430 protein-coding genes, 1 tRNA gene and 2 pseudogenes are annotated in these 448,924 nt (G+C 70.0%); 164 read left to right on the forward strand and 269 right to left on the reverse strand.

From position 1 onward, the window contains the following. On the reverse strand, window positions 1–287 hold a 287-nt coding region (locus tag ACIBQ1_RS17060; RefSeq protein ID WP_397278445.1), incomplete at its 3' end, for an acyl-CoA dehydrogenase family protein. A gap of 125 nt (window positions 288–412) precedes the next feature. On the opposite strand from ACIBQ1_RS17060, the gene ACIBQ1_RS17065 reads away from it, so the two are divergent. Continuing rightward, the gene (locus ACIBQ1_RS17065; RefSeq protein ID WP_397278446.1) at window positions 413–1,726 is read left to right on the forward strand and encodes a UDP-glucose dehydrogenase family protein; all 1,314 of its coding nucleotides are present in this window, start codon (window positions 413–415) and stop codon (window positions 1,724–1,726) included. Window positions 1,727–1,784: 58 nt separating this feature from the next. Here ACIBQ1_RS17065 and purE read toward each other — a convergent pair whose 3' ends face one another. Together purE and ACIBQ1_RS17075 are read right to left on the reverse strand one after the other, a co-directional pair. Further along, on the reverse strand, window positions 1,785–2,267 hold the full coding sequence (gene purE, locus ACIBQ1_RS17070) for a 5-(carboxyamino)imidazole ribonucleotide mutase (protein WP_397279103.1): 483 nt from the start codon (window positions 2,265–2,267) through the stop codon (window positions 1,785–1,787). 88 nt (window positions 2,268–2,355) lie between these two features. Then, window positions 2,356–3,504 carry a 5-(carboxyamino)imidazole ribonucleotide synthase gene (locus ACIBQ1_RS17075; RefSeq protein WP_397278447.1) on the reverse strand — a complete coding sequence of 383 codons (1,149 nt, stop codon included), beginning with the start codon at window positions 3,502–3,504 and terminating at the stop codon, window positions 2,356–2,358. 281 nt (window positions 3,505–3,785) lie between these two features. Between ACIBQ1_RS17075 and ACIBQ1_RS17080 the strand changes: the two genes are divergently transcribed. After that, window positions 3,786–4,268, forward strand: coding sequence for a GtrA family protein (locus tag ACIBQ1_RS17080; RefSeq protein ID WP_397278449.1), 483 nt, complete (start codon window positions 3,786–3,788; stop codon window positions 4,266–4,268). On the opposite strand, the gene ACIBQ1_RS17085 is transcribed toward ACIBQ1_RS17080, so the two are convergent. Next, window positions 4,252–5,532 carry an ATP-binding protein gene (locus ACIBQ1_RS17085; RefSeq protein ID WP_397278451.1) on the reverse strand — a complete coding sequence of 427 codons (1,281 nt, stop codon included), beginning with the start codon at window positions 5,530–5,532 and terminating at the stop codon, window positions 4,252–4,254. The genes ACIBQ1_RS17080 and ACIBQ1_RS17085 overlap by 17 nt on opposite strands. Window positions 5,533–5,535: 3 nt before the next feature. Next, window positions 5,536–6,204 carry a response regulator transcription factor gene (locus tag ACIBQ1_RS17090; protein ID WP_043620820.1) on the reverse strand — a complete coding sequence of 223 codons (669 nt, stop codon included), beginning with the start codon at window positions 6,202–6,204 and terminating at the stop codon, window positions 5,536–5,538. A gap of 206 nt (window positions 6,205–6,410) precedes the next feature. On the opposite strand from ACIBQ1_RS17090, the gene ACIBQ1_RS17095 reads away from it, so the two are divergent. Together ACIBQ1_RS17095 and ACIBQ1_RS17100 are read left to right on the forward strand one after the other, a co-directional pair. Then, the gene (locus ACIBQ1_RS17095; protein ID WP_397278453.1) at window positions 6,411–8,690 is read left to right on the forward strand and encodes a glycosyl hydrolase family 95 catalytic domain-containing protein; all 2,280 of its coding nucleotides are present in this window, start codon (window positions 6,411–6,413) and stop codon (window positions 8,688–8,690) included. 32 nt (window positions 8,691–8,722) lie between these two features. After that, entirely contained in the window at window positions 8,723–9,124 is a 402-nt protein-coding gene (locus ACIBQ1_RS17100) for a MerR family transcriptional regulator (protein ID WP_397278455.1), read from the forward strand. A gap of 73 nt (window positions 9,125–9,197) precedes the next feature. Here ACIBQ1_RS17100 and bfr read toward each other — a convergent pair whose 3' ends face one another. From bfr to ACIBQ1_RS17125, 5 genes are all read right to left on the reverse strand, one after another. Then, window positions 9,198–9,683 carry a bacterioferritin gene (gene bfr, locus ACIBQ1_RS17105; protein ID WP_355370835.1) on the reverse strand — a complete coding sequence of 162 codons (486 nt, stop codon included), beginning with the start codon at window positions 9,681–9,683 and terminating at the stop codon, window positions 9,198–9,200. A gap of 15 nt (window positions 9,684–9,698) precedes the next feature. Further along, complete coding sequence (locus ACIBQ1_RS17110) at window positions 9,699–9,875, reverse strand: bacterioferritin-associated ferredoxin (RefSeq protein WP_127939836.1); 177 nt, start codon at window positions 9,873–9,875, stop codon at window positions 9,699–9,701. 106 nt (window positions 9,876–9,981) lie between these two features. Beyond that, on the reverse strand, window positions 9,982–10,602 hold the full coding sequence (locus tag ACIBQ1_RS17115; protein WP_397278457.1) for an MBL fold metallo-hydrolase: 621 nt from the start codon (window positions 10,600–10,602) through the stop codon (window positions 9,982–9,984). Further along, on the reverse strand, window positions 10,603–11,688 hold the full coding sequence (locus ACIBQ1_RS17120; RefSeq protein WP_397278459.1) for an S-(hydroxymethyl)mycothiol dehydrogenase: 1,086 nt from the start codon (window positions 11,686–11,688) through the stop codon (window positions 10,603–10,605). 171 nt (window positions 11,689–11,859) lie between these two features. Next, window positions 11,860–12,018, reverse strand: a complete 159-nt coding sequence (locus tag ACIBQ1_RS17125; RefSeq protein WP_397278461.1) for a hypothetical protein — start codon at window positions 12,016–12,018, stop codon at window positions 11,860–11,862. Window positions 12,019–12,088: 70 nt separating this feature from the next. Here ACIBQ1_RS17125 and ACIBQ1_RS17130 point away from each other — a divergent pair, with 70 nt between their 5' ends. From ACIBQ1_RS17130 to ACIBQ1_RS17140, 3 genes are read left to right on the forward strand one after another with little or no spacing between them, the layout of a single operon-like run. Continuing rightward, a complete protein-coding gene (locus ACIBQ1_RS17130; RefSeq protein ID WP_397278462.1) occupies window positions 12,089–14,248 on the forward strand; it encodes an MMPL family transporter in 2,160 nt (719 codons plus the stop codon). 5 nt (window positions 14,249–14,253) lie between these two features. Further along, window positions 14,254–15,432 carry a sensor histidine kinase gene (locus ACIBQ1_RS17135; RefSeq protein WP_397278465.1) on the forward strand — a complete coding sequence of 393 codons (1,179 nt, stop codon included), beginning with the start codon at window positions 14,254–14,256 and terminating at the stop codon, window positions 15,430–15,432. 11 nt (window positions 15,433–15,443) lie between these two features. Beyond that, window positions 15,444–16,091 carry a response regulator gene (locus ACIBQ1_RS17140; protein ID WP_397278467.1) on the forward strand — a complete coding sequence of 216 codons (648 nt, stop codon included), beginning with the start codon at window positions 15,444–15,446 and terminating at the stop codon, window positions 16,089–16,091. A 289-nt stretch (window positions 16,092–16,380) separates the two neighbouring features. Here ACIBQ1_RS17140 and ACIBQ1_RS17145 read toward each other — a convergent pair whose 3' ends face one another. Both ACIBQ1_RS17145 and ACIBQ1_RS17150 read right to left on the reverse strand, forming a co-directional pair. Beyond that, the gene (locus tag ACIBQ1_RS17145; RefSeq protein WP_397278469.1) at window positions 16,381–16,893 is read right to left on the reverse strand and encodes a PH domain-containing protein; all 513 of its coding nucleotides are present in this window, start codon (window positions 16,891–16,893) and stop codon (window positions 16,381–16,383) included. 53 nt (window positions 16,894–16,946) lie between these two features. After that, window positions 16,947–17,768, reverse strand: coding sequence for a biotin--[acetyl-CoA-carboxylase] ligase (locus ACIBQ1_RS17150; protein WP_397278470.1), 822 nt, complete (start codon window positions 17,766–17,768; stop codon window positions 16,947–16,949). A 34-nt stretch (window positions 17,769–17,802) separates the two neighbouring features. Between ACIBQ1_RS17150 and fdhD the strand changes: the two genes are divergently transcribed. After that, a complete protein-coding gene (fdhD, locus tag ACIBQ1_RS17155; protein ID WP_397278472.1) occupies window positions 17,803–18,657 on the forward strand; it encodes a formate dehydrogenase accessory sulfurtransferase FdhD in 855 nt (284 codons plus the stop codon). Window positions 18,658–18,718: 61 nt separating this feature from the next. After that, window positions 18,719–19,798: an epoxide hydrolase family protein gene (locus ACIBQ1_RS17160; RefSeq protein ID WP_397278474.1), complete on the forward strand. Its 1,080-nt coding sequence runs from the start codon at window positions 18,719–18,721 to the stop codon at window positions 19,796–19,798. Between the two features lie 11 nt (window positions 19,799–19,809). Here ACIBQ1_RS17160 and ACIBQ1_RS17165 read toward each other — a convergent pair whose 3' ends face one another. From ACIBQ1_RS17165 to ACIBQ1_RS17175, 3 genes are all read right to left on the reverse strand, one after another. Next, window positions 19,810–22,431 carry a phosphoenolpyruvate carboxylase gene (locus ACIBQ1_RS17165; protein WP_397278476.1) on the reverse strand — a complete coding sequence of 874 codons (2,622 nt, stop codon included), beginning with the start codon at window positions 22,429–22,431 and terminating at the stop codon, window positions 19,810–19,812. A 65-nt stretch (window positions 22,432–22,496) separates the two neighbouring features. Further along, entirely contained in the window at window positions 22,497–24,056 is a 1,560-nt protein-coding gene (locus ACIBQ1_RS17170; protein ID WP_397279105.1) for a hypothetical protein, read from the reverse strand. A 46-nt stretch (window positions 24,057–24,102) separates the two neighbouring features. Continuing rightward, window positions 24,103–24,867 (reverse strand): ABC transporter ATP-binding protein, encoded by a 765-nt coding sequence (locus ACIBQ1_RS17175; protein WP_397278477.1) that lies wholly within the window; start codon window positions 24,865–24,867, stop codon window positions 24,103–24,105. 35 nt (window positions 24,868–24,902) lie between these two features. Here ACIBQ1_RS17175 and ACIBQ1_RS17180 point away from each other — a divergent pair, with 35 nt between their 5' ends. The 5 genes from ACIBQ1_RS17180 to ACIBQ1_RS17200 all read left to right on the forward strand — a co-directional run bounded on the left by ACIBQ1_RS17180 (window position 24,903) and on the right by ACIBQ1_RS17200 (window position 29,743). Beyond that, window positions 24,903–26,492, forward strand: coding sequence for an acyl-CoA carboxylase subunit beta (locus ACIBQ1_RS17180; RefSeq protein ID WP_397278479.1), 1,590 nt, complete (start codon window positions 24,903–24,905; stop codon window positions 26,490–26,492). Continuing rightward, on the forward strand, window positions 26,489–26,698 hold the full coding sequence (locus ACIBQ1_RS17185) for an acyl-CoA carboxylase subunit epsilon (RefSeq protein ID WP_397278480.1): 210 nt from the start codon (window positions 26,489–26,491) through the stop codon (window positions 26,696–26,698). The genes ACIBQ1_RS17180 and ACIBQ1_RS17185 overlap by 4 nt, the downstream gene beginning before the upstream one ends. Window positions 26,699–26,805: 107 nt before the next feature. Then, window positions 26,806–27,747 carry an NYN domain-containing protein gene (locus tag ACIBQ1_RS17190; RefSeq protein ID WP_355370801.1) on the forward strand — a complete coding sequence of 314 codons (942 nt, stop codon included), beginning with the start codon at window positions 26,806–26,808 and terminating at the stop codon, window positions 27,745–27,747. A gap of 119 nt (window positions 27,748–27,866) precedes the next feature. Then, window positions 27,867–29,246, forward strand: a complete 1,380-nt coding sequence (locus ACIBQ1_RS17195; RefSeq protein ID WP_397278482.1) for a DNA-3-methyladenine glycosylase 2 family protein — start codon at window positions 27,867–27,869, stop codon at window positions 29,244–29,246. After that, the gene (locus ACIBQ1_RS17200) at window positions 29,243–29,743 is read left to right on the forward strand and encodes a methylated-DNA--[protein]-cysteine S-methyltransferase (RefSeq protein ID WP_397278483.1); all 501 of its coding nucleotides are present in this window, start codon (window positions 29,243–29,245) and stop codon (window positions 29,741–29,743) included. Before ACIBQ1_RS17195 ends, ACIBQ1_RS17200 begins: the two co-directional genes overlap by 4 nt. Window positions 29,744–29,767: 24 nt before the next feature. Here the strand turns inward: ACIBQ1_RS17200 and ACIBQ1_RS17205 are convergent, their stop codons facing one another. Then, the gene (locus ACIBQ1_RS17205; protein ID WP_397278485.1) at window positions 29,768–30,922 is read right to left on the reverse strand and encodes an MFS transporter; all 1,155 of its coding nucleotides are present in this window, start codon (window positions 30,920–30,922) and stop codon (window positions 29,768–29,770) included. A 90-nt stretch (window positions 30,923–31,012) separates the two neighbouring features. On the opposite strand from ACIBQ1_RS17205, the gene ACIBQ1_RS17210 reads away from it, so the two are divergent. Beyond that, the gene (locus ACIBQ1_RS17210; RefSeq protein WP_397278487.1) at window positions 31,013–31,447 is read left to right on the forward strand and encodes a MarR family winged helix-turn-helix transcriptional regulator; all 435 of its coding nucleotides are present in this window, start codon (window positions 31,013–31,015) and stop codon (window positions 31,445–31,447) included. Window positions 31,448–31,465: 18 nt separating this feature from the next. On the opposite strand, the gene ACIBQ1_RS17215 is transcribed toward ACIBQ1_RS17210, so the two are convergent. The 12 genes from ACIBQ1_RS17215 to ACIBQ1_RS17270 all read right to left on the reverse strand — a co-directional run bounded on the left by ACIBQ1_RS17215 (window position 31,466) and on the right by ACIBQ1_RS17270 (window position 41,666). Next, window positions 31,466–32,398, reverse strand: a complete 933-nt coding sequence (locus ACIBQ1_RS17215; RefSeq protein WP_397278488.1) for a hypothetical protein — start codon at window positions 32,396–32,398, stop codon at window positions 31,466–31,468. Further along, complete coding sequence (locus ACIBQ1_RS17220) at window positions 32,395–33,006, reverse strand: hypothetical protein (RefSeq protein ID WP_397278490.1); 612 nt, start codon at window positions 33,004–33,006, stop codon at window positions 32,395–32,397. Before ACIBQ1_RS17220 ends, ACIBQ1_RS17215 begins: the two co-directional genes overlap by 4 nt. Further along, window positions 33,003–35,711, reverse strand: a complete 2,709-nt coding sequence (locus ACIBQ1_RS17225) for a BTAD domain-containing putative transcriptional regulator (RefSeq protein ID WP_397278491.1) — start codon at window positions 35,709–35,711, stop codon at window positions 33,003–33,005. The genes ACIBQ1_RS17220 and ACIBQ1_RS17225 overlap by 4 nt, the downstream gene beginning before the upstream one ends. A 69-nt stretch (window positions 35,712–35,780) precedes the next feature. Continuing rightward, window positions 35,781–36,191, reverse strand: a complete 411-nt coding sequence (locus tag ACIBQ1_RS17230) for a pilus assembly protein TadG-related protein (RefSeq protein WP_397278493.1) — start codon at window positions 36,189–36,191, stop codon at window positions 35,781–35,783. Then, on the reverse strand, window positions 36,188–36,580 hold the full coding sequence (locus tag ACIBQ1_RS17235; RefSeq protein WP_397278495.1) for a TadE/TadG family type IV pilus assembly protein: 393 nt from the start codon (window positions 36,578–36,580) through the stop codon (window positions 36,188–36,190). The genes ACIBQ1_RS17230 and ACIBQ1_RS17235 overlap by 4 nt, the downstream gene beginning before the upstream one ends. Continuing rightward, window positions 36,577–37,005: a TadE/TadG family type IV pilus assembly protein gene (locus ACIBQ1_RS17240; protein ID WP_397278497.1), complete on the reverse strand. Its 429-nt coding sequence runs from the start codon at window positions 37,003–37,005 to the stop codon at window positions 36,577–36,579. Before ACIBQ1_RS17240 ends, ACIBQ1_RS17235 begins: the two co-directional genes overlap by 4 nt. Then, complete coding sequence (locus ACIBQ1_RS17245) at window positions 36,992–37,222, reverse strand: hypothetical protein (RefSeq protein WP_397278499.1); 231 nt, start codon at window positions 37,220–37,222, stop codon at window positions 36,992–36,994. Before ACIBQ1_RS17245 ends, ACIBQ1_RS17240 begins: the two co-directional genes overlap by 14 nt. Beyond that, the gene (locus ACIBQ1_RS17250; protein WP_397278500.1) at window positions 37,222–38,142 is read right to left on the reverse strand and encodes a type II secretion system F family protein; all 921 of its coding nucleotides are present in this window, start codon (window positions 38,140–38,142) and stop codon (window positions 37,222–37,224) included. Before ACIBQ1_RS17250 ends, ACIBQ1_RS17245 begins: the two co-directional genes overlap by 1 nt. Next, window positions 38,135–38,980 carry a type II secretion system F family protein gene (locus ACIBQ1_RS17255; protein ID WP_397278502.1) on the reverse strand — a complete coding sequence of 282 codons (846 nt, stop codon included), beginning with the start codon at window positions 38,978–38,980 and terminating at the stop codon, window positions 38,135–38,137. Before ACIBQ1_RS17255 ends, ACIBQ1_RS17250 begins: the two co-directional genes overlap by 8 nt. A 4-nt stretch (window positions 38,981–38,984) precedes the next feature. Next, a complete protein-coding gene (locus ACIBQ1_RS17260) occupies window positions 38,985–40,280 on the reverse strand; it encodes a CpaF family protein (RefSeq protein WP_397278504.1) in 1,296 nt (431 codons plus the stop codon). Then, on the reverse strand, window positions 40,277–40,993 hold the full coding sequence (locus tag ACIBQ1_RS17265; protein ID WP_397278505.1) for a hypothetical protein: 717 nt from the start codon (window positions 40,991–40,993) through the stop codon (window positions 40,277–40,279). Before ACIBQ1_RS17265 ends, ACIBQ1_RS17260 begins: the two co-directional genes overlap by 4 nt. Window position 40,994: 1 nt before the next feature. After that, entirely contained in the window at window positions 40,995–41,666 is a 672-nt protein-coding gene (locus ACIBQ1_RS17270) for a hypothetical protein (protein ID WP_397278506.1), read from the reverse strand. A 606-nt stretch (window positions 41,667–42,272) separates the two neighbouring features. Between ACIBQ1_RS17270 and ACIBQ1_RS17275 the strand changes: the two genes are divergently transcribed. Further along, window positions 42,273–47,309, forward strand: coding sequence for an FtsK/SpoIIIE domain-containing protein (locus tag ACIBQ1_RS17275; protein WP_397278508.1), 5,037 nt, complete (start codon window positions 42,273–42,275; stop codon window positions 47,307–47,309). A gap of 309 nt (window positions 47,310–47,618) precedes the next feature. On the opposite strand, the gene ACIBQ1_RS17280 is transcribed toward ACIBQ1_RS17275, so the two are convergent. The 3 genes from ACIBQ1_RS17280 to ACIBQ1_RS17290 form a co-directional block, all read right to left on the reverse strand. Beyond that, window positions 47,619–47,891: a hypothetical protein gene (locus ACIBQ1_RS17280; protein WP_397278510.1), complete on the reverse strand. Its 273-nt coding sequence runs from the start codon at window positions 47,889–47,891 to the stop codon at window positions 47,619–47,621. Window positions 47,892–47,949: 58 nt separating this feature from the next. Further along, complete coding sequence (locus ACIBQ1_RS17285; RefSeq protein ID WP_397278511.1) at window positions 47,950–48,531, reverse strand: ArsR/SmtB family transcription factor; 582 nt, start codon at window positions 48,529–48,531, stop codon at window positions 47,950–47,952. Window positions 48,532–48,976: 445 nt separating this feature from the next. Then, entirely contained in the window at window positions 48,977–49,123 is a 147-nt protein-coding gene (locus ACIBQ1_RS17290) for a hypothetical protein (RefSeq protein ID WP_397278513.1), read from the reverse strand. 6 nt (window positions 49,124–49,129) lie between these two features. On the opposite strand from ACIBQ1_RS17290, the gene ACIBQ1_RS17295 reads away from it, so the two are divergent. Next, window positions 49,130–50,584 carry an alpha/beta hydrolase family protein gene (locus ACIBQ1_RS17295; RefSeq protein WP_397278515.1) on the forward strand — a complete coding sequence of 485 codons (1,455 nt, stop codon included), beginning with the start codon at window positions 49,130–49,132 and terminating at the stop codon, window positions 50,582–50,584. A 746-nt stretch (window positions 50,585–51,330) separates the two neighbouring features. After that, window positions 51,331–52,746 carry a type VII secretion protein EccB gene (eccB, locus tag ACIBQ1_RS17300; RefSeq protein WP_397278517.1) on the forward strand — a complete coding sequence of 472 codons (1,416 nt, stop codon included), beginning with the start codon at window positions 51,331–51,333 and terminating at the stop codon, window positions 52,744–52,746. Window positions 52,747–52,911: 165 nt separating this feature from the next. Here the strand turns inward: eccB and ACIBQ1_RS17305 are convergent, their stop codons facing one another. Beyond that, window positions 52,912–53,745 (reverse strand): hypothetical protein, encoded by an 834-nt coding sequence (locus ACIBQ1_RS17305; RefSeq protein ID WP_397278518.1) that lies wholly within the window; start codon window positions 53,743–53,745, stop codon window positions 52,912–52,914. A gap of 32 nt (window positions 53,746–53,777) precedes the next feature. Continuing rightward, on the reverse strand, window positions 53,778–54,848 hold the full coding sequence (locus ACIBQ1_RS17310) for a hypothetical protein (protein ID WP_397278520.1): 1,071 nt from the start codon (window positions 54,846–54,848) through the stop codon (window positions 53,778–53,780). A gap of 256 nt (window positions 54,849–55,104) precedes the next feature. On the opposite strand from ACIBQ1_RS17310, the gene ACIBQ1_RS17315 reads away from it, so the two are divergent. The 6 genes from ACIBQ1_RS17315 to ACIBQ1_RS17340 are packed head-to-tail and all read left to right on the forward strand — an operon-like array spanning window position 55,105 to window position 59,385. Next, window positions 55,105–55,443 carry a WXG100 family type VII secretion target gene (locus tag ACIBQ1_RS17315; RefSeq protein WP_397278522.1) on the forward strand — a complete coding sequence of 113 codons (339 nt, stop codon included), beginning with the start codon at window positions 55,105–55,107 and terminating at the stop codon, window positions 55,441–55,443. A 14-nt stretch (window positions 55,444–55,457) separates the two neighbouring features. After that, window positions 55,458–55,769, forward strand: coding sequence for a WXG100 family type VII secretion target (locus tag ACIBQ1_RS17320; protein WP_397278523.1), 312 nt, complete (start codon window positions 55,458–55,460; stop codon window positions 55,767–55,769). A gap of 34 nt (window positions 55,770–55,803) precedes the next feature. Continuing rightward, entirely contained in the window at window positions 55,804–56,184 is a 381-nt protein-coding gene (locus ACIBQ1_RS17325; RefSeq protein ID WP_397278525.1) for a hypothetical protein, read from the forward strand. Next, entirely contained in the window at window positions 56,184–57,620 is a 1,437-nt protein-coding gene (locus tag ACIBQ1_RS17330; RefSeq protein WP_397278526.1) for a hypothetical protein, read from the forward strand. Before ACIBQ1_RS17325 ends, ACIBQ1_RS17330 begins: the two co-directional genes overlap by 1 nt. Further along, a complete protein-coding gene (locus ACIBQ1_RS17335; protein ID WP_397278527.1) occupies window positions 57,617–58,033 on the forward strand; it encodes a hypothetical protein in 417 nt (138 codons plus the stop codon). Before ACIBQ1_RS17330 ends, ACIBQ1_RS17335 begins: the two co-directional genes overlap by 4 nt. Window positions 58,034–58,056: 23 nt before the next feature. Then, window positions 58,057–59,385 (forward strand): WXG100 family type VII secretion target, encoded by a 1,329-nt coding sequence (locus ACIBQ1_RS17340; RefSeq protein ID WP_397278528.1) that lies wholly within the window; start codon window positions 58,057–58,059, stop codon window positions 59,383–59,385. A gap of 53 nt (window positions 59,386–59,438) precedes the next feature. Here the strand turns inward: ACIBQ1_RS17340 and ACIBQ1_RS17345 are convergent, their stop codons facing one another. From ACIBQ1_RS17345 to ACIBQ1_RS17355, 3 genes are read right to left on the reverse strand one after another with little or no spacing between them, the layout of a single operon-like run. Beyond that, complete coding sequence (locus tag ACIBQ1_RS17345) at window positions 59,439–59,879, reverse strand: YbaB/EbfC family nucleoid-associated protein (RefSeq protein WP_397278530.1); 441 nt, start codon at window positions 59,877–59,879, stop codon at window positions 59,439–59,441. Between the two features lie 49 nt (window positions 59,880–59,928). Further along, complete coding sequence (locus ACIBQ1_RS17350; RefSeq protein WP_397278532.1) at window positions 59,929–61,146, reverse strand: hypothetical protein; 1,218 nt, start codon at window positions 61,144–61,146, stop codon at window positions 59,929–59,931. Then, entirely contained in the window at window positions 61,146–61,472 is a 327-nt protein-coding gene (locus ACIBQ1_RS17355; protein WP_397278534.1) for a hypothetical protein, read from the reverse strand. The genes ACIBQ1_RS17350 and ACIBQ1_RS17355 overlap by 1 nt, the downstream gene beginning before the upstream one ends. A gap of 111 nt (window positions 61,473–61,583) precedes the next feature. On the opposite strand from ACIBQ1_RS17355, the gene ACIBQ1_RS17360 reads away from it, so the two are divergent. Further along, window positions 61,584–62,018 carry a YbaB/EbfC family nucleoid-associated protein gene (locus tag ACIBQ1_RS17360; protein ID WP_397278535.1) on the forward strand — a complete coding sequence of 145 codons (435 nt, stop codon included), beginning with the start codon at window positions 61,584–61,586 and terminating at the stop codon, window positions 62,016–62,018. Window positions 62,019–62,135: 117 nt separating this feature from the next. Here the strand turns inward: ACIBQ1_RS17360 and eccD are convergent, their stop codons facing one another. Beyond that, complete coding sequence (gene eccD, locus ACIBQ1_RS17365) at window positions 62,136–63,617, reverse strand: type VII secretion integral membrane protein EccD (RefSeq protein WP_397278537.1); 1,482 nt, start codon at window positions 63,615–63,617, stop codon at window positions 62,136–62,138. 101 nt (window positions 63,618–63,718) lie between these two features. Here eccD and eccCa point away from each other — a divergent pair, with 101 nt between their 5' ends. Genes eccCa through ACIBQ1_RS17380 form a run of 3 tightly spaced genes read left to right on the forward strand, consistent with a single transcriptional unit; the run spans window position 63,719 to window position 69,143 of the window. Continuing rightward, window positions 63,719–67,705 carry a type VII secretion protein EccCa gene (eccCa, locus tag ACIBQ1_RS17370; protein WP_397278539.1) on the forward strand — a complete coding sequence of 1,329 codons (3,987 nt, stop codon included), beginning with the start codon at window positions 63,719–63,721 and terminating at the stop codon, window positions 67,703–67,705. Beyond that, the gene (locus ACIBQ1_RS17375; RefSeq protein ID WP_397278541.1) at window positions 67,702–68,037 is read left to right on the forward strand and encodes a hypothetical protein; all 336 of its coding nucleotides are present in this window, start codon (window positions 67,702–67,704) and stop codon (window positions 68,035–68,037) included. The genes eccCa and ACIBQ1_RS17375 overlap by 4 nt, the downstream gene beginning before the upstream one ends. Beyond that, window positions 68,034–69,143, forward strand: coding sequence for a transglycosylase SLT domain-containing protein (locus tag ACIBQ1_RS17380; RefSeq protein ID WP_397278542.1), 1,110 nt, complete (start codon window positions 68,034–68,036; stop codon window positions 69,141–69,143). Before ACIBQ1_RS17375 ends, ACIBQ1_RS17380 begins: the two co-directional genes overlap by 4 nt. A gap of 63 nt (window positions 69,144–69,206) precedes the next feature. On the opposite strand, the gene ACIBQ1_RS17385 is transcribed toward ACIBQ1_RS17380, so the two are convergent. From ACIBQ1_RS17385 to ACIBQ1_RS17395, 3 genes are all read right to left on the reverse strand, one after another. Then, complete coding sequence (locus ACIBQ1_RS17385) at window positions 69,207–71,357, reverse strand: serine/threonine protein kinase (RefSeq protein WP_397278543.1); 2,151 nt, start codon at window positions 71,355–71,357, stop codon at window positions 69,207–69,209. 118 nt (window positions 71,358–71,475) lie between these two features. Next, on the reverse strand, window positions 71,476–72,588 hold the full coding sequence (locus ACIBQ1_RS17390; protein ID WP_397278544.1) for a S8 family serine peptidase: 1,113 nt from the start codon (window positions 72,586–72,588) through the stop codon (window positions 71,476–71,478). Window positions 72,589–72,715: 127 nt separating this feature from the next. Further along, on the reverse strand, window positions 72,716–72,988 hold the full coding sequence (locus tag ACIBQ1_RS17395) for a WXG100 family type VII secretion target (protein WP_397222126.1): 273 nt from the start codon (window positions 72,986–72,988) through the stop codon (window positions 72,716–72,718). Window positions 72,989–73,118: 130 nt separating this feature from the next. Here ACIBQ1_RS17395 and ACIBQ1_RS17400 point away from each other — a divergent pair, with 130 nt between their 5' ends. The 3 genes from ACIBQ1_RS17400 (at window position 73,119) to ACIBQ1_RS17410 (ending at window position 77,111) form a co-directional block, all read left to right on the forward strand. After that, the gene (locus tag ACIBQ1_RS17400) at window positions 73,119–73,838 is read left to right on the forward strand and encodes an SDR family NAD(P)-dependent oxidoreductase (RefSeq protein ID WP_397278546.1); all 720 of its coding nucleotides are present in this window, start codon (window positions 73,119–73,121) and stop codon (window positions 73,836–73,838) included. A gap of 24 nt (window positions 73,839–73,862) precedes the next feature. Then, on the forward strand, window positions 73,863–75,614 hold the full coding sequence (locus ACIBQ1_RS17405) for an acetyl/propionyl/methylcrotonyl-CoA carboxylase subunit alpha (RefSeq protein WP_397278547.1): 1,752 nt from the start codon (window positions 73,863–73,865) through the stop codon (window positions 75,612–75,614). Between the two features lie 120 nt (window positions 75,615–75,734). Then, window positions 75,735–77,111 (forward strand): hypothetical protein, encoded by a 1,377-nt coding sequence (locus tag ACIBQ1_RS17410; RefSeq protein ID WP_397278549.1) that lies wholly within the window; start codon window positions 75,735–75,737, stop codon window positions 77,109–77,111. A gap of 156 nt (window positions 77,112–77,267) precedes the next feature. Here ACIBQ1_RS17410 and ACIBQ1_RS17415 read toward each other — a convergent pair whose 3' ends face one another. From ACIBQ1_RS17415 to ACIBQ1_RS17430, 4 genes are all read right to left on the reverse strand, one after another. Further along, window positions 77,268–77,897, reverse strand: a complete 630-nt coding sequence (locus tag ACIBQ1_RS17415; RefSeq protein WP_397278550.1) for a hypothetical protein — start codon at window positions 77,895–77,897, stop codon at window positions 77,268–77,270. Further along, window positions 77,894–78,088, reverse strand: coding sequence for a hypothetical protein (locus ACIBQ1_RS17420; RefSeq protein WP_397278551.1), 195 nt, complete (start codon window positions 78,086–78,088; stop codon window positions 77,894–77,896). Before ACIBQ1_RS17420 ends, ACIBQ1_RS17415 begins: the two co-directional genes overlap by 4 nt. 306 nt (window positions 78,089–78,394) lie before the next feature. After that, window positions 78,395–79,696 (reverse strand): ATP-binding protein, encoded by a 1,302-nt coding sequence (locus ACIBQ1_RS17425; RefSeq protein ID WP_397278553.1) that lies wholly within the window; start codon window positions 79,694–79,696, stop codon window positions 78,395–78,397. Between the two features lie 628 nt (window positions 79,697–80,324). Next, entirely contained in the window at window positions 80,325–80,882 is a 558-nt protein-coding gene (locus ACIBQ1_RS17430) for a DUF6939 family protein (protein ID WP_397278554.1), read from the reverse strand. A gap of 88 nt (window positions 80,883–80,970) precedes the next feature. Here ACIBQ1_RS17430 and ACIBQ1_RS17435 point away from each other — a divergent pair, with 88 nt between their 5' ends. From ACIBQ1_RS17435 to ACIBQ1_RS17445, 3 genes are all read left to right on the forward strand, one after another. Then, a complete protein-coding gene (locus ACIBQ1_RS17435; RefSeq protein WP_397278556.1) occupies window positions 80,971–81,489 on the forward strand; it encodes an AAA family ATPase in 519 nt (172 codons plus the stop codon). Window positions 81,490–81,499: 10 nt separating this feature from the next. Beyond that, a complete protein-coding gene (locus ACIBQ1_RS17440) occupies window positions 81,500–81,784 on the forward strand; it encodes a histidine phosphatase family protein (protein WP_397278558.1) in 285 nt (94 codons plus the stop codon). A 106-nt stretch (window positions 81,785–81,890) separates the two neighbouring features. Next, window positions 81,891–82,433, forward strand: coding sequence for a GNAT family N-acetyltransferase (locus tag ACIBQ1_RS17445; RefSeq protein WP_397278560.1), 543 nt, complete (start codon window positions 81,891–81,893; stop codon window positions 82,431–82,433). 7 nt (window positions 82,434–82,440) lie between these two features. Here the strand turns inward: ACIBQ1_RS17445 and gvpO are convergent, their stop codons facing one another. From gvpO to ACIBQ1_RS17465, 4 genes are all read right to left on the reverse strand, one after another. Continuing rightward, complete coding sequence (gvpO, locus tag ACIBQ1_RS17450) at window positions 82,441–82,761, reverse strand: gas vesicle protein GvpO (protein WP_397278562.1); 321 nt, start codon at window positions 82,759–82,761, stop codon at window positions 82,441–82,443. A gap of 95 nt (window positions 82,762–82,856) precedes the next feature. Continuing rightward, window positions 82,857–83,861 carry a LacI family DNA-binding transcriptional regulator gene (locus ACIBQ1_RS17455; protein ID WP_397278564.1) on the reverse strand — a complete coding sequence of 335 codons (1,005 nt, stop codon included), beginning with the start codon at window positions 83,859–83,861 and terminating at the stop codon, window positions 82,857–82,859. Further along, window positions 83,858–86,623, reverse strand: a complete 2,766-nt coding sequence (locus ACIBQ1_RS17460) for a glycoside hydrolase family 3 C-terminal domain-containing protein (RefSeq protein WP_397279107.1) — start codon at window positions 86,621–86,623, stop codon at window positions 83,858–83,860. The genes ACIBQ1_RS17455 and ACIBQ1_RS17460 overlap by 4 nt, the downstream gene beginning before the upstream one ends. Before the next feature lie 104 nt (window positions 86,624–86,727). Then, complete coding sequence (locus ACIBQ1_RS17465) at window positions 86,728–87,927, reverse strand: ROK family protein (protein WP_397278565.1); 1,200 nt, start codon at window positions 87,925–87,927, stop codon at window positions 86,728–86,730. Between the two features lie 211 nt (window positions 87,928–88,138). On the opposite strand from ACIBQ1_RS17465, the gene ACIBQ1_RS17470 reads away from it, so the two are divergent. Genes ACIBQ1_RS17470 through ACIBQ1_RS17480 form a run of 3 tightly spaced genes read left to right on the forward strand, consistent with a single transcriptional unit; the run spans window position 88,139 to window position 91,699 of the window. After that, window positions 88,139–89,779: an extracellular solute-binding protein gene (locus ACIBQ1_RS17470; RefSeq protein ID WP_397278567.1), complete on the forward strand. Its 1,641-nt coding sequence runs from the start codon at window positions 88,139–88,141 to the stop codon at window positions 89,777–89,779. A 34-nt stretch (window positions 89,780–89,813) separates the two neighbouring features. Then, window positions 89,814–90,791 (forward strand): ABC transporter permease, encoded by a 978-nt coding sequence (locus tag ACIBQ1_RS17475; protein ID WP_397278568.1) that lies wholly within the window; start codon window positions 89,814–89,816, stop codon window positions 90,789–90,791. Continuing rightward, window positions 90,788–91,699 (forward strand): carbohydrate ABC transporter permease, encoded by a 912-nt coding sequence (locus ACIBQ1_RS17480; protein WP_397278570.1) that lies wholly within the window; start codon window positions 90,788–90,790, stop codon window positions 91,697–91,699. Before ACIBQ1_RS17475 ends, ACIBQ1_RS17480 begins: the two co-directional genes overlap by 4 nt. A gap of 42 nt (window positions 91,700–91,741) precedes the next feature. Here ACIBQ1_RS17480 and ACIBQ1_RS17485 read toward each other — a convergent pair whose 3' ends face one another. From ACIBQ1_RS17485 to ACIBQ1_RS17495, 3 genes are all read right to left on the reverse strand, one after another. Further along, complete coding sequence (locus ACIBQ1_RS17485; protein ID WP_397278572.1) at window positions 91,742–92,656, reverse strand: MurR/RpiR family transcriptional regulator; 915 nt, start codon at window positions 92,654–92,656, stop codon at window positions 91,742–91,744. Window positions 92,657–92,784: 128 nt separating this feature from the next. Then, window positions 92,785–93,933, reverse strand: coding sequence for a DUF418 domain-containing protein (locus tag ACIBQ1_RS17490; protein WP_397278574.1), 1,149 nt, complete (start codon window positions 93,931–93,933; stop codon window positions 92,785–92,787). A gap of 73 nt (window positions 93,934–94,006) precedes the next feature. Continuing rightward, window positions 94,007–95,425, reverse strand: a complete 1,419-nt coding sequence (locus tag ACIBQ1_RS17495) for an NB-ARC domain-containing protein (protein ID WP_397278576.1) — start codon at window positions 95,423–95,425, stop codon at window positions 94,007–94,009. Between the two features lie 417 nt (window positions 95,426–95,842). Here ACIBQ1_RS17495 and ACIBQ1_RS17500 point away from each other — a divergent pair, with 417 nt between their 5' ends. The 3 genes from ACIBQ1_RS17500 to ACIBQ1_RS17510 all read left to right on the forward strand — a co-directional run bounded on the left by ACIBQ1_RS17500 (window position 95,843) and on the right by ACIBQ1_RS17510 (window position 97,906). After that, on the forward strand, window positions 95,843–96,394 hold the full coding sequence (locus ACIBQ1_RS17500) for an RNA polymerase sigma factor (protein WP_397278578.1): 552 nt from the start codon (window positions 95,843–95,845) through the stop codon (window positions 96,392–96,394). A 48-nt stretch (window positions 96,395–96,442) separates the two neighbouring features. After that, window positions 96,443–96,916, forward strand: a complete 474-nt coding sequence (locus ACIBQ1_RS17505; protein ID WP_397278580.1) for a peroxiredoxin family protein — start codon at window positions 96,443–96,445, stop codon at window positions 96,914–96,916. 117 nt (window positions 96,917–97,033) lie between these two features. Continuing rightward, window positions 97,034–97,906 carry an NmrA/HSCARG family protein gene (locus tag ACIBQ1_RS17510; protein ID WP_397278582.1) on the forward strand — a complete coding sequence of 291 codons (873 nt, stop codon included), beginning with the start codon at window positions 97,034–97,036 and terminating at the stop codon, window positions 97,904–97,906. An 895-nt stretch (window positions 97,907–98,801) separates the two neighbouring features. Here ACIBQ1_RS17510 and ACIBQ1_RS17515 read toward each other — a convergent pair. The 9 genes from ACIBQ1_RS17515 to ACIBQ1_RS17555 all read right to left on the reverse strand — a co-directional run bounded on the left by ACIBQ1_RS17515 (window position 98,802) and on the right by ACIBQ1_RS17555 (window position 113,029). Beyond that, on the reverse strand, window positions 98,802–101,483 hold the full coding sequence (locus ACIBQ1_RS17515) for a cellulose binding domain-containing protein (protein ID WP_397278584.1): 2,682 nt from the start codon (window positions 101,481–101,483) through the stop codon (window positions 98,802–98,804). 171 nt (window positions 101,484–101,654) lie between these two features. Then, window positions 101,655–102,119 carry a hypothetical protein gene (locus ACIBQ1_RS17520; RefSeq protein WP_397278586.1) on the reverse strand — a complete coding sequence of 155 codons (465 nt, stop codon included), beginning with the start codon at window positions 102,117–102,119 and terminating at the stop codon, window positions 101,655–101,657. Window positions 102,120–102,171: 52 nt separating this feature from the next. After that, window positions 102,172–102,942 carry a hypothetical protein gene (locus ACIBQ1_RS17525; protein ID WP_397278588.1) on the reverse strand — a complete coding sequence of 257 codons (771 nt, stop codon included), beginning with the start codon at window positions 102,940–102,942 and terminating at the stop codon, window positions 102,172–102,174. A gap of 46 nt (window positions 102,943–102,988) precedes the next feature. Further along, window positions 102,989–105,874: a glycoside hydrolase family 3 C-terminal domain-containing protein gene (locus ACIBQ1_RS17530; protein ID WP_397278590.1), complete on the reverse strand. Its 2,886-nt coding sequence runs from the start codon at window positions 105,872–105,874 to the stop codon at window positions 102,989–102,991. Between the two features lie 13 nt (window positions 105,875–105,887). Continuing rightward, on the reverse strand, window positions 105,888–106,709 hold the full coding sequence (locus tag ACIBQ1_RS17535; RefSeq protein WP_397278591.1) for a carbohydrate ABC transporter permease: 822 nt from the start codon (window positions 106,707–106,709) through the stop codon (window positions 105,888–105,890). Further along, a complete protein-coding gene (locus ACIBQ1_RS17540) occupies window positions 106,706–107,569 on the reverse strand; it encodes a carbohydrate ABC transporter permease (protein WP_397278593.1) in 864 nt (287 codons plus the stop codon). The genes ACIBQ1_RS17535 and ACIBQ1_RS17540 overlap by 4 nt, the downstream gene beginning before the upstream one ends. Continuing rightward, a complete protein-coding gene (locus ACIBQ1_RS17545; RefSeq protein ID WP_397278594.1) occupies window positions 107,570–108,877 on the reverse strand; it encodes an ABC transporter substrate-binding protein in 1,308 nt (435 codons plus the stop codon). Window positions 108,878–108,894: 17 nt separating this feature from the next. Next, window positions 108,895–111,183 carry a TIM-barrel domain-containing protein gene (locus ACIBQ1_RS17550; protein WP_397278596.1) on the reverse strand — a complete coding sequence of 763 codons (2,289 nt, stop codon included), beginning with the start codon at window positions 111,181–111,183 and terminating at the stop codon, window positions 108,895–108,897. Between the two features lie 457 nt (window positions 111,184–111,640). Continuing rightward, window positions 111,641–113,029 carry an NAD(P)H-quinone dehydrogenase gene (locus ACIBQ1_RS17555; RefSeq protein WP_397278598.1) on the reverse strand — a complete coding sequence of 463 codons (1,389 nt, stop codon included), beginning with the start codon at window positions 113,027–113,029 and terminating at the stop codon, window positions 111,641–111,643. Window positions 113,030–113,288: 259 nt separating this feature from the next. Between ACIBQ1_RS17555 and ACIBQ1_RS17560 the strand changes: the two genes are divergently transcribed. Next, window positions 113,289–113,780, forward strand: coding sequence for a gamma-glutamylcyclotransferase (locus ACIBQ1_RS17560; protein ID WP_397278600.1), 492 nt, complete (start codon window positions 113,289–113,291; stop codon window positions 113,778–113,780). Here ACIBQ1_RS17560 and ACIBQ1_RS17565 read toward each other — a convergent pair. Continuing rightward, on the reverse strand, window positions 113,777–115,078 hold the full coding sequence (locus tag ACIBQ1_RS17565) for an MFS transporter (protein WP_397278602.1): 1,302 nt from the start codon (window positions 115,076–115,078) through the stop codon (window positions 113,777–113,779). The two genes, ACIBQ1_RS17560 and ACIBQ1_RS17565, sit on opposite strands and share 4 nt — an antisense overlap. 111 nt (window positions 115,079–115,189) lie before the next feature. On the opposite strand from ACIBQ1_RS17565, the gene ACIBQ1_RS17570 reads away from it, so the two are divergent. From ACIBQ1_RS17570 to ACIBQ1_RS17585, 4 genes are read left to right on the forward strand one after another with little or no spacing between them, the layout of a single operon-like run. Beyond that, the gene (locus tag ACIBQ1_RS17570) at window positions 115,190–116,182 is read left to right on the forward strand and encodes an Lrp/AsnC family transcriptional regulator (protein WP_397278604.1); all 993 of its coding nucleotides are present in this window, start codon (window positions 115,190–115,192) and stop codon (window positions 116,180–116,182) included. Continuing rightward, entirely contained in the window at window positions 116,179–117,483 is a 1,305-nt protein-coding gene (locus ACIBQ1_RS17575; RefSeq protein ID WP_397278606.1) for a M20/M25/M40 family metallo-hydrolase, read from the forward strand. The genes ACIBQ1_RS17570 and ACIBQ1_RS17575 overlap by 4 nt, the downstream gene beginning before the upstream one ends. A 3-nt stretch (window positions 117,484–117,486) precedes the next feature. Then, window positions 117,487–118,290, forward strand: a complete 804-nt coding sequence (locus tag ACIBQ1_RS17580; RefSeq protein WP_397278608.1) for a purine-nucleoside phosphorylase — start codon at window positions 117,487–117,489, stop codon at window positions 118,288–118,290. Beyond that, window positions 118,287–119,927 carry a phospho-sugar mutase gene (locus ACIBQ1_RS17585; protein ID WP_397278610.1) on the forward strand — a complete coding sequence of 547 codons (1,641 nt, stop codon included), beginning with the start codon at window positions 118,287–118,289 and terminating at the stop codon, window positions 119,925–119,927. Before ACIBQ1_RS17580 ends, ACIBQ1_RS17585 begins: the two co-directional genes overlap by 4 nt. A gap of 2 nt (window positions 119,928–119,929) precedes the next feature. Here ACIBQ1_RS17585 and ACIBQ1_RS17590 read toward each other — a convergent pair whose 3' ends face one another. The 5 genes from ACIBQ1_RS17590 to ACIBQ1_RS17610 all read right to left on the reverse strand — a co-directional run bounded on the left by ACIBQ1_RS17590 (window position 119,930) and on the right by ACIBQ1_RS17610 (window position 124,932). Then, on the reverse strand, window positions 119,930–121,333 hold the full coding sequence (locus tag ACIBQ1_RS17590; protein WP_397278612.1) for an ATP-binding protein: 1,404 nt from the start codon (window positions 121,331–121,333) through the stop codon (window positions 119,930–119,932). A 118-nt stretch (window positions 121,334–121,451) separates the two neighbouring features. Then, window positions 121,452–122,597 (reverse strand): RNA polymerase sigma factor, encoded by a 1,146-nt coding sequence (locus tag ACIBQ1_RS17595; protein ID WP_397278614.1) that lies wholly within the window; start codon window positions 122,595–122,597, stop codon window positions 121,452–121,454. Between the two features lie 99 nt (window positions 122,598–122,696). Then, window positions 122,697–123,182, reverse strand: coding sequence for a GyrI-like domain-containing protein (locus tag ACIBQ1_RS17600; RefSeq protein ID WP_397278616.1), 486 nt, complete (start codon window positions 123,180–123,182; stop codon window positions 122,697–122,699). Window positions 123,183–123,196: 14 nt separating this feature from the next. Then, window positions 123,197–124,114 carry a sigma-70 family RNA polymerase sigma factor gene (locus tag ACIBQ1_RS17605; RefSeq protein ID WP_397278618.1) on the reverse strand — a complete coding sequence of 306 codons (918 nt, stop codon included), beginning with the start codon at window positions 124,112–124,114 and terminating at the stop codon, window positions 123,197–123,199. Beyond that, on the reverse strand, window positions 124,114–124,932 hold the full coding sequence (locus ACIBQ1_RS17610; protein WP_397278619.1) for a MerR family transcriptional regulator: 819 nt from the start codon (window positions 124,930–124,932) through the stop codon (window positions 124,114–124,116). The genes ACIBQ1_RS17605 and ACIBQ1_RS17610 overlap by 1 nt, the downstream gene beginning before the upstream one ends. A gap of 81 nt (window positions 124,933–125,013) precedes the next feature. Here ACIBQ1_RS17610 and ACIBQ1_RS17615 point away from each other — a divergent pair, with 81 nt between their 5' ends. The 3 genes from ACIBQ1_RS17615 to ACIBQ1_RS17625 are packed head-to-tail and all read left to right on the forward strand — an operon-like array spanning window position 125,014 to window position 127,911. Beyond that, complete coding sequence (locus ACIBQ1_RS17615) at window positions 125,014–125,733, forward strand: TetR/AcrR family transcriptional regulator (protein WP_397278621.1); 720 nt, start codon at window positions 125,014–125,016, stop codon at window positions 125,731–125,733. Further along, a complete protein-coding gene (locus tag ACIBQ1_RS17620) occupies window positions 125,693–127,186 on the forward strand; it encodes an AMP-binding protein (RefSeq protein ID WP_397278623.1) in 1,494 nt (497 codons plus the stop codon). The genes ACIBQ1_RS17615 and ACIBQ1_RS17620 overlap by 41 nt, the downstream gene beginning before the upstream one ends. Next, on the forward strand, window positions 127,183–127,911 hold the full coding sequence (locus tag ACIBQ1_RS17625; protein WP_397278625.1) for an enoyl-CoA hydratase/isomerase family protein: 729 nt from the start codon (window positions 127,183–127,185) through the stop codon (window positions 127,909–127,911). Before ACIBQ1_RS17620 ends, ACIBQ1_RS17625 begins: the two co-directional genes overlap by 4 nt. On the opposite strand, the gene ACIBQ1_RS17630 is transcribed toward ACIBQ1_RS17625, so the two are convergent. From ACIBQ1_RS17630 to ACIBQ1_RS17645, 4 genes are read right to left on the reverse strand one after another with little or no spacing between them, the layout of a single operon-like run. Next, window positions 127,901–128,512: a PH domain-containing protein gene (locus ACIBQ1_RS17630; protein WP_397278627.1), complete on the reverse strand. Its 612-nt coding sequence runs from the start codon at window positions 128,510–128,512 to the stop codon at window positions 127,901–127,903. The genes ACIBQ1_RS17625 and ACIBQ1_RS17630 overlap by 11 nt on opposite strands. Further along, window positions 128,509–129,582 carry an adenosine deaminase gene (locus ACIBQ1_RS17635; RefSeq protein ID WP_397278629.1) on the reverse strand — a complete coding sequence of 358 codons (1,074 nt, stop codon included), beginning with the start codon at window positions 129,580–129,582 and terminating at the stop codon, window positions 128,509–128,511. Before ACIBQ1_RS17635 ends, ACIBQ1_RS17630 begins: the two co-directional genes overlap by 4 nt. Before the next feature lie 32 nt (window positions 129,583–129,614). Continuing rightward, the gene (locus tag ACIBQ1_RS17640; RefSeq protein WP_397278631.1) at window positions 129,615–129,965 is read right to left on the reverse strand and encodes a cupin domain-containing protein; all 351 of its coding nucleotides are present in this window, start codon (window positions 129,963–129,965) and stop codon (window positions 129,615–129,617) included. Window positions 129,966–129,969: 4 nt separating this feature from the next. Further along, window positions 129,970–130,551 (reverse strand): hypothetical protein, encoded by a 582-nt coding sequence (locus tag ACIBQ1_RS17645; RefSeq protein WP_397278633.1) that lies wholly within the window; start codon window positions 130,549–130,551, stop codon window positions 129,970–129,972. A gap of 96 nt (window positions 130,552–130,647) precedes the next feature. On the opposite strand from ACIBQ1_RS17645, the gene ACIBQ1_RS17650 reads away from it, so the two are divergent. Continuing rightward, window positions 130,648–132,468: a hypothetical protein gene (locus ACIBQ1_RS17650; RefSeq protein ID WP_397278634.1), complete on the forward strand. Its 1,821-nt coding sequence runs from the start codon at window positions 130,648–130,650 to the stop codon at window positions 132,466–132,468. A gap of 45 nt (window positions 132,469–132,513) precedes the next feature. On the opposite strand, the gene ACIBQ1_RS17655 is transcribed toward ACIBQ1_RS17650, so the two are convergent. Next, window positions 132,514–133,920: an MFS transporter gene (locus tag ACIBQ1_RS17655; protein WP_397278636.1), complete on the reverse strand. Its 1,407-nt coding sequence runs from the start codon at window positions 133,918–133,920 to the stop codon at window positions 132,514–132,516. Window positions 133,921–134,007: 87 nt separating this feature from the next. Between ACIBQ1_RS17655 and ACIBQ1_RS17660 the strand changes: the two genes are divergently transcribed. Continuing rightward, window positions 134,008–134,394 (forward strand): MarR family winged helix-turn-helix transcriptional regulator, encoded by a 387-nt coding sequence (locus ACIBQ1_RS17660; RefSeq protein ID WP_397278637.1) that lies wholly within the window; start codon window positions 134,008–134,010, stop codon window positions 134,392–134,394. A 141-nt stretch (window positions 134,395–134,535) separates the two neighbouring features. On the opposite strand, the gene ACIBQ1_RS17665 is transcribed toward ACIBQ1_RS17660, so the two are convergent. From ACIBQ1_RS17665 to ACIBQ1_RS17690, 6 genes are all read right to left on the reverse strand, one after another. Further along, window positions 134,536–135,816, reverse strand: coding sequence for a thymidine phosphorylase (locus tag ACIBQ1_RS17665; RefSeq protein WP_397278639.1), 1,281 nt, complete (start codon window positions 135,814–135,816; stop codon window positions 134,536–134,538). 3 nt (window positions 135,817–135,819) lie between these two features. Next, window positions 135,820–136,218 carry a cytidine deaminase gene (locus ACIBQ1_RS17670; protein WP_397278640.1) on the reverse strand — a complete coding sequence of 133 codons (399 nt, stop codon included), beginning with the start codon at window positions 136,216–136,218 and terminating at the stop codon, window positions 135,820–135,822. Further along, complete coding sequence (locus ACIBQ1_RS17675) at window positions 136,215–137,495, reverse strand: ABC transporter permease (RefSeq protein ID WP_397278641.1); 1,281 nt, start codon at window positions 137,493–137,495, stop codon at window positions 136,215–136,217. The genes ACIBQ1_RS17670 and ACIBQ1_RS17675 overlap by 4 nt, the downstream gene beginning before the upstream one ends. After that, window positions 137,492–138,634 (reverse strand): ABC transporter permease, encoded by a 1,143-nt coding sequence (locus ACIBQ1_RS17680; protein ID WP_397278642.1) that lies wholly within the window; start codon window positions 138,632–138,634, stop codon window positions 137,492–137,494. The genes ACIBQ1_RS17675 and ACIBQ1_RS17680 overlap by 4 nt, the downstream gene beginning before the upstream one ends. Beyond that, window positions 138,634–140,220: an ABC transporter ATP-binding protein gene (locus ACIBQ1_RS17685; protein ID WP_397278644.1), complete on the reverse strand. Its 1,587-nt coding sequence runs from the start codon at window positions 140,218–140,220 to the stop codon at window positions 138,634–138,636. The genes ACIBQ1_RS17680 and ACIBQ1_RS17685 overlap by 1 nt, the downstream gene beginning before the upstream one ends. A gap of 84 nt (window positions 140,221–140,304) precedes the next feature. After that, window positions 140,305–141,375 carry a BMP family protein gene (locus ACIBQ1_RS17690; protein ID WP_397278645.1) on the reverse strand — a complete coding sequence of 357 codons (1,071 nt, stop codon included), beginning with the start codon at window positions 141,373–141,375 and terminating at the stop codon, window positions 140,305–140,307. Between the two features lie 290 nt (window positions 141,376–141,665). Between ACIBQ1_RS17690 and ACIBQ1_RS17695 the strand changes: the two genes are divergently transcribed. Continuing rightward, window positions 141,666–143,552 carry a Xaa-Pro dipeptidyl-peptidase gene (locus tag ACIBQ1_RS17695; protein WP_397278646.1) on the forward strand — a complete coding sequence of 629 codons (1,887 nt, stop codon included), beginning with the start codon at window positions 141,666–141,668 and terminating at the stop codon, window positions 143,550–143,552. Window positions 143,553–143,599: 47 nt separating this feature from the next. On the opposite strand, the gene ACIBQ1_RS17700 is transcribed toward ACIBQ1_RS17695, so the two are convergent. Next, the gene (locus tag ACIBQ1_RS17700; RefSeq protein WP_397278648.1) at window positions 143,600–144,826 is read right to left on the reverse strand and encodes a M20 family metallopeptidase; all 1,227 of its coding nucleotides are present in this window, start codon (window positions 144,824–144,826) and stop codon (window positions 143,600–143,602) included. A 532-nt stretch (window positions 144,827–145,358) separates the two neighbouring features. Here ACIBQ1_RS17700 and ACIBQ1_RS17705 point away from each other — a divergent pair. After that, window positions 145,359–146,711, forward strand: coding sequence for a peptide ligase PGM1-related protein (locus ACIBQ1_RS17705; protein WP_397278649.1), 1,353 nt, complete (start codon window positions 145,359–145,361; stop codon window positions 146,709–146,711). Here ACIBQ1_RS17705 and ACIBQ1_RS17710 read toward each other — a convergent pair. Further along, window positions 146,683–146,916, reverse strand: a complete 234-nt coding sequence (locus tag ACIBQ1_RS17710) for an SCO4848 family membrane protein (protein WP_397278651.1) — start codon at window positions 146,914–146,916, stop codon at window positions 146,683–146,685. The two genes, ACIBQ1_RS17705 and ACIBQ1_RS17710, sit on opposite strands and share 29 nt — an antisense overlap. A gap of 104 nt (window positions 146,917–147,020) precedes the next feature. Here ACIBQ1_RS17710 and ACIBQ1_RS17715 point away from each other — a divergent pair, with 104 nt between their 5' ends. Next, window positions 147,021–148,115, forward strand: a complete 1,095-nt coding sequence (locus tag ACIBQ1_RS17715; RefSeq protein WP_397278652.1) for a D-alanyl-D-alanine carboxypeptidase family protein — start codon at window positions 147,021–147,023, stop codon at window positions 148,113–148,115. Here the strand turns inward: ACIBQ1_RS17715 and ACIBQ1_RS17720 are convergent. Both ACIBQ1_RS17720 and ACIBQ1_RS17725 read right to left on the reverse strand, forming a co-directional pair. Further along, on the reverse strand, window positions 148,104–149,066 hold the full coding sequence (locus ACIBQ1_RS17720; protein ID WP_397278654.1) for a YihY/virulence factor BrkB family protein: 963 nt from the start codon (window positions 149,064–149,066) through the stop codon (window positions 148,104–148,106). The genes ACIBQ1_RS17715 and ACIBQ1_RS17720 overlap by 12 nt on opposite strands. Window positions 149,067–149,110: 44 nt before the next feature. Then, window positions 149,111–150,391, reverse strand: a complete 1,281-nt coding sequence (locus ACIBQ1_RS17725) for an amidohydrolase family protein (protein ID WP_397278656.1) — start codon at window positions 150,389–150,391, stop codon at window positions 149,111–149,113. Between the two features lie 61 nt (window positions 150,392–150,452). Between ACIBQ1_RS17725 and ACIBQ1_RS17730 the strand changes: the two genes are divergently transcribed. Then, complete coding sequence (locus tag ACIBQ1_RS17730; protein ID WP_397278658.1) at window positions 150,453–150,959, forward strand: MarR family winged helix-turn-helix transcriptional regulator; 507 nt, start codon at window positions 150,453–150,455, stop codon at window positions 150,957–150,959. Between the two features lie 16 nt (window positions 150,960–150,975). On the opposite strand, the gene ACIBQ1_RS17735 is transcribed toward ACIBQ1_RS17730, so the two are convergent. Next, window positions 150,976–151,842, reverse strand: a complete 867-nt coding sequence (locus tag ACIBQ1_RS17735) for a haloalkane dehalogenase (RefSeq protein WP_397278659.1) — start codon at window positions 151,840–151,842, stop codon at window positions 150,976–150,978. A 92-nt stretch (window positions 151,843–151,934) separates the two neighbouring features. On the opposite strand from ACIBQ1_RS17735, the gene ACIBQ1_RS17740 reads away from it, so the two are divergent. The 3 genes from ACIBQ1_RS17740 to ACIBQ1_RS17750 all read left to right on the forward strand — a co-directional run bounded on the left by ACIBQ1_RS17740 (window position 151,935) and on the right by ACIBQ1_RS17750 (window position 153,942). Next, a complete protein-coding gene (locus ACIBQ1_RS17740) occupies window positions 151,935–152,408 on the forward strand; it encodes a MarR family winged helix-turn-helix transcriptional regulator (protein WP_397278660.1) in 474 nt (157 codons plus the stop codon). A gap of 71 nt (window positions 152,409–152,479) precedes the next feature. Then, complete coding sequence (locus ACIBQ1_RS17745; RefSeq protein WP_397278662.1) at window positions 152,480–153,670, forward strand: helix-turn-helix domain-containing protein; 1,191 nt, start codon at window positions 152,480–152,482, stop codon at window positions 153,668–153,670. Window positions 153,671–153,747: 77 nt separating this feature from the next. Next, window positions 153,748–153,942 carry a hypothetical protein gene (locus ACIBQ1_RS17750; RefSeq protein ID WP_397278664.1) on the forward strand — a complete coding sequence of 65 codons (195 nt, stop codon included), beginning with the start codon at window positions 153,748–153,750 and terminating at the stop codon, window positions 153,940–153,942. Between the two features lie 63 nt (window positions 153,943–154,005). On the opposite strand, the gene ACIBQ1_RS17755 is transcribed toward ACIBQ1_RS17750, so the two are convergent. Continuing rightward, on the reverse strand, window positions 154,006–154,824 hold the full coding sequence (locus ACIBQ1_RS17755; RefSeq protein ID WP_397278665.1) for an alpha/beta fold hydrolase: 819 nt from the start codon (window positions 154,822–154,824) through the stop codon (window positions 154,006–154,008). A gap of 167 nt (window positions 154,825–154,991) precedes the next feature. On the opposite strand from ACIBQ1_RS17755, the gene ACIBQ1_RS17760 reads away from it, so the two are divergent. Next, entirely contained in the window at window positions 154,992–156,536 is a 1,545-nt protein-coding gene (locus tag ACIBQ1_RS17760; protein ID WP_397278667.1) for an alpha/beta fold hydrolase, read from the forward strand. 100 nt (window positions 156,537–156,636) lie between these two features. Here ACIBQ1_RS17760 and ACIBQ1_RS17765 read toward each other — a convergent pair whose 3' ends face one another. Genes ACIBQ1_RS17765 through ACIBQ1_RS17775 form a run of 3 tightly spaced genes read right to left on the reverse strand, consistent with a single transcriptional unit; the run spans window position 156,637 to window position 159,423 of the window. Continuing rightward, window positions 156,637–157,047 (reverse strand): UTRA domain-containing protein, encoded by a 411-nt coding sequence (locus ACIBQ1_RS17765; RefSeq protein WP_397278669.1) that lies wholly within the window; start codon window positions 157,045–157,047, stop codon window positions 156,637–156,639. A gap of 43 nt (window positions 157,048–157,090) precedes the next feature. Continuing rightward, window positions 157,091–158,095 carry a tryptophan--tRNA ligase gene (gene trpS / locus ACIBQ1_RS17770; RefSeq protein WP_397278671.1) on the reverse strand — a complete coding sequence of 335 codons (1,005 nt, stop codon included), beginning with the start codon at window positions 158,093–158,095 and terminating at the stop codon, window positions 157,091–157,093. Between the two features lie 14 nt (window positions 158,096–158,109). Continuing rightward, window positions 158,110–159,423, reverse strand: coding sequence for a hemolysin family protein (locus ACIBQ1_RS17775; protein ID WP_397278673.1), 1,314 nt, complete (start codon window positions 159,421–159,423; stop codon window positions 158,110–158,112). A gap of 86 nt (window positions 159,424–159,509) precedes the next feature. Here ACIBQ1_RS17775 and galE (ACIBQ1_RS17780) point away from each other — a divergent pair, with 86 nt between their 5' ends. Then, on the forward strand, window positions 159,510–160,460 hold the full coding sequence (galE, locus tag ACIBQ1_RS17780) for a UDP-glucose 4-epimerase GalE (protein WP_397278675.1): 951 nt from the start codon (window positions 159,510–159,512) through the stop codon (window positions 160,458–160,460). Window positions 160,461–160,676: 216 nt separating this feature from the next. On the opposite strand, the gene ACIBQ1_RS17785 is transcribed toward galE (ACIBQ1_RS17780), so the two are convergent. Then, the gene (locus ACIBQ1_RS17785) at window positions 160,677–161,663 is read right to left on the reverse strand and encodes a malate dehydrogenase (protein WP_397278676.1); all 987 of its coding nucleotides are present in this window, start codon (window positions 161,661–161,663) and stop codon (window positions 160,677–160,679) included. Window positions 161,664–161,716: 53 nt separating this feature from the next. Beyond that, on the reverse strand, window positions 161,717–163,669 hold the full coding sequence (locus ACIBQ1_RS17790; protein ID WP_397278678.1) for a serine/threonine-protein kinase: 1,953 nt from the start codon (window positions 163,667–163,669) through the stop codon (window positions 161,717–161,719). A 145-nt stretch (window positions 163,670–163,814) separates the two neighbouring features. Here ACIBQ1_RS17790 and ACIBQ1_RS17795 point away from each other — a divergent pair, with 145 nt between their 5' ends. Next, window positions 163,815–164,942, forward strand: coding sequence for a saccharopine dehydrogenase family protein (locus ACIBQ1_RS17795; protein WP_397278680.1), 1,128 nt, complete (start codon window positions 163,815–163,817; stop codon window positions 164,940–164,942). Here ACIBQ1_RS17795 and ACIBQ1_RS17800 read toward each other — a convergent pair whose 3' ends face one another. The 4 genes from ACIBQ1_RS17800 to ACIBQ1_RS17815 form a co-directional block, all read right to left on the reverse strand. Continuing rightward, window positions 164,943–165,947, reverse strand: a complete 1,005-nt coding sequence (locus ACIBQ1_RS17800) for a polysaccharide deacetylase family protein (protein WP_397278682.1) — start codon at window positions 165,945–165,947, stop codon at window positions 164,943–164,945. A 328-nt stretch (window positions 165,948–166,275) separates the two neighbouring features. Then, window positions 166,276–167,493 (reverse strand): NADP-dependent isocitrate dehydrogenase, encoded by a 1,218-nt coding sequence (locus tag ACIBQ1_RS17805; protein ID WP_397278684.1) that lies wholly within the window; start codon window positions 167,491–167,493, stop codon window positions 166,276–166,278. 53 nt (window positions 167,494–167,546) lie between these two features. After that, window positions 167,547–167,846: a DUF3017 domain-containing protein gene (locus ACIBQ1_RS17810; protein WP_397278686.1), complete on the reverse strand. Its 300-nt coding sequence runs from the start codon at window positions 167,844–167,846 to the stop codon at window positions 167,547–167,549. Between the two features lie 144 nt (window positions 167,847–167,990). After that, window positions 167,991–169,112 carry a citrate/2-methylcitrate synthase gene (locus ACIBQ1_RS17815; RefSeq protein WP_397278688.1) on the reverse strand — a complete coding sequence of 374 codons (1,122 nt, stop codon included), beginning with the start codon at window positions 169,110–169,112 and terminating at the stop codon, window positions 167,991–167,993. A gap of 181 nt (window positions 169,113–169,293) precedes the next feature. Between ACIBQ1_RS17815 and ACIBQ1_RS17820 the strand changes: the two genes are divergently transcribed. Continuing rightward, window positions 169,294–169,941, forward strand: coding sequence for an FHA domain-containing protein (locus ACIBQ1_RS17820; RefSeq protein ID WP_355378381.1), 648 nt, complete (start codon window positions 169,294–169,296; stop codon window positions 169,939–169,941). Between the two features lie 223 nt (window positions 169,942–170,164). Here the strand turns inward: ACIBQ1_RS17820 and ACIBQ1_RS17825 are convergent, their stop codons facing one another. After that, on the reverse strand, window positions 170,165–171,580 hold the full coding sequence (locus ACIBQ1_RS17825; RefSeq protein ID WP_397278690.1) for a glycoside hydrolase family 10 protein: 1,416 nt from the start codon (window positions 171,578–171,580) through the stop codon (window positions 170,165–170,167). Window positions 171,581–171,782: 202 nt separating this feature from the next. On the opposite strand from ACIBQ1_RS17825, the gene ACIBQ1_RS17830 reads away from it, so the two are divergent. Both ACIBQ1_RS17830 and ACIBQ1_RS17835 read left to right on the forward strand, forming a co-directional pair. After that, a complete protein-coding gene (locus tag ACIBQ1_RS17830) occupies window positions 171,783–173,219 on the forward strand; it encodes a glycoside hydrolase family 3 protein (protein ID WP_397278692.1) in 1,437 nt (478 codons plus the stop codon). After that, window positions 173,216–174,076, forward strand: a complete 861-nt coding sequence (locus tag ACIBQ1_RS17835) for a MurR/RpiR family transcriptional regulator (RefSeq protein WP_397278694.1) — start codon at window positions 173,216–173,218, stop codon at window positions 174,074–174,076. Before ACIBQ1_RS17830 ends, ACIBQ1_RS17835 begins: the two co-directional genes overlap by 4 nt. Before the next feature lie 98 nt (window positions 174,077–174,174). Here the strand turns inward: ACIBQ1_RS17835 and ACIBQ1_RS17840 are convergent, their stop codons facing one another. Continuing rightward, the gene (locus ACIBQ1_RS17840; protein WP_397278696.1) at window positions 174,175–174,945 is read right to left on the reverse strand and encodes an IclR family transcriptional regulator C-terminal domain-containing protein; all 771 of its coding nucleotides are present in this window, start codon (window positions 174,943–174,945) and stop codon (window positions 174,175–174,177) included. A 101-nt stretch (window positions 174,946–175,046) separates the two neighbouring features. Between ACIBQ1_RS17840 and ACIBQ1_RS17845 the strand changes: the two genes are divergently transcribed. Genes ACIBQ1_RS17845 through ACIBQ1_RS17870 form a run of 6 tightly spaced genes read left to right on the forward strand, consistent with a single transcriptional unit; the run spans window position 175,047 to window position 181,336 of the window. Beyond that, on the forward strand, window positions 175,047–175,982 hold the full coding sequence (locus ACIBQ1_RS17845) for an ABC transporter substrate-binding protein (protein ID WP_397278698.1): 936 nt from the start codon (window positions 175,047–175,049) through the stop codon (window positions 175,980–175,982). Further along, window positions 175,979–176,758: an ABC transporter permease gene (locus ACIBQ1_RS17850; protein WP_397278700.1), complete on the forward strand. Its 780-nt coding sequence runs from the start codon at window positions 175,979–175,981 to the stop codon at window positions 176,756–176,758. Before ACIBQ1_RS17845 ends, ACIBQ1_RS17850 begins: the two co-directional genes overlap by 4 nt. Then, the gene (locus tag ACIBQ1_RS17855) at window positions 176,755–177,507 is read left to right on the forward strand and encodes an ABC transporter permease (protein WP_397278702.1); all 753 of its coding nucleotides are present in this window, start codon (window positions 176,755–176,757) and stop codon (window positions 177,505–177,507) included. Before ACIBQ1_RS17850 ends, ACIBQ1_RS17855 begins: the two co-directional genes overlap by 4 nt. After that, window positions 177,500–178,270 carry an ABC transporter ATP-binding protein gene (locus ACIBQ1_RS17860; protein WP_397278703.1) on the forward strand — a complete coding sequence of 257 codons (771 nt, stop codon included), beginning with the start codon at window positions 177,500–177,502 and terminating at the stop codon, window positions 178,268–178,270. Before ACIBQ1_RS17855 ends, ACIBQ1_RS17860 begins: the two co-directional genes overlap by 8 nt. Beyond that, on the forward strand, window positions 178,267–179,865 hold the full coding sequence (locus ACIBQ1_RS17865; protein WP_397278705.1) for a thiamine pyrophosphate-dependent enzyme: 1,599 nt from the start codon (window positions 178,267–178,269) through the stop codon (window positions 179,863–179,865). Before ACIBQ1_RS17860 ends, ACIBQ1_RS17865 begins: the two co-directional genes overlap by 4 nt. Before the next feature lie 10 nt (window positions 179,866–179,875). Further along, entirely contained in the window at window positions 179,876–181,336 is a 1,461-nt protein-coding gene (locus tag ACIBQ1_RS17870; RefSeq protein ID WP_397278707.1) for an aldehyde dehydrogenase family protein, read from the forward strand. A gap of 43 nt (window positions 181,337–181,379) precedes the next feature. On the opposite strand, the gene ACIBQ1_RS17875 is transcribed toward ACIBQ1_RS17870, so the two are convergent. Beyond that, a complete protein-coding gene (locus ACIBQ1_RS17875; RefSeq protein WP_397278709.1) occupies window positions 181,380–182,225 on the reverse strand; it encodes a bifunctional methylenetetrahydrofolate dehydrogenase/methenyltetrahydrofolate cyclohydrolase in 846 nt (281 codons plus the stop codon). A gap of 299 nt (window positions 182,226–182,524) precedes the next feature. On the opposite strand from ACIBQ1_RS17875, the gene ACIBQ1_RS17880 reads away from it, so the two are divergent. Continuing rightward, the gene (locus tag ACIBQ1_RS17880) at window positions 182,525–183,436 is read left to right on the forward strand and encodes an ROK family protein (RefSeq protein WP_397278711.1); all 912 of its coding nucleotides are present in this window, start codon (window positions 182,525–182,527) and stop codon (window positions 183,434–183,436) included. Between the two features lie 62 nt (window positions 183,437–183,498). On the opposite strand, the gene ACIBQ1_RS17885 is transcribed toward ACIBQ1_RS17880, so the two are convergent. The 3 genes from ACIBQ1_RS17885 to purN all read right to left on the reverse strand — a co-directional run bounded on the left by ACIBQ1_RS17885 (window position 183,499) and on the right by purN (window position 186,031). Continuing rightward, the gene (locus ACIBQ1_RS17885; RefSeq protein WP_397278712.1) at window positions 183,499–183,675 is read right to left on the reverse strand and encodes a hypothetical protein; all 177 of its coding nucleotides are present in this window, start codon (window positions 183,673–183,675) and stop codon (window positions 183,499–183,501) included. A gap of 191 nt (window positions 183,676–183,866) precedes the next feature. Beyond that, window positions 183,867–185,405 (reverse strand): bifunctional phosphoribosylaminoimidazolecarboxamide formyltransferase/IMP cyclohydrolase, encoded by a 1,539-nt coding sequence (gene purH, locus ACIBQ1_RS17890; protein WP_397278714.1) that lies wholly within the window; start codon window positions 185,403–185,405, stop codon window positions 183,867–183,869. Next, the gene (gene purN / locus ACIBQ1_RS17895) at window positions 185,402–186,031 is read right to left on the reverse strand and encodes a phosphoribosylglycinamide formyltransferase (RefSeq protein WP_397279108.1); all 630 of its coding nucleotides are present in this window, start codon (window positions 186,029–186,031) and stop codon (window positions 185,402–185,404) included. The genes purH and purN overlap by 4 nt, the downstream gene beginning before the upstream one ends. 74 nt (window positions 186,032–186,105) lie before the next feature. On the opposite strand from purN, the gene ACIBQ1_RS17900 reads away from it, so the two are divergent. Beyond that, window positions 186,106–186,525, forward strand: coding sequence for a hypothetical protein (locus ACIBQ1_RS17900; protein WP_397278716.1), 420 nt, complete (start codon window positions 186,106–186,108; stop codon window positions 186,523–186,525). 11 nt (window positions 186,526–186,536) lie between these two features. On the opposite strand, the gene ACIBQ1_RS17905 is transcribed toward ACIBQ1_RS17900, so the two are convergent. From ACIBQ1_RS17905 to sucC, 3 genes are all read right to left on the reverse strand, one after another. Next, window positions 186,537–188,162, reverse strand: a complete 1,626-nt coding sequence (locus tag ACIBQ1_RS17905; protein WP_397278718.1) for a DUF6350 family protein — start codon at window positions 188,160–188,162, stop codon at window positions 186,537–186,539. Between the two features lie 289 nt (window positions 188,163–188,451). Then, window positions 188,452–189,327, reverse strand: a complete 876-nt coding sequence (gene sucD / locus ACIBQ1_RS17910) for a succinate--CoA ligase subunit alpha (RefSeq protein ID WP_397278720.1) — start codon at window positions 189,325–189,327, stop codon at window positions 188,452–188,454. Window positions 189,328–189,330: 3 nt separating this feature from the next. Further along, window positions 189,331–190,512, reverse strand: coding sequence for an ADP-forming succinate--CoA ligase subunit beta (gene sucC, locus ACIBQ1_RS17915; protein ID WP_397278722.1), 1,182 nt, complete (start codon window positions 190,510–190,512; stop codon window positions 189,331–189,333). A gap of 317 nt (window positions 190,513–190,829) precedes the next feature. On the opposite strand from sucC, the gene ACIBQ1_RS17920 reads away from it, so the two are divergent. Further along, window positions 190,830–191,642 (forward strand): hypothetical protein, encoded by an 813-nt coding sequence (locus ACIBQ1_RS17920; RefSeq protein WP_397278724.1) that lies wholly within the window; start codon window positions 190,830–190,832, stop codon window positions 191,640–191,642. 64 nt (window positions 191,643–191,706) lie between these two features. Next, window positions 191,707–192,492 carry a hypothetical protein gene (locus ACIBQ1_RS17925; protein WP_397278726.1) on the forward strand — a complete coding sequence of 262 codons (786 nt, stop codon included), beginning with the start codon at window positions 191,707–191,709 and terminating at the stop codon, window positions 192,490–192,492. A gap of 7 nt (window positions 192,493–192,499) precedes the next feature. Here ACIBQ1_RS17925 and ACIBQ1_RS17930 read toward each other — a convergent pair whose 3' ends face one another. The 4 genes from ACIBQ1_RS17930 to galE (ACIBQ1_RS17945) are packed head-to-tail and all read right to left on the reverse strand — an operon-like array spanning window position 192,500 to window position 194,578. Continuing rightward, window positions 192,500–192,850, reverse strand: coding sequence for a VOC family protein (locus ACIBQ1_RS17930; RefSeq protein ID WP_397278728.1), 351 nt, complete (start codon window positions 192,848–192,850; stop codon window positions 192,500–192,502). Then, window positions 192,847–193,098: a zinc ribbon domain-containing protein gene (locus ACIBQ1_RS17935; protein WP_397278730.1), complete on the reverse strand. Its 252-nt coding sequence runs from the start codon at window positions 193,096–193,098 to the stop codon at window positions 192,847–192,849. Before ACIBQ1_RS17935 ends, ACIBQ1_RS17930 begins: the two co-directional genes overlap by 4 nt. Continuing rightward, a complete protein-coding gene (locus ACIBQ1_RS17940) occupies window positions 193,095–193,541 on the reverse strand; it encodes a MarR family winged helix-turn-helix transcriptional regulator (RefSeq protein WP_397278731.1) in 447 nt (148 codons plus the stop codon). Before ACIBQ1_RS17940 ends, ACIBQ1_RS17935 begins: the two co-directional genes overlap by 4 nt. Before the next feature lie 59 nt (window positions 193,542–193,600). Then, window positions 193,601–194,578: a UDP-glucose 4-epimerase GalE gene (gene galE / locus ACIBQ1_RS17945; RefSeq protein WP_397278732.1), complete on the reverse strand. Its 978-nt coding sequence runs from the start codon at window positions 194,576–194,578 to the stop codon at window positions 193,601–193,603. A 555-nt stretch (window positions 194,579–195,133) separates the two neighbouring features. On the opposite strand from galE (ACIBQ1_RS17945), the gene ACIBQ1_RS17950 reads away from it, so the two are divergent. From ACIBQ1_RS17950 to ACIBQ1_RS17975, 6 genes are all read left to right on the forward strand, one after another. Continuing rightward, window positions 195,134–196,543 carry a glutamate--cysteine ligase gene (locus ACIBQ1_RS17950; RefSeq protein WP_397278734.1) on the forward strand — a complete coding sequence of 470 codons (1,410 nt, stop codon included), beginning with the start codon at window positions 195,134–195,136 and terminating at the stop codon, window positions 196,541–196,543. Further along, on the forward strand, window positions 196,540–197,187 hold the full coding sequence (locus tag ACIBQ1_RS17955; protein ID WP_397278736.1) for a neutral zinc metallopeptidase: 648 nt from the start codon (window positions 196,540–196,542) through the stop codon (window positions 197,185–197,187). Before ACIBQ1_RS17950 ends, ACIBQ1_RS17955 begins: the two co-directional genes overlap by 4 nt. A gap of 340 nt (window positions 197,188–197,527) precedes the next feature. Continuing rightward, window positions 197,528–197,785, forward strand: a complete 258-nt coding sequence (locus ACIBQ1_RS17960; RefSeq protein ID WP_397278737.1) for a WhiB family transcriptional regulator — start codon at window positions 197,528–197,530, stop codon at window positions 197,783–197,785. A gap of 139 nt (window positions 197,786–197,924) precedes the next feature. Continuing rightward, a complete protein-coding gene (locus ACIBQ1_RS17965) occupies window positions 197,925–198,608 on the forward strand; it encodes a lysostaphin resistance A-like protein (RefSeq protein ID WP_397278739.1) in 684 nt (227 codons plus the stop codon). 230 nt (window positions 198,609–198,838) lie between these two features. Continuing rightward, window positions 198,839–199,039: a type II toxin-antitoxin system VapB family antitoxin gene (locus ACIBQ1_RS17970; protein ID WP_394493192.1), complete on the forward strand. Its 201-nt coding sequence runs from the start codon at window positions 198,839–198,841 to the stop codon at window positions 199,037–199,039. Then, entirely contained in the window at window positions 199,033–199,464 is a 432-nt protein-coding gene (locus ACIBQ1_RS17975; RefSeq protein ID WP_397278741.1) for a PIN domain nuclease, read from the forward strand. The genes ACIBQ1_RS17970 and ACIBQ1_RS17975 overlap by 7 nt, the downstream gene beginning before the upstream one ends. 7 nt (window positions 199,465–199,471) lie before the next feature. Here ACIBQ1_RS17975 and ACIBQ1_RS17980 read toward each other — a convergent pair whose 3' ends face one another. After that, window positions 199,472–200,191 (reverse strand): PIG-L deacetylase family protein, encoded by a 720-nt coding sequence (locus tag ACIBQ1_RS17980; protein ID WP_397278743.1) that lies wholly within the window; start codon window positions 200,189–200,191, stop codon window positions 199,472–199,474. A 126-nt stretch (window positions 200,192–200,317) separates the two neighbouring features. Here ACIBQ1_RS17980 and pcrA point away from each other — a divergent pair, with 126 nt between their 5' ends. After that, window positions 200,318–202,540 carry a DNA helicase PcrA gene (gene pcrA, locus ACIBQ1_RS17985; RefSeq protein WP_397279110.1) on the forward strand — a complete coding sequence of 741 codons (2,223 nt, stop codon included), beginning with the start codon at window positions 200,318–200,320 and terminating at the stop codon, window positions 202,538–202,540. 61 nt (window positions 202,541–202,601) lie between these two features. Here the strand turns inward: pcrA and ACIBQ1_RS17990 are convergent, their stop codons facing one another. The 3 genes from ACIBQ1_RS17990 to ACIBQ1_RS18000 all read right to left on the reverse strand — a co-directional run bounded on the left by ACIBQ1_RS17990 (window position 202,602) and on the right by ACIBQ1_RS18000 (window position 205,832). After that, window positions 202,602–203,576, reverse strand: coding sequence for a L,D-transpeptidase (locus ACIBQ1_RS17990; protein ID WP_397278745.1), 975 nt, complete (start codon window positions 203,574–203,576; stop codon window positions 202,602–202,604). A 418-nt stretch (window positions 203,577–203,994) separates the two neighbouring features. Continuing rightward, entirely contained in the window at window positions 203,995–204,627 is a 633-nt protein-coding gene (locus tag ACIBQ1_RS17995; RefSeq protein ID WP_355378434.1) for a response regulator transcription factor, read from the reverse strand. Beyond that, window positions 204,624–205,832 (reverse strand): PspC domain-containing protein, encoded by a 1,209-nt coding sequence (locus ACIBQ1_RS18000; RefSeq protein ID WP_397278747.1) that lies wholly within the window; start codon window positions 205,830–205,832, stop codon window positions 204,624–204,626. Before ACIBQ1_RS18000 ends, ACIBQ1_RS17995 begins: the two co-directional genes overlap by 4 nt. 113 nt (window positions 205,833–205,945) lie before the next feature. On the opposite strand from ACIBQ1_RS18000, the gene ACIBQ1_RS18005 reads away from it, so the two are divergent. The 8 genes from ACIBQ1_RS18005 (at window position 205,946) to ACIBQ1_RS18040 (ending at window position 216,216) form a co-directional block, all read left to right on the forward strand. Further along, window positions 205,946–207,550, forward strand: a complete 1,605-nt coding sequence (locus ACIBQ1_RS18005; protein WP_397278749.1) for a PspC domain-containing protein — start codon at window positions 205,946–205,948, stop codon at window positions 207,548–207,550. Then, window positions 207,540–207,743 (forward strand): hypothetical protein, encoded by a 204-nt coding sequence (locus tag ACIBQ1_RS18010; RefSeq protein WP_397278750.1) that lies wholly within the window; start codon window positions 207,540–207,542, stop codon window positions 207,741–207,743. Before ACIBQ1_RS18005 ends, ACIBQ1_RS18010 begins: the two co-directional genes overlap by 11 nt. A 71-nt stretch (window positions 207,744–207,814) precedes the next feature. Beyond that, on the forward strand, window positions 207,815–208,297 hold the full coding sequence (locus ACIBQ1_RS18015; RefSeq protein WP_397278751.1) for a (2Fe-2S)-binding protein: 483 nt from the start codon (window positions 207,815–207,817) through the stop codon (window positions 208,295–208,297). Then, a complete protein-coding gene (locus tag ACIBQ1_RS18020) occupies window positions 208,294–210,717 on the forward strand; it encodes a xanthine dehydrogenase family protein molybdopterin-binding subunit (protein ID WP_397278753.1) in 2,424 nt (807 codons plus the stop codon). Before ACIBQ1_RS18015 ends, ACIBQ1_RS18020 begins: the two co-directional genes overlap by 4 nt. Further along, on the forward strand, window positions 210,714–211,568 hold the full coding sequence (locus ACIBQ1_RS18025; protein WP_397278755.1) for an FAD binding domain-containing protein: 855 nt from the start codon (window positions 210,714–210,716) through the stop codon (window positions 211,566–211,568). Before ACIBQ1_RS18020 ends, ACIBQ1_RS18025 begins: the two co-directional genes overlap by 4 nt. Before the next feature lie 96 nt (window positions 211,569–211,664). Further along, complete coding sequence (locus tag ACIBQ1_RS18030; protein WP_397278757.1) at window positions 211,665–212,357, forward strand: SRPBCC family protein; 693 nt, start codon at window positions 211,665–211,667, stop codon at window positions 212,355–212,357. A 167-nt stretch (window positions 212,358–212,524) separates the two neighbouring features. Continuing rightward, on the forward strand, window positions 212,525–215,155 hold the full coding sequence (locus ACIBQ1_RS18035) for a CDP-glycerol:glycerophosphate glycerophosphotransferase (RefSeq protein WP_397278759.1): 2,631 nt from the start codon (window positions 212,525–212,527) through the stop codon (window positions 215,153–215,155). Continuing rightward, complete coding sequence (locus ACIBQ1_RS18040) at window positions 215,152–216,216, forward strand: glycosyltransferase (RefSeq protein WP_397278760.1); 1,065 nt, start codon at window positions 215,152–215,154, stop codon at window positions 216,214–216,216. The genes ACIBQ1_RS18035 and ACIBQ1_RS18040 overlap by 4 nt, the downstream gene beginning before the upstream one ends. A gap of 6 nt (window positions 216,217–216,222) precedes the next feature. Here the strand turns inward: ACIBQ1_RS18040 and ACIBQ1_RS18045 are convergent, their stop codons facing one another. From ACIBQ1_RS18045 to ACIBQ1_RS18055, 3 genes are read right to left on the reverse strand one after another with little or no spacing between them, the layout of a single operon-like run. After that, the gene (locus ACIBQ1_RS18045) at window positions 216,223–217,260 is read right to left on the reverse strand and encodes a sulfotransferase family protein (RefSeq protein WP_397278761.1); all 1,038 of its coding nucleotides are present in this window, start codon (window positions 217,258–217,260) and stop codon (window positions 216,223–216,225) included. Between the two features lie 20 nt (window positions 217,261–217,280). Then, complete coding sequence (locus tag ACIBQ1_RS18050; RefSeq protein WP_397278762.1) at window positions 217,281–218,102, reverse strand: CDP-alcohol phosphatidyltransferase family protein; 822 nt, start codon at window positions 218,100–218,102, stop codon at window positions 217,281–217,283. A gap of 48 nt (window positions 218,103–218,150) precedes the next feature. Then, window positions 218,151–219,599: a glycosyltransferase family 2 protein gene (locus ACIBQ1_RS18055; RefSeq protein ID WP_397278764.1), complete on the reverse strand. Its 1,449-nt coding sequence runs from the start codon at window positions 219,597–219,599 to the stop codon at window positions 218,151–218,153. A gap of 133 nt (window positions 219,600–219,732) precedes the next feature. Between ACIBQ1_RS18055 and pseH the strand changes: the two genes are divergently transcribed. Both pseH and pseI read left to right on the forward strand, forming a co-directional pair. Next, window positions 219,733–220,239 carry a UDP-4-amino-4,6-dideoxy-N-acetyl-beta-L-altrosamine N-acetyltransferase gene (gene pseH, locus ACIBQ1_RS18060; RefSeq protein ID WP_397278766.1) on the forward strand — a complete coding sequence of 169 codons (507 nt, stop codon included), beginning with the start codon at window positions 219,733–219,735 and terminating at the stop codon, window positions 220,237–220,239. Next, window positions 220,236–221,279: a pseudaminic acid synthase gene (pseI, locus tag ACIBQ1_RS18065; protein WP_397278768.1), complete on the forward strand. Its 1,044-nt coding sequence runs from the start codon at window positions 220,236–220,238 to the stop codon at window positions 221,277–221,279. The genes pseH and pseI overlap by 4 nt, the downstream gene beginning before the upstream one ends. Here the strand turns inward: pseI and ACIBQ1_RS18070 are convergent. Both ACIBQ1_RS18070 and ACIBQ1_RS18075 read right to left on the reverse strand, forming a co-directional pair. Next, window positions 221,260–222,237 carry a PseG/SpsG family protein gene (locus tag ACIBQ1_RS18070; RefSeq protein ID WP_397278770.1) on the reverse strand — a complete coding sequence of 326 codons (978 nt, stop codon included), beginning with the start codon at window positions 222,235–222,237 and terminating at the stop codon, window positions 221,260–221,262. The genes pseI and ACIBQ1_RS18070 overlap by 20 nt on opposite strands. Beyond that, complete coding sequence (locus ACIBQ1_RS18075; protein ID WP_397278771.1) at window positions 222,234–222,962, reverse strand: cytidylyltransferase domain-containing protein; 729 nt, start codon at window positions 222,960–222,962, stop codon at window positions 222,234–222,236. Before ACIBQ1_RS18075 ends, ACIBQ1_RS18070 begins: the two co-directional genes overlap by 4 nt. 104 nt (window positions 222,963–223,066) lie before the next feature. On the opposite strand from ACIBQ1_RS18075, the gene pseB reads away from it, so the two are divergent. Together pseB and ACIBQ1_RS18085 are read left to right on the forward strand one after the other, a co-directional pair. Next, entirely contained in the window at window positions 223,067–224,044 is a 978-nt protein-coding gene (gene pseB / locus ACIBQ1_RS18080; protein ID WP_397278773.1) for a UDP-N-acetylglucosamine 4,6-dehydratase (inverting), read from the forward strand. After that, window positions 224,044–225,168 (forward strand): DegT/DnrJ/EryC1/StrS family aminotransferase, encoded by a 1,125-nt coding sequence (locus ACIBQ1_RS18085; RefSeq protein WP_397278775.1) that lies wholly within the window; start codon window positions 224,044–224,046, stop codon window positions 225,166–225,168. The genes pseB and ACIBQ1_RS18085 overlap by 1 nt, the downstream gene beginning before the upstream one ends. Here the strand turns inward: ACIBQ1_RS18085 and ACIBQ1_RS18090 are convergent. The 3 genes from ACIBQ1_RS18090 to ACIBQ1_RS18100 are packed head-to-tail and all read right to left on the reverse strand — an operon-like array spanning window position 225,165 to window position 229,651. Next, window positions 225,165–227,051, reverse strand: a complete 1,887-nt coding sequence (locus ACIBQ1_RS18090) for a glycosyltransferase family 2 protein (protein WP_397278777.1) — start codon at window positions 227,049–227,051, stop codon at window positions 225,165–225,167. The genes ACIBQ1_RS18085 and ACIBQ1_RS18090 overlap by 4 nt on opposite strands. A gap of 42 nt (window positions 227,052–227,093) precedes the next feature. Then, window positions 227,094–228,713 (reverse strand): hypothetical protein, encoded by a 1,620-nt coding sequence (locus tag ACIBQ1_RS18095; protein ID WP_397278778.1) that lies wholly within the window; start codon window positions 228,711–228,713, stop codon window positions 227,094–227,096. After that, on the reverse strand, window positions 228,710–229,651 hold the full coding sequence (locus ACIBQ1_RS18100) for a hypothetical protein (protein ID WP_397278779.1): 942 nt from the start codon (window positions 229,649–229,651) through the stop codon (window positions 228,710–228,712). Before ACIBQ1_RS18100 ends, ACIBQ1_RS18095 begins: the two co-directional genes overlap by 4 nt. A gap of 162 nt (window positions 229,652–229,813) precedes the next feature. Here ACIBQ1_RS18100 and ACIBQ1_RS18105 point away from each other — a divergent pair, with 162 nt between their 5' ends. From ACIBQ1_RS18105 to ACIBQ1_RS18155, 11 genes are all read left to right on the forward strand, one after another. Further along, window positions 229,814–230,062 carry an acyl carrier protein gene (locus ACIBQ1_RS18105; protein WP_355378473.1) on the forward strand — a complete coding sequence of 83 codons (249 nt, stop codon included), beginning with the start codon at window positions 229,814–229,816 and terminating at the stop codon, window positions 230,060–230,062. Beyond that, window positions 230,037–230,795 (forward strand): SDR family NAD(P)-dependent oxidoreductase, encoded by a 759-nt coding sequence (locus tag ACIBQ1_RS18110; protein ID WP_397278781.1) that lies wholly within the window; start codon window positions 230,037–230,039, stop codon window positions 230,793–230,795. Before ACIBQ1_RS18105 ends, ACIBQ1_RS18110 begins: the two co-directional genes overlap by 26 nt. Then, window positions 230,795–232,102 (forward strand): AMP-binding protein, encoded by a 1,308-nt coding sequence (locus ACIBQ1_RS18115; RefSeq protein WP_397278783.1) that lies wholly within the window; start codon window positions 230,795–230,797, stop codon window positions 232,100–232,102. Before ACIBQ1_RS18110 ends, ACIBQ1_RS18115 begins: the two co-directional genes overlap by 1 nt. Window positions 232,103–232,256: 154 nt before the next feature. Beyond that, window positions 232,257–233,282: an acyl-protein synthetase gene (locus ACIBQ1_RS18120; protein ID WP_397278785.1), complete on the forward strand. Its 1,026-nt coding sequence runs from the start codon at window positions 232,257–232,259 to the stop codon at window positions 233,280–233,282. Beyond that, the gene (locus ACIBQ1_RS18125) at window positions 233,282–234,502 is read left to right on the forward strand and encodes an acyl-CoA reductase (protein ID WP_397278786.1); all 1,221 of its coding nucleotides are present in this window, start codon (window positions 233,282–233,284) and stop codon (window positions 234,500–234,502) included. The genes ACIBQ1_RS18120 and ACIBQ1_RS18125 overlap by 1 nt, the downstream gene beginning before the upstream one ends. Beyond that, on the forward strand, window positions 234,499–236,643 hold the full coding sequence (locus ACIBQ1_RS18130) for a hypothetical protein (RefSeq protein ID WP_397278788.1): 2,145 nt from the start codon (window positions 234,499–234,501) through the stop codon (window positions 236,641–236,643). The genes ACIBQ1_RS18125 and ACIBQ1_RS18130 overlap by 4 nt, the downstream gene beginning before the upstream one ends. Before the next feature lie 170 nt (window positions 236,644–236,813). Beyond that, on the forward strand, window positions 236,814–237,965 hold the full coding sequence (locus ACIBQ1_RS18135) for a glycosyltransferase (RefSeq protein WP_397278790.1): 1,152 nt from the start codon (window positions 236,814–236,816) through the stop codon (window positions 237,963–237,965). A gap of 3 nt (window positions 237,966–237,968) precedes the next feature. Continuing rightward, window positions 237,969–238,667 (forward strand): class I SAM-dependent methyltransferase, encoded by a 699-nt coding sequence (locus ACIBQ1_RS18140; RefSeq protein ID WP_397278792.1) that lies wholly within the window; start codon window positions 237,969–237,971, stop codon window positions 238,665–238,667. A gap of 65 nt (window positions 238,668–238,732) precedes the next feature. After that, window positions 238,733–239,404: a polysaccharide deacetylase family protein gene (locus tag ACIBQ1_RS18145; protein ID WP_397278794.1), complete on the forward strand. Its 672-nt coding sequence runs from the start codon at window positions 238,733–238,735 to the stop codon at window positions 239,402–239,404. A gap of 6 nt (window positions 239,405–239,410) precedes the next feature. Then, window positions 239,411–241,090, forward strand: coding sequence for a hypothetical protein (locus tag ACIBQ1_RS18150; protein WP_397278796.1), 1,680 nt, complete (start codon window positions 239,411–239,413; stop codon window positions 241,088–241,090). Window positions 241,091–241,363: 273 nt separating this feature from the next. Beyond that, window positions 241,364–241,885 (forward strand): hypothetical protein, encoded by a 522-nt coding sequence (locus ACIBQ1_RS18155; protein WP_397278798.1) that lies wholly within the window; start codon window positions 241,364–241,366, stop codon window positions 241,883–241,885. Window positions 241,886–241,943: 58 nt separating this feature from the next. On the opposite strand, the gene ACIBQ1_RS18160 is transcribed toward ACIBQ1_RS18155, so the two are convergent. Beyond that, window positions 241,944–242,858 carry a CHRD domain-containing protein gene (locus tag ACIBQ1_RS18160; RefSeq protein WP_397278799.1) on the reverse strand — a complete coding sequence of 305 codons (915 nt, stop codon included), beginning with the start codon at window positions 242,856–242,858 and terminating at the stop codon, window positions 241,944–241,946. 355 nt (window positions 242,859–243,213) lie between these two features. On the opposite strand from ACIBQ1_RS18160, the gene ACIBQ1_RS18165 reads away from it, so the two are divergent. Together ACIBQ1_RS18165 and ACIBQ1_RS18170 are read left to right on the forward strand one after the other, a co-directional pair. After that, window positions 243,214–245,055, forward strand: a complete 1,842-nt coding sequence (locus ACIBQ1_RS18165) for a DUF1996 domain-containing protein (RefSeq protein ID WP_397278801.1) — start codon at window positions 243,214–243,216, stop codon at window positions 245,053–245,055. A gap of 96 nt (window positions 245,056–245,151) precedes the next feature. Then, window positions 245,152–245,793 (forward strand): protein-L-isoaspartate(D-aspartate) O-methyltransferase, encoded by a 642-nt coding sequence (locus ACIBQ1_RS18170; RefSeq protein WP_397278803.1) that lies wholly within the window; start codon window positions 245,152–245,154, stop codon window positions 245,791–245,793. 6 nt (window positions 245,794–245,799) lie between these two features. Here ACIBQ1_RS18170 and ACIBQ1_RS18175 read toward each other — a convergent pair whose 3' ends face one another. After that, window positions 245,800–246,777, reverse strand: coding sequence for a hypothetical protein (locus ACIBQ1_RS18175; protein ID WP_397278804.1), 978 nt, complete (start codon window positions 246,775–246,777; stop codon window positions 245,800–245,802). A 310-nt stretch (window positions 246,778–247,087) separates the two neighbouring features. Between ACIBQ1_RS18175 and ACIBQ1_RS18180 the strand changes: the two genes are divergently transcribed. From ACIBQ1_RS18180 to ACIBQ1_RS18190, 3 genes are all read left to right on the forward strand, one after another. Then, window positions 247,088–249,004 (forward strand): hypothetical protein, encoded by a 1,917-nt coding sequence (locus tag ACIBQ1_RS18180; protein ID WP_397278806.1) that lies wholly within the window; start codon window positions 247,088–247,090, stop codon window positions 249,002–249,004. A 51-nt stretch (window positions 249,005–249,055) separates the two neighbouring features. Further along, window positions 249,056–250,651: an ABC transporter substrate-binding protein gene (locus ACIBQ1_RS18185; RefSeq protein WP_397278808.1), complete on the forward strand. Its 1,596-nt coding sequence runs from the start codon at window positions 249,056–249,058 to the stop codon at window positions 250,649–250,651. A 199-nt stretch (window positions 250,652–250,850) separates the two neighbouring features. Beyond that, complete coding sequence (locus tag ACIBQ1_RS18190; RefSeq protein WP_397278810.1) at window positions 250,851–251,330, forward strand: ATP-binding protein; 480 nt, start codon at window positions 250,851–250,853, stop codon at window positions 251,328–251,330. Window positions 251,331–251,444: 114 nt separating this feature from the next. Here ACIBQ1_RS18190 and guaA read toward each other — a convergent pair whose 3' ends face one another. After that, window positions 251,445–252,992, reverse strand: coding sequence for a glutamine-hydrolyzing GMP synthase (gene guaA, locus ACIBQ1_RS18195; protein WP_397278812.1), 1,548 nt, complete (start codon window positions 252,990–252,992; stop codon window positions 251,445–251,447). A 97-nt stretch (window positions 252,993–253,089) separates the two neighbouring features. Between guaA and ACIBQ1_RS18200 the strand changes: the two genes are divergently transcribed. Further along, entirely contained in the window at window positions 253,090–254,040 is a 951-nt protein-coding gene (locus ACIBQ1_RS18200) for a hypothetical protein (protein WP_397278814.1), read from the forward strand. Here the strand turns inward: ACIBQ1_RS18200 and ACIBQ1_RS18205 are convergent. Next, window positions 254,031–254,852 carry an SDR family NAD(P)-dependent oxidoreductase gene (locus ACIBQ1_RS18205; RefSeq protein ID WP_397278816.1) on the reverse strand — a complete coding sequence of 274 codons (822 nt, stop codon included), beginning with the start codon at window positions 254,850–254,852 and terminating at the stop codon, window positions 254,031–254,033. The genes ACIBQ1_RS18200 and ACIBQ1_RS18205 overlap by 10 nt on opposite strands. Before the next feature lie 184 nt (window positions 254,853–255,036). Then, entirely contained in the window at window positions 255,037–256,530 is a 1,494-nt protein-coding gene (locus ACIBQ1_RS18210) for a DUF885 family protein (protein ID WP_397278818.1), read from the reverse strand. Between the two features lie 80 nt (window positions 256,531–256,610). Here ACIBQ1_RS18210 and ACIBQ1_RS18215 point away from each other — a divergent pair, with 80 nt between their 5' ends. After that, on the forward strand, window positions 256,611–257,354 hold the full coding sequence (locus ACIBQ1_RS18215) for an N-acetyltransferase (RefSeq protein WP_397278819.1): 744 nt from the start codon (window positions 256,611–256,613) through the stop codon (window positions 257,352–257,354). A gap of 6 nt (window positions 257,355–257,360) precedes the next feature. Here ACIBQ1_RS18215 and ACIBQ1_RS18220 read toward each other — a convergent pair whose 3' ends face one another. The 3 genes from ACIBQ1_RS18220 to ACIBQ1_RS18230 form a co-directional block, all read right to left on the reverse strand. Further along, window positions 257,361–258,338 carry a PLP-dependent cysteine synthase family protein gene (locus ACIBQ1_RS18220; protein ID WP_397278820.1) on the reverse strand — a complete coding sequence of 326 codons (978 nt, stop codon included), beginning with the start codon at window positions 258,336–258,338 and terminating at the stop codon, window positions 257,361–257,363. A gap of 70 nt (window positions 258,339–258,408) precedes the next feature. Then, window positions 258,409–259,152, reverse strand: a complete 744-nt coding sequence (locus ACIBQ1_RS18225; protein WP_397278821.1) for an MBL fold metallo-hydrolase — start codon at window positions 259,150–259,152, stop codon at window positions 258,409–258,411. A 51-nt stretch (window positions 259,153–259,203) separates the two neighbouring features. Next, window positions 259,204–260,709, reverse strand: coding sequence for a succinic semialdehyde dehydrogenase (locus ACIBQ1_RS18230; RefSeq protein WP_397278823.1), 1,506 nt, complete (start codon window positions 260,707–260,709; stop codon window positions 259,204–259,206). A gap of 73 nt (window positions 260,710–260,782) precedes the next feature. Between ACIBQ1_RS18230 and ACIBQ1_RS18235 the strand changes: the two genes are divergently transcribed. The 3 genes from ACIBQ1_RS18235 to ACIBQ1_RS18245 all read left to right on the forward strand — a co-directional run bounded on the left by ACIBQ1_RS18235 (window position 260,783) and on the right by ACIBQ1_RS18245 (window position 266,482). After that, window positions 260,783–263,002 carry a protein kinase gene (locus ACIBQ1_RS18235; protein WP_397278825.1) on the forward strand — a complete coding sequence of 740 codons (2,220 nt, stop codon included), beginning with the start codon at window positions 260,783–260,785 and terminating at the stop codon, window positions 263,000–263,002. 31 nt (window positions 263,003–263,033) lie between these two features. Next, window positions 263,034–265,058 carry a beta-propeller domain-containing protein gene (locus ACIBQ1_RS18240; protein WP_397278827.1) on the forward strand — a complete coding sequence of 675 codons (2,025 nt, stop codon included), beginning with the start codon at window positions 263,034–263,036 and terminating at the stop codon, window positions 265,056–265,058. Window positions 265,059–265,228: 170 nt separating this feature from the next. Continuing rightward, window positions 265,229–266,482 (forward strand): S8 family serine peptidase, encoded by a 1,254-nt coding sequence (locus ACIBQ1_RS18245; protein WP_397278829.1) that lies wholly within the window; start codon window positions 265,229–265,231, stop codon window positions 266,480–266,482. Between the two features lie 62 nt (window positions 266,483–266,544). Here the strand turns inward: ACIBQ1_RS18245 and ACIBQ1_RS18250 are convergent, their stop codons facing one another. The 3 genes from ACIBQ1_RS18250 to ACIBQ1_RS18260 all read right to left on the reverse strand — a co-directional run bounded on the left by ACIBQ1_RS18250 (window position 266,545) and on the right by ACIBQ1_RS18260 (window position 269,630). Further along, complete coding sequence (locus ACIBQ1_RS18250) at window positions 266,545–267,033, reverse strand: DinB family protein (protein ID WP_397278831.1); 489 nt, start codon at window positions 267,031–267,033, stop codon at window positions 266,545–266,547. Continuing rightward, entirely contained in the window at window positions 267,030–268,769 is a 1,740-nt protein-coding gene (locus ACIBQ1_RS18255) for a glycerol-3-phosphate dehydrogenase/oxidase (RefSeq protein WP_397278832.1), read from the reverse strand. Before ACIBQ1_RS18255 ends, ACIBQ1_RS18250 begins: the two co-directional genes overlap by 4 nt. A gap of 90 nt (window positions 268,770–268,859) precedes the next feature. Then, window positions 268,860–269,630 carry a DeoR/GlpR family DNA-binding transcription regulator gene (locus ACIBQ1_RS18260; RefSeq protein ID WP_397278833.1) on the reverse strand — a complete coding sequence of 257 codons (771 nt, stop codon included), beginning with the start codon at window positions 269,628–269,630 and terminating at the stop codon, window positions 268,860–268,862. A 128-nt stretch (window positions 269,631–269,758) separates the two neighbouring features. Between ACIBQ1_RS18260 and ACIBQ1_RS18265 the strand changes: the two genes are divergently transcribed. The 4 genes from ACIBQ1_RS18265 to ACIBQ1_RS18280 are packed head-to-tail and all read left to right on the forward strand — an operon-like array spanning window position 269,759 to window position 273,504. Beyond that, window positions 269,759–270,631, forward strand: a complete 873-nt coding sequence (locus ACIBQ1_RS18265) for an SIS domain-containing protein (protein ID WP_397278834.1) — start codon at window positions 269,759–269,761, stop codon at window positions 270,629–270,631. Continuing rightward, on the forward strand, window positions 270,628–271,761 hold the full coding sequence (nagA, locus tag ACIBQ1_RS18270) for an N-acetylglucosamine-6-phosphate deacetylase (protein WP_397278835.1): 1,134 nt from the start codon (window positions 270,628–270,630) through the stop codon (window positions 271,759–271,761). Before ACIBQ1_RS18265 ends, nagA begins: the two co-directional genes overlap by 4 nt. Beyond that, window positions 271,761–272,669 (forward strand): 1-phosphofructokinase family hexose kinase, encoded by a 909-nt coding sequence (locus ACIBQ1_RS18275; protein WP_397278836.1) that lies wholly within the window; start codon window positions 271,761–271,763, stop codon window positions 272,667–272,669. The genes nagA and ACIBQ1_RS18275 overlap by 1 nt, the downstream gene beginning before the upstream one ends. A gap of 10 nt (window positions 272,670–272,679) precedes the next feature. Beyond that, entirely contained in the window at window positions 272,680–273,504 is an 825-nt protein-coding gene (locus tag ACIBQ1_RS18280; protein WP_397278837.1) for a ketose-bisphosphate aldolase, read from the forward strand. Here the strand turns inward: ACIBQ1_RS18280 and ACIBQ1_RS18285 are convergent. Genes ACIBQ1_RS18285 through ACIBQ1_RS18295 form a run of 3 tightly spaced genes read right to left on the reverse strand, consistent with a single transcriptional unit; the run spans window position 273,494 to window position 275,283 of the window. Beyond that, window positions 273,494–273,928, reverse strand: coding sequence for a GNAT family N-acetyltransferase (locus ACIBQ1_RS18285; RefSeq protein WP_397278838.1), 435 nt, complete (start codon window positions 273,926–273,928; stop codon window positions 273,494–273,496). The genes ACIBQ1_RS18280 and ACIBQ1_RS18285 overlap by 11 nt on opposite strands. After that, window positions 273,925–274,701, reverse strand: coding sequence for a phosphotransferase family protein (locus tag ACIBQ1_RS18290; RefSeq protein WP_397278840.1), 777 nt, complete (start codon window positions 274,699–274,701; stop codon window positions 273,925–273,927). The genes ACIBQ1_RS18285 and ACIBQ1_RS18290 overlap by 4 nt, the downstream gene beginning before the upstream one ends. Window positions 274,702–274,710: 9 nt before the next feature. Next, window positions 274,711–275,283: a TetR/AcrR family transcriptional regulator gene (locus ACIBQ1_RS18295; RefSeq protein ID WP_397278842.1), complete on the reverse strand. Its 573-nt coding sequence runs from the start codon at window positions 275,281–275,283 to the stop codon at window positions 274,711–274,713. Between the two features lie 69 nt (window positions 275,284–275,352). On the opposite strand from ACIBQ1_RS18295, the gene ACIBQ1_RS18300 reads away from it, so the two are divergent. Further along, a complete protein-coding gene (locus tag ACIBQ1_RS18300) occupies window positions 275,353–275,913 on the forward strand; it encodes a dihydrofolate reductase family protein (protein ID WP_397278844.1) in 561 nt (186 codons plus the stop codon). Here the strand turns inward: ACIBQ1_RS18300 and ACIBQ1_RS18305 are convergent. Genes ACIBQ1_RS18305 through guaB form a run of 3 tightly spaced genes read right to left on the reverse strand, consistent with a single transcriptional unit; the run spans window position 275,891 to window position 279,697 of the window. Then, a complete protein-coding gene (locus ACIBQ1_RS18305) occupies window positions 275,891–277,084 on the reverse strand; it encodes an RNA polymerase sigma factor (RefSeq protein ID WP_397278845.1) in 1,194 nt (397 codons plus the stop codon). The two genes, ACIBQ1_RS18300 and ACIBQ1_RS18305, sit on opposite strands and share 23 nt — an antisense overlap. A 5-nt stretch (window positions 277,085–277,089) precedes the next feature. Beyond that, window positions 277,090–278,211 (reverse strand): GuaB3 family IMP dehydrogenase-related protein, encoded by a 1,122-nt coding sequence (locus ACIBQ1_RS18310; RefSeq protein ID WP_397278846.1) that lies wholly within the window; start codon window positions 278,209–278,211, stop codon window positions 277,090–277,092. A gap of 4 nt (window positions 278,212–278,215) precedes the next feature. Next, window positions 278,216–279,697, reverse strand: coding sequence for an IMP dehydrogenase (gene guaB / locus ACIBQ1_RS18315; protein ID WP_397278847.1), 1,482 nt, complete (start codon window positions 279,695–279,697; stop codon window positions 278,216–278,218). Between the two features lie 490 nt (window positions 279,698–280,187). Here guaB and ACIBQ1_RS18320 point away from each other — a divergent pair, with 490 nt between their 5' ends. Both ACIBQ1_RS18320 and ACIBQ1_RS18325 read left to right on the forward strand, forming a co-directional pair. Then, entirely contained in the window at window positions 280,188–281,177 is a 990-nt protein-coding gene (locus tag ACIBQ1_RS18320) for a LuxR C-terminal-related transcriptional regulator (RefSeq protein ID WP_397278849.1), read from the forward strand. Between the two features lie 39 nt (window positions 281,178–281,216). Beyond that, window positions 281,217–281,594 (forward strand): DUF5319 domain-containing protein, encoded by a 378-nt coding sequence (locus ACIBQ1_RS18325; RefSeq protein ID WP_090930411.1) that lies wholly within the window; start codon window positions 281,217–281,219, stop codon window positions 281,592–281,594. Between the two features lie 109 nt (window positions 281,595–281,703). Here the strand turns inward: ACIBQ1_RS18325 and ACIBQ1_RS18330 are convergent, their stop codons facing one another. After that, window positions 281,704–282,339, reverse strand: coding sequence for a sigma-70 family RNA polymerase sigma factor (locus tag ACIBQ1_RS18330; RefSeq protein ID WP_397279112.1), 636 nt, complete (start codon window positions 282,337–282,339; stop codon window positions 281,704–281,706). A 576-nt stretch (window positions 282,340–282,915) separates the two neighbouring features. On the opposite strand from ACIBQ1_RS18330, the gene ACIBQ1_RS18335 reads away from it, so the two are divergent. Continuing rightward, window positions 282,916–284,124, forward strand: a complete 1,209-nt coding sequence (locus tag ACIBQ1_RS18335; RefSeq protein WP_397278851.1) for an exo-alpha-sialidase — start codon at window positions 282,916–282,918, stop codon at window positions 284,122–284,124. A gap of 69 nt (window positions 284,125–284,193) precedes the next feature. On the opposite strand, the gene groL is transcribed toward ACIBQ1_RS18335, so the two are convergent. Next, window positions 284,194–285,813 carry a chaperonin GroEL gene (gene groL, locus ACIBQ1_RS18340; RefSeq protein ID WP_397278853.1) on the reverse strand — a complete coding sequence of 540 codons (1,620 nt, stop codon included), beginning with the start codon at window positions 285,811–285,813 and terminating at the stop codon, window positions 284,194–284,196. Window positions 285,814–285,886: 73 nt separating this feature from the next. After that, complete coding sequence (groES, locus tag ACIBQ1_RS18345; RefSeq protein ID WP_197093639.1) at window positions 285,887–286,201, reverse strand: co-chaperone GroES; 315 nt, start codon at window positions 286,199–286,201, stop codon at window positions 285,887–285,889. 249 nt (window positions 286,202–286,450) lie between these two features. On the opposite strand from groES, the gene ACIBQ1_RS18350 reads away from it, so the two are divergent. Beyond that, complete coding sequence (locus tag ACIBQ1_RS18350) at window positions 286,451–287,701, forward strand: methyltransferase domain-containing protein (protein WP_397278855.1); 1,251 nt, start codon at window positions 286,451–286,453, stop codon at window positions 287,699–287,701. Window positions 287,702–287,885: 184 nt separating this feature from the next. Further along, complete coding sequence (locus ACIBQ1_RS18355; protein WP_397278857.1) at window positions 287,886–289,808, forward strand: hypothetical protein; 1,923 nt, start codon at window positions 287,886–287,888, stop codon at window positions 289,806–289,808. A 271-nt stretch (window positions 289,809–290,079) separates the two neighbouring features. On the opposite strand, the gene tsaD is transcribed toward ACIBQ1_RS18355, so the two are convergent. The 12 genes from tsaD to ACIBQ1_RS18415 form a co-directional block, all read right to left on the reverse strand. Next, window positions 290,080–291,111 carry a tRNA (adenosine(37)-N6)-threonylcarbamoyltransferase complex transferase subunit TsaD gene (tsaD, locus tag ACIBQ1_RS18360; protein WP_397278859.1) on the reverse strand — a complete coding sequence of 344 codons (1,032 nt, stop codon included), beginning with the start codon at window positions 291,109–291,111 and terminating at the stop codon, window positions 290,080–290,082. Further along, complete coding sequence (gene rimI, locus ACIBQ1_RS18365) at window positions 291,104–291,535, reverse strand: ribosomal protein S18-alanine N-acetyltransferase (protein WP_397278860.1); 432 nt, start codon at window positions 291,533–291,535, stop codon at window positions 291,104–291,106. The genes tsaD and rimI overlap by 8 nt, the downstream gene beginning before the upstream one ends. A gap of 11 nt (window positions 291,536–291,546) precedes the next feature. Then, entirely contained in the window at window positions 291,547–292,191 is a 645-nt protein-coding gene (gene tsaB, locus ACIBQ1_RS18370) for a tRNA (adenosine(37)-N6)-threonylcarbamoyltransferase complex dimerization subunit type 1 TsaB (RefSeq protein ID WP_397278862.1), read from the reverse strand. Window positions 292,192–292,234: 43 nt separating this feature from the next. Then, the gene (locus tag ACIBQ1_RS18375; RefSeq protein WP_397278864.1) at window positions 292,235–293,164 is read right to left on the reverse strand and encodes an aminoglycoside phosphotransferase family protein; all 930 of its coding nucleotides are present in this window, start codon (window positions 293,162–293,164) and stop codon (window positions 292,235–292,237) included. A gap of 44 nt (window positions 293,165–293,208) precedes the next feature. Next, window positions 293,209–293,745 carry a class F sortase gene (locus tag ACIBQ1_RS18380; RefSeq protein WP_397278866.1) on the reverse strand — a complete coding sequence of 179 codons (537 nt, stop codon included), beginning with the start codon at window positions 293,743–293,745 and terminating at the stop codon, window positions 293,209–293,211. A gap of 2 nt (window positions 293,746–293,747) precedes the next feature. Beyond that, window positions 293,748–294,413, reverse strand: coding sequence for a hypothetical protein (locus ACIBQ1_RS18385; RefSeq protein ID WP_397278867.1), 666 nt, complete (start codon window positions 294,411–294,413; stop codon window positions 293,748–293,750). A gap of 168 nt (window positions 294,414–294,581) precedes the next feature. After that, window positions 294,582–295,040 (reverse strand): tRNA (adenosine(37)-N6)-threonylcarbamoyltransferase complex ATPase subunit type 1 TsaE, encoded by a 459-nt coding sequence (tsaE, locus tag ACIBQ1_RS18390; RefSeq protein WP_397278868.1) that lies wholly within the window; start codon window positions 295,038–295,040, stop codon window positions 294,582–294,584. After that, on the reverse strand, window positions 295,037–296,089 hold the full coding sequence (locus ACIBQ1_RS18395) for an alpha/beta fold hydrolase (protein ID WP_397278869.1): 1,053 nt from the start codon (window positions 296,087–296,089) through the stop codon (window positions 295,037–295,039). Before ACIBQ1_RS18395 ends, tsaE begins: the two co-directional genes overlap by 4 nt. 45 nt (window positions 296,090–296,134) lie before the next feature. Next, entirely contained in the window at window positions 296,135–297,268 is a 1,134-nt protein-coding gene (alr, locus tag ACIBQ1_RS18400) for an alanine racemase (RefSeq protein WP_397279113.1), read from the reverse strand. Between the two features lie 83 nt (window positions 297,269–297,351). Next, window positions 297,352–298,809 (reverse strand): NAD(P)H-hydrate dehydratase, encoded by a 1,458-nt coding sequence (locus ACIBQ1_RS18405; RefSeq protein WP_397278870.1) that lies wholly within the window; start codon window positions 298,807–298,809, stop codon window positions 297,352–297,354. Between the two features lie 124 nt (window positions 298,810–298,933). Further along, window positions 298,934–299,284, reverse strand: a complete 351-nt coding sequence (locus ACIBQ1_RS18410) for a holo-ACP synthase (protein WP_397278872.1) — start codon at window positions 299,282–299,284, stop codon at window positions 298,934–298,936. 13 nt (window positions 299,285–299,297) lie between these two features. Next, complete coding sequence (locus ACIBQ1_RS18415) at window positions 299,298–300,704, reverse strand: alkaline phosphatase PhoX (RefSeq protein WP_397278874.1); 1,407 nt, start codon at window positions 300,702–300,704, stop codon at window positions 299,298–299,300. 194 nt (window positions 300,705–300,898) lie between these two features. On the opposite strand from ACIBQ1_RS18415, the gene coaA reads away from it, so the two are divergent. The 6 genes from coaA (at window position 300,899) to ACIBQ1_RS18445 (ending at window position 306,327) form a co-directional block, all read left to right on the forward strand. Beyond that, window positions 300,899–301,801, forward strand: coding sequence for a type I pantothenate kinase (gene coaA, locus ACIBQ1_RS18420; protein WP_397279114.1), 903 nt, complete (start codon window positions 300,899–300,901; stop codon window positions 301,799–301,801). Between the two features lie 161 nt (window positions 301,802–301,962). Beyond that, window positions 301,963–302,898: a DUF389 domain-containing protein gene (locus ACIBQ1_RS18425; protein ID WP_397278876.1), complete on the forward strand. Its 936-nt coding sequence runs from the start codon at window positions 301,963–301,965 to the stop codon at window positions 302,896–302,898. Window positions 302,899–302,938: 40 nt separating this feature from the next. Further along, entirely contained in the window at window positions 302,939–303,847 is a 909-nt protein-coding gene (locus ACIBQ1_RS18430; protein ID WP_397278878.1) for an ABC transporter ATP-binding protein, read from the forward strand. Continuing rightward, entirely contained in the window at window positions 303,840–304,700 is an 861-nt protein-coding gene (locus ACIBQ1_RS18435; RefSeq protein WP_397278880.1) for an ABC transporter permease, read from the forward strand. The genes ACIBQ1_RS18430 and ACIBQ1_RS18435 overlap by 8 nt, the downstream gene beginning before the upstream one ends. Further along, window positions 304,697–305,611, forward strand: coding sequence for an ABC transporter ATP-binding protein (locus ACIBQ1_RS18440; RefSeq protein WP_397278882.1), 915 nt, complete (start codon window positions 304,697–304,699; stop codon window positions 305,609–305,611). Before ACIBQ1_RS18435 ends, ACIBQ1_RS18440 begins: the two co-directional genes overlap by 4 nt. Beyond that, window positions 305,611–306,327, forward strand: a complete 717-nt coding sequence (locus ACIBQ1_RS18445; RefSeq protein ID WP_397278884.1) for an ABC transporter permease subunit — start codon at window positions 305,611–305,613, stop codon at window positions 306,325–306,327. Before ACIBQ1_RS18440 ends, ACIBQ1_RS18445 begins: the two co-directional genes overlap by 1 nt. A gap of 45 nt (window positions 306,328–306,372) precedes the next feature. Here ACIBQ1_RS18445 and glmM read toward each other — a convergent pair whose 3' ends face one another. Genes glmM through rplM form a run of 3 tightly spaced genes read right to left on the reverse strand, consistent with a single transcriptional unit; the run spans window position 306,373 to window position 308,721 of the window. Beyond that, window positions 306,373–307,725 carry a phosphoglucosamine mutase gene (glmM, locus tag ACIBQ1_RS18450; protein ID WP_397278886.1) on the reverse strand — a complete coding sequence of 451 codons (1,353 nt, stop codon included), beginning with the start codon at window positions 307,723–307,725 and terminating at the stop codon, window positions 306,373–306,375. 1 nt (window position 307,726) lies between these two features. Then, window positions 307,727–308,251, reverse strand: a complete 525-nt coding sequence (rpsI, locus tag ACIBQ1_RS18455; protein WP_319712246.1) for a 30S ribosomal protein S9 — start codon at window positions 308,249–308,251, stop codon at window positions 307,727–307,729. 26 nt (window positions 308,252–308,277) lie between these two features. Next, on the reverse strand, window positions 308,278–308,721 hold the full coding sequence (gene rplM, locus ACIBQ1_RS18460) for a 50S ribosomal protein L13 (protein WP_192789911.1): 444 nt from the start codon (window positions 308,719–308,721) through the stop codon (window positions 308,278–308,280). A gap of 385 nt (window positions 308,722–309,106) precedes the next feature. Here rplM and ACIBQ1_RS18465 point away from each other — a divergent pair, with 385 nt between their 5' ends. The 3 genes from ACIBQ1_RS18465 to ACIBQ1_RS18475 all read left to right on the forward strand — a co-directional run bounded on the left by ACIBQ1_RS18465 (window position 309,107) and on the right by ACIBQ1_RS18475 (window position 313,098). Continuing rightward, entirely contained in the window at window positions 309,107–309,787 is a 681-nt protein-coding gene (locus ACIBQ1_RS18465; RefSeq protein ID WP_397278888.1) for a CAP domain-containing protein, read from the forward strand. A 24-nt stretch (window positions 309,788–309,811) separates the two neighbouring features. Then, window positions 309,812–311,035, forward strand: coding sequence for a hypothetical protein (locus tag ACIBQ1_RS18470; RefSeq protein ID WP_397278890.1), 1,224 nt, complete (start codon window positions 309,812–309,814; stop codon window positions 311,033–311,035). 104 nt (window positions 311,036–311,139) lie between these two features. Further along, on the forward strand, window positions 311,140–313,098 hold the full coding sequence (locus tag ACIBQ1_RS18475) for a hypothetical protein (protein WP_397278892.1): 1,959 nt from the start codon (window positions 311,140–311,142) through the stop codon (window positions 313,096–313,098). Here ACIBQ1_RS18475 and truA read toward each other — a convergent pair. The 39 genes from truA to ACIBQ1_RS18670 form a co-directional block, all read right to left on the reverse strand. Then, a complete protein-coding gene (truA, locus tag ACIBQ1_RS18480) occupies window positions 313,063–313,959 on the reverse strand; it encodes a tRNA pseudouridine(38-40) synthase TruA (RefSeq protein WP_397278894.1) in 897 nt (298 codons plus the stop codon). The two genes, ACIBQ1_RS18475 and truA, sit on opposite strands and share 36 nt — an antisense overlap. 74 nt (window positions 313,960–314,033) lie before the next feature. Continuing rightward, the gene (gene rplQ, locus ACIBQ1_RS18485; RefSeq protein ID WP_397278896.1) at window positions 314,034–314,582 is read right to left on the reverse strand and encodes a 50S ribosomal protein L17; all 549 of its coding nucleotides are present in this window, start codon (window positions 314,580–314,582) and stop codon (window positions 314,034–314,036) included. A 135-nt stretch (window positions 314,583–314,717) separates the two neighbouring features. Next, the gene (locus tag ACIBQ1_RS18490; RefSeq protein WP_043623495.1) at window positions 314,718–315,734 is read right to left on the reverse strand and encodes a DNA-directed RNA polymerase subunit alpha; all 1,017 of its coding nucleotides are present in this window, start codon (window positions 315,732–315,734) and stop codon (window positions 314,718–314,720) included. Between the two features lie 96 nt (window positions 315,735–315,830). Next, complete coding sequence (rpsD, locus tag ACIBQ1_RS18495) at window positions 315,831–316,457, reverse strand: 30S ribosomal protein S4 (protein WP_355378595.1); 627 nt, start codon at window positions 316,455–316,457, stop codon at window positions 315,831–315,833. A gap of 23 nt (window positions 316,458–316,480) precedes the next feature. Further along, the gene (gene rpsK, locus ACIBQ1_RS18500; RefSeq protein ID WP_020542285.1) at window positions 316,481–316,885 is read right to left on the reverse strand and encodes a 30S ribosomal protein S11; all 405 of its coding nucleotides are present in this window, start codon (window positions 316,883–316,885) and stop codon (window positions 316,481–316,483) included. Between the two features lie 42 nt (window positions 316,886–316,927). Continuing rightward, on the reverse strand, window positions 316,928–317,308 hold the full coding sequence (gene rpsM / locus ACIBQ1_RS18505) for a 30S ribosomal protein S13 (protein WP_125644650.1): 381 nt from the start codon (window positions 317,306–317,308) through the stop codon (window positions 316,928–316,930). Between the two features lie 222 nt (window positions 317,309–317,530). Beyond that, window positions 317,531–317,644 (reverse strand): 50S ribosomal protein L36, encoded by a 114-nt coding sequence (gene rpmJ, locus ACIBQ1_RS18510; protein WP_003956441.1) that lies wholly within the window; start codon window positions 317,642–317,644, stop codon window positions 317,531–317,533. Between the two features lie 25 nt (window positions 317,645–317,669). Further along, window positions 317,670–317,891: a translation initiation factor IF-1 gene (gene infA / locus ACIBQ1_RS18515; protein ID WP_012887858.1), complete on the reverse strand. Its 222-nt coding sequence runs from the start codon at window positions 317,889–317,891 to the stop codon at window positions 317,670–317,672. A gap of 291 nt (window positions 317,892–318,182) precedes the next feature. After that, on the reverse strand, window positions 318,183–318,584 hold the full coding sequence (locus ACIBQ1_RS18520) for a hypothetical protein (RefSeq protein ID WP_397278897.1): 402 nt from the start codon (window positions 318,582–318,584) through the stop codon (window positions 318,183–318,185). 104 nt (window positions 318,585–318,688) lie between these two features. Then, window positions 318,689–319,123 (reverse strand): DUF1707 domain-containing protein, encoded by a 435-nt coding sequence (locus tag ACIBQ1_RS18525; protein WP_397278898.1) that lies wholly within the window; start codon window positions 319,121–319,123, stop codon window positions 318,689–318,691. A gap of 18 nt (window positions 319,124–319,141) precedes the next feature. Next, window positions 319,142–319,951, reverse strand: a complete 810-nt coding sequence (map, locus tag ACIBQ1_RS18530; RefSeq protein WP_397278900.1) for a type I methionyl aminopeptidase — start codon at window positions 319,949–319,951, stop codon at window positions 319,142–319,144. Window positions 319,952–320,063: 112 nt separating this feature from the next. Next, window positions 320,064–320,714, reverse strand: coding sequence for an adenylate kinase (locus ACIBQ1_RS18535; RefSeq protein WP_397278902.1), 651 nt, complete (start codon window positions 320,712–320,714; stop codon window positions 320,064–320,066). Further along, a complete protein-coding gene (secY, locus tag ACIBQ1_RS18540; RefSeq protein WP_397278904.1) occupies window positions 320,714–322,018 on the reverse strand; it encodes a preprotein translocase subunit SecY in 1,305 nt (434 codons plus the stop codon). The genes ACIBQ1_RS18535 and secY overlap by 1 nt, the downstream gene beginning before the upstream one ends. A 166-nt stretch (window positions 322,019–322,184) precedes the next feature. Next, window positions 322,185–322,640, reverse strand: a complete 456-nt coding sequence (gene rplO / locus ACIBQ1_RS18545) for a 50S ribosomal protein L15 (RefSeq protein WP_397278906.1) — start codon at window positions 322,638–322,640, stop codon at window positions 322,185–322,187. Window positions 322,641–322,642: 2 nt separating this feature from the next. Next, window positions 322,643–322,825 carry a 50S ribosomal protein L30 gene (gene rpmD / locus ACIBQ1_RS18550; protein WP_080043226.1) on the reverse strand — a complete coding sequence of 61 codons (183 nt, stop codon included), beginning with the start codon at window positions 322,823–322,825 and terminating at the stop codon, window positions 322,643–322,645. A gap of 2 nt (window positions 322,826–322,827) precedes the next feature. Further along, window positions 322,828–323,457 carry a 30S ribosomal protein S5 gene (rpsE, locus tag ACIBQ1_RS18555; RefSeq protein WP_091090115.1) on the reverse strand — a complete coding sequence of 210 codons (630 nt, stop codon included), beginning with the start codon at window positions 323,455–323,457 and terminating at the stop codon, window positions 322,828–322,830. Window positions 323,458–323,482: 25 nt separating this feature from the next. Continuing rightward, window positions 323,483–323,866 carry a 50S ribosomal protein L18 gene (rplR, locus tag ACIBQ1_RS18560; RefSeq protein WP_344997575.1) on the reverse strand — a complete coding sequence of 128 codons (384 nt, stop codon included), beginning with the start codon at window positions 323,864–323,866 and terminating at the stop codon, window positions 323,483–323,485. A gap of 2 nt (window positions 323,867–323,868) precedes the next feature. Then, window positions 323,869–324,411 (reverse strand): 50S ribosomal protein L6, encoded by a 543-nt coding sequence (gene rplF / locus ACIBQ1_RS18565; RefSeq protein WP_397278908.1) that lies wholly within the window; start codon window positions 324,409–324,411, stop codon window positions 323,869–323,871. Window positions 324,412–324,427: 16 nt separating this feature from the next. Then, window positions 324,428–324,826 carry a 30S ribosomal protein S8 gene (gene rpsH / locus ACIBQ1_RS18570; RefSeq protein WP_219467986.1) on the reverse strand — a complete coding sequence of 133 codons (399 nt, stop codon included), beginning with the start codon at window positions 324,824–324,826 and terminating at the stop codon, window positions 324,428–324,430. A 154-nt stretch (window positions 324,827–324,980) separates the two neighbouring features. Next, a complete protein-coding gene (locus ACIBQ1_RS18575; RefSeq protein ID WP_020542298.1) occupies window positions 324,981–325,166 on the reverse strand; it encodes a type Z 30S ribosomal protein S14 in 186 nt (61 codons plus the stop codon). A 4-nt stretch (window positions 325,167–325,170) separates the two neighbouring features. Beyond that, window positions 325,171–325,746 carry a 50S ribosomal protein L5 gene (gene rplE, locus ACIBQ1_RS18580; RefSeq protein WP_106253395.1) on the reverse strand — a complete coding sequence of 192 codons (576 nt, stop codon included), beginning with the start codon at window positions 325,744–325,746 and terminating at the stop codon, window positions 325,171–325,173. Next, window positions 325,746–326,039 carry a 50S ribosomal protein L24 gene (gene rplX, locus ACIBQ1_RS18585; RefSeq protein ID WP_397279115.1) on the reverse strand — a complete coding sequence of 98 codons (294 nt, stop codon included), beginning with the start codon at window positions 326,037–326,039 and terminating at the stop codon, window positions 325,746–325,748. The genes rplE and rplX overlap by 1 nt, the downstream gene beginning before the upstream one ends. 11 nt (window positions 326,040–326,050) lie before the next feature. Beyond that, window positions 326,051–326,422, reverse strand: coding sequence for a 50S ribosomal protein L14 (gene rplN / locus ACIBQ1_RS18590; RefSeq protein WP_106253399.1), 372 nt, complete (start codon window positions 326,420–326,422; stop codon window positions 326,051–326,053). Window positions 326,423–326,619: 197 nt separating this feature from the next. After that, entirely contained in the window at window positions 326,620–326,904 is a 285-nt protein-coding gene (rpsQ, locus tag ACIBQ1_RS18595; protein WP_185070626.1) for a 30S ribosomal protein S17, read from the reverse strand. Then, window positions 326,897–327,133 (reverse strand): 50S ribosomal protein L29, encoded by a 237-nt coding sequence (rpmC, locus tag ACIBQ1_RS18600; protein ID WP_106253417.1) that lies wholly within the window; start codon window positions 327,131–327,133, stop codon window positions 326,897–326,899. Before rpmC ends, rpsQ begins: the two co-directional genes overlap by 8 nt. Then, the gene (gene rplP / locus ACIBQ1_RS18605) at window positions 327,133–327,552 is read right to left on the reverse strand and encodes a 50S ribosomal protein L16 (RefSeq protein WP_355378611.1); all 420 of its coding nucleotides are present in this window, start codon (window positions 327,550–327,552) and stop codon (window positions 327,133–327,135) included. Before rplP ends, rpmC begins: the two co-directional genes overlap by 1 nt. 2 nt (window positions 327,553–327,554) lie before the next feature. Beyond that, the gene (rpsC, locus tag ACIBQ1_RS18610) at window positions 327,555–328,403 is read right to left on the reverse strand and encodes a 30S ribosomal protein S3 (protein ID WP_397278911.1); all 849 of its coding nucleotides are present in this window, start codon (window positions 328,401–328,403) and stop codon (window positions 327,555–327,557) included. Next, complete coding sequence (gene rplV / locus ACIBQ1_RS18615) at window positions 328,403–328,756, reverse strand: 50S ribosomal protein L22 (protein WP_020542306.1); 354 nt, start codon at window positions 328,754–328,756, stop codon at window positions 328,403–328,405. The genes rpsC and rplV overlap by 1 nt, the downstream gene beginning before the upstream one ends. Window positions 328,757–328,780: 24 nt before the next feature. Then, window positions 328,781–329,059, reverse strand: coding sequence for a 30S ribosomal protein S19 (gene rpsS / locus ACIBQ1_RS18620; protein WP_192789896.1), 279 nt, complete (start codon window positions 329,057–329,059; stop codon window positions 328,781–328,783). A gap of 11 nt (window positions 329,060–329,070) precedes the next feature. Then, window positions 329,071–329,907: a 50S ribosomal protein L2 gene (rplB, locus tag ACIBQ1_RS18625; RefSeq protein ID WP_355378614.1), complete on the reverse strand. Its 837-nt coding sequence runs from the start codon at window positions 329,905–329,907 to the stop codon at window positions 329,071–329,073. Between the two features lie 108 nt (window positions 329,908–330,015). Beyond that, window positions 330,016–330,318: a 50S ribosomal protein L23 gene (gene rplW, locus ACIBQ1_RS18630; RefSeq protein ID WP_350730984.1), complete on the reverse strand. Its 303-nt coding sequence runs from the start codon at window positions 330,316–330,318 to the stop codon at window positions 330,016–330,018. Beyond that, window positions 330,318–330,968, reverse strand: a complete 651-nt coding sequence (gene rplD / locus ACIBQ1_RS18635; protein ID WP_355378615.1) for a 50S ribosomal protein L4 — start codon at window positions 330,966–330,968, stop codon at window positions 330,318–330,320. Before rplD ends, rplW begins: the two co-directional genes overlap by 1 nt. Then, window positions 330,965–331,618, reverse strand: coding sequence for a 50S ribosomal protein L3 (rplC, locus tag ACIBQ1_RS18640; protein ID WP_397278914.1), 654 nt, complete (start codon window positions 331,616–331,618; stop codon window positions 330,965–330,967). Before rplC ends, rplD begins: the two co-directional genes overlap by 4 nt. A gap of 14 nt (window positions 331,619–331,632) precedes the next feature. Next, window positions 331,633–331,941: a 30S ribosomal protein S10 gene (gene rpsJ, locus ACIBQ1_RS18645; RefSeq protein WP_012887830.1), complete on the reverse strand. Its 309-nt coding sequence runs from the start codon at window positions 331,939–331,941 to the stop codon at window positions 331,633–331,635. A gap of 259 nt (window positions 331,942–332,200) precedes the next feature. Next, the gene (gene tuf, locus ACIBQ1_RS18650) at window positions 332,201–333,394 is read right to left on the reverse strand and encodes an elongation factor Tu (protein WP_355378619.1); all 1,194 of its coding nucleotides are present in this window, start codon (window positions 333,392–333,394) and stop codon (window positions 332,201–332,203) included. A gap of 321 nt (window positions 333,395–333,715) precedes the next feature. Then, window positions 333,716–335,764, reverse strand: coding sequence for an elongation factor G (gene fusA / locus ACIBQ1_RS18655; RefSeq protein WP_397279116.1), 2,049 nt, complete (start codon window positions 335,762–335,764; stop codon window positions 333,716–333,718). 90 nt (window positions 335,765–335,854) lie between these two features. After that, window positions 335,855–336,325 carry a 30S ribosomal protein S7 gene (gene rpsG, locus ACIBQ1_RS18660; RefSeq protein WP_020542314.1) on the reverse strand — a complete coding sequence of 157 codons (471 nt, stop codon included), beginning with the start codon at window positions 336,323–336,325 and terminating at the stop codon, window positions 335,855–335,857. Between the two features lie 2 nt (window positions 336,326–336,327). Next, window positions 336,328–336,702: a 30S ribosomal protein S12 gene (gene rpsL / locus ACIBQ1_RS18665; protein WP_020542315.1), complete on the reverse strand. Its 375-nt coding sequence runs from the start codon at window positions 336,700–336,702 to the stop codon at window positions 336,328–336,330. A gap of 525 nt (window positions 336,703–337,227) precedes the next feature. After that, the gene (locus tag ACIBQ1_RS18670) at window positions 337,228–337,359 is read right to left on the reverse strand and encodes a hypothetical protein (protein ID WP_397278917.1); all 132 of its coding nucleotides are present in this window, start codon (window positions 337,357–337,359) and stop codon (window positions 337,228–337,230) included. 539 nt (window positions 337,360–337,898) lie between these two features. Here ACIBQ1_RS18670 and ACIBQ1_RS18675 point away from each other — a divergent pair. Both ACIBQ1_RS18675 and ACIBQ1_RS18680 read left to right on the forward strand, forming a co-directional pair. Then, on the forward strand, window positions 337,899–339,005 hold the full coding sequence (locus ACIBQ1_RS18675; RefSeq protein ID WP_397278919.1) for a hypothetical protein: 1,107 nt from the start codon (window positions 337,899–337,901) through the stop codon (window positions 339,003–339,005). Next, window positions 338,981–339,377 (forward strand): annotated as a pseudogene (locus ACIBQ1_RS18680) (transposase); the annotation flags it as partial. The gene ACIBQ1_RS18675 and the pseudogene ACIBQ1_RS18680, both read left to right, overlap by 25 nt. Window positions 339,378–339,470: 93 nt before the next feature. On the opposite strand, the gene ACIBQ1_RS18685 reads toward ACIBQ1_RS18680, so the two are convergent. The 7 genes from ACIBQ1_RS18685 to ACIBQ1_RS18715 form a co-directional block, all read right to left on the reverse strand. Continuing rightward, the gene (locus ACIBQ1_RS18685) at window positions 339,471–339,680 is read right to left on the reverse strand and encodes a hypothetical protein (protein WP_397278921.1); all 210 of its coding nucleotides are present in this window, start codon (window positions 339,678–339,680) and stop codon (window positions 339,471–339,473) included. Between the two features lie 500 nt (window positions 339,681–340,180). Continuing rightward, the gene (locus tag ACIBQ1_RS18690; RefSeq protein ID WP_397278922.1) at window positions 340,181–344,056 is read right to left on the reverse strand and encodes a DNA-directed RNA polymerase subunit beta'; all 3,876 of its coding nucleotides are present in this window, start codon (window positions 344,054–344,056) and stop codon (window positions 340,181–340,183) included. Between the two features lie 16 nt (window positions 344,057–344,072). Further along, window positions 344,073–347,543 (reverse strand): DNA-directed RNA polymerase subunit beta, encoded by a 3,471-nt coding sequence (gene rpoB / locus ACIBQ1_RS18695; RefSeq protein WP_397278923.1) that lies wholly within the window; start codon window positions 347,541–347,543, stop codon window positions 344,073–344,075. A gap of 436 nt (window positions 347,544–347,979) precedes the next feature. Next, complete coding sequence (locus tag ACIBQ1_RS18700; RefSeq protein ID WP_397278925.1) at window positions 347,980–348,477, reverse strand: hypothetical protein; 498 nt, start codon at window positions 348,475–348,477, stop codon at window positions 347,980–347,982. Window positions 348,478–348,511: 34 nt separating this feature from the next. Next, window positions 348,512–349,012 (reverse strand): hypothetical protein, encoded by a 501-nt coding sequence (locus ACIBQ1_RS18705; RefSeq protein ID WP_397278927.1) that lies wholly within the window; start codon window positions 349,010–349,012, stop codon window positions 348,512–348,514. A 227-nt stretch (window positions 349,013–349,239) separates the two neighbouring features. Beyond that, window positions 349,240–350,241 (reverse strand): ABC transporter ATP-binding protein, encoded by a 1,002-nt coding sequence (locus ACIBQ1_RS18710; RefSeq protein ID WP_397278929.1) that lies wholly within the window; start codon window positions 350,239–350,241, stop codon window positions 349,240–349,242. Window positions 350,242–350,338: 97 nt separating this feature from the next. Continuing rightward, complete coding sequence (locus ACIBQ1_RS18715; protein WP_397278931.1) at window positions 350,339–350,905, reverse strand: TetR/AcrR family transcriptional regulator; 567 nt, start codon at window positions 350,903–350,905, stop codon at window positions 350,339–350,341. A gap of 90 nt (window positions 350,906–350,995) precedes the next feature. On the opposite strand from ACIBQ1_RS18715, the gene ACIBQ1_RS18720 reads away from it, so the two are divergent. Beyond that, window positions 350,996–351,400: a nuclear transport factor 2 family protein gene (locus ACIBQ1_RS18720; protein ID WP_397278933.1), complete on the forward strand. Its 405-nt coding sequence runs from the start codon at window positions 350,996–350,998 to the stop codon at window positions 351,398–351,400. On the opposite strand, the gene ACIBQ1_RS18725 is transcribed toward ACIBQ1_RS18720, so the two are convergent. From ACIBQ1_RS18725 to ACIBQ1_RS18765, 9 genes are all read right to left on the reverse strand, one after another. Then, window positions 351,391–353,412 carry an ArnT family glycosyltransferase gene (locus ACIBQ1_RS18725; protein ID WP_397278935.1) on the reverse strand — a complete coding sequence of 674 codons (2,022 nt, stop codon included), beginning with the start codon at window positions 353,410–353,412 and terminating at the stop codon, window positions 351,391–351,393. The genes ACIBQ1_RS18720 and ACIBQ1_RS18725 overlap by 10 nt on opposite strands. A gap of 46 nt (window positions 353,413–353,458) precedes the next feature. After that, the gene (gene rplL / locus ACIBQ1_RS18730) at window positions 353,459–353,848 is read right to left on the reverse strand and encodes a 50S ribosomal protein L7/L12 (RefSeq protein ID WP_350733420.1); all 390 of its coding nucleotides are present in this window, start codon (window positions 353,846–353,848) and stop codon (window positions 353,459–353,461) included. A 72-nt stretch (window positions 353,849–353,920) separates the two neighbouring features. Further along, window positions 353,921–354,445, reverse strand: coding sequence for a 50S ribosomal protein L10 (rplJ, locus tag ACIBQ1_RS18735; RefSeq protein ID WP_397278937.1), 525 nt, complete (start codon window positions 354,443–354,445; stop codon window positions 353,921–353,923). A 239-nt stretch (window positions 354,446–354,684) separates the two neighbouring features. Then, window positions 354,685–355,506, reverse strand: coding sequence for an LppX_LprAFG lipoprotein (locus tag ACIBQ1_RS18740; protein WP_397278939.1), 822 nt, complete (start codon window positions 355,504–355,506; stop codon window positions 354,685–354,687). A 336-nt stretch (window positions 355,507–355,842) separates the two neighbouring features. After that, window positions 355,843–356,562 (reverse strand): 50S ribosomal protein L1, encoded by a 720-nt coding sequence (gene rplA, locus ACIBQ1_RS18745; protein ID WP_397278940.1) that lies wholly within the window; start codon window positions 356,560–356,562, stop codon window positions 355,843–355,845. Between the two features lie 60 nt (window positions 356,563–356,622). Beyond that, window positions 356,623–357,054 (reverse strand): 50S ribosomal protein L11, encoded by a 432-nt coding sequence (gene rplK / locus ACIBQ1_RS18750; protein WP_397278942.1) that lies wholly within the window; start codon window positions 357,052–357,054, stop codon window positions 356,623–356,625. A gap of 138 nt (window positions 357,055–357,192) precedes the next feature. Continuing rightward, a complete protein-coding gene (gene nusG, locus ACIBQ1_RS18755; RefSeq protein ID WP_397278944.1) occupies window positions 357,193–357,978 on the reverse strand; it encodes a transcription termination/antitermination protein NusG in 786 nt (261 codons plus the stop codon). Window positions 357,979–358,045: 67 nt separating this feature from the next. Further along, entirely contained in the window at window positions 358,046–358,291 is a 246-nt protein-coding gene (gene secE / locus ACIBQ1_RS18760; protein ID WP_397278946.1) for a preprotein translocase subunit SecE, read from the reverse strand. 78 nt (window positions 358,292–358,369) lie between these two features. Next, window positions 358,370–358,442, reverse strand: a tRNA-Trp gene (locus tag ACIBQ1_RS18765). A 161-nt stretch (window positions 358,443–358,603) separates the two neighbouring features. On the opposite strand from ACIBQ1_RS18765, the gene ACIBQ1_RS18770 reads away from it, so the two are divergent. Then, the gene (locus ACIBQ1_RS18770; protein WP_397278947.1) at window positions 358,604–359,812 is read left to right on the forward strand and encodes a pyridoxal phosphate-dependent aminotransferase; all 1,209 of its coding nucleotides are present in this window, start codon (window positions 358,604–358,606) and stop codon (window positions 359,810–359,812) included. Between the two features lie 5 nt (window positions 359,813–359,817). On the opposite strand, the gene ACIBQ1_RS18775 is transcribed toward ACIBQ1_RS18770, so the two are convergent. From ACIBQ1_RS18775 to ACIBQ1_RS18790, 4 genes are read right to left on the reverse strand one after another with little or no spacing between them, the layout of a single operon-like run. Beyond that, entirely contained in the window at window positions 359,818–360,321 is a 504-nt protein-coding gene (locus ACIBQ1_RS18775; RefSeq protein WP_397278949.1) for a hypothetical protein, read from the reverse strand. A 31-nt stretch (window positions 360,322–360,352) separates the two neighbouring features. Next, window positions 360,353–360,892: a hypothetical protein gene (locus ACIBQ1_RS18780; RefSeq protein WP_397278951.1), complete on the reverse strand. Its 540-nt coding sequence runs from the start codon at window positions 360,890–360,892 to the stop codon at window positions 360,353–360,355. A gap of 41 nt (window positions 360,893–360,933) precedes the next feature. Further along, on the reverse strand, window positions 360,934–361,827 hold the full coding sequence (locus ACIBQ1_RS18785) for a PASTA domain-containing protein (RefSeq protein ID WP_397278953.1): 894 nt from the start codon (window positions 361,825–361,827) through the stop codon (window positions 360,934–360,936). After that, complete coding sequence (locus tag ACIBQ1_RS18790; RefSeq protein ID WP_397278955.1) at window positions 361,824–362,324, reverse strand: SigE family RNA polymerase sigma factor; 501 nt, start codon at window positions 362,322–362,324, stop codon at window positions 361,824–361,826. Before ACIBQ1_RS18790 ends, ACIBQ1_RS18785 begins: the two co-directional genes overlap by 4 nt. Before the next feature lie 69 nt (window positions 362,325–362,393). On the opposite strand from ACIBQ1_RS18790, the gene ACIBQ1_RS18795 reads away from it, so the two are divergent. After that, on the forward strand, window positions 362,394–363,422 hold the full coding sequence (locus tag ACIBQ1_RS18795; RefSeq protein WP_397278957.1) for an adenosine deaminase: 1,029 nt from the start codon (window positions 362,394–362,396) through the stop codon (window positions 363,420–363,422). Window positions 363,423–363,438: 16 nt separating this feature from the next. Here the strand turns inward: ACIBQ1_RS18795 and ACIBQ1_RS18800 are convergent, their stop codons facing one another. Further along, the gene (locus ACIBQ1_RS18800; protein WP_397278959.1) at window positions 363,439–364,221 is read right to left on the reverse strand and encodes a hypothetical protein; all 783 of its coding nucleotides are present in this window, start codon (window positions 364,219–364,221) and stop codon (window positions 363,439–363,441) included. Beyond that, window positions 364,208–364,747, reverse strand: coding sequence for an RNA polymerase sigma factor (locus ACIBQ1_RS18805; protein ID WP_397278961.1), 540 nt, complete (start codon window positions 364,745–364,747; stop codon window positions 364,208–364,210). Before ACIBQ1_RS18805 ends, ACIBQ1_RS18800 begins: the two co-directional genes overlap by 14 nt. 126 nt (window positions 364,748–364,873) lie before the next feature. Here ACIBQ1_RS18805 and ACIBQ1_RS18810 point away from each other — a divergent pair, with 126 nt between their 5' ends. Further along, window positions 364,874–365,617, forward strand: coding sequence for a class I SAM-dependent methyltransferase (locus ACIBQ1_RS18810; protein ID WP_397278963.1), 744 nt, complete (start codon window positions 364,874–364,876; stop codon window positions 365,615–365,617). A gap of 3 nt (window positions 365,618–365,620) precedes the next feature. Here the strand turns inward: ACIBQ1_RS18810 and ACIBQ1_RS18815 are convergent, their stop codons facing one another. The 5 genes from ACIBQ1_RS18815 to ACIBQ1_RS18835 all read right to left on the reverse strand — a co-directional run bounded on the left by ACIBQ1_RS18815 (window position 365,621) and on the right by ACIBQ1_RS18835 (window position 372,095). Next, window positions 365,621–366,505 carry a carbohydrate ABC transporter permease gene (locus ACIBQ1_RS18815; protein WP_397278964.1) on the reverse strand — a complete coding sequence of 295 codons (885 nt, stop codon included), beginning with the start codon at window positions 366,503–366,505 and terminating at the stop codon, window positions 365,621–365,623. Beyond that, entirely contained in the window at window positions 366,505–367,389 is an 885-nt protein-coding gene (locus tag ACIBQ1_RS18820) for a carbohydrate ABC transporter permease (RefSeq protein ID WP_397278965.1), read from the reverse strand. The genes ACIBQ1_RS18815 and ACIBQ1_RS18820 overlap by 1 nt, the downstream gene beginning before the upstream one ends. A gap of 66 nt (window positions 367,390–367,455) precedes the next feature. Then, window positions 367,456–368,724, reverse strand: coding sequence for an extracellular solute-binding protein (locus ACIBQ1_RS18825; protein WP_397279117.1), 1,269 nt, complete (start codon window positions 368,722–368,724; stop codon window positions 367,456–367,458). Window positions 368,725–368,930: 206 nt separating this feature from the next. Beyond that, complete coding sequence (locus ACIBQ1_RS18830; RefSeq protein WP_397278967.1) at window positions 368,931–370,802, reverse strand: acyl-CoA dehydrogenase family protein; 1,872 nt, start codon at window positions 370,800–370,802, stop codon at window positions 368,931–368,933. A gap of 66 nt (window positions 370,803–370,868) precedes the next feature. After that, window positions 370,869–372,095 carry an APC family permease gene (locus ACIBQ1_RS18835; protein ID WP_397278968.1) on the reverse strand — a complete coding sequence of 409 codons (1,227 nt, stop codon included), beginning with the start codon at window positions 372,093–372,095 and terminating at the stop codon, window positions 370,869–370,871. Window positions 372,096–372,176: 81 nt separating this feature from the next. On the opposite strand from ACIBQ1_RS18835, the gene ACIBQ1_RS18840 reads away from it, so the two are divergent. Together ACIBQ1_RS18840 and ACIBQ1_RS18845 are read left to right on the forward strand one after the other, a co-directional pair. Then, window positions 372,177–372,632, forward strand: a complete 456-nt coding sequence (locus ACIBQ1_RS18840) for an Lrp/AsnC family transcriptional regulator (protein WP_397278970.1) — start codon at window positions 372,177–372,179, stop codon at window positions 372,630–372,632. 71 nt (window positions 372,633–372,703) lie between these two features. Further along, a complete protein-coding gene (locus ACIBQ1_RS18845) occupies window positions 372,704–374,095 on the forward strand; it encodes a serine hydrolase domain-containing protein (protein ID WP_397278972.1) in 1,392 nt (463 codons plus the stop codon). A 371-nt stretch (window positions 374,096–374,466) separates the two neighbouring features. Here ACIBQ1_RS18845 and ACIBQ1_RS18850 read toward each other — a convergent pair whose 3' ends face one another. From ACIBQ1_RS18850 to ACIBQ1_RS18875, 6 genes are all read right to left on the reverse strand, one after another. Beyond that, complete coding sequence (locus tag ACIBQ1_RS18850; RefSeq protein ID WP_397278974.1) at window positions 374,467–375,612, reverse strand: acetyl-CoA C-acetyltransferase; 1,146 nt, start codon at window positions 375,610–375,612, stop codon at window positions 374,467–374,469. 62 nt (window positions 375,613–375,674) lie between these two features. Next, complete coding sequence (locus ACIBQ1_RS18855) at window positions 375,675–376,334, reverse strand: hypothetical protein (protein WP_397278976.1); 660 nt, start codon at window positions 376,332–376,334, stop codon at window positions 375,675–375,677. Window positions 376,335–376,362: 28 nt separating this feature from the next. Next, window positions 376,363–377,130, reverse strand: coding sequence for a class F sortase (locus tag ACIBQ1_RS18860; protein ID WP_397278978.1), 768 nt, complete (start codon window positions 377,128–377,130; stop codon window positions 376,363–376,365). A 5-nt stretch (window positions 377,131–377,135) separates the two neighbouring features. Continuing rightward, the gene (locus ACIBQ1_RS18865; protein ID WP_397278980.1) at window positions 377,136–378,404 is read right to left on the reverse strand and encodes a hypothetical protein; all 1,269 of its coding nucleotides are present in this window, start codon (window positions 378,402–378,404) and stop codon (window positions 377,136–377,138) included. 125 nt (window positions 378,405–378,529) lie between these two features. Then, window positions 378,530–379,303 carry a class F sortase gene (locus tag ACIBQ1_RS18870; RefSeq protein WP_397278981.1) on the reverse strand — a complete coding sequence of 258 codons (774 nt, stop codon included), beginning with the start codon at window positions 379,301–379,303 and terminating at the stop codon, window positions 378,530–378,532. Further along, window positions 379,303–380,640: a hypothetical protein gene (locus ACIBQ1_RS18875; RefSeq protein WP_397278983.1), complete on the reverse strand. Its 1,338-nt coding sequence runs from the start codon at window positions 380,638–380,640 to the stop codon at window positions 379,303–379,305. The genes ACIBQ1_RS18870 and ACIBQ1_RS18875 overlap by 1 nt, the downstream gene beginning before the upstream one ends. Window positions 380,641–380,819: 179 nt before the next feature. On the opposite strand from ACIBQ1_RS18875, the gene ACIBQ1_RS18880 reads away from it, so the two are divergent. Next, a complete protein-coding gene (locus ACIBQ1_RS18880; RefSeq protein WP_397278985.1) occupies window positions 380,820–381,965 on the forward strand; it encodes an acyl-CoA dehydrogenase family protein in 1,146 nt (381 codons plus the stop codon). Window positions 381,966–382,003: 38 nt separating this feature from the next. Next, on the forward strand, window positions 382,004–382,165 hold the full coding sequence (locus ACIBQ1_RS18885) for a hypothetical protein (RefSeq protein ID WP_397278986.1): 162 nt from the start codon (window positions 382,004–382,006) through the stop codon (window positions 382,163–382,165). Here the strand turns inward: ACIBQ1_RS18885 and ACIBQ1_RS18890 are convergent. Further along, a complete protein-coding gene (locus ACIBQ1_RS18890; RefSeq protein ID WP_397278988.1) occupies window positions 382,162–382,590 on the reverse strand; it encodes a MarR family winged helix-turn-helix transcriptional regulator in 429 nt (142 codons plus the stop codon). The genes ACIBQ1_RS18885 and ACIBQ1_RS18890 overlap by 4 nt on opposite strands. Window positions 382,591–382,610: 20 nt before the next feature. Between ACIBQ1_RS18890 and ACIBQ1_RS18895 the strand changes: the two genes are divergently transcribed. Further along, window positions 382,611–383,009: a MarR family transcriptional regulator gene (locus tag ACIBQ1_RS18895; protein WP_397278990.1), complete on the forward strand. Its 399-nt coding sequence runs from the start codon at window positions 382,611–382,613 to the stop codon at window positions 383,007–383,009. On the opposite strand, the gene ACIBQ1_RS18900 is transcribed toward ACIBQ1_RS18895, so the two are convergent. The 7 genes from ACIBQ1_RS18900 to pdxH form a co-directional block, all read right to left on the reverse strand. After that, a complete protein-coding gene (locus tag ACIBQ1_RS18900) occupies window positions 382,955–384,403 on the reverse strand; it encodes a hypothetical protein (protein ID WP_397278992.1) in 1,449 nt (482 codons plus the stop codon). The two genes, ACIBQ1_RS18895 and ACIBQ1_RS18900, sit on opposite strands and share 55 nt — an antisense overlap. After that, entirely contained in the window at window positions 384,381–386,261 is a 1,881-nt protein-coding gene (locus tag ACIBQ1_RS18905; RefSeq protein ID WP_397278994.1) for a hypothetical protein, read from the reverse strand. Before ACIBQ1_RS18905 ends, ACIBQ1_RS18900 begins: the two co-directional genes overlap by 23 nt. 80 nt (window positions 386,262–386,341) lie before the next feature. Further along, window positions 386,342–387,121 carry an alpha/beta fold hydrolase gene (locus tag ACIBQ1_RS18910; protein ID WP_397278995.1) on the reverse strand — a complete coding sequence of 260 codons (780 nt, stop codon included), beginning with the start codon at window positions 387,119–387,121 and terminating at the stop codon, window positions 386,342–386,344. A 16-nt stretch (window positions 387,122–387,137) separates the two neighbouring features. After that, window positions 387,138–389,360 (reverse strand): SpoIIE family protein phosphatase, encoded by a 2,223-nt coding sequence (locus tag ACIBQ1_RS18915; protein ID WP_397278997.1) that lies wholly within the window; start codon window positions 389,358–389,360, stop codon window positions 387,138–387,140. Window positions 389,361–389,483: 123 nt separating this feature from the next. Further along, window positions 389,484–390,188: a metal-dependent transcriptional regulator gene (locus ACIBQ1_RS18920; RefSeq protein WP_397278998.1), complete on the reverse strand. Its 705-nt coding sequence runs from the start codon at window positions 390,186–390,188 to the stop codon at window positions 389,484–389,486. A 204-nt stretch (window positions 390,189–390,392) separates the two neighbouring features. Then, window positions 390,393–391,628, reverse strand: coding sequence for an MFS transporter (locus ACIBQ1_RS18925; RefSeq protein WP_397279000.1), 1,236 nt, complete (start codon window positions 391,626–391,628; stop codon window positions 390,393–390,395). A 10-nt stretch (window positions 391,629–391,638) separates the two neighbouring features. Beyond that, on the reverse strand, window positions 391,639–392,292 hold the full coding sequence (gene pdxH / locus ACIBQ1_RS18930; protein WP_397279001.1) for a pyridoxamine 5'-phosphate oxidase: 654 nt from the start codon (window positions 392,290–392,292) through the stop codon (window positions 391,639–391,641). A gap of 257 nt (window positions 392,293–392,549) precedes the next feature. On the opposite strand from pdxH, the gene ACIBQ1_RS18935 reads away from it, so the two are divergent. After that, window positions 392,550–393,653, forward strand: coding sequence for a citrate synthase 2 (locus ACIBQ1_RS18935; protein ID WP_397279003.1), 1,104 nt, complete (start codon window positions 392,550–392,552; stop codon window positions 393,651–393,653). Window positions 393,654–393,680: 27 nt separating this feature from the next. Here the strand turns inward: ACIBQ1_RS18935 and ACIBQ1_RS18940 are convergent, their stop codons facing one another. After that, the gene (locus ACIBQ1_RS18940; RefSeq protein WP_397279005.1) at window positions 393,681–396,272 is read right to left on the reverse strand and encodes an ABC transporter substrate-binding protein; all 2,592 of its coding nucleotides are present in this window, start codon (window positions 396,270–396,272) and stop codon (window positions 393,681–393,683) included. Between the two features lie 145 nt (window positions 396,273–396,417). Here ACIBQ1_RS18940 and serC point away from each other — a divergent pair, with 145 nt between their 5' ends. Beyond that, window positions 396,418–397,527: a phosphoserine transaminase gene (gene serC / locus ACIBQ1_RS18945; RefSeq protein ID WP_397279006.1), complete on the forward strand. Its 1,110-nt coding sequence runs from the start codon at window positions 396,418–396,420 to the stop codon at window positions 397,525–397,527. Here the strand turns inward: serC and ACIBQ1_RS18950 are convergent. Beyond that, the gene (locus tag ACIBQ1_RS18950; RefSeq protein WP_397279008.1) at window positions 397,506–397,874 is read right to left on the reverse strand and encodes a BlaI/MecI/CopY family transcriptional regulator; all 369 of its coding nucleotides are present in this window, start codon (window positions 397,872–397,874) and stop codon (window positions 397,506–397,508) included. The two genes, serC and ACIBQ1_RS18950, sit on opposite strands and share 22 nt — an antisense overlap. Window positions 397,875–397,971: 97 nt before the next feature. Here ACIBQ1_RS18950 and ACIBQ1_RS18955 point away from each other — a divergent pair, with 97 nt between their 5' ends. Then, window positions 397,972–398,496, forward strand: coding sequence for a TIGR00645 family protein (locus ACIBQ1_RS18955; protein WP_397279010.1), 525 nt, complete (start codon window positions 397,972–397,974; stop codon window positions 398,494–398,496). Here the strand turns inward: ACIBQ1_RS18955 and ACIBQ1_RS18960 are convergent. The 8 genes from ACIBQ1_RS18960 to ACIBQ1_RS18995 form a co-directional block, all read right to left on the reverse strand. After that, the gene (locus tag ACIBQ1_RS18960) at window positions 398,485–399,120 is read right to left on the reverse strand and encodes a rhomboid family intramembrane serine protease (RefSeq protein ID WP_397279012.1); all 636 of its coding nucleotides are present in this window, start codon (window positions 399,118–399,120) and stop codon (window positions 398,485–398,487) included. The genes ACIBQ1_RS18955 and ACIBQ1_RS18960 overlap by 12 nt on opposite strands. Before the next feature lie 357 nt (window positions 399,121–399,477). Next, window positions 399,478–400,242: a crotonase/enoyl-CoA hydratase family protein gene (locus ACIBQ1_RS18965; RefSeq protein WP_397279014.1), complete on the reverse strand. Its 765-nt coding sequence runs from the start codon at window positions 400,240–400,242 to the stop codon at window positions 399,478–399,480. Window positions 400,243–400,249: 7 nt separating this feature from the next. Next, window positions 400,250–401,023: an SDR family NAD(P)-dependent oxidoreductase gene (locus ACIBQ1_RS18970; RefSeq protein ID WP_397279016.1), complete on the reverse strand. Its 774-nt coding sequence runs from the start codon at window positions 401,021–401,023 to the stop codon at window positions 400,250–400,252. Between the two features lie 48 nt (window positions 401,024–401,071). Further along, on the reverse strand, window positions 401,072–401,410 hold the full coding sequence (locus ACIBQ1_RS18975) for an STAS domain-containing protein (protein ID WP_185070501.1): 339 nt from the start codon (window positions 401,408–401,410) through the stop codon (window positions 401,072–401,074). 95 nt (window positions 401,411–401,505) lie between these two features. Continuing rightward, on the reverse strand, window positions 401,506–402,243 hold the full coding sequence (locus tag ACIBQ1_RS18980; RefSeq protein ID WP_397279018.1) for an energy-coupling factor ABC transporter ATP-binding protein: 738 nt from the start codon (window positions 402,241–402,243) through the stop codon (window positions 401,506–401,508). Beyond that, window positions 402,237–402,992, reverse strand: a complete 756-nt coding sequence (cbiQ, locus tag ACIBQ1_RS18985; protein WP_397279020.1) for a cobalt ECF transporter T component CbiQ — start codon at window positions 402,990–402,992, stop codon at window positions 402,237–402,239. The genes ACIBQ1_RS18980 and cbiQ overlap by 7 nt, the downstream gene beginning before the upstream one ends. A gap of 3 nt (window positions 402,993–402,995) precedes the next feature. Further along, complete coding sequence (locus tag ACIBQ1_RS18990) at window positions 402,996–403,994, reverse strand: energy-coupling factor ABC transporter permease (protein WP_397279022.1); 999 nt, start codon at window positions 403,992–403,994, stop codon at window positions 402,996–402,998. 69 nt (window positions 403,995–404,063) lie between these two features. Then, window positions 404,064–405,878 carry a glycosyltransferase family 2 protein gene (locus ACIBQ1_RS18995; protein ID WP_397279024.1) on the reverse strand — a complete coding sequence of 605 codons (1,815 nt, stop codon included), beginning with the start codon at window positions 405,876–405,878 and terminating at the stop codon, window positions 404,064–404,066. A gap of 325 nt (window positions 405,879–406,203) precedes the next feature. Here ACIBQ1_RS18995 and ACIBQ1_RS19000 point away from each other — a divergent pair, with 325 nt between their 5' ends. The 3 genes from ACIBQ1_RS19000 to ACIBQ1_RS19010 all read left to right on the forward strand — a co-directional run bounded on the left by ACIBQ1_RS19000 (window position 406,204) and on the right by ACIBQ1_RS19010 (window position 408,108). Then, window positions 406,204–406,545 (forward strand): hypothetical protein, encoded by a 342-nt coding sequence (locus tag ACIBQ1_RS19000; RefSeq protein WP_397279026.1) that lies wholly within the window; start codon window positions 406,204–406,206, stop codon window positions 406,543–406,545. An 18-nt stretch (window positions 406,546–406,563) separates the two neighbouring features. Then, window positions 406,564–406,932: a ClpX C4-type zinc finger protein gene (locus ACIBQ1_RS19005; protein WP_397279027.1), complete on the forward strand. Its 369-nt coding sequence runs from the start codon at window positions 406,564–406,566 to the stop codon at window positions 406,930–406,932. A 234-nt stretch (window positions 406,933–407,166) separates the two neighbouring features. Then, window positions 407,167–408,108: a D-2-hydroxyacid dehydrogenase family protein gene (locus tag ACIBQ1_RS19010; protein ID WP_397279029.1), complete on the forward strand. Its 942-nt coding sequence runs from the start codon at window positions 407,167–407,169 to the stop codon at window positions 408,106–408,108. A 4-nt stretch (window positions 408,109–408,112) separates the two neighbouring features. Here the strand turns inward: ACIBQ1_RS19010 and ACIBQ1_RS19015 are convergent, their stop codons facing one another. Next, on the reverse strand, window positions 408,113–408,682 hold the full coding sequence (locus tag ACIBQ1_RS19015; protein WP_397279030.1) for a CGNR zinc finger domain-containing protein: 570 nt from the start codon (window positions 408,680–408,682) through the stop codon (window positions 408,113–408,115). A gap of 72 nt (window positions 408,683–408,754) precedes the next feature. On the opposite strand from ACIBQ1_RS19015, the gene ACIBQ1_RS19020 reads away from it, so the two are divergent. The 5 genes from ACIBQ1_RS19020 to ACIBQ1_RS19040 all read left to right on the forward strand — a co-directional run bounded on the left by ACIBQ1_RS19020 (window position 408,755) and on the right by ACIBQ1_RS19040 (window position 413,266). Continuing rightward, window positions 408,755–409,513, forward strand: a complete 759-nt coding sequence (locus ACIBQ1_RS19020) for a class I SAM-dependent methyltransferase (RefSeq protein WP_397279031.1) — start codon at window positions 408,755–408,757, stop codon at window positions 409,511–409,513. Window positions 409,514–409,552: 39 nt separating this feature from the next. Then, window positions 409,553–410,611, forward strand: coding sequence for a dihydrodipicolinate reductase (locus tag ACIBQ1_RS19025; protein WP_397279033.1), 1,059 nt, complete (start codon window positions 409,553–409,555; stop codon window positions 410,609–410,611). Then, a complete protein-coding gene (locus tag ACIBQ1_RS19030) occupies window positions 410,608–411,108 on the forward strand; it encodes a carboxymuconolactone decarboxylase family protein (RefSeq protein WP_397279035.1) in 501 nt (166 codons plus the stop codon). Before ACIBQ1_RS19025 ends, ACIBQ1_RS19030 begins: the two co-directional genes overlap by 4 nt. A 22-nt stretch (window positions 411,109–411,130) precedes the next feature. Then, window positions 411,131–412,747 carry a GMC oxidoreductase gene (locus tag ACIBQ1_RS19035; protein WP_397279037.1) on the forward strand — a complete coding sequence of 539 codons (1,617 nt, stop codon included), beginning with the start codon at window positions 411,131–411,133 and terminating at the stop codon, window positions 412,745–412,747. Window positions 412,748–412,969: 222 nt separating this feature from the next. Beyond that, a complete protein-coding gene (locus ACIBQ1_RS19040; RefSeq protein ID WP_397279039.1) occupies window positions 412,970–413,266 on the forward strand; it encodes a hypothetical protein in 297 nt (98 codons plus the stop codon). A 45-nt stretch (window positions 413,267–413,311) separates the two neighbouring features. On the opposite strand, the gene ACIBQ1_RS19045 is transcribed toward ACIBQ1_RS19040, so the two are convergent. The 18 genes and pseudogenes from ACIBQ1_RS19045 to ACIBQ1_RS19130 form a co-directional block, all read right to left on the reverse strand. Continuing rightward, complete coding sequence (locus ACIBQ1_RS19045; protein ID WP_397279041.1) at window positions 413,312–413,539, reverse strand: hypothetical protein; 228 nt, start codon at window positions 413,537–413,539, stop codon at window positions 413,312–413,314. An 81-nt stretch (window positions 413,540–413,620) separates the two neighbouring features. Beyond that, a pseudogene (locus ACIBQ1_RS19050) lies at window positions 413,621–414,726 on the reverse strand (serine hydrolase domain-containing protein). Window positions 414,727–414,979: 253 nt separating this feature from the next. Next, entirely contained in the window at window positions 414,980–416,119 is a 1,140-nt protein-coding gene (locus ACIBQ1_RS19055; protein ID WP_397279042.1) for an FAD-dependent oxidoreductase, read from the reverse strand. 180 nt (window positions 416,120–416,299) lie between these two features. Beyond that, a complete protein-coding gene (locus tag ACIBQ1_RS19060) occupies window positions 416,300–416,911 on the reverse strand; it encodes a hypothetical protein (protein ID WP_397279043.1) in 612 nt (203 codons plus the stop codon). Next, on the reverse strand, window positions 416,859–417,647 hold the full coding sequence (locus ACIBQ1_RS19065; protein ID WP_397279044.1) for a thioesterase II family protein: 789 nt from the start codon (window positions 417,645–417,647) through the stop codon (window positions 416,859–416,861). The genes ACIBQ1_RS19060 and ACIBQ1_RS19065 overlap by 53 nt, the downstream gene beginning before the upstream one ends. Continuing rightward, a complete protein-coding gene (locus ACIBQ1_RS19070) occupies window positions 417,644–419,065 on the reverse strand; it encodes a class I adenylate-forming enzyme family protein (RefSeq protein WP_397279046.1) in 1,422 nt (473 codons plus the stop codon). The genes ACIBQ1_RS19065 and ACIBQ1_RS19070 overlap by 4 nt, the downstream gene beginning before the upstream one ends. A gap of 14 nt (window positions 419,066–419,079) precedes the next feature. Next, window positions 419,080–420,795 carry a beta-ketoacyl-[acyl-carrier-protein] synthase family protein gene (locus tag ACIBQ1_RS19075; RefSeq protein WP_397279048.1) on the reverse strand — a complete coding sequence of 572 codons (1,716 nt, stop codon included), beginning with the start codon at window positions 420,793–420,795 and terminating at the stop codon, window positions 419,080–419,082. Beyond that, window positions 420,792–421,298: a 3-hydroxyacyl-ACP dehydratase FabZ family protein gene (locus ACIBQ1_RS19080; protein WP_397279050.1), complete on the reverse strand. Its 507-nt coding sequence runs from the start codon at window positions 421,296–421,298 to the stop codon at window positions 420,792–420,794. Before ACIBQ1_RS19080 ends, ACIBQ1_RS19075 begins: the two co-directional genes overlap by 4 nt. 31 nt (window positions 421,299–421,329) lie before the next feature. After that, the gene (locus ACIBQ1_RS19085) at window positions 421,330–421,593 is read right to left on the reverse strand and encodes an acyl carrier protein (protein ID WP_397279052.1); all 264 of its coding nucleotides are present in this window, start codon (window positions 421,591–421,593) and stop codon (window positions 421,330–421,332) included. Next, window positions 421,590–422,966, reverse strand: coding sequence for an acetyl/propionyl/methylcrotonyl-CoA carboxylase subunit alpha (locus ACIBQ1_RS19090; protein WP_397279054.1), 1,377 nt, complete (start codon window positions 422,964–422,966; stop codon window positions 421,590–421,592). The genes ACIBQ1_RS19085 and ACIBQ1_RS19090 overlap by 4 nt, the downstream gene beginning before the upstream one ends. After that, entirely contained in the window at window positions 422,963–423,424 is a 462-nt protein-coding gene (locus ACIBQ1_RS19095; protein ID WP_397279056.1) for an acetyl-CoA carboxylase biotin carboxyl carrier protein, read from the reverse strand. The genes ACIBQ1_RS19090 and ACIBQ1_RS19095 overlap by 4 nt, the downstream gene beginning before the upstream one ends. Continuing rightward, window positions 423,417–425,093 carry an acetyl-CoA carboxylase carboxyltransferase subunit alpha gene (locus tag ACIBQ1_RS19100; protein WP_397279057.1) on the reverse strand — a complete coding sequence of 559 codons (1,677 nt, stop codon included), beginning with the start codon at window positions 425,091–425,093 and terminating at the stop codon, window positions 423,417–423,419. Before ACIBQ1_RS19100 ends, ACIBQ1_RS19095 begins: the two co-directional genes overlap by 8 nt. An 89-nt stretch (window positions 425,094–425,182) precedes the next feature. Then, window positions 425,183–425,635, reverse strand: coding sequence for an SRPBCC family protein (locus ACIBQ1_RS19105; protein ID WP_397279059.1), 453 nt, complete (start codon window positions 425,633–425,635; stop codon window positions 425,183–425,185). A gap of 1 nt (window position 425,636) precedes the next feature. After that, window positions 425,637–425,915: an acyl carrier protein gene (locus ACIBQ1_RS19110; RefSeq protein ID WP_397279061.1), complete on the reverse strand. Its 279-nt coding sequence runs from the start codon at window positions 425,913–425,915 to the stop codon at window positions 425,637–425,639. A gap of 34 nt (window positions 425,916–425,949) precedes the next feature. Further along, on the reverse strand, window positions 425,950–427,158 hold the full coding sequence (locus tag ACIBQ1_RS19115; RefSeq protein ID WP_397279063.1) for a ketosynthase chain-length factor: 1,209 nt from the start codon (window positions 427,156–427,158) through the stop codon (window positions 425,950–425,952). Next, window positions 427,155–428,420, reverse strand: coding sequence for a beta-ketoacyl-[acyl-carrier-protein] synthase family protein (locus ACIBQ1_RS19120; RefSeq protein ID WP_397279065.1), 1,266 nt, complete (start codon window positions 428,418–428,420; stop codon window positions 427,155–427,157). Before ACIBQ1_RS19120 ends, ACIBQ1_RS19115 begins: the two co-directional genes overlap by 4 nt. Continuing rightward, window positions 428,420–428,821, reverse strand: a complete 402-nt coding sequence (locus ACIBQ1_RS19125) for a cupin domain-containing protein (RefSeq protein WP_397279067.1) — start codon at window positions 428,819–428,821, stop codon at window positions 428,420–428,422. The genes ACIBQ1_RS19120 and ACIBQ1_RS19125 overlap by 1 nt, the downstream gene beginning before the upstream one ends. 14 nt (window positions 428,822–428,835) lie before the next feature. Continuing rightward, window positions 428,836–431,256 (reverse strand): methyltransferase, encoded by a 2,421-nt coding sequence (locus ACIBQ1_RS19130; protein ID WP_397279069.1) that lies wholly within the window; start codon window positions 431,254–431,256, stop codon window positions 428,836–428,838. Between the two features lie 118 nt (window positions 431,257–431,374). On the opposite strand from ACIBQ1_RS19130, the gene ACIBQ1_RS19135 reads away from it, so the two are divergent. Genes ACIBQ1_RS19135 through ACIBQ1_RS19150 form a run of 4 tightly spaced genes read left to right on the forward strand, consistent with a single transcriptional unit; the run spans window position 431,375 to window position 434,057 of the window. Then, on the forward strand, window positions 431,375–432,085 hold the full coding sequence (locus ACIBQ1_RS19135) for a class I SAM-dependent methyltransferase (protein WP_397279071.1): 711 nt from the start codon (window positions 431,375–431,377) through the stop codon (window positions 432,083–432,085). 13 nt (window positions 432,086–432,098) lie between these two features. After that, window positions 432,099–432,404 (forward strand): antibiotic biosynthesis monooxygenase family protein, encoded by a 306-nt coding sequence (locus ACIBQ1_RS19140; RefSeq protein WP_397279073.1) that lies wholly within the window; start codon window positions 432,099–432,101, stop codon window positions 432,402–432,404. 4 nt (window positions 432,405–432,408) lie between these two features. Then, window positions 432,409–433,218 carry a cyclase family protein gene (locus ACIBQ1_RS19145; RefSeq protein ID WP_397279074.1) on the forward strand — a complete coding sequence of 270 codons (810 nt, stop codon included), beginning with the start codon at window positions 432,409–432,411 and terminating at the stop codon, window positions 433,216–433,218. A 23-nt stretch (window positions 433,219–433,241) separates the two neighbouring features. Beyond that, window positions 433,242–434,057, forward strand: coding sequence for an alpha/beta fold hydrolase (locus ACIBQ1_RS19150; RefSeq protein WP_397279076.1), 816 nt, complete (start codon window positions 433,242–433,244; stop codon window positions 434,055–434,057). Between the two features lie 70 nt (window positions 434,058–434,127). On the opposite strand, the gene ACIBQ1_RS19155 is transcribed toward ACIBQ1_RS19150, so the two are convergent. Both ACIBQ1_RS19155 and ACIBQ1_RS19160 read right to left on the reverse strand, forming a co-directional pair. Next, a complete protein-coding gene (locus ACIBQ1_RS19155) occupies window positions 434,128–434,769 on the reverse strand; it encodes an RNA polymerase sigma factor (RefSeq protein WP_397279078.1) in 642 nt (213 codons plus the stop codon). Between the two features lie 346 nt (window positions 434,770–435,115). Further along, on the reverse strand, window positions 435,116–436,333 hold the full coding sequence (locus ACIBQ1_RS19160; protein ID WP_397279080.1) for an FAD-dependent oxidoreductase: 1,218 nt from the start codon (window positions 436,331–436,333) through the stop codon (window positions 435,116–435,118). Between the two features lie 243 nt (window positions 436,334–436,576). Here ACIBQ1_RS19160 and ACIBQ1_RS19165 point away from each other — a divergent pair, with 243 nt between their 5' ends. From ACIBQ1_RS19165 to ACIBQ1_RS19175, 3 genes are read left to right on the forward strand one after another with little or no spacing between them, the layout of a single operon-like run. Then, window positions 436,577–437,155 carry a PadR family transcriptional regulator gene (locus ACIBQ1_RS19165; RefSeq protein ID WP_397279082.1) on the forward strand — a complete coding sequence of 193 codons (579 nt, stop codon included), beginning with the start codon at window positions 436,577–436,579 and terminating at the stop codon, window positions 437,153–437,155. Then, window positions 437,139–438,620: an MFS transporter gene (locus ACIBQ1_RS19170; RefSeq protein ID WP_397279084.1), complete on the forward strand. Its 1,482-nt coding sequence runs from the start codon at window positions 437,139–437,141 to the stop codon at window positions 438,618–438,620. Before ACIBQ1_RS19165 ends, ACIBQ1_RS19170 begins: the two co-directional genes overlap by 17 nt. Next, the gene (locus tag ACIBQ1_RS19175; protein ID WP_397279086.1) at window positions 438,610–439,077 is read left to right on the forward strand and encodes a hemerythrin domain-containing protein; all 468 of its coding nucleotides are present in this window, start codon (window positions 438,610–438,612) and stop codon (window positions 439,075–439,077) included. Before ACIBQ1_RS19170 ends, ACIBQ1_RS19175 begins: the two co-directional genes overlap by 11 nt. A gap of 138 nt (window positions 439,078–439,215) precedes the next feature. Here ACIBQ1_RS19175 and ACIBQ1_RS19180 read toward each other — a convergent pair whose 3' ends face one another. From ACIBQ1_RS19180 to ACIBQ1_RS19195, 4 genes are all read right to left on the reverse strand, one after another. Beyond that, window positions 439,216–439,914 carry a hypothetical protein gene (locus ACIBQ1_RS19180; RefSeq protein ID WP_397279088.1) on the reverse strand — a complete coding sequence of 233 codons (699 nt, stop codon included), beginning with the start codon at window positions 439,912–439,914 and terminating at the stop codon, window positions 439,216–439,218. A gap of 171 nt (window positions 439,915–440,085) precedes the next feature. Continuing rightward, window positions 440,086–441,294 carry a VWA-like domain-containing protein gene (locus ACIBQ1_RS19185; RefSeq protein WP_397279090.1) on the reverse strand — a complete coding sequence of 403 codons (1,209 nt, stop codon included), beginning with the start codon at window positions 441,292–441,294 and terminating at the stop codon, window positions 440,086–440,088. After that, on the reverse strand, window positions 441,294–442,502 hold the full coding sequence (locus tag ACIBQ1_RS19190; RefSeq protein ID WP_397279092.1) for an AAA family ATPase: 1,209 nt from the start codon (window positions 442,500–442,502) through the stop codon (window positions 441,294–441,296). The genes ACIBQ1_RS19185 and ACIBQ1_RS19190 overlap by 1 nt, the downstream gene beginning before the upstream one ends. Before the next feature lie 29 nt (window positions 442,503–442,531). Further along, the gene (locus ACIBQ1_RS19195; RefSeq protein ID WP_397279094.1) at window positions 442,532–443,812 is read right to left on the reverse strand and encodes a hypothetical protein; all 1,281 of its coding nucleotides are present in this window, start codon (window positions 443,810–443,812) and stop codon (window positions 442,532–442,534) included. Between the two features lie 525 nt (window positions 443,813–444,337). Between ACIBQ1_RS19195 and ACIBQ1_RS19200 the strand changes: the two genes are divergently transcribed. From ACIBQ1_RS19200 to ACIBQ1_RS19210, 3 genes are all read left to right on the forward strand, one after another. Then, complete coding sequence (locus ACIBQ1_RS19200; RefSeq protein WP_397279096.1) at window positions 444,338–445,165, forward strand: hypothetical protein; 828 nt, start codon at window positions 444,338–444,340, stop codon at window positions 445,163–445,165. A gap of 1,428 nt (window positions 445,166–446,593) precedes the next feature. Further along, a complete protein-coding gene (locus ACIBQ1_RS19205) occupies window positions 446,594–446,998 on the forward strand; it encodes a DUF4279 domain-containing protein (protein ID WP_397279098.1) in 405 nt (134 codons plus the stop codon). Between the two features lie 51 nt (window positions 446,999–447,049). Continuing rightward, the gene (locus tag ACIBQ1_RS19210; RefSeq protein ID WP_397279100.1) at window positions 447,050–447,559 is read left to right on the forward strand and encodes a hypothetical protein; all 510 of its coding nucleotides are present in this window, start codon (window positions 447,050–447,052) and stop codon (window positions 447,557–447,559) included. A 208-nt stretch (window positions 447,560–447,767) separates the two neighbouring features. On the opposite strand, the gene ACIBQ1_RS19215 is transcribed toward ACIBQ1_RS19210, so the two are convergent. Together ACIBQ1_RS19215 and ACIBQ1_RS19220 are read right to left on the reverse strand one after the other, a co-directional pair. Continuing rightward, a complete protein-coding gene (locus ACIBQ1_RS19215; RefSeq protein ID WP_350733295.1) occupies window positions 447,768–447,989 on the reverse strand; it encodes a helix-turn-helix transcriptional regulator in 222 nt (73 codons plus the stop codon). After that, entirely contained in the window at window positions 447,989–448,480 is a 492-nt protein-coding gene (locus ACIBQ1_RS19220; RefSeq protein ID WP_397279101.1) for a DUF2975 domain-containing protein, read from the reverse strand. Before ACIBQ1_RS19220 ends, ACIBQ1_RS19215 begins: the two co-directional genes overlap by 1 nt. Between the last annotated feature and the right edge of the window lie 444 nt (window positions 448,481–448,924).

Genomic DNA, 448,924 nt, shown 5'->3' on the forward strand with positions numbered 1-448,924 from the left:
CCCAGCTTGTTCACGGCCGGGATCAGCGAGGACGACGCGCAGGCGCGGGCCACCTCCTCGATCACGATCACCGTGGCCAGCGCGTCCGCCCCCGCACCCCCGTACTGCTCCGGGATGTGAACCGCGTGGAAGTCCGCGGCGACGAGCGCCTTGTAGACCTCCCAGGAGAACTCCTCGTTCTCGTCGGCCGCCGCGGCCTGCGGGGCGATCTTCTCGTCGGCCAGGGCTCGGATCGTCTCCCTGAGCATGTCGTGCTCTTCGGCGGGGGCGTACAGGGGGAAGCTCATACGTCAGATATTAGGAGGTCCGACCATCTTGTTACCAGTCAGTACCGTTTGCGAACAAGTGCAGGTGGCACGTACGAGGTAGCGAGTCCCGGTAACATGCCTGCGCGATCGAAAGGAGCTCACTCGTGCCATATCGCCTCACGGTGATCGGGACCGGATACCTGGGCATCACCCATGCGGCGTGCATGGCTGATCTCGGATTCGACGTCCTGGGCCTGGATATCGACGCCGACAAGGTCCGCCGCCTCAACCAAGGGGAGCTCCCGATCCACGAGCCCGGGCTCGAACCCGTGCTCCGCCGTGGGCTCGAATCCGGCCGCCTTCGCTTCACCACCTCGTACGAGGAAGCCGCCGCCTTCGGCGACGTGCACTTCGTCTGCGTGGGTACTCCCCAGAAACGCGGCGAGTATGCCGCGGACGTCACGTACATAGACAACGCGATCGAGTCCCTCGCCCCGTTCCTCGACCGCCAGTGCCTGGTCGTGGGCAAGTCCACCGTGCCCGTCGGCACCGCTGGGCGGCTCGCGGACAAGCTCGCCCGCCTCGCGCCCGCCGGAGGGCAGGCCGAGCTGGCCTGGAACCCCGAGTTCCTGCGGGAGGGGTTCGCGGTCGAGGACACATTGCACCCGGATCGCATCGTGCTCGGCGTTCGCACCGAGCGAGCGGAGAAGGTGCTGCGCGAGGTGTACGAGCCGCTCGGCGAGGTTCCGTTCGTGGTGACCGATTTCGCCACGTCCGAGCTGGTCAAGACGGCTGCCAACGCGTTCCTGGCCACCAAGATCTCGTTCATCAACGCGATGGCCGAGGTCTGCGAGGCCGCGCACGCCGACGTCAAGCAGCTGTCCGAGGCGCTGTCGTACGACGACCGGATCGGCGGGCGGTTCCTGAACGCGGGCCTCGGGTTCGGCGGCGGCTGCCTGCCCAAGGACATCAGGGCGTTCATGGCGCGGGCCGGCGAGCTGGGAGCGGACCAGGCGCTGACGTTCCTGCGCGAGGTGGACGCCATCAACATGCGGCGGCGCGCCCGCATGGTCGATCTGGCCAGGGAGCTGGCCGGCGGCTCGTTCCACGGCTGCACGGTGGGCGTGCTGGGCGCCGCGTTCAAGCCCAACTCGGACGACATTCGCGACTCCCCCGCGCTGGACGTCGCCGTGACCATCGGCCACCAGGGCGGACAGGTCACCGTGTACGACCCGATCGCCCTCGTCAACGCCCGTAAGGCCCACCCCGAGCTGAACTACGGCGAATCAGCCCTCGACGCGGTACGGGGAGCGCACGTGGTGCTGCTGCTCACGGAGTGGCAGGAGTTCGTGGAGCTCGATCCCGAGGAGCTGGGGGCCGTGGTGGCGACCCGGCGCATCGTGGACGGGCGCAATGCCCTGAACGCCGAGACGTGGCGGTCCGCCGGATGGCACTACCGCGCCCTCGGCCGCCCCTGAACCCCTGAGCCCCCGCCTGGTTCAGCATCCCCAAGGCCCATAGCCTCGGCACCCCCCGTCACAACCCGAGGTCCGCGGCCTCCGCACGAAGCTTCTCGCCCTTGGCGTACGCCTGCTCCTTCAACCGCGCCTGGAACTCCTCCATCCGCTCCCTCAACCCGGGATCGGACGCGGCGAGGATGCGTACGGCCAGCAGCCCCGCGTTACGGGCCCCGCCGACCGCCACCGTGGCCACCGGCACCCCGGCGGGCATCTGGACGATCGACAGCAGCGAGTCCATCCCGTCGAGGTACTTCAGCGGCACCGGCACCCCGATCACCGGCAGCGGCGTGACGGAGGCCAGCATGCCGGGCAGGTGCGCCGCTCCCCCGGCCCCGGCGATGATCACCTGGAGGCCCCGGGAGGCGGCCTGGCGGCCGTACTCGATCATCTCGGTCGGCATGCGGTGCGCGGAGACCACATCCGCCTCGAAAGGCACGCCGAACTCGGCGACCGCCTCCGCGGCGGCCCTCATGACCGGCCAGTCGGAGTCACTCCCCATGACAATGCCGATGGTCACGATGCCGCCTTCGTCGGCATCGTGACCATGGAGACGGTGCCGTGTCCCATTGTTCGTTCGCTTCGCTCTCTCACGTGTACTCCCCGGTGGTGAGGTAGACGGCGGCGTGGCGGGCGCGGGCGCGGACCTCGTCGAGGTTGGAGCCAAGGGCCGTCACGTGGCCGATCTTGCGGCCGGGGCGCACCTCCTTGCCGTAGAAGTGCAGCTTGATGCCCGGATCGTGGGCCAGCACGTGCTCGTAGCGCTTGAACAGGTCCGGCTCCTCGCCCCCGAGCAGGTTGGCCATGACGACGACCTGGGCGGTCATCTTGGGCGAGCCGAGCGGCAGGTCCAGCACCGCCCGCAGATGCTGCTCGAACTGCGACGTCGTCGAGCCCTCGATGGTCCAGTGGCCGCTGTTGTGAGGACGCATGGCCAGCTCGTTGACCACGAGCCCGTGCGGCGTGTCGAAGAGCTCGACCGCGAGCAGCCCGGTCACGCCGAGCTCGTCGGCGATCTTCAGGCCGATGCGCTGCGCCTGCGCGGATTGTTCGGGGTCCAGCCTTGGGGCGGGCGCGATGACCTCCACGCAGATGCCGTCCTGCTGCACGGTCTCCACGACCGGGTAGCTGACGCCCTGCCCGTGCGGCGAGCGGGCGACCAGCACCGCGAGCTCCCGCTCGAACGGCACGAACGCCTCCGCCAGCAGCTCGACCCCGGTCGCGAACGCCTCGGCGACCTCCTCGGCCGACCGGCACACCCACACGCCCCGGCCGTCGTAGCCGCCGCGCACCGACTTCAGGACCATCGGCCAGCCGTGCTGCTCCGCGAAGCGCGTGGCCTCTTCGGGCGACGACACGCGTGCCCAAGCCGGGCACGGCACGCCGATCGCGGTCAGCCGCTCGCGCATGACGGCCTTGTCCTGGGCGTGCACGAGGGCGTCGGCCCCGGGGTGCACGGCGTGGCCGGCCTCGGTCAGGGCCCGGATGTGCTCGGTGGGGACGTGTTCGTGGTCGAACGTGATCGCGTCGCAGCCCTTAGCGAACTCGCGCAAATCGTCAAGATCGCGATAGTCTCCGAGGCGCGTGTCGACGATCACGCGGGCGGCGCTCTCCTCCGGCGTGTTGGCCAGCACCCGCAGCTCGACGCCGAGCGCGATGGCGGGTGGCTGCGACATCCTGGCCAGCTGGCCTGCGCCGACGATGCCGACGACCGGCCCGATGGGGCTGTAGGAACTCACGCCAGGTGAGCTTACCGGGACGGAACGACTTTCCCGGACTCCCCTGGGCTGGGCGGCCGTTCCGGGTCGCCTTCGCAGGCACGACCGCCCAGCGTTCCGCTCCGCCCGCGTATGCCGGGTCACGGGCGATGTGCAAGGCAGCGTAATGCCCAGCTGTCTTAAATGTCGGGCATAGCACGATATTTCTAAGTGGTAAGTTCACCAGCCTGACGTCGGCCCTACATGGCGGCCGGTACGCTGAGTTGGGTCAGGCTCGACGAAGGAAGGGACCGAGCAGAGACGTGGACTTCGCAAAACGCCTCTACGAGCGGTTCTCCTCCCTTGTGTACGAGCTGGCCAAGTTCGGCAGCATCGGGGCCGTCGCCTTCCTGATCGACACCGGCCTCCTCAACCTCTGCAACGTGGTCCTGGGATGGGGCCCGCTGACGTCCAAGGTCGTGGCGACGACGATCTCCACCACCTTCGCCTACGTCGGCAACCGCTTCTGGACCTTCCGGCACCGCGACCAGAGCGGGCTGAGGCGCGAATACTTCCTGTTCTTCCTGCTCAACGGCATCGCGCTGCTGTTCGGCATGCTGACGATCGGCTTCACCACCTACACGCTCGGCCTGGAGGACCCGCTCAGCTTCAACATCGCCAACATCGTGGGCGTCGGGCTGGGCACGCTGTTCCGCTACTGGTCGTACAAGAAATGGGTGTTCCTGGAGGCCACCGAGCCGATCCCGATGGAGCTGCCCGAGACCGGGGTCAAGCAGGACCGCTGACCACCCGGGTCCTGGCGCCGTCGTCCTCCGCCGGGCGCAGGAAGATGGCGAACGTCGCCGGGCGGCGCCGTACCAGCTCGAGTCTGCCGCCGTCGGCGGCGGCCAGCGCGCGGGCCAGCGTCAGCCCGAGGCCGGTGCCCCCGCCGCCGCTGACGTTCCGCTCGAAGATCTTGGGGGCGATCTCGTCGGCGATGCCCGGGCCCTGGTCGGCGACCTCGATCACCACGTAGTTGTCGCCGCTGGTCGAGGTGACGGTGACCTCGCCGCCGCCGTGGCGCAGGGAGTTCTCCAGCAGGGACGCGATCACCTGGCCGAAGCCGCCGGTGGTCGCCATCGCCTTCAAGCCGCGGGAGCCTTCGAGCCGCAGGACGCGGCTCGCCTCCCGGAACACCGGCTCCCACTCCCTGATCTGCTGGATGATCACGTCGTCGATGGCGACCGGCTCGGCCTGGGCGTGGCGCTGGCGCCGGGCCGCCGCCAGCAGCTCGTCGATCACGGCGGTGAGCCGCTCCGCCTGCACGATCGCCGCCTCGCCCTCCTCGCGTACGACCTCCGGCTCGTGCGCGGCGGACACGATCTCCTCCAGGCGCATGGTGAGACCGGTCAAGGGGGTGCGAAGCTGGTGGGAGGCGTCGGTGGCGAACTCGCGCTCGCGGGTGAGCAGGTCGGAGATGCGGGTCGCGCTGCGGTCGAGCACCTGCGCCACCCGGTCGAGTTCGGGGATGCCGTAGCGGTGTTTGCTCGGCCGGGCGTCTCCGGAGCCCAGCCGCTCGGCGATCTTCGCCAGGTCCTGCAGGGGCAGCGTCAGCCGCCGGGACTGTACGACGGCCAGGCTCACGGCCACCGCCAGGGCGGCGACGGCCAGCGCCACGATGAGCAGAAGCCGAGCCCGTACGTCCTGCTCAACCTGGTCACGATCACGACTTATACGGACATAGACGCCGGTGTTGGTCTGCGCGTCCTCGGTCATCAGATGACCTGACGCCGGCGCGGTGCCGACCACGGTCACCCGCAGGGGGGTTCCGCGTTCCCAGATCTGGATGTACCTGCCGGGATACTTCTGCTCCAGTTGCTGGGGGTCGAGCGGAGTCTCCTGGACGCGGGCGTACTCGACCTCTCCCACGAGACGCTTGGCCTCCGCCCCGAGCTCCTGAGCCGCCTCGTCGACGATCAGGCGGCTGACGACGACGCCCAGGGGGACCCCCAGCAGCAGAACCGCGATGACCGCGACGACCAAGGTTGAAGAGAGCAGTCGGCGGCGCATCTCCTACTCGCGTTCGAATCGGAAGCCGACTCCCCGGACGGTCGTGATGTAGCGCGGCTTCGCGGCGTCGTCGCCGAGTTTGCGGCGTAGCCAGGAGATGTGCATGTCGAGGGTCTTGGTCGAACCCCACCAGTTCGTGTCCCAGACCTCACGCATGATCTGCTCCCGCGTCACCACCTTTCCGGCGTCGCGAACGAGCACACGCAGCAGGTCGAATTCCTTCGTGGTCAGATGCAGCTCCTTTTCCCCCATCCACGCGCGGCGGGAGTCGGCGTCTATACGCACGCCCTGGACGACCGGAGTCTCGGAGGTGCCGCGCCGGAGCAGCGCCCGTACCCGGGCGAGCAGCTCGGCCAGCCTGAACGGCTTGGTCACGTAGTCGTCCGCCCCGGCGTCGAGGCCGACGACGGTGTCCACCTCGTCGACGCGAGCGGTGAGTATCAGGACCGGAGTGCCGTGGCCCTCGGCCCGAATGCGACGGGCCACTTCCAGACCGTCCATTTCGGGCAGTCCAAGGTCAAGAACGATGAGATCGATGCCGCCCGACAGAGCCCTTTCAAGGGCCTGCGGGCCGTCGGGGCTCACCTCGACCTGATAGCCCTCACGGCGCAATGCACGCGCGAGCGGCTCGGAGATCGAGGTGTCATCCTCGGCGAGAAGTACGCAGGTCATGAAGCGATCGTAGGACCTTAAGCGATCGTTTCCCGGGCACAGCGCGCGGTTTGACTCGCAGTTGACCTATCCATTGACCTGGGCAAACGCGGCTAAATATCGGTTAGTCGGGATTAAATTACCGCGATTGCCGGGAATCAAAAGCAATGGAAGTCCTCGGCCCCCGCCGGTCGCGAAAACAAACAATGTTGTTAACGTTGTCCGCTGTGACTGATCTGACCCTCTGGTACGACCGGCCGGCCACCGACTGGGAGACCCAGGCGTTACCCATCGGGAACGGCACGCTGGGGGCGATGGTGTTCGGCGGGACGGGCACCGAGCGGCTCCAGTTCAACGAGAAGAGCCTGTGGACGGGCGGCCCGGGGTCGCGCGAGGGATACGACTTCGGCGACTGGACCTCTCCCCGGCCGGGCGCGATCACCGGGGTCCAGGAGGTGCTGGACCGGGACGGGAACATGGCCCCGGAGGCGGTGGCGGCCGCGCTGGGGCAGCCGAAGTCGGGCTTCGGCGCGTACCAGCCCTTCGGCGATCTCTGGCTGGACCTGGCCACGCAGCAGGACTCCCCCGCCGACTACCGGCGGGAGCTGAGCCTGGGCGAGGCCGCCGCCAGGGTGACGTACACGGCGGACGGGGTGCGGCACTCGCGCGAATACTTCGCCGGCCATCCCGCGAACGTGATCGCCGGGCGCCTCTCGGCTGATCGGGCGGGCCAGGTGTCGTTCACGCTCCGGGTCTCCACGCCCCACGGCGACGGGCGGGTCAGCGTCTCGGACGGGCGGCTGACGATCCGCGGGCGGCTCGCGGACAACGGGATGACGTTCGAGGCCCAGGTGCGGGTGGTCACGGAGGGCGGCAGCCGTACGGACGGGGTCGACCGGGTCACGGTCACCGGGGCCGACAGCGCCGTGTTCGTGCTGTCCGCCGGCACCGACTACGCCGCCGTCCATCCGCACTACCGCGGGGAGGACCCGCACGCCGCCGTCACCGCCGCCGTGGACCGGGCGGTGGCTCAGGGGTACGAGGCCCTGCGCCGCGCCCACCAGGCCGACCACCGGGCCCTGTTCGACCGGGTACGGCTGGACCTCGGCCAGCGGGAGCCGTCGATCCCGACGGATCGGCTCCTGGCGGCCTACACCGGAGGCGCCTCCGCCGACGATCGCGCGCTCGAAGCCCTCTTCTTCGCCTATGGCCGCTACCTGCTGATCGCCTCCTCGCGGGCCGGATCGCTGCCCGCGAACCTGCAGGGCGTCTGGAACGACTCCACCGCCCCGCCCTGGTCCGGCGACTACCACGTCAACATCAACCTGCAGATGAACTACTGGCTCGCCGACCAGACGAACCTGGCCGAGACCGCTCAGCCGTACGTCGACTACGTCGCGGGCCTGGTGCGGCCGGGCGAGATCACGGCGCGGGAGATGTTCGGGGCGCGCGGGTGGCTGGTGCACAACGAGACGAACCCGTTCGGCTTCACCGGCGTGCACGACTGGGCCACGTCGTTCTGGTTCCCGGAGGCCGGGGCCTGGCTCACGCAGCAGCTCTACGACCGCTACCGCTTCAACGCGGACGCCGGATATCTCCGCGACACCGCCTATCCGGTGATGAAGGGGGCGGCCGAGTTCTGGCTGGACACCCTGCGGACCGACCCCCATGACGGGACGCTGGTCGTCTCGCCCAGTTACTCCCCCGAGCACGGGGACTTCTCGGCCGGGGCGTCGATGTCGCAGCAGATCGTCCGGGACCTGTTCGCGAACGTGGCCGAGGCCGCGGACGTCCTGGGGGACGCGGAGTTCTGCGGCCGGGTCCGGGACGCGCTGGCGAAGCTGGACCCGGGGCTGCGGATCGGGTCCTGGGGGCAGCTCCAGGAGTGGAAGGCCGACCTGGACGACCCGGAGAACGGGCATCGGCACGTCTCGCACCTGTTCGCCCTGCACCCCGGGCGGCAGATCGCCGCCGGGAGCCGCGAGGGCGAGGCGGCCAGGGTCTCGCTGACCGCCCGCGGGGACGGCGGCACCGGGTGGAGCAAGGCATGGAAGATCAACTTCTGGGCGCGGCTGCTGGACGGGGACCACGCGCACCGGATGCTCAGCGAGCAGCTGCGGACGTCCACGCTGGACAACCTGTGGGACACGCACCCGCCGTTCCAGATCGACGGAAATTTCGGGGCTTCCGCCGGTATGGCGGAGATGCTGGTGCAGAGCCAGCACGACGAGATCCACGTGCTGCCCGCGCTGCCCTCCGCCTGGCCCACGGGGTCGGTGCGCGGGCTGCGGGCCCGGGGCGACGTGACGGTGGACGTCTCCTGGCGGGACGGCGCCGCCGAACGGATCACGCTGCATGTGGGGCGCACCGGGCCGATCACGGTGCGCACGACCCTCGCCGGCGGCTGCCGGGTGTCCGGCGGCGTGCATCCGCGGCGCTCCGGGGACACGCTGAGCTGGGACGCCCAGGCCGGGACGGCGTACACCGTCAGCGGGGTGAGCCCGTAGGCCGCACAACCGCCGTACGTATCCTGGTCAGCATGTCATCGCAGATCAGCATCGGCCGACTCGCCGAGCTCACCGGGCTGAGCGTGCACACGCTGCGCTTCTACGAGCGTGAGGGCCTCCTGCTCAACCCCGTACGCCGCGGGCCGGGCGGGCGGCGGGTCTACAGCGACGCGGACGCGCACTGGCTGAACACGTGCGTCATCCTGCGCGCCTCGGGGATGCCGCTGCCCGCGATCCGGGAGTACACCGACCTCGTCAGGAACGGGACCGGGAACGAGGCGGAGCGCCTCACCATCATGCTCGCGCACCGGGAGCGCGTGCTGCGCCAGATGAGCGATCTCAACCGCTGCCTGGACCTCATCAACTACAAGGTCGGCGTGTACGAGGACGTCATCTCCGAGGACACCGTCACCGACTGCTCACCCCAGAGCTGAAGCCTAGAACCCCCCGTGGCACGCGGAAGGCGCCCCGTCCGGGGACGGAGCGCTCTGCGGGCCGGCGGGCCGGTCAGTCGTCGGACGAGGGCGGTTCGGCGTAGCGAGCCAGGTAGAGCTGCTCGCCCAGGCTGCGGATGAGGCTGAGCTCCGTCTCCAGGTAGTCGATGTGCTCCTCCTCGTCCTCCAGGATCTCCTCGAAGATCCGGGCCGAGGTGATGTCGCCCTTCTCGCGCATGAGCGCGATCCCCGGGCGCAGGCGCTGCACGACAGAGAGCTCGACCTCGAGGTCCGCCCTGAGCTGCTCCTCGACGGTCTGGCCGATGTGCAGGGTGCCCAGGCGCTGGTAGTTGGGCAGCCCCTCCAGGAAGAGGATGCGATCGGTCAGGCGCTCCGCGTGGCGCATCTCGTCGATCGACTCCGCGCGGGTGTGCTCGGCCAGTTTCGTGTATCCCCAGTTTTCCTGCATCTTGGCGTGCAGGAAGTACTGGTTGATCGCGGTGAGCTCGGCGGTCAGCTGCTCGTTGAGCAGCTCGATGATCTGCTTGTCGCCCTGCATGGAACGGGCCCCTTGCTATGCGGTCGTCAGTTCTTCAGACCGTTTCAGGATCGCACAGATCTTCCGCACACATCGGGCACAGTCACCACCGGCACCAGTGGTGTCGCGAATCTGCTTCGCGCTGGTCGCCCCGGAAGCGATGCAGTCGTGGACCTCATTTTCGGTCACAGCACGACATATGCACACGTACATCCGGTAGCAGGCCTCTCGCAAGCGAAGTTGGGGCGCCTTTAGGTTAGGCACACCTAAGGTACCTCACTTCGGTAAGGCTTGCCTATGTTAGGTCGGACACACCTGGCTATCCACCTCGGGCGATCCACTCGTCCAGGTGCGGCGCCTCGGCGCCGATCGTGGTCGAGTCGCCGTGACCCGTGTGCACGACGGTCTCCGGAGGCAGGGTCAGCAGCCGCTCCCCGATCGAGCCGATGATCGTGTCGAACGAGCTGTAGGACCGGCCGGTCGCCCCGGGGCCGCCCTTGAAGAGGGTATCGCCGCTGAACAGGGCGCCCAGGTCAGGGGCGTACAGGCAGACCGCGCCCGGCGAGTGCCCGGGGGTGTGGAGCACCTCCAGCGCGATGCCGCCGACCTCGATCTTCTCGCCGTCGGCCAGCGGCTCGTACGCCACCGCGTCCCCGTACTGCTGCTCCCACAGCACCTGGTCGGCGGGGTGCAGCCGGATGGGCGCCCCGGTGCGGTCGGCGAGGGGCTTGGCGGCGTTGATGTGGTCGTTGTGGGCGTGCGTGCAGACGACGGCCCTGACCGTGCGCCCGCCCACCCGCTCGGCGATCGGCGCGGCGTCGTGGGCCGCGTCGATGACGACGACCTCGCGGGCGTCGCCGATCAGCCAGATGTTGTTGTCGACGTCCCAGGTGCCGCCGTCCAGCGAGAACGTGCCCGAGGTGATGACCCGGTCGATCATCTAGAACGTCACCACCGAACGCAGCACCTCGCCGCGGTGCATCTTCGCGAACGCCTCCTCGACCTGCCCGATCCCGATCGTCTCCGAGACGAACTTGTCGAGCGGCAGCCGGTTCCGCAGGAACAGGTCGATGAGCATCGGGAAGTCGCGGGAGGGCAGGCAGTCGCCGTACCAGGAGGACTTCAGCGCGCCGCCGCGGCCGAAGACGTCGAGGAGCGGCAGTTCCAGCGTCATGTCAGGCGTGGGGACGCCGACCAGGACGACCGTGCCGGCCAGGTCGCGGGCGTAGAAGGCCTGCTTGTACGTCTCGGGGCGGCCCACCGCCTCGATGACCACGTCGGCGCCGAAGCCGCCGGTCAGGTCGCGGATGGCCTCGACCGGGTCGCTCTCGCGGGAGTTGACGGTGTGGGTGGCGCCGAAGTCGCGCGCCCAGGCGAGCTTGCGGTCGTCCACGTCGACCGCGATGACCTTCGAGGCCCCGGCCAGCGAGGAGCCCAGGATCGCGGCGTCCCCGACGCCGCCGCAGCCGATGACGGCGACCGAGTCGCCGCGCGTCACGCCGCCGGTGTTGATCGCGGCGCCGATGCCCGCCATGACGCCGCAGCCCAGCAGGCCCGCGACCTGCGCGGGCGCCTCGGCGGAGACCTTGGTGCACTGCCCCGCGGCCACCAGCGTCTTCTCCAGGAACGCGCCGATGCCCAGCGCGGGCGAGAGCACCGTGCCGTCCTTGAGCGTCATCTTCTGCTTGGCGTTGTGGGTGGCGAAGCAGTACCACGGGCGGCCGCGCAGGCACGCGCGGCACTGGCCGCACACCGCGCGCCAGTTGAGGATCACGAAGTCGCCGGGCTCGACCTCGGTGACGCCGGGGCCCACCGCCTCGACGACGCCCGCCGCCTCGTGGCCGAGCAGGAACGGGAAGTCGTCGTTGATCCCGCCCTCGCGATAGTGCAGGTCGGTGTGGCAAACCCCGCAGGCCTGCACGTTGACGACCGCCTCGCCGGGACCGGGGTCCGGCACCACGACCGTCTCGAGCGAAACTTCCTTACCCTTGGCCCGGGCGACGACGCCCTGCACTTCGTACGGCATGCCAGCCATCTTGTGTCAGGAGGATGATCTCCGCAAGACATAGGGCTGGACCACGCCAGCCCTCTGGCGGGCCGCCGCCTGATCCTGTGCGGATCGAACCCCTCAAGCCCTTCGGCCGGCGCGGAATCGGGGCCCGCCAGACGTGGACCAGCACGTGCTCGAAGTCGGGGATCAGCTCCTGCGCCGCCCCGAGCACCTTGGCGACGAGCACCGGCCGGACTGCGAGCGCTGCGAGTTGAACTGGCCGATGCGCAGCCGCGCCCAGGCCACGGGGATCGGCAGGTCCACTTCCAGGCCCTTGTCGGGGAACTGCAGGACCCCCGTGTCCACCGGACGGTGGACGGCAGGTACGACCGGACGGTGCTGTCGCCCGCACACCCTGCCGGACCAGGCTTGACGCATGAGCGAACTACCCGTGCGGGCTGCGTTGTGGAGCGCCCGGCACCCCTGGCGCGCGATTGCCGGCTGGCTGATGTTCGTGGTCCTCTGCCTGGGCGCCGGCATGGCGCTCGGCACCCGCGCCGCCGCCACCGAGGATTACCGGGTCGGCGAGGCCGGCCGCGCCGAGACCATGGCCGCCGAAGGAGGGCTGCAACGCAGGCCCGAGGAACAGGTGCTGATCACCGGCCGCGACGGGGCCCGGCTCGACGCCGCCGCGCGGGAGGTCAGGGCCAGGATGGAGCGGCTGCCCCAGGTGGAGGGCGTGGCGGCGCCCGCACGCTCCGCGGACGGCGGGTCGGTCATGGTTCGGGTGACGATGAGGGGCGCCGAGCTGGACGCCCAGAAACACGTCGATCCGCTGGCCGCGCAGACGGCGGCGGTCCAGGCCGCCTTCCCGGACCTGCGCGTCGAGGAGACCGGCGCCCCCTCCATCAGCAAGGGCGTCAACGCCCAGCGCGGCGCCGACCTGGCGTTGTCCGAGGCGATCACCTTCCCGGTGACGCTGGTCGTCCTGCTGCTGGTGTTCGGCTCGGTGGTCGCCGCGTCGGTGCCGCTGCTGCTCGCGCTCTCTTCGATCGCCGCGGCGATGGGGTTGTCGATGGCGGCCTCGCACGTCTTCCCCGACGCCGGCGTGGGCAACAACGTGATCATCCTGATCGGCATGGCCGTCGGCGTCGACTACTCGCTGTTCTACCTCAAACGGGAGCAGGAGGAACGCGCCCGCTCCGGTGGCGGGCTCGCCCCCGAGGCGCTGGTGAAGCTGGCGGCGGCCACCTCGGGACGGGCCGTCGTCGGCTCCGGGCTGGCCGTGATCGTGTGCGGCGCGACCCTCTACCTGGCCGGGGACGTCATCTTCTCCTCCCTGGCGACCGGCACGATCGTGGTCACGCTGGTGGCCGTGGCCAGCTCGCTGACCGTGTTGCCCGCGCTGGTGGTGGCCATCGGACGGTGGCGGGAGCGGCGGCGGGAACGTCGCCGCGGGCCGGACCGCTCCCGGGCGCGGCAGGGCCGTGTCCGGGGCGTGCTGCTGGGGTCCGCGAGCAGGCGTCCAGCGATCACGCTGGCCGTGTCGGCCGGGGCGCTGCTCGCCCTCGCTGCCCCGCTGCTGGGCCTGAGACTGTCGGACATCAGCCTGGAATCGCACTCGCGGGAGATCCCGGCCATGCGGGTGCGCGACCGGCTCGTCGCCGCGTTCCCCGAGACGAGGGTCACGCACCAGGTCGTCGTGCGCGCCGGCACCGAGCAGGCCGCGCAGGTGCGCCAGGCGCTCGGCGAGGTGACGCGGCGGACGCGGGCCGACCGGCTGTTCGCCGGCGAGCCCCGGCTGCGCGTCTCGGCCGATCGCCGCGTCAGCGTGCTCGCCCTGTCCGTCCCGTATCGCAACGACTCGCCGCAGGGGCGCGCGTCGCTGGCGCAGCTCAGGGACGGCTACCTGCCCGCCGCCCTCGGGCGGGTGTCCGGTGCGCAATGGGCGGTCTCGGGCGACGTGGCGCGGCTCACGGACTACGCCGCGCACCAGAAGAGCAAGCTGCCGCTGGTGCTCGTGGCGCTGCTGCTGGTCACGTTCGCGATGACCGTGGTCCTGTTCCGGTCGTTGGTGCTCGGCCTGCTCGGCATCGTGCTGAACCTGCTGTCGGCGGGTTCCGCGCTCGGGCTGCTCGTCCTGGTCTTCCAGGGGGCGTGGGCCGAGGGTCTGCTGGGGTTCGAGTCCACCGGGACGATCGGTTCGCGCGTGCCGCTGTTCCTGCTGGTGATCCTCTTCGGGCTGTCGATGGACTACCAGGTGTTCGTGCTGAGCCGGATCAGGGAGGCCGCGCTGCGCGGCGTGCCCGCGCGGACAGCGGTCCTCGACGGGGTCGCGGGCTCGGCGGGCGTGGTGACCAGCGCCGCCGCGGTGATGGTGACGGTGTTCGCCAGCTTCGTCTTCCTGCACCTGATCGAGATGAAGCAGATCGGGTTCGTGCTGGCGGCCGGCGTGCTGCTGGACGCCTTCGTCATCCGCGTGCTGGTACTGCCGTCGGCGATGCTGCTGCTGGGCGAGGCGAGCTGGTGGCCGTCGCGGCGGGTCCGCTCCGCGGCTGGGGACGTGCGGGGGAGCGCGCCCGCCCACGTAGGTTGAACCCTATGCCGCCTTCCTTGACGGGCCCGTTCTGGGAGAGGACCCTACAGCGCTGGAACGCCGTCTGCTGGGCGCTGTACGGCCTACTCGCCGCAGCCATCGTGGCGCTCGACCCGCCCGGAGAGGCCAAGATCTGGTCGCTGGTGCTGATGGGCGCGGTCGCCGGCTCGTACGCGGTGGTGGTGCGCTTCCCGAGGGTGCTGCGTCCGCACGCGTACCTGGGGGTGCTGGTCGTGGCCCTGAGCGGGCTGGCCTACCTGCGCTCCGGGTACGCGGCGCTGTTCATGGTGACGCTGCCGCACTTCTGGATCTTCGCCGGGTCGTGGCGCGCTCCGGTCATCTTCAGCGGCGCGGGCGCCGTGGGCACGCTGGCCACCAGCGCCCTGCGGGCCGGGTGGAGCGCGGAGTTCTTCACCTCCAACGTGGTCTCCACGCTGATCGTGTACGCGGCGAGCGTCCTGATCGGCACCTGGGTGCACCGGGTGGTCGAGGAGAGCCACGAGCGCGCCCGGCTGCTCGCCGAGTTGGAGCGCGCCCAGGCCGAGCTGTCGCGGGCGCACCAGCGCCAGGGTGCGGCCGACGAGCGCGAGCGGATGGCGCGCGAGATCCACGACACGCTCGCGCAGGGCTTCGCCTCGATCATCGTGCTGGCCGAGGCCGCGCGCTCCGGGCTCGGCCGGGCCGACGGCCGCAGCGCCCAGCAGTTGCGCTCCATCGAGTCGACGGCGCGCGAGAACCTGGCCGAGGCCCGCGACCTCGTCGGCTCGGCGCGGCAGTACGGCGGGGCGGCCGCCGGGTCCGTGGCGGCGACGTTGCGCCGCACCCTCGACCGCTTCACCGAGGACACCGGGCTCGCCGTCACCGCGGAGCTGGCCGAGATCGACTGCGACCAGCAAACCCGCATCGCGCTCCTGCGGTGCACCCAGGAGTCCCTGGCCAACGTGCGCAAGCACGCGCGGGCGTCCACGGTGAGCGTCGTGCTGGCGCAGCAGCCGTACGGGGTCGAGCTGGAGATCACCGACGACGGCGTCGGCTTCGAGACCGGGCGGTCGCGCGGCTTCGGCCTGGACGGGATGCGCAAGCGGCTGGCCGAGCTGGGCGGCGAGCTGGCCGTGACGAGCTCGCTCGGCGACGGCACGCGCGTCTGGGCGATGATTCCCCAAGAGAGCGAGCCCCTGACATGACAGCCCGTGACGTGACAAGGACATCTGTGGTGCGCGTCGTCGTGGTGGACGACCACGCGGTCATGCGGGCCGGGGTCGTCGCCCTGCTGGCCGCCGAGCCGAGCATCAAGATCGTCGGCGAGGCTGGCGACGGGCGGGCCGCTCTGGAGCTGGTGGAACGGCACGACCCGGACGTGGCGCTGCTCGACCTGCGCATGCCGGTCCTGGATGGCGTGGCGACCACGACGGAGATCGTCGCCGGACATGCGAGCACCCGTGTGCTGATCCTCACCACGTACGACACCGATGAGGAGATCGAGCGCGCCGTGGAGGCCGGCGCCATCGGCTACCTGCTCAAGGACACCACCCGTCAGCAGCTCGTGGACGCCATCCACGCGGCGGCCCGCGGCGAGACGGTGCTGGCGCCGAGGGTCGCCGAGAAGCTGATCGCCAAGCTGCGCAGACCCGCGCACGTCGCGCTGACCTCCCGCGAGGCTGAGGTGCTCAACGGGGTCGCCGACGGCCTGACCAACGCCGAGATCGGCGACCGGCTGGTGATCGCGGAGGCGACGGTGAAGACGCACCTGCTGCGGCTGTTCGCCAAGCTGGACGTCAACGACCGCACCCGGGCCGTGGTCGTCGCGCTGGAACGCGGCCTGCTGCGCCGCCCCCCGCACTGAGGGCGGCGGCCCGTTCGTGTACGGCCTTCATGACGTCGCCCATGACGACCGCAGACCCGAACCACGAGTTGACAGGGCGCGGTGTGGGAGTAGGGCCCCGACCGATGCCCGGCCCGCCACGGTGGTGCGCGCCCCGCTGCAGGACCGGCTGGCCCGCGTGCCGGCCGCCCAGCGCGCCGCCGGCGACGCTGGAAGCGCCGCAGCAGCCCACCACGACCGCCCGGGGCGGCACGCCGACGAGCAGGCGCTCGATCTCCTCGGCGCTCGGCCGGCTGGGGCGGCGCACGCGTCAGTGGCCGTCGAGCTCGCCGTCGGAGGCGTCCTCGACGAGCCTGAACAGGTCGGTGCGGACGTCCTGGATCTTGGGGATGTCGCGCAACACGATCTCGCCCCGGTCCCCCGCGGACTCCACGGTCAGCGTGCCGCAGCCGAGCAGGCGCTCGGGGAACGTCTGGTCGGAGCTGACCGTGTTGACCTTGGTGATCGGGATCTCGTCGGTCGACTTGTTGAGCACGCCGGTGCTGATCGTGAAGCGGTGGGTGGTCAGCACGTAGCCGGTGTTGACCCACCGCAGGTAGGGGACGAGCGACCAGATCGTCAGCAGGACGAGGCCGATGACGACGACGGCGATCCTGGCGTAGAACGCGTATTCCCAGCTGCCCGGGATGAAGAACATCGCCGCGCCCGCGGCCGCGACGACGAGGACCAGCGCGAGGAAAGGGACCACGAGCCGCTTCCAATGGGGATGGAAGGACCGGATGCGCCGCTCACCCTGCGTCAGATGATGGTCGGGAAGGGTCATGGCAAAATCGTGCCACCATCGCGGCGCGGCGGCTACGCTCCCGCCGGATCGGGTCAGTCCGCCGGGCGGACGTGCACCACGTCACCCGCGCTCAGCGTGTAGCGCTCCCCCTCCGACTCCACCTGCAGGTGCCCGAACCGGTCGACCCCCGTCGCCGTCCCGCTGACCGCCTGCCGGCCCGGCAGCTCGACCCTGACCCGCCGCCCGACCGTGGCGCTGGCCGCCAGGTACGCCGGGCGCAGCCCGCACGCCTCGGCGTCGCCCTCGGCGTCGGTCCACTCCCTGTAGTGGCCCTCGACCTCCCTGAGCACGGCCCGGAGCAGCGGATCCCGGTCAAGGCAGGCCGCCTGCTCGACGGCCAGCGACGTGGCCGTCTCGACGGGCAGCTCGTCCTGCCTGAGCGACACGTTCAGCCCCATGCCGACGACGACGCCGTCCTCCACCCGCTCGGCCAGGATCCCGGCCAGCTTGCGCTCGCCGATCAGCAGGTCGTTGGGCCACTTGACGCGGACGTCCACCTCGGCCAGGCGGCGCACGGCCGAGGCGGCGGCGACGCCGTACAGGAGGGTCAGCCAGCCCTGCGCGGCGGCCGGCACGTCCGGCTTGAGGAGGATCGAGAACGTCAGGCCCGAGCGCGGCGGCGCCGTCCAGGTGCGGCCCAGCCGGCCGCGGCCCGCCAGCTGCGCCTCCGCCACCAGCACCGTCCCCTCCGGGGCTCCGGCGTGGGCGGCCTCGGCCAGGTCGGCGTTGGTGGAGCCGGTGCTCTCCACGACGGTGATGCCGGTCCACAGGGAGCCGGGGCGGACGAGCGCGCGGTTGAGCGCCGCCTCGGAGAGCGGCGGACGGTCGAGGTCGGAGTAACGCGAGTCGGGCATCCCTCTATCTTTGCAGCCAGGAGGAAATAGAGAGATGAGCAAGGCTGTGACCACGCGTCCTGGGCCCACCACGCGCATCAGGGTCATGGAGCTGTCCGGCTCCACGACCAGGGAGCGGCGCGACGACCTGACCACCGAGGAGCCGCTGGAGATCCGGCTCACCGCGCACGACGGCACCCGCAAGACCGTGGCCATCACCATGCGCACCCCCGGGCACGACTTCGAGCTGGCCACCGGGTTCCTGCACGGCGAGGGCCTGGCCGGTGCCGGCGACATCGCCGCCATCGCGTACTGCACCGACGAGGACCTCCCGCCCGAGGCCCGCTACAACACGGTGACCGTGCGCCTGCGCGGCCCCATCCCCGACCTGCCCGCGCTGGAGCGCCACTTCCTCACGTCGAGCGCGTGCGGCGTCTGCGGCTCGGCCAGCCTCGACGCGCTGCACGACCGCTGCAAGCCGGTCCCCAGGGGCCGGCTGGCCCTCACCCCCGAGTTCCTGTACAGGCTGCCGGACGCGCTGCGCGCGGCCCAGGGCCTGTTCGGCAAGACCGGCGGCCTGCACGCCGCCGGGCTGTTCTCGGCCGCGGGCACGCTGGTGGCGCTGCGCGAGGACGTGGGGCGCCACAACGCGGTGGACAAGCTGGTCGGCTGGGCGGGGCTGACCGAGCGGCTGCCGCTGGCCGAGCACCTGCTCATGGTCAGCGGGCGGACCAGCTACGAGATCATGCAGAAGGCGCTGGCCGCCGGGATCCCGGCGGTGTGCTCGGTCTCTGCGCCGTCGTCGCTCGCGGTGGAGCTGGCCAGGGAGTTCGGCATCACGCTCGTGGGGTTCCTGCGCGGCGAGCGCTGCAACGTCTACGCGGGGTCGGAGCGGATCGTTGTGGAATAAAGCATTCCGTTCTGATATTCTGGAACAGAACAAACCGTTCCGCTTGTTCCGGGAGCCTTTCATGAGCATCAGCCCGTTCCGCGTCGAGATCCCCCAGGCCGACCTCGACGACCTCCAGGCCCGCCTCGCCCTGACCCGCTTCACCCACGAGATCCCCGGCGCCGACCAGGGCGTCAGCGTCGAGCGGGTCAAGCGTCTGATCGGCCACTGGCGGACCGGCTTCGACTGGCGCGCGCAGGAGGCCAGGCTCAACGCCCACCCGCAGTTCACCACCGAGATCGACGGGCAGAACATCCACTTCATCCACGTGCGCAACGACGACCCCGACGCCCTGGCGCTGATCCTCACCCACGGCTGGCCCGGCTCGATCGCCGAGTACCTCGACGCCATCGAGCCCCTGTCGCGCCACTTCCACCTGGTCATCCCGTCGATCCCCGGCTACGGCTTCTCCGGCCCCACCGACGAGCTGGGCTGGAACAACCGGCGCATCGCCAGGGCGTGGGCCGAGCTGATGTCCCGCCTCGGCCACACCCGCTACGGCGCGGTCGGCAACGACGCCGGCTCGATGATCTCGCCCGAGGTCGGCAGGATCGACCCTGACCACGTCGTGGGCGTGCACGTCACCCAGCTGTTCGCCTTCCCCTCCGGCGACCCGGCCGAGTTCGCCGGGCTGAGCGAGGAGGATCAGGCGGGGCTGGCCGTGCTCGACTGGTTCTGGAAGGAGAAGGGCGCGTTCAACGTGCTGCACTCGCAGCAGCCGCAGACGCTCGCCCACGCCCTCGCCGACTCCCCCGCCGGGCTCGTGGGCTGGCTCGCCCAGCTCTTCGACGAGGACCTGGACGACGACTTCGTGCTCACCAACGCCGCGATCCACTGGTTCACCGGCACCGCCGGGTCGGCGATCCGGCTGTACCGGGAGAACGCCGGCATGGAGCAGCCCGAGGAGCCCACCACCGCGCCGACCGCGCTGGCGATGGCCGAGGGCGACTTCAAGTCGATCCGCCGCTTCGCCGAGCGCGACCACGCGAACATCGTCTCCTGGAAGACGCTGCCGGCCCCGGCGCACGGCCACTACACCGCGCACACCGCGACGGAGGCCCTCACCTCCGACGTCATCGCCTTCTTCGAGGGCCTCCGCTAGACCGCCCGCGCTCAGCCGGTGTTCTGCAGGCCCGCCGCGACGCCGTTGACCGACAGGAGCAGGAGCGTGGACAGGCGTTCGCGCTCCTGCTCCGACGGGTTGCCGGTGCGCAGCGCGCGCAGTGCCCGCAGCTGGAGGTGCGACAGCGCGTCCACGTACGGGTCGCGGAGCTGGACGGCGCGCGAGAGCACCTTGCGGTTCTCCAGCAGCCGCGTGTGGCCGGTGACCCGCAGCACCAGGTCGCGGGTCCGGTCGTACTCCTCCAGCACCTGCCGGGCGAAGTCCTCCCGGCCGCCCAGCGCCAGGTAGCGCTTGGCGATCGAGCGGTCGGTCTTGGCCAGCGACATCTCGGCGTTGTCCAGCATCGCGTTGAACAGCGGCCACTCCGCGTACGCCGCCCGCAGCTCGTCCAGGGAGCCGACCGAGGCCAGACCGGTGCCGAGGCCGTACCAGCCGGGCAGGTTGACCCGCGTCTGCGCCCACGCGAACACCCACGGGATCGCCCGCAGGTCGTCGAGCGAGCGCGGCGCGCCGAGCCCGCGGCGCGCCGGGCGCGAGCCCAGGCGCAGCGTGCCGATCTCCTCCAGCGGGCTTACCAGGCCGAACCACTCGGGGAACCCCGGCGCCTCGGTCAGCGCGCGGTAGGCCTGCTCCGAGGCCGTGGCCACCTGCTCGGCCAGGCCGCGGAAGCGCTCGGCGGCGGCCGCGGTGCGGGCGCCGACCGTGGGCGAGGAGGCCATCAGCACGGCGTTGGCCACCTGCTCCAGGTGGCGGCGGGCGATGGCGATGTGGCCGTAGCGGGCGAAGATGACCTCGCCCTGCTCGGTGACCTTGAACCGGCCGGCGACCGAGCCGGGCGCCTGGGCCAGCACCGCGCGGTTGGCCGGGCCGCCGCCGCGGCCCAGCGCGCCGCCGCGGCCGTGGAACATGCGCAGCTTCACGTCGTGCTTGGCCGCCCAGGCCGTCAGCTCCTCCTGGGCCTCGTAGAGCCGGAGCGTGGCGGCCGCGGGGCCGAGCTCCTTGGCCGAGTCGGAGTAGCCGAGCATGATCTCCATACGCCGGCCGGTGGCCTCCAGGCGCTCCCGCATCTCCGGGATCTCCAGCATGCCGGTCAGCACGCCCGGCGAATTGGCCAGGTCCTGGCCCGACTCGAACAGCGGCACGACGTCGAGCACCGGCGCCCGCTCGCCGAGCGCGTGCCTGGCCAGCTCGTAGACGGCCGCGATGTCATCGGACGAGCGGGTGAAGGAGACCACGTAGCGGGAGCAGGCCGCGACGCCGAACCGCTCCTGGATCCAGGCGATCACCCGGATCGTGGCCAGCACCTCCTCGGTGCGCTCCGACAGCTCGCCGCCGGCCCTGACCTCCTCCAGGGCGGCCGCGTGCACCTGGGAGTGCTGGCGCACCTCCAGCTCGGCCAGGTGGAAGCCGAACGTCTCGACCTGCCAGATGAGGTGCTGCAGCTCCCCGTACGCCTGCCGCGGCGCCGAGGCGGCCAGCGACTCCTGCGCCAGCCGGAGGTCGTCCAGCAGCTCGGCCGGCGAGCGGTAGGCCAGGTCGAGGTCGCGACGGTGGGTCGCGGCGATGCGCGCGGCCACGAACAGCAGCCACTGCCGATGCGGCTCGCGCGGCGAGCGGGTGGCCAGCTCGCCGACCACGTCGGGGTAGGCGTCCACGGCCTCGGCCAGCGCGGACTTGAGCGCGGGCGACGGCGAGGCGAACTGGACGGAGGCGGTCAGCGTGCGGGCGATGCGCGTGCAGGCGGTCTCCAGGGCCGTCAGCACGTGCTCGGACTGGATCTGGATGGTCTCGCGGGTGACCCTGGCCGTGACGTTCGGGTTGCCGTCGCGGTCGCCGCCGATCCAGCTGCCGTACCGGATGAACGGCCGGGCCTGCGGCGGGCGGGTGCCGGTGCTCTCGTCGAGCGCGGCGTCCAGCGAGCGGTAGACCTGCGGCACCATGCGGAACAGCGTCTCGTCGAAGGCGGCCATCGCCGTGCGCACCTCGTCGAGCGGATCGAGCTTGGTCGAGCGGAGCTGGGCCGTGCGCCACAGGAGGTCGATCTCCTCCAGCATGCGGCGCTTGTTCTCGGCGCGCTCGGTGGCGCCGCGGCCGGGCGTGTTGTACTCGGTGAGCTGGCCGCTGACGCGCTGGATGGCGGTGACGACCGCGCGCCTGCGTGCCTCGGTGGGGTGCGCGGTGAGCACCGGGTGCAGCTCAAGGCCCTCCAGCAGCTCGGCGACCCGCTCGTGGCCCAGCTCCTGTACGGCCTGGGCCAGCGACTCGCGCTGGACCCTGCCCTCGGCGTCCCGCTCGCGTAGTGTGCGGATCCGGTAGTGTTCCTCGGCCAGGTTGGCCAGGTGGAAATAGCAGGTGAACGCGCGGGCGACCGCCACGGCCCGCTCGATCTCCCATTCGGCGACCATGGCGGTGATCTCGTCGGCCGAGACCTCGCCCCTGCGTGCTGCGATGACGGCCTTGCGCAGCCGTTCGACGTCGGCCAGCAGGTCTTCGCCACCCTGTTCGGCGAGCACCTGGCCGAGCAGTTTGCCGAGCAGGCGCACATCGTGGCGTAGCTCGTCCGGCATCTCGGTAACGGCAGCGCTGCGACGCTCGAGCCCCTGGTCAATCATGTTTCGAAGGGTATCGAGTCGCTCAGGGGAGCCGTAGACCGGTCTCGCCCATTGGACTAGACCATTCAACTACCTTTGGAAACGGCCCCCAGCAGCTCGGGCATCCGGGCGAATCCGATCCTGGCGGCCAGGCGCCTGCCGAGCACCTCCACGAGCAACCCGTAGAAGGGCGCCACCGCGCACACCCAGAGCCAGCCGAACGCCAGCGGCACCACGAACGGCAGCGACAGCAGCGCGATGCCGACCGTGGCCCCCATGGCGGAGGCGAACGCCTGGCCGCCCTGCCCCGGCGCGGCGCCGCTGAAGGCGTTCATCCGCTCGGGCACGGTGTACGGCACCACCACGCTGGTCACAGACCCGACGCCGAGCCCGATGCCGAGCGCGCCCCACCCGGCCAGCGCCGCCAGCGCGATCACGCCGGGATGGCCGGTGAACAGGCCGGTGGCCACGGCGATCACGGCGAGCAGCGGCAGGGCGATCAGCGCGTTGGCCAGGTGCCGCCCGGCCAGGTCGGTGGCCACCCCGCGCTCGGAGCCGAACACCACGGCGTTCATCCAGAGCGAGCGGCCGTCGATGCCGAACGCATTGCCCGACTGCAGCGCGATCATCAGGGCGCCGACGCAGGTGAGCAGGATCGGCAGGCCCTCCGCGCCGTCAGACCTGCCGCCCATGGAGAACGCCAGCACGGCGGTGACCACCACCGCGCTGAACCAGCCGACGCGGAACCTGGGCTCGCGCCTGATGTACTTCAGCTCCTTCGTCACCACGGCCGCCAGCGGCCCGTCCGGCAGGAACCGGTCGGCCAGGCCGCTCTCCTTGCGTACGGACGAGGCCTGCGTGGAGACGTCGGGCGTCACCAGGGCCCGCCCCAGCGCCTTGATCCACAACCAGCCGAGCACCACCACGATCACGGCCACCAGCGCGAGCTCGGCCAGCCCGGCCAGGCCGCCGTCGGCCATCGCGTGCGCCGCCATGCCCGGAGGGGTCCACCTGAGCACCCCCGCCAACTGGCGCAGCATGGCCTCCGGGTCGCCGAGGCCGCGGTTCATCACGAGGTTGGGCAGCTGCGCGAGCACCACCACGAGCAGCGCGGCCACGGCCAGCACGTCACGGCCCCGCCGGGTGCGCAGCGCGCTGGAGAGCGAGGTGGTGATCAGCCTGGACGTCACCACGCACAGCGCGAACTGCAGCAGCACGGCCGGCACCCCGAGCAGCACGCCGCCGACGCCCGTCGCCAGCCCCACCAGCGCGCCGGCCGTGACGATCAGCATGGCGAGCGGCCACACCCCGGTCACGGACGCGGTGAACATGCCGACCGCGAGCTGCCTCGTACGCAGCGGAAGGAGCGACAGCTTCGCCGGATCGAGCGTGTCGTCCAGGCCGAAGGCCAGCAGCGGCACGATCATCCAGCCGAAGAGGAAGGACGTGAACGCGACGATCACCAGGTCGGCGGCGATGTCGTGGGGCGCCAGCCGGAGCAGGCTCATCAGGAAGAAGCCGAGCACGGCCAGGCCGGTGGCGATGACCAGGGTGAAGACGAAGCCGAGCTTGCGCTGGAGGTCTCCGCGCAGGTTTCCGGCCAGCAGCCGGAGCTTGAGCTGCGCGAATAGTGCCACGGTACTCATCACGGCGGTCAACGGCGCTCCTCGGACGCGGCGGGGCTCATGGATGTCACCTGGGGTTGGCGCCGAGCCACGTGAGGCCCTCGCCGTTGTCGCGCGAGCCGCCGACCAGGTCCAGGAACGCCTGGTTGAGGCTGCGCCCGCCGCGTACGTCCGCCAGCGTCCCCTGCGCCACGATGTGGCCCGCACTCATCACCGACACCCAGTCGCACAGCCGCTCGACCAGGTCCATGACATGGCTGGAGAAGATCACCGTCGAGCCGGACGCCGTGAAGCGCCGGAGCACGTCGGTGAGCGTGTTGGCGCTGACCGGGTCGACACCCTCGAACGGCTCGTCCAGGAAGAGCACGGACGGGTTGTGCAGCAGCGCGGCGGCCAGGCCGATCTTCTTGCGCATGCCGGTGGAGTAGTCGACGACGAGCTTGTCGGCGGCGGCGGTCAGGTCCATCACGGCCAGCAGCTCGCCCGCGCGCTGCTCGACGTCGGCCTTGGGGATGCCGCGCAGCCGGCCGTTGTACAGGAGCAGCTCGCGGCCCGACAGCCGCTCGAACAGCCGCAGCCCCTCCGGCAGCACGCCGATGCGCGCCTTGACCTCCACGGGGTCGCGCCACACGTGAAACCCGTCGACCTCGGCCGTGCCGCCGTCGGGGCGCAGCAGCCCGGTGATCATGCTGAGCGTGGTGGTCTTGCCCGCGCCGTTGGGTCCGACGAGGCCCGCGAAGCTCCCCGACGGCACCACGAGGTCGACGCCCGCGACCGCGACCTGCGGCCCGTAGCGCTTGAAGAGCCCGTGCGTGCGAACCGCATCCGTCATGAATCCACTCTAGGAGGAGGACTAACCTTGCGAGCATGAGCACTGCTGCCGAGGAGTCGCCGGACCGGCCGGACATCCACACCACCGCCGGGAAGATCGCCGACCTGGAGCGGCGGCTCGACGAGGCCGCGCACGCGGGCTCCGCGGCGGCCGTGGAGAAGCAGCACGCCAAGGGCAAGATGACCGCCAGGGAGCGGGTGCTCGCGCTGCTGGACGAGGGCTCGTTCGTGGAGTTCGACGAGTTCGCCAGGCACCGGTCGACGATGTTCGGGCTGGAGAGCCGGCGGCCGTACGGCGACGGCGTCATCACCGGGCACGGCACGGTCGACGGCCGGCAGGTGTGCGTGTTCTCGCAGGACGTGACGGTCTTCGGCGGCTCGCTCGGCGAGGTGTACGGCGAGAAGATCGTCAAGGTGCTCGACCTGGCGATCAAGACCGGCTGCCCGATCATCGGCATCAACGAGGGCGGCGGCGCGCGCATCCAGGAAGGCGTGGTGGCGCTCGGCCTCTACGCGGAGATCTTCAAGCGCAACGTGCACGCGTCCGGCGTGATCCCCCAGATCTCGCTCATCATGGGCGCCGCGGCCGGCGGGCACGTCTACTCCCCGGCGCTGACCGACTTCGTGGTGATGGTGGACCAGACGTCCCAGATGTTCATCACCGGGCCCGACGTGATCAAGACGGTGACGGGCGAGGAGGTCACGTTCGAGGAGCTCGGCGGGGCCCACACGCACAACACGAAGTCGGGCGTGGCCCACTACCAGGCCGCCGACGAGCAGGACGCGCTGGAGTACGTCAAGGCGCTGCTGTCGTACCTGCCGTCGAACAACCTGGACGAGGCCCCGGTCTTCGAGCCGGCCACCGACCTGGAGCCCGATCCGGAGCTCGACGAGCTGATCCCCGACTCGGCGAACCAGCCGTACGACATGCACCGGGTGATCGAGCACGTGCTGGACGACGGGGAGTTCCTGGAGGTCCACGCGCTGTTCGCGCCGAACGTCGTGGTCGGGTACGGCCGCGTGGACGGCCAGCCGGTCGGGGTCGTGGCCAACCAGCCCATGCATTTCGCCGGATGTCTGGATATCAACGCGTCGGAGAAGGCCGCCCGATTTATTCGAACATGTGATGCCTTTAATATTCCGATACTGACATTTGTGGATGTGCCGGGATTCCTTCCAGGGACCGATCAGGAATGGAACGGAATCATCCGCCGGGGCGCCAAGCTCCTCTACGCCTACGCCGAGGCCACCGTGCCGCTGATCACGGTGATCACGCGCAAGGCGTACGGCGGCGCGTACGACGTCATGGGCTCCAAGCACCTCGGCGCGGACATCAACCTGGCCTGGCCCACGGCCCAGATCGCGGTCATGGGGGCGCAGGGCGCGGTCAACATCCTCTACCGGCGCGAACTCGCCGCCTCCGACGACCCCGAGGGCGAGCGCGCCCGGCTCGTCACCGAGTACGAGGACACGCTGGCCAATCCGTACATCGCGGCGGAGCGCGGCTATGTGGACGCGGTGATCCGGCCGTCGGAGACCCGGGCCCAGGTCGTCAGGGCGCTGCGGGCCCTCAGGAACAAGCGGGCGACGCTCCCGCCGAAAAAGCATGGGAACATCCCGCTATGACGCCAGATCTGCGAATTGTCCGGGGGGACGCCACGCCCGAGGAGATCGCGGCGTTGGTCGCCGTCCTCGCCGCACGGCAGGGCTCCGACGCCGAACCGGAGGCGCCTTCACGGCCCCGTCGGCAAACGTGGCGAAACCCTGGCAGAGCTATGCGTAAGCCTGTCGTTCCAGGGAAGTCGGCATGGCGGATGAGCGCTCTACCCTAGATAGATCCTGAGAATCGGGTGTCAAGTTCCCCGGGAGTTGGGACTATCTAGAGAAAGTAGGCGTATATAGTCAGCCGATCAACTAACACCGCGGCCTGGAGGACGACATGGCCATCCCAGACCTCATGCCGCATCCTGTGGCAGCCAAGTACGCCGTCCTAGTGGATGTCGGTTATCTGTACGCGGCGGCGGGTGAAGTGCTGCTCGGCGCGAAGGAGCGTAAGGAATATCGGGTGGCCGCCGATGAGCTCATCCAGAGTCTACAGAAACATGCAGAGGAACGTACTTCCGGCGAACTCCTGCGGATCTATTGGTATGACGCAGCCCGTGACCGTGTGCCCACCGTCGACCAGCGGGTCATCGCCCAGCTCCCGTGGGTCAAGGTGCGGCTTGGCAACCTGAACGCCCGTGGCCAGCAGAAAGGCGTGGACGCGCAGATCCGGAGCGATCTGGAGGCGCTGGCCCGGCATCATGCGGTCACCGACACGATCCTGCTGGCGGGCGATGAGGACATGGTTCCGGCGGTCGAGGCGGCGCAGGCGTACGGGGTGCGGATCCACCTGTGGGGCGTCGAGCCGCCGTACGGCACCAACCAGGCCGAGCGCCTGGTGTGGGAGTCCGACACCGTGGAAGTGATCTCCGCTGATTTCCTGAGGCCCTTTTTCAGCCGTGCTCCCCAGCCCGTCCCGGTCACCCCGCCCGCTGCCGCACCGTCGCCCGCGCAGGTCTTCGCCGGGCGCGCGCCCGTCAAGCCGCACGCCAAGCCCGGCCAGGTGGCCAAGCTCGGGCCGAGCCGCCCGCGCGTGGAGGACGTGGGCGAGCACGTGGCACAGAAGTGGATCCTCACGCGTGGCCGCGACAACATCCGCGACCTGCTGCCCGGCCCCATCCTGCCGACCGTGATCGACACCGAGCTGCTGATCGAGGCGGAGAAGGAGCTCGGCCACTCGCTGCGCCCCTACCCGGAGGCGCGGGTGTGGCTGCGTGACGGCTTCTGGGCCCGGGTCTACCGGGAGTTCGACCTGGGCGTCGGCGTCTCGTCCAAGTAGCCGTGCGCCGGGTGTCCGATTTCCGCCGGTCACCCGGCTCGGCCTGCTGACCTGCCGTTCGACGCTCACGTCCGATTTCCGCCAGTCAGCGCCTTCGGGCAGCGCCTAGTGTCGGAGGCATGTCACCACTCCAGCTCGACTTCGACTCCTGCTACCGGGCCGTCTCCGCCAGGGACGCGCGGTTCGACGGGCGCTTCTACACGGCGGTGACGACGACGCGCATCTACTGCCGTCCAATCTGCCCGGCGCGTACGCCTTCGTCCAGGAACGTGCGTTTCTACCGGCACGCGGCGTCGGCCGAGGCCGCGGGGTTCCGGCCGTGCAAGCGGTGCCGTCCTGAGCTCTCGCCCGGCGACCCGGGCTGGGACGTGCGCGGCGACCTGGTCGGCCGGGCGCTGCGGCTGATCGACGACGGCGCGGCGGACGAGCAGGGCGTGGCGGGGCTGGCCGAGCGGCTGCACATCACCGAGCGGCACCTGCACCGGCTGTTCGTGGCCGAGCTGGGCGTCGGGCCGCTGGCGGTGGCGCGGACCAAGCGGCTGCTGCTGGCCAAGCAGCTGCTGACGGAGACGGGGCTGCCGGTCACGGACGTGGCGTTCGCGGCGGGGTTCGGGAGCGTGCGGCAGTTCAACGCGACGATGCGGGAGACGTACGGCTTCACGCCCAGCGAGCTGCGGGCCACGGCGGGCCCGCGGGCCTGCGACGCGACGCTCCGGCTCCGGCTGCACCGGCGCGAGCCCTACGACGTGGACGGGGTCTTCGCGTTCCTGGCCGCGCGCGCCATCCCGGGGCTGGAGGTGGCGGACCTGACGTCGTACGCGCGAGCGGTACCGGGTGGGACGATCACGCTCACGCCGCACCGCGACCACATAGCCCTGGACGTCGCGATCGACGACACCCGGCAGCTCGCCCGCGTCGTGGCCCGCTGCCGCCGCCTCCTCGACCTCGACGCCGACCCGTCCGCCATCTCGGAGATCCTTGAGCAGACCTCGCTCGGGCCGCTGGTGGCGGCCCGGCCGGGGCTGCGGGTGCCGGGGGCGTTCGACGGCTTCGAGCTGGCCGTACGCGCGGTCGTCGGCCAGCAGATCTCGGTGGCCGGCGCCCGCACCCTCCTCGGCCGCATCGTCGCCAAGGCCTCCGGCCCGCTCTTCCCCACCCCGGCCGAACTCCTGGAAACGGACCTGACGGGCCTGGGCCTGACCAACCGCCGGATCGACACGCTCAGGCACCTGGCCGGCCACCTGGTGGAGGGCCGCCTCGACCTCGACGGCGGCCAGGACCCCGCCGAGGCGGTGTCGGACCTGCTCAAGATCCCGGGCATCGGCCCGTGGACGGCCGGCTACATCGCGCTCCGGGCGCTGCGCGACCCGGACGCGTGGCCCATGGGCGACCTCGTGCTCAAGAAGCGCATGGCCGCCCTGGACATCCCCGACGACCACATCGAACGGTGGCGGCCCTGGCGGGCCTACGCCGCCCTGCACCTTTGGAGCTCATCATGATCGCTGCTCAGCTCATCCCGACCCCGATGGGGCCGCTGTCCCTGCTCTGCCGCGAGGGAGTGGTGGTGGCGGCCGGGTTCACCGCCGACCCGACGGAGATGTTCGACCGCCTCACGCCCGAGCTGCGGTCGGAGGGCCTGGAGGTCGTGGACGACCTCGGGGCCGTCTCGGTGGCGGTGCGGGCGTACCTGGCCGGGGATCTGGACGCGCTGGACGCCGTCCCGGTCTCCCAGCCGGGCTCGGCCACCCGCAAGCGGATCCATGCCGCGTTGCGCGAGGTCAAGGCGGGGACCACCGTCTCGTACGCGGAGCTGGCCGAGCGGGCGGGCATGCCCAGGACGGCCGCCCGGGCGGCCGGCTCGGCCTGCGCGCAGAACCTCATCGCGCCGTTCGTCCCCTGCCACCGGGTGCTGCCCAGCGGCGGAGGCTACGGCGGCTACTACTACGGCGTGCCGGTCAAGGAGTGGCTGCTCGCCCACGAGTCCGGCGCTCACTAGGCAGCGCTCACCAGGCGGTGCTTATTAGGTGGCGGGCACCAGGCGGCGGGCCTGGAGGCCCGCCGCCCCCGCCACGGCCAGCCCGGCCAGGCCCAACAGGGCCGCGGTCCAGGCGGGGGCCGTGTAGCCGAGGCCGGCGTCGATGGTGAGGCCGGCCGCGAAGGAGCCGATCGCGTTGCCCAGGTTGAAGGCCCCGATGTTGGCCGCCGAGGCGAGCGTGGGGGCGCCGGCGGCGGCGTCCAGGACGCGGGTCTGCAGGGGCGGGACCGTGGCGAAGGCGGCCACCCCGAACAGCGTGATGGTGATCACGAAGGCCACCTGGCTGCCCGACACCAGGGCCACCGCCACGGCCAGCAGGGTGAGCAGGGCGACCGAGCCGTAGATGCTGGGCATGACCGCGCGGTCCGCCAGCTTGCCGCCGATCAGGTTGCCCGCCACGAGGCCGACCCCGAACAGGGCCATGACCACGGGCACGGCGCCGGGCGAGAAGCCGCCCACGCCGGTCATGATGGGCGCGATGAACGTGATGACGGCGAAGACCGGGGCGAAGCCGAAGACGGTCATCCCCAGAGCCAGCCAGACGCCGGCCTTGCGGAACGTCGCCAGTTCCCGCACGACGCTCCCGGTCGGGCGCGGCTGCCGGGGCACGAGGGCGACCACGCCGGCGAGACCGGCCACGCCGATCGCCACCACGACCCAGAACGTGGCCCGCCAGCCGAACGCCTGACCGATCCACGTCCCCAAGGGCACGCCCAGGACGTTGGCGAGCGTGAGGCCGGTGAACATCATGGCGATGGCGCTGGCCCGCTTCTGCGGCGCCACCAGGTCGGCGGCCACGACGGAGCCGACCCCGAAGTAGGCGCCGTGCGCGAAGGCCGACAGGAAACGGCCGACCATCAGCACCGCGTACGAGGGCGCCAGCGCCGACAGCAGGTTCCCCACGATGAACAGCACCATCAGGGACAGCAGCATGGTCTTGCGCGACAGGCGCCCGCCGAGCATGGTCAGCGGCGGCCCGCCGACGGCCACGCCCAGCGCGTAACCGGAAACGAGCAGCCCGGCGGCCGGGATGGACACGTGGAAATCGGCCGCCACCTCGGGCAGCAGCCCGTTGATGATGAACTCCGTGGTTCCGATGCCGAAGGCGCTGATCGCGAGGGCGAACAGGGCGAGAGGCATAGACTACTCCTCAGACGACGTTAGTAAGCGTGGACATTATTTGCACACGCCGACTATATGAACATACAAGGATGTCGAGGAGGTTGTCACATGCCCCTAGCCGATGACGCCGTGGAGGCGCGCGCCCAGGGCTGGCGCACCCTCGCGGCGCTGCACGCGAGAATCGAGGACAGGCTGGAGAAATCACTCCAGAAGGAGCACTCGCTCAGCGTGAGCGAATACACGGTGCTGGACGTGCTGGCCAGGCAGGACGGCTGGCACATGCGCATGCAACAGCTCGCCAGGGCCGTCGTGCTCAGCCAGAGCGCCACGACCAGGCTGGTGACGCGCCTGGAGAACCGCAGCCTGCTCAAGCGCTACCTGTGCGAGGACGACAGGCGCGGGATCTACTCGGAGGTCACGCAGGCCGGGTTCGAACTGCTCGGACGGGCCCGTCCCACGCACGACGGCGTGCTGAAAGAGGTGCTCGACGAGGCGGCGGAGCAGCCCGAGCTGGCCCCGCTGGTGGCGGTGGTCCGGGCCTGAGCCGCCCGGACCCGCCGCTCACGGCTTGACGTTGCTCTGGATCTCGCCGACCGGCACGTCCCGGCTGGCGCCGACCTGTACGGGCGCGAACTGGAACGGCACCACGTTGTCGGCCACCTGGACCGGCCACACGGTGGTGACGGTCAGCGTGTACTTCTCGCGCGGCTGGTCGATCGCCGAGCGCAGGTAACGCACGCCGCACGTGAACTGGGCGCCCTTCTCGTACGGCTTCCCGGACGCCCCGCAACCCTCCTCGTGCACCTCGGCCCGATCCTTGGACGTACCCGGATCGATCTTGATGTCCTGCAGCGTCGCCACCAGGGTCACGCTCATGACGCCGGGGATCGCCGCCGTGACCGTGCGGCTCGGCTGGCCGACGTTCTCCAGCCAGACGAAGGTCGGGAGGTTGACGAAGCTCTTGGCGTCGGGGTTCAGCTTGACCGTGGGCTCCGGGACGGTCAGCGCGGCCCTGGCGATCTGCGCCAGCTGCTCGATCGTGATCCCGGACGGGGGCGTGGTGTTCGGGGGCATGAAGACGAACAGATCGAGGCCGCCCCAGCAGGCGGCGCCGTTCGGATCGGCCTTGTTGTACGCGGGCACCCACCATCGGCCCGGTTTGCCGAGCTTGTCCTTGAACTGCTGGATGAAGGCCCGGAAGCTCTCCTCGTCGATCCGCGCCCGGTTGGCCGGATCGCGGCCTTCGGTGTGCAGCCGGAACATCTCCTCGGCGCTCAGGCTGGGCTCGTACCAGCAGGGGCGCGGGATGCGATAGCCGTCGCCCGAGCCGCCCCTGGCGCCGTCACCGCTGATCTTGATGGAGCTGGCCTCCAGGCTCAGGCTCGTCGTCCGCCCGCGCTGGCTGCCATTGACGTCGACGTCGACGTCGCGAGGGCCTGGGGGCGGAGCGACCAGCAGCGGCACCGAGAGCAGTACCGCGAGCAAAGATTTCATCGGGAGCATCTCTCTGTGGAGGGGATGTAGGACCTGATGCGCCACACCCCGTCGTCACCGCGATGGGCGACCACGCTCTGGCTGTAAGGGGTGCGCAGCCAATCCGGCTGAGGGGCGACGGCCTTCCCGGTACGGGAGGAGATCATCCGCACGCCCGACTCGTCCACGCATGCGTTGACCTGAGCGCCCTTGCCCATGCGCGCGCTGATCCGCAGGTCGTAGAGCCGGCCGGTCCCGCGCATCGAACGCTCCTCGTCGATGAACTGGTTCACCCACTCCGTCGCCTGCTCCTCGGCCTTGATCTCCAGATTGCGCCGGTAGCCGCGGGTCCCGTCGACGACGGCCTGGCGGGTGCCCACGTACTGGTCGACGATGACCTTCAGCAGCGGGTCGGGATCCGCCGGCCACTCCACCCGCACGCGCAGGCCGTCGCCGATGGCGATGCTCTGGGGGCCGGTCGGCAGCGCCTCCTCCGGCTGTGTCGTCGCCCGGGCGGAGGTCTTGGCGGAGCTCTTCACCGGCGCGGGTTCCGCCGCGGGCGAGTACGGGCGCTCGGCCTGCCCGCAGCCCGCCAGGACGATGACCAGCAGCAGCACGACTCGTCTCATGCCGACGACTCCCTCACCACATGGATGCGCCACGTGGGCAGCAGTTCCTCGATCAGTGCCTCGGTCTCCGGGGCCATCCCGCCGCCGTAAGGGTGCGAGGCCGCCCTGCGGGTCAGGCCCTCGACGACGGCGCGCAGCCGTACGGTGTCCTCGGTGGCGTGCGTGGCCCGCAGCAGGTCGCGCCAGAGGCCCTCGTCGTCCACCGCCAGCAGCAGCGCCGCGCGTACGGCGGCCACGGCGGCGTCCGGCTGCCCGTGCGCGAGCCGCAGCTCGCAGAGCTGGTGCGCCGCGTCGGCCACCTCGGCGGCCACGTCGTACTCCAGGTCCTCGGCCGCCAGCCAGGCGTACCTGCCCGGCTGGCGGCCGCTCAGCAGCGGGCCTCTGACCAGCCCGAGCGCCTTCTCCAGCAGGACGGCCCTGGCCGTCGGGTCGCCCTGCGAGCGGCGTACGAGCTCGCGGAACAGCGCCCAGTCCGTACGCACGTCGGGCCCCAGGCTGAGCCGGCCGGCCTCGTCGGTGAGCAGGTGCTCCCGCCCGAGCCACTCGGCGACCCTGGCGATCGTGGCGTCCCTGACCATGTCCTGCACGCCGCGCGGCCAGAGCACCCCGCCCAGCACCGAGGGATGCACGCCGCCGGGGTGCGTGGCCAGGTAGACCAGCAGCTCCGCGGCCAGTGCCAGCCGGCCCTCCTCCAAGGGCCGCAGGCCGGTGACCTCGATGGGGCCGAGCATCCTGACCTCGACGGCGGGCGGGTGCAGCCCCGCCAGCGGCTCGGCCTCGGGGACGGCCTCGCCGTCGACCCGGGAGGCCGTCCTGAACAGGTCGATCAGGGCCTGGTAGTGGCGGCGGGGCAGGAGCTGGGCCTGCACGTCGAAGCCCAGCTCGGCGATCCTGGCCCGGCCGTCGTCATCGATCTCCAGCGTCCAGGTGGCGTGCGGGACCTCGCCCGCCAGCACGTAACCGGCCGTGTCCCTGCGGGCCAGCAGCGCGAGGCGCCGGGCCTCCTCGTGCGTGGGCGCGACCGCGGACAGCAGGTAGTGGGCCTCGCGCGGGCTGCCGGTGATGCGCCCGGTCAGCACCTCCCTGCGCGGCGTGGCGACGGCCTCCAGCTCGGGCAGCACCTCGGCCAGGCCGCCGACGGCCCTGATCCGGTCGGGCGCGATGGCGGTCAGCTCCTCGCCGAAGCCGACGAGCGTGATGCGCATGCGGTCGGACCAGCGGTTGGTGGCCAGTTCGACGGCGAGCGCGGCCAGCGCGGCGGTGGTCTGCGGGCCGCGCACGTTGATCAGGCCCTGCGCGGCTTCCAGGTCGATGAGCACGCGCCCGCTGGCGTCCGTGCCGATGGAGACCAGCCCGGGGTACGGCGCCCCGCCCGCCTGCTCCTCCAGCAGGCGGCCCTCATGAGCGGGCAACCGCCACACCTGGCCGCCGTCCTGGGCCGTCCACGGCGGCGGCGCGTCGCCGTCCGGCGGGTGGATCCACAGGTCGAGCGTGCGGGCCGACAGGTGCGCCCCGTACACGGTGGGGGGCGTGCGGTTCTGGGCGGCCAGCTCGGCGCCGAGCAGCCGCAGGCCGATGTCGAGGATGCGGGCGCCCGGCGCGTCGCCGCCGAGCCTCAGCGCGACCTCGGCCTGGGCGGCGTCGTCGCGCGGGCGGACGATCCGGCGGCCGAACACCCTGCGCCAGAGCTGCTCGCGGCGCCGCCTGGCCAGCACGAGCAGCAGGCCCGCGGCGGCCAGGGAAGCGGTGGCGAGGTAGTCGGTCAGGTCGGCCGACTGGCTCTCCCGGATGGTGGCCTGCGGCTGGTCGGGCCGCTGCCGCTCCTGCTGCTCCGGCTGGCGGTGCTTGGCCTCGACCTTCTTCTCGGCGTGGCCGGTCCGCTCGTCGGCTTGCCGGCCCGCGTGCTGGTTCGTCGCGGCCCTGCCCGGGTGCTCGCGCAGCGTCTGCTCGCGGGGCTGGTCGACGGGGACGATGTGGACGTGCCTGGCGTCGTCCGGCATGTCGAGCACCCAGCCTGGCCTGATCAGGTCGGCCATGCGCAGGCGGGTGCCGTCCGGCTGCTCCTTCGCCTGATTAAGCCGGTAAATTTCGGGATATCGGCGGCCGTCTCCTAAGCACTTCTCGGCGATCTCCCACAGGCTCTCGTGGTGCCGGCCGTGCGGGGGCTGCACCACGTACACCTTCTTGGTCTTCTGCGTCTCCAGGGTCGTCTTCTCGACGATCGGCGCGGAGTACGCCACCGCCGTGACCGGCGTGGCGGCCGGCGTGGGCGCCAGCTTGGCCAGCGGCACGACCATCGCACCCGCCGTGAACAGCAGCAGCACCGCGCCGACGAGCTTGTTGGCCAGTGCCTGCGTGCCCCCGGAGAGCGGCACGCGGGCCGGCATGCCGACCCTGCGGACGCCCGCGTACACCTCGACCAGCACGCACACGAACATCTGGAACCAGGCCAGCCAGACCAGCAGCACCAGCACGGCCACGACGGTGCTCGGGCCGACGCGGCTGGTGAGCAGGTCGAGGTCGAGCAGCTCGGGCGCGATCGGCGGCCCGACGAACGTGAGCAGCGCGTACGGCACCCCGCCCACGAGCGCCACCAGCACGATCAGCGATCCGATGCCGGCGAGCACGTCTCCTGCGCTGCGCCTGGCTTTGACGCGCACGGGCGTGTGGCGTCCGTGTGGGCGCGCGGGCTCTCGCGTCGGCATCGTCTCTCCCTTCCGCCGTCCAGGGTCGTGCTCGTACGCTCGCCGATCCATCGACCGGTGAGTTTCGGTCTATCTCGCTTCGGGCGCGGCGACGGCCTGGCCGGTCATCTCGTCGCCGGGGAAGCCGATCGCGCTCAGGAAGAACGCCTTCCACTGCACCGACACGGTGACCGTCACCTGCGCCTGTCCCTGGGCAACGGTGCACTCGCCGCGGGTCACGCCCTCGCCGCCCTGCGCGGCGACGATCTCGTCGGCCCTGGCGCACACCTGGTCCTCGCCGAGCAGCCGGGTCTGGCCGGTGGCGCGCAGGTGGTCGACGTCGATCTCGTCGGCGCCGGCCCGCGCGGCCTGCTCGGCCACGTCGGCCGCGCGCAGCCGGGCGTTGATCGCCGCGCCACCGTCCACGAGGAGCCCGGCCAGCAGGAACACGACGACGGAGAACAGCACGGTGAACACCGACATCGACCCCCGCTCGCTCATTCGACCCTCCTGAACTGCTCGATCGGCACCACCGCGGTGCCGGTCATCCGCTTGACGCCCCCGAACCCCAGGAAGCCGAGGTCGAGCTCGCAGCTCACCTCGGCCTGGACCTGGCCGCCCTGCTCCCATTCGGAGCCGTCCAGCGAGACGGACGGGGACCCGCAGGGCCCGGTCAGCGTGCCGTCGGCGACCGCCTTGGCGGCGGCCTCGGCCTCGTCGAACGTGCGCTGAACCGACGCGGCCCGGGCCGCGTCCCTGGCCGCCCCGTTGACGCGCCCCTGCGACTCCACCAGCACCCCCGCCCCGGCCAGGAACATGAGGAACAGCAGGAAGACCGGGGCCAGCATCACGGTCTCCACGGCCATGGAGCCGCGCTCTCCCCCCTTCATGAGCAGTCCCCTCCGCCGTTGTCCGGGCGGAAGCACTCGACCGGCCCGCCCGCGGTGGCGGTGATCGTGAACGTCAGCTCGGGCAGCAGCGGGACGACCTGTACGGCGCTGCCGGTCACGGTGACGAAGCGCTCGTCGGGGTCCTTCTCGGACGTCGTGGCCGTGGCGCCCTGGAGCAGCTTCGGGCCGACGGCCCTGATGATGTCGGTGGCCTTCGCGGTGGCCTGGCCCGGCCAGTCACCGGAGTCGAACGGCGCCGCCCTGGCCACGCGCGCGCCCTCCTGGGCGGCGGCCTCCGCGACCTGCCGGGCGTGGAACCAGAGCGCGACCTGCACGACGAGCAGCGCCACCGCGAGGATGACCGGCATGAGGATGGCCAGCTCGATCACCGTGGCGCCCCGCTCGCGCCTCCTACGGGTTGCCACCGGTGCCGCCACCACCGCCGAAACTGCCTTGGATCTCACCCTGCTTCTGCTCCACCAGCGACTTGATCAAGGTGGCCAGGCCGAGCGCGACACCGGCGATGATGGCGGTGATGATCACCCACTCGACGGCGGAGGCGCCGCGGGTGGGGGCGGTGCGGGCGCGATGGATGCGCACGCCCAGGTACGCGGTGAGGTAAACGATCCAGGGATGGTTCATCAGGACCCCAACATCTTCATAGCGGCGGGAAAACTGAGAAAGATCACGAAACCGGCGCAGAGCAGCAGCTGGGCGACGAGCATCGACTGCGACCGCTCGCCGGCCCTGCCCTCGATCTCCGCCAGCTCGCGGCGGCGCAACGTCGCGGCCCTCGCCGTCAGCGACGCGCGTACTTTGGCGCCGTCGTCGGCCACCAGGCCGAGCGCGGCGGACAGGTCGCGCAGCTCGTCGACGTTGATCTCCTCGCCGAGCTGGCCGAGCGCCTGCCATGGGGTGATGCCGACGATCCTGGCGCCGCTGAGCGCGTCGCGGATGCGACCCATCGCCCAGTTGGGCTGCTCACCGCTGACCGACACGGCCATCATGAGGGCCTCGGGGACGCCTCGGCCGCCGGCCAGGTTCATGGAGACGAGGTCGAGGAACGCGCCGACCACATGGCGGAAGTCGCGCCGCCTGGCCGCCGCGTCCTTGCGTATCTGGAGGTCGGGCAGGAAGAAGAACAGCAGCGCGACGAGCACGGCGGCCCAGAACGGGATGGCGAGCGAGGTGCCCCACTCCATGAGCACCAGCCAGCCGAGCAGCAGCGGGAAGGCCAGCAGGCCGCTGGCCGCCAGCAGCACCTTGCCGGCCAGGAACGCCTCGAACGAGCGGCCGAGCAGCGCCAGGTCCGCCTTGATCGACCTGACCTCCCAGCCGCGGGCCGCGTACAGGCGGGCCAGGCGCGCGCCCAGGCCGCGGCGGAACGCGCTGACCTCCTCCTCGGGCAGCAGGAGCTGAACGCTCGGGGCGCCCGCGTCCTCGCGCACGGCGTCGAGCGCGAGCAGCCGCGCCACCAGCCCCGGGCGGGCCGGGAAGAGCGCCCGCAGCAGCACGAACAGGCCGAGCCCGAGTACGGCTCCGCCCAGCGCGCCCTCAACCATTGACGCCGCCTCCTCCCATGAGCAGCCGGGTCGGCTTGTCGAACCTGGCCAGCCGCCTCATCCAGGCGAACCCGGCCCCGAACAGCCCCGCGACGACCAGGAGCACGGCCTGGCCCAGCAGGCCCTCGTACTCGGCCACGTAGGAGGGGTTGAACAGGATGAGGAGCCCGGCGAAGACGAGCGCGGTGATCACCACGATCTGGACGCTGCGCCTGGTCGCGCGGCGTTCGGCCTCGACGCGGCGGCGCATGTCGAGCTCCTCGCGGGCCGAGACGGCCAGCGCGCCCAGCACGTCGCGCAGGCCGGGGCCGCGCAGCCGGGAGTTGAGGATGAGCGCGGCCACCACGAGGTCGGCCGACGGGTCGTCGAGCTCGTCGGCGAACAACGCCAGGGCCTCCGGCAGCGCCATCCTCGTGTGCAGCCGGTCGATCATGGCGCGCAGGTGTGGCCTGAGCATGGGCGCGGCGGCCCTGATGGACGACGGGATGGCCTGTTCGAGCCCGGCCGCGCCGGCGATCGTGTCGCGCAGGGACTCGGTCCAGGCGGCGAGCCCTTCGAGCCGGCGCATGGCGGCGCGCTCCTCGGCGGCCCCGCCCGACAGTCCGCGCCAGGCGAACACGAGCAGCACCGTGCCCACCGCCATGACCGGCCAGCCGGTGATGATCAGGACCAGCCCGGCCGCCACCGCGGCTATCGCGGTGCGGGTGGTCAGCGCCTTGAGCAGGTGGCGCTTGGGCTGGGACGGGCGGGGGCGCATGCCGTACAGGGAGATGAAGAACAGGAACAGGCCGCCGCCGATGACCGCTCCGGTGAGCAGCGCGAACGGGTCGAAGATCATCTCGTCACCATCCCCCCGGCAGGTATCCGTGGGCGGCTAGCTCGTCCAGGCAGGAGACCGGCGCGTGCGGGACGGCGGCGCCGTCGGGGCCCGGCACGAACACCTCGCTCGACAGGACTCGGCCGTCGCAGCCGTTGACCTCGCGGATGCTGGCCACGTAGCGGCGCAGGGTGCCGCCGACGTGGTAGTCGTTGCGCTTCTCGATGAAGACGACGAAGTCGATGGCGCCCGCGATGAGCATGTGGGTCGCGTCGATCGGGAGGCGCTCGCCAGCCTGCAGGGCGTAGGTGGAGATGCGGTTGAAGACCTCCATGCTGGAGTTGGCGTGGATGGTCGACAGGGAGCCGTCGTTGCCCTGGGTCATCGCGTTGAGCATGGTGACGATCTCGTCGCCGAGGACCTCGCCGACGATGACGCGGCTGGGGTTCATCCGCAGCGAGCGTCTGACCAGCTCGGCCATGGAGATCTCGCCCTGGCCCTCGGAGTTGGGCAGGCGTTGTTCGAAGGCGACGACGTTGGGGTGGAGCTCGGGGAACTGGTCGAGGCCCAGCTCCAGGGCGCGTTCGACGGTGATGAGGCGCTCGCTGGGCGGGATCTCGTTGGCCAGGGCTCTGAGCAGGGTGGTCTTGCCGGCGTTGGTGGATCCGGCGATCATGATGTTCTTGCGGGCGGCGACGACGGCGGTCAAGAACCGGGCTATGTCCCGACTTATCGTGCCGTTGCCTGCCAAGTCGGACAGGAAGACCTTGCCGAGGCGGGCGCGGCGGATGGAGACCGCCGGTCTGACGGTGACGTCCATGACGGCGCTCAGCCTGGAGCCGTCGGGGAGGCGCAGGTCGAGCTGCGGGTTGGCGGTGTCGAACGGCCTGCTCGACAGGCCCGAGTACGCCGCCAGGATCTGGATGAGCTCGATCAGCTCGTCGTCGGACTCGGCGACCGGGTCGTGCATGACCTCCTGGCCGTCGGCGTAGCTGACGAACACCCTGTCGCAGCCGTTGATGTCGATGTTCTCGACCTGGGGGTCGTCGAGCAGCGGCTGCAGCCTGCCCACCCCGAACAGCGCGGCGTGGATGCCGGCCGCGAGGGCCTCTTCCTCCTCGACCGTGGGCGGCGTGCGGCCCAGGCCGATCTCGTTGCGCGCGTGCTCCTCCAGGACCTGGGAGATCAGCGCGCGGGCGAACTGGCGCTCGTCCTCCCCCGTCATCGGCGGCAGGCCGTTGGCCTGGTCGAGCCGGCGCTGGTGGGCGAGGCGGTCACCGACCTCCTGGCGGAAGCGCTTGACCAGCGAGTGATCGATCATCGGTGGCTCACCAGCCTCCCCGCCAGGTCTCTCGCGGTGCGGATGAGCAGGGACCGGTCGAGCCGTCCGCCCCACTGGCCGCGCAGCAACTCGGCGCCCTTGGGGTCGTGCGCGAGGCCGTACACGTACTGGACGGTCGGGCCGACGATCCTGCGTACCTCGTCGATGGAGCCGCGGTAATTACGCGGGTCGGCGATCACGGCGACGCCGTGCGCCTTGGTGATCTGGAGGCGTTCGCGCAGGTGGGCGACGTGGTCGAGGGTGGCCCTGGTGAGCAGCACGACCTGCTCGGCCTCGGCGATCAGGTCGCCGAGCTGCGCGTGCGCGCCGAGGCGGCCGCAGTCGGCGATCACGTCGGCGTCCGGGATGCCGGCGAGCGCCCTGCCCAGCGGGCCCCACAGCCAGGTGAGCCCGGCGGCCTGCTCGCCGTGCGTGAGCCCGACCAGCACGTCCAGACCACCGACGATCTTCTGCGTGTGCTGGTGGATCTGGGCGGGCTCAAGCCCGCGCCGCGCCGTGGCGCCGAGGGTGAGCAGGCCCTTGCCGGGGTTCAGCACGCCGCCGTCGGCGGCCGGGAGCCGGTAGGCGAGGTCGCCGCCCGCCGGGTCGCATTCGGCCAGCAGCACGGGCCGCGGCCACACCGCCGCGAGGGCCGTCGCCGCCGTCGTCACACCCGGAGCGCCTTTGTCGGCGGCCAGTACGATCAGCGCCACGTCAGCGTGCCCCCGGTAGCTCGGCCACCGCGATCTCACCGCTGGAGGCGAACGCCACTATTTCCGGTGACGCCGATGAATCCACTATTACCGTGATCTGGCCAGAATTTCCCGTCCGGGACTTGTCACCCGCCGAGAACACGAGGGCGCTTTCCGCGAGCACCCGCGTTTGTCCCTGGCCCGAACGGCTCGGCACATATATCACCTGGACCCTGTCGCCCGCCTCCACTCCGGCAGGCATTTGCCCTGGCTTGAGGGCCAATCCGACGGTCGCCTTTCCCTGGCCCAGCTCGCTGCTCTGCTTGAGTCCCATCCGGCTCGTCAGCAGCGTGCCGGGCAGGACCGTGACGGTCGCGAAGCTGTTGGCCACCTTGCCGCGCTCCGACCAGCTCACGTATTCGACACCGCCGTCGGCCGCGATCTGGACCTCTTCCAGCGCCTGCTCGGTGAACTTCTGACCCGCGCCGACCTGCTGGGTCACCCGGATCGCGGAGACGCGGTCGCCGCTGCGCAGCACGAGCAGGGTCGTGGCCAGCGCGCCGCCCAGAATCAGGAGAACGGCCAAGGCGGCGAGGGCCGGCTTGCGCTCTCGAGGGGGCACGGGGAGCCTGCGCGAGGCCGGGCCGGACAACCCCGCCGCCGCGTTGACGGCAGGCTTTTCACTGGTCCTCATGGGTGGGGGGCTCCCAATTGAATCGTGGAATTGCCGCCATTATGTGGGGCGGGGAGGGCGCGCGGGGGCGGAATGCGAGGACCCATGCTTGTTTCGCAGGTGACGGGATCTCAATGCCGAATAATCGATGCCCGTTCTTTCTATCGAGTTGACGAACGACGTTTCCTCCGGCTAGCCGCCACTCCCATAACACCCACCACAACATTCACCCCATTACCACGCCCACCCCCATATCCCCACCCGCCACCTCACTCCGCCGGGGTCATCACCCCCTCCCCCACCCAGCCCATTCGCACGACGCCCAACCACCCAGCCCGACACAACCCGCACGACGCCCAACCACCCACCCCACCCATGCCACACACAACGCCCACCCCTAACCAAACAGACAGCAATGCCATACGCCCCTCACCCACGCCCGCCACCCCCCAGGAACCCGCCCACCCCCGTCAAGGAGCGAAGACCGGTTATCCACAGCCACCAGGAGCACCAACCCCCACCCATCCACAGCGACGGCCAGCCATGCCTTTGCCGTCAACCAACCCGCCTACTCTCGCTGCGGGCGCTACCTTTGGGCGCCCGAGATCCGAGCGAGGAGACGGCATCATGCGGATCATGCTCACCGTGCTCGGCGGGCAGGGCGACCGTGACGTCGTGATCGACGGCGACGACGGCGCCACAGTGGCGAGGGTGAGCGACGCGCTCAACGATCACGGGCCGCTGGCGAAGGTCGTCCGCCTGCCCAGAGCACGAGCCCCCTACGGAATGTCGCCCCCGCAAGACACCGGCACCCACGTGCCACACCCCCGCCAACCGGAGCACACCACAACACAGGCGGCACAGGCGGCCACAGCACGGGCAGGCACGCCACATGCAGGCACGGCGCAGTCAACGGCTGTGCCGGTCCTGTGGCGTGACGGCCGCCCGCTCGACCCCCGCGCCCCCGCCACCGCCGTCCTGCGCGACGGCGACAAGATCACGCTTGACCCCCAGCTCGCCCGCGCCACCCTCATCGAGGAGCCGGGCGGGGTGGCCGAGGTACGCGTGGTGGGCGGCCCGGCGGCCGGCGCCGTACACCGGCTGGGCCTGGGCGTGCACGTCATCGGTTCCGACCCGATGTGCGCCATGACCACCGCCGACCCCACGCTCGCCCCGGAAGCGGTGACCGTACGCGTGACGCCCGACGCGATCACGATCGAGCGCGCGTGGCGACCGCCCGACGAGGCGCCCAAGCTCAAGCTCAAGGGCAGATGGGCCGAGGAGGTCGCCGAGCTCACGGCCAGGGTCGCCGAGCGGGAGGCGGCCGAGCTCGCCGCCGACTACGGCGAGGTGCCCGAGCTCGACGGCCGGCCGCTCACGGAGCAGATCGAATGGCCCGACCAGGCCGTGCTCACGTGCGGCTCGTCGGTGTTCGTGCTGACGTCGATCGAGCCCAAGGACGCGCACCTGGCGCCCAGGAGCGAGGGCGGCGTGTCCTACAACCGCCCGCCCAGGCTCCGGCGCCCGGAGCCCGAGCGCAAGTTCGTCAAGCCCAAGGAGCCGTCCAGGAACGAGGGCCTGCGCCTCCAGTTGCTCGCCGCCCTCCTCCCCGCCGTGCTCGGCGTGACGCTCGCGTTCGCCCTGAAGCAGCCGTACTACCTGCTCGTCGCCCTCATGACCCCGGTCATCATGATCGGCCAATGGTGGAGCGACCGCCGCCACGGCAAGAAGCAGCACAAGCAGGCGCTCAAGGACTACAACGAGCAGCTCCAGGCGTACGACGAGGCCGTCGAGCAGGCGAGGGTGGCGGACGAGGCGGCCCGCAGGTCGGACGCGCCCGACCCGGCGCAGGTGCTGCTCACCGCCACGGGCCCGCGCAGGCGGCTGTGGGAGCGCAGGATCCACGACGCCGACTCGCTCAGGCTCAGGGTCGGCCTCGCCGACCTGCCCGCCAACCTGGAGCTGTCGGAGGAGCAGGGCGGCGCCGTCGAACCGCCGATGTGCCGTTCGGTTCCGGTGGCGCTGCCCATGCGCAGGCTGGGCGTGGCAGGCGTCACGGGCCCGCGCGCCGCGGCGACCAGCCTCGCGAGCTGGCTGATCGCCCAGGCCGCGACCCTGCACAGCCCCCGCGACCTGGCCATCGTGGTCGTGTCCGCGCACGCCGACGGCGAGCGCCGGTGGGGCTGGATGCGCTGGCTCCCGCACTGCACGCCGCGCTCGGGCGAGGAATGCGTGGCGCTGGTCGGCACCGACCCCGAGTCGGCCGCCCGCCGCGTCGCCGAGCTCGCCGCCCTCATCGACGAACGCCAGAACACCGCCATCCCCGAACTGGGCAAGATCCCCACCGGCTGGGACGACCTCGGGGGGCCGGAGAAACCCACCTTCTCCTCGTACGACGTGCGCCCGTACGACGTCCTGGTGATCCTCGACGGCGCCCAGGTCCTGCGCGGCCTGCCGAACATGCCGCAGGTGCTGCGCCAGGGCCCGCGTTCAGGGGTGTTCACGCTCGCCATCGACGACGACCAGCGGTTGCTTCCCGAGGAGTGCCAGACGGTGGCCGCGTGCGGCGCGGACGGTCTCGTCCGCCTGCGCGGCGGCGGCCTCGACGTCATCGGCCCGATCCTGGGCGACCTGGTCTCCCCCGCCTGGTGCGACCGGCTGGCCCGGGCCCTGTCTCCGATCCGCGACGTGAGCAGGGACGACCTATCGGGCAACCTCCCCGACGCCGTCCGGCTGCTCGATCTGATGGGCCTGCCCAGCCCGTCCGGCCGGGAACTGGCCGGGCGATGGCGCGCCCAGGGCTCCACCAGCGCGCTGATCGGCATCGGCCCCGAGGGCCCGTTCTCGGTGGACCTCAGGCTCGACGGCCCCCACGGCCTGGTCGCCGGCACCACGGGCGCGGGCAAGTCGGAGCTGCTGCAGACGCTGATCTGCTCGCTGGCGGTGGCCAACCGGCCCGACCAGCTCACGTTCGTGCTGATCGACTACAAGGGCGGCGCCGCCTTCAAGGAGTGCGTACGCCTGCCGCACACGGTCGGCATGGTCAGCGACCTCGACGGCCACCTGACGCAGCGGGCCCTCGACTCGCTGGCGGCCGAGATCCGCCGGAGAGAGCGCCTGCTGGCGGCGGCCGGCGCCAAGGACATCGAGGACTACACGGGCACGGGCATGCCGCGGCTGGTGTTGATCATCGACGAGTTCGCCGCTCTGGTGGCCGAACTGCCCGACTTCGTCACGGGTCTGGTTGACATCGCCCGCCGTGGCCGGTCGCTGGGCATCCACCTCATCCTGGCCACGCAGCGCCCAGCGGGCGTGGTCACGGCCGACATCCAGGCGAACACCTCCTTGCGCATCGCCCTGCGCGTGACCGAGCCCGCCGAGTCCTCCGACGTCATCGACCTGCCGGACGCCGCCCATATCTCCAAGTCGACGCCCGGCCGCTGCTACGTCCGTTCCGGGATGGGTGCCGCGACGGCCGTACAGACTGCCAGGGTAGGAGGCCGCAGTCCCGCACCGGGCTCGACGGGCCCGTTCGCCGGGCCGGGCGCCACCGTCAGGGTGCTCGACGTGAGCTGGCGCTCGCTGGGCAGACCCCTGCCGCCCCCTCCGGAGCCGGCGGAGGACTCGACGGTCACCGACCTCACCCTGGTCGCCGACGCCCTCATCGAGGCCACCCACCTGGCCGCGGTCCCCGTCCAGCCCAGCCCCTGGCTCGACCCCCTCCCCACCCAGTTCATCCTGGACCTCCCGGCCCTCACCACCCCACCCCCGGGAACCACGCCACCGCTCCCACCCCCCAACGGCTCAGACCCCTCAGCACCGCAAACCACACCAAAGAGCGTTTCCAAGCGGCACATCCCAGGGATCGCCGCCCACCCCCACGACCCCATCCAGGCCTCCGTAAAAGGCTCGGCCCAGCCTTCCCTCGGCCTCCCAGGCACCCCACCCCTGGACCGCCCCACGCCCCTCAACCCAGCAGCCCCGGGCCACCGCTCCCCCGGAGGCGCCAATGGCCCCCTACCAGGCAGCCCGCGCGACCCAGCACCGGTCCCCTTCGCTCCCCCGCCGGAGCACCGCGGCGCGGCATCCCCGTCGGGAGTCGGCGAGGTGCCTCCCCTGCCTTACGGGCTGACCGACCGCCCCTGGGCGCAGGACCGCCGCCCACTGGCCCTGGACCTGGCCCACGGAGGCCACCTGCTCATCGCGGGGGCCGCCCGCTCCGGCAGATCGACGGCGCTGCGCACGATCGCGGGCTCCATCGCGGCCCACGCCTCGCCCGAAGACGTCCACGTGCACGCGGTCGACTGCGGCTCCGGGGCGCTCCTGCCCCTGATGGCGATGCCCCACTGCGGCGCCGTCGTCACCCGCGACCAGCTCGACCGGGTCGAACGCCTCCTCACCCGCCTCCGTGCCGAGGTCGGCCGCCGCCAGCAACTCCTGGCCGAGGCCGGGCACGCTTCCCTGGCCGAATACCGCCAGGCCGGCCACCGCCTCCCTTGGCTGGTGTTCATGCTCGATCGCTGGGAGGGCTTCGTCGCCGCCTTCGAGAGCTACGACTACGGCCGCCTCATCGAGGCCCTGCTCCAGCTCATGCGCGAAGGCCCGGCGGTGGGGTTCAGGGCGGTGGTCACCAGCGACCGTTCGGGCCTGCTCGGCCAGGTCTCGACGGTCTTCGACGACCGCCTGCTCCTGCGCCTCTCGGACTCCGCCGACTACGGCCTGGCGGGCTTCCCCCTCAAGGGCCTGCCCTCGTCGATGCCACCCGGCCGAGCCCTCTCGATGGGCGAGCACGGCATCGTCGAGCACCACATCGCGCTGCTCTCCCCCGACCCGTCGGGCCCGGCCCAGGTCGCCGCCTTCCAAACCCTGGCCCGCACTTCGACGGCGGGCCCGGAGGGTCCTCGACGGGCTTCCGGCCCCGCTCACGGTCGATCCGCGGGCGCCGGCCAGGGCACCTGGCCTTGGAAAGGCGACCCGCCCTTGCGGGTGGACGCCCTCCCCATGCGCATCACGGCATCCCAGTCGCTCGCCCTGGACCCGACGTTCACACCCCCGTCCCCGTTGTGGGCGCTGATCGGCGCCGGCGGCGACGCCCTGGCACCGCTCGGCCTCGACCTGCTGGCCCACGGGCCCGGCGCCGTGATCGCCGGCCCGTCCCGCTCCGGCCGCTCGTCCGTCCTGCTGACCGCCGCCCATTCGCTCATCGCCCATGGCACGCCCGTCATCGCCGTCGCCCCCAGACGCAGCCCGTTAAGGGAGCTGAACGGCGCCCTGGCCGTGCTGGACGGCAACGCCACCAACCTGCCGGAGCTGGTCGCGGAGCTGCACCAGTACGTCGTGCTCGTGGACGACGCCGAGCTGATCAATGCGGACGGTCCGCTGGGGATGGCGTTGGAGGAAGTGCTCCGATCGGGCCGGGACGGAGATCACGGATTGCTGGTCGCCGGCACCACCGGAGACCTGGCCGTCGCATATCGCGGCTTCGTCGCCGAAACACGCAAGTCCCGCACCGGGGTGCTGCTCGCGGTCCAAAGCCAGGCCGACGGCGACATCTTCTCGATCCGCCTCCCCCGCGGAACAACCGGAGGCCCCCCTGGCCGAGGCTTCCTGGTACGAACGGGCAACACCACCCCCATCCAATCGGCCCTGCCCGACCACGACTGACGATCAGCAGACCGACCACCCTCAGGACGCCAGGCAACGAGCCCGAACAACCCCACCCCGCCCTCCGTACGCCTCGGAGTGAGGCTGCACACCCCGAGACATGACAACCCATGCCCACAGCACCGACCCGCCCCAGCGCCGGGACAGCGCCCCGCCGTCACATCCCCCACCGCCAAGGCCCACCACCTCGGCAAACCCGCCGTCGCATCCCCACCGCCAAGGCCCTCCACCTTGGTAAACCCGCCGTCGCATCCCCCATCGTCACGGCCCCCCGCATTGGTAAACCCGCCGTCGCGCTCTCCACCCGCACTACACCCCTCCCTTGCTTCTCCGCCGAGACGGCGTCCCCGTAGCGCCCGCGTGGCAGCACACGCCCGAGCAGCGCACGCCCGAGCAGCACACGCCGTGGCAGCGCACGCCCGAGCAGCACACGCCGTGGCAGCGCACGCCCGAGCAGCGCACGCCGTGGCAGCGCACGCCCGAGCAGCGCACGCCGTGGCAGCGCACGTCCGAGCAGCGCACGCCGTGGCAGCGCACGTCCGAGCAGCGCACGCCGTGGCAGCGCACGCGCTCAGTGCCCACGGCCCAAGTGCCCACCGCTCCAGTGCCGGGGCGGATCAGGGCTCCAGCGCCCAAGTGGTTAGGGCTCGTCGGCGGGGAGGGTGAAGAGGCGGATGTAGACGGGGCGGGCGTCCGGAGAGGCGTCCTCCTGCCGACGGCTGTACTGGAGGAGCAACGCGATGTACGCGTTGTAGAACTCGTTCAGCTCCTCCTTCGTCATGCGCGCCAGACCCCTTGAGCCCTTTGCCCAGTCGGGGTCAGTGCGGTAGGCGGCCGGGAAGCGGTCCACGAGGGCACGGTCCTCCTCGAACCCGACCCTCAGGAACTCGGTCAGGACCGCGCGGTCCTCCGGGGCCAGTTGGTCGGGGTTGGGGAAGCGCATGTCCCTGGGGAGCTCGGCGCGGCGCCACCAGCGTTCGCGGCCGGACGAGCGTTCGGGGATCTCCTCGATGAAGCCGTACTTCTCCAGCTGGCGCAGGTGGTAGCTCGTGGTGCCGGTCTTGGCGCCAAGTAGCTCGCCCAACGTGGTGGAGGTGGCCGGGCCGTGGATGTTGAGGTGGGTCAGCATGCGGCGGCGCATGGGGTGGGCCAGGGCCTTGAGCCTGCCCGGGTCGTCAAGGATGAACGGCTCGTCGCCGTCCTTCGTCTCGTCCTCCTGCATGAGGAGGAGGCTAGTCCTCCCGAACGATATCTGCAGACTTCTCTTTGCCGAGACTTCTCTGCAGAGTATGTTCGGCGATATGCGAACGATTCTTGCGGCCCTTGCCGCCACGCTTCTGGCAGCCAGTCCCTCTGGCGCTTCTTCAGTACTCGGTTCCTCGCTCAGCGCTTCACCCGGCACCTCCGGGGGGCTTCCGGCGGTCGCCTCCCAGGCGGGGCAGTTAGCGGTCGGATTCCCGGCCGGACGCATCGGCGAGCAGGCGGGGCAGCGTGTTCTGCAGCAGCGCCACGGGGCTGGACAGCACGACCTGGCCGGGCGTCTCGGCCCGAGCAAGCAACCCGCCCCAGGCGAACTCGGTCCAGGCGAACTCGGTCCAGGCGAGCAGCTCGGCTCGGACGGGCAGCTCAGCTCAGGCGGGCAGCTCGGTCCAGGCGGGCGGCCCAGCTCAGGCGGGCAGCTCGGCCTGGATGGGCGGGGCGGAGGTGGTGTTGAGGTGCGCTCCGGCCCTGGGGATGGCGGGGGGCTTGGCCTGCCCGACGATCTGAAGGCTTCCGAGGCGAGCTTTCGAGGGAGTGGTGGGCTGGAGATGCACGGCAGCGTGATCAGTCCGGTCCGGGCGCGGAGTGGGCGGGCCGGTGTGGTGCTGGTTCACGGGGCGGGGACCGGGACGAAGCGGGAAAAGCTGCTGGGCGAGGCCGTGGCGTTCGCCCGGCAAGGGCTGTCGGTGCTGATCTACGACAAGCGTTCCGAGGGGTATTCGCTGTTCGAGAGGTCGTACTCGCAGCTGGCCGACGACGCCCTGGGGGCCGTGGGGATGTTGCGGCAGCAGCCGGGGGTCGATCCGGCCAAGGTCGGGATCTGGGGGCTCAGCGAGGGTGGATGGGTGGCGCCGCTGGCGGCGTCGCGGTCCAAGGACATCTCGTTCGTGATCCTGGTGGGCGCCAACGCGCTGCAGCCGCTGCGGCAGCAAACGTGGGCGGTGGCGGCCGGGTTGCGGAAGGCGGGGGTGCACGGGTCCTTCGTCGACCGGACGGAGCCCACGATGTACCGGGTGATCGCGGATGGCGGGCTGTTTCCCGAGCCCTACTACGATCCGGAGCCGGTCATCGGGCGCGTACGGCAGCCCGTGCTCGGGATCTGGGGCGTACACGATCTGCTGACCCCGCCCCGGGAGACGCCTCCCATCTTCGCCAAGGCGCTGGAGAAGGGTGGAAACCGGCGGTACACGTTCCGGTTCTTCGCGGATGCCGATCATGCTGCTCATCGGACGCCCGATGGCGGGGTCACTCGGCTGCCCGAACTCGCTCCGGGTTATGCGGAGCTGGTCGGCAGTTGGGTGGGAGAGGCGACCTCGGGGCGGGCGCCCGTGGCACAGGTGACGGGGCCGGCGCCGGTCCAGGCGGATGACACGGTGGCGGTGCCGCCTGCCGATTGGTGGGAGTCGGCGAGTGTTCAGGTCGCGGTGCTGATGTTGTTCCTGGTCGCGTTCGGGGGGTATCCGGTGGTGGCCCTGGTGCGGCGGGTCCGGCGAAGGGGTGGAGCCCTGTCTGCCAAGAATGCGCGGCGAGGCGGGGTGCTGCTTGCCAATGAGGCGCGGCCGGGTGAGGTGTCACCCGTCGAGGGGGCAAGGCAGGGCGGGGTGCTGCCTGCCAAGGAGGCACGACGGGGCGGGGCGCTGCTCGCCGACGAGGCGCGGCGGGATGAGGCGTCACCCGTCGAGGGAGTGCGGCCTGGTGAGGTGCGGCCTATCAAGGGGGCGTGGCTGGTCAGTGCCGGTGGGCTTGCGGCGGTCGTCGGCGGGTTCGCCTACCTGTTCTACTCAATCATGACCGGGGGGAAGCTGGCCTCGCCGGGGCCTTTGGTGGCGGAGCGGCCTCTCATCTGGCTGGCGCTCCAGGCTCTCGCTGTTGCGACCGTCGTGGGCACCGTCTTGACCTGCGTACGGTGGCGGCGGTCCGCTCCGCTCCTGGAGAAGGTACGGGTCGGGCTGCTGGTCGCGGGCGGCGTCGTCTTCGTTCCGTGGGCGCTGTACTGGGGGTTGCTCCTTCCGTAGGCGGGTGAGGCGTTGATCGGGGATCCCCTTCTGAGGCCAGGACTGGGTGCGGCTCGCCTTGGCCTCAAGAAGCGACCTTCATTGGGGCTGCCCTAATGCGCAAGGGACCGTGGAAGGGCGATCTGGGCTGGGCCGCGCTGGTTTGAGAGCGCGGAGGCAAGTTGGTGAGGCTGAAGGCGGTTGCGGCAGGGGATGGCTCGGGCGGCCGAGCCGAAGGATAGCTCGAACGGCCGAGCCAAGGGATAGCTCGAACAGCCGAGCCAAGGGATAGCTCGAACGGCTGAGGCCAGCGGGGGCTGAAGGCGAGGGCTGGGGAGGATCTCGGGACTGCCGGGGCGGCGGCCTGGCCGGAGTCGAGGGCTGGAAGCGGTGGCCTGGCGGCCGTTCGAGGGCACTGAGACTGCCTCAGGCCAAGGGCTGGGCTGGGCTGGGGCTGGGGCTGGGGCTGGGGCTGGGGCTGGGGCTGGGGCTGGAGTGAGAGGCCATGGGCCGAGTCGTGCTTCGAGGGCTCCGAGGAAGGGCCGGTGGCGAAGGCTCGGGCGGGTTGGTGGAGTTGGGGCGAGCCATCGAGCTGGGCGGGCGAGCGGGACTGAGCTGGGGTGATGTGGGGCTGGGGTCGAGGGTCGGGCTGGGGTCGAGGTGGGTGGTGGGAATGAGGGTGGAAAGGGTGGGGATTTGGGGGGATTGGGGCGGGTGGGGTTTGGGGCGTTTATGCTGATGCGCGGATTCTGAGGCGGGGAGGCGCTGTGCAGACCAAGAAGGACCTCTATCAGGCACACCGCTTGATGCAGCAGAGGCTTGGCATGGCGCTCCTGCAAGCCGAGCCTGACGTCCCCGAGTCGCCCATGCGGCGGCAGAACGTGGCGACGTTCGGGGGGATCCTGATCGGGGTCCTGGTCATGGCGGTGTTCGGGATCTGGGGGCTGGTGCGGCCCGGGAACGCGACCAAGCTGACCGATCCCGGGCAGTTGCTGGTCGAGGAGGAGAGCGGGGCCAAGTTCGTCTACAGCCAGCAGCAGCGCCGCCTGCTGCCGGTGGCGAACTACGTGTCGGCCAGGCTGGTGCTGGACGCCGGGGAGATCACGACCCGGAGCGTGAGCGCCGCCTCGCTGGCCGGGTACGCCCGGGGGCCGCTCATCGGGATCTCCGGGGCGCCTGACTCGCTGCCCGAGAGGAAGAAGCTGGTCAAGGCGCCATGGTCGGTGTGCGTGGTGGAGGGGCCCGACAACACGGGCGGGCGCAAGCCGTACACGACGCTTGTCGGGGGGACGGACCTCGGTGGGAGGCCCGTGGGCGGGGACGCGATGGTGGTCTCCGACGGGCAGCAGAACTGGGTTATCTGGGGCAATCGCCGCATGAGGGTGAGTGAGCAGGGTGTGCGGGCGCTCAGCGCGCAAGCCAGGAAGGTGCCGGCGGCCTGGCTGAACGCGCTGCCGGTCGGCCATGATTTCAAGGGCCCGAACGTGGCGGACCGTGGCAGGAAGATGCGGGCCAACGGCAAGGTCGCCGCGGTGGTCGGGCAGGTGTTCACGGTGCCGGCGCTGCCGGGCACCGCGGCGCGCTGGTACGTGCTGCTCAACGACGGTCTGGCGCCCATCTCCGCCGTCCAGGCCAGGCTCCTCCTGGAGGACCCCACCAGCAAGAAGGCGTACGGGCGCCGCCCCGTGCAGGCCATCCCGATCGACGCCGCGTCGGCCAACGCCTCCCCCTCGCGCCAGAACGTCATGGACGCCACCCTGCCGACGACCATGCCCAAGGTGATCAACGTGTCCGGCTCGACGCCGCTCTGCACGGTGTATCCGAACACGGCTGCCGGCTCGGTCGTGGCCAAGGTGACGGTCGGCAGCAAGGTCACGATTCCGACGCCGTCAGGCTCAGGCGTGCAGGACCGCTTCGACCAGGTGCTGCTCCCTCCGGGCAGCGCCGTGGTGGCCGGGGTGCTGCCCGGCGAGGGCCAGCTCGGCGCGGTGGCGGGCGCGCTGTCGCTGATCAGCGACCAGGGGGTGCGCTATCCGATCCCGTCGGCCGACGTGCTGGGGAAGCTCGGATATGACGCGGCGGACATCGCGCCCGTGCCGACGAGCATCATGCACGCGATCCCGCAGGGCCCGGCGCTGGACCCCGCCGCGGCCATGGTGCCCATGACCGTCGGTAGCCGGTAGTCCCGCTGGTAGCCGGCTGTCTGCTGTCTGGGTACGGCCCCGCGTCGGCGCGCCCGGCCGCCGCAGGCCGGCCGCCGCGCGGGGAGCCGTCAACGGCCTTCGGGCCGCCGCGATCCTCCCAGCGGCCTCTGACCGTCCGCAGCCGCCGGACGACCGGTTCGGCGCTCAGAAGCCGAACTCTGGCATGACTCCCGGCACGGCCTGGCCCGCGTCGAGCGGCGCCGTCGGATCCTTGGCCAAGTCCGCCTTGCTGGCATCCCACATGACGCGGGCCTCCGCCAGGTTCGGCTTCTGCGACGGCAGAGCCTTCAGGAACGGCAGGTCCTGCATGAACTGGTTGAGCCCCACTCCCGCCAGCCCCAAGATGACGGTGATCTTCATGATGAGCTTCCAGTGCTTCTTGAAGACTCCCATGAGGACCTTGTGGAGGGTCATCACCCAGCGGATGATCGCCAGCTCCCACCCCTGGGCGCCCGGCACGAAACGCACGGCCAGCACGATCCCCATCATCACCGTGAGGAGGCCGGCGACGACGTCGCACAGCACTGCGATGACGTGGAACGCGGTGGCCGAGCACTTGAGCGACTCCCCGCAGGCGATGCGGTTGTTGTCGAGCTTTTCCAGCTGTACGTCGAACTCGTTGACCTTCTGCACGAACGACGAGTAGCCCCGTCCGACCCAGTCGCTGTTCTCACCGATCTCCTTGGCCATCCGCTTCAGCTCGCTGCGCAGATAGGCGAGGTCGCTGGAGGTCGTCGAGGGCGCCATGGGAACAAGCGGCAGGCTCTGGTTGGGCTTCGCACCCGCCGCCATCGGCGGGTGCCACCCCTTGTTGTCGGCCTGCTGCATGCCGACCGGCGTCCCGTCGTTCCACTGGTCGGCCGCCCGGGCTTGCTCGCCCGGGTCCGCGATCACCAGGGACATCAGCGTGAGGATGGGCAGCGCGTACGGCATGACGACGCATGCCGCCGCAGTGGCCGCCCAGGCACTGCGGAACATCCAGACATCCGCGTCGTAAGCCACCTGCTCGCCTATTCCTCTCTACCGAGCACTGCCGGCGTGATGTCCTCGTCGGTGTCCCAGACCGCCTCGTCCTCGCCGAGGTGGGGACCGCGCTCGCGGTCCTTCTGTTCCTGACCGCCTCCGGCGCCCATGCCGGGCGACATGGGGTACATCGGCATCCCGCTGTTGAGCGCCCGGGCGATGCTGCCCGGCGCGCCCGCGCCGCCCACGCCTGATGCGCCGCCGGCGGACCCGAAGCCGCTCTCCGGCACGCCGACTGACGTGCGCGGCATGGAGGCCCGCGGGTCGTACCCCGTGGTGCCGGGGATCTGCGGCGTGGTCGAGTTCGGCAGGGTGGGGTTGAGGCCTTCCAGGTTGGTCTTGGGCGTCTGGTTGAGGTCGCTCAGGTCGGGGGTCTTGACGTCCGGTTGATCGATCTTGGGTTGGTCGATGTTCGGCTGATCGATCTTGGGTTGATCGATGTTGGGTTGATCGACGTTCGGCTGATCGATGTTCGGCTGGTCGATGTTCGGCTGATCGATGTCGGGCTGGTCGATGTCGGACCCCGGGACGTCCGGCTTCGGGATTTCCGGCTGCTTGATGTCGTCCACCGAAGGCTTGTCGAACTTCAGGTCGTCGGGGTTGACGCCGCTGCCCTTGGGCAGGTCCATGCCCTTGCCGATGGGCAGGTCACCCGCGCCGCCCATCGGCCCCGTCCCGCCGGGGCCGTCCTTGCCGGCCTTGCTGGCCTCCTCGGCCTCCTTGGCGTTGGCGGCCGCGTCGGCCAGCGCCTGCTTCCACGAGTCCAGCACGTCCTTGGCCTGCTCCAGCGCCTTGGCGGCGCTGTCGCGGGTCGAGCGGTGTGCCACATTGAGCCCGCCGCCGATCACACCGAAGGTGAAGTGGTGCATGTCGATGGCGCCGGTCTTCTGGCTCATGAGGGTCAGGTCGTCGCCGTAGCTGCCCACGTTCTTCCCCAGCGTCGTGACGCTGGAGTGCTTCATCGCGAAGTCGGGATCCTTGGAACGCGGGTCGACGCTCGCGCCGAGCCCGTTCAGCCCGCCCAGGGCGCTGGAGTACGGATCGTTGTCGCTGCCCACGTGCCCCCCTTGTCACGATCGGCCCATACGTTACGCCAGCCGCGCAGGTCCCGTACAGACAGATACGGCCCGTTACCACTCAACAGGAGCAAAGCCCCAAATGAGTACATTCTGTCAATACACCCACCATCCGCCCCGATGATATGGAAAATTAACGTGATCACATGCGACGCTAGTGGTCGATGTTCACTAATGTGACCAAACAGGCCGACTTCAGTAGTCGGTTGGAGTCAGCCGACCCAGCAAGGGAGGGACTGTGGGGGCACAACCGCAGACTCAAGTAAGTGAAGCCGATCTCAAGGCCGCGATCACCCTCATCGAGGACGCCGCCGAGCGGTTGCGCGGCATCCAGGCGAACCTCGACACGGCCGGTATCACCCTCAAGGTCCACTGGGTGGGCCAGTCGGAGGCCGCGTTCGACGCCGTCCACAAGAAGTGGCACGAGCGGATGGACGTCATCCTGGCCAGCCTGCGCCGCCTGGCGGAGAACGTCGGGTCGAGCAACAAGAACTACGCCTCGTTCAACCAGGAGCGGACCGAGGCGATCAACCAGATCTCCAACCTGATCAACGCCAAGTTCGACTCGCGTCTCTAGCAAGGGGGCCCGCGATGCCCGCGGACGACATCTTCGATATCACAAAGGTCAACTACGCCGGCCTCGGCGAGGGTGAGGACGCCTTCGCCAGGGCGTTCAACGACATGGTCACGACCCTGGACAACCTGGAGCGGGACCTGCTCGCCAAGAGCGCGATCTGGCAGGGCGAGTCCAAGAGCGTCTTCGACGAGGTCAGGCAGCTCTGGGAGCGCGAGGCCAACGACATGTCGCAGTTCATCGACCTGATGAAGAAGAACATCAACATCACGAACCTGAACATGCAGCAGGTCGAGAAGATCAACGCCCAGATCTTCGACGGCAGGTAAGGCGTAGCGCGGGGGCCGACACCAGAGGGGGAACATGGGCAGCGACAACGGCGGAGTGGAGCTCAGCCGGAGGGCGATCAAAGCGGCCAAGGCGGACCTGGAAGAGGCCCTCGCCATGCTGGACCCCGGCAACCCGGCCGGCAAGGCGGGCGGCAGCGGCGCCGTGCAGGCCATCTTCACGAGCTCTGGTCCTGTCGAGCAGTTGGGCGGCGACTACGACGCCCTGGGCGGGTTCTGGCCGGCGGCCATGGGCTTCCGGCAGAGCACCACCAACGCCGTCACCACCGTCACCAGCACCTACTCGAACATCACCGGCCAGGTGGCGAACGTCATCGGCCTGCTCGATCAGGCGTTGAAGAACTATGACGGCATCGAGACGGACGGCGAGGGCAGGTCGAAGGCGATGCAGGTCTGATGGCTGAGTATCAGGCGCCCATCAGGGGCGACATCGGCAGCCTCGAGTTCGAGGGCGCGACGCTCGATCTGCTCCGCGACACGCTGGCCAAGAACAAGCCCCAGCTCATCGGCCAGGCCGCGGCCGAGTTCCTCGAAGGCAAGGTACGGCTCGACCATCTTGTCGATGTGATCGACAAGCATCTGCGGGAGCTGGACAAGTCCTGGACCGCGGGCGAGGACGCCAAGACCGTCAAAACGCAGCTGCGCAAGCTGCGCGAGGCGGCGACGGACATCTCGACCACGATCAGCGACCAGCCCGTCGATCCGAAGAATCCCCCGAAGAACCCGCACGGTGTCGCCCCCGCGCTCATCGTCCACGCCCGGACGCTGTCGGCGGCCAAGGGAGACGTGCCCGACAATCCCGGCAGCGACATCGACTTCGGAGAGGCCGCCGTCACTGGCGGCGTGGCCGGGGCCGCCATCGGCTCCTTCTTCGGCGGGGTGGGCGCCGTGCCGGGTGTGGTGATCGGCGCGGGCGTGGGCCTCCTCGTCGGCGGCATCACCCGCTTCATCAGCGACCTCCCGTTCGTGAACATCTGGGGCGACTCCAAAGAGGAGAAGGACCGGAAGAAGGCCGCCGAGGCCATCAAGCTGCTCAGCCAGGACACCAAGCTCAACAACGACGTGTTCCCCGCAGAGCTCAGGACCGACATCCCGCAGTTCATGGCGCTCGCGCCGAACACGCCCACCGACCCGTTCGGCGGGAAGACCGGGATCGGCGGCAACCTCCCGGTCGGCCTCAACCAGCCGTACGACCCGACGTCCGGCCTCGACGGCCTGAACCAGGACGGCCTGCAGGACCCCAACCGGCACCAGATCCCGGGCATCGACACCACGACCGACCCGACGAGCACGTTCCCCATCGGCACGGACGGCATCGGCGGCACGGGACTCGGGAACGGCCAGAACGGGACCGGGGCGAACGGCCAGAACGGCACCGGCGGCAATGTCCCCGGCCTGACCGACCCCTCCTCCGCCCTGAACGCGAACGCGAACGCCAACCCGAACCTGAACGGCTCCCAGGGCTCGAACGCCGGGGGCCCGACGACGTCCCTGGCCGGGATGCCCGATCCGTCGTCCCTGTCCAACCACCCGTCCACCAACTCGCCCACCACGGGCATCGGCAGCCCGTACGGCGGCTCCGGCGCGGGAGCGAGCGGCTTCGGCGCGGGGGCGGGCTCGGGCAGCGGGGTGAACGCGGCCGGCCTGCGCGGGCTGGGCAGCGGCGGCTCCTCCATGATCCCCGCGGTCCCGCTGACCGGCGGCCAGGGCGGCGCGCAGGACAGGCAGGAGAGGGAGCGGACCACGTTCCTCCTGGAGGACGAGGACCTCTTCAGGAGCGACGTGAGGACGACCAACCACCTCATCAACGGTGACTCGAAAGGCAAGGCGTGAGCGTTCCCAAGGACAACGATCCGCCACCCCCAGGACTGGAGCTCGCCAAGGACTTCCCCGGGCTCAGCGGGAACGACGGCCGCGGGCCGTACGCGGATCACGAGGCGATCAGGGACGTCGTCTCCCGGCTGCTCAAGAACCTGGGCTCCGTGAACGGCAACCCGCAACCGTCGATGAGCGCCACCTGGAGCGGACCCGGCACGATCGGCGAGGTGCAGGGGCTGGGCAACGTCGGGCCGGAGGCCACCGGCAAGTGGGAGGTGGCCAGCAACTTCGGCGCCAACTTCGAGTCGGCGTACAAGGTGTTCGGCGAGAGCTACAGCCAGCTCATCGACTACATCGAGAAGTGGGCCGAGGCGGTCGAACGGGCCGTCTCCAACTACGAAAAAGGGCACCGGGACAGCAGTGCGTGAGATACCGGCAAGGATGGCGTTAGATGGGTGACGAGTGGAAGCCGATCAGGCTCTATGACTACCTCGGCAACAGCAAGCCGGGCATCTTCGTCACCAGGGCTCAGATCGTCTCCTACCTGAAGGCCACTGACCCGGACAGGATCGAGAGCGCCGGGAACAGTTACGTCAAGGCGGCCGAGCTGGTCCACGGCAAGAGCGGGCTGGAGGGCACGCTCATGAAGGCCGCGGAGGAGCTCGCTGAGGTCTGGCGCGGTGACGGCGCCACCACGGCGCTGGAGGCGCTGCGGCTGCTGCACGCGAGCGCCGCCGCGCTCGGCGACGCCATGGAGAAGACCGGCAAGCCGATGGTCGAGTACGCCCAGCAGCTCAGGACGTCCAAGACGACCATGCCCGGGCCCACCGCCCTCAGCACCACGACCAATGTCGACAACGAGCCCTCGACGCCCCTCAACCCCCAGTTGGGCACCGCCGGGTATCTGGTGGACAACGCGGCCCGGGCGCATCTGGAGCAGCTGAACAACAAGATCAACTCACTGAACGCGCAGATGGCCGACGGCCTGGCGTTCAAGCTGCCCGAGATCAGTCCCATGGTGGTGGAGACCCAGAAGCAGGACGACCTCGACCCCGGCAGCGGCACCAACGTGCCGGCGGGCGAGACGAGGTACTGGACCGGCGACGGCAGCGGCTCGACGGGCTCGGACGGCGGCGGAGGCTCCGACGGCACCGGCGGCGGCCGTGACGGTTCTGACGGCACCGGCGGCTCCGACGGCAAGGGCGACGACCAGAACCCCGGCAAGGGCGACAACCAGGGCCAGGACCCGGGCAACGGTCAGGACGACCCGTCCACGGGGAACCAGGATCCCGCCAACCCGCAGCAGCCCGGCAGCGGCGGCACGGGCGGCTCGCCGCAGAACCCCTCGGACCAGGACCAGAGCGTGCCTCCGGTGATCGGCGCCGATCCGCCTAAGACCCAGCTCGCCGACGCCGGCAACCCGACCCTCACCCCCACCACGCCGACGACGGCGTACCCGCAGCAGTCCACGCCCAGCCTGCTCACCAACCCGCCCCCCACCACTCAGGTGCCCACGAGCGCCAACCCGTTCTCCCCGGTTCCGGGGCAGAGCGGCGGCGGCGCGGGCACCTGGTACGGGATGGGCGGCTCGGGAACGGGGTCCGCTCCGGCGGTGCTCCGCGGCGGGCCCGGGGCCGCAGGATCGGGATTCATGGCCTACCCGCCGGGCGGCATGGGCGCGGGCGGCGATCAGAGCAGCGAGCGCGACCGCGAGATCTACGACCCCGAAGGGGACATCTGGTCCACCACGCACCAGATCAGCCCCGACCGCATCGGCTGACGAAACGCCGAAGGCCCGGCCCGCACGACGTGGGCCGGGCCTTCGCTCGTTCGTCAGCCCTCCATGCGCTGCTGGATCCGGTCCAGCTGTCCCAAGAGGTCCTCGTACGTGCGGTTGTAGGCCGACTCGGCCTGCCGTACGAGCTCCAGGCCGCCCTCAGGGTCCCTGGCGAAGCGCATGGGGTTGTTCTCCTCGCCGAAGACGTTGCCCATCTCCTCGGAGATGCGCCGCTGCAGGTCGGCGTTGGCCTCCGAGATGACGGCCTTGATGCGCTCGGCCAGTTCGGCCGAGTTGAGGCGCATGGCCTTGGGGTGCAGGACGAGCTCCTTGAGCCCCGAGCTGCCGCACTCCGCCACGACGAACCCGTCCTCGTCCTGGGCGCGGCCCGTCAGATCCTGCAGGACCCGCTGGAACTCACCGGCCCGCGCCATCTGCTGGTCGGCGTTCCTGAGGATCCGGTCGATGTCCAGCGCCCCGAATTCCCGCTCGATCATGACTCATACCCCATAAGACACAGAAGCGGCTTTTCTCCCCACCCTATCCTCAAGGGCCGGAGATCTCCCGCTTCGGCTCGATCCAGTCGAAGTCCTGGTACCGCGGGGGCAGGCCGTGCTTCTTGGCGGGCTCCGAGAAGGAGGGGTACTTGTCGGCGTCGATCACGATCGACTTGAAGTCGACCGCGGCGTCGCCGTTCGGCGTGATGTAGTTCCACTGGTGGTTCCGCTTCACCATGGTCGACAGCACCTCGCCGCCCTCCTTCAGGGTGCTGGCCATCGAGGTGGCCAGGAGGAGTGTCGCGATGTTGACCTCGGCCGTGATGTATTTCTCCATCAGCACCCCCCACACCGCGCTTTGCGGCGCCCGCTGCAGCGCCTTGGCGACGACGAGCACGCCGAGCGCGGTGAGCGCCGTGCGCATGACCCAGGTCCAGAAGCTCCGGTACGCCGCCGCGACCTCGTCGAGCGAGCTGCCGCCCGTGTTCAGGACGTTGCGCAGCACCTCGGACTCGCGCTGGAAGGTCCAGAGCACCCGGTCGAACTCGTCGCGGTCCATCGCGATCCAGCCGTCTTTGGCCGTGTCCCGCAGTTGCGGGAGCAGGTTCTTCATCCCGCCGTCGAGCCGTTGGGCCATGCCGCTCTGCCAGACGCTGACCGCCTGGGCCATGCCCGGCTCGTTGGCGAGCATCCCACCGCAGATGGCGATGGCGGGAGCCAGACCCAGGCTGAGCTTGCCCGCCCTCTTCAGCAGTTTGAGCGCCTTCTCCCCCAGCGACGACACGGACGACCGCATCGCGGGGGCCTCCGGAGCCCCACCGAACCTGGCCGTGCCCAAGTGCCCGCGCGAGGCGCCGTTGGCGGCGTAGCCCTGGGGGGTGGATGGGCCGACGGGCTGATTCGGCGCGGGGTAGCCGGCATAAGGGTTGCCGGGAACGGGCCTGGGCTGCGCATACGGCTGGTACGGGCCCGTCGTCGGGCTGGTGGTCGTCGGGCCGTAGGCATTCGGGGCGGCGTACGGGTTGGAGTACGGATTGGCGGGCACCGGCTGGCCGGGCGTGGGGGCCCGGGTGTGCGCCCAGGGATCCGGGGCCGTCGGCTGGGCCGGCGCGGCCCCCCGGGCCTGCGCCCAGGGGTCCGGGCCACCCGGAGCGCCCGGCTGTGCCGGGGTGCCGTAGGGATTGCCGGGAGGGGCCTGGGTGGCCGGTGGGGTTTGGGTGTGCGCCCAGGGGTCCGGAGCGCCGCCCCAGGGGTCCGGGGTGCCCATCAGCTGCGGTACCTCACGATGCTGGCCTCCTCGGCCGCCCGCCAGTTGCGCCTGGCCCGTTCCAGGGACGTCGACCAGCTCTGCACGGCGTTCTCCATTTCGGTGAACGTGGTGTCCGCCCAGCGGCGAAACTCCTCGTACGCGCCGCCGATCATCACGCCGCCGACCGCCCCGAAGCCGATCCCCTCCACGTCCGTGTGCTTCAGGAGCCCGTGGATGAACTCCACGTTCGGATGCAGCTCCTCGTCGACACGCGTCCGTGTGTGCGCGATGGTGGACGACGTGACGTAGATCTCCTGGCGTGCTTTCTGCTGGTTATTCGCCACAAAACATGATTGTTGTCCAAATTTCGGGATCGTTGGGCTGGCTTGCTGTGATCTTCATGATCGGTTCAACAACGCGCCAGATTCAGATCGCCTTCGGTTAACCGGCCGGCGATGGCGTGGCGTGTCATGGACTACACCGAGGACGATGTGGACAAGCTCCTCCGGGACAACGAGCGCGAGCTCAACCGCCTGGCCGCGGCCGCCGCCGAACTGCAGCTGATCACCGGCAAGGGGGAGAGCCGCAGCGGCCTGACCACCGCGGTCGTGAACGCGGACGGCATGCTCCAGAGCGTGGACTTCTCGCCTCGCGTCCTGCGCCTGGACATCAGGGCCCTGGCCGAGGAGGTCGTCCAGGCGGTGCGCCAGGCGCAGGAGGACCAGGGGCGCCAGGCCCAGGAGCTGCTGGCCGTGCCGCCGTCGCAGGTCCTCGGGCTGGACGAGATCCAGCGGCAGTTCGCCGAGTTCCAGGACGTGTTCGGCGCGGAGACGGCCGAGCGGAACGACCGGCTCCGGCGGCTCCGCGAGCGGGACCCGCGCGACGACTGACCGACCAGACGACCGGCCCCGCGACGACCGACCGACCAGACGGACAGCCCGCGACGACCGGCCCGGTGAAGCGGCCCGCCGAGCCGGCCGCTTCGCCGGAGGTCCGGGGTGCGGCGCTCAGCCCGAAAGGCCGCGGATCCAGGTGTAGACGTCGAGGACGCCGAGCGCCAGCGGGAAGAGCGCGATCAGCATGATGACGTCCACCACTTCACCCGCGCGCCCCCAGAACGGCGACAGCCGCCCCGACGGCAGCCACAGGCCGAGCCCGACGACCAGCATCGCCAGCCAGAGCACGCCCATCACGACGGCCGCGGCGGCCACCGTGCCCGCGCCCGCGCTCAGCTCGACCCCCACCGCGATCAGCCCGGCCAGCCCGGTGCCCAGCAGCCAGAGCCGCTGGCCGAGGCCGTGGAAGACGCGGGCGCGCAGCAGCAGCACCAGCGCGAGCACGACGGTCATCGAGACCGCCATCCAGGTCGGCGTGGCGATCAGGAAGATCATCGCGCCGATGGCGGTGAGCACGATGCCGACGATCATCCCGGTGGCGTACCGGCGGGCCTGCGCGGTGCGGGCCAGGACGCCCTCGCTGTCCAGCCGCTGGTTGTCGGCCCGCAACTCCTCGGCGTTGGTGGGCAGGGCCGGCAGCGGCACCCTGGCGATCCGGAACGACAGCGTGGGGATCAGCGGGCTGAACGCGATCAGGATCGTGACCGTCATCGACGCCACGCCCGCCGGGGGCAGGCCGAACACCATGACCACGGCGGACGCGAGCGCCCCCGCCACGGTCGCGATGGCCGTCCCGAGGAAGCCCGCCACCCCGTCGGCCACCACCGTGCCGCCGACGGTGGCCACCAGCGCGGTACAGGTGAGCGCGGCCAGCAGGTGCGGGGCTCCGAGCCCGCCCAGGGAGGAGCCGCTGACCAGGCCGTACAGACCGGCCAGGAACGCGTACGGCAGCGCCGCGTAGCCGATCAGCGCGCCCGCGGAGGAGTCGCCGACGGCCCTGGACAGGGCCGCGCTGACGCCGATCAGCAGCAGCGCGAGCATGCCCGCGACCACGGTCACGCCCAGCGGCGCGCTCCCGGACAGCACCAGCGCGGGAGCGCCGAGCGCGAGCATGATGGCGGCGGCGCCCGCGCCCATGGCCCGGGTGTGACGGGCCTCCCATTTGCCCGAGCTGTCCTTGACGCCGGTGGCGACCACGTCGGCCACGTCGTCGAAGAGCGCGGGCGGCAGCGTGAGCTCGCGCGGCCGCAGGTAGAGCAGCTCGCCGTCCAGCACGCCCAGGGCCGCGAGCGTCTGCCCGAGGTCGAATGGCGCGCCTCCGAGGCGCTGGAGCACCCAGCCGGGCGGCCCGGCCGCGTCGCCGCCGGCCTCGCCGACGGCGCGCAGCAGCCCGGGCAGCACGTGCGGGAGCGGGATGTCGGCAGGCAGCGCCAGATCGACCCGGCGGCGCGGGGCGACGATCGTGACGTGGCACAACGGGGCCACCGGCGCGCGCATCTGCGGCTGAGCGCCTGGATGTGTCGGCGGCAGCCCAGGCGGCCCGGGCGGCATCGGCCGCATGGGCTGCATCGGCTGGTGGGCGAGGGAGGTCACGGCCACTCCAGGTCTGGCTGACTAAATCCGACATGCCGAACATATAGGGATGGCACGTCTGGTAAGAAAGTGTTCCAGGTGACAGGAGGGTTGTCCCGCCAGTGAGCATTGTTGTTGTTCGGCGCCCCGAACGCCGTCCCAGCCCCCAGCCACCGCGCGGGGAGATCCTGCTGGAGTCCCCGCCGGAGATCCCGGAGGTCCAGCCCGCCGGGATGACCGGCGTCCTCATGTACGTCCCCATGCTGGCGGGCGCGGCGGCCATGGGGCTGATGTTCACCGCGGGCGGCAACTCCAACCCCATCATGTACGTGGCCAGCGGCCTGTTCGCGGTCTCGATGCTGGGCATGACGGTCGGCCAGTTCGGCCGCAACGCGGGCGAGCGCAAGAACCGGCTCAACGGCCTGCGCCGCGACTACTTCCGCTACCTCTCCCAGATCCGCAAGAGGGTCCGCAAGGCCGCCGTCCAGCAGCGCGAGGCCCTGGAGTGGAGCGGCCCCTCCCCCGAGTCCCTCTGGTGGGTGGCCATGGGGCCGCGCCTGTGGGAGCGCAGGCCCCGCGACGACGACTTCGGCACGGTACGGCTGGGCACGGGCGTGCAGAAGCTGGCCGTGCAGCTCATCCCGCCCGACTCCAAGCCGGTCGAGGACCTCGACGCGCTGACGGCCGGCGCGCTGCGCAGGTTCGTGCGGGCGCATGCCACGGTGTCGGGGCTGCCCGTGGCGGTCGCGCTCAACTCCTTCGCGCGGATCCACCTCACCGGGGACCAGCGGGCCGTACGCGGCCTGGTACGCGCGATCATCGCGCAGCTCGTCACCTTCCACTCCCCTGACGACATGCGGGTGCTGGTGTGCGCGAGCAAGGAGTGGATGCCCCACTGGGACTGGGTCAAGTGGCTGCCGCACGCGCTGCACCCCGACGAGATGGACGCGGCCGGTCACGTGCGGCTGATGGGGGAGAACCTGTCCCAGCTCGACCAGCTCGTGGGCGACGAGCTGAAGGAGCGGGCCAGGTTCCGTCCGGGCACGGCGTCGGACGCGCTGCCGTACCACGTGGTGATCCTGGACGGCGGGCACGTGCCGCACGACTCCCAGCTCGGCACCGACGCCATCCAGGGCGTCACGGTGATCGACCTGTCGGAGGCGGCGGGGCCGGTCGAGGAGGCCAGCACGCTGCGGCTGGACATCCAGCCCGACGGCTTCCACATGGTGAAGATCGACCACGCCGGCAAGCGGTCGACGACCCGGCTGGGCGACCCCGACAAGCTGGACTACGCGCGCGCCGAGGGCCTGGCCAGGCAGCTCGCGCCGCTGCGGGCCTCGGCGGGCTCCGGCGGCGAGTCGGAGGACTTGCTCGGCACCAACACCACGCTGACCGACCTGCTCGGTGTGGGCGACCCCGGCCGGCTCTCCCCCACGGTCACCTGGCAGCCCAGGGCGGGCCGCAACCGGCTGCGCGTGCCCATCGGCCTGGGCGCCGACGGCCGGGTGGTCGAGCTGGACATCAAGGAGTCCGCGCAGGGCGGTATGGGCCCGCACGGCCTGGTCATCGGCGCGACCGGTTCGGGCAAGTCGGAGCTGCTGCGCACGCTCGTGCTGGGCCTGGCGATCACCCACTCCTCCGAGATCCTCAACTTCGTGCTGGTCGACTTCAAGGGTGGCGCGACGTTCCTCGGCCTGGAGGGGCTCGCGCACGTCTCGGCCGTCATCACGAACCTGGAGGACGAGCTCCCCCTGGTCGACCGCATGCACGACGCGCTGCACGGCGAGATGGTGCGCCGGCAGGAGCTGCTGCGCGCGGCGGGCAACTACGCCTCGCTGCGCGACTACGAGCGGGCCCGCGAGCAGGGCGCCGACCTGCGGCCGATGCCGACGCTGTTCATCGTGCTGGACGAGTTCAGCGAGCTGCTGTCGGCCAAGCCCGAGTTCATCGACCTGTTCGTGATGATCGGCCGGCTGGGCCGCTCGCTCGGCGTGCACCTGCTGCTGGCCTCCCAGCGGCTGGAGGAGGGGCGGCTGCGCGGCCTGGACACCCACCTGTCCTACCGGATCGGCCTGCGGACGTTCTCCGCCATGGAGAGCCGGGTCGTGCTGGGCGTGGCGGACGCGTACGAGCTGCCGTCGGCGCCGGGCAACGGCTACCTGAAGTTCGACACGACCGGTATGACCAGGTTCAAGGCCGCCTACGTCTCCGGCGCCCACCACGACGACCCGGCGCAGACAGTCGCCGTCGACGGCACGGCGCCGATCCGCGAGGTCGTCGAGTACGGCCCCGCCTTCATGCCGCTGCCCGAGATCACCAGGCCCGTCAAGGTGGCGCAGCAGCAGGAGGAGGAGCCCGCGGGCGGCAACCAGCGCAGCCTGCTCGACGTCGTCGTCGGCCGGCTGGCCGGGCACGGCCCCGGGGCGCACCGCATCTGGCTGCCGCCGCTGGGCGAGCCGCCTACCCTGGCGCATCTGCTGCCCCCGCTCTCCGTCACGCCCGAGTACGGCCTGACGACCGCGGGCTGGCAGGGCCGGGGCAAGCTGCACGCCGTCGTCGGCATCATCGACAAGCCGTTCGAGCAGCGCCGCGACCCGTTCTGGCTGGACGTCTCCGGCGCCGCCGGGCACGTCGGCGTGGCGGGCGGCACCCAGAGCGGCAAGAGCACCACCGTGCGCACGCTCGTGGCCAGCATGGCGCTCATGCACACGCCGCGCGAGGTCCAGTTCTACTGCCTCGACTTCGGCGGTGGCGCGCTCGCCTCGCTCGAAGGGCTCCCGCACGTCGGCGGCGTGGCCACCCGCCTCGACGCCGACCGGGTACGCCGTACGGTGGCCGAGATCGGCACCATCCTGGAGCAGCGCGAGCGGGACTTCGGCGAGCACGGCATCGAGTCGATGGCCTCCTACCGGCAGCTGTGCGAGGAAGGCGCGATCGAGGGCGACGGCTGGGGCGACGTGTTCCTGGTCGTGGACGGCTGGCTGACGCTCCGGCAGGAGTTCGACTCGCTGGAGCCGATCATCACCGACCTCGCGGCGCGCGGGCTCGGCTACGGCATCCACCTCGTCGCCGCGACCAACAAGTGGTCGGAGTTCCGGCCGAGCATCCGCGACCTGCTCGGCACCAAGATCGAGCTGAAGCTCGGCGACGCCTACGAGTCGGAGGTCAGCAGGAAGAAGGCGCTGGCCGTGCCGGAGGGGGCGCCGGGCAGGGGGCTGACGAAGGACGGGTTCCACTTCCTGACCGCGCTGCCCAGGATCGACGGGGTGCAGAACTCGGCGGACCTGGCGGCCGGGGCGCGCTCGCTGGTGCAGGCCGTACGGGATTCCTGGCAGGGCACGCCCGCGCCGCGGGTCAGGCTGCTGCCCGCCGTCCTGCCCATGTCCGCGCTGCCGGACGACCGGGAGCGGATCCCGATCGGCATCGACGAGGCGGCGCTGGCGCCCGTGGCCCTCGACTTCGACTCCGACCCGCACTTCGTGATCTTCGGCGAGAACGAGAGCGGCAAGTCGAACCTGCTGCGGCTCATCTCCGAGGGGCTGGTGCAGCGCAAGCAGCCGAGCGAAGCCATGATGATCGTGATCGACTACCGCCGGGCGCTGCTCGACTCCGCGGCGACCCCGCACCGCATCGGCTACGCCGCTTCCAGCGCCGCAGCCGCCGACCTGATCAACGACGCCAGGGGCGCCCTGCTGAGCCGCCTGCCCCCGGCCAACCTGACGCCCGAGCAGCTGCGCGACCGCAGCTGGTGGCAGGGCTCCGACCTGTACATCGTCGTCGACGACTACGACCTGGTCGCGACCTCGTCCAACCCGCTGCTGCCGCTGGTGGACCTGCTGCCGCAGGCCCGCGACATCGGGCTGCACGTCGTGCTGGCCCGCCAGATGGGCGGCGCCGGCCGCGCCATGTTCGACCCGGTCATCCAGCGCATGAAGGACATGGCCACGCCGGCGCTGCTCATGTCCGGCAACAAGGACGAGGGCTACCTGTTCGGCAACGTACGGCCCCAGACGCTGCCCGCGGGCCGCGGCCACCTGGTCGACCGGCGCTACGGCGCGCGCCTGATACAGACGGCATACCTGGACGCGGACAAGACACGGGGAGAATGATGGCGGATCTGGAGATTCATCTCTCGGCGCTGGACAGGTGCCGCACAGCCATCCACACGGCCGCCGGCCAGTACGAGGGCACGCTGCACGACCGCAACCCCGGGAAGCTCACCTACGACGACCACGATGAGCCGCGCAACAACCGCACCCCCGTCGCCGCGGCCACCTTCGGCCACCTGGAGGACTCCGGCACGCTGGCGGCGGCCGCGAACAACGTCTGGACCGCCCTGATCGGCGAGATGGACCAGGCCCGCAGGAAGCTCGGCGGGGTCGAGCGAGGGCTGAGCAACGTGGAGGAGAACATCCGCAAGACGCACAGAGCGACCTCATGAGCGTCGCGCACCTGCCCGGAGGCGACGCCCTCGACACGATGCTGAACAAGGTCACCGGCGATCCCGGCGCCATCGACAAGATCTCCGCCGCCTGGCGGTCCGTGTCGGGCGACGTCAACGAGTTCGACGGCGCGCTGGGGGCAGCGGTCCAGACGGTGGACGACGCCTGGAAGGGCCACTCCTCCAATCAGTTCGCCACCTACATGGCCAAGTACGGCACCGCGGCCGAGGATCTGAAGCTGGCGCTGTCCAACTCCGCCTCCTCGCTCGACGCCGCCGCCTCCGCGCTGCGCACCGCCCACACCGAGATCAGCTCCATCTGCCGGGACCTGAACACCAGCGCCGCCGACTACAAGACCAAGTACTACAGCGAGCATCCCGACGCCACGGAGGCGGACGTGAAGCCGGGGCTGACGAAACTGGTCAACCAGGCGAAGACCGAGGCCCAGCCGTGGGTGGACTCGGCGAACAAGGCGGTCGCCAAGGCCGAGAAGGACATCAACGGGTTCCTGGGTGATCGCACGCTCACCTTCCACGCGATTCCGGACGTGACCACCCAGGAGTTCACGCCGGATCCCGGGCGGAAGATCGACTGGGTGCCGGACCCCGAGTACCAGCCGCGTACCACCCTGCAAGGGGCCGGCGGGCAAGGGCCCGGCGGCGGGCAGGGGCCCGGCGGCGGCACCTCCGGCTTCGGGGGCTACGGCCCCAGCGGCCCTCCGCCCGCCGGCGGCGGTCCCGCGCCGACGGGCCAGGTCAAGGAGTGGATCGAGCAGGCCATCAAGATCCTGGAGAAGAACGGCGTCCCGGCCTCGAAGATGAACGCCAGCGACATCTGGATGATCATCCAGCACGAGTCCGGCGGGAATCCCAACGCGATCAACAACTGGGACTCCAACGCGGCCAAGGGCACCCCGTCCAAGGGCCTCATGCAGACGATCGACCCGACGTTCAACTCGTACGCGCTGGCCGGGCACAAGAACATCTACAACCCGGTGGACAACATCATCGCGGGCGTGCGGTACGCGATCTCGCGCTACGGCTCGGTGTCGAACGTGCCGGGCGTCGTCAACACCAAGAACGGCGTGGGCTACGTCGGCTACTGAAAACGCCTGTGGGCCCGGATCATCTTGCGATCCGGGCCCACAGGCGTTTTCGTCGTACCGGGTTCAGCCTCCGCAACTGCTCCAGCCGGCGCTGGTGCTCGTGCCACCGGCGCTGCCGGAGAAACGCACGCACTTGTTCCTGGCGGACAGCTTGACCGGGCCGGCGTAGTACTCGTAGCTGCCGGAGTCCGTCTGGCTGCCGCCGCCCTGAACCTCCAGCGTGGCGCTGACCGGCGTCTTCTTGCCGATCTCAGTGGTCTTGATGGTGACCACGCAGTTCTGGCCGCTGCTGTTGTTCCAGAGCTGGTACGTCACTCCGCCGCCGAACGGGCTGGACCGCTGGACCGAGAAGCCCGCGCCGCACACCTGGGTGGGCGAGTACGGATTCGTGGTCTTCGTCGGGGTCGGCGTCGGCTTGGCCGTGGGCTTCGTGGGCGTGGGCTTGGCCGTCGTCTTGGTCGGCGTCGGCTTCGCCGTGGTCTTGGTCGGCGTGGGCTTGGCCGTCGTCGGGGTCGGCTTCGCCGTGGTCTTCGTCGGAGTAGGCGTCGGCTCCGGCTCCCGCGTGGGCTCCCGGGTCGGCGTCGGCTCCTGGCTCGGCGTGGGCTCCTGGCTCGGCGTGGGCGTCGGAGTGGGCGTCCGGTCCACCGTCTTCGTGACGGTCGCCGTCGGCTTCGCCTGCCGCGTCTTGCCGGTGGTGGGCGTCGGCTGGGCCGTGTTGGTCGCGACCGGCTGCGTCGGGACCGGAACGGGCTGTGTCGGCACCGGCTGCGTCGGGATCGCGGCCGGGGTCGTGGGCACGGTGGTCAGCTCGGGCACCGTGGGCGCGCTCGAGGACCACTCGGTGGGCAGCGTCAGCGGCCCGATGCCCGAGTCGTCCGGGGCGGCCGTGGCGCCCCAGGGCACCGTGGCCTCGGGCTGCGTCTGCTGCGGGTCGGCGCCGCCGCCGAGGGGCTCCGAGCCCTGCGTGCCGGGGGTCACCGGGGCGCTGGCGGGCACCGGGATCTCGTCCGCGTTGGCCTGCGCCATGGACGCCGGGTTGACCTGCTGCAGCTTCACGTACCTGTTCGCGCCCCACAGGCCCAGGGCCGAGATGAGCGCGACCACGGCGACACCGGCGACCAGCCCCAGCGGGAAGCCGCGGCGCGGCCGGGCGGCGGCCCCGGAGGGCACGGCCTCCAGCCTGATGTGCTGCGGCTGCTGGTCCGGCTCCGGCGGGCCCCACATCGGCGGCTCCGGCTGCTGCTGATACGGCACCGGCACGCCGTGCATGGGCGAGCCCTGCATCGGGGGCCCCTGCATGGGCGGGCCCGTCACGAACGGCGGACCCTGGACGGGCGGCGGACCCTGCAGCGACGGCGGGCCCGCGACCAGCGTGTCCTGCGATCCCGGGCCGCCCTGGCCGGGCACGCCGGGGATCGGGACACCCTGGATGGGCACGCCCTCGATCGCGGTCTGCGAGGCCTCGGGCGGCTTGGCGTTGCCGCCGAGCAGCTGCATGAGCGCGCTGTAGGTGGTCGGCCGCTTGCCGACCTCCTTGGACAGCGCCGCCAGCACCACCCGGCTCACCGGCTCGGCCTCGATGTCGACCTCGGGCTCGCCGGTCAGCACCGCGTCGCGGTCGGCGAACGGCGCCTTGCCCGTGGCCGCGAACGCGATGGTCGCCGCCCAGCCGAACACGTCGGCGTAGGGGCCGTACTGCAGGCCGAGAAGCTGCTCGGGGGCCTGGTAGGCGATCTCGCCCACCGGCTCGCCGATCCCGGCGTCGGTGACGCGCGGGCCCTCGGGGCCGAGGATCACGTTGTGGGGTGTGAGCGACTTGTGCGAACGGCCGGCGAGGTGGATGGCCGACAGCGCGGTCAGCACCCCGACCGCGACCCGTTCGAGCGCGTCCCCGGTCAGCGGCCCGTCGTCGGCCACCGTCTGGGCCAGGCTCTTGCCTTCGACGTGCTCTCTGACGACGTACGGGCGGTCCTCGTGGATACCGGCGTCGAGCACCCTGGCCACGTACGAGCTGGAGACCTGTTTGGCCCCCAGGTGCTTGGCCGGCTCGTCGGGACCGGCGTCAGGATCGGCGGGGAGCAACTTCACCGCGACGATGGGCGCGTCCTCGGACTCGCGGCCAAGGAACACCTCGCCCCGCGGCCCCTCACCCAGCAAGCCGATGATGCTGAGATCGCCGATCCGCTCTGGATCACCAGGGCGCAAATCGTGCATGACTAAACCTTTCACGGCAAAGCATGATCTAGTCACATTGAACCAGATCTTTCACTTCAGCATCAGGAGATTCGGGCCGTACCCGACAATTCACCGTTTTGTTTCCTTGCAGCCCCAGTTACTCGGAGCGGCCTGGACGCCAGCCCCTGCGGCGGCCCATCGGGATCATGACGCGGGCGACCGTCACCAGCAGCGCCAGCCCGAGCGCGGACCCGGCCACGATCAGGGCCAGATCGATCGCGTCGTGGTCCACGGGCGGGACCTTGGTCACGGCGTCCGCGGAGAGCGGGCTGGGCGGAGGGGGCGCGACCACGGGGGCGTCGGCGGGCTCGTACGGGAGGATCGCGCTGAGGGCGAGCATGGGGTTGACCATGCCCGCGCCCTTGCCGCCGCCCGTGGCGCCGTCGGCGGTGGCGATGATGCGCTGGCGCACCTGGGCCTCGTCGAGGTTCGGGAAGCGGGCGCGGACGAGCGCGGCCACGCCGGCGACGTAGGGGGCGGCGTAGCTGGTGCCGTTGAGGTCCTTGTAATAGGAGCGGCCGGGCCAGGTGGACGTGACGCCCTGGCCGGGGCCGAGCACGGCGACGGGGGTCTTGACGTTGGAGAAGTCGGACAGGATGCCGTTCGGCCCCGCCGCGCCCACCGCGAGCACCCCGTCGTAGGCGGCCGGATAGGCGGGTACGGGGGTGCCGTCCTCCTTCTTGACGTTGCCGGCGGCGGCCACGATCAACGCGTCCTTGGCGAGCGCGTACTGCACCACCTGGCGCAGCGAGGGCAGATCGCTCGTCGACACCGACACGTTGATGACCTTGGCGCCCTCGTCGGCGGCCGCCTTGATGGCCTTGACCAGCAGGTCGGGGTCGCCGTCCCGTTCGGAGTCGGTCTGCTTGTACGACAGCAGCCGCGCGCCCGGCGCCATGCCGTAGAAGAGCACGCCCTGCATGTACTGGGCGCCGATGATGCCCGCCACCGCGGTCCCGTGGCCCACGCAGTCGCGGTAGCCCTTGCCGGTGAGGTCGGCCCGGCCCGCCAGGCGGATCTGCGGATGTTGCAGGTCGACGCCGCTGTCGACGATGGCCACTTTCACGCCCGCGCCGGTGGACAGCGACCAGACGCGTCTGGGGTCGAGCCGTTTCTGCGCCCAGGACTCGCCCACCTGCATGGTGCCCCGGGGCGGCTGGCACTGGTCCCTCGCGGCCGCGGGCGCCAGCGGGACCTGCAAGGCGAGCAAGCTCGCCACCAAGGCGCGACCAATCATGGGGGAAAAGCGTAGCTTGCCGGAATCGGGCAGCGGGGTGGGCTGCCCTGATTCACAGGAAGGAAGCCCCGGCTCCCTTGCCAGGGCCCCGATCCGTCGCTCAGTTCGTCGCGGACTCGATGTTCTGACGGTAGGTGCCGATGACCCGCGAGGCCTCCTGGAGTTCCTCGGCCATCCGCTGGAAGGCCGTCCGGTAGTTCTGCCATGACTGCTGGAAACGCTGGGCGCCCGGCCCCGTCCACGCCGTGCCGACCTTGGCGGCTTCGCGGTCGAGGGCGGTCATCGTGGTGCGGACCGCCTCCGCCTGCTGCGTGAACTGGCTGGCCATCTGCTGCATTTCGGCGAGGTCGCCGCCGAACATGCTCTGGCTCATGCATACCTCCTGGAACATGGGGAAAGCGCCCTCAACTTAAGGGGCGGCCACCTACCGTCGCCTGAGATATACCGAGCGGCTATGGTCTAGCCGAGGATTGTTCGGATTCGTCTCGGGGAGCACTCGAGTCATGCGTGAGGTTGTGGTGACCGGCGGAGGCACCGGCATCGGCTACGCGGTCGCGGCCGCGTTCGTCTCGCTCGGTGACCGCGTCACCATCACCGGCCGGCGCGAACACGTCCTGGAAGAGGCCGCGGCGCGGCTCGGCGCCGCGCACGTAGCGTTCGACGCCTCCCGCCCCGCGGCCGTGAAAGAGGCGCTCGACAGCCTGCCGCCGCAGGTGGACGTGCTGGTCAACAACGCCGGCGGCAACACCAACCTCGACCGCAGGCAGCCCGGCGAGCTGCTGGACGTGGCCGAGGCCTGGTGGGCCAACCTCAACGCCAACCTCATGTCCGCCGTCCTCGTCACGACCGCGCTGATGCCGCGGCTCAGGGAGGGCGGCCGGATCGTCTCGATCGGCTCCATCGCGGCGCGTGGCACGGGCTCCGGCTCGTACGGCGCCGCCAAGGCCGCGCTGGAGTCCTGGACGGCCGACCTGGCCGCCGAGCTCGGCCCCCGGCGCGTCACCGCGAACGTGGTCGCCCCCGGCCTCGTCCTGGACACCGAGTTCTTCCGCGGCCGGCTGACCGAGGACGGCATCAGGGCACGGGTGGAGAACACGCGCAACGGGCGCCCCGGGACTCCCTCCGACGTGGCCGATACCGTTCTCTTCCTGGCCTCCGCGGGAGCCAGGCACGTGACCGGGCAGGTGCTCCACGTGAACGGCGGCGCGTACCTGGGCCGCTGAACCTCTCAGGAAGGACTTAGGTCGGTGCGGAAGGTTCTGATCGCCAATCGCGGCGAGATCGCCGTACGAGTGGCCCGCGCGTGCCAGGACGCCGGGATCGGCAGCGTCGCCGTCTACGCCGACCAGGACCTCGACGCCCTGCACGCCAAGGTCGCCGACGAGGCGTACGCGCTGGGCGGACAGTCCCCCGCGGAGACGTACCTCGACCTCGCCAAGCTGCTCGACGTCGCGCGGCGCTCCGGCGCCGACGCCGTGCACCCCGGATACGGCTTCCTGGCCGAGAACGCCGCCTTCGCGCAGGCGGTCATCGACGCGGGCCTGATCTGGATCGGCCCGCCGCCGGCGGCCATCGCCGCGCTCGGCGACAAGGTGCGGGCCAGGCACATCGCGCAGAAGGTCGGCGCGCCGCTGGTCGCGGGCACCAAGGATCCCGTCTCCGGGGTGGCCGAGGTCGTGGCGTTCGCGGAGGAGCACGGGCTGCCGATCGCGATCAAGGCGGCGTACGGGGGCGGCGGGCGCGGCATCAAGGTGGCGCGCGACCTGGAGGAGGTCGCCGAGCTGTACGAGTCGGCCGTGCGCGAGGCCGTCGCGGCGTTCGGGCGGGGCGAGTGCTTCGTGGAGCGCTATCTCGACCGGCCGCGCCACGTCGAGACGCAGTGCCTGGCCGACACGCACGGCAACGTGGTCGTGGTCAGCACGCGCGACTGCTCCCTCCAGCGCCGCCACCAGAAGCTGGTGGAGGAGGCGCCCGCGCCGTTCCTGTCGCGGGAGCAGGTCGAGCTCCTCTACTCCAGCTCCAAGGCCATCCTGAAGGAGGCGGGGTACGTCGGTGCCGGCACGTGCGAGTTCCTCGTGGGGCAGGACGGGACGATCTCGTTCCTCGAGGTGAACACCCGGCTGCAGGTCGAGCACCCGGTCACCGAGGAGGTGTCGGGGATCGACCTGGTGCGGGAGATGTTCAGGATCGCCGACGGTGAAGCGCTGGAGTACGGCGACCCCGCGCTGCGCGGGCACTCGATCGAGTTCCGGATCAACGCGGAGGACGCCGGGCGCAACTTCCTGCCCGCCCCCGGGACGCTGACCGTCATGCGCCCGCCCGCCGGACCCGGGGTGCGCCTCGACGCCGGCTACGAGGCGGGGATGACGGTGCCGCAGACGTTCGACTCGCTGGTGGCGAAGCTGATCGTCACGGGCCGGACGCGGCAGGAGGCGCTGGAGCGGGCGCGGCGGGCGCTGACCGAGTTCGAGATCTCCGGGATGCCGACCGTGCTCCCCTTCCACCGGGCCATCGTGTCCGATCCGGCGTTCATCTCCTCGCCGTTCTCGGTGCACACGCGGTGGATCGAGACGGAATGGGAGAACACGGTCGCGCCGTACGAGGAGGAGGTCGCCTCGGGACCGGACGCCGCCCCCGCTCGCGAGACGGTGACCGTCGAGGTCGGAGGCAAGCGCCTCGAAGTGGTGCTGCCCGCCGGGCTCGGCACGTCCGCCCCCGCCCCCGCTTCCGGCAGGGCACCGAGGCGCGGCGGCGGCGCCGGGAAGGCGTCGGCGGCGGGCGGCGACGCGCTGGTCAGCCCGATGCAGGGGACGATCGTCAAGATCGTGGCCACGGACGGGGACGTGGTGAACGAGGGCGACACGGTCGTGGTGCTGGAGGCCATGAAGATGGAGCAGCCGCTGGCCGCGCACAAATCCGGCACGATCACCGGGCTCACGGCCACGGTCGGGCAGACGGTCACGTCGGGTGCCACGATCTGTGAGATCAAGGACACCTGACGGGGATCCCGGCATCTTGGCCACGGTGTGCGCCCGCGCGCTCGCGGACAGGTAACGTGCGCAGTGAGGAACTTTGCCGACCGCCCGTTCGTCCTCATGGGCGAAGGAGGCTTGCTGCCAATGACCCACTCGCTGCGCCGAGCAGGGGCCGCGCTAGCGGCTCTGATCGCCGGTCTCATCGTCGTGCTTGCGCTGTCCCCTGCCGCCAACGCGGCGGCACCCCCTGATGCTCCGTCGGTGGTGTCCTACTGGAAGGACAAGAAGGACCCCCTTTTCGTGGAGTCCGGATCACCGCTCTCATCGGACCAGCAGAATGAGATCCGTGACGCGCTGAAGGGGGCCGACAGCAAGATCTACGCCGTGGCGCTCCCCGACGGCACGTTGACCGACTCCACGATCGCGGCCTACATGACCTCGCTCAACACCGAGCTCACGAAGGCCGGCCGCAACCGCGCCACGTTCGCCGTGCTCGACGGCCAGACGCTGTTCGCGGCTTCGAGCGCCATCCGCCAGCAGGGTGTCGCGGGCAGGCTGGCCGACCTCGCGGTGTCCGCCAACTCCGGCAACATCGTGGACGGCATGAAGGACTTCGTCAACCGCGTCGACCTCGCTGTCGACGGCAAGCGCTCCGCGCTCGACAGCGGCAGCCAGGCCAACCCCGGCGCCGGCGGCACCGCAGCGCTGATCGCGCTGGGCACGCTGGTCGTGGTCGGCGGTGGCGGCTACTTCCTCTACTCCAGCAACCGCAGGAAGAAGAAGGCCATCCAGGACGCCAAGGACCTGGCGGCCGTCAAGCAGACCGTGGACGAGGACGTCACCAAGCTGGGCGAGGAGATCACCAACCTCGACACCGACGTGACCCTCGCCGGCCAGGGCGGCAGCCACATCGAGGAGTGGCAGCAGGCGCTCGACTCCTACGAGAAGGCCAAGACCCAGCTGGCCAACGTCCAGCGTGCCGAGCAGGTCCGCGAGGTCACCCAGACCCTTGAGGACGGCCGCTACGCGCTGGCCGTGGTGAAGGCCAAGGTCCACAACGAGCCGGTCCCCGAGCGGCGCGCCCCCTGCTTCTTCAACCCGCAGCACGGCCCGTCCGTCCGCGACGTCCGCTGGGCGCCGGCCGGTGGCGCGGTCCGCGACGTCCCCGCCTGCAAGATGGACGCCGAGGCCGTGGAGCGCGGCTTCGACCCGCAGATGCGCGAGGTCATGGTCGACGGCCAGCGCCGCCCCTACTACGACGCCGGTCCCGCGTACCAGCCGTACGCGTACGGCTACTACGGCGGGTTCGGCGACATCATGACCGGCATGTTCATCGGCACCATGATGGGCAGCATGCTCAGCGGCGGCTTCGGCTACGGCGGCTACGGCGCCGGCTACGCCGAGGGCTACTCCGACGGCGGCGGCGGTGACTTCGGCGGCGGAGGCGACGGCGGCGGCTGGGGCGACTTCGGTGGCGGAGGCGACTTCGGCGGCGGCGACTTCGGTGGCGGCGACTGGTAATCCCGAAGCCCCAAACCACGGGCCTTCACGGGGGGCGCTACGCGGACCAACTCCGCGCGGCGCCCCCCTTTCGTACCCCCCAAAGGCGAGGTCATCGCCCGAAGACGCGCGATGGAGCTCGGACTGCGGGTGAGGAATTTCCGAGGCTTCAAACGATCAGGCGCCTGTCAGCTTCGGCCGTCCGCGACGGCTCAGCTGCTCTCCCAGCGCCCTGAGCCTGTCCAGCTTCAGATCCATCGGATCACCTTCGGCCGCATCGAGTAGATAAGACTTCAACAGCGCTTCCGCGTCATGCGTCATGGCGAGCCGACCGAACATGTCCTTAAGGGAGGAAACCGCCTGGGAACGTGTAGCGGCATCGTCCGCAGAAGCGGCCGTCCCCCTCTCCGCCTCGTTCAGCAGCTTTCCGACGGCCTGATGTGACATGCCCAGCAGGTAACCGATGTCACGGTGGACGTAACCTCTTCGAGCCAGATCAGCGGCCGTGGCTTGCGTCGCTTCTGCAGCCTTTTGTTTGACGAGAGTCGCCGCGAGGCGCGTCACCAGCGTGGCCACCAATTCTGTGGCCACTTCATCGTCGGCCACGGTCAGGTCGAAGCCGGCGTCAATCTCGGAGACATCCACATCAAGCATGGTCGCCACCAGGTCACGCGCCATCTCCTCAGCTTGTTCCAAGCGCTTCACCTGTGTGTGGTAGCTGCGCTTGAGGCCCGGCCCGGAGATGGTCAAAGCCCACCAGTCGTCGCTCCTGCTAGCGGTGATGGCGTAGGTGTCGCGCTTGCTCACTGGTCCTCCTGCTCCTTCGCGACATCAGCGAGGATGCTCTCCCAGTTCTCCAAGATTCCTTTCGCCGTGCGCTCGTTGACCTCCGAGTGGCGAGGCACAGGCATCGCCTCCGAACCGGCATGCCACTTGGTGTGGCTGCCGCCTTCGGTGGAGTGAACAGGCACGCCGTACTCCTTGGTGAGCTTGCGCATCCGTCGCTCCAGATCCCGCTTCCTCATCATCAGTGTCGGCTACCGAGGTTGCATAGGTTAAGGCAACTTAGGTTGCAGAGTTGTGCGGGGACTGTCCACCCAGCCCAGGAACCCATCTGAGCGCCCCTCGCTGAGCCTCAGGCCGATCTGTGGGTCTCCCGACCCCCAGACCCCCGGCGTTGAATGGTCGCCTGCGTCTCAGTGCGTCCAGCGGGATCAAGTTCCTTGACTGGCACTTGGCAGTCAGGCTCAACCACCCCGGAAGCGCCCTAATCTCATTGAGGGCGCCCAGTGCCACGGAGTCCCTCAGGTCAGGCCGTACAGGCGTGGCAGGTCGACAAGAACCACATCGGCACGCGAGGCAGCCGCCCCGGAGAGATCCTGGGTGAAGCCCGTGGTCGAGAAGAGTGCCGTGATCGCACCCGTGGTGTCGTGGCCCGTTCGGGTGAGTACGTCGCGGATGGCGTCAAGGCGTTCGAGGTCAGGAAGTCCCCTTCGGGACAGGGTGGCCTTGGCTTCGCCTATCAGATGAACCCGGTTGTTCTCGGTGGCGATGACGTCGATGTCATGTTTTGCGCGGCCCGCATTGTCCTGAACGCTGCCGAAGCCCACCGTGCCGAAGCCGATCGGCCGGCCCAGCTCGTCCGGCGCGAAACGGTGAACCCAGTCTCGGGCGAGTTCCTCGAAGTGCGGCCCGAGGATGTTGGAGCGGAACGTCGGAGCGGCGGCACGCCATACCTGCTCGGCGCGGCCGAGTTCGAGCTGGCCGAGGTGCGGGGCGGTGATGAGCCGGTCGAAACGGATGATGGGGTCACAGACCGAGAGCGTCGGCTTCCCGTCCCGTAGGAGATCATGGGCTCTGGTGAGATAGCCCGCAGACTCCAGGACTCCGATGGGGTAGCGGACGGCATTGCTGTCACGGCCGATCGCCGCCCCGATCTTGGCAGGGGTGTGCGCGCCCTGCGCGACCGCGCTCAGGATGTCGTAGTAGAGGGAACGGACAGTGATCCTCGGGTCCTCACGAAGGAGATAGTCGACTTCCGTACGAGTAAAGACGCTGACGTCGACGGCCAGAAGGTTGTCGACGATCCAGTCGTCGAAGTCGTAGGTGGACGTGGGGGCGCTGGTCATCAGCGGGCGGTAGCCGGGGATGCCGCCGACACAGGCGTGCAGGCGCAGCGCGGTCTCGGGATCGTCAGCACCCCACAGCCTGGCCGCCTCCCGGTAGTCGAGCGCATTGAGGCGCATGTCCATCATGGCGCGGCCCCTGAGCGGCTTCGTGCCCGACAGCAGCTCTTGCATGACGCTCAAGGCGGAGCCGCAAAGGATCAGTCGGCCTCCTGAGGCCTGGCCTCGTTGCGAGTCGTCGTACAGGTGCTGGATGAGTGACGGCAACTGAGGCGCATCCTTCATCACGTACGGGAACTCGTCGATGACGACGAGACCTGGGGAACCTGGCGGGGCCACGCGGGCCGCCGTGTCCAGCGCCGCGCGTAGCAGGCGTTCCCAGGATTCCGGCTCTCCGCGCACGGTCTCCCCCAGACCGGCGTGGCGGGACAACGCGGAGGCGAACCGGCGCCTGGCCGCGAGATCGCCCTCGTCCTGCACGCAGGCGATGTAGAGGCCGCCGAGAGCGTCGCACGCGGCGGTCAGGAGCTGTGTCTTCCCGGTACGGCGACGTCCTGAGACAAGGCCGAGCCGCAGGGGGCCGTCAGGTCCTCCAGCGCGCAGGAACTGCTCCAAAGCCCGCCACTGCCGGTCCCTTCCGATGATGTGGGATGGCTTGTCCATACGCCCCCTCCAGCAGCCCCACCCGATCTACGGGATATCGTGTAAATCGGATTACGAGAATAAGTGTAAATCAATTTACATCACTGTCTGGACCGAACGGATTTTGAGGGTCGTCGACCGCGGGGGATCTTGCCTGCATACGCTCTGCCGAACAGCGGTCCAGCGGATCGCCCGCAGTGGACCCCGAGGTGAAAGCCGCCGGGCTGCTGACCATGACCAACGGGCTCGTCTCAAGCGTGCTCGGGACACAACGCACCGGCGAGGCGGCTCTGGCCAGCTTGACGAGATGTTCCGCCCCCGGCGATCGGGTGCCGGATGAGGCGCGAGAACGGCGGCGGTGCTCGGGTATGGGCGAGCTGCCAGGGCGACGGCGCGGCACTGCCACCTGCGCTACGAGCTCCTGTCGCGGATCAACGGCGGACGATGGTGCCTGGGACGCGGGTCATCATGCTTCCTCTGGCCACTCCCCCTGGAGGTGCAGGCGGATCAGCGCCGCGTGGGAGAGCGGGGTGGTGGGGTCGTCGACGTCGCCGTTGGTGGTGTAGTCGAGGAGGACGACGTCGCGGTCGGCGGCGAGCAGGCGCAGGCGCTCCACGAGGTCGCCGGTCCTGTGCTCCAGGACCCAGCGGTAGGCGGGCAGGTAGATGCGGCGGCGGGCGGTCCGGTAGGGCAGCAGCCGGTCCCCGTGGAGGCCGTCCCGGTGGCCGCGCACCGGTCCGTGTTTGCGCACGGTGCGTTTGAGGCCGGTCATGGTGGTGATCGCGAGCTTGGCCGGGTCGACGTCGGCGGTCTCGAAGACCTTGAGCGCCTGCCAGATCCCCTCGACGGTCTGGCTGGTGACGCCCGGGGTCTGCGGGACGGGGATGCCGCCGTGCGGGTAGAACGGGCTCAGCCGCACCCATGGCTCGTCCGCTTTGGAGGTCACGTCGATGACCTCGGCCCCGGGGAAAGCCTTGGCGAGTGAGGCGGCAGAACGGCGGCGGCCGGCAACCTGGATCGGCACGAACGACAACCCTTCGCGAGAACGGATGGGTTCAGCTTGGCCGACGGGAGTGACATTTTCCCGGGTGGACCTTCCTAGCATGGGGTGCGTGCTCATCGTGATCGGCGGCCTCCCCGCGACAGGCAAGACGACGCTCGCCCGGCTCCTCGCCGCCCGCCTCGGCGCGGTGCACGTACGGATCGACACCATCGAGCAGGCGATCGTCCGCTCCGGCCTCGCCCGTCAGCCCCTCGGCCCCGCCGGATACGTCGTCGGTTACGCCCTGGCCGGCGAGCACCTGCGGCAGGGGCTGACGGTGATCGCGGAGTCGGTGAATCCGCTGGCCGTCACCCGCGACGCCTGGCGGGAGGTCGGGGTCGAGGCGGGCGTTCCGGTGGCCGAGGTGGAGGTGGTCTGCTCCGATCCCGCCGAGCACCGGCACCGCGTCGCCTCGCGCTCGGTCGACATCCCCGGCCTGCGACTGCCTGACTGGCGGGAGGTCGTCGAGCGCGAATACGAGCCGTGGGAGCGCGGGCGCGTCCTCGTCGACACCGCCGGACAGGGCCCTGAGGAATCGCTCGACGCTCTCCTCCGGGGGCTTGAGCGCGTTGAGGGCTCCGGCTCGTAGGGTCGGGCTCATGGGTGTCCGCGTGTTGTGCCTGCGCCATGCCGAGTCGGAGAACGTCGTCGCCCAGGTGGCCGGGGCGCTGCCACTGGCGGAGCTGACCCCCAAGGGGCGGGCCCAGGCGGCGGAGGCGGCCGAGCGCCTGCTCGGCGAGGGGGTCACCCGGATCTACGCCAGCACGGCGGTCCGCGCCCGCCCCCGCCGACGAGACGGTCGCCCGTCCGGGTGGGACGGTCGCGCTGGTCGGGCATGTCGGCAGTCTCACCGCCGGGCTCAGCGTGCTCTGCGGACTGGGTGAGCGGGTGTGGGGGGCGCCTCTCCCGCACGCCGTGCCGTTCCCGGTCGAGTGGGACGGCCGGTCCTGGCGGTGCGCGTCATGGCCGGCTTTGGGACAAGATCGATAGGTGACCTACCTCGCCCAGGGCACCCGCGTCGGCCTCCGCCGCATCGGCCTCGACGACCGTACGGAATTCCTGACCTTGAACAGGGAGAGCGCCGCCCTCCTCGCCCGCTGGATGCCCGGCGCCCCCATCGTCACCGACGAGGCCTTCGAGGCGTACCTGGCGCGCTTCGACGACCCGGCGAACGAGGGCTTCGTCATCTGCCGGCTCGACACCGGCGCGATCGTCGGCCGGGCCAACCTGAACAACATCATCCGGGGCACCCGCCAGGACGGCACCCTGGGATACTGCGCCTACTCCTCCACGACCGGCCGGGGCTACATGACCGAGGGGCTGCGGCTGCTCGTCCGGTACGCGTTCGGCGAGCTGGGGCTGCACCGCGTCGAAGCCAACATCCAGCCGTCGAACACCCCCTCCCTCAGCCTGATCAAGCGGGTCGGCTTCCGGAGAGAGGGATATTCGCCGGACTTCCAGCTCATCGACGGGGCATGGAGGGACCACGAGCGATGGGCCGTCACGGCCGGTACGGGCCTGGATGGCGCATAGCCCATGATCACCCCGCCGACGTGGAGTCGGCGTCGCAGCGCCGGTAGCGCCGCAGCCTCCGGTACGACAGCAGGCCGCCCTCCGCGTCGATCTCGGCCTCGTAGAGGGCGAGGATGTCGTCCGAGGAGGGGATGCGACGGTCTTCGACGACCTCCACGCCGATCTTCCAGCCGCCCTCGACCGGTTCGACCGCTGTAACCCCCTCGGCCTCCTTGGCGGTCAGGTCGGTGATGTGGCGGAGCCCTACCCCGCCGGCCGTCACGGCCGTCAATCCCTTCGGGCCCGAGTCTGCGGCTGGGCGCCCCGGGGGCACGCGCGGCTCGGTCATGGCGTCTCTCCCCTCGCACGCGGCCAGCCTGCCCCGAGACGGGGACGCGGAACTCCGCGAGGCGAAAAAGCGGACAGCCTTGACGCCGCTTTGGGTCAGGTGCTGGCGCGGACGGCCAGGAGCGGGGTGAGAAGGGTGGAGTCGGGGACCGCGCGGCCTTCGAGCTTGTCCATGACCAGGCGGACCGCCTCCCTGCCCACCTCTTCCGCCGGGATCAGCACGGAGGAGAGCGGCGGGCTGGCGCGCTCGGCCACGTCGTCGGGACAGATCGCCACCACCGCCACGTCGTGCGGCACCCGCCGGTCGAGCTGCCGCAGCGCCGCCAGGACGTGGCCGACCGCCGCCTCGTTGTGCACGACCAGCCCGGACAGGGCGGGACGGTCGAGGAGCAGGTCGCGGACGGTCTCGTACACCTCGTCGAACGTCTCCTCGCACGGCAGCGCGACGCCCTGCAGGCCGTGGGCGGCCACCGCCTCCACGAACCCCTCGCGCGTCCGGCGGGCGAACCCCGTCCCCCGCTCGTACACCACCGAGGGCGCCCCGAGAAGCGCGATCTCCTCGTGGCCGCGTTCGGCCAGATGGTCCACGCACCGCGCGCCCGCGGCGGCGAAGTCGAGGTCGACGCAGGTCAGCCCGGCCGGTTCGGCGGGGAAGCCGATGAGGACGCTCGGCTCGGGCAGTTCGCGCAGCAGCGGCACCCTGCGGTCGTCCAGTTCGACGTCCATGAGCACCAGCGCGTCCACCAGCGCGCTCGCGGCCACCCGCCGGATGCCCTCGGTGCCCTCGTCGGCGGTCAGCAGCAGCACGTCGTGGTCGAACCGGCGCGCGGCCGTCACCACGGCGCTGGCGAAGCGCATCAGGACGGGCACGTGCATGCCCGCGCGCAGCGGCAGCACCAGCGCGATCACGTTGGAGCGCTTGCTGGCCAGGGCGCGGGCGCCGGCGTTGGGGTGGTAGCCGAGCGTGCTGATGCTGTCGAGCACCCGGCGCCTGGTGTCGGCGGAGATCGTCCGCTTGCCGCTGAGCACGTAGGAGACCGTGCTGACGGCCACGCCCGCGTGCTTGGCGACCTGGGCGATCGTGACCGTGCGCCCGCTCAAGCCCCGGCTCCGAAGTCGAGCCGGGCCAGCGTCACACCGTCGTTCTCGAACACGGCATAAAGATCGTGCACGCCGTCCGCGTCCGCAAGCGCGGCCGTGATGGCGTGGTAGGCGTAGCGGTCGCTCCTGGGCACGGGGAAGGTGGCGAGCGCCGGCCCGTAGAGGGGGTCGCCGCGGCGGATGGTGATCATGCCGCCTTCCGTGCTGCCGGCCGTCGCCACGCACGTGGTGGCCCCGCTGAGGTCGACCCGCCGGAACAGGATCCAGGCGCCTTCCGCGTCGGACCTGACGGCGTCGCCGTCCACCTTGGTCTCGTCCACGAACGTGATCGCGTCGTACTCGTCGTGCGCCGCCGCGCGCAGCAGCCCCGACTGGGGTGGCACGGTCTCGCCGTCCACCTCGAAGCGGGCGCTCAGGCGCAGGTCGGTGGCGCTGCGGCCGACCATGAGCTGGTGCGGCGCGCTCTCCACGACGAACCGGCTCCTGGTCACGTCCCAGAACGCCAGCTCCGGCACCGGCAGGCTCAGGGTGACGGTACGGCTCTCGCCGGGCGCCAGGCGGACCTTCTCGAAGCCCCGCAGGCGGCGCAGCGGCTGCTTGACGCGGGAGCGCTGCTGGTGGGTGTAGAACTGGACGACCTCCACGCCCGGCCGCGGGCCGGTGTTCGTCACGGTGGCCTGAGCCCGCACCAGGTCGCCGTCCAGCTGCACGCGCAGGTCGGCGTACTCGAACGTCGTGTAGCTCAGGCCGTGGCCGAACGGGTGGAGCGGGACGCCGCGGAAGTACAGGTACGTGGCGTCGGAGGCGATGATGTCGTAGTCGAGCAGGTCGGGCAGCTCCTGCTCGGAGCGGTACCACGTCTGGGTGAGCCGGCCCTCCGGGTCGGCGTCGCCGAAGAGCACCTCGGCCAGGGCGTGGCCGTACTCCTGGCCGCCGTGGGCCGACCACAGCACGGCGGGCACCTCGTCGTCGGTCCACGTGAGCGGGTAGCCGCTGGTGATGACCATGACGGTGCGGGGGTTCGCCTTGCGGACGGCCCGCACCACGGCGTCCTGCCCGGGGGCGAGGGCCAGCGTCATGCGGTCCTCGGTCTCGCGGCCGTTCACGAGCGGGTGGTCGCCGACCACCACGACCGCCACGTCGGCCGCGGCGGCCAGGCGGGCGGCCTGATCGGTGCCGCTCCTGACCACGTCCATGGCCAGCCAGAGCGCCTGGTCGGCGTCGTCGACCAGGCGCAGCACGCCGTCGTCGCCGGCGCCGACGTAGCAGCCGGTCGAGATGTGGCGCAGGGCGAGCGTGCCGCGCGGCCGCTCCTCCATCCGGAACGTCTGGCGCACCTCCCACCCGTTGGGCCCCGGCTGGTCGTTCACCAGCGTGACGCCGTCCACCGACACGAACCGGCCGGTCGCCACGGCCCGCAGCGCGTAGGCCCCGCCGCCCCAGTCGAACAGATCGAACTCCCCGGAGTCGGAGCCCGGCCCCACGCTCAGCGGCCCCCCTGCGGGATCGGCGGCCACCGGTCCGGCCTCGGCCGTCAGCGTCACCCGGTCCACGGCCTCGCAGAACACCGTCTCGCACCGCTCGCCAAGCCCCTGGCGGGCGGTGACCGCGTACGGGAGGGTGCCGCTGTACCAGTCCTCCAGGAGAGCGTCGCCGAGCTGCCCGATCACCGCGACCTTGGTCACGCCGTCGAGTGGCAGCAGCCCGTCGTTCCTCAGCAGCACGAACGAGCGCCGCGCCGCCTCCCTGGCCAGCGCCTGATGCTGGGGGCAGTTGACCACGGTGTCGCTGATGTCGTCGTACGGCGTCGCCGGGTCGAACTCCCCCAGCCGGAACCTGATCGACAGCGCGTGCCGCACGGCCCGGTCGACGTCCTCCTCGGCCAGCAGGCCCCGGGAGAGCGCGTCGCGCAGGTGGCCGAGCGTGGCCTCGGAGCGGTCATCGTCCTGGGTGAAGCTGTCGAGGCCCGCCTTGATCGCGTGCGCGTACGCCTCGGGCAGGGTGTCGTGGTAGCCCTGGAGCGCGGTGAGGTTGCCCGGCGCGTACGCGTCGCTGACCACCAGCAGGTCGTCGGGCGCCCACGCGCGCAGGACCTCGCCGATCAGCGGGCTGAGGTGCGCGGGGCGGCCGTTGACCAGGTTGTACGACGGCATGACCGCCACGGCCACGCCCTCCTCGATGGCGGGCCGGAAGGCAGGCAGCTCGTACTCGCGCAGCACCCGGGGCGGCAGGTTGCTGGAGGTCGTGCAGCGGTCGGTCTCGTTGTTGTAGGCGAGGAAGTGCTTGAGCGTGGGGGCGTTCTTGAGAATTTCGGGAGCGCTCCCACGAAGCCCACGCGCATAGGCCGCGCCCATCACGCCGGTCAGCCACGGATCCTCGGAGTACCCCTCCTCGTTGCGCCCCCAGCGGGGGTCACGCAGCGGGTTCACCACGGGTGCCCACACGTTGCGCCCCGCGCCCGCCGGGTCCTTGTGGTGGAAGGCCAGCACCTCGTCACTGGTGGCCTCGCCCACCCTGCGGACGAGGTCGGGATCCCACGTCGAGGCCAGCCCGACGGCCTGGGGGAACACGGTGGCCGGTCCCAGCCAGGCCAGCCCGTGCAGCGCCTCGGTGCCGGTGCGGAACGCGCCGAGGCCCAGCCGCTCCACCGGCGCCTGGTACTGATGCAGCAGGCCCACCTTCTCCTCAAGGGTGAGCCGGCGCACCAGGTCGTCGATCCGGTCGGAAATCGGGATCGCTGGGTCGCGGAAGGGTTCTTGCATGGTCATCCCTCTGAGAGTGTCGAAGCGCTTCGACGACCGGCCTGGGGAAGTTACGCGGACATTTCGGTGGGTTGACTGAAGAGTGCACTCCCCGGTGACCAAGGTCAAGGGACTCGGGGCAATCTCCCCGAATCTATGGAGTCGAGCACCCTCGCGGCGCCGCCCAGCGCGGCCGCGTCGTGGCCCAGCGTCGAGGCGACGACCTGGCAGCCTCCCGACTCGGCGGCGATCACCCGGTCGTCCATCTCGTCCTGGACGGCGGGCAGCAGCCACGGCGCGAGCGGGACGTAATAGCCGCCGAGGATCACGACCTCGGGATTGAGCAGGTTCGCCAGGATCGACACGCCCTTGCCCAGGCTCCGGCCCACCGACTCCAGCGTGGTCAGGGTCGCGGGGTCGCCGACGCGAGCCAGGCGTACGGACTCCTCGATCTCGACCTGGATCTCGGCGGGAGAGGGGTCCTTGCCCAGCACGGCGCCGATCCCCGCCATGACCTCCAGGCAGCCGCGCCGCCCGCAGTGGCACTCGGGGCCGTCGGGGTCGAGCTGGACGTGGCCGATCTCGCCGCTGTAGCCGCGCCGGCCCCGGCGCAGCCGCCCGTCGAGGATGATCCCCGCGCCCACGCCGATCTCGCCGGTGAGGTAGACGAGGTCGGAGGCCCCCGAATGCGCGCCGAAGCGCTGCTCGGCCAGGGCGGCGAGGTTGGCGTCGTTGTCGACCTGGATCGGGAAGCCGGGATCGCGCAGCGCCTTGGTCAGGTCTCCGCCGATGTCGGCGTCGCGCCAGCCGAGGTTGGGCGCGATGCGTACGGCGCCCTGCACGTCGACCAGCCCCGGCACGGCCACGGCCAGGCCCAGGATCTGGCGCTCCTCCTTGGCGATGCGGTTGACCACGCGCCTGATGATCGCGCCGACGCTCGCGACGCCCTGGTTGACGGACTCGCCGCCGGTGAACGAGCGCCGCCACGTCAGCAGCCGCTCCCCGGCGAGGTCGGTGGCCACGGCGGAGACGTAGTCGACATTGATCTCGACCCCGATGGCCGCGTACGGCGAGCCGTCCAGCACCAGCATCGTGGCCGGCCGGCCGACCCGGTTCTCCGTCAGGCCCGTCTCACGGACCAGCCGCCGGTCGATGAGATCCGCGACGAGGCTGGAGACCGTCGCCTTGTTGAGTCCGGTGGAGGCCGCGATGTCGGCCCGCGAGCAGGGCGCGTGCTCCCGGACGAACCGCAGCACGACCGCGAGGTTGGTGGCCCTTACGTCGGCGAAGTCGGCCGGCTGAGGGCCGGTCGTAGAAGTGATCAATATCAGCCCCGTTCCCGCCAAGAGATGACCCCAGCATGCCGCATCCCGGGCTCCCTTCACCAACACGAGCCGATGCCGCGACCCTTTGCCATCGGCACCAACCTGTGACGTCGCGATCCCTTGTGGCCAGGGTCACAGTCTACTAATTTGTTTGGTCGCAATACCAACTAATTGTAATAGGGCCATCCCCACTTGGAGAAGGGAGCGGGCCATGGCAACCAACACGTCCCGCCGCGGATTCCTCGGCCTGGTCGGTGCGAGCGTTCTGGTGGCCGGCTGCGCCGAGAAGAAGCAGCTGTCCAAGGGTACGGCCGTGGCGGCCGACAAACTCAAGAGCCTGGTGCCCACGCGGATCCCGTTCGAGATCCCCGGGCTCAAGCCCGATCTGCCCGGTGCCGAGTTCGTCTCGCCCGGATTCCTGACCCGCCCGGCCACCATGGTGCAGGCCGTCACCACCAAGCCGCTGACCAGCGGCAAGGAGGTGACCGCGATGACTCCGCTGTGGGGCACGGTGCCGCCCGGCCTGGGCGGCAACTCCTACTACGACTACGTCAACGAGCGCCTCGGCGGCGTCGTGCGGTTCAACATCTCCGACGGCAACACCTACGGGCAGAAGCTCAGCACCCTGCTGGCCAGCGGCGACGTTCCCGAGATGCTGATGGTCCCGGGCTGGGAGCTCATCAAGATCGCCCACTTCACGGAGGCGGTCAACAAGCTCTTCACCGACCTCTCCCCCTACCTGGCCGGGGACAAGGCCAAGGAGTTCCCCCTGCTGGCCAACTACGACACCACGGCCTGGCAGTACGGTGTCTTCGGGGGCGTCCTGCAGGGCATCCCCTGGCAGAACGACCCATACTCGGTCGCCACCTTCGTCCGCCAGGACATCCTGAACGAGCTGGGCCTGCAGCAGCCCAAGAGCGGCGACGACCTGCTCGCGCTCGGCAAGGCCATCACCGACCCGAAGAAGAAGCGCTGGGCCTTCGGCGGCGGCATGGAGGAGGAGATGCAGCGGGCCTTCGGCGCGCCGCGCGAGTGGCGCAAGAAGAGCGACGGCACCCTCGAGTACAAGTACGAGACCGCCGAGTGGGCCGCCTCGATCGAGTTCATGGTCAAGCTCTTCGAGGCCGGGTGGGTGCACCCCGACATCGTCGCGAACAAGGACGCCGACAACAAAGCCATCTTCGGCAGCGGACAGATGGTCATCTACCGGGACGGGCCCGGCGCCTGGCACGAGGCCCTGGGCCGGTTCCAGGCCGACAACCCCAAGTTCGACATGCAGATCGTCGCCCCCTACCCGGCCAAGCCCGGCGGCAAGACCATCATGTGGCGCAACGAGCCCGCCGGCATGTTCGTCTTCATCAAGAAGGGCCTCGGCGACGCCCGCACCCGCGAACTGCTCGCCCTGTCCAACTGGTGCTCGGCGCCGTTCGGCACCCAGGAGTACGAGCTGGTCTTCAACGGCGTCGAGGGCAAGCACTACGACGTCAAGGACGGCAAGGTCGAGCAGACGGCGCTCGGGCGCAAGGAGGTCGCGCCCACGTACATGTTCCTGTCGGGGCGGCCGAACGCCAACGAGAAGAGCCAGTACAAGGGCCTGGTCCAGGCGCAGTACGACTGGCAGACGCAGGCCTCGAAGCTCCTGGACAACGACCCGTTCGTGGGGATCCGGGTGGAGACGCCCTCCAAGATGGCCGGGCTGGTGACGCCCACCCAGGACAAGATGCAGGAGATCTTCCGGGGCAAGCGGCCCGTCTCCGAGTGGCCGAAGATCGTCAAGGAGTGGCAGGAGCAGGGCGGGAACGAGGCGCGCGAGTTCTACATGAAGGTCGCGCGGGAGAACGGCAGGCTGTGACGTTGCGTACCGCAAGGGGCGCAAGGGGCTGGTCATGGGCGTGACGACAGCCAGGCGGACGGCCCGGCAGCCCCTGAGCGTCGCGGCCAAGCCCCAGGAACCGACCTGGCGGGCCAAGCTCCGGCGGGACTGGCCGCTGCTCGTGATGAACCTCCCGATGCTGCTGCTCGTCCTCGCCTTCTGGTGGATCCCGGCCCTGGGCAACGTCATCGCGTTCCAGGACTACAACCCGTACACCGGCGGGATCACCGGCAGCCCGATCATCGGCTTCACCAACTTCGCGCTGCTCTTCCAGGACCCGCAGTTCCTGCGCGCCATCGCCAACACCCTGTCCATCACGGCCTTCCAGCTCGTCTTCTACTTCCCCGTGCCGATCATGCTGGCGCTGCTGCTCAACAGCATCGTCTCGGCCAGGCTGAGGGCGTTCGTGCAGGGCGTGGTCTACATGCCGTTCTTCTTCTCCTGGGTGCTGGTCATCGCCATCTTCCAGCAGATGTTCGGCGGGGCGGGGCTGCTGGCCCAGATCCTGCGGGAGCAGGGCCACCAGGGCGTCGACTGGATGACGAGCTCCGACACGTTCATCCTGCTGATCACGTCCCAGACGGTCTGGAAGGACGCCGGCTGGGGCGCGATCATCTTCCTGGCCGCGCTCAGCACCATCGACCCCAACCTGTACGAGGCCGCCGCCGTCGACGGAGCCCGCCGGTGGCGTCGCATGTGGCACATCACGCTGCCCGGGCTGCGTCCGGTGATCGTGCTCCTGCTGATCCTGCGGCTCGGGGACGCGCTGAACGTCGGGTTCGAGCAGTTCATGCTCCAGCGCAGCGCCGTCGGCAGCGAGGCGTCCGAGGTCTTCGACACGTTCGTGTACTGGTCGGGCCTGCGTACCGGGGACCTGGGGTACGGGGCGGCGGCCGGGCTGTTCAAGGGCCTGGTCGGGCTGCTGCTCATCGTGGCGGCCAACCGGGTCGCGCACGCGTTCGGCGAGCGAGGGGTGTATTCGCGATCATGACCGTCCTCACCTCCCGGAAGCCCTCCCGGCTGGCGCCGTGGGAGGAGCGGCCCTCGCCGGTCGGCCGGCTCGGCAAGGGCTCGCTGATCACGCTGATCGTCGTGGTGGTCCTCGGCCCGCTCTACACCATCGTCCTGACCAGCCTCAGCTCGGCCGCCACGGTCAACCGCGCGGGCGGGCTGGTGCTGGTGCCGGAGGGGATCACGTTCGAGGCGTACGAGCAGATCTTCTCCGACACGGTCGTCAGCCGGGCCGTCCTGGTCAGCACGGGCGTCACGGTGATCGGGACCCTCATCAGCGCCGGCGTGAGCATCCTGGGCGCGTACTCCCTGTCGCGCCCAGGCTCGTTCCTCCACCGCCCGCTGCTGTTCAGCGTGCTGCTGATGTTCGTCTTCTTCCCTGGCATCATCCCGGTCTACCTGATGGTCAGCGGCCTGGGTCTGAAGGACAGCTACTGGTCGCTGATCCTCCCGACGGCCGTCTCGGCGTTCAACGTGGTGGTACTGCGCTCGTTCTTCATGAGCATCCCGGGAGAGGTCCTGGACAGCGCCCGCATCGACGGGGCCGGCGAGTTCCGCATCCTGTGGCGCATCGTCCTGCCCATGTCGAAGGCGGTCACGGCCGTCGTGGCGATGTTCTACGCGGTCGGCTACTGGAACGCCTGGTTCAACGCGATGCTCTACATCGACGACACGAGGAAGTGGCCGCTGGCGCTGATCCTGCGCCAGTACGTGGTGGACTCCAACCCCTTGCCCAGCGCCACGGCAGGCGTGACCGGCGACGCCCCGCCGACGCTCGCCATCAAGATGGCCATCGTGGTCATCGCCGTGATCCCTGCCTTGATCATCTATCCCTTCGTGCAACGCCACTTCACCAAGGGCGTGATCGTCGGCGCCGTCAAGGGCTGAACAGGGGGCGGGTGCCTCCCGAGCGGCCCCGGACAGGGCGAGCTAGACGTCTGTCCCGGAGGCGGTGTCGTCGGTCTTGCCGATCTGGTGCGAGCGCACCGCCTCCGTCGTGAGGGCTATCGCATCCCTGGTCTGCTCGTACGTGCGCTGGGCGATGGCGATGTACAGCACGTCCAGCACCGCCAGCTGGGCGTGCCGGGCCACGATCGTCTCGGTGCTGAAGCCCAGCTCGCGCACCCCGGTCGCGAGCACCAGCTCGGCCTCGTCGGCGAGCGGAGAGGCCAGGTCGTTGGTGACGGCGATCGTGGTCGCCCCGTGTGACCGGGCCTCCTTGACCACGTCGCACACCTCCTGCGTCCGTCCGGTGTGCGAGATGGCGACCACGGCGTCGCCGCGCCCCGTCAACGCGGCGCCGGTCAGCGCGACGTGCACATCCGTGTGGATCCACGCGTGCAGGCGGATCTGGTACAGCCGTTGATGGAACTCCACGGCCGTCGCCCCGCTGCCGCCGATGCCGTAGATCAGCACGCGGCGTGCGGCGACCAGCGCGCCGGCCGCCCGCTCGACGAGGGCCAGATCGAGGTTGGCGAGCGCCTCGGCGACGACATGCCCGATGTTGGCCGAGATGACGTTGGCGACATGGCGGATGTCGTCGCCCTTGGTCAGCTCCGTACCGATGTGAGCGGCCCAGGTGCCCCGGACGTCGGCCCGCCCGCTGTCGGAGGCCAGCGCGATCCGCAGCGCCGAATAGCCGTCCATGCCCAAGGCCCGGCACAACCGGGTTATCGTGCCTGTGGACACCCCGCACTGCTCCGCCAGCTCCACGATGGTCATCCGCGCCGCGGCCGCCGGATCGTCCAGCACCAGCTCGGCCAGCGACCGCTGAGCCTCCGGCATCGTGGGCAACATCTCGCGCATCCGCTGGATGACGTCGCCCCGCGGCGGATTGGATGACATAACAACTCCTCTCGATAGAGAAATTATTCTCCATCGAGCGCGCACGTCAACACACGATCAGCGTGGATCTCGTTTCTCCATCCTGGAACATCGAGCTATGAAGAAAAATTATCCACAGAAGCAAGGTGCTAGGCCCAGTTGGTGAAGCGGCGCAGGACGTACTCGACCGGTCCGTAGCGGTGCGTGCGCAGCCAGCGCGCGCTCAGCCAGAGCAGGACCGTGTAGATCGCCAGGGCCACGCCCATCACGGCGAGCGGCGACAGCTTGCCCGCCAGCGCCAGGCCGTACCCGGTGAAGACCAGGCAGCACAGCACCGACTGCCCGACGTAGTTGGAGGCCGCCACCCGCCCCGCGGGGGACAGCGCGCGCCCGGCGGCGGGGAAACGCCGGATCACCCGCAGCAGGGTCACCACGTACGCGGCGGCCAGCAGGATCGAGGTCACGGTGGATACCGCCATGCCGGCCAGTTCCCAGGTGCCCGACGCGCCTGCCGTCAGCGTGAGCAGGATCCCCCCGGGCAGGCCGAGGCCGAAGCCGATCCACTGGATGCGCGGCGCCAGCTGCCACCACCGCTCGGTCTCCTCCAGCAGCCTGGACCTGCCCGCCGCCAGCCCGAACAGGAACATGGCCAGCGCCATCGGCCCCTGGAAGATCCAGACCATCGCGACGAGCGGCGGGTACAGCTCCAGTTGCAGGGTCAGCACGTCGAGCGGGCTGCCGGTGGCCAGGGCCAGCGTGCGGGCCGCCGCCGCGGTGCCGGCCGCCGGAGCCTGGCCGGCCGTCGGGTCGAGGGCGGACAGCCACGCCAGCCCGGCCCACAGCAGGGCGAGCACGCCGACGATGACCGATCCGGTCACGACGGCGGTCTTCGGCCTGATGCCGCGCAGCGCGAGCAGGAGCAGGCCGAGCACGGCGTACAGGGTGAGGATGTCCCCGATCCACAGCAGGATCCCGTGTGCCAGGCCGATCACGAACAGGCCCAGGCATCTGCGCAGCGTCCTGGCCCGCACGCTCGCGCCGGCCCGCTCCGCCGAGCGCATCTGCAGCGTGAACGAGTAGCCGAACAGGAACGAGAAGATGATGTAGAACTTGGTCAGCACGAGGGTGGTGATGACGGTGGCCACGGGCCCGTCGGGGATGGGCATGGTGCCGTCGACCGCGTAGCCGGGGTCGGCGAAGAAGCCGATGTTGGCCACCAGGATGCCCGCGAGCGCGAACCCGCGCACCACGTCGATCTCGTGGACCCGGTTGGCGGGCGGCGTGCTCACTTGTGTCATGAGTCCGAAGCTACGGACGGCGCGCCTGCCCGGGCATCCGACCTTGGTCTGGCTCCGGGTGACTAAAGCAGCGCTACCGGAACCCCTTCTTGGGTCCGGCACCGATTCGGCAGGCCGTCGCACCGGTGCGGACGAAATGGTCGAACAATCGGCACTCGGCCTCATGACGTTCCGCGGGTGACTCGTGCATCTCGGCCAGTTCGGCCGCGTACGCGCGGACCAGGTCGTGCTGGGCGTACCGGCCGGGGGCGGATTCGGTGATCAGGTGCACGCGGTGGAGCTCCGCCAGCAGGGCGCGCGCCTGACGTACCGGCAGCCCGCACATGCCGGCCGCCGCCGGAACGTCGACGTCATGTTCCGGGTGCAGCCCCAGCAGCCGGAACATGCGGGCGGCCTGCGCCCCGAGGGTGCGGTAGGACCAGGAGAGCCTGGTCCGGACGTCGGCGAACGGATCCACGTTCGACAGCGCGTCCAGCCGGTTGCCGGTGCCGCACAGTTCGGCGGCGAGGTCGTCGAGGCTGAAGCCCGGATGGGTCGACGCGCGCGCCGCCGCGACGGCCAGCGCGAGCGGCAGTCCCGAGCACAGCGCGGCGATCTTGTGCACGGCCTCGGGCGCCGCCGCCACGCGGGCGGGGCCCAGTCGCCGGGCCAGCAGTCCCAGAGCGTCCTGGGCCGGCAGCGGGTCGAGGACGATCGGGGCGGCGCCCCCGGCGACCAGGCCGGTCAGCTGGTCACGGCTGGTCACGACGACGAGGCAGCCCGCTGTGCCGGGGAGCAGCGGCCGGATCTGGCCGGCGGCGCGGGCGTTGTCGAGGACGATCAGCAGCCGCCTGCCGTTCACCGTACCGCGGAACAGCGCGGCCCGGGCGTCCGTACTGGTGGGGATCTGGTGCGCGGGAACGCCCAGCGCGTCGAGAAAGCCCCGGATCGCCTCGGCGGGGTCGGCCGGCTGCGCGCTCGGCTCGAACCCGCGCAGGTTCGCGTACAACTGGCCGTCGGGGAAGCGGTCCGCGACGCGGTGCGCCCAGTGCACGGCCAGCGCGCTCTTCCCGATCCCGGCGCCCCCGAGGACGGCCACCACCTGGGGGCCCGCGGCCGGTTCGCCCACCGCGAGCAGGCCGTCCAGTTCGCGGATCTCCTTCCCCCGGCCGGCCAAGCGCGCGGTGTCGGAGGGGAGCTGGCCCAGCACCGTCGTCGCGCGCGGCGGCCCGCTCGCTCCGGCTCCGGACGCCCGGGGCGCCGATCGGGCAGGCATCCTGAGCGCCGCCCTGATCAGGCGCGCCTCCTCCGTGGCGTCCAGGCCCAGCGCCTCGACCAGCACGGAGATGGATCTGCCGCGCGGACGACGCAGCTCTCCGGCTTCCAGCCGACGGATGGTACGGGCGTTCAGTCCCGTCCGGTGGGCCAGTTCGTCCTGTGTCAGCAGTGCCTGCTCGCGCCAGGTTCGGATCAGCGTTGCGAGAGACGGGCCGTCGCCCTGTGCCGGCTTCATGCGCGCAATCCCTCCGTGACCATGCGGCTCGCAGATCGGTCACCACAAGCCGACCCTTCGTGTAAGAAAATTTTTCGCTATTCAATACCACGGACACTGTGAAACTGGATCGGTGCCACTGTCAAGAGGCATCATCCGCTGGAGCAGCGCATGGCTCAGCGATATTGCGTTGACAGCCCAACTTCAGCGAAGAATTATTTATCGCGACAGAGGAGTCAGCTGGACCACCCGACGTGAGTGGCCGGCACAGGGGAAAGGGCAGCAGAGGGCGGCACCGGTTCGACAACCTCACGCTCAACGCGGACGACAACCTGGCCGAGGGCAGGCCGGGCGAACCGCCCGCTACGTCAGGGTGAATCCTTTTCGGGGGTGGAGGCCTCTTATGAGGTGATGGCCACACCGGTGAAGGAGATGGATATGGGTGCCGACCGCTCCTGGGCGAGCGCGCAGCTCATCAGGGCCGCGCAGGACGGTGATCGCGAGTCGCTCGCCGCGGTGATCCATGGCGCCCATTCCCATGTACGGCGCTTCGCGGAGCACCTTTGCGCGTCCCCGCAGGACGCCGAGGACGCCGCGCAGGAAGCGCTGATCATCCTCTACCGGAAGATCGGCTCGCTGCGCGCCACCGGGGCGCTGGCGTCATGGATGTTCAGAATCGTCCGGAACGAGTGCCTGCGCCGCGCTCGCGTGCTGTTCGAGCGCCCGGACGAGGTCGAGGCCGGCCTGGCGACGTCGGCCGAGGACGAGGCCATCCAGCGCCTGGAGGCCGAGCTCGTCGCGCAGGCGATCCAGGAGTTGCCGGACGTCCAGCGCAGAGTGTTGATCATGCGGGACGTGCTGGGCTACCCGGGGTGGAGAGTCGCGGAGGCGCTCGGCTTGAGCACCGCCGCGATGAAGTCCCACCTGCACCGGGGCCGCGCCAGGCTCCGGCTCAACCTGAGCGGCACGTCCGGAACCGCCGGCGCCTGACTGCGCGGCCGCATTTCCACCACCCGAGTCAGAAGGGGAAGTTTCGCCATGCTCGAAACCGGATCGTCCGCACCCGACGTGGTGCTGGAGGACACCGACGGCCGGTCCGTCCGTTTGTCCGACCACCAGGGCAAGAGTGCCGTGCTGATCTATTTCATGCGGTCGACGTCGTGCCCGGTCTGCAACCGGCACGTCCAGGACCTCGCCCGGCGCCGCGACGAGTTCGCGGGTAACGGCGTTCAGGTGTTCGTCGCGGTGCCTGAGGACCGCCAGGAAGCGGCCGCGTGGAAGGCCAGGCGCCAGGTCCCGTTCCCCGTCCTCACAGGCCGCCGGGGCACCCCGCACGAGACGATCGGCCTGAGCAGGAAGGTCTTCGGCTCCCTGCAGCAGTCGGGCAGCATCCTCGTCGACTCCCAGGGCATCGTCCGCCACGCCCACGGCGCCACCATGCCGACCGGCGGCTACGACAAGAAGGGGATCAACGCGGCCATCCAGGGTCTCCGCGGCCGGTCCGCGACTTGACCTCAACTGTGGTTGAGGTCACAGAATCGCTGGCGGCGGGCGACGCGGCCGGATGGGCCGGCCGGTACGCGCCCGCATGTCCCGCATCGCATCCCATCTCAACCATGGAGGACTTTCATGACCAAAGTCGTCGTCATCGGCGCGACCGGCAGGCAGGGCGGCGCCGTAGCCGACCTGCTCCTGCAGCGTGGCCACGAGGTGGTCGCGTACGTGCGCTCGGAGGAGTCGCCGGCCGCGAAGGCGCTGTCGGCCCAGGGCGCGGGGCTCGCCACCGGCGACCTCGCCGACCCCGACGCGCTCCGGCGGGCCTGCACGGGCGCCGGCGCGGTTTTCGGCCTGTCGGTGCCGTTCGGCGAGGGCGGCAAGGATGAGGAGGTCGCGCAGGGACGCCTGCTCGTCGACACCGTCGCTCGCCTCGACGCCCACCTGGTGTACTCCTCCGTACGGGGCGGCGACCGGCTGGAGGCCACCAGCATCGACCACGCCGACAGCAAGCAGCTCATCGAGGCGCACCTGCGCGAGCAGCCGGTGCGCGCGACGGTGCTCGGCCCCGTCTACTTCATGGAGAACGCGCTCAACCTCGGTTTCAGCCGGCTCGGCGACGGCGTGCTCGCCAACCCGCTGACTCCCGGCAAGCCGCTCGACCAGGTGAGCGTCCTGGACATCGCCGGCCTGGCCGTACATGCCATCGAGAACCCCGACCAGTTCGTCGGCGAGCGGATCGACATCGCCTCCGACCGCGTCACCGGGCAGGAGGCGGCCCGGATCCTGAGCGAGGTGCTCGGCCGGGAGATCCCCTACCAGCAGCTGCCGCTGGACATGGTGCGGCAGTGGGCCGGTGACGAGGTGGCCACGATGTTCGAGAGCTTCGAGAACAACACCGATTTCCTCGACATCGAGACCCTGCACGCCAGATACCCCGCCGTGCGCTGGCACAGCTACGCCGAGTGGGCCAAGACGGTCGACTGGGACAGAGCCCTCGCCGGCTAGCCGACCGCCTCAGGCGGCGGGGAGGGGGTCCTGGCCAATCGGTGGTCGGCCAGGGCTCGATCGGCACGCTGGTACGCAGGACCAGGGCGAAGACCGTGGACGTGTCCCAGTGCTCGATGATCGCCCGGACCTGGGGATACCGGCCCTCGATCGCTTTCAGAGTCAGAGCGCGCAGCTCGGCCCCCGTCATCGCGCGAACGCGGCGAATGACCACAGAACACGAAAACCTGGCCACCTCGGGCGGCCAGGTCCATTTTCGTGAGGAAGCAGGAGCGAGACCCCTGCCGATCCAACCCTCACTCAGCGGCGACGGCGGTTGGAACGACTGCTGCTGTCGCTGTTGATCTTCTTCTTCGGCCCCAGTCGATTCGGCCCGGGAGGCTCGAGGACCAGAGGCAGGACCCTTGCAGCAGACATGTAACGCGGGAAGATCATGGTTTCGCTCCTTTCGAGAATGCGGTGGAGCGGTTGAGGGATTGGAGCGCACATCCCACTACCAGCTATTCGGACATACCCCCGTTACAGCCACGTTACCTCGCATATCATTCCCGAGCTCTGACCTGTCCGATTCAAGGGGCCTCGAGCCCTTGACAAGCATCCGGATATCCCGCCCAGCAAGGGCTGTGGACTGGCTGACCTGCGGAGGTACAGATTCAGGAGATCGTTCCTGACTTCCGTCAGCCGAACTCGGCCGCGTGGTCGATGGCCCACTTCGCGAACGTGCCCGCCGGTCGGCGACCTCCCGGCCGAGGTTGCCGGTCGCGGCTGTGACCAGGACCGATGGACTGTGACGAGCGCCCGGGGGGCGCGTGGTGTCAGACACGCACCGTTGAGCTGACCGGAAGGGGGCGCCGGCTGGAACCCTGACGCGCGGCGCCCCCTGGCGGACTGGCTGTTATGCCGGGGTGCAGGTGAGGGTGGCGGGTGGGGTGTTGGTGCCGGTGTAGGTGCCCGTGAAGCCGAACGACGTCGTCCCGTTAGGTGCCAGGGTGCCGTTGTAGCCGGCGTTCACGACGCTCACGTTGGCGCCGGTCTGGGTCGGGGTGCCGCTCCAGAGTTGGCTGATCTTCTGGTCTCCCGGCCAGGTCCAGGCGACCTTCCAGCCCGTGATCTGCGCCGCGCCCGTGTTCTTGACGGTGACCTCCGCCTGGAAGCCGCCCGACCACTCGTTCACGCCCTTGTACGTCGCCGCGCAGCCCGACCCCGTGGTGGGCGTGACGGTCGGGGTCACGGTAGGCGTCACAGTAGGCGTCACGGTGGGGGTCACCGTCGGGGTCGGGGTGGGCGTGACGGTGACCGGCGGGCCGGTGCGGTCGCCGTACAGGATGCCTCGGCCGTTGGTGCCCAAGTAGACGCGTCCGTACACCCTGGGGTCACCCGTCAGGGCCTCGCCCATGTTGCCCCACTGGTGCTTGTCGTCGTTGATGCGGACCCAGCTCGCGCCGGCGTCGTCCGAGCGGTACAGGCCCGTGACCCCGCCGATCGTGGCGACCGCGAAGACGGCCATGTACGTGCCGCCGGGCGCCGCCTTGCCGAAGCCGACGTTCACCGAACCGGTGACGCCCGGCAGCTTCGTGAAGGACGCGCCGCTGTCCGTGGAGTGCCACAGGCCGCCGTCGCCGGCCAGCCACAGGTCGCCCTCCTTGCCCGGCACCGCCTTGATCTTGCCGCTGGTGGGCAGGCCGGAGGCGGCGGTGGCGGTGAAGGTCGCGCCGCCGTTGGTGCTGACGTAGAGCCGCCCGCCGGACAAGCCGTAGAACTTCGTCGCGTTGACGCGGTCCGACTCCACGACCGCGCCCGTGGGCAGGCCGGACGCCTGCTGCCAGGAGTTGCCGTACCCCACCGAGTAGACCGGGGTGACGTTCTTGGGGGCCCAGACGAAGCGGGAGCCATCGGCGGCGGCGGCCACCGTGCCGCCCTCGTCGATGCCGCCCGGCTCCGTGCCCTGGAACCAGTTCGCGCCGCCGTCTGTGGAGAAGGCCACGTGGCTGTCGTTCGGGCGGTCGGAGTCCTTGAAGTTGCCCGCCCGGACCATGATCGACGGGGATTTCTCCGCGTAGTCCAGGCTGGTGGTCGAGGTGAAGATCGGGGCCGTGAACATCATCGACGGTACGGCGTCCAGGTTCGTGTGGCGGAAGCCGCCGATGTCGCCCAGGGCGCTGACCAGGGACGCGCCGCTCGGCGGGCTGATCAGGTCCAGGACGGCCGTCTCCTCCAGGCCCTTGGCCATGGGCTTGATGGTGAACTGGGTGCCCGAGTCCCACTTGGCCAGGTCCTCGGTGCCGTAGATCGTCGCGCCGGTGCCGTACATCATCCTGTTTGAGTCGAGCGGGTCGATCTCCAGGGACTCCGTCATCCAGCCGAGTTTCGGCGTGACCTCAGGGAGCTGCGGGTTGGTGCCGAACGTCAGCCACGGGTTCTCCGTGATGTCCTGCTTGTAGCGGAAGCTGCGGTTCGGGTACGAGGTCCAGTCCCACACGCGGGTCCAGGTCGCGCCGGAGTCCGTGGACCGGAAGAAGATCACGTCCGGCCACCAGGAGATCTGCGTGGCCACCATGATCGTGCCCGGCTTCTGCCGGTCGACGGTCAGGCCGCTGTAGCCGAAGTAGTCGTCGGAGCTGGACGACGGGATGGGGCTGATCTGGGTCCAGGTGCCGGTGGCGGTGGCGTAGCGCCACACGTCGCCCTTGGCGCCGTCGTACGGGCCGCCGGTGTCGCTCGTCGCGATGTAGAGGTAGCCGTTGACGGTGTCCAGCACGCCCTTGTGGGCGAGGTAGCCGGTCGGCTGGCCGGCCACCCGCGACCAGGTGACGCCCGCGTCGGTGGTGCGGTAGACGCTGTTCTCCTTGTCGGCGACGCCCACGTAGATGGTCTTGGTGGCGGTGCCCTTGGTGGACGAGCGCGGGTCGTAGGTCACCCAGACCACGCCCGGCTTGTGGCTCAGGTAGCCGTTGGGGTCGCTCGGGTCCTGGGCGTAGTTGCCGGCGTTCGGGAAGCTGGCCACCTTCGCCCAGGTCGCGCCGTAGTCGGTGCTGCGCCACAGCCCGTTGCCGTTGGGGGCGCCGAAGTAGAGGACGCTGTTGTTGTTCGGGTCGACCGACAGCGCCTCGCCCATGCCCCGGCCGGGCATGTTCCCGCCCAGTTTGAAGGGCAGCGGCGTGACCTGCCAGTTGTCGCCCTTGTCCGTCGAGCGCAGGATCGCCCCGTTGTTGGGGTCCCAGCTGTTGGTGTACATGCCGACGGCGGCGTACACGCGGTTGGTCTGCACGGGGTCGGTGGCGAGGCTGATCACGCCGTTGTAGCCCCACTTGTCCCAGCCGGCCCAGTCGAGCAAGGGGGTCCAGGACTTGGTGGACTGGTTCCACCGGTACGCCCCGCCGATGTCGGTGCGGGCGTAGATGAGGTTCTTCTCGGTGGGGTTGAAGATGATGCCGGGTACGAAGCCGCCACCGTCGATCCTGACGTTCTTGTACGCGTACGGATCCGAGGCGACGGCCGAGACCGGGGACATCCGCACGATCGCCGCCACGAGCAGGACGGCGGCGACCGTGAACATGACCGATAATCTTCTTCGCATGCGCGGCTCTCCCTTTCCAGGCACGCCAGCAGGCGCCCCAAAGGCTTCAGATGACCGCCATGCACGAGCAGAGTGCAGGACCCTGACCGTCACCGCGCCTTCGCGCATGAGCTCCATCAGAAGGCTCACACACGGGCGCGCCGACGGTCAATAGTTTGGACGTACAACGAATTAAAGGGTTCGCACCCGGCTGAGCACGCGCTCGCCCCTCGCCGCCCACAGCGCGATCGCGATGTAGAGGACCTGCTCGGGGATCCGCTCCCAGAGCGGCGTCACGTCCTGGCCGGCGAGCGCGGCGTACACGTTCGCCGGCAACAGGCCCACGAAGAGCAGCGCCAGGCAGATCCCGGCGGCCCCGCGGGTCCTTTCGAGCACGAGCCCGGCCGCCCCGGCCAGCTCCAGCACGCCGGTCAGGTAGACCACCAGGGACGGGAACGGCACGAACGGCGGCACCATGGCCACCATGTCGGCGTGGGTGGGCATGAAGGTCACGCCGGCCGGGACGAAGTGCGCGCTGGCCGTCACCACCAGCATGACGGCCAGCCCATGAGCCGCGCTCACCCTCCAGGTGCCGAACCGCCCGGCCCTGGACAGCCGGAACGCCAGCGTGGCCACCAGCAGCACGATCACGATCACGGAAGCCTCCATTGGATAGCAGTGATTTCGATAACACTACTATCCAATGGATTCATCCCGCTATCTGATTCTTCGGCGGCGCGGAGATGCCTGCCCGGGAGCCCCAGCCCCGGTAGCGGGTCTCGGTGCTGAACCGGCCGTCGCCGACCTCGACGCCCTCCGCGACGTGCGAGGCCGCCGGATGCGAGGTGACGAGCCTGCTGGGCAGGCCGTCAGGCCCCAGCGTGAGCTGGTACGTGACGACCGTCTTCTCCTTCGAGCTGAACGGCACGGAGAGCCGGAACCACGGCGACACCTTCGCGAGCGCGCTGTAGGTGATCTTCCCGGAGTACGTCCGGCCCTGCTTCTTGCCCTTGAGGAGGGCCTTCAGGGTCGCCGGCTCGGCCGGGTTGACGACCTGCGAGAACGTGCCGAGCCAGCCGCCCGTCATGCAGATGACGTCCTTGGCCCATTTCTTGCCGTCGGGGACCTCGCCGAACATGGGGTTGGTGGAGTAGCTCCTGCCGCCTACCATGATCGTCCGCCCGGACTTCAGGGTGTACATGTGGTCGAAGATGCCGCCCTGATACCGGGTGTAGTCGGCGGTGATGTCCGACGCGGCGATCCCGGACCTGCCGAACTGCAACGTTCCAGTGCGCTTGAGGAACGTCACCTTCTCCGAGTCCTGGAGCAAGGAGGTGACGTCCGTGAACTTCACCCCCTTTCCGGCCACCAGCTTCGCCTTGAGCGCCCTGACCGGATCGGCCGGAGCCGCCTCGGCGGGAGTGGCGGCCACGAGCATGGCCATGGCCGCCACGAGTGCACCTGCGATCGTCCTCTTCACGAAGATTCCTTTCGATGAGGGGACCGCAGATTCTGCCGAACCTTGATCACGACCTGGTCAACGCGAAGTCCTTGATCCGCAGGTCGCCCTTGAACACGAGGTAGAGGCTCCCGCCGCCCGCCTTGACCGTGGCAGTCGCCGTACCCCACTGGTAGACGCCGCCCGTGGCGGGCACCTGGACGGTGCCCAGCAGGGCGCCGGTCGGCGAGCCGGAGCGCAGCTCCAGCGAGCCGCCGCTCACCGAGGACACGCCGGCCGTGAAGCGGGTGCCGGAGGAGGCGCCGGTGAAGGAGATCCAGTCCCCCGCCGACCCCTCCACGGCGTCGCCGCCGGCCTTGGTCTCGTCCGCGAACGCCACGCCCGCGTAGTCGTCGAAGTCCATCGCCCGCGTGGTCTTCGTCAGGTCACGCACGGGGATGGTCTCGCCGGACACCCGCAGCGTGGTGGACTGGCGGATCCGGTCGGACGCCGAGCCGACGAGGAGGTCGTGGGTGGCGCTCTCCACGGCCCACTTGCCCCGGGTGTAGTCCCAGACCGCCAGGTCGGACTTCTTCAGGGTGAAGGTCACCGTACGGGTCTCGCCCGGGTTCAGCGTGATCCGCTGGAAGCCGCGCAACTGCTTGACCGGCTGCTTGAAGCGGGAGTCGCGCTGGTGGGTGTAGAGCTGGACCACCTCGTCGCCCTTGACCTTGCCGGTGTTGGTGACCTTGACGCTCACCTTGTCGCCCTGGACGGTCAGCCCCTGGTAGCCGAACGTGGTGTAGCTCAGGCCGTGCCCGAAGGCGTAGAGCGGCTTGTCCTTGCCGTACAGGTACGTCATCCCGGTCTTGGCCAGGTCGTAGTCGTAGATGTCCGGCAGGCCGTCGCCGGCGGGCCAGGTCTGGGTGAGCCGGCCGGCCGGGTTGACGGCGCCGAAGAGCACGTCGGCGACGGCGTGGCCGGTCTCCGCGCCCGCGTGGGTGGTCCACAGCAGGTTCGGGGCGTCCACGACGACCGGGTAGCTGGTCTCCAGGACGACGACGGTGCGCGGGTTCGCCTTGCGCACGGCCTCGATCAGCCGCCGCTGCCCGGCGCCGAGCTGCAGGTTGGCGCGGTCGTGGAACTCGCGCCCGGCCACGAACGGGTGGCTGCCCACCACCACGACCGCGACCTCGGCCTTGGCGGCCTGCGCGGCGGCCGCGGCGACGCCGTCCGAGACGACCTCCTTGCCGAACCTGGCCGCCTGCGCCTTGGGCGCCAGACCGAGCGTGCCGTCGGCGGCGACGGTCACGTACGGGTCGGGCAGGGCGTACCAGCCCTCGACGGTCTCGTAGCCGGCGTACCTGATCAGGTAGCTGCCGTCGGACTGCTCCCGCTCAAGCTCGAATTGCTGCTGCACGTACCAGCCGTCGGGGTCGGCGTCGTCGGTGTCGAGCGAGCGCCAGTCGCCGCCGAGCAGCTTGCCGTTGCCCGCGTTGCGCAGCGTGGACACGCCGCCGGTCCAGTCGGTCAGGTCCCACTGGGAGGCCGCGGTGGGCGCCGTGTCGGTCAGGGCGGCGTTGTCGTCGGGCCCGGTGCCGGTGGCGGTGAGGTACTTGCCGGAGCCGAGGTGCTTGAGGGCGATCCGCTCCAGGCCCGCGCCGGTGCTGACGTCGCCGACGCGCTCCTTGATCCCGTCCACGGGTGTGACCTGGTACGGCGCCTTGCCCCCGTACCAGTCGCGGTAGAGCGTCCCGGCCAGCGGGCCGACCACGGCCGCCGACTTCGGTGCCTTGAACGGCAGGGCGCCGGAGTTCCGCAGCAGCACCGCCGCCCGGCCCGCGGCCTCCCGGTTGAGCTTCTGGTTGGCCGGGCTGTTGATCACGTCCTTGGTGATCTTCTTGTACGGCCCGCCGTCCGGGTCGAAGTGCCCCAGCCGCGTCCGGATGGTCAGGACGTTCCGCACAGACCGGTCGACGTCGGCCACGGTGATGAGCCCCTGGCCGAGCGCGGCCGTGAGCTGCTCGATCATCGGCCCGGCGTCGCTGTTGTCGATGGTGTAGCTGTCGAGCCCCGCCTTGAGCACCGCGGCGAACGCCTCGGGCTTGTTGTCGTAGTACTTCTCCAGCTCCGTCAGCGCGTACGGCCCCCAGGCGTCGCTGACGTTGTAGAGCGTCTTGTCCGTCCACGACCTGACCGTGGTGGCGAGGTCGGGGTTGACGTGGTTGGGCCGCCCGTTGACCAGGTTGTACGACGCCATGACCCCGGTCGCGGCGTCGGCCGAGACGGCCGCCTTGAACGCCTGCTCGTAGTACTCGTGCTTGAGCTTCGGCGTCAGGTTGGAGGAGCTGGTGCCCCGGTTGGTCTCGTTGTTGTAGGCCAGGTAGTGCTTCAGCACGGGCGCGGCCTTCAGGTAGACGGGGTCGTCACCCTGCAGGCCCTTGCCGTAGGCGGTGGAGATGGCCCCGGTCAGCAGGGGGTCCTCCGAGTAGCCCTCCTCGTTGCGGCCCGCCCGCGGGTCCCGCAGCAGGTCCACGACGGGGGCCCACACCTGCAGGCCCCACAGGGTCGGGTCCGCGTCGTTGTACCCGCGCACCTCGTCGCCGACGGCCGAGCCGACCCGCTTGATCAGCTCGGGGTCCCATGTGCTGGCCAGCCCCACGGCCTGTGGGAACACGGTGCCGGCGGCGAACTTCTGGTTCCAGTTGTCGTTGAGGTCGTTGGACCAGCCGACGCCGTGCAGCGCCTCGGTGCCGTTCTTGTGGTACGCGATGCCCAGCCGCGGGATGGCCGCCTGCGACTGGTGCAGCAGGCCCAGCTTCTCCTGGAGCGTGAGCCGGCCGAGCAGGTCGTCGACCCGCTGCTCCACCGGCAGGGCCGGGTTCTGGAACGGGAGGCCGGCGGCCTGCGCAGGGGGTGCGGCGAGCAACGAGGCCGCCAGCGTGAGGGTGGCTAATAACGGGATCTTTCGCATCAATGGTTCTCCATCACTTGATGGCGCCGACCGTCACACCTCGGGTCAGCGTGCGCTGGAAGATCAGGAAGAAGGCGACCGCCGGGAGGAGGCCGAGCAGCGCCGAGGCGCTGGACATCGTGGCGTCCATGTACTTCTCGCCCTGCAGCACGGCGAGCGCGACGGGCACCGTCTGGGTGTCGTTCGAGATCAGGAAGATCAGCGGAAGGAAGAACTCGTTCCAGGTCCAGATGAAGAAGAAGATCAGCAGCACGTTGAGGGTGGGTCTGCTGATCGGCACCACGATCCGCCACAGGGACCGCAGCCGCCCCGCGCCGTCGATCGCCGCCGCCTCCAGGATCTCCTTCGGGAACTGGCCCAGGACCGCGCTCAGCAGGTACGTGCCGAACGCCGCCTGGATCACCGTCATGACGATGATCACCGCGAGCTGGGTGTCGTACAGCCCGACCGCCTTGGCCAGGTAGTACAGCGGGTAGGCCAGCGCCTCCTGCGGCAGCGTGTTGGCCACCAGGAACAGCGCGAGGATCGACAGCCGGCCCTTCACCCGGCCGATGCCCAGCGCGTACGCGTTGAGCACCGACAGCAGGACGGCGAGCACGGCCACGGACGCGCTGATCAGGAAGCTGTTCCAGAGCTTGGTGCCGAACTCCACCCGGTTCCAGAAGTCGACGAGACCCTGCAAGTAGAGCCCGTCGGGCAGGCTCAGCGGGCCGTCCGAGCTGTACTCGGCCGGCGACTTGACCGCGTTGATCGCCACGATCGCGAACGGGAACACCATCACGACCGCCAGCACGACCAGCGAGCACAGCACCGCCCAGCGCCCCGGGCCCCTCATTGCTCACGCTCCTGGATCCGCAGGAACAGGAACGTCACCACGATGATGATCAGGGCCAGCACCGTGGCGATGGCGGAGCCGTACCCGACGTTGCTCTTCTGGAAGAAGTTCAGGTACGAGAAGTACGACGGCACCATCGTCGCGTTGCCGGGCCCTCCGCGGGTCAGCACGAAGATCGGCCCGAACACCTTGAGCGCGGCGATCGTGCACGTCAGCAGCACCACGAAGATCTCCGGCCGGATCTGCGGGATCGTGATGTGCCAGAACCTGCGCCACCACGAGGCCCCGTCGATCTCGGCCGCCTCGTAGTAGGCCGGATCCACGCGCTGCAGCCCCGCCATGAAGATCACCACCGGATAGCCGAGCTGGAACCAGACCATGACCGCCATGACCGTGGCCAGCGCCAGGTCGGGATCTCCGAGCCAGTCGAGGTCGAGGCCGAAGATCTGGTTGATCGCGCCGTACGACGGGTGCAGCATCCAGCCCCACACCACGCCGGCCACCGCCACCGGGAGCACCTGCGGCAGGTAGTACATCGCCCGCAGCGCCGAGGCCGTGCGCGGCCCGAACCGCTTGGCGATGTAGTCGAACAGGGCCGCCGCCAGCACGAGGCCGATCGCGGTCGGCACGATGGCCATGGCCACGATCAGCCCCACGTTGTGCTGGAACGACTGCCAGAACCGCTCGTCCTTCAGCAGCCTGGCGTAGTTGTCGAGCCCGATCCACCTGGGTGTGCCCACCCCCGACCAGCGGGTGAAGCTCGCGCCCACGTTCATGAGGAACGGCGCGACGATGACGACCAGGAACAGCAGCAGGCTGGGGGCCAGGTAGAGCCAGTACCCCCTCGTGCGCACCCTCATCTAGTTGCCGATGTCTGCGAGGTTGTCCTCATACGGCTTGGCGATCTCGTCCAGCATCGCGGCCGGGGCCTTGCTGCCGTTGATGAGGTTCTGGACCCCGGCGACCAGCACGTCGTAGTAGCCGGGCGCGGGCCAGTCGGGGTAGAAGGCCAGACCGTCCTGGCTGGTGAGCTTGTTGAAGGTCTCGATGAGCTCCTTGCTCTTCGCGTCGGTGATCGCGGCCGGGTCGGCGGCCACGGGGACTCCTCCGGAGTTGCCCAGGAGGTTCTGGATGTCCTTGCTCATGGTGATGTCGATGAAGTCGTAGGCCAGGTCCTTGTTCTCCGACTTCTCGGGCACGACCCAGATGTTGCCGCTGGAGCCCGGGGCCATCGTGGCGCCGGGGAAGAGGAAGTGGCCCCACTCGAACTTCTTGATCTCCGAGGCGAAGCGGCCGTACCACCAGCTGCCGCTGATCATCATGGGGAACTTGCCGTTCATGAACGCCACGCCCATGTCCTCGGCCTTGAGCCCGGACGAGTCCTTGGCGATGTACCCCTTCTTCACCCAGTCGGCGAACGTGTCGGCGCCGTAGGTGAACTCGGGGCCGTGGAAGTCGACCTTGCCCTTGTAGGACTGGAAGGCCTCCAGCCACGGCTTCTGCGCCTTGGTCAGCGCGAGCTGGTACAGGATCTGCTGGGCCGGGTACTCGGCGCCGGCGGTGGCGATGGGGGTCGTCCCTGCCTTGACGAACGTGTCCATCGCGGCCGTGAACTGCTCGAACGTCGTCGGCACCTGGACCTTGTGCTTCTCGAACAGGTCCTTGTTGTAATAGACCATCACGAACTCGCCGTAGTTCGGCACGCCGTACCACTTGCCGGAGCCCATGACGCCGCGGTCGTCGTACTTGGCGGTGGTCTGCAGGCCGCCGGGCAGCAGCTTGTCCCAGCCGCGCTTGGTGGCCTCCTCGCTGAGGTCGGTGAGCAGGCCCTGCTTGGAGAGCAGGCCGGCGGTGGCGTTGCCCTTGTTGTACTCCATGATGTCGGGCGCCTCGTCCGAGTTCAGCACCATGCTGGCCGTCTTCTGGATCTGTTCGAAGCCCTTCTCCTCGAACTTGACGGTGACGTTCGGGTGCGACGCCTGGAACTTCTTGATCGCCTCGGCCCACGCCTTGCCCATGGCGCTGTCGGCCGACTCGTAGTGCCAGAGCTTGAGTGTGCGCGGCTGACTGCTGCTCTGGGCGGACGGGGTCTCCGAGCCTCCCGAGCCGCACGCCGACAGAACCAGGACCGCGACGGCCAGCGCCGCCGCGGCTCTTGACTTGACCATGATCCCTCCAGGGGGTGTTACGAGATGACGGCCCGCGCGGGAGCACCGGCCACCGGGGCGATCTCGACCCCGGTGACGCGCTTCGGGCCGGTGACGGCGATGCGCAGCACATCGCCGTCCCTGGTGGCGACGGCGACCGTCACGCCGTCCGCGTCGTGGATTTCCGCAGTCGCGTCGCCGCCCCCGAAGGCGACGAGGGTGATCTCGGCCGGCACGTCCACCGTGTCCCCCGGGTCGCTGACCGTGGGGATGAGCGCGCCGTGCCGTACGAAGAGGGGGATCCGGTCGAGCGGCGTGCCGACCGTGACATAGCGGGAGCCTTCGTGCACCTCGCCCGTCCAGTAGTCGACCCACGTGCCGCGTGGCAGGTACACCTGGCGGGTGCCCTCGGGCGCGGTCATGGGGGCGACGAGCAGGTCCCGGCCGAGCAGGTACTGCAGGTCGGCCTGCCAGGCGACCGGGTCGTCCGGATAGTCCACGCACATCGCCCGCATCATGGGCGCGCCGGTGCGGGCCGCCTCGACGGCCGCCGTGTAGATGTACGGCATCAGCCGGTAGCGCAGCTTCAGCGCGCCGACGGCCTGCTCCTCGACGGCCGGGAACTCCCACGGCTCGCGGGTGGTCGTGCCGTGCAGGCGCAGCAGCGGGGAGAGCGCGCCGAACTGGGTCCAGCGCACGTACAGGTCGTCGGTGGGCCTGCCGGTGAAGCCGCCGGCGTCGTGGCTCCAGAACGGCACGCCGGACAGCCCGTGCGCGAGGCCGCCGCGGATCGTGCTGCCCATGGCGGCGTAGCTGGTGTAGGTGTCGCCGCCCCACTGGGCGCTGTGGCGCTGGCCCCCGAGGTACGAGGAGCGGGCCCAGACGAGGTCGTGGCCGTGCACCTCGCGGGTCACGGCGGCGACGGCGTCGTTGAACAGCAGGGTGTAGACATTGTGCAGGTCGGTGCCGATCATGCCGTTGTAGGCCACGGAGTCGGCGGGCACGCCCTCGGCGAAGTCGGTCTTGAACGTGTCGACGCCCTGGCGCAGGAGGTCGCGCAGCAGACCCTGGAACCATTCGGCGGCCTGCGGGTTGGTGAAGTCCACGATCCCGCACGCGGGGAACGACCCGTGCCAGCAGTCGGCGACGTAGGTCTCCCCCGCCCGATTCTTCAAGAAATATCCGGCTTCAGACGCCTGGGCGAAGGCTGGGCTCAAGTGTGAAATATACGGATTCATCCACAGACAGACCCGGAACCCCATCCCCTTGAGCTCGGCCAGCATCGCGTCCGGGTCGGGGAAGTTCACGGGGTCCCACCGCAGGTCCGACCAGTGCCCGTCGCTCTGCCAGTACGTGTCCAGGTGCAGCACGTCGCACGGGATGCCGCGCTCCCTGATCGTCCGCGCCCTGGCCAGCACCCGCTCCTGGCTGTCCACGCAGAACCCCGACGAGATCCACGTCCCGAACGCCCACTTCGGCGGCAGCGAGGGACGGCTGGTCAGCAGGTCGTAACGGTCCAGGACCTCCGACGGCGTCGGCCCGGCGATCACGTAGTAGTCCATCACGTCGTCCGGCACCAGGATCTGCACGACGCTGTGCGTGGACTGGCACACGTCGAACTCCGTCGGCGCCCCGCTGTCGACGAGGACCCCGTAGCCCTTGCTGGAGACGTACAGGGGGATGTTCTTGTACGCCCGCTGCGACTCGGCGCCGAACGCGTCGAAGTTCCACATGAGCGGGCGCTGGCCGCGCTTGTCCAACCGGGTGAACGACTCCCCGAACCCGCTGAACGCCTCGTCGGGCGCGGCGGCGAAGCTCTCGTGGTAGGCGACGGGCGCGCCGTTGACGCTCGACCGGCCGAAGGGCAGCGTACGCAGCCGTCCGCTGATGTCCGTGTGCCCCCGATCCTGCTCGACCAGCGCCTTCCCGCTCGCGTCCGTGAACCTCAGGTGCCACGGCGCCAGGCTGATCTCGGCCCGCAGCGAGCCGGCGTCGATCACGATCGGCTCGCCTGGCGCGACCCCGGCACGTGCCCCTGGATACGTGCCGGGGGTCACCAGCGAGATGGCCCCTTCCGAGCGAGGCCTGGCGGCCGCGTCCTCCGACAGCCGCACCCGGATGACTCCCTCACCGGCCACCCCCACCTGGACGACCAGCGTCTCTTCCGCGGTGGTGACCGCCTTCACCATCACCTCTGCGCCGTCGGCCGCGACCAGCTCCGCGGCGGTCACCGCCGACAGACCACCCTCGCCTCGTCCACGAACCGGTAGCTCGGGCGGGTCCGCGACGAAGTACTCGTGCGTGACCAATGGGGGGCGATAGGGCATGGAAGCTCCTTATGAACGGCTGCGCCAACTCGTGAGTTAGTTTGCTGTCCATACCAACAAACGTCAACGGCCCCCTCCCACTTCCTCCACCCCGACCGCCGCGACGCCGTCCCCCACGACGAGAACACCCGCGCCCGCACACGCGTGTCGACACGCAGGCGGTTGACCCCAGGTGACGGCGCGCGGGCGATGGCGGGCGTACGTCAGCGCCGCGCGCATGTGCACGGCGGCGTACGGTCCTTTGCGTGGTGCGGTGCCGGCCGACGAGCGATCCCCCAGACGCGACCAGCTGGAGCGCTCGCTCACCTCACCCGCCGGATGCGCGCTCCGGCGGCCACGCGACATCGTCGAGCGCGAGAAACGGCGAGACCGCGACCGAAGCCGTGCCGGACACGGGATCGAGCATCACAAACTCAGGGAGAGGGTGTCTTGAACGAATCTTCCGCGGCGGGAAGGGTCAGATGGCGACGCCCGGTTGCATGAGGCGGCGGGCGGCCTCGGTGATGGAGCCCGACAGCGACGGGTAGACCGCGAACGTGTGGGCGAGCTGGTCGACGGTCAGCCGCTGCTGCACCGCCACCGACACCGCCAGGATCAGCTCGGAAGCGCGCGGCGCCACCACCACGCCCCCCAGCACGATCCCGGTGTGCGGCCGGCAGAACAGCTTGACGAAGCCGTCGTTGAACCCCTGCATCTTCGCCCGCGCATTGGTGGCCAGCGGCAGTTTGACCACGTTCGCCTCGATCTCGCCCGCCTCGATGGACTGCTGGGCGACCCCGACGGCCGCGATCTCCGGGTCGGTGAAGATGTTGGAGGCCACCGTGGCCAGCCGCAGCGGCTGGACGGCCTCCCCGAGGGCGTGCCAGACCGCGATGCGCCCCTGCATGGCCGCCACCGACGCCAGCATGAGCACGCCGGTGCAGTCGCCGGCCGCGTAGACGCCGGGCGCGGACGTGCGCGAGACCTTGTCGACCTTGACGAAGCCGCCCTTGTCGAGCTGGACCCCGGCCTCTTCCAGGCCGATGCCGGAGGTGTTGGGGATCATGCCGACCGTCATCAGCGCGTGGGAGCCCTCGGCCGTGCGGCCGTCCTCCAGGGTCACGACCACGCCGTCCTCCGTGCGCTTGACGGAGGCGGCGCGCGAGCGGCCCATGACGTTCATGCCGCGGCGGCGGTAGACCTCTTCGAGCACCTCAGCGCCGTCGGCGTCCTCGTTGGGCATCATCCGGTCGCGGCTGGAGACCAGCGTGACCTCGCAACCGAGCGAGCGGTACGCGCCCGCGAACTCCGCGCCGGTCACCCCCGAGCCGACCACGATCAGGTGCTCGGGCAGCTCCTCCAGGTCGTAGAGCTGGCGCCAGGTGAGGATGCGCTCGCCGTCGGGCTCGGCGCCGGGCAGCACGCGCGGCGTCGCGCCGGTGGCCACGATCACGACCTCGGCCTTGATCGTACGGTCGCCCGCCCTGACCACCTGCGGGTCGACCAGCCGCCCCCGCGCCCTGATGATCTCGACGCCCTCGGCCTCGACCCGGGTGGCGATGTCGGCGGACTGGGCCTGGGCCAGCTCCTTCACCCGCTTGTTGACCAGCGGCAGATCGACCCCGACCACGCCCGCGTCGCCGTCGGGCCCGCCGGAGAACGCCACGCCCAGCGACGGGGCGTCGAGCAGCGCCTGCTTGCGGACCGAGGTCGCGATCAGCGTCTTGGAGGGCACGCAGTCGGTCAGCACGCACGCGCCGCCCGGGCCGTCCTGCTCGATCATCGTGACTTGCGCGCCTAGCTGCGCGGCCACCAGCGCCGCTTCGTAGCCGCCGGGTCCGCCACCGATGATCACGATCCTCGTCACGTAACCCATTGTCCCGCATGGCGCCGGTAAGGCTGCAACTGGGCTGTCGCCGCCCGCACACGCCCGATCCGGAAAGACAAAGGACGGACAAAGAGCTAACCAAGAGTTCAAGATCATGACGACTGGTATCATGCCGCTCGGTAGCGGAGGGATGACACGTCGTCGTCACACCCGAAGCGATGGACCGAGTCGGCCGCCCAGCGTGGCAGGATGGCGCGGTAGCTGGATGACGTGCAGCACCCGCCGAGAGGGGTGGACCGTGGCGTGGCTTTCAGGTCCTTCAGGAAAGCCGAATGAGCCCAGGCTTTATGCCGCGTACGGCTCCAACATGGACCCGGAGCAGATGGCCATGCGCGCGCCGCACTCTCCGATCTGGGGGGTCGGCTGGCTGACCGGCTGGCGGCTGACGTTCGGCGGGATCGACCCCACCTGGGAGGGCGCGATCGCCACGATCGTCGAGGATCCCGACGAGCACGTGTTCGTGGTGCTCTATGACGTGCCCGACTGGGAGGAGACCTCGCTCGACCAGTGGGAGGGCGCCGTACGCGGGGCCTACCACAAGGTGCGGCTGCGGGTGCAGACCCTCGACGGGGAGGTCGTGGCCTGGTTCTACGTGCTCGACGGCTACGAGGGCGGCCTGCCGTCGGCCCGCTATCTCGGCAGCCTGGCCGAGGCGGCCGAGCGGGCGGGCGCCCCCGACGACTACGTCAAGGAGTTGCGGGAGCGCCCCTGCACCTCGTACGGCGGTTAACGCAGCGGCTCGTCCTTGGTCTCCTTCAGCACGAAGATGTAGACCAGCGTCGAGATCAGCGCCAGCGCCGACATGTAGTAAGGAAACGCCCCGACGTTGCCCGCGTCCTTGAGCGCGGTGCCGATGAGCGGCGCGGTGCCGCCGAAGAGCGCCACGGTCAGCGAGTACGGGAAGCCCGCTCCGGCCGCGCGCACCCGCGTCGGGAAGAGCTCGGAGTTCACCGCGGCCGAGATCGAGGTGAAGCAGCCGAGGAACACCATGCCGATCAGCTGCACGGCCAGCAGGCTGCCGAACGAGTTGCCCAGCGTGCTGAGCAGCGGCACCGGCAGGACCACGAAGGCGACGCCGAAGGTGATCAGCAGCGGCTTGCGGCCGACGCGGTCCGACAGCATGCCGAGCAGCGGCTGCAGCACCATGAAGAACAGCAGCGAGATCGTGCCGACCGTGAGCGACTGCGCCGCGTCGAACTTGACCGTGATCTGCGCGTAGATCGGCAGGAAGCTGGTCCAGGTGTAGTACGCGACAGTGCCCGCGATCGTGATGCCGACGATCGTGGCGGCAGCCTTCGGGTAGCCCACCAGGAACTCGAACAGCCGCGGCCGCTTGACCTCACCGCGCTGGATCTCTTCGGCCACGGCCGAGGTCTCGTCGGCGCCCTTGCGGATCCACAGGCCCACGAGGCTGATCACGGCGCCCACGATGAACGGGATGCGCCAGCCGTAGGAGGCCATGTCCTCCTTGATGAGGGTGGAGGCGAGCAGCGCGGCCAGCCCGGAGGCCAGCAGCTGGCCGATGGTGGTGCTGACGTACTGGAAGCTCGAGTAGAGGCCGCGCCGCCCGGGCGGGGCCGACTCCACCAGGAACGTGGTCGCGGCGGCGAACTCGCCGCCGACCGACAGACCCTGGATGAGGCGCGCGAGGGTCAGGATGACCGGCGACAGCAGGCCGACGGCCTCGTACGTCGGCGTCACACCGAGCAGCAGCGAGCCCACGCCCATCAGCACGATCGTGAAGGTCATCGCCGACTTGCGCCCGAACCGGTCGGCGAACGCGCCGACAAGCAGGCCGCCCAGCGGGCGCATGAAGAAGCCCACCGCGAACACCCCGTAGGCGCTCAGCAGCGCCACGAGGCCGCCCTCGCTCTTGGGGAAGACCTGGGCGGAGAAGTACGTCGCGAGGAACGTGTAGGCGTACCAGTCGTACCATTCCACGACGTTGCCGATGCTGGCCGCCATGAGCTGGCGGACACGGCTCTTGGGGATGCCGACTGGCGAATGCGCCACGGGGGAGGTCGCCACGGGGGGCTCCTTTGCTGCAAGGTGCGGAGATGGCTTACTGTGCATTTGGACGACCGAAACAGTCAAATCCATGGCCAGATATTTACAAACCCGACACAGAACAGGTTGCAGGTGGACGTTCTCAACCGGCGCCTCGTCGCCGCGCTCCAGGTCAGCCCGCGCGCCTCATGGGGCGAGATCGGCAGGGTCGTCGGCGAGCACGAACGTACGGTCGCCAGGAGGCTGCAGCGCCTGATCTCCGAGGGGATCGTGCGGGTCACGGCCATCTACGACGACCTGCGCACCGGCCACGGGCGGCCCGTCCACCTGCACGTCCAGGTACGCCCCGGCACGGCGGGCAAGGTGGCCGAGGCGCTGGCCGACCGGCCTGACACGCGCTCGGTCTACGCGCTGACCGGCGCCGCAGACATCGGCTGTGAGCTGGTCTCCCCGTCCCGCGAGGATCTGCATCACGTACTGTCCACTCAGATGTCCGAAATCTACGGCGTCCGGCAGACGCAGGCCCAGGTCGTGCTCCACACGTTCAGGACCGTGGCCGAGTGGCACGCGCCGTACCTCAGCGAGGAGGAGGTGCTCGAACTGCGCCCCGCACCGCCTCCCGAGTGCCTGCCCGACGAGGAGGGCCTGTCGCCCCTGGAGGAGGAGATCGCCCGGCTGCTCGCCGCCGACGGCAGGACCGCCTTCACCACCGTCGCCGAGCGCCTCGACATCTCCGTCCCGACCGCGCGCAGGCGGGTGACCTCGCTGATCGAGCGGCGGCTGCTGCTGCCGCGGGCCGAGGTGGAGCCCGCGCTGCTCGGGCTCGAGGTCGAGGCCATGCTGTGGCTCAAGGTCCGGCCGTACGGGCTGGACCTGGTCGGGCAGCGGCTGGCCGGACACCCGAGCGTGCGTTACTGCGCCGCCACCTCCGGCAGCCATTCCCTGATCGTGCAGGTCGTGGCCGCGCACGAGGCCGACCTCTACCGCTTCATGACCGGCGTCGTCGGACAGTACGACGAGATCACCGACAGCGACCTCACCCTGATCACCCGCGCCTACAAGCGCGGCCACCTCCACAAGTCCGGACTGCTCACGTTGGATCACCGTTGGGAGAAGACGCCATGACCCCCGCCGAGAAAGAAGTCGCCGACCTTTGCGCAGAGCTGATCCGCGTGGACAGCAGCAACTACGGGGACGGCACCGGCCCCGGCGAGCGGGCCGCGGCCGAGGTCGTCATGGCCAGGCTGGCCGAGGTCGGGATCGAGCCGACGTACATCGAGAGCGAGCCCGGCCGCGGCAACGTGATCACCCGCGTCGAGGGCACCGACCCGTCGCTGCCCGCCCTGCTCGTGCACGGCCACCTGGACGTCGTGCCCGCCAACGCCGCCGACTGGTCCGTCGACCCCTTCGGCGGCGAGGTGCGCGACGGCTACATCTGGGGCCGCGGCGCCGTGGACATGAAGGACATGGACGCGATGATGCTGGCCCTGCTGCGTCAGCTCAAGCGCGAGGGGCGCCGGCCGCGCCGCGACATCGTGTTCGCGTGGGTGGCCGACGAGGAGGCCGGCGGCGTGTACGGCGCCAAGTACCTCACCGCGAACCACCCCGAGCTGTTCGAGGGCGTCACCGAGGCGATCAGCGAGGTCGGCGGCTACTCGCTGGAGGTGGACCCGTCGCTGCGGCTCTACCTGATCGAGACGGCCCAGAAGGGCCTGGCCTGGATGAAGCTCATCGCCGACGGCACGGCCGGGCACGGCTCGATGCTGAACTCCGACAACGCCGTCACCGAGATCGCCAAGGCGGTGGCCAGGATCGGCGAGCACGACTGGCCGCTCACGTACACGCCGACCGTGCGGCAGTTCCTCACCGAGGTCGCGGACGCGTTCGGGATCCCGTTCGACGAGGAGGACCCGCAGCCGATCCTGGACAGGATCGGGCCCCTCGTCCGCTTCGTCGGCGCGACGCTGCGCAACACCGCCAACCCCACCCAGCTCGACGCCGGTTACAAGTCGAACGTCATCCCCGGCCAGGCCACGGCCGTGGTCGACGGGCGGTTCCTGCCCGGGTTCGAGGAGGACTTCTTCAAGACCATCGACTCGCTGCTCGGGCCGAGGATCCGGCGCGAGTTCGTGCACCACGACATCGCGCTGGAGACCACGTTCGACGGGGCGCTGGTCGAGTCGATGATCGCGGCGCTCAAGGCCGAGGACCCGGCGGCGCGGGCGATCCCGTACTGCATGTCGGGCGGCACCGACAACAAGTCGTTCTTCGCGGACCTGGGGGTGCGCGGGTTCGGGTTCGTGCCGCTGCGGCTGCCCGCCGACATGGACTTCGCGTCGATGTTCCACGGCGTGGACGAGCGGGTGCCGGTGGACGCCCTGCAGTTCGGCGTGCGGGTGCTGGACAGGCTCCTCCTAAACTACTGAGCTGTGACCAACGACGCATACACCCTGGCAGATGAGGCCGCCGCGGCTCTCAAGAGCGCGACCGGCCTCGGCACCTTCGACGTGGCGCTCGTCATGGGGTCGGGGTGGGTGCCCGCCGCCGACGCGATCGGCGAGACGGTGAGCGAGATCCCGTTCACTGACCTGCCCGGTTTCCGCGCGCCCGCCGTGGCGGGGCACGGCGGCAAGATCCGCGTCGTGCGCACCCCGGCGGGGCGGCACGCGCTGGTGTTCCTCGGGCGCACGCACCTTTACGAAGGGCTCGGGGTGGACGCGGTCGTCCACGGCGTGCGTACGGCGGCGGCGACCGGCGTACGCACGCTCGTGCTCACCAACGCCGCCGGCGGCCTGCGCCCCGAGACGCAGAACGTCGGCGACCCGGTCCTGATCAGCGACCACATCAACCTGACCGGGGCCAACCCGATCACCGGCACCACGTTCATCGACCTCACCGAGGTCTACTCGCGCCGCCTGCGCGCGCTGGTGCGCGAGATCGACCCGTCCCTCGCCGAGGGGGTCTACGTGGCCTTCCGCGGGCCCACGTACGAGACGCCGGCCGAGATCCGCATGCTGCGCACGCTGGGCGGCGACATGGTGGGCATGTCCACCGTCCTGGAGGCCATCGCCGCCCGCGAGGCGGACCTGGAGGTGCTCGGCCTCTCCCTGGTCACCAACCCCGGCGCGGGGCTGTCGGGCGAGCCGCTCAACCACGAGGAGGTCCTGGAGGTCGGCCGGACCACGGCGGCCCGCATGGGCGTCCTGCTGGCCAAGGTGGTGGACCGGCTGTGACCCCGGACCTGGTGGGTGCGGCCCGGGAGTGGCTGGCCCAGGACCCCGACCCGGAGACCCGCGACGAGCTCTCCCGGCTCCTCGACAGCGGCGACCCGGAGGCCCTGAGCGACCGTTTCGGGGCCAAGCTGGAGTTCGGCACGGCGGGCCTGCGGGGAGAGCTGGGCCCCGGGCCCAACCGGATGAACCGCGTCACCGTCATGCGCGCCGCCGCGGGCCTGGCCCGGGTGCTCGGGCCGGGCAAGCACGTGGTCATCGGCTACGACGCCCGCCACAAGTCAGACGTGTTCGCCCGTGACACGGCCGCCGTCCTGACGGGCGCCGGGCTGCACGCGTCCCTCCTGCCGGGTCCGCTGCCCACGCCCGTGCTGGCCTTCGCCGTACGCCGTCTCGGCGCGGACGCCGGGGTCACGGTCACCGCCAGCCACAACCCGCCGCGCGACAACGGCTACAAGGTCTACTGGGGCGACGGCTCCCAGATCGTGCCCCCCGTCGACAGCGAGATCTCGGCGGCCATCGACGCCGTCGGCCGGGTGGACCGGCTCCCGCTGAACGGCTCCGGCACGCTGACGGAGCTGGGCGAGGACATCGTCGACGACTACCTCTCCGCCGTGACCTCCCTGCCCCTGGGCGAGGCCCGCGACCTGCGCGTGGCGTACACGCCCCTGCACGGCGTGGGCGCCGCCACGCTCACCGGCGCCTTCCTGGCCGCCGGCTTCGAGACCCCGCTGGCCGTCGAGGAGCAGCGCGACCCCGACCCCGACTTCCCCACGGTCTCCTTCCCCAACCCGGAGGAGCCCGGGGCCATGGACCTGGCCGTCGCGCTGGCCGCCGAGCTCGACGCCGACCTGGTCCTGGCCAACGACCCCGACGCCGACCGATGCGCGGTGGGGGTGCCGCTGCCGGACGGGACGTGCCGCATGCTGACCGGCGACGAGGTCGGCGGCCTGCTGGCCGAGCACGTGATCACCCACACCGCCGGCGACCGCCTGGTGGCCACCACCATCGTCTCCTCGACCCTGCTGAGCAAGATCGCCCGGGCCCACGGCGTGCGCTACGGCGAGACGCTGACGGGCTTCAAGTGGATCATCAAGGCGGGTCCCGGGCTGGTCTTCGGTTACGAGGAGGCCATCGGCTACAGCGTCGGCTCCGACGCGGGCCTGCCGGTCCGCGACAAGGACGGGATCGGGGCGGCGCTCACGGTCGCGGCCGTCGCCGCGACGGCCAAGCGGTCCGGTCGCACCCTGCTGGACCTCCTGGACGACCAGGCGCGCCGCTACGGCCTGCACGCGACGTCCCAGCTCTCCTTCCGGGTGTCCGACCTGTCGCTGATCGCCGACGCCATGACCCGCCTGCGCGCCCACCCGCCCGCCGCGCTGGGCGGCCGGTCCGTGACGCGTAGGGACGACCTGGCGAAGGGCGACGGGGGCCTGCCGCCCACGGACGGGCTGCGCTACCTGCTGTCGGGCGACGGCCGCGTGGTCGTCCGCCCTTCGGGCACGGAGCCCAAGCTGAAGTGCTACCTGGAGGTCGTGGTGCCGGTGACGGGGGAGGTCGCGCAGGCCCGCGAGCAGGCCGCCCGCGACCTCGCCGCCCTGAAGGCCGACCTGGCCGCCGGCCTCGGCCTCGGCCTCTGAACCTACCGCCAGGCCTCGAGGAGTTCCTCGGGGGTGATGTGCCTGACCCCCTCCACGTCGCAGCCGCTGCGCGAGACCGCGTAGAGCGGCGTGGAGGTGTCGGTGCCCGGCATCCGGGAGCGGTGGACGATGAGCTCCCCCAGATCGTGGTGGTCGAAGGGACGGGTCTCGAGCCACTTCACTGAGCCGACCATCGTGATCTTCTTGGCGACCGGCTCCCGGTCGGCGCCGACCAGATCGATCTCGGGATCGTTGGTCCTGGTCCAGTAGCCGCCGACGGCTCCGGTCGCCTCGGGCAAGCCGTCCATCCGCCGCAGCGACTCGCGAACGACGGGCTCCACCGCGGCGCCGCGCCAGGCCGTCCAGGAGCGCTCGATACGGCGCAGCACGAGGTCGCCGCGGCCACGGTCGATCTCCGGCATACCTGGTTCGACGAAGGAGAGCCAGAATCTCAGGTGGGTGTCCGCCACGTGGTAGCGGCGGTCCTTCGAGGGACGGACGGACAGCGGCACCTCGGCCGTGACCATGCGCTTCTCCATGAGAATCCGCAGGCCACGCTGGACCGACGTGCCGGGTATCCCTCCTGACGCCTTGGAGATGAAGGAGAAGGTGCGTTGCCCCGAGCCGATGGCCTTCAAAAGGACCCTGGCCTGTGCCTCCGGCGGGAACTCGGCCGCCATGGCACGTTCGCCGCTCACGGTGAGCGCCGAGGTCGGGTCGGGAACGGCGTCGTTCAGGAATTCCCGCACGGTCGCGCCGACCGGCCATTCGTCCAGGATCATGGGGAGGCCGCCGGTGACGAGATAGGCGTCGATGGCGTCGGCGGGTGCCAGGCCCAGCTTCTCCGCCACGTCGGCGGGGGTGAGCGGATTGATCACCATCTCCGACGCTCGCATGTAGAACGGCCGGTCGTACTGGTTGATCGCCTCCATGATCGACAGATCGGAGCCGATCAGTACGAGCAGCATGGGCCGGCGGGAGAACTCTCGGTCGAAGAGACGCTGCAGCCTGCCTTCGAGATGCGGGTCTTCCGCGATCATGAAAGGCAGCTCGTCCAGGACCACGATGCTGGGCGAGTCCTGCGGAACCGCTTGGGCGAGCAGCCGGAGCGCGCTGTCCCAGGAGGTCGGGGCCACTCCTTCGAAGAGGGCGGCATCAGGGAGGTCCGAGGCCGCGGCGTCCGCGATGAAACGTGCGAGTTGATCGGCGAGCGGTTCGTGGGCGGCGGTGAAGAAGAGGCTGGGCACGCCACTCCGGTGGATGAACTCCTCCGCCAGGCGCGACTTTCCCACCCGGCGACGGCCACGCATGAGAATGGCCCGCCCTGGGCGATCGCCCGCGCCGACTCGTGCGAAGTAGCGGCCGAGCACGGCCAGCTCCCGTTCCCGCCCGATGAACCCGTCCATTGCACCCCCTGTTACATCCAAATTTGGTTGTACCACGTTCGGGACAACCAAATTTGGTTGTTGACTCACGCCTCCATTCTGCGCCTCCGGGTGTCCGGAGAAGGCCCGGAGGCCGCAGTCACGGACGCAGCAGTTGCCGCACCCGGGCGGCCTGCCGGGTGAGGTGGTCGCGCTCCGGCACGCTGGTGGCGGCGCGGGAGGCTTCGGCGTACAGCTCGGCGGCGTGTTCGAGGTCGCCGGCGCGTTCGTACAGATGTGCCGTCACCGCGGCGTAGCGGGGCAGGTCGGGGGGCACGTCCGCGAGCGCCGCCAGGCCGGCCCGCGGCCCGTCGGCCTCCCCGACCGCCACCGCGCGGTTGAGCCGCACCACCGGGCTGCCGGTGAGCAGCAGCAGCTCGTCGTACCACTCGACGATCTGTACCCAGTCCGTCTCGGCGGCGCACCGGGCGTCGGCGTGCAGGGCGGCGATCGCGGCCTGCGCCTGGTATTCGCCCAGCCGGTCGCGGGCGAGCGCGGCCTGAAGGATCGTCACCCCTTCGGCGATCAGGCCGGTGTCCCAGCGCGATCGGTCCTGCTCGCCGAGGGGCACCAGGCGACCTCCCGGGCCGGTGCGGGACGCGCGGCGGGCATGGTGCAGCAGCATGAGCGCGAGCAGCCCCGCGACCTCGGGCTCGGCGGTCAGGGCGACGAGCTGGCGGGTGATGCGGATCGCCTCGGCCGCCAGGTCGACGTCGCCGCCGTAGCCCTCGTTGAAGACGAGGTAGAGGACGCGCAGCACCGTCCCGAGGTCGCCGGCCTGGTCGAGCGGCAGCCCCGCGAGCCGCCGCTTGGCCCGGCTGATCCGCTGCGCCATGGTCGCCTCGGGGACGAGGTACGCCGTCGCGATCTGCCGCGTGGTCAGGCCGCCGACCGCGCGCAGCGTCAGGGCGACGGCCGAGCCCTGCGGCAGGGTGGGGTGCGCGCACAGGAAGTAGAGCCGCAGCGTGTCGTCCGTGGCGGGCGCCGGACCGGCGGGCGGCTCGACCTCCACGGCGAGTTCCCGCCCCCGCCGCGACGCCTCGGCGCGGGCGGAGTCGAGGAACTTGCGCCACGCGACCGCGACGAGCCAGGCCTTCGGATCGCGCGGTGGGTCGTCCGGCCAGTTGCCCAGCGCCCGGATCAGGGCCTCCTGCACGGCGTCCTCGGCCGACGCGAAGTCCGCTCCGCGCCGGACGAGGACCCCGATCACCGCGGGCACGAGCTCACGCAGCAACGACTCGTTCACTCGCTCACCTGTGCTTCGGCGGCAGGTGCTGCATGGTGGTTCTCCTTCTTCGCCACTCCGCCTTCGCCACTCCGACGCCGCGTCAACTCGCCCCGGAGGTCAGGCCAGACGGAACTGGAGGTCAGTGTCCCAGTTGTTCAGGTCGGGCTCGACCGCCGGGTTGGTCTGGTAGAACTCCAGGCGGCAGCCCCAGTGCTCCGTCCCGTCCTTTTCGGTCATGTCCCAGGTCAGGCCCTGGTCCCCGGCCCACTTCAGCAGCCCGGCGGTGACACTCATCAGCTGGTCCGGGTGGCCGTGGTGGGAGGTGGTGACGTAGCGGCCCGCGGGCAGGACGTCGGCGAAGATCTCGCCCTCGCCCGCCACCGGCGCCGGAACGGGCACTCCCGCCTGCACCACCAGCCGGTCCTCCGGCATGTTGATGCTGTCGTATCTGAAGAACGGGGCGCCGGCCGGGGACGCCCCGCGCTCGGCGAGCCAGCCGATGAGCTCACCGATGCGGTCCCCGACCAGGCCGAAGCTGGTCATGGTGATGGTCTTGCGGATCCCGATGTAGGGGCGCTCGGGAAATTCGACGATCTGTGGCATGTCGTGTTCCTCCTTCACCTCTCAGTACGGAGTGCGCGGTCGAAACTCATCGGCAGCTCGAAGAAGGGGAACAGCCCGGGGTCCAGATAGGTGGTGATGCCGGTGATGAGGCCGCCCTCGACGTCGAGGACGACCAGGGCGAACGCCTCGCCGCCCACGTACTGACCGAAGGCCGGGGAGCCGTTGGCCCGGGTCGGGACCAGGCGGGCTCCGGCGCAGGCGGCGTCTGCCTCAGCCGCGACCATGACGGCGCGGATGTGCTCGCGCCCGCGCAGCCACCAGGTGAACGGCGGCATGGACTCCGTCGCGTCCTCGTGCAGCAGCGACACCAGCCCGTCGACGTCGTAGCGTTCGAACGCCGACACGTAGCGGGCCAGCAGGCCCTCGTCCACCTCCTCGTCACCCTCGCCGACGGCCGGGAGCTTGGTGCGGGCGCGTTGCAGGGCGCTGTTGACGGACGTGACGGTGGTGGACAGGAGGGCGGCGGTCTCGGCGGCGGTCCATTTCAGGACGTCGCGGAGGATGAGCACGGCCCGCTGGCGGGGCGGCAGGTGTTGCAAGGCCGCCACGAAGGCCAGCCGGACGGTCTCCCTCGCCACCACCAGTTCCTCGGGGCTGAGCCGGTTGTCCGGGATCGGGTGGATCCAGCGCTCGGGAGGGAGCGGCATGCCGAGGCCGGCGCCCGGGGCCGCGGCCGGGGTCAGGTCCATGGCACGGGCGCGGCGCTGCGGGCCCCGCAGCATGTCGAGGCAGATGTTCGTGGCCAGGTGGAACAGCCACGCGCGCAGCGGCCCGCGCGCGGCGTCGTACGTGCGCCACGCCCGGACGAACGTCTCCTGCACCGCGTCCTCGGCCTCGAACCCCGAGCCGAGCATGCGGTAGCAGTAGCCCGTCAGCTCGGCCCGGTGCGGTTCCAGCTCCGTCGTGTCCACTACGCCGGTGTCACCTCGATCTGGAGCTCCGTGACCCATTCGTCGAGGTTATCCGGGCAGTGCAGGGAGATCTCCCTCGCCAGGCCGAGCGAGCGGAAGCCGTTCTCCTCGATCCAGTGGGCCAGCGCCTGGAACGTCGGCCCCACCGCCTCCATCGGCCCGTGGTGGATGATCGTGGCCGCGGTCGGGAGCTCGGGCAGGTCGACGATCTGGAAGTCGTACGCGTCCTCGGCCGGTGCGGCGACCGGCAGGCACGCGTGGACCATGACCGAGCCGTCGTCCTCCTCCTGGTAATAGGCGATCCCGGGGCCGGTGACCCGCGCGGAGGCGGCCTCCACGCGGAGGCAGATCTCCACGAAGAGGGGCGAGATGACGGGGCCGATGTGCTCGGGCTCGTAACTGGCCGCCCGGGCGCTGAGCTCGGCGACCCGGATCGGGCTCACGTTCTTCAGGACCACTTCCGGCGTACGCAGGTGCCCCTCCCTCTCGATGGTGCGCAATCGCGCCTCGACGCCCCGGAGCCTGGCCAGGTCGGCGCTGATCTGGGCTTCGAGCTGGGCGCGGCGCAGCCGTACCATGCCGTGCAGCTCCTCCGTGCTCACCTTCTCGTCGAGGATGGCGCTGACCTGCTCCAGCGTGAAGCCGAGGTCCTTGATCGCGACGATGCGGTTGAGCCGGGACAGCTGCGCGGCCTGGTAGGACCGGTAGCCGGTGACGGGGTCCACGTACGCGGGACGCAGCAGGCCGATGGCGTCGTAGTGACGCAGCATGCGCACCGAGACCAGCCCGAGCCTGGCGAAATCTCCAATGCTGAACATGATGTCTCCAGGTCTAGGGCCTGACACGGTGTCACGGTCAACCTATGGCGATTTCGAATGCCATGGGGTATTTTTCCATCCATGGGCGACCGAACGTTCGGTAGGAGTCTGGACCTCACCGACCGGGACGCGGATGCGAACCGGCGGATCAGGACGGCGGCGGTGCTGCTGTTCGCCCGGCAGGGCTACGCGGCCACGAGCATCCGCGACCTGGCCAGAGCGGTCAACATGACCAATGCCGGGATATATCACCATGTGGCGAGCAAGGAATCCCTGCTCGCCGACCTCATGCGCGTCGCCCAGCGAGGGCTGATCGACGCCACGGAACGCATGCTGGACGACGTCCGGAGCCCTGCCGACCGCCTCGCCCTGCTGATCGGCTCCCTCACCTCCGTCCACGCGCTCAGCCCCATGACCAGCCGCGTCATGGACGGCGAACTGCGCTCCCTCACGCCCGGCTCGACCGCCCACGACGAGATCATCGCCCTCCGCGACGCGTACGAGGCCTTCTGGAAGGACGCCCTCGCGGACGGCGTTGCCCAGAACGTGTTCCGCGTCGCCGACCAGAAGCTGACCCGCCTCGCCCTGATGTCCATGTGCACCGGCACCAGCGAGTGGTACCGCCCCGACGGGGACTCCACGCTGGAGCAGGTGTGCGCCGAGTTCGTCACGATCGGCCTGGCCGCCGTCCGCGCGTCCGCCCCGGCCCGGCCCACCCTCGATCTCTCCCTGCTGCCCGACTTCCCGTGGGAGCCGCCGCATGCACGCAACGATCCCCGACCTGATGAGGCACGCCGCTAGCACGTACGGCGCGCGCGAGTTCCTCCGCTTCCCCGACGCCTCGCTCACCTTCGCCGAGGCCGACACCCGGTCCGACGGCCTGGCCGCCGCGCTGATCGACAAGGGCGTCCGGCCGGGCGACCGGGTGGCGATCATGATGGACAACGTCCCGGACTGGCCGCTGAGCTGGCTGGCCGTGCTGAAGGCGGGCGCGGTCACCGTGCCGGTGAACGTCCGCTACCGCGCCGCCGACCTGGAGCACGTCCTGCGCGACTCGGGCGCCGTGGCCACCCTGACCACCGCCGAACACGCCCCGCACATCCCGGGTACGGTTCACGTCCTCGACCCGGAGCCAGGTGCCGAGCGCCCGACTTTGATCCACGAAATCGCGAATTTTCAGTACACGTCGGGGACCACCGGCTTCCCCAAAGCCTGCATGCTCACCCACGGCTACTGGCTCAGGACCGCCCAGCTGATCGCCGACCAGGCCCGCCTGCGCGACGACGACGTCATGCTGATCGCCCAGCCCTACTCCTACATCGATCCCCAGTGGGCCACCCTCTTCTGCCTCGTCGGCGGCATCCCCCTCGTCGTGCTCCCCCGCTTCTCCGCCTCCGGCTTCTGGGCCTCGGTCAGGGAGCACGGGGCGACGCTCACGTACGTGCTCGGCTCGATGCCCCTCCTCCTGCACAAGCAGCCGCCCCACCCGCGCGACCGCGACAACCGGATGCGCCTCGTGCTCTGCTCGGGCATCCGGCCGGATCTGCACGGGGCCTTCGAGGAACGCTGGGGCGCGCCGTGGCGCGAGCTGTACGGGTCCACGGAGAGCGGGCCCGACCTGGGGGTCCCCGTCGACGCCGTGGAGACGGTCGGCACCGGCGCCATGGGGCTCGCGTACCCGGGCAAGGAGGTCACTCTCGACGAGGAGACCAGCGAGATCCTGGTCAGGGGCACGCCCATGATGAACGGCTACTGGAACCACCCGGAGGCCACCGCCCACACGTTCAGGGGCGGCTGGTACCACACGGGCGACCTCGGCTTCCGCGACGAGCGCGGCTATATCCACCACGCCGGGCGGGTGAAGGACATGGTGCGGCGGGGCGGCGAGAACATCTCGTGCGCCGAGGTGGAGGGCGTGCTCACCCAGCACCCCGCGGTCCTCCAGGCGGCTCTGGTGCCCATTCCGGACGAGCTGTTCGGCGAGCTGCCCAAGGCGTTCATCCAGCTCCGCCCCGGGCACGCCCCGGACGCCGAGACGGCCAGGAGCGTCATCGACCACGCCAGGGAGCGGCTGGCCCGCTTCAAGATCCCGGAGTACGTGGAGTTCGTGGCGCGGTTCACGCTGACCCCGTCCTCCCGCATCGAGAAGCGCCACCTCCTGTCCCCCGGACGAGACCAGCGCGCGGCCCCGGCTGTGTTCACGGGCCTCAGCCCAGGCGACGGCGCTCCCTCGCAGACCAAGGAGAGATCATGATCGAAGTGACCGAACGCGACGAGGTGGCCCTGATCACGCTCGCGCGCCCGGAGAAACTCAACGCCCTCACCGCGGGCATGCGCCGGGACCTGGCCGCCGCGATCCGCGCGTGCGGCAAGGACGCCAGGGGCATCGTGGTCACCGGCACCGGACGGGCGTTCTCGGCCGGCGAGGACATCCACGAGGCCGCCGGCAAGTCGCTGATCGAGGAGGTGGAGCTCTTCCACGACATGACCAGGGCGGTCCTGGAGACGCGGGTCCCGGTCGTGGCCGCGGTGAACGGCCTGGCCGTGGGCGGGGCCGCCGAGTGGACGCTGTGCTTCGACACCCGCATCGGCACCCCGGCGGCCGAGTACTTCCTGCCGGAGAACCACCTCGGCCTGTCCATCTCGAACGCCGCCGGCTACCTGCTCCCCCGCCTGGTGGGCGCCAGGGCGCTGCGGCTGGTGCTCGACTCGACCCGCATGACCGCCGAGCAGGCCCTGGCCACGGGCCTGCTGGACGAGATCGTCGCCCCGGAGCGGCTGCTGGACGCGGCGACCGAACGCGTGCGCCACTGGACGCGACCAGGCACGGCCACGGCGGTCCACCTGGCGCTCCTGAGGCCGTCCCTGGACGAGGTCGAGCGCGCCTTCGAGCGGGAGACGGAGGCCGCCAGGCAGGTGGACGAGTCGGGCATCGCCCGGGAGGGCATGTCCCGTTTCGTCAACCGGCCTAGGCGATGACGATCGCCACGACCACCAGGACCACAGCCGCCGCCAGCACCGCGATGGAGTCGTAGGACCACGTGACCCGGGCCGGCGCCGCCTCTTCCTCGCGGCGCTTGGCCGACTCGGCGCGGTCGCGGATCTGCTCGCCCACCCAGTCGGCGTGCGTCTTGCCCGCGAACGCCTCGACCGCCGCCTGCTCGGCCTTCGACAGCGTGGGCTCGGTGTTGAAGCGCCCCCGCTGCTGCCTGGGCGCCCCGCGCCGCTGCGCCCTGGCCCGCTCCCGCGCGCTGCTCATCGGCGTCCACAGCCGCAGGACCTGCTCGTCGCCGTACTCGACGTTGATCGAGTGGGACACCGTCACGCCCTCGACCGAGGCCCACGGCAGGAACGTCGTGCGGAGCGGGTTGCGCCCGACCAGCCCCGCCTCCGTGAACACGGTGGCGGGGCGCAGCGCGATCACGTAGACCAGCGCGGTGATCGCGCCGAGCACGGCCAGCGCCACCAGTGACGACGTGCCGGTGTAGTGGGCGATCAGGTCCCAGACGTTGAACGCGACGAAGGCCAGCCACACCCAGGCGAGCACGAACGCGGTCCTGGACCGGTAGGTCTGTTTCACGGCTGCCACTTGAGCTGCGCGAACCCCGGCTTGATCACACCGTTGATCAGCGCCAGCCGCTCGTCGAACGGGATGAACGCCGACTTCATCGCATTGACCGTGAACCACTGCAGGTCGTCCCAGCCGTAGTCGAACGCCTCCACCAGCTTGGCGAACTCCTGCGACACGCACGTCGAGCTCATCAGCCGGTTGTCGGTGTTGACCGTGACCCTGAAGTGCAGCCGCCGCAGCAGCCCGATGGGGTGCTGGGCGATCGACGGGGCGGCCCCGGTCTGCAGGTTGGAGGTGGGGCACATCTCCAGCGGGATGCGCTTGTCACGCACGTACGCGGCCAGCCGCCCCAGCTTGGCGGAGCCGTCGTCGGACACGGAGATGTCGTCGATGATCCGTACGCCGTGGCCGAGCCGGTCGGCGCCGCACCACTGGATCGCCTGCCAGATCGACGGCAGCCCGAACGCCTCGCCCGCGTGGATGGTGAAGTGGGCGTTCTCCCGCTGAAGGTATTCGAACGCGTCGAGATGCCGCGTGGGCGGGTAGCCCGCCTCGGCCCCGGCGATGTCGAACCCCACGACGCCCACGTCGCGATAGCGCACGGCCAGCTCGGCGATCTCCATGGACCGCGCCTTGTGCCGCATGGCCGTGAGCAGCGTGCCGACCCGGATGCCGCGCCCCTCCGAGCCCTGTTTGAACCCGTCGAGCACCGCCTCGACCACCTGGTCGAGGCTCAGCCCCATCGTGGTGTGCTGCTCGGGCGCGAACCGGACCTCCGCGTAGACCACGCCGTCGTCCGCGAGGTCCCGGGCGCACTCGGCGGCCACGCGGACGAGCGACTCGCGCGTCTGCATGACCGCCACGGTGTGCTCGAACGTCTCCAGATAGCGCTCGAGCGAGCCGGAGTCGGCCGCCTCCTCGAACCAGTGGCGCAGGCGGTCGGGGTCGTCGGTGGGCAGCCGATCGTAGCCGGTCTCCCTGGCCAGCTCGACGATCGTCTCGGCGCGGAGCCCGCCGTCGAGGTGATCGTGCAGCAGCACCTTGGGAGCCCGCCGGATCTCGTCAAGCGTGGGACTCATCTGGCCATGATAGGACGTCCTTCCCGAATGGTTCAGTCGCGCCCTGCGCTCTCCGCGGAGAAGGCGGGCAGGCACACCGCGATGTACTCGGCGCCCTCGGGACCTGCGCTGTAACGGACCTTCTCCCCCGGCGCCGTCACCACCGACTGCCCGGCCGCGACCTCCGTCGTGCCCTCGGCGTGCTCCACCATCACCAGGCCGCGCAGCACCACGGTGTACTCGGTGAACTGCGGCCGCTGGGGCGGCTCCTCCCAGCCGGGCGGGGCGGTCATGTGCGCTATGGAGATCCCGTCGTCGCCGCTGCTGACGCGGCCGATGTGCTCGTCGATGAGCTTGCCACCGGGTACGGGTATGCGGGCCGGGCCCTCGATCTTTCTCACCACGACGTCAGTGTGCCACGTCGATGATCAGGCGCCCGGCATCGCCCTGCTCCTTGACCTGGAACGCGGCCTTCCTGGCCAGCACCAGGCCGATGCCGACCCGGCTCTCGAAGTCGCCGGTCCTGACGACGTCGGTGAGGTTGCGCAGCCCGGTGCGGAAGACGGGGCCGCCGTCCCACGTGAGCCTGCCGCTCTCGTCGTGGGCGTTCGCCGGGAAGAGCGTGACCTGTAGGTACGCGCCGCCGTGCACGTCCACGGGCTTGCCCGAGCCGTCCTCGGCGAGCTCGTCCACCCACTGGACGCTGTAGCCGGGGACCTTGCCCTTGAGGTCGATGGTCAGGCGGTCGTACGTGTCGTGGCCGGCGAACCGGACGGCCGTGACGATCGCGGGCTCGATCCCGTCGCGCCGGACGTCCACCTCGGCGGTGCTCGTCGGCGTGCCCGGCTCCGGCCGATCCGTCCGGGTGGCGGCCGGCTGCTCCGGCAGGGCGGTCTGAGTGACCTGGCCGCAGGCGGTGAGCAGGGCCAGGCAGGCGAGCGGGGCGAGGACCCGGGCCGACCGGCCTGCTCGCGGGGATGGCGAGCGCATACCCCTTAGATGCCCGGCCCGCGGACCCGCATGCGACGTCACGGCCAGGTGTGCGCTCTGCCGAGTACCCTGATCACCCCACTAGGAGTCATATACGTGAATAAGTCTGCCGATTTATCGACTTTTCTGGCCAACTACTCGACGTCGTTCGCGCGGACCGCGTACCTGCTGACGGGTGACGCGGACCGGGCGCGCGAGCTGGCGGTCGAGGCGTTGGTCGCGGCGGGCCGCAGTTGGTCCTCCATCCGCCACGGCCGGCCGGCCGTGGCGGTGCTGCGGGAGTTGTACGCGCGCTTCCTGGCCGCCGCGCCGCCACCCTCGCCCGAAGGGCACGTGCTGGCCGCGCTGACGCCCACGGCACGGGCGGTGCTGGTGGCGCGCTACCACGACAGGCTGCCGCCGGAGCAGGTGGCCATGGTGACGGGCCTGTGGACCGCCGCCCTGGACGAGGAGGTCCGCCAGGCCCGCACCCACCTTCGGACCGCACACCCCGAGCTCTTCACCCACCCCGAACCACTCGCCACCACCCCGTCCCCGGAACCGCCCGACCCCCCGTATCCGGAACCGGCAACCGCATCGTCCCCAGAGCCCGCCGCCGCCCCTTCCCCAGAGCCCGGCGAGGCCACTTCCCTGGAGCCGGGTGACGCGCAGGAGGAGGAGAAGAAGGCGGCGGCGGAGCCCGCTGCGCCCGGCGACGGGCAGGAGGTGGCCTGGGCGGCGCCGGGCGACACGCAGGCAGGTGCGGAGTCCACCCCGTGGGCGGCCCCGGCACAGTCGTCGGACACCGACGAGCCCGAACTGCGTGCCGCCCTGGTCCGGCTCGCGGCCGAGATGCCGCACACCAACCTCTCTGAGCCCGTCCTGACCCGCATCGGCAGGCGGCGCAGGGGCCGCGTCGCCATATGGGCGACCACGTCCGCCGGGCTCGTCGGCGCGTTCGCGGCCCTGGTGGTGATCGCGGCGAGCACCCTGGCGGGGAACCTGGAGCGGGCGGCCGGTGACCTCAGCACCGACCTCCCGTCACCGGACGACGTTCCCACGGCGATGCCGGACAAGCTGAGCGACCCCATCCGGTACGCGCACACGAGCTACTGCGAGGGCGACTCCACCGACTCGAACGACCCGCAGCCGTGCGGCCAGTGGCGGCTGACCACCACGTCGGGCAAGGAGTGGCGGCTGGAAGCCGCGCGCGCCGGCTACGACGAGGAGACGCTCGTCGCCCTGCCCCTCGCCATCAGCCAGGACGGCCACCGCCTGGCCTACCGGCACCGCGACGGCTCGTACGTGGTGCACGACCTGCCCACGGGCGTCGTCAAGAAGATCGACATCGAGCACGAGAAGACCCTCCCGCACATCACCTCCTCGCCCGACGGCCGCTACTTCGCCCTCGACTTCGGCGCCGCCGAGGGCGCGCTGCTCGACTTCGACACCGGCAGGACCCGGCACGTCAAAGGCACCAAGATCAAGATCCTGGCCGTGGGGAACGACGGCACTCGGGTGGTCAGCGACGAGGTGGACGTGAACGACGTACCGGGCCACGCGTCCGTCACCACCCTCACCGTCCAGGCTGCCAAGCGCCGCGCGAGCCGCGGCTACCGCGTGGACCCCGGCCTCATCGGGCACGGCGCCGCGCTCTCGCCGGACGGCCGCACGCTGGCCCTGGTGTCGGCCGACGAGCGGCTCGTCACCATGAACGCCCGCACCGGCCGCGTCTTCGGCCCCCGCACGGCGCTGAGCGACTACGGGGTGATCGCGGTCGAGCGCTGGCTCAGCGCCGGCGAGGTCCTCGTGCGCCAGCCCGACGAGGACGACGAGGACGCCTACCTGACCAGGGTCGACGTACGGTCGGGCAAGAGCGTGGACCACGGGGACGAGGAGGAGATCGGCTACGACTACCCGATCGGCGCCCTGGAATGACGGCAGGGCCCCGCCGCGTGCGACGGGGCCCTGTAGTGACGAGGGTCAGACGGTCTCGTAGACCTTGACGTTCTCGCTCTCGACGGCCTCGGCCTTGCGGGCGCGCAGCCCGGTCGCCGAGATCACCAGCCCGACCAGGGCCAGCACCAGCGAGACCACGATCGCCGCGCGCAGCGAGCCGATCGAGAGCGTCTCGCCGCCGCCCGAGGTGAGCACGGCGGTGACCACGGCCAGCACGATCGCGCCGCCCACCTGGCCGGAGGTGTTGAGCAGTCCGGAGGCCAGCCCCTGCTCGTCGTCGTCCACGCCGGTGGTGGCCTGGATGTTCAGCGAGGGGAACGACAGCGCGAACGCGATGCCCATCAGGAGCATGCCCGGGATGACCATGCCGCCCAGGCTGGGGTCGCGGTCGATGCCGAGGAACATCGCGTACCCGCCGGCCAGCGCGGCGGAGCCGATGACGATCAGCTTGGCGGTGCCGAACCTGTCGGCGAAGTCGCCCATCTTGGTCGAGGTGAGCGCGACCAGCAGGCCGGCGGGCAGGAACGCCAGGGCGGTGCCCAGGGCCGACCAGCCGAGGAGGTTCTGGAAGTACTGCATCGCCACGAACTGGAAGGCCACGTACGAGCCCATGAGGATGAGCAGCCCGAGGTTGGCGCGGACGATGTGGCCGGAGCGCAGGATGCCGAGGCGCACCAGCGGGTGCCGCATCCGCCGCTCGGCGAAGACGAACAGGCCGAGCAGCACGGCCACCGTCACCAGCGAGCCGATGGTCTGCAGCGAGGCCCAGCCGGCCTCCGGCGCCTGCACGACCGTGAACACCAGCAGCAGCATGGAGGCGGTGATCAGCACGGCGCCGATCAGGTCGTGACCGCCTTCGGCCCGCTCGTCACGGCCGCGCAGCACCCTCGGCGCGATCAGCAGCGCGAGCAGCGCCACGGGGACCGGCATCAGCAACGTCCAGCGCCAGCCGATCTCGGTGAGCAGGCCGGACAGCACGAGACCGAGAGAGTAGCCACTGGCGCCGCAGGCGGTGAAGATGCTCAACGCCCTGTTGCGCTCCGGCCCCTCCGGGAAAGTCGTCGTGATGATCGACAAAGCCGCGGGTGCGGTGAACGCGGCGGCCACACCCTTGACGAACCGGGCCGCGATCAGCAGCCCGCCGTCGTCCACAATGCCACCGAGCAACGACGCAACGGCGAAGACGCCCAAAGCGACCAGGAACACCCTGCGCCGCCCGAGCAGGTCGGCGGTCCTGCCCCCGAGCAACAGAAGACCGCCGTAGCCGAGCACGTAGCCACTGACCACCCATTGCAGAGATGACGTACTCAGGCCCAGGTCGTGCTGAATGGCGGGCAGGGCGACACCGACCATCGAGACGTCAAGGGCGTCAAGGAAGATCACTGCGCAGAGCACGGCGAGCGCGCCCCAACGGGATGAGGAAGAGGACATGGGACAGAACAATACATGCGGTTGCATCTAATGCAAACGCATTTAATGCCGTTGCATAAGTTTTAGCGAAGTGGTAACCTCCGCGACATGGACGAGGAGTTCGTGGTCGACACCTGGCATTACGTCCTGGCCAAGCACGCCAAGGCCATGTGCGCCCTGGAGCGTGAGCTGGGGGATCGGCATGGGCTGGGGCCGAGTGAGTTCGAGGTGCTTGACCGGATCGTCCACCACGACAGGAAGCTGCGCATCCAGGAGCTCTGCGACGAGGTCCACCTGAGCCAGAGCGCGCTGTCCCGGGTGGTGGCCCGCCTGGAGAAATCCGCGCTCGTGTCGCGCGGGGTCTGCGACGCGGACCGGCGGGGCGTGTTCGTCTGCATCACGGACGAGGGCCGCGCCCGCCACGCCGAAGCCCTCCCCACGCAGCGGGCCGTCCTGACCGAGATCTTCGCCGACGCCCCGGCCCTGGCCCACTGACCCATCCCCCTGCGGCGCGCCGGCCCTCCGGCGGTGACCGGCGTCCTGGACGGCATGCCGTAAGCGCCCTCGACGGGCCCGGGGGCGGGGTCCTGGGCGGCACGCCGTAAGCGCCCTCGACGGGCTCGGGGGCGGGGTCCGTCAGGAGGCGGTGATGCGGTCGATGACCAGGGGCAGGTGGTCCTCGCTCGCCGAGCCCACCGCGTAGCCGCCCTCCAGCGCCTCCAGGGCACGCTCGAACCGGGCCGTCTCATCCGCGTGCAGCGTCATCAGGGGTTGCCCCGCGCGCACCAGATCCCCAGGCTTGGCGTGCAGGGTGATCCCGGCCCCGAACGACACCGGGTCCTCCTTGCGCGCCCGGCCGGCCCCGAGCCGCCAGGCGGCAAGGCCCACGGCGTACGCGTCCAGCCGGGTCAGCACCCCGGACGCGGGCACCTCAACGGTCAGGGTCTCCGCCGCCCGGGGAAGCAGGGCGTCCGGGTCCCCGCCCTGCGCCACGATCATCCGCCGCCACGCGTCCATGGCCGACCCGTCGGCGAGGGCCTTCGCGGGGTCCTTGCCGGACGACACCCCGGCCGCCTCCAGCATCTCGCGCGCCAGCCGTACCGTCAGCTCCACCACGTCGGCGGGCCCGCCGCCGGCGAGCACCTCGACCGACTCCGCGACCTCCAGTGCGTTCCCGACGGCCCGGCCCAGCGGCCGGTCCATCGCCGTCAGCAGCGCCACCGTGCGCACTCCGGCGTCCGTGCCCAGGGCCACCATGGTCTCGGCCAGCTCCCGAGCCGTCTCGGGGGTCTTCATGAACGCCCCCGAGCCCACCTTCACGTCGAGGACGAGCGAGCCGGTGCCCTCGGCGATCTTCTTGGACATGATCGACGAGGCGATCAGCGGGATCGACTCGACGGTGCCGGTGACGTCGCGCAGCGCGTACAGCTTCTTGTCGGCGGGCGCCAGCCCCGACCCGGCCGCGCACACGACCGCGCCCGCCGAGCGCAGGACCTGCAGCATCTCGTCGTTGGAGAGCGAGGCCCGCCAGCCGGGGATCGACTCGAGCTTGTCGAGCGTGCCGCCGGTGTGCCCGAGCCCGCGGCCCGACAGCTGCGGCACGTACGCCCCGCACGCGGCCACCAGCGGCGCCAGCGGCAGCGTGATCTTGTCGCCGACGCCGCCGGTCGAGTGCTTGTCGGCGGTGGGCCGGTCGAGCGCGGACCAGTCCATGCGCTCGCCCGAGCGGATCATGGCCTGGGTCCAGTCGGCGATCTCGCGGCGGTTCATGCCGTTCAGGAGGATGGCCATGGCCAGCGCGGACATCTGCTCGTCGGCCACCACGCCGCGGGTGTACGCGTCGATCACCCAGTCGATCTGGGCCGTGCCCAGCTCGCCCCGGTCGCGCTTGCCGCGGATGACCTCGATGGCGTCCATGGCTCAGGCGCTCCGGCTGAGGTCCTCGGGACCGAACGCGTACGGCAGGATCTCCGCCATCCGCTTCGGCCCGTCCACGGTCTCGACCAGCAGGTCCTCGCCGCCGAACTCGTACAGCAGCTGCCGGCAGCGCCCGCACGGCATCAGCAGCTCACCGTGCCCGTCCACGCAGGTGAAGGCCACCAGCCGGCCGCCGCCCGACGCCTGCAGCGCCGACACCAGGCCGCACTCGGCGCACAGGCCCAGGCCGTAGGAGGCGTTCTCGACGTTGCAGCCGGAGACGACCCGCCCGTCGTCCACCAGCGCCGCCGCCCCCACGGGGAACTTCGAGTACGGCGCGTACGCGTTCCGCATGGCCTCCGCGGCCACATCACGCAGGCCGTCCCAGTCGATGGTGCTCAATGTTGTTCCCCCCGGCGGTAGCGCACGCCGTCGGCCTTGGGCATTCGCAGCCGCTGCGAAGCCACCATGAGCACGAGCAGCGTGAGCACGTGTGGTGTGATGAAGACGAACTCGTTCGGCAGCTGGTCGACGGTCCGCCAGAGCCAGAAGAGCACGACCATGCCCGCAGCGGCGACCGCCATCAGCGTATATTCCCTGACGCCCCTGGCCGCGAGCTCGGCGGGCCGGCCGGGCGACAACATCCGGCGGACCTTGATGATCAGGTAGCCGAGCAGCAGCACGGCGCCGAACAGGAAGAACGAGGTGATCGACTGGGTGCTGCGCAGCTGGAGACCGTCGGCGTAGCCGAACAGCGAGGCGCCGACGGCGAGCCCGCCGGGGCGCCAGTTGCCGAAGATCATGGCGGCCAGGCCGATGAAGCCCCGTCCTTGCGTCTGGCCCTCGACGTACTTGGTGGAGACGAAGACCAGGAACACGCCGCCGAGCCCGGCGAACGCGCCGGAGATGACGACCGCGACGTACTTGATCCGGTAGACGTTCACGCCCAGCGACTCGGCCGCCCACGGGTTCTCGCCCGCCGAGCGCAGGCGCAGCCCGAACGCGGTGTGCCAGAGCACGAAGAACGTCACGGGCAGCAGCAGGACCGCCAGGACGACGAGCACGTTCACGTTGTGCGTGAGCCCGCGCAGGATGCCCGCGAGGTCCGAAAGGAGGAACCAGTGGGTCCCTTCCAGCTTGCCCAGCAGGTCGGGCCCGTCGGAGAGCAGTGGCAGGCTGATCGACGGCGCCGGTGAGGTGATCGCGGGCGAGCTGGTGATGCCGGCGCCCGCGTCCCCCGCGTGGGTGCCCTCCTTGTAGAGCACCTCGGACAGGAAGCGGGTGACACCGGGGCCGAGCAGGTTGATCGCGACACCGCTGATGATGTGGTCGACGCCGAACGACACGGTCGCGATAGCGTGGATGAGCCCGCCGAGCGCGCCGCCGAGCAGCCCGGCCAGCAGCGCGGCCCAGGCGCCCCACTGGTATCCGGCCCAGCCGGCGAACCAGGTGCCGAGCACCATCATGCCTTCGAGGCCGATGTTGACCACGCCGGCCCGCTCGGCCCACAGGCCGCCTAGGCCGGCCAGGCCGATCGGCACCGCCAGCAGCAGGGCGGCGGCGAACGTGCCGGACGAGGTGATGTCGTTCTGGCCGGACACGACGCGTACCAGCGACATCAGCAGGATGAGCGCGGCGATGCTGACGAGCACCAGGTGGTACTTGGTGAACCTAGTCATGCTGCCACCTCAACCGGGGTGTTCGTGCCGAGCTTCTGGGCGGCCCGCCGCTCCTCGAGTCTGAGCGCGAGCCGGTTCGTCACCTCGTTGGCCACGACGACCAGCAGGACGGTGACGCCCTGGATGATCGTGATGACCGACGGCGGGACGTTCGCGATCTGCAGCGCGCCCTGAGCCCGGTCGAGGAAGGCGAACAGCAGCGCGGCGACCGCGATGCCGACGGGCTTGTTCCTGCCGAGCAGCGCCACCGCGATGCCGAGGAAGCCCAGGCCGGCGGTGAAGTTGGAGTTGAACGCGCCCTTGTCGCCGAGGATCTCGGGCAGGCCGATGAGCCCGGCGATAGCGCCGGACAGCACCATCGCCGCGATGACCATCGTCTTGGGGTTCACGCCGGAGGCGAGGGCGGCCGGGCCGTTGAGGCCGCTGGCCTTGACGTTGAAGCCGAACCTGGTCCGCTCCAGCAGCACCCAGATCACCACGCCGAGCACGATCGCCACGATCAGGAAGCCCCACAGGCCGCCGCCGCGCGTGGGCGGGAGCAGGCCGAACCCGTCGAACAGGAAGTTCAGGTTGGGGAACATGGCCGACTCGGGCAGCTGCGGCGTGGTCGTGGTGAGCTGGCCCGCGGCGCGCTGGCCCGCGAAGGGGCCGCGTACGAGGTAGGACGTCAGGTTGATCGCGATGTAGTTCAGCATGATCGTGGCGATGACCTCGTTCACGCCCCTGGTCACCTTCATGACCGCGGGGATCAGCGCGTAGAGGCCGCCGACGGCCGCGGCGACCACGATGATCACCGCGATCTGGATCGGCGCGGGCGCCTCGAACGTCGAGCCCACGTACGCCGCGACGATGGCCGCGAGCCGGTACTGGCCCTCCACGCCGATGTTGAAGAGGTTCATGCGGAAGCCGACGGCCACCGCGAGACCGGCGATGAACAGGGGCACGGCCCGGTTGAGGAAGGTCGCGATGCCGTTGGAGACGGCCCGCGGGGTCGCGCCGAAGTCGAAGAAGGCGGCGAACGCGTCGAACGGGCTGGCGCCCGCCGCGATGATCGCCACGCTGGAGATCGTGATCGCGAGGACGATGGCGACGACGGCGCCCGCCACGGTGAGCAGCGCCCGGTTGAGCCCGGCGGGCATCACGTCTCCTCAGTGCCGGCGATGGCGCCGGTCATGTAGCCGCCCAGCCGCTCGGGCGTGATGTCGGAAGGGTCGAGCGCGGCCACGAGCCGCCCGCGGTAGATCACCCGGAGCGTGTCGGACAGGCCGATCAGCTCGTCGAGGTCGGCGGAGATGAGCAGCACGGCCAGGCCGGCCGCCCTGGCGTTGCGCAGGTGGTCCCAGATGGCGGCCTGCGCGCCGACGTCCACGCCTCTGGTGGGGTGGGCGGCGATGAGGAACCTCGGCTCGCCGCTCATCTCGCGGCCCACGATCAGCTTCTGCTGGTTGCCGCCCGACAGGGCCAGGGCCAGCGTGTCGACGCCGGGCGTGCGCACGTCGTAGTCCTTGACGATGCGCTCGGTGTCGGCCTTCGAGGCCCGCCGGTTGATCCAGATGCCGCTGCGCGCGGGCCGCCTGGTCTGGTGGCCGAGCACGCGGTTCTCCCACAGCGAGGCCTCCAGCAGCAGGCCCTGCCGGTGCCGGTCCTCGGGGATGTAGCCGATGCCGGACTCCCGGCGCTTGAGCGTGGACCAGTCGCTGATGTCCTGGCCGTCCAGCTCGATGCTGCCGTGCGCGGGCCGGATGCCCATGATCGCCTCGATCAGCTCGGACTGGCCGTTGCCCTCGACCCCGGCGATGCCGAGGATCTCGCCGCGGTGGATCTCGAACGACACGTCGTCGAGGAGCAGCCGCTTGCCTTCTTCGCGCAGCTTGGCGAGGTCGGCGGACGCGTGGTGGCCGTCGGCCTCCATGGTGACCTGGGCGACCCGCAGCGTCACGACGTCGGTCACCGTGGACTCGCGGGTCTCCGGCGTGGGCAGCTCGCTGCCGACCATCAGCTCGGCGAGCCGTCGCGCGGTGACGTCGCCGGGGTTCACGCTCGCGACCGTGGTGCCGCGCCGGATCACGGTGATCGCGTCGGCGATGCCGAGCACCTCGTCGAGCTTGTGGGAGATGAAGATGACGGTCAGGCCGTCGGCCTTGAGCTCGCGCAGGTTCTGGAAGAGCTCCTCGACCTCCTGCGGCACGAGCACGGCCGTCGGCTCGTCGAGGATGAGGATGCGCGCGCCCCGGTAGAGGACCTTGAGGATCTCGACGCGCTGGCGGTCGCCGACGCCGAGGTCCTCGACGAGCTTGTCGGGGTCGACCCGCAGGCCGTGGCTCTCGGCCAGCTCGGTGATGCGCCTCCTGGCGGAGGCCGCGTCGAGCATGCCGGCCTTCTTCGGCTCGGCGCCGAGGACGATGTTCTCCAGCACGGTGAGGTTGTCGGCCAGCATGAAGTGCTGGTGGACCATGCCGATGCCGACGCCGATGGCGTCGCTCGGCGTACGGAAGCTGACCTCGGCGCCGTTGATCTTGATGGTGCCCTCGTCCGGCCTCTGCATGCCGTACAGGATCTTCATCAGCGTGGACTTGCCCGCGCCGTTCTCCCCGACGATGGCATGCACCGTGCCTGGTTCTACGGTGATGCGGATGTCGTGGTTCGCGACGACACCGGGGAAACGCTTGGTGATGCCCTCCAGCTCTACAGCGGGTTTCGCCGTGGCCAGGGTGTCAGCACTCATTTCGCCTCTCCTAGCGGGGGGCGGGGGATAGACAGAAGGCCCGAAGTGGGGACTCCGGGCCCTCAGCTGTCACTCCTACCCCGATTACGGCTTCGACGGAACCGTGATTTTGCCGTCGACGATGTCCTTCTTGGCCGTGTCGAGCTTGTCCTTGATGTCGTCGATCTCGCCGCCGGTGGTGGACAGGCCCACGCCGTCGACCTTGAGGTCGTACGTGACGTTGCTGCCGCCCTTGGCGCCGCCCTGGAAGGCCTTGATGAACTCGAACACGCCGACGTCGACGCGCTTGAGCATCGAGGTCATGATGACGCTCTGCAGGTCGGTCTCCTTGACCGTCTGGCGCTGGTCGGAGTCGACGCCGATGGCCTTCTTCTTGGCCGCGGCCGCCGCCTGGAACACGCCCAGGCCCGAGTCGCCGGAGGCGTGGTAGACGATGTCCGCGCCGTCCTGGTACATCTTCTCGGCCGCGACCTTGCCCTTGTCGGGAGCCTTGAAGCCGGAGAAGTCACCGTCGGGGGTGAGGTACTTGATGTCGATCTTGGTGTCCGGCTTGACCGACTTCACGCCGGCCACGAACCCCGCCTCGAACTTCTTGATCAGGTCGTTCTCGACGCCGCCGACGAAGCCCACGTGGTTGGACTTGGTCTTGGTGGCCGCCGCGACGCCCGCCAGGTAGGAGCCCTGCTCCTCGGCGAACAGCAGGCCGGTCACGTTGGGCCCGTTGGAGGCGGAGTCGACCACCGCGAACTGGATGTCGGGGTACTCGGCCGCCACCTTCTTGATGTCGTCGCCGTACGCGAAGCCGACGCCGATGATCGGGTTGTAATCCGCGTCGGCGAGCTGGCGCAGCAGGTCGCCGCGGTTGGAGCCGTCGGCCGCCGGGCTCAGCTCCTTGATGTCCGCGTTGAGGTCCGTCTTGGCCTTCTCCAGACCGGCGTAGGCCGCGTCGTTGAAGGACTTGTCACCACGCCCGCCGACGTCGAACGCCAGTCCGACCTTGAGCCCGCCCTTCGGCGCCTCACTGCTCGCGGCGGCGCTGCTCGGCGCCTCGCTGGCCGTGGTGCCCCCGCCACCGCCGCCGCAGGCGGCCACTGCCATGAGCATGACCCCGGCTACCGAGCCGATCGCCATCCTGTTGAATCGCTTGCCGAGCAAGGCGACTCCCTTCCCTTTCCCCGTCGTCTTCGCCGATGTCGATACTTCATCGCACACGCGAAGCACGTACGGCACCTGCACGGAAGATAGTTGCTTGACCAGGGCGAACCAAACCAGCACACAGGGTCGCAACCGCTCCGTTATCGACATCACTCGCGTCCGTGACCTGACGCACTAATTCAACCCAATCTGTGACACAGGGAAAGATTTGCCCAACTTTGACCCTTGTGTCGAGGCGGATCATGACGGAGATTCCGACAGACGGTGGAAATCTGAGCTCGGAGCCCCGTATGCACCCTTGGAAGGTCCTGACCGTACCGCTGGCCGCATTGCTCGTCGTGGCCCTGAGCGGAACCGCACCCGCCACGGCCGGGACACCGGCCATCAAGATCGAGAACCGCGCCACGCAGCCCGTCTTCTCCCGGGCGGACGCCATCAAGCAGACGGTGTTCGTCGAGGTCGAGGGCACCGACAGCGACAACGACGGCCGGCCCGACCGGGTGGCCGTGGACATCCTGCGCCCCAAGGAGACCGACCAGGGGCTGAAGGTCCCGGTCATCATGGAGGCCAGCCCGTACTACGCCGGCGGCAACGACGTCGCCAACCACCCCGTGGACGTGGACGCGAGCGGCAACCCGCTGCCCACCCTCGCCGCGGCCACGAACAAGCTGGCCTCCGAGCCGTTCGACGGCTACTACGACAACTACTTCCTGCCCCGCGGGTACGCCGTCGCGCTGGTGGAGAACCTCGGCAGCGGCCGCGCCACCGGCTGCCCCACCAGCGGCGACCGCAACGAGACGGCCGGCCCGAAGGCCGCGATCGACTGGCTGAACGGCCGCGCCAAGGGCTTCGACGCCGACGGCAACCCCGTCGAGGCCACCTGGTCCACCGGCAAGGTCGGCATGATCGGCGTCTCGTACAACGGCACGCTGCCCAACGCGGTCGCCGCGACGGGCGTCGAGGGCCTGAAGACGATCGTGCCGATCGCCGCGATCTCCAGCTGGTACGACTACTACCGCGCCAACGGCGGCGTGCTGGCCCCCGGCGGCTTCCAGGGCGAGGACCTGGACGTGCTCGCCAAATACGTGCTGACCAGGGAGAACGGCCAGGCGGCCTGCGGCGCCCTGATCGACGGGATCACCACGGCCCAGGACCGGGTCACCGGCGACTACAGCCCGATGTGGGACGCCCGCAACTACCTGAACGGCGTCGGCAAGGTCAAGGCCAGCGTCTTCCTCGTGCACGGGCTCAACGACTGGAACGTCAAGACCAAGCAGTTCGCCCAGTGGTGGTACGCCCTGGCCAAGCGGCACGTGCCGCGCAAGATCTGGCTGCACCAGGGCACCCACATGAACCCCTTCAACCTGCGCACGGCCGAGTGGCTGCGCCAGCTGCACGGCTGGTTCGACTACTGGCTGTACGGGATCGACTCGGGCATCATGCGCGAGCCGCAGGCCGACGTGGAGATCGGGCCCGGCCAGTGGGCCCAGCACGCCTCATGGCCGCTGCCCGGCGCGACCACGGTGCCGCTCTGGCTGGGCTCGGGCTCGAAGCTGGGCCTGCTGCCCAGCCCGCGCTCGGCCAGGGAGTCGTTCACGGACCAGAAGGCCAGGACGGCCGAGCAGTTGGTGGAGGCGACCGGCTCCGACCCGAACCGGCTGGCGTACCTGACCGGCGACCTGCCCTCCGACGTGCGGATCTCCGGCACGCCGACGGTGTCGGTGCGGGCCTCGCTGAAGGACGGCGCCTCGCCGTACCTGACGGCCCTGCTGGTGGACTACGGCACGGACGTCCGCGCCACCGGCTCGCTGGTCTCGACCGGCCAGAGCTACTGCTACGGCCAGGGCATCCCGGGTGACACGGGTTGCACGACGCTCAGGACGCTCGGCACGGCCGCCACCCCGTACAAGATCGTCACCAGGGGCTGGCTGGATGCCCGCAACCGGCACCGCCCGGACCGGACCGAGGTCCTGCGCCCGGGCAACGAGTACGCGTTCACGTGGGACTTCCAGCCGACGGACTATCTGTTCAAGAAGGGCCACCGGCTGGGCCTGGTGATCATCTCGACCGACGTCGACTACACCCTGCGCTACCCGCCGGGCACGAGGATCACGCTCTCCCCCGGGCGGTCTGCGCTGCGGCTGCCCGTGGTTTTCGGCACCTGGCCACGGCCATGAAAAGTCCCCCGCCGTAGTACGGCGGGGGACGGCAAGCTGAGGCAGGACTACTTGGCCATCGCGGTGGTGACCGGGTCGAGCGGGCCGACCTCCCACAGCGCGGTCAGCGCGGTGGCGGCCATGACGCGCACGCCCATCGCGATGGCCTTCTCGTCGACGTCGAAGGTGCCCTGGTGGATGTCGTACGTCATGCCGTCGGGCGAGCGCGTGCCCAGGCGGGCGAACGCGCCGGGGATCGACTCGAGGTACCACGCGAAGTCCTCGCCGCCGAGCGACTGCTGGGTCGGGACCACCGCGCCCGCGCCGAGCACGCGCTCGGTGGCCTCGGCCAGCATCTCGACGCTGACCTCGTCGTTGACCACCGGCGGCACGCCGCGCGTGTAGTCCATCTCGGCCTCCACGCCGTAGGCGCCGGCCACCGACTCCAGCAACGACTTGATCAGGTCGGGCGCGGCGTGCCAGGCCCCCTCGTCGAGGCAGCGGACCGTCCCGGCCGCGAGGCCGTCGTCGGGGATCGCGTTGGCCGCGGTGCCCGCCTCGACCTTGCCCCAGACCAGGCTGAGCGAGGACCGGGGGTCGACGCGGCGCGACAGGGCGGCGGGCAGCTCGGTGAGGATCTTGGCCAGCGCGAAGACCAGGTCGGCGGTCAGGTGGGGGCGGGCGGTGTGACCGCCGGGGCCCGACACCCTGACGACCAGCTTGTCGCAGGCCGAGGTGATGGGGCCGGGCTTGAGCCCGACCTGGCCGACGTCCACGCGCGGGTCGCAGTGGAGGCCGAAGATGCGGTCGACGCCGCTGATGCCGCCCTGGGCCATGACCTCCAGCGCGCCGCCGGGCAGCTCCTCGGCGGGCTGGAAGATCAGGCGCACCCGGCCGGGCAGCAGGCCCGCGGCGGCCTGCTGGGCGAGGAAGAGCGAGGTGCCGAGCAGGACCGTGGTGTGCACGTCGTGGCCGCACGCGTGGCAGACGCCGGCCACGGTGGAGCGGTAGGGCACGTCCTTCTCGTCCTGCAGGGGCAGCGCGTCGATGTCGGCGCGCAGCGCGACGGTCGGGCCGTCGCCGCTGCCCACGTCGCAGATCAGCCCGGTGCCGCGCGGGAGCACCGACGGGGTCAGCCCGGCGGCGGTGAGCCGCTCGGCGATCCGCTGCGTCGTGCGATATTCGGCGAAGGCCAGCTCAGGGTGCATGTGCAGATCGCGGCGAAAGGCCACGAGATCCTGCTCGGTCTCCGCCAGGAACGCGTCGAGTTCCCCCCGAAGCTCACGTCCCCGCATATGTCACCATCCCGTCCATGCCGCGCGCCCCAATATGTCTGACCACCGCGGCTCATCCGCTGTGAAAGCTCGTCCATCCCGCCGCGGCCCCCCGGTCGAGCGGCCACTCGGCGGATCAAAAAACACACCCTCTGGTCGGGGTGCGCGAGATCGTCAGCATGGGCTTTGCGTTCGTCGGTCGCGAGCGCCGCTGCAGCCTGGGAGCACAGCGGTCGGCCGTGAGCCCGATGGCGATGCTTCGACTTTATCGCCCCGGCGCAAGTCCGCGGTGACAGATACTCCAAAAGTTCCGGTGAGCATGTCCGTAACCCCAGGTGGTCACGGCCCGTGAACGTTCAGGTGATCCGGAAATGGTCACAACGGATCAGTAGATCATGACCCGATGCTGCCAGTTCAAACGTGGTCAGCGATTCCGAATCCTGTCACCTTATGTCATGGTCATCACACTTCGGCGATGGCTGCATTTGAGAAGAATGCGTGTTTCACTCGCAATATGATCACTAATATCCCGTTCGGGGAGAAGGATGCTGGGTTGAGCATCTTCAAGCCGGGCGAGGGGACCCTGGTGGTCGTGCCCTCGCTCTCCCTTCCACAGGATGAGCTCCGCCGGATCACGGGGGCCAGGTCCTACGAGGAGCGGCTGCTGTTCCTGCTGCTCACGCTGCGCGAACCCGGGGTCAAGGTGGTCTACCTCTCCTCCGCGCCCATCGATCCCGACATCATCGACTACTACTTCGCGTTCCTGCCGGATCCGGATGACGCCGCCAAGAGGCTCACGCTGATCAGCCTCGACGACCCTTGGTCCCAGCCGCTGACCAAGGCCCTGCTCGCGCGTCCGGACGTGCTGAAGCAAGTGCGCGCGGCCGTCGAAGGAGACGCCTGGCTGGTGCCGTTCGTCCTGAGCGAGCTCGAGGAGGAGCTCGCCGCGTTACTCAACGTGCCCCTCTACGGACCTGCCACCTCCCTGGCCTATTACGGCTCCAAGAGCGGGGCGCGCGAGGTAGGCCACGAGGCGGGCGTGCCGATGCCGCGGGGCTTCGGCGACGTCCGGCACGTGCTGGAGATCGAGGAGGCGATCGAGGCGCTGCCGGGCGAGCGGGTGATCGTCAAGCTGAACGACAGCTACTCCGGGCTCGGCAACGCGATCGTCACCAAGGCCGACAGGTCCCAGACCAACTTCTCGGCCTCCGGGGAGACCTGGGCCGACTTCACCGCGAAGATCAAGGACCGGGGGGCGGTGGTCGAGGAGTTCATCGAGCACCGGCCGCTGTTCTACCCGAGCGCGCTGGCCTGCATCACGCCGGGCGGCCAGGCCCGGGTGCTGGCCACGCACGACCAGGTGCTCGGCGGGCCCAACGGCCACGTCTACCAGGGGTGCACGTTCCCCGCGGCGGCCGAGTACCGGTCCGAGGTGGGCTCGTCCGCCGAGCGGATCGCCCGCGTCCTGGCCGACCGGGGCGTGGTGGGGATCTTCGGCATGGACTTCTTCGCGCTGAAGGCCGACGCCGGGTACGCGGCGCTGCTGTGCGAGATCAACCTGCGGATCGGCGGCACCACGCATCCGTTCGGCGCCGCCGTGCTGACGACCGGGGCCACGTACGATCCGGCCACCGGCCTCCTCATGTCCGGAAATCAGCCGAAGTTCTACACCGCGACTGACAATTGCTCCTCGTCCTGCTTACGCGGGCGCAGCCCCGGCGAGGTCGTGCGCATGGCCGATCGGCTCGGGGTCGGGTTCGACGCGGAACGGCGTACCGGGAACGTCTTCCACCTGCTCGGGGCCGTCCCCGAGCACGGGAAGCTGGGCTTCACCTCGATCGGCGACTCACGGGAGGAGGCCGACGAACTGCACGCCCTCACCCGGCGCCTCCTGTGCGGCCCGTGACCCCCTTCCCGCGGCTCCCGCGCAGGCCCCGCCAGCCGATCACCCCCAGCACGACGGCGAGGACGATGTTCACCGCGATCAGGATTCCGTGCACCACGTAGAAGCTGGTCGGATGCCCGTCGGCCAAGTTAAACCCGAGGTTCACCCACTCGAAGATCATGAATGCGCCCAGGATGATGAGGAATCCGGCGATCTTTCGTGACATCAGTGCCTCTCTAGTATCGAAGGTGGATCAACGGGGGATGTGTCGCCACATGGCCATTCACTCGAAGCTACGCTGAGACCGCCATGTGGACGAAACTCGTGCCGGTGACGGCACTCATCGCCTCGGTCTCGCTCACCGGTGGGACCGCGTATGCCGCTCCGACGACACCGGTCGGGGGTGAGGCGCTGGGCAGTCGCGGCCTGGTCACGCCCAAGGGCGCCAAGGAGCCGCCCAAGACCGAGGCTACGTCGTTCGTCATCGCGGACGTGGACACGGGTGAGGTGCTCGCGGCCAAGGACGCGCACGGGCGTTACCTGCCGGCCAGCACGCTCAAGACGCTGACCGCGCTCACGCTCATCCCCAAGCTCGACAAGGACCGCAAGATCCGGCCCAGCGAGAACGCCTGCAACCAGGAGGGCACGGCGGTCGGCCTGACGGTCAAGGCGACGTACAAGATCGACGACCTGTTCAAGGCGCTGATGATGTCGTCCGGGAACGACGCGGCCATGGCCCTGGCCGAGACGAACGGCGGCCTGGCCAAGACCATGAGCGACATGAACGCCGAGGCCAAGCGGCTGCAGGCGTACGACACCGTGGCCAAGACGCCCAGCGGGCTGGACAAGCCGGGGCAGAGCAGCTCGGCGTACGACCTGGCGCTGATCGCCCGCGCCGGCCTCGCCAATCCCGCTTTCCGGGGATATATCAGTACGAAGACGTCTAAGTTCCCGGCGCCCAAGGGCTATTACGAGATCAGCAACCACAACAAGCTGCTCTGGCGCTACAAGGGCATGATCGGCGTCAAGAACGGCTGGACCTCGAAGGCCCAGGGCAGCTTCGTCGGCGCGGCCACCCGCGACGGGCACACGATCGTCGTGAGCATCATGCGGCACGAGGGGTACTTCTGGGACGAGGTGGCCAAGCTGCTCGACTGGGGCTTCTCGGTCCGGGGCAAGGTCCAGCCGGTCGGCCGGCTCGTGGACCCGGTCCCCGACGTCCAGGCCGCCCCGCGCTCCTCCGCTCCGCCGGCCGCCTCCAAGGTCACGCCCGCCGCCCAGCCGCCGCTGCTGGACACGGCCGCCTCCAAGCAGACCGACTCCACGAAGACGATCGGGTCCGTGGTGATCGGCGGGGGGCTGCTGTTCGGGTTGGTCTGGCTGGGATACGGCATCCGCCGCCGGCGCGGCCGCTCACGCGCCTGACACGCCCTCGCGCACGGCCCAGGCGTCGGGGTTCGTGGACGGGACCGGGGTCGGGGACGGCGGCAGGCAGCGGCCGGCGGTGGCCGTCCAGGCGGCGACAAAAAGCACGAGCCTGGCCGAGAAGTTGATCCAGATGAGCAGCCCGACGATGACGGCGAACGTCCCGTAGATCGGGTTGCTCAGCGTCTGCCCGAGCAGCAGCGTCGCCGCCTGCTTGAGCACCCCGAACCCGATTGCGCCCAGCAGCGCCCCCCTGGCGATCAGCCGGAACCGCCGGGCCGGCCGGTCCACCCACCCGAGCAGGATCACGAACAGCAGCCAGTCGGCCCCCACGCTCGCCGCCACCCCCGCGAGCCGCAGCACCCAGGTGGCCAGTGCCGACTCGCTCCCGAGGACGAACTCCATGACCTTGTCCGTGGCCGTGGTGGCGAACCCGGCGACCAGCACGGACGCGATCATCGTGACCCCGATCAGGATGATCGAGACCAGGTCGCGCAGCTTGCCCATGACGAAGCCGGGCGGCGACGCGGTGGTCATCGACATCTCGCGCAGGGCCTGGCGCAGCGCGTCGAGCGCGCCGAGCCCGGCGTAGAGGAGGCCGAGCAGGCCGATGATCCCGGCGGCCCCCCGGGCCGCGCCGATGGAGTCCAGGTCGAGCTGGGTGGCGATGCCGGGCAGCCGCTCGGCGATGGCCTGCTCCAGCGCCTTCCTGGTGGTCTCGCTGGTCGACACCGCGAACCCGAGCACCGCGTACGCGAGCGCGACGAGCGGGAAGAACGACAGGAACGCGAAGTACGTGACGGCGCCCGCCAGCAGGTCGCCGGACTGGAACTGGTAGCGCCGCACCGCCCTGATCCCGTGGTCGAGCGCCGGCCGCCGTTCCCGCCAGCGGGTCACCGTGCGGCGGCCCCAGGCCTTGGCAGCTTTGATCTGCTTCGTCACGCTCGCCATCACGCGCCTCCTGGGGACCCACTACCCCGGCGCCGGGGCGACGATCAGGGGTTTGCCACCGTACCGGCCGATTCGATCAGTGCCGAGAGGACCGCCGCAAGGTCGTGGTGGAGCAGCCGCCCATCACGCTTGACCACACGTCCCCCGACCAGGACCGTGTCCACCGCGCTGGTGTCGGCGTTGAGCACGACGGCGCCGATCGGGTCGTGCGCCGCCGCCATGCCGAGCGTGTCCGTACGCAGCAGCACCAGGTCGGCCTGCTTGCCCGGCCGCAGCGAGCCGATGACGTCGGCCAGTCCGAGCACCTGGGCGCCCTCGATGGTGGCCATGCGCAGCGCGTCGCGGGTGGTGAAGCCCAGGCCGGCGCCGTCGGGGCGGCCGCGTTCGAGCAGGTGGACGGTCCGCATCAGGCTGAACAGGTCTCCGGGCGCGCAGACCACGGTGTCCGCGCCGAGGCCCGTCGGGATCCCCGCGGCCCTCAGCCGGCCCGTGGCCGGGTAGCCGAGGCCCAGGTTCATCTCGTCCACGGGGGCGAGCGAGGCCGTGCCGCCGGCGGCCGCGATGCGCGCGAGCTCCTCGTCGGTGTAGTGCAGCGCGTGGACGAAGGTCGTGGGGGTGGCCAGGAGGCCGTTCGCCTCCAGGAACGCGAGCCCGCGCGCGGCGCTCTCCGGGCCGTGGCCGCCCAGGTGGGCGGTGACGGGCAGGCCGAGCTCGGCCGCCACCCGCCACTCCTCCAGCGCGCGCTCCTCCCCCGCGATCTCCGGCCCGAACGCCGCGACCGCCATCGTGACCAGCTCGGACGCGCCGGAGAGCGCGTCGTGGACCCGCCGGGTCTCCTTGGTCAGCTCGCCGGACTCGCCGCCGTAGCAGTAGCCGAGCACGGCCCTGACGCCGGACTCGTCCAGCGCCCGTACGGCCGAGTCGGTGTGGTCCGGGCTGAACTGGATGTGCGACCAGTCGAGCAGCGTGGTGACGCCCGCGTCCAGGCACTCCAGCGCGCCCGCGAGGTTGCCCGCGTAGACGTCCTGGGGGCGGTGGCGGGGGGCGAGCTCGGTGATGACCCGCCGCAGATAGGCGTCGAACGTGATGTCGGTCGCGACGGCCCTGATGCCCGCCTGCCAGGTGTGACGGTGGGTGTCGACGAACCCGGGAAGCACGATCCGCCCGGTCGCGTCGATCACCTCCGCGCCCGGGACCTCCGGCAGGCCGGGGCCCACCTCGGCGATGCGGCCGTCCTCGATCCGCACGTCCACCTGGCCCAGCACGACGGGCTCGGGCTCGGTGTCGACGACGACGCCGTTCCTGATCAAGATCGTAGATGTCATGGCCGAAAGCTTAGTAAGAAGCTTTCTAGAAAGCAATATTGCGACAGGTATCCTCGATGGCGTGAATCACGATGAGGTCGACGCGATGGTCCCCCGCTGGGAGGAGGCGGGCCTGTCACCGTCCCTCATCGCCACCCTGGAGCTCGGCAAGCGAATGGCGCGGCTCCACATGCTGTTCGACCAGGTGGTCAAGGCCGAGTTGGCCGAGCTGGGGCTGACGTACGCCGAGTTCGACGTGCTGGCCGCGCTGAGCAGGGCGGCGCCGACGTGCCGGATGAAGCCGAGCGAGCTGTCGAAGTCGCTGTTCCTCACCTCGGGCGGGATCAGCAACGTGCTGCAGCGGTTGACGGCGGCGGGATACGTCGAGCGCGAGGCCAACGCGGGTGACGCGCGCAGCCGCTGGGTCCAGCTCACGGAAGAGGGACAGCGCGTGGCGACGGCCGCGCTGGTGGCCTCGGGGCGGGCGTACGAGGAGATGGCGGGCGGGATCCCGGACGAGATCGTCCGGGAGGCAGCCGACGCGCTCCGCGAGGTCCTCTCCCGCATCGGCCGCCGCCGCTACCGCTGACCCCCTCCAGGACCCTCTAGGACGCGTTTTCCCGCAGCCCGTGGCGGGTCGCCCAGGCGGCGATTGCGGCGGCGATGGCCTCGGGGCGGTCCTCGGGGGCGTGATGGCCGGCCGGGCCACAGTGCTCGACCTCCAGGGCGGCCATGTTCGCGACGCACCAGGCGGCCACCTCCGTCCCGATCAGCAGCGTCGGGGAGGAGTCGAAGGTGAGCAGCAGCTTGGGCACCTCACCGCTGGCCTCGAACCACTTCCCGTAGGCGTCCACCCGCTCGGCCACGTCGGCGGGCTCGCCGTCCAGCGGCAGGGAGCGAGCCCACTCCAGCAGCGGCCGCCTGCTCTCCCGAGTGGGGTACGGCGCCCGGTACGGCTCCTTCTCCTCCTCGCTCAGGCTCGTCAGCACCCCGCCTGTGAACGCCGTCTCCACGAGGAAGTTCTGGTCGAGCGCCAGCGACTCCCCTTGGGCGCCGCGCAGGGTCTCGGCGCGGGCCCGCGGCGCCTCGCCCAGGTCGCTCCAGCTCATCCCGCGGACGATGGTCTCCATGAACGCCACTCCCCGGACGCGCTCCGGATGCCGGGAGGCCCGGTCGAAGGCGAGCGCGCCACCCCAGTCGTGCCCGACCAGCACCACTTCCTCCAGCCCGAGCGCGTCGAACCACGCGTCGAGGTAACGGGCGTGGTCACCGAACCGGTACGGGACGTCCGGCTTCCCCGAGCGCCCCATGCCGATGAGGTCGGGGGCGAGCAGGCGGCCGTCCAGCCCCGGCAGCACCTTCCGCCACAGGTGGGACGAGGCAGGGTTCCCGTGCAGGAACACGATGGGCAGGCCGGAGCCGCCGGAGTCCTCGAAGTACATGGTCGAGTCGAGCACGTCGATCGTCGGCATGACGGGTCTCATTTCGTAAGTGCGACTAACGTTTGTGGCACTAACGAAGTTACATCGTTAGTGCCACTAACACAAGAGGTAGGATCCCGAGCATGACGGACGACATCAGGGCCACCCCCGCACCGCTGCGGCTCCTGCCCAGCCGGACGCTGTCGCTGGTCGCGATGTACGCCGACCGGCTGGTGAACGAGGGCCTGGCCGCCGTCGACGCCCGCAAGTGGCACTACGCGGCGCTCGTGGCGCTGCGCGAGTCGGGCCCGGTGAGCCAGGCCGAGCTGAGCAGGCGCACCGGCATCTACCGCAGCGACATGGTCGCCGTGATCAACGAGCTCGCGGAGCGCGGCTTCGTCGAGCGCACCCCCGACCCCGCCGACCGCCGCCGCAACGTCATCACCATCACCCCCGAGGGCCTCCAGCAGGTACGACGGCTGCACACGCTCATCGCGAGCCTTCAGGACGAGCTGTTCGCCCCTTTGAGCCGGCCGGAACGCGAGCAGTTGTCAGGTCTGCTGACCCGTCTCCTGGAGCACCATTCGCGCCCCGGCAGCTCCTCTGAGCAGGGCTGAATCCAGGACAGGCGATCTCCTGGAGCCCTAGCCTGTGGGATGTCGGGACCCACCCAGGAGGCGTCACGCCCATGTCCGAAATAGCCACCGGGCAGATGATCAGGCTCCAGCGCGAGCGAAGGGGCATGAGCACCACCGCGCTGGCGACCCAGTCCGGCTGCACCCCCAGGCACATCGAGCTGATCGAGCACGGCAAGCGAACCCCCTCGCTCCCCCTGCTGCGAGAGATCGCCAAAGTGCTGGGCGTACGCACCGCCGTGCTGTTAGGGGAGACCCCGCGCGACTCGCACGAGCCCAGCAGGCCGCAGATCAGCGACATCGAGCGCGCGCTGTTCACCTGGCACTCGGTGGAGCCCGACATCGAGCCGCCCGACGCCGACCAGCTCTCCGAACGGGTGGCGTCGGCGCGCAACGCCTGGTTCACCTCGACGCACCGCTACTCGATCCTGATGGCGGCCCTGCCGTCCCTGATCTCCGACGCCGAGAACCTCGCGCTCGCGGACACGCCGCAGGCCCACAGCGTCGCCTCCGACGCGTACATGCTGGCCAGGGGCGTGCTCAAGCACCTGCGGCGGGTGGATCTCGCCCATCTGGCCGCCGACCGGGCCATGCGCTTCGCGGAGGAGACGGGCGATCCGCTGATCCGGGCGTGGGCGTACTGGAGCCTGGGGCAGTCGATGTTGTCGGACGACATGCACCAGATCGCGTACGACGTCGGGCGGCGCGGCATCGAGATGCTGGAGCCCCACGTCGGCGACGGCGACGACCGCCACGTCAAGGCGCTCGGCGCGCTGCACCTGCTGACCGCGATCGGCGCGGCCCGCGCGGGCGACGACGACGAGGCCAGGGAGATCGTACGCGGGCCCGCCGCCCGGCTCGCACAGCGCGTCGAGGACGGGGCCGACGTCTACGACCTGGCCTTCTTCGGGCCGACCAACGTCGCCATCCACATGGCCAGCATCGAGAACGACATGGGGCGCCCGGAGGCGGTGCTGCGGATCGCCGACGACATCGACCTGCGGCGCACGCCGTCCATCGAGCGGCGCGCCACCCACCTCAGCCAGGTCGCCCGCGCCTGCGAGGACGTGGGCGACGACGCCGCCAGCCTGCTCCACCTCCTGCGGATCGAGCGCGAGTGCCCGGAGGAGCTGGACCACAAGCTGCTGCTGCGGGAGATGGTGCGCTCGCTCGCGCGGCGCGCGCGGCCGTCGTGGGCGCCGGAGGTCCGCTACCTGGCCGAGCGCCACGGCATCGCGAACTGATAGTTCGGGCTTTGCGAACGTGGAGTTCTGCGGCCCGAGTTCGTCACGGAATGGGGTGCGGGTGACACGCTGCGTTCATGACCACAGCGCCGAGTGCCGAGTTCGTCATGGAACGACTGCTTCAGGAGGCGACGCGGGAGTTCCCCGGGTGGTCGTTCCAGCGGGACCACTCAGGCTGGACCGCCACCCACGGGGACACCCGGCTCACCCGCCCCAGCCTGGCGGCCCTCCGCGCCCTGCTCCGGATCCACCGCGGAGCACGGAGAAACTGACCGAGCCCCTCAGCGCCCCCGGCCCCTCAATCACCGGCCGGGACCTTCGGCAGCTCCGGAGTCTCAGTCAGCGGCCCGGTCGAGGACCTTGGCAGCGAAAGCGTCGATGACGGCGGCGACCTGGCCGGGCGCCTTGGCGTGCGCGGCGTGCCCCTGCCCGCGCAGCACCACCCGCTCCACCCTCGGCATCACCCGCTCCAGCGCGTCGAGTCGCTCCACGAGATGCGCAGGACTGCGGTCCCCGCCGAGCAGCACCGTGGGCACCTCGATCCCCGAGTAGGCGTCGAGCCGCACCCCCAGCGAGTCCATGCCCACGTTGTCCTCGATCTGCGGCGATACGAGCGCCCGCATCCTCGGCATCATCGTCACGAACACCCCGGCCAGGAACGCCACCCACGCGGGCACCCGCACGGTCCCCCGCAGGAAGACCCTCATCGCCTTCCCCGGCCGCCCGGCCGCGATCGCCGCCCGGGCCCGCGCGTGGATCTCACCGTGCGGCCCGCCGAGCGGCGCCCCGATCACGGTGGGCGGCTCGTACAGGACCGCCCCCGCGAACGCCGACGGATCGGCCACCAGGGCCTCCAGCGCGATCACGGCACCCGAGGAGTGCCCGACGAGCACCATCGGCCCACCGCCCAGCGCCGCCACCACCGCCTGGACGTGCTCGACCTCCTGCGCGACCGTGCAGGACGCGCCATCGAGATCGAGCCGGTACCGCCGCCGGTGCAACCGCACGACCCGATGGCGCGCGGCGAGCCGCTCGGCCACCTCCCGCCAGGAAGAGCCGTCGTCGAGGCCGGGGTGCAGAACGAGAACGATCGGCCCCCGCCCTTCGTCAACGGCCCGCGCCTCGGTCCCGTCGGCCGCCATCACCCTGATCATCAGCCATCTCCTTTAGCGATGCTAAGGGGACTTTAGCATCGCTAAGGGGAGCGGGACAATGTGAATCTCTGGGACCGGAGACCGAGTGCCCTCGTCCTCGCGAAGGAACCGCCGGTCCATACTTCCGCCCGATTCACAGTCGTTCGGAGGCCGTTGAAGATCAGAGCATGCGAAGACTCAGCGCATTGTTGTTCGGACTCATCGCCCCGCTCGCCTTACTCACGCCGGTCGCGTCCGCCACCACGCAGGCCGCGCAGCCACGGGACACGATCTCGTGGACGCCGTGCCCGGAAGAGCCGGCCGTCGAATGCGGAACGCTCACCGTGCCCATCGACTGGAACCAGCCGTCGAGCGGCACGTTCGAGGTGGGTGTCGCCCGTCGCAAGGCCGCCGATCCCGCCGCCAGGATCGGCGCGCTCGTGCTGGGAGCGGGCGGCCCGGGAGGATCGGGAGTGGAGTTGGTCCTCGGCAGCTCATACACGTTCAGTCCTGAGATTCTGCGCCGCTTCGACATCGTCGGCCTCGACCCGCGGGGCACCAACCGCAGCCACCCCGTGGTCTGCTCCACGGACGTGCTGACGCAGGCTCCGGATCCGCTCCTGAAGAGCCAGGCCGACTTCGACAGGATGCTGGCCTTCAACGACCGTCTGCGTGCCGACTGCCGGGCCCGTACCGGCCCGCTCTTCGACCACGTCGACTCGCTCAGCACCGCGGCCGACCTCGACGCCTTCCGCGCCGCGCTCGGCGAGGAGAAGCTGACCTTCTGGGGCGGCTCCTACGGCACCCTCCTCGGCCAGCTGTACGCCGAGCGTTACCCGTCGCGGGTCCGCGCCTTCGTGCTCGACAGCACGATGGACCACAGCCTGGACACGCGGGGTTTCATGGACACGGAGACCTGGGGCGCGCAGGACGCCTTCAACGAGTTCGTGGCCTGGTGCGACCGCGACAGCCGCTGCGTCCAGCACGGCAAGGACGTCAGGTCGATCTGGAAGGGGCTGCTGGAGCGGGCCGACCGCGGCGAACTGCCTGTCCCGGGAGAGCCGGACACCAAGGTGACCGCGTTCATGCTGATCAGCAACGCCATGGGCGCCTTCTACGATCCGGCCAACTGGCAGCCGCTCTCCCAGTTGCTCGCCGACCTGGAGGCCGGTGAGACCCCGCGCGCGGGCGCGCTCCCCCTGGCGATCGACCGGACGCAGGAGGTCAGCCCCAACCCGTTCCAGATCTTCTGCCTGGACTACCGGCTGCCCGTACGCGACTACCGCGAGTTCAGCAAGCACCTGCGCCGCCTGGCGAAGATCGCGCCCGACATGCGTTACAGCCCGCTGGCGATCGGCCCGGTCATCTCGTGCCTCGGCCAACCGGACCCGATCCCCAACCCGCAGCACCGCCTGAAGGTGCGGACGAACACGCCGCTGCTGGTCCTCAACTCCCTGCACGACCCGGCCACGACCTACCCGTGGGCGCTCAGCACGACCCAGCAGTTGGGCCGGTCGGGCCGACTGCTCACGTACGAGGGCTGGGGCCACATCGTCTACGGACGTGGAGCCTGCGGCACGGAGATCACCGACGTCTTCCTGATCTCGCGGACCCTCCCGGCGCCGGGGACCCGTTGCCCGGCCGTCCCGCCCACCGAGGTCCAGACCCTCAGGAAGCCCGTCACCCCGCTACCCGGCACACCGGGCTGGATGCCTCCCGGCCTCCTCAAATGATCTTCGGGTGATCTCTCGATGAGGGGTGGCTCGTGCGTGTACGAGCCACCCCGCCATCGGCTGTCTCGCAGACCAAGGAGCCACCGGCCGCGACTGAGCTCTATTGGTCGGCGGCCTGGTGGTACGAAAGCTCATAGAGGTGCCCGCCTTTGATGAGAATCGAAACCTCCACCGGCCGTTGGAAGTCGCTGTAGACGACCCGGAATTGCCGGAAAACCGGTACATCGGCCGGCAGGTCCAGGCCCTCCACTTCGTTCACAGTGGGTTGCCGCACAGAGATGCGATCATCGAAATACCGCTCCGGAAACCCGAGATCCGCCAGGACCCGCGGTGCGCCGCCACGGATCTTCTTGCGGCTGACCAGAGGGCTCCCAGCCGCGATGTCCACTGGATAGAACGACCACGAGAGCTCAACAGGCTCACCGTCGCGCAGCAACAGCCGATGACGCATGATGACGTTGCCACCGGGCGACATCGCGAATGCCGCGGCGACATCGTTGGGCGGGCCCACCCGGTGACCGGGCAGCGGGTGGGTGGAGTCGCGCGACCTACAGCTACAGCGTGGGGAGGAAGCCGACCTTGTCGCGGACCTCGGCCATGGTCTGCTTGGCCACCGTCGCGGCGCGCTCGGCGCCGATGGCCAGCAGGCGGTCGAGCTCGGCCTCGTCCGACAGGAGCTTCTCCGTGCGCTCCCTGATGGGCGTGAACGTGTCCGCCACCGCCTCCGCCACGTCCTTCTTGAACGTGCCGTACCCCTGCCCCTCGTAGCGGGCCACCAGGTCGGGGATGGGTGTCCCGGTCAGGGCCGACTGGATGCGGAGCAGGTTGGAGATGCCCGGCTTGTTCTCCTCGTCGAACAGCACCTCCGAGCCCGTGTCCGTGACCGCCCGCATGACCTTCTTGCGCAGCGGGCCGGGCTGCTCCAGGACGTCGAGGATGCCGGCGGGGCTGGAGGAGGACTTCGACATCTTCGCCGTGGGGTCCTGGAGGTCGGTGATCTTCTCGACCTCCTTGAGGATGTACGGCTCGGGCAGCGTGAACGTGTCGCCGAAGCGGTGGTTGAAGCGCTGGCCCAGGTCGCGAGTGAGCTCCAGGTGCTGCTTCTGGTCGGCGCCGACCGGGACCCGGTTGGCCTGGTAGAGCAGGATGTCGGCGGCCTGCAGGATCGGGTACGTGAAGAGGCCGACGCTGGCCGCGCTCTCCCCGAACTTGGCCGACTTGTCCTTGAACTGGGTCATCCGCCCGGCCTCGCCCATGCCGGTGAGGCAGATCAGGATCCAGGCGAGCTCGGTGTGCTCACGCACGTGCGACTGCACGAAGACGGTGGAACGCTCCGGGTCGAGGCCCGCGGCGAAGAGCTGTGCGGCGGCGACCCGGCTGCGGCGGCGCAGCGCGGCGGGCTCGGTCGGCACGGTGATCGCGTGGAGATCGACCACGCAGTAGAAGGCGTCGTGGGTCTCCTGCAGAGCGACCCACTGCCGGACGGCACCCAGGTAGTTGCCCAGGTGGAAGGAGTCCGCTGTGGGCTGGATGCCGGAGAGTACACGAGGTCTGGCCATAGAACGCAATTGTGTCAGGAATCCTGGTCGGGCGGCGACTCGACCACTGGGCGGCGTTTCACTCTCACCCTCGCGATACGGCGCCCGTCCAGCTCCGTAACAGTCAGCTCAAAACCCGCTATTTCCACCTTTTCCCCGACAGATGGCACATGCCCCAGCATCGCCATGACAAATCCGGCAAGCGTTTCATAAGGGCCGTCCGGCAGCCGGATGCCGGACTCGGTGGCGAAGTCGTTGAGGTTCGTGAGGCCGTCCATCTCGATCTCGCCGGCGGGCAGGATCACGACGTCCTCCTCGATGTCGTACTCGTCCCTGATATCCCCGATCAGCTCCTCGACCAGGTCCTCCATGGTCACGATGCCGGCCGTGCCGCCGTACTCGTCCACCACGATCGCCAGGTGCTGGCCCTCGTCGCGCAACTCGTTCAGGGTGCTGAGCAGCCGCTTCGAGGCCGGCACGAACTTGGCCGCGCGGATCGGCACCACCGCGCTGATCGGCTCGGTCCGCCCGATGAGCTCGGGATCCAGCAGGTCCCGTACGTGCACGAACCCGATGATCTCGTCGTACGACTCCCGGTAGACGGGGAAGCGCGAGTGCGGCAGCCCGGCGGCGATGCGGGCCGCCTCGTCCAGCGGCGTGTCGGCGTCCATGAAGTCGACCTCGGTACGCGGCAGCATCACCTCCCTGAGCTGCCGTTTCCCGGCCGCGAACACCTCGGCGATCAGCTTGCGCTCGTCGGCGGTCAGGTCGGTGTGCCCGACCACCATGTCGCGCAGCTCCTCCGTGGTGACCTCTTCGCGGTCGGCCTCCGGATTTCCCCCGAGCAGCCGGACCACGAGGTCGGTGGACTTCGACAACATCCAGATGATCGGCCGCGACAGGGATGCGATCCGGTCGAGGAACGGCGCCACGTACAGCGACAGCCCCTCGGCCCGCTGCAGCGCCAGGCGCTTGGGCGCCAGCTCGCCGAGCACGAGCGACACGTACGAGATCGCCAGCGTGACCAGCACCAGCCCGAGCACGGGCGCGACGGCCTGGGGCACCTGCCACCGCTCCAGTACGGGCACGAGCTGCGCGGCCAGCCGGTCGGCGCCGAACGCGGCCGACAACATGGTGGCGACGGTGACGCCGATCTGGACGGCGGACAGGAAGCGGTTGGGATCACGGGCGAGTTTGGCCACCCGCTCGCCTCGGCGGCCCCGGTGGGAGAGCTTGCGCACCTGGCTTTCCCGGAGGGAGACCATGGCGATTTCGGCGGCGGCGAAGAACCCCCCGATCAGGATGAACACCAGAACCAGGGCGATGTTGGCCGCGAGGGTGTCAAACATGGTGGTTGGCAGCGTACTCGGCGGCTTTCGCGCGTATGCTGGGCGGCAAGCCGTACAAAATCCAACATATTTGAACAGGAGTACACATGAGACTATTGGTCACCGGGGGTGCCGGATACGTCGGCAGTGTCGTCGCGGCGCAGCTCATCGAGGCAGGGCACGAGGTGACCGTACTCGACGACCTGTCAACCGGGCATCAGGACGCGGTGCCGGAAGGTGCCCGATTTGTCCAAAAAAGCATCACCGAGGCGCACGACGCGCTCGACCGCGTGGACGCGGTGCTGCACTTCGCGGCCAAGTCTCTGGTGGGCGAGTCGGTGGAGAAGCCGGGGCTCTACTGGGCCCACAACCTCGGTGGCACGCTGGCCCTGCTCGACGCCATGCGGGACAAGGGGGTGAGCAGGATCGTGTTCTCCTCGACCGCGGCCACGTACGGGGAGCCCGAGCGCTCCCCGATCGAGGAGGGCGACCCCACGCGCCCGACCAACCCCTACGGCGCCTCCAAGCTGGCCGTCGACACCACGCTGAGCGCGTTCGCGGGGATCCGCGGGCTGGGCGCGGTGAGCCTGCGCTACTTCAACGTGGCCGGGGCCTACGGCCGCTTCCGCGAGCGGCACACGATCGAGACCCATCTCATCCCGAACGTCCTGAAGGTCGCGACCGGCGAGCGCGAGTCCGTGAGCGTCTTCGGCACCGACTACCCGACGTCCGACGGCACCTGCGTGCGCGACTACGTCCATGTGTCCGATCTGGCGCGGGCGCACCTGCTGGCGCTGGACGCCGTCACGCCGGGCGAGCACAAGATCTACAACCTGGGCAGCGGCACCGGCTTCAGCGTTCAGGAGGTGATCTCGGTCTGCCGCGAGGTCACCGGGCACGAGATCCCGGCCGTGGTCGCGGACCGGCGCCCCGGCGATCCCGCCGTGCTGGTCGCCTCGTCCGCCAAGATCCAGAGCGAGCTCGGCTGGAAGGCCGAACGGCCCGCGCTGCGCGACATCGTTTCTGACGCGTGGGACGCGCTTTCGTCAAATGCGTGATACTGCACCGGAAAGTGTGCTGTGATACCCAAATGTGAGGAACTTTTCACCAAGGGTCACGAAGCTGCTCTTCGGTGTCCTCATCGTGGTGGGTAGCCTTCTGGCCGCAGCGGGCGTGATCTTCGCCACGCCGCCGGCCGTACCCGCCGTGCAGCCCGTGTCCTGTCCGCCCTGAAGCCCCAGCCCCCCGCATCGCGCGGGGGGCCGGGCGGGTCGTCAGATGAGACCGAGCTCCTTGACCGCGGTGCGCTCCTCCTCCAGCTCGCTCACGCTGGCGTCGATCCGCTCGCGGGAGAACGCGTCGATCGCGAGACCCTGGATGATCTCGAACTTGCCGTTCGCGGCACGCACCGGGAACGACGAGATGAGCCCCTCGGGCACGCCGTAGGAGCCGTCGGAGACGACGGCCGCGGAGGTCCACTCGGTGCCGTTGACCCAGTCGTAGACGTGGTCGATCGCCGCGTTGGCGGCCGAGGCGGCCGAGGAGGCGCCACGGGCCTCGATGATGGCGGCGCCGCGCTTGGCCACCGTCGGGATGAACGTGTCGCGCAGCCACTCGCCGTCGACCTGCTCGGCCGCGATCTTGCCGCCCACCTCGGCGTGGAACAGGTCGGGGTACTGCGTGGCGGAGTGGTTGCCCCAGATCGTCATCTTCTTGATCTCGGTGACCGGGACCTGGAGCTTGGCGGCCAGCTGGGACAGCGCGCGGTTGTGGTCGAGCCGGGTCATCGCGGTGAAGCGGTCGGCGGGCACGTCGGGCGCGTTCTGCTGGGCGATGAGCGCGTTGGTGTTGGCCGGGTTGCCCACGACCAGGACCTTGATGTCATCGGCGGCGTGGTCGTTGATCGCCTTGCCCTGGGGGCCGAAGATGCCGCCGTTGGCGCCGAGCAGGTCGCCACGCTCCATGCCGGCCTTCCGCGGCATGGCGCCGACCAGCAGCGCGACGTTGGCCCCGGCGAAGGCGACGTTGGGGTCGTCGGTGATCTCGATGCCGGACAGCAGCGGGAACGCGCAGTCGTCGAGCTCCATCGCGGTGCCCTCGGCCGCCTTCACCGCCGCCGGGATCTCCAGCAGGCTGAGCTTGACCGGGACGTCGGCGCCGAGCAGCTGCCCCGACGCGATGCGGAACAGCAGTGCGTAGCCGATCTGGCCGGCGGCTCCGGTGACGGTCACCTTGACGGGCCCATTGGCTGACGACGCCATGGCCTTCCCCTCACTCGCAGGATATTGGTTGACTTTGGGATGCTACCTGCTCGTCATCCGCAGGCTTCCATCGCGGGCACCTTCAGCTCCGGATCGAAGTCGACCTTGGCGAAGTACTTGCTCAAAAGCTGCTTCATGTAGCCCGTGCGGTAGAGGTCGGCGATGACCGCCTTCACCGCCTTGCAGGTCTTCACGTCGCCGTTCTTGACGCCGACGGCGTACCGCTCGTTGTTGAGCTTGGCGCCGAGGATCTGGTAGCGCATGTTCTCGCGGGCGGCGAACCCGGCCAGGATCAGGTCGTCGCCGGGGATCGCGTCCACCTTGCCGTCGCGGAGCAGCTGCATGCAGACGGCGTAGTCGCCGGCCGAGACCGGCTCGACCTTCACCTTCCGCTGCACCTCTCCGACGGACGGGCTGTCGGGGGCGCAGATCTTCTTGCCCGCCAGATCGTCGATGGACTCGATGCCGCTGCCCGCGCGGACGAGGACGTCGTGGTGCGCCAGGTAGTAGGGCCCCGCGAACTGGGTCTCGGAGTTGTCGACGGAGTAGGTGGCCACGACCAGGTCGACGCTGCCGTCCTCCAGCGCGCCCTCCCGGTCACCCCTGCTGACCTTGACGAACGCCGCGTCCTTCGCTCCTAACTCGGCGGCGATGCGCTTGGCGACCTCGATGTCGAAGCCCTGGAAGTCGTCGCCGTTCTGCAGCGCGATGCCGGGCAGGTCGCCCTTGACGCCGATCACGATCTTGCCGGTCTCCGCCACCTTGTCCACCACGGTGGCGAACGTGGTGGGCGCCTTCTGCTCGGCCGTCCCCGTGGGCTCGGGCCCCTCCCGGAACGCGATCGACCAGCCGCCGTTCATCGCCAGCGCGATGGCGGCGGCGGTGAGCAGGACGACGGCGGTGGCCACCGCGATCCACACCCTCGCGCGGCGCGACCGTCCGGGCAAGGAGGGCTCGGTCATCGGGTACGGCGCCCCGCCGCCCTCGGGCGGCACCGTGGCGGGCGGGGAGGACTCGGTCACCGGGTACAGCGCCCCACCCTCGGGCTGCACCGTGGCAGTCGGCGGCGGGATCGTCGTCGGCTGCGGCCGGGGCAGGTCCGTGATCGACCCGGCCGACACCCTGCTGAACGGCGTCGTGTCGTCGCTGGCCACCTGCACGCCCCGGGTGAGCACCGCCGTGGACGCCCCCACCGTGGAGGGCTGTCCGAGCAGCCGCAGTAGGATCTGGTCGGCGGACGGCCGGTCGGCCGGAGACTTCGACAGCGCCGAGCGCACCACGCCGCGCAGCGGCTCCGGCATCATGTCGACGTCGACCTCGTGGTTGAGGATCCGGTTGAGCACCACGGCGATGGACTTGCCCTCGAACGCGGGCTGCCCCGTGGCCGCGAACGCGATGGTGGCGCCCCAGGAGAACACGTCCGTATAGGGCCCGACGTCGTCGCCCGCGATCTGCTCCGGCGCCATGTAGGCGGGCGTGCCGATGGCCCGGCTGGTGATCGTGCCGGTGGAGTCGATGATCCGGGCGATGCCGAAGTCCACCACGCGCGGCCCATCGGCGGCGATCAGCACGTTGTCGGGCTTGAAGTCCCGGTGGACGATCGAGGCGTGGTGGATCGCGGTGAGCGCGGTCGCGGTGCCGATGGCCAGCCGGTCGAGCACCGTGCCGGTGAGCGGCCCGTCGGTCTCGATGATCTCCCTGAGCGGCCGGCCGTCGATGTACTCGCTGGCGATGTACGGCGTGTTGCCGTCGAGATCGGCCTCCATCACCCTGGCGGTGCAGAACGACGCCACCCGCTTGGCCGCCTTCAGCTCCCTGGCGAAGCGCGACCTGGCTATCGTGTCACCGGTGAACTTGACGTGCAGCAGCTTGATCGCCGCCTGCTCCCCGTTGTCGTTGACGCCCAGGTAAACGATGCCCTGACCGCCTTCCCCGATCCGTCCGGACAGCCGGAAAGACCCCAGCTGTGTGGGATCGCCGGCGACCAGCGGCGAGATTTGCGGCATTCGTCATCCCCACGTGTGCTAACCCCAACGACGCAAACTTTACGACGTTCAGCAACTCCTCAGGGATCCGTTAACCGTTCGTGACGTCACGGTTTTACCCGGCGTGGAGTTGCGTGCACGAGCCCTCACAGGGAGGCTCTGGATCATGGATCGCCCCTACGACATCGTACTTTTCGGAGCGAGCGGCTTCACCGGCGGACTCACGGCCGCCTATCTCGCGCAGGCCGCCGGCCCCGGCACGCGATGGGCGCTGGCCGGGCGTGACCGGGCCAAACTGGAGCGTCTCGGACTCGATGTACCGATCTTGCTCGCCGACGCCACGGACCCGGCCTCGGTGGCCGCGCTCGCGCGCCGGACGCGCGTCCTGGCCACCACGGTCGGCCCTTACGTCGCGTACGGCGAGCCGCTGGTGGCCGCGTGCGCCGAGGCCGGCACCCATTACCTGGACCTGACGGGCGAGCCGGAGTTCGTGGACCTGGTCTACATGCGCTACCACGCCCGGGCGGCCAGGAGCGGGGCCAAGCTCGTGCACGCCTGCGGCTTCGACTCCATCCCGTACGACCTGGGCGTGCTCCATACGGTCAGCCACCTCCCCGAGGGCGTCCCGCTCAGGGTGAGGGGCTTCCTGCGGGCGAGGGGAACCCCGTCGGGCGGCACCCTGGCCACCATGATGTCCATCCTCGGCCGCGCCCCCCAGATGGTCCAGCAGGGCACACAGCGCCGCTCCGCCGAGCCGCGGCCCGCCGGCCGCCGGGTAAGCTCGCTGCCCGGCGGCGTCCGCTACGTGGGCGGCTGGGCGCTGCCGATGCCGACCCTCGACCCGTTCGTCGTCGGCTACTCGGCCCGCCTCCTCGACCGCTACGGCCCCGACTTCACCTACCGCCAGCACTACGCCGTCCGTACCCTCCCCCAGGCCCTGGCCACCGTGACGACCGCCGGCGCCTTCGCCGCGCTCGCCCAGATCCCGCCCGTACGCGGCTGGATCCAGGGCCGGCTGAAGCCCGGCGAAGGCCCGTCGGCCGAGCAGCGCGCCAGGAACTGGTTCAAGGTCACGTTCCTGGGCGAGGGCGGCGGCGAGCGCGTGGTCACGGAGGTCGCGGGCGGCGACCCGGGCTACGGCGCGACGGCCAGGATGTTCGCCGAGTCGGCCCTCTGCCTCGCCTTCGACGACCTCCCGGACCGCGCCGGCCAGCTGACGACGGCCTCGGCCATGGGCCGGCCCCTCATCGACCGGCTACGCGCGGCGGGCATCACGTTCGACAGGAAAGAATGATCAGTAGGACAGGCCCCACTTGGTGAAGGACTTACGCAGGTACGGGTTCTTGAACTTCGGGTACGCCACGGTCCGCACGTCGCCGTCCGAGGTGTAACGCATGTCCGGGTTGTTCTTGAGCCAGTCCAGCCACGCCTCCGAGCAGAACTGCTTGCAGTCGCCCTTCTTCTCCATGACCTTGATCCGCGGGATCCCCAGCGGGTCGAACGCCTTGCTGAACGGCGCCGGCGCGGGCGTGTAGCCGGCCAGGAACACGCCCTGGTGCTTGTAGGCCTTGCCGTGCAGGGCCCACTCCTTCTTGCTCGGCTGGTTCCCGTACGGCAGGGCGATCGTGGTGGGGTGCACGGCGGACAGGGAGTTGATCTGCTCGGCGATCCCGCTGATCTGGTCGTCGACCTCCTTGTGCGAACGTCCGCGCAGGTTGATGTGGTCGCGGGTGTGGTTGCCGATCTCGAACCCGTTGTCCTTGAGCCAGCCCAGCATCTGGGCCTGCTCCTCGCGTACGGTCTTGCCGAACATGTCGCGGGTCACGTAGAAGGTGGCCTTCGCCGCGAAGCCCGGGTGCTTGGCCGCCACGTCCTTGAGAATGGCGACCGCGGTGTTCGAGGCGGGGATGCCGACCTCGTTGAGCGTGAGCTGCGACGGCGACGAGTCGTCGAACGTCAGCACCACGGGATGTTTGCCGGCCGGAATGTCGATCTTGCCCGCCACCATCTCGGCGGCCGTGATCGGCACGTACCCCTCCCTGGCCAGCCGCTCCAGATCCGCCCGGAACTGCTGCGGCGACCGGTCGTCCGTCGTGGCCGGCTTGTCCACGACCCGGTGGAACATCAGCACCGGGATCTGCCCCAACTCGTTCGCCTTGACCTCGGCGGCGCGCTTGACCCTGGTGGCCTGGGTCGCCTTGAGCTTGGCCGCGGCATCAGCCTTGGTGTCGACCATCTTGACGGTGCTGGGCTGCGAGTCGCAGCCGCTCAGGAGGGCGGCGGCGGCCAACAGCCCCACTCCACTGAAAATACGCAGTCGCATCTGAACCCCCCGAGACGCGTACGACTGTTACGAGGTGGCTCTTACCCAGGTGATCAATTGCGCCACGCCGCGCCACCGTCAAGAGATGGTCTGGGAAACGTCCATCTGCCGGCGGCGAGCCATTTCCCGAAGGGCCGGTGCACGGCGCGCCCTCAACCCGCCCGCCGCCTGGCTGACCTGGTCGAAGACGGGCCCGATGGCCGATGCGAGCACTAAATACCCCGAATGCTGAAATTCCCGCAAATGGATCTAGAAATGCGAAACGGCCCCCACCTCACAACGAGGCAGAGGCCGTATTCGATGATCAGACGGACATCTTCTTCTTGAGGTTCTCGTCCAGCGCCGCCAGGAAGTCCTGAGTGGTGAGCCACTTGGCGTCGCCGCCGACCAGGAGCGCCAGGTCCTTGGTCATCTGGCCGCCTTCGACGGTCTCGATGCAGACCTCCTCCAGCTTGGTGGCGAAGTCGGTCACGGCGGGGGTGTTGTCGAGCTTGCCCCGGTGGGCCAGGCCGCGCGTCCACGCGAAGATCGAGGCGATGGGGTTGGTGGAGGTGGGGTTGCCCTTCTGGTGCTCGCGGTAGTGGCGAGTCACGGTGCCGTGGGCGGCCTCGGCCTCGACGGTCCTGCCGTCGGGGGTCATCAGGACCGAGGTCATCAGGCCGAGGGAGCCGAAGCCCTGGGCCACCGTGTCGGACTGCACGTCGCCGTCGTAGTTCTTCGCCGCCCAGACGTAGCCGCCCTCCCACTTCAGCGCCGCGGCGACCATGTCGTCGATGAGGCGGTGCTCGTACGTGAGACCGGCCTTCTCGAACTCGGCCTTGAACTCGGTCTCGAAGACCTCGGCGAAGATGTCCTTGAAGCGGCCGTCGTAGGCCTTGAGGATCGTGTTCTTCGTCGACAGGTAGACCGGGTAGTTGCGGGCCAGGCCGTAGCGCATCGAGGCGCGGGCGAAGTCGCGGATCGACTCGTCCAGGTTGTACATCGCCAGCGCGACGCCGCTGCTGGGGAAGTCGTACACGTCGAGCTCGATCGGCTCGGAACCGTCCTTCGGCGTGTACGTCAGGGTCAGCGTGCCCTCGCCGGGGATCTTCAGGTCGGTGGCGCGGTACTGGTCGCCGAACGCGTGACGGCCGACGACGATCGGCTTGGTCCAGCCGGGGACGAGGCGCGGCACGTTCGACATGATGATCGGCTCGCGGAAGATCACGCCGCCGAGGATGTTGCGGATGGTCCCGTTGGGGGACTTCCACATCTTCTTGAGACCGAACTCCTCGACCCGCGCCTCGTCCGGGGTGATGGTGGCGCATTTCACACCGACGCCGTGCTTCTTGATGGCGTTCGCGGCGTCGATGGTGACCTGGTCGTCCGTCGCGTCCCGGTGTTCGATGCCGAGGTCGTAGTACTTCAGGTCGACGTCGAGGTAGGGAAGGATCAGCTGGTCCTTGATGAACTGCCAGATGATCCGGGTCATCTCGTCGCCGTCAAGCTCGACGACAGGACCCTCCACCTTGATCTTGGGCATGCGAATGGTTCCCCTTCAATGAATTGATGCGTTGAGGCTATCGGACCGTCCGGTCATCGGGCGAAAAGGGACAGTATCAACGCTTTGAGCTCGTTGTTGTAGAGCAGGAGCGAGGTCAGGACCAGCACGAACCCGAACCCGGCCAGCGTGATGACGTCGACCTTCTTGCTGCGGATGGACAGCTGCCCGCCATAGCCGGCGAAGCGGAGGGCGGCGGCGATCATGATGACGGCGCCCAGCGCGAACCCGCCCCAGCGCGGGTTCGCGAAAAAGATCACGAGCACGCCGATGACCGCACCCGCCAGGATCAGCGGGTACGGCCCCCAGCTCTCACGCTCAGTCCGTTGGCTCAACGCACCTGCTCATGGTCGCATTCGCTACGGGCCTTCGTTGGCATCGTGCCTCGCTCTCTCCGGCCCAGGCTCATCGCGCCCGCTCATGGTCGCATTCGCTACGGGCCTTCGTTGGCATCGTGCCTCGCTCTCTCCGGCCCAGGCTCATCGCTCGTCTATCGGCTTCCACTTCTGATCGGTCTCACCGATGTACTCACTGTCAGGCCGGATCAGCCTATTGTCTGCGTGCTGCTCTATGACATGGGCGGTCCAGCCGGACATGCGGCTGATCGAGAAGACGGGCGTGAAAAGGTCCGTCGGGATCCCGAGATAGTGGTAGACCGAAGCCGCGTAGAAGTCGACGTTGGGGTAGAGGCCCTTCGTCTCGAAGACGACCTCCTCCATCTCCTTGGACATCCGGTAGTACGTGTCGTCGCCGCCGGCCTCGGCCAGTTCGGCGGACATCTTGCGCAGATGGGTCGCGCGCGGGTCCTCGGTCTTGTAGACGCGGTGGCCGAACCCCATGATCTTCTCGTGGGCCGCGAGCTTGTCACGTACGACCTGGGCCACCTGGCCCGGCGGGATCGACTCCAGCAGCTTCATGACCTGCTCGTTCGCGCCGCCGTGCAGCGGGCCCTTGAGGGTGCCGATGGCGGCGACGATCGCGGAGTGCATGTCCGAGAGGGTCGCGGCGCAGACGCGGGCGGCGAACGTGGAGGCGTTCATGGTGTGGTCGGCGTGCAGCACCAGGCACTCGTCGAAGATCTCGACCTCACGGGGGTCGGGGACGCGGCCGGTGACCTCGTGCAGGAAGTTCGCGGCGATGCTGAGCGACGGGTCGGGCTCGGGAACGCTCCCGCCGCTGCGGGCGGCGTGGTAGCGGGCGACCAGCAGCGGCTGCTGCGCGGTCAGCCGGGCCGCCTTGCGCAGGTTGGCGTCGGGGGCGATGGAGTCCTTGTCCACGTCGTCCGCGGCGGCCAGCGACACCAGGCTGCGCAGCGCCTCCATCGGTTTCTGCTTCTCGGCGATCTCGCCGATGTTCGCGGATGCCAGTGCGCCCAGCTCCCGGCCCTGCGCCAGCTCGTCGACGTACGCGTCGAGCTCGGACCGGTTGGGCAGCTTGCCACGCTGGAGCAGGTGTGCGGTCTCCTCGAACGTCGCGCGGCCGGCCAGGTCGTGGATGTCGTATCCACGGTAGAAGAGCCGGCCGGCCTTTCCGTCAATGTCGCTCAGCGCTGTGGACGCCGCGACGACATCGGCCAGACCTTTCGTGGGCTTGTCCGCCATGAGTGTTTCCTCCGCTTATCTTCGTCCGAAGTCTACCCGTGAGCAGGCAAAACCGGCCTCAAAGGTCCAGACCAATTTCACGCCGGATTCTCCTTTCGGCAAAGGCGATTCCGCATCCCCTCGTTTGGGTAAGCCGGAGCTGTAGTAATAGTTACGGCGGGCTACCTGGGGAGGAACTGCCGTGGAGGGGCCGTTCATACGCATCGAGGACACTGGCGAGGTGGTCCCGTTGCGCCCCGAGATCACGACGGTCGGGAGGGGTCGTGGGGTCGACATCCGGCTCACCGATCCCAGCGTGTCTCGACTCCATGCCGAGTTCGTCAGGCGAGGACCCTACCTGTACGTCGTCGACCTGGGGCTGTCCAGGAACGGCACGCGGGTGAACGGCAGGCCGATCGCCCGGAGGGTCCTGGACGACGGCGACGTCGTCTCCTTCGGCGCGGCGCGGGGTCGCATCGGTGGAGTCCCCCGTGAGGACTTCACCCCTGAGGTCGAGCTGCGCAGAGCCGCGGCGCCCGAGCTGACCAGGCGCGAGGTCGACGTGCTGACCTCGCTCTGCAGGCCGGCGCTGTCGGACGAGGCGTTCGTCGCCCCGGCGACCGCACGCGAGATCGCCGACGACCTGGTCGTGACCGAGGCCGCGGTCAAGCAGCATCTGCTGCGGCTCTACCAGAAGTTCAGGATCCCCGAGGGCACCAACCGGCGCACGCGCCTGGCCAACGAGGTCGTCGCGCTCGGTCTGGTCCGTCCGACCCCCGTGGTGCCACCACAGCGGTCGACCGGAGCCCCGGCCGAGCAGCCATCGGCGGCTGGGCGAAGGGCTTCCTGACGGCGGAGCGCACTTAGGGCCTGATCGCGACCGGGGCTTCGGCGAGGGGTTCCGGCAGCGTCGGAACCTGAGCGTCAGCGTGCCCGTGACCACGGGAAACGGGCACGTCGCCGGCCAGAGAGCCGGCCGGCGACGCGTGCGGGCGGAGCCTGCTCTCAGGTCAGGAGCTTGCTCTCAGATCCAGGAGCTTGCTCTCAGCATCATCGGGCGCCTGTTCCCAGGCTCAGATGACCCTGAAGCCGTTGCTCGGCTTGCTGGTCCGGTTGGCCCGGTCCACCGCGACCACGTAGTAGTGGTCGCCGCGCTTCCCGTCGGCGTCCGTCCAGCGGACCTGCCGGTCGCCGGGCACGACCGCGACCAGGTTGCGGGCGTCGGCGAAGGCGCCCGAGGACGCGGGCCGGCCGAAGCGGAAGATCGCGAACTGGAAGGGCTCGTCCCTGCCGGTGGCCACCGCGCGCACCTCCACCCCGCCGCCGGGGCGGCGCAGCGCGTACGCCAGGACCGGCCTGCGCGGCGGCTCGCCGTTCGCCAGCCGGGGCAGCACGGGGGCCAGCGCGGGCCGCTGGTAGTGGTCGTTGACGGCGGTCGTGACGGAGCCGATCCGGTCGACCTTGACGTCGTTGGCGTTGTACCAGATGTCGCCGCCGATCTCGGGGTGGTCCCGGTTGAGCGTCAGGTGGGCGGACAGCTCGCCGGGGGCCTGCCACTGGGCCGCCTGGGCGGGGTCGCCCGCCTTGTAGGCGGCCTGGCCGATCCACAGCAGCGTCTTCGTGCCGCTCGCCACGTCGGACCACCAGGGCACGAGCTTGGAGTAGTCGGCCGGCGGCTGCCCCATGTACCAGTAGAGCTGGGGCGCGATGTAGTCGAGCCAGCCCTTCTTGACCCAGCCGCGAGTGTCGGCGTGCAGGCCGTCGTACGACTGGCCGCCGCTGGTGTCCGAGCCGAGCGGGTCGGAGGCCTTGTTGCGCCAGATGCCGGACGGGCTGATCCCCCACGCGATCTCCGGCTTGGCCGCCAGGACGCGCTGCTGCATCTCCTGGACCATGAGGTCGACGTTGTTGCGCCGCCAGGTAGCCAGGTCGGGGAAGCCTGCGCCGTGCTCGGCGAAGGTGGCGCCGTCGTCGAAAGCCGTGGTGTTCGTGGGATAGAAGTAGTCGTCGAAGTGCAGGCCGTCGATGTCGTAGCGGGTGACCGCGTCCATCATCGCGTCCTGGCAGAACTTCCGTACCTCCGGCAGACCCGGGTTGTAGTACAGCTTGCCGCCGAACGGCAGGATCCAGTCGGGATGCTTGCGCCCGGGGTGGTCGGGGTGCAGCTTGGCGGGGTCGGCCTGCATCGAGACGCGGTACGGGTTGAACCAGGCGTGGAAGGCCAGGCCACGCTTGTGCGTCTCGGCCACGGCGAACCCGAGCGGGTCGTAGCCGGGGTCCTGACCTTGGGTTCCGGTCAGATACTGTGACCAGGGCTCGTAAGGTGACGGCCAGAACGCGTCCGCGGTCGGCCTGATCTGCACGAACACCGAGTTCAGCTTGCGCTGTACGGCCACGTCCAGCCAGGCGACGAACTCGGCCTTCTGCTCGTCGGCGGTCAGGCCCGGCTTCGACGGCCAGTTGATGTTGACTACCGAGGCGATCCACATGCCGCGCATTTGACGTAACGGCGGTACGTAGTCCTGCGCTGACGCAGGCGTCGGAACGGCTGATGCGGCGGCGGCGAGGGCGAGGCCCTTCAAGAGAGTCCGTCTGCTCGGCATGGGGGGTGGCCTCTCGGAAAGTGGTTGTATCGAAGGCGACGATGACAGAAAATTACCTTCAGATCAACAACCGTGAAGGAAAATGCCGATGAGCGGTGACCTGTCCAGACTGGCGATGACAGTGTTGCACCCAGGGTACGAGGGGGCATCTGTCCCTGAGTGGCTGCGACGCGCGCTGGGCGAGGGTCTGGGCGGGATCGTCCTGTTCGCCCGCAACGTCATTGACGCACAGCTTGTACGGCAGCTGCGGGCCGAAAACCCGGACACCGTGGTCGCGATCGACGAGGAGGGCGGCGCGGTCACCCGGCTGGAGGTCCTGGCCGGCAGCTCCTTCCCCGGCAACAGGGCCCTGGGCGTGGTGGACGACGTGGCGCTCACCGAGCGCGTGGGCCGCCAGATCGGCCGGATGCTCGGCGAGCTGGACATCACGCTCAACTACGCCCCCGACGCCGACGTGAACTCCAACCCGGCCAACCCGGTCATCGGCATCCGATCCTTCGGCCCCACGCCCGACCTGGTCTCCCGGCACACCGTCGCGTACGTGAACGGCGTTCAGGGCGCGGGCGTGGCCACGTGCGCCAAGCACTTCCCCGGCCACGGGGACACCGTCACCGACTCCCACCTGGCGCTGCCCACCGTGCACGCCTCGCGCGAGGTGCTCTTCTCGCGCGACCTGCCGCCGTTCCGGGCCGCGATCTCCGCCGGGGTGCGCTCGATCATGTCGGGCCACCTGCTCGTCCCCGCACTCGATCCGTCGATGCCGGCGACGCTGAGCCGTACCGCCATGACCGAGCTCCTCAGGGGCGAGCTCGGCTTCGACGGGATGCTCGTCACCGACGCGATCGAGATGCAGGCGGTGGCCGCCATGTTCACCCCGGGCGAGATCGCGGTGCGGGCGCTGAGCGCGGGCGTGGACGCCATCTGCGTGGGGCTGTCCACCGAGGAGAGCCTGCACGGGATGCGTGACGCGATCGTGGCCGCCGTACGCGCCGGAGAGCTGCCCGAGGAGCGGCTCGCGGAGGCGGCCGGGCGGGTGCTCGCGCTCTCCCAGTGGTACGCGGCCCAGGCGCCGCTGCGCGACAAGGCCCGGACCGACGTGGACGAGGGCGTGGGACTGGAGGCGGCCAGGGCGGCGCTGACCACCTCCGGCACCGCCCGGCTCGACCGGGCTCCGCTGGTGGTCGAGGTCAACACCCGCTTCAGCAAGGCCGTGGACCCCTTGACGCCGACCGGCATCACGGCGGCGATCAGCTCCCTGCTGCCGAACACGGCCCGGCTGCCGCTCGAACCCATGGGCGAGCTGCCCGACCTCGCCGCCGACGGGCGGCCGGTCGTGCTGGTGGTGCACGACGCCGCCCGCTACGACTGGGTGCGCTCGACGGTGACCAAGGCGCTGGCGATGCGCCCCGACGTGATCGTGGTGGACACCGGCGTACCGGCGCCGCCGGGCGGGGCCGTCCACCTGGCCACCCATGGGATCTCCCGCGTGTCCGCGCAGGCGGCGGCAGAATGGCTGACCCAGTGACCTCCGAACCAGCGAACCCGGTCGCCGCCGTACGCGCCGTCCTGCCCTCGCTCACCCCGGCGGCGCAGTCCATCGCCCGCATCATCCTGGACGACCCGGGGCTGGTGGTGCGCAGCACGATCACCGAGTTCAGCGCGGTCTCCGGGACGAGCGAGGCGACCATCGTGCGGACGGCCAGGGCGCTCGGGTTCGCGGGATACTCGCAGATGCGCTTCGCCCTGGCGGCGGCCGTGGCCAAGGAGCCGGAGCGGCTGGTGCCCGGCGATCTCGCGCCCGACGACCCGCTGACGGACGTGATCGCCAAGGTCGCCCGGGCCGAGTCGGAGGCGCTGGCCGACACGGCCGCGCAGCTCGATCCCGACGAGCTGTGCGACGTGGTGAAGGCCATCTCGGTGGCGCGACGGGTGGACGTGTACGGGGTGGCGGCCTCGGGGCTGGTGGCGGCGGACATGTCACAGAAGCTGCTGCGGATCGGGCTGTCCAGCCATCCGTTCAGCGACGCGCACCTGGCTCTGACCAGCGCGGCGCTGCTCCGGCAAGGTGACGTGGCGGTGGCGATCAGCTGCAGCGGCGAGACGCCCGACGTGCTGGTGCCCGCCCGCACCGCGGCCGACGCCGGGGCGCTGGTCGTGGGGATCACCAACAACCCGCGGTCGTCCCTGGCCGAGCTGGCCGATCACACGCTGGTGTCGGCTGGACGGGAGACCGCGTTCCGGCCTGGGGCGCTGGCCAGCCGGATCAGCCAGTTGCTGATCGTGGACTGCATCTTCGTGGGGCTGGCGCAGCGGACGTACGACACGTCCGACGCGGCCATCCGCGCGACCCGGGACGCCACGGACCGCTACCGCAACCGCTGACTCACCGTCCCCGCCGACGTCGGTTGCCGTCCCTTGGGGAAGGTGTGCGCCGCGGTCGAGGAGGTGCGGCCGGGTGGGCGCGTCCTCCGGGGAGGGGGTCAGGCGCGGGCGGCTGAGAGGGCGGCGAGGTCGGCCTCGATCTTGGCGGCCGTGGCGAGCAGTGGCGGGAGCAGGTCGCGGCGGGCCGCCTGCAGGGTCGTACGGCTGGCGTGGGTCGAGACGTTGACGGCGGCCACCGTCCGCCCCGAACGGTCGCGGATAGGCGCGGCGATCGAGCGCAGCCCCTCCTCCAGCTCCTGGTCCACCATCGCCCAGCCCCGCCCCCGCACCTTGGCCAGCTCCGCCCGCAAGGCCGCGGGCAGCACGATCGTGTGGGAGGTGAGGCGGCGCAACGAGGCCCGCTCCAGGTACGCGTCCAGCTCGTCCGGCGAGAAGGCGGCCAGCAGGACCCGCCCCATCGACGTGCAGTACGCGGGGAACCGGGTCCCGATGCTGATCGTCACCCGCATGATCCGGGCCGTCGCCACCCGGGCAACGTAGACGACGTCCTCCCCGTCCAGCACCGCCACCGAGGCCGACTCGTGCACCTCGGCCGCCAGGCGTTCCAGGTGCGGGTCGGCGACCTCGGGCAGCGACAGGCTCGACAGGTACGCGTACCCCAGCTCCAGCACCCTGGGCGTGAGCGAGAACAGCCGCCCGTCGCTGCGCACGTACCCCAGGTCTTCGAGCGTGAGCAGGAAGCGCCTGGCCGCGGCCCTGCTGAGGCCGGTCGCGCGGGCCACCTGGCTGAGCGTCAGCTCAGGGTCGACGGCGCTGAACGCCCGGATCACCGCGAGCCCCCGGGCCAGCGACTGCACATGATCAACCATCGTGATCCCCTTGACATGGGCCGTCAGAAGCGTAGGTTCCGCGATACGGGGTTGTTCGGTCAGAGAATACATGTGCGCATCGCGAACAAATAGGAGCCACCGTGCGTCGCGCTCTCATCGTCCTCGCCTTACTCGCAGCCGCCTGCGGCGGCACCCAGCCCGCCACCGACGGCCAGGCCAAGCAGTCCGACAAGGTCAACGCCGGAGTGATCGCGATCGTCGACACCGCTCCGATCCACCTGGGCAAGGCCAAGGGCTTCTTCACCGAGCAGAACATCGACCTCACGATCACCCCGGTCCAGGGCGGCGCGGCCGCCGTGTCGGGAGCGGTGAGCGGGCAGTTCCAGTTCGCGTTCGCGAACACGACCTCGCTGCTGACCGCCAAGCAGCAGGGCCTCGACGTCAAGGTGGTCGCCAACGGCGTCTCCTCCACCGGTCAGCAGGGCAAGGACTTCAGCGCAGTGCTGGTCAAACCGGACAGCCCGATCAGGACGGCCAAGGACCTGGCGGGCAAGAAGATCTCCGTCAACCAGCTCAAGAACATCGGCGACACGACCGTACGCGCTTCCGTGCGCAACGCGGGAGGCGACCCCACCGGCATCGAGTTCGTGGAGCTGCCGTTCCCCGACGCGCCCGCCGCGCTGCAGAGCGGCCGGGTGGACGCGATCTGGGTGGTCGAGCCGTTCGTCAGCCAGGCCATCAGCCAGGGAGCGCGCCCCGTGGCCTGGAACTTCGCCGACGCCGCCCCCAACCTCACCGTCGCCATGTACTTCACCACGGGCCGGACCGACGCCGACCTGGCCAAGCGGTTCACGGCGGCGATGCGCAAGTCGCTGGAGTACGCGGACGCGCATCCGGACGAGGTCAGAGAGGTGCTGAAGACGTACACCAAGATCGCGCCTGACGTGATCGCGAAGATCAACCTGCCGAAGTGGCCCGTCGACGTCAACAAGGCCTCCGTGCAGACCGTGGCCGACCTGGCGCTGGCCGACGGGGTGCTCAAGCAGAAGGTCGACGTCTCGGCGCTGGTGCCGTGACCGGGCCGCTGAGCCGGCTCGGACACGGGCTCGCCGGGCTCGGCGGGCTGCTGGTGCTGACGGAGGCCGTACCGCGGCTCGGCCTGGTCGACGAGCGGTTCCTGCCGCCCGCCTCGCGCGTCCTGGGCACGCTGGCCGCGGAGCTGGCCACGCCCGAGCTGTGGATCGCGCTCGGCGAGACCATGCTCGGCTGGGTGCTGGGGCTGGCGCTGGCGTTCTGCGCGGCGGTGGCGGCCGGGATGGTCATCGGGATCGTGCCGGGCCTGCGCGCGCTGACGAACTCCACCGTCGAGTTCCTGCGCCCGATCCCGTCGGTCGCGCTGGTGCCGCTGGCGACGCTGCTGTTCGGGCCGTCGATCGGCTCGACGCTCCTGCTCGTGGTGTACGCGTCGTTCTGGCAGGTCCTCATCCAGGTCCTGTACGGCGTCGCGGCCGTGGACTCCGTGGCCTTCGACACCGCCAGGTCGTACGGCCTGTCGGCCTGGTCCAGGGTCAGGCACCTGGTGTGGCCGACGGCGCTGCCGTACGTCATGACCGGTCTGAGGCTGGCGGCGGCGGTGGCGTTCATCCTGGCGGTGACGGCCGAGCTGGTGATCGGCAGCCCCGGGCTGGGCGCCGAGATCCAGGTGGCGCAGAGCAGCGGGGCCGTGCCGACCGTGTACGCGCTGATCGTGCTGGCCGGGCTGGTCGGCATCGGGGTGAACGCGGCCGTGCGGCTCCTGGAGCGCCGGGTGCTGGCCTGGCATCCGAGCGTCCGGTCGGAGGTGGCCGCATGATGCGGGTCGTCAGGCTGCTCGCCCTGCCGGCGGCGCTGGTGCTGGTCTGGTGGGCGGTCAGCGGGAGCTCGTTCTACCTGTCGAGCCCCGGCCTGGTGGGGCGGGCGTTCGCGGAGACGTGGTTCTCCGAGCGGATCGTCGACGACGTGCTGCCGAGCGTGGCGCGGCTGCTGGCCGGCTACGTGGTCGCGGGGCTGCTGGGCGTGGGCCTCGGCGTGCTGATCGGGCTGTCACCGCGGCTGCGCGCCACGCTCGAACCGGTGCTGGAGTTCTTCAGGGCCATCCCGCCGCCGGTGCTGGTGCCGCTGATCATGCTGCTGGCCGGGATCGACACCCCCATGAAGGTGCTGGTCATCGTCTCGGGCTGCCTGTGGCCGATCCTGCTGAACACCGTGGAGGGCGTACGGGCGCTGGACGAGGTGCTCGCCGACACCTGCCGCATGTACGGCGTACGCGGAGCCGCCAGGCTGCGGCGGTTCGTGCTGCGCGGCGCCAGTCCGCAGATCATGGCCGGGCTCCGGCAGGCGCTGTCCATCGGGATCATCCTCATGGTCATCAGCGAGATGTTCGCCAGCTCCAGCGGGCTGGGATTCACGATCCTGGTGTTCCAGCGGCAGTTCCAGATCGCCGAGATGTGGAGCGGGATCCTGCTGCTCGGGCTGATCGGCCTGGGCCTGTCCGTGCTCTTCCGCCGCGTGGAACGGCGGGTGTTGTCCTGGTACTACGGCAGTGGAGCCGCCCGTGCTTGAGATCTCCTCGTTGCGCAAGGTCTACGAGAGCCCCGGCCGCACCGTCGAGGCGATCCGCTCGATCACCTTCGGCGTCGGCGCCGGTGAGCTGGTGTGCGTGGTGGGCCCTTCGGGGTGCGGCAAGACCACGCTGCTCAGGTGCGTCGCGGGGCTGCTGCCGGCCGGCGGGGGCGAGGTGCGGGTGGACGACGTGCTCGTGACCGGGCCGCCGCCGCGGATGGCCGTGGTGTTCCAGGAGTACGGGCGCAGCCTCTTCCCCTGGATGACCGTGCGCGAGAACGTCGAGCTGCCGCTGAAGGAGAAGAGGGTGCCCGCGGGGCGGCGGCGCGAGCTGGTCGCCGACTCCTTGGAATCGGTCGGTCTCAGCGACGCCGCCGACGCCCATCCGTGGCAGCTGTCCGGCGGCATGCAGCAGCGGGTGGCCATCGCGCGGGCGGTGGCGTACGAGCCGCAGGTGCTGCTGATGGACGAGCCGTTCGCCGCCGTGGACGCCCAGACCCGGGCGGACCTGGAGGACCTGATCCTGCAGCTGTGGCGGGACCTGGGGGTGACCACGCTGTTCGTCACCCACGACGTCGATGAGGCCGTCTATCTGGGGCAGCGGGTCATCGTCCTGTCCTCGTCGCCGACCGTCATCCTGGAGGACCTGAAGGTGGATCTGCCCTCCGAACGCGACCAGCTGACGACCCGCTCGCTGCCCCGGTTCGGGGAGTTGCGCGGGCACGTCTACCGGCAGATCCAGCGGGCCAGGGGCGAGCGGTGACGACGGTCAGGGACGCCACGTTCGACGTGCTCAGGCGGTACGGGCTGACCACGATCTTCGGCAACCCCGGCTCCACCGAGGTGACCCTGCTGACCGGGCTCCCCGACGACCTGCGTTTCGTGCTCGCGCTCCACGAGGGGTCCGTGGTGGGGATGGCCACGGGGTGGGCGATCGGGCACGAGGCGCCCGCGCTGGCCGTGCTGCACACCACGGCCGGGCTGGGGAACGCGGTGGGGGCCATCGCCACCGCCCGGGTGAACCGGGTGCCGCTGGTGATCCTGGTCGGGCAGCAGGATCGGCGGCATCTGGCGCTGGAGCCGTTCCTGACCGGGCATCTGAGCGGGCTGGCCGGGGACTATCCGGTGCGGGTGGACCAGCCGGTGCGGGCGCAGGACGTGCCCGGGGCGGTGGCCCGGGCCTGCCACGAGGCGACGACCTTCCGCGGGCCGGCGCTGGTGGTGGTGCCGATGGACGACTGGGAGGCGCCCTTCTCCGGGGAGACCGCGGCGGCGCCCGCGCGGGTGGTGCGACCTGCCGGCGTTTCGGACGACGACCTCGCGCCGCTGGTGGAGCTGCTGTCGGAGGCCAGGTCGCCGGCGATCGTCGCGGGCGCGGGGGCCGGGTGGGAGGCGCTGGTCGCGCTGGCCGAGCGGCTCGGGTGTCCCGTGTTCCAAGAGTCGTTCGGGGGACAGGCCGGGTTCCCGCAGGACCATCCGCAGTACGCTGGGGTGCTGCCCGCCGACCGGGCGCGGCTGCGGGAGGCGCTGGCGGGGCACGACGTGGTGCTCGCGGTGGGGGCTCCCGTCTTCCGGCAGTACCCGTACGCGCCCGGCCCCCTGGTGGCGCCGGGGACGTCGGTCGCGGTGGTCACGGACGACCCGGCCGAGACGCATCGCAGCCCGGCGGACCTGGCCTACCTCGCCTCGCCGTCGGCCGTCTGCGCCCGGCTGGCCGCCCTGCTGCCCGCCCTGCCACCCACCTCGTCACCGGCCTCCGGGCGGGTTCCCTTGCCCGATGTCCCCGACCTGCCGGCGGAGGGGCGGCCGTTGCGGGCGGCGCACGTGCTGCGCGAGCTGGCGCTGCGGCTGCCCGCCGACACCGTGCTCATCGAGGAGACCCCCTCGTCCCGCCCCGACCTGCACCGGCTCGTGCCCGCCAGGACCCCGCTCGGCTTCCTGTCGGCGGCCATGGGCGGCCTCGGGTTCGCCGTGCCCGCCGCGGTGGGCCTGCGGATGGCGCTGCCCCGCCGGCCCGTGGTCGCCGTCGTGGGCGACGGGTCGGCCCTCTACGGCATGCACGCCCTCTGGAGCGCCGCGCACTACCGGGTGGGCGCGCTGTTCGTCGTGCTCGCCAACGGCCGGTACGCGGTCATGGACCGGCTGGCCGACAAGCAGGGCGGCAAGGCGCCGTGGCCGCCGTTCACCGAGGTGGACATGGGTGGCCTGGCCAGGTCGCTGGGGTGCCCCGCCAGGCGGGTGGACTCGTACGACGAGCTGACGGCGGCGCTCGACGAGGTGCTGCCGACGCTCGCGGCCCGCGAGGAGCCCCTGCTGCTCGACGTGACCGTCACCGTGGATCCGGACTTCCAGCCATAGGAGGCTCATCATGACGTTCCTCGACCCCAAGATCTGGACAGGATCGATCTTCGACGGCGGATGGACGGCCTCGCGCGCCGGGGACGCGCCCGTCATCGAGCCCGCCACCGGCGACGAACTCGGCCGCGCGGGCGCCGCCGGCGCCGACGACGTGGCGGCGGCGGCCGTACGGGCCCGGTCAGAGCAGCGGGCGTGGGCCGCCACGCCGTACGAGGAGCGGGCGGCGCTGCTGCGGCGGGCCGGGCGGCTGTTCGAGGAGCACGCGCAGGAGATCCAGGACTGGATCGTCCGCGAGTCCGGCGGCGTGCCGGGCAAGGCCGGGTTCGAGACGCACGTGGCGGCGCAGGAGTGCTACGAGGCGGCGGCGCTGGCCTCGCAGCCCCTGGGCGAGGTGCTGCCGACGGCCCGCAAGCGGCTCAGCTTCGCCCGGCGGGTGCCGGTCGGGGTCGTGGGGGTGATCGCGCCGTTCAACTTCCCGCTGATCCTGGGCATCCGGTCGGTCGCCCCGGCCCTGGCGCTGGGGAACGCGGTCGTGTTCAAGCCGGACCAGCGAACGGCCGTGTGCGGCGGGTTCTCGATCGCGCGGGTCTTCGAGGAGGCCGGGCTGCCGAGCGGGCTCCTGCACGTGCTGCCCGGCGGCCCCGAGGCCGGTCAGGCGCTGGTCGCCGACCCGAACATCCCCGTGATCTCCTTCACCGGCTCCACCGCCGCCGGGCGCAAGGTCGGCGAGGCGGCGGCGCGCCTGCTCAAGCGGGTCCACCTGGAGCTGGGCGGGAACTCGGCGCTGGTCGTGTTCGACGACGCCGACCTCGGGGCCGCGGCGTCGGCGGGCGCGTGGGCGTCGTTCTTCCACCAGGGGCAGATCTGCATGACCTCGGGGCGGCACCTCGTGCACGAGGCCGTGGCCGAGGAGTACGTCGAGCGGCTCGCCGCCAAGGCCGCCGGCCTGCCGGTCGGCGACCCCGCCACCGGGCAGGTCGCGCTCGGGCCGCTGATCGACGCCGGGCAGCGCGACCGGGTGCACCGGCTGGTCACCTCCAGCGTCTCCGCCGGGGCCCGGCTCGCGGCCGGAGGCACGTACGAGGGGCTGTTCTATCAGCCGACGGTGCTGGCGGAGGTGCCGGTGAGCGCGCCGGCGTACGCGGAGGAGGTGTTCGGGCCGGTGGCGCCGGTGACGACGTTCGCCACGCTGGAGGAGGCGGCGGCGCTGGCCGCGGACTCCGAGTACGGCCTGTCGCTGGGCATCCTCACCCGGGACGTGATGAAGGGGCTGGCGCTGGCCGACCTGGTGCCGACGGGGATCGTGCACATCAACGACCAGACCGTGGACGACGAGGCCGTGGCGCCGTTCGGCGGGGTGGGGGCCTCGGGGACGGGGGCGCGGTTCGGCGGGACCGGGGCGAACGTCGACGCCTTCACCGAGATGCAGTGGGTCACCATGCAGGGCGACATCGCCACGTACCCGTTCTAGGAGGTGCGGCCGGCGCGGGGGCGCCGGCCCTACCTTGGCTTCGTCAGGAGCGTTCGGCGGCTTCCACCACGTTGGACAGCAGCAGGGCGCGGGTCATGGGCCCGACGCCGCCCGGGTTGGGCGTCAGGAACCCCGCGACCTCCGCCACGTCCAGCGCCACGTCACCGGCGATCTTGCCGTCCACCCGGGAGACCCCCACGTCGAGGACGGCCGCGCCGGGCTTGACCATGTCACGGGTGATCAGGCCGGGCACGCCCGCCGCCGCCACCACGATGTCCGCCTGGCGCACGTGCCCGGCCAGGTCCTGGGTGCCGGTGTGGCAGAGGGTCACGGTGGCGTTCTCGCTGCGGCGGGTGAGCAGGAGGCCCAGCGAGCGGCCCACCGTGATGCCGCGCCCGACCACGGCCACCTCGGCGCCCTTGATCGGCACGCCGTACTCCTGCAGGAGCAGCACGATGCCGTGCGGGGTGCACGGGAGCGGGGCGTCGACCATGTGGACGAGGCGGCCCAGGTTGATCGGGTGGAGGCCGTCGGCGTCCTTGGCCGGGTCCATGCGTTCGAGCAGGGCCATCGCGTCGAGGTGCTTGGGGAGAGGGAGCTGGACGATGTAGCCGGTGCACTCGGGCGAGGCGTTGAGCTCGTCGATGGCCGCCTCGACCTCGTACTGCGTGGCGGTCGCCGGGAGGTCGACGCGGATGGAGGCGATGCCCACCTCGGCGCAGTCGCGGTGCTTGCCCGCGACGTAGATCTGGCTGCCGGGGTCGTCACCCACGAGCACGGTGCCCAGGCCGGGAGTGATGCCGCGTTCCTTGAGCGCGGTCACTCGGGTCGTGAGGTCTGCCTTGATCCTGGCGGCGGTCGCCTTGCCATCGAGTTTCACTGCGCTCATGCGGCAATCCTTCCATGTCCCCTCAACCCATCAACACGCCACTCCCACCATCGGCCCGCCTTTCCGGAGTGCCCTGAATCCACAACTTATCCACAGACCCCAGGCAGCTGGCCCAACTTATCCACAGGCAATCGTTGACATCGTTGTCATTGATCTTGGAAGGGCTTAGTGTTGCTGGGCGCCGGCAACATGCTCACGGAGGACGCTGCCGGATGACCTGCTCGCCAAGAAGGTCGACCTCGTGCCCGCACTGAACCACCCTGGCGACCCCCGCCAGCCCGACAACCCCACGAAGATTGATGACCTACGTACTTGCCATTGACATCGGAGGGACCAAGCTCGCCGCCGCGCTGGTGGACGAGGAAGGTTCCGTGTCGCGATCCGGCACGCGGCCCACGCCGCGTACGGACGTCATGTCCGCCCTGGCGGCCCTGATCACGGAAGTGATCGAGGGCGGCCCATCTCCGAAAGCCGTCGGGATCGGCTGCGCCGGACCGCTCGACCTGGTCGCCGGGACGGTGAGCCCGGTGAACATGCCCAGTTGGCGCGGCTTCCCCCTGCGTGAGGAGGTCCGGAAGCTGACAGGGCTGCCCACCGTGCTGGCCGGCGACGCGCAGTGCTTCGCGCTCGGCGAGCACTGGCTGGGAGCGGGACGCGACAGCACGTCCCTGCTCGGCATCGTCGTGTCCACCGGGATCGGTGGCGGACTGGTGATCGACGGCATGCCGCTCCTGGGGCCGACCGGCAATGCCGGACATGTCGGCCACATGTCCATCGATCCCAACGGCGAGCGCTGCGAGTGCGGCGGCCGGGGCTGCGTCGAGCGCTACTCCAGCGGCCCCAACCTCGCCCGCTGGGCCCTGGAGAACGGCTGGTCCCCCACCCTCGAAGGGCCGGAGGACAAGGCCGACGCCCGAGTGCTCGCCAGACACGCGGCAGCGGGCGATCCGGTCGCGGTGGCGGCGTTCGAACGCGGCGCGCGGGCGCTGGCCGGAATGATCGCCTCCACGGCGGCCGCGGTCGAGATCACCACCGTGGTCATCGGCGGCGGCGTGTCGGCGGCCGGGAAGGTGCTGTTCGACCCGTTGGAGCGCATCCTCGACGACGTGGCCGGGCTGGCGTTCGTCCGGGCGGTACGGATCCACCAGAGCACCCTCGGCGTGCAGGCAGCCCTGGCGGGAGCCGCCCGCCTGGCGTCAATGGCCCTCTAGCGGCCCTGGCGAGCGAGCCGAGCTGGATGCCCTGAGGTCATGGACCTCGGCTCCAGCGAGGCTCACTCGCGTTCGGCGGCCTGGGCTTCGCGGCGTTCGATGATCCGGCGGGTGAACGGGATGACCTCCACCGCGCGGCTGCCGAGGTAGCCCCCGATCAGGGCGAGCACCAGGAGGACGAAGGGGCTGGTGGCGATGCCATTCATGGTGACGAAGACCTGCAGGATCGACTCAAGCAAGGGAGGCTCCATGGGGAGGGGGCGAGCTGGAGTGGCACTCAGGGTAACCGGAGCCGGCGAGTGCTCGCCTGCTGGGGGGACGTGGCAGGCGCGAAGGCCAGGTCGCCCCCGCGAGCCCGATGCGCGATCCCGCGACCCGTCCCCCGGGGAGGGCCAGAGGGGTGCTCTGGCCCTGGGTGAAGGTGGTCGGGCTAGTGGAAGAAGTGGCGGGTGCCGGTGAAGTAGAGGGTGATGCCGGCCTTTTCGGCGGCCTCGATGACCAGCTCGTCCCGGATCGAGCCGCCAGGCTCCACGATGAACCGGACGCCGGCGTCGATCAGCACCTGGGCCCCGTCCGGGAACGGGAAGTACGCGTCCGAGGCCGCGACCGCCCCCGTCGCCCGCTCGCCCGCCCTGGAGACCGCCAGGCGGCACGAGTCGACCCGGTTGACCTGGCCCATGCCCACGCCCACGGTCGCCCCGTCGCTGGCCAGCAGGATGGCGTTGGACTTCACCGAGCGGCAGGCGCGCCAGGCGAACTCCAGGTCGGCCAGCTGCTCGGGCGAAGCCGGGGTGCCGGTCTTGAGCTCCCACTGCGCGGCCGAGTCGCCGGACGCGTCGACCTTGTCCACGGACTGCGCCAGGACGCCGCCGTCGATCTCCCGGAACTCCACCTGCCGCGACGGCCCCTCCGGGCACTGCAGCAGCCGCAGGCTCTTCTTGGCCCGCAGCACCTCCAGCGCCTCCGCCTCGTAGGACGGCGCGATGACGACCTCGGTGAAGATGTCGGCGATCTGCCGGGCCAGCTCGGCCGTGACCTCGCGGTTGACGGCGATCACGCCGCCGTACGCCGAGACGGGGTCGCACGCGTGCGCCTTGCGGTGCGCCTCGGCGACGTCGGCGCCGATGGCGATGCCGCACGGGTTCTGGTGCTTGATGATGGCCACGCACGGCTGGGTGAAGTCCCAGGCGGCCCGCCAGGCGGCGTCGGAGTCGAGGTAGTTGTTGTAAGACATCTCCTTGCCGTGCAGCTGCTCGGCGTTGGCCAGCCCGCTCGTGCCGCCCGTGTAGAGTGCGGCGCTCTGGTGCGGGTTCTCGCCGTACCGCAGGGTGGCCTTGCGCTCGTAGGTCGCCCCCGTGAACGCCGGGTACTCGCCCTCCCCGTACGTCCGCGCGAACCAGTTCGCGACCGCCACGTCGTACGAGGCCGTGTGCGCATACGCGATGCCCGCCAGCCGCCTGCGCTCGGCCAGTGTGAAGCCGCTCTCGGTCAGGGCGTTGAGCACGTCGCCGTAGAACCCGGGGTCGACCACGACGGCGCAGGTGTTGTGGTTCTTCGCGGCGCCGCGGATCATGGCCGGCCCGCCGATGTCGATCTGCTCGACGCACTCCTCGTCGGACGCGCCGGAGGCCACGGTCTCCTGGAACGGGTAGAGGTTGACCACGACGAGCTGGAACGGGTCGATCTCCAGCTCCTCCAGCTGGGCCACGTGGTGCGGCTTGGTGACGTCGGCCAGCAGCCCGGCGTGCACGCGCGGGTGCAGCGTCTTGACCCGCCCGTCCAGGCACTCCGGGAACCCGGTGAGCTGCTCGACCTTGGTCACCGGGATCCCGAACGACGAGATCGCGGCGGCCGTGCCGCCGGTCGAGACGATCTCCACTCCGGCGCCGTCGAGGGCTCTGGCCAGCTCCTCGAGCCCGGACTTGTCGTAAACAGCGATCAGCGCGCGCCGGATGGCGATGCGAGTCACGTGGATTCCCCTCCTGTTAGGTTGCCGATGCGGACCTGACGTCCGCTGACCGTCCAGCCCTCGCGAGCCATCCGGCCGACGATCTCGACGAGCAGGCGCCGCTCCACGGTCTTGATGCGCTCGTGCAGGACCGCCTCGTCGTCGTCCGGGAGCACGGGCACCGCCTCTTGGGCGACGATCGGCCCGGTGTCGACCCCGGAGTCGGCCAGCATCACCGTGCAGCCGGTCACTTTTACGCCGTGGGCGAGCGCGTCCCGTACGCCGTGCGCGCCGGGGAACGACGGCAGCAGCGCCGGGTGGGTGTTCAGAACGGGAAAGGCGTCGAGGGTCGGCGCACCCAGAATTTTCATGAACCCCGCCGACACCACCAGATCAGGCTCGTACGCCGCGATTCTGGCCGCGATGGCGGCATCCCATTCCGCCCGGGTCGCATAATCGCCCAACTTTTCAACAAAAGTCGGGACTTTTGCCTTCGCTGCCCTGACCAGCCCTTCGATCCCATCCCTGTCCGCGCCGACCGCGACCACGCGAACCCCGTACGACGGGTCGGCGGAAGCGTCCAGCAGGGCCTGTAGGTTGGTTCCAGAGCCGGAGACGAGGACGACGAGCCGCCCAGCCTTAGACACGCACACTCCCAAAAGGAAACAGGGTGGGGGTGCCAGCGTATCTGTTCCTCGCCCGGCGACGCAGAGGAGGTCAGGTGTCGACACCGGTGCAGGCACCGGCAGGCCAGCAGCCCGCCGATTCGGCGGGTCGCCGAGCGATCTGGTTGTCCATCGCAGCGCTGGCCATGACGTTCATGTTGCCGCTCGCAGGCCTGGTCATGGCGCTGTTCGCGCTCACGGCCGGGATCCGGGCGATGCCGTTGCTGAAGTCAGCAGGCCGGTCCCCGGGCATCGCCGTGGGCGGCATCACGATCTCCTCGATCGCGCTGGCGCTGTCGGCCATGGCCACGGGGATGCAGCTCTACCTGATGGACGAATATTCGGCCTACCAGGAGTGCATGAAGGGCGCGGGGACCGTTTCCGCGCAGGGCGAGTGCTTCACGCAGTTCAGGGACGCGGCCCAGCGCAAGCTGCCCGCCGACGTGCTGCAGCTGCTCGGAGCCATGCAGCCCTAGCCGGGCACTGGTCAGTCGCGGTCCCAGGCGTACGGGTCGACGTAGATGACGTGGCCGCCCCGGTCGTCCGACTCGTCCACGATGTCCTTGCGGGGCGGGCGGTCGGGCTGCGCCAGCCGCGGGCGGGCCTGGGCCAGCGTCTCGGCCTCGGCTGAGGCGTGCTCGTCCTGCCAGTCGTCCCTGATGACCGGGATCTCCTGCGTGTCGGCCTCGGTGGCGTCCATCCAGTGGCCGGGCAGCGGGCGCGGGTCCGACTCGGCCAGCCCGACCTTGCTCGCCGCCTTGGCGAGGGCGGCCCCGGCCTTGCGTACGGGAGCGGCCGCCTTGTCCAGCGGCGTACGGGCGCGCTTGTTGAGCAGCAGCAGGTTGGCCACGCCCGCGGAGATGCCCGCGGCCACGCCGACCTCGACCGCGACGGAGACCGCCACCTCCCAGGGCGAGGGCCCGATCGTGGCCAGCCGCCCGCCGCCGATGGGCCCGCCGGACAACGCCGCCAGCACCCCCGTCACGACCCCGGTGACGACCCCGCTGAGGAACCCCCACAGCGGCGCCGCCTCATAGGAGGGCGACGGCGAGATCCGGGCCACCATGACCCCCGCGACGGCCCCCGCCGCGAACGGCACCGCCACGACCGCCATCATCCACGCCGGCACGGGCCCGCTCTCGGGCAACGCCCCCAGCAGCGGCAGGCTCGGCACCGTGCCGAGTTGCACCCCCGTGGGCGCGACCAGGGTGTCGGCGCCGATCGCGAACCCGGGCCCGGCGATGTAGGAGGAGGCCCAGACGACGGCGTTGAGCAGGTAGAGGAGCTGCAGCAGCAACAGCAGCACGCCGCCGACGAGCCCCGGCGAGAGCACGTCGGACAGCTCCTTGACCTGCCCGAAGTTCAGCACGACGGCGACCAGCACCAGCGCGAGCCCGGCCACGAGCAGCCCCGCCGTGGCGACCGCCGTGCCGACGGTGAGCGCGCGCACCCGCTCGGGCAGCAGCCGCAGCATCACCCGCCAGGGCCCGATCATCCGCGCCGTGGCCAGCGACCCGGCCAGGAACGCCAGCACGAAGTGGCTGAGCAGCGCCTCGCCGATGAACGGCTGCGTGATCTCGTTGCTCGCCGCGAGCGCGATCAACCCCGCGAGCAGCGCGTACGGCGCCGCCAGCGACACCCCGGCCTGCACGACCACGGCGAGCTGGGCCCGGCGACGGGCCCCGGCCTGCTCCTTGGGGCTGTTCTTCGGCAGCCGGGCGGGCAGCCGCAGCCGCAGGTCGGCATCGCGGGCCATCCACCGCCCTGCGCGGTAGAGGAGCACGGTGGGCAGCATCATCAGCCCCAGCGGCAGCAGCCCGACCCGCCCGCCCTGGATCGCGAACCCGGCGTGGTGCGCGGCCAGCCAGAGCTGCGCCGCCGTGCGGAACACGCCCGGCAGCCCCGTGCCCAGCGTGCCGCGGGGCGCGGCGATCCAGCCGACGAGGGTGAGCGTGGTGAGCGCGGCCAGCCCCACGCCCAGCGTGGCGGCGGCGGCCAGCATCCCCGACACGGGTAGCGGCCGCCTCGTCTCGTCGTCGTCGCCTGAGCTCCCGGGGAGCTTGCCCAGCATCGACCGGGGGGCAGCACGCAACTGGTCGAGAATCGCCGTCACAGTAGGCGATTTTCTCAAGGTTTCCCGACCGGCGCTTGGTTGACGCGCCGCCGCCCATGCACTTTGTGACGTCGAACTACACCTGATTTGTCCCTCGGCCCCGGGCGGGCCACGGAGACGGCCCACGGGGCGCCGTAACGGCGGCCGGCCCCGCGCACCTCGTGACCGTCTCCCTGGACGGGGCCCGGCCACGTGCGGCGGGTGGGTCGCCCGCCGTAAGCGTAAAAGGTGGGGAAGGGAAAGCCCCGTGCGGGAGACTCTCCGCACGGGGCTTCCGGAAACCCGACGATCAACGCGCCTGCATGATCTCGCGCATGAGGCGGGCGGTCTCGGAGGGGGTCTTGCCGACGCGGACGCCGACCTTCTCCAGGGCCTCCTTCTTGGCCTGGGCGGTGCCCGCGGAGCCCGACACGATGGCGCCGGCGTGCCCCATGGTCTTGCCCTCGGGCGCGGTGAAGCCCGCGACGTAGGCCACGACCGGCTTGGTGACGTGCTGCTCGATGTAGGCGGCGGCCCGCTCCTCGGCGTCGCCGCCGATCTCGCCGATCATGACGATCGCGTCGGTGCCCGGGTCGTCCTGGAACGCCTGGAGCGCGTCGATGTGGGTCGTCCCGATGACGGGGTCGCCGCCGATGCCCACAGCGGTCGAGAAGCCGAAGTCACGCAGCTCGTACATCAGCTGGTACGTGAGCGTGCCCGACTTCGAGACCAGGCCGATGCGGCCCGCGGTGGTGATGTCGGCCGGGATGATGCCCGCGTTGGAGGCGCCGGGGGAGGCGATGCCGGGGCAGTTGGGACCGATGATGCGGGTCTTGTTGCCCTTGGAGACGGCGTACGCCCAGAACGCGGTGCTGTCGTGGACCGGGACGCCCTCGGTGATCACCACGCACAGCGGGATCTCGGCGTCGATGGCCTCGATGACCGCGTCCTTGGTGAACGCCGGCGGCACGAACACGACCGACACGTCCGCGCCGGTCTTGTCCATGGCCTCCTTGACCGTCCCGAACACCGGCAGGCCCTCGTGCGTGACGCCGGCCTTGCGGGCGTTCACGCCGCCGACGACACGGGCGCCGGAGGCGAGCATGCGGCGGGTGTGCTTGGTGCCCTCGCCACCGGTCATGCCCTGAACGATGATCTTGCTGTTCTCAGTCAACCAGATGGCCATGGGTCACGCACCTACCGCAGCGAGCTCGGCGGCACGCTTGGCCGCGTCGTCCATCGTGTCTACCAGCTCGACCCGCGGGAGCGCGGCGTCGGCCAGGATCTGCCGCCCGAGCTGGGCGTTGTTGCCGTCGAGGCGGACCACGAGCGGGTGGGTCACGGCCTCCCCGCGGCTCTCCAGCAGCTTGAACGCCGAGACGATGCCGTTGGCGACGGCGTCGCAGGCGGTGATGCCGCCGAAGACGTTCACGAAGATCGACTTGACGCTCGGGTCGGAGAGGATGATCTCCAGGCCCGCGGCCATGACCTCGGCCGAGGCGCCGCCGCCGATGTCGAGGAAGTTCGCGGGGGACGGCTTGCCGGGGAACTGCTCGCCCGCGTACGCCACCACGTCGAGCGTGGACATGACCAGGCCCGCGCCGTTGCCGATGATGCCGACGTCGCCGTCGAGCTTGACGTAGTTGAGGTCCTTCTCCTTGGCCTTGGCCTCGAGGGGGTCCTCGGCCGCCTTGTCGGCCAGCGCCTCGTGGTCGGCCTGGCGGAAGGAGGCGTTGTCGTCGAGCGTGACCTTGCCGTCGAGGGCCTTCACCTGGCCGTCGGCCGACAGGATCATGGGGTTGACCTCGACGAGCGTGGCGTCCTCGTCGACGAAGCAGCACCAGAGCTTCTCGATGAGGTCGGCGGCGCCGTCGAGCGCCTTCTCCGGCAGGCCGCCGGCCACCGCGATCTCGCGGGCCTTCGCGCGGTCGATGCCGGTCAGCGCCGAGACCGGCACCTTGGCGACCTTCTCGGGCGCGGTGTGGGCGACCTCTTCGATGTCCATACCGCCGGCTGCGGAGCAGATGGCGAGGAATGTACGGTTCGCGCGGTCGAGCAGGAAGGAGAAGTAGTACTCCTCCGCGATAGCGCTGGCCTCCTCGACAAGGACCTTGTGGACCGTGTGGCCCTTGATGTCCATGCCGAGGATGGCTTCGGCCTTGGTCACGGCGTCGGCGGCGTCGTCGGCCACCTTGACGCCTCCGGCCTTGCCCCGGCCACCGGTCTTGACCTGGGCCTTGACGACAACGCGGCCGGTCAGCTCCTCGGCGGCCGACCGCGCCTCCTCCACGTTGTGTGCGACGATGCCGCGTGGCACCGGGATGCCGTAGTCGGCGAAGAGCTCCTTCGCCTGATGTTCGAACAGGTCCACGAGGGTCCGTCCTCTTCCGTTTGGTCGCTCACCCTCTGCCGGGTTCGCGCCCTGCTTTTCCGACTGATGTTCGACGCCCCGGGCAACCCGTGCGTGCCGGGCGTTTCCGCCGGTAAAGCCTAGCCCGAAGCTTGACCTACCCAGGTCATGGGGGCATGGTTCTTCCACTCTGTGACGGTCATCTCACTTCTCCAGACCGCCCCTGCACGAAAAGTGCACCGTTTTGGCATCGCCTGCCCCGGTTGTCGATATATGGTCGTGATCTTCTATTGGCAGGCTTCTGCTCCCTCTCCTTTTGAATCGAACGGGGAAATCGTATGAAGCGAATTCTCGCGGGCTTGGCGTTAACCACGGCCGCGGCGCTCGTTACCGTCACACCCGCCGCGCAGGCCGCGCCGGTGGACGCGGTGAAGGCGCTCAAGAAGCAGTTCGTCGCGGGGCACGGGGTGCGGATCTCGGAGGAGACCCGGACGAGCCTCGACGGCAAGAGCCTCGGGACCACCAAGACGAGCGGCACTTTCGAGTTCGGCAAGTCGGGGGTCGTCGCGAGCGACCTCCGGACCCGTACGCCCAGCAGCGACAAGAGCCTTTCTGCCTCTCTCGCCCCGCCGCGCATCATCACGGTCGGCGGCTACAGCTACATCCAGGGCGGGCTGTACAGCGAGGACCTGCCCGAGGGCAAGAAGTGGGTTCGCTACGGCGGCAGTGAGGCGACCGGCGGCACCTTCAACCAGATCCTCGACATCTTCGAGCCGAAGGTGCTGAAGACTCTGGTGTCGAAGGCCAAGAGCTTCAAGGGTGGCACCTACAAGGGCGTCCTGACCTACAGCGAACTGGGCAAGGTCTACGGCCAGAAGGTCACCGGCCTGGTCGGCAAGATAAAGATCGACTACACACTGAAGGTGAACTCCAAGGGCCTGGTCACCACGCTCTCCTCGGGCTGGTCCATGGACTTCGGCGTCCTGGGCAAGACCCGTTCGGTCACCGAGACCCGGTACCTCGGGTGGGGTTCCAAGGTCAAGGTCAAGGCTCCGGCCGAGGACCAGTGGATCGACGTGAAGGACCTCAGCGAGGACAGCGACGTCCCGCAGGAGATCCCGAACAACTCCCTGAACTCGCTCGCCAACTAGTAGCCCTTCCGGCCTCCCCCCGCCCGTTGGGTGGGAGGAGGCTTTCTCTTCTTGGAGGATGCGTATGAAGCGAGTTCTGGCGGCGGCGGTGGCCGCCACGGCCCTGATCACCGCCACCCCGGCCCAGGCGGCGGCGCCTGATCCGGTAAGGGCGCTGCAGAAGCAGTTCGCGCCTGGGCACGGCGTGAAGATCTCCGAGGTTTCCCGGACGGAGTCAAAGGGCGAGAAGTCGCTCACTTTCCGGATGACGGGCGTCTTCGCGTTCGGCGAGTCGGGGGTCGTCGCCTCTGACGTGACCATGCGGGGCAGGTTCACGAAGTCCTCGCCCGAATACACCTTCCGTTTCGTGGTCGTGGACAAGCAGGTCTACGTCCAGGGCGAGGGCTTCGAAAAGGAGATGCCCGAAGGCAAGAGCTGGGTGCGCCTCGGCGACGCGGCCAGGGCAAGCGCCACCTCTCACCCCATCGACATCTTCCGGCCGGCAGCGTTGAAAGGCCTGCTCTCGCACGCGCGGTCCGTCAAGGGCGGCCTCTACAGCGGCTCGCTCACCGCCGGGCAGACGAGGAAGCTCAACGGGGGCAAGGGCGGCACGCCGATGGACTATCGGTTGAGCATCGGCTCCACCGGCCTGCCCAGCCGGTTCCGCACCAGCTCGAAACTCGACCTCGCCGAGTGGGGCCGGCTCGGGGAGACGACCGACACCCGTTACAGCGCCTGGGGTCACAAGGTGACGATCGAGGCTCCGCCGGAGGAGCAGGTGATCGACTCCGAGGACATCGAGAACGCCGAACTCGACGAGCTGATGGAAGAGCTGCAGATCATCCCGAACGAGGCGCTCGCCTCCCGGTAGCCGATCCTCAGCCCGCGCGGGCCAGGTGGGGCTGCTTGGTGTAGTCGGTCAGGCCGATGACGTTCCCCCAGGGGTCGGTGACCTCGACCGTCCAGCCCGTGAACACCTCGAACGGCTCGATCCCCAGCTCATCGGCCGCCGCACGGGCGTCGGGCACCTCCAGCCAGACGCGCATGGAGCCCGGCCCGCCCTCCTGGACCCGTACCAGCAGCCCGGGGGTCTCCTCCCCGATCGCGAACAGCGCCAGCTCCCCCGTCGCGAACTTCTCCTTCAGCCCCAGCACGCCCCCGTAGAACTCCTTGGCCCGCGCCAAGTCTCCGACCCCGACCAGGATGTTGTCGACGCCGAGGATCCTCATGACGCGAGCCTCGGGTGGTCGCGCCAGGCGGGCATCGAGCGCATGTAGGCCCTGGTGTCCTCCTCGGCCTCCGCCCTGGGCCGGCCGGTGCGCTGGGTCTGCCACTGCACCATGCGCTCGAACCGCTCGTCGAAGTCCTGCAGCGTCCCGTCCGGCTTGGAGCACAACCGGCACCACGTGCTGTCCGGATGGCCTGGGGCGTGGTCGTCGGCCGTCCGCATCGGCATCCCGCAGCTTTGACAGGTCACGGCTCGTCCTCTCCTGGGTTCTCGCCTCTGAGGAGCGCCCGGAGCCCGGCGACGAGCCCTTCGCGCTCCTGCGGGGTCATCTGACGTACGGCCCGCGCCAGCAGGTCGTCCTCGAGCACCCGCGGGGAGGCCACCGCGAAGGCCGCCCGCCCTTCGTCCGTGACCCACACGAACACCCGCCGCCGGTCGCGCTCGTCCCTGATCCTGCCCACCAGACCGCGTTCCTCGACCCGGTTGACCAGCTCGGTCGTCGCGGCCTTGGACAGTTGCAGGTGCTCGGCCAGTTCGCTCAGGGTGAGCGGCCCGGCGGCCTGCAAATGGCCGAGCACGGCGTGCATCCTGGCGGTCAACCCGGCCGCGACCGGTCTCTTGGACGCCTTGAACCGCCGGTAGATCGCAGGGTAGAGCCGCGCGACCTCGCGGGCCGCCTCCGCTTCTTCCATTATTTCTTTCGTGTACGAACTGTTCGTGTACGAACTGTACTCCGCCGCAGGGCAGAGGTCTAGCCGAGCCTGGACTCCCGGAGGCTCGCCCATTCGAGCGAGTGCCGGATGCCCTCCTCGACGGAGTAGCGGGCCTGCCAGTCCAGCAGGAGGCGGGCCCGGTCGCTGCGGGTGTAGGCGCCGGCCACGTCACCGGGGCGCGGGTCGGTCTCGACGATCTCGATCGGGCGGTCGACGACGCGGTTGAACGCCTCGACCAGCTCGCGGACGGTGGTGCCCGCGCCGGTGCCCAGGTTGATCACGTCGGCCTCCAGCCCGTCGAACCGCCGCAGGGCCGCCACGTGGGCCGCCGCCAGGTCCCAGACGTGGACGTAGTCGCGGATGCCCGTGCCGTCCCTGGTCGGGTAGCCGGTGCCGGTGATCCGGAAGGGGACGCGGTCCTCGTACGCCTCGATCATCTTGCCGAGGGCGTGGCTGGGACGCCGCAGCTGCAGCCCGGTGCGCATCTCGGGGTCGGCGCCGATCGGGTTGAAGTACCGCAGGGAGAGGATCCTGATCGGACGGCCTGCGGCGATGTCGGCGAACATGGCCTCGCAGACCGCCTTGGTCCGCGCGTACGGGCTCTGGGGGTCGAGAGGGGAGTCCTCGTTCACCGTGTGGTCGTCGCCCGTACGGTAGATGGACGCGGAGGAGCTGAAGATCATCCGGGTGCAGCCGTTGCGGATCAGGTGGTCGACGAACTCGAGGCTCTTGGTGACGTTCGCGCGGTAGTAGCCGATGGGGTCGGCGACGGAGTCCGGCACCACGATGAGCGCGGCGCAGTGGACGACAGCCTCAATATCCGGATATTCGGCAAATATCTTGTCAATCAGTGGGCCGTCGCTGATATCCCCCTCATAGAACGGCCGCCCCTTCGCGAACTCGCGCCTGCCCGTGACGAGGTTGTCGAGAATGACGGGCTCGATCCCGGCATCGAGGCACGCCGAGGCGACCGTGCTCCCGATATATCCCGCCCCGCCAGTAATCAATACACGCATCCCAGCACCGTACCTAGAGACTGAGCATGAGTTGTATATGCACTGCGCGGTCAGCTCACGCTTGCGGGCCGCCCAGGTGCCGGCACAGTGCTCCAGCCCGTCGGCGCACCTGGTTTCAGGTCGGCGGAGGCCAGCGCGCCCCCCGACCAGGCGCAACACCGTGTCGTCGTCGGGGGTGAGGTGCTTGAGCCGGTCGCGGACAGCGACGCCGGACGGACCGGGCACATGAAGGCGAGGACGATCGGGCGCAGCTCAGCCATGTTCGACGACCTCCGCCGTGATGCCGGCGTGCTCCATGGCCGACCGACGGCCGAGCGAGGGCTACGCCCCAAACCCCCGGACCGCTCCTATGACCGACCTCGCCACCGCGCCGCAGGAGTCCCACAGCCATCAGCGCGGACACGCCCCGGCACCACAGCCGAACTCGCCACCGCACCCCGACCACATCGTCTGGGCTTGTTGGTCCTGGCGTTGCCGTGCAACATTCCTGATATGGGCAGAGATGTGCCAAGCGTCGTCTTCAGCCGGGACGACCGACGGAAATATCGGGAAAAGGTGTATAGATGCCTCGACGTCTTCGCCCAGATGTTGCGCGAGTCCCGGTTTGAGGATGAGCGCCCCCTCGCCGGCCTGGAGATCGAGCTCAACATCGTGGACGCGTACGGCGAGGCTGCCATGCGCAACGCCCAGGTGCTCGCCGCGATCGAGCAGCCGGACTGGGCGACGGAGCTGGGACAGTTCAACATCGAGATCAACATCGAACCGCAGGAGCTGGGCGGCGACGGCGCGCTCCGCCTGGAGAACGACGTCAGGGTGCGGCTCAACCACGCCGAGGAGCGCGCCCGCTCCCAGGACGGCCACCTCGTACTGATCGGCATCCTGCCCACGCTGCGCGAGCAGGACATCAGCGAGGGCACGCTCTCCGCGAACCCCCGCTACCGCCTGCTCAACGAGCAGATCTTCGCGGCTCGCGGGGAGGACCTGCACCTGTCCATCGAGGGCGTCGAGCGCCTGGACACCCACGCGGACAGCCTCGCCCCCGAGGCCGCGTGCACGAGCGTGCAGCTGCATCTGCAGGTCAGTCCCGACGCGTTCGCCTCGCACTGGAACGCGGCCCAGGCCATCGCCGGGCCTCAGGTGGCGGTGGCGGCCAATTCGCCGTACCTGTTCGGCAAGGAGCTGCACCGCGAGACCAGGATCACGCTGTTCGAGCAGGCCACGGACACGCGACCCGTCGAGCTGAAGGCGCAGGGCGTGCGGCCGAGGGTGTGGTTCGGGGAGCGGTGGATCACGAGCGTCTTCGACCTGTTCGAGGAGAACGTTCGCTATTACCCGGCCCTGCTACCCCTGTGCGAGGACGAGGACCCCCGCACCGAGCTCGAACAGGGCCGCATCCCCCACCTCCACGAGCTGACCCTGCACAACGGCACGATCTACCGCTGGAACCGGCCGGTGTACGCGGTGGTGGACGGGGTGCCGCACCTGCGCGTCGAGAACCGCGTGCTGCCCGCCGGACCCACCGTGGCCGACATCGCGGCCAACGCGGCGTTCTACTACGGGTTGATGCGCATGCTGCCGTACGCCGAGCGGCCGATCTGGAGCCAGATGTCGTTCCAGGCGGCGGAGGACAACCTCGGCGCGGCGGCCCGGCACGGGCTGGACGCGCGGATGTACTGGCCGGGCATGGGCGAGGTGCCGGCGGCCGAGCTGATCCTGCGCCGCCTGCTGCCCATGGCGCGCGAGGGGCTGGCCGGCTGGGGTGTGGACGGTCCCGTGGCGGACCGGCTGCTCGGCATCATCGAGGGGCGCTGCCTGACCGGCCGTACGGGAGCGAGCTGGCAGGCGGAACGCGTACGCGCGCATGAAAGGATCTCCGGGGACCGCCACGAGGCGTTGCGGTCCATGACGCTCGAGTACATCGAGCGGATGCACACCAATGACCCCGTGCACACTTGGGACGTGTGAACCCCGTGAAGCGCATCCTGGCACTCGCCCTGGTCCTCCTGTCCGTCGGCGCCTGCGGCCTCACCAGGCCGTCCTCCATGGACACCGAGGGGGCCGACTCGTTCGAGGACGACGTGCGTACCGCCCGCACGCTGGCGGAGGCGTTCTGGACGCAGCAGTTCCAGCAGAGCGGCCGGACTTATCGGCCTGTCGCCGACTTCGTCCCCTACTCCGGCAGCTCCGGACCCAGCTGCGGCAACCAGCCCGCCGTCCCGAACAACGCCTTCTACTGCCCCGTCGGCCACTTCATCGCCTTTGACCAGACATGGATGGAGTCGCTCTGGAACGAGATGGGCGACGGGTCGGTCTATGTGATCATTCCCCACGAGTTCGGGCACGCGATCCAGGCCCAGCTGAACACGAACTTCCAGCTCAACGTACAAATGGAGCTCCAGGCCGACTGCTACGCGGGCGGGACCCTCTCGGCGCTCGTGAGCTCGGGCACGCTCCAGGCACAGCAGGGCGACGAGGACGAACTGCTCCTGAGCCTGGAAGCGGCGGGCGACCCGACCGACGACTGGCTCAACCCATCGGCACACGGGACGGCCGAACAGCGCCAGGCGTCGTTCGCGACCGGCTACCGGAACGGCGTGAACGCCTGCTGACCACCCGCCCACCCCACCCCGGAATCCGCACCACCCCCGGAATCCGCACCACCTCGGAACCCACACCACGCGAGGACCCGCACCATCCGATGACCCGCGCCACCCGGAAACCCACACCCACCTCGGGACCCACACCACCCAGGGACCCGCACCACGCGGGACCCACACCCACCCCAGAACCCGCACCACCCAGAGACTCACACCACCCGGGCCTCGGGCTGACCGGGACCCGGGCTGACCGGGGGCGTACGGGAGGGGCGCGGATCGGACTCCGGGATGTATACGCGGGTCAACCCAGAGGATGATGTATCTGATCATGCCCACGCTCTACCGTTGACCCATGCAACTGGAGGAGATCGGCTGGCTGCGAAGGGGTGCGTGCAGATCCAGCGACCCTGACCTCTTCTTCCCCCTCGCCCCCACCCCCTTGCAGGAGGCCCGCGCCAAAGCGGTCTGCGCGCGCTGCCAGGTCATCGAGGAGTGCCGCGAGTACGCGTTACGCTCGGGCGAGTCGGAGGGCATCTGGGGCGGCCTGACCCCGGAGGAGCGCCGTCGCAGTCGCTTCCCCACCGGCTGGCGCCGCCCGGCCGCCTCCTGACGTCGAGCGATCGAGGTGGGCCCGACGTGATGAGCCCGACGTGGATCCGACATGGACCCGACGTGGGCCCGACGTGATGAGCCTGACGCGATGAGGAAGAGGTGGGCGGGCGGGAAGGCCGCGACGTAGCCTGGCAAGGGTGTTGCTCCGCTCTATCGCGATCCTCGCCGCAGCCAACGTCCTGAACAACAAGGTCGCCCCCCGCCTGGCCCCCTTGACCTCGGCCGCCGCGACCGCCGCCCTGGTCGCGACGGCCCGCAGGTCCGGTCTGTCGTGGCAGGAGCTCGGGTTCGAGCACGGCCGGCGTGGCGCCGTGGCGGGAGGCGCGCTGGCGGCGGCGGTCGCGGCCGTCTACATCGCCGGCATCGCGCACCCCCGCACCAGGCCGCTCTTCCACGACGAGCGCGCCCTGTCGCTCTCGCGCGCCCGCGTCCTGGAGGAGGCCCTGCTCCAGGTCCCGATGGGTACGGTTTTGCTGGAGGAGGTGGGCTTCCGGGGCGCCCTGTACGCGATGCTGCGCAAGAGTCACGGCACGGTGGCCGCCACGGCGGTCTCGTCGTCCCTGTTCGGCCTCTGGCACATCCTCCCGGCCATCGACATGGCCCGCGCCAACCCCGCCCTCGGCGCCCTGACGGCGGCCGAGACCACCGCCCACCTGGACACCGCGCGGGTGGTGGCGGGAAGCGTGGCGTCCACGGCGGCGGCCGGGGTGCTGTTCTGCGAGCTCCGGCGCCGCTACGGCCTCCTGACCCCCGCCATGCTGCACCTGGCCACCAACTCCTTCGGCTACCTCTTCGCCCGCCTCGCCGCCAAGCGAAAGTGACTGAACGTGAGCATTTCCGGCACGCCAGCGGATCTTCGACCGGCCGAGGATGAGGATTATCAACCCGGAGGAGAAAGATCCTTTACCTCTCGATGGATCGTTCCAGACACTTCCCATCTCGATGCTTTAACGTCTCCAGGGCGTACTTCCCAGGCCCGCACGATGCCGGGAATGCGTATATCAAGATCACGAGCTCTGATATACGATGGAGGACACGGAGGTGGTGTTGCATGCGTACCGTAATCGACATCGACAAGGACCTACTGGAGGTCGCCCAGCACGAGTTGGGGACTTCGACCATGAAGGAGACGGTCAACGCGGCCCTGGAGGAAATCGCCGAACGGGCAAAGCGCCGCGAAGCATTCGAATACTGGCGCACCCGGGACAATTCCGATCTCCTGGATCCGGAGATCATGAAGCATGCGTGGTAGCCACGGGCGTGGTCTACCTCATCGACAAGAGCGCGCTGGCGCGCATGCCGCATCCGGCGGTCCACCGCGCGCTGGAGCACCTCATCCTCGACAAGATGCTGGCCATCTGCGAGGTCACACAGCTCGAGGTCCTCTTCAGCGCGCGTGACCCGGCGGGCTACGAGCGCGACGCCCACTACCTGCGCGAAGGCTTCCGCCTCCTGTCGATCCACGAGAAGGAGGTGGCCGCCCGGGCGCTGGACGTCCAGGCCATCCTCGCGCGCAGGTCGCACCACCGGGCCGTCGGGCCGAGCGATCTGCTGATCGCCGCCTGTGCCGAGGTGCACGGGGCGACGATCCTGCATTACGACCGGGACTTCGACATCATCTCCGAGGCCACCGGTCAGCCCTCGCTCTGGGTCGTGTCCCCAGGCTCCGTGCCCTAGGAAGGGCTCAGCCCGTGGGCACGACCTGGAAGGCCTCCGCGTAGTGGTCCGCGCCGAAGCCGGCCTGTTCGGCCCAGGCGGCGAAGCGGGTCCTGACGAAGTCGGCGAAGCCTTCCACGTGGGCGACCTGGCTCACATGTGACTGCAAGGCCGCGAGCTTGCGGTCCATGGCCTCGGTGATGTCCACCCAGTGGTCGGGGGTCGAGCCGCCCGTCAGCCACACCTCACGTACGGTCCACGCCTCCAGGCCCTCGTCCCGCAGCAGCTCCGGGAAGGCGTAGGGGTTGCGGGCGTCCGGGTAGACGGCGTCCAGGGCGGAGCCGCCCACCGCGCGGTGGTCGGGGTGGCTGGGCGCGACGTTGCGGTAGTTGCGATCGGGGTGGTGGGTGATGACCAGGTCCGGCCGGACCTGGCGGATCACGCGGGCGATGTCGCGCCGCAGCTCGATCGAGGGCACCACGAGCCCGTCCTTGTAGCCGAGGAAACGCACGTCCGTGACGCCGACCGCCTTGGCGGCGGCCCGCTGCTCGGTCCTGCGGAGCTCGGCCATGCCGGAGTTGTCCAGAGTGCGTTCGTTGCCACCCGCGTCACCATCCGTGGCCAGCAGGTACGTGACCTCGACGCCCTTGTCGACGAACAGCGCCACGCTGCCCGCCGCACCGAAATCGACGTCGTCTGGGTGTGCGGTCACCACGAGGACCCGATTGATCTCGGCTTCCGGCAGCATGACTCCCCTTTCTGATGCTTTACGAAAAGGACAACCCGCCCCCTGCCGACGGCATTCCGGGCGCCGATTGTCGGTGGGGAGTCTTAACCTAGGTAGGTGCCGACCCAAGTCTCTGTTGACCACCCTCTGCTCGACGGTCTCAACCCTCAGCAGCGCGAGGCCGTGATCCATCATGGCAGTCCGCTGCTCATCGTGGCGGGGGCGGGCTCCGGGAAGACGCGGGTGCTCACGCATCGCATCGCGTACCTGCTGGCCGAGCGGGAGGTGCACCCGGGCGAGATCCTGGCGATCACCTTCACCAACAAGGCCGCCCGCGAGATGAAGGAGCGCATCGACAAGCTGGTCGGGCCTCGGTCCAGGGCGATGTGGGTGATGACGTTCCACAGCGCCTGCATGCGCATCCTGCGGCGGGAGGCCAAGCGGCTGGGGTTCCCGTCGAGCTTCTCGATCTACGACCAGGCCGACTCGCAGCGGCTCATGGCCATGGTCTGCAGGGAGATGGAGCTCGATCCGAAGCGTTACCCGCCGCGCTCGTTCTCGGCCCAGGTCAGCAACTTCAAGAACGAGCTGATCGACTACGAGACCGCGCTCGACAGGGCGGGCTCGCATCTGGAGAAGACGCTGGCGGAGGCGTACAAGGCCTATCAGCTCAAGCTGACCGAGGCCGGCGCGATGGACTTCGACGACATCATCATGAACACGGTGACGTTGTTCCAGCTCTTCCCCGACGTGGCCGAGCACTACCGGATGCGGTTCAGGCACGTGCTGGTCGACGAATACCAGGACACCAACCACGCCCAGTACATCCTGATCAGGGAGCTGGTCGGGCACCCCGAGCTGCGCACGACCGACGGCGAGCTGGTCCGGTCGGGCGCCGACATGTCCGAGCTGTGCGTGGTGGGCGACGCCGACCAGTCCATCTACGCCTTCCGCGGCGCGACGATCCGCAACATCCTGGAGTTCGAGCGCGACTACCCCGACGCGCGCACCATCCTGCTGGAGCAGAACTACCGCTCCACCCAGAACATTCTGGCCGCCGCCAACGCGGTCATCGCGCGCAACGAGTCGCGCAAGCCCAAGAACCTCTGGTCCGACCAGGGCGACGGGCCCAAGATCGTCGGGTACGTCGCCGACAACGAGCACGACGAGGCCATGTTCGTGGCCCAGGAGGTCGACCGGCTCAGCGACGAGGAAGAAGTCCGGCCGGGCGAGGTCGCCGTCTTCTACCGGACCAACGCGGCCTCCCGGGTGTTCGAGGAGATCTTCATCCGCACCGGGCTGCCGTACAAGGTGGTCGGGGGCGTGCGCTTCTACGAGCGCAAGGAGGTCAAGGACCTGCTGGCCTACCTGCGCGTGCTGGCCAACCCGGCCGACGTGGTGTCGCTGCGCCGCATCCTCAACGTGCCCAAGCGCGGCATCGGCGACCGCGCCGAGGCGATGGTCGAGGCGCTGTCGACGCGCGAGCGCATCTCGTTCTGGGACGCCCTGCGCAGGGCCGACGAGGCGTACGGGATGGCCACGCGCTCGCTCAACGCGGTACGCGAGTTCGTCGCGCTGGTCGAGGAGCTGATCGCCAAGGCGGCGGGGATGCCGCCGTCGGCACTGGCCGAGGAGGTGCTGGTGGCCACCGGCTACCGCGCCGAGCTGGAGGTGTCGGAGGACCCGCAGGACGAGTCCCGCCTGGAAAACCTCAACGAGCTCATCTCCGTCGCCTCCGAGTTCGAGGAGGCCAACCCGGAGGGGACGCTGGTGGAGTTCCTGGAGCAGGTGTCGCTCGTGGCCGACGCCGACCAGATCCCCGACGCCGACGGCGGGCAGGGGGTCGTCACGCTGATGACCCTGCACACGGCCAAGGGGCTGGAGTTCCCCGTCGTCTTCCTGACGGCCATGGAGGACGGGGTGTTCCCGCACATCCGCTCGCTCGGGGAGCCCAAGGAGCTGGAGGAGGAGCGGCGGCTGGCGTACGTGGGGATCACCCGGGCGCAGAAGCGGCTCTACCTCACGCGGGCGGCCGTGCGCAGCTCCTGGGGGGCGCCGTCGTTCAACCCGGCCTCGCGGTTCGTGAACGAGGTGCCGGGACAGCTCATCGACTGGCGTACGGATCCGGAGAAGTCCGCCTGGAGCGCGGCCACCCGCAAGGAGCCGGCCGCCCGCCCCGCGCCGGCCAAGAGCGGCGGGCGGAAGGTGCCTTCGCTGGCGCCCGGCGACCGGGTGACGCATGACGCGTTCGGGCTGGGCACGGTGGTGTCGGTGGACGGGGTGGCGGAGAAGACCAAGGTCAAGATCGACTTTGGGAGCGGCGGGGAGAAGACGCTGCTGCTGGTCTACGCGCCCATCGAAAAGCTCTGACGCTGTCTGCGGGCCTGAGGGCCTGAGGGCCGCTCCCCTTGGGGGGGCGGCCCTTCTTGGGTCAGCCCTTCAGCGCGCTGCCCTTCTTCCACTGGGTCCAGTTCAGCTGCCAGTAGCTCCAGCCGTTGTTCCACTGGAGCTTGCGCTTCGTACCGGTGATCTTGACGACGTCGCCGCGCTGGGCGATGCCGAAGAACCACTTGGCCCCGGCGGGGGTGGCCCGCACGCAGCCGTGGCTCTGGTTGGAGCGGCCGAGGAACTGGTAGTAGCCGGCGCTCTGGTGGACGTACTCACCGCTGTCGGAGATGCGGACCGCCCACGGGATCTCCTCCTTGTAGTAGCGCGGATCCTTGGGATCCGTCACGCCCATCCAGGAGGAGGTCATGGTCTCCATGGCCGTCTTGCCCATGGTGAGGTGAACGCCGCTGGTGGTGAGGTAGACGTCCACACCGTTCCTGATCAGCCCGCCCCTGCCTGCGCTGATCGGGATCTTCTTGGCCAGCTTGCCGTCGCGGTAGACCTTCATCTGGTGGGAACGGGTGTTGACCACGGAGATCTGCGACGTGCCGACGGCGAAGCGACGGGAGACGTCCTTGGCACCGGTGTTGCCGGGGAGCTGCGACAGGCGAGCGGTGAAGAGGACCTTCTGGTGAGGCTTCCAGTACGTCTTCGTCCGGTAGATGACCTTGCGCTTCGAGACCCAGCGCCAGGCGCCGTCGACCGGCTTCTCCGCTTCCACCTCCAGCAGCGCTTCCACGGCCGCCGGGTTCTTCACGTCGCGGTCGAACGTGACGATGATGGGGAAGCCGACGCCTACCTTCTCCGACTTCTCCCCCATCGGGGTTATGTCGGCGATATCGAGCTTGACCTTCTTCTCCGGGGCCGGGGTGTTCACCGGGGCCGTGACGCCCGACGCGCCGGCGGCCCGGACCACCGAGACTTGCTGCGTTTGCGGGACGTGGACGCTCTCCGCCGCACAGGCCGTCACGGCGGCCAGTGCGACCAGGGCCGACAGCATCCGGGGGACGCGATTCAAGGGGGCTACTCCTGGGCTGGGTGCTTTTTCTCCTTTATGTGTGACAACTGAGGCGGGAGTTTTGTGGGCACATCCGTGATAACTATCACGTAACGTTCCAAACCTGGCACGGGTGAACACCCGCCCCAGGGGGAAACGGCGCGCGCGGCGGGGGGTGCCGGGTGCCGGGTGCCGGGTGCCGGGTGCCGGGTGCCGGGTGCCGGGTGCCGGGTGCCGGGTGCCGGGTGCCGGGTGCCGGGTGCCGGGTGCCGGGGTGCCGGGGTGCCGGGGTGCCGGGGTGCCGGGGTCGGCCGATGCGGGTGCGCGTGGTGATGGTGAGGCGAGCGCGCTACCGGTGGGTGGTAGTGAGGGGCGTGGGTGGGCCGTGGCGAGGGTGAAGGGGGGTGGGTGGTGATGAGGTGAGGGGTGGAGGGGTGGGTTAGACGAGGCGGCGGGCGGTGGCCCAGCGGGAGAGTTCGTGGCGGTTGGAGAGTTGGAGCTTGCGCAAGACCGATGAGACGTGGGTTTCTACGGTCTTGACCGAGATGAAGAGCTCCTTGGCGATCTCCTTGTAGGCGTAGCCCCGCGCGATCAGGCGCAGCACCTCGCGTTCGCGCTGCGTCAAGGAGTCCAATTCGGGGTCGATGGACGGTGCCTCCGACGAGGCGAAGGCGTCCAGGACGAAGCCGGCCAGGCGCGGTGAGAAGACGGCGTCCCCCTCCGCCACCCGGCGGATGGCGTCCGTCAGCTCCTTGCCGCTGATGTTCTTGGTCACGTACCCCCGCGCCCCGCCCCGGATCACGCCGATGACGTCCTCGGCGGCGTCCGAGACCGACAGGGCGAGGAAACGCACCGGGGAGCCGGCGCCCAGGACGCGGCGCAGCACCTCCTGGCCCCCGCCTCCCGGCATGTGGACGTCCAGCAGGACCACGTCGGGCTGGTGTTCGGCGATCGCCTTGACGGCCGTCTCCACGTCCTCGGCCTCGCCCACCACCTCGATGGAGTCGCCCAGCTCGGCGCGTACGCCGGAGCGGAACAGCCGATGATCGTCGACGATCAACACCCGCGTCATGCCTTCTCCACCTTCATCGTCAACATCACTTCCGTGCCCTCACCGACCGAGGTACGCACCCTGGCCGTGCCTCCGTGGCGTTCCATTCTCCCGATGATGGACTCCCTGATGCCCATCCTGTCGAGTGGCACCGCGTCGAGGTCGAATCCCTTGCCACGATCCTTCACGAAAATCGTGACCTCTTCACCCTCTACTTCGGCATAAACGGAAATAGATGGACTCCCAGAGTATTTGGCCGCGTTGACCATCGCCTGCCGGGCCGCCTTGAGCTGGGCGGCCAGCTTGCCCGCCGGGTCGAGGGCGATGTCCCCCACGCAGACGACCTCGATGGGCACCCCGTGCGCGTCCTCCTCCTCAGCCGCGATCCTGCGTACGGCGGCCGCCACGGTGGCGTCGGCGTCCTGGGCGGGCTGGTAGAGCCAGTTGCGCAGGTCGCGCTCCTGGGCGCGGGCCAGCCGGGTGACCTCGCGCGGATCGTGGGCGACGCGCTGGATGAGCGTGAGCGTGTGCAGCACCGAGTCGTGCACCATGGCGGCCACCTCGGCGCGTTCCTCCTGCCGGATGCGCTCGCGCCGCTCCAGCTGCAGCTCTTTCCACAGGCCGGCGAGCCAGGGGGCGGCGATGACGGCCAGGCCGCCGACCACTACGACGGTGAACATAAGGCCGGGTTTGGCCTGGTTCAGCTCGCCCTCGGCGTACAGAAAGCCGGCCGCGCCGATCACCACGAGCACCACGCCGAGCAGCGTGCGAACCCGGTTCTTCCTGATGCTCGTGGTGGCGCCCTGGACCCAGCTCTTGCGGCGTTCCGGGTCGGCCTGCTGCCAGAGGATCAGCGCCCCGATCCCGCCCACGGCGAACGGCAGCATGCCGATCCCGCCCTGCGACGCCCCCGTGATCCAGCCGAACGCGAACAGCGCCACCCCGATCGCGCTGAACGCGGCCAGCTGGCTCCAGTCGCGCTGCGGCGGCTGCCCCTCGTACGGTTGCCGGGGCGTCACCATCCACAACACGGCGTACGCCACCATGCCGACCCCGTCGACCACGCTGAGCAGCACGAACATCAGCCTGATCACCACGGGGTCGAGCGAGAGCTGCGCCGCGAGCCCCTGGGCGACGCCGCCGAGCAGGCGGCCCTCCATGGGGCGCATCAGGCGCCGATAGGGCGCGTCGCCGGTCGGCTCGGCGAGAGTCTTCTGGTCAGCCATAACATGGCCATAGTCACATGTCGGGGGCACCTCGGGCATCAGGGAACAACCCCCGGGTCGGGTCAGGGGTGTCCCGGATGCGAGCACACCACGCGTAGGTCCACGATGGTGACATGACAGAAGCTCCGCCCAAAGAGCCGGCCGCCCCGCCCCGATCGCTGCGACGCAGCAGCGAAGGGCGCTTCCTCATGGGGGTCTGTTCCGGTCTTGGGCGGCGCACCGGCATCGATCCTGTGGTGTTCCGCGTGGGTTTCGCTGTGCTTCTGCTCGGCTCCGGCATCGGGTTGTTCCTCTATCTCGCGGCGTTCCTGCTGATGAAGGAGCCGAACGGCAGGCCGGGGATCATCGAGCAGTGGACGCGCCGCGACTTCGACGCCGAGACCGTGATGGCGTTGCTGACGGGGGTGCTGGCGTTCGGGCTGGCGCTCAACGTGGCGACGGTGTGGCTCGACACGGGCACCCTGGTGGTGGGCGTCCTGCTCGCCGTCTCGCTGCTCGCCGCCCACTCCAGCGGGGTGGATCTGGTGGGGCTGGCCCGCTCGATGCCCGAACGGCTGAGCAGGAGGCGGACGGCCGCCGCTCCTGAAGCTCCAGAAGCGCCGCCGGTCAGGCCCATGCCGGCCGCGGCGCCCTCGCCCGTCAGGCCCACGCCGGCTGCGGGGGCATCGCCGGTCAGGCCCACGCCCCCTGCGGAGCCGTCCCCGGTCGAGGAGCCTGCCGCCCCGGAGCCGGTCCAGGAGCCGGTGCGGGAGGCGGCTTATCGGGACGTCGCCCCGGAGCCGGTCCAGGAGGCCGCCGCCCCGGAGCAGGTTCAGCAAGGGCCGGAGGTTGTCGAGGAACAGGCGGCGGAGCCGCCGACCCGGGTGCACGAGGCCGCCCCCCGCAAGCCCACCGGCGAGGACGCCAAGGTCACCGCCGAGCATCGGGTCCCCTCGTACCAGCCGCAGCCCAGGACCCGCGCCGACTACACCCCCTACGGCGAGCCGTTCGCGCCGAGCGGCCCCTACCAGCCGCTCGACCCGGCCAGGCGGGCAACCGGCTACTCGCCGTACGACCCCGCCCGGTACGGCCGTCCGATCCCCGAGAAGGAGCGGAAGCGGCGTCCGAGGTCGTACATCGGCGTCATCACCATCCTGCTGGCAATCATCATTGGAGGGATCGTCGTGGCGGTCCAAGCCAGGTCGGCCGCCGGAGTGAGCCCGACCATCGTCGGCGGCACCGTGCTCATCACGATCGGCGCCGGGCTGCTGGTCGCCGCCTGGTGGGGACGCGGGGCCGGGCTGGTCGCCGCAGGGACGCTGGTGGCGGTCATCGTGGCCCTGGGCTTCGTGCTCGGGGGCATCCCCAGGAACATCGGCGAGTCGGAGTGGACGCCGACCAGCGTGACCCAGTCGAGCATGCTGTACGACGTGGGCGTCGGCGACGGGCGGCTGGACCTGTCGGAGCTGAAGCTGGAACCGGGCGCCGAGGTGACGTTCAACGCGGCGGTGACGATGGGCGAGCTGATGGTGATCGTGCCGCCGACGGCCAGGGTGGAGGTGCACGCCACCAACAAGATCGGCGACGTCAAGCTCGACCATTCGGTCAGGGGCGGCGTGGACGTGCGCTGGAACAAGGTGCTCGAACCCGAGACCAAGCAGCCCGACGGCAAGGTCTCCACCATCATCCTCAACCTGCGGGGCGGACTCGGGGACATGGAGGTGCGGCGTGCCGCGTGAGGTCGAGCGGACGCGGCGCCTCCACCGCACCGACTGGATGGCCCTGCTCAGCGGTGTGCTCTTCGTCGTTCTGGGCATTCTCATAGTGACACGCGCGATCACGGATCCGCTGGTCCTGATCGGCGTCTTGGTGCTGGGATTGGCATTCGCGGGGCTGGTGGCGATTATTGCCAGGGTGGTTCGTGGTAAGTAACCCTTGACCGAAATAAGCACCGGCGTAGGTTCGGGTGTGTCCGCCAATCCCCTGCTCCTGAGGGAGGACGTATGCCCCGAATCGCCGTCACCGTCGACGGGATCAAGTACGAGGAGGATGTGGAGCCGCGGCTCCTGCTCGTACATCTGCTAAGAGAGCGGCTGGGCAAGACCGGCACCCCTGTCGGCTGCGACACCAGCAACTGCGGCGCCTGCACGGTCATGCTCGACGGCCAGAGCGTCAAGAGCTGCTCCGTGCTCGCCGTGCAGGCCGACGGCTGCGAGGTCCTCACGATCGAGGGCCTGGGCGTCAACGGGTCGATGCACCCGATGCAGCGGGCCTTCCACGAAGAGCACGCGCTGCAGTGCGGTTACTGCACGCCCGGCATGGTCATGGCCGCGATAGACCTGCTCAGGGAGAATCCCGAGCCGTCGGAGGAGGCGATCAGGGAGGGCCTGGAAGGCAATCTCTGCCGCTGCACCGGCTACTGCAACATCGTCAAGGCCGTACGCCGGGGCGCGCACGAGATGGGGCAGGCGGTGACGACGCCATGACCATCCAGCAGGAAGCCGGGCCGGAAGTAGGCAGGCCGAGGAAGCGGAAAGAGGACGCCAGGCTCCTGACGGGGCGCACGCAGTGGACGGACAACCTTTCCCGCCCTGGCATGCTGCAGGTGATGTTCCTGCGCAGCCCGATGGCGCACGCCAGGATCACCCGGGTCGACGTGTCGGGAGCGCGTGAGCTGCCCGGTGTCGTGGCGGCCTTCAGCGGGCAGGACTTCGCCGACGAGCAGGGCAGCCTGCCGTGCGCGTGGCCGGTGAGCGAGGACATCGTCATCCCCGACCACCCGCCGATGGCGGTGTCGGAGGTCAGGTACGTCGGCGAGGCCGTGGCCTGCGTGGTCGCGACCGACCGCTACCGCGCCGCCGACGCGCTGGAGGCCATCGACGTCGAGTACGAGCAGCTTCCTGCGGTCCTCGACATGAACGAGGCGCTGGCGGACGGCAGCCCGAAGGTGCACGAGGCGGGCAACAAGGCGTTCAGCGTCAAGATCAACTCCGGGGACATCGCGGCCGCGTTCAGGGACGCCCCCGTCCTCATCGACCGGACGTACATACAGCAGCGGCTCATCCCGAGCGCGATGGAGCCGCGGGCGGTCCTGGCCGACACCGACGGTGACGCGTTCACGATCTGGTCGGCCACGCAGATCCCCCACGTCCTGCGGGTCATGCTGGCCGTGGTGACCGGCATCCCCGAGCACAAGCTCCGCGTGATCGCCCCCGACGTGGGCGGCGGGTTCGGCTCGAAGCTGCAGGTCACCGCGGAGGAGGTGCTCTGCCTGCTGCTCGCCCGCAAGCTCGGCAGGCCGGTCAAGTGGAGCGAGTCCCGCTCCGAGGGCAACCTGACCGTGCACCACGGCCGCGACCAGATCCAGCACCTCCGGCTGGCCGCCGACGCCGACGGGCGCATCCGCGGGCTGCAGGTTGACCTGCTGGCCGACATGGGCGCGTACCTGATGCTGGTCACGCCGGGCGTGCCGCTGCTCGGCGCGTCGATGTTCAACGCGATCTACAAGATGGACGCGTACGAGTTCGGCTGCACGGGCGTGTTCACCACCAAGATGCCCACGGACGCCTACCGGGGCGCGGGCCGTCCGGAGGCCACGTTCGGCATCGAGCGGATGATGGACGAGCTGGCCGCCGTGCTGAAGATGGACCCGGTGGAGGTGCGCAGGCGCAACTGGATCAAGCACGACGAGTTCCCGTACACCACCATTTCGGGCCTGACGTACGACTCGGGCAACTACGAGGCGGCCACGGACAAGGCGCTGTCGCTGTTCGGCTACGACAAGCTGCGCGCGGAGCAGGCCGACCGGCGGGACCGGGGCGACCCGGTGCAACTCGGCATCGGCGTCAGCACGTACACGGAGATGTGCGGCCTGGCGCCGTCCAGGATGCTGGGCGAGGCCAACTACGGCGCGGGCGGCTGGGAGCACGGCTCGGTGCGCATGCTGCCCACGGGCAAGGTCGAGGTCATCACCGGCACCTCGCCGCACGGGCAGGGCCACGTGACGTCGTGGAGCCAGATCGTGTCGGACGCGCTCGGTGTGCCCTTCGACGACGTCACGGTGCTGCACGGCGACACGGCCATCGCGCACAAGGGCATGGACACCTACGGCTCGCGCTCGCTCGTCGTCGGTGGCATCGCCGTGCTGAAGGCGTGCGAGAAGGTCAAGGACAAGGCTCGCAAGCTGGCCGCGCACGTGCTGGAGTGCTCGCCGGACGACCTGGAGTTCCAGGCAGGGGCGTTCAAGGTGCGGGGCACGGACTCGCAGAAGACGATCCAGGAGCTGGCCTACGCCGCGTTCACGGCGCACGACCTGCCGGAGGGCGTGGAGGCGCGGCTCGACTCCGATGCCACGTTCGACCCGGAGAACTACTCCTTCCCGCACGGCACCCACGTGTGCGCGGTGGAGGTGGACACCGAGACGGGCATGGTGAAGATCCGCTCGTACGTGGCGGTCGACGACGTCGGCAAGGTCGTGAACCCGCTGATCGTGGAGGGCCAGGTGCACGGCGGCATCGCCCAGGGCATCGCGCAGGCGCTGTTCGAGGAGGCCGTCTACGACGCCGAGGGCAACCTGCTGACCACCACCATGGCCGACTACCTGCTGCCGTCGGCGGCGGATCTGCCGACGTTCCAGCTCGACCGGACCGAGTCCCCGGCGACCAGCAACCCGCTGGGAGTCAAGGGCGTGGGCGAGGCGGGCACGATCGCCTCGACCCCGGCCGTCGTGAACGCCGTCGTGGACGCCCTGCGCCCGCGCGGCATCCACGACGTGCAGATGCCCTGCACGCCGGAACGCGTCTGGCGAGCCCTGGAGAACCGGGCCCAGGAGAACCGGGGCCAGGAGAACCGGGGCCAGGAGAACCGGGGCCAGGAGAACCGGGTGCAGGAAGGAGAGCGGCGATGATCCCCGCGCAGTTCGACTACGTGCGCCCGGGTTCGCTGGCGGAGGCCTGCCAGGCGCTCGCCTCCGACGAGGACGCCAAGGTCCTGGCGGGCGGGCAGTCGCTGCTGCCGCTGATGCGGCTGCGGATGGCGTACCCGTCGACGCTGGTCGACGTCGGCCGGCTGCCCGAGCTGAAGGGCGTGCACGACCGCGGCGACCACGTCTTCATCGGCGCGATGACCACGCACGACGAGGTGCTGCACTCCGGTGTCGTCCGGGCCGGCTGCCCGCTGATCGCGCTGGCCACCGCCCAGGTGGCGGACCCGGCGATCAGGCACCGCGGCACGTTCGGCGGCTCGCTGGCCCACGCGGACCCGGCGGGCGACCTGCCCGCCGTGGTGCTGGCGCTGAACGGCGTGTTCGTGGCCAGGTCGGAGGAGGGCGAGCGGGAGATCCCGGCCGCCGAGTTCTTCGTCGACTACTGGGAGTCGTCGCTGCGTCCCGGCGAGATCCTGCTCGGGGTGCGGCTGCCGAAGCTGGGCGCGGGCTGGGGCTTCCACTACGAGAAGTTCCACAGGACCGCCCAGGCGTGGGCCATCGTCGGCGTGGCCGCCGCCGTCAGGCGCTCCGACGGGTCGATCGCCGAGGCCAGGATCGGGCTGACGAACATGGGCTCGACGCCGCTGCGCGCCCACGCCGCCGAGGCCGCGCTGGAGGGCGCGGAGCTGGGCGCCCAGGTGCGCCAGGCGTGCGAGGAGGCGGCGGCCGGCACCTCGCCGCCGTCCGACCTGCACGCGCAGCCCGACTACCGGCGGCATCTGGCCAGGGTTCTGACCCACCGCGCGGTACGCACCGCGGCCGGATCGCCCTGACCAGGACCGGGCCGCGGACCGGTCGAAGGGGGCGCCTCTTCCGGGGCGTCCCCGCCCCGGCGTAGTGTCGCAACCAGCGGGAAAAGGAGCGGATCGATGGCGATGCGGTTCGAGCACGAATTCACTGTTCCAGTTCCGATCGAGCAGGCTTGGGCGGTGCTGCTCGACGTCGAGCGGGTCGCGCCGTGCCTGCCGGGGGCCACGCTGGACGTCTTCGAGGGTGACGAGTTCACCGGCAGGATGAAGGTCAAGGTCGGCCCGATCGTGGTGACCTACAAGGGCTCGGCCAGGTTCGAGGACGTCGACAAGGACGCCTACACCCTCACCATCCAGGCGTCGGGCAAGGAGGCTCGGGGCTCCGGCACGGCCTCGGCCACGGTCAAGGCGCGGTTGACGCCGGTCGACGAGGCCACGAAGGTGACCGTGGAGACGTCGTTCAACGTGACCGGGCGGCCCGCCCAGTTCGGGCGCGGCGTGATGGCCGAGGTCGGCGGCAAGCTCGTCGAGAAGTTCGCGGCCAACCTGGCCGAGCTGCTGTCCGAGCCCACGGTGGAGCAGGTCGCCCCCGCGCCGGGCCAGGAGGAGGAGCGGCACCTGACGGCGGTGCCTGCGCCCGAGCCGGAGGCGCGGCCCGCGGGCACGATCCGCACGTCGCGCACGGCGGACGAGGAGGCGCTGGACCTGCTGGAGATCGCCGGGCAGCCGCTGCTGAAACGCCTGGCGCCCGCCGTGGGCGCGCTCGTGGCGCTACTGGTCATCGTCTGGGTGATCCGCAGGCTGCGCCGCTGATCGCCCAAAGCCGCGAATCGCCCAAAGCCGCGGATCACCTGAGGCCGCCGATCACCTAAAGGGCAATGGGCTGATTTTCAGCAAATACTCCATCAAGTCCGGACACTTCGCCCACGCTGGGGGAAGTCCCACTTCCGCGGGTGATTGAGCCAGCGGGGGGACTTGGGATGCCGGACTGCACCGTGGTGGTGATCTCCTACAACGACGCCGCCCGCCTGCCCAGGGCCGTACGTTCGGTGCTCGGCCAGTCGCTGCGCGATCTCGAAGTGATCATCGTGGACGACGCGAGCACGGACGGCACGCCGGAGGTGGCCGCCCGGCTGATGGACAGCGATCCGCGGGTGCTCTACCTGCGCAGGCAGGTCAACAGCGGGGGCTGCGGCGCGCCCAGGAACGACGGGATCGACGCCGCGGCCTCGCCGTACGCGATGTTCCTCGACAGCGACGACGAGCTGCCCAGGCATGCCTGCAAGAGCCTGCTCACCGAGATCGAGCGGACCGGGGCCGACTTCGTGTCGGGGCAGATCTCGCGGCTGTTCGAGTCGAGCGGGCGGCAGAACCCGTACTATCCCGAACTGTTCGCCAGGCGGCGGGTGGTGGAGGGGATCCGCCAGGAGCCCGAGCTGTTCCTCGACTGCTTCAGCACGAACAAGCTCTACAACGTGGGCTGGCTGCGGGACCACGAGTTGCGCTTCCCCGAGGACATCCATTACGAGGACCACGTCTTCGCGACCGCGCTGTACGCGGTGTCGCGCAGGTTCGCGATCGTGCCGTGGACGGTCTATCTCTGGCACCGGGCGACGACGAACGACTCGATCTCGCTGAGCGTCGACGACCTGGAGAACGTGCGGCAGCGGGTCATCGCGGCCCGGCTGAGCGACGGCGTCCTGCGCGACCACGGGGCCGGGGATCTGGTGCCCCACAGGCAGCGCCGGTTCGTGCGCCAGGACCTGCGGGTCTACCTCAACCCGCTGCCGGCCCGGGAGCTGGTGTGGATCAAGGAGTTCGCCGCGGTGGTCCGGCCGTACCTGGAGGAGCTCCCCCGCTGGCTGCTGGAGGAGCTGGAGCCGCTGGACCGGGTCTGCTGCCAGCTCATACTCGACGACCGGGCCGAGGACCTGCGGGTGGCCGCGGCCTCGCTCACGGGGCCGAGGGCCGCCCCGCGGTCGGCGGTACGGCTGAACGGGCGCACGTACTGGGGGACGACCGTCTCGCCCGGCATGGACATCACGAAGCTGCGGCTGGCCGAGCTGCCCTTCTCCGAGTCCAGGCTGCGGCACGAGCTGACGGAGATCGTCCCGGACGGCGAGCAGGTGCGGATGACCGTGCGCACGTACGACCCGTTCGGGGCGCTGCCGCTGGACTGGACGGCGTTCCTGGAGCTCGGAACGCTGAGGATCCCGATGAAGCCGCAGCCGTCCGGTGGCGGAGGCTACGTCACCGACATCGTCTGCCGGCCCACCGGCAGGTGCGATCCGCGCATCGTCTTCACCAGGACCTCCGACGGGCACACCACGTCCGACCGCATCCTCGCCGACCCGCGGCTGCGGCCCGTCGAGCTGCCGGACTGCCTGGTGAAGGCCGAGGGGTACGCCGCGTACCTGTGCGTACGCCCCGACTCCGTCACCCGTTCGGTGCTGCGGCGGGTCAAGCAGGTGCTGATGAGACGGCTCAACACCCCGGCGAACAAACTGCGGGCCTACAAGCTGCTCATCAAGGTGGTGCCCCCGCGGCAGAACCTCGCGCTGTTCGAGTCCGACGTCGGCAAGGGCTACAGCGGCAGCCCCCGGGCCATCTACGAGGAGCTGCGCCGGCGCGACCTGCCGATCGACGTGGTCTGGTCGGTGGCCAGGGGCCGCCGGAACTTCCCGCCCGACGCGCGGCTGGTCCGGCGCGGGAGCTGGGCCTACCTCTGGACCATGGCCAGGGCCGGGATCTGGGTGGACAGCCACGGGTTCCCGCTGGACTACCCGAAGCCGCACGGCACCCGCTACCTGCAGACCTGGCACGGGCAGGGGATCAAGTCGATCGGGTTCGACGCGCCCGACCTGCGTACCGACTTCGACGGGCCGCGGGCTCAGTGGCGGGCGGCGGTGGCGCGGTGGGACGCGCTGGTCTCGCCGAGCGCGGAGTTCTCGCGGGTGTTCCTGCCGTCCAACGGGTACGCGGGGAAGGTCTACCGGTGCGGGACGCCGCGGTGCGACGCGCTGGTGAAGGCCGAGCCGGCCGATGACGTGCGGGAGCGGCTGGAGATCCCACCCGGGAGAAAAATCCTGCTTTATGCGCCTACGTACAGGGATCGGGTCAAAGGCAGCGGCCAGTCCGTACGGGTGGATCTGGAGCTGCTGGCCGACGAGCTGGCCGGGGAGTGGGTGGTGATCCTGCGCACACATCCGGTGGAGCGCTACAACCCTCCCGAGCACCTCAAGCACTTCGTCCGGTCCGCCGGGTCGTATCCCGAGATCAACGACCTGATGCTGGCCTCGGACGCGCTGCTGACGGACTACTCCTCGGTGATGTGCGACTACGCGCTCACCGGCAAGCCGATGCTGTTCTACATCGACGACTGGGACGACTACCGGCTGTCCGAGCGCGGCGTGTACCACGACCTGCCCGCCATCGCGCCGGGCCCGTGCGTGTCGACCACCGCCGAGCTGGTGGGCGCGCTCAGGCGGCTGCCCGACCTGCACGCCGCCCACGCCGGCCGGTACGCGGCCTTCCGCGACCTGTGGTGCGCCGACGAGCGGGGCGACGCGGCCGCCAGGATCGTGGACGACTTCTTCGAGGGCGCGCGATGAGCGTCGTCTTCGCCTGCGTGGACGCCGACACGCTCGGCGGCGTCCAGCGGGTGACGCACACCCTCGCCCAGGGTCTGGCCGGGCGCGGCCACGAGGTGCACGTGGTCGGGCTGCACCGCGCGGCGGCGCCGTTCCGGTACGTGGACGGCCCGCTCTACCACCACCACGTGATCGGCCAGAGCCCTGCGGGGCCGCGGGGCCGCCTGGCCCGCAGGAGAGCCGACCGGCGGCTGAAGGAGTTGCTCGGGGCGATCAGGCCCGGCTACGCGGTCATGACCTCGCCGTCCGTGGTGGCCCGGCTGGCGGGGCTGCTGCCCGCGTCGTTCCGGCCGATCGGGCAGTACCACGGCTCGTACGACCACGCCCGCGGCTGCTGGCACCTCGGCTCCATCAGGCGGCACTACCCCGGGCTCGACCAGGCGGTGTTCCTCAGCGAGGACGACGCCCGGCTGTTCTCCGAGCACGCGCTGCTGCCCAACTCCTGGGCCCTGCCGAACCCCCTGGCCCACTGGCCGGAGGAGCTCTCCACGCTCGACGCGCCGCGCGTCCTCGGCGTCGGCCGGCTGGAAGGGGTCAAGCGGTTCGACCGGCTGATCAGCGCGTTCGCCCGCTCGGGCGCGCCGCCCCCGTGGGAGCTGCACCTGATCGGCGACGGCACCGAGCTGGACCGGCTGCGGGAGCACGCGTTCAAGGAGGGCGTCGGCGACCGCGTGGTCTTCAAGGGGCTGGTGCCGGGCGACCGGATGCCCGCCGAATACCTGAACGCCTCCGTCCTGGGCCTGACCAGCGGGCACGAGGGGCTGCCCGTCGTGCTGCTGGAGTCGGCCGCGCACGGGGTGCCGTCGGTGGCGTTCGACGTGTCGGGCGGCGTGCGTTCCGCCGGGTCCCTGCTGGTGCCGGCGGGGGACGTGGACGCGTTCGCGACCGCGCTGGGCGGGCTGGTCGCCTCCGCGGAGGAGCGGCGGCGGCTGGGGACGGACGCCCGCGCACGGGCCGAGGCGTTCCGCCTCGACCACGTGCTCGACGGCTGGGAGCGGCTGTTCGCCCACATCCGGCGCTAGACGGCGCTAGACGGGCTCGGCCATCTCCGTACGCTGCTGCGGCACGCCCGCCAGGGACCGCTGGCGCGCGGTGAGCATCGCGGCCACGGGGCTCGGCTCACGCAGCCGGTTGAAGCGGTCGCGCATGTGCTTGCGCATGCGGCTGGCCCTGCGCTTCTGCATGGTCTTCTGGGCGGCCGTCACGTGCTCCTTGGCCGGCTTGGGCGCGCCGGTCAGCTCGTACCCCATGGACTCCAGGCGGTCGCCGAGCATGTGCTCGCACAGCGCGATCTCCCAGTCGTCGAGCCGGTTCGCCCAGCTGCCGACGCGGGTGCGGATGACCTCGCCGTGCGTGTTGCTGTGCCAGACCTTGTGCTGCGGCACCGCCACGCTGGCCGCCTCGCGCGGGGAGATCATCGAGACCGAGAAGTCCTCGTCGAGGAAGTGGCAGAGCTTCTTCAGCTCGGTCATCGGGTCGTCGGTGAGGTCCTCGTACCGCAGTTCGTAGTACGTGTCCTCGCCCAGCGTGCGCTTGAGCCGGCCGCCCGCGTCGATGGCCTCGGCCCAGGTGGAGACCGCGTGGAAGGAGTCCAGCGTGTACCAGGGCATCTCCTTCAGCGAGGCCACACAGTCGCGGCCGTCCCTGATGAGGTGGATGAACTGGGCGTCGGGGAAGAGCCGCAGCAGCAGGTCGACCTGCTTGACGTAGCTGGGCCGCTTGTCGCCCCAGCGGGGCTTGTCGAACCGGTCGGCGTACATGCGGAAGGCCGTCCCGATCACCGATCCCAGCGAGCCGGGCCCCTCCACGGCCTGCCTGACGAACTCGTCCTTGTCGATCTTGAGCTCGCGGAACTTCGTGCTGCGGTCGGTCGCGATCCACTGCGCCAGCGCGCGGCGGCGGGCGGTGATCCGCAGGTCGCCCCACGTCCGGCGGCGGTAGTAGGCGGGAATGAGGAAGCGTGTCTCCGGAGGCACCGCCATGCGGGGGTGCGAGTGGAGCATGAGCTGGAGCATCGTGGTGCCGGACCGCGGACATCCAATGACGAAGACTGGCCGGTCGGACATTTCTTAATAACCCCCGAAAACTAGACGAGAACGTGCTCTCGGCTCTCCTGAGACGAGGCCACGCCGTGCCTGCGCGTGAAGCGCCACATTCGGTAGACAAGGAAGATCTCGTTGACCAGCAGCAGCACCCCGGCCACCGCGGCGAGCGGGATCAGCGCCCATTCCCCCGCGAGGGGCGCGACCACGAACACCGCGGCGTGAAACTCGATGCCGCTGATCAGGTGCGAGCGGACCCGGTGCCGGGCCAGGAACCTGTTGAAGCGCCTGGGGAAGCTGCGCGGCCGGCGTGCCCTCGGGACGAGCGCCACCCGCTCCAGGGAATCGAGGTCCTCCTCAAGCCCGGGCTCGGGCTCCCCCCGCTCTTCCCTGACGGCGTCGCGTACCCGCTTCATCTGCGGCGCGTTGACGTACCGGAAGAGGTCCAGCACGGCCACCGCCGCCCCGAGCACGACGTAGCGCACGTCCGAGGTGAGCACGTACTGCCCGTATGCCAGCCCCCCGGCACACAGGACCACCCTGACCCGGTCCCCCACGTAGTCGAGCCAGAGGCCGAACGGCGTGCCCGTGCCCTTCAACCGGGCGATTTTGCCGTCCACGCAGTCGATCATGAAGCTGAGATAGAAAACCACCGCGCCCGCCATGTGGTGGTTCAGGGCGAAACAGGTGGCCGACACCGCGCCGAGGACCAGCGAAAGCACGGTGAGGGCGTTGGGTGTCAGCTGGGTGCGGTTGGCGACGGGAAGGGCGACCCGACAGGCGACCGGGTCCACGAAATAGACGGTCCACCAGGAGTCTCTCCGCTTGCGTGTCTCGAAGACGTCATCGAGCGAATAGGTCCTCATGGACTCCAGCATGACCACGTGACGTGCCTGATCGATTACTGTCTGGAACTACTGGGTGATGTCCATGCCGCTTCTTGACCAACCCGGCACGGAAAACCGCCACGCGGAGTTCGCGTCCCCGTCCCTGAACCAGCTCTTGAGCACGAGGCCGCGGGTCTCGGTGCGCACCATGAGGCGCCAGGTCGGCCCTCCGCCTTCGAGCCGCCTGGGGTCGAAGGCCGCCGACACGCCGTAGCGGCCGGCACGCCAGACCTCCAGCGGCACCTTGCGGTGGCCGTCGCTGAGCCACAGGTTGAGCTTGCCGACCTTGCGGTCGACCCGGTGGATCGCCACCTGCCCGCGCAGCCGGTATTCGGACCCGGTCCACGCGCACTCCTCGACCCTGGCGACCAGCTTGAGCTCGTCGCGGGCGTCGAACACCTCGTCGGGGATCCGGAGCCGGCGGCGCCTGCGGAAGAAGGGGTAGTCGCCGTACCAGTTGGTGACGCGCAGCCCCCGCGGCACGATGCGGGTGCCGTCCTCGCAGGTGCGCCGGAACTCGCGTACGGTGCGCAGCTCGGCCACCAGGCCGCGCCTGATCAGGTGCAGCTCCAGGCGGCGCAGCGACGGCGCGGTGGCCAGCGCCTTCGGGCTCAGCGTGGCCAGCCACGCGTCGGCCAGCTCCAGCAGCGCGCCGCTCTCCTCGCTCCCCTCCAGCGCCTGGAACAGGAACACGATGTCCTTCTCCAGCACCAGCGCGTCGAAGCCGTCGAGCAGCTCGGGCGCCCGCTCGTCGAGGAAGGCGCGGACCGCGCGGATGGCGGCCAGCCGGTCCCAGAGGTTGGGCAGCTCGGCCCGGCGCTGCGTGATCGAGGTCTCCCCCGCGTCCCGCTTGCGCCAGTGGTAGACCACCTGGCCGATCATGTCGACGCTGCCGGCCAGGACGTGCGCCTGCATGGCGACGGGCACGTCCTCGTAGATGCCGGCGGGGAACGTCAGCCCGTTGCGCTCCCAGAAGTCGCGCCGGTAGACCTTGTTCCACACCGTGCGGTCCCTGACCAGCACCTGCTTGTCGGTGATGTGGGTGCACAGCTCGGGCCGCCGGAAGGCCTTCTCGTGCAGGATCGACTCCTCCAGCACGCCGTCCACGAGCCGCGCCACCGCGCCGCACGCCAGGTCGGAGCCGGTCTCCGCGAGCGTGCGGACGAGCCGCTCGTACGCCTCCGGCGGCACGATGTCGTCGCCGTCGGCGAAGGCGAGATACGTGCCGCGGGCCTGCCGGATCCCCAGGTTGCGCGCGGGGCCCGGACCCAGGTTGTCTCGCTGGTCGATGAGGGCGAAGCGGTCGTCGCGCGCGACGAAGTCCGCGGCGACCCGCCGGCTGCCGTCGTCGGAGCCGTCGTTGACGAGGATGACCTCGATGTCGTCCAGCGTCTGCGCGGACAGAGATTTCAGACATTCCGTGATGTACGGCTCTACGTTGTAGATCGGGACGACCACGCTGAGCAGGGGGATCATTCCGAATCGCTCCTTGGCTCTCGGGATGTGGGTTCGAGGGCAGCATGCCTTGACCACTCCGCGGATTCCGTGTCCCTGATCAGCTCTTTACTGGACGCATAATCGGCTACGTTGTGCAATTGATTGAACACCAATGGTAGGGGGAGCGGTGCTGAGAGGCGTCGAGGACAAAGACCTGCCGTCCATGCGGCGATGGCGCAACCATCCACGCGTGCGAGCGGCCAGCTTCGCCACGCACAAGATCGGAGAGGACGAGCACTCCCAGTGGTGGGAGGCCGTCCGGGTCGACGCGCGCAAGCGCGTGCTGATCTACGAGCACGAAGGGGTCCCCGCCGGCGTGGTGACCTTCTTCGGCCTGTCGTCCGAGAGCGGCTCCTGGGGCTTCTACCTGGACCTCGACGGGCTGGAGCAGTCGGGAGAGCTGCTGCGGGCCTGGATCGGCCTGGAACGGGCGGCCGTCGAGCACGCCTTCCAGACGCTCGGCCTGACGACGTTGCGCGGGGAGGTGCTGGCCTGCAACGAGGCGGTCAGGCGGTTGCACAGGCGGTTCGGCTTCATGGAGGTCGGGGCCTACCTGCGCGACGTCGACGGCGAGCCCCGCGACGTCGTTGCCATCCGGCTCGTGAAGGAGCAGTCATGATCACTATCGACGGACGGCCGATCGGGATCAAGAACCCGCCGTTCATCGTCGCCGAGCTGTCCGGCAACCACAACGGGAGCCTGGAGCAGGCGCTGGCCATCGTGGACGCGGCGGCCGCGGCCGGGGCGCACGCGCTGAAGCTGCAGACGTACCGGCCCGACACGCTGACCATCGACTGCGACGGGCCCGCGTTCCGCGTGGGCGACGGGCACGAGCTGTGGGGCGGCGAGAGCCTCTACCGGCTCTTCGAACGCGCCCACACGCCATGGGAGTGGCACCAGCCGATCTTCGAGCGGGCGCGCGAGCACGGCCTCACCGCGTTCTCCACGCCCTTCGATCCCACGGCGGTCGAGTTCCTGGAGAAGCTGGGCGTGCCGGCGTACAAGATCGCCTCTTCGGAGATCGTGGACCTGCCGCTGATCAGGCTCGCCGCCGCCACCGGGAAACCGCTGATCCTCTCCACCGGGATGGCGTCGATCGGCGAGATCCACGCCGCGCTGACCGCCGCCCATGAGGCGGGCTGTACCCAGGTGGCCCTGCTGTCCTGCACGGCCAGCTACCCCGCCTCCCCCGACGAGAGCAACCTGCGGTCGCTGATGGTGATGAGCGTGCTCACCGGCGCGACGGTCGGGCTCTCCGACCACACTCCGGGCATCGGGGTGTCGGTGGCCGCGGTGGCGCTGGGGGCGTCCATCATCGAGAAGCACGTCACCCTGTCGCGCGCCGACGGCGGGGTGGACTCGGCCTTCTCGCTGGAGCCGGACGAGCTGGCGACGCTGGTGGTGGAGAGCCGGCGGGCGTGGCTGGCGCTGGGAGAGGTGTCCTTCGGGCCCCGGCCGTCCGAGCGCGAGGGGCTGCGCTTCCGCCGGTCGCTCTACGTGGTGCGGGACGTGCGCGCGGGCGACGCGGTGACCCCGGAGAACGTACGCTCGATCCGGCCCGCGGGCGGTCTGCCCCCGGACGCGGCCACGGCCGTCATGGGGCGCCACTTCACCAAGAACGTGCCCTCCGGCACGCCGCTCACCTGGGATCTGATCTAAGGAGCGCGTCGGCGACGCGTTCCCTGCCCTTGCCGTCCACGAGGCCACGACCCAGCCGCCCGTGCTCCTCGCGGGCGGCGGGGTCGGTCAGCAGGCGGGCGAGCACGCCCACCGCCGCCGTGTCGGCCGCCGCGTCGGCCGCTCGCCCGAGCCCGGCCGCGACGCCCCGGCCGACGAGCTCCTCGTAGCCGATGAGCTGGTTGTCCGCCACCCAGCTCAGGGCGGTGGGGACGCCGAGGTGGAGCAGCTCCCAGACGGCCGACCCGGCGGCGGTGACCACGAGGTCGGCCGCGGCCATGAGCTCGGGCAGCCGGTCCGTCGGCGGGATCACGGTGATCGGTCCGCCCGCCTCGAACGGCGTGGGGCTGACGACCGTGGCCTCGAACGGCACCCCGGTCGCCAGGAGCGCCCCGGCCCAGGCGGGGGCGACGCCGGCGCTGTCGGTGCCGCCGAAGAAGCACAGCACGCGCGGCACCGGCCCCGTCCGCCGGACCCGCCGGCGCCCGCGCACGCTGTCGCGCAGGAGCACGTAACGGGCACCGGCCAGGCGCCGGGCGGGCCAGGGGAAGGGGCGGCGCTCCGCGCCGAGGTTCTGGTCCAGGTACAGGTCCGCCTTCTGGCCCAGCGGGTCACCGTCCACGATCGCCAGCACGGTCAGCCCCGCTCCCCGCAGCGCCGCTCCCGTCCCCTCCGGCAGGTCGTACGAGTCGAGGACCGCGGCGTCCAGCCGGAGCTCACGGGCCAGCGCGGCCAGGCGTCCCGGCTCGTCGGGGGCGGGCACCAGCGGCAGCGCGCGGTCCCGAAGCTGCGCCCGCGCCCAGCCGGACCCGCGCACCTCGCCGAGGAAGACCACCTCGACGCCCCGGGCGCGCAGCTCCTCGGCCAGCGCCACGCACCGCACCAGGTGGCCGACCCCGCTCCGCACCCCGGCGTCGCACCGGAAGCCGACCCGGATCACGCGTCCTGCAACGCCTTCTGCCGCACGTGGGCGTTGAGCCCGCAGATCTCCGGCCGCTCCCGCAGCCAGCTCACCAGCGTCCCGTACGGCACGCACCGGTCGCCGAGACCGTCCACCACCCGGGAGATGAGCCGCCAGTCGTCCTCGGTGTCGAGCGTCACCCGCAGGTCGTCGGCGACCGGCTGGTAGGTGAGCCCGAGCAGCCGCGTGTCGTCCGGGTGCGAGTAGACGTAGGAGGTCACGTGCGTGCGGTGGAAATCGGCGGCCTCGGCGTCGGCCCGCTCCAGCGCGCCCCGGCTCACGATCTCCACGTCGAGCCCGCGCGGCAGCGTGCGCGCCAGCGCGGTGCTCAGGTAGCCGAGCCCGCGCACGGCGCGGAACACCAGCGCCGCCTCCCTGATCACGGCGGGGTCCAGCAGCGGGCAGTCCGCCGTGAACCGCATCATCGCGTCCCACCGCCGCCCGGCCAGCGCCTCCATGAACCTCGTCAGCACGTCGTCCACCGGCCCCCGGTGCCACGACACGCCGAGGCGGCGGCACTCGGCGACCACCGCGTCGTCGACCTCCTCGGTCGTGGTGGCCACCACGAGATCGTCGAGCGCGCCCGCCTCCCGCGCGGCGCGGACCACCCACCCCAGCACCGACCGGCCGTGAAGCTCCCGGAGCACCTTGCCCGGCAGACGCGTCGAGCCCATCCGTGCCTGAACAATCCCGACAATGCGCACCGAAGCCCCAATCCCCCGTGTGACCGTGTGTCGCCAGCCGATCGCGCTATGCTACCGCCCTGCTCGAATGACTACAGTGCGTAAACGCGAATCCAGGGGGCCACGTGAGCATTCTCAGTGGATCGTCGATTCTGATCACCGGAGGCACGGGGTCCTTCGGTAAGGCGTTCATCCGCAACGCACTCGACTCGCTGGGGGTGCGGCGCCTGGTGGTCTTCTCCCGCGACGAGCTCAAGCAGTACGAGACCAGGCAACTCTTCGGCGACGACGACCGCCTGCGCTGGTTCATCGGCGACGTCAGGGACCGCGACCGGCTGACCCGCGCCATGCACGGCGTGGACTACGTGGTCCACGCGGCGGCGCTCAAGCAGGTGGACACGGCCGAGTACAACCCGTTCGAGTACGTCCGCACCAACGTCGCCGGATCACAGAACGTGGTCGAGGCCGCGATCGACAGCGGCGTGCGCAAGGTCGTCGCGCTCTCCACCGACAAGGCCTCCGGCCCGATCAACCTGTACGGGGCCACCAAGCTGGTCGCCGACAAGCTCTTCGTCTCCGCCAACCACTACGCCGCCGCCTACGAGACCCGCTTCTCCGTCGTCCGCTACGGCAACGTCGTCGGCAGCCGGGGCTCGGTGGTGCCGCTCTTCCTGCGCCTGGCCGAGCAGGGCACCAGCCTGCCGATCACGGACAAGCGCATGACCAGGTTCTGGATCACGCTCGACCGGGCGGTCAGGTTCGTGGTGGACTCGTTCGACCTGATGCGGGGCGGCGAGCTCTACGTGCCGCGCCTGCCCAGCATGCGCATCACCGACCTGGCCGAGGCGCTGGCGCCGAACAGCCCGATCTACGAGATCGGCATCAGGCCCGGCGAGAAGCTGCACGAGGAGATGATCGGGCCGGACGACGGCCGCAGGACGCTGCGCCTGGCGGACCGGTACATCGTCCAGCCCACGATCGCGACCTGGGGCTACACGCCGCCGGAGACCGGCGAGCCGCTGCCCGAGGGCTTCTCCTACCGCTCCGACGCCAACGACGAGTGGCTCTCGGTGGACGACCTGCGCGCCATGGTGGCCGGCTGATGCTCCCCTACGGTCGGCAGTCGATCGTCGAGTCCGACATCGAGGCGGTCGCCGAGGTGCTGCGCGGCGACTGGCTGACCACCGGGCCCGCGGTCGGCAGGTTCGAGGCGGAGCTGGCCCGCTGGACCGGCGGCGTGCCGTGCGTCGCGGTCACGTCGGGGACCGCCGCGCTGCACGTCGCGTACGTGGCGGCCGGGGTGCGGGCGGGCGACGAGGTGGTCACCTCGCCGCTGACGTTCGTGGCCACGGCCGCCACGGCCGTGCTGCTGGGCGCGCGGGTGGTCTTCGCCGACGTGCAGCCCGACACGGGCAACCTCGACCCCGGCGCCGTCGCCGCCCTGCTCACCCCCAGGACGCGGGTCGTCACGGCCGTGGACTACGCGGGCCATCCCGCCGACTACGACGAGCTGCGCGCGGTCGCCGACCCGGCCGGGGTGCTGCTGATGGCCGACGCGGCGCACTCGATCGGGGCCGCGTACAAGGGCCGGCCCGTGGGGGCGACGGCCGACCTGACGACGTTCTCGTTCTTCCCGACCAAGACCGTGACCACGGCGGAGGGCGGGGCGGTGGCGGCGACCGACCCCGAGCGGCTCCGGCGGGCCGCCCGCTTCAGGAACCACGGCCTGGTCAGGGAGCCCGCCGACCAGCGCCAGCCGGACGTGGGCGGGTGGCACCAGGAGGTGCACGAGTTCGGGCTGAACTACCGGCTGCCCGACGTGCTGTGCGCGCTGGGCGTCAGCCAGCTCCGGCGGCTGGAGCGCTTCCGCGAGCGGCGCTCCGAGCTCGTCGCACGCTACAACGCGCTGCTGCGCGACGTGCCGGGGCTGACGCTGCCCGCGCGGCGCGCGTACGTGCGGCCGAGCTGGCACCTCTACCCGGTCAGGGTCCGCGACGGCCGGCGGCGCGAGGTCTACGAACGCATGCGCGCCGCCGGCATCGGCGTGCAGGTGAACTATCTGCCGGCGTACTGGCACCCGGTGTTCGAGGACCTCGGCTACCGGCGTGGGCTCTGCCCGCGGGCCGAGGCGTACTACGCCGAGGAGCTGTCGCTGCCGCTGTTCCCCGACCTGACCGACGCCCAGCAGGACCGGGTCGTGGAGACGCTGGCGGGCATCCTGCGCTAACGCTCGGCGAGCAGCAGGCAGCCGTCCTCGCCCCGGTCGACGAGGAAGCGTCTGGCCGCCACGGTCGCGACCGGACGCTGCCCGGTCCGCACCAGCGGGCGCAGAGGTTTGCCCTGGTCGATGACGACCTCCCACCACGACTCGTGACCGACGCTCTCGTCGATGTCGGCCAGCGGCACCCGCGCGTGGAAGTGCTGCCCCGCCAGCGCCACCGGGAAGTACATCTCCTCGCCGTCGCTCCTGCGCCGCAGCCTCAGCACCGGCTCGCCGTCGCCGACGTCGGTGATCTCCCCCGAGAACACCAGGTCGCCGCCGTCCACCCGGCACTCCCCGATGATCGCCCGCGCCTTGCGCAGGCGCAGGCCCCAGGCGCCCTTGGCGCTGCGGATCGGCACCAGCCACACGCCCGACCTGCGCCGCGGCGCGGGGATCAGGGGCGGCAGCCAGCGCGGCCCGGCCACCCGGCCGTCCAGCCGCAGCCCGTGGCCCCTGAGCTGCACGCGCAGGTCCCATCGGCCGCGCCTGGCGAGCTGCGCGGGCGTCAGCACGGCCGGGTCGAACGCGAAGCGGAACGGGAACGCGTGCTCCGGCAGCGCGCCGCCGTCCTCCTGCACGACGCTCTCCCAGGTGGGCGCGGTCTCCTCGTCGGACAGCGGTATGGTCTGGCCCGTCCTGCGCTCCTCCAGCCAGATCCGCACGCGCATGCGGCGCAGCTCCCCCACGTCGAACCGGCCCAGCGCCACCCGGCCCACCCCGCAGAGCACGCCGTCGCGCCAGTCGAGGTCGACCAGCCTGGCGATCAGGCTCAGCTCGTCGGTGACCTCCGACAGGTGCGCCGGCATCGACGGGTGCCGGCCGTACCAGCGCCTGCGCAGCCACCCGGCGGCGCCGACCCGCGGCTGCAGCTGCCCGCAGCGGTCCTGGGTGAACACGTACGCCAGCTCGCCCAGGCGCCGCTGGTGCAGCAGGTGGACCTGGAGGCGCTGCGCGAACGGGATGCTCTGCCAGGCCTCGCGCGACACGCCGTCGAGATAGCGGACGATCATGTCGAGCAGGGCCGGGTCCGCCGTCGTGCCCATGGCGGCCATGGCCTCCACGGCGACGGCCATGTCGATGTCCAGCGTGTCGCGGTCGAAGTCGGGCTTGAGCTTCGGCGCCCCCCGGCCGAGCAGGGAGGCCGTCTCCAGCACCGACAGCAGGCGGTCGCGCAGGTTGTCGGGCTCCAGGCAGCGCTGGGTGATCGAGCTGGCCGGCTCGTCGCGCTGCCGCCAGTGGTAGACGATCGAGGCCAGCACGTCCACCGACCTCGCCCCCACGTGGGCCGCCATCGCGACGGGCTGGTCCTCGTACATGCGCTCGGGGAAGCTCAGGCCGAGGCGGTCCCAGAAGGAGCGGCGGTAGACCTTGTTCCACAGCATGCGGTCGCGGATCAGCAGCGGGTGGCGGGTGATGTGGGTGCTCTTCACGGGCCTGGCGAACGCCTCCCGGTGGGCCCACGACGGGGTGAGCAGGTTGCGGTAGAGCCGCATGACGTTGCCGCAGGCCAGGTCGGAACCGGTGGATTCGAGCGAGGTCACCAGGCGCTTGAACGCGTCGCGCGGCACGGTGTCGTCACCGTCCACGAAGGCCAGGTAGCGGCCGGTGGCCTGGCGCACCCCCACGTTGCGGGCGCGGCCCACACCCATGTTGTCCTGTCTGATGAGGCTTATCCGGCAGTCGTCTGCCTGCCTGGACTCGACGACCGCCGAGCCGCCGTCGCCGCTGCCGTCGTCAACGCAGATCACCTCCAGATCGCCCAGCGTCTGGGCGGCGATGGAGTCCAGGCAGGGTCCGATGTACTTCTCGACGTTGTAGAACGGAACGATCACCGAAAGAACCGGCACACCTATTCCTCTTCCTTTTGTCCTACGTCCATGGGCCCGGCATCAACCAGAGAGGAGGCGGATCACCTTGCGGGCGACCTTGCGGGGGCTCGCCAGACGACGGGAGAGGCGATACCCGAGCGTCCTGCGGAAGGCGCTGGCCTTGCGCTGGGTCCTGCGTAGCTTGGCCTTCGCCCTGACCAGCTCGCGTTCGCGGTAGGAGAGCTTGGTCTCCAGGCGCGAGATCCGGGCCAGCGCCGCGGTGAGCTGGTCGGCCAGGCGGTCTCGGGCGCCCAGCAGATCGCGGTACGTGGGCGCGTGCTCCGCCACCTCGGCCGGGCAGCCCAGCTCCGCGTCCAGCTTGCGGGCGCGGTCGAGGTCGCCCTGGTCGCAGGGGCGGTCGGCCATGCCGCACAGCGTCAGCGTGAGCTGGTCGGCCTCCAGCGGCCACGGCCACGGGTGGTGGTGGCCGGCCGCCAGCAGCCGGACCGCGAACCGCCACAGGATCCGGCACAGGACGACCCTCGGGGCGGGCGGGGTGGACGGGCCGGCGGCGGGGCTGATGGCCGCGAACCGCTCGCCGTCGTACACCAGGCTGTCGGTCGCGGCCGACACGTCGCCGCCCGCCTCCAGCCATTCGGCGAGCCGGGCCAGCAGCTCGCGCACGGTCCTGACGTCCTCGCGGGCGCACGCCTCGACGAGGATCTCCTCGACGACCCGGCCGGCCGGGACCGGTCGCACCTCGCCGTCCGGCAGCCGCCGGGCGCCGTCGCCGGTCAGCTCGTAGAGCGCCGAACCCTCCTCCACCAGCCCCAGCGGCAGCTCCACGTCGTCGTCGGCTTCCAGCGCGGTGGTGGCCACGGTCAGCCAGAGCGGCGCGAGCTCCTCGCCGAGGCCGTGCCGGAACACCATCCGGGTCAACCTGAGCGGGTCGGCCACCGGCATGCGGTCGCCGCCACGCGCGCTCAGCGGGAACGCGAGGGCGTCCGGCAGGTCGGCGGCCAGCACCTCGCGGGACAGCAGCGCCCGGGGCGCCTGCCTGACCGGGTACGCCGCGTAGCATCGCCGCACGCGCAGCCCCGCCGACTCCAGAGCGCGGTCGAGCGCCTCGGGACCGCTGGGGTAGCTCGGGTCGAAACCGTGCGGCGCCCACTGGTCGTCGGCGCCCTCCCGGTCAGCGGGCCTGGCCTCCAGGAAACGATCGACGCCCAGGTCGTTGCGGACGCCGAGCACGAGCCGCCCCCCGGGCGCGACCAGCCCGGCCAGCGCGTCCAGCGACTCGCTCCACGCCGCCGCCGGGGCCTCCGCGGAGTGCGTGCGCAGCAGCCCGTCGAGCGCCAGCACCAGGTCGTACGGCTTCTCCGCGTCGAACACCTCCAGCCGCCCGCAGAACACCGCCAGCCCCGGATGCCGTTCGCCGAGGGCGCAGGCGTCGGGGTAGGAACGCAGCAGCACGGCGGCCGACGGAGCGCGCGCGACCACGTCGTCCACCAGCACCTGCGGATGCGGCCCGACCAGCAGCACCCTGCCGCCCTCCGGGACGAGCCGGCCGACCAGCTCCAGTGCCGCGCCCCGCCAGTCCGTGATGCCGCCCATGTTGGACATGTCGGACCACAGCAGCATCTCTCCGCCGATCAACCGGACGTTCTCGGGCGCCTCCCCGGTGATCATGTTCGTGTTCATGGCCTCACTCCGTGAGGCGGCTCGGTCGCCCTGGAGCCGCCGCCTTCCCTCGTCACTCGGGTCGCTCCGCTCCCGCCGCTCCTCAGTCCAGGCGGCGGCGCTCCCTCGCGGGCCCCCCGCTTCCATCCGAACATTCGCCGTAGCTCCTCCGGTGTCGCCTGATACTCGAATCCCAGCTCGCGCCGCGCCACCTCCGACGCCAGTTCGGGGTCGACGCGCGTGCCGTGCAGCTCCGGCCAGAGCCGCATGCGGCGCGCCGTCCCCCCGTACTCGGGACGCTCGTCCTCGAACTGCATCGGATCCCCGTACACCGCCACCTCGCATCCGACCGAGGCGCCGTAGAACAGCGCGCTACCGAGCCGGTTGGAGGCCACCCTGCGGTGGCGTCGCAACTGGACCAGCTGCTTGCGCAGGAAGTCGCGCCCCTTTCCCTCCCACCGGGAGCCGCGCTCGCCATGGCAGATGACCCGGAATCCCCTCGATTCGTACGCCCGCCGAATGTCCGGATTCGCGAATTCCAACCAATAAAGGCAGACCGTGACCGGACCAGTCTCGACATTTCGTATTTCGTCGGCCAACCGAGCATGGTCACCACTGACGGAATGCTTTTCCCAGCCATGAAAGGGATACCAGATCGTACCCTTGCGTTCGGGTACCACGCCCAGCTCAGGCTCCAGATGAAGGAGATAAATCCACGGCGCGCCGATGAGGTAGTGTCCCCTGCGGCCCATGGACCAGCCTCGGCGACGCAGCACGTCAGACCAGATGAAACGGGGATATCCAGGGCTGCACCAGTGATCGTTGGGCGGAAATCCGTGGAGATAGTTCCATCCGTGCTGGAGGAAGCCCTGGATGCGTTTCGGCGTATCCTCCGACAGGCCACAGTATCTGCCGATTATGCGAGAGTGCCCGTACCAGTGATTGGATTCGTCCATCATTCCCCCCGTACGGTGGACCGTGTCCCGTCCGACATTCCCAGCCCGCAACGGGTGCCACGCCTCGTTATACGGTTCCATTACCGGAGAGGGGGCCTTGGTTTTCTCCTGGCTCGCAATTCCCGCTACACTACGTCGTGGCTTGAGGACAGAGAGTGAGTGATCATGAGTCATCTCGACCGCCTGCGGGCCGTCTTCCGCAGTGCGCTCAACCTTCCGGCCGACGCCGACGTCGACGGGCTCGAATACCGCGCCATCCCTCAGTGGGACTCACTGGCCCACATGGCGTTGATCGCCGCGATGGAGGACGAGTTCTCCGTCATGATCGACACCGACGAGATGATCGACATGAGCTCGTTCGCCAAGGCGAGCGGGCTGCTGGAGAAGCATGGCATCGGCGCCGCCGCCATCTGAGCCCAGGGTCGTCCTGGTCACGGGCTCGACGGCGGGCATCGGCCGGGCCGTGGCGACCACGCTGGCCCGGGCGGGCCACGACGTCGTGCTGCACGGCCGCGACGAGGAGCGTGCCGCGAAGGCCGCCGCCGAGGTCGGGGAGGAGACCGGCGGGGTGACCGACTCGGTCGCCTGCGACGTCGGCGACCCCGCCGCCGTCTCGGCCGTGATGCGGCGGATCTACCAGCGCCACGGCCGCCTCGACGCCCTCGTGATCAATGCCGGCATCCACGCGGCGGGCCCGCTCGGCATGACCCACCCCGACACGGTCGAGAAGCTGTTCCAGGTCAACGCGGTGGGCGCGACGTACACGCTGCAGTCCGCGCTCAGGCTGCTGCGGCGGGGCAGCTCCCCCGCGGTGGTGCTGGTCTCCTCGATGATGGGCCGGATGGGCGGCGCGGGCCAGGCGGTCTACTCCGCCACCAAGGCGTCCCTGATCGGCCTCACCAAGGCGGCGGCCAAGGAGCTGGGGCCCACCGGGATCCGGATCAACGCCGTGGCCCCCGGCTACATCCAGACCGACATGCTCGCCACGCTCGACAAGGAGAGCCGCGCGGCCACGGTCGCCGCGACCCCGCTCAGGCGGCTCGGCACGCCCGCCGACGTCGCCCGCGTGGCCGCGTTCCTGCTCTCGGCCGACGCGGGTTTCGTCACCGGCCAGATCATCGGCGTCGACGGCGGGCTGGTGCTGTGATGTTCCCGCACCCACAGGCCCGGCTCGTCGTCGCGGGAGAGGCGGCGGGCCTCGGCGGCGACGAGTTGGCCGGCCACGTCGCGCGCGCCGCGGAGGCCCTGACCCGGCTGCGGCCCGGGCCGCTGTTCTGCGGCATGCGCAACAACCTCACGTCCGTCCGGCGCTACCTCGCCGCCTGGCGCTCCGGCCGGCCGATCGCGCTGCTCGACCCCGACCTGGCTCCGGGCGCGCTGGCCGAGCTGACGGGCCGGTTCAGGCCCGCGGCGCTGCTCGGGTTCACGCACGCGGCCGACGGCTCGCCACCTCCGCGCCACGACGTGCCCGAGCCGCATCCCGACCTCGCCGTGCTCCTCGCCACCTCGGGCTCGACCGGCAACCCCAAGCTCGTACGCCTGTCCCGCCAGGCCGTGCTGGCCAACGCCACCGCCATCGCCACGGCCCTGTCCATCGTCCCCGACGAGATCGCGCCCACCAGCCTGCCGCTCCACTACAGCTACGGGCTGTCCGTGCTCAACAGCCACCTGGTCGCCGGGGCGACGGTGATGCTGACGGAGGCGGGCCTGCTGGAGCGGTCGTTCTGGACCCATCTGGACGCCCACCGGTGCACGTCGCTGGCCGCCGTGCCCTACCAGTACGAGATGCTGCGGCGGCTGCGCTACGACCGCTCCGAGCACCCCGCGCTCGCCACGCTCACGCAGGCCGGCGGGCGCCTCGGCCAGGACCTGGTGAAGGAGTTCGCGGGCCAGGCCGACCGGTTCTTCGTGATGTACGGGCAGACCGAGGCCACGGCCCGGATCACCGTCCTGCCGCCCGACCGGCTGGCCGACAAGCCGGGCTCCGCCGGGCAGGCCATCCCCGGCGGCCGGTTGGCCGTCGACGAGGGCGAGGTCGTCTACCACGGGCCCAACGTCATGATGGGCTACGCCGAGACGGCCGCCGACCTGGCCAGGGGTGACGACCTGGGCGGGGTGCTGCGCACGGGCGACCTGGGGCGGCTCGACTCCGAGGGCTTCCTCTACCTCACCGGGCGGCTGAAACGCATCGCCAAGATCTTCGGCGTGCGGGTCAACCTCGACGACGTCGAGCGCCTGCTGCGCGGCTCCGTCCCGGTCGCGGCGACCAGCGGCGACGACCGCGTGACCGTGTGGGTCGAGGGGCTCGACGCCGCCGGCTGCGCGGGCCTGGCCCGGAAGCTGGCGGCCGAGCTGCGGGTCCATTGGAGCGGGTTCGACGTGCGCGCCGTCGACAGCCTCCCGCTCCTGGCCACCGGCAAGATCGACTACCGCGCCCTGGAGTCCCGCACATGACCGCCCGGCCACGCTCCGCGGGCAGCCGCTCCGCGCGGCGCGCCGGGCTCAGGGGTGTTCCCGACCGGGCGAAGCGTAGCGGGCTCGGTGGTATTCCCGACCGGGCGGAGGGTGGCGGGCTCAGGGGTGTCCTCGACCGGGCGGAGGGTGGCGGATGAGCGTTTTCAGTCTGGCGGAGCCCGAGCGTGAGGCGGCGCTGGTGAGCGAGCTGGCGGCGCTGACCGAACGGCATCGGCGGGCCTGCGCCCCCTACCGGCGGGTGCTCGACGCCATCCAGGCCGAGCCCCCCTACGAGCGGCTGGCGGACCTCCCGTGGCTGCCGGTGCGGCTGTTCAAGACGCACGAGCTGCGCAGCGTGCCAGAGGACGCGGTCTTCAGGGTGCTGACCTCCAGCGGGACCACCGGGCAGCGGCCGAGCCGGGTCTACCTCGACCGCGAGGCCGCCGCGGCGCAGCCGCGGATGCTGGCGGCCACGCTCAGGGAGGTGCTGGGCGGGCGGCGGCTGCCGATGCTGGTCGTGGACAGCCGCTCGGTCGTCCGCGACCCGACGCTGAGCGCCCGCGGGGCCGGGGTGCTCGGGATGATGAACTTCGGCAGGGACCACACGTTCGTGCTCGACGAGCGGGGCCATCTGGACGCCGAGGCGGTCAAGGGCTTCCTGGCACGCCACGGAGGCGAGCGGTTCCTGATCTTCGGGTTCACGTTCATGGTCTGGCTCCACCTGCGCGACCTCGGGGCGGACCTGTCGCAGGGGGTGCTGGTCCACTCCGGCGGGTGGAAGCGGCTGGCCGAGCAGGCGGTCGACAACGCGGAGTTCCGGCGGCGGCTGGCGGCCGAGTGCGGGCTGACCCGGGTGCACAACTTCTACGGGATGGTCGAGCAGATCGGGACCGTCTTCCTGGAGGGCCCCGACGGCGACGGGCTCTACTGCCCCGACTTCGCCGACGTCGTGGTCCGCGACCCGGAGACCTGGCAGGAGGCCCCCGTCGGCGAGCCGGGGCTGATCGAGGTCGTCAGCACGCTGCCCACGTCATACCCGGGCCACGTCCTGCTGACCGAGGACCTGGGCGTGGTACGCGGCGTCGACGACGGGTGCTGGCCGGGCAAGCGGTTCGAGATCCTGGGCAGGCTGCCCAGGGCCGAGGCGCGCGGCTGCAGCGACACCATGGGGCGGGGCTGATGCTGGACGACCCGAAGCTCGACGTGCGCTTCCCCGCCGCCGCCCCGGCGTCCGCCGAGGAGCTGCTGAGCGAGCTGCGCGGCGGGCTCGACGTGGGCGACGAGCGGGTGCGCGACTTCCTCGCGGCCTTCGGCAAGCGGCTGCTGCGGCCCGCGCTGGCGCGACGCCATCCCGAGCTGGGCTCGCTCGGCTTCTTCCTGCGCCCCAGCGAGCTGGCCCGCACCGTCGACGGGCTCGCGAACGAGCACGTACGCGTGCCGCGCGGCATGGTCTTCCACATCCCGCCCGCGAACGTCGACACCGTCTTCGTCTACTCCTGGGCCCTGTCGGCCCTGATGGGAAACCGCAACGTCGTCCGCCTCTCGCCGCGCTCCGGCGCGGTCGCCGAGGTCATCCTGGATACGCTGCACGACGCGCTGGACGGCGCCGACCCCGTCATAGCCGCGACCCAGCGCGTCGTCTCCTACGGCCGCAGCGACTGCGTCACCGCCGCGCTCTCGGCCGCCTGCGACCTGCGGGTGGTGTGGGGCGGCGACCGCACCGTGCAGGAGATGCGGCGGCACCCGCTCGCCCCGCACGCCCGTGACCTGGTCTTCCCCGATCGCTCCTCGTTCGCCGTCGTGCGGGCGGCGGCCTGGCTGTGCGCGCCCAGGGCCGCGCGGGTCACCGTGGCCGAGGGCTTCGTCAACGACACCTACTGGTTCGACCAGGCCGCCTGCTCCTCGCCCAGGACGGTGTTCTGGGTGGGCGCGGAAGGCGACTGCGACACGGCGCGGACCGACTTCTGCGAGCACGTTTCGCGCGTGGTCACGGTCCGCGGGTGGGGCGTCGACGCCGCGATGGCCGTGGAGAAGCGGGTCTCCACCTACGGCCTGGCCGCCGACGGCCTGGCCGAGAGCATCGAGTTCCGGGGCAACGCGCTGGCCAACGTGACGCTGTCGGCCGCCGCCGCCGCGCCCAGGCAGTGGCTGGGCGCCGGGACGTTCGCGCACGCCAGGCTCGGGTCGCTGACCGAGTTGGCCGTGCTGGTCGAGCGGCGCGACCAGACGATGACGCACTTCGGGTTCGCCAAGACCGAGCTGGAGCAGCTGGCCAGAGAGCTGGCCGGGCGCGGGGTCGACCGTATGGTGCCGGTCGGGAGCGCGCTGAGCTTCCATCGGGTGTGGGACGGGTTCGACCTCCCGGCCGAGTTCACGCGACTGGTGACCGTGATCAGATGACGCTCGCGCCACCCGCGGCCCGGCTCGCCCGGTGGCCGGCGTCGTCCCGGCGGGGCCTCGGGTGGCTGCCCCCGGGGGTCGTGTGCGCCGGCGCGGTGGCGGTGTTCCTGTGCTGCGGGGTCTCCGCCCGTGATCTGGCCGTTTTCGCGGCCTACCTCGGGGCCGGGGTGGCGCTGCCCGGGACGCTGCTGTGGCGGGCGCTGACCGGTGGCGGGCGGTCGACGGCCGAGGACGTCGCGGCGGGGCTGGCGCTGGGCTACGCGGTCGAGGTGCTGGCCTACCTCCCGGCCAGGGCGGCCGGGGCGCCGCTGCTCGTGCTGGTGCCGCCCGCGGGGGTGCTCTGCGCGTTTGCCTGCGTACCCCGGTTGCGGCGGCACTGGCGGGGCGGCGGCGGGGAGCGCATGCCCTTGTGGTGCGCGTGGGCGCTGGCGGCGGTCGTCGGCTACCTGATCGCGTGGAGCGCGCTCCACCTGTACCGCGTGCCGATCTCCGGCGCGTACGTGGACCTGCCCTACCACCTGGCGCTGGTCGGCGAGGTCAAGCATCACGTGCCGCCCACGCTGCCGTCCGTGCTGGGCGAGCGGCTCTCCTACCACTGGTTCGTCTACGCCGAGCTGGCCGCCACGAGCTGGGTGACCGGGATCGAGCCGGTGACGCTGGTCTACCGGCTGGCCACGCTGCCGATGGCGGCGGCCATGGTCGTGCTGGTGGCGGTGCTCGGGCGGCGGCTGGGCGGGAGCTGGGGCGCCGGGGTCGCGGCGGTCGGGGTCGCGTACTTCCTGATGGGCCCGGTCCTTCAGGAGGACGTGGTCTTCACGACGCGGCCGATGTTCACCGTCTGGGCCAGCCCGACGCAGACGTTCGGGGCGCTGCTGTTCGCGCCGGTGGTGCTGCTGCTGACCGGTGGCGGGCGGCGGGGCCGGGCGGCGCTGGTCGTGCTGCTGGCGGCGCTGACCGGGGCGAAGGCCACGTTCCTGCCGCTGCTGCTCGCGGGGCTGCTGGTCGTGGTGGCCGTGCGGTGGGTGGTGGAGCGGCGGGTGCCGTGGGCGTGGCTCGGCACGGCCGGGGGCACGCTGGCGTGCCTGCTGGTCGCGCAGTTCGTGGTGTTCGGGCAGGGGTCCCAGGGGACGGTGGTCGCGCCGTTCGCGGCGACGCGGGGGCTCTGGGGGCTGGTGGCGGGGGTGGGGATGCCCGAGCTCGCCTCCGTGCCGGTGACGCCGTTGCTGGTCCTGACCGTCGTGCACCTGTTCTGCCTGCTCTGCGTGTGGGGCGGGGCCGCGGCGCTGGGCCGGCGGGCGCTGGAGCCGCCGATGTCGCTGCTGCTCGGCATGGGGGCGGCGGGGGTCGGCGCGGCCGTGCTGCTCGGGCATCCGTCGGACTCGCAGCTCTACTTCCTGGAGAGCGTCCGGCCCTACCTGTCGGTCGCCGCGATGTGCGGGGTGGCCGGGCTTTCGGCCGGGCGGCGGGTGCCGTGGACCATGGTCGCGGCGGGGGCGGGGGTCGCCCTGCTCGCCGCGTGGATCGAGATGCCCGGGGGCGCGCCGGTGCGGGCGGTGGTGCCGTACCTCGTGCTCGGGTTGGTGGCGGCGGGGGTGCTGCTGTGGCGGCGCGGGGCCGTGCTGGCCGTGGTGGCGCTGCTGGCCGGGTACGCGGTGCCGGCGTCCGCGCGCGAGCTGGCCCTGCGGGTGGTGCCCGAGGACGTCGAGCGCGAGATGGAGATCCCCGCCGGGGCGCTGAAGGCGGGGCGGTGGCTGCGTGCGCACTCCTCGCCCGACGACGTGGTGGCCACCGACCTGCACTGCCGCCCGGTGCAAGCGCCCGGGTGCGACAGCAGGCATTACTGGGTGTCGGGGTTCACCGAGCGGCGGGTGCTGGTCGAGGGGTGGGCGTACGCCGAGAGCACGCTGTCGCGGGCCGAGCTGTTCGTGTCGCCCTACCTTGAGGTGCCGTTCGCGGATCCCGCGCGGCTGGCGGCGAACGACGCGGTCTTCCGGGCGCCCACGGCGGCGAACGTCCGGCACCTCGCCACGCGATACGGCGTCAAGTGGCTCTTCACCGGAACAAATCCGGAACTGGGGAAATTCGCGCGACTACGCTTTCGCAATTCCACCTCATCCGTTTATCAACTCACCGCCCGGTAAAGGTATTTCCCGCTCCTGGAATGCTGCCGGAGAAACACCGCGCGCCCCGCTGGACGGCCCCAGGAACATTTCCATGGACGTACGGCCACCGATCAGTATCAGGGACTCCTATGGAAACGCCTACCGCCACGGAGCCTCGCCCCCGCGTTCTCGACACCACGACCCGGCCGGTGAGCGTCGACATCGTCATCCCCGTGCTCAACGAGGAGCGCGCCCTGCCCGGCTGCGTCCGCACGCTGTCCCGCTTCCTCGGCGACGGCTTCCCGCTGCCGTGGCGCATCACGATCGTCGACAACGGCAGCACCGACGCCACCTGGCCGGTCGCCAACGAGTTGGCCGTCGAGTTCGAGCACGTGCACGTCCGCAGGCTCGACATCCGGGGCCGGGGCGCGGCGCTGCGCGCGGCCTGGCAGGACAGCCCGGCCGACATCGTGGCGTACATGGACGTCGACCTGTCCACGGACCTCGACGCCCTGTTCCCGCTGGTCGCCTCGGTGGCCAGCGGTCACTCCGAGATCGCCGTCGGCACGCGGCTCGCGCGCAGCGCGCGCACCCGCCGCTCGCTGCGGCGCGAGGTGGTCTCGCGCGCCTACAACGCCCTGCTCAGGTACGGCTTCGGCGTCCGCTTCAGCGACGCCCAGTGCGGCTTCAAGGCGGCCAGGGCCGAGGTGGTCAGGCCGCTGATGGCCAGGGTCCGGGACGACTCGTGGTTCTTCGACACCGAACTGCTCCTGCTGGCCGAGCACAACGGCCTGCGCGTGCACGAGGTGCCCGTGGACTGGATCGAGGACGTCGACTCCCGCGTGAAGATCGTCAGGACGGCCGTCGACGACCTGAAGGGGCTGGCCAGGGTCGCCTGGTCGATGTCGACCGGCCGGGCCCGCGTCGAGGTGGCGCGGCCGGAGCCCACGCCCACGCATCCGGACGCGGTCCTGGCCCGCCCCAGGGCGGTGACGGCGGCTAAATTCGCGTCGTTCGCCGCGACGGGCATTGTTTCCGCGATTCTGTACGCGCTCATTTATCTGCCGCTGCGCGACATGTGGTCGCCCGCGGTGACGAATTTCGCCGCGCTCGTCCTCGCCGGATTCGTCAGTGCCGAGGCGAACCGCCGCTGGACATTCCACCGGCGCACCGCCATGCACGTGCGGGCGGCGGCGCTCTTCCTGGCCGGCTACGCCCTCACCACCATGGCCGTGCTCGCGCTGCCCCGTGGCGCCGGACGGCTGGCGGAGGTCAGCGTGGTCGCCGGCGCGTACTGCCTGCTCACCTTGATCCGCTTCACCGCCCTGGACCGCTGGGTCTTCTCCCGTACGAGGAACTGATCGATGGAAACCACTGAGATCCACCGCCTGATCGCGCTCGAGGACACCCACTGGTGGTACCGCGAGCGCCGGGCCATCCTGCGCAGGGAGCTGCGCGGGCTGGGCCGTCCCGGGCGGGCGCTGGACATCGGCGCCGCCGGCGGCGGGAACACCAGGGTCCTGGTCGAGGAGGGCTGGGAGGCGACCGCGACGGACTCGTGCGCGACGGCGGTCGAGGTGGCCAGGGGGCGCGGGCTCAAGGCCGTGCGCGCCGACGCGCGGGCGCTGCCGTTCGAGCCGGGGAGCCTGGAGCTGGTGACCGCGTTCGACGTGCTGGAGCACGTCCGCGAGGACCACCTGGTCGTGGAGGAGATCGCCAGGGTGCTGGCGCCCGGCGGGCACGCGCTGATCGCGGTCCCGTGCGACATGGCGCTGTGGTCGGCCCACGACGACGCGGTCGGGCACGTGCGGCGCTACGCCCGCGAATCGCTGACCGTCGTGGTCGAGCAGGCCGGGCTGAAGGTCGATCGCGTCTGGAGCTGGAACGTCCTGCTCCGCCCCCTCGTCGCCCGGCACCGGCGCCGGTCCAGGGGCAGCGACCTGCGGAAGATGCCGCTCCTGGTCAACGCGGGCCTGTCGGCGGTCGTCCGCGCTGAGCGGTACCTGCCGGTCAAGTCGCTCAAGGGCGTCACGCTGTTCCTGCGGGCCCGGCTCGGGAGATGAGCGTGTTCAGACCGAGACGCCGGGGTGTTCCACGGTGTGCGCGTATTGGCCCTAGGCTGTGCTCCGTGGTGATTCATGCCCTGCTGGCGGCCGCGCTGGCCACGACCTCGCTGCCCGCTCAGGCGGCGACGGTCGACTGCGACCGGGTCAAGTGCCTGGCGCTGACGTTCGACGACGGCCCGGGCGAGGGCACCCCCACCCTGCTCAAGATCCTCAAGCGGGAGGGGGCCAAGGCCACGTTCTTCCTGGTCGGCAAGCAGGTGGAGCAGCGGCCTCAGATCGCCAAGCAGACGCTGGCGCAGGGACACGCGATCGGCAACCACACCTACTCGCACGCCTCCCTGCCATCGCTGCTCGACGAGGAGATCCTCGACGAGCTCAAGACCACGCAGAGCGCGATCCAGCAGGCCACGGGGCTGCGGCCGACGATGTTCCGCCCGCCGTACGGGCACACCGACGACCGTGTGCTGGGCCTGGCGTACGAGGAGGAGCTCGCGCAGGTGCTCTGGACGGGCACGACGCTCGACTGGCAGCTGCGTGACGCCAAGAAGATCAAGGCCGCCGTGCTCAGGCTGGCCAAGCGCGACGGGGTGATTCTCATGCACGACACGGTCCCGGCGACCGTGAAGGCCATGCCCGCGATCCTCAAGGAGCTCAAGAAGCGGGGCTACCACCTCGTCACGGTGCCGACCCTGCTACGCGGCGAGAAACCCGAGCCCGGAGTGAGCTACCCCTGACGGGCCATGGGCACCGCGAAGTCAAGGCCGTGGGTCGCGATCCCGACCTTCCTGATCGTCCAGGCCGTCCTCGCCTGCTGGTGGGCGGCCTTCTACCCCGGCCTGTTCAGCCGCGACTCGGTCCTGTACCTCAGCCACACCGTCGTCGGTCCCTGGGTGAGCGACCACTCGGTGCTCTACGACGCGCTGCTGTCGCTGAGCTTCACCAAGACGGGTGACCTGGGCGCGGTCACGTTCGCGCAGACCACCGCCATGGCGGCGGCGCTGACGTACCTGGCGCAGTCGCTCAAGGCGCTCGGCGCGCCGCGCCTGCCGACCACGCTCGTGGCGATGCTCATGCCGCTGGCGCCACCCGTGGGCGCGTTCTCGGTGACGCTGTGGAAGGACGTGCCGTTCACGATCTGCGTGATCGCCATCGCCGGCGTGTGCGCCCGCATCGCGGCCCGGCGCGCCGTCACCGTGCCCACGCTGGTCGGGCTCGTGCTGCTCTTCACGGCCTTGGGGCTGTTCCGGGCCAACGGCTTCCTCGTCGTGGGCGTCGCCGTCCTCGCGCTGCTGGTGATCGTCACGACCATGCGTGTACGGCTGCTGCTCGCCGGCACCTTCGCCGCGGCCCTGCCGCTCGTGCTCACGAACTTCGTGTTCCCGCAGTTCGGCATCATGGCCCCGGCCAAGACGTACGTGTACCACACGGCCTTCGGCGACATCGCGGTGGCGTACCGGGACCGTCCCGAGCTGTTCGACGAGCGGGACAAGGCGTTGATGGCCTCCGTGGCGCCGCTGACGCGGTGGTGGGACGGCGGGACCTGCCACACGATCAACCCGCTCATCTGGCGCAAGGACTTCAGCTGGCAGCAGGCCGACGCGCACGCCTCCGAGCTGCTCGACCTGTGGAAACGGCTGCTGATCTCCCAACCCGCCATGATCATCGACACCCGGCTGTGCCGGGGGGCCATCGCGTGGCGGCCCGTGCAGGACGAGTACGCCGTCGGGGGGATGACATACCGCTTCTCGCGGCGGCCGAATGCCGACACCTACGTCGGGCCGAACAAGGTGCCCGACTTCCCCGGGCGGTGGGTCTTCTCGCTGCGGCCTCGGTCGTGGGAGCTGAACCAGGCGGCCGAACCGTGGCTGACCGGGTCGCTGGCGCCGCAGTACGACTGGGTGCTCTGGCGAGGGGCGTTGTGGTCGTACGTGTCGTACCTGGCCGTGGCGCTGGGGGCGCTGGCGCGGCGGAACCGGTACGTGCTGGGGGTGGCGGCCGTGGTGGCCGGGCAGCAGCTCGCCGTCCTGGCCAACATCTCGGCGCAGGACTTCCGGTACATGGCCTCGCCCATCTTCGTGGGGGTGCTGCTGGTGCCGCTGCTGGTGGGAAGTGTGGGGCGGTTGGCCGTCGCCTCGGTGCGGGGGGCCGGGCGCGCGCTGCGCCGCAGACCGCCCGAGCCCTCACCGACGCAATCCGTCCCGGCTCCTGGCCCGGCCGCCCCCGCACCGGACGACCCTTCCGCCACCGAGCCCACCGAGTCGGACGCGCCCACCGAGCCCATCCCGGCCATCCCGCCTTCGACGAGCCCCTCCGATTCAGACGCGCCCTCAACCACCGAGGCCGCGACATCCGGGCCTGACACTCACGCGTCCGAGCCGGGCGAGGCGGACGCTCCTGGACGAGAGGGCGAGCGGGAGTAGCGGCGGCCGCCACCGCTCGGCGGGACCGCGAGGTCGGTGAGGTAACGGTGTTCTCCATGCACGGCCCGCTGGTGCGCTGCCGTGACCCGCCGTCGACGTGGCGTCCGCGAGGGGAGCGGCGCCGAGGCGCGACTCAGGGATGGTTCCGGGTCCGGCGAGTGGTGTCGCTGATACGCGGCGGCGGGTCCGTGACAGCGTGCGGTCAGTGCGGGAGCAGTGGTGGTCGGCATCGTCTTCCTCGTCGAGAAGATCCCCCGATGAGGAGCCCCCGCCATGATGACCTTCGCCGCCGTCCTCCAGTTGCTCATCGCCCTGGGCTTCGTGAGCATCCCCCTCGTACGCCACCGCTACGGCCGCGAGGCCGGGGCCGTAGCGGAGCGGGAGCTGGAGCGTCAGGGCGTCCCCACCCGCGTACTGAAGGAGAACAACCTCAGCTTCGACGCCAGTGGCCACGAGACCGTCGTCCCCGCCACGGTCGCGCTGGTCATGACGGTGCTGGCCGTGCTCAACCTGGCGGGGAACCACTGGGGGCAGGTCCTGTCCTGGGTCTTCCAGCCGCTCGTCCTCGTCGGCAACGTCCTCATCCTCTACAGCCAGCTGACCGCCGCCACGTCCGTGAAGAAGGCCTTCGAGCGCAAGGGCGACCCGATGCTCCAGCGCGTCGACGTGCGGGCGCTGTTGAAGGCGGCCGAGAGTGCCTTCCCGGGCTGGGTGATGCCGGGTCTCCAGAACGTCCGGCACACGGTGGTGATGGCCGGCTCGATCCTCGTCCTGGTGGCGTTGGTCGCCGCCTGAGCCGGACACGCGAACGCCGCGCGGGCGGGAACCCGCGCGGCGCGTTCGTGTGCTCGGGCTACCAGCCGCCGTTGTGGAGCTGGCCGCGCACCGCGCCGCCGGGGAACTCCGCGGTGTGCAAGTTGACGTACCAGCCCTTGGGGTTGCCCTTGATGCCGGCGGCGACCTTGGGCGAGGCGGTGCCGGTTCCGGCGATGCCGTTGACGCCGGCCGGCAGGCCGTTCGCGGCGGCGAAGAAGTCCACCACCACGGGGCCGTTCTTGCCCTTCACGCCGCGGTGGACGTGGCCGTTCGTCGGAGGGGTGACGCGTTTCCAGGCGGCGGCGAAGTGGACCTTGGTGCCCTTCACCCAGACGAGCCACGCGGCCCGCCCGTCCTTGTCGCCGACCTTCGTGCCGGGCGCGGGCACCTCCTGGCGGCCGTCGGCCGACGCGGTGAGCGTGTGGTGCGACGAGCCGGCCGCCAGCACCGACTCAAGGGACACGGGGCGGACCCGGTGCAGCTGGGCGCGGACGGCGCCGCCGGGGAACTCGCCCGTGTGCAGGTTGGCGTACCAGCCCTTCGGGTTGTTCGCGATCCTGGCGAGCAGGCCCGAGTCCTTGACCGTGACGGTGCCCTTGACGGCGCTGAGCGACGCGGGCAGCGCCGCGCCGAAGAACGGGATCTTGACGTCGCCGTTCTTGCCGGCCTTGCCCTGGTGGATGTGGAACGCGGTCGGAGCGGCCACCTTCTGCCACCGGATCGCGTAGTCGACCTGCTGCCCGTGGATGCGGAACACGGCGATCGCGCTGCCGTTCCGGTCACCCACCTTCGCACCCGGGGCGGGCACTTCGTTCTTGCCCAGCAGCGTCGCCGCCAGATAGACGTCCGTGCTCGACTGCGTGTCCGCCTGTGCCGTGGCCGGGTTGACGGAGGCGGCGATCAGCGCGGTGGCGAGCGCGAGGCCGGAGGCGGTGAGGATGCGCTTCGTCATGATTGACCCTTTCAGTTGCCTCAGGGGTGAGGCCCGTAGCGGTGTTCGACGCCCGGTTGTACGACCCGCGTCTCGCGCCGGGTTCAATCCGCAAATGTGTATAAATACGCATTCGCGCTGGTAGGAGGCGGTCCGGGCGCCCGCTCCGGCCTCGGCCGGTGAACCCTCCCGTGAGGACCCCCGTACCTCTCGAAGATCGGACTTTCCTTGCCCACGTCACGAAACCGGAGGGAGTGGTCGCATGTGGAGTCCATCGGGGGGAAGAAGATTCAGGCCGTGGTTGGGGGCGGTCTGCCTGAGCGGCGGCGTCGCGCTCGTCCTGTCGGGCTCTCCGCCGTACACACAGACCGGGGCAGTGGACATCTATCTCAGTACGGCCGCGAGCGAGGGCATCGTCTGCCCGAGCGTGGCCGACCAGCTGCCTGACATCCCGGCCGCCGCCAAGGCCGAAGTCGACCGCAACCTCGCCCAACTCGACAAACAACTCCAGGAGGCCAACGACCGGCTCGCCACCTCAGCAGGACAAGGCGGCTCCAACTTCGTCCAGAACGCCATCCTCGGCCCCCTGGCCGACAAACGCGCCGCCGCCCTCGACCGCATCGCCATAGCCATCGGACGCGTCGCGGAACGCCCCACCGGCCTCGGCAAACTCGCCACCTGCTCACTCGGCGACTCCGCCGCTCCACCGGACCAGGGCGCCCCATCCGACCAGGCCACCTCGACACCTGACCAGACCGCCCCGCCCGAGCAGAGCACCCCACCTCCAGAGACCGGCTCCGCCACGCCCGACCCCGGCGGCGGCCAGACCGGGGATCCGGCGGCGCAGACCATCGTCTGCCCGAGCGTGGTTGACCAGCTGCCTGACATCCCGGCCGCCGCCAAGGCCGAAGTCGACCGCAACCTCGCCCAACTCGACAAACAACTCCAGGAGGCCAACGACCGGCTCGCCACCTCAGCAGGACAAGGCGGCTCCAACTTCGTCCAGAACGCCATCCTCGGCCCCCTGGCCGACAAACGCGCCGCCGCCCTCGACCGCATCGCCATAGCCATCGGACGCGTCGCGGAACGCCCCACCGGCCTCGACAAACTCGCCACCTGCTCACTCGGCGACTCCGCCCAGAACACGGCGGACGCCGGGCTGTCGGCCGACGACTACGTCGACATCCGCGACGTGCCCAAGGCGGAGCAGCCGCAGCAGGGCGCGGACGCCTCGACGGGCACGTACGTCTCCCGATGCGGCACGAACCGCGACGGCCACTCCAACACCGACAACCTCATCCTCGCCCCGGGCATGTCGAACGGGGCCCAGCTGACGCTGGACTACGTGGGCAACCTGTCCACGGACGCGTTCTCGACCAACGAGAGCCTGGCCGCCGCGGACACCACCTGCCGCGCCGGCGCCGACCGGTCCGCCTACTTCTGGCCGACCCTGCGCGTACGCGGATCCGACGACGCATCCGCCACCCCATCCGACAACGCATCCGCCACCGCGTCCGCCACCGCGTCCGCCACCGCGTCCGACGCCCCATCCGACTACGCATCCGCCACCGCGTCCGACGCCCCGTCCGACGCGCCATCCGACGCGCCATCCGACTACGCATCCGCCGCCCCGTCCGACGACGCATCCAGCACTGGGGGTGACCCGAACAGCGACACGAACAGCGACACGAGCAACGTCGGCACCCCCGTACAGCCGACGTCGGTGAAGCTCGAATACCGCGGCAACCCCACCTCGGAGGTGACGGCGGCGCCGCGGTTCCTCAGGATGCTCTCCGGCGACGCCCGGGCCGTCACCAACGGCGCTGACAACGCCCGGCCGACGTTCACCTGCACGGGCTTCACTGACCGGCTGACCGACAAGTACCCGATCTGCCCCTCCGGCAGCGACCTGGTCCGCGTCTTCGACATGCCCAGCTGCTGGGACGGACAGAACCTCGACAGCGCCGACCACCGCACGCACCTCGTCTTCCCTGACGAGAGCGGCGCCTGCCCCAGCGGCACCGAAGCCGTGCCACAGCTCCGGATGACGCTGACCTACGACGACGTGCCCAACTCGGGAGACACCCCCTTCGCGGTGGACGGGTTCCCGAGCGAGCAGAACGACCCGAGCACCGACCACGCCGGCGCCATCGGCGTGATGTCGCAGAAGCTCATGAACACCGTCGTCAACTGCGTCAACAGCGGCAAGAACTGCTGAACAGCCCGTGCGCGGCTTCGAGCCCGACCTGTGGGGAAGCAGGTGGGCATGGCTCGGAGCAGCGCACCGGCGGGCACCCGTAACCGGTGACCGCCGATGCGGTACGACACGCTGGTGACGGCCGCCCAGTGGGCCGGGGTGGAAGATCCACGGCTGCTGGCGGCCCTCGCCACCACACCGCGCGACCGGTTCGTGCCGCCGCGCTACGCCACCCGCGCCCCTTTCGACGAGCCGATCCCGATCGGTCACGGCCAGCCCACCTCGCAGCCGTCCCTGATCGCGCAGATGATCGACGCGCTGCGGCTGTCGGGCACGGAGACGGTCCTGGAGATCGGCACCGGGTACGGCTACCAGACCGCCCTGCTGTCCCGCCTGGCCCGCCAGGTGTATTCGATGGAACGCCACGCCGACCTGGCCCGGCATGCGCGGGCCAACCTCGGCGCGACCGGGGTCGCCAACGCCGAGGTGACGGTCGGCGACGGCACCGCCGGCCTGCCGGAACACGCGCCCTTCGACGCCATCGTCGTGTCCGCCACCGCCCGGACGGTGCCCGCCCCGCTCATCGAGCAACTGGCCGAGGGCGGACGGCTGGTCATGCCGATCCACGAGGAGCTGAACGAGACCGTCGTGCTCTTCGGCAAACGACACGGCCGCCTGGTCCAGGTGCGTCTGCTGACACCCGCCCGCTTCGTCCCCTTGATCGGCGAGCACGCGGACGACCGGCCACCCGGGCCCTAGGCCCGGTCAGCCGCCCTGCTTGTCCTTCTTGACGAGGCTGCCGCAGGTGAAGCCCTTCTCCCGTTCGGGATCGAGCTGGATGTCGATCAGGATCGTGCTCTCCGAGAACTTGCGGAAGGTCATCTGCTTGTCGCAGTCGTAGAAGGCGTACCCGCCCTCGAACTCGCCCAGCAGCATCATCCAGCGCCCGTCGTAGAGCGTCTTGCCGCTGCTGTCCTGGAGCCTGGCCCACTGGTCCTGGAAGCCGAGGCTGTCGAGCAGCAGGTTGGCCTGCCCGGACTTCTGCACCTCCACGGCGCCGAAGACCATCTGGATGATGAGCAGGTACCCCACCCCGACACCCGTGAAGGCGCCGACCAGGACCTTCATCCCCGCGCGGCCGATCGATTTGCGGCGCAGCAGCCGGAACGGCACCACATAGGACAGGAAGCCCAGCAGGATCACGAAGACGATCTCACCGCTCCCCACAGGCTCCTCCAGCGCGGTGTACACGTACGAGAGGAAGCCCAGGTAGGACAGGCCGGCCCAGATCGCGGCGATCAGGGCGACGATCCACGGGCGCTTCCGGACGGCCTGGAACACGCGCCCGGCCCAGCCGCGGGTGATGAGGTTGAGCAGCCAGCCCACTCCGATGAGCAGGCCGAGGCCCGAGGCGGTGAGCAGCGTCAGCGGCAGCAGGGTGCCCAGGAGCCGCCCGAAGAGCACGGACTGGTCCATGCCGGCCTGCTCGGGCGTGATGCCGAAGACGCTGTACATCTCCTTGAAGCCCATGTAGAGCAGCGCGTACAGCGTGACGCCGGCCGGGACCACCACCGAGCCGATCTTCTCGAGGACGTCCAGGACCCCGCCGTTGTCCTCCTCGCCCTCCGCCGTGGCCCTCGCGGCCTCGGCCGGGGGCTGCTGGGGGTGCTCGGTCTGCGGTGCCGACGGCTGGGCCGGACCGGCAGGAAACGGCTGATCTAACGGGAAAGACTGATAAGTCATGATAAATCGGAATCCATGCCTGTATGACGAGTACGGGGAATGACATGATCATTTCCGCTCGGGAGCAGTGCGGATTGACCCCATCCCAATAGCCCCAAGAACGACGATCAGCCCCATACCGTAGCGGTCGAGAGGGCATAGCTGCTACAGGACCCCCCTCGATGCCGCTACGTGCACACAAGCGGCCACAAATGCGCGACACCTTCCATTGACTGACGTATTTACCAGACCCATCCTGTGCTCTGTCTGGTCATTACACATTCACCTGCTGCTACTGTTTCCCACCCGATCCGCAGGCCTGGAGGTTCGCATGGTCGTCCCACCGCGGTCGAGCCTGGTTTCGCTGATCGATCAACTCATCCGCGTGAAGGGCGGCCCCCAGGTCGCACCGGCCTCCCCCCGGCCGATCCTGATCCTGGAAGGGGTCGGCGGCTCCGGTCGCTCGCAGGTTCTCGACGACACGTGGCGCCGGTGGGCGAGGAAGACCCCGATCGCGAAGGTGGACCCGCTGGCCGGGGCCGACGACTCCGACTCCATGCGATCCGTGCTGAAGGCCGTCACGCTGGGCCTGACCGCCGAGGCTCCCGGCTACCGGGTCTCCTTCCCCCGGGTGGTGCTGGCCCACATCGCGATGTCCGGCCCGATCGACAACCCCGACCCGGTGCAGAGCACCCGTGAGCTGCGCGAGCGGATCAACGCGTACCGGGATCCGAGCCTGGTGGCGACGCTGCTGCGCAGGCTGCTGCCGCTGGCCGCGGGGACGCTCGGCCTCGACGCGCAGAGCCTGGACCAGACCCTGGAGGAGATGACCGGACGGCTCGGCAGGTCGGGACTGCGGCCGCGGCTGCTCTGGCGGGACGCGCTGGCCTGGTTCGAGCACCAGGACCAGGGCTTCTGCCACGACCCCGAACGCGCGCTGGTCCGGCTCAGCCGGCAGGCCGACGAATCGGCCGCCGGCGTGCGGGAGGACGTCGACCGCCTGCTGATGACCGCGCTGCTGGCCGACCTGCGCGACAGCTTCGACCACGCGGTCAACCACCCCTCCCGCGCGGTCCTGCTGCTCGACAACGGCGACGCCCCGGCGGCGGGCCGGTTCCTGAAGACGCTGGTCAAAGTACGGTACAAGCTGGCACGTCACGAGGTGCCGCAGGACCCGCTGACCGTGATCACCGCCAGTGGCGGATACATCCTGGCCGAGTCGGCCGGCCTGGGCGAGCGGGCCGCGCAATGGCCGGAGTCCGCGCTGGACGCCCTGCCCGAATCCGACGGCACGTGGTTACGCGTCCTCCTCGACGGGTTCACCACCGAAGCCGTCGAACACATGGTCGAAGCGGACCTCACCTGGTGGCCGCCCTCCCTCGGGTTCGGCACGATCACCGACGCCGTCCTGCGGCTCACCGGCGGGCACGCCGAGGCCACGGACCTCGTACTGGCGCGGCTCCGGGACGATCCGAAGCTCATCGACGATCTCGGACGGGTGCTGTCCGAGCACGCGCCGGAGCCGGACCGGACGATGGCGAGCTACCTGATCGACAAGATCGCGGCCGATCTGAGCCCGCGGCGGCGCCTCCACGAGCACCTCAGAGAGGCGCTGATCACGCTGGCCGGGGCGCGGGACGGCGACGAGGCGCAGTGCCTGACGCCGCTCCTGGACAAGACAGTCCACGCCGAGCCGATCCTGCTCACCTCGCCCTCACTGTGGCCCGTCCCCCGGCCGGAGGGCCGGTGGGCCATGGCGCCGTTCGTGCGCCTCCTGCTGCTGCGCGAGCTGGCCGCGCGCCCGGACGGCCACCAGGCGAGCTGGGCCAGGGTCTTCGGACGGCTCCGCGACCACACGGCGAGCCAGGACGTCTGCGGCAAGCTCCACCACGACCTCGCGCTGGGCGACCACGAGACCGTGGTCGCGGAGCTGTTCAGGCTCCTGGGCGAGGTCTCCGGGACCGAGTGGCTGGAATGCCTCGATCGGATCGTCACCACGCCCGGCCTCCGGCCGCCCGGCTCCGGGACGGTCCCCGCCGACACGGCGGCAGAATCCCGCCGTGCGGCCATCTCGCAACTGGTCACCGCCACGCATCAGCTCGCCGACCCCCTGCTCAGCGACCGGGGGGCGCGCCGCGGCCACTACACGGTCGCCGCCGAGGCGTGCCGGCGGCTCTCCGACGCCGACTCCCGGCCCTTCGCCGAACGCGCCCAGCATTTCCAGACCCTCGCCGACGCCCTGAAGTGACCACGCGCCCCCGCGCCCGCGCGGGGATCCGCCCGACTGGAGCCGACAACCATGGACGACGCCCCCATGTACATAGGGAGGATCTGGCCGCATCCGAGGCGGTTCCCGCGCAGGCTCCGGCACTGGTGGCGCCTGGCCGCCGTCGTCACGGCCCTCGGCGTCCTGGTCCCCGTCGGGCTGATCGGCGTTCCCTGGCTGAAGGACCGGCTCTCCTGCGGGTGGCAGCCGTGGTGGGGCGTGTGGGAGCAGGGTGGCGAGTGCGTCGGCCTGGGCGACGGGCCCTACGCCTTCGGCCGTCCCGAACTGACCTCCGTGATGGGCAAGATCGCGCAGCAGAACGAGGCCGCGGCCGACGGCTCGTGCGCCAAGGACACCAAGGCGGTGACGGTCGGCGCGCTCATGACGCTGACGTCGGCGGAGGGCGGCGGCCGGGTGCTGCACCAGCTCGAAGGCATCGTCGCCGGCCAGGCGAGCGCCAACGCGAACAAGGCCGAGTGCGTGCACCCGATCCGGCTCCGGGTGGCCCACATGGGCGCCGATGAGCAGGCGGCGGTCGAGACGGCCGAACTGCTCGCCGAGGACGGCGTCGTGGCCGTCGTCGGCATGGGGCTGAGCCTCCAGCAGACCGCCGACGCCGCCCGGGTGCTGGCACAGCACCGGATCCCCATGATGGGCAACGTGATCACGGCCGAGGGCTTCGACGGGAACGGCTCACAGCAGGACAACCCAGACTTCCGCCGCTGCAACCCGTCACACACCTACAAGAACGGCATCGGCCAGGGATACTTCAGCCGTGTCGCCTATCGCAACGCGGTGCAGATCGAGCAACTCGCCAAATACCTGGAGCCGAGCAAGAAGACGCTCAAGTTCGTCATGACGCCGATCACCATGGACGACCCGTACACGTGCACGACGCTCCCGCTCGTCCACGCGAGGTTCGGCTCGAAGTCGCGTCCGTTGCAGGAGGTGAAGTTCGACTCCGGGGACTCGGCGACGGTGAAGCAGTCCGCGCAGCGCATCTGCGCCAGCGCGGGGCCCGTGAGCGTCTTCTACGCCGCGCGGGCCAGCCATCTGGCCCAGTTCCTCAAGAGCATCGCCGACCAGTCCGATCGCGGGCAGTGCCAGTTCACCAGCATCACCGTGGTCAGCACCTCGGACGCGGCCCGGATGCGGGCCAAGGAGGTCGACCCGAACCTCGAACAGCAGCGCGTGGCGGCCCTCGGCACGCCGACGTTCCTGGACGGGACCGTCCGGCTGGTCTACACTCCGCTGGCCGACCCCGACCTCCTGCCGAAGAACGGCGGGATGGCGGTGCTGCGGCAGTCGTTCGCCACGCTCGGCTTCGACCTCACCCACCTGACCAGCGGGTGGGCTATCGCGGGGTTCGACGGCATGGCCGCCGTCGCCGGCGCCGTCAACACGCTCACCGCCCGGGAGCCGGTCACGTCCTCCCGGGTCAACACCGCGCTGGGCGGGTTCGTCCGGGGCGGGGCGGCGGTCGCCGGCGCCAGCGGGAACATCACCTTCGACAACTACGGCAACCGCGACGATTCGGTGCCGAGCGTCGTGCGCCTCTGCCCGGTCAAGGGCGCCGAGCCCCACACCGTGAAGGTCCATCCTGCCGAAACGCCGTGTGGGTCCCCCTGAGTCGCCTCACCGGCACCTCAGGCATCAGCAGGCACCCGCGGTCCCTGCCGTGCGCCACCTACGTAGGTGGAATAGGTACCTATATGGGGAGTTCTCACCTCTTCGTGAGGCACCTCACTGAGGCATTCTCGATGGTGTGAGCAACCCAAGCTCACGGAACGAGAGGCAAGGGCAGCCCAACTGCCACCCAGGACAGGACATGAACAGGCTTTCGATGAGCAACATCCTGACGGCGGTGACCGGACGCCGCACGGCGCGCCGCACGGCCTCGTGGTGGCTCTCGCCTGACCTCAGCTCGGTGGGCGAGGCTCGCCGGCTGACCCGTGAGAAGCTCACCGACTGGGGCTTCGACGACCAGGCGGAAGTCGCGGAACTGCTCGTCAGCGAGCTGGCCGGCAACGCGCTCGATCACGCGTACGGCCGGGTCCGCCTCAGCTTCTCCGCCGAGGACGGCCTGCTGCGCGGCGAGATCGAGGACGAGGACCCCGAACTGCCCCGGATGCGCGTCGTGGACGCCGACGCCGAGCGCGGCCGCGGGCTGTTCCTGGTCGACATGCTCTCCTGCTGCTGGGGCGGCGTCCGTACGGATCGCGGCAAGGCCATCTGGTTCGAGCTGCCGGCGTTCGCCCACGCCGAGCCCGGCTCTCCCGTCGACACCCTCGCCCCGATCGCCGCCTGAACCCCGAGCACCGCCTGAACCCCGAGCACCGCCTGAGCCCCAAGCACCGCCTGAGCCCCGAGCGGCCTACCCCGCCCCAGGCCCCCGCCCGGTCCCGCCCCCGCTAGCGAAGAACTACTCCCACTCGATGGTGCCCGGGGGCTTGCTCGTCACGTCGAGCACCACCCGGTTGACTTCCCGAACCTCGTTCGTGATCCGTGTGGAGATGCGCGACAGCACGTCGTAAGGCACCCGCGCCCAGTCCGCCGTCATCGCGTCCTCGGACGTCACCGGCCGCAGCACCACCGGATGCCCGTACGTGCGCCCGTCGCCCTGCACCCCCACCGAGCGGACGTCGGCCAGCAGCACCACCGGGCACTGCCAGATCTGCCGGTCGAGGCCGGCGCGGGACAGCTCCTCGCGGGCGATCGCGTCGGCCTCGCGCAGCAGGTCAAGGCGCTCGCGGGTGACCTCGCCCACGATGCGGATGCCGAGGCCGGGGCCGGGGAAGGGCTGGCGCCACACCATGGCGGAAGGGAGCCCCAGCTCCTCGCCCGCCCGGCGGACCTCGTCCTTGAAGAGCGCGCGCAGGGGCTCGACCAGCTTGAACTGGAGGTCTTCCGGCAGGCCGCCGACGTTGTGGTGGGACTTGATGTTGGCGGTGCCGGTGCCGCCGCCCGACTCCACCACGTCCGGGTAGAGCGTGCCCTGGACCAGGAACTCCACCGGCCCGTCGGCCATGATCGCACGCTGCTCGTCCTCGAAGACGCGGATGAACTCGCGGCCGATGATCTTCCGCTTCTCCTCCGGGTCGGAGACGCCCTCCAGCGCCTTCAGGAAGCGGTCGGCGGCGTCGACCACGCGCAGCTTCACGCCCGTGACAGCCACGAAGTCGCGCTCCACCTGCTCGGCCTCGCCCTTGCGCAGCAGGCCGTGGTCGACGAAGACGCAGGTCAGCCGCTCGCCGATGGCACGCTGGACGATCGCGGCGGCCACCGCGGAGTCGACCCCGCCGGACAGCGCGCAGATCGCCCGGCCGTCGCCGACCTGGCGGCGCACGGCGTCGATGGAGTCTTCGACGATGTTCAGCATGGTCCACGCCGGGCGGCAGCCGGCGGCGTCGAGGAAGTGCTTGAGCACGACCTGGCCGTGCTCGGAGTGGAGCACCTCCGGGTGGAACTGCACGCCGTAGAGGCCGCGACCGGGGTGCTCGAAGGCGGCGACCGGGGTCTCGCTCGTCGAGGCGGTCACCGTGAAGCCCTCGGGGGCGGCGGCGACGCTGTCACCGTGGGACATCCAGACCGTCTGGGCGGCCGGCAGACCGGCGAAGATCACACCCTCTTCGACCACGTCCAGCGCGGTGCCGCCGTACTCGGCCACGCCCGTGCGGGCCACCTCGCCGCCCAGCGCCTGCGCCATGGCCTGGAAGCCGTAGCAGATGCCGAACGTGGGCACACCCGTGTCGAACAGCCCGTGCGGCACCGGCGGCGCGCCTTCGGCGTAGACCGAGGACGGCCCGCCGGACAGGATGATCGCCTTGGGGTTCTTGGCCATCATCTCCTCGACCGGCATGGTCGAAGGCACGATCTCGGAATAGACGTGGCACTCGCGCACACGCCTGGCGATGAGCTGCGCGTACTGTGCGCCGAAGTCGACCACGAGCACTGTGTCGAATTCAGACACCGTGAGAACCCCCCAAAGGCGATATGCGGTGACTACAGTCTATCGGCCTTGTGCATTACGCCTGGCCTGCCACCGGTACTCGTGCTAACACAGAACAATGGATCTTGTCTGGCCGGCGACGGCGTGGGCCCTGTGGGCCGCCACGCTGGCCGCCGCCTTCAAGGTGTCCAGCCGCGAACGCCCGCAGCGGGCGCCGCGCCACGAGACGCCACCGGCCGTGGTCGAGCTGTTACGGGGTATGCGGGTTCAGGAGGTGTTCCACTCGGCGCTGTTCGAGCTGGCCGCGCGCGGATGGCTGGCGATCGAGGGCGACCGCCTGTCTCTGGCGTCCGCGAGGCAGGAGCCGCTCCTCCCGTACGAGCGGTGGGTCCTGGAACGGGTGGCCGCCTGCCTGGCGGGCAAGCCATACGCGCCCGTGATGGCCGTCATGCCCGAAGGGTCCGACCTGGACGGCGGCCTGGTCCCGCTGGTCCGGCAGACCGCCATCGACCTCGGCCTGGCGCGGCGGCGCTGGCCGACCATGATCGTCCCGGTGCTCATGGCCGCGGCGCTGTTCATCCCCTGGTACGCCACCGTCTCCGCGGCCGGGCTGTCGTGGCCGGGGATGATCGCGACGATGGTGTCGTTCGTGGCCGGGGTGGGGCTGCTCATGGCGGGGCGGGGGTTCCTGCTGACCCCGGCGGGGCTGGAGATCGCCGGGCCGGACGCCGAGCCGACCGATCCCGAGCAGGAGTGGATCTTCACCGGCAGCGGCTGGCACGGCGTCGAGATCAGGCCGCCCGGATCCGCCGCGCCCGGCCCCAACCGGCAGGAGATCTCCGGTTACGTCGTCAAACGCTGGGCCGTCGTCGACGCGGACCCCGGGACGACCGGCAGCACGCGCGCCTACCACGTGGCCGTACACGACGGCAGCTCGGAGCAGGCCAGGTCGTTCCTGGTCACGCAGGGCCTCTACCGGGACGTGCTGCCGGGCGACCACGTCCGGCTGCTGGTCAGACCGCACAGCGGCAGGGTGGTCCGGGTGCTGGCCCACGAACATCACTGGTAGGGCGGCAGGTTCCCGGTGAGCAGAGTCTCGGTCTGCAGGCGCAGCCGGGCGGCGTGCTCGGGATCGGTCAGCACCAGGAACCGTTCCTCCTGGATGGCCGCCACGACCAGGCCGGCCACCTCGGCCGGCTCGATGCCGCGCTCGGCCGCCCGGCCGACCCACGCCCGCGCGTCCGCCTCGTCCTGGGTGGGGGTGGTGACCAGGCTGGACGGGCGCAGGCGCTCGGAGTCGGCGATGCGGGTCCTGACCGCGCCGGGGCACAGCGCGGTCACGCGGAGTTTGGAGCCCGTGGCGGCCAGATCCTCGGCCAGGGCCTGGGAGGCGGCCATCGCGGCGTACTTGGTGACCGCGTACCCGCCCGATCCCGGCGAGGTGAACAGCCCGGCCACCGACACCGTGTTGACGATGTGCCCCTCGGTGTCCTGCTCGATCATGCGCGGGACGAACTCGTGGATGCCGTGCAGCACGCCCCACAGGTTCACGCCGAGCAGCCAGGCGAAGTCCTCCTCGCCGCGGGTCCACATGCGGCCGCCCTGGAAGACGCCGGCGTTGTTGCAGAGGACGTGCACGGCGCCGAACTCGCCGAAGCAGCGGTTGGCCAGGTGCCGCACGGCCGCCGCGTCGGAGACGTCGGTGACCTGCGTGAGCACCTTGCCGTCGCCTGCCTGGTACGCCGTCTCGGCGAGGCCGCCGGGATCGACGTCGGCGAGCATCAGCGTCATGCCCTCGGCCGCGAACCTGAGGGCCAGCGCCCGCCCGATGCCGCTGGCCGCGCCGGTCACCACGGCGACCTTGCCGGAGAGCTCCCGCACAGGATCATCCTCCCCTCGCTCGTGATCGACGCTACCGGACGGGCCGCCGCCGCCCTAGAGAACGCTCGGAGAATGCCGTCCCTCCCCCTCGCTCCGGCTGGGGTCCCTGCGGGAGTAGAGGGGGAGGGTGTCCGGCCGAGGTCCCTTCGGGTGTCCCTTCAGGGGAGGAGAAGGGGCCCGGGGCCTAGAGGATGCGGTCGAGCAGGCCCAGGGGCGGCGAGCCGAGGTCGAGCAGGGCCTTGTGGTAGCGCTGCAGGCTGAAGCCCGCGCCCCACTCCGCCCGCGCCCGCTCCCGCAGGTCGAGGATGAGCAGCTTGCCCCAGGTGTAACGCCCGTACGTCGGGTCGAACGTCGCCCGCCTGGCCTCGGACAGCGCGGCCGGCCCGGCCAGGTGCGTGTCGGACTCGAAGCGCCGGGCGCCCTCCTCGACCGTCATCTGCCCGGTGTGCACGCCGATCGCGCAGGCCAGCCGGGTGACGCGGAGCAGCGCCTCCACCCAGACCCCGATCTCGAACCGCGGGTCGTCCGGCTCGAAGCCCTCCTCCACGCACAGTTCCTCGGCGTAGTGCGCCCAACCCTCGATGAACGCGACGGACTGCAGCAGCCGGCGCACGTCCGACTTCGCCCGCCGCAGCGCGCGGGCGTGCGAGAAGTGCCCGGGCGCGACCTCGTGCACGTTGATCGCCGGCAGCGTCGCGTGGCTGAAGACCTCCAGCCACTCCTCCTGGTCCCGCTCCGGCCAGGACGGGTCCGGCGGCGTGATGTAGTACCAGGACGGGCCCTCGGGCTCGCCGGGCGAGTTCCAGGCCATCATCGCCATCGCCCAGCGCCGCGACTCGGGCGCCAGCCCCACCAGGCACTCGCCGTCGTGGTAGGGCACGAGGTCCTTCTCCCGGGTGAACGCGATGGCCTTCTCCGTGCCGATCCGCGCCGCCTCGATGACCCCTTCGGCGTCGGGATGGTCCTTGACGAGCTCCCGTACGACGTCCAGCGGCGCCCTGTCCCGCTCCCCCAGCTTGGCGCAGGACTCGGCGAGCAGCCCCATCAGCCGGTCCCGCTCGGCGTCGGCGCGTTCGGCGAGCCTGCCCAGGTCGACGGGCAGGCCCTCGGCCGTGCCCATGAGCCTGGCCAGCGCCTCGCCGCCGAGCGCCGCGTCGGGGTCGCCCTCCGCCGCAGCCAGCTCGACGTGCGCCACGAGCCGGGCGTGCGCCTTGAGCGCGGCCTCGTCGGTGACCCCGGCGGCCAGCCCCTTGGTCGCGGCGAGCAGGGACTGCGCGACGGGGGCCGGGACCTGGTCGAGCGAGTCGATCGCCTGCTCCACCGCCTCGGGCCAGAGCGCGAGATGGGCCGCCTTGGCCGCCACGCGCTCCTCCTCGGGGGCGTAGTCGCGGTCGTAGCAGGCGAGGTCGAGGTTCGAGAGGTGGATCAGCGGGTTCTTTCGATGCAGTTCCAGCTCGCCGAACTGAGTGCGCATGCTCTGCTCGAACACCTGTAGGTGCTCGGCGTCATGCGCGTCCGCGGGCAGCGGCCCCTCGCCGAGCCGCGACAGCCCGGCCCGCACGCCCTCAGGCGAGAGGTCCTGGATCCGGCCGTCGTACTCGTGCCTGCCGCCGCCCTCGCGCGCCTCGGCCACGATCAGGTCGGTGATGGCCCGCAGCCTGGCGTCAAGTTCTGTCATGCGGCCGACGCTAGCGCACCCCCATTCGTCCTGATTTATTCGAGCGCGTACCGGTCGCCCGTAATGTGAGAATGATCCCCATGGCCCTCAAGATCACGACGCTCGCGGAGCGTCCCGAGTTCGCGCCGTCGCTGTTCGAGATGGACCATACGTGGCACGATTTCATGCTCGAAGATCCGATCGCGGACCTGTTCTACCCGTTCGCCACCACGACCTACGCCGAGTACGTGCTGGTGGCCGACTCCGACGAGGAGCCGGGGCGGCTGGCGGCGCGGGCGTGCATGATCCCGTTCCTCGCCGAGGGCTCCGAACTGCCCGACGACGGGTGGGACGGCGTGATCAGGTCCGGCTGGCTGGCCCGCGAGCGCGGCGACAAGCCCGACGGCATCTCCGCCCTGGAGATCTCCGTCCGCCGCGACCTCCAGGGCACGGGGCTCTCCTCCCTGATGCTCGCGGCCATGCGCGAGCGCGCCGCCGCCCTCGGCCATCGCGAGCTGGTCGCGCCGGTCAGGCCCAACAGGAAGCACCTCGAACCGCGCACCCCCATGGCCGACTACGCCTTCAGGACCCGCGCCGACGGCCTGCCCCATGACGCCTGGCTGCGGGTGCACGTGCGGGCGGGCGCGAAGATCGTCAAGGTGGCGCCGCGCTCGATGGTGGTGGCGGGCACGCTGGCGGAGTGGCGGCGGTGGACGGACCTGCCCTTCGACCGTCCGGGGCCGGTGGAGGTGCCCGGCGCGCTCAGCCCGGTGCACTGCGACGTGGAGCAGGACCACGCCGTGTACGTCGAGCCGAACGTCTGGGTCAGCCATCCCCTGACCTGAGCCCGTTCAGACACTGGTGCGGCGCCGCAGCTCGTCGGCGTATTGTCCGGCGTCCAGCCCTTTGGCGGCGGCCCACGCGTCGTCGTGGCAGGTCGTCAGATGCCGGTCGGCGGCATCGCCCACCAGCGACACCACGGTGCCGCTCTCGCCCCTGGCCCGCATGCGCTCGACCAGCTCCAGCGCCGCCCAGAGCGCCGTGCCCGACGAACCGCCCACGGCGAGCCCCGTCACCGCCCTGATGTGCCGGGCCGCCGCCACGCTCGCCGCGTCGGGCACCGGGATGACGAGGTCGACGAGGTCAGGCCGGAACCCCGGCTCGACGCGGGGCCGCCCGATGCCCTCGATCCGCGACGGCATGCCGGTCGCGTAGTCGGGCACGTCGAGCGTCCAGCCCGGGAAATATGCCGAATTATCGGGATCCGCCACCGCGACTCGGCAGGGCACGTCATGATCGCGGGCCCACCGCCCGAGCGTGGTGGAGGTGGCACCCGTGCCCGCGCCCGTCACCACCCAGTCGGGCCGCACCTGGGCGAACAGCTCCGCCCCCAGGTCGTGCTCGGCCGCCCGCCCGAACTGGTCGAGGAAATGGCCCGGGATCTCGCGCGCCGCGTCGTAGATCGCCAGGGGCGGCGTCACGAACCTGCACTCCCCGCCCAGCGCCTCCACCGCGCGGGCCCGCGCCGGGCTCCGCTCGCCCGGCATGACCACGATGTACGGCAGCCCGAGCCGCCGGGCGAACCACGCCTGCGCGACGGCCGCGTTGCCGCCCGTGGCCTCCACCACGGTCGTGCCCTCGGTGACCAGCCCGTCGAGGACGGCCTGCCGGAACAGCGCCCTGGCATGGCGGTGCCGCAGGCTCCCGGTCGGCTGCGCGGACTCGTCCTTCAGCAGCAGCCTGATCCCGGGCGCCGGCACCGGGAAGTCGATCAGCGGGGTGGGCTCCCCCGCCGCCAGCACGTCGAGGGCCCGCGCGTTCCAGCTCACGCCTCCACCCTGCCAGGCGGGCGCGGGCCAGGCGACGCCGTTCGCCGCGGGCCGACCGATCCAGCGGGGGTCAGGGGATCCGGGTGCTTTCGCCCGGAGCGAGCAGCCGGAGCCGGTCGCCGAACCCGGCGAACGCCTCCTCCACGGTGTCCCGCCCCTGCGTGAAATGCGCCCAGTGCTCGAAGTGCAGCGGCACCACGTGCCTGGCCCCCAGGATCTCGGCGGCCGTCACGGCGTCGTCGCTGGTCAGCGTCAGGTAACCGTCGACCAGCGGCGTGCGCGCCCCACCCGCGAACAGCAGCGCCACGTCCACGGGGCCCAACCGCCCGGCGATCTCCCGTACGACGTCCAGCGAGGCGTTGTCCCCGCTCACGTAGACGGTCGGCAGCCCGTCACCGCCGAACACGAACCCGGTCACCTCGCCCACCAGGTGTTCGGTCCCGTCGGGCCCGTGCTGGGCGGGGACCCCGGTCACCCGCAGCCCGTCGCCCACCGTGACGGACGTCCAGCTGGGCAGCGCGCGCACGGAGGCCCCCAGCCGCGTGGCCGCCGACGCGGTGGAGAGCACGAGCGGGACGGAGGCCAGGTAGTCCCGCCCGGACCTGTCGAGGTTGTCCGGGTGCTGGTCGTGAGAGAGCAGCACCGCGTCCACGGCTCCGAGCTCGGCCGCGCCGAGGGCGGGCCCCGCGGTCTTCGTGAGCGCCCGGTTCCCGATCGGGTAGTCGCCGGGCGCGTCGAACGTGGGATCGGTCAGCAGGCGCACCCCGCCGATCTCCAGGACCGCCGTGGGCCCTCCGAGGTAACGAATCTCCATGGACGTCAACGACACCGGCTCACGGCGGCGTATTCCGTCCTGGCGCGGACGTCACTTCATCCGGAGCCGCCGCATCGTCTTGAGCGTGCCGGCCAGGGCGCCGGCCCACTTCTCGTACGGCAGCCCGAACGGCGGCTCGAAGCCCAGCCACCCCGCCTGCGAGGCCACGGTCTTGGACTCGGTGTAGCGCAGCAGGCCCTCGGAGCCGTGCCGGCGGCCCAGCCCCGACGCCTTCATGCCGCCCATGGGGGCGTCGTAGGAGGCGTAGGCCGAGGCGTACCCCTCGTTGATGTTGACCGTGCCGGCCTTGACGCGGGCGGCGAGCGCCCGGCCGCGCGGGAGGCTGGAGGTCCAGATGGAGGCGTTCAGGCCGTAGATGGTGTCGTTGGCCAGCTCGACCACCTCGTCGTCGGAGGTGAACGGGTAGAGCGCGACCACCGGCCCGAACGTCTCGTTGCGGCACAGCTCCATGTCCGCGGCGACGCCGGTGAGCACGGTCGGCTCGTAGAACAGCGGGCCCAGGTCGGGCCTGGTCCGGCCGCCGGTCAGCAGCCGCGCGCCCTTGGCCAGGGCGTCCTCCACGTGCGCGCTGACCGTGTCGAGCTGGCGCTGCGAGGTGAGCGAGCCCATCTGCACCGACCAGTCGTGCCCCGCGCCCAGCTTCATGCCGCGGACCTGCTCGACGAAGCGCTCGGCGAACGCCTCGAAAACGGACGCGTGCACGTAGAGGCGCTCGATCGACAGGCAGAGCTGCCCGGCGTTCGTGAAGCAGGCCCGGATGGCCCCCTGCACGGCCACGTCGAGGTCGGCGTCGTCGAGCACCACCATGGGGTTCTTGCCGCCGAGCTCCAGCGAGCAGCCGATGAGCCGCTTGGCCGCCTCCTCGGCGATCTTCCTGCCGCCGCGCGTGGATCCCGTGAACGCCACGTAGTCGGCGTCGTCCAGCAGCGCGTCGCCGATCTCGGCCGGCTCGCCGAGCACGACCTGCCAGATCTCGCGCGGCATGCCCAGCTCGGCCAGCAGGTCGATGGTCCACAGCGTGGACAGGGCGGTCTGCGTGTCCGGCTTGTGCACGATCGCGTTGCCGGCCAGCAGCGCGGGCACCGCGTCGGTGACGCCCAGCGCGAGCGGGTAGTTCCACGGGGAGATCAGCGCGACCACGCCCTTGGGCCGGCGCAGCTCCACGACGCGGGTGGCGACGGGGAAGATGCCCTTGCGGGCGCGCGGCGCGAGCAGGGCGGGCGCGCGGCGGGCGTAGTGGAGTGCGCAGCCCGCGACGTCGAGCACCTCCTCGAAGGCGTGCTTGCGGGCCTTGCCCGTCTCGTTCTGGACGATGTCGAGGATCTCTGCGCGCCGGTCGAGAATCGCGTCGTGCAGCCGCAGGAACGGTCTCGCCCGTTCCGCCGCGGGCCTGCGCGCCCACTCGACCTGGGCGGCCCTGGCCTTCTCGTACGCCCTGCGGACGTCGTCGGGGTCCGACAGAGGCAGCTCGGCGAGGGTTTCGCCGGTGAAAGGCGCGACGATGTGCCGTGTCCTACCGCTGGACGTCACGTGCATGCCAGAAGGATATTCCGCCTGGCTACCCACGGGTAGTTTTTGCGGATTCGCGCCGTAGCGACAGAATCCCTACATGGCAATCTTCGCGCCGCTACGCCCCGGAGATCCGCAACGGCTTGGGGGCCTGGATCTCCTCGGCCGGATCGGGGAGGGCGGTCAGGGCGTCGTCTATCTCGCCAAAGGGCACAATGACTCCCGCGTGGCCGTCAAATGGCTGCGCCCCGACCTGTCGGGCGACCAGGTGAGCGCAGAGAGGTTCATGCGCGAGGTTCAGGTGGCCCAGCAGGTGGCGCCGTTCTGCACCGCCGCCGTTCTCGGCACCGGGGTCGAGCAGGACCGGCCGTACATCATCAGCGAATACATCGAAGGGCCGTCGCTGCACCGGGTCGTGACGGAGGACGGGCCGCGCACCGGGACCGTCCTGCACCGGCTGGCCATCAACACCGCCACCGCGCTGGCCGCCATCCACCAGGCGGGCATCGTCCACCGCGACTTCAAGCCGGCCAACGTGATCATCGGCGCCGACGGGCCCCGGGTGATCGACTTCGGCATCGCCAGGGCACTGAACGCCACCTCGACGATCAGCAGCATGGTCGTGGGCACGCCGGCGTACATGTCGCCCGAGCAGATCATGGGGCACACGGTCGGCCCGGCCGCCGACATGTTCTCGTGGGCGAGCGCGATGGTCTTCGCCGCCTCCGGGCAGGCGCCGTTCGGCAGCGACACGATGCCCGCGGTGATCAACCGCGTCCTCAACCAGCATCCCGACCTGAGCATGCTGGACGCGCACCTGCGTGACGTGGTGGCCGCGTGCCTGTCCAAGGACCCGGCTCAGCGGCTGACGGCCGAGCAGGTCATGATGCGGCTGCTGCGGCACCCGGCGCCGGGCGCCGGGCCGAACTCAGGGCCGAACCCCGGGCCGAACTCCGGGCCGAATTCCGGGCCGAACCTCGGGCCCGCCCCGTCGCTTCCGTTCGCGTCGCCACAGGGCCCACCGTCCGGGCCGCCGGGCCCGCCGTCGGGTCCCGTGCCGGGCCCGCCATCAGGCCCCGTCCCGTACCCGGGGCCCGGCGGGCACTCCGGCCCGGTCCCGCACACGGGTTCCGTCGCCCCTTCCCCCCAGCAGCCGTGGCAGCCTCCTGCGCCCTATGCCCAGCCCACCCACCCGAGCTGGGGCGAGCAGCAGCCGCCGCGGAAGAAGAGCAGGGCGCCGCTGATCGCGGGCGTCACGGTGGCGGTCGCGCTGCTGATCCTGGCCGGCGTGGTCGTGTACATCCAGATCGACAAGGCGTCGCTGGCCGGCCCGGCCCGCACCCCGAGGCCCAGCTCGACGAAGTCCAGGACGAGCGCCAGCCCGTCCCCCACCGAGGCGGCCGTGCCGGCGACGGGCGTCAAGAAGGCGCTCCCCGGCGCGAGCATCTCGCTCTACGAGGACCCGGGCGACGCGATCGTGCTGACCTCCTACGAGATCTACGACAAGAAGAAGGACGACTGGATCGACTACGCCAGGGGCTCGCTGCGCGGCTCGTTCACGAAGTACGCCGGCAACTGGGAGTCGATGGTCTCCCCCGACGGCCGCTACCTCGCGGAGAGGGGCCGGAGCTACAGCTCCGACGACTTCGACTACATCGTCCTCTCCGACCGCCGGTCAGGGGAGCGCACGACGATCAAGACCGTCAAGGAGCCGCTGATCAGCAGCATCAGGGCGTGGTCGAGGGACGGCTCGAAGATCCTGCTCAACACCGAGCGCAAGGTCGGGAGCAAGTGGCTCTACCTGGGCTTCGTCCTCATAGACGTGGCCAGGAAGCAGGCCACCCAGGTCGACGTCAGCGACACCTCCATCCGCCAGACGGCCTTCGGCTTCGACGGCGCCGAGGACGGCACCGTCAACGTCTACGGCGACGAGAAGAACCGCAGCCTGCGCTTCTTCAACTCCCTGGGCAAGGCCACGCACTCGGCGAACGAGATCGGCACGCTGTCCGCCGGCACGCAGGACATCTTCTCGCCCTCGGGCAAGACGTTCGTCACCAACTGCCCCAACGGCGGCGACGGCGACCACTGCATCTGGGACAGCGAGTCGGGCGAGCGCCTGCGCAAGTTCTCCTCCGAGTGCGACAAGGTCCTCGGCTTCTACGACGAGAGCCACCTCTACTGCTGGGAGCAGGACAACGGCGCCGACGACGAGGTCCAGGTGGTCGACTTCAACGGAAAGCTGGTGCGCAAGATGCTGGAGGTGCCCGACGAGATCGACTTCAGCCCCGTCTTCACGGTGAACCCGAACAAGGGCTCCTGAACCATCCGCCCGGGGCAGCCGTCTTGAGGGCATGAAGACGCTGATCCGCACGGCCGCGACCGTCGCGGCGCTCGCGACGGCCGCGGTCGCCTGCACCTCCACGACCGCGGGCGCGCCGCCGAAGCCCAGGGTGAGCCCGCTCGGCGCGATCCGCCTGGTGGCTTACACCGGCTGCGACGACCTGCTGTCCGGGCTGCGCGAGCACGCCGCCCAGCGCGTCACCCCGTACGGGTTCGACAACGTCATGCCTCTCGCGTACATGGAGGACGCCGCCCGCTCGGTCACCGCGAACGCCAAGACGAGCACCCCCGAGCACTCCACGACGAACGTGCACGAGGCCGGCGTCGACGAGCCCGACGTGGTCAAGACCGACGGCAACCGGGTCATCACCGTCAAGGACGGCGTCCTGCGGATCATCGACACCGCCACCAGGAAGGTCACCGGCTCGCTCAAGCTGACGGAGGGCGAGAACGGCCGCGGCGCGCCCGCCGACCTGCTGGTCTCGGGCGACCGCGCGCTGGTGCTGATGCGCGGCGGCGACATCATGTACAAGCGGATGGCCTTCGCCCCGCAGGCCGACACCAGGTACGTGCTGGTCGACCTGTCGGGCCGGCCCAAGGTGCTGAGCACGATCAAGCCGCAGGGCTCGTACGTGGACGCCAGGATGGTCGGCTCCACGGTCAGGCTGGTCACCCGCAGCCAGCCGGACATCGCGTTCCCCGAGTTCAAGGACGACGTCTCCGAGGCCGAGCGCCTCAAGCGCAACCAGGCCACGGTCCGCCAGGCCCCCGCGGACGCCTGGCTCCCCAAGATCGAGATCACCGACGCGTCCGGCACCGTCAAGAAGGACTCGGTGAAGTGCGAGCGGATCAGCCACCCGGCCGACTACACCGGCACCTCGCTGCTCACCGTGCACACCATCGACCTCGCACAGGGCGTGACCGCCGCGGGCACCGACCCGATCAGCCTGGCGGCCGACGGCGACATCGTGTACGGCACCGGCGGCAGCCTCTACGTGGCCAGCAACCCGCGCTGGTGGATGCCGGTGGCGATCGGTGAACCGATAGTGGACGACGCCCCGGCGACCGCACCGCCGGCCTCGGGAGACGTCGCCCCGGCCGTGGAGCCCACGCCCACCCACCCCCCGCTCTCCGAGTCCCCCAGCCCCTCGCCCACGGAGCCGACGGCCTCCACCCTGCCCGAGCCCAGCCCGGAGCCCACGCCCACGCTCCCGCCCGAGGAGACCGAGGTCCACCGGTTCGACATCTCCTCGGCCGGCGCGCCCTCCTACGTGGCCTCGGGCAAGGTCCCCGGCCGGCTGCTGAACCAGTACTCGCTGTCGGAGTACGACGGCCACCTGCGCGTCGCCACCACGCTCAACTCCCCCGACGGCAAGACCAGCTCCAGCGCCGTGTACGTGCTCAAGGCCGACACCATGGCCAAGACGGGCGAGGTCGGCGGCCTCGGCGAGGGCGAGCGCATCTACTCGGTCAGGTTCATCGGCCCGGTCGGCTACTGCGTCACGTTCAAGCAGGTCGACCCGCTCTACACGCTCGACCTGCGCGACCCGGCGGCGCCCAAGGTGACGGGCGAGCTGAAGATCACCGGCTACTCCGCCTACCTGCACCCCGGCGCCGAGGGCCGGCTGATCGGCATCGGCCAGGAGGCCAGCGAGAAGGGCAGGACGCTGGGCACGCAGGTCTCGCTGTTCGACGTCAGCGACCCGGCCGGTCCGCGCAGGTTGTCGCAGCTGTTCCAGAAGGACTCGGGCTCGTCGGCCGAGTGGGACCCGCACGCGTTCCTGTACTGGCCCAAGACCGGCCTGGCGGTGATCCCGCTGTACCAGCAGAACGAGTCGGGCGGGCTCGTCCTGAAGATCGACGACTCGGGCGTGACGAAGCTCGGCATGATCAAGCACCCGGGCAAGGACGAGTACCAGGGCGGGATCGACCGGGCGATGGTCATCGGCGACTCGATCTGGACGCTCTCGTACGACGGTATCCAGGTCAACGACGCCGCGACGCTGGCACAACAGGCCTGGATCCCGCTCCGCTGAGCTGAAACATACCTAGTTAAAAGGTGCTGATTTCGTATGGAATCAGCACCCTTTTTCATGGACAAGATCCGACAATTGATGAAAACTTTACTAACCATGTAATGTCGGACTCGGCGGATTTGTCATGACATAGTTCCCCTGGGTCCGCGACACAGGAAGGGCTCAAGCTGATGCGAACACGCACCCCCCTGCTCGCATTGCTCGTCAGCGCCATGGCGTTAGCCATGGCGCCGCTGCCTGTCTCCGCCGCCACCCAAGAGGCCCAGGCCGCGGAAGGGACGTACATCGTCGAGCTCAAGCCGACCATGCGGGCCGCCCCCCGCACCGCCGCCCAGGACCAGGTGTCCCAGGCCGGCGGCCAGCTCGTCGGCGTCTACGAGCACGCGTTCAAGGGCTACACCGCCCGCCTGACGGCCAGTGCGGCCGAGCAGCTCAAGCGCAACCCGAACGTCCTCAGCGTCGAGCCCGACGCCGAGGTGACCGCCTTCGTGCAGACCACGCCCACCGGCGTGCGGCGCATCTTCGGTCCCAGCAACCCGAACCTGGACATCGACGGCACCGATGACGTGCGCATCGACACGGACGTCGCCGTCATCGACACCGGCGTCAACCACACCCACCCCGACCTGAACGTCGTCGCCCGCGCCAACTGCGTGTCCGGCGTCTGCACGAACAACGCCGGCGTCGACGACAACGGCCACGGCTCGCACGTCGCGGGCACCGTCGGCGCGATCGACAACTCCATCGGCCCGGTCGGCGTCGCTCCCGGCGCCCGCATCCACGCCGTGAAGGTGCTCAACTCGGCCGGCTCCGGCACCCTGGCCGGGATCGCCGCGGGCATCGACTGGGTGGTGGCCCGCGCCTCCACCATCGAGGTCATCAACCTGAGCCTGGGCTGCAACGGCTGCACGAGCAGCGCGATCAGCAACGCGATCACCAGGGCCGTCAACGCCGGCATCGTGGTCGTGGTGGCCGCGGGCAACAACCACGCGAACACGTCCTCGTTCTTCCCCGCCAACCACGCCGACGTGGTCACCGTCTCGGCGCTGACCGACAACGACGGCCTGGCCGGCGGCGCCGGCGGCAGCACGCTCTCCTGCCGCAGCGAGACCGACCAGGACGACACCTCGGCGTTCTACTCCAACTACGGCGCCACCGTCGAGATCACCGCACCCGGCACCTGCATCTACTCGACGTGGATGAACGGCGGCTACAACACGATCAGCGGCACCTCGATGGCCAGCCCCCACGTGGCGGGCGCGGCCGGCATCCTCACCGCGGGCGCCCGCAAGCCGACGACCAGGGCGGGCTCCCTGGCTGTACGGACCAAGCTGATCTCCACCGGTAACACCAACTGGACCGACGACTCAGGCGACGGCGTCAAGGAGCCCCTGCTCGACGTGCACGACGCCACGCAGTACTGACCGACCATCCCGGACAGGGCGGTACGCGGATCCCGCAGCGCCGCGTGCCGCCCCTCCCTCTTTCATGACTCCGCCAGCTCGCGGGCGATGTCCAGGTGGCCGGCGTGCCGCATGTACTCCTCCAGGACGTGGAACATGATCCACCCCAGCGTCGGCGGCTCCTTGGGCGGCTGGAACCTGCCGATCCGCGAGGCCACGTCGGACAGGCTCGCCCCCGCCACCACCTGCCTGGAGCGCTCACACTGCGCCAGGTAGAAGTCCTTGATCTCGTCGAACGACTCGGCCGCGACGAACACGCCGTCCTCGTCGCGGTCGCCCCCCGCGTCCTCGACCTGCTCGCCCGCGAAGTCCCAGACGAACCAGCGCCGCTCCATGTACGCCAGATGCTTGAGCATCGACAAGGGCGTCCACCCGGACGGCACCCGGCTCATCTCGGGCTCGGGGAACCCGTCCAGCCGGCGCAGGATCTCCGCGCGGTAGTGGTCGAGGTAACCTTCCAGCAGCTCGCGAGGGTCGGACAGCTTCTTCGACGGCTCGCCGCGCTCGCTCATGATGACTGCTCCGGGATGACGACGGGGACGATCTCCGGCGCGCCGAGCCTGATCGCGTCGGCCTCCTGGTCGGAGTCCTGCTGCTGCGAGCGGCGTTCGGCCTCGACACGCTTCGTGTAGTATTCCACCTCCCTTTTCACCTGCTCGCTGTCCCAGCCGAGCGGCCCGGCCATCAGCTCGGCGGCCTCCTGCGCCACGGCCAGGCCACGGTGGAAGGTCTCGATCGAGATGCGCGTACGCCGGGTCAGCACGTCGTTGAGATGCCTGGCCCCCTCGTGGGTGGCGGCGTAGACGATCTCGGCCCGCAGATAGTCGTCGGCCCCGGTCACCGGCCTGCCCAGCGACGGCTCGCGCTCGACCAGCTCCAGCACCTCGTCGATCATCGAGCCGTAGCGCTGCAGCAGGTGCTCGATCCTGGCCACGTGCAGCCCCGAGGTGTGGGCGATGCGGTATCTGGAGTTCCACAGCGCCTGGAAGCCCTCGGCGCCCGCCAGCGGGATGCGGTCGGTGCACGAGCGCGGCACCCGCTGGTCCAGCCCGTGCGCCACCGCGTCCACCGCGTCCTTGGCCATGACCCGATAGGTCGTGTACTTCCCGCCGGCGATCAGGACCAGGCCCGGCACCGGGTGCGCCACCACGTGTTCCCTGGACAGCTTGGAGGTCTCCTCCGACTCGCCCGACAGCAGCGGGCGCAGCCCCGCGTAGACGCCTTCGACGTCGTCGTGGGTCAGCGGCACGGACAGGACGGCGTTCACGTGGTCGAGCAGGTATTCGATGTCCGCGCGGGAGGCGGCGGGGTGGCTCTTGTCGAGCCTCCAGTCGGTGTCGGTGGTGCCGATGATCCAGTGGCGGCCCCAGGGGATCACGAAGAGCACGGACTTCTCCGTGCGCAGGATGATCCCGGTCAGCGAGTGGATCCGGTCCCGCGGGACCACCAGGTGGATGCCCTTGGAGGCGCGTACGTGGATCTGGCCGCGGCCTCCGACCAGCTCCTGGATGTCGTCGGTCCAGACGCCGGTGGCGTTCACCACCTGCTGGGCGCGCACCTCCAGCTCGTCGCCCAGCTCCAGGTCGCGCACGCGTACGCCGGTGACCCGCTCGCCCTCCCGCAGGAAGCCGACCGCCTGTGCCCGCGGCGCGATGGCCGCGCCGTAGGTGGCCGCGGTGCGCAGCAGGCTCACCACGTAGCGCGCGTCGTCCATCTGCGCGTCCCAGTACTGGACGGCGCCCGTGAGGGCGGACTTCTTGAGCGCCGGGGCCAGCCGCAGTGCCCGCGACCTGGACAGGTGCCGGTGGCCCGGCACGCCGCGGGTGGTCCCGGCCGCGGCGCCGAGCGTGTCGTAGAGCGCCACGCCCGCGCCGACGTAGATCCGCTCCCACACGTAGTGGGTCAGCGGGAAGAGGAACGGCACCGGCCTGACCAGGTGCGGGGCGATCCGCTGCAGCAGCAGCGCCCGCTCGCGCAGGGCCTCGCGCACCAGCTCGAAGTTGAGCTGCTCCAGGTATCGCAGACCCCCGTGGATGAGCTTCGAGGAGCGCGAGGAGGTGCCGGAGGCGAAGTCCCTGGCCTCCACCAGGGCCACGTCGAGCCCTCTGGTCGCGGCGTCGAGCGCGATCCCGGCGCCCACGATGCCGCCGCCGACCACGACCACGTCGAAGACCTGACCGGCCATGCGCTCCAAGGCCTCGGTCCGCTCCGCCGGCCCGAGCCGAGCCGCGCACGTTCCCGACGTCATATCTTCCCCCTGGTACGGCTTTGTCGCCTGCGCCTGATACCTACCCGCGGGGCAGTCGGGCTGTAACGCGGCCGTCCAGGGCGCGCGGACTCAGGCGCGGACGACCTTCACGCCCGCCTCCGTCAGCTCCGCGGCCATCGCGTCGGAGAGCCGGGCGTCGGTGACCAGCGTGTCGATCTGCCCGATCGGGCAGATCCGGGAGAACGCCCGCTTTCCGATCTTGGAGGAGTCGGCCACCACGACCACGTGCGCGGCCCGGCTGATCAGCAGGTGGTTGACGCTCGCCTCCCCCTCGTGGTGGGCCGAGGCGCCGAGCTCGACGTCCAGCGCGTCCACCCCGAGGAAGGCCACGTCCAGCGTCACCTGCTCCAGCACTCCGTTGGCCAGCGGCCCGATCAGCTCGTACGACTGCTGCCTGGCCACCCCGCCGGTCACCACGATCTTGACGTGCTGGCGGACGGTCAGCTCGGCCGCGATGTTCAGCGCGTTCGTGACGATCGTGAACCCGCTCTCCAGGGTGGACAGCGTGGCGAGCGTGCGCGCCAGCTCGGAGGTGGTCGTGCCGCCGTTGAGCCCCACCACGGCGCCCGGCGTCACCAGCTCGGCCGCCGCCGTCGCGATGCGGTGCTTCTCGTCGGCGTGCCTGGCCGTCTTGTAGCGCAGCGGCAGGTCGTAGCTCACGCTCTGCGCGACCGCCCCGCCTCGCGTGCGCATGAGCATCTGCTGCTGGGCGAGCTGATCGAAGTCCCGTCTGATCGTCGCCGTGGAGACGCCGAGCGCCTGGGCGGCCTCCTCCACCGACAGCCTGCCTTCCTGGGCCAGCAGCTCGAGGATGGCGTTCCAGCGGTCGTAGCGGGACACAAGGCCTCCTAGGCGATGGGGACAAGGGCAAGCGTGGCACAACCAGCCGGGCCAGGGCCAACAGTGTCCATTAATGCACTTTCCTGGTATAAAACCAGCAGAAACAATCAATCGTCGGGAGGCAAGTGGTGACCACCCACACCGAGGCCGAGATCGCGTCCCAGCCGTCGTGCTGGCGTCGCGCCATCGCGAGCGTCCCCGCCGGCGCGCTGCCGCGCCCGGGCGAGCGGGTCGCCGTGGTGGGGTGCGGCACGTCGTGGTTCATCGCTATGGCGTACGCCACCCTGCGCGAGCGGGCCGGGCACGGCGAGACCGACGCCTTCGCCGCCTCCGAGGCCCCGATCGGGCGCTCGTACGACCGCGTGCTCGCGCTGACCCGTTCCGGCACCACGACCGAGGTGCTGGAGCTGCTGGCCAGGACGACCACGAGGACCACGGCCATCACCGCGGACCCCGACACGCCGATCATGACGGCCGCCGACGAGGTCGTCGTGCTCGACTACGCCGACGAGCGGTCGGTCGTGCAGACCAGGTTCGCGACCACGCAGCTGGCGCTGCTGCGCGCCAGCCTCGGCGAGGATCTCGGCCGAGCCGTCGAGGACGCCGAGGCGGCCCTGGCCGCGCCGCTGCCCGACGAGCTGGTGCAGGCCGGGCAGTTCAGCTTCCTCGGCACCGGCTGGTCGGTCGGCCTGGCCCAGGAGGCGGCGCTGAAGATGCGCGAGGCGTCCCGCTCGTGGACGGAGGCGTACCCGGCGATGGAATACCGGCACGGCCCGATCAGCATCGCCGCGCCCGGACGCGTGACGTGGATGCTCGGCACTGCCCCCGAGGGCCTGCGCGCGCAGGTCGAGGAGACCGGCGGCACGTTCTTCGAGACCGCGCTCGACCCCATGGCCGAGCTGATCCGCGCCCAGCGGGTGGCCGTCGCCCGGGCCTTCGCCCAGGGGCTGAACCCCGACGAGCCCATGCACCTCACGCGATCTGTGATCCTTTCTTCATGAGCCTTACTCTTGCCGACGCCAGGATCGTGACCCCAGAGGGGGTCCACGAGGGGTGGCTGACCATCGAAGACGGCCGCATCACGCATGTCGGCCGCGGATCCGCCCCGGGTCAGGGCCTGAGCGTGGGCGGACGGCACGTCATACCCGGGTTCGTGGACATCCACAACCACGGGGGCGCGGGCGGCTCGTTCCCGACCGGCGAGCAGGACAAGGCGCGCACGGCCGTCGAGCTGCACCGCCGCCACGGCACCACCACGACGATGGCCAGCCTGGTCACCGACACGATCGACGGGCTGACCGGAGCCGCGGCCGCGCTGGCCGAGCTCTGCGAGGAAGGACTGCTGGCCGGCATCCACTTCGAAGGCCCCTACATCGCCAAGGCCCGCTGCGGCGCGCACGACCCGACGCTGCTGCGGGAGCCGTCGCGGCAGGAGCTCACGGCGTTGCTGAAGGCCGGGCGCGGGCACGTCCGCATGGTGACCATCGCGGCCGAGCTGCCCGGCGCGCTCGACGTCATCCGCATGGCCGCCGCGGAGGGCGTGATCGCGGCCGTGGGGCACAGCGACGCCGACTACGAGACGACGCTCCAGGCCGTCGAGGCGGGCGCGAGCGTGGCCACCCACCTCTACAACGCCATGCCGCCGCTGGGCCACCGCGCGCCCGGCCCGGTGGCCGCGCTGCTCGACGACGAGCGGGTGACGGTCGAGCTGATCAACGACGGCGTGCACGTGCATCCGGCCATGCTGCGCCTGGCGTACGAGGTGGCGGGTCCCGGCCGGACGGCGCTGATCACCGACGCGATGTCGGCCACCGGGCTCGGCGACGGCGACTACGTGCTCGGCCCCATGCGGGTGCGGGTGGAGGACGGCGTGGCCAGGCTGGTCGAGGGCGGCTCGATCGCGGGGGCCACGCTGACCATGGACGTCGCGTTCCGGCGCAGCGTCCAGGAGGTCGGCATGTCGCTGCCCGACGCGGTCCAGGTGGCCTCCCTGACGCCCGCGCGGGTGCTGGGCCTGGCCGACCGGATCGGCTCGATCGCCGTGGGCAAGGCGGCCGACCTGGTGGTGCTGTCCGACTCGCTGGAGGTGGCCGGGGTGATGAAGGACGGCGTCTGGATCACGGAGCCCTGATGATCCTCACCGTGACGCTCAACGCCGCCCTCGACGTGACCTACCAGGTCCCCGACGTCGACTGGGACGGGGTCAACCGGGTCAGCGCGGTGCACCGGCGCGCCGGCGGCAAGGGCGTCAACGTCGCCCGCGTGCTGGCCGCGCTGGGCCAGGACGTGCTGGTCACGGGGCTGGCGGGCGGCCCCACGGGGCGGGCGATCGAGGACGACCTGCGAGCGGCCGGCCTGCCCTGCGCCCTGCACCCCGTCGCCGCCGACTCCCGCACGACGCTGGTCGTCTCGGAGCGGCCGGGCACCCGCACGGCGCTGTTCAACGAGCCCGGCCCGGAGGTCACCACCGCCGAGCTGGCGGGCTTCGTACGGCGTTACGAAACGCTCCTCGACGGCGCCGGCGCGGTCGTCATCTCGGGCAGCCTCCCGCGTGGCGTCCCCGCCGACACCTACGCCACGCTGGCGGCCATCGCCGCCGGCAAGGGGGTCCCGGCCATCGTCGACGCCGACGGCGACCCGCTCCGCCACGCCCCCAAGGGCCGTCCCTCCGTGGTCAAGCCCAACCGGGAAGAGCTGGCCAGGGCCGTTCCCGGCGGCACCCCGGCGGAGGGCGCGCGGGCGCTGCGGAGCCAGGGCGCCGGGGCCGTGGTGGTGTCCATGGGCGCCGACGGGCTGCTGGCGGTCACCGGGGAAGGGACTTTCACCGCACGCATGCCGTACACCGTGCGGGGTAACCCGACGGGGGCGGGCGACTCGCTGGTCGCCGGGCTCGCACTCGGCCTGGTGGAGTCGGCGCCGTGGCCCGACAGCCTCAGGCGGGCGGCGGCGCTCGGCGCGGCCGCCGTGGCCGCGCCCGTGGCCGGCGACTTCGACCCCGACGTGTACGCCGACATACACCCCCAGATCATCATCACGTAAGGAGCCCGCCATGCCCCTCGCCGCCATCGGCGACATCGTCCGCCAGTCGCCCGCAGGGGTGGGCGCGTTCAACGTGATCCAGCTGGAGCACGCCACCGCGATCGTGGCCGGCGCCGAGGCCCTGGGCCTGCCGGTGGTGCTGCAGATCAGCGAAAACTGCGTGCGCTACCACGGCGCGCTGGAGCCCGTCGCGCTGGCCACGCTGGCGGTGGCCAGGCGGGCCGAGGTGCCGGTCGCGGTCCACCTCGACCACGCCACCGACCGCGCGCTCGTGGAGGAGGCGGTGGAGCTGGGGCTGGGCTCGGTGATGTTCGACGCCTCGGCCCTGCCCGACGACGAGAACGTGCGCGCGACCGCCGAGGTGGTGGCGTGGTGCCACGAGCGCGGCGTGTGGGTGGAGGCCGAGCTGGGCGAGGTCGGGGGCAAGGACGGCGTGCACGCGCCCGGCGCGCGCACCAAGCCCCATGAGGCGCTCGACTACGTGATCAAGACCGGCGTGGACGCCCTGGCCGTGGCCGTGGGCACCTCGCACGCCATGACGACCAAGGACGCGGTGCTGGACCTGGGGCTCATCGCCGAGCTGCGGGCCGCGGTGCCGGTGCCGCTGGTGCTGCACGGGTCGTCGGGGGTGCCGGACGACGTGCTGCGCGAGGCCGTGCGGAACGGCATGAAGAAGATCAACATCGCGACCCACCTGAACAAGGCGTTCACCGGTGCCGTGCGCGACTACCTGGCCCACGACGAGCGCGTGGTCGACTCGCGCAAATATCTCAAGGCCGGGCGGGACGCGGTGGCCAGGGAGGTCAGCCACCTGCTGGGCGTCCTCACGGGGTGAGCCCTTTGCGCATCATGACCGCGGAGCGGCCCTCGACGCCCATGCGGCCGGTCTCGACGTAGCCGAGCGACTCGTACAGGGCGATGTTGGCGGTCATCTTGGTGTTCGTGTAGAGGCGTAGCGCGGGCAGCCCCAGCCGGCGCGCCTCCTGCTCGGCATACGCCATCAGCGCCCGCCCGAGCCCCTTGCCCTGGCGGCCGGGCCGCACGGCGACGTTCTCCACCAGCAGGACGCCGTCCTCGGGCACGAGCACGATCAGCCCGTCGAGCTCGTCGGTGACGTGCACCCGCCCGGCCGCGATGAGGGCGCCGTAGTCGGCCTCCATGGGCAGCGGCCGCATGCCGACGATCTCGATCCACGGCGAGTAGGCGTCGTGGACCAGCCGCTCCACGGCGTCCTTGTCGGTGTGCTCCGCCGGTCTCATGTGGCCAATGTTGCCAGCACGCGTTCGACCTGTCGCTCGAAGGTGCCCGGCGGATTGCGCGGGTGCTCGTGCGAGAGCAGGAACAGCCAGACGAGCGCGTGCAGCTTGCGGCACTCGCGCATCCGCCGTTCCTCCTGCGGGCTCAGCTCGAAGCGGTGCGCGATCTCCACCTCGCCGTCCACCCACATCGACACGTGCTCGGCCGCCTCCGCCAGCTCGAACGCCACGTCGCTGCGCCCCGAGTCCTCGTAGTCGACGATGCGGACGCGGGTGCCGTCCCACAGGAAGTTCGCCAGGTTGCCGTCACCCGCCCCGAACACCGGCGTCACCCCCGACTCGCCCGGCGTCCAGCCCTCCAGCCACCGCGTGCCCTCCCTGACCGCCCGGTCCGCCAGCGGGCCCCTGGGTTCCCAGCACGCGCCGCGCCGCCCGGCCCAGTCGGCGAGCGCCTCAAGCTGCCACGGGCGCAGCGGGACGGCCCGGAGCACGTGCGGCGGCACCGCGGCGTGCAGCTCGGTGAGCGCCTCGACCAGGGCCGAGACGTGCACGGCCGTCGCGAGCAGCCCGCGCAGCGACACCCCGTCGATCCGGGACATCGTCACCACGCCGTCCTCGTAGGCGATCGGCTCGGGGGCCAGGCCGGGGGCGTACTCGGCCAGCAGGTTCAGCGCGCGCCACTCGCGCTCGGCCGCGCCGGGCTTGCTGTCCATGTAGCGCTTGATGACGACGTCGCCGGCGAAGGCCAGCTCGTGCGTGTGGCGTAGGTCGGCCATGCCCGCATGCTAGGGCACCAATCGCTCAACGGCGCTGGTCACGAGCTTGTGGATCTCCTCCTCGCCGAACACGTCGGGCAGCGTGAGCCGCTCGACGACGAGCCAGTTCATGGCGAGGTAGAGCAGCAGCACGCTCGTCGCGTCACCAGGGAGGCCCGATTCGAGGTGGTTGCGCACGTTCGCGTCCACGTCGGCACGGATCCGCTCGGTCAGCACGGCCCGCAGCTCCGGCCGCCGGGTGGCCTCCAGACGCAGCTCCAGCAGCGCCAGGTAGCCCGATCGGTACGCCGCCACGCGATCCACCACCTCGTGCATCAGCGCGACCACCCGGTCGCGGTCACGCGGCCCGCTCAGGTGGGCGGCGGTCATGGCGGCGTCCGGCTGCAGCAGCTCGTAGATCCGGCCGCCCGCCTGGGTGAACAGCTCGTCGCGACTGGGGAAGTAGTTGGACGCGGTGCCCGGCGGCACCTCCGCCTGCTTGTCCACCGCCCTGAACGTCAGCCCGCGGGCCCCTTCCCTGGCCAGCACCTCGATCGCGGCATCGACCAGCGCCGCCCGCCTGGCGACGTTCTGCCTGACCATGTTGACACCACTCCATCTGTAGTACTACGGTTAAACCACTTCAACCATAGTACTTCATCTGGAGTCATTTTGCGGAAGCTCGTGTACTACATCGCCACCTCCATCGACGGCTACATCGCGGGGCCGAACGGCGAGCTCGACTTCTACCCGTGGGCCGACGACATGATGGCCGACATCAACGCCCGTTACCCCGAGACCGTCCCCACCCACCTCCGCGCCACGTTCGGTGTCGACGCGCCCAACCAGCGCTTCGACACGGTGCTCATGGGCCGCGGCAGCTACCAGATCGACGAGAGCGTGACCAACCCGTACGCCCACCTGCGGCAGTACGTCGTGTCCAGCACCATGAAGATCGAGGACCCGGCCGTCGAGCTGGTCACCGGCGACCCGCTCGGCCTGGTGCGCCGGCTCAAGCAGGAGGACGGCCTGGACATCTACCTCTGCGGGGGCGGCAAGCTGGCCGGCGCCCTGCTGCCGGAGATCGACGAATTGATCATCAAGTGCTACCCGGTGGTGGCCGGGGCGGGCATCCCGGCGTTCGACGGCGAGTTCCGGCCGACGGCGTTCACGCTGACCGGCTCGAAGACCTACGGCAACGGGGCGGTGGTCATGACGTACGCCCGCCAGTGATCAGCCGCCTGCGCAGGAAGTCCCGCTCCACCTCGTTGCCCGCCCGTGCGGCCGCGGCCTCGTATGCCGCCGCGGCCTCCTCCTCGCGCCCGAGCCGCCGCAGCAGGTCGGCCCGCACCGCGTGGAACAGGTAGTAGTCGCCGGGCCCCTTGAGCAGCCCCAGCGCCACTTCGGGCCCCTCCACCTCGGCCACCGCCACCGCCCGGTGCACCGCCACGACCGGACCCGGGTCGAGCTCCGCCAGCAGGTCGTAGAGCCGCACGATCTGCCGCCAGTCGGTGTCCTTCGCGCTCGCCGCGTCGCTGTGCACGGCGTTGATCGCGGCCTGGATCTGGTACGGGCCGGGCTCGTCCCGCCGCAGGCAGCGCCGTACGAGCTCCTGGCCCTCCGCGATGAGCTCGCGATCCCACAGCTCGCGGTCCTGCTCCCCCAGCAGCACCAGCTCGCCCTCCTCGGACGTACGGGCGGCGCGCCGCGACTCGGTCAGCAGCATCAGCGCCAGCAGCCCCGTGACCTCGGGTTCGTCCGGCAGGAGCTCGACCAGCAGCCGCCCGAGCCGGATGGCCTCGGCGCACAGGTCCCCGCGGACGGCGGTGTACCCCTCGTTGAAGATCAGGTAGACCACGGCCAGCACAGCGCGCAGGCGCTCGGGCAGATCGGCCTCCCCCGGGATCCGGTACGGGATCCCGGCGGCCCGGATCTTGCTCTTCGCCCGCACCAGCCGCTGCGCCAGCGTGGCCTCGGGCACCAGGAACGCGCGGGCGATCTCCGCCGTCGTCAGCCCGCCGAGCAGCCGCAGCGTGAGAGCCACCCGCGCGTGGACGGCGAGCGCGGGGTGGCAGCACGTGAAGATCAGCCGCAGCCGGTCGTCCTGGACGGGGCCCACGTCCAGGGGCTCGTCCTGGGCATGCAGGAGCGCGGCCTGCGCGTACTTGCCGGGCCGCGCCGACTCCCTGCGCAACCGGTCGACGGCCCGGTTGCGCGCGGTCGTGATGATCCACCCGGCCGGGCTCGGCGGCACCCCGGCGGTCGGCCACTGCCGCACCGCCACGCTGAACGCCTCCTGCACCGCCTCCTCGGCGACGTCGATGTCACCGAAGACCCGCACGAGCACGGCGACGGCCCTGCCGTACTCCTCGCGGAACACCCGCTCGACCGCGCTCTCCGGCATGGGCGTCAGCGCTGGATCGGGGCCACCACGACCTCGACGCGCTGGAATTCCTTGATGTCGGAGTAGCCGGTGGAGGCCATGGTCCGCTTGAGCGCGCCCATCAGGTTCATCGAGCCGTCCGCCACGCTCGACGGACCGTGCAGGATCTGCTCCAGCGTGCCGACCGTCCCGAACTCCACCCGCCGGCCACGCGGCAGGTCAGGATGGTGCGCCTCCGAACCCCAGTGGAACCCGTGACCGGGCGCCTCCGCGGCCCTGGCCAGCGGCGAGCCCACCATCACGGCGTCGGCCCCGCAGGCGATGGCCTTGGCGATGTCGCCGGAGGTGCCCATGCCGCCGTCGGCGATCACGTGCACGTAGCGCCCGCCGGACTCGTCCATGTAGTCGCGCCGCGCCGCCGCCACGTCGGAGATCGCCGTGGCCATCGGCACGGCCACGCCCAGCACGTTGCGCGTCGTGTGCGAGGCGCCGCCGCCGAAGCCCACCAGCACGCCCGCCGCGCCGGTGCGCATCAGGTGCAGGGCCGCCGTGTACGTGGCGCAACCGCCCACGATGACCGGAACGTCCAGCTCGTAGATGAACTGCTTGAGGTTGAGCGGCTCGGCCCGGCCCGACACGTGCTCGGCCGAGACGGTGGTGCCGCGGATGACGAAGATGTCGACACCCGCGTCGATCACGGTCTTGTGGTACTGGACCGTGCGCTGCGGCGACAGCCGCACGGCGGTGGTCACGCCGGAGGCCCGGATCTCCTCGATCCGCCGGCCGATCAGGTCCTCCTTGATCGGCGCCGCGTAGATCTCCTGGAGCCGCCTGGTGGCCGCCTCCGCGTCGAGCGCGGCGCACTCCTCCAGCAGCGGCGAGGGGTCCTCGTACCGCGTCCAGAGCCCTTCGAGGTCGAGCGGCGCGAGGCCGCCGAGCCGGCCGATCTCGATCGCGGTGGCCGGGGACACCACGCTGTCCATGGGGGCGACCACTACCGGCAGCTCGAACCGGTAGGCGTCGATCTGCCAGGCGATCGAGACCTCCTCCGGGTCCCGGGTGCGCCGCGAGGGGACCAGGCCGATCTCGTCAAGCGAGTACGCCCGCCGCCCGGTCTTGCCCCGGCCGATCTCCACCTGCTGAGTCATGAACTTACCTTCTGTGATAGTTCGGAGCTTCCACGGTCATCTGGATGTCGTGGGGGTGGCTCTCCTTGAGGCCCGCCGCCGTGATCGGCATGAGCTCGCAGTCGGTGTGCATCTGCGTGATCGTGCGGCAGCCGGCGTACCACATCCCCTGGCGCAGGCCCCCGATGAGCTGGTGCGCGACGGCCGCGACCGGGCCGCGGTAGGGCACCTGGCCCTCGATGCCCTCGGGGATGTACTTGTCGTCGCCGCCGACGTCGGCCTGGGCGTAGCGGTCCTTGCTGAAGGAGGTGCCGCCGCGCTCGCGGTTGCGCACCGCGCCGAGCGACCCCATGCCCCGGTACGACTTGAACTGCTTGCCGTTGATGAAGATCAGCTCACCGGGCGACTCCTCGCAGCCGGCGAGCAGCGAACCCAGCATGACCGTGTCGGCTCCGGCCGCGATGGCCTTGACGATGTCGCCGGAGTACTGCAGGCCGCCGTCGCCAATGACCGGCACGCCCGCCGGCCCGCACGCCTTGGAGGCCTCGTAGATGGCCGTGACCTGCGGCGCGCCGACCCCGGCCACCACCCGCGTGGTGCAGATCGAGCCGGGCCCGACGCCCACCTTGACCGCGTCCGCGCCCGCGTCCACCAGCATCTGCGCCCCGGCCCTGGTCGCGATGTTGCCCGCGATGACCTGGACCTTGCTGTTGGCCTTGATCTTGCCGACCATGTCGGCCAGGCCCTTGGAGTGGCCGTGGGCCACGTCGACGACCACCACGTCGACGCCGGCCTCGATCAGCGACTTGGCCCGCAACTCGGCGTCGCCACCGACGCCGACGGCCGCCCCCACGATCAGCCGGCCGTCGGCGTCCTTGGTGGACAGCGGGTACTGCTCGCTCTTGGTGAAGTCCTTCACCGTGACCAGGCCGCGCAGCCTGCCGTCGGGGTCGACCAGCGGGAGCTTCTCGATCTTGTTCCGCCGGAGCAGGGCGAACGCCTCGTCACGCGACACCCCGACCGGGGCGGTGACGAGCGGCATCTTGGTCATGACCTCGCGTACGGCGCGCGAATGGTCGGCCTCGAAGCGCATGTCGCGGTTGGTCACGATGCCGAGCAGCGTGCCGTCCACGTCCGTCACCGGGACGCCCGAGATCCGGTACGTCGCGCAGAGCTTCTCGACGTCGGCCAGCGTGTCGTCGGGGCTGCAGGTCACCGGGTTGGTGACCATGCCGGCCTCGGACCGCTTGACCAGGTCGACCTGCTGGGCCTGCTCCTCGACCGACAGGTTGCGGTGCAGGATGCCGATGCCGCCCTGGCGGGCCATAGCGACCGCCATGCGGGCCTCGGTGACGGTGTCCATGGCCGCGGAGACCAGCGGGATGGACAGGGTGATGCCGCGGGACAGCCGGGACCTCGTATCCGCCTCGCCTGGTTGCAGGTCTGAATATCCCGGCACCAGCAGCACGTCATCGAAGGTCAAACCCATCTCGGTGAACTTGGACATGCTGCGGCCCCCTCCTGCCGACGCTCTGATTGAGCCAAGTCTAGGCCCTGCCTCCAAACCACGCCGCAGCACCCACACCAGGCGCGCCTACGGCCGGGACGGCGAGAACAGCGATGCCGGGAGCACGATGACCCCCACGGCCCGTCGTACTCCCGGCATCGAAAAGTGCCGAGGCACGGGACGGTCGGTGATCCGTCCCGTGCCTCGGCCACCGGCACCCGGGTCGAGGCGGCGCTTGGCGCCACCGAACCCCCCTCCGCGTCCTGATGGCCCGACGTCACTTCAGCCCTTGCAGGATGCCGACGCTAGGTAAAGCCTGCGTTACTGAACGGAACAACGCAATGTGAAAACGTGCAATTGCACGAAGTTGCACACCGCGCTCCGTCCAGTCGCCGCAACGGGGGGACACGAGCGTAATGCGGGGTTATCCTCACGGCACGCCCGTGTCCCCCCAACGGAGCCGCCCATAATGCGCAACGAGCCCCGTACCATGCCTGATCCTTTCGAGACGCTGGGCCTCGACCCGGCGCAGAGCGCGGTGTACACGGCGGTCCTGCGCCTGCATCGGGCGACCCGGACCGATCTCGCGCAGGCCATGGACGGTCCCATCGAGAAGGTCGGCCGCCAGCTCGACGACCTGGTCAAGCTGGGCGTGATCGACGAGCAGTCCGGGGAATACCTGGCCAGGCACCCGGCCGCGGCCCTCGGCAGGGTGATCGCCGAGCGGCTCGACCGGCTGGCGGAGGAGAGCCGCAGGATCGACTCGGCGCTCGGCTCGATCCGGTCGCTGATCCGCGACTACGACGCCGGCCGCGACTACCAGAGCGGCACCTTCACGGTGGAGATGGTGAACGGGGCCGACGTGCTGTACGAGAGCGTGGTCGGCATGGCGGTGCAATCTCCGCCGATGGAATTACTGACCGCGGTTCCCGACGAACGCACGATGATTGATTTTGCGCGCAAATTTGCGGAACTCTGGATAGACGCGCAGGAACGAAAACTTCTCACGGTTCACGCGATCATTCCGGTTTCGACCCTGGTTTTGCCGGGCGTACGCGACCAGCTCACCCGGGTGCTGGAGACCGGCGGAAAGGTACGCACGCTGGACCGGGTGCCGAGTTGGTTCATGACCGCGGGGCCCGAGGTCGCGGGCCTGCCCCCGTTCTGGGGCGGCAACCTGCCCGACCACGCCTACAACTTCTATCTCGTACGCACGCCGATCGTCGTGGGCATGCTCCGCACCCTGTTCAGGGAGCTGTGGACCAGGGCCGTACCCCTGCCATGGGGCCGCAGGGGCGACGGCATGGTCCAGGTCCTGCGGCTGGCCGCCCAGGGCATGTGCGACGACTCCATAGCCCGCCAGCTGGGGGTCTCGGTGCGCACGGTCCGGGCGAGGTTCGCGGAGGCCATGTCCGAACTGGGCGCTCAGTCGCGTTTCCACGCCGGCGTGGAGGCGGCCAGGCGCGGATGGCTGAGGTAATGTCCACCGCTCGGGCCGCTTCGGTCATATGGTGGGAAGGTGCTGGAAGACGTCCCCCGCGACCCGTTCGCGGACGACCCGAACGACCCTTCCTCGGCGATGGGCGCCCTCGACGACGCCGAACCCCTCACCGCGGCAGAACGCGACGAGGCCATCACGGACCTCGCCGACGTCGAGGTCTTCCGCTCCCTGCTCGAACCGCAGGGAGTGCTGGGTCTCGTACTCGACTGCCCTGAATGCGGCGAGCAGCACTTCTTCGACTGGGAGCTGCTGCGCGGCAACCTACGACAAATGATCGAGAAAGGCCAGCCGCAGGTCCACGAGCCGGCCTTTCATCCGGACCCGGCCGACTACGTCAGCTGGGAGTACGCCAGAGGCTATGTCGACGGCGTCATCGACACGGAGGAACGCCGCTGACCGACATCATCGAGCAGCACGGCCAGCAACCGCACGGCTGGATCGCCTGAGTCGGGCCTCTCTCCACGGCCGAGCGCGTCGAGCAGCGCGTCGGTCTCTTCCTCTGGCGTCAAGCCGACTCCAGCTCGGCCATCTGCCGCAATCTGGCCAGCGCCCGATGCTGGGCGACACGGACTGCACCCGGTGACATACCGAGTACATTACCGGTCTCCTCGGCCGACAACCCCGACACCACTCGCAACAGCAGCAGCTCTCGCTGGTTCTCGGGCAGCCTGGCCAGCAGCCTGCGCGCGTGCTCGACCTCGATGTAGCGGACCACCGTCTCCTCGGGCCCGGGCCCGTCGTCCGGCCCATCGGGCAGATCCTGAGTCGGTACGGCCGAGCGCACCGAACTCCGCAGCGCGTCGGCCACTTTGTGCGAGGCGATCCCGAACACGAAGGAGGCGAACGGCCGCCCCATGTCGCGGTATCGCGGCAGCGCGGACAGGACCGCGATGCACACCTCCTGGGCTACGTCATCGGCAATGTGATATTGCCCTGAAACCCTGCCCAGCCGGGCGCGGCAATACCGCACCACCATCGGACGCAACTCACCGAGCAGGGATTCGATCGCACTGCGATCTCCCTGCACGGCGAGGTTCGTCAGTTCCCTAAGGTCGGAGTCATCCGTCCGTGCCGGAAGTCTCGACGCGAGCCTTACCCCAATTTTGGCGTCGGCGACGCTTCCCTCGCTCACGATAGGCATGATGCCCGCACTGATCCGGCCTGTCGTCATGGCGAACGGCTACGGATTGGTCACATTGAAGCGACGATAACGGGCAGTAATCAAATGACCACACTAAGGCTTATCTAGTGACATTATGTTTCATCCCATAACCTGAAATGCACGACAATTGTCAGACCCCGGACGTCTATCACCCCCTGCCGGTTTACTCCAATAATCCACCTTTTCCCCCACTTCCCCCCAAAGCGCCGAACCTGCGACCTCACCAAGGCGATCCTCGCCGATCGCGCGCACATGATCGCGGAGCGCGAGCGGCCGCCACAGTCGGCGCCGGCCTCCATGACCGCGCAGGGAAGCACCAGCGAGGCCGGGCTCGCCGCGTCACCCCGGGCCGGGACAAGGGCCTTCTCCATGCCACCCACGCCCGCCGGTTCCTCGCCGAGAACCTGGGCCGGGCCGAGGGCCGCGCTCTTGATCGCCTATGTGGGTGAACCTCAGCACCGCGCGGATGATCTGAGAGCAGAAGATCGAGAAAACGGCCCGGATCCTTCAAGCAGTGAGACGATCATGACCGCGAACGCGTAAATGGAGGCATTGATGCGCACATTACGAACGTTCACCGCGGCGATCGGGGCAGTCCTGGCTGTGGCCCTCACCGCATCACCCGCGGCAGCCGCGCAGCCGCCCACATACACCTTCCACAAGCAGATCCTGTGGAAGTCGATTCCCGCCGGTGGATCGCAGGAGGCCACCTGCTACCGGCTGCCGGCGGTCGTGAAGACCAGCAACAACGTGCTGCTCGCCTTCGCCGAACGGCGCAACAGGAACAACTGCGCCGACCACGGCGCGTTCGACGTCGTCATGCGGCGCTCGACGGACAACGGCGCCACCTGGGACGCCAGCAGGGTCGTGCTGCCCAGTACGGCCGGAGCGGCCCTGCAGGGGAACGCGACCGTGGTCGCCGACTCCAGCGGGCCGGTGTTCCTGTTCACGACCTCGGAGCCCACCGCCTCCCAGACCACGCCGCGTACGCCGAAGGTCCAGGTCAGCACGGACGACGGCGTCAAATGGTCGGACCCGAAGGACCTGTCGGGCGTCATCAAGGCGCCCGCGGGCGCCGGGGACTGGTTCGCCACGGGGCCGGGGCACGGCATCCAGCTGACGCAGCCCGCCCACGACGGGCGGCTGGTGGTGCCCGTCTACTTCAGCGTGGGCGGCACGCAGAGCGTACGGCTGATCTACAGCGACGACCACGGCGGGACCTGGCGGATCGGCGCGACCGCGACCTACGACAAGTCGGTGCTGAAGCTCGGCGAGCAGACCCTGGTCGAGCGGACCGACGGCAGCATCCTCGTGATCGCCCGCAACGGCGCCGTCCCCGACGACCAGACCTCCGTCCACGGCCTGGCCCGGGGCGTGAGCACGGACGGGGGCCAGTCCTTCGACGGCGATTTCCGGGCCGACGGCGCGATCACGGCGCCGCCCACCCACCCGGCCCTGCTGCGCCAGCGCGACAAAGCCCCCTACACCCGGATCCTGCTGTCCGCGCCCGCCACCCCGAAGACCGACAACAACCCGGTGGGCATGAACGTTCGCTCGTCGTTCGACGAAGGCGCGACCTGGCGGAACTACGACAACTCCACCGACAACGCCGGTGTCCGGATCGACGGCGACCACGCCGGATATTCCGACATGACGCTCCTCGGCAACGGCGCTGTCGGCGTCCTGTACGAGGCCGGCCTGACCCGCTTTCGGGACGAGATCCGCTGGAACTGGTTCTGGGAGAGCGCCATCGGCCTGCGCTGAGCCCTGCCCGAGACGCCGAACGGCCCGCACCCGAAAAGGGTTGCGGGCCGTGGCGAGCGAAGAGACGGGTCAGTGGCCGTGGCCGTGACCGTGACCCCCGCCGGCGGCCGGGGCTTCCTCCTCGGGCTTGTCCACCACGAGCGCCTCGGTCGTGAGGAGCATGCCCGCGATCGACGCGGCGTTCTGGACGGCCGAACGCGTGACCTTGACCGGGTCGATGACGCCCTGCGCGATCAGGTCGCCGTACTCGCCGGTCGCGGCGTTGAGGCCGTGGCCGGCCTCCAGCTCGGCGACCTTGTGCGTCACCACGTAGCCCTCGAGACCGGCGTTCTCGGCGATCCAGCGGGCCGGCTCGACCAGGGCGCGGCGCACGACGCCGACACCCGTGGCCTCGTCGCCCGTCAGGCCGAGGTCGTCGAGACCCTTGGAGACGTGGATCAGCGCGGAGCCACCGCCGGAGACGATGCCCTCCTCGATCGCGGCGCGCGTCGCGGAGATCGCGTCCTCGAGGCGGTGCTTCTTCTCCTTCAGCTCCACCTCGGTGGCGGCGCCGACGCGCAGCACGCACACACCGCCGGCGAGCTTGGCCAGGCGCTCCTGCAGCTTCTCGCGGTCCCAGTCGGAGTCGGACTGCTCGATGGCGAGCCTGATCTCCTTGACGCGGTCCTCGATGGCCTGCGGGTCACCGGCGCCGTCGACGATGGTGGTGTTGTCCTTCGTGACGACGACGCGGCGGGCCGTGCCGAGCACCTCGAGACCGACGTGCTCCAGCTTGAGGCCGACCTCCTCGCTGACGACCTGGCCACCGGTGAGGATGGCGATGTCCTGCAGCATGGCCTTGCGGCGGTCGCCGAAGCCCGGGGCCTTGACGGCCACGGAGGTGAAGGTGCCGCGGATCTTGTTGGTGACCAGGACGGCCAGGGCCTCGCCCTCGACGTCCTCGGCGATCACGAGCAGCGACTTCTTCGTCTGGGCGATCTTCTCCAGCAGCGGCAGGAAGTCCGCGATGGAGGCGATCTTGCCCTGGTTGATCAGGATGTAGGCGTCCTCGAGGACGGACTCCATCCGCTCGGGGTCGGTCACCATGTACTGCGACACGTAGCCCTTGTCGAACTGCATGCCCTCGGTGAACTCGAGCTCCATGCCCATGGCGTTGGACTCTTCGACGGTGAGGACACCGTCCTTGCCCACCTTGTCGAACGCCTCGGCGATCAGGTCGCCGATCTGCGCGTCCTGAGCGGAGATCGTGGCGACGTTGGCGATCTCCTTCTTGTCGGCCACCTCGCGGGCGCTGTCGAGCAGCTTGTCGCTGATCGCCTTGGCGGCCTTGTCGATGCCGCGCTTGAGCGACAGCGGCGAGGCGCCGGCGGCCACGTTGCGCAGACCCTCGCGGACCATGGCCTGGGCCAGGACGGTGGCGGTGGTGGTGCCGTCACCCGCGATGTCGTTGGTCTTGGTGGCAACTTCCTTGGCGAGCTGGGCGCCGAGGTTTTCGTAGCGCTCCTCCAGCTCGATCTCACGAGCGATGGTCACACCGTCGTTCGTGATCGTCGGCGCACCGAACTTCTTGTCGATGACGACGTTACGGCCGCGCGGGCCGAGGGTTACCTTGACGGCGTCGGCGAGAGCGTTCACACCGCGCTCGAGCGCGCGGCGGGCACCCTCGTCGAACTCCAGGATCTTCGCCATTGCTTGAAAGTCCTCTCCTAGCGTCGAAAGCCCCGGCCGCCCTCAAGAGCGCCCGGGGCTCGACACATCCGGCTTACTTCTCGATGATCGCGAGAACGTCGCGGGCGGAGAGCACGAGGTACTCCTCGCCGCCGTACTTGACCTCGGTGCCGCCGTACTTGCTGTAGAGGACGATGTCGCCCTCAGAGACGTCGAGCGGAATCCGCTTGTCGCCGTCCTCATCCCAGTTGCCCGGGCCCACCGCGAGGACCTTGCCCTCTTGCGGCTTCTCCTTGGCGGTGTCAGGGATGACCAGGCCGGAAGCGGTGGTCTGCTCGGCCTCAAGCGGCTGAACCACAATGCGGTCGCCGAGCGGCTTAACGGGAACCTTGGTGGCGGTCGTCACGATCGGACCTCCCCTTCAGATTTGAATGATCTAGAAGAGGCGACCAGCTGGGCCTGCCGTCGCGGGTGTCAGACCTGCCTCGTCGCACGTTGGCACTCTCAAGGGGAGAGTGCCAACAGGAAACATATGCAAGAGGGGCTTGACAGTCAACACGAACGCGTCTGCTGAGAGCGATCAGACCGAAGCTGCCCCCTCCAGATACGTTACGCCCACGGTCCGACCGGGTCGGACATGGCGCTAACGTCGGGTGATGTGGACCTTGACGCCTTCGACGAGCTGCTGACCCCGCGCGGGCAGCGGGCGCTCGCGGAGGCCCGGGAGCTGGTGGGCACCGATCCCGTGGCCGCCGCCACGAGGCTGCGCAGGACGTACGACGCCGCCCTCACCTCCGCGGCCCTCACCCAGGCGGGGCTGCGGGAGCGCGGCAGGGCCAAGTTCGGCGAGGACGCCGAGCGGATGTACTTCACGCCGCACGGCCTGGAGCAGTCCACGCGGATGGAGGTCGCCGACCACCGCGCCCGCCGCCTGACCGGCGGGACGCGGACGAGCACCCCCCTGCGCGAGCCCGGGAGCGCCGGCGCACCTCCGCGAGGGCTTGGCGTCGCGGGGGCGGACCGGCCTGGGCTCAGGGTGGTGGACGCCTGTTGCGGCATCGGCGGCGACCTCCTCGCGCTGGCCCGCGCCGGCTGCGCCGTGGACGCCGTGGACGCCGACCCGCTGACCGTCGCCGTGGCCAGGGCCAACGCCGACGCGTTCGGGCTGGGCGACAGGGTGACGGTGTCCGTGGGGGACGCGGCCGAGGTCCGGCCGGAGGAGTACGACGTGCTGTTCGCCGACCCGGCCAGGCGGACGGGCCGGGGCAGGACGTTCGACCCCATGGCCTACTCCCCTCCCTGGCCGGTGGTGCTCGACCTGGTCTCCAGGGCCGCCCTGGCGTGCGTGAAGGTCGCCCCGGGCATCCCGTACGAGTTCATCCCCGGCGACGCCGAGGCCGAGTGGGTCTCGTACAAGGGCGAGGTCAAGGAGGCGGTTCTCTGGACCGGCCAGGAGGGGGCGACGCGCCGCGCCACCCTGCTGCCCGGCGGCCACACGCTGATCGCCACGGGAGCCGAGGCCCCGGTCGGCCCGGCCGGCAGGTACGTCTACGAGCCGGACGGCGCGGCCATCCGGGCACACCTCGTGGGCGAGGTGTCGGAAATCGTGAACGGGCGCCTGCTCGACCCGATGATCGCCTACATCACCGGTGACGACCCGATCGACACCCCATGGGCGAGCAGATATGAAATAGAGGACGTTATCCCGTTCTCGGGGAAAAGGCTGCGCGCCGCACTCCGCGAGCGACAAGTCGGAAATGTCACCATCAAGAAGCGTGGCTCCGCCGTGGACATCGAGCGCCTCCGTTCAGATCTCCGGCTAAAGGGTGAAAAATCGGCAACTATCATCCTTACCCGGATCCTCGACAAGCCATCGGTCATCATCTGCGACACCTCTCCACCTGCTTAAACCGGTCATTCAACCGTTAACCTCGATCTTTCACTTCGCCCCTGACGGACCTTGATCGAGGGGCTAAGGTGGGCGGTCGGGAGTTCTCCCCTAATGCGTTTTCCGCGTACCCGCTTGTTCATCTGAAAATCGGACCTATCCCACCGCTGCGCGGCAGACCGTCGGCGAGCCAAAGGAGCTTTCGGTGGATCATTCCAACCACACCACCCTTCTCCAGGCAGGAGGCCAGTCCGGCATCTCCGAGAGGATGCGGGACCTGCTGGCGCGCGCTTCGCAGGATCATGTGTACGAGCAGCGCACGCAGGGTGCCGTGCTGGACGAGATCCGCCAGCGGCTCGAGGGCATGGAGTGGCTGCTGCGCGAGGTGCGCGAGCGCGAGCTCGGCGGCCTCAGCGGCACGCTGCAGGCGGTCAGCGGGCGGCTCGACGACATCACCGCCAAGCCGCCGATGTGGGCGGAGGGGCTGGCTCAGCACGTGGAGGCGGTACGCGACCACGTGGACGCCGTCGGGGAGCGGGTGGGAGACATCGACGCCCGCGTCGCCCCCGTGGCCGACCTGCCCGACCTGCGGGCCGACCTGGGCACGATGGGCGAGGGCGTGGACGAGGCGCTCACCCGCCTGCAGACGGTGCTCGACACCACGGACGGCCTCACGAAAGGAATGTCCGACTTCACCGCCAAGCTGGCCACGCTCAACACCAGCATGGAGGCCGCCGCGAGCCGCTTCACCAGGCTCGACAAGTCGATGGCCGACCTGACCACCCGTACCGGCCGGGTCGAGATCGCGGTCGGCGACCTGTCGGAGCACCTCACCACCCGGCTGGACGAGCAGGACCAGCAGCTCGCCGTCCGGATGGACGAGACGGACCGGCGGCTGATCACCCGGTTCGACGAGGCCGACCGGCACCTCACGGCCCGCCTGGACGCCACCGACCAACGGCTCACGGCCCGGTTCGACGCCGCCGACCAGCGGCTGACGGTCCGGCTCGACGAGACCGACGATCGGCTCTCCAGCCGCCTCGACGAGACCGACCAGCGGCTCTCCGACCGCCTCGACCAGACCGGCCGGCGGCTGACCGCCCGGATGGACGAGACCGACCAGCGCCTGGCCACCAGCCTCGTCGAGGCGGACGAGCGGCTGGCCAGCCGCCTCAAGGAGTCCGACGAGCAGCTCAGCAGCCGCCTGTCCGACGTCGAGCTGCGGCTCACCGCCCGGCTCGACGAGGCCGACCAGCACCTCGCCGTCCAGCTCGGCGAGAGCGAGCAGCGCCTGAGCGCCCGGCTCAGCGGCGTGGACGCCCGGCTCGACCGGGTCGAGGGCAGGCTCACGGGCCTCGACTCCAGGCTCACCGGCTTCGACAGCCGCCTGGAATCCGCCGACGAGTGCCTGGCCGACATCGACACCAGGCTCGACGGCCTCGACGGCAGGATGGCCGGCGTCGACAAGCGGCTCCTGTCCGTGGACAACCAGCTCGGCGGCGTGGACAAGCGCCTGGGCACCGTGGACGGCCATCTCGGCCGCCACGACGACAGGTTCGACGCGCTCGACGTGCGCATCGACGCCCGCTTCTGCGCCCTCGACGAGCACCTGGCCGCCTCCGACCAGCGCCTCGGCGAGCTGTCCACGCGCAACGAGGGCCGCTTCAACAAGCTCGACACCCAGATCGACTCCATCGACGAGCGGCTGGGCGAGGCCGAGGAGCACCTGAGCACCCGCTTCGACGGCCTCGACACCCGCTTCAACGGCCTCGACACCCACCTCAACGGCCTGGCCACCCGCGCCGAGCAGACCAGCGCCCACCTGGAGTCCGTCGACGACCGTATCGAGACCGTCAGCGAGCGCGTGGGCCGGCTCCCCGAGGCCCTGGCGGGCCAGAGCGAGCTGCTCCAGGCGCACGCCGGAGAGCAGGCCGAGCGCCTGACCGCCGCCGCGAGCGCGCTCACCGAGCTGGTCATCTCGCGCCCCGACCGCGACCAGCTCACGGAGACGGTCACCGGCATCGTCCAGCCCGCGACCGACGACCTCACCAAGCGTCTGGGCGCCCTGGAGGAGACCATGCTGGCGCTGGCCGAGGCGCTCCTGCGCCCCACCAGGGCCAAGGACTGACCGCCTGACCCACCGGAGAGATCCCGAGGGCGACTTTCGGCCGTGTCCCTCGGCAGCATGGCCCGGGCGGCCGTGCCGCCGAAGGGCACGGCTCGCTACGTTCCGGCCAGGGCCCTCACGAGCCGGAGTCCCTCACCGCGGCCGGAGGTCGCCTGGGGAGACCCGGGACGCGGTGAGCGCCGCCCTGGGGCGTGGGCACGCCACCAGGGCCTTCACGGCCTCCTGGGCGCGTGCCGTCCAAGGCACGGCCCAAGCGGCTCAGCGGCGCCTCTCACACGTGAACGGTCGTGATCGGCAGCGAGGAGTCGGCCGGGATCTCCAGCGTCGACGGCGTGATCCCGGCCGCGACCAGGTCGGAGCCCAGGGCGGCGACCATCGCGCCGTTGTCGGTGCACAACCCGGGCCGGGGCACGCGCAGCCGTACGCCCGCCGCGTCGCACCGCTCCTGGGCCAGCGCGCGCAGCCGCGAGTTGGCCGCCACGCCGCCGCCGATCAGCAGGTCGTGCACGTCGTACTTCCGGCACGCCTGCAGCGCCTTGCGGGTCAGCACGTCGACCACGGCCTCCTGGAACGAGGCGGCCACGTCGGGCACGTGGATCGACTGCCCGGACGCCTCGCGGGCCTCCACCCAGCGCGCCACGGCCGTCTTGAGCCCGGAGAAGGAGAAGTCGAGCGTCCCGTCGTCGATCTTGCCGCGCGGGAACGCAATCGCCGCGCCCGCGCCGTCGCGCGCCGCCCGGTCGATGTGCGGGCCGCCGGGGAACGGCAGCCCCAGCACCCGCGCGACCTTGTCGAACGCCTCGCCGGCCGCGTCGTCGACCGTAGAGCCGAGCGAGATCACGTCGGCGGCCACGTCGGGCACGAGCAGCAGCGACGAGTGGCCGCCCGACACGAGCAGGGCTATGCACGGCTTGGGCAGTGGCCCGTGTTCGAGCTGGTCGACGGCCACGTGGGCGGCCAGGTGGTTGACGCCGTAGAGGGGGACGCCGAGGCCCAGCGCGTAGGACTTGGCGGCGGCCACGCCCACCAGCAGCGCCCCCGCCAGCCCCGGGCCCGCGGTGACGGCGACGGCGTCGATGTCGGAGAACTTCAGGCCTGCCTCGGCCAGCGCGGCCTCCACGGTCGGCGTCATGGCCTCCAGGTGGGCGCGCGAGGCCACCTCGGGCACCACGCCGCCGTAGCGGGCGTGCTCGTCCATGCTGGAGGCGATCGTGTTGGCCAGCAGGGTGTGGCCTCTGACGATGCCGATGCCGGTCTCGTCGCAGGAGGTCTCGATGCCCAGGACCAGTGGTTCGTCAGTCATCAAGATTCCTTCTCATCATGATCGCGTCGGTGCCGTCGTCGTAGTAGCGGCGGCGGGTGCCGATCTCCTCGAACCCGTAATGCCGGTAGACGGCCTGCGCGCGCGGATTGTCGGCGCGTACTTCCAGGAAGATCTCCCGTGCGCGCCTGCGGCCCGCCTCGGCCAGCAGCGCGGTCAGCAGGGCGCCGCCGATGCCCGTGCCCTGGTGCTTCTCCAGCACCGCGATGGTCTGCACGTCGGCCTGGTCGGCCGCGGAGGCGAGCCCGGCGTAGCCGATGATCTCGTCGTCCACGACGGCCACCACGTAGTGGCGCGAGCGTGGCATGTCGGCCAGCTCGCCGCGCATCATGCCCTCGCTCCACGCGTCGAGCGGGAACGTGGCCTGCTCGATCGCCATGACCGCCGGCAGGTCGGCCTCGGTCATCGGCCTGAGTATCACGCCGTCACCCGCTTGGGCGCCCCCGGCACGACGGCGTCGGGCCTGCGCAGGTAGATCGGGCGGGGTGGGTCGAGCGGCGTGCCCTGGGCGAGCCGCTCGGCCGCGAGGGCGGCCAGGGCCCCGGCGTAGGGATAGGGAGGCGCGTCGCTCTCGCCGAGGATCTCGGGGTAGAGCCCGGCGCCGGCGCCCACGACCGGCAGGCCCGCGACGGGCACGTCGGCGGGCCGGTCGACGAAGGGCCCGTCGATCCTGGTGCGCATGTCCGCATAGCGCGCCCAGAACACCTCTTTGCGCCGCGCGTCGGTGGCCGCCAGGAACGGCTCGGCGAGCCCGCTGCCGTAGGCGACGGCGTCGAGCGTGCAGACGCCGTACGCGGGGACCCCCAGCGTGGTGGCGAGCCCCTGCGCGGTCATCAGCCCGACCCGCAGCCCGGTGTAGGGGCCGGGGCCGCTGCCCGCCACGATGGCGGTCACGTCGCGTAGCGCCGCTCCCGCCTCGTGCAGCACGCGTTCGATGGTGGGGACGAGCAGCTCGCCGTGACGCCGGGCGTCGATCGTCGTGTGCTCGGCGAGCACGCGTTCACCGTCGTGGAGCGCGGCGGTGACGGCGGGTGTCGCGGTATCAAAGGCCAGGACCAGCACGGCTGTCTAGCCTACCCGCCGTACGGCCCGCCGCCTCCAAAAGTCAAGACCAGCCCGTGCGACGCTTGAGCCAGTCGAGCGCGACCACCCCCTGCGCCCGCTGGAACGCCCTGACCGTGGGCAGTCCCGGCGGGTCGGGCAGCCGGCCGTGACGGACGAAGTAGCCGGCGAGCCCGGCGACCACCGCGGTCACCGCGGGATCGGGATCGGTGAACAGCTCGTGCGGCATCGGCCCGCCCTGCATGCCGACCGACGGCAGCATGCCCACCAGATCGAACCAGGGCGCGCCCACGCAGGCCCACGGCCAGTCCACGACGTAGACGCGGTCGCCGCTGAGCAGGACGTTGTCGGCCCGCAGGTCCCTGTGGAGCAGGGTGTCGCCCGCCGCCGCCGCGGCCCAGCCGGACTCGAGTTCCGCCAGCTCGCCGAGGTGGCGCAGCGCCCACGGGTCGAGCCCGTCGGTGTCCTCCTCCAGCAGGTCGCGCCAGCCGCGGAACGACGATTCGAGGGCCTCGGCTATGGGCGGCGCGGCGATCGGGGCGGGGGTGAGCGCGGCCGACATCCGCCGGACGGCGTCGAGCACCCGGTCGAGCTGGTCCGGCCGCCAGGGCGTCTCGGGATGCTCGCCCTCGATGTCCTCGAAGACCAGCGCGACCCAGCCGTCGAGCTCGAAGCCGGTCAGCAGCCGTGGCGCGGGCACGGACTCCGGCAGCGCGGCGGCGATCTCCAGCTCGGCGCGGTAGATGCGGACGCTGTCGGCGTTCGGCTCGGGGCCGACGGCCTTGACGAACGCGCGCCTGCCGTTCGCCGCGCGCAGCCGGACCGCGGCCGCCGGCGAGAAGCCGCCCGGCTGGGTGACCGCCTCGGCCACGCGCGCCCCGAGGAAGTCCTCGACCGCCGCGCGCACCTGGGGATGCACGCTCTCCCAGGGCACGCGCACGCCGGTCGCGGGCGGGTTGGTGTCTACGCTCACGCCTCCATCGTCCCGGAAGCCGGGTGGGGGGCCGCAAACCGTTTTCAGGCGCGGGAGGCGTACACGATGATGTTGTCCAGGTATTCGCCCTTGGCGTAGTCGAACTTGCCGCCGCAGGTGACCAGCCTCAGGCCGTCCTCCAGGTACACGCGCCTGGTGGGGAAGCTGTCCTTGTGCACCTGCTCGATCGCGTCGACCTTGAAGCTCACGACCTTGCCGTCGCTGCGCTCGACCTTGACGGTCTCGCCCTTGCGTAACTGCTTGAGCTTGTAGAACACGGCGGGGGCCGTCTTGGTGTCGACGTGCCCGATGATCACCGAGGCGCCCTTCTCGCCGGGCACGGCGCTGCCGGAGTACCAGCCGGCGACCTTCGGCTTCTCGTACGGGGGCAGCTCGACCTCGCCGTCCTTGGACAGGCCGAGCTTCATGAGCGGCGCGTCGACGTCGATCGCGGGGATGTCGATGCTTTCCGGCACGATCGACGCGGTGGGCGTGGTGCCGGTCTGCATGCCCTTGCCGAACGCGACCAGCAGCAAACCCGTGGCGGCGCCGGCGAGCACCACCCGTCCAGGACGGGCCATCGCTAGGCCTTGCGGCGCTTGACCGCGAAGCCGACGCCCGCGGCCACGGCGAGGCCGACCAGCAGGCCCGCGGGACCGATCGGGATCGAGGAGTCGTCGCTCTCGTCCATGCCGTACGTGCCGCCGCCGCCCGCCTTGGGCGCCTTGGTCGGCACGGTGGACGGCACGGCCTCGGCCGCGGCGACCCTGAGCGTGGCCCGGCCCATGTCGTTGGTGCCGTCGCACTTGACGTCGACCCGGTAGGAGCCGCGCCGGACCGTTCCCGAGACCTGCGCCTCACCGCGCACCCAGGGCGAGCCGTTGGCGGACGTGGCGGTCGCGGTGGGGGTCGCCGAGGCCCCGGCGACCGGGTTGAGCACGACGCCGTTGACGAACGCCCGCGAGGTCCCGCTGCCGGTGTGCGCCGGGCCGCCGGTCGGCACGGGGCAGTTGGCCAGGATCCACACCTTGGAGGTCTCGCCCGCGGTGACGCGGTCGGGGTTGAGCTGGACCGAGATGGTCTGCCTGGTGGTCGTGGGCCGCGGGCTGCCCGTGGCGGCCGGGGCGGCCGTGCCGCTGGCTGTGGGGGTCGGCGTGCCTGTTGGATCTGTGTCGGCGGAGGCCGTGCAGCCGGTCAGACCGACCATGACGATGGCTCCCGCGTACGCGACTCGCCTGACCCTGAGCACCGGCCGCACCCCACTCCGCCGTCGTACAACCCAGCATCCATCAGAAATATGGATGTCGCCCCTCCTGATACCCAGAAAATCTGGGCCAATCCCTGACCAACGATCATGATTTATGTCATTGGCCTGGTACGTCAAGGGTGCCAGTATTGCCGAAAATTGACTGCGGTTTTAGCCTTCTACCGGCTCAGACGGCGTGTCGGCCCATCGCGGGCCCACGCCGCGCAGGGTGACAATGCGGGCCTCTTCGCCCGCCTCGCGGTCGATGTGGATCTCCAGGCGGTCGTCGGCCAGCCCCTCGACCAGCCCCTCGCCCCACTCGACGACGGTGACGGAGTCTTCCAGCGAGGCGTCGAGATCGAGGTCGTCCACCTCCAGGTCGCCGCCGAGCCGGTAGGCGTCCACGTGCACGAGCGGCGGCCCCTGGCGCAGCGAAGGGTGCACCCGGGCGATCACGAACGTGGGCGAGGTGATCGGGCCGCGTACTTTGAGCCCTTCGGCGAGGCCCTGCACGAGCGTGGTCTTGCCGGCGCCGAGCGCGCCCGACAGGACGAGCAGGTCGCCGGCGCGCAGCCGCCCGGCCAGGCGGGCGCCGTACGCGCGCATGTCCTCGGGGGTCGCGAGCCTCACTGCATCTCCACCCTCTTGATCAGGTCGCGCAGCGCGTCGTTGACGACGCCCGGCCGCTCCAGCTGGATGAGGTGGGACGTGTCGGGCACCTCGGTGAGCTGCGCCTTGGGCAGCGCGGCGGCGATGGCCTTGCTGTGGTCCGGCGGGGTGAGCCAGTCTCGCTCGCCCACCATGATCGCGGTGGGCACCGGGGCGAGGACGTCGAGCGCGGAGAGCTTGTCGTGGTTCATCAGCGCCGGGTAGAAGTCGGCGAACACCTCGGTCGGCGTGGCCCTGATCATCGACTCGGCGAAGTCGACCACGGTCGGGCTGACGTTCTTGGAGTCGCCGAAGCCCATGTAGCGGGTCATCAGGAATGCGATGTCGCTGCCCGCGCGGCGGCCTCGGTCGACCAGGGCGCCGCCCTTGCCCAGGATCGAGACCGTAGACGGGGCGATCTTGTGCACGGCCTTGGACAGCATCGCCGGCATGCCCAGCGTGAGCTCGGCCAGCTTGCCCGCCGAGGTGGCGATGAGGGCCACGCCGCGGATCTTGTCCTCGAACAGCTCGGGGTGGCTGTCGGCCAGCGCCATGATCGTCATGCCGCCCATGGAGTGGCCGACCAGCACGCACGGGCCCGGCACGAACCGCTCGATCACCTCGGCCAGGTCGGCGCCCAGCCGGTCGATCGTGCTGCCGTCGGCGCCCGCGCGCTGCGAGCGCCCGTGGGAACGCTGGTCCCACAGCACCATGCGGTAGTTTTCGCGCAGGTCCTTGCGCTGGTAGTGCCAGGACTCCAGGTTGAGGCAGTAGCCGTGGCAGAAGACGACGGTCAGCTCCGCATCTTCGGGCCCGTCGACTTCGATGTGCAGCGCCTTGCCGTCGGAGGTGACGAGCGTGCGCTCCCTGCCCCGCAGCTCGCCGAACGGCTCGCTGGCCTCGGTGTCGGGGCGCAGCCTGATCCGGCCGACCGCGTACCGCTTGGCCAGCGCCGCCGCCGCGACGCCGGCGGAAGCCGCACCGACGAGCGCGCCGGCGATGCCTACCCTGCGCCGTGTTGTCGTCGTCATCTCCCCGATCCTTCTCCGCTCATGCCCACCGCGAAGTGCCCGTCGTCACTCCGAGCGCCTGTGCTCGTAGACCCGCGGCACGCGCGACCCGATCCTGGTCACGATCTCATGCGTGATCGTGCCGAGATTATCCGCCCACTCCTGAGCGGTCGGCTCGCCCCCGTCACCGGGCCCGAACAGCACGACCTCGTCGCCTGCCGACAGGGCGTCGTCGCCCATGTCGATCATGAACTGGTCCATGCACACCCGGCCCGCGATCAACCTGCGCCGCCCGCCGGCCAGGACCTCGGCCCGCCCCGTCGCGTGCCTGAGAATCCCGTCGGCGTATCCGAGCGGCACGAGGCCGAGCGTGGTCTCGCGGTCGGTGACGTACAGGTGAGCGTATGACACGCCCGAACCCTCCGGAACCCGCTTGACCAGGCCGGCCTGCGCCACGAGCGTCATCGCCGGCCTGAGCCCGAAGTCGCCCAGCTCGGGGATGGGGCTCAGGCCGTACATCGCGATGCCGGGCCTGACCAGGTCGTAGCGGGCCTCGGGCAGCGTCACGGTGGCCGCGGAGTTGGAGAGGTGCCTGATCACGTGGGAGCCCGCCGCGCCGGCCCGCTCGGCCAGCTTGAGCGCCGTCCGGTACGCCTCCTGCTGCTGCTCGATCGACGGGTGGCCGGGGATGTCCGCGCAGGCGAAGTGGGACCAGAGCCCGACGATCTCGACGACGCCCTCGGCCCGCAGCTTCAGCGCCCCGTCGAGGAGCCCCGGCCAGGCGGCCAGCGGCGAGCCGCCCCTGCTCATGCCGGTGTCGGCCTCCAGGTGCAGCTTGGCCGTGCGCCCCGTGCGGCGGGCGGCGGCCTCGATCTCGCCGAGCCGCCCCTCGTCGGAGGCCGACAGCTCGACGTCCTCGGCGAGGGCCTCGTCCAGCGGCTCGCCCGGGGTGAGGAGCCACGCCAGGATCGGCGCGGTCACGCCGGCCGCCCGCAGCTCCAGCGCCTCCCGGACGAACGCGGTGCCCAGCCGGCTCGCCCCTCCCTCCAGCACGGCCTCGGACGCCGGCACCAGACCGTGCCCGTACGCGTCGGCCTTGACGGCGCCCATCAGCTCCGCGCCGCCGGCCCGCTCCTTGAGCAGGGCCACGTTGTGCCTGATCGCGGCCAGGTCGACCCGCGCCTGCGCGGGCGTGGCCATCGAGGAGTACATCCTTCTAGTGTGGCAGCTCACACGGGTGGTCGAGCGCGATTTCCGCCCCTGACCGCCCCCTGCACCGCCCCTTAAGACGAGCGGCCCTCGCCGGTCACCGCGCGGATGGCCTCCGGCACCGCCGTGGCCACGTCGGCCGCGGTCAGCGGCGCGCCGTCGGCGGCGCGCCGCCCGGCCAGCCCGTGCAGGAACGCCCCGCAGGACGCCGCGTCGTAGCAGCTCAGCCCCTGGGCGAGCAGCGCCCCGGCCACCCCCGCCAGCACGTCCCCGGTCCCCCCTGTGGCCAGCCAGGACGTGCCGGTGACGTTCACCCGGACCGGCCGCGACTCCTCGGCCACCACCGTGGTGGACCCCTTGAGCAGCACGGTCACGCCCAGCTCGGCCGAGGCCCGGCGGGCGTGCTCCAGCCGGGCGGCCTCGATGGCGTCCCGGTCGGCGCGGATGAGCCGCGCCAGCTCCCCGGCGTGCGGCGTGATCAGGACGGGCGCCGACCGCCGCAGCAGCCCGCGGTCGCGGGCCACCAGCGTCAGCGCGTCGGCGTCGACCAGCACGGGCACGTTGGACGCCAGCACCTGGGCGGCCACCTGGTGCGCCCACTCCCCGGTGCCCAGCCCCGGCCCGAGCACCCACGCCTGCACCCGGCCCACGTCGTCGACGGAGGGCCGGTCCAGCTCGGTGACCACGGCCTCCGGCCAGTGCGCGCGCACCTGCGCGACCGGCGCGGCGGGACCCGCGTAGCGCACCATGCCGGCCCCCGCCCGCAGCGCGCCGCCCACGGCCAGCACGGCGGCGCCGGTGAACAGGTCGCTCCCCGCTGCCACGCCCAGCACGCCCCTGCGGTACTTGTCGGACTCGTTGCCGGGCCGCGGCAGCAGGACGTCGACGTCGCCGCCGGTCAGCGCCGCGACGTCGGGATCGGGCAGGTAGGGCCCGAGCCCGATGTCCACCAGCTCGACCGCGCCCGCGTACTCGGCGCCGGGATCGACGAGCAGCCCCGTCTTGTACGCCCCCATGGTCACGGTCACCCTGGCCCGCACCGCCGGGCCCGCCACCCGGCCGCTGCTCGCGTCCACGCCGCTCGGGACGTCCACCGCGACGATCGGCCCGCGGGCCGCGTTCGCCTCCTCGACGAGCTCGCGGTACGGGTCCCGCAGCGCCCCGGAGGCCCCGATCCCGACGAGCCCGTCGATGATCAGGTCCGCGCGCCCCAGGGCGCCCCGGTCGACGACCCGCCCGCCGGCCTGCCTGAACGCGGCCAGCCCGGCCTCGTGCGTCTTGGACCCGGCCAGGACGGCGCCCACCCAGGCCCCGCGCCTGGCCAGCCGCTCGCCCGCGTAGAGCGCGTCCCCGCCGTTGTCCCCGCTGCCGATGAGGAGCACGACGCGTTTGCCGTACACCCTGCCGAGGAGGTCGGCGCAGACGGCGGCGAGCCCGGTCGCGGCCCGCTGCATGAGCGTGCCCTCGGGCAACCGCGCCATCAGCTCGTGCTCGGCGCCCCGGATCTGGTCGGCGGTGTAGGCAGTCTTCATGGCCTCGCTCCGTTCGGCTGCTCGGTCGCTGGGAAGCCGTCGCCTTCCCTCGTCGCTCTGGTCGCTACGCTCCCGACGCTCCTCAGTCCAGGCGACGGCGCTCCCTCGCGCGCATGATCCGAAGCTATCCCTCCGCGATCACATAGGCCACGGCCACGCCCGCGTCGTGGCTCAGCGAGACATGCCAGCGCTTGACCCCGAGGTCGTAGGCGACCTCCGCGGCCTTGCCGGTGATCCGCAGCTCGGGCTTGCCGTTCTCGTCGCGGCGAACCTCGGCCTCCAGGTGGGCCATCCCCCTGGGCGCGCCGAGCGCCTTGGCCACGGCCTCCTTGGCGGCGAACCTGGCGGCCAGCGACCGCACCGGCAGCTCTATCTCGGCGTCGGTGAACAGCCGCTCCTTGAGCTGCGGCGTGCGCTCCAGGGCCGCCTCGAAGCGGTCGATGTCCACGACGTCTACGCCGATGCCAAGGATCATCACCCCAGCGTACTCAGAACAGGCCGCGCTCCCACGGACCCCAGATCGCGAACGACCTGCCCTGTTTGGCCTGGACGTTGACATACAGGGTGTGTCCGCCGGGCCCGAACGTCGAGCCCGCGAACTCCGCCCCCGGGTCGTCGGCGATCGGCTCCAGGCGGCCGAAGTCGAAGATCTGCCCCGACTTCGTGAGCCCGCGCAGGTAGTTGTCGCCGTCGCCGTCCTCGCACAGCACGAGCGTGCCGCGCCTGCTGGCCGTCACGTTGTCGGGCAGGTCGAGCACCGCCGAGCGCGGTGACTCGTAGGCGAGCCTGAGCCGCCCGCTCCACGTCTCGTACGCCCACACCTGCCCCCGCCCCTTGCCGAACCCGGAGGGCGGCGTGTCGCCGGACGCGGTGGCCCCGCCCTGCGTGGAGACGAAGTACACGACCCCCTGGTGGAAGACGGCCCCCTCCAGCCGGGAGAAGATCGCCGCGCCCTGCTCGCGCCCCTGGCTGCCCACGGCCTGGACGGCCTTGTCGTAGGCGGGCCTGCCGGTGAAGGCCGGGTCGGGGTCCTCGATGTCCACCCAGGCGGTCTGGAACGTGGCCCCGGACTGCTGCCCCACGGACAGGTCCTTGCGCTTGGCGCCCTTGACGGCGAGCATCTGCAGCCGGCCGCCGTCGAGCAGCCGCCCGGCCTGGACGGGGTGCTTCGGCGGCAGGTAGCGGTAGAAGCCGGAGGGGAAGGAGAAGTTGTCCTCGGTCATGTAGAGCGCGCCCGTGGAGGGGTCGAACGCCACCGACTCGTGCGGGAACCGGCCGGCCGACTTGATCGGCCTGGCGGTGGCGGTGCCGCTGACCGGCACCTCGAAGATGTAGCCGTGCTTGCGCGTGAGCTTGGAGTTGTCGCCGCCGGCGAAGTCGTCGGCCACGTCGGGGCCGTTGACCGTCTCCTCGCAGCTCACCCAGGCCCGCCACGCCATGGGGCCGCCCGAGCAGTTCATCATGGTGCCGTTGAGCGAGGGGCCGCTCTGGATCACCTCTCCGTAGCGCGTGACGCGCAGCGTGGAGGTGCCGCCGCCGGCCATCGGGTCGTATGCCCTGGACCTGTCGCCGAACGCGCCCACGGGGCCGTTGACCTCGTGGTTGCGGATGAGGATCGCGCTGTCCTTCGGGCCGGAGAAGGCCGCCATGCCGTCGTGCCTGCCCGGCACGGCCGACCCGTCGCTGAACTTCTCGCCGGCGGCGCTGAACGAGCGGTATTTGAACCCCTCGGGCAGGTGCAGCCGCACCTTCCCGTCACGCAGGTCGGGCACGGGCCGCAGCCGCCCGTAACCTCCCTGCACCGGCTTGACGCCCCCTTGCGCTCCAGCGCACGCGACCCCGGCGAAGGGGCCCGCCACGGCGATCACGTTCGTGATGAAGCGACGACGGTCCATGACACCTCCCAGCCCTGCACAGTAGCCGCCGTCACATTCTCGTACGCGTGATTCGGCAAGACTGATCTTCCTTCCCCGAACTGAGTCTCGGTAATCCCACGTCTTTATCCACAGGCTGTGGATCTCGTGGCGCGCACCCGGCCATGATCCGGTTTGTCGCCCATCGCTACGCTGCCAAGGTGAACAACGGCTACGTGGAACTGAGCAGGGAGCAGTGGAGCGAGCTCCGCAAGAACACGCCCTTGACTCTCACCGCAGACGAGCTGGAAGAGCTTCGCGGCGTCGACGACCCCATCGATCTCACTGAAGTCACGGACATCTACCTCCCCCTGACCCGGCTGCTGAATCTGCATTTCACCGGGTCCAAGCAGCGCAGCAGCGTGCTGAGCGCGTTCCTCGGGCATCCGGAGCAGCGGGTGCCGTACATCCTGGGCATCGCGGGCAGCGTCGCGGTCGGCAAGTCGACGACGGCGCGGCTCCTGCACACCCTGCTGGCCCGCTGGCCCGAGCACCCGCACGTGGAGCTGATCACCACCGACAGCTTCCTCTACCCCAACGCGGTGCTGGAGGCCAAGGGGATCATGCATCGCAAGGGCTTCCCGGAGAGCTATGACCGCAGGGCGCTGGTCAGGTTCGTGGCGGAGGTGAAGGCCGGGGCGGCGGAGGCGCACGCGCCGATCTACAGCCACCTGGAGTACGACATCGTGCCCGGAGAAACCCAAGTCGTGAAAAATCCGGATATCTTGATCATCGAGGGGCTCAACGTCCTCCAACCGGCCCCGCCCACGTCCCTCGCGGTCAACGACTACTTCGACTTCTCCATCTACGTGGACGCCAAGGTCGAGGACATCCGCACCTGGTACGTCGACCGCTTCCACAAACTCCGCCGCACCGCCTTCGAGGACCCCAAGTCGTACTTCCGATACATCGCGGAGCTCTCGTACGACGAGGCCACGACCTTCGCGGTCAACGTCTGGCGCGACATCAACGAGCGCAACCTGGTCGAGAACATCGCCCCCACAAGGGGCCGCGCCGACCTCGTCCTCAAGAAGGGCGCCGACCACTCGGTACGGCGGGTACGGCTCCGCCAGACCTGAAAACCTCCTCGAACAGGTAACGGGCGAACCTGCCCCCGCACTCCTGGTCGTCCACGCCGGCGAACCAGCACTCCTCGTCGTGGTCGTGGCACCGATATCGGATCATGTGAGCGATCCTCACGTAAGCGTGTCAAAACACCATCAACGTCCGATGAACGACAATGGCCCTCGTGCTACATCTGCGACTGATCAGCCCGGCGGCACGTACGGACGAGGCGACGGCGGTGTTGGAGGACTGCCCAGGCGTCACCAACATCGTCGTCCTGCCCGGCGCGGCCCGCGAGCCGGCCGGCGACGTGATCTTCTGCGACGCGGCCCGCGAGTCGGCCAACGAGGTGCTGGACAGGCTCAAGTGGCTGAAGACCGAGGGCTCCATCGCCGTCGAGCAGGTCGACCTGTCACTGTCCAGGGTCGCCGCCGACGCGATCGAGGAGGCGCCCGGCGAGCCCGACGACGCCGTGGTCTGGGAGGAACTCGCGCACAAGGTGTCCGCCGACTCCCGCACGACGTGGGCGTACCTGGCCTTCCTGGCCATCGCCACGCAGATCGCGGGCATCGGCATCCTGCAGAACTCCCCCATCCTGATCGTCGGCGCGATGGTGCTCGGACCGGAGTTCGGAGCGGTCGCGGCCATCTGCTTCGGCCTGCTGCGCGGCGGCTGGCACCTGGTCATCACGTCGCTGAAGACGCTGGTCGTCGGGTTCACGCTGGCGATCGCGATCACCTTCGCCTGCGCGCTCGTCTCGAACTGGCTCGGCTGGATCGACATCGGCAATCTCACCTGGAACGAGGAGGTCCAGTTCATCGTCAAGCCGGACCGCTGGTCGTTCATCGTGGCGCTGCTCGCGGGCGCGGCCGGGGTGCTGTCGGTCACGGCGGGCAAGTCGTCGGCCCTGGTCGGCGTCTTCATCTCGGTCACCACCGTGCCCGCGGCCGGCTACGTGGCCGTCGCGCTGGCGCTGGGCAACTGGGAAGAGGTCCGCGGCTCGGTCTCGCAGCTCGCGGTCAACATCCTCGGCATGGTCATCGCGGGCACGGGCACGCTCGTGGTCCAGCGGAAATTCTGGCCTCAAGTAGGACAGCGTTCATCCGTCTGAACGAGGCGGCGGCCCCGCGCAGGCGGGTACGGTCGGGCACATGCACATCCTCGCCACCGAGGGGCTGACCAAGCGCTTCCCCACCGTCACCGCGGTCGACCAGCTCACGGTCACCGTGGGGCCCGGCGTCACCGGTCTGGTGGGGGCGAACGGCGCGGGCAAGTCGACGCTGATCAAGATTCTGCTCGGCCTGCTGCCGCCCACCGGCGGCGCGGCCAAGGTGCTTGATCTGGACGTGACCGCGCAGGGCGCCGAGATCCGCCGGCTCGTCGGCTACATGCCCGAGCACGAATGCCTCCCACCCGACGTCTCCGCCACGGAGTTGGTCGTCCACCTCGCACAGATGTCCGGCCTGCCACGCACCGCCGCCCGCGAGCGCGCCGCCGACGTGCTGCGCCACGTCGGCCTGGCCGAGGAGCGCTACCGCGCCGTCGGGGGCTACTCCACGGGCATGAAGCAGCGCGTCAAGCTCGCCCAGGCCCTGGTGCACGACCCCAAGCTGATCTTCCTGGACGAGCCCACCAACGGTCTCGACCCGCGCGGCCGCGACGAGATGCTGACGCTGATCAGGCGCATCGGCACCGAGTTCGGCATCAGCGTGCTGGTCACCTCCCACCTGCTGGGCGAGCTGGAGCGCATCTGCGACCACGTGATCGTCATCGACTCCGGGCGGCTGCTGCGCTCGTCCGCGATCGGCGAGTTCACCCAGGCCACGCAGACCGTCACGGTCGAGGTCGAGGAGGGGCTCGAACCGCTGGCCGCCCGGCTGACCGAGGCCGGCCAGACCGTCTCGCAGCAGGGCCGCATGCTGGTGGTCAGGGTCCTCGGGCCCGAGACGTACGACGCGATCCGGGACGCCGCCGTCGACCTCGACCTCTGCCTCATCCGCCTCGAACAGGGACGTCACCGCATCGAGGACGTCTTCAGGGAGGAGGTGGCAGGTGTCTGAGATCTACGACATCGGATACCGCCACTACGACGGCCCCCGGCTCGGCCGCGCCCACGCGACCCGGGCGCTGACCGTCCACAGCCTGCGCGGCATCTTCGGACTCGGGCGCACGGCCCGCAGCAAGATCATGCCGTTCTCCCTCTTCGTCATCATGCTCCTGCCGGCCGTCGTGTCCGTCGCGACGATGGCCCTGGCCAAGCAGCGCATCCTCCCCTACAGCGGCTTCGCCGTCATCATGCAGGCCGTCGTCGCGGTCTTCCTGGCCGCGCAGGCGCCCACCGTGGTCGCGCCCGACCTGCGCTATCGCGTGCTGCCGCTCTACCTGTCGCGTCCCGTCTCGATCGCCGAGTACGTGGGCGCCAAGGTCACGGCGATGACCGTGGCGCTGTTCGCGCTGGTGGCGGCGCCCCTGACGTTGATCTACGTGGGCGAGCTGGTGGTGGACATGCCCGGGCCGCCGGCCACCGGCGAATACCTCGGCGCGGTGCTCATGGCCCTGGTGCTGGCCCTGCTGCTGTCGGCGTTCGGGCTGGCGCTGGCCTCGTTCACGCCCCGGCGCGGGCTCGGCGTGGCCTCCGTGATCGCCGTCTACCTGCTGTCGTCGGCGTCGGTGCCGTTGATCTACGGGTCCCTCTACAGCACGGGCCACGAGTCCGCGGCCGCCTGGGCCTGGCTGGCCAACCCGTTCTGGCTGGTGGACTCCGTACAGACCTGGCTGTTCGACACCCCGCCGCACTCCATCGAAGGCGCCGCCTACCCGAGCGGCCCCGCCTCGGCCGCGGTCCTCGTGGTGCTGGTGGCGCTCGCCCTGGCCGCCCTCGCGCTGCGTTACAGGAAGGCGGCCTCGCGGTGAAGATCGAGCTGTCGCAGGTTTCCCGCTGGTACGGCAACGTGGTGGCGGTCAACGACGTCACCATGACGATCGGCCCCGGCGTCACGGGCCTGCTCGGCCCCAACGGGGCGGGCAAGTCCACGCTCCTGCACACGATGGCGGGCTTCCTGGCCCCGTCCAGCGGGTCGGTCACGCTGGACGGCCAGCAGGTCTGGAAGAACCACCATATTTACCGAAATATCGGTCTGGTCCCGGAACGGGAGGGAGTGTATGGCTTCCTCACCGGCTGGCAGTTCGTCCTCTCGGCCGCCCGCCTCCACGGGCTGGGCGACCCGGTCGAGGCGGCCCGCAAGGCCCTGGCCACAGTCGAGATGGAGGAGCCCAAGGACCGGCGCGTGGAGACGTACTCGAAGGGCATGCGCCAGCGCGTCAAGGTGGCCGCGGCCCTCGTCCACGACCCGCCGGTGCTCCTGCTCGACGAGCCGTTCAACGGCATGGACCCCCGCCAGCGCCTCCACCTCATGGACCTGATCCGCGCCATGGGCACGGCGGGCAAGACGATCCTGTTCAGCTCCCACATCCTGGAGGAGGTCGAACGGGTCGCCCAGCACATCGAGGTCCTGGTGGCGGGCCGACACGCGGCGTCGGGCAACTTCCGCGAGATCCGGCGCCTGATGACCGACAGGCCCCACCTGTTCGTGATCCGTTCGAGCGACGACAGGAAGCTCGCCGCCGCCCTCATCCGCGACCAGTCGACGGGCGGCATCACCCTCCGCCCCGACGGCCTCGAGGTCCAGGCCATCGAGTTCCGCCGCTTCGCCCGGCTCCTGCCCCGGGTGGCCCAGGCGGAGGGCGTACACCTGCACCAGGTCTCCCCGGCGGACGAGGACCTGGAGAGCGTCTTCTCCTACCTCATCACCAGGAGCACCTGATGAACACAGTCGTTGCGGGTATCACCTACCGGGCCCTGCTCGGGCGGCGCCGCATCATCCTGCTCCTGCTGCTCCCGCTGGCCCTGATCGGCCTGGCCGTGCTCTTCCGCGTGCTCGGCGGAGGCGACCAGAAGAACGCCGTGGACCTGATGCAGACGTTCGCCATCGGCACGATGCTCCCCCTGCTGGGCCTGATCGCCGGCACGGGCGTCATCGCCCCGGAGATCGACGACGGCACGATCATCCACCTGATGTCCAAGCCGCTCTCCCGCCCGGTCATCATCCAGACGAAGTTCCTGGTCGCGGCCTCGCTGATGGCCCTGTTCGGCGCCGTGCCCACGTACGTGGCGGCCTGGATCCTGGCCGGCAACGAGGACGGCATCGCCCCGGGCTTCGCGCTGGGAGCGCTGGTGGCCGGCGTCGCGTACGCCGCCGTCTTCCTCCTGCTGGGCGTCGTCACCCGGCACGCGGTCACGATCGGCATCATCTACGCCCTGGTCTGGGAGAGCGTGGTGGGCGGCTTCATCGAGGGCGCCCAGAAGTTCTCGATCCAGCAGTGGGGCCGGACGATAGCCAAACAGATCTCCGACTCCGCCTTCATCGAGGCGAACGTGGCCCTGAGCTTCGCCGTGCCCGCCCTGATCGTCGTCACGGTGGTCGGCGTCCTCTGGGCGGGGCAGCGGCTGCGGGTCTTCGCCCTCACCGGGGACGAATGAACGAACGGCCCGCGGGATCGTCCCGCGGGCCGTTCGAGAAGGCGCTCAGACGCAGGCCGTGCGCACCACGCCGGCGAGGCGGTCCGCCACCTTGGTGGCGTGCTCCTCCGACGCGGCCTCGACCATGACCCGGATCATCGGCTCCGTGCCGCTCGGCCTGATCAGGACCCGGCCCGTCTCCCCCAGCTCGGCCTCCGCCTCGGCGACGGCGGCCAGCAGCTCGGGAGCGGCGGACTTGCCCTTGTCCACGTCCTTGACGTTGATCAGGATCTGCGGCAGCGGCGTCATCACCGATGCCAGCTCCTTCAGCGACAAGCCCGACTTGGCCACCACGCCCAGCAGGTGGAGCGAGGTGAGCAGGCCGTCGCCGGTGGTGGCGTGGTCGAGCATGATGACGTGGCCCGACTGCTCCCCGCCCAGGTTGTAGCCGTCGGACTTCATCCGCTCCAGCACGTAGCGGTCACCGACCGCGGTCTCCACCACGGTGATGCCCGCGTCGCGCATGGCCAGCTTGAAGCCCAGGTTGGACATCACGGTCGCCACCACGGTGTCCTTGGCCAGCAGTCCCTCGTCGTGCATGGCGGCGGCGAGGATGGCCATGATGTGGTCGCCGTCGATCATCGCGCCCGTGTGGTCGATCGCCAGGCAGCGGTCGGCGTCGCCGTCGTAGGCCACGCCCAGGTCCGCCCCGCGCGACACGACCACCTGCGCGAGCTTGTCCAGGTGGGTGGAGCCGTGGCCGGCGTTGATGTTGAGGCCGTCGGGCCTGGCGCCGATGGCCTCGACCCTGGCGCCCGCCCGCACCAGCGCCTCCGGGGCCACCATGTGGGCGGCGCCGTGAGCGCAGTCGACCACGATGTTCAGCCCGTCGAGCGCGGCCTTCATCGTGGTCAGCAGGTGGGAGACGTACCGGTTGGCCTCGCCGTACGCCTCCCGCACCCGGCCCACGGCCGAGCCGACGGGAAAGCTCCAGTCCTCGCCCAGCCGCCGCTCGATCTCGTCCTCGACCGCGTCGGACAGCTTGAAGCCGCCGCGGGCCAGGAACTTGATGCCGTTGTCCGGCGCCGGGTTGTGCGAGGCCGACAGCATGACGCCGAGATCGGCGCCGAGCGCGGCGGTGAGGTGGGCGACGGCCGGGGTGGGCAATACGCCGAGGCGCAGAACGTCCACACCGGACGCCGCGAGGCCGGCGACCACTGCGGCCTCGAGAAACTCTCCCGAGGCACGCGGGTCCCGGCCTACGACCGCCACCGGCCTGCTCTTGCGGCCGGCAGCGGCGAACGCGCCCGCATCGCCGAGGACGTGAGCCGCCGCGACCGAAAGGTCCATGGCGAGCTGCGCCGTGAGGTCGCGACCGGCGACCCCACGTACCCCGTCGGTGCCGAAAAGGCGCGCCAACTTAGCGCTTGCTGTACTGCGGAGCCTTGCGGGCCTTCTTGAGGCCGTACTTCTTCCGCTCCGTGGCGCGGGCGTCACGGGTGAGGAAGCCGGCCTTCTTCAGCGGCGGCCGGTTGACCTCGACGTCCAGGATCGCCAGGGCGCGGGACAGGCCCATGCGCAGCGCGCCGGCCTGGCCGGTCACGCCGCCGCCGTCGATGCGCGCGATGACGTCGAACGCCTCCTCGGCGCCGAGCACCACGAAGGGCTCGTTGACGATCTGCTGGTGGACCTTGTTCGGGAAGTAGACGTCCAGCGAACGACCGTTGATCGTCCACTTGCCGGTGCCGGGGACGATGCGCACGCGGGCGATCGCCTCCTTGCGGCGGCCGGTGCCGTACGAGTTGCCCGTGGTGACGGGCTTACGCACGGGGGCGTCGGCGCTGGCGGCGGACTCGGTGGTGTACTCGGACGGGAAGTCCTCGCTGGAGAGGTCCTCCAGCTCAGCCTCGACGACGGCCGTCTCGACACCAGTGGGCTCAGCCACGGTTCTCCTCTAAATCTTTCGAACTACTACTGGGCGATCTGGGTGATCTCGAACGGCACCGGCTGCTGGGCCTGGTGCGGGTGCTCGGAACCCGCGTAGACCTTCAGCTTCTTCGCCATCTTCCGGCCGAGGGAGTTCTTCGGAAGCATGCCCTTGACGGCCTTCTCGACGGCCTTGTCCGGCCGCTTCTCCATGAGCTCGCCATAGCTGACGGAACGCAGACCGCCCGGGTAGCCCGAGTGGCGGTACGCCTTCTTCTGCTCAAGCTTGTTGCCACTGAGCGCGATCTTGTCCGCGTTGATGATGATGACGAAGTCACCGGTGTCGACGTGGGGAGCGAAGATCGGCTTGTGCTTGCCGCGGAGCAGGGTCGCGACGTGGCTGGCCAGCCGGCCCAGCACGACATCGGTCGCGTCGATGACGTACCACTGACGCTGGACGTCGGCGGGCTTCGGTGAGTACGTGCGCACGGTCGTAGCCTTCTTTATGCTCGCGTCTTCGGCGCTGTCGGATGCGACAGCTACATTTGGTCGGTCGGTGCGGGCACACGACGGCCCGGACCTTCCGTCTCCTCATCATGGGAGATGACGCCGGACGCGCCGCGCATTGGTCACGCGGACCTATGCACACAACGAACCTAAGCTACCCGCCCAAAGGCGCGCAGGTCAAAACGACCAGTAGCCCGGAGCGAGTCTACCCGAACGCAGAACGGTTCGGTTTCGTTTCCCTGGGACCTCTTCTTTCTCAGGACCAGACATCCCTATCGTTAGCGGCGGTATGCGGCAGAACTCTCACTCCCGGCCAACCCAGCGGGGCGCTCGGCGCCGGAATCACCTGGGGGTGCTGGCCTGCCTCATGAGTGTGTTGTTCACGGGAGTGCTGATCGGCCGGCTCACCGACGACACCGAATCGAACCCGCACGTCTACCTCAACGAGACCGCCCCGCCCGCGGCGGCCACCGGCAACCCCGCGCCGACGACGGCCAGGAAGGCGCAGCAGCAGGCCGAGATGATCCCCAGGGAGATCACGACGAGGAAGGCGCCCCGCGGCCGGGTCACCCCCAAGGCCACCAAGACGCCCGACGGGCAGATCGCCGGGTTCAACAGCCAGGACAACCCCGCGCTGCTCAGCGACGGCAGCGGCGGTGTGCAGATCATCCCCGGGCTGGCCGCCAAGGTCGTCTCCCTGACCAACGCCGCCAGGTCCCGCCACGGCTGCGGGGCGCTCAGGGTGGACGCCGGCCTGTCCAGCTCCGCGCGTACGCACGCGCTGGAGATGGCCCAGACCGGGCAGCTCGCGCACACCTCGCCCGACGGCTCGTCACCGTGGGACCGGATGGAGCGCGCCGGCTACCGCTGGGGCGCCGCCGAGAACATCGGCGCCGGTTACAGCACCCCTGACGAGGCGGTACGCGGCTGGCTCGACAGCCGCGACCACCGCAAGAACATCCTCGACTGCGGCCTGAAGGCCATCGGCGTGGGCGTCGCGTCCGGCCCGGACGGGCCATGGTGGACCCAGGACTTCGGAACCCGATGACGCACATCACGGTAATGTCGCCGCATGGGTTTTCCCGAAGGACGTGAAAACAGCGCCCCCTATGGAATGGGGAGCGTCTTCCAGCCTGCGGGCAGACGCCGCGCTCCAAACGGCCCCGGCGGCCCGGACGGGCCCGACGGCCCCGGCCCCGGCCCCGGCCCCGGCGGGCCGAACGGCCCCGGTGGCTCTGGCGGTCCCGGCGGTCCCGGCTTCTTCGGCGGGCCCGGCCCCGGTGGGCCCGGCCCCGGCGGGCCCGGTGGGCCGAACGGTCCTGGCGGTTCCGGCCCCGGTGGCCCCGGCTTCTTCGGCGGCCCGAGCGGGCCGAACGGGCCTGGTGGCCCCGGCGGACCGGGTGGTCCCGGCGGGCCTGACGGCCCGGGCGGTCCGGACGGCCCCGAGGACCCCGCTCCGCGCCGCTCCCGCCGCTCCCGCAAGGAGAAGGACAAGGAGCAGCGCGCCGCGGACGACTCCGAGCAGGAGAGCAAGTCCGACAGGGCGCCTCAGAGCAGGGTCGGCTGGAGCCCGTACGACGAGGGCCCGCGCTCGCGCGCCCCGCTGTGGTTCGCCCTCGGCGGCGTGGCGGTGCTCGGCCTGCTCGGCGGCGGTCTCGCGATGATGTGGAACGCCGACAAGCCCGTCACGGCCCAGACCGCCGACACCCGCCCGACCTCGGCCCCGCTCCCGTCGGCCCCGCCCGGCAAGTACGGCTTCGCGGGCGAGCGGTCCACGGACCCCGAGCCGATCACGGTCAAGGAGGTCTTCGGCAAGAAGAAGAAGATCTCCATCGCGGGCCGCTCGTACGAGATGACGATCACCAGCAAGGACAAGAAGTGCGCCGACGGCGCCCTGGGCGACACCCTGAAGAAGGCGCTCAAGGACGGCAAGTGCAACCAGCTCGTACGCGCCAGCTTCCGCGACAAGGCCGGCAAGATCATCGGCACGGTCGGCGTGGCCAACCTCAGGACCAGCAAGTGGGCGTCCAAGGTCGCCAAGGCCGGCAGCGTGAGCAACTACGTGAAGCCGCTCGCGGGCAAGGACAGTGTCACCAAACAGCTCGGCTCGGGCGCGGGCGGCGCCAGGATCTGGACGCACGGCCACTACGCGATCATGGTCTGGTTCCAGAACAAGGACGGCACGAAACCGGACAAGAAGGGCTCCAAGCAGATCTTCGCCGCCATCGACGACATCACCAAGGCGACGGTCTTCAAGGCTCTGGACAACCGCACGCTCACCGGAAGCCCCCTGTAGCGAAACCGGCTTCATGCTCGATAAGCCCCCAAACGGGATACCGGATCCCGCCGGGAACGCCCATACCGACGTAACGATCTCGCCACTCTCGCTAGGCTCGCCCTATGCGTGGCCAGGAACCCGGGTCTGAGCACGATCGCAGGGAAGCCGACGGATCGGCCGCACCAGCGACGCCACCGCCGAGCTTCGGCCAGACCAGCGGGCGAGACGTACCACCGGCGTTCGCCCCCGCCGACGAGGTGGTGAGCGACCCCGACGACGCGGCGCACGGCCCGGCCGACGACGCGGGGCGCGCCTCGCCCGACGACGAGCCGCCCGACCCGCCGGGCGAGGCGGCGGACGACGAGCCGCGGCCCGTCGTCCCCGTCCTGCGGGCGGCGCCGCCCGAGCCCGACGAGCCGCCCGGCGCCCAGCCGTGGGAGGTCGCGGGCGACGACGCCGCGCCGTACGACTGGTTCGACGACGAGTCCGAGCCGACCCGGCCGGGTGGCCTGCGGCCGCCGCACCCGGCCGCCGACGCCACCCGCCCCGGCCACCCGCAGGACGAGCCGGACGACCCCGACCGGACGATCGCCGACCGGCTGCGCACGCGGGGCGAGCAGGCGCGGGCCGAGCAGGTGCGGGCCCCGCGCCCCTGGGACTGGGACGAGCCGGAGCAGGACCTCGGCTCCTGGCCCGCCCAGCCGGCGGTGCCCGGCGCCCCGTCGTGGGAGCCGCCACCGGCGTTCACGGCCGCCGCGGCGGACATGCCGGTGTGGCCCACGCCCCTCGGCGGCCCGCACGCCATGCCGCCCTGGCCGGCCGCCACGGGCGAGCTGGTGGCCGAGCCCGACAACGACGAGCCGGGCTCCCCCTTCGACCCCAACGCCACCACCCCGGAGGGCCTCGCCCGCCCCGCCCACTACTTCGACCCGGAGGCGGCCCGCAGGGAGGCGGCCCAGCAGGCGGAGGCCAGGGCCCAGCACCCGTTCGTCGCCGACCAGGACACCCCGCCGGACAACTTCCTGGCGGCCCCGGTCGCCGCGCCGGAGGATGACCTCACCCGGCCGGCGCTCCCCTCCTTCGACCCCATGCCCGCCGAGCACGGCGCCCCGCCGCTCTCGCTCTCCGACCCGGCCAACCCGTCGGCCCACCCGCCGGAGCCCGGCGACGTGCCCGTCTGGCCCCCGCTCTCCGCATCCGAGGCCAAGCTGCCCGATCTACCGTTCCCCAGGGACACCTGGGGGCAGAAGCCCGCCGCCCCGCTGAGCCGGCCCTCGGGGGGCAGCCCCGCGTTCCCGCCTGGAGCGTTCAAACAGGCCCCGTTCCAGACCCCGCCCCCGCCGCCCGCCCCACCGGGCAAGAGCAAGCGGGCCCTGCTCGTCACGCTCGGCGCGCTGGCCCTGGCCGGGGTGGCGACCGGCGGCTTCTTCGCCTACCAGGCGGTCAGCTCCCCCACGCCCACGACGGCCGCCGCCACCCCGCCCAGCGCGTCGGGCGAGCCCAGCGCGGAGGCTCCCGCCGCCGCCCCCTCCGACGCCCCCGACGGCACGTCCATCCTCAACTCCGAGCAGACCGACCCGCAGAAGCTGTCGCTGTCGGAGGCCTTCCCGAAGAAGAAGGTCAGCGCCGCGGGCACCACGTTCACCAGGGTCAAGGCGGCCATCGAGTCGAGCTGCGACAAGGCCGCCACAGGGGAGTTCGCGGACGCGCTGAAAGAGCAGAAGTGCGGCCGCGTGCTCAGGGCCACGTACGTCGACAGCAAGCGCCGCTACGCGGTCACCACGGGCATAGCGGTCCTGCCCGACAAGGACGCGGCCATCATCGCCGACCAGTCCAAGGACCTCTCCCACAACGTCTGGTTCCGCCCGCTCCCCGGCGCCAAGGGCTCGGGCGGCGAGCGCGTGAACATCGCCGGCGGCTACGCGGCGGGCCTGCTGTGGGGCCGCTACATCGTCTTCAGCTACGCCACCTACGCCGACGGACACACCCCCGAGTCCAAGGACAAGGCGCTGCCCAAGGTCAGCGGGGCGTTCCGGGACCAGACCTCACTCGTCCTCGAGCGCCGCGTCACCAAGGGCTGACGGGGCCTGGTGGAGGGCGGCGGTACGCACTCGCCGGGTGGCCAGGGCCCGCGCGGCGAGCTCCGGCCCCGCCGGGTAGCCCACCTCCTCCAGGCACAGCCCGTGCGCGGGCGCGACGTGCACCCCTGAGTCCCGTACGGCCCGCGCCAGCACCTGGCCGGGCCACTCCACCGGCCGGCTGCCGTCACCGGCCGCCAGCAGCGAGCCGACCAGCGCCCGCACCATCGAGTGGCAGAACGCGTCCGCCACGACGGTCGCCACCAGCACCCCGTCGGGCTCGCGTGCCCAGTCCAGCCGCTGCAGCTCCCTGATCGTGGTGGCGCCCTCGCGCTTCTTGCAGAACGCCGCGAAGTCGTGCTCCCCCAGCAGCCGCGCCGCCGCCGCGTTGAGCGCGCCGACGTCCAGCGACCGGTTGTGCCAGACGACCTCGCGCCGCCGCAGCGGGTCGACGCCGCCCACCGCGTCGCTCACCCGGTACGCGTACCGCCGGAACATCGCCGAGAAACGCGCGTCGAAGCCCTCAGGAGCCACGGAGACCCGATGAACGCGCACATCCGGGGGCAAGACCCCACCCAGCCGCCTGACGAGCGCAGCGAGCCGCTCGTGGACGTCCAGGGGCCCCCGGTTGCCGTCGAGCTCGGCCAGCGACTCGCCGGGCACGTCCACGTGGGCGACCTGCCCGCGCGCGTGCACCCCGGCGTCGGTGCGCCCGGCCACGGTCAGCGTCGCGGGCCCGCCGAGGCGCAGGATCCTGCCGAGCGCCTGCTCGATCTCGCCCTGGACCGTCCGGCGTCCCGGCTGCCTGGCCCATCCGGAGAAGTCGGTCCCGTCGTACGCGAGGTCGAGGCGGAGCCGTACCACGATGATCCTCCTTCAATGGAAAACGGGCCCGCACCCCGCAGGGGGTCCGGGCCCGTCTCGTCCGACCTGAAAGATCAGGCCTCGTCCTTCTTCGCCTCGGCGGCCGGGGCCTCCTCAGCGGCGGTCTCCGCGGCGGGGGTCTCCTCGGCGGCGGCCTCGGGGGCCTCGCTCTCCTCGGCCTTGGGGGCCTCGGTCTCCGCCGCGGCGGGCGCCGGAGCCGCGGCGGCGGCGGGGGCCTCGGTGCGGCGGGTCGTGACGGCGTTCAGCGGCTCGGCCACCAGCTCGATGACCGCCATCGGGGCGTTGTCGCCCTTGCGCGGACCCACCTTGGTGATCCGGGTGTAGCCACCGGGACGCTCGGCGAACGTCGTCGCGATCTCGGTGAACAGGTGGTGCACGACGCCCTTGTCCTTGACGACGGTCAGGACCTGACGACGGTTGTGGATGTCGCCCTTCTTCGCCTTGGTGATCAGGCGCTCCGCCAGCGGGCGCAGGCGCTTGGCCTTGGCGACCGTCGTGCGGATCTTGCCGTGGCGGAACAGATCGGTGGCCAGGTTGGCCAGGATCAGCCGCTCGTGCGCCGGGCTGCCGCCAAGACGTGCACCCTTGGTGGGCTTGGGCATGGTCTTTCTCCTCCTGGATCAACCCGCCCCGGCCGTACCAGGTACCGGAGTCGGGCCGGATCGCGGTCGCTCTTCATGCGATCCGTTACTGTGGCCCCGCGCCATGACGCTGCGCGGGGCCCTCGAAAAGCGGGATCAGTACTGCTCGGTCTCGACGTACGCGCTGTCGTCGTCGTCGTAGCCGCCGCCGGCCACCGCGCTCGGGTCGAACCCGGGCGGGGAGTCCTTGAGCGCCAGCGACATCTCGTGCAGCTTCTGCTTGACCTCTTCGATCGACTTGGCGCCGAAGTTCCGGATGTCCAGCAGGTCCTGCTCGCTGCGCGCGACGAGCTCGCCCACGGTGTGGATGCCCTCGCGCTTGAGGCAGTTGTAGGAGCGAACGGTGAGGTTGAGCTCCTCGATCGGCAGCGCCAGGTCGGCGGCCAGGGCGGCGTCGGTCGGCGACGGGCCGATGTCGATGCCCTCGGCCTCGACGTTGAGCTCGCGGGCCAGGCCGAAGAGCTCGACGAGGGTCTTACCGGCGGAGGCCACCGCGTCGCGGGGCTTCATGGCCGGCTTGGTCTCGACGTCGAGGATGAGACGGTCGAAGTCGGTACGCTGCTCGACTCGGGTCGCCTCGACCTTGTAGGTGACCTTGAGCACCGGGGAGTAGATCGAGTCGATCGGGATGCGACCGATCTCCTGGCCCGGCTGCTTGTTCTGGGCGGCGGAGACGTAACCGCGACCGCGCTCGACGGTCAGCTCCATCTCCAGCTTCGCCTTGCCGTTGAGCGTGGCGATGCGGAGCTCGGGGTTGTGCACCTCGACACCGGCCGGCGGCGCGATGTCGGCGGCGGTGACCTCACCCGGGCCCTGCTTGCGCAGGTACATCACGACCGGCTCGTCGTGCTCCGAGGAGACGACCAGCTCCTTGAGGTTGAGGATGATGTCGGTGACGTCTTCCTTCACCCCGGGAACGGTCGAGAACTCGTGCAGGACGCCCTCGATCCGGATGCTCGTCACGGCCGCGCCCGGAATGGACGACAGCAGCGTGCGGCGGAGCGAGTTGCCGATGGTGTAGCCGAAGCCCGGCTCCAGCGGCTCGATGACGAACCGGGACCGGGTCTCGTCGATCGACTCTTCGAGAAGAGTCGGGCGCTGAGCGATCAGCATGTGGGGTCTCCCCTTTTTCGTGTGGCGCCCGCCATATGACGCCACTCCGATTGAAAAGCGTAGTCGAGGTGCGGAGAACCGCACCTCGACTCAGGCTCACTTCGAGTAGTACTCGACGATGAGCTGCTCCTGGACCTGGGTGTCGATCTGCTGGCGAACCGGCAGCTGGTGAACCAGGACGCGGAGCTTCTCGGGCACGACGCCGAGCCACGCGGGAACGGTGCGCTCGCCCGCGGTCGCCCGGGCGACCTCGTAGGGCAGAAGGTTGCGCTTGTTCTCGCGGACCTCGATGATGTCGTGCTCGCGAATGCGGTAGGACGGGATGTCGACCTTCTTGCCGTTCACCAGGATGTGGCCGTGGCGCACCTGCTGGCGGGCGGCGTCGCGCGACTGGGCGAAACCGGCGCGGTAGATCACGTTGTCGAGACGGCTCTCCAGGATCTGGAGCAGCGCCTCACCGGTCTTGCCCGTCTTGCGGGTGGCTTCCTCGTAGTAGTTGTGGAACTGCTTCTCGAGGACGCCGTAAATGCGGCGGGTCTTCTGCTTCTCGCGAAGCTGAAGCTGGTACTCGGACTCCTTGGGACGTCCGCGGCCGTGCTCACCCGGCGGGTAAGGACGGATCTCGATGGGGCACTTCGCGGACTCGCACTTGCTGCCCTTGAGGAAGAGCTTGGTCTTCTCCCGGCGGCAGAGCTTGCAGTCCGCGCCCGTGTAACGAGCCATTTGTCAGTATCTCCTGGGCTTCTTCAGACGCGGCGGCGCTTCGGCGGCCGGCAACCGTTGTGCGGAACCGGGGTGACGTCCTGGATCGAGCCCACCTCGAGGCCGGTGGCCTGAAGCGAGCGGATCGCGGTCTCACGGCCGGAGCCGGGACCCTTGACGAAGACGTCGACCTTGCGCATGCCGTGCTCCATGGCGCGGCGAGCGGCGTTCTCCGCGGCCATCTGGGCGGCGAACGGGGTGGACTTGCGGGAGCCCTTGAAACCCACGTGGCCGGCGCTGGCCCAGGAGATCACGTTCCCGTTGGGGTCCGTGATCGAGACGATCGTGTTGTTGAACGTGCTCTTGATGTGGGCGTGCCCGTGAGCGACGTTCTTCTTTTCCTTGCGGCGCACCTTCTTCGGCGCGCCCTGGCGGCTCTTAGGAGGCATTGTTTGCCATTACTCCTGAGGTCTTCGGTCCGCGGCTGTGGACTACTTCTTACCGGGCTTCTTCTTACCGGCCACGGTCTTCTTCTTGCCCTTGCGGGTGCGCGCGTTGGTCTGCGTGCGCTGACCGTGGACGGGCAGGCCCTTGCGGTGCCGGATGCCCTGGTAACAACCGATTTCGATCTTGCGACGGATGTCGGCCTGGACCTCGCGGCGCAGGTCACCCTCGATCTTGAAGTTCGCCTCGATGTAGTCACGCATCGGGACGAGCTCGGTGTCGGAGAGCTGGTGCACGCGGAGGTCGCCGCTGACACCGGTGGCCTGGAGGATCTCCTGGGCGCGGGTGCGGCCGATTCCGTAGATGTAGGTGAGAGCGATCTCCAGCCGCTTCTCGCGGGGGAGGTCGACGCCAACCAGGCGAGCCATGGTCGGGCATTCTCCTTCTTTGTGGCGGAGGTCTTGCGCCGCACTACCCCTCCCCAATGCCCGGGGTGAGGGCCCCGGCCTCCGACCGGGGGTCTCCAGAGCGGTTCGGGCCTTTCGAAAAGGGCCCGCCTGCTCAGGTGTGAGACGCGATTACTGACTCAGGCTCCTCATGCGTCGAGCCCGCTCCCTCAATCGGGGCGGACTCGGGGAGCCTTGCGGCGACTAGCCCTGGCGCTGCTTGTGGCGCAGGTTGTCGCAGATCACCATGACGCGACCGTGCCGGCGGATCACCTTGCACTTGTCGCAGATCTTCTTGACGCTCGGCTTTACCTTCATTGTCCTTCGTGATTCCTCAGACGTCTTACTTGTATCGGTAGACGATCCGCCCACGACTCAGGTCGTAGGGGCTCAGTTCAACGACTACCCGGTCATCCGGCAGAATCCGGATGTAGTGCATCCGCATTCGCCCGCTGATATGGGCCAGGACCTTATGGCCGTTGTCGAGCTGCACCCGGAACATGGCGTTCGGGAGCGACTCGACCACAGTGCCCTCGATCTCGATGGCGCCGTCTTTCTTGGCCAAGATTCCTCGCGTTTCACTGATCGATCGTCTGAGGCTCCGGTTCACTAAGCAGCCGCGACCTCACGCTTCGAAGAGAGCGGCGACCGGCAACGGTCGCCGACGCGTGATAGTCATAGTGAGCCGACTAAGGAGTGTACGACACCTGAGCCTAAAACGCGAAACGCGTGCCAGGTGTCCTGACACAACCAGAGAAGAGTCTACCCCACATTCATCGGCGTTCGACCATCCCTGAATGCGGAAGGCCCGCCGAGGGAGAGATCCCGGCGGGCCCTGTTCCAGTGGGTCGAGGTCCTAGTAGATGCGGTGCTCCGGACCGCAGTACTTGAACGCGCCGCCCCAGCAGGTGTAGGTGTACAGCTTCTTGATGCCGAACTTCGACCAGGTCGCCTGGTACGAGCCGTCCCAGGCCTGGACGAACTTGTGCCACTTGCCGCCGGAGTAGTACTTGAACCACACGTACCCCTTCTTCGGCGTGGACTCCTTGCCGTACCAGTGGGTGTAGACCTTGCCGTTCTTCTTCCAGGTCTTGCCGTAGGTGTAGGCCTTGTGGTTGCTCGAGTAGTACTTGCCCCAGCTGCTGATCGACGTGACCGTCGACTGGGTGGCGGTGGCCGCCTGGGCGGCGGGGGCGACGGCGAGGCCGGTGACGGCGATCGAGCCGGCGAGGGTGGCGGCCGCAAGCATCTTGCGCATTTGGGTTCCTCCGTGAGTCGTGCTTCCCGACACAGCTCACGTTAGGAATCCAGACATATCCGTACTGCGCACGAATGCACACAGTGCACTTGTGCACACAGCCCCTACTTGCGCGTCTGGGGCGGCTGGTTGCCGAAGAGGGTGCTGACCAGCAGGATGACGCCCCAGGGGCCCATGACCCACAGTGGCCAGGGGTAGATCAGGTCCCCCGACGTGATGCTCACGATCAGCCAGATCACCCAGTTGATGCCGCTGGCCGCGGCCCAGGCGCTCCAGGCCGCCCGGATGCCGGGATGCGTGCCGGCGCGCTTCGCGGGGCTGCTCTGCGGCACCGTGGCGGGCCGGTTGCGCAGATCGACGTCGGGCAGGTCGACCGTCAGCCTGGCCAGTTCTCCGTACGTCCTGCTCTTGTAGAGCTGTTCGAGCCGCTCGTTGAACTCCTCCATCGTGATGCGGCCCTGCGCGGTGTGCTCGCGGAGGATGGCGGCGACGCGGTCACGGTCGGCGTCGGAGGCTCGCATCTCGGGGCTGTTCGCCATCCCACCCACTCCCGGGGGTCAGTTCTGCAGTTGGGCAAGGCGCTCTTTGCCGCCGTCCAGGGCGGTCAGCACCCAAGGACCATTATGTGTCACGGCGACGCTGTGTTCGAAGTGCGCGGAGTGCTTGCCGTCGATCGTCACCACGGTCCACTCGTCGGCCAGCACGCGGGTCCGTTCGGTGCCCAGGTTCACCATGGGCTCGATGGCCAGGCACATGCCCTCTTCCAGCACCGGGCCGCGGCCGGGCCGGCCGTGGTTGGCGATCCAGGGGTCCATGTGCATCTCGGTGCCGATGCCGTGCCCGCCGTACTCCGGGGGGATGCCGAAGCGGCCCTGCGACTTGACGTACCGCTCCACCTCGTGGCCGATGTCGGACAGGTGGCGGCCGACCCGCAGCGCCGCGATGCCGCGCCACATGGACTCCTCGGTGATCCGCATCAGCTCGGTCAGCTTCGGGTCCACCTCGCCGATCGGGACCGTGACGGCCGAGTCACCGTGCCAGCCGTCCAGGATCGCGCCGCAGTCGATGGAGATGATGTCGCCGTCGCGCAGCTTCCGGGCGTCGGTCGGGATGCCGTGCACCACCTCGTCGTTCACCGACGCGCAGATCGTCGCGGGGAAGCCCTGGTAGCCCTTGAACGACGGGATCGCGCCCTCGTCCCTGATCGCCTTCTCGGCGATGACGTCGAGGTCGAGCGGCGTCATGCCGGGCTCGACCGAGCGCCTGAGCAGGTCGAGCGTGCGCCCGACCACCAGGCCCGCCGCCCGCATCTTCTCCAGCTGCTCTGGCGACTTGATCTGAATGCCGTGTCTGTTCCTTTTGAACATCTTCTGCCCCCCTGGGTCTCAACGGGCCACTATGGGGGCCCAATTCCCCCCACAATAGCCGCGAGGTGGCACGGAAACCCGTGCCACCTCCGCAAATCGCTCGTAACCGGAGCTAACCCATGTACGGGCGGATCGCGTCCATCGCCCGCTGGGTGACCTCCTCGACCGGGCCCGTGGCGTCGACCCCCACGAGAATGTCCTCATTGGCGTAGTAGGAGACCAGCGGTGCCGTCTGCTCCTGGTAGACCTCCAGGCGGTGCCTGACGGTCTCCTCCTTGTCGTCGTCACGCTGGAAGAGCGCGCCCCCGCACGCGTCGCACTTGTCGTCCTTCTTGTCGTCGAACTCGACGTGCCAGATGCGGCCGCACTGGCTGCAGGTGCGACGGCCGGCCAGCCGTCTGACCACCTCGTCGTCGTCGACGACGAGCTCGAGTACGAGGTCGAGCGCCTGGCCCCAGTCCTTGAGCATGTCGCGCAGGATCTCCGCCTGTGCGACGTTCCTCGGGAAGCCGTCGAGCAGGAACCCGTCCTGCGCGTCGTCCTCGGACAGACGGTCACGGACCATGGCGATGGTGACCTCGTCGGGCACCAGGTCACCACGGTCCATGTACGTCTTGGCCAGCTTGCCAAGATCCGTGCCCCCCGAAACGTTGGCACGGAAGATGTCACCTGTCGAGATCTTCGGGATGGACAGGTTCGATGCGATGTACTGGGCCTGTGTCCCCTTACCCGCTCCGGGGGGCCCGACCAGAACGAGACGCACTACCGCAGGAAACCTTCGTAGTTACGCTGCTGGAGCTGGCTCTCGATCTGCTTAACGGTGTCAAGGCCGACGCCTACCATGATCAGAATGCTCGTCCCTCCGAACGGGAAGTTCTGGCTCGCACCGGACACCGCAAGCGCGACGATCGGGACCATGGCGATCAGACCCAGATAGAGCGAGCCCGGCGCGGTCAGACGAGTGAGCACGAAGTTCAGGTATTCAGCCGTCGGCCTGCCAGGACGGATGCCCGGAATGAAACCACCGTACTTCTTCATGTTGTCGGCGACTTCAGTGGGGTTGAACGTGATGGACACGTAGAAGTACGTGAAGAAGATGATCAGCAGGAAGAACGTGGCCATGTAGATCGGCGTGTCGCCCGTGGCCAGGTTCTGCGAGATCCAGCGGATGAAGGCGTTGTCCGTGGTCTGGAAGAGCGACGTCAGCAGCTGCGGCAGGTAGAGCAGCGAGGAGGCGAAGATGACCGGGATGATGCCGGCCTGGTTGACCTTCAGCGGGATGTAGGTGGACGTGCCGCCGTACATCCGGCGCCCGACCATCCGCTTGGCGTACTGGACCGGGATGCGCCGCTGCGCCTGCTCGACGAAGACCACCGCGGCGATCATGAAGATGCCGACGACCATGACGACCGAGAAGGTGAACTTGTTCGCCTGGAAGATGTTGGCCAGCTCGGACGGGAAGACCGCGACGACCTGGGTGAAGATCAGGATGGACATGCCGTTGCCGACGCCGCGGTCGGTGATGAGCTCACCGAGCCACATGATCACCGACGTACCGGCGGTCATGATGATGACCATCGTGACGATGCCGAAGATGTTGTCGGGGTCGAGCAGCACGTCCTGCTGGCAGTTCGGGAACAGCTGCCCGGTGCGCGCCAGCGCGATGAAGGCGGTGGACTGCAGGATGGCAAGACCGATGGTCAGATAACGCGTATACTGCGTGATCTTCGTCTGACCGGCCTGTCCCTCCTTCTTCAGCGCCTCGAGTCGCGGAATGACGACGACGAGCAACTGGAGAATGATGCTCGCGGTGATGTACGGCATGATGCCCAGCGCGAACACCGAAAGCTTCAGGAGCGCACCACCGCTGAACAGCTGCACCATCCCGTAGATGTTGCCGGCGGCTCCCTGACGGGCCTGATCGAAACAGGCCGCGAGGTTCTGGACGTGAACTCCCGGAGTCGGAAGAACCGAGCCGAGACGGAAAAGCGCGATGATGCCCAGGGTGAAGAGCAACTTCTTGCGCAGGTCCGGTGTCCGGAACGCCCGGGTAAACGCGGTCAGCACGGTCCCTCCTGCGCGCCTTTACGGCGGTGTGAGTATGCGATGGTGCAGGGATCTGACATCTGTGTCTTAGGTCAAACGAGTCGGTCAGAAGCCTGCCGTCTCGCGAACTCTAACGCACTACGGGCGTGGGGGCATTTGTCAAAGCCCCCACGCCTCGTAATAGCTCTTACAGCTCGGTAACGGAGCCACCCGCAGCGGCGATCTTCTCCTTCGCGGTGGACGAGAAGGCGTGAGCCTGAACGTTCACCGAAACGGAGATCTCGCCGGTGCCGAGCACCTTCACGAGCTGGTTCTTGCGGACAGCACCCTTGGCGACCAGCGCCTCGACGGTGACCTCGCCACCCTCGGGGAACAGCTCACCGAGCTTGTCCAGGTTGACGACCTGGTAGGTCGTCTTGAACAGCGCGTTGGAGAAGCCCTTGAGCTTCGGCAGACGCCTCTGCAGCGGCACCTGACCACCCTCGAAACCGAGGGGGACGGTCGTACGGGCGTGGCTGCCCTTGGTGCCGCGACCGGCGGTCTTGCCCTTCGACGCCTCGCCGCGACCCTTGCGGATCTTGGCCTTGTTGGCGCCGGGGGCGGGACGCAGGTCGTGAATCTTGAGCGGAGCCTTGTCAGTCATGACTAGTCGACCTCTTCCACCTCGACGAGGTGCGTCACCACGGAGACCATCCCGCGAATCTCGGGCCGGTCCTCCTTGACGACGACGTCGCCGATTCGCTTCAGGCCAAGCGAACGCAGCGAGTCACGCTGGTTCTGCTTGCCACCGATCTTCGAGCGAACCTGAGTGATCTTCAGGCGTGCCATGACTAGCTCACCGCCTTCGCGGCCGCCGCCTCGGCGAGACCCTCACGCTGAGCCTTCAGCATGCGGGCCGGAGCGACGTCCTCGATCGGCAGGCCACGGCGGGCGGCGATCTCCTCGGGGCGCGACAGGCCCTTCAGAGCCGCCACGGTGGCGTGCACGATGTTGATCGGGTTGTCGGAGCCGAGCGACTTCGACAGCACGTCGTGGATGCCCGCGCACTCCAGCACCGCGCGCACCGGACCGCCGGCGATGACGCCGGTACCGGCCGAGGCCGGACGCAGGAAGACGACGCCGGCCGCCTCTTCGCCCTGCACCGTGTGCGGGATGGTGCCCTGGATCCGGGGCACCTTGAAGAAGTGCTTCTTCGCCTCTTCGACGCCCTTGGCGATGGCCGCGGGCACTTCCTTGGCCTTGCCGTAGCCGACGCCGACCAGGCCGTTGCCGTCACCGACGACGACGAGGGCGGTGAAGCTGAAGCGACGACCACCCTTCACGACCTTGGCCACTCGGTTGATCTTCACTACGCGCTCGATGTACGAGACGCCCTTGTCGGCGGCGCCACCGCGGCGATCGTCACGACGGTCCCGCCGCTCGCCACCGGTGCCGCCACCGCGACGCGGAGCTGCAGCCATCAGTGGTTCCTCTTCTCAGTTGCCATCAGAATTCGAGCCCGCCTTCGCGGGCGCTGTCCGCCAGAGCCGCGATGCGGCCGGCGTAGCGGTTGCCACCGCGGTCGAACACGACTGCGGTGATCCCGGCTTCCTTGGCCCGCTGAGCGAGGAGCTCGCCGACCTTCTTCGCCTTCTCGGTCTTGTCCGCCTCGAGCGCGCGCAGCGAGGGGTCCATGGTGGACGCGCTCACCAGCGTGTGGCCGACGGTGTCGTCCACGATCTGGACGAACATGTGACGGGTCGAACGGTTGACGACCAGGCGCGGACGCGCGGTCGTGCCGACGACGTTCTTGCGGACGCGGCGGTGACGGCGGGCCCGCGAGACGGTGCGGGCAGCCGTGTGCTTGCTGAACGCAGTCTTCGGAGCCATGCCTACTTACCAGCCTTTCCGACCTTGCGGCGGATCTGTTCGCCCTGGTAGCGCACGCCCTTGCCCTTGTACGGGTCAGGCTTGCGCAGTTTGCGGATGTTGGCCGCGACCTCGCCGACCTTCTGCTTGTCGATGCCGTCCACGTGGAACAGGGTCGGCTTCTCGACGCGGAAGGTGACGCCCTCGGGGGCGTCCACGATGACCGGGTGACTGAAGCCCAGCGAGAACTCCAGCTGCGTCGGACCCTTGGCCTGGACGCGGTAACCGACGCCGACGATCTCCAGGGCCTTGGTGTAACCCTGGGTGACACCCTGCACCATGTTGGCGATGAGCGTCCTCGACAGGCCGTGCAGCGCACGGACCTTGTTCTCGTCGTTGGGCCGGGAGACGGCTACGGCGCCGTCCTCGTCGCGAGCGACCGTGATGGGGTCCGCGACCTTGTGACTGAGCGTGCCCTTCGGGCCCTTTACCTGGACTTCCTGGCCGGTGATCGTGATGTCCACGCCGCTGGGCACAGGGATGGGCAGCCGTCCGATTCTCGACATGCTGTGTTCCTCCCCTCTACCAGACGTAGGCGAGGACTTCCCCGCCCACGCCACGCTTGCCGGCCTGCTTGTCGGTCATGAGGCCGTGGGACGTCGAGATGATCGCGACGCCCAGTCCGCCCAGGACCCGAGGCAGGTTGTCCTTCTTTGCATAAACCCGCAGACCGGGCTTCGACACCCGGCGCACGCCCGCGAGCGACCGCTCACGAGTCGGCCCGAACTTCAGCTCCACCACGAGGTTCTTGCCAACCTTGGCGTCCTCGACGGTCCAAGCCTGGATGTAACCCTCCTGCTGGAGGATCTCGGCGATGTGCGCCTTGATCTTGGAGTACGGCATCGACACGCTGTCGTGGTACGCCGAATTCGCGTTTCGCAGACGCGTGAGCATGTCTGCGATCGGGTCGGTCATCGTCATGGCCAGTGGCCTTCCTCGCCGCGGTTTCCAGTCGGCCAAGCAGCGCTCTGCCGGTGGACCTTCGGCGTGGTCATGGACGCTCCTTGGGAGCGCCCTGGTCTTCTTCTGAAAATATGATCACCCAGGGGCGGCACGAGGCCGCCCCTAAGGTTATCTACCAGCTCGACTTGGTGATGCCGGGCAGCTCGCCCCGGTGCGCCATCTCGCGGAAGCACACGCGGCAGAGCCCGAACTTGCGGTAGACGGCGCGCGGCCGGCCACAACGCGAGCAACGGGTGTACGCCCGGACCTCGAACTTCTGCTTGCGCCCCGCCTTGGCGATCAGCGACTTCTTCGCCATTGGATCAGGCCTCCTTGAACGGGAAGCCGAGGAGCTTCAGCAGCGCCCGGCCCTGGTCGTCGTTCTTCGCGGTGGTCACGATCGTGATGTCCATGCCCCGCGGCCGGTCGACCTTGTCCTGGTCGACCTCGTGGAACATGACCTGCTCGGTCAGACCGAAGGTGTAGTTGCCGTTGCCGTCGAACTGCTTGGGCGACAGGCCCCGGAAGTCCCGGATACGGGGCAGGGCCAGCGCGAGCAGCCGGTCGAGGAACTCCCACATGCGGTCGCCACGCAGCGTGACGTGCGCGCCGATCGGCATGCCCTCGCGCAGCTTGAACTGGGCGATGGACTTGCGCGCCCGGACGACGGCCGGCTTCTGGCCGGTGATCACGGTGAGGTCGCGGACGGCGCCCTCGATGAGCTTCGAGTCGCGAGCCGCCTCGCCGACGCCCATGTTGACCTTGATCTTGGTCAGCGCCGGGATCTGCATGACGTTCTCGATGCCGAACTGCTCGCGAAGCTGGGCCGCGATCTCCTCGCGGTACTTCGTCTTGAGTCGCGGCGTCGGGCGCTCGGTCTCAGTGGTCGTGGCAGTCATCAGCTGTCCTCACCCGTCTCGTCGGCCTTCTTCTCGTCGGCCTTCTTCTCGGCGGGCTTGTCGTCCTTGAGCTTCTTCACGTTCGAGACGTGGATGGGGCCCTCCATGGTCTGCACGCCGCCCGTCTTGGCGCCGCGCGGACCCTGGTGGGTCTCCTTGGAGTGCTTCTTGATCATGTTGACGCCCTCGACCACCACGCGGTCCTCGCGCGGGAGCGTGGCGATGACGTGACCCTTGGCACCCTTGTCCTTGCCGGCGATGACCTGGACGAGGTCGCCCTTCTTCACATGCAACGACTTCGGCATCACAGCACCTCCGGGGCGAGCGAGATGATCCGCATGAACTTCTTGTCACGCAGCTCGCGGCCGACCGGGCCGAAGATACGAGTGCCGCGAGGGTCACCGCTGTCCTTGATGATGACGGCGGCGTTCTCGTCGAAGCGGATGTAGGAGCCGTCGGGCCGGCGGCGCTCCTTGACCGTGCGGACGATGACGGCCTTGACCACGTCGCCCTTCTTGACGCCCGTGCTGCCCGGCAGCGCGTCCTTGACAGTGGCGACGATGATGTCGCCGATACCGGCGTAGCGTCGGCCCGAGCCGCCGAGCACACGGATGCAAAGGATTTCCTTCGCTCCCGTGTTGTCGGCGACCTTGAGCCGCGACTCCTGCTGGATCACGTTGAACTCCTGTTAGTCGCGCCGGTTCTCATCTCTGAGCCTGGCGGAACCGTCGTTGTCTTGTTCCCACGGCCACAACGCCCATAGGCGCCGCACCGCAGGCGACGCGGGACCACGTGTGGCCCCGCGTCCTTGGACGCCGTCATGGGGGCTCTCAGAGCCCCCACGAGGCGCGGTATATGTCGAGAAGGCTGTTGTTACTTGGCCTTCTCGAGGATCTCCACGACCCTCCACCGCTTGGTGGCGGAGAGGGGGCGGGTCTCCATGAGCAGCACGCGGTCGCCGACGCCGCAGGCGTTGGCCTCGTCGTGTGCCTTGTACTTGGTCGTACGGCGGATGACCTTGCCGTACAGACGGTGCTTGACGCGGTCCTCGACGGCGACGACGACGGTCTTGTCCATCTTGTCGCTCACGACAAGGCCCTCGCGGACCTTGCGGAAGTTCCGCTGCTCGTTCGTCTCAGTGGTCTCGGTCTCAGCCATCGCTCGTCTCCTTCTCGACCGTGACGATGCCGAGCTCCCGCTCGCGCATCACGGTGTAGATACGGGCGATCTCGCGGCGGACGGCGCGCAGCCGCCCGTGGCTCTCCAACTGACCGGTCGCCGCCTGGAAGCGGAGGTTGAACAGCTCCTCCTTCGCCTCCTTCAGCTTCTGGACGAGGGTGTCCTCGTCCTCGAGCCGCAGCTCGCCGGCGGTCAGGCCCTTAGCCATCACGCCTCACCCACTTCACGCTTAACGATCTTGCACTTCATCGGCAGCTTGTGGATCGCCCTGGTGAGCGCCTCACGCGCGACCGACTCCGCCACGCCGGACAGCTCGAACATCACGCGTCCGGGCTTGACGTTGGCGATCCACCACTCCGGCGAACCCTTACCGGAACCCATGCGGGTCTCGGCGGGCTTCTTCGTGAGCGGACGGTCGGGGTAGATGTTGATCCACACCTTGCCGCCACGGCGGATGTGACGGGTCATGGCGATACGAGCCGACTCGATCTGACGGTTGGTCACGTAGGAGTGCTCAACCGCCTGGATGCCGAACTCGCCGAACGTGACCCTGGTGCCGCCCTTGGCGGCTCCGCTGCGGTCAGGCCGGTGCTGCTTGCGGTGCTTGACCCTGCGCGGGATCAGCATGGTCAGCTCCCTTCAGCACCCGGCTGCGCAGCCGGGCCGGTCTCGGGGGCGGCCTGCGAGGCCGCCTCAGTGCGGGGGGCGCGGTCGCCACGGCCACCGCCACCGCGACGGGGGCGGTCGCCGCCACCACGACGCGGACGGTCGCCGCCGCCACCACGACGGTCATCACGCTCGCGACGCTGACCGGCACGAGCGCCGGCGGCAGCCGCCTCACGCTCGGCGCGGCTGGTCGGAGCCTCGCCCTTGTAGATCCAGACCTTCACGCCGATGCGGCCGAAGGTCGTACGGGCCTCGTAGAAGCCGTAGTCGATGTCCGCGCGGAGGGTGTGCAGCGGCACGCGGCCCTCGCGGTAGAACTCCGACCGCGACATCTCGGCGCCGCCCAGACGACCGGCGCACTGGACACGGATGCCCTTGGCGCCGGACTTCATGGCCGACTGCATCGCCTTGCGCATGGCGCGGCGGAACGACACACGGCTGGACAGCTGCTCGGCCACGCCCTGCGCGACGAGCTGCGCGTCGATCTCCGGGTTCTTGACCTCGAGGATGTTGAGCTGGACCTGCTTCTTGGTCAGCTTCTCCAGGTCGCCACGGATACGGTCCGCCTCGGCGCCGCGGCGGCCGATCACGATGCCGGGACGCGCGGTGTGGATGTCCACCTGAACGCGGTCCGTCGTGCGCTCGATCTCGACCTTGGAGATGCCGGCCCGCTCCATGCCCTTCTGCAGCATGCGGCGGATCGCCACGTCCTCGGCGACGTATGCCTTGTACAGCTTGTCGGCGTACCACCGGCTCTTGAAGTCGGTCGTGATGCCGAGGCGGAACCCGTGCGGGTTAACCTTCTGGCCCACTATCGGGTCCTTCCCTTCGGCTCGCGGGACTCCACGATCACAGTGATGTGGCTCGTCCGCTTGTTGATCCGATAGGCACGACCCTGGGCACGCGGGCGGAACCGCTTCAGCGTCGGGCCCTCGTCGACCCACGCCCGGCTGACGACGAGCGTCTGCGGGTCGAGGTCGAAGTTGTGCTCCGCGTTCGCCATAGCGCTGCTGAGCACCTTGTAGATCGGCTCGCTCGCCGACTGGGGAGCGAACTGCAGCACGGCCTGCGCCTCCGAAGCGGGCAGCCCGCGAATGAGGTCCACCACACGGCGGGCCTTCTGGGGCGTGACACGGACGAACCGCGCCTGAGCCCTGGCTTCCATCGCTTTCTCCTACTTCCGGGACGCTTACCGCCGGCTGCGGCGGTCTTCCTTGACGTGGCTGCGGAAGGTCCGCGTGGGGGCGAACTCTCCCAGCTTGTGGCCGATCATCGACTCGGTCACGAAGACCGGGACGTGCTTGCGGCCGTCGTGCACGGCGATCGTGTGCCCGAGCATGTCGGGAACGATCATGGAGCGCCGCGACCACGTCTTGATGACGTTCTTGGTGCCCTTCTCGTTCTGGACGTCGACCTTCTTCTGAAGGTGACCGTCCACGAAGGGACCCTTCTTAAGGCTACGTGGCATTTCGGCTGCTCCTACCGCTTCTTCCTCTTGCTCCGGCGACGGATGATCAACCGGTCGCTGGCCTTGTTGGCCTGGCGGGTGCGACCCTCGGGCTTGCCCTTCGGGTTCACCGGGTGGCGACCACCGGAGGTCTTGCCCTCACCACCACCGTGCGGGTGGTCGACGGGGTTCATCGCGACACCACGGACGGTGGGGCGCTTGCCCTTCCACCGCATACGGCCGGCCTTGCCCCAGTTGATGTTGGCCTGCTCGGCGTTGCCGACCTGGCCGACCGTCGCCCGGCAGCGCACGTCGACCATGCGCATTTCACCGGACGGCATACGCAGGGTCGCGTACTGGCCTTCCTTGGCGAGCAGCTGGATCTGGGCGCCCGCGGAACGGCCGAGCTTGGCGCCGCCGCCCGGACGGAGCTCCACCGCGTGGATGAAGGTACCCGTCGGGATGTTGCGCAGCGGCAGGCAGTTGCCCGGCTTGATGTCGGCAGTGGGGCCGTTCTCGATACGGTCGCCCTGCTTGATGCCGGTCGGCGCGATGATGTAGCGCTTCTCGCCGTCGGCGTAGTGGAGCAGAGCGATGTTGGCGGTGCGGTTGGGGTCGTACTCGATGTGAGCGACCTTGGCCGGAATGCCGTCCTTGTCATGCCTACGGAAGTCAATGATCCGGTAGGCGCGCTTGTGACCGCCGCCCTGGTGGCGGGCGGTCACCCGGCCGTGTACGTTACGGCCGCCCTTGCTGTGAAGGGGCGCAAGCAACGACTTCTCGGGCGTGCTGCGGGTGATCTCGGAGAAGTCCGAGACACTCGACCCGCGGCGACCCGGGGTCGTCGGCTTGTACTTACGGATGCCCATCTTTTTCGTTCATCCTTCGTCGGTTACATGGGTGAGCCCGCCGCGCGGAAGCGCGACGGTCTCAGCCCCGCGCGGGCCATGCGGCCCGCGCTCACTTCTATGGCGCTGCTAGCCGATCTGACCGAAGATGTCGATCCGATCGCCCTCTACCAGGCTCACGATCGCGCGCTTGGTGTCGGGCCGCTTGCCGAAACCGGTACGGGTGCGCTTGCGCTTGCCCTGCCGGTTGATCGTGTTCACGCTGGTGACCTTGACCCCGAAGATCTGCTCGACGGCGATCTTGACCTGGGTCTTGTTGGCGGTGTTCTTCACCAGGAACGTGTACTTGTTGTTCTCATCGATCAGGCCGTAGCTCTTCTCAGAGACGACCGGCTTGATGATGATGTCGCGCGGGTCGGCGATCTTCTCCATCAGGCCTCTTCCTTCCCGCTGTCGCTCAGGCGGGCGACGACCTGGTCGTACGCCTCCTGCGTGAAGACCACGTCGTCCGCCACGAGCACGTCGTACGTGTTGAGCTGCCCCGCGTCCAGCAGGTGGACCTCGGGAGCGTTACGCAGGCTCAGCCACGTCAGCTCGTCGGCCTCGTCGACCACGACGAGAACGCGCGGAGCCTGGGTGATTTTGCGCAGCGCCTCCAGGGCGGCCTTGGTCTTGGGCGTCTCGCCCGCGACCAGCGTGCTGACCACGTGGACGCGGCCGCCGCCGGCCCGGTCGGAGAGGGCGCCACGCAGGGCGGCGGCCTTCATCTTCTTGGGCGTGCGCTGCGAGTAGTCGCGCGGCACGGGACCGTGGACGACGCCACCGCCGGCGAACTGCGGCGCGCGGGTCGAGCCCTGACGGGCGCGGCCGGTGCCCTTCTGGCGGTACGGCTTCTTGCCACCGCCGGAGACCTCACCACGGGTCTTGGCCTTGTGGGTGCCCTGCCGGCGAGCGGCGAGCTGGGCCACGACCACCTGGTGGATCAGCGGCACGTTGACCTTGGCGCCGAAGATGTCTTCGGGCAGGTCGACGGTGCCGGCCTTGGCGCCGCTGGCGTCGAGGACGTCAATAGTGGTGCTCACTTGGCAGCCCCCTTCTTGGCAGCGGTACGGACGAGGACCAGGCTTCCGTTGGCGCCGGGGATCGCACCCTTGATCAGGATGAGGCCCTTCTCGGCGTCCACGGAGTGAACCTTGAGGCTCTGCACAGTGGTGCGGACGTTACCCATCCGACCAGCCATGCGCAGACCCTTGAAAACGCGGCCCGGGGTGGCGCAGCCACCGATGGAACCCGGCGAACGGTGCTTGCGCTGCGTACCGTGCGACGCGCCCAGACCACCGAAGCCGTGCCGCTTCATGACACCGGCGAAGCCCTTGCCCTTGCTCTTGCCCGTCACGTCGACGAACTGGCCGGCCTCGAAGGTGTCGGCCAGCAGCTCCTGGCCCAGGTTGTAGTCGCTCGCGTCGTCGGTGCGGATCTCCGCGAAGTAACGGCGCGGGGTGATGTCGTGCTTACGCAGGTAGTCGCCGAGCGGCTTGTTGACCTTCCGGGGGTCGACCTGCCCGAAGCCGAGCTGGATGGCGGAGTAGCCGTCCTTCTCAGCGGTGCGGACCCGGGTCACCACGCACGGACCGGCCTCGACCACGGTCACCGGCACCAGCCGGTTGTCCGCGTCGAAGACCTGGGTCATGCCGAGCTTCTTGCCCAGGACGCCCTTGATCGTCTTAGCCATGTCAGTGCGTTCCCTCAGAGCTTGATCGAAATGTCGACACCCGCGGGAAGGTCGAGACGCATGAGCGAGTCAACCGTCTTGGGGGTCGGGTCGATGATGTCAATCAGCCGCTTGTGCGTGCGCATCTCAAAGTGCTCGCGGCTGTCCTTGTACTTGTGCGGCGAGCGGATGACGCAGTACACGTTCTTCTCGGTCGGCAGCGGCACCGGGCCCGCGACCTTCGCGCCAGTCCGCGTCACCGTCTCGACGATCTTCTTGGCCGAGCTGTCGATGACCTCGTGGTCATAGGCCTTAAGCCGGATGCGGATCTTCTGTCCCGCCATAGTGGCCTCGGTGTCCTTCGCTGTCGTCTGAAAAAGTATCGTGCGGCCTGTTGCCGCTGTATTGGTGCAGGTCGAACCTGCCAGACCCCACGAGGCAGACGCAGTGGATCTGCCTTTTCTTCCGTGATCCGGCAGTGACTTCGGTCATATGTGACCGGCCGAAGCGACTGCTGGATCACGGCCTCTTACATGAGGTCCCTGACGTGGTTCGGCGGTCGGCCCCAGAAGCCCGGGGCCGACCGCCGCCCCGACGGTCCAGCTACTTGATGATCTTCACGACCCGGCCGGCGCCGACGGTGCGGCCACCCTCACGGATCGCGAACTTGAGGCCTTCCTCCATGGCGATGGGCTGGATCAGCTCAACGCGCATTTCGGTGTTGTCGCCCGGCATGACCATCTCCGTGCCCTCGGGGAGGTTCACGACACCGGTCACGTCAGTCGTACGGAAGTAGAACTGCGGGCGGTAGTTGTTGAAGAACGGCGTGTGGCGGCCGCCCTCGTCCTTGGACAGGATGTAGACCTGGCCGTTGAACTCGGTGTGCGGGGTGGTCGTGCCCGGCTTGATGATGCACTGGCCGCGCTCGACGTCGTCGCGCTTGATGCCACGGAGCAGCAGGGCGGCGTTGTCACCCGCGTGACCCTCGTCGAGCATCTTGTTGAACATCTCGATGCTGGTGACGGTGGTGGTGGTCTTCTCGGTCTTGATGCCGATGATGTCGACCTGCTCGTTGATCTTGACGACACCGCGCTCGATACGGCCGGTGACGACCGTGCCGCGACCGGTGATCGAGAAGACGTCCTCGACCGGCATGAGGAACGGCTTGTCCGTCTCACGCGGCGGCTCGGGCACGTTCTCGTCGACGGCGTTCATCAGCTCGATGATGCTGTCGGCCCACTTCTGGTCGCCCTCGAGAGCCTTGAGAGCGGAGACGCGGACGACGGGCAGGTCGTCGCCGGGGAACTCCTGAGCGGACAGGAGCTCACGGACCTCAAGCTCGACGAGCTCGAGGATCTCCTCGTCGTCGACCATGTCGGCCTTGTTGAGGGCCACGACGATGTAGGGGACGCCGACCTGGCGGGCCAGGAGGACGTGCTCCTTCGTCTGCGGCATCGGGCCGTCGGTGGCGGCGACCACGAGGATGGCGCCGTCCATCTGGGCGGCACCGGTGATCATGTTCTTCACGTAGTCGGCGTGACCGGGGCAGTCAACGTGAGCGTAGTGACGCTTCTCGGTCTGGTACTCGACGTGCGCGATGGAGATCGTAATGCCGCGAGCCTTCTCCTCGGGCGCCTTGTCGATCTTGTCGAACGGGGTCGCCTTGTTCAGCTCGGGGAAACGGTCGTGAAGCACCTTGGTGATCGCCGCGGTCAGCGTGGTCTTGCCGTGGTCGATGTGTCCAATGGTGCCGATGTTCATGTGCGGCTTAGTCCGCTCGAACTTGGCCTTGCCCACTGGTTCTCTCCTTGAGAATCTGACTGACTTTCGTCTACACACTCGGGCCCGGGAGCACCCGAACCCCTTGGCGGCGGGGTGGCTCTCGCCACCCCACCAGGGACCAGGACTTCATTCGCCCCGGGTCCCTTGGCAGCGGGGCGACGATCTCCACCAACCCCGGCCACCTCAGGACCTGGAACTATTCGCCCCGGGTCCCTTGGCAGCGGGGCGACGATCTCCACCAACCCCAGCCACCTCAGGACCTGGAACTATTCGCCCCGGGCCCCTTGGCAGCGGGGCGACGATCTCCACCAACCCCAGCCACCTCAGGACCTGGAACTATTCGCCCCGGGCCTTCGCGACGATCTCCTTGGCGATGCCCGGGGGCACCTCCGAGTAGGAGTCGAACTGCATGCTGTAGCTCGCGCGCCCCTGCGTCTTGCTACGCAGGTCACCCACGTAGCCGAACATCTCAGACAGCGGCACGAGCGCCGTGACGACGCGGGCGCCGGCCCGCTCGTCCATGGACTGGATCTGTCCGCGGCGACCGTTGAGGTCACCGATGACATCACCCATGTAGTCCTCGGGCGTGGTGACCTCGACGGCCATCATCGGCTCGAGAAGCACTGCGTCCGCCTTGCGCGCGGCCTCCTTGAAGGCCATCGAGCCGGCGATCTTGAACGCCATTTCCGAGGAGTCGACGTCGTGCGCGGCACCGTCGACGAGCGTCACCTTCACGCCCACCATCGGGTAGCCGGCCAGCACGCCGAACTCGGCGGCCTCCTGGGCGCCCGCGTCGACCGACGGGATGTACTCCCTCGGGACACGACCACCCGTGACCTTGTTCTCGAACTCGTAGCCGTCGTTGCCCTCACCCAGCGGCTCGAGGTTGATGATCACCCGCGCGAACTGGCCGGAACCACCGGTCTGCTTCTTGTGGGTGTAGTCGAGCTTCTCCACCTTGCGGCGGATGGTCTCGCGGTAGGCGACCTGCGGACGGCCGACGTTGGCCTCGACCTTGAACTCGCGACGCATGCGGTCGACGAGGATCTCCAGGTGAAGCTCGCCCATGCCCCAGATGACCGTCTGACCGGTCTCCTCGTCACGGCGAACCTGGAAGGACGGGTCCTCCTCGGCCAGCCGCTGGATGGCGGTCGACAGCTTCTCCTGGTCGCCCTTGGTCTTGGGCTCGATGGCGACGTTGATGACCGGAGCCGGGAACGTCATCGACTCGAGCACGACCTGGTTCGACGGGTCGGACAGGGTGTCGCCGGTCGTGGTGTCCTTCAGACCCATGACCGCGACGATCTGGCCGGCGATCGCCGTCGGGCGCTCCTCGCGCTTGTTGGCGTGCATCTGGTAGATCTTGCCGATCCGCTCCTTCTTACCCTTCACAGAGTTGACAACCTGTGAACCGGTCTCGAGCGTGCCCGAGTAGATGCGGATGTAGGTCAGCTTGCCCAGGTGCGGGTCGCTGGCGATCTTGAAGGCCAGAGCGGAGAACGGCTCGGTCGGGTCCGCGTGACGCTCGATGACCTTGTCCTCGTGGCCGACCGCGTGGCCCTTGAAGGCCGGGATGTCGGTCGGCGCGGGGAGGAAGGCCACGATCGCGTCGAGCAGGGGCTGCACGCCCTTGTTCTTGAACGCGGTGCCGCAGAGCACCGGGTTGATGGCGCTGGCCAGCGTCGCGCGGCGGATGGCCGCGACCAGCTGCTCCTCGGTGGGCTCGACGCCCTCGAGGAAGAGCTCCATCAGCTCGTCGTCGTTCTCGGCGACCGTCTCGATGAGGCGGTCACGCCACTCGCGGGCGGCCTCGGCGTGGTCGGCCGGGATGTCGACGGTGTCGTACATCTCGCCCTTGGCCGCCTCGGCGCTCCAGAGGTAACCCTTCATCTTGATGAGGTCGATGACGCCCTTGAAGTCGGCCTCAACGCCCCACGGAAGCTGGATGACAGCCGGGGTCGCGCCCAGACGGCTGATCATCATGTCGACGCAGCGGTGGAACTCCGCGCCGACACGGTCCATCTTGTTGACGAAGCAGATCCTGGGGACGTCGTAGCGGTCAGCCTGGCGCCACACCGTCTCCGACTGCGGCTCGACACCCGCGACGCCGTCGAACACGGCGACGGCACCGTCGAGGACGCGGAGCGAGCGCTCCACCTCGATGGTGAAGTCGACGTGACCCGGGGTGTCGATGATGTTGATGGTGTGACCGATCCACTCACAGGTGGTCGCGGCAGACGTGATCGTGATGCCGCGCTCCTGCTCCTGCTCCATCCAGTCCATCGTGGCAGCGCCCTCGTGGACCTCACCGATCTTGTAGTTGATACCGGTGTAGAACAGGATGCGCTCGGTCGTGGTGGTCTTGCCCGCGTCGATATGGGCCATGATCCCGATGTTTCGGACCTTGGCCAGGTCAAGAGCGGTCGTGGTGGCCACTTCTCTCGCGTCCTCGTCGTCTCGTCGAACCCGCCGGGGTTACCAGCGGTAGTGGGCGAAGGCCTTGTTGGACTCGGCCATCTTGTGGGTGTCCTCGCGCTTCTTGACACTCGCCCCAAGGCCGTTGCTGGCGTCGAGGAGCTCGTTCATGAGGCGCTCGGTCATGGTCTTCTCGCGGCGGGCACGGGAGTACTGCACCAGCCAGCGCAGGGCCAGGGTGGTGCTGCGCGCGGCGCGCACCTCGACCGGCACCTGGTACGTGGCGCCACCGACGCGACGGCTGCGGACCTCGAGGGTCGGCTTGACGTTGTCGAGCGCGCGCTTCAGGGTGACGACCGGGTCGTTGCCGGTCTTCTCCCTGCAGCCCTCGAGGGCGCCGTACACGATCGACTGCGCGATGGAACGCTTGCCGTCGAGAAGCACCTTGTTGATCAGGGCGGTCACCAGGGGCGAGCTGTAAACCGGGTCAGCCATGAGCTGACGACGGCCAGGAGAACCCTTGCGAGGCATTGTTAGCTCTTCTCCTTCTTCGCGCCGTAGCGGCTGCGGGCCTGCTTGCGGTTGCGGACACCCTGGGTGTCGAGCGAACCGCGGATGATCTTGTAGCGAACACCGGGCAGGTCCTTCACACGACCGCCACGCACGAGCACGATGGAGTGCTCCTGCAGGTTGTGACCCACACCCGGGATGTAGGCCGTGACCTCGATACCGTTCGTGAGGCGAACGCGGGCCACCTTGCGCAGTGCCGAGTTGGGCTTCTTCGGGGTCGTGGTGTACACGCGCTGGCACACGCCGCGCCGCTGCGGACTCCCCTTGAGGGCAGGAGTCTTGGTCTTGGAGACCTTGTCCTGCCGGCCCTTGCGGACCAACTGCTGAATAGTGGGCACTGCCACTCCGTTTCGTGCCTTGGCCGGTGTTACGTCAGTTGTGATGCATTTCGCAGGTACTGCCGGTGTCATGACCTGCTGATTTTTCCCCGTCTCGGTGCCCCCGCGCTCGGGCGTGTCGCGCTGTTCACGCAGACGTCCCGCGAGGTTTACGAGCCTGGAAGCCGTCCCGCGCCCGCAATTGAGCGCACGGTCGAGAGCCCGCTAGAGACGGGCACGAAGCTCAAGACTACCCAGGCCTCTGCGACACGTCAAAGCGGCGCGGCAAAGCGGACAAGCCTTGCCACTCCAGGACGCCGAGACCGTTTTCATCAGTACCCGGCTACTGCTCCGGACCCATGATATCGGGACGGAGGGGCGAACCGTGACGGGTTCGCGAGGACTGCCAGGACGCCCGTTTGCACGACGGCGCCCCCGGCCCTCGGCACGGGCACGGGGCTGAGACGGAAAGTCCCACTACGCGAGCGTCCGACCAGGCCGAGCGTCTCCTCCCCCGACTGGCCGACCAACCACCAGGACGGCACCTCACCAGTCGTCGGAAGCGGTCAGCCGCCGGGCGGCGCCGACCCGGCAGACCAGGCGAAGGTTGTGGCCACAGACGTGGGCCACCGAGACCGTCCTGCCGTCGCAGGTCGTCGCGACGGTGCTTGCGTACAACAGGCCGATCTCCTCCTTCCGGTCGCCAACTCGTCGCTGACCGGCGTCAGCCCCCGCGGAACTTGGGATCGGCAACGCGCAGCCGTTCCTCCTTCTTCAGGGACTCCCGCGCGACGACCTCGGGCAGGCGAGCCCGCAACCCGAGCTCGGTCGCAGGATGTGAGCGGAAGGCGGACTGCCAGGATGGTCGGCGTCGCGGTCTCCGCAAGCCGGCCACGTGGTCAGGTCCTCCTGCGGCACTGACTCCACCGTCATGATCGTGAGAGGCCCGGCGGTTTCGGACGAGCGCGGCTACGTGACCTCCGCCACCGGTTGGCACAGCACCCGCAGCCTTTGTACCGGGGCTTCGCGCACGACCGGCTCGGCCTGTGAAGGGGCACGTCCTGCGCCCGCTCGTGACGACAGTCAGGCGACAGCTCGGTGGAAGTGGCGGTCCCTAGGGTGTCGTGTCGGCCATCAATCCGAACGGGGGAATCATGTGGTTACGCGTACGCTCGGGCCTCGTCGCACTGGCCGTGTCAGCCGGAACGATCACGGCGATGAACACAGGGGCCGCGCACGCCGAGCCGGTCGCCGGCACGATCACCGTGGCGAACGACGCCTGGACCCAGACCTCACGACAGTTCCCGGACAGGTCGTACTGGAACGAGGGAACGGACGTGTTCATCGGCCTCCACCCGGACACGGGCGACCTGAACCGGTCCTTCTTCCGCCTGGACCTGAGCCGCCTGCGCGAGATGACGGTCACCAAGGCGACGCTCGAGCTGCGCCGGCACGACCGCTGCGTACCGTACGAAAAGGGCTTCCAGCTGTGGCAGACGTCGCGGTTCGACGGCGAGACCACCTGGGTGAACGAACCCGGGTGGACCCGCCTGATCGGCGCCTATCCGGGCGCCTGGGGGAAGTGCCCGCCCCCCGGATACGACGGCTACGACTCCTTCCGCTTCGACATCACGAACTACGTCCGCCAAGCGATCGGCCTGCGCGAGACGAGCCTCTACCTCGGAGCGCGCAGCGCCGAGGAGGACGACCCGCTCGGCCGGATCGACCTGTCCACCTACACGCAGGCGGAGGTCTCCTTCACGGGTCCCCAGGCGCCGCCGCTGCCGGTGATCCCCGGCTCTCCGGCGTCGACAAGGATCAAGCCCGCGGCATGGGCCCTCGTCTCCCAGCGCGACCCTGATACCCCGTACTGGAACGGCGACACCGGGCCCAGCGCGGGCCTCGACCCGTCCATCGACGCGAAACGCTCGTACGCCCGCTACGACCTCACGCCCCTGATCGGCAAGCGGCTCCTGGGGGCCCACCTGGTGCTCCGGCGCCAGACGCCCTGTGAGGAGTACGAGCGAGGCTTCGAGCTGTGGTTCACCGGGCCCATCACCGATCAGACGACCTGGAACGAACCGGCCGAGTGGATCCGCAAGGTCACCGGCACCGTCCCGTCGGCGGCGTGCTCGACTGCCGACCCGTTCGTGCTGAACGCCTCCGACGCCGTCCCGGGCTCGGTGGCCGCCGGCAGGACGGAGATCACGGTGGGCCTGCGCTCCCGCGACGAGCAGGACGTCCACGGCTACTACGCCTTCCAGCCCGCCCCTGAGCTGGAGGTCTTCTACAACGCGCCACGCTCGGCATCATCCTCGCCGTAGCCGTCGCCACGGCAGGCCTGTCCGACAACGTGATCGGCAAAGGGCATCTCGACCAAACAAAAACGCCTACCCGACGATATCCAAAACCTGGGTCGACACCGGCTTCAAGAACGCCTTAATCGAGCACGGCGCTACATCAGGCATCGACGTCGAAGCCGTCTCCAGAAAAGCCGAAACCAGCGTATTTCATGTCGTCAAACGCCGATGGGTCGTCGAACGCAGCTTGGGCCGGCTCATGCTGTGTCGCCGCTTAATCCGCGATTATGAGACCTTATCCGCCAGCTCCCAAGCCGTGATCCACATCGCGTCGATCAACAATCTGACCAGGCACATAACGGACGAGACGACCCGACCCGGCGAGGCACCTACTAGGGCATAAGCCGCAATCCACTCAAATCAAACACCCTCTCAGAAGAGCCTGCGATGCTCCTCAGATCGAATTCCGGCGCTATCGCTTCACCGCGTTCACACCATTTCGCGATTATCTCCGGATGCCGGCTCACCGACCCGCTGGAGCACCGAAAGCCGCAAACTCATCAGCCAAGTGTTCTCCTCGAAAATGTCGACCACGACAGCATCCGCCTCCAACGGGACGACATCACCCGGATCTTCATCACCCGCAACTGAAGCGACACCACGGACACCAACACCAACGAGGTCATCCCCTCGGGTCAAGCCCTCTCACGCACGTAGCCGCGCCAGTGGCGGCGTCCTACGACAGGCCCACGGGCGAAAACGCTCCACCACCGCGCGACACATGGGGGCACGCCGAAGGCACAGCTCGCCCCTGTGCGGCGCGAGGCACCCCGTGCAATACGGCGTGGGGGGCTCTGAGCGCGCCCTCAACGCCTCACGATGCAAGGCCGCGTGGCAGGGCGCAGGGCGACGCGACCGGGTGCGAAGAACGCAGCACGAGGCAACGCGGTGGGACACAGGGCGGAGCGCGACCCGTCGGCGCAAGGCGCACGAGGCGGTGAGTGGGACCAGGCGGTTTCGCCTTCCGGCCAACCGCTCCACCTGGAGGGCGCGCCACCGGCATGGGTGCGCAACGGTGCCTGCTACACCGTAACGAGTTCCGCCGTAACGAAAAGCCATAACCACAAGGCCCGGAATGCAGCGCGCCCGGACTCCCAAGAGCGGGAGCCCGGGCGCGTCACCCAGCGACTAGAAGAACATCACCGGTTGTACTGACCGAAGTCGTACTCCTCCAGCGGAACCGCCTCGCCGCTGCCGGTCCCGAAGGTGTAGTCGGCGGCCGAGCCGTCGTAGCCACCCACGGTGTACATGGCAGCCTTGGCCTCCTCGGTCGGCTCCACCCGGATGTTCCGGTACTGGGGCATGCCCGTACCGGCCGGGATGAGCTTACCGATGATGACGTTCTCCTTCAGGCCCAGCAGCGAGTCGGACTTGGCGTGGATCGCCGCGTCCGTCAGCACCCTGGTCGTCTCCTGGAAGGAGGCCGCCGACAGCCACGACTCGGTGGCCAGCGACGCCTTGGTGATGCCCATGAGGACCGGACGGCCGGCGGCCGGCGAGCCGCCCTCCGCCACCGTCTCGCGGTTCATCAGCTCGAAGCGCGGCCGCTCCACGAGCTCGCCGGGCAGCAGGTCGGTGTCACCGGACTCCAGCACGTTCACGCGCTTGAGCATCTGCCGCACGATGATCTCGATGTGCTTGTCGTGGATCGACACACCCTGCGACCGGTAGACCTGCTGGACCTCCGCCACCAGGTGCAGCTGCACGGCCCGCGGGCCGAGGATGCGCAGCACCTCGTTGGGGTTGACCGCACCGGCGACGAGCTGCTGCCCGACCGTGATCCGCTGGCCGTCCTGCACGAGCAGGCGCGAGCGCATCGACACCGGGTAGGCGATCTCCTCCGAGCCGTCGTCCGGAGTGATGACGATCTTCCTGGTCTTGTCGGTCTCGTCGATGCGAGCCCGGCCCTCGGCCTCGGAGATCGGGGCGACACCCTTGGGGATGCGCGCCTCGAACAGCTCCGTGACACGGGGCAGACCGTGGGTGATGTCGGCGCCGGCCACACCACCGGTGTGGAACGTACGCATGGTCAGCTGCGTGCCAGGCTCACCGATCGACTGGGCAGCGATGATGCCGACCGCCTCGCCGACGTCCACGAGCTTGCCGGTGGCCAGCGAGCGGCCGTAGCAGGTCGCGCAGACACCGATCTTGGCCTCGCAGACGAGCGCGCTGCGGGTGCGGACGGTCTCGATGCCGGCCTGGACCAGCGCGGTGACGTGGGTGTCGTTGATGTCGACACCCGCCGCCGCGATGACCTTGCCGTCGACCTCGACGTCCTCGGCCAGGATGCGGCCGTGCACGTTGGACTCGGCGTTCTCGGCCTTGACGAGGTTGCCCGACGCGTCGCGCTCGCCGACGTGCAGCGGGACGGCGCGGTCGGTGCCGCAGTCGATCTCGCGCACGATGACGTCCTGCGCCACGTCCACCAGACGACGGGTCAGGTAACCCGAGTCGGCGGTACGCAGGGCGGTGTCGGCCAGACCCTTCCGCTGACCGTGGGTGGAGATGAAGTACTCCAGCACCGACAGGCCCTCGCGGAACGAGGCCTTGATCGGCCGCGGGATCGTCTCACCCTTGGTGTTGGACACCAGGCCACGGATGCCGGCGATCTGCCGGACCTGCATCTTGTTACCACGGGCGCCGGAGTTGACCATCATCCAGACCGGGTTGGTCGCCGGGAAGGCGTTGACCATGTCGGTCTCGACGTCGGCCGTCGCGTGCGTCCAGATCTCGATGAGCTCCTGACGGCGCTCCTCGTCGGTGATCAGACCGCGCTCGTACTCCCGCTGGACCTTGTCGGCCCGGCGCTCGTAGTTTTCCATGATGTCGGTCTTGTTCGGCGGCGCGACGACGTCCTCGATCGAGATCGTGACACCGGAGCGCGTCGCCCAGCGGAAGCCGGCGTCCTTGAGCGCGTCGAGCGAAGCGGCGACCTCGATCTTGGGGTAGGTCTCCGCCAGCTCGTTCACGATCGTGGACAGCTGCTTCTTGCCGACCTGGAAGTCGACGAACGGGTAGCTGTCGGGCAGCGTCTGGTTGAACAGGCACCGGCCGAACGTGGTCTCCAGCCGGATCGGGTCACCCTGCTCCCAGCCCTCGGGCGCAACCCACTCACGCGGCGGCAGGACGTCCTTCAGCCGGATCTGGATCTTCGCCTGAATCTCCAGCTCGCGGCGGTCGAAGGCCATCTGCGCCTCGGCGATCGAGCCGAACACGCGGCCCTCGCCCGCTGCGCCGTCCTTGTGGGTGGTCAGCCAGTAGAGGCCGATGACCATGTCCTGGGTGGGCATCGTCACGGGCTTGCCGTCGGCCGGCTTGAGGATGTTGTTGGTCGAGAGCATCAGGATGCGTGCCTCGGCCTGGGCCTCAGCCGACAGCGGCAGGTGCACGGCCATCTGGTCGCCGTCGAAGTCCGCGTTGAACGCGGTGCAGACGAGCGGGTGGATCTGGATGGCCTTGCCCTCGACCAGCTGCGGCTCGAACGCCTGGATGCCCAGGCGATGAAGCGTCGGAGCGCGGTTGAGCAGCACCGGGTGCTCGGTGATGACCTCTTCGAGCACGTCCCACACCACGGGGCGGGCGCGCTCGACCATCCGCTTGGCCGACTTGATGTTCTGGGCGTGGTTGAGGTCAACCAGCCGCTTCATCACGAACGGCTTGAACAGCTCCAGGGCCATCTGCTTGGGCAGACCGCACTGGTGCAGCTTGAGCTGCGGGCCGACGACGATGACCGAACGGCCGGAGTAGTCGACTCGCTTGCCCAGCAGGTTCTGGCGGAAACGACCCTGCTTACCCTTGAGCATGTCGCTCAGGGACTTCAGCGGCCTGTTGCCGGGGCCGGTGACCGGGCGACCGCGACGGCCGTTGTCGAACAGCGCGTCGACGGCCTCCTGCAGCATCCGCTTCTCGTTGTTCACGATGATCTCGGGCGCGCCGAGGTCGAGAAGCCGCTTGAGGCGGTTGTTGCGGTTGATGACCCGGCGGTAGAGGTCGTTCAGGTCGGAGGTGGCGAACCGGCCACCGTCGAGCTGCACCATCGGGCGCAGGTCCGGCGGGATGACCGGGATGCAGTCGAGCACCATGCCGCGCGGCGAGTTGGTCGTGTTCAGGAACGCCGACACGACCTTGAGCCGCTTGAGCGCGCGGGCCTTCTTCTGGCCCTTGCCGCTGCGGATGGTCTCGCGCAGGTTTTCGGCCTCGGCGTCGAGGTCGAAGCTGATCAGGCGGTCCTGGATCGCCTGCGCGCCCATGCCGCCCTTGAAGTAGCGGCCGAAGCGGTCGCGCATCTCGCGGTAGAGCAGCTCGTCGCCCTCGAGGTCCTGGACCTTGAGGTTCTTGAAGCGGCTCCAGACCTCCTCGAGCCGGTCCAGCTCGCGCTGGGCCCGGTCGCGGAGCTGACGCATCTCGCGCTCGGCGCCCTCGCGGACCTTGCGGCGCTGGTCGCCCTTGGCGCCGGCGGCCTCGAGCTCGGCCAGGTCGGCCTCGAGCTTCTTCTGCCGGGCCTCGACGTCGGCGTCGCGGCGCTGCTCGATGTGCTGCCGCTCGACGGAGATCTTCGCCTCCAGCGAGGGCAGGTCACGCTCACGCATCTCGGTGTCGACATGCGTGATCATGTACGCCGCGAAGTAGATGACCTTCTCCAGGTCCTTCGGGGCCAGGTCGAGCAGGTAGCCGAGGCGCGACGGGACGCCCTTGAAGTACCAGATGTGCGTGACCGGCGCGGCCAGCTCGATGTGGCCCATCCGCTCACGACGCACCTTGGCGCGAGTCACCTCGACGCCACAGCGCTCACAGATGATGCCCTTGAACCGGACGCGCTTGTACTTGCCGCAGTAGCACTCCCAGTCGCGGGTCGGACCGAAGATCTTCTCGCAGAAGAGCCCGTCCTTTTCCGGCTTGAGGGTGCGGTAGTTGATGGTCTCGGGCTTCTTGACCTCGCCGTGCGACCACTGACGGATGTCGTCGGCCGTCGCGAGGCCGATCCTGAGCTCGTCGAAGAAGTTGACGTCCAGCATTTGTGCGATCTCCCCCTCAGACTTCTTCCACGCTGCTCGGCTCACGCCGGGACAGATCGATGCCGAGCTCTTCCGCCGCGCGGAAGACGTCCTCGTCGGTGTCGCGCATCTCGATGGACATGCCGTCGCTGGACAGCACCTCGACATTGAGGCACAGCGACTGCATCTCCTTGATGAGCACCTTGAAGGACTCCGGAATGCCGGGCTCGGGAATGTTCTCGCCCTTGACGATGGCCTCGTAGACCTTCACCCGGCCGAGAACGTCGTCGGACTTGATGGTCAGCAGCTCCTGCAGAGCGTAGGCCGCGCCGTACGCCTCCAGCGCCCACACCTCCATCTCACCGAAGCGCTGCCCACCGAACTGGGCCTTACCACCCAGCGGCTGCTGAGTGATCATCGAGTAAGGGCCCGTCGAACGCGCGTGAATCTTGTCGTCGACCAGGTGCAGCAGCTTGAGGATGTAGATGTAACCGACCGAGATCGGATACGGGAACGGCTCACCGGAGCGGCCGTCGAACAGTTGCGCCTTGCCCGTCGCCTGCACCATCCGGTCACCGTCACGGTTGGCGACGGTGTTGTCGAGCAGACCGACGATCTCTTCCTCGTGGGCGCCGTCGAAGACCGGCGTGGCCATGTTCGTGCGCGGGGCCACCTTCTCGAAGCCCTTGTCGCGCAGCCGCTCGGCCCACGCCTCCTGGATGCCCGAGATGTCCCACCCACGGGCGGCGATCCACCCCAGATGGGTCTCCAGCACCTGGCCGACGTTCATCCGGCCGGGCACGCCCAGCGGGTTGAGGATGATGTCGACCGGCGTGCCGTCCTCCAGGAACGGCATGTCCTCGACCGGCAGGATCTTGGAGATGACGCCCTTGTTGCCGTGCCGGCCGGCCAGCTTGTCGCCGTCGGTGATCTTCCGCTTCTGGGCCACGTAGACGCGGACCAGCTCGTTGACACCCGGCGGCAGCTCGTCGCCCTCCTCACGGGAGAACACACGGACGCCGATGACCTTGCCCTGCTCGCCGTGCGGCACCTTCAGCGAGGTGTCACGCACCTCGCGGGCCTTCTCACCGAAGATCGCGCGCAGCAGCCGCTCCTCCGGCGTCAGCTCGGTCTCACCCTTCGGCGTGACCTTGCCGACCAGGATGTCACCGGGCACGACCTCGGCGCCGATGCGGATGATGCCGCGCTCGTCCAGGTCGGCCAGGACCTCCTCGGAGACGTTCGGGATGTCCCGGGTGATCTCCTCCGGACCCAGCTTGGTGTCGCGGGCGTCGACCTCGTGCTCCTCGATGTGGATCGAGGACAGCACGTCGTCCTGCACCAGCCGCTGCGACAGGATGATCGCGTCTTCGTAGTTGTGACCCTCCCACGGCATGAACGCCACCAGAAGGTTCTTGCCCAGCGCCATCTCGCCCTTGTCGGTGCAGGGGCCGTCGGCGATGACCTGGTTGACCTCCACCCGGTCGCCCTCGGCGACGATGGGCTTCTGGTTGAACGAGGTGCCCTGGTTGGAGCGCTTGAACTTGGCGACACGGTAGGTGGTGCGCGTGCCGTCGTCGTTCATGACCGTGACGTAGTCGGCCGAGACCTCCTCGACCACACCGGCCTTGTCGGCGCTGATGACATCGCCGGCGTCGGTCGCGGCACGGTATTCCATGCCGGTACCGACCAGCGGCGCCTCGCTCTTGAGCAGCGGCACCGACTGGCGCTGCATGTTGGAGCCCATGAGCGCGCGGTTGGCGTCGTCGTGCTCCAGGAACGGGATCATCGCGGTGGCCACCGACACCATCTGGCGCGGCGACACGTCGATGTAGTCGACCTCGTCGGCACGGGCCAGCTCGGTCTCGCCGCCCTTGGTGCGGACCAGGACGCGGGGCTCCGCGAACGACCCGTCGGCGTTGAGCACCGTGTTGGCCTGCGCCTTGACGTAGCGGTCTTCCTCGTCGGCGGTCAGGTAGTCGATCTGCTCGGTCACCCGGCCGTCGACGACCTTGCGGTAAGGCGTCTCGACGAAACCGAAGGCGTTGATGCGGCCGTAGGAGGCGAGCGAGCCGATGAGGCCGATGTTGGGGCCTTCAGGGGTCTCGATCGGGCACATGCGGCCGTAGTGGGACGGGTGCACGTCACGGACCTCGAAGCCGGCCCGCTCACGGGACAGACCACCGGGGCCCAGCGCGGACAGACGCCGCTTGTGCGTCAGGCCGGCCAGCGGGTTGGTCTGGTCCATGAACTGCGACAGCTGCGAGGTGCCGAAGAACTCCTTGATCGACGCCACGACCGGGCGGATGTTGATCAGGGTCTGCGGCGTGATCGCCTCGACGTCCTGCGTGGTCATGCGCTCGCGCACGACGCGCTCCATCCGGGCCAGGCCCAGCCGGACCTGGTTCTGGATCAGCTCGCCCACGCTGCGCAGCCGGCGGTTGCCGAAGTGGTCGATGTCGTCGACCTCGACGATGACCTCGCGGTCATTGGCGCCCGGCATCGACTCCTCGCCCGCGTGCAGGCGCACGATGTATTCGATCGTGGCGACGATGTCGTCCTCGGTCAGGGTGCCCTGCGAGATCTCCGAGTCGACCCCGAGCTTCTTGTTGATCTTGTAACGACCGACCTTGGCCAGGTCGTACCGCTTGGGGTTGAAATAGAGGTTCTCCAGCAGGGTCTGCGCCGACTCCTTGGTCGGCGGCTCACCCGGCCGCAGCTTGCGGTAGATGTCCAGCAGCGCGTCGTCCTGGCCGGCCGTGTGGTCCTTCTCCAGGGTCGCCCGCATCGACTCGTACTGGCCGAATCGCTCGAGAATCTGCTCGCTGGTCCAGCCCAGCGCCTTGAGCAGCACCGTGACGGCCTGCTTGCGCTTGCGGTCGATGCGCACACCGACGCTGTCGCGCTTGTCGATCTCGAACTCCAGCCAGGCACCCCGCGACGGGATGACCTTGCAGCCGAACAGGTCCTTGTCGGACGTCTTGTCGACATTGCGTTCGAAGTAGACACCGGGCGACCGGACCAGCTGCGAGACCACGACACGCTCGGTGCCGTTGATGATGAATGTGCCCTTCGGCGTCATGAGCGGGAAATCGCCCATGAACACCGTCTGGCTCTTGATCTCACCGGTGGTGTTATTGATGAACTCCGCCGTCACGAACATCGGGGCGGAGAAGGTCATGTCCTTGTCTTTGCACTCATCTACTGAGTACTTCGGCGGCTCGAATCGGTGGTCGCGGAACGACAAGGACATGGTCCCCGAGAAGTCCTCGATCGGACTGATCTCTTCGAAGATCTCTTCGAGGCCCGACTGAGTCGGGACGTCCTTGCGCCCGGCCTGGCGAGCCGCCTCTACCCGGGCCTTCCACTTCTCGTTTCCGAGCAACCAGTCGAACGACTCGGTCTGCAGAGCGAGAAGGTCAGGAACTTCGAGGGGCTCCTGGATGCGCGCGAATGACACGCGACGGGGACCAGCGGGTACGGCGGAGGCGTTGCGCGAGGCTGCCAACAGATGTCCTTCCGAGGGCTCGCGGCGGACTGACTACACGCACGCCAGACAACCTCGCAACGTGAGCAAGCATCGCGGGTCGTCAAAGGGCAGCGCAAAGGGGCAGTGTAGCCGAACGGCACACGCCTGTCCACTTCGCTCTCGCTGCATGCTCCACGTTGGTCGCAGCATCGCCCGTTCAGGCGGAAACGTCAAGCCCACAAGCCCGACTTTTAGCCGACTAGGGGCCCGGACGCTGGGTTTTCTCCCCTGTGTGACAGGTCGCCTACCGCCAGGCCCAAGACGATACCCGCGAACGGGGGCGGTTAACGCTCCGTCACACCGGGGGTCGAACCCATGCCGACAACCGGTGTCTCCGTGACTGAGTTACCCGTTCCTAAGGCTTCGCTAAACCTGATTTTTGGTAACAATTGAAAGAAGCGGCGCGCCAGGGGCGTCAGGCGGTCCCCAACAGGGTCGACAGGTCGGCCACCAGCCAGCGCGATCCTTGCCGGACCATGACGAACCTGGCCCGGTTCTGGGTGAACCGTTGCTGTGGCGCGGTCTCGCCCGCGACGTCCTTGACCGTACCCGTGTTCACGAACAGCAGAACCTCTACACGATCAGGCTCTGCGCGCTCAACCCCCGCCCCCGCCACGGTCACGGTCTGCACGATCTTCTGCGCCTTGGCCCTGGACACCAGGGACTTGGTCAGCTCCTTGTAGTGCGTGGTCAGCTCCCCTGTCGTGTGCGTGCCTGCCCGCGCCAGGTCCTCCTCCACCGTCCGATAGTCATAAGAGAGCAGATCGGGCGCCACCTCCTTGGCCGCCGCCATGGCCTGCGTCCCCGCCGCGTCGGCCGCCCGCAGGTCGCGCAGGTTGAACCACATCGTGGGCACCAGCACTCCGGCCACCACCACGAGGATCGCCAGCAGCACGACCGTGACCGTCCTCACCTGGACCCCCACCACCCTCGACCACAGCGGGCTCTCACGTCACCTGCACCGCCCTGGACACCAGCCAGGCGCCGCCGGCCTTGGTCAGCTCCATCGACCACCGGTAGTACCGCTCCTGGGGCGGGCTCTTGGAGCCGTCCCAGCGGATCTCCACGTCGGCCACGACCAGCACCTTGGCCGTGGCGCCGGCCAGGGAGACCAGCCCCGTCGCGCGCAGCACGCCGTGCTGGACGACCTTGTTCCCGACCGTGGTGGACTTGAGCTTGGCCGCGTTGGCCTCGTACTCCGCCCTGGCCGCCCCGGTCGAGGTGTCGAGGATGCGCCTGAGGTCGGCGTCGACGGTCTTGTAGTCGAGCGAGACCAGGTTCTTCGCGTGGGTCCCCGCGGCCAGGAGCGCGGCCTGCTTGTCGCCTGCCCTGCCCTGTTCCTCGCGCGCCTGCGCGGCGATCCACACGCCCGTACCGACCAGCACCGCGAGCACTCCGCTGAGTACGGCGATCAGGATGCGGGCGGGCCGGGCGGCAAGTCCTGCCACGTCGATCCCCCTTCCCCAGCCGGTCCGCCGGATCATAACCCCCGGCTCCGTCCTGGAGCCCATGAATCAACCGAGACGGTAAGGGACCGCCTCAGCCCCGGCGCGAATCGGGCAAGGAGCCCAGATCTCCCCGATATGCCCCCAGGCGGCCCTCAGCTGCCCGCTGAGCGCCCGGCGCGGCCCCACCCACCGGAGAGACCCGGAAGCCGCTCAAGCAGAGCGGGGAGTCACTGTACGCCGTGGAGCCAGGCGTTAACCAGGCGCGGATACTCCTCCAGCCAGTTACGACCGCGTTCGTCCACGAACGACCCCTGCGGCGGGATCACGCCGTTGGCCGCCAGCCACGTCCCCGGCGGCTGCTGCGTGCGGCGGATGCGGTTGCCGCTCGGCATGAGCTGCGGCGGGATCGGCGGCAGCGTGCCGGGATCGAGCCCCAGCTGGGCCTCGGCCTCCAGCTCCGAGAGGTCCTTCTCCTCCGACATGCCGATCGGGCCGTGCCTCCTGGCGTTGAGGAACTGCCGCACCACCGGCTCGTCGCTCGACAGCAGCATCTCCCGCGGGCCGAACATGACCAGCTCGCGGCGGAACAGCATCCCGATGCTGTCGGGGACCGTACGGGCGGTGTTGATGTCGTGCGTCACGATCAGGAACGTCGCCTCGATCTCGGCGTTGAGATCGACGATGGTCTGGTTGAGCAGCGCGGTGCGGACCGGGTCGAGGCCGGAGTCGGGCTCGTCGAACAGGATGATCTCCGGATCCAGCACCAGCGCCCTGGCCAGCCCCGCCCGCTTGCGCATGCCGCCGGAGATCTCCCCGGGCAGCTTCGACTCCGCGCCGATCAGGCCGACCAGCTCCACCTTCTCCATCACGACCTGGCGGATCTGCGACTCGGTCTTCTTGGTGTGCTCGCGCAGCGGGAAGGCGATGTTGTCGTAGAGGTTGAGCGAGCCGAACAGCGCCCCGTCCTGGAAGAGCACCCCGAACAGCCGGCGCAGCTCGTAGAGCTTGTTCTCGTTGCAGTTGGCCAGGTCGTAGCCGTCGATCCAGATGTGGCCGCGATCGGGCCGCAGCAGGCCCACGAGCGTCTTGAGGAAGACCGACTTCCCGGTGCCCGAGGGGCCGAGCAGGACGGAGATCTCGCCCGCGGGGAGCGTGAGCGAGACGTCCTCCCAGATGACCTGCCGGCCGAACGACTTGGTCAACCCGTCGACCACGACTTCGACTCCCACTGGACACCTTCCGATCGCAGGCTGTACTCAGGGGCCTCTCCACCGTAACGGCGAGCGGGCGAATTGGAACCCGTTCCAATAACTTGTTACGGCGCGGTTATGAGGCCGCCGGACCGGCCAGCGCCTGCAGGCCGGGCCGCAGCAGCCGCGCGATGTCCGCCGGGGGCACCCCGCGCAGCTCGTCGAGGTCGAGCAGCTGATGCCCGACGGTCACGCCAAGCATGATCATCATCATCAGCGCCGCCCGCAGCCGCGCGTCCTCGCCCGGTACGGCCTGGGCCAGCCGGTCGATCTGCTCGCCCAGCACCTTGCGTGCCGACACGGCCGCCTCGGGGTGGGTGAGCATGGAGCGCATCATGGCCAGCGAGCTCTGGGGCAGCTCGCCCATCTTCAGGCCGAGCGTGCCGAGCAGCTGATCGACCGCCTCGTCGGCGCCCGGCTCGCCGTGCGGGACCGGCGCCACCCGCACGGCCCGCTGGAAGAGCTCCTGCTTGCTGCCGAAGTACTGCATCACGAGGGCGGGATCGACCTCGGCCCGCCCGGCGATGGCCCTGATGGTGGCCCGCTCGAACCCCACCTCGGCGAACAGCGCCCTGGCGGACTCCAGGATCCGCCCCTCGGTCCTGCGCCGCCGTTCGGCCCGCGGCAGCCCCTTCTCGCCCACGCTCTGACTCTACATGCGTTGACCCATCCCGCCCTTTCGCTCTACGCTCGTTGAGTCAACGCCTGTTGAGTGAAATTGGAGGAATCCCTCGTGTCCGTCGAAGAGATCGTCACCGCCTACCACGCGGCCATGCTCCACAAGTCCGCCGACGAACTGGCCGACCTCTACGCGGAGGACGCGCTGCACGAGTTCCCGTTCGGAGGGCCGGCTCCCCTCAAGGGGAGGGAGGAGGTCCGCGCGGGCTACCGGGCGATGTGGGGCGCCCTCCCGTTCAACCCCGACGAGGTACGCCGCGTCTCGCTCCACCGGACGACGGATCCGGAGGTCGTACTGGTGGAGCAGGACACCCTCATCACGGTCGCCGGGCAGTCGATCACGGTTCCTGGCCTCCTCGTGCTGAGGATCAGGAACGGCCGGATCATCCACACTCGGGACTACATGGACACCGGCGCCGTCTCCCAGGTCCGCGCCGCCGTCACCTCGTCTCAGGGCTGAGTGAGGTCGAAGACCGTCGTCCCGCCGACTGTGGCGGCGGTGAAGTTCTCCTGCACCCAGGCCGCGATCCGGGCCGCGTCGTCGCTGCCGCCCGTGCTGCGGCCGCCCATGCCCATCCCCATCCCCGTGCCGACGAAGTAATGGATCTTCTTCTCGGCGACGTACTGCTTGAACTGCTCCAGCGTCGGCGCGGGGTCGGTGCCGTTGAAGCCGCCCACCGCCATCACCGGCCGGCCACTGGCGAGCTGGTAGCCGGCCGCGTTGTTGGAGCCCACCGTCGCCGCCGCCCACGTGTACGCGGACGCGTCCGTCTTCAGCAGCGCGGTCAGCTCGGCGGCCGGCGTGCCCGCGTTGAGCAGCCCGCCCATGCCCCCACGCCCCATCCCACGGCCACCGGAGGGCGCCTGGAACGCCTGCCGGCCGGGCGACCAGCCGTTCCCGTTCCCGGGCAGCCGGCCGAACTGCTGCCCGCCTCCCCCAGGTCCGCCTGCCCCAGGCCCGCCTCCCCCGGGCCCGCCGAACCCCCTGCCGAAGCCACCGGTGGAGGGCCCCGCCGACGGGATCGCCCCGGTGTGCGCGGACGCCGCCGTGTCCACCGCGTACGCGGCCGGACCCGCCAGGGAGGCCAGGCACGCCACCAGCGCGACGGTCACCACGATCAGGGCCCGGCGCGCGAACAACATCGCCAGCGCCGCCCCCAGCCCCGCCACCAGCACGACCGCGCCCAGCCAGGAGTTCCACTCCGCGCTGCGCGACAGCAGCACGTACGACCACACGGCCGTCCCCGCCGTGATCACCGCCAGCAGCCGGTACGCCCGCCGCTCCCACAGGACGGCCGCCCCCATGCCCACGAGCACCGCGATCGCCGGAGCCAGGGCCACGGTGTAGTACGCGTGGAAGATGCCCTGCATCAGGCTGAAGACCAGCCCGGTCACGATCAGCCAGCTCCCCCAGGCCCAGAAGGCGGCACGGACCGGATCGACCCGCGGCGACCGCCGCGTGAACCAGGTGGCGGCGGCCAGCAGCGCCAGCGCCGCCGGAAGCAGCCAGGAGATCTGCCCGCCCGCCTCGGTGTCGAACAGCCGCAGCCACCCGGCCTGCTGGTTCAGATTGCCCAGCCCGCCGTAGTCACCGCCGTTGAGCCGCCCGATCCCGTTGTAGCCGAGCGCCAACTCCAGCACGCTGTTGGTCTGGGAGCCCCCGATGTACGGCCGCTGCGAGGCCGGCACCAGCGCCACCGCCAGCAGCCACCACCCGGCCGAGACCACCATGGCCACACCCGCCAGCGACAACTGCCACATCCGCCGCCAGAACGGCACCGGAGCCGTGAGGAGATAAACCAGCGCGAACCCCGGCAACACCAGGAACGCCTGCAACATCTTCGCCAGGAACGCGAACCCGATCGCGCTCCCCGCCAGCACCAACCACCGCGTGGCCCCGCGTTCCTGCGCCCGCACCACGCAATACCCGGCGGCCGTCAGCAGCAGCACCAGCATCGCGTCGGGGTTGTTGAACCTGAACATCAACACGGCCACCGGCGTCAGCGCCATCACGACCCCGGCCAGCAACCCCGCCCACACGTTGAACAACCTGCGCACGGACGCGTAGACCAGCGCCACCGCGCCCACGCCCATGAGGGCCTGCGGAATGAGAATGGCCCAGGAATTCAGCCCGAACAGCCGCACGCTGAGCGCCATCGGCCACAAAGAGGCGGGCGTCTTGTCGACGGTTATCGCGTTCGCGGCGTCGGAAGATCCGAAAAAGAACGCCGTCCAGCTCTGACTTCCCGCCTGCACGGCCGCGGAATAGAACGAATTTGCCCATCCGGAGGCGCCGAGACCCCAGATGTAGAGCACTCCGGCACCTATGAGCAGGGCGGCCGGCGCCCAACGAGACTTCGCTTCGGTAACCACAGCTCGCACGCTAGGCAAGCCGCTTCGCGGCGCGATGAGACGGACATGAGAATCTCCTGAGCGACCCCGCTCAGGGCACGAAAAAGGGGCGGCGGACATCCGGCACCTGGATGTCCCCGCCCCTTTTCAGCGAACAGAAACCGTCTTACTTGACGGTCACGGTGGCGCCGGCGCCCTCGAGGGCAGCCTTGGCCTTCTCCGCCTGCTCCTTGTTGACCTTGCCGTCGAAGACGGCCTTGGGAGCGCCGTCCACCAGGTCCTTGGCCTCCTTGAGGCCCAGGGACGTGAGGGCGCGGATCTCCTTGATGACCTGGATCTTCTTGTCGCCGGCAGCCTCGAGGATGACGTCGAACTCGTCCTGCTCCTCAACGGCCGGGGCCTCGGCGCCACCGGCGGGGGCGGCGGCGGCAACGGCGACGGGGGCGGCGGCCTTGACGTCGAAGACCTCTTCGAACTGCTTCACGAACTCGGACAGCTCGAGGAGGGTCATCTCCTTGAACGCGTCGAGCAGCTCGTCGGTGCTGAGCTTCGCCATGATGCTTTTTCCTTACGTTCGGGACTTGCTGAAACTAGAAACGGGACCGCGGGTGTTGCGGCAACCCCCGTGCTACTCGCCCGGCTCTTCGCGCTTCGCGCGCAGGGCTTCGGCCAGCTGAGCCATCTGCGTGGGCAGCGCGGCGAACACAGCAGCGGCAGCGCTCTGCTTCGCCTTGAGCGCGCCAGCAAGCTTCGCGAGGAGAACCTCACGGGACTCGAGGTCGGCGAGCTTGGTGATCTCGGTGGCGTCGAGCGTCTTGCCCTCGAGGACACCGCCCTTGATCACCAGAAGGGGATTGGCCTTGGCGAAGTCACGCAGACCCTTGGCAGCCTCGACAACGTCGCCGCTGACGAAGGCGATCGCGGTCGGACCGGCGAGCAGGTCGTCGAGACCCGAGTAACCGGCCTGGTTGGCCGCGATCTTGGTCAGGGTGTTCTTCGCCACGGCGAACTTCGCATTCTCACCGAGAGACTTACGCAGCTCCTTGAGCTGCGCGACGGTGAGACCGCGGTACTCGGTCAGAACGGCGGCGGCGCTGCCTTCGAACTCACTCTTGAGCTCGGCAACCGCTGTCGCCTTATCCGCCCTCGCCATGGGCCTCCTTCCAGATGTGCCGCCGGCGAAGGCTCCAGAAATGAGAACAGCCCCGGGCGCAGGCGCACACGGGGCTCACGCACATGGATCACTCCATGTGGGAAACTCGTATCACACCTGCGCGGGCCGTCCACATGACGTGGATCCTTCGGTCGTCAGGCTTTGAGGCACCTGACGACGACCGGCGGTCTTCGGCAACGACCAGACTACGTCCTGGCCGCCGAGTTTCCAAATCGCTCTCAGTTGGTCGTGCCCTTGGGGATCTCTCCGACCTGGTCGGCGGGCGGGGCCTCGATGGTCACCGGCTCGTTGAAGCCCTTGAAGAGCAGGGTGGCGTCCAGCGTGGCGCCCTCCTTGGAGCCGTTCAGCGCGAGCTTGCGCGGCAGACCGTCGGCGGCCACCCAGACGTCGAACTTGACGTCCTTCAGCTCCGCCAGGCCCGTACGCGCCTGCTCCTGCTGGTCGGCGGGCAGCAGCTGCACGGCCGCGTCCACCGGGAACGTGCCGCTGTAGTGCGTGGTGTCCGTGCCGTTGACGCTCTCGTTGCCGGCCGACTTCACGTCCTGCGACGCCGTGACGAGCTTCGTCACGTTGCCCAGGTCGAACTGCTGGATCTTGCCCAGGTAATCGTTCACCTGGGACGAGTCGCCCATCTCACCGAGCGGGACCTTGATCCATGGCTTGGTCGCGCCCACCAGGTCCTTGAGCGCCTCGACCTTGACGTAGACGGTGTCGCCCTGCAGCACGGCGCGCACGCCGCCCGGCAGGCTCCTGCCGCCCATGTCGACGGTGTCCAGGGTGAGGTCCACGGCGAGCTGGGGCTTGCTCTGGTAGAGCATGCGCCCCTGCACCTTGCCGGAGCCCTCCTGCGGGTGCGTGACGTTCACCACCGCGTCGACCGTGTAGCTGGTGACCTCGGCGGTCTTCTGCGCGGCCTGCGCGAGCACCTCTGAGGCGGCCAGGTTGACCTGGATGGGCTGTGCGTTCGATCCACAACCGGCGACCGCCGCTACTACGAGCGCGGCACCGGCCGCGGTGAGTCCTATCGTGCGCTTCAGCATGTCTTGACCCTACGTTTAAGTGGCATCGCCGTAGCGACTTCCCCGCACAAATAAGGGAAAACCCAGGGTTATCCCCCACACACCCCACACATTCCCTTCACAACCCACCTCAGCCCCGCCGACCAGCGCACGAGGGCAGCCGGTACCGCCCGGCCGTCCCCAAACCCGATCCGGCACACGGAACGCGCCGCCGCCCACCGTACGAGGTCAGGCGGCCAGGGGTAGCGGCCGAGACGATCGTTCGAGACGGCCGTGACGTCCTTCCGCGCCGGAAGCCGGAAGCCGGAAAAAGAAAGAGCCCCGCCCGAAACGGGCAGGGCTCAATCGGAGAAACGGTTACGCCTCGAGCTCGGCGGTGAGGCCGCGGGTGAGGTTCGGGTCGACCGGGACGCCGGGGCCCATGGTCGTGGAGAACGTCACCTTCTTCAGGTAGCGCCCCTTGGCCGCGGACGGCTTGAGACGCAGCACCTCGTCAAGGGCGGCGGCGTAGTTCTCGATGAGCTGGCGCTCGCCGAACGACGTCTTGCCGATGATGAAGTGCAGGTTGGCCTGGCGGTCGGTGCGGAACTCGATCTTGCCGCCCTTGATCTCCGTGACGGCCTTGGCGACGTCGGGCGTCACCGTGCCGGTCTTGGGGTTGGGCATGAGACCACGCGGACCGAGCACGCGGCCCAGGCGACCCACCTTGCCCATCAGGTCGGGCGTGGCCACCACGGCGTCGAACTCGTTGAGCCGGTTGCCCTTGGAGATCTCGTCGATCAGCTCGTCGGCGCCGATGATGTCGGCGCCCGCCTCGCGGGCTGCCTCGGCACGCTCACCGGTCGCGAAGACCAGGACCCGGGCGGTCTTGCCGGTGCCGTGCGGGAGGTTGACCGTGCCGCGCACGATCTGGTCGGCCTTACGAGGGTCGACGCCCAGCCGCAGCGCGACCTCGACGGTGGCGTCGAACTTCGTGGTCGACGTCTCCTTGGCCAGCTTCGCTGCCTCGACGGGCGAGTAGAGCTTGTCGCGGTCGACCTTGGCGGCCGCGTCTTTGTGCGCCTTGCTGCGCTTCATTGCCAACTCCTAGTGGTCTGCGGGCCCGAGGGCCCTCCCACGAATGTCTGGGAAAGGGTGTTACTCGGCGACGGTGATGCCCATCGACCGGGCGGTGCCGGCGATGATCTTCTCGGCCGCCTCGATGTCGTTGGCGTTGAGGTCGGGCATCTTCGTCTCGGCGATGCTGCGCAGCTGCTCGCGGGAGAGCTTGCCCACCTTGTCGCGGTGCGGGACCGCGCTGCCCTTGTCGAGACCGAGGGCCTTCTTGATCAGCTCGGGCGCCGGCGGCGTCTTCGTGATGAAGGTGAAGCTGCGGTCTTCGAAAATGGTGATCTCAACGGGGATGATGTTGCCCCGCTGGGCCTCCGTCGCAGCGTTGTACTGCTTGACGAAGTCCATGATGTTGACGCCGTGGGGACCGAGCGCGGTACCCACCGGCGGCGCCGGGGTGGCCTGACCGGCAGGCAACTGCACCTTTACCAGTGCGGCCACTTTTTTCTTTGGAGGCATGATCCTTCTCCGGGTCCTGACATTGGGTTGGTTGTCCCCGCATGCGCGGGGCGCACAGGTGGACGTTTACCAACGCCGCGATCTTCTTGGGATCAACCCCGCGTGCGCGGGGACGACAAATCAGCTTACGTGATCGTCTTAGATCTTCGAGACCTGGTTGAACGAGAGCTCGACCGGAGTCTCGCGGCCGAAGATCGAGACGAGCACCTTGAGCTTCTGCGACTCGGGGCTGATCTCGCTCACCGAGGCGGGCAGGGTGGCGAACGGGCCGTCCATGACCGTGACGGACTCGCCGATCTCGAACTCGACCGCAGGGCCGGCGCTCGCCTTGGAGGCGGCCTTCTTGGTCTCCTCGGTCGGCTCGGGCGCCAGCAGCTTGGCGACCTCGTCGAGGCTGAGCGGGCTCGGCTTGTTGGACAGGCCGACGAAGCCGGTCACGCCGGGCGTGTTGCGCACGGCGGCCCAGGACTCGTCGGTCAGCTCCATGCGCACCAGCACGTAGCCGGGCAGCACGCGCTCCTTGACCGGCACCTTCTTGCCGCTCTTGAACTCCTGGACGGTGTGCGTCGGCACCTCGACCTGGTAGATGTAGTCCTCCATGTTGAGCGACACGTTGCGGCTCTCGATGTTGGACTTCACGCGGTTCTCGTAACCGGCGTAGGAGTGGATGACGTACCACTCACCGGGCAGGCCGCGAAGCGAGCTCTTGAACTCTTCGACGGGGTCGACGTCGGGAAGCACCGTCTCGTCCTCGACGGCGGAAGCCTCGACCTCGGCTGCCTCGTCGCTCTCCGCGACCTCGGCCCCCTGGAGCGCCGCCTCGGCGGCCTCCTCAGCGGCCTCTTCCAGCTCGTCGCCCCACTCCTCGCGGGAGTCGTCCCGCTCCTCGCGGGACTCGCCGGCCGGAATTGAAGACTCGGACACGGTGACTCTTCCTCTTTCGTCGTATCGAACTGGCGACTCCGTCAGCTTGTCACCGGAGGCGGCTGGATCAGCTGCCGCCGAAGACCTTGAGGACTGCCCATCCCAGGGCGCTGTCGAGCCCGTACACGATCGCCACCATGATCAGAACGAATATCAGAACGACCGTGGTGTAGGTGATGAGATCCTTGCGTGTCGGCCAGATGACCTTGCGGAGCTCGTTGACGACCTGCCGATAGAAAAGGGCAGGTGAAGTGCGTGTCTTCTTTTCGCCACTCGGCTTGCCTGCGGTCTCGCCGCGCGTGTCGATCGCCACAGTCCTCACCTGAAATCTGTCGTATCCAACGCAGTTATGCGGCGCGCTTACACGCCATTATTGCGCGGACCGCACTCGCAGGGCACGAGGGACTCGAACCCCCAACCGCCGGTTTTGGAGACCGGTGCGCTACCAATTGCGCCAGTGCCCTATGTCGTTAGACCAGACTACCCTGATCGACCCACTGCATGGACCGAACCGCTCGGCGACATGCTGTGCGGAAGGACCGATCGAAAGCATACGGGTGATTGCCGGGTACGTCGAACCCAATCCCGACCGCCCAGGTCACCGACCACATGGGACCATGGACCCATGTCCACCCGACCCCGCATCTCCGCGAGAATCTCCGCTATTTCCGAGTCCGCCACGCTCGCCGTGGACGCCAAGGCCAAGGCGATGAAGGCGGCCGGGCGGCCCGTCATCGGCTTCGGCGCGGGCGAGCCCGACTTCCCGACGCCCGGCTACATCGTCGAGGCGGCGATCCAGGCGGCCCGCGAGCCCCGCTTCCACAAGTACACGCCGGCGGGCGGCCTGCCCGAGCTCAAGCAGGCCATCGCCGACAAGACCCGGCGCGACTCCGGTTACGCGGTCGAGGCGTCGCAGGTGCTGGTGACCAACGGCGGCAAGCAGGCGGTCTACGAGGCGTTCGCGACGCTGCTCGACCCGGGTGACGAGGTCCTGGTCGTGGCGCCCTACTGGACCACCTACCCCGAGGCGATCAAGCTGGCCGGCGGCGTGCAGGTCGACGTCGTGACCGACGAGTCCACCGGCTACCTGGCGACCGTCGAGCAGCTGGAGGCCGCGCGCACCGAGCGGACGAAGGTCCTGCTGTTCGTCTCGCCGTGCAACCCGACGGGCGCCGTCTACTCCCGCCAGGAGACCACGGCCATCGGCCGCTGGGCGGCCGAGCACGGCCTGTGGGTCGTCACCGACGAGATCTACGAGCACCTGGTGTACGGCGGCACCGAGTTCACCAGCATCGCCACGGCCGTGCCCGAGCTGGGCGACCGGGTCGTGATCCTCAACGGCGTGGCCAAGACGTACGCGATGACGGGCTGGCGCGTGGGCTGGCTGATCGGCCCCGCCGACGTCGTCAAGGCGGCCACCAACCTGCAGTCCCACGCCACCTCCAACGTCGCCAACGTGTCCCAGATGGCCGCGCTGGCCGCCGTGTCCGGCGACCTGTCGGCGGTGGCCGAGATGCGCACGGCGTTCGACCGGCGCCGCCAGACGATGGTCCGGATGCTCAACGAGATCCCGGGCGTGTTCTGCCCGGAACCGAAGGGGGCGTTCTACGCATACCCATCGGTCAAGGACCTGATCGGCAAGGAGTTGCGCGGCCGGCGCCCCCGGTCGTCCGGCGAGCTGGCCGAGCTGATCCTGGAGGAGGCCGAGGTGGCGGTGGTGCCGGGCGAGGCGTTCGGCACGCCGGGCTACTTCCGCCTGTCGTACGCGCTGGGCGACGACGACCTGGTCGAGGGCGTCAGCCGGGTGGCCAAGCTGCTGTCAGAGGCCCACTAGCCGGTTCAGCGTGACTGGTCCAGGCCCACGCCGGCGGCGATGTGCCTGATCTGGGCCGCCAGGCCGGGCGTCGCGGCGATGTAGACCGCGGTGCCCGGCCGCTCCAGCCACATGAAGTTGCGCACGCCGGTACGCGTGGTCCAGCGCAGCGCCGGCATGCCCTTGTACGCCGTCAGCGACGACCTGGCGACCAGCGTGACGAACTCGTCGGCGTTCCGCGCCCCGCAGACGACGCCGACGTACATCTGCTCGTCCTCGCGCCGCCAGATGAGGCCCTTGACCTCGAGCGGCCGGGTGAGCGACCCCAGGCGGGCAAACGAGCCCACCCTGGTCAGCCCCTCGGGCATGGCGGGCAGCTCCACCCTCGTCTGGCCGCAGGTCAGCGCGGCGCCCTTGTGCGAGGCGTGCGCGGACGGCGGCGGTGTGCCGATCGCCTCGGGCGCGGGCGGGTCGTCGGCGCCGCACCCACCGAGCGCGAACATGAGGAGCACCGCTGCCAGACGCCGCATCGACCCCCCAAGAAACGCACGGAAAAGGCTCTCAGTCTCCTACAGGACTCTTGACTGAGGCGGCAATTGCCACCAGTTCGCCGCCCAGGGGGTCGCTGACCCTGATCCAGGCGCCCGTGCCCACGCGTTCGAGCCAGACGATCATCCGGCCGCCGTCCGGATGCCTGCCGACCACGGCGGCCCGGCCGCGTACGGTGATGGGGCGGGCGTCGAGGAGGGCGGTCCTCCTGGCGTAGCCCGCCCAGTCGGCGGCGGGCTCGACCTGGGCCTCCACGAACCGCCCGCCCGAGCCGAACCTGGCCCACGCCCCCTTCGGCTCGACGGCTCCCCCGCCGCTGCGCTCCAGCCCCGCGGGGAGGTAGGTGAGCCAGAGATCGTCGGAGACCACCGCGAGGGTGGGCTCGGCGACGGTGGCCCCGACCATGACAGGGCCCTCCACAGGGGCCGGGCGCGGGCGCCCGAACCCCGAGGAGAAGAGCGCGTAGATGACCAGGGAGGTCACCGCGAACGCGAGTGCCGTGAGCGCCGCCCGCCCGCCCCGGCCGATGCCGGGGGGCGCCTCAGGGATCATGCAAGGTTGATCCCCCGTTCGGCCTCATCCGTACCGCGGGTTCAGCCGGTCGCGCGGATGCCCTCCGCGATCTTCTTCGCCTCGGCCCGGCCGTCCACGTCCTTGACGTAGTCGGGGCTGAGGCACACCTCGACCGCGAGCCCGTCGCGCAGCTTCCAGGCGATCGTGAGCGTGCCCTCCTCCGAGCCGTCCGGCACGATCTCGCCGCCTTCGGAGAGCGTCGCCAGGCGCGCCTTCTCCCCACCGACGTCCACGCTCTCGGCGCCGTCCTCGGGGAAGCGGGTGAGTGCGCTCTTGGCGGCCGCGTCCTCGAACACGATCACCTGGACGGAGTAGTGCCCCGGCTCATTGCCCGGCTTGTCGAAGGTGGTGGTGTAGCTGCGCTTGCCGAAGCCGTCCTTGCCCGACCACTTGCCCCATTCGAGCCCTTCCGGCAGGTAATCCAGACGGATGCCGCCGAACTCCCGCCCGTCGCCCAGATCGCCCAGGTCCTGCGGCATGGTGACCGGCGGCGGCTCCAGGGTGAGCTCGACATGGCTGCCGGGCGTGACCTGCTGCCCGGCCGCGGGCTTCTGGTCTGTCACCCGGTTGTTCCGCACCTCCGTCGCCGCGAGGTCGGCCAGCAGTCCGGCCGCGCGCAGGGCTTCGGTCGCCTCGGTGGCGGTCTTGCCCGTCACGTCGGGCACGGTCACGTCCTCCTGCATCACGGCCCGGTTCTGGCCGCTCGCGACGTTCCCGCCGGCGGGTTCCCCGGAGTTCAGCGCCACGGGCACGGCCACCGCGACGGCCGCCGTGACGAGCGCCGCGCCCGCCACGCGAAACCGGAGCACGCGGGAGCGGTTGCGGCGCCGTACGGACCCGCCCAGGTCCGGCGGGGCCTGCACGCCGGCGACGTGTGCCGCCATGGCGTCCGTGAGCTCGTCCTCGATCGTCATCTGGTCACTTCCTCTGCGAGAGTCATGTTTTCGCGGATCCTGGCGAGCCCCCGCGCCGCCTGGCTCTTCACGGTCCCGACCGAGCAGCCGAGCAGGGCGGCCGTGTCATGCTCCGTCTGGTCCTCCCAGTAGCGCAGGACGAGCACGGCCCGCATCCTGGGCGGCAGCCTGCGCAGCTCCGTGATGAGCGCGTCGCGCAGGTCGAGGTCGGGTGAGTCGGCGGCGGTGTCGGGCGGCCGGGCGAAGGTGATCTCCTGCACGATCTTGCGGCGCCGCGCCTTGCTGATCGCCGCGTTCACGACGACCTTGCGCGCGTACGCCTCGGGGTTGTCGCGCCTGATCCGCGACCAGTGCCGGTAGACCTTCTCCAACGCGTGCTGCACCAGGTCCTCGGCGTCGTGCACGGTCGCGCCGCAGACCAGGATCGCGGTGCGCAGCAGCGAGGTGCTGCGGGCGGCCAGGAACTCGTCGAAGGCCGCTTCATCGTCATCTGTCATGAGCGAGGGTCCCCTTTCGCCCTCCCAAACGCGCGAAGCGGTCCCGGGGTTGAGTGGCAAGATATGCAAATGGCAAGGCCCCTGAACACGCTGCCCAAGGCACATCTACATCTGCATTTCACCGGATCGATGCGGCATTCCACGCTTATCGAGCTGGCCAGGGAGCAGGGGCTGCACCTGCCGGACGCGCTGGAGCAGGACTGGCCGCCCAAGTTGCGGGCCACCGACGAGCGCGGGTGGTTCAGGTTCCAGCGGCTGTACGACATCGCCAGGTCCGTGCTGACCCGCCCCGAGTACGTCTACCGGCTGCTGCGCGAGACGGCCGAGGACGAGGCGGCGGCCGGGTCGCGGTGGCTGGAGATCCAGGTGGACCCGTCGGGTTACGCGCAGCGGTTCGGCGGGCTGACGGCGACGCTGGAGCTGACGTTGGACGCGGCCCGCCTGGCGGCCGAGCACGCGGGGATCGGGATCGCGGTGATCGTGGCGGCCAACAGGACGCGCCACCCGCTCGACGCGAACACGCTGGCCAGGCTCGCCACCCAGTACGCCGGCAGGGGCGTGGTGGGGTTCGGGCTGTCCAACGACGAGCGGCGGGGCGAGGCGAGGGACTTCGAGCGGGCGTTCAGGATCGCCAAGCGGGGCGGGCTGCTGTCCGTGCCGCACGGGGGCGAGCTGCTGGGCCCGCGGAGCGTGTCGCAGTGCGTGGACGACCTGGACGCCGACCGGGTCGGGCACGGGGTGCGGGCGGCGGAGGACGAGCGGCTGATGCGGCGGCTGGCCGACCGGCAGATCTGCTGCGAGATCTGCCCCACCTCCAACGTGGGGCTGGGGGTGGCCGAGCGGGCCGCCGACGTGCCGCTGCGGCGGCTGTTCGACGCGGGGGTGCCGATCGCGCTGGGGTCCGACGACCCGCTGCTGTTCGGCGCGCGGCTGCTGCGCCAGTACGAGCTGGCCAGGGAGGTCTACGGTTTCAGCGACGCGGAGCTGGCCGAGCTGGCCCGCCAGTCCCTCCAGTCCTCCGCGGCCCCCGAGCCGGTGCGCAAGGAGCTGCTGGCGGGCGTGGACGAGTGGCTGACGGGCTCGCCCTCGCCCGAATGACGCGGCGATCCGGCCCTCAGCCGAGTGACGTGGCGATGCGGACGGCCTCTTCCTTGGTCTTGACGCCTTCCAGGCGGTAGTTCAGCGTGTCCTGCTGCCAGATGAGGGTGGGACCCGCCTGGCGCAGGGGGATCTCGGTGCCGTCCTGGCGGCTGAGGTAGCCGAGGGGGTGCGCCCCCTTGATCCACCACGCCTGGTAGGGCCCGACCTTGGTGTAGTCGGGCCAGGGCGGGCCGAGCTTCTTGAAGAACGCCGGGTCCAGGCCGCCGTCGAACTGGTCGAGCCGGACGCCGCCCGGCCAGAACATCGACACGACCCGGCCCCGGTCGGCGACCGTGACGCGTTCGGGCTCGCCGAGCGCCTTCGGCGTCCTGACCTGGAACTTCACCTCGGCCTTGAGGTCGTCCGGGTCCACGGTGTGCTCGTACGGCAGGGGCGTGACGGCGGTGACGGCCTTCGGCGGCGTGTCGCCGATCTGAAGCTCGATCCCGGCGAACCGCAGGATCCGCACCACCGCCGCCCGTCCCTGGGGGGTCGCGGCCGTGATCGCGATGACGACGAGGACGACGGCCGTGACGACCTTCCACCTCGCGCGCCGGTGCCGCCGCGCCGGGGTGTGCGGCCGTACGGGGGTGCTGACGGGGCCGTGCGCCGGGTCGGGGCTCTCACCGCGAGAAGCCTCAAGGCGGGCGCGTACGGCGGCGGCGACGTCCGCGGGCGGCGGGCCGGGGACGTCGATGAGGTCGCCGAGCGCCAGAAGTTCGGACTCCAGGTCGTCGAAAGGCTCACGCGAGTTCATTGCCCACCTCCTCCCTCAGCCGGGCCAGCCCCCGATGCGTGCTGGACTTGACGGTGCCCACGGGCCAGTCGAGCACCTGCGCCGTCTCCGCCTCGGTCAGCTGTAAGAAATACCGGCAGACGACGGCCTGGCGTTCCCGCTCGGGCAGCCGGCGTACCGCCTCCAGCAGGCGGGAGCGCCGGTCGGTGGCGACCGCGGTGCCCTCGGGGTCGTCGGGCGCGGCCACGGACGCCGTGGCGCTCAGCCGTAAGGCCAGCTCGGAGCGGCGCCCCCGGGACCGGGTCAGGTTGTGGGTCTCGTTGGCCACGATGCGCAGCAGCCACGGCCGGAACGGCGCGTCCCTGCGGAAGCCGGGCAGGTGCCGGTACGCCTTGACGAACGCCTCCTGCACCACGTCCTCGGCCTCGTCCCCCGCCCCCAGCATGAAAGCGGTACGGTGGGCGAGCGCGCTGTAACGGGCGACCAGCACCTCATAGGCGGCCTGGTCTCCCGCGAGCGAGCGCTCGATCGCCTCGTCGTCGTTCATGGCGAGTCAGATTCCATCCCATCCGAGGTGCCCCGGGGAAGGGTCTTTCGCGTATCGGGTGAACGTCACCGTTGATCGGGGCACTAGACTCGGGCAATCCATGAGCCCCCGAGAAGGAACGGGACTATGTCTTCTGGGTATGACCGTGTAGTGCAACCGGCGGCCGGTGACGAGGCCCTGGAGAACCACCTGGGTGGGGACGAGGCCAAGAACTATCGGCAGTACGAGTTCGACATGGTCGCCCCGCATGTCGGTCGTTCGATGCTGGAGATCGGCTCGGGCCTCGGCCACTTCGCCGAGCAGTTCCTGCCGCGCCTCGACAGGCTGGTCGTGAGCGACTTCGACCCCTACTGCGTCGAGCAGCTGGAAAAGCGGTTCGCGGAGCGCGACGAGATCGACGTCCTGCAGTTCGGGCTGCCGACCGACATCCCGCTCGAGGACAAGGTCGACACCGTCGTCATGATGAACGTCCTGGAGCACATCGAGGACGACGCCGAGGCGCTGCGCTCGCTGGCCCGCGTCACGCTGCCGGGCGGGCGGATCATCATCTGGGTGCCCGGCTACATGCAGCTCTACGGGGACTTCGACCGCAAGGTGGGCCACGTCCAGCGCTACACGCCCAAGACGCTCGGCGCGGCGGTCGCCAAGGCGGGCCTGGACGTCGAGGTGCTCAAGCCGATCAACTTCCTGGGCGGCATCGCCTGGTGGGCCGCCGTGCGCCGGGGCGGCGTCGGCTACCCCGACCCGCGCCTGGTCAAGATCTACGACCGTACGGTGGTCCCGACGACCCGCTTCATCGAGCGGTTCATCAGGCCACCGTTCGGCCAGACGGTCTTCTGCGTGGCACGGGTGCCCAAGCCCAAGGCGTAAGGGCTACTTGATCGACCCGGCCGTGAGGCCGCCCACCACCTTCCGCTCGATCAGCGCGAAGAGGATGATCACCGGGATGGTGGCGATCACGGACCCGGCGAACAGGTTCTGCCAGTCCACCTGGTATTGACCGATGAACGAGTTGAGCGCCACCGTGAGCGGCTGGTTCTCCGGGGTCGTGGTCAGCGTGAGCGCGACCACGAACTCGTTCCACGCGGCGATGAAGGTGAAGATCAGGGCCGTGATGACGCCGGGCATGGCCAGCGGCAGCGTGATCCTGAACAGCGCGCCGAAGCGGCCGTTCCCGTCGATGAACGCGGCCTCCTCCAGCTCGCGCGGGATCGAGGCGAAGTACGCGTTCAGGATCCACACCGCGAACGCCAGGTTGAACCCGCCGTTGACGAGGATCAGCGACCAGATCGAGTCCACCAGCCCGAACTGGAAGAACTCGCGGTAGATGCCGACCAGCATGGCCGTGGGCTGGAACATCTGGGTGATCAGCACGAGGATCAGGAACGCCGTGCGGCCCCTGAAGTTGTGCCTGGCCGAGTAGTACGCGGCGGGCAGCGCCACCAGGAGCACCAGCACGGTCGAGCCGCCGGCGACCTTGAGCGTCACCCACAGGTTGCCGGCCAGGCCGCTGGTCCAGAAGTTGGCGAGGTTCGACCACACCCACTCCTTCGGCCAGAACGACACCTCACGCAGGGACTCCTGTGAGCGCAGCGAGGTGAGCAACATCACCACGTACGGGAACAGGAAGATGAACGAGATGACGTACGCGGCGGCCGCGACGATCACGGTCTTGAGGCGCGGCATCCTGCGCCGCGCCGCCGGCCTGACGTGCTGACGCGGCCTGGTGGCCTGTGACGGCAGGGTGTTGACGGCCATCACGCCACCTCCTTGTTCCAGCGGGAGACCCTGAGGAAGATCATGGTCAGGATGATCACCATGCCGAAGTTGACGACGGACATGGCCGCCGACTCGCCGATGTTCGAGCCCTTGAGGATGAACATGAGGATCGTCGAGGTGGCCGTGGAGTAGCCGGGCTGGCCGTGTGTCATGGCCCAGATGATCGGGAAGCTGTTGAAGACGTTCATGACGTTGATGAGCGCCGCGACGGTGAGCGCGGGCCGCAGCAGCGGCAGTGTGATCGACCAGTACGTCCGGAACCGTCCGGCTCCGTCCATCGTGGCGGCCTCATAGACGTCGGCGGGGATCGTCGCCAGCCCGGCCAGCAGCGCGTACGTGGTGAACGGCACCGACACGAAGACGGCCACGAACACCAGCCACGGCATCGCGGTGGAGGCGTCGCCGAGCTGGTCGGCCGAGGCTCCGCCCATCGCGTCGATCAGCCCCAGCTTCAGCCGGATCTGGTTGATCACGCCGACCTCGGGGTCGAGCATCCACTTGAAGATGATCGCCGTCATCAGCACCGACGCGGCCCACGGCGCGATCAGCGCCCACCGGGCCGCCTTGCGCAGCGGGAAGCGCTGGTTGAACAGCTGGGCGAGGGCCAGCGAGATCAGCACGGTGAGCGCGACGACCGCGACCACCCAGATCACGCTGCGGACCATGATGTCGGCGAAGTCCTTCTCGGCGAACAGCTTCTCGTAGTTCGCGAAGCCGTTGTCACCCTGGACCACGCCGAACCGGCTGATCTTGAGGAACGACGACCTGATCATCTCGATCACGGGCCAGAGCACGACCAGCGCGATCAGCACCACGGCGGGCCCGACCCACGCGAGGGGCTCCAGGGCGCGCAACCTTCTCATGTGCAACCTTCCAAGACGGTGCGGCCGGCCCCGGTGAGAGCGCCGGCCGCACGGGCCCCCGACTGATCAGCCGGCCGCTTCGGCGGTCTTCTGCAGCTCACCGAGGACCTTGGCCGGGTCGTCCTTGACGGCCCCACCGATGGTCTGCTTGATCGCCGGGTTCACCTCAGCCCACTTGGGGTCCTGGAACGGGTAGAAACTGGCGTTCGGCAGCCCGTCGAGGAACGGCTTGAGCTTCTCGTCACTCGACAGCTTCTGGATGCCGCCGTTGGTGACGGGCAGCAGCTTGTACGTGTCGGAGATCTTCTGGGCGGCGCTGCCGGTGTAGAAGAAGTCGAAGAACTTCTTGATCTCGGCGGCGTGGCCGTTCTTGTTGAACGCCATGATCCAGTCCATGACGCCGAGCGTGGTGTCGAGCGGGCCGCTCTTGCCGGGGATCGGCGCGACGCCGTAGTTCTTCAGCCCGGCCGCGTCGAAGATCGGGATGGACATGGGGCCGCCGTTGACCATGCCGACCTTGCCTGCGCCGAAGTCCTCCCAGACCGTCTTACGGTCCTTGGTGCCCGGGTTGGGAGTGGTCAGGCCCGCGTCGACCAGGCCCTTCATGTACGTGAAGGTCTCGACGTTCTGCGGCGAGTTGATCGACCACTTGCCGGAGGCGTCCTTGTAGCCGCCGCCGTTGCCCAGCATCCACAGGAACGACTCGGCCTGGGCCTCCTCCTGGCCGAGCGGCATGCCGAACGGCTGCGTGACGCCGGCCTTCTTCAGCTTCTCGGCGTCGGCCTTCAGCTCGTCCCAGGTCTTCGGCGGCTCGGTGATGCCGGCCTTCTGGAACAGGTCCTTGTTGTAGAAGAGCGCCCGAGCGGAGGAGACGAACGGGATGCCGTACGCGGTGCCGTCGACCTTGCCGAAGTCGGCGAACTTCTGCAGCATGTCGCCCGAGACGTTCGGCGACAGCACCTCGTCCACCTTGTAGAGCAGCCCGTCCTTGACGAAGCCGGAGTAGTCGCCGGTCTGCAGGATGTCGGGCACCTGGCCGTTCTGGACCATGGTGGCGACCTGCTTGTCGATGTCGTTCCAGTTGATGACCTGGACGTCGACCTTGATGTTCGGGTTGGCCGCCTGGAACTCGTCCACGACGCCCTTCCAGAACGTCTCGCCCGAGTTCGGCTTGCCGGGGCCGTCGCCGTAGTCGGCGGCGACCATCTTCAGGGTGACCTGTCCGCCGCCCGACGCCTGTGTGTTGCCTCCGCCGCCGCCGGAGCCGCCGGAGCCGCAGCTGGACAGGACCAGCATCGTGGCAAGGCCGAGAGCGGCGCCGCCCACAAGCTTCATGTTCACTGGAGATACCGCCTTCTCGTCGGACGGGTGCTGGTCCGTACCAGCCAACGGACGCCGTCCTGGGGGATGAGGCACGTGAGCGTGCAGCTCGACGCGTTTGCGCAAGCGTAAGCCTGGATCAGCGGGCCGGTCTATACCGGCTCGTATCAGTTTGAAAACGTCCAGGGCGCTACACCCTCACAACCGGTCTAGACCGGGCGTCAGAGGATCTTTCTCCGGACGCTCTCCCCGCCCTGCGGCGTGCCGATCCACGGCCCCTCGACGGAGGGGTCGAGGATGCCCTCCTCGACGAACTCGTAGCGGCCGTCGAGCACGTAGCCGGCCAGCCGCACGTCGCCGGCGTCGCTGTTGTCCCAGAGCCGGTCGAACAGCGCGTCGACGCGGCGTCGTGCCTGGTGGCAGAAGGTGTCGGCGAGCTCGTACGGCCGGCGTCCGAGGTCCCTGGAGTCCTCCTCGGCCTTGACGCACACGGCGGTCATGGCGAACAGCTCGGCCCCGACGTCCACGAGCCTGCCGAGGAACGACTGCTTGTGCTCCAACCGGCCCTGCCAGCGGGACATGCCGTAGAAGGTGGAGCGCGCCAGCTTGCGGCTGGTCCGCTCCACGAAGCGCAGGTGCGCGGCCAGCGGGCCGAAGTCGCCGTACGACGTGGGCAGGTTGCCGGTGCCGGCCACCAGCGTGGGCAGCCACTTGGCGTAGAAGCGGCCGGCCCGGCGCAGGGCCTGGGCGCGTTCCTGGCGGGAGGCCTCCGGGTTGATCAGCTCGCCGGCGGCCGACAGGTGCGCGTCCACCGCCTCCCGGGTGATCATCAGGCGCATGATCTCCGAGGAGCCCTCGAAGATGCGGTTGATGCGGGAGTCGCGCAGCATCTGCTCGGCGGGCACGCCGCGCTCGCCGCGCGCCACGAGCGACTCGGCGGTCTCGTAGCCGCGCCCTCCCCTGATCTGGACCAGTTCGTCGAGCGCCTGGTACGACAGCTCCGACGCGTACAGCTTGGCCAGCGCCGCCTCGATCCTGATGTCGTTGCGCTGGTCGTCGGCCAGGCGGCTGGTGAGCTCGCAGAGGGCTTCGAGCGCGTACGCGGTCGAAGCGATGAACGCGATCTTGGTGGCCACGGCCTCGTGCTGCCCGACCTTGCGGCCCCACTGCACGCGCTCGTTGCCCCACTCGCGGGCGATCTTGACGGCCCACTTGGCGTTGCCCGCGCAGGTAGCCGGCAACGACAGGCGGCCGGTGTTCAGCGTGGTCAGGGCGATCTTCAGTCCCTGCCCCTCGCGCCCGATCAGGTTCTTGGCCGGCACCCTGACCTGGGAGAACTCGGTGACCCCGTTCTCGATGCCGCGCAATCCCATGAAGCCGTTGCGCCGCTTGACCGTGATGCCGGGAGAGTCGGCCTCGACCACGAACGCGCTGATCTTCTTGCCGGTCCTGGCCATGACCACCAGGAGGTCGGCGACGACGCCGTTGGTCGTCCACAGCTTGACGCCGTCGAGCACGTAGTCGTCGCCGTCGCGGACGGCGGTGGTGGACAGCCGGGCCGGGTCGGAGCCGACGTCGGGCTCGGTCAGCAGGAACGCGGAGATCTCGCCCGCCGCGCACCTCGGCAGGAACTCCCGCTTCTGCTCCTCGGTGCCGAACAGCTTGAGCGGCTGCGGCACCCCGATCGACTGGTGCGCCGACAGCAGCGTGGCCAGCGCCGGGCAGTACGAGCCGACGAGCATGAGCGTGCGGCAGTAGTACAGGTAGGGCAGCCCGAGCCCGCCGTACTCCTCGCCGATCGTGATGCCGAAGGCCCCGAGCCCCGCGAGCCCCTTGACCACCTCGTCCGGCACCTGCGCGGTCCGCTCGATGAGGGCGGGATCGACATGGGCGTCGAGGTAGCGCCGTACCGCCCTGACGAACTCCTCACCTCGCTTGGTCGCCTCGTCGGACAGCGTCGGCACGGGGTACACCAGATCCAGCCGGAAGTCGCCGAGGAAGAGCTGCTTGGCGAAGCTGGGCCGCGTCCACTCCTTCTCGCGGGCCTGCTCGCCGACCTCCCTGGATTCCGCGTACTTGGCGTGCTCGGTCATAGCACCTCCCGACGATGCGCCGTCCTGTGCTAGGAGTACTGCCCGCCTGACGGCGCCATGCGCCGTTTATAGCTGGATTTTGTACGAACGACGAGCATTCACGTTCAGCGCCCCGATCGCCACCAGGGCGAGCACGGCCGGCACCACGAGGTAGCCACCGCAGAACGCCAGCGCCACGAGCGACAGTCCGGCCCCCACCACGGCCGTGTTCCGGTGCCGCCCCGCGGGCAGCATCCGCACGGCCGCCACCACGCCGGCCGCCGTGACGGCGGCCAGGCACGCCGAGGTGGCCCGCATGAGCAGGTCCAGGTCCACCGCCCACACCAGCACGGGCACGCTGAGCACGGCGAGCAGCCCCAGGCTCCGGTACGGCGTCCCGCCCGGCGCCCCGCCCTTGGCGAACCAGCCCGGCAGCGCCCCGTCTCTGGCCATGGCCGCGCCCAGCCGGGAGGCCCCGGCGAGGTAGGTGTTGACCGCTCCGAAGGTCAGCAGCACCGCCACCACCCCGGTGACCGGCCGGGCGGCCGGGCCGATGCCGGTCTCCAGCATGGCGGTGAGCGGCACGCCGGTCATGCCGGGGCCGAGCACCCCGACGGAGGTGACCGACACGCCCACCAGGATCCCGACCACGACGAGCGTCACCACGGTGGCCCTGACCAGGCCGGCCCCCTTGCCGGCGAACTCGGCCGACAGATGGCTGGCCGCCTCCCAGCCGACGAAGGCGAACAGGAGCACGCCGGCCGCGTCCGCCACGCCCGCGGCGCCGTGCGGGGCGAAGGGGGCGAAGTTCCCCGGATCGGCATGCGGAGCGGCGGTGACCACGGCCGTGGCCAGCAGCGCGACGAGCAGGACGACGAAGCCGATCTGCAGCCGCCCCGAGGTGCGCAGGCCGGCGACGTTGGCGGCGAAGGCGGCTCCCAGGATCAGGCAGGCGGCCAGGGCGGCGTCCATGCCCAGCGTGGCCTCGACGTACTGGCCGCCGACCAGCGCGCCCGCGACGGTGCCGATGGGGACGGCGCCGTAGAACCACCAGCCGACCACGGCGGAGGCGTGCCGCCCGAACGCGAGCCCGGCGAAGCTCGCCACTCCCCCGCCGTCGGGATACCTAGCGCCGAGCGCGGCGAAGGTCAGCGCGACGGGGACGCTCAGCGCGAGCAGCCCGGCCCAGGCCAGCACGGACGCGGGCCCCGCGGCAGCGGCGGCGAGGTGCGGCAGCACCAGCATCCCCGGCCCCAGGACCGCTCCCACCAGCAGGGCCGTACCGTGTCCCGCACCAATGCGATGTTCCGTCATGCCCCCGAAACTAGTGCACTCATTCGGCCCATTCCCGTGCTAGCCGAACGAATGGTCGGAAGTGCGTGAGACCATCCACACATGGACGAACTTGATTCGGAAATCGTGCGGCTGCTCCAAACGGATGCGCGGCAGTCCAACCGGGAGCTGGCCCGGCAGCTCGGCGTGGCGCCCTCGACCTGCCTGGAGCGGGTCAGGTCGCTCACCCGGCGCGGCGTCATCCGCGGCTACCACGCCGACATCGACCCGGCCGCGCTCAACCGGAGCGTCCAGGCCATGGTGTCGGTCCAGGTGCGCCCGCTGAGCCGGCCGGTGATCAACGCGTTCAAGTCGTCGGCGGCGGCGATGCCGGAGGTGCTCAGCGTGTTCGTGCTGGCGGGCGGGGACGACTTCCTCCTGCACGTGGCGGTGCCGGACCTGGACCACCTGCACTCGTTCCTGCTCGACCGGCTGAGCAAGCGCAAGGAGATCGTCGGCTTCCGCACGTCGGTGATCTTCCAGCAGGTGCACAACACCGTCCCGGAGCGGCTGACCTGACTTTCGTCAGGGGTGGCACTGGACGGTCGGCCGATCCGGAGGGCGGGGGTGACTTCCTAGATTTTCTCCCCGTGATAGCAGTGAAGTCCCTCCTGATCGGCCTCTCGACGGCGCTGACCCTCGCCCCCGTCCCGCAGCCGACGCCCCAGACCATCGACGCCTACCTCCGGCAGGCCATGGAGTCCACCGGATTGCCCGGCATGTCCGTGGTCGTGACGCGCAACGGCAAGGTCGTGCACGCGGCCGGCTACGGCCACGACTCCGAGGGGCGTGCCGTGACCGAGAACACCCCGATGCGCGTGGCCTCGGTCAGCAAGTCGTTCACCGCGACGGCCGTGATGACGCTCGTGGAGCGGGGCAGGATCAAGCTGGACGAGCCGGTGGCCGCGCAGCTGCCGGGGTTCCGGATGGCGGATCCGCGCGCGGCCGCGATCACCGTACGGCAGTTGCTGAACCAGACCTCCGGCCTGTCGGACACGACGGTCGACATCGCGGCCGTGGAAGAGGCCACCTCGCTCGCCGACTACACCTCCCGGCTGTCCGGCTCCGAGCTGCGCGCCGCCCCCGGCACCCGGTGGGAGTACTGCAACGTCAACTACGACCTGGCCGCCCGGCTGGTGGAGGTGGCCTCCGGGCAACGGTTCGGCGACTACCTGCGGAATCGGGTGTTCGGCCCGCTCGGCATGAAGTCCAGCGCCGTCAGCGACCGGGTCGTCAGGCCGGCCGACGGCTACAACTCGATCTTCGGCGCCTGGCTCCCGCGTCCCGAGCTGTCCGGCTTCCTCAACGACAGCGGCTCGGGCGGGGTCATCACCACCGCCGCCGACATGGGCAGGTGGCTGATCGCGCAGTCGGGCGACGGCCGCCCGCTGGTCAAGCGGGAGAGCCTGGACCTCATGCACACGCCTACCAAGATCCGCGACTACGGCATGGGCTGGGGCGTCGAGCGCGACACCGGGCAGCTCGTGCACTCGGGGAACCTGTTCACGTACAACGCCGTCGAGGCGATCTCCCCCAAGACCGGGTACGGCTTCGCCGTCATGACGAACGGGGCGGCGCTGACCGACGAGACGTACACGGTCATGGAGGGGCTGACCGCCCTGAGCGAGGGCCGGGTCCCTGAGGTGCCCGGGGGTGACCGGCAGCTGTTCGAGCTGGTGCTGGGCGCGCTGGCGGCGGTCGCGGCCGGCCTCGGCGTCATGGGCGTGCTGCGCTCGCGGCGCTGGGCCGCCCGGCGCGCGGGCGGGCGCCCCTGGTGGCGGCTGGTGCCCGTGCTGCTGCCCGTGGCCGTGCTGGCGGCCTATCCGGACCTGATCTCGTTCCTCATGAACGGGCGGACGGTGACCTGGGCCCAGCTCACCTACTTCGCCGCGCCCCTGTCGATCACGGTGCTGGTGGCGGCCCTGTCGGGGGCGGCGGTGGCGGCGGCCCGGCTCCGGGCGCTCTCACTCGCGAGGCGTTAATTCGGTTGCACGGGCTCGCGGGCGGCCCGTACTGTCATGGACATGCGCCTTTACCTGTGATTCGCCGCTGCTCGGCAGCGAGACCGCCCGTCATCCGTCCAGACGCGGCAGCTGAGCTTGCAGACCGGCCTCGATGAGCCGCGTCGTGAGTCTGTGTAAAGGAGCTTCCTTATGCGAGTCCGTTCATCCAGGAAAAAGAACCTTCCCGGATTGCCCGTGACGCGGCCGATGCCCAAGATGCCGCAACGGCCGATCATGCCGCCCCGGCGCATCCCGCCGAAGGGCCGCTAGACAACTACTCAGGATGGGTAGTTAGGCGGGCGCCGCCTCCCCCGTACGCCAGGAGGCGGCGCCCGCACCTTTCATGCCTTTCAGAGGCGCTCGATGATGGTGACGTTGGCCTGGCCGCCGCCCTCGCACATCGTCTGCAGCCCGTACCGGCCGCCCGTGCGCTCGAGCTCGTGCAGGAGCTTGGTCATCAGGATCGCGCCCGTGCCGCCGAGCGGGTGGCCCAGCGCGATGGCCCCGCCGTTCGGGTTGACCTTGGCCGGGTCGGCGCCGAGCTCGTGCGTCCAGGCCAGCGGCACCGGCGCGAACGCCTCGTTGATCTCCACCACGTCGATGTCGTCGATCGACATGCCGGCCTTCTCCAGCGCCCGCCGCGTGGCGGGGATGGGCGCGGTCAGCATGTAGACGGGGTCGTCGCCCATGAGGGCGAGCTGGTGGATGCGGGCCCGCGGTGTGAGGCCGTGGTCCCTGACCGCCTGCTCGGAGGCGATCAGCAGCGCGCCGGAGCCGTCGGAGATCTGCGAGGAGGTGGCGGCGGTGATCTGGCCGCCCTCCTTCAGCGTCTTGAGCGTGGCCATCTTCTCCAGCGTCGTGTCGGCCCGCGGGCCCTCGTCGTCCTCGACGCCGTTGACGGGGGCGATCTGGTCCTTGAAGTAGCCGTTCGCGATGGCCTTGGCGGCGCGCTGGTGGGACTCCAGCGCGAACCGCTCCAGCGTCTCCCTCGTGTAGCCCCACTTCTCGCACATCAGCTCCGCGCCGCGGAACTGCGAGATCTCCTGCTTGCCGTACCGTTCGACCCACGTCTCGCCGAACGGGAAAGGCATGCCCTTCTCCAGCGCGGCCGTGATCGACGAGCCCATCGGCACGACGCTCATCGACTCCACGCCGGCGGCCACGACCAGGTCCTGGGTGCCGGACAGCACGCCCTGGGCGGCGAAGTGGATCGACTGCTGCGAGGAGCCGCACTGCCGGTCGATCGTGACGCCGGCGGTGGTCTCCGGCAGGCCGGCCGACAACCAGGCGTTCCGCGCGATGTCCATGCTCTGGGGGCCGAACTGCATGACGCACCCCATGATGACGTCCTCGACCGCCGCGGGGTCGACGCCGGTGCGGTCGATCAGCGCCTTCAGCGTGTGCGCGGCCAGGTCAGTGGGGTGGACGGTGGAAAGGCCGCCCTTCTTCTTGCCGACCGGGGTGCGGACTGCCCCGACGATGTACGCCTCTGCCACAGTGCCTCCTGGAAACCGAGCATTATTCGGTTACTAGGGGCAGACTACAACAGAACGACGTTCTACTCACGTGCGGGCGGAACCAGCTCCTCCGCCGCGTCCACCCGGAACCGCCAGCGGTCCACGACCAGCCCGTTCAGCGACTCGGCCAGCTCCAGCGCGAGCGCGCCGAGCTTGGCGGGCTCGTCGCCGCGCAACTCGATCGCGGTCAGCTCGACGGCGAAGGGCAGGAGCTCCTGCACCGCGGGCGGCTGCCCCTTCTGGGGAACGAGCACGGCCCGGATGTCACCGGCCGTGAAGGCGAACTCGTCCTCCTCGTCCTGCTCCAGCAGCGGCGCCAGCTCCTCGGCGGTCGGCCGCGACGGGAGGATGACGGCCGGCCCGCCCTCCTCGTCGTCGGCGGGATCGCTCACCTCGCCCCGGCACACCGCGAGCCCCTTGAGCCGGAAGGCCAGGCCCTCGGCGAGGTAACGGTCGAAGTAGTTCAGCGGCAGCGGCCCCTCGGCGGACACCCTGACCGCCCACACCTTCTCCAGCTCGCCACCGGTCAGCTCGGGCTCGGCCTCCACGGGCGCGTGCACCCGCACGTCGGTGGCCACGATGTCGTCGCCGTCCTTCTTCGCGCCGGGATCCGCGAGCCGTACGATCCGCAACAACTCGGCCGGATCCGGCTTGGCCGGCAAGGCCGCCGTCGGGCCAGTACGCAGTCTCCGCTTCGCCATCCAGCCCATAAGCCCGCCTCCGCGCCGTTCAGCTTCGATAGGAGCTCGTCATCGTCGCGTAGACGATGACGTTGTCGTCGTAGTGACCGATCGTGCGATCGTAGGCCCCACCGCAGGTGATCAGGTGAAGCTGAGCGTTCTCCTGGGGCCCGTAGACCCGCTGGGTCGGGAACGTCTTCTTGCTCGCCTGCTCGATGCCGCCGACGGTGAACACCGCGGTCGTCTTGTCCTGGCGCTGGATCTCGATGATGTCGCCGTTCTTGAGCTCGGGCAACCTGCTGAACACGGCGCTGCGCGTCCGGGTGTCCTTGTGCCCCAGGATCACGGCCGGCCCAGCCTCACCCGGGGTGGACATGTTCCGGTACCACCCGGCCAGGTTGGGGTTCTCCGACGGAGGCACCTCGATCGTCCCGTCCTTCTTCAGCCCGACGGACATGATCGGCGCGTTGATCCCGAGCTTCTTGATCACGATCCGCTTGGGCGTGGAGGGCATCATGGGGGGCGCGGGGTTGATCTGCGGCAGCGGCGGCGGCACGTCGGGAGCCGCCTGGAAGAGCGCCTGCTCGGGCTGCCCGGTGGCCTTCCCGTCCGGCTGCGCCTGCAGCTTCAGGATGTCGCGGTTGTTGCTCGCGAGCCCGTACTCCTCGGGGGACTTGAGCACGATCAGCAGCCCGGCCACGACGGTCACGACACCGGCGATGGCCGCCACGATGAGCACGATCCTGAGCGTCGCGCTCCCCTTGTCCGCGGGCGGCGGCAACTGCTGCCCGCCGCCGTACGGATAGTGCCCCGACATGCCCGTCAGCCCCTGGTGGCGTTACGCCGCCGCATGACGAGCCCGCCGACGGCCGCGGCCCCTACGAGCGCGGTGCCGGTCAGGATGAACATCCGCCCGTCGGGCCCCGCCTCACCACCGGCACCGGTGTCGGCCCCGGCCTTGGGGGTCTTCGACTTCTTGCTGGAGGGGGTGACGGTCACCGTCGCGGTGCTGGTCTTGGTGGGCTTGGGGCTGGAACTCGTGGGAGTGGAGGACGGGCTGCTGGATGCGCTGCTCACCTGGAAGGTGTACGCCTTGAGGCCGGTCGTGGGGGCCAGGCACTTGATCGTGGGCGAGGACGCCGAGGTGCCGAAGGCCAGGTCGCCGGCAGTCAGGGACACCGTGCCCGTGGTGGTGGGCTTGACCTTGATGGAGACGCTGGTGGGCAGCGTGATGTTCTGGCCGATGGTGACGGTGCCCAGCGTCGCTTCCCCGGTAGCGGTGGAGGGGGCTCCGGCGCCGCTCGCCTTGATGGTGACGAACATCTTGGGGCTGGTGGTGGGGAAGCCGGTGGGGGCCTTCAACTGTTCGCCGGTGGACTGGATGGTGCCGGTCCAGGTGATCGTGGCGTCGGCGTTGGCGGTGGCGCTGGTGGGCGGCGTCATGACGACCTTCATGTCGACGTCGGCCGGGTAGTCGGCGTCACCGCCGCCGCTGGCAAGGTCACAGTCATAGGCGACGACATCGTCGGTCCCGCCACCGCCACCGGTCCCGATCGTGACGTCCAGGACCTCGGTCGACGTCGTCGTGCACGTCGTCGTCGTGGTGCTGGGCGAGAGGAGGCTCAGCACCAGCTGGCCGGGCTTCACGCTGACCTTGCCCGTCGAGCCGGTCGGCACAGAGACCTTGTAGACCACGTCCTTGGCCGGCACCGTGGCGCTCGTTGTGACGTTGGCACCAGTCTTGACGCCAGGGTCCTGAATCGAGCCGGGTGTCGGCGTCAACGTGGCGTTGACCTGCAAGGTCGTGGCGGCCGTCGGCGCAGTTGCAAGCGTCAGCTCCGGGACCTTCACCGTCAGGTCGAAGGTCGTGCCTGCGGTCACCGAGTCGGGAGCGCTGAGCCCGACGCTGATGGTCCCACCCGTGCTGCTGAGCATCGACCCTGTGCACGTGTAGCTGAACTGCTTCGTCACAGCAGCTAACGCGGGCGTCGGGGTCGAGACCACGAAGATGGAGCCGACAAAGATCGCGAGCGTGCCCGTCAATCCCAATGCGGACGTCTTACGGGCGAGGCGGCGCCACGCCTGGGACATAAGCACGGGTCCATCTCCGTTCAAAGCCAGTGTTCAACAGTCGTGCCAGAATTCCAGCCATTGGTCACGGTTAGGTTGAGATCCTACGAACTGTCCCTGTCAAGTTCCCGTAAACCGCCAAAACCCTAGCCCTTCTTCTTCGACAACGTTGCGTACACGACGATGTTGTCCGTGTAACTGTGCGCTGTCTTGTTGAAGACCCCACCACACGTGATCAGCCTCAACTGGGCGTTGCTCGTGTTCCCGTACACCCGGGACGTCGGGAACGTCGACTTGCTCGCCTGCTCGATCCCGCTCACCGTGAACCGCGTGACCTTCCCGTCCGACCGGTACACGTAGATCTGGTCGCCCTTGGCCAGCTCGCGGAGGCGGTCGAAGACGGCCGGGCCCTTGCGGGTGCTCACGTGGCCGTTGATGACCGAGGGGCCGAGCTCGCCGGGCACCGGCGAGCCCTTGTACCAGCCCGTCTGGTTGGGCTTGGTCAGGGGCGGGGTGCCCAGCTTGCCCTTGCTGTCCACGGTGACGGCCCCGATGGGCGCGTTCACCTTGATCTTGGGGATCTTGACGCGGACCGGCCTGGACCGGGTGGACTTGGCCTTGGCCGAGGGGATCGGGGACACGACCGGGACCGCCGGAAGCGGGGCCGGCGCGTCCAGGCGGGCCTGGGTCAGGGGGACGCCCTTGCCGCCTGGGCCCACGGTGGGCGGGAGGACGAACGCGCCCGCGTTCGCCACCTCCACCTGCGTCGGCTGGTCCTGCGCCGCCGCCAGCGAGCCCGAGCCCTCCTCCGGGGTGGGCCACAGCGAGAGCATGCTCACCATGACCAGGCCGACGCCGCCCAGCGAGCCGGCGATCAGCAATCCGGGCAGTGCCCGCTGCATCGGTGTCTGCTCGGTCATCAGTGCGCTCCTCCCGCGTGCGCGGCCCTGCGTCTGCGCAGCAGCAACCCGCCGCCCGCGCCGCCGATCACCAGTGCGGCCATCAGCCCGTACGGCCCGTCCTCGCGCTCCGGCGCCTCACCGGTGTCCACACCGCCCTTGGGGGTGTTGGCCACCTGCGCCCTGTAGTACTTGGTCGCGGTCGGCCCGGTGGCCTTGGGCGTGGTCGAGCTGGTGCCGGTGGCATTGGGAACCACGATCACCCGCCCGAGGCCGTTGTCGTTGTTGCCGCCGTTGTTGTTGTTCGGGGTGGTCTGGGTCCCGGTGGGCGTCGAGGTCGGGCTGGTCGTCGGACTCGTGGTGGGACTGGTGGTGGGGGTGCCGGTCGGCGTCTGCGTGCCGGAGGGGCCGGAGACGGTGATGTCGATGGCGCCAGGATTGTTCTGGAGCGTGCAGGTGGCCTGATTGTGGGCCGGCGGTTCGGGGATGTCGCCGGTGATCACCTGGAAGGCGTCCACGTACGCGTCCTTGGCCTCGGTGTTGACGACCTCGATGGTGTGACTCCCGTAGTCGAGCTGCGGGGACTCCCAAAGGACCTCCTGGCTCTCGGTGCCCGTCATAGCGTTCCCGCTACGGTCCAGGCCCGGCTCCACCAGGGGATCGGTGACGGTCTGCCCGTCGAGGACCACTCGGATCGGCCCCAGGCCCGGCGCCCGGCGGCCGATGTAGGCCACCTTCGTGCCGATGAACTCCAGCTTGGCCGTGGCATCTTTCGCGCTGGTCTTCTGCACGTCGTTGAGGAAGTCGGAGTATTCCGGCGCGGTGTACTCGTGACTCCAGGAGCCCGTATAGGTGATCTTCCGGTTGTTGTTGACCTTCACCTCGCCCTCGGCGGGCGTGAACCTGACGGCCAGCGTGGTGGGCTTGAAGCGGATGGTTCCGGTACGCGTGAGAGACGCGCTGTCCGACAACCCCTCGGGAAGCTCCAGGTAGTTACCCGGCAGCAGCTCGCCCTGCTCCTTGCCGCCCCGGGGCCGGAGCTGGCCGATCCAGGCGCCGCTGATGTCCACGACGCCCTCCAGGTCCAAGGAGGACCCCTCGGGGAAGAATCCGGGAGACCCAAACTTTTTCACGCTCTTGTACGACATGTCCCAGCGGACGTTCATGGTGCCCGCCTCGACCTGAGGGGTCATGCGGGCCTCGATGTCCACGCCCGCACCGGCGATGCCACCCGTACACCTGTAGTCGGCCACCAGCGAGGCCGCAGCCTGGCCCGGGACCGAGGACGTCGCGACGAACGCCGCCGACGTGGCTATGCCCACCGATGCGGCAATCAGCCCCTTGCGCCACCGACTCACGGGAGACTCCGATCACGCCACAAATAGACCGAGGGTAGATCTTAGAGTCGAAAACATCTGCAACACATGCCGATTGGGACAACGTCCAGCACTTGTGATGAAGCCGTGTCCACAGGTATCCGCCGTACTGGGAAAGGGGGTATACCTACGAGTAACAGAACTCTATTCGGGAGGACCCTGTGCGGCGAGACCTCTTCGACGAGGAGCACCTGCTCTTCCGCGAGACCGTGCGCGAGTTCATGGCCAGGGAGGTCGTGCCCCACCACGCCCAGTGGGAGAAGGACGGCATCGTCCCGCGTGAGGTCTGGAAGAAGGCCGGGGAGCTCGGGATGTTCGGGTTCTCGGTGCCGGAGGAGTACGGCGGGGCGGGGGTCACGGACTTCCGGTACAACGCCGTGATCGTCGAGGAGATCATCGGGAACGGCGCCAGCGGGCTCGGGTTCTCGCTGCACAACGACGTCATGGCGCCGTACCTGGTGGATCTGACGAACGACGAGCAGAAGCAGCGGTGGCTGCCCGGCTTCGCGAGCGGGGAGCTGATCACCGCGATCGCGATGAGCGAGCCGGGGGCCGGCAGCGACCTGCAGGGGATCAGGACCACGGCCATCCGCGAGGGCGACCACTACCTGGTGAACGGGCAGAAGACGTTCATCACGAACGGGATCAACGCCGACCTGGTCGTGGTCGTGGCCAAGACCGACCCCGACGCGGGCGCCAGGGGGACCACGCTGATCGTGGTCGAGCGCGGTATGGAGGGGTTCGAGCGGGGGCGCAATCTCGAGAAGATCGGGATGAAGGCGCAGGACACGGCCGAGCTGTTCTTCGAGAACGTACGCGTGCCCGTCGCCAACCGCCTGGGCCCGCGCGACGGCGAGGGCTTCTTCCAGCTCATGCACAACCTCCCGCAGGAGCGCCTGTCGATCGCCGTGGGGGCGGTGGCCGCGGCGGAGGCCGTGCTGGCGGAGACCATCGAGTACTGCAAGACCCGGCAGGCCTTCGGGCGGAGCATCGGGTCTTTCCAGAACACCCGGTTCGTGCTGGCGGAGCTGGCCACCGAGACGGAGATCGCCCGCCACTACGTGGACAAGTGCATCCTGGCGCTCAACGCCGGGCAGCTCGACGCGGTGGACGCGGCCAAGGCCAAGTGGTGGACCACCGAGCTGCAGACCAAGGTCATCGACCGCTGCCTCCAGCTGCACGGCGGGTACGGCTACATGATGGAGTACCCGGTCGCCAAGGCCTGGCTCGACAGCCGGGTCCAGACGATCTACGGCGGCACCACCGAGATCATGAAGGAGATCATCGGGCGGTCCTTCGGATTCTGACCGCACGGGAAGGCGGCCGGCACCGCATACTGGACACCATGGACGGCGGCCTGATCCTCCTGGCTTTCCTGGCGTTGCTGTTCGCCTGGGGCCTCAACCGCGTACGCCGGGCGATCCGCCTGGGGCCGGTGGCCTACGGCGGTGTGATGATCGTGTTCATCATCGTCATGCTCCTCCTCTGGGGCCAGACCAAGATCTAACCGGGCATGCCCTCGACGAAGCGGGTGAGCAGCCGGGCGAACTCCGCCCGGTCCCGCTCCGGCCACTCCTCCATGACCGCCGCGAACGCCTCCTGCCTGGTGCGGCGGGCGTGCTCCAGCGCCGCCTGCCCGGCCTCGGTCAGCACCAGCCACGCCTTGCGCCCGTCGGCCTGATCGGCTTCCCGCCGGACGAGGCCCGCCGCCACGGCCGCCGCCACCAGCCGGCTGGCCCGCGGCTGATCGACGCTGAGCGCCTGCGCGACCGTGGACACGGTGACGGACCCGCCGGCCCCCTCGATCACGTCGAGCACCTCGTACTCCGGCCCTGCGGCGCCCTGCTGCCGGGCCAGCACCCGCCTGCTCTGCCGCCGCCTGATCGCGACCATCGCCCGCTCGACCGCGGCAACATACTTGTCTTCATACATATTGTTGCTATCTTACATCTATGGACAAACCCATCGGCCACTGGCTGAAGCATCTCGACAACCTGCTGGAAAACGCCATGGAGCAGGCGCTGCAGACCACCACCCGCCGGGAATGGCAGGTGCTCAACCTGGCGGCCCAGGAGACCACGCACACCATGCCGTTCACCGGGGTGGACGAGGCCGTGGCGCGGCTCACCGCCAAGGGCTGGCTGGCGGACGGCGGGCTCACCGACGCGGGCCGGGCCGCGCACGAGGAGATCTCCGGGAAGGTCGGCCAGTTTCGGCAGAAGGTGCTCGAAGGCGTGAGTTCGCAGGAGTACCTGGCCACCGTCGACGTGCTCCGCCGCATGTCGGCCAACCTCGATCACTGGCGCGTGTGCTCCGGGGACGACCACGCGGCGAAGACGGTGGCGCCGTAGGGGGTGAGCCGCAGGACGGGGAGCTCCCGCCTGAGCGGATTGCCGTCGCGGTCGATCGTGATGTCGCCGCTGGCGCCCTGGACGTCGATGGTGCCGCTGCGCAGCATGGCCGCCACCTCCTGCGGCCCGAGCTTGGCCAGGTCGTCCTTCGCGTACCTGTCGATGGCCTTGATCGCGACGTACGCGGCGTCATGGTGCATGATCGCGTGGCCGTCGTCGAGCGACTCCGCGGGGAACAGCCGCACGTACCCTTTCTCGTCACCGTTCCCGAACCTCGCCTTGATCGCGGACAGGACGCGGCTGCCGTGGTCGGTGACGTTCGCGGAATGGGCCAGAGCGGTGTAGTACAGCCGGATCCTTCCCCCGTTGTCCTCCCAGATGGGGCTCTTGACGAGATGGGCCTGCTCACTGGTGTCGTCCCCGGCGAAGACGCTGATGTCGCGCTGGACGCAGGGGCGCGACAGGCTCAGACCGCGTAACAGCGCGGGCAGGCCGCGGGCGCGGCCGGCGTAGAAGACGGCGTTGGCGTCGGAGCCGCAGATCGTGTCCGCGATGTTCCCGATGACCGTGCTGGAGGCGTTGACCGTCGAGTCGAACGTCAGCGCCCGGCCGCGCCGCTTGGCGTCGACGACGCGGGCGAGAGTCTTGTCATAGGCCTCGCCCAGCGTCCGGCTGTAGCTGTCGCCGGCCTTGGTGTCCATGACGACGACCGGCTTGAGCGTGGGAACGGCCTGCCCGGCGAAGCGCACGAGAGCCGCCGCCTCGTCGCTGTTCAGCGGGGCCATCCGCACCAGTGCTTGGTGACGCTGCAGTTCGTCGGAGGTGATCACGGCCGCGACCATCGCGATCTTGTCCTTGCTGAGCCGGTCGATCACGCGCCTGGTGGCTTCGACGCTGTTCCCGAGCCCGGTGACGGCGAGGATGCGTTCGCTCTGGACGCGGCCCTCCAGGTCCTCGACCGTGTCCTCCCACGCGTCCGAGCTGATGTTGCCCACGAGCAGCCGGATGTACGGCGCCGCGGACTGCTCCCTGTTCCGCCACAGCTGCGCCAGATGCGACCCTTGCAGGGCATGCCGGATGGTGTCGAGGCCCATCCCCGTCTCGGTCACGTCACCCGACATCGGCAGCAGCACCAGGACGGTGACGTACTCGCCCGGATGCTTCGCGATCACGTCGGCGTTCTCCGCGTGGATGCGCTCCATGATGCCGGCCAGGCTCGGGTCGAAGGCGTCGCTCGCGTCGGTCAGCCTGGACGGCGCGCGGAAGACGTAGGACAGGCCCGCCGCGACGAGCGCGACGACGAGGCCGACGATGACGATCGACCGCCGGCGGCGACGCGTGACGTAGGCGGGAGCCGGCTCGATCTGGAGGCTAGCGCCGGTGATGTCGCTCATACCTCTCGGCCTCTCGTGTGAAGATCGACCGGCCGGTCGTCCTGAGCCCCGCGAGCTGCCTGAACTCGTACGCGATCTCCGTCGCCCGCCGGCCGGGGGGATCGAGGACGGGGTCGAGCCAGAACCACCGGGCCACCACCAGCGTCCTGATCATGGAGGTCCGGTCCCGCCGCTCCGTGTCGGCCGAGCTCACCGCCAGCGAGTCGTACAGCGCCGCCGAGGGCCGATCAAGGGGCAGGCGGTTGGGGGCCGCGGTCACCTGCTCGTAGAGCTCGACCCACTCCGACAGGCGGCTGCCGCGGCGGCCGACCACGTCGAGCTGCCCGAACCGCTCGTTCAGGAAGGCCACGACGGCCTCCAGCCGCGGATCGTCCCCGTCCGTCACGCGGGCCAGCGTGTGATGGGCGGCCGAAGCGTCGTCGGCCACCTCCTGCTTGCGGTGGAAGCTCTCCATCGTCTCGTGGACCTTGTCCCAGCGTTCCGGCTCCGCGGCGAGGTGGTGCAGCAGCAGCCTTCTGAGCCACGGATGGATGACGGTGATCTCCTCCCCGCCGGAGGAGGAGCTCTCCCAGGGGCCTCCGCGGTTCTCCACGGCGCTCCGCGTCGTGAGCCACAGCCGCTCGGCCAGCTCGCGGCGGAGGTGCGAGGCGGTGCTCGCCCCGTCGAGCAGCGCGTTCTCGGCGTCGTCCACGTTCCTGGCCGCCGACCAGGCCATCAGCAGGTCACGCCGGGGCAGGTGGTCGGGCGTCAGACGGCGCAGGGCGTCCTTTTCGCACAGGATGGTGCGGAACTCGTCGTCGTCCTTGGGGTTCCCGAGCAGATCGCCCAGTTTGTCGGCGGCGTACGGGTAGCCCCCGGTCAGCTCGTGGATCGCGCGCGCGTACACCGTCGCGGTCCTGCCGGTCGGCAGGCCGGGCATGAGCATGGGATACCACCAGCGCTGCTCGCCGTCGCACCGCCGCCCCAGCCAGTCCTCGTACGTGGCCTCGGCGAGCCGCGGTGGCCGGCGGGCCCCCGGCGTCCCCGGGCACGCCCAGCCCGTCATCCCCTTCGGCCAGGTCCGCGACGCGGCCACGACCACCAGGGGATCCGCGCTCGCGCCCGCTTCCGAGCGCCTGGCCCTGGCGGCGACGAGCGCTTGCAGGAAGGCGCTGCCCGCCGGGGTGTCGGCGTCGTCCAGCAGCAGGAGGCAGTTGCGCGCGTGGCGCGGCTGCGCCCACGCCTGGGCGAGGTCCTCCAGGAACGCCTCGACGAGTATCCCCCGCGCGCCCTCCGCCCGCTCCCCGCCGATCTTCTGGTCCTGTACGAGATTCAGGACGTCGCCGCCGAGTCGTTCCGAGAGCCACGTCCTGGCCACGCGGTGAACCCGATCGGCGGCGTCCAGACGGCGCCCGATAATCTCCGCGGTAGAAACCAGAAATTTCAGCCATATCCCAATATTTGGCAGCAAGGATGCGATATCCCGCCATTGTGCCGCGTCATCGGGATCAATGCTCGCCTTGCGCTGAAGACGCCGCTGCAGCTGATCTTCGAGTTGCGAACGCGATAATTTCGGATCCAGGCCGAGCACCACCAGCGTGAAGACCGTGCGGGGCAGGTGCACCTTGTCGAGCGCGGCCAGGTCATAGGCGATCCGCTGGATCACGTCGGCGACCGCGCTGCCGAGCTCTGCGTGGAGCGGCAGGTTGACCACCGGAGAGGGCGGTTTCCGCACACTGCGCGAGATCTGCGCGAGGGTCGCGGTCTTCCCGGTGCCCGCCAGTCCGAGCAGAAAAATGACGGGCAGCTCGTGCCGCCCGGGAGGATGAGTTCGCTGGAGACACTCTCGCAACAGTGGATACCAGGAGTCGTCCGCCATGAATTCCGCCATATGGCAATACCGAATGAGCGATCGATACCGGGAAACCTATCCCATTCCTTTGCCGGGGGCAGCGAAATTTATGAAATGGCGCTGGATTCCAGAATGACGCGGGCGACGAGCTCGGGGTCGTCGCTCATCGGCACGTGACCGCAGCCCTTCAGCAGCTTGACCCGCTGCCCCGACCAGCGCGCCGCGCGTACGGCCTGGCGGCGCGGCAGGAGCCGGTCGTGCTCGCCCCACGCGATCGTGATGGGCGACTTCGGCGGGGCGGGCGGCATCAGGCCGGCGAACGACTCCAGCGTCTCGTCGAAGCCGTCAGCCCAGGCCAGCGCCTGGGTGGCCGCGATCTGCGCGGTGACGGAGAGCCTGGAGGGGTGGGCGACCAGGATGCCGGTCGAGACGGCCCGCAGCAGCGGGTTCTCGGCCGCCCTGGCGGCCTGCTTCGCCGGGATCGTGCGGGCCGAGGCCCGCAGGGCGCGCAGCATGGACTGGCAGTAGAGCAGCTCGGAGCGGGACCAGAAGCCGGCCGGCGACAGCGCGGTGGCCGTGCGTACGACGCCGCGCGAGGCCAGCTCCAGCGCGATGTAGCCGCCGAGCGAGTTGCCCGCCACGTGCGGCTCGCGCACGCCCAGCAGCGCGCAGAACGACTCGACCGCGTCGGCCAGCGACTCAGCGGTGTAGGTGATGTCCTCGGGCAGGCCGGGGGACCTGCCGAAGCCGGGCAGATCGAGCGCGATCACCGTGTGCGCGGCCGCCAGGCGGTCCAGCACCGGCAACCACGCCTGCCAGTGATGGCCGATGCCGTGGATGAGGATCAGCGGCGTGCCGGTGCCCCGTCGTTCGAAGGCCAGCTCCATATCCCCAGCTAATCACTCACCTGCCGCGAGTGGGAATCTCGAACCAGACCGCTTTGCCTTCCCTGGTGGGACGCGACCCCCAGCGTCTGGCCAGCTGGTCGACGAGGTAGAGGCCGCGCCCGCCCTCGTCGTTCTCCCCCGCGCTGCGGATGCGCGGCAGGCGCAGGTCCTGGTCGAAGACCTCGACCCAGACCGACTCCTCGCCCCGGCGCAACCTCAGGGTGAACTCCTTGTCGCCGACCACCTCGTCCTCGAAGCCCGGCATGTCCCAGGACTCGTCGAACGGCAGCGGCGGCCCCTCCACGACCAGCTCCCTGCGCGGCACGGTGGCGGTGGCGGCGTGGAGCACGACGTTGGTCACGACCTCGGAGACGAGCAGGCAGGCCAGCTCGGCCCGCTCCTCCGGCACGTTCCAGCTCGAGAACGCCTCCGACGCCATGCGGCGCGCCTCGCCCACCATGATCGGCTGGGCGGGGAAGGTGCGCTCCTCCACGTCGAGGTCGACGTCGCTGGAGCGGACGACCAGGATCGCCATGTCGTCGTCGATGTCGCCGGGCACGGCCACCGTGGCGGCGTCGGCGATGCGCTCGACCTCGGCGCCGGACATCTTGGCGAGCTTGTCGCAGAGCACGCCGAGCGTCTCTTCCTCGCTCGGCATCCGCCCGTCGCGGCCCGGCCGCCGGTCGACCAGGCCGTCGGTGTAGAGCAGCAGAGCCGCGCCCGGCGGCAGCGTGCGCGTCTCCTCCTTGTAGACCAGGTCGGCGTGCAGGCCCTTGGCGTGGACGCCGAGCGGCTGGCCGACCTCCTCGATGTCGAGCTCCACGCACTGGCCGTCGACCAGCAGCAGCGGCGGCGCGTGGCCCGCGTTGGCGAAGGAGAGCTGGCGCGACCAGGCGTCGTAGACGAGGTACTGGCAGGTCACGATGGGCGGGATGGTGACCTCGGTGCCGTTGTCGTCCTGCTCGGGCGTGGCGATGATGCGGGTCCACTCGTCGAGCCTGGCCAGGATGTCGGCCGGCGACTTGTCGTCCTGCGCGAAGGCCCGCAGCGCGGCTCTGAGCTGGCCCATGATGGCCGCCGCCTTGGCGCCCCGGCCCTCGACGTCGCCGATCACGATGCCGACCCGGCCCGCCGACAGCGGGATCACGTCGTACCAGTCGCCGCCGACCTGGGTCTGGATGCCCTGGCCGTGGGAGGCGAGCGGGGCCGCCGGGTAGTAGCGCACCGCGATCTGCAGGCCGTCGAGCTGCGGCAGCGCCCGGGGCAGCAGGTATTTCTGGAACGACTCCGCCGTGTGCCGCTCCTCCTCGAACAGCAGCGCGTTGTCGATGGCCAGCGCGACCCGGGTGGCGATGGCGCCCACGAAGTCGCGGTCGAAGGCGTCGTAGTGGGGGCTGCGCCGGTCGGTGAGGTTGGACAGGCCCAGGTACATCAGCCCGAGCGTCTCGCCGCGCACCAGCAGGGGGGCCACGATGGCGGAGGTCATGCCGATCTCGCCGCACAGCTGCGCGCTGCCCTCGCTGGGGGACGGGTAGCTGCTGGTGGCGAAGCTCTCGACCAGGATCGTCTCCTGGCGGCGCAGCGCGGTGTCCGCGTAGTGACCGGAGGGGTAGCGGATCTCCGCGCCCACCGGCTTCCATGTGCCCGGCGGCGGAGTCCACCCCTGCACGTGCTGGGAGACCCGGCGGACCAGCCGGTCGCCCTCCATCAGCTCGATGAAGCAGTGGTCGGCGAACTGGGGGACCAGCATCTCGGCCACCCGCTTGAGCGTCTCCTCGACGTAGAGCGAGCCCGCCAGCCGCTCGCCGATGCGCTCCAGGAGGCCGAACCGGTCTTTCTCGCGCTCGTTGCTGCGCAGGGCCTCGCGGGCCATGATGACGATGCCCGTCACCGAGCCGGAGGCGTGGCGCAGCGGCACGGCCTGGGCGCGTACGTAGACGATGGTGCCGTCGCCGCGCCTGACGTCGAACGTGCCCTCCCACACGCCGCCCTTGAGCACGTGCTTGGCCAGCTCGATCGCCAGCGGGTGGTCCTTCTCCATGATCCCGAGGGACAGGACGGACGCGTCGCGGGAGGGCGGCTTGCCCTGACGGCCGAAGAGCTTCTCGGCGAAGGGGTTCCAATAGAGGAGATTGCTGAAACGGTCGGTGACGATCACGGCCATTTCAGCGTGGTCGAGCACGGATCCGGCACCCAGGTGATCAGCCGTGTCCTGTGACAGATCCCCCCATCGATTCATCCGGAGACCACTCCTTGGGGTGGCATGCACGCAAAGCGGACCACGGGCGCTCCTGCAACAGTCTTGGCCAGGGGAGAGTGGAGGGCCTCCCAGGAGGGATTCAACCAAGCCGCTGCGCGCGCGTCAGCGCTTGGAGACAAAAACGTGCGCGGCGACATCGCGCGGAAGCTCCGCGGGAGTGTCGTTTGCGTCACCGTCACCTGTCACCCGCACACCGTCGTCGCTCGCCGCGAGCGTCACCTCGCGTCCGGGTTGTATCCCAACTTGCTTGAGTTTAAGCATCACAGCAGGATCGCTTTGCACTTGTTCGCTAATTCGACGCACGACGACCGGCGTGTCCCTCGGGCCCGCCAGGTCCGACATCGATGTCAGCACTCCGGCGCCGCCCTCGGCGGGCTCCTTGGCGCCCAGCTCCGCGAGCCCCGGGATGGGGTTTCCGTGCGGGCACACGGTCGGGTTGTCGAGCAGCGTCACCAGGCGAGCCTCGACCGACTCCGACATGACGTGCTCCCAGCGGCACGCCTCGATGTGCACCTCTTCCCACGGCAGGCCGATGACCTGGGTGAGCAGGCACTCGGCGAGCCGGTGCTTGCGCATCACCCGCGTGGCCAGCGTGCGGCCCAGATCGGTCATGGACAGGTGGCGGTCGCCCTCGACGCGCACGAGCCCGTCGCGCTCCATCCGCGCGACGGTCTGGCTGACAGTGGGGCCGCTCTGCTGCAGGCGCTCCGCGATGCGGGCGCGGAGGGGGACGATGCCCTCCTCCTCGAGCTCGTAAATCGTGCGGAGGTACATCTCCGTGGTGTCGATCAGGCCGTGTGCGGTCAAGGCAGTCCTCCCAATCAAATGTTACGCCGGTCGTGGCGGGGACCGGGCCCGTCCGCAGCGGGCTCTGAAGTCACAGGAACCCTATTGGGAGAACGACCGACGATGGTTAAGGACGGAAACAATGGAGCGGCCCAGTTCCTTCCCGGCGAGCGCGATCTCGGTTCGCCGCGCCGCTGGGGGCGGGAGTCATCTGACCTCAGACCTTTAGTGAGCCCGGTAATTGCGGAACGATCTCACGGACAGGCCCACGATCAGCACCGTGACGGCACAGGCGAGGCCGCCGCCCACCCAGGCCCCGCTCACCCCCATCACCGTCGCCGTCGCGCCGGCCCGCAGGTCGCCCAGGCGCGGCCCGCCCGCCACGACCACCATGAACGCCCCCTGCAGCCGCCCCCGCATCTCGTCGGGCGCGTACAGCTGCAGGATGGACTGCCGCCACACCGACGAGATCACGTCCGCCACCCCGCCCACGGCCATGAACGCCACCACCAGCCAGAGCTCGCTCGCCAGCCCGGCGGCGGCCACGGCCAGGCCCCAGACGGCGATCACGACGACGAGCGCGACCCCCTGCCGCGAGACCCGCCCCACCCAGCCGGAGAACAGCGCCCCGGCCACCGAGCCGATGGCCATGGCGGAGCCCATCCAGCCGAGCGCGATCACCGAGCCGCCGAACCTGTCGGCGGTCAGCTCCGGGAAGAGCGCGCGCGGCAGGGCGAACACCATCGCGATGATGTCCACCACGAACGACATCAGCAGCACCGGGCTCCTGACGATGAAGCTGAGCCCTTCCAGCACGGCCCGGGCTCCCGGACGTCGCACTTCGCCCAACGGGGGCAGTGAGGGCAGTCTGAGGGCCGCGTAGAGGCTCGCGGTGAAGAGCAGGGCGTCCATCGCGTACGCCGCCGCGAACCCGCCGGAGGCCAGCATCACCGCGCCGATCATCGGCCCCGCGACCGCGCCGATGCTGAAGACCAGCGAGTTGAGCGCGTTCGCGGCGGGCACCAGCTCCTTCTCCAGGAGCCTGGGGATGATCGCGCCCCTGGTCGGGCTGGTGATCGCGAAGCCCGTGGCGTTCAGTGCGACTGCGGCGAAGATCAGGTAGACGTTCCCCAGGCCGAGCAGCGCCTGCGCGAAGATGAGGAGCGTCGCCGACCACGCGATGAGCGAGCCGACGATCAGCAGCTTGCGCCGGTCGACGGCGTCGGCGACCGCCCCTCCCCACAGGCCGAAGACGATCAGCGGGATCAGGTTGGCCATCCCCAGCAGCCCCACGTAGAACGAGGAGTAGGTGAGCTCCCAGACCTGCTGCCCGACGGCCACGACGGTCGCCCCGACGCCCACGTGCGAGACCGCCTGGCCGAGCCAGAGCCGCCGGTACTCGGACACCCCGAGCGGCCGGGTGTCTACCAGATGACGCTTGACCAGCTCCGCGATCGCCACTCCATGAACACTAAGGGGCCAGTCTTTCCAGGGCCCAACCGGGTCGTGTGCGCCGATAGCGGAGCCTGTCGTGCATCCGGTCGAGTTGTCCCTGCCAGAACTCCATCTCGATCGGATAGACCCGGAAGCCTCCCCAGAAGTCGGGCACCGGGGGATGCTCCGGCCAGCGCTCCGCCAGCTCGGCGTAGCGATCGTCCAGCTCCTGTCTGGACCGCACGACGGCCGACTGCCGCGACGCCCAGGCGCCGATGCGCGAGCCGTACGGGCGGGAGTTGTAGTACTCGGCCGACTCCTCGTGGGACATCCGGGTCACGGTGCCCTCGACGCGTACCTGGCGGCGGATCGGGTGCCAGGGGAACAGCAGGGACGCGCGGGGGTTCTCGCCCAGGTCGCGGCCCTTGCGGGACTCGTAGTTGGTGTAGAAGACGAATCCGCGTTCGTCGTAGCCCTTCAGCAGGACCGTCCTGGCGCTCGGGCGGCCGCCCGCCGAGGCGGTGGCCAGGATCATGGCGTTGGGTTCGGGCAGGCCGGACTCGAGCGCGTCCTGGAACCAGAAGGTGAACTGCTCTATGGGGTCGGACGCGAGGTCGGATTCGAGCAGCGGCTCGCCCTCGTACGTTCGGCGTAGCCCCGCCAGCACGGGCGGGCGCGGGGTGGCATCCACGAGACGGTATTCTTGCGCGCTTGTGTGGTAGATCCCATGCACCCCCCTCACCAGCGGGTTTGGCCTTACGGCGGGTCCCGAGACCGAGCACGACCTGGCAAGGGGTTAAATTGACCCGCCGGTATCTCGACATCAACAGAGCGGAGGAGCTCGGGGGGAGAGATCGAGGGCAAACGATGCCAACGACCCCCGAAGCGAGCCGCGACCATTGACACAGCATTGCCCAAACATGGCAAGGGAAAGGGAGGCGGCCGCACATGTCCGACTTCAAACCCGGGCTCGAAGGCGTCGTAGCTTTCGAGACTGAGATCGCGGAACCGGACAAAGAAGGGGGCGCCCTTCGATACCGGGGCGTCGACATCGAAGAGCTGGTCGGCCGTGTCCCGTTCGGGGCTGTCTGGGGCCTGCTGGTCGACAACAAGTTCCAGCCGGGCCTGCCCCCGGCGGAGCCGTACCCCATCCCTGTCCACTCCGGTGACATCCGCGTAGACGTTCAGAGCGCCCTGGCCATGCTGGCTCCGGCCTACGGCTTCAAGCCCCTGCTCGACATCACCGACGAGGAGGCCCGCGACCAGCTCGCCCGCGCCTCCGTCATGGCCCTCTCGTTCGTCGCGCAGTCCGCGCGCGGCCTCGGCCTGCCGATGGTGCCGCAGAGCCGGGTCGACGAGGCCGAGACCATCGTCGAACGCTTCATGATCCGCTGGCGCGGTGAGCCTGATCCCAAGCACGTCAAGGCCATCGACGCCTACTGGACCTCCGCGGCCGAGCACGGCATGAACGCCTCCACGTTCACCGCCCGCGTCATCGCCTCCACCGGGGCCGACGTGGCCGCCGCGCTCTCCGGCGCCGTCGGCGCCATGTCGGGCCCGCTGCACGGTGGCGCCCCGGCCCGCGTCCTGCACATGATCGAGGGCGTCGAGCAGCTCGGCGACGCCAAGAAGTACGTCCAGAGCGAGCTCGACAAGGGCAACCGGCTCATGGGCTTCGGGCACCGCGTCTACCGCGCGGAGGACCCGCGCGCCCGCGTGCTCCGCCGTACCGCCAAGGAGCTCGACGCCCCCCGCTACGAGGTCGCCGCGGCGCTGGAGCAGGCCGCGCTGGACGAGCTGCACGCGCGCAAGCCCGACCGCGTGCTGGCCACCAACGTGGAGTACTGGGCGGCCGTGGTGCTGGACTTCGCCGAGGTGCCCTCCCACATGTTCACCTCGATGTTCACCTGCGCCCGCACGGCCGGCTGGGCCGCGCACGTCCTGGAGCAGAAGCTCACGGGCCGCCTCGTGCGCCCGAGCGCGAACTACGTCGGCCCCGCCTCGCGTCCCCTGAGCGACGTTCCCGGCGCCGCCGAGGTCGCCGGGAAGTGACGTACTGACGGGATGGGCCCCGGACGTTCAGCCGAACGAGCATTTCACCTCGAGTTCGGCGGTGTCCGGGGCCTTTTCGTCGACCGTGCAGCTGCCCCGCGGCACCAGGCCGTTCTCGGAGGCACCCGCGGCGGGGTCCGTGGAGAAGAGCCAGAGGCCGCGAGGGAGCGCGGCGTGTGACTCCGCGTCCTCCGAGAAGTAGAACTTCCCGCTCGCGCCCTGGATGAGGCCGCCCACGCCGAGCCCGCGCAGGTTGTACGCGACGCTTTCTGCGATGTTGACCGACTCGTCGACGTCCGAGGCCTTGATCTTGTTGATCGCCGACGTGACGGCCAGCAGCGCGTCGTAGCCCATCCACGCGTGCACGCGTGACACGCCCGTCGCCTTGACGCTCGCGATCCAGTTCTCGATCTCCGTCTGGGTGCGGTTGTCGCCCTGTCCCTTTCGCACGTCGTTGAGCGCGACGAACGAGATCGCCGGCTTGTTGGGGAAGTCCTCCTTGACGAGGAGCTGCCCCAGTTTCTCGGTGACGTCGTCGCCCGCCAGGATCTGCACCTTGGCCGCGCACTGGTGCTCGCGGGTGTCGGCGACGGTGTTCAGGAAGGTGGCCCTGCCGGTGTAGAGCAGCACCTCCGCACCGTCCTGGCAGGCCAGGTCGACCTTGCTGGCCAGCTCGTCCTGGTTGGCGAACCGGTACTGCTTCGCGGCCGCGTACGGGCCCTTGGCCAGCCCTTCCGCGAGGTCCTTGCTGTAGAGCTCGTGCTCTTCCACGTCGTGCTCGACCAGGACGGCGACCCGCTGCGGAGCGACCGGCCGCCCGCCGGGGAGCCCGCGCGCGAGCCAGAACTCGAACGCCCGCGCCTGCGCGGAGTTGGGAGCCGCCATGCGGAAGAAGTACGGCGAGGGACGGTCATGGTAGACCAGCGGCGTCCGGTCGGCCGAGTTCGTGGTGCTGAGCATCGGGATGTGCGCGTCACTGAGCACCCGGATGGCGTCCTGCGTCTCGGTCCTGCTCCACGCGAGCCCGATCACCCCGGCCACGTCCGGGTCGCCGGCCGCGCGCTGCCTGATCATGGCGGCGGCGAACCTGGCATGCCGGAAGTACTGCCCGGTGTTGGCCACCTCCACCTTGATCTGCCAGCTGCCCAGCCGGTTGTAGGCGCCCTGGCGGGCCGCGATGCCGGACAGTTCGCCGGCCGAGCCGCCCGTCTGGTCGTCGCCCGGGTGGGCCGTGGTGAGCACGCCGAGATAGAAGACCGTGATGACCCGCTGCCTCGTGTCGATGGCCTCGTTCTGCTGCTTGATCCGCTCGAGGATGGGCACGAGGGCCGGGTCGGGGGCGATCTCGGCGAGATTGTCGCTCAGGCCGACGCACTGTTGCTCGGCCCGCATCATGCCGGGGCCGCAGCCGAACCAGTTGCTGCCGTAGACGTACAGCGGCGGGGCGAGCAGCAGTGCCAGCATCGCGAGCCAGTAGCCGACGGCACGGGCCTTGACCCGCGCGAGCCGCGGCCGATAGGTGCCCGTCAGCACCAGCTTGTCGCCGGCGAGACGCAGCCGCGGCTCCGGCCCGCGCAGCGCCACGCGCGAGCGCCAGTCATCGACCTCCTTGGCGATGCTCCGCTGCTCTCGCCTGGCCGGAGGCCCGGCCGGCTCCGGCTGCCCCGGGTCCTCGGCGATCACCAGCAGCGGCGGCACGATGCCCGTCTCGTACCGGACTTCGTCCAGGACCCGCAGGAACCGCGCGTGGACCGGATCTTCCGCGTCGAGCACCAGCAGGGCGTACAGCCCGCGCCCCCAGCTCGGCCACGGGATGCGCGGCCACTTGCGGTACGCCTGGCGCAGGTCCTCCAGCATCGCGTAGACCAGCAGCTTCTCGATCTCCGGCTCTGACGCGTTCATCAGGAGAAGCGTGTATTCCGGGCGGCTCTGGCTGACGGTGCGCCGTAAGCCCTCGTACTGGTGGCGGCGGAACCACCGTGAGAAGGCCGTGCCGCGGATGAAGCGCACGGCCTGCAGCCCGATCGCGCCAGTGCCCAGCAGCAGCGCGAGCAGGCCGGGTGCCAGCGGGATCAGGTCGGTGATCCCGGTGTCCAGCCACCAGGCGGCCACGGTGGCGACCGGCACGAAGAAGATCGCGGCCCGCACGAGGAAGTCGCCGGCCGCCCACCGCTTGCGGCTGTCGGCCTGCAGACTGGGGCGCACCCCGAACCTGGCGCCGAACCGGCGCTTGAGCTCCTCCTGCCCGGGGCGCGACTCAGGTTGCGGCGGCCACTTGTCCTCCGGCCACTGCTCCGGTTTCTTGTCGCGCTGGGCCCGGGCCCACAACACGAACTCCGTCAGCGGGAAACGCGGCGCGGGCAGCAGAGTGCGGCCGACTTTGTTGCCACCGAAGGCGCCACTGGCTCCGGCCAGGGCTTCCACGAGCTCGGCCAGCGATTTGTGCGCGCCTTCCTCCGGCTTCGCGTACGGCAGGAGTCCGTTGAAACGCTCCGACAGCCGCCCCGCCGCACCGGCCTGCGCTCCGGTGAGAACAAGCACGGGCAGCGGGAGGTCCCGCCAGAAGGGCCGCCGCAACAGGCCCTCCACCACTTCGCGCGAATCCTGTTCAGAGGGCATGGCGCCACCGCCGCTCTCATGTCACGAACATGGCAGGTCCCCGACTCCTCCATTCTGCGGCATTTGTGATCTTTTGGCTGTGGCGTTCTTCTCAGATTCCCGCCCCGGTCCCAAATCAAGCGCGCGGGATCAGTACCCTGGTCAGGTGGCTGACATCGTGATTCCCGCTGACATCAAGCCCGCCGACGGCCGCTTCGGCTGCGGGCCCTCGAAGGTACGCACCGAGCAACTGGCCGCGCTCGCCGCCTCCGGCGCGAGCCTCATGGGCACCTCCCACCGCCAGAAGCCGGTCAAGAACCTGGTCGGCCGCGTACGCTCCGGGCTCGCCGACCTGTTCTCGCTGCCCGAGGGCTACCAGGTCGTGCTGGGCAACGGCGGCACCACCGCGTTCTGGGACATCGCCGCCTTCGGGCTGATCCGCGACAAGTCGCAGCACCTGTCGTTCGGCGAGTTCTCCTCGAAGTTCGCGGCGGTCACCAAGAAGGCCCCGTGGCTGGCCGACCCGAGCGTCATCAAGTCCGAGGTCGGTACCTACCCCACCGCCGTGGCCGAGGAGGGGGTGGACGCGTACGCGCTCACCCACAACGAGACCTCGACCGGCGTGGCCATGCCCATCACGCGCGTGGGCTCCGGCGACTCGCTGGTGCTCGTCGACGCCACCTCCGGCGCCGGCGGCCTGCCCGTCGACCTCGCCGAGACCGACGTCTACTACTTCGCGCCGCAGAAGAGCTTCGCCTCCGACGGCGGCCTGTGGATCGCGATCATGTCGCCGCGGGCGCTGGCCAGGGTCGAGGAGATCGCCGCGACCGGCCGTTTCGTGCCGGAGTTCTTCAGCCTGCCGGTCGCGATCGACAACTCAGCGAAGGACCAGACCTACAACACGCCGGCCGTGGCCACCCTGTTCCTGCTGGCCGACCAGCTCGACTGGATGAACTCCAACGGCGGCCTGGCCTGGACCACCGCCCGCACGGCCGAGTCCAGCCAGCGCCTCTACACGTGGGCGGAGAAGTCGGCGTACGCCACGCCGTTCGCCGCTCCGGAGTTCCGCTCCCAGGTCGTCGGCACGATCGACTTCGCCGACTCCGTCGACGCCGCCGCCGTCGCCAAGGTGCTGCGGGCCAACGGCATCGTCGACACCGAGCCGTACCGCAAGCTGGGCCGCAACCAGCTGCGCGTCGCGATGTTCCCGGCCATCGAACCGGCCGACATCGAGGCGCTGACGGTCTGCGTCGACTACGTGGTCGAGCGCCTCTGACGGCGTAACAGCTCCTCCATGAGGGCGAGCGCGTCCTCCTCCTCGACGCTCTGCGCGAACCTGGCCAGCACCGGCAACCTGTCGCCGCTGGCCGAGAGCGCTTCGAGCATGAGGTCGGTGACGTGCTCGTCCCTCGACTTGACCGTGGCGTAGCGGAACGCGTTACGGTACGGCGTGCGTACGAGCAGCCCCTTCTTCACCAGCCGCTCGGCCACGGTCTGCACCGTCGTGTACGCCAGCTCGCGCTCCTCGTTGAGCCTGGTCAGCAGTTCCCTGACGCGCATCGGTTTACCGGCATCCCACAGCACGTCCATGATCGCGCGTTCCAGGGACCCCAGGTTCGCCAACTGACCAATCCTCCGGCTCGATTAGTAGGAAACATTGTTGCCCGAAAAGCTCGCATCCGGCCAGGGAATCTCGCGGCCGAAGAGCCTCGGTTATCTGATGTTCGCCAGTCGCTGGCTTCAGGTCCCGCTCTATCTGGGCCTGATCGTGGCCCAGGCGGTGTACGTCTACCAGTTCGCGCTGGAGCTCTGGCACCTGATCGAGACGGTGTTCCTGCACGCCGCGCCGGTCACCTCGGCGACGCCGTCGGCCGAGGTCGTGGTCATGCTCACGGTCCTGGCGCTCATCGACGTGGTGATGATCTCCAACCTGCTGATCATGGTGATCATCGGCGGTTACGAGACGTTCGTCTCCCGCATCAACCTCAACGACCACCCCGACGAGCCCGAGTGGCTCTCCCACGTCAACGCGAACGTGCTGAAGGTCAAGCTGGCCACGGCCATCGTCGGCATCTCGTCGGTGCACCTGCTGCAGACGTTCATCAGGGCTCAGTCGACGCCCAACGACAAGATCATGTGGCAGACGATCATGCATCTGGCCTTCGTGGCCTCGGCCATCGGCCTCGCCTACATCGACCGCCTGCTGTCCTCCTCCCCGGCGGAGCACACGCGGTCACATCTGTGACCCTCGGTACGCCGGGATCTGGCGCTTGCGGCGCAGCACCCAGCCGGCCACCACGCCGCCGATGAGCCCGAACAGGTGGCCCTGCCAGGAGATGCCCTGCTGGTTGGGCAGCAGGCCCGCCAGGATCCCCCAGTAGGCGAACCCCACGCCGACGGCGATGGCGATGTCGAGCAGCCTGCGGTCGAACAGGCCGCGGGCCAGGATGTAGCCGAAGTAGCCGAAGATCAGGCCGCTGGCGCCGACCGTGTAGACGTTGGGGCTGGTCAGCCAGGTGCCGAAGCCGCCGATGAGGATGATCAGCACGCTGGCCCACAGGAACTTGCGCAGGTCGCGCAGGCCGGCCAGGAAGCCAAGAACCAGCAGGGGCAGCGAGTTGGCCATGAGGTGGCCGAAGCCGCCGTGCAGGAACGGCGCGAACAGGATGCCGATCAGGCCGTCGGGCTCCCAGCCGATGATGCCGAACTCGCGGTCGAGCGCGCCGTTGAGCACGTAGTCGACGCCTTCGACGACCCACATGACGGCCAGCATGGCGACCACGATGATGAGCGCGCTCAGCGCACCGGACAGGAGGGCCCCGGCGCCGCGCTTGGCCGACTCGAACCTGTAACCCGAATAGTCGCTCATGCGCTCTCCCGGTACGTTGCCTTCTCTTTCTTTACCGTAGCCAGGAACACTTATGCACGCGCTAAATCCGATCCCTGGTGGGCGAGGGAAAGCGGCGGGCGACACGGCCGCAGGGCGCCCGAGAGCCCCCGGGGGCGCTCTCAGGGAGGGGACACCCGCCGGAGCGCCCCACAGACGCGCACAGCGGCCGCGCGGGGCGCGCCACGGGCGCGGACCGCAGCGGGCACGCGACAGAGCGCCACGGACGCACGTGGCGACCCGCGCGACACGGCGCCGCACGCGAACATCCGCGAGGGGGCGTGCGGGAGAGCGGTGGTGCGGCGCTCTCCCGCCCGCGAGGGGCCTATCGCCGGCCGGTCACTCGCCCTTCCACTGCGGGGCGCGCTTCTCGGCGAAGGCGGCGGCGCCCTCCATGGCGTCCTTGGAGCCGAACACCGGCCCGACGATCGCCCCCTGCCTGGCGAACATCTCCTCCAGCGACCAGTCCTGCGACTCGATGATCACCTTCTTGGTCGCGGCCAGGGCCAGCGGCGCGTTGGCGGCGATCTTGCGGGCCAGTTCCAGCGCCCCCTCCAGCGCCTCCCCCGGCGGGGTGATCCGGTTGACCAGCCCGAGCTCGTACAGCCGCGCCGCCGGATAGTGGTCGCCGGTCAGGGCGATCTCCATGGCCACGTGGTACGGGATCCGGCGCGGCAGCCGCATGACGCCGCCCGCGCCCGCCACCAGCCCGCGCCTGGGCTCCGGGAGCCCGAACTTGGCCTCCGACGACGCCACGATGACGTCGCACGACAGCGCCAGCTCGAACCCGCCCGCCAGCGCGTACCCCTCCACGGCGGCCACCAGCGGCTTCTTCGGCGGCGACTCGGCGAGCCCGCCGAAGCCACGCCCCTCGACCACCGGGAAGTCGCCGGACAGGAACCCCTTGAGGTCCATGCCCGCGGAGAAGGTGCCACCGGCACCGGTCAGGACATAGGCGGAAATGTCGGGGCGGGCGTCGAGCGTGTCCAGCGCCTCGGCGATCCCCCGCGCCACCGCCCCGTTCACGGCATTACGCGCTTTGGGGCGATTTATCGTGATTACGGCGACGTTCTCGGATTCCTCGACGAGCACTTCGTCAGACAACGAGACCTCACTTGGGCTGGAAGCGGATGCCGCCGTCGAAGCGGATGACCTCGGCGTTCATGTAGTCGTTCTCGACCAGCGACCGCACCAGGTGCGCGAACTCGTCGGCCCGCCCCATGCGCTTGGGGAACACCACCGGCGCCACCAGCTTGGCCTTGAACTCCTCGGAGTTGGGCGAGAAGCCGTAGATGGGCGTGTCGATGATGCCCGGGCAGATCGTGTTGACCCGTACGCCGATCGCGGCCAGGTCGCGTGCCGCGGGCACCGTCATGCCCACGATGCCGCCCTTGGAGGCCGAGTACGCCAACTGCCCCGTCTGGCCCTCCAGCGCCGCCACGGAGGCCGTGTTGATCACCACGCCCCGCTGACCGTCGGCGTCGGCCGGCTCCGTCCTGGCGATCGCCGCGGCGCCGATGCGCATGAGGTTGAACGTGCCGATCAGGTTGACCTCGATGACCTTGCGGTACGAGGCCGGGTTGTGCGGACTGCCGTCCCGGTTGACCGTGCGCTCGGCCCAGCCGATGCCGGCGCTGTTGACCACCACGCGCAGCGGCTTGCCGGTGGCCACGGCGGCGTCCACGGCCGCCTGCACCTGCTCGTCGTCCGACACGTCGGTCCTGGCGAACACCCCGCCGAGCTCGTCGGCGACGGCCTTGCCGCGCTCCTCGTTGAGGTCGGCGACGACGACCGTGGCACCCGCGCGGGCCAGCTCGCGGGCCGTGGCCTCGCCGAGGCCGCTGGCGCCGCCGGAGATGATTGCTGCAGATCCGTTCACGTCCATATCCCGGACCCTAACCCTCCGACCGAATGAAGTTCTACGCGGGGGGCGTCAAATCTCGCCCACAGCGCTGTCGACGTCGGCATACACCTTGATCCGGCGGTCGAGCCCGGTGGTGCGGAGAATGCGCGCCACCGGCGCCTGGGGCGCCGCCAGGGACACGCCGCCGCCCTCGCCCGTCGCCAGCCGCCAGGCCTCGATCAGCACCGACAGGCCGCTGGAGTCCATGAACGACAGCTGCTGCAGGTCGAGCACCAGTCTGGCGCTGTCCTGCTTGATCGCGTCACGCACCTCGTCACGCAGGAACGGTGCGGTGAACAGGTCGAGCTCTCCCTCAACGGCCACCACCACGGCATCGCCAAGGGCGTGTCGCGCAAGCCGCAGCTTCATTTGGCCCCTCCTCGATGAGCCACTGTACTTCGACATCCCCGGGTCCCGGGCATGCACAAACTACGAAGAGGCAGGCGTGAGGCGGATAAATGCACTCACACCGCAGGGATCGCAAACCCGTATGGAAGCTCCAAGCGGTGCTCGGCCAGCAGTTCCGCGTCGGAGAGCAGCTCACGCGTGGTGCCGTCGGCGGCGATGACGCCGCCGGAAAGGATCAGCGAACGTTCGCACAATTCCAGCGCGTACGGCAGGTCGTGCGTGACCATGAGCACCGTCACGTCGAGCGAGCGCAGGATCTCGGCCAGTTCCCTGCGGGCGGCCGGGTCGAGGTTGGACGAGGGCTCGTCGAGCACCAGGATCTCCGGCGCCATGGCCAGCACGGTCGCCACCGCCACCCGGCGCCGCTGGCCGAACGACAGGTGGTGCGGCGGCCGGTCGATGGCCGCCAGCATGCCGACCCGCTCCAGCGCGTCCTTGACCACGCGGTCGAGGTCCTCGCCCCGCAGTCCCGCGTTGGCCGGGCCGAAGGCGACGTCGTCGCGGACCGTGGGCATGAAGAGCTGGTCGTCCGGGTCCTGGAAGACCAGGCCGACGCGCTGCCTGACGTCTTTGAGCGTGTCTTTGCGCACCGGCGTGCCGGCGACGGTGACGCTTCCGTGACCCGGGGTGAGAATGCCGTTGAGATGCATGACGAGGGTGGTCTTGCCGGCGCCGTTCGGGCCGAGCAGGGCCACGCGCTCGCCGCGGGCGATCGACAGATCCACGCCGAACAGCGCCTGCGTGCCGTCGGGATAGGCGTAGGCGAGCTGCCTGACGTCGAGAGAGTTCACCACGAGAGTCCCCATATTGCGAGGGCCACGGCCGGGAGGGCCAGCGCGATGCCCCATTGACGTACAGATGCCGAAATATCTTGAATTATCGGCATCTTGCCGGTGTATCCCCGGCTGAGCATGGCCAGATGCACGCGCTCGCCCCGCTCGTACGAACGGATGAACAGCGCCCCGGCGGACCGGGCGATCACGGGGACGTGCCGAAGATCACGCGCCACGAACCCGCGCGACTCCCTGGCCACCCGCATCCGCCGCATCTCGTCCATGATCACGTCCAGGTACCTCAGCATGAACATGGCGATCTGCACCAGCAGGGGCGGCAGCCGCAGCCGCTGGGCGCCGATCAGGATCACCCGCGGCTCGGTGGTGGCCGCGAGCAGGATGGAGGCGATCACGCCGAGCGTGGCCTTGGCCAGGATGTTCCAGGCCGCCCAGAGGCCGGGGACGCTCAGCGAGACGCCCAGGACCGTGGTCCGCTCCCCCAGCCCGATGACCGGGATGAGGAAGGCGAACAGCACGAAGGGCACCTCGATCACCATCCGCCGCAGCACGTACGTCACCGGCACCCTCGCGGCCACGGCCACGACCCCCAGCAGGGCGGCATAGACCGCGAACGCCCAGAACCGCTCCCTCGGCGTGGCCACCACGACGATCGCGAAGGCGAAGACGGCCAGCAGCTTGCACTGCGGCGGCAGCCGGTGCACGACCGAGTCGCCCGGCAGGTAGAGCTGGTGATGGTGTCCCGCGCCCACGCGTCACACCTTGGTCGCGGCGCGCCCGCGGGCGGCGTACGCCACGGCACCGGCGATGAGCAGGACGAGCCCCACGCCGATGATCCCGGCCACGCCGACGGGGATGCCGCCCACCTCGCCGTAGTCGGCCAGCCCCCACGTCACCAGGTGGTCGCTCGCCTGGCCGAGGAAGCCCTTGTTCTCGGCGACCGCCTCCAGCCCGTCGGGCGAGGACGAGGCGAAGAACGACACGACCCCGGCCAGCACCAGCGTCAGGCCGACCCCGCCGAGCAGGAACGGCCTGAGCTTGCCGGAGGCGGCGGCCGGCTCCGGCTCGTCCACGGTGGTGGTCGCGCCCTCGGCACCGCGCAGGACCAGCGGCTTGGCCAGGCCGCGCGCGCCGTACACGAGGTCGGGCCGCACGGCCAGCACCGTGCCGACCGTCACCGTCGTGATCAGCGCCTCGCCGATCCCGATCAGGACGTGCACGCCTCCCATGGCCGCCGCCACCGCGCCCACCTCGATCGGCGCGGTCCCCCCGATCCAGAACAGCAGCGAGAACACCAGCGCGGAGGCGGGCACGGAGACCAGCGCCGCCAGGAACGCCGCCACCGCCACGCGTCCCCTGGTCAGGCCCGTGACCAGCCGGAAGACCCCCCAGCCGACCACCACGGTGACGATGCCCATGATCGTGATGTTGATGCCGAGCGCGGTCAGCCCGCCGTCGGCGAAGAACACGCCCTGCACGAGGAGGACCACGGCCATGCACAGCACGCCTGTGTACGGCCCGACGAGTATCGCGGCCAGCGCACCGCCCAGCAGGTGGCCGCTGGTGCCGGCGGCGACGGGGAAGTTCAGCATCTGGACGGCGAAGATGAAGGCCGCGACGAGCCCGGCCATTGGAGCGGTCCGATCATCGAGCTCGCGCCGCGCCCCGCGTAGACAGACGGCCAACCCGGCCGCGGCGACGACTCCGGCTGAGACGGATGTCGCCGCATTGAAGAAGCCATCTGGTACGTGCACGGCACACCTCCTGCAAGAGCAAACGGTCCTACTTTAGGACATCGTCTTGCACCTGCATATAGATGGCAATTAGCGCAAGATCCTTCTGATGATCGTCCGCGCCGTGAGCCGCCGCACGACGGTGCTCAGCCGCCCCTTCCCCGACGTCGCGTACGGCCGCACGCTCCTGAGCAGCGCCGCGCCCCACCACCGCCGCGGCGCCGCCACCGTCTCGGCGTCGGTCTCGATCCTGAACCGCGCGGGCGGCCCGCCCAGATCCAGCTCCAGGTACGCGTCCCAGGTGCCGGGCGGCAACCAGCCGACCCCGAGCCTGGCCACGAAACCGCCGCTCGGCAGCGCCACGACGCGCTCGAACCGCTCGCGCCCGCTGCGCCGCTCGCGCCAGACGACCCGCCTGACCGCCGAGCCCGCGGGAGCGGCCCCCGCGACGCTGACCTCGCCGTCGACGATCAGCCGGTGCCCCAGCGCCCACCGCGTCCCGAGGAGCCGCACCGTGCCGGGCACCCCGACGACGTGGCCGCCGACGTCGATGCTGAGGTTGCCGTTGTCCCTGGTGAAGTACGGCAGGGCCACGACGGCGCCGATCAGCCGGGGCGGCGGGCGGTTGACGCCGCTGTCGCGCTCGGCCCCGAGCCGGCCGAGCCGCACCACTCCTTCGATCTCGACCGCCACCCGCAGGTCCCAGATCCCCGAGCCGAGCGCGGACACCTCCACCCGCGCGGTGAACTCGCCCCCCTTGCGCTCGGCCGGGACCACCACCTCGACGGCCGGTTCGTCGCGCGCGCGCAGCACCACGGCCAGGCCGTCGTCCGCGCTGATGCCGTCGAGCCCGGCCGTCCCCCGCACCACGAGGCTGTCGCCGTCCCAGCACAGGCCGGTCAGCCTGCGCCGCACGGCGGCGCTCTCGATGCGGGCCAGGCGCACGAGGCGGTCGAGGTCGTCGAGCGCGGTCACCCGCTGCCTGTCGACGCTGTTGAGCAGCTCGTGCACGCCGGGGGTGTACCACTCGTCGCAGAGGGCGGCCACCTCCCGCGCGATGTCCTTGCGCCGTACGTCGTCGCTGTCCAGGAACACCGCCCCGAGCTGCGCGAACGCGTCCAGCCTGAAGTGCCTGCGCAGCAGGTGGTCGCGGAGCGGGCCCGGTTCGACGTGCCCGGCCATGAGGCGGATCGGCGCCCTGATCATGGCCAGCCACGCGAGCGGGTCTCTGCTGCCGCGCTGCTGCATGATGCTGGAGCCGTCGGGCCTGGACACGAGGTGGTAGCAGTCGTAGTCGGCCACCACGGAGATGGCCCCGGCGTGGCAGTAGGCGTGGACGGTGAAGAGGATGTCCTCGCCGACGAGCATGCCCTCGCCGAACCTGATGCGGTGGCGCTCCAGCAGGTCCCTCCTGAACAGCTTGAAGCAGCACAGGCTGTTGTAGACGTTGCTGTCGCCGAGGGTCACCCGGTCGGCGCTCTGCTGGAACATCGACACCGGCGCCCGCCTGCCGTGACCCACGATCTTGCCGAGGACGATGTCGGAGCCGTTCCTGTCGGCCATGGCGACCATGCGCTCCAGCGCCTCGGGGCCGAGGTAGTCGTCGGCGTCGCAGAAGAACACGTAGCGGCCCGAGGCGTGCTCGATGCCGATGTTGCGCGGCCGGCCCGCGCCGCCGCTGCCGTCGATGTGGACGACCTTGACGCTGGCCTTGTGATAGGCGGCGTAGAGGTCGAGGAGCTCGGCGCTGCCGTCCGTGGAGCCGTCGTCGACGACGACGATCTCCTTCTTGACGCGCTGCACGAGCACGGAGGTGAGGCATCTGTCGAGGTAGGCCCGGCAGTTGTGTGCGGGGATGACGACGCTTACGTCGACCGCGTCGTCGCCGTTCCCCGTTGCAGACATCGCCACCACCGCCACCACTTCAGAGAGTCACGTTGCGCTGCCGTCTCGCTTCAGTATGTGACGAGCCCCGGCCCCTGCGAGGGCCGATCGTATGTCTTCACCCCGTGCTTTTGCAGCCAACGGAGATTTACGGCATTCCGCTGATAGCCCCTGGCAGTACCACATTTATCCTGGACCGAATGGGTTTCAGGAATGAGGTTTTCCTACTGAGGAATAGAAACCTCTCCGCCAGGATCATTTGGCTAACCCCGGCCGTTCCCCGGTGATCCGCTCGACGGGCTTGCGCGTCTACAGTTAGGCAACCTTGACCGGGAGGTGGCGGGAAATGGCATCGGATCTCCGCAGGCGGGCGTCGGACGACTCGCCCGTGCACTCTGCTGAGTTCATCGTCTCCGCGGCTCGCTTGGAAGAGCTGCATCAGTGCTCCGCCGTGCTCCGCCGTACGAGATTGCGCGCCGAGGAGATCGTGGACGAGGCGCGGACCTTGCTGGCGGAGGCCGAGCAACGCGGCGACGCCGACCGCGTCCTGGAGTTGCGCGCCCAGCTGGAACAGACGCGCGGGCTGTACCGCAAGGTGCTCGACGCGTACGTGACGATCTGTCGCCAGATCGCCGAGGAGCGTCAGGCCATCCTGCAGGAGCAGATGGGGTTGTCAGGTGTGGCCTGACGGCGCTAGTGTCAGGATATGCCTGACGACTGGAAGGACAAGATCCGCTGCTCTTTCTGCCACAAGAAGAGCGCGGAGGTGAGCAAGATGATTGCCGGTCCCGGTGTGCACATTTGTGACCAATGCATCGAACTGTGCAATGAAATCCTCACACAGGAGCGCCTCGCCACCTCTACCGAGCCCCGTCTCCCGACGTGGGAGTCGATGACAGAGGAGCAAATTCTCGACCATCTCCCGAAAATCGCCGCCGTGCAGGCTCAGGTGGACGACAACCTGCGCGACTGGGTGGCGCATCTTCGCGGCAGGGACGTCAGCTGGGAACGCATCGGCACCTCGCTCGGCATGACGCGGCAATCCGCATGGGAACGATTCAGGAGTGAGACCTAAAATGTGAACCGTTGTGACATGTGGGGCGTCTTATGGTCAGGGAGGCCCGACATGCGCGTCCTACACGGTCTCACGGCGCCCGATCTGGAGGAGCTCCAGCTGGAGCTGGCCCTGATCCTGGCGCTGCACGAAGAGGCAGAGCGATCGGCTGCCCAGTGAACGGGCTCCAGCTCCCCGGCCGTACCGGGGAGCTGGAGCAGGGGGACGGATCGGCACTCCGTAGGATTGCCGGTCATGCTGCGCTGCGCCGTGCTTGACGACTACCAGGGAGTGGCTCTCGGCCTGGCCGACTGGTCGAGGGTGCGGGCCACCGGCTTCCGCGACCACTTCGCCACCCAGGACGACCTCGTTGCCGCCCTCCACGACCACGAGGTCGTGGTCATCATGCGGGAGCGCACGCCGTTCCCGGCCGAGGTGTTCGACCGGCTGCCGAACCTGCGGCTGCTCATCACCTCGGGCATGCGCAACGCCGCCGTCGACCTGGCCGCCGCGCGGGCGCACGGGGTCACGGTCTGCGGCACGGGCAGCGGCTCGACCGCGCCGGTGGAGCTGACCTGGGCGCTGATCCTCGGCCTCGCCCGCCACCTGCTGCCCGAGGCGACGGCCCTGCGCGCGGGCGGCCCCTGGCAGGCCACCGTCGGCACGGACCTGCACGGCCGCACGCTCGGGCTGCTCGGGCTCGGCAAGATCGGGTCCCGGATGGCGGCGATCGGCCGGGCGTTCGGCATGGACGTGGTGGCGTGGAGCCGGCACCTGACCGAGGAGCGCACGGACGCGCTCGGCGTGCGGCTCGCCCCCGGGAAGGACGCGCTGCTGTCCGAGTCCGACGTCGTGTCCATCCATCTCGTGCTGAGCGACCGCACGCGGGGGCTGATCGGGGAGCGGGAGCTGTCGCTGATGCGGCCGTCCGCGTACCTGGTCAACACCTCGCGGGCGGCGATCGTCGACCAGGAGGCGCTGGTGGCGGCCCTGCGGGCGGGGCGCATCGCGGGGGCCGGGCTGGACGTGTTCGAGACGGAGCCGCTGCCCGCCGGCCACGCGTTCCGCACGCTGCCCAACGTGCTGGCCACGCCGCATCTGGGGTACGTGACGGAGCTGAACTACGGCACGTACTTCCGCGAGGCCGTCGAGGACATCGACGCCTTCCTGGCCGGCGCCCCGATCAGGGTCCTCTGACCCGTCAGTCGGCCCGGCTCCTGGCGCGGAAGGCGGCCGTCTTGACGCGGTTCTGGCAGGCCGTGGAGCAGAACCTGCGGGTGCCGTTGCGCGAGCCGTCCACGTAGACCCGGTCGCAGTGCGGCGCCGTGCAGACCCCGAGGCGGTCGCTGAACTCGCTGCCCAGCACGATCGCGAGCCCCGTCGCGCAACTCGCCGCCCACTCGCCCGCCAGCGTGCCGCCGGGCCCGTGGAAGTGCAGGTGCCAGGGCTCGCCGTCGTGCCGCTCCAGCATCGGCCTGGCGTGGCTCTCCTCCAGCAGCGCGTTCACCTCGGTGGCCGCGGCGTCGATGTCGTCGGCGGCCACGGCGGCGAAGACCGTGCGCAGGCGCGCGGCCACCTCCGCCAGCTCGGCACCCTCGGCGTCGGTGATCTCGCGTTGATCCGGATAGACCGTACGCAGGCTCTCGGTGGCGGCGGCACCGGCGCTGCCCGGCGCCGGATAGGCCCGTCCTCGCTGCTCGCCGGGGGTCAGCCCGTTGACGAGCGCCACCGTGGTCCTGACCACGCCATCCGTGTGACTGTTGTAATCCAATTGACCAGTTACACCTTTGTGTTCTAGGTTGTGACTGCCCAAAGCATAAAAGACAGTCACAAGGAGACGTACGTGCTCACTCACGATGCCGCATTGGAGTGGATCGCGCGCTGGGACCGCCAGCAGGAGGGCTATCTTCCCGACCGCGAGGAGCGTTTCACCGCCCTGATCGACGCCGTGGAGGCGCTGGGCCGGCCCGACCCGGTGGTGATCGACCTGGGCTGCGGCCCCGGATCCCTGTCGGCGCGGCTGCTCGACCGCCTGCCCGAGGCGCGGGTGATCTCGGTGGACGCCGACCCGCTGCTGCTCGGGCTCGGGCGGGCGGCGTACCCGGGGCTCACGTTCGTCGCGGCGGACCTGCGTACCGGTGGCTGGACGGAGCTGCTCGGGCTGGACGGGCCCGCCGACGCCGCGATCAGCACGACGGCGCTGCACTGGATCTCCGCCGAGGACCTCAAGGGCGTGTACGGGCAGGTGGCGAGCGTGCTGCGCCCCGGCGGGCTGCTGCTCAACGGCGACCACATGGACAGCGACGACACCGCCCCCACCCTCGCCCACCTGGAGCGCGCCGTCCACGACAGGGAGACGGAGCGGGCGTTCGGCGCGAACCCCCCGGAGGACTGGCGGGCCTGGTGGGACGCCGTCGCGGCGGACCCGGCCTTCGCCGAGCTCAGCGAGGCGCGCCGGACCACGGCCGGGGCCACGCACCACGGCTCGGAGTCGCACCTGCTGTCGCATCACGTCAAGGCGCTCGAAGAGGCCGGCTTCCCGGAGGTCGGCACGCTCTGGCAGCGAGGAAACAACCGCTTGCTTTGTGCCGTGCGCGGCTGACCTCTATACGACTAACCAAGCGCTTGCTACGCTCCGCCCATGATGTCCACGGTTGTCTGGGGCACGGGCAACGTCGGCCGCGCGGCCATTCGCGCGGTCGAGGCCCATCCGGGGCTGAAGCTCACAGCCGTACTCGTCCACGATCGGGACAAGGTCGGCAAAGACGCCGGCGACCTCGGCGGGCTCGATCACGAGCTCGGGGTCGCGGCCACCGACGACGTCGAAGGAGTCCTGGGCGCGAGCCCCCGCGCGGTGGTCTACGCGGCCTCCGGCGACCTGCGCCCCCAGGAGGCCCTCGCCGACGTCACGAGGGCCGTGCGAGCCGGGGCCGTCGTCGTCACCCCCTCCCTCTACGCGCTCTACGACCAGCGCAACGCCCCGCCCGAGCTGCGCGAGCCGGTGCTGGCCGCGATCGGCGAGGGCGGCGGCTCGCTGTTCGTCTCCGGGATCGACCCCGGCTGGGGCAACGACGTGCTGCCGTTGCTGATCAGCGGGCTCGGCTCCACGATCGACGCGATCCGCTGCCAGGAGATCTTCGACTACTCCACGTACGACCAGCCCGACTCCGTCCGGTACCTGGTCGGCATGGGCCAGCCGATGGACTACGAGCCACCCATGATCGCGCCGACGGTCCCGACCATGGTGTGGGGCGGCCAGGTCCGGCTGATGGCCAGGGCGCTCGGCGTCGAGCTCGACGAGATCCGCGAGACCCGGGACCGGCGCGCGCTCGACGCCACGGTGGGCGAGTTCGAGGCGGGGACGCAGGGCGCGGTGCGGTTCGAGGTGCAGGGCATCGTCGAGGGCGAGCCCCGCATCGTCGTCGAGCACGTCACCCGCATCCACCCCTCCTGCGCGCCCGACTGGCCGACGCCGCCGAACGGCGTGGGCGCGCACCGCGTGATCATCGAGGGCCGGCCGCGTATCGAGGTCACGGTGGAGGCCACCGACGAGGGCGGCAACCTGTCCGCCGGCGGGAACGCCACCGCGGTCGCCCGGCTGGTGGGCGCCATCGACTGGCTCGTGGAGGCCGGACCCGGCCTGTACGACGCGCTCGACGTCCCGCTGCGACCCGGGAGACTCGGAGGCAAACGACCGTGAACATCGACATCCCCGCCGGCAAGGACCCGATCGCGTACGTATGGGGCGAGATGGTCCCCGGCATCGGGATCGCCGCCTCGAAGTTCTCGATGTCGGTCTACACCCACACGACGCTCGGACTGCGCGAGTTCGAGGCCGCGCGGCTGCGGATCGCGCAGATCAACGGGTGCGCCTTCTGCCTCGACTGGCGTACGGAGCGGGACGGGCAGAAGGTCGAGGACACGTTCGCCGAAGCCGTCACGGAGTGGCGCACGACCGGCGCGTTCGACGACCGCACCCGCCTGGCCGCCGAGTACGCCGAGCGATACGCCCTGGACCATCACGGCCTGGACGAGGAGTTCTGGACCCGGATGGCGGCGCATTACAGCCAGCTCGAAATCGTCGAGCTGAGCATGTGCCTCGGCTCGTGGCTGGCGTTCGGCCGCCTCAACCGCGTACTGGGCCTCGACACCGCGTGCACGCTGACCGGCGGCTCATCACCCGCCCCCGGAAGATGAGAACCATGAAGTGAGGGACCGCATGAGCAGCACCGGAAAGTCCTCCTCCCCCGACATCTCCCGCCGCGGCTTCCTCGTCGGAACCGGAACCCTCCTGGGCGCGGCGGCCCTCGGCCGCCCGGCCGCCGCCGCTGCCGGCCCCATCGCCGACGGGGCACGCGTGCCGGCCCTGGTCATCGGCACCGGGTACGGCGGCTCCGTGACCGCCCTGCGCCTGGCCCAGGCAGGCGTCGACGTGCACCTGATCGAGATGGGCATGGCCTGGGACACCCCCGGCTCGGACGGCAAGATCTTCTGCAACACGCTCCAGCCGGACAACCGCTCCTACTGGCTCCGCACCCGTACGAAGGCCCCGCTCAACTACTTCCTCGGCTTCCCCATCGACCGGGACATCCCCCGCTACACCGGCGTCCTGGACGCCGAGGAGTTCAGCGGCATCACGGTCTACCAGGGCCGCGGCGTCGGCGGCGGCTCGCTGGTGAACGGCGGTATGGCCGTCACCCCCAAGCGCGAGAACTTCGCCGCCATCCTGCCCTCGGTGAACCCAGCCGAGATGTACGACACCTACTACCCCCGCGCGAACGCCGGCCTCGGAGTCGGCCTCGTGGACCCGGCCTGGTTCGACACCACCGACTGCTACCAGTACGCCCGCGTGGGCCGCAAGCACGCCCAGCGCTCCGGCTTCCCGTTCACCTTCGTGCCGGACGTGTACGACTGGGACTACATGGAGCAGGAAGCGGCCGGAACGGCCACCAAGTCGGCCCTGGCCGGCGAGATCCTCTACGGCAACAACCACGGCAAGAAGTCCCTGCAGAAGACGTACCTCGCCCAGGCCAAGGCCACCGGCAGAGTCACCGTCTCCCCCCTGCACAGGGTGACCTCGGTCGTGCCCGCCTCCGGCGGCGCCTACACGGTGACCATCGAGCAGCTGAACACCGGCGGCGACACCACGGCCACCAAAACGGTGACCGCGGACCGGGTGTTCTTCGCGGCCGGCAGCGTGGGCACCAGCAAGTTACTGGTCAAGCTGAAGGCCACCGGCGCGCTGCCCAACCTGAACGGCGAGGTCGGCAAGGGCTGGGGCGACAACGGCAACGTCATGTGCGGCCGCGCGAACCACCTCTGGGACCCGACCGGGTCGCTCCAGTCGTCCATCCCGTGCTGCGGCATCGACAACTGGGCCGCGGGCGGCGCCTTCGCGGAAATCGCCCCGCTTCCCACCGGGATCGAGACTTTCGCGTCGTTCTATCTCTCCATCACCAAGAACCCGAACCGGGCCCAGTTCGCCTGGAACGCCGCGACCGGAAAGGTCGACCTGAACTGGCAGACGGCCTGGAAACAGCCGTCCATCGACATGGCCAAGACCATTTTCGACAAGATAAACGCGAAAGAAGGGACCATTTACCGTACCGATTTGTTCGGCGTCTACAAGATCTGGGGCGACCATCTGACGTACCACCCGCTCGGGGGCGCCGTTCTGAACAAGGCGACCGACAATTACGGGCGGCTGACCGCCTACCCCGGGCTGTACGTCATCGACGGGTCGCTGATCCCGGGCAACACCAGCGTCAACCCGTTCGTCACCATCACGGCCCTGGCCGAGCGGAACATCGAGAAAATCATCGACACCGACCTGTGAGCACCCGGGAAAAGATTTGAGGCCCGCACCTCGGCGGGCCTCAATCTGGGCGTCGTGTCATCGCTTGGATCAATGATGACGTCAGTTACACGCGATCGTCAAGAAAGCCTCATGGCAAGGCCCGGAAACAGCAACCTTTTACGCCGATATTTTCCCTTATATCCCCACCTCCGGGGCCTATGGTGGAAGGAAAGCCGAAGCGGCTCCGCGGAGGAGGCTGCGATGAGAGAGCACTTCGTCTGGGTGACGACGCGCCGCATCAGGCCGGGCGCGTTGGGGGAGTTCGAAAGGGCCTGGCGTCCGGACCCGTACCCGGAGGGCCTGCGCCACGCCTACGCGTACTGGTCCGAGGACGGGCAGGAGATCACCGGGGTGTCGTTCTGGGACTCGAAGGAGGCGTGCGACTCCTGGCGGAGCTCCGAGGCCGAGAACCGCCGGCGCGAGATCATGAGCCCTTACGTCCTTGAGGAGCGCGAAGGCTTCTACCTGGGCCGCGAGCTCGGCGTCCCCGTACGGTGAGCCACCGGCCCGCCGGCCGCGTCCGGCGGGCCGGGTCATCGCCGGTCACGGGTTCATGCCCGAGTCCAGCCAGTTCTGGAAGGTCGCCACGTTCGCCTCGCCCCACGCGCCGTCGCAGGGCATCTCTCCGGTGATCAGCTTGTCGAGGATCCGCTGGCCGTTGTGCCAGACGTCGTCGTAGCTCCACAGGTCGAAATAGCTGAGCATGGCCTGCCGGTCCATCTCCCGGAAGAGCGGCTTGATGTCGGCGGCGAAGCTGGGCGCGATCTCCATGCCAGGTCTTGTATCCGGATTTCCGGGGATTCACACGCCGCCGGGACACTCCGAAACCTGCTCTGACCTGGCCATATGACGTCAGGACCGCCCAGGGCACAGCGCGGAGGTCAGCAGCGCCACGGCCGCCTTCTCGGGATCGCCCGAGAACGGGGTCATCGACAGCGCCACCTGCCGCGACCCGTCGGCCGAACTGAACGCCACCGTGAGGTAGCCGGAAGCGCCCCCGCCATGGCCCAGCGCGGTGCCGCACGGCAACGGCGCCAGCTCCAGGCCCAGCCCGTACGTCCCCTTGGTCACGCCGGGGTCCTTCATCTCCTTCAGCAGGGCGGCGGGCAGCAGTCTGCCCCGGAACAGCGCGCGATAGAACCGGTTGAGGTCCTGCGTCGTGGAGATGATCTCACCGGCCGCACCGGCGATCGTGGGGTTGAACCGGGTGACGTCGACCTTGCCTCCCTTGGTGACCGGCTCGTAAGCGTGGGCGTGCGGCCCGGGAATCTCCGGCGAGGAGCCCGGCAGAAGGGTGTGCCGCAGGCCGAGCGGCCGCAGGATCCGCTCCCTGATCTCCGTCGCGTACGGCCTGCCCGTGACGCTCTCGATCAGCATCCCGAGCACGATGTAGTTGGTGTTGGAGTAGCCGTACCTGACCCCGGCCGGAACTCGCGCGGGAGTTCGTCCGCCCTGGCCACCAGTTCGCTCGCCGTCCAGGACCGGAAGCGTTCCTTGGGGACGCTCGCCTCGTCGAACAGGCCCGCCGTGTAGTCGGCCAGGCCGCTGGTGTGCTGGAGAAGGTGCCTGATCGTGATGTCGGACCCCTTGTCCACGAGCCCGGGTAACCACTGCTCCACGCTGTCGGACAGCTCCAGCCTGCCCTCTTTCACGAGCTGGAGCACCACGGTCGCCGTGAACGACTTGGTCACGCTTCCCACCCGGAAGCGCCCGTCCACCGCGGCCGCCTGGGCCCTGCCGATCCGCGCCCTGCCGCTGGCGCCACGCCAGGTCCTGTTCCCGTCACGTACTTCGACGACCGCCGCGACCGCGCCCGCATCGACGATCCTGTCCAGCAGAGCCTGGTAATTCGCCCGATCGCCGGCGTTCGGCCCGGCCGCCGCGACCGCGGGTGCCGCCGCCACCGCCGACGTGACCAGACCCGCCGCGACGGCCACGCTGACGTACTTCCTCTTCACGTTGCTCCTCCTCCCGGAGCCCGCCTCCCGGCCTCCACCACATCAAGATCAGCCATGGCGGGGCGGTACGGCATCGGAGGAACCACCTACGGCAACCCTGATATCGACCGGCGTCCTCCACCGCGGGAAGTAGGCCGAATGGCCACGGCGGGGCGCGTGCTGGTGTCCACCTCGTAGTCGTACGGGCCGAACGCGTGGATGCCCCTGAAGGGCCGAGCAGCTGCTCAAGGAGGGGCAAGCCCACGCGTTGACGTCACCGGCGGGGACGGTCGATCGCGGAGCCCGCAAGCTGTGGGTCGACGGCCGGAAACGAGCCGTCACCGAACAGGATCCGCGCCGCCAAGGCACGACCGGCACGCCCGCGCAGCACGGCCACCGCCGCCTCCGCTGCCGCAGGGGCTCGGATACCGGCGAACACCCGGCGCAACAACAGCCGCCCCCGGAACCGGGACCGCAACGCACCCCCGTCGTACAGGCTCAACACGCGCTGGTCACCAGTACGCAGATACCCGGCGGCGACCGCCGCGGCCAGTTCGGACATGCGTAGGCACGGGTCCAGCCCACCGGCCGTCAGCGGCGACACCGCGCCCGCCGCGTCCCCGACGAGCAGCCCCGCGGGGCACGCCAACCGTCGCAACACACCGCCGACCGGGATCGGACCACCTCGCCGCTCGACCGGCCCGGTCGGCGCCGCCCGGCCGGGCGCGTCCGCGGCGAAGGCGTCCAGCAGGTGGCGGAGGCCGGTGCGCATCGCGTCCGGATACCCCGCGACACCGACATGCGCGTGCCTCCCGTCGTCGATGACCCACCCCAGGTACCCCGGAGCGACCCGAGGGTCCAGCACGCAGTGGAACGCCGGGGCGGTCGCGCCCGGTGCGATCGGATGGACGATCTCGGCACCGACCAGGAACCGCCGGTTGACATCAAGGCCGAGATCACGCGCCACCCGGGAACGGGCCCCGTCCGCGCCGACGATGAACCGCGCCGTCACCGGCTCCGCACCCGCGAACCGTACGAGTCCCATCGACGCGTCGACATACCGTACGCCCAGCAGGACCCGGGCCCCGGCCGTCTCCGCCGCACGGCGCGCGTGCTCGTAGACGGCCGCCATGTCAGCCACGCGGTACTCGTCCCGCTCGCTGGTCAGCCGGATCGGCGCCCGCCGCGACGGCGGATACAGCAGTACGTCCCGTACACCGGGCCCGAGCAGCCGGTCCGGCAGGTCGAAGTCGTCAAGGGTACGACGCACGAAGATCCCGGTCGTACGGATGCCCGTCGACAGCGACCTGCGCCGGTCGACCACCATCACGTCCAGCCCTCGCAGCGCGAGCAGGCGGGCCGTGCGCAGGCCGGCCAGGCCCGCACCCACGACCAGTACGTCCACTGTCCGCATACCCAGCGACGGTACGGGCGGCGCCCCACCCGCGGGACCATCTGCACGCGACCCACCCAGTACCTCTACACCGTCGCCACACCCTGGCTCGCGACAGCTGCCGGCGGCCGTGATCGTGAGTGGTGGTGGGGGCTGTCGCCGTATCCGCTGCCGCGTCGGGCATCGCGGACGTCACTCAGGTCAGGGGACGTGCAGCGAGTCCAGCTCGTCCGCTCGGCGGAGGTCCTTGGGCCGGCCCAAGGCGCGGCGCATCTGGATCAGATCGTTTCGGGAGGCATAGTGAACTTCCAGGCCGCGCGCGTCGACCGCGACAATCGCGCGGTCGAGAAACCCTCGGACCGAGAGGGTTCCCCAGGGAAGCGCCGGGGTGCAGCAGTCACCGCCGGCTCCGGGTGAGGTGAACTGGACTTTGGGGCGGAGAAAGGAATCCGGGTCAGCGGCAAGGGGAGTGCCCGTTTCGTCGGCAAGTTGGGCGTTGACAGAGGCGAAGGCCGCCGCCAGGGCTGGGGCGTGGGCCGGGACACCGTCCCAGAGCAGGTCCAGATCGCCGGTCAGTTCGGTGGATCCATGCATGATGCCGGCGACCTGGCCGATCACCACGGCCCGGACGCCGTTTCGGTGGAGGGCTTCGAGCAGCGGGAACGGGTCGAACCCTTGGGCGCCGTCCGTGTCGATCGTGCCGGCGTCGTCGTCGGCGTCCTCGTGGCGCAGGCCGGTGGCCGCCCGATTCCGGGCCAGCTCACGAGCGCGTCGTGCGGCGATGCGGAGCCGCTCCAGCGGTTCGTCGATCATCTGATCCATTCAACACCGCCTGAACCTCACCCATCGCCAGGAACGGCCTCAGCGTCGCGGCCAGTTCACCGACGCGCTCGAAGATCGAGAAGTGGTTCCCGTCGTGGCGCAGGAGCCTGCATGCCCCGTGGGTGCAACGTGCCCAGCCGGCACCCGCGTCCGGCCCGACAAGCGGGTCCTCCCGCCCATGGACCACCAGCAGCGGAGCGGAGATCCGGCGCGGCGGCGAGCCGGGATCGTAGGAGATGGTGTTGCGCAGGTCGGCGCGGATCAGCGGCATGAAGAGCATGGCGCCGATCGACGGGCTGAGCCTGGCCGGCACCCCGCCCACGGCCTGGAGCGCCTCGAACAGCTCCACGTCGGTCAGCCCGAGAGCGTCCTGTCCCCAGGCCGCCCTCTTATGCGGTGAGTTGCGACCGGATACGACGACCAGCCGCGGCCCGTTGCCCGCCGAATCCTCGTTGATCGCAGCCATCTCGTAGGCGATGAGGCTGCCCATGCTGTGCCCGAACAGGACGTACGGCCGGCCCGCCGCTCTCTCCCGTACGCGGCGAGCCAGGTCCGTGGCGGCCGCGGGCACCGAAGGTGCGACCGGCTCGGCGGAGCGGGTGCCTCGGCCCGCGAGCTCCAGCGGGACGACCTCGGCGTCGTCGGCGAACCACTCCTGCCAGCCGCGGAAGACCCGGGCCGAGCCGCCGGCGTAGGGCACGCAGAAGAGCAATGTCCGATCAGTCATTTGTGGAAGTCCTCAGGGTCGGCGGCGGCGATCCGGATGGCGCGGGGGCGTTCGGCGGGCAGGAGCAGGGAGTTGAGCTCCGACCGGAGCCTCGCTTCCGTGTCCGGCCGCGGGTCGGTGACCGCGATCTCCAGGTCGAGCACGCTCTCGCCGTCCGCGGCCTCGGCCAGCCGCAACCCGCACCGCACGACCCCGGCGAGGGCGTTGACGGTCTGCCGCAGGCCGCTGAGCGAGACCTTCTCGCCACGGATGATCGCGAAGTCCGACAGCCGGCCGCGGAAGTAGTGGTAGCCGTCGTCGTCGATGGCGAAGACGTCGCCGGTGGCGATCCGGCCGGGGGCGATCAGGGTGCGTTCGGCCGGCGGGCCACCGATCTTCCTCTCCAGCACGGTGTCGGACTCCACCAGGAGTTCGCCGGTCGCCGCGCGCAGGGATGTCCGAACCCCCGGGAGGGGCCGGCCGGCGGAAGCGTGCCGGTGGGCCGGTTCGGCGTGGGCGGCGAGGGTCAGGACGCGCGGTCCCGCTTCGGTCAGTCCGTAGGTGAGGTACAGCTCGCCGTCTGGCCTGGCCGACAGCAGCCGGGCGACCTGGGATGGATGGATCTGGTCCCCGCCGATGGTCATGACCCGGGGTCCTGACGGCAGGACGCCGTGGGCCAGGAGCCTGCGGGCGAGTTCGGGAGTGAGGGAGGAGTGCGTCACGCCGTGGGCCACGATGGCCGACTCATAGCCGGCCGGGGTGAAGGGCGGGCCCGTGACGACGATCCGGGCGCCTGTGGCGTAGGCGGCCAGCACCTGGGCGACCATCGCGTAGGAGTAGTACAGCGGCAGGTTGACCAGCACGGTGTCGCCGGCTGTCATACCGACCGCGGCGGCGTGACGGCGGGCGTTGCGCAGGAGCGCGGCGGCGCGATGCAGGCACGCGCTGAAGGCTCCGGACGTGCCGGAGGTGGAGATGAGCACCTGCCCGGCCCGATACGGCGGGGCGGCGTCGTCCTCGGGTCTCGCTCGCTGGGCCTGCTCCGGTGGCGTGGCGCCGCCGAGCAGCACCGCCTCGACGCCTCCGACGGCCTGGGTGGCGGCTGCACCGTACCTGTCCGGGTCCGGTCTGGCGGCCAGCAGGGCCCGCGCTTCCAGCGTGTCCGCGAGCCGCCGTATCCGGGCGGGCGGGGTCCGGGGAGCGATGGCGATCGGGACGAGGCCGAGCAGCAAGGTGGCCAGATAGATGCGCACCGTGCGCATGGAGTTGGACAGCGCGACGATGACGGCGTCGCCAGGTTCGAGGCCGAGTTTCGCGAGGTCGTCCAGGGTGCCGTCGATCCCTTCCTGGGATGTCCTGGCGTCCAGGTCGGCCGAGCGGGCCAGGAAGTCGGCGACCAGTCCCGCGTCCAGCGGCGGTCCGTGGTCTGTGACGGACATCGGGGGCGTTCCCTTCATGCCGTGGTGGCGAGAGAAACGATCGGAGCGGTCAGCAGGGCGCGGGGATCGGTGCCCGGCTCCGTGGCGGCATGCAGCACGGCGCACCGGACGGTGTGCCCCTCAGGGTGCGCCTGATGCCGTGCGGCGATCACGTAGCGGGCCTGGCCGGAGCTGAGCCACGACTCCGCGACCGTCAGAGCCGCGTCGACAGTGCTGTCGTCGGCCGCCGCGAGGACCAGCGACGGTCCGCGCAGGCCCCATTGGATGCAGGTGAGCCCGGTCAGGATGCCCGGGTTGGCGCCGGCGAAGCGCAGCGGCGAGACTCGGCCACGCGTGCCCGCCTGGGCCGCGAGCACCCTGGAGGTCGGCAGGGCCTGGGCACCGGTGAGCACGATCACCGCCACGTCGTCCCGGGCGGCGAGCACGTCCTCCCGGCAGCCGCTCTCGTCCAGGGCGGCCTCCACAGCCGCGGCGACCAGCCAGGCCACTGGGTCGGCATAGAGGGAGGGACGGTTGGCGGAGCGGGCGGCGGGGTCCTCGACCGTGACCGTGCCATGACCGGCGACGGCCAGGCGACCGGGCCAGGCGATCTCCTCCCCGTGGGGGAAGCTCTCCTGCCCGCATGAGAACCGGACACACGTGTTGAACCCGCCGAACCCCAGCGTCAGGCTGAGCCCTGCCCCGCCGTGCACCTCCTGCGCCGTGCCGTCGGCCAGCCGCAGCGTGAAGCCGGGCATCGGCGAGTCCAGCCCTGCGAGCGGCGGTGCCGCACGGTGCCGCAGCGCCAGGATCGTGGCTATCGCCTCGATCGCGCCGGTAGCGCCCAGGCTGTGGCCAAGGGCGCCCTTCGTACCGAAGACGATCGGGCCGTTCCCTGACCCGGCGAAGAGCCGGTGCAGGCTGGTCGCCTCCACCTCATCGTTGACGGGGGTGCCCGTCCCGTGGGCGCAGACCACGGCGACCTCTTCGGTGCCGCCCGGGCATCTGCGCACCGCGGCGACCACGCTGTCACCGGTGGGGTCGGGCGCGGTCAGGCCGGTGGCGTCGTTGGCGGATCCCACGCCGTCCAGGCGGGCGAGGATGCGAGCGCCCCGAGCGCGAGCCGTCTCCTCCAGCTCCAGGACCAGGAACCCCGCGCCTTCGCCGAGCACCATTCCATCGTGACCGGCGTCGAAGGCTCGCAGCCCGGTACGGCTCATCGTGCCGAGCGCCGAATGCCCGAGACGCTTGACCTCGCTCAGTACGTCGGCTCCGCCCGCCACGCAGATCCGGGCCCGGCCGCTTCGGAGCAGTGCCTCCGAGACGAGCAGGCTGTCCGCTCCTGCGGAGCAGGCGGTCGTCACGCACAACGGGGTACCCGGGTGGCCGAGCCGATGCGCGACCTCCTGGGTCCAGTGCCGTTCGGGCTCCTCGTCTTCCGCGTCGAGTTGCCCGCCGAAGCTGGTGCCGAGCACGAGCGTGACCGAGGGATCATCCGCCGCCACTCCGGCCTCGGCGAAGGCCCCGGCCAGCGTGCGGACGGCGATGGCGATCTGGCGTTCTTCCGGAGCGACCGACGCATACGGCGGGACCGGCACCTCTCCCGCGAGCAGGGTGCGGAGCCGGTGCGGCGAGCCGACCGGGACGACGCCGTCAGCGCCCGAGCAGAGCAGGCGCCACACCTCGTCGAGCCCGTCGCCGAGCGGTGTGGTCCAGGCCATCCCGGTGACGACGGCCACGGGCGCGTTCACCACAACTGCCGGCCCATCGCGGCGACCGTCGTCCGGGTGAGCGTCCCCTTGAAGGCGGCGACCGTCACGCTGTCGACGGACGCGCGGCACGAGAAGAAGAATGCGTCGCCACGCAACCGATCGGCGCGGACGTCGAGGACGACCTGGTCGCCGGGGACGACCGGCTTGGTGAAGCGGGCGGTGACAGAGCCGATGAGGGTCAGCTCGTCCTCGGCCAGCGGACGGGTGCTCAGCAGGTAGAGGATGATGCCGGACTGGGCGAAGGCCTGCATGAGATGGCTGCCGGGGTAGATCGCACGCTCGGGGAAGTGTCCCGCGATCGCGTCAAGGTTGCCGGAAACGGACAACAGGCTCCGGAGGAACACCCCGGGCTCGTGGTCGGTGACCCGGTCGATGTAGATCATCGGGTGACGGTGGCGCAGCCACTTCTTGATCTCGGTGAAGCCGAGCGCGCGGTCGGCCGAGGACTGCTCCGCCTGCGGTGACGCCGTCTGGAGTTGCATGGTGGACGATCCCTTCTTTCTCCGCGGAAAGTCAGCCGACCGTTTCCCGGTCTTTCAGTAGATGCTCCACAAGCGTCTGGATCCCGCCGAGCGTGGAGAAGTGCTCGGGGGAGAAATCGTCGTCGTCGACGGTGATCCCGAACGTCTGCTCGATGCAGACCCGCAGCTCGACGTAGCCGAGCGAGTCGAGCCCATAGACATCGCGCAAGCTGTCATCGAGCTGCATCCGCTCCGCCGGGATATCGACGAGAAGGTCGGAGACGAGAATTCCCTTAATGGTGTGCAGGACATTCACCGGATTCCTCCAGGAGAGTCGAATTCATGGGTCAGCTGGTCGACGAAGGCAGTGGAATGACTGGCGGCCACGAAGTCCGGCTGGGCCAGCAGTCGCCGTAGCAGCGGGATCGTCGTGGCCACTCCCGGCCCCTCGACGGCGAACTCGGCCAGTGCCCGATCGGCACGGACGATCGCCTGCTCGCGTGTCGGCGCCCACACGATCACCTTGGCCAGCAGCGAGTCGTAGTCCGGCGGGATCACGTCGCCCTGGCTGAACCCGGAGTCGACGCGCACCCCGGGGCCGCCCGGTGGACGGTAGGCGGTCAGGCGGCCGGGCGTGGGGCGGAAGCCCGCTGACGGGTCCTCGGCGTTGACCCTGCACTCGATGGCGGCGCCGGTCAGCGTGACTTGGTCCTGGGTGATGCCCAGGGGTTCGCCGGCCGCGACGCGGATCTGCTCCCGCACCAGGTCGACGCCGGTCAGCAGTTCGGTGACCGGGTGCTCCACCTGGATGCGCGCGTTGATCTCCATGAAGGTGATCTCGCCCGCGGCGTCCAGCAGGAACTCCATGGTCCCCGCACCGGTGTAGCCGACATGACGCGCCCCGGCCACGGCATGCTCACCGAGCCACTCGCGCACCCGGTCCGGCAGCAGCGGTGAGGGCGCCTCCTCCACCAGCTTCTGGTTGCGGCGCTGCAACGAGCAGTCGCGGTCGCCCAGGTGCAGGACGGTGCCATGTGTGTCGGCCAGGAACTGGACCTCGATGTGACGCGGCGCGTGGACCAGCCGCTCCAGGTAGACCTCGCCGTTGCCGAACACCTGGCGCGCCAGCGCGGTCGTGCGCCGGTAGACCTCGCGCAGTTCGGCGCGGTCGCCTGCCGACTCGATGCCACGGCCGCCACCGCCGGCGGCGGCCTTGACGATGACGGGGTAACCGATCCGCTCGGCCACCTCCTCGGCCTCGCCCTGCGTCGCCACGGGACCGTCGCTGCCCGGCAGGATCGGCAGCCCGGCCGCGGCGAGCAGGGCGCGGACCCGCGCCTTGTCGCCCACGCACTCCATCACCTCCGGGCTGGGCCCGATGAAGACGAGCCCGTTGTCGGCGCAGATCCGCGCGAAGTCGGAGTCCTCCGAAAGGAACCCGTAGCCCGGGTGGACGGCTTCGGCGCCGGTGCGCAGGGCGGCCTCGATGATCGCGGGCGGGTAGCGGTAACTGCGCCTGGCCGGGGCGGGCCCGATGTGCACCGCCTCGTCGGCGTAGGCCACGAAGCGGGCATCGCGATCGGCCGTCGAATAGACGGCGACCGTCGCGATGCCCAGTTCGCGGCAGGTCCGTGCGATGCGAAGGGCGATCTCACCCCGGTTGGCGATGAGGATCTTGCTGAAGCTCACGGCTCCTCCGCCCTGATCCGCACCAGCGCCTGGCCGTACTCCACGGGCGTCGCGTCGGCGGTCACGACCTCGACCACCTCGCCCGCCAGATCGCTCCTGACCGGGTTCATCAGCTTCATCGCCTCGACGAGGCCGACGGTCTGTCCCGCCCGCACGTACTCCCCGACCTGGATGTACGGCGGGGCGCCGGGTTCGGGCGCCACGTAGAAGGTCCCGACCAGCGGGGCGGTGACCTCGTGCAACCCGGGATCGGCCGCTTCCGTTTCCTCCTCCGCCGCCGTCACCGCCTGCAGCGGGCCGGCGGGTGCGGTCCCGTGCGCCCACGAGATGTCCAGTGCCCACTCACCCACCCGCAGCGAGAGGCTGGCCAGCGGCCCCGGCACGGTCTTGACGAGGTTGCCGGCCTCCTCGCGCAGCAGGCGGAGCGCCGCGTGCCGCTCGTCGGTGTGCTCAGTCATCGGCGATCATCCCCAGCACCCGGAAGCGTTCGTAGCGATGTTTGCGCAGCTCGTCGCCACTCAGCCCGGCGAGCTCGCGCAGGGCCTGCCGGACAGCGGCCCTGAGATGTCCGGCCGCGGCAGCAGGGTCGGTATGGGCACCGCCTGGCGGCTCCGGCACGACACCGTCGACGATGCCCAGCCGGAGCAGGTCCTGCGCGGTGATCCGGAGCGCGTCGGCCATGCGCGGGCCATGGGAGGGGTCACCGAACAGGATGGTGGAGCAGCTCTCCGGACTGATCACCGAGTAGACCGCGTGCCGGAGCATGAGCACCTGATTGGCCACCGCCAGCGCCAGCGCTCCCCCGCTGCCGCCCTCGCCGATCAGGACGGAGACCACCGGCACCGGCAGTTCCGACATGCCGGCCAGGCACTCCGCGATCGCCCAGGACTGCCCGCGGTCCTCGGCGCGGATCCCGGGAGCCGCGCCCTGCGTGTCCACGAGGGTGACCACCGGCAGGCCGAGCCTGCCCGCCAGCCGCATCAGCCGTAGCGCCTTGCGGTAGCCCTCCGGGTGGGCCAGCCCGAAGTTCCTGGCGACCAGTTCGTCGGTGCCGTGTCCCTTCTGGTGCGCGATGATCATGACGGGACGGCCGTCGAGGAGCGCGGGCCCGCCGACGATGGCCGGGTCGTCGCCCTCCAGCCGGTCGCCGTGGAGCTCGACGAAGTCCGTGCAGATCTGCCAGATGTAGTCCAGCGCGGTGGGGCGGCGGGTGTCGCGAGCCAGGCGCAAGGTCTCGTACGGCGTCGGCTCCTCCTGCGATCCCCCCAGCGCCTCCTGCGGCTCTTCCGGCGGCCGCTCCCAGGCGGCGACCTCGCCCGCCTCCCCGACCGAGGTCACCGCCAGCAGCCTGGCCAGCAGCGGGCGCAGGTCGTTCCGGGGCTCGACCCGGTCGAGCAGGCCGCGGCTCTTGAGGTACTCGGCCGTCTGGAAGCCCGGCGGCAGCTCCTCCCGGGTGGCGGCGGCGATCACCCGGGGCCCGGCGAAGCCAATGCGCGCCCCGCGTTCGGCCACCAGGACGTCGCCCTGCGTCGCGAAGGAGGCGGTGACCCCGCCGAACGTGGGATCGGTGAGCACGCAGACGCTGAGCAGCCCGGAGTCACGCAGCGCGCGCATGGCCTGGGCGGTCTTGGCCATCTGCATCAGCGAGACCGCGCCCTCCTGCATGCGCGCCCCGCCGGAGGCGATGGCCAGGATCAGCGGGACCCGCTCGCGCAACGCCGCCTCGCAGGAGCGGGTAACCGTCTCGCCGACGGCCGAGCCCATGCTGCCGCCCAGGAAGGCGAAGTCCATCGCCGCCACCACGGCCCGCCGGCCGCCGACGGTGGCTCCGCCGTACAGCATGGCGTCCTGCAGTCCGGTACGGCCGCGCGCCTCGGCGAGCCGCTCGGGGTATGGCCGCGAGTCCGCGAAGCCCAGCGGGTCGCCGCCGCCGACCTGCGGCGCGGGGGTGAAGGAGCCGGGGTCGGCGATGGTGGCGATCCGTTCCCCGGCGGTGAGCCGCTGGTGGTGCCCGCACTCGGGGCAGACGCGGCGCGATCGCAGCAGCCGCGGCCGATAGACGAGCGCGGCGCATTCCCGGCACACCTCCCAGTCACCGTGCCCGGCGGCATCCGTCGCTTTGGCCATGCGCAAGACTCCTCGAAATAGGTCGAGAGGGAGATGGGGCGGAAGGGAACGGGTCGAGCGTGGTGTCGGACGAGAGCGCCGGGACGCGCTCAGCCGCGCGCCGCCGCTTCGATGGCTTCCTTGATCAGCTTCAGCTGCACGGCGGAGTTGGCGTTGATGCGGTCGGCCATGCCCGCGTCGTCGACCGGCATCCCCGGCTTCAGCTCGAAGTCCTGCACCCAGCGCAGCAGGACTCCCTCCTCGGCCGGGAGGTACTCCCAGAACAGGAACATGTACTTGAACGGCCCGAGCTCGACCCGCTGGGAGCGCGCGGTCCGGGTGGCGGGGTCGGCGGTCCGGTCCGACACCCAGCTCCACACGACCCCGTTCTCGTCGGGGTGCATGGAGAGCCGGAACCGCACGGTGTTCCCGGTCCGGTGCAGGATCTCCGCCGCGCCGTACTCACTGAACAGCCCCGGCCACGACTCGATGTCATTGGTCATGTCCCACACGAGGTCCATAGGCGCGGCGATCGTGATGGCGTTGTCGGTGTGTGCTGACATTTCAGGACCTCACCGCGTTGTCCGGGGTGGCGGCCAGGAGGGTGTTGATGTGGTCGACGGCCTGCCGCGGCGTGCGCAGGTGGTCCATCGTCTCCTCCGAGACCCTGATGCCGTGCCGGCGCACCAGTTGGGAGACCAGCTCGTACTTGGCGAGCGAGTCGTAGCCGAGGTACTCGAAGTCCTCGTCGGCGGTGCTCTCGGTCAGTTCGTCGGCGTCGTCGACGCGCAGCATCGACCGCAGGTCTTCGAGGGTGAAGACGCCGGTTGCGGGCTCTGACATGGTTTCGCTCTCTCCTCGTCGAATCGATGAAGGGTCATGAGCCGAGCACGACGGCCGAGACGAAGCCACCATGCCCACGGGCCAGGACCATCGCGCGCTCGACCGCGCGCGGGCGCGGCTCGTCCAGCACGAGGTCGAGGTCGTAGGAGCCGGGGACCGAGGTGGTCGCCACCGTGTGGGGCACGCAGCCGTGGCGCATGGCGAGCAGGGCCGTGACCAGGTCGAGCCCGCCGCCCCCCGCGTGCAGCCGTCCCGTGAGCGCCTTCGGTACGGTCACCGGGACGCCGCCACCCCCGAACACCTCGCCGATGGCCTTGGCTTCGTCGGCGTCATCCGCGGGGACGGCCATCCCGTCCGCGAACACGACGTCCACGTCTCGTGGCCCGATCCCGGCGTCGTCGAGCGCCCGCTCCATGGTCCGCCGGAGCGCCGACGGTCGGCCGGTCCACGGCGCCGGGTCGAAGCCCGCGGCGTGGCCCAGCACGGTGCCGTGGACCCGCGCCCCGCGCCGCCTGGCTTCGGCGGCGGGCTCCACGATCAGCATGGCGCCGCCCTCGCCGGGCACGTAGCCGGCGGCGGAGGTGTCGAACGGGCGGTAGGCGCGCTCCGGTTCGTCCGCGGTGGACAGCCGGCCAGAGGTGAGCTGGGCCGCCAGCCCGTAGGGGCACAGGGAGGCGTCGGTGCCGCCGACGATGGCGGCCTTCACCTCGTCCCTGACCAGGCGTCGCGCGAGCGCGAGGGCGTCCAGGCCGCCCGCCTGCTCGGCGCAGAGCACCCCCGCCGGCCCCTTGGTGCCGTGGCGGATCGAGATCTGCCCGGAGGTCGCCGCGTAGAACCAGGCGATGGACTGGTAGGGGCTGACCCACGAGGGGCCGTGCCGGTAGAGCCGCTCCATCTCCTTCTGGCCGAACTCCGTGCCGCCGGACGAGCTCGCCGTGACCACGGCCACCGCGTACTCGGTGAGCTCGGCCGGGTCGAGCGCGGCGTCCTGGAGCGCGGCCTGGGCCGCGCTCAGCCCCATCTGGGTGAAGCGGTCCGTCTCCCGGATGAAGCGGGAGGGCATGGTGCCCCTCGCCACGTAGTCCTCCACCTGGCCGGCCACCCGAACCGGGTAGGAGACCGGATCGAAGCGGCTGATGAGACGGATCCCGCTGCGGCCCGCGAAGACCGACGACCAGTGCTGGTCCAGGCTCTGGCCGGTCGGCGCGACGACGGCCATGCCGGTGATCGCGAGCGCGCTCATGGGCGGACAGCTTCGGGTGCGGCCAGCAGGACGGCGCTCTGGAACCCGCCAAAGCCGCTGCCCACGCTGAGGACCACGTCCATGCGTTGATCACGGGCGACCAGCGGGACGTAGTCCAGGTCGCATTCCGGATCGGGCACGTGAAGATTGGCCGTCGGCGGCACGACCTGGTGTTCCAGCGCGAGCACGCAGGCCACCAGCTCGATCGAGCCGACCGCCCCGAGGGAGTGCCCGATCATCGACTTGATCGAGCTGATCGGCACCCGGCGGGCGTGGTCGCCGAGGCTGTCCTTGAACGCGGCGGTCTCATGCCGGTCGTTCTGCTTGGTGCCCGACCCGTGCGCGTTGATGTAGTCCACGGCCGTGGGGTCCAGCCGGGCTTCTCGGAGGGCGACGCGGATCGCCTCGGCCATCTCCCGGCCGTCCGGGCGCAGGCCGGTCATGTGGAAGGCGTTGTTGCGCTGGCCGTACCCGACCAGCTCCGCCTGAATCCGGGCGCCGCGCGCCCGCGCCCTGCTCTCCTCCTCGAGCACCAGGATCGCGGCGCCCTCGCCGAGGACGATGCCGTCGCGCCGGGCGTCGAAGGGGCGCGAGGCGTGCTCGGGGTCGTCGTTGTTGACCGAGGTCGCCTTGATCGCGTCGAAGCACGCGTAGGTGATGGGTGACAGGGGCGCGTCGGTCGCGCCGGCGATGACGATGTCGGCCGAGCCCTCCTCGATCAACCGGGCGCCCATGCCGACGGCGTCCAGACCGGACGTGCAGCCCGTGGAGACCAGCTGCACCGGCCCCTCGGCGCCTGCCTGCCAGGCCACCTCGGCGGCCAGCGTGCTGGGCACCATGTACCCGTACAGGTGGGGGACGCCGTAGGTGTGGTCGACCAGCCACTGCCGGCCCTCGTCGGACAGGACCCGGTACTCCTCCTCCAGGGAGATGGTGCAGCCGACCGCGCTGCCGAGGCTGACCCCGACGCGGGCCGGATCCACTCCGGACAGGTCCAGCCCACTGTCGGTGAGCGCCTCCCGCACGCACACGACGGCGAACTGGGCGGCGCGGTCCATGCGGCGCGTCTCGCGTTCGGTCAGGCCCGCCGCCCGCGGGTCGAAGTCGACCTCGGCGGCGAGCTGCGAGCGGAACGGAGCGGGGTCGAACATGGTCAGGGTACGGGTCGCGCTCTGACCGGAGGCCAGCAGCTTCCAGAACGCGTCCCGCCCGACTCCACCGGGGACGACCACCCCCATCCCGGTGATGACGGCACGTCTCATCACGTCTCTCCCGCTGATGGAAGGGGTTCTGTGTCGACATGGCCGAGGTCGGGGCGCGGCGCCAGCGGCGAGAGGTGGAAGACGACGTGCGCCGTCGAGTCGCCCACGTTGGCCAGGCGGTGGCGTTGCCCGATGGGCACCAGGAACGAGTCGTCGGGGCCGAGGGCGATCGGCTCGCCCTCCACCTTCAGCTCCAGCTCGCCCCGGATGACGTGGATGAACTCCTCTGAGAACGGGTGGTAGTGCTCGCTCACGTACTCCCCGGGCTGCAGCAGCACGGAGCCGCCGAATCCCGACGTGGCGCCGCAGGTCTTCTGGCTCAGCGTCACGCGGATCTCGCCGCCGCGGCGGCGGTTGGGCGTGACGTCCGCAGCGTTGATGGCCTTCGTGGTCGTCGTCATGTCACAGGCCCCGTTCAGTGGTCGAGGGAGTGGCCGATGAGCAGGCACATGGGAGAGGTGGTGTTGATCATCTCCGCGAGGCGGAGTCCGGAACGCTCGAACAGCCCGGCCATCTCCGCCTTGGTGCGTTCGCGGCCGCCGCGCAGCACCAGCATCTGCAGATCCAGGAAGGCCGCGCGTTTGTCGCCCGTCATGAGCTGCTCGACCACGACGATCCGGCCCCCGGGGCGCAGGGCGGCGCGGCAGGCGCGGAGGATACCGGCGGCCGAGTCGTCGTCCCAGTCGTGCAGCACCCGGTTGAGCACGATGGTGTCGGCCTGCTCCGGCAGCGACTTGAGATAGTCGCAGTCCACCACGTCCAGCCGGTCGCCGAGCCCGGTCTCCCGCACCTTCTCGCGCACCTTGGCGGTGACCGTGGGCCGGTCGAGCAGGACCCCGGTCAGCGACGGGTCGCCGGCGAGGATGTCGATCAGCAGGGTGCCGTGACCGCCGCTGACGTCGGCGACCCGGCCGGCGCCGGAGAAGTCGTAAGCGTTCAGGATCGTCCGGTTGAGGAATCGGGACAGGCCGGTCATCGCCTGGTCGAAGAGGGCTCCGTCCGCGGGCGACATGGTGTCGAGGAAGTCCGGCAGGTTCGTGCCGACTACCTGGTCGAGAGCCGGCTTGCCGTGCCGTACCGAGTATTCGAGCTGCGACCAGGTCTGCCACTGCCAGTGCGAGCCGAACAGGCGGGCGACAGCTCCGACGGAGTGCGGGTGGCCGTCGGCCAGCACGGCCGACAGGGGCGTCTGCTGGATCTTGTCCTCGCCGGTGCGGGCGAAGAAGCCGACCGTGCTGAGCGCCGAGATCAGCCGACCCAGCGCCCCGGAATCGCAGCCGCACTCGCCGGCGAGCTCGGCGAGCGTGCGCGGCCCGTCACCCAGTCGCTCGGCGATCCGCAACTGCGCCGCGACCTGCAGGGCACGGGCGATCCACATCCCGTTCAGGAGCTCGAGTACGGCAAGCGGGGCGAAGTGCCCCTGCTGCTCCGCCTCCTCGGGCTCCTCCCCGGCCGTCTCGGCCCGCGGCGGGATGTTCTGGTTGCCGGCGAAGACGTTGGCCGGGTCGTAGCGCCGCTTGAGCTCGACCAGCCGCTCGTACTTCTCCGGCCCGAAGGCGGCCTTGATCCGGTCCCCGCCCTCCTTGCCGATGAAATTGAGGTAGGCGCCGCCGGTACTGTACGGCTCGATCGCCCGGTGGAACTCGCGGGTCCAGGAGATCTGCCGCTCGGAGTCGGCCGGGTCCTCCCACATCGACAGGATGTGGATGTTGAAGGGCGCGTCACGCTGGCCGAAGGCCATGGCGTCGTTGTCGACGCGGGCCAGCGCGCCGCCCAGCGGCATGAGGATCGTCTGCGTGAAGCGGGAGGGCACGGTCTGGGTGAAGCGCACGATGTGGTCGATCGCCTCGTCAGGCAGTTCGGCGAGGAACTCGGCCTTCCAGTAGTTCTGCATGCCCTCGTGGGTCCCGGGCTCCAGCAGCCCCTGCAGGTCGGCATAGGCTATGGGTGCGACCATGTCACGCACGGGCGGGCCGAACTCGCGCAGCGGCCTGAGCACCTCCTCGCCCTCCTCGATGGGGCCGAAGTAGGACAGGACCGCGCCCACGACGGGCTTGCCGCGCGCGAACTCGGGGACGAACGGCTCGTCCGGCGCCGAGATGAAGGCGAGCCCCGCGCCGACCTCGTCCGGGGCCGTCGCCATGAAGTCGCGGAAGTGCCGGATCAGCTCGGCGAGCTGGAACGGCGGGTACATGACGAGCCCGCCGAGCACCTGCGGCCCGACCGGGTGGAGCTGGAACGTGAACTCGGTGACCACGCCGAAGTTGCCGCCGCCGCCGCGCACGCCCCAGAACAGCTCCTGGTTCTCCGTCTCCGAGGCCGTGCGCACCTCGCCGTCGGCGGTAACGATCTCCACAGAGATCAGCGAGTCGCAGGTGAGGCCGAGCTTGCGTTCCAGCCAGCCGCTCCCGCTGCCGAGGGTCAGCCCGGCCACTCCCGTGCCGCGGACCCGGCCGCCGGTGACGGCCAGCCCGTACTTCTGGGCGGCGGCGTCGAATTCACCCCAGTTCGCGCCGCCCCCGACCTGGGCAAGCCGGCGGTCGGGATCGATCGTGATGGAGTTCATCGGCCGCAGATCGAGGCAGACCGAGCCGTCGAGGACGGCGTCGCCCGTCACGCCATGGCCGCCGGCCCGCACCGACAGCGGCAGGCCCTGCCGCCTGGCGTGGGCGATCCCCTCGGCCACGTCGGCCGATGAGGCGCAGCGGATGATGAGACCGGGCCGGCGGTCGATCATGCCGTTGAACACCTTGCGGTATTCGTCATAGTGCGGATCATCGGGCCTGACCACGCTGCCCTGAATGCGATGGTCGAGGGTCGACTCGTCAGCAGGCATGATTCTCCCTGGGACGGAGGGGATAGTGGAGAACACGTATGCCATTCAGACGCGGGCGGCCACCGCCTGATACAGGAAATATTCGGTATCTATGGCGGGGCTGCACCGTCTGTAGAGCATGCCTTACACGCCGAGCGTCAGCAACAACGGTCATGAGCCCGAGCCTCGTCTGGAGCGCGACGACCCGGCATACGCGGGCCAGGCCGCCTACACGCCATTCTTTCTGAGATACGTCTACGACCCGCTCGTCATCCGTTTCCAGAACAGGGTCACCTGGCGCTGTCCCAGCAAAGCCATTCTCGCGCTGTATCGCGGGAACGTGTCGGGCGACCATCTCGACGTCGGCCCGGGGACGGGGTGGTATCTCAACAGATGCCGGTTCCCGTGCGCGGAGCCGAGAATCGCCCTGCTGGACGTCAACTCCGACGTTCTCCGCCGCGCCGCCGAGCGAATCGCCCGACACCAGCCGCAATGCATCCGGGCCGATCTGCTGAAACCCCTTTCGCTGCGGAAAGGACAGTTCGACTCGGTCGCCCTCGTCCATGTCCTGCACTGCCTGCCGGGCAGCATCCAGGACAAGGCGCAGATCTTCGACCAGCTCACACCGCTGCTCAGGCCGGGTGGCAGACTGTTCGGCTCGACCATACTCAGCCTCGGCGTGGCACAGACCAGGCTGTCGCGATCACAGCTCGGCTATATGAACAAGATGGGCATCTTCGCCAACGAACAGGACTCCTTGGAGGATCTCGAAAACGCGCTGGCGCAGCGGTTCACCAAGGCCACGCTGCACACCCGTGGCAGCGTCGCACTGTTCTCGGTCACTGTCTAAGGAGGAATGCTGGATGACTGTTCGCATGATGCTCTTCTCGACTGTGGACGCGGCTCGGGAGCAGGAATTCGAGGCCGCGTTCGGTAAAGCGCGGGAACGCGTCGCCACCATGCCGGGGCACATCAGGGACGAACTCCTCCGCCTGGACGACGCGGCCGGATCCTACGTCCTGATCAGCGAGTGGGAAAAGCGCGAGCAATTCACCGCCTGGCTGGAGTCGCCCGCGCACGACAGCATGACGGCGGAAATGCGGCCGTTTTTCCTCCGGCCCAGCGAGATGCGGTTCTATTCGCTCCGAGTCCCCTCCCCGCGAGGCTGATCGCATGCGCCTGATCGACCTGAGCATGACCATCGCCCAGCATCCGGACGACCCGGGTGTCCGCGATATCGACCGGTGGACGCATGACAGCGGGCCGGAACGGCTGGGCAATGCCGCGAAATCGCTGATCCAGCAGATCGCCGAACGCGAGGGCATTTCTCCTGCGCCTTTCCTGGAAAAGGATCACTTTCCCGGCGGCGTGTTCATGAGCAACGAGATCGTCACCCTCAGCGTGCACGGCGGCACCCATGTGGACGCGCCGTATCACTATGGGCCGTCGTCGGAGGGCCGACCGGCCAAGACGATCGAGGAGGTGCCGCTTGAGTGGTGCTGCGGCCCCGGGGTGCGGCTGTCGTTCCGCGATAAGCGGGCCCTTGAGGTCATCACCGCCGACGACGTCCGGCGCGAGCTGGACCGGATCGGCCACCGGCTGAGGCTGCTCGACGTGGTCCTCATCGAGACGGGTTGGAGCGAGCGCTGGCCGGACCGCGAGTACTACTCCGCGCACCCGGCGATGTCCCCCGGGGCGATCGAGGTCATCGTCGACCACGGCGTGAAGCTGATCGGCGTCGACACCGCCGGTTTCGACCTGCCGACCGCCCACATGATCGAGCAGTTTGTGAAAACGGGCGACTCCCGGCACCTGTGGCCCTGCCACATGTTCGGGCGCGAGCGCGAGTATCTGCAGATCGAGCGCATGGCCGGCCTGGGCCGGCTCCCCGGCCCCACGGGCTTCACGGTGTTCTGCGCCCCTGTCCGGGTCCAGGGTGCCGGCGCCGGCTGGGCACGGCCCGTCGCATTGATCGACCAGTGAATCGGCGCGAGGAGTCAGTCACCATGTTCGACCAAGAAGGCACGGCCCTGGCCGACTACGTCAACGTGCGGGACGGCGTGCAGCTGTTCTGCCGCCATGCCGGTCCGCGTACGGCGGCGCGGCCTCCCGTGATCATGCTGCACGGCAACCGCGACAACCACTCGCACTACGCCGACCTGCAGGAGCTGCTCAGCCCGGACCATCACACCGTCGCCGTGGACTTCCGCGGCCACGGCCTGTCCTCGACGCTGGACGTCCCGCTGAGCGCGACGCTGTTCGCCGACGACATCGAGCAGCTGATCCTGCATCACGGCTGGGAAAAGGTGATCCTGGCCGGGCACTCGCTCGGCTCGGCGGTGGCCATCACCCTCGCCGGCCGGCGGCCCGACCTGGTGGACGGACTCGTCCTCATGGGGTCGGCGGCCTCTTTCAGCCTGCCCTTCCGCCGGCCGGAGCAGCTGCCGACCAAAGAGACCTGGGCCGAGTACGTGCGCGAGGCCAACACCCGCGCCCTCCCCTTCTTCTTCCACGACAAGCATCCGGACGTCGCCAGGCGGGTCAGCGCCGCCTGGTCCGCCATCACCTTCGAGGTGCACCAGAATCTGGTCAGGATGCGCCATCCCGACCTCGCGGAGACGATCCGCGGGCTCGCCGTCCCGGCCCTGGTCGTCGCCGGCGAGCACGACAGGTGCACGACCATCGAGCAGGCCGAGTGGATCCGGCGGCACCACCCCGACGCGCGGCTGAGCGTGATCCCGGAGACCGCGCACTTCATGTACATGGAACGGCCGGGGACGGTGGCGGCGGAGATCCGCGCCTTCCTGCTCGGCCTGGCATGACGTCCTGCCGGACGGCATCCTCCCTGAAAGCGAACGGGACGGCCGTGATCGCGGCCGTCCCGTCACTCTCTCAGGCCGATTCCCTCCGCTGCTCCGGCGCACCCGCCGCCACGCCCATCAACTCCCGCAACCGGGCGATGGCGCGCAGCCGGGTGGGGCCGATGCTGCCCACAGGCATCCCCATCCGCTTCCCGATCTCCACGTAGGACAGGGGCGGATCCGCGGCGAGCAGGTTCAGCAGCTCGCGGTGCTGCCTGCTCAGGCCCTTGAGCCCGCGGGCCAGCGCACGCTTGCGTTCGTGGGCGGCGGCCTCTTCGATCCAGTCGTAGCTGACCGTGTGTGCCGCGTCGAAGGAGCTGGGCCAGTCGTCGAACAGCACCAGGGGCCGCGACCGCCGGATGACGTTCACGCACTCGTTCCTCGACGTGGTGGCGATCCAGCCGGCCAGCGACCGGGTGTCGCGGATCCTCTTGATGTGCTGGAGGAGCTTGAGCCAGACGACCTGGTTCACGTCCTCGACGTCCTGTCTCTGGAGTCCGTATCTGCGCGCGATCAGCTGGACGAGCGGGAGGAAGCGGCACAGAAGGCCGTCCCACGCCGGCTGGTTGCCGTCTCTGGCCAGCTTGACCAGCTCCTCCAGGCGACGGTCGTTGCGATAATCCCCCGTGCTTTCACCGGAGTGCTGCGCATTTCCCGGTAAGGAACATGGCACAGTCAGCGAAATCCGTTTTCTGCCGTCCAAGGCAACCCCTCGATCTCCCTATGACGGCACCAAGCCTCACCGATCGGCTCAATCCCCGTGTGCCGCCTATTATGAAGTCTGCTACACATCCACCAATCCCATACCGGAAAGCGCGAAATGTCAATCATCTCTCTTGCGCAATCCTCAATCTGGGAAATGTGAAATTTGAATGACTTCGGCGAAACACTTCGCTCGGCAACACGTACTCCCACCTGGGCATACTTCAGAAAGAGAGAAGAAAATGGGCAGCACAGAACCCGGCCCGCTCAGCCGTTTATTTGCAGCTCCAGCGGGCCGCGCGAGAATTCGCCGACTTTCACACAATTCCACGGGGCCCGGCCGGCACCCGCTCATCCCATTCGATGTGGTGATGATGCATCCAGCCAAGGGAAGCCCCGCCGTCCCCGGCATAATATTTGAGCATCACCGGCATGATCATGTCGCGGATCATTCGCGCGACCGGCCCCACCGATTTGAAGGTCGACCATTTGGCGCCCGTGGCCACCACCCGCTCCACCCGCTCGCGGCGAAGCCCCTCGTAGGCACGGAACGCCTGCCGGGCATCGGGCAGGTCGCGCAGGCAACGGCCGAGCTCGACCGAGTCTTCGATGGCCATCGACGCCCCTTGCCCGGCCGCCGGTGACGTCGCGTGCGCCGCGTCGCCGATGATGATCATGCGGTCACGGTGCCAGCGGGACACCGTGGGGATGTCGTGGAACGGCCATGCCACGAGCTCGTGATCAGTGGCCTCGACGATCTTCCCGGCCGGTCCGGGATCCACGCCGAGCAGGTCGGCGAGCGTCGCCCGCCAGTGGGCGTCGCCCAGTTCCCGCAGCTCGTTCTGGCTTGGCTCGTCCGGGTACGGCGGGTTGGCGAACCACCACACCTCACCGCCCGGCGCCACGGTGTAGCCGAAGAAGCAGCGCCTGCCGAAGACCATCTGGTACTCCCCGGGCGGCACGTCGACCACCCCGGCCCTGGCATAACCGCTGATGTACAGGTTGGGGATGTACCTGGCCGGCGGCGCGGCGGGATCGATCAGCGCGCGCACCCGGGACTTGATGCCGTCCGCCCCGACGAGCAGGTCGGCCTCATGCCTGGCGCCGTCCTCGAAGACAGCCACGACGCCGCCGTCCACGCCGCTCACATCGGCCAGCCGCCGGCCGTACTCGAAATCGATCCCGCGCCGCAACGCCTCGTCCCTCAGCGCCCCGCACAGGTCGGCACGCCGGATCGTGCGCCCGACCGTCCCGTCGGCCAGCGGCAGGCCGGTGCCCGCCACGCCCAGGGAACGCCCGGTCCCGCTGCGGAATCGCATCTGCGGGGTGTCGAATCCCAGCCCGTCGAGGCACTTGTCCGCGCCGATCGCGCGTAAGGCGTCAATGCCGTTGACGTGCAGAATCACAAACGCGCCCACGCCTTCGGAGCCGCTGGGATGCGACTCGTAGACGACCGGCTCGAACCCCGCCAGCTGCAGGGCCATCGCCACGGTCGGGCCCGCCACGCCTGCTCCGATAACTGCGACAGTCTTCATGATCTGTCTCCTCTAATGAGGGATCGTGGAGTGGTCGTTCGATCGCACAGGTCCAAAGGACCACAGTCACCGCCGGCGCTGAGCGCATCGTGGCGGCGATCGCAGGGATACCTAACAGACGTGGCCGGGGCGTCCGAGATACGCATACCTCACCGAATCCCTCCATCCGGCCCCGCCTCCCGACCGCGACGTCGCGAACCTCAGGTTCTTGCTTTCTACGACTACTCTCGCGAAACTAGTCGCGTGTCGTCAATACGCATCTTCATCCTCAGCGCGTTGTCGGAACGCGGCCCCATGCACGGGCACCACCTACGCCTCCTGTCCGAGGAGGAGCATCTCGACCTGTGGACCGACATCACCACCGGCGGGCTCTACGGCGCGATCAAGCGCCTCGACGCCGAGGGACTGATCGAGGAGATGCGCACGGAGAAGATGGGCTCCTACCCGACGCGCAAGGTCTGGCGGATCACCGAAGCCGGCTCTCAGGCCCTGTCGTCGCTCAAGATCAACGGCCTGCGTGAAATCGTTCGCAGGCCCGACCCGTTCGACCTCGCCATCACCCGGCTCGACCCGGACCGGCTCGATGACCTGGAGACCGTCATCGCGGCCCGCCTCGCCTCGCTGGAGGCGATGCTCACCGACTACGAGGCGCACATGCGCACGGTCGCACGCTACCTGTCCCTGGCGGAATCCCTCGCCATGCGCCACCACGTCGTACGGCTGCAGGCGGAGATCACCTGGCACCAGGAGCTCGCGGCGCAGCTGCCTCAGTTGATCCTCGACGAGAAGACCCGGAGGTCCTCGCATGACCCAGCAACGTGAAGCCCCGGTGACCACCCGTTCCGCCTGGCTGGCGCTGGCCGTCCTGCTGGCGGGCGCCTTCATGGCGTTATTGGACAGCACCATCGTCAACGTCGCCATTCCGACGATCTACACCAGTCTCAAAGCGTCGGAGGCCACGCTGTCCTGGGTGCTGTCCGGATACATGCTCGCGTACGGCCTGGCACTGGTCCCGGCGGGCCGCCTCGGCGACCGGTACGGCCACAAGCCGGTCTTCATCACCGGGCTGATCCTGTTCACGCTCACCAGCGTGGCCTGCGCGCTCGCCCAGAACGACCTGCAGCTCAACCTCGCGCGGGTCGCCCAGGGCCTCTCGGCCGGCATCTTCTACACCTCCATCACCGCCTTCATCCACCTGATGTTCCCCGGCAGTCTCCGCGGCAAGGCCCTGGCGATCATGGGCGCGGTCATCGGCGTCTCCAGCGCCATAGGCCCGCTCGCGGGCGGCCTGATCATCGAGGCGTTCGGCACGGAGAACGGCTGGCGCTACATCTTCGGCGTCAACCTGCCGATCGGCATCATCGCCGTCGTCGCGGCGTTCCGGCTGCTCCCGACCACCGGCAGGACCGCGGCGGACGACCGCGCCGACTGGGCCGGCCTCGTGATCCTCACCGCCGCGCTGCTCGCCCTGCTCGTCCCACTCGTCGAGGGCCACAGCCAGGGCTGGCCGCTGTGGGTCTACCTCGTCTCGGTGCTCAGCGTTCCGATGCTCGGCGGGTTCGCCCTGTGGGAGCGCCGGGTGGCCAGGCGCGGCGGAAACCCCCTGGTCCCGCCGCACCTGTTCACCAGCCCCGCCTTCACCGGCGGCGTCGTGCTGGCCCTGGTCTACTTCGCCGCGTTCACCAGCATCTTCTTCACCATCTCGCTGCTGTGGCAGGCCGGGCTGGACGCGTCGGCCCTCGAATCGGGCCTGCTGCTGATGACCTTCGCGATCGGCACCATCATCGGGGCCGCGCAGAGCGACCAGCTCGCCGCTCGCTTCGGCCGTACCGTGCTCATCATCGGCCTCGCTCTCGTGACACTGAGCATGAGCGCCATCCTGATCATCCTGGCCGTGGTCTCGCCTGGCAGCCTGCGGGGTTGGACGCTCGTCGCGCCGCTCCTCATCGGCGGCGTCGGCAGCGGGCTGTTCATCCCGCCCAACATGGACTTCATCGTCGCGACCGTCTCACGTGGGGACGCCGGGGCCGCGAGCGGGGTCATCGGGACCATGCAGCGGGTCGGCAGCGCCATCGGCATCGCCGTGACCGGGCGGCTCCTTTTCGACACGCTCGACTTCACCACCGGGGATTCCCCTGACGTGGTCTTCGCCCGAAGCGCGACGTACGCCATGGGCGCCAGTGTCCTGTTCGCGCTCGTCGCCCTGGCACTCGTCTTCGCCCTGCCCAAGCACAGCGACGGCGCGCCGGATTCCGTTACGGGAAAGGAGCCCCACCATGCTGCGTAACCGCATCTTCGCCTGGCATCTGGAATTGCAGGACGTTCACCACCGTCTGGAGAAGGCGCTGGAGGAGGCTCGGAAGGCGATCCGTGAGGGCAACCGCGCCTCTGCGCTCAAGCCTGAGCTGCGCGAGTTCTGCTACACGTTCTGCTCGGCGTTGGGGAGTCATCATCGGAGCGAGGATGCCGAGTTCTTTCCGGCCCTGCTCGAACAGATGCCGGAGCTGAAGCCGATCGTCGCCCGGCTCACAGCCGAGCATGAGGTGCTCTCGCAGCTCCTGGCCGACTTCCAGCAGGCGCTGAACTCCCCCGAGTCGTCACCGCAGGAGCTCTTCCGGCGGATCAACGAGATCAAGGGGGCCATGAAGGCGCACTTCGGCTTCGAGGAGGGGTCGCTGAACCGTGCGCTGCGCGTCCTCGATGCTCCGGAGAGCGACAAGCAGCGGATGTTCGGCGACGTCTGACGCCTGGCCGGCGAGCGACGAAGCCCGAATGCCTCGGGGATCGGGAATGCGCTGAAAGCACTCCGGCAAGCCGTGGACACGCACTCGGACGACGTGGCTCAGGCCGTATGAACGCAGGAGGGCAAGTGGCGTGACCGCCTACCAGTCAGTGAGGTCGACCAGGCGGACGCAGTAAGGATCGGGCTCGCCGTAGCGGTAGGCCTCGGTGATGAGGGATGGAAGCGCGGCCAAGAGAGCCGTAAGGGCTCCTGACGGGCGCGTGTCCACCGCGATGACGCCTTTCGGGACTTGGCTGGAAGCCAGATAGAGCCGGAGTTCATCTGCGGCGCGGAAGAGGAATCCGAGCAGGAGCGGATCAAGCCGTTCTTCTCTCCAGGGCCACACGAGGGTGCGCAGGATCGTGTGGACGTTGTCCTCGGGCGTGGGTGCGGAGGGAACGACGGAACCGGGATCCACGGTGATGAGGGGGATTCCCATCAGGTCTCTGACGCGGCTGCTGGGGTCGAGGCCGGCGCCTGTGCAGATCGTGCGGAGGATCCCGGCGATGTCCATGCCGGTCAGGTGGTGTTCGTCGACGTGGAGGGGGATGTCATAGCCGACCATCTGGTCTGGTTCGTCAACTGATCCGCTCGGGGGGCCGAGAACCACGCACACCGATGGTGCGGATGCCGGTGCCGGAAGAATTCCGCGGATGTACACGGAGCCGGTGAGGGGCGTCTGCGCGTGGTGGAGCAGCAGGGCGACGATGCCGGCCTGCTGCTCTGTGATGTCGTCGTCCAACACTTTTGTCTCCAGTCCGACTGCGGGCATCCGGCCCTTGCAGTAGGCGGTGATCACGATGCTGAGAGGTATTCGTCCTGGTCAAGCCGCGGTTGTCGAAGTGTGCTCGCCCCGGGATTCCCTGGCCGTCCCTGACCGTCCAGGAGCGTTGTTCGCAAGTTCTACGCTCCTGCCCGCGTAGCTCGGTGGCATCGGAGCCGGAGCGTAGGACCGCCGAGGCCGACTTGCCTAGCCGATGTCCACCACCCGTGCCCATGGGGGCGGCGTGTCCGGCACATAGCCGGGATCGCTCTCGTACGACCGCTTGGTCCGGGAGAACAGCCCCACCACCATGCGGGACGCCGGCCGTTCCTGCGGCCAGGGGGTCTGTCCGTCGGTCAGGACCACGATGGCGTCCGGCCGCGGGCTCGCCCGCAGCGCCTTGGCGATGCCCGCACGCAGATCCGTGCCGCCGCCGCCCACCAGCGTCATCCCCTCGGCCCGGCACAGCGGTTGCGCGACCCGGGCCGCCGCGTCGCAGGACAGAACGCTGACCAGGTCGCGCCGGCCGCCCACGGCGCGGACGATCGCGGCGACCTCCAGCAACGCGCTCCCCAGTTCTGCGTCGCTGACCGACCCCGAGGTGTCGATGACCACGCTGATCCGCGGCGGCCTGCGCCGCAGACTCGGCAGGATGACGCCGGGCAGGGCGGCCGTGCGCCGCGGCGGGCGACCGTAGGTGTAGTCCTCACCCACGCCGGGTCCTGACACCGCCGAGCGGATGGCTGTGCCGAGCAGTTCCCGCCACGGCTGCGGCGGGTGGAATGCCTCCTCTGCCCACCGACGCCATCCCTTCGGCACGTTCCCCGGATGGGCGTTGATGCCCTGCGCCACCCGGAACCGGACCGCCTCCCGCTCGTGGTCGCTGAGCCCGTTCGCGCCCTCCGGCCCGAGATCCCACTCCCGCTCAAGTCCGTCGGCGCCGCTGCCGCAGTCCAGCCAGACCAGACCCTGTGTGTACGGCCCGAGCCGGAACTGGCGCAGGTAGTCCTCCATGAGCTCGCCTTCCTGCAGCCCCAGAATCTTCGGCTGGATGGCGCCATCGGGCCAGGCCAGCCCGTCACCGTACACGTCGTCGTTGATCTCGAAGTCAGCGGCGATGTTCATCCGCAGCCGCTCTCCCCGTCCCGTCAGCTCTCGCTCCCGGGCGACCCGGTCGCTGCGGCCGTGATGGTCGCGCAGCAGGTGGGAGACCTCGTGCACCCACGCGCTCGCCAGCTCCTCAACGGGGGTCCGCGCGACGAACGCCGGTGAGACGTAACACCGCCAATGCCGATCCACGGCCATCGTGGGCACGAACCGCGACTCCACCGGGTGCAGCGCGAACAGCGCCGTCGCCAGATAGGGCCGGGCCCGCGCGGCGTACAACCGGGCGGTGAAGAGCTTCTCGAGGTCCATCAGCCCGCCACCCGCGCCGCGACCTCATCCGCCTTCCTGCTCAAGGAGACCACCCCGGCGAGCTTCTCGATCGAGGCCGGGACCTCCCAGTCCGCGCGGCGCAGCGCGGCGAGCGTGGAGGCGGGCACGACCACCAGGTCCGGGGCGCCGGTCTCCAGCGCTCGCACCAGCAGCGCCCATGCCGCGTCCCACCGGCCCTTCTCCGGCCGCTTCCGCACGGCCGCCACCACACCGTCAAGTACGGCCTGGCGCAGGTCACCCCGCTGAGGCAGTTCGGCCGTCGCCGGGTCGGCCAGCAGCGCCTCGGGGTCGGGGAGGTCCATCCGATCCATGGCGGCAAGCAGCTCCAGCCCAGGCCCGTCTCCCACCGTGCCCCTGACCAGCATGGACAGCACGTCCTTGGACGCGTCGGCCGCGGTGGCGAAGGCGGTCAGAGACAACGCCATCTCCCAGCTGCGAGGCGAGGGCCAGGGGCCGCCCCGATGCGCCTCGTTGTTCGGCAGCCGGTGCACGAGATCGGGGCGGGCGGTGAGGAGCCCGCACACCGCACGCCGGGCGAACGTCACCGCCCCGGACAACCGCTCCGGGTCGAGCCACGGCAGGCTCGCGCGCGGCCAGGTCCCGCCGAGCCCCCGTACGACGACATCGTGATCGTGACGCCATTGCAGGTGGACGAACCGGTTCGCGAGCGGCGGGCTCAGCTCCCAGCCGTCAGCGGCGGAGGAACGCGGGTTGGCGGCCGCCACGATCCGGACACCTGCCGGGAGCCGCAGGGCCCCGACCCGCCGTTCCAGAACCAGGCGGAGCAGGGCGGCCTGTACGGCGGGCGGTGCCGTGGACAGCTCGTCCAGGAAGAGCAGCCCCCGGCCCGTGCGAGCCAGACGTACGGCCCAATCCGGCGGCGCCATCGGGACGCCCTGCACGGCGGGGTCGTCACCGACCACCGGCAGGCCGGAGAAGTCGGACGGCTCGTGCACGCTGGCGATCACCGTCGTGAGCGGCAGGTCGAGCGCCTCGGCGAGTTGCTGCAGCGCCGCGGTCTTGCCGATCCCCGGCTCCCCCCACAGCAGGACGGGCAGGTCGGCCGCCACCGCCAGGGTCAGGGCCTCCAATTGCGTGTCGGTACGCGGCTCTGTGGCGGTGTCACGGAGCAGGGACAGCAGATCGTCGGCGACTTCAAGGCGCGAGACATGAACAGACGAAAGCATGATGAATCACCTTTGAGGTCTAGGAAGCGTCAGCGGAATGTGGCGTGGCGCGGGCGTGCCCGGCCCTTACGGGAGCGGCGGTCCGGTCGCTCGGCCGGTCCAGGCTCCGACCCGAGCCCGGCGCGGAACAGCCCGTGGTCGATCCGCCGCCGCGCCGCCTTCTCCAGCACGTCGCGTAGCGTGCCCTCGGGCAGCTGCGCGCCAGGTCCGAGGAGACCATCGACGGTGGCCTGAGCACCGGCGGCGTCGCCGTGCTCCAGCCGCGCGCGGACGTCGAGGAGGCACTCCGGGGAGCGGTGGGCCTCCTCGATCAGTTGCAAACAGGGCAACGGGGTGCCGGTCAACTCGGCCAGCAGTTTCTCGCGCCGGATCTCGCTCGCGTCGTGGTCCAGGGCGACCAGCACGCCGTTCACAAGCGCGATCCGGTGCTGGGCGCCGCGGCATTCGACCATTCGCGGCCCGTTCCCGCTCTGGTGGCCGTGTGGCCCGGCGTCCGGCGAATGGCCGGGTACGAGCGCCGCCGCGACGAGCGGGTGCAGCCTGTCGGCCTCGATCAGCCCGGCACGCAGCAACGCCATGTCGGGCAGCACCCAGGTCGCTGCGTCAGGCAAGATCGGCGGCGCGGGTCCTTCGTTGCCGACCCGGGACCCGTCCACATCGAGGATCACCTGACGCCGCCCGCAGACCCGGACTGCGACCGTACCCCCGACCTGCCCTTCGGCAGAGAGCAGCAACCGGGCCTCGGCCGGCCACCGATCGACGGCCCAGCCCCGCGCGTGCGGTGCCGTTTCGGAACGTGCACGCAGCTCACCGGCCCGGCGCGCATCCCACAAGTGGCGATGCAGGTCGAGACGGAAACGTCGATTCGGATGGGGGTGCGGATGCGGTCCGGACCGGGAACCGTCCCAGAGCGCCAGGCTGATCCGCTGACCGGCATCCGCCCAGGCCGGTGGGGTCCTGGCCACGAGGTGAACCGGGTTGTCCCTCTCGTGGTACCGGGCCAGCGAGAGGGTCAGGCCCGGACGTATCAGGCCGTTGGGGGCGATCCTCGGCATGTGCCAGCGCAGCAGGTCAGGTGCCAGGTGGCGGAGGTCGGTTCGGAGGTGGGTGGCCAGTTCCCGGCCGTGGAGGCGCGCTATGTGGCGCAGGTTGAGATCGACGTCCACGTGTGCTGCTGCGCACGCTGCTGCCCAGTCTCCGGCGGTACGGCGGGCGGTCGCGGACTCGATCATGAGGGGCGGCACGGCGAACTCGCGCACGCGCAGCCAGAGAGTCAGGCGGGGATCCTCGTTCGGGGTCGAGTGCGGCATCAGCACTCACCTTGCGTGAACGGGGCCCCCAATCTGAGGTAGGAGGTATTCATCGTGATCAGCCTAGCGTCTTCCGGTCCGCGCGAGAAGAGCGGCTCCGGCAGGAGCGGTTCGGCGGCCCACAGCACCTTCGCCGACGGAGTGCCCCCACCGGAGGCATGCATTGATCGGACCGAGTACATCCTCTGACCTACGCCCTTGAACGGCCTCGTATCGCAACCCGAACCGCAACTCAGAACTTGGTCACCGACGGACGTCCTCGGGCGCTACGACGGCGGCGACAATCAGCCGTACCCCCGTGACAAGCCCCGCGGGGAGAAGCTTGCCTTCCTAGAGATGGCCGCCTCTGCCAGCCCTGACCCGAAAATACGAAAGCGGACGCAAGGACTATCCCCACCGCCTTCATCGAGGGTCATCACCACTCGGGATCAAAGGTCTGCACAGGATCGTTACAAGATATCTCTTATCTCGCCAACACCGCTCTCTTACTCTTTTCCCTGCTATATCCCCCAAGCAAGGACACTAATGAAGCTCTTCTTAGCAAGCCTCGCGGCAACGGCCGTGGCCGTGTGCGCGGTGGCCGCACCCGCTCAGGCGGCATCCGTCGCATCCGTGCAGGCCGCTCCAGCGAACAAGGTGAAAGCCTTGAAGGCCCAACTGATCCCGGGCAAAGGCGTAAAGATCACCGAATCAAGCGGCATCACGCTCGATTTCACCGCCGACGACCAGGCTATGCAGGTACAGGTGAACACGACCACGGTCGGCACCCTGGCTTTCGGCAAAGGCAACGTAGCGGCTGCCGACCTCCGTGTCCGCATGTCCTCACGCCAGACAGGGCCCGAACTTCCCTATCGGGTCATCGCTGAGGGCAGAAACGCCTACGTGACCAACGTCGGCATCGCCAAGGCGCTGCCTTCCGGTCGTTCCTGGATCCAGTCGAAGGCCAGCGGGCGCAAAAACGCCGTCCTCGACATGGGCGTCACTCCAGCGGAACTGCAGTTCATGCTGGACAACGCGTCAGAAGTAGCGACCGGCCAATATCAAGGCACCGCCACACTCGCTGAATTCCGGCACGACAAGTCCGCCGGGGAAGGCAAGGTCGAGTTCCACCTGTACTTCGATGCACACAACCTGCTCACCCGCGCGGTCGTCGACACGACGACCTACCCGGACGACGACACCACCGCCTACGACCAGATGGCCTTCCACACCGATACCAAGTATTCGGGCTGGGGCGCCAAGGTGAAGATCTCTGCACCGGCCGCCGGCAAGGTCATCAGCGAGAAGAAACTCAACGCGAAGACCCGCAAGGCCGTCATAAAGGCGGGCTATCCGGAGAGCGGCCCCTTCTGACCTGCGCCAAGAAGGAGCCGAGGTCGGCGGGCAAACCCGTGTACATCTTTCCCGCCTGAGCGGCGTCCCTTGCAGAGGGGCAGGGGAACTAATCAGGAGACACTGAGCCTTTTCATCCATGGCCGAGCCGGCCAAGAGCACGTTCCCGCGGATCCGGCGAAGGCCCATGAGACAGCTCGGAGCGCCGAGGACCGCGCCTCACCGCCTGCCTCAACGCGTGGCTCAACGCGGGTGTTCCGCCGAAGCAGGCCCGAGTCGGCAGGCAACGGCATGGAGGTTCTCCACAGGGCCTGCGAGAAATGCCTCATGGAGGTCAAGAAGAGATCGCCAAGCGGCGAATCAGCGAGGTCCTGGACTCCGGAGCGTGGGGCCGTCCTGGGGACGACCAGCCGGCATCGCCCGACTCCCGCCGCACGCCGAAACCTGAGCCACAAACGAAAAGCCCTGGTCATCACTGAGACGACCAGGGCTTCCTTACGTGCGGCCGAGAGAACCCGAGAGCCCAACTCCCCCACGTCCTCTTGCACGACCTCCGCCACCTCCACGCCACGCCCCTGCTCCTGGCCGGCGTCCTCGTACACGTCGTCGCGGCCCGCCTCGGCCAGGCCGAAGCGGCTATCACCCTGTGCGTCTACGCTCGCGTCATCCACGAGCAGGCCGCGACGGCGGCGGACGTCTTCGCCAGGGCCGTCAATGGCCGGCAGAGGCGGTCGCCGCATTTACGAGGTCGCGATATTGTCCTGACAAACAATGAAGCCCCTGAACCGGAAAAACCAGTTCAGAGGCTTCATCGTGCAGAGCCGACGAGGGGAATCGAACCCCTGACCTTCTGTTCACAAGGTCCCCAAACGATCTTCGTGGGTGTTCATAGGCGTCCTCCACCTCGTATGACGACATCCTCGCAGTTCCTCTCCGTTCACCGCAGTTCGAGATCGTCCGTTCGGGTGGCCCCAAAGCGGCTCCCATGCCATCAGCCTCGGAATTGCGCTCATCATCGGTCCTGGACCTCGGGTTACCTGGTCAGCGGCGATCTCGGGCCGATCGGGAGTAACCGTGGTTGCCCCTCCTCACCCGAGGTTAATGGCACGCTGATGGCACGGCGATCATGCCGTGACCCAGGTAGTACGCTCCTGGCATGCTCACCACGCGGTGGCCTGACGACTTCGACGACCACGCCTGGGAGGTCGAGGCCAAAGGCTGGTTTGAGGGCGTCATGGTGGAGTGGAACGGGCGCCGCATGCGATCCCGTACGGCTGGGTCAAGAGATCGCCGATACCTTCGCCCGAGGTGAGGCGTACTTCCGGGAGCCCAATCTGATCGTGGTCCAGGCCACTACTCGCGACCACATGCAGGCCGCTGTTGAGGGTCTGTCCGATGAGGACCTGGAGCAGTTGGTGGCCGAATGAGGGCTGTGGAAGGTGAGGCGCGGTGCGTGTTGAGCAGCTGGCGGCTGTGTGGATCCATAGCGACGGGCTGAACCCCGAGGAGATCACCGATCTTCTCGGGGTCCGCCACTCGTCCACCGGGCCGGGAGATGTGTGGATACTCGAACCTCCGGCCGCTGACGAGGCAGCATCGCTTGATGATCAGATCGCAGCTGTGATCAATCCCCTCCGCGTGGTGGCGGACAAACTCTCAGAACTGGCCGAGAAGGGAGCCGAGGTCGAATTGCTGCTCACCCGGAGCCTGCTGGGGCCCGGCGTGGGAACGCTGTGTTTCATGCTCGACAACCCCGTGATCAAGTTCTTGGCCGACGTGGGCGGATCAGTGTGGTTCGACGAGTACGACGAGACCACCGAAGAGAGCCCGATGCACACACCACCGCCCGCCTGATCACCCCGTCGCCGTCGACCCGCCAGCAGGGGTAGCGGGCCAGGGCCGACAGTGACGGGGGTGATCAGCCCCCTATTCTCAGCCACTTCTGAACCTGGACCAATACGCGGGCCTGGCGCCGTCGCCGATCATCGCCTGGGTGTCCTCGTCCTCCTGGCCCTCGTCTTCGGGCTGCGGCGCGGCGAAGCTCTGGGGCTCATGTGGAACGCCTTCGGCCTGGACGCTCGTACCCTCCGAGTCACCCACTCCGTCAAGCGTCTCAAGGACCGCAACCTGAGCGCCACCGCCAAGACTCACATCGTGATCGGCGAACTCAAGACCAGGCGCTCACGCCGCGTCCTCTGCCTGACGCCCGAACTGGTCGAGGCGGTCAAACGCCACAAGACCGCCCACAACCAGGAACCGCCTCAAGGCGGGGGCCATGCCGGCATCGCGATCACCAAGGACGTCCACGGACACCTGCTGGAGGGCGACCGGCGCGCCGCGACCGAAGCGATCTCCAGCGCTCTCCTGGAGAAGCAGACTCCGGTGACTCCCGAAGGCGCCGAAGACACCGGTTGAAGGTCGGAAAGCAGAAGGCCCCAGGGGCGGTGGGGAGGTCACGTTCGCGGGTCGCGATCGTCGACCAGGACGGTGCGGTGCAGGTCAACCGGAATTTACCCAACGAGGTCGGGACGGTGCTGCGGGCGATCGACGATTGACGTCCATGCGGTCGACGTATCGTGTCAGGCCGATGGTGCCAGGCGTTTCACGCCCGCTCTGGGGCACGTCATACGCCCGCGGCGTCCTCGGCCTCCCAGCGCAGCAGGTCGCCCGGCTGGCACTGGAGCACCTCGCAGAGCGCGGCGAGCGTCGTGAAGCGCACCGCCTTGGCGCGGCCGTTCTTGAGCACCGCCAGGTTGGCGGGCGTGATCCCAACGCGGTCCGCGAGCTCGCCCACGGACATCTTCCGCCTGGCCAGCATCACGTCGATGTCGACGGTGATCGGCATCAGATCACCTCGTCCAACTCGGCCTGCATCTGCGCCGCTTCGACGTCGCGCGCGACGGCCTGGGCGAGCAGCATCCGCAGCACGAGCACGATGAGCGCGACCCCCAGGATGGCCACGCCAATCCCGCCCATGATGACGGTGACCCCCGGGTCGGCCCGCTGGCCCGGCGCGTTGAGGACCGTGACCGCGAACCACAGGAGCGCAGCCGCCACGATTGCGCCGATCACGGCGTCCACGTACCGGAAGGCGGCGTGGGAGAACACGGTTCCGCGTCGCACCATAGTCACCAGCCGCCATACGCTGACCAGGGCGACCTGGCCCGACATCATGCCCAGAATCGTGATCACGCGCAGCGGGGTCAGCGCTAGCGACCCGTCCTCCGGGTCGCTCCCGCTGACCAACACCCACACCATCAATGCCTGTACGAACACGGTGCCGGCGAGCACCACCACGAGCACGGCGCGCAGCGCACGCACTGCCAGCTTTCCCATGCCCTCTCCTTCCATCGAATTGCGATGAGAATCTATCGAATGTCGATAGGTTGAGCAAGGGCTGGAGTGGAGGGTGGGCGGCGGTTCCTGTTCGCTGCGCTGGTCGCCAGCGCTTCTGCTGTTCAGGCCCGTTCATCTCAGCTCATGATCGTCCGTTCGAGTGGCTCCCAGGAAGCCTGGTGGATCACTTGCTTGCACAGACGCAAGCCGATCATGCTCGATCTGGGGAGACGCAGCTCACGGCGCTGATCGCGTTTCCCGTGACCCCTCGCTATTCCTCCTCGTCTCCCGCCCCATCAGGCGCTCGACGGGCACGACGGTAACCCTGCTGAGGATGCTGCTGTGTCTTAGAGCCTGCTGACGAAGGCTTAAGCGCTCAATGAGGTGCAGGCGTAGAGCGCTGGTCCGATCTTGTTGATGTGGCCCTGGTGGGACCACTGGGAG

This window comes from Nonomuraea sp. NPDC050153, from assembly GCF_044460125.1.
In the GTDB taxonomy this organism is placed as follows: domain Bacteria; phylum Actinomycetota; class Actinomycetes; order Streptosporangiales; family Streptosporangiaceae; genus Nonomuraea.

Excerpts from the sequence above, each read along its gene's own strand:
- ACIBQ1_RS17485 (WP_397278572.1), bottom strand. The coding sequence starts at position 92,656 with ATGTCATCCAATCCGCCGCGGGGCGACGTCATCCAGCGGATGCGCGAG.
- ACIBQ1_RS17100 (WP_397278455.1), top strand. The coding sequence starts at position 8,723 with ATGTCATCGCAGATCAGCATCGGCCGACTCGCCGAGCTCACCGGGCTG.
- ACIBQ1_RS18140 (WP_397278792.1), top strand. The coding sequence starts at position 237,969 with ATGGAAACCACTGAGATCCACCGCCTGATCGCGCTCGAGGACACCCAC.
- ACIBQ1_RS18835 (WP_397278968.1), bottom strand. The coding sequence starts at position 372,095 with ATGACGGAACATCGCATTGGTGCGGGACACGGTACGGCCCTGCTGGTG.
- ACIBQ1_RS18885 (WP_397278986.1), top strand. The coding sequence starts at position 382,004 with ATGGACGGCGGCCTGATCCTCCTGGCTTTCCTGGCGTTGCTGTTCGCC.
- ACIBQ1_RS17695 (WP_397278646.1), top strand. The coding sequence starts at position 141,666 with ATGCACCCTTGGAAGGTCCTGACCGTACCGCTGGCCGCATTGCTCGTC.
- ACIBQ1_RS17930 (WP_397278728.1), bottom strand. The coding sequence starts at position 192,850 with ATGAGGATCCTCGGCGTCGACAACATCCTGGTCGGGGTCGGAGACTTG.
- ACIBQ1_RS17505 (WP_397278580.1), top strand. The coding sequence starts at position 96,443 with ATGCTCGAAACCGGATCGTCCGCACCCGACGTGGTGCTGGAGGACACC.
- ACIBQ1_RS18575 (WP_020542298.1), bottom strand. The coding sequence starts at position 325,166 with ATGGCGAAGAAGTCGCTGATCGCCAAGGCGGGGCGCAAGCAGAAGTTC.
- ACIBQ1_RS17645 (WP_397278633.1), bottom strand. The coding sequence starts at position 130,551 with ATGCGCTCGCCATCCCCGCGAGCAGGCCGGTCGGCCCGGGTCCTCGCC.
- ACIBQ1_RS18200 (WP_397278814.1), top strand. The coding sequence starts at position 253,090 with ATGGATCTTGTCTGGCCGGCGACGGCGTGGGCCCTGTGGGCCGCCACG.
- ACIBQ1_RS17660 (WP_397278637.1), top strand. The coding sequence starts at position 134,008 with ATGGACGAGGAGTTCGTGGTCGACACCTGGCATTACGTCCTGGCCAAG.
- ACIBQ1_RS19145 (WP_397279074.1), top strand. The coding sequence starts at position 432,409 with ATGCGCCTGATCGACCTGAGCATGACCATCGCCCAGCATCCGGACGAC.
- ACIBQ1_RS17815 (WP_397278688.1), bottom strand. The coding sequence starts at position 169,112 with ATGGCGGACAAGCCCACGAAAGGTCTGGCCGATGTCGTCGCGGCGTCC.
- ACIBQ1_RS17395 (WP_397222126.1), bottom strand. The coding sequence starts at position 72,988 with ATGAGCCAGAGCATGTTCGGCGGCGACCTCGCCGAAATGCAGCAGATG.
- ACIBQ1_RS17160 (WP_397278474.1), top strand. The coding sequence starts at position 18,719 with ATGAGCATCAGCCCGTTCCGCGTCGAGATCCCCCAGGCCGACCTCGAC.
- ACIBQ1_RS18235 (WP_397278825.1), top strand. The coding sequence starts at position 260,783 with ATGGCAATCTTCGCGCCGCTACGCCCCGGAGATCCGCAACGGCTTGGG.
- ACIBQ1_RS18180 (WP_397278806.1), top strand. The coding sequence starts at position 247,088 with ATGGTCGTCCCACCGCGGTCGAGCCTGGTTTCGCTGATCGATCAACTC.
- ACIBQ1_RS17185 (WP_397278480.1), top strand. The coding sequence starts at position 26,489 with ATGACGCCAGATCTGCGAATTGTCCGGGGGGACGCCACGCCCGAGGAG.
- ACIBQ1_RS17400 (WP_397278546.1), top strand. The coding sequence starts at position 73,119 with ATGCGTGAGGTTGTGGTGACCGGCGGAGGCACCGGCATCGGCTACGCG.
- ACIBQ1_RS19110 (WP_397279061.1), bottom strand. The coding sequence starts at position 425,915 with ATGTCAGAGCCCGCAACCGGCGTCTTCACCCTCGAAGACCTGCGGTCG.
- ACIBQ1_RS18800 (WP_397278959.1), bottom strand. The coding sequence starts at position 364,221 with ATGAACTCGCGTGAGCCTTTCGACGACCTGGAGTCCGAACTTCTGGCG.
- ACIBQ1_RS17205 (WP_397278485.1), bottom strand. The coding sequence starts at position 30,922 with ATGCCTCTCGCCCTGTTCGCCCTCGCGATCAGCGCCTTCGGCATCGGA.
- ACIBQ1_RS17255 (WP_397278502.1), bottom strand. The coding sequence starts at position 38,980 with ATGATCTTCGACCCGTTCGCGCTGCTCACCGGAGCGGTCATCGGCGGC.
- rpsH (WP_219467986.1), bottom strand. The coding sequence starts at position 324,826 with ATGACGATGACCGACCCGATCGCAGACATGCTCACGCGTCTGCGAAAC.
- ACIBQ1_RS18955 (WP_397279010.1), top strand. The coding sequence starts at position 397,972 with ATGTTCGCCAGTCGCTGGCTTCAGGTCCCGCTCTATCTGGGCCTGATC.
- ACIBQ1_RS18110 (WP_397278781.1), top strand. The coding sequence starts at position 230,037 with ATGGCATCGGCGCCGCCGCCATCTGAGCCCAGGGTCGTCCTGGTCACG.
- ACIBQ1_RS18105 (WP_355378473.1), top strand. The coding sequence starts at position 229,814 with ATGAGTCATCTCGACCGCCTGCGGGCCGTCTTCCGCAGTGCGCTCAAC.
- ACIBQ1_RS18940 (WP_397279005.1), bottom strand. The coding sequence starts at position 396,272 with ATGCCCTCTGAACAGGATTCGCGCGAAGTGGTGGAGGGCCTGTTGCGG.
- ACIBQ1_RS17510 (WP_397278582.1), top strand. The coding sequence starts at position 97,034 with ATGACCAAAGTCGTCGTCATCGGCGCGACCGGCAGGCAGGGCGGCGCC.
- rplO (WP_397278906.1), bottom strand. The coding sequence starts at position 322,640 with ATGACTGACAAGGCTCCGCTCAAGATTCACGACCTGCGTCCCGCCCCC.
- bfr (WP_355370835.1), bottom strand. The coding sequence starts at position 9,683 with ATGCAGGGCGACAAGCAGATCATCGAGCTGCTCAACGAGCAGCTGACC.
- ACIBQ1_RS18000 (WP_397278747.1), bottom strand. The coding sequence starts at position 205,832 with ATGGCTGACCAGAAGACTCTCGCCGAGCCGACCGGCGACGCGCCCTAT.
- ACIBQ1_RS18865 (WP_397278980.1), bottom strand. The coding sequence starts at position 378,404 with ATGTCCCAGGCGTGGCGCCGCCTCGCCCGTAAGACGTCCGCATTGGGA.
- ACIBQ1_RS19220 (WP_397279101.1), bottom strand. The coding sequence starts at position 448,480 with ATGGGAAAGCTGGCAGTGCGTGCGCTGCGCGCCGTGCTCGTGGTGGTG.
- ACIBQ1_RS18775 (WP_397278949.1), bottom strand. The coding sequence starts at position 360,321 with ATGCGGCGTCTGGCAGCGGTGCTCCTCATGTTCGCGCTCGGTGGGTGC.
- ACIBQ1_RS18795 (WP_397278957.1), top strand. The coding sequence starts at position 362,394 with ATGGCAAGGCCCCTGAACACGCTGCCCAAGGCACATCTACATCTGCAT.
- ACIBQ1_RS17590 (WP_397278612.1), bottom strand. The coding sequence starts at position 121,333 with ATGGACGGGTTCATCGGGCGGGAACGGGAGCTGGCCGTGCTCGGCCGC.
- ACIBQ1_RS17170 (WP_397279105.1), bottom strand. The coding sequence starts at position 24,056 with ATGAGTACCGTGGCACTATTCGCGCAGCTCAAGCTCCGGCTGCTGGCC.
- ACIBQ1_RS17225 (WP_397278491.1), bottom strand. The coding sequence starts at position 35,711 with ATGCCGACGCGAGAGCCCGCGCGCCCACACGGACGCCACACGCCCGTG.
- ACIBQ1_RS17750 (WP_397278664.1), top strand. The coding sequence starts at position 153,748 with ATGACCACAGCGCCGAGTGCCGAGTTCGTCATGGAACGACTGCTTCAG.
- rpsS (WP_192789896.1), bottom strand. The coding sequence starts at position 329,059 with ATGCCACGTAGCCTTAAGAAGGGTCCCTTCGTGGACGGTCACCTTCAG.
- ACIBQ1_RS18170 (WP_397278803.1), top strand. The coding sequence starts at position 245,152 with ATGCGGTACGACACGCTGGTGACGGCCGCCCAGTGGGCCGGGGTGGAA.
- ACIBQ1_RS18310 (WP_397278846.1), bottom strand. The coding sequence starts at position 278,211 with ATGACTCAGCAGGTGGAGATCGGCCGGGGCAAGACCGGGCGGCGGGCG.
- ACIBQ1_RS18770 (WP_397278947.1), top strand. The coding sequence starts at position 358,604 with ATGTCCACCCGACCCCGCATCTCCGCGAGAATCTCCGCTATTTCCGAG.
- ACIBQ1_RS19150 (WP_397279076.1), top strand. The coding sequence starts at position 433,242 with ATGTTCGACCAAGAAGGCACGGCCCTGGCCGACTACGTCAACGTGCGG.
- ACIBQ1_RS17245 (WP_397278499.1), bottom strand. The coding sequence starts at position 37,222 with ATGAACCATCCCTGGATCGTTTACCTCACCGCGTACCTGGGCGTGCGC.
- ACIBQ1_RS17805 (WP_397278684.1), bottom strand. The coding sequence starts at position 167,493 with ATGCCCAAGATCAAGGTGGAGGGTCCTGTCGTCGAGCTTGACGGCGAC.
- ACIBQ1_RS18820 (WP_397278965.1), bottom strand. The coding sequence starts at position 367,389 with ATGAGAAGGTTGCGCGCCCTGGAGCCCCTCGCGTGGGTCGGGCCCGCC.
- ACIBQ1_RS18380 (WP_397278866.1), bottom strand. The coding sequence starts at position 293,745 with ATGGCCCGTCCTGGACGGGTGGTGCTCGCCGGCGCCGCCACGGGTTTG.
- ACIBQ1_RS17145 (WP_397278469.1), bottom strand. The coding sequence starts at position 16,893 with ATGACCCTTCCCGACCATCATCTGACGCAGGGTGAGCGGCGCATCCGG.
- ACIBQ1_RS17440 (WP_397278558.1), top strand. The coding sequence starts at position 81,500 with ATGGGTGTCCGCGTGTTGTGCCTGCGCCATGCCGAGTCGGAGAACGTC.
- ACIBQ1_RS17120 (WP_397278459.1), bottom strand. The coding sequence starts at position 11,688 with ATGCCGTACGAAGTGCAGGGCGTCGTCGCCCGGGCCAAGGGTAAGGAA.
- ACIBQ1_RS17775 (WP_397278673.1), bottom strand. The coding sequence starts at position 159,423 with ATGTTTGACACCCTCGCGGCCAACATCGCCCTGGTTCTGGTGTTCATC.
- ACIBQ1_RS18960 (WP_397279012.1), bottom strand. The coding sequence starts at position 399,120 with ATGAGCGACTATTCGGGTTACAGGTTCGAGTCGGCCAAGCGCGGCGCC.
- fusA (WP_397279116.1), bottom strand. The coding sequence starts at position 335,764 with ATGGCCCATATCGACGCGGGCAAGACCACCACGACCGAGCGCATCCTG.
- ACIBQ1_RS17785 (WP_397278676.1), bottom strand. The coding sequence starts at position 161,663 with ATGGCGTCGTCAGCCAATGGGCCCGTCAAGGTGACCGTCACCGGAGCC.
- ACIBQ1_RS17530 (WP_397278590.1), bottom strand. The coding sequence starts at position 105,874 with ATGCGAAAGATCCCGTTATTAGCCACCCTCACGCTGGCGGCCTCGTTG.
- ACIBQ1_RS18275 (WP_397278836.1), top strand. The coding sequence starts at position 271,761 with ATGATCCTCACCGTGACGCTCAACGCCGCCCTCGACGTGACCTACCAG.
- ACIBQ1_RS18225 (WP_397278821.1), bottom strand. The coding sequence starts at position 259,152 with ATGGAGATTCGTTACCTCGGAGGGCCCACGGCGGTCCTGGAGATCGGC.
- rpmD (WP_080043226.1), bottom strand. The coding sequence starts at position 322,825 with ATGGCACGCCTGAAGATCACTCAGGTTCGCTCGAAGATCGGTGGCAAG.
- ACIBQ1_RS18935 (WP_397279003.1), top strand. The coding sequence starts at position 392,550 with ATGTCCGACTTCAAACCCGGGCTCGAAGGCGTCGTAGCTTTCGAGACT.
- tsaD (WP_397278859.1), bottom strand. The coding sequence starts at position 291,111 with ATGACTGACGAACCACTGGTCCTGGGCATCGAGACCTCCTGCGACGAG.
- galE (WP_397278732.1), bottom strand. The coding sequence starts at position 194,578 with ATGCGTGTATTGATTACTGGCGGGGCGGGATATATCGGGAGCACGGTC.
- ACIBQ1_RS18900 (WP_397278992.1), bottom strand. The coding sequence starts at position 384,403 with ATGAGCGACATCACCGGCGCTAGCCTCCAGATCGAGCCGGCTCCCGCC.
- rpsK (WP_020542285.1), bottom strand. The coding sequence starts at position 316,885 with ATGCCTCCTAAGAGCCGCCAGGGCGCGCCGAAGAAGGTGCGCCGCAAG.
- ACIBQ1_RS17855 (WP_397278702.1), top strand. The coding sequence starts at position 176,755 with ATGATGCGGGTCGTCAGGCTGCTCGCCCTGCCGGCGGCGCTGGTGCTG.
- ACIBQ1_RS19190 (WP_397279092.1), bottom strand. The coding sequence starts at position 442,502 with ATGCTTTCGTCTGTTCATGTCTCGCGCCTTGAAGTCGCCGACGATCTG.
- ACIBQ1_RS19070 (WP_397279046.1), bottom strand. The coding sequence starts at position 419,065 with ATGTCCGTCACAGACCACGGACCGCCGCTGGACGCGGGACTGGTCGCC.
- ACIBQ1_RS17110 (WP_127939836.1), bottom strand. The coding sequence starts at position 9,875 with ATGTACGTGTGCATATGTCGTGCTGTGACCGAAAATGAGGTCCACGAC.
- ACIBQ1_RS19170 (WP_397279084.1), top strand. The coding sequence starts at position 437,139 with ATGACCCAGCAACGTGAAGCCCCGGTGACCACCCGTTCCGCCTGGCTG.
- ACIBQ1_RS17470 (WP_397278567.1), top strand. The coding sequence starts at position 88,139 with ATGGCAACCAACACGTCCCGCCGCGGATTCCTCGGCCTGGTCGGTGCG.
- ACIBQ1_RS17330 (WP_397278526.1), top strand. The coding sequence starts at position 56,184 with ATGGCTGAGTATCAGGCGCCCATCAGGGGCGACATCGGCAGCCTCGAG.
- ACIBQ1_RS18830 (WP_397278967.1), bottom strand. The coding sequence starts at position 370,802 with ATGACCGAGCACGCCAAGTACGCGGAATCCAGGGAGGTCGGCGAGCAG.
- ACIBQ1_RS17795 (WP_397278680.1), top strand. The coding sequence starts at position 163,815 with ATGGATCGCCCCTACGACATCGTACTTTTCGGAGCGAGCGGCTTCACC.
- ACIBQ1_RS17230 (WP_397278493.1), bottom strand. The coding sequence starts at position 36,191 with ATGAGCGAGCGGGGGTCGATGTCGGTGTTCACCGTGCTGTTCTCCGTC.
- ACIBQ1_RS17515 (WP_397278584.1), bottom strand. The coding sequence starts at position 101,483 with ATGCGAAGAAGATTATCGGTCATGTTCACGGTCGCCGCCGTCCTGCTC.
- rplW (WP_350730984.1), bottom strand. The coding sequence starts at position 330,318 with ATGGAGAAGATCGCCGACCCGCGCGACATCATCATCAAGCCGGTCGTC.
- ACIBQ1_RS18030 (WP_397278757.1), top strand. The coding sequence starts at position 211,665 with ATGGCGATGCGGTTCGAGCACGAATTCACTGTTCCAGTTCCGATCGAG.
- ACIBQ1_RS17735 (WP_397278659.1), bottom strand. The coding sequence starts at position 151,842 with ATGCCGACGATCGACGTGCTCGACTCGACCATGTACTTCGAGGACTCC.
- ACIBQ1_RS17495 (WP_397278576.1), bottom strand. The coding sequence starts at position 95,425 with ATGAAGCCGGCACAGGGCGACGGCCCGTCTCTCGCAACGCTGATCCGA.
- purE (WP_397279103.1), bottom strand. The coding sequence starts at position 2,267 with ATGGGGAGTGACTCCGACTGGCCGGTCATGAGGGCCGCCGCGGAGGCG.
- ACIBQ1_RS17790 (WP_397278678.1), bottom strand. The coding sequence starts at position 163,669 with ATGCCGCAAATCTCGCCGCTGGTCGCCGGCGATCCCACACAGCTGGGG.
- rpsE (WP_091090115.1), bottom strand. The coding sequence starts at position 323,457 with ATGGCTGCAGCTCCGCGTCGCGGTGGCGGCACCGGTGGCGAGCGGCGG.
- ACIBQ1_RS18975 (WP_185070501.1), bottom strand. The coding sequence starts at position 401,410 with ATGAAGCTGCGGCTTGCGCGACACGCCCTTGGCGATGCCGTGGTGGTG.
- ACIBQ1_RS17175 (WP_397278477.1), bottom strand. The coding sequence starts at position 24,867 with ATGACGGATGCGGTTCGCACGCACGGGCTCTTCAAGCGCTACGGGCCG.
- ACIBQ1_RS18840 (WP_397278970.1), top strand. The coding sequence starts at position 372,177 with ATGGACGAACTTGATTCGGAAATCGTGCGGCTGCTCCAAACGGATGCG.
- ACIBQ1_RS18445 (WP_397278884.1), top strand. The coding sequence starts at position 305,611 with ATGAACACAGTCGTTGCGGGTATCACCTACCGGGCCCTGCTCGGGCGG.
- rplJ (WP_397278937.1), bottom strand. The coding sequence starts at position 354,445 with ATGGCGAGGGCGGATAAGGCGACAGCGGTTGCCGAGCTCAAGAGTGAG.
- guaB (WP_397278847.1), bottom strand. The coding sequence starts at position 279,697 with ATGTCCAAGTTCACCGAGATGGGTTTGACCTTCGATGACGTGCTGCTG.
- ACIBQ1_RS19200 (WP_397279096.1), top strand. The coding sequence starts at position 444,338 with ATGAAGCTCTTCTTAGCAAGCCTCGCGGCAACGGCCGTGGCCGTGTGC.
- ACIBQ1_RS17740 (WP_397278660.1), top strand. The coding sequence starts at position 151,935 with ATGACGGACGACATCAGGGCCACCCCCGCACCGCTGCGGCTCCTGCCC.
- ACIBQ1_RS17210 (WP_397278487.1), top strand. The coding sequence starts at position 31,013 with ATGCCCCTAGCCGATGACGCCGTGGAGGCGCGCGCCCAGGGCTGGCGC.
- ACIBQ1_RS18290 (WP_397278840.1), bottom strand. The coding sequence starts at position 274,701 with ATGGCCGACCTACGCCACACGCACGAGCTGGCCTTCGCCGGCGACGTC.
- ACIBQ1_RS18160 (WP_397278799.1), bottom strand. The coding sequence starts at position 242,858 with ATGACGAAGCGCATCCTCACCGCCTCCGGCCTCGCGCTCGCCACCGCG.
- ACIBQ1_RS17540 (WP_397278593.1), bottom strand. The coding sequence starts at position 107,569 with ATGAGGGTGCGCACGAGGGGGTACTGGCTCTACCTGGCCCCCAGCCTG.
- groL (WP_397278853.1), bottom strand. The coding sequence starts at position 285,813 with ATGGCGAAGATCCTGGAGTTCGACGAGGGTGCCCGCCGCGCGCTCGAG.
- ACIBQ1_RS19035 (WP_397279037.1), top strand. The coding sequence starts at position 411,131 with ATGAGCAGCACCGGAAAGTCCTCCTCCCCCGACATCTCCCGCCGCGGC.
- ACIBQ1_RS18150 (WP_397278796.1), top strand. The coding sequence starts at position 239,411 with ATGGGCACCGCGAAGTCAAGGCCGTGGGTCGCGATCCCGACCTTCCTG.
- ACIBQ1_RS18970 (WP_397279016.1), bottom strand. The coding sequence starts at position 401,023 with ATGGACGTGAACGGATCTGCAGCAATCATCTCCGGCGGCGCCAGCGGC.
- ACIBQ1_RS18330 (WP_397279112.1), bottom strand. The coding sequence starts at position 282,339 with ATGCCTATCGTGAGCGAGGGAAGCGTCGCCGACGCCAAAATTGGGGTA.
- ACIBQ1_RS18410 (WP_397278872.1), bottom strand. The coding sequence starts at position 299,284 with ATGATCCTTGGCATCGGCGTAGACGTCGTGGACATCGACCGCTTCGAG.
- ACIBQ1_RS19080 (WP_397279050.1), bottom strand. The coding sequence starts at position 421,298 with ATGCAACTCCAGACGGCGTCACCGCAGGCGGAGCAGTCCTCGGCCGAC.
- ACIBQ1_RS17220 (WP_397278490.1), bottom strand. The coding sequence starts at position 33,006 with ATGAGACGAGTCGTGCTGCTGCTGGTCATCGTCCTGGCGGGCTGCGGG.
- ACIBQ1_RS17635 (WP_397278629.1), bottom strand. The coding sequence starts at position 129,582 with ATGAGTCCCACGCTTGACGAGATCCGGCGGGCTCCCAAGGTGCTGCTG.
- ACIBQ1_RS18040 (WP_397278760.1), top strand. The coding sequence starts at position 215,152 with ATGAGCGTCGTCTTCGCCTGCGTGGACGCCGACACGCTCGGCGGCGTC.
- ACIBQ1_RS17350 (WP_397278532.1), bottom strand. The coding sequence starts at position 61,146 with ATGGGCACCCCGGACCCCTGGGGCGGCGCTCCGGACCCCTGGGCGCAC.
- ACIBQ1_RS18155 (WP_397278798.1), top strand. The coding sequence starts at position 241,364 with ATGATGACCTTCGCCGCCGTCCTCCAGTTGCTCATCGCCCTGGGCTTC.
- ACIBQ1_RS17165 (WP_397278476.1), bottom strand. The coding sequence starts at position 22,431 with ATGATTGACCAGGGGCTCGAGCGTCGCAGCGCTGCCGTTACCGAGATG.
- ACIBQ1_RS17325 (WP_397278525.1), top strand. The coding sequence starts at position 55,804 with ATGGGCAGCGACAACGGCGGAGTGGAGCTCAGCCGGAGGGCGATCAAA.
- ACIBQ1_RS19215 (WP_350733295.1), bottom strand. The coding sequence starts at position 447,989 with ATGCCGATCACCGTCGACATCGACGTGATGCTGGCCAGGCGGAAGATG.
- ACIBQ1_RS18870 (WP_397278981.1), bottom strand. The coding sequence starts at position 379,303 with ATGACCGAGCAGACACCGATGCAGCGGGCACTGCCCGGATTGCTGATC.
- ACIBQ1_RS19195 (WP_397279094.1), bottom strand. The coding sequence starts at position 443,812 with ATGCCGCACTCGACCCCGAACGAGGATCCCCGCCTGACTCTCTGGCTG.
- ACIBQ1_RS19100 (WP_397279057.1), bottom strand. The coding sequence starts at position 425,093 with ATGGCCAAAGCGACGGATGCCGCCGGGCACGGTGACTGGGAGGTGTGC.
- rplL (WP_350733420.1), bottom strand. The coding sequence starts at position 353,848 with ATGGCGAAGCTCAGCACCGACGAGCTGCTCGACGCGTTCAAGGAGATG.
- nagA (WP_397278835.1), top strand. The coding sequence starts at position 270,628 with ATGAGCCTTACTCTTGCCGACGCCAGGATCGTGACCCCAGAGGGGGTC.
- rpmJ (WP_003956441.1), bottom strand. The coding sequence starts at position 317,644 with ATGAAGGTAAAGCCGAGCGTCAAGAAGATCTGCGACAAGTGCAAGGTG.
- ACIBQ1_RS18425 (WP_397278876.1), top strand. The coding sequence starts at position 301,963 with ATGGCCCTCGTGCTACATCTGCGACTGATCAGCCCGGCGGCACGTACG.
- ACIBQ1_RS18255 (WP_397278832.1), bottom strand. The coding sequence starts at position 268,769 with ATGACGTCGGGAACGTGCGCGGCTCGGCTCGGGCCGGCGGAGCGGACC.
- rplQ (WP_397278896.1), bottom strand. The coding sequence starts at position 314,582 with ATGCCCAAGCCCACCAAGGGTGCACGTCTTGGCGGCAGCCCGGCGCAC.
- ACIBQ1_RS18780 (WP_397278951.1), bottom strand. The coding sequence starts at position 360,892 with ATGATCCCTGAGGCGCCCCCCGGCATCGGCCGGGGCGGGCGGGCGGCG.
- ACIBQ1_RS17380 (WP_397278542.1), top strand. The coding sequence starts at position 68,034 with ATGAGCGTCGCGCACCTGCCCGGAGGCGACGCCCTCGACACGATGCTG.
- ACIBQ1_RS17090 (WP_043620820.1), bottom strand. The coding sequence starts at position 6,204 with ATGACCTGCGTACTTCTCGCCGAGGATGACACCTCGATCTCCGAGCCG.
- ACIBQ1_RS18905 (WP_397278994.1), bottom strand. The coding sequence starts at position 386,261 with ATGGCGGACGACTCCTGGTATCCACTGTTGCGAGAGTGTCTCCAGCGA.
- ACIBQ1_RS17190 (WP_355370801.1), top strand. The coding sequence starts at position 26,806 with ATGGCCATCCCAGACCTCATGCCGCATCCTGTGGCAGCCAAGTACGCC.
- ACIBQ1_RS18085 (WP_397278775.1), top strand. The coding sequence starts at position 224,044 with ATGCTCCCCTACGGTCGGCAGTCGATCGTCGAGTCCGACATCGAGGCG.
- ACIBQ1_RS18805 (WP_397278961.1), bottom strand. The coding sequence starts at position 364,747 with ATGAACGACGACGAGGCGATCGAGCGCTCGCTCGCGGGAGACCAGGCC.
- ACIBQ1_RS18910 (WP_397278995.1), bottom strand. The coding sequence starts at position 387,121 with ATGGAGCTGGCCTTCGAACGACGGGGCACCGGCACGCCGCTGATCCTC.
- ACIBQ1_RS18005 (WP_397278749.1), top strand. The coding sequence starts at position 205,946 with ATGACAGAAGCTCCGCCCAAAGAGCCGGCCGCCCCGCCCCGATCGCTG.
- trpS (WP_397278671.1), bottom strand. The coding sequence starts at position 158,095 with ATGGCCAGACCTCGTGTACTCTCCGGCATCCAGCCCACAGCGGACTCC.
- pseH (WP_397278766.1), top strand. The coding sequence starts at position 219,733 with ATGGTAGGGGGAGCGGTGCTGAGAGGCGTCGAGGACAAAGACCTGCCG.
- ACIBQ1_RS17130 (WP_397278462.1), top strand. The coding sequence starts at position 12,089 with ATGAGCGAACTACCCGTGCGGGCTGCGTTGTGGAGCGCCCGGCACCCC.
- ACIBQ1_RS18825 (WP_397279117.1), bottom strand. The coding sequence starts at position 368,724 with ATGAAGCTTGTGGGCGGCGCCGCTCTCGGCCTTGCCACGATGCTGGTC.
- ACIBQ1_RS17200 (WP_397278483.1), top strand. The coding sequence starts at position 29,243 with ATGATCGCTGCTCAGCTCATCCCGACCCCGATGGGGCCGCTGTCCCTG.
- rpsG (WP_020542314.1), bottom strand. The coding sequence starts at position 336,325 with ATGCCTCGCAAGGGTTCTCCTGGCCGTCGTCAGCTCATGGCTGACCCG.
- ACIBQ1_RS19120 (WP_397279065.1), bottom strand. The coding sequence starts at position 428,420 with ATGAGACGTGCCGTCATCACCGGGATGGGGGTGGTCGTCCCCGGTGGA.
- ACIBQ1_RS17420 (WP_397278551.1), bottom strand. The coding sequence starts at position 78,088 with ATGCGCAAGCTCACCAAGGAGTACGGCGTGCCTGTTCACTCCACCGAA.
- ACIBQ1_RS17235 (WP_397278495.1), bottom strand. The coding sequence starts at position 36,580 with ATGAAGGGGGGAGAGCGCGGCTCCATGGCCGTGGAGACCGTGATGCTG.
- ACIBQ1_RS17995 (WP_355378434.1), bottom strand. The coding sequence starts at position 204,627 with ATGACGCGGGTGTTGATCGTCGACGATCATCGGCTGTTCCGCTCCGGC.
- ACIBQ1_RS17830 (WP_397278692.1), top strand. The coding sequence starts at position 171,783 with ATGAGCGGTGACCTGTCCAGACTGGCGATGACAGTGTTGCACCCAGGG.
- ACIBQ1_RS17720 (WP_397278654.1), bottom strand. The coding sequence starts at position 149,066 with ATGGCGAGCGTGACGAAGCAGATCAAAGCTGCCAAGGCCTGGGGCCGC.
- ACIBQ1_RS17410 (WP_397278549.1), top strand. The coding sequence starts at position 75,735 with ATGACCCACTCGCTGCGCCGAGCAGGGGCCGCGCTAGCGGCTCTGATC.
- ACIBQ1_RS18190 (WP_397278810.1), top strand. The coding sequence starts at position 250,851 with ATGAACAGGCTTTCGATGAGCAACATCCTGACGGCGGTGACCGGACGC.
- ACIBQ1_RS18810 (WP_397278963.1), top strand. The coding sequence starts at position 364,874 with ATGTCTTCTGGGTATGACCGTGTAGTGCAACCGGCGGCCGGTGACGAG.
- ACIBQ1_RS17545 (WP_397278594.1), bottom strand. The coding sequence starts at position 108,877 with ATGGTCAAGTCAAGAGCCGCGGCGGCGCTGGCCGTCGCGGTCCTGGTT.
- ACIBQ1_RS17135 (WP_397278465.1), top strand. The coding sequence starts at position 14,254 with ATGCCGCCTTCCTTGACGGGCCCGTTCTGGGAGAGGACCCTACAGCGC.
- ACIBQ1_RS17320 (WP_397278523.1), top strand. The coding sequence starts at position 55,458 with ATGCCCGCGGACGACATCTTCGATATCACAAAGGTCAACTACGCCGGC.
- ACIBQ1_RS19095 (WP_397279056.1), bottom strand. The coding sequence starts at position 423,424 with ATGACTGAGCACACCGACGAGCGGCACGCGGCGCTCCGCCTGCTGCGC.
- ACIBQ1_RS18015 (WP_397278751.1), top strand. The coding sequence starts at position 207,815 with ATGCCCCGAATCGCCGTCACCGTCGACGGGATCAAGTACGAGGAGGAT.
- ACIBQ1_RS17840 (WP_397278696.1), bottom strand. The coding sequence starts at position 174,945 with ATGGTTGATCATGTGCAGTCGCTGGCCCGGGGGCTCGCGGTGATCCGG.
- ACIBQ1_RS17960 (WP_397278737.1), top strand. The coding sequence starts at position 197,528 with ATGCAACTGGAGGAGATCGGCTGGCTGCGAAGGGGTGCGTGCAGATCC.
- ACIBQ1_RS17500 (WP_397278578.1), top strand. The coding sequence starts at position 95,843 with ATGGGTGCCGACCGCTCCTGGGCGAGCGCGCAGCTCATCAGGGCCGCG.
- ACIBQ1_RS18490 (WP_043623495.1), bottom strand. The coding sequence starts at position 315,734 with ATGCTGATCGCTCAGCGCCCGACTCTTCTCGAAGAGTCGATCGACGAG.
- rpsM (WP_125644650.1), bottom strand. The coding sequence starts at position 317,308 with ATGGCTCGCCTGGTTGGCGTCGACCTCCCCCGCGAGAAGCGGCTGGAG.
- ACIBQ1_RS19105 (WP_397279059.1), bottom strand. The coding sequence starts at position 425,635 with ATGTCAGCACACACCGACAACGCCATCACGATCGCCGCGCCTATGGAC.
- ACIBQ1_RS17725 (WP_397278656.1), bottom strand. The coding sequence starts at position 150,391 with ATGACATCTACGATCTTGATCAGGAACGGCGTCGTCGTCGACACCGAG.
- ACIBQ1_RS17615 (WP_397278621.1), top strand. The coding sequence starts at position 125,014 with ATGGGCGACCGAACGTTCGGTAGGAGTCTGGACCTCACCGACCGGGAC.
- ACIBQ1_RS17150 (WP_397278470.1), bottom strand. The coding sequence starts at position 17,768 with ATGCCCGACTCGCGTTACTCCGACCTCGACCGTCCGCCGCTCTCCGAG.
- ACIBQ1_RS18115 (WP_397278783.1), top strand. The coding sequence starts at position 230,795 with ATGTTCCCGCACCCACAGGCCCGGCTCGTCGTCGCGGGAGAGGCGGCG.
- ACIBQ1_RS18405 (WP_397278870.1), bottom strand. The coding sequence starts at position 298,809 with ATGAAGACTGCCTACACCGCCGACCAGATCCGGGGCGCCGAGCACGAG.
- ACIBQ1_RS18725 (WP_397278935.1), bottom strand. The coding sequence starts at position 353,412 with ATGTCCGCCGCCCCTTTTTCGTGCCCTGAGCGGGGTCGCTCAGGAGAT.
- ACIBQ1_RS18860 (WP_397278978.1), bottom strand. The coding sequence starts at position 377,130 with ATGTCGGGGCACTATCCGTACGGCGGCGGGCAGCAGTTGCCGCCGCCC.
- rplB (WP_355378614.1), bottom strand. The coding sequence starts at position 329,907 with ATGGGCATCCGTAAGTACAAGCCGACGACCCCGGGTCGCCGCGGGTCG.
- ACIBQ1_RS17375 (WP_397278541.1), top strand. The coding sequence starts at position 67,702 with ATGATGGCGGATCTGGAGATTCATCTCTCGGCGCTGGACAGGTGCCGC.
- ACIBQ1_RS17285 (WP_397278511.1), bottom strand. The coding sequence starts at position 48,531 with ATGCAGGAGGACGAGACGAAGGACGGCGACGAGCCGTTCATCCTTGAC.
- rpsQ (WP_185070626.1), bottom strand. The coding sequence starts at position 326,904 with ATGGCTGAGACCGAGACCACTGAGACGAACGAGCAGCGGAACTTCCGC.
- ACIBQ1_RS18395 (WP_397278869.1), bottom strand. The coding sequence starts at position 296,089 with ATGACGACGACAACACGGCGCAGGGTAGGCATCGCCGGCGCGCTCGTC.
- rplA (WP_397278940.1), bottom strand. The coding sequence starts at position 356,562 with ATGAAGCGCAGCAAGGCGCACAAAGACGCGGCCGCCAAGGTCGACCGC.
- ACIBQ1_RS18815 (WP_397278964.1), bottom strand. The coding sequence starts at position 366,505 with ATGGCCGTCAACACCCTGCCGTCACAGGCCACCAGGCCGCGTCAGCAC.
- ACIBQ1_RS18050 (WP_397278762.1), bottom strand. The coding sequence starts at position 218,102 with ATGAGGACCTATTCGCTCGATGACGTCTTCGAGACACGCAAGCGGAGA.
- ACIBQ1_RS17710 (WP_397278651.1), bottom strand. The coding sequence starts at position 146,916 with ATGTCACGAAAGATCGCCGGATTCCTCATCATCCTGGGCGCATTCATG.
- ACIBQ1_RS18995 (WP_397279024.1), bottom strand. The coding sequence starts at position 405,878 with ATGTCTGCAACGGGGAACGGCGACGACGCGGTCGACGTAAGCGTCGTC.
- ACIBQ1_RS18125 (WP_397278786.1), top strand. The coding sequence starts at position 233,282 with ATGCTGGACGACCCGAAGCTCGACGTGCGCTTCCCCGCCGCCGCCCCG.
- ACIBQ1_RS18320 (WP_397278849.1), top strand. The coding sequence starts at position 280,188 with ATGCCTGATCCTTTCGAGACGCTGGGCCTCGACCCGGCGCAGAGCGCG.
- ACIBQ1_RS18120 (WP_397278785.1), top strand. The coding sequence starts at position 232,257 with ATGAGCGTTTTCAGTCTGGCGGAGCCCGAGCGTGAGGCGGCGCTGGTG.
- ACIBQ1_RS17550 (WP_397278596.1), bottom strand. The coding sequence starts at position 111,183 with ATGCCCTATCGCCCCCCATTGGTCACGCACGAGTACTTCGTCGCGGAC.
- ACIBQ1_RS18465 (WP_397278888.1), top strand. The coding sequence starts at position 309,107 with ATGAGTGTGTTGTTCACGGGAGTGCTGATCGGCCGGCTCACCGACGAC.
- ACIBQ1_RS18215 (WP_397278819.1), top strand. The coding sequence starts at position 256,611 with ATGGCCCTCAAGATCACGACGCTCGCGGAGCGTCCCGAGTTCGCGCCG.
- sucD (WP_397278720.1), bottom strand. The coding sequence starts at position 189,327 with ATGGCCATCTGGTTGACTGAGAACAGCAAGATCATCGTTCAGGGCATG.
- ACIBQ1_RS18690 (WP_397278922.1), bottom strand. The coding sequence starts at position 344,056 with ATGCTGGACGTCAACTTCTTCGACGAGCTCAGGATCGGCCTCGCGACG.
- ACIBQ1_RS18210 (WP_397278818.1), bottom strand. The coding sequence starts at position 256,530 with ATGACAGAACTTGACGCCAGGCTGCGGGCCATCACCGACCTGATCGTG.
- ACIBQ1_RS17685 (WP_397278644.1), bottom strand. The coding sequence starts at position 140,220 with ATGAGTGCTGACACCCTGGCCACGGCGAAACCCGCTGTAGAGCTGGAG.
- rplR (WP_344997575.1), bottom strand. The coding sequence starts at position 323,866 with ATGGCTCCGAAGACTGCGTTCAGCAAGCACACGGCTGCCCGCACCGTC.
- ACIBQ1_RS17340 (WP_397278528.1), top strand. The coding sequence starts at position 58,057 with ATGGGTGACGAGTGGAAGCCGATCAGGCTCTATGACTACCTCGGCAAC.
- ACIBQ1_RS17085 (WP_397278451.1), bottom strand. The coding sequence starts at position 5,532 with ATGCGCCGCCGACTGCTCTCTTCAACCTTGGTCGTCGCGGTCATCGCG.
- ACIBQ1_RS19000 (WP_397279026.1), top strand. The coding sequence starts at position 406,204 with ATGGCATCGGATCTCCGCAGGCGGGCGTCGGACGACTCGCCCGTGCAC.
- ACIBQ1_RS17655 (WP_397278636.1), bottom strand. The coding sequence starts at position 133,920 with ATGTCCTCTTCCTCATCCCGTTGGGGCGCGCTCGCCGTGCTCTGCGCA.
- ACIBQ1_RS17680 (WP_397278642.1), bottom strand. The coding sequence starts at position 138,634 with ATGCCCGCCGGGCTCAACCGGGCGCTGCTCACCGTGGCGGGCGCCGTC.
- ACIBQ1_RS18430 (WP_397278878.1), top strand. The coding sequence starts at position 302,939 with ATGCACATCCTCGCCACCGAGGGGCTGACCAAGCGCTTCCCCACCGTC.
- ACIBQ1_RS18915 (WP_397278997.1), bottom strand. The coding sequence starts at position 389,360 with ATGAATCGATGGGGGGATCTGTCACAGGACACGGCTGATCACCTGGGT.
- ACIBQ1_RS19010 (WP_397279029.1), top strand. The coding sequence starts at position 407,167 with ATGCTGCGCTGCGCCGTGCTTGACGACTACCAGGGAGTGGCTCTCGGC.
- ACIBQ1_RS18230 (WP_397278823.1), bottom strand. The coding sequence starts at position 260,709 with ATGCACGTGACGTCCAGCGGTAGGACACGGCACATCGTCGCGCCTTTC.
- rpsD (WP_355378595.1), bottom strand. The coding sequence starts at position 316,457 with ATGGCTCGTTACACGGGCGCGGACTGCAAGCTCTGCCGCCGGGAGAAG.
- ACIBQ1_RS18035 (WP_397278759.1), top strand. The coding sequence starts at position 212,525 with ATGCCGGACTGCACCGTGGTGGTGATCTCCTACAACGACGCCGCCCGC.
- ACIBQ1_RS18185 (WP_397278808.1), top strand. The coding sequence starts at position 249,056 with ATGGACGACGCCCCCATGTACATAGGGAGGATCTGGCCGCATCCGAGG.
- ACIBQ1_RS17360 (WP_397278535.1), top strand. The coding sequence starts at position 61,584 with ATGGCGTGGCGTGTCATGGACTACACCGAGGACGATGTGGACAAGCTC.
- ACIBQ1_RS19065 (WP_397279044.1), bottom strand. The coding sequence starts at position 417,647 with ATGACTGATCGGACATTGCTCTTCTGCGTGCCCTACGCCGGCGGCTCG.
- ACIBQ1_RS18100 (WP_397278779.1), bottom strand. The coding sequence starts at position 229,651 with ATGATGGACGAATCCAATCACTGGTACGGGCACTCTCGCATAATCGGC.
- rplF (WP_397278908.1), bottom strand. The coding sequence starts at position 324,411 with ATGTCGAGAATCGGACGGCTGCCCATCCCTGTGCCCAGCGGCGTGGAC.
- ACIBQ1_RS17180 (WP_397278479.1), top strand. The coding sequence starts at position 24,903 with ATGAGCACTGCTGCCGAGGAGTCGCCGGACCGGCCGGACATCCACACC.
- pseI (WP_397278768.1), top strand. The coding sequence starts at position 220,236 with ATGATCACTATCGACGGACGGCCGATCGGGATCAAGAACCCGCCGTTC.
- ACIBQ1_RS17305 (WP_397278518.1), bottom strand. The coding sequence starts at position 53,745 with ATGTTCCGCAGTGCCTGGGCGGCCACTGCGGCGGCATGCGTCGTCATG.
- ACIBQ1_RS17270 (WP_397278506.1), bottom strand. The coding sequence starts at position 41,666 with ATGAGGACCAGTGAAAAGCCTGCCGTCAACGCGGCGGCGGGGTTGTCC.
- ACIBQ1_RS18740 (WP_397278939.1), bottom strand. The coding sequence starts at position 355,506 with ATGCTGAAGCGCACGATAGGACTCACCGCGGCCGGTGCCGCGCTCGTA.
- ACIBQ1_RS18240 (WP_397278827.1), top strand. The coding sequence starts at position 263,034 with ATGAAGACGCTGATCCGCACGGCCGCGACCGTCGCGGCGCTCGCGACG.
- rpmC (WP_106253417.1), bottom strand. The coding sequence starts at position 327,133 with ATGGCTAAGGGCCTGACCGCCGGCGAGCTGCGGCTCGAGGACGAGGAC.
- ACIBQ1_RS17970 (WP_394493192.1), top strand. The coding sequence starts at position 198,839 with ATGCGTACCGTAATCGACATCGACAAGGACCTACTGGAGGTCGCCCAG.
- rplV (WP_020542306.1), bottom strand. The coding sequence starts at position 328,756 with ATGGAAGCCAGGGCTCAGGCGCGGTTCGTCCGTGTCACGCCCCAGAAG.
- rpsJ (WP_012887830.1), bottom strand. The coding sequence starts at position 331,941 with ATGGCGGGACAGAAGATCCGCATCCGGCTTAAGGCCTATGACCACGAG.
- ACIBQ1_RS17345 (WP_397278530.1), bottom strand. The coding sequence starts at position 59,879 with ATGATCGAGCGGGAATTCGGGGCGCTGGACATCGACCGGATCCTCAGG.
- ACIBQ1_RS19125 (WP_397279067.1), bottom strand. The coding sequence starts at position 428,821 with ATGACGACGACCACGAAGGCCATCAACGCTGCGGACGTCACGCCCAAC.
- ACIBQ1_RS19140 (WP_397279073.1), top strand. The coding sequence starts at position 432,099 with ATGACTGTTCGCATGATGCTCTTCTCGACTGTGGACGCGGCTCGGGAG.
- ACIBQ1_RS18335 (WP_397278851.1), top strand. The coding sequence starts at position 282,916 with ATGCGCACATTACGAACGTTCACCGCGGCGATCGGGGCAGTCCTGGCT.
- ACIBQ1_RS18890 (WP_397278988.1), bottom strand. The coding sequence starts at position 382,590 with ATGTATGAAGACAAGTATGTTGCCGCGGTCGAGCGGGCGATGGTCGCG.
- ACIBQ1_RS17480 (WP_397278570.1), top strand. The coding sequence starts at position 90,788 with ATGACCGTCCTCACCTCCCGGAAGCCCTCCCGGCTGGCGCCGTGGGAG.
- rplK (WP_397278942.1), bottom strand. The coding sequence starts at position 357,054 with ATGCCTCCAAAGAAAAAAGTGGCCGCACTGGTAAAGGTGCAGTTGCCT.
- ACIBQ1_RS19060 (WP_397279043.1), bottom strand. The coding sequence starts at position 416,911 with ATGATCGACGAACCGCTGGAGCGGCTCCGCATCGCCGCACGACGCGCT.
- ACIBQ1_RS18130 (WP_397278788.1), top strand. The coding sequence starts at position 234,499 with ATGACGCTCGCGCCACCCGCGGCCCGGCTCGCCCGGTGGCCGGCGTCG.
- ACIBQ1_RS17825 (WP_397278690.1), bottom strand. The coding sequence starts at position 171,580 with ATGTGGATCGCCTCGGTAGTCAACATCAACTGGCCGTCGAAGCCGGGC.
- ACIBQ1_RS18475 (WP_397278892.1), top strand. The coding sequence starts at position 311,140 with ATGCGTGGCCAGGAACCCGGGTCTGAGCACGATCGCAGGGAAGCCGAC.
- ACIBQ1_RS18520 (WP_397278897.1), bottom strand. The coding sequence starts at position 318,584 with ATGCGCAAGATGCTTGCGGCCGCCACCCTCGCCGGCTCGATCGCCGTC.
- ACIBQ1_RS17385 (WP_397278543.1), bottom strand. The coding sequence starts at position 71,357 with ATGCACGATTTGCGCCCTGGTGATCCAGAGCGGATCGGCGATCTCAGC.
- ACIBQ1_RS18305 (WP_397278845.1), bottom strand. The coding sequence starts at position 277,084 with ATGCCGGAGAGCGCGGTCGAGCGGGTGTTCCGCGAGGAGTACGGCAGG.
- ACIBQ1_RS17195 (WP_397278482.1), top strand. The coding sequence starts at position 27,867 with ATGTCACCACTCCAGCTCGACTTCGACTCCTGCTACCGGGCCGTCTCC.
- ACIBQ1_RS17115 (WP_397278457.1), bottom strand. The coding sequence starts at position 10,602 with ATGATCGACCGGGTCATCACCTCGGGCACGTTCTCGCTGGACGGCGGC.
- ACIBQ1_RS18175 (WP_397278804.1), bottom strand. The coding sequence starts at position 246,777 with ATGACTTATCAGTCTTTCCCGTTAGATCAGCCGTTTCCTGCCGGTCCG.
- ACIBQ1_RS19135 (WP_397279071.1), top strand. The coding sequence starts at position 431,375 with ATGCCTTACACGCCGAGCGTCAGCAACAACGGTCATGAGCCCGAGCCT.
- galE (WP_397278675.1), top strand. The coding sequence starts at position 159,510 with ATGAGACTATTGGTCACCGGGGGTGCCGGATACGTCGGCAGTGTCGTC.
- rplP (WP_355378611.1), bottom strand. The coding sequence starts at position 327,552 with ATGCTGATCCCGCGCAGGGTCAAGCACCGCAAGCAGCACCGGCCTGAC.
- ACIBQ1_RS19130 (WP_397279069.1), bottom strand. The coding sequence starts at position 431,256 with ATGCCTGCTGACGAGTCGACCCTCGACCATCGCATTCAGGGCAGCGTG.
- ACIBQ1_RS18250 (WP_397278831.1), bottom strand. The coding sequence starts at position 267,033 with ATGAGCGAGCGCGGCGAGCCGTCGAAGAAGCTGTCCGACCCTCGCGAG.
- ACIBQ1_RS19055 (WP_397279042.1), bottom strand. The coding sequence starts at position 416,119 with ATGCGGACAGTGGACGTACTGGTCGTGGGTGCGGGCCTGGCCGGCCTG.
- ACIBQ1_RS18415 (WP_397278874.1), bottom strand. The coding sequence starts at position 300,704 with ATGGACCGTCGTCGCTTCATCACGAACGTGATCGCCGTGGCGGGCCCC.
- ACIBQ1_RS19025 (WP_397279033.1), top strand. The coding sequence starts at position 409,553 with ATGATGTCCACGGTTGTCTGGGGCACGGGCAACGTCGGCCGCGCGGCC.
- ACIBQ1_RS19175 (WP_397279086.1), top strand. The coding sequence starts at position 438,610 with ATGCTGCGTAACCGCATCTTCGCCTGGCATCTGGAATTGCAGGACGTT.
- ACIBQ1_RS18470 (WP_397278890.1), top strand. The coding sequence starts at position 309,812 with ATGGGTTTTCCCGAAGGACGTGAAAACAGCGCCCCCTATGGAATGGGG.
- ACIBQ1_RS18020 (WP_397278753.1), top strand. The coding sequence starts at position 208,294 with ATGACCATCCAGCAGGAAGCCGGGCCGGAAGTAGGCAGGCCGAGGAAG.
- gvpO (WP_397278562.1), bottom strand. The coding sequence starts at position 82,761 with ATGACCGAGCCGCGCGTGCCCCCGGGGCGCCCAGCCGCAGACTCGGGC.
- alr (WP_397279113.1), bottom strand. The coding sequence starts at position 297,268 with ATGGCCACGCCCGCGCAGGCGCGGGTCGACCTGGCCGCGATCAGGCAC.
- ACIBQ1_RS18525 (WP_397278898.1), bottom strand. The coding sequence starts at position 319,123 with ATGGCGAACAGCCCCGAGATGCGAGCCTCCGACGCCGACCGTGACCGC.
- ACIBQ1_RS17870 (WP_397278707.1), top strand. The coding sequence starts at position 179,876 with ATGACGTTCCTCGACCCCAAGATCTGGACAGGATCGATCTTCGACGGC.
- ACIBQ1_RS18790 (WP_397278955.1), bottom strand. The coding sequence starts at position 362,324 with ATGACAGATGACGATGAAGCGGCCTTCGACGAGTTCCTGGCCGCCCGC.
- ACIBQ1_RS17575 (WP_397278606.1), top strand. The coding sequence starts at position 116,179 with ATGACCCCCGCCGAGAAAGAAGTCGCCGACCTTTGCGCAGAGCTGATC.
- ACIBQ1_RS17875 (WP_397278709.1), bottom strand. The coding sequence starts at position 182,225 with ATGAGCGCAGTGAAACTCGATGGCAAGGCGACCGCCGCCAGGATCAAG.
- ACIBQ1_RS17940 (WP_397278731.1), bottom strand. The coding sequence starts at position 193,541 with ATGGAAGAAGCGGAGGCGGCCCGCGAGGTCGCGCGGCTCTACCCTGCG.
- ACIBQ1_RS17490 (WP_397278574.1), bottom strand. The coding sequence starts at position 93,933 with ATGACACAAGTGAGCACGCCGCCCGCCAACCGGGTCCACGAGATCGAC.
- ACIBQ1_RS17665 (WP_397278639.1), bottom strand. The coding sequence starts at position 135,816 with ATGGACGCCATCGAGGTCATCCGCGGCAAGCGCGACCGGGGCGAGCTG.
- ACIBQ1_RS19185 (WP_397279090.1), bottom strand. The coding sequence starts at position 441,294 with ATGGACCTCGAGAAGCTCTTCACCGCCCGGTTGTACGCCGCGCGGGCC.
- ACIBQ1_RS18095 (WP_397278778.1), bottom strand. The coding sequence starts at position 228,713 with ATGAACACGAACATGATCACCGGGGAGGCGCCCGAGAACGTCCGGTTG.
- rplE (WP_106253395.1), bottom strand. The coding sequence starts at position 325,746 with ATGACTGCCACGACCACTGAGACCGAGCGCCCGACGCCGCGACTCAAG.
- ACIBQ1_RS17620 (WP_397278623.1), top strand. The coding sequence starts at position 125,693 with ATGCACGCAACGATCCCCGACCTGATGAGGCACGCCGCTAGCACGTAC.
- ACIBQ1_RS18785 (WP_397278953.1), bottom strand. The coding sequence starts at position 361,827 with ATGACGATCGAGGACGAGCTCACGGACGCCATGGCGGCACACGTCGCC.
- fdhD (WP_397278472.1), top strand. The coding sequence starts at position 17,803 with ATGAGCAAGGCTGTGACCACGCGTCCTGGGCCCACCACGCGCATCAGG.
- ACIBQ1_RS18295 (WP_397278842.1), bottom strand. The coding sequence starts at position 275,283 with ATGGTCAGGCAGAACGTCGCCAGGCGGGCGGCGCTGGTCGATGCCGCG.
- ACIBQ1_RS17880 (WP_397278711.1), top strand. The coding sequence starts at position 182,525 with ATGACCTACGTACTTGCCATTGACATCGGAGGGACCAAGCTCGCCGCC.
- ACIBQ1_RS18045 (WP_397278761.1), bottom strand. The coding sequence starts at position 217,260 with ATGTCCGACCGGCCAGTCTTCGTCATTGGATGTCCGCGGTCCGGCACC.
- ACIBQ1_RS19040 (WP_397279039.1), top strand. The coding sequence starts at position 412,970 with ATGAGAGAGCACTTCGTCTGGGTGACGACGCGCCGCATCAGGCCGGGC.
- ACIBQ1_RS18675 (WP_397278919.1), top strand. The coding sequence starts at position 337,899 with ATGAACACAGGGGCCGCGCACGCCGAGCCGGTCGCCGGCACGATCACC.
- ACIBQ1_RS17535 (WP_397278591.1), bottom strand. The coding sequence starts at position 106,709 with ATGAGGGGCCCGGGGCGCTGGGCGGTGCTGTGCTCGCTGGTCGTGCTG.
- ACIBQ1_RS17625 (WP_397278625.1), top strand. The coding sequence starts at position 127,183 with ATGATCGAAGTGACCGAACGCGACGAGGTGGCCCTGATCACGCTCGCG.
- rplC (WP_397278914.1), bottom strand. The coding sequence starts at position 331,618 with ATGGCTAAGACGATCAAGGGCGTCCTGGGCAAGAAGCTCGGCATGACC.
- ACIBQ1_RS17610 (WP_397278619.1), bottom strand. The coding sequence starts at position 124,932 with ATGTTCAGCATTGGAGATTTCGCCAGGCTCGGGCTGGTCTCGGTGCGC.
- ACIBQ1_RS18025 (WP_397278755.1), top strand. The coding sequence starts at position 210,714 with ATGATCCCCGCGCAGTTCGACTACGTGCGCCCGGGTTCGCTGGCGGAG.
- ACIBQ1_RS17980 (WP_397278743.1), bottom strand. The coding sequence starts at position 200,191 with ATGCTGCCGGAAGCCGAGATCAATCGGGTCCTCGTGGTGACCGCACAC.
- ACIBQ1_RS17215 (WP_397278488.1), bottom strand. The coding sequence starts at position 32,398 with ATGAAATCTTTGCTCGCGGTACTGCTCTCGGTGCCGCTGCTGGTCGCT.
- ACIBQ1_RS17275 (WP_397278508.1), top strand. The coding sequence starts at position 42,273 with ATGCGGATCATGCTCACCGTGCTCGGCGGGCAGGGCGACCGTGACGTC.
- ACIBQ1_RS18855 (WP_397278976.1), bottom strand. The coding sequence starts at position 376,334 with ATGGCGAAGCGGAGACTGCGTACTGGCCCGACGGCGGCCTTGCCGGCC.
- ACIBQ1_RS17475 (WP_397278568.1), top strand. The coding sequence starts at position 89,814 with ATGGGCGTGACGACAGCCAGGCGGACGGCCCGGCAGCCCCTGAGCGTC.
- ACIBQ1_RS17925 (WP_397278726.1), top strand. The coding sequence starts at position 191,707 with ATGAAGCGAGTTCTGGCGGCGGCGGTGGCCGCCACGGCCCTGATCACC.
- ACIBQ1_RS17700 (WP_397278648.1), bottom strand. The coding sequence starts at position 144,826 with ATGCGGGGACGTGAGCTTCGGGGGGAACTCGACGCGTTCCTGGCGGAG.
- ACIBQ1_RS17760 (WP_397278667.1), top strand. The coding sequence starts at position 154,992 with ATGCGAAGACTCAGCGCATTGTTGTTCGGACTCATCGCCCCGCTCGCC.
- ACIBQ1_RS17920 (WP_397278724.1), top strand. The coding sequence starts at position 190,830 with ATGAAGCGAATTCTCGCGGGCTTGGCGTTAACCACGGCCGCGGCGCTC.
- ACIBQ1_RS18055 (WP_397278764.1), bottom strand. The coding sequence starts at position 219,599 with ATGATCCCCCTGCTCAGCGTGGTCGTCCCGATCTACAACGTAGAGCCG.
- ACIBQ1_RS19045 (WP_397279041.1), bottom strand. The coding sequence starts at position 413,539 with ATGGAGATCGCGCCCAGCTTCGCCGCCGACATCAAGCCGCTCTTCCGG.
- rimI (WP_397278860.1), bottom strand. The coding sequence starts at position 291,535 with ATGACCGAGGCCGACCTGCCGGCGGTCATGGCGATCGAGCAGGCCACG.
- ACIBQ1_RS17675 (WP_397278641.1), bottom strand. The coding sequence starts at position 137,495 with ATGACTAGGTTCACCAAGTACCACCTGGTGCTCGTCAGCATCGCCGCG.
- ACIBQ1_RS18895 (WP_397278990.1), top strand. The coding sequence starts at position 382,611 with ATGGACAAACCCATCGGCCACTGGCTGAAGCATCTCGACAACCTGCTG.
- ACIBQ1_RS17600 (WP_397278616.1), bottom strand. The coding sequence starts at position 123,182 with ATGCCACAGATCGTCGAATTTCCCGAGCGCCCCTACATCGGGATCCGC.
- ACIBQ1_RS17460 (WP_397279107.1), bottom strand. The coding sequence starts at position 86,623 with ATGCAAGAACCCTTCCGCGACCCAGCGATCCCGATTTCCGACCGGATC.
- ACIBQ1_RS19005 (WP_397279027.1), top strand. The coding sequence starts at position 406,564 with ATGCCTGACGACTGGAAGGACAAGATCCGCTGCTCTTTCTGCCACAAG.
- ACIBQ1_RS18245 (WP_397278829.1), top strand. The coding sequence starts at position 265,229 with ATGCGAACACGCACCCCCCTGCTCGCATTGCTCGTCAGCGCCATGGCG.
- ACIBQ1_RS18285 (WP_397278838.1), bottom strand. The coding sequence starts at position 273,928 with ATGAGACCGGCGGAGCACACCGACAAGGACGCCGTGGAGCGGCTGGTC.
- ACIBQ1_RS17745 (WP_397278662.1), top strand. The coding sequence starts at position 152,480 with ATGTCCGAAATAGCCACCGGGCAGATGATCAGGCTCCAGCGCGAGCGA.
- ACIBQ1_RS19115 (WP_397279063.1), bottom strand. The coding sequence starts at position 427,158 with ATGAGCGCGCTCGCGATCACCGGCATGGCCGTCGTCGCGCCGACCGGC.
- ACIBQ1_RS17250 (WP_397278500.1), bottom strand. The coding sequence starts at position 38,142 with ATGGTTGAGGGCGCGCTGGGCGGAGCCGTACTCGGGCTCGGCCTGTTC.
- ACIBQ1_RS17755 (WP_397278665.1), bottom strand. The coding sequence starts at position 154,824 with ATGATCAGGGTGATGGCGGCCGACGGGACCGAGGCGCGGGCCGTTGAC.
- map (WP_397278900.1), bottom strand. The coding sequence starts at position 319,951 with ATGTTCAAAAGGAACAGACACGGCATTCAGATCAAGTCGCCAGAGCAG.
- ACIBQ1_RS17260 (WP_397278504.1), bottom strand. The coding sequence starts at position 40,280 with ATGATCGATCACTCGCTGGTCAAGCGCTTCCGCCAGGAGGTCGGTGAC.
- ACIBQ1_RS18280 (WP_397278837.1), top strand. The coding sequence starts at position 272,680 with ATGCCCCTCGCCGCCATCGGCGACATCGTCCGCCAGTCGCCCGCAGGG.
- ACIBQ1_RS19160 (WP_397279080.1), bottom strand. The coding sequence starts at position 436,333 with ATGAAGACTGTCGCAGTTATCGGAGCAGGCGTGGCGGGCCCGACCGTG.